This is a genomic window from Bradyrhizobium sp. LA6.8 (assembly GCF_040547935.1).
Taxonomy (GTDB): domain Bacteria; phylum Pseudomonadota; class Alphaproteobacteria; order Rhizobiales; family Xanthobacteraceae; genus Bradyrhizobium; species Bradyrhizobium barranii.
The window spans coordinates 973896-1422006 of record NZ_JBEPQQ010000001.1 but is presented as its reverse complement, the minus strand read 5'-3'; the positions used below and the strand labels follow the sequence as shown (position 1 = coordinate 1422006).

Annotated in this window: 457 protein-coding genes, 2 tRNA genes and 3 pseudogenes (2 of these 462 only partly in view); 190 read left to right on the top strand and 272 right to left on the bottom strand. The window is 63.7% G+C overall.

From position 1 onward, the window contains the following. A protein-coding gene (locus ABIA90_RS06500; RefSeq protein ID WP_354122134.1) for an ABC-F family ATP-binding cassette domain-containing protein crosses the window boundary here: on the top strand, positions 1 to 1740 show its 3' portion. It extends 123 nt beyond the left edge of the window; only the last 1740 of its 1863 coding nucleotides appear in the window; its start codon lies beyond the left edge, outside the window; it ends in the stop codon at positions 1738 to 1740. Positions 1741 to 1823: 83 nt separating this feature from the next. Here the strand turns inward: ABIA90_RS06500 and ABIA90_RS06495 are convergent, their stop codons facing one another. The 7 genes from ABIA90_RS06495 to ABIA90_RS06465 all read right to left on the bottom strand — a co-directional run bounded on the left by ABIA90_RS06495 (position 1824) and on the right by ABIA90_RS06465 (position 12509). Further along, entirely contained in the window at positions 1824 to 2789 is a 966-nt protein-coding gene (locus ABIA90_RS06495) for a tripartite tricarboxylate transporter substrate-binding protein (RefSeq protein ID WP_354122135.1), read from the bottom strand. Between the two features lie 177 nt (positions 2790 to 2966). Then, positions 2967 to 4415 (bottom strand): HlyD family type I secretion periplasmic adaptor subunit, encoded by a 1449-nt coding sequence (locus ABIA90_RS06490; RefSeq protein ID WP_354122136.1) that lies wholly within the window; start codon positions 4413 to 4415, stop codon positions 2967 to 2969. Next, positions 4402 to 6534: a type I secretion system permease/ATPase gene (locus tag ABIA90_RS06485; RefSeq protein ID WP_354122137.1), complete on the bottom strand. Its 2133-nt coding sequence runs from the start codon at positions 6532 to 6534 to the stop codon at positions 4402 to 4404. Before ABIA90_RS06485 ends, ABIA90_RS06490 begins: the two co-directional genes overlap by 14 nt. Positions 6535 to 6561: 27 nt before the next feature. Beyond that, positions 6562 to 9411, bottom strand: a complete 2850-nt coding sequence (locus ABIA90_RS06480; RefSeq protein WP_354122138.1) for a beta strand repeat-containing protein — start codon at positions 9409 to 9411, stop codon at positions 6562 to 6564. A 484-nt stretch (positions 9412 to 9895) separates the two neighbouring features. Continuing rightward, positions 9896 to 10384 (bottom strand): hypothetical protein, encoded by a 489-nt coding sequence (locus tag ABIA90_RS06475; RefSeq protein WP_028147753.1) that lies wholly within the window; start codon positions 10382 to 10384, stop codon positions 9896 to 9898. 166 nt (positions 10385 to 10550) lie between these two features. Next, positions 10551 to 11003, bottom strand: coding sequence for a DNA polymerase III subunit chi (locus ABIA90_RS06470; protein ID WP_014495779.1), 453 nt, complete (start codon positions 11001 to 11003; stop codon positions 10551 to 10553). 6 nt (positions 11004 to 11009) lie between these two features. Beyond that, positions 11010 to 12509, bottom strand: coding sequence for a leucyl aminopeptidase (locus ABIA90_RS06465; RefSeq protein ID WP_354122139.1), 1500 nt, complete (start codon positions 12507 to 12509; stop codon positions 11010 to 11012). A 341-nt stretch (positions 12510 to 12850) separates the two neighbouring features. On the opposite strand from ABIA90_RS06465, the gene lptF reads away from it, so the two are divergent. The 22 genes and pseudogenes from lptF to ABIA90_RS06355 all read left to right on the top strand — a co-directional run bounded on the left by lptF (position 12851) and on the right by ABIA90_RS06355 (position 26538). After that, the gene (gene lptF, locus ABIA90_RS06460; protein WP_135215292.1) at positions 12851 to 14020 is read left to right on the top strand and encodes an LPS export ABC transporter permease LptF; all 1170 of its coding nucleotides are present in this window, start codon (positions 12851 to 12853) and stop codon (positions 14018 to 14020) included. Further along, positions 14017 to 15114, top strand: a complete 1098-nt coding sequence (lptG, locus tag ABIA90_RS06455) for an LPS export ABC transporter permease LptG (RefSeq protein WP_063983680.1) — start codon at positions 14017 to 14019, stop codon at positions 15112 to 15114. Before lptF ends, lptG begins: the two co-directional genes overlap by 4 nt. Beyond that, on the top strand, positions 15114 to 17600 hold the full coding sequence (locus ABIA90_RS06450) for an LPS-assembly protein LptD (RefSeq protein ID WP_354122140.1): 2487 nt from the start codon (positions 15114 to 15116) through the stop codon (positions 17598 to 17600). Before lptG ends, ABIA90_RS06450 begins: the two co-directional genes overlap by 1 nt. Before the next feature lie 68 nt (positions 17601 to 17668). Beyond that, positions 17669 to 18604 (top strand): peptidylprolyl isomerase family protein, encoded by a 936-nt coding sequence (locus ABIA90_RS06445; RefSeq protein WP_354122141.1) that lies wholly within the window; start codon positions 17669 to 17671, stop codon positions 18602 to 18604. Then, a complete protein-coding gene (gene pdxA / locus ABIA90_RS06440; protein WP_354122142.1) occupies positions 18604 to 19638 on the top strand; it encodes a 4-hydroxythreonine-4-phosphate dehydrogenase PdxA in 1035 nt (344 codons plus the stop codon). Before ABIA90_RS06445 ends, pdxA (ABIA90_RS06440) begins: the two co-directional genes overlap by 1 nt. Then, positions 19638 to 20495 (top strand): 16S rRNA (adenine(1518)-N(6)/adenine(1519)-N(6))-dimethyltransferase RsmA, encoded by an 858-nt coding sequence (gene rsmA, locus ABIA90_RS06435; RefSeq protein ID WP_085402860.1) that lies wholly within the window; start codon positions 19638 to 19640, stop codon positions 20493 to 20495. The genes pdxA (ABIA90_RS06440) and rsmA overlap by 1 nt, the downstream gene beginning before the upstream one ends. Before the next feature lie 22 nt (positions 20496 to 20517). Further along, a complete protein-coding gene (locus ABIA90_RS06430; RefSeq protein WP_354122143.1) occupies positions 20518 to 21576 on the top strand; it encodes an alcohol dehydrogenase in 1059 nt (352 codons plus the stop codon). Between the two features lie 169 nt (positions 21577 to 21745). Continuing rightward, positions 21746 to 21908 (top strand): annotated as a pseudogene (locus tag ABIA90_RS06425) (Flp family type IVb pilin). A 72-nt stretch (positions 21909 to 21980) separates the two neighbouring features. Continuing rightward, the gene (locus ABIA90_RS06420; RefSeq protein ID WP_354122144.1) at positions 21981 to 22217 is read left to right on the top strand and encodes a hypothetical protein; all 237 of its coding nucleotides are present in this window, start codon (positions 21981 to 21983) and stop codon (positions 22215 to 22217) included. Positions 22218 to 22333: 116 nt separating this feature from the next. Next, on the top strand, positions 22334 to 22948 hold the full coding sequence (locus tag ABIA90_RS06415) for a GIY-YIG nuclease family protein (RefSeq protein ID WP_354122372.1): 615 nt from the start codon (positions 22334 to 22336) through the stop codon (positions 22946 to 22948). 306 nt (positions 22949 to 23254) lie between these two features. Then, complete coding sequence (locus ABIA90_RS06410; protein WP_354122371.1) at positions 23255 to 23476, top strand: hypothetical protein; 222 nt, start codon at positions 23255 to 23257, stop codon at positions 23474 to 23476. 22 nt (positions 23477 to 23498) lie between these two features. After that, on the top strand, positions 23499 to 23705 hold the full coding sequence (locus ABIA90_RS06405; RefSeq protein ID WP_354122445.1) for a hypothetical protein: 207 nt from the start codon (positions 23499 to 23501) through the stop codon (positions 23703 to 23705). Between the two features lie 12 nt (positions 23706 to 23717). Further along, a complete protein-coding gene (locus ABIA90_RS06400) occupies positions 23718 to 23951 on the top strand; it encodes a hypothetical protein (protein ID WP_354122369.1) in 234 nt (77 codons plus the stop codon). Beyond that, complete coding sequence (locus ABIA90_RS06395; RefSeq protein WP_354122368.1) at positions 23948 to 24271, top strand: hypothetical protein; 324 nt, start codon at positions 23948 to 23950, stop codon at positions 24269 to 24271. The genes ABIA90_RS06400 and ABIA90_RS06395 overlap by 4 nt, the downstream gene beginning before the upstream one ends. A gap of 164 nt (positions 24272 to 24435) precedes the next feature. Continuing rightward, positions 24436 to 24714 carry a hypothetical protein gene (locus ABIA90_RS06390; protein WP_354122367.1) on the top strand — a complete coding sequence of 93 codons (279 nt, stop codon included), beginning with the start codon at positions 24436 to 24438 and terminating at the stop codon, positions 24712 to 24714. A 78-nt stretch (positions 24715 to 24792) separates the two neighbouring features. Next, positions 24793 to 24963, top strand: a complete 171-nt coding sequence (locus ABIA90_RS06385) for a hypothetical protein (RefSeq protein WP_354122366.1) — start codon at positions 24793 to 24795, stop codon at positions 24961 to 24963. Between the two features lie 13 nt (positions 24964 to 24976). After that, positions 24977 to 25327, top strand: coding sequence for a hypothetical protein (locus tag ABIA90_RS06380; RefSeq protein ID WP_354122365.1), 351 nt, complete (start codon positions 24977 to 24979; stop codon positions 25325 to 25327). Continuing rightward, the gene (locus ABIA90_RS06375; protein ID WP_354122364.1) at positions 25324 to 25548 is read left to right on the top strand and encodes a hypothetical protein; all 225 of its coding nucleotides are present in this window, start codon (positions 25324 to 25326) and stop codon (positions 25546 to 25548) included. The genes ABIA90_RS06380 and ABIA90_RS06375 overlap by 4 nt, the downstream gene beginning before the upstream one ends. Before the next feature lie 162 nt (positions 25549 to 25710). Continuing rightward, a complete protein-coding gene (locus tag ABIA90_RS06370) occupies positions 25711 to 25926 on the top strand; it encodes a hypothetical protein (protein ID WP_354122363.1) in 216 nt (71 codons plus the stop codon). A gap of 10 nt (positions 25927 to 25936) precedes the next feature. Next, positions 25937 to 26083 carry a hypothetical protein gene (locus ABIA90_RS06365; RefSeq protein WP_247342676.1) on the top strand — a complete coding sequence of 49 codons (147 nt, stop codon included), beginning with the start codon at positions 25937 to 25939 and terminating at the stop codon, positions 26081 to 26083. Between the two features lie 30 nt (positions 26084 to 26113). Then, complete coding sequence (locus ABIA90_RS06360) at positions 26114 to 26308, top strand: hypothetical protein (RefSeq protein WP_354122362.1); 195 nt, start codon at positions 26114 to 26116, stop codon at positions 26306 to 26308. Further along, complete coding sequence (locus ABIA90_RS06355) at positions 26305 to 26538, top strand: hypothetical protein (RefSeq protein WP_354122361.1); 234 nt, start codon at positions 26305 to 26307, stop codon at positions 26536 to 26538. Before ABIA90_RS06360 ends, ABIA90_RS06355 begins: the two co-directional genes overlap by 4 nt. 17 nt (positions 26539 to 26555) lie before the next feature. Here the strand turns inward: ABIA90_RS06355 and ABIA90_RS06350 are convergent, their stop codons facing one another. The 8 genes from ABIA90_RS06350 to ABIA90_RS06315 all read right to left on the bottom strand — a co-directional run bounded on the left by ABIA90_RS06350 (position 26556) and on the right by ABIA90_RS06315 (position 31361). After that, complete coding sequence (locus tag ABIA90_RS06350; protein ID WP_354122360.1) at positions 26556 to 28178, bottom strand: hypothetical protein; 1623 nt, start codon at positions 28176 to 28178, stop codon at positions 26556 to 26558. A 26-nt stretch (positions 28179 to 28204) separates the two neighbouring features. Further along, complete coding sequence (locus tag ABIA90_RS06345) at positions 28205 to 28558, bottom strand: hypothetical protein (protein ID WP_502916703.1); 354 nt, start codon at positions 28556 to 28558, stop codon at positions 28205 to 28207. Between the two features lie 211 nt (positions 28559 to 28769). Further along, a complete protein-coding gene (locus ABIA90_RS06340) occupies positions 28770 to 29105 on the bottom strand; it encodes a septal ring lytic transglycosylase RlpA family protein (protein WP_354122444.1) in 336 nt (111 codons plus the stop codon). A gap of 19 nt (positions 29106 to 29124) precedes the next feature. Continuing rightward, positions 29125 to 29301, bottom strand: coding sequence for a hypothetical protein (locus tag ABIA90_RS06335; protein ID WP_354122443.1), 177 nt, complete (start codon positions 29299 to 29301; stop codon positions 29125 to 29127). Further along, positions 29298 to 29540 carry a hypothetical protein gene (locus tag ABIA90_RS06330; RefSeq protein WP_354122442.1) on the bottom strand — a complete coding sequence of 81 codons (243 nt, stop codon included), beginning with the start codon at positions 29538 to 29540 and terminating at the stop codon, positions 29298 to 29300. The genes ABIA90_RS06335 and ABIA90_RS06330 overlap by 4 nt, the downstream gene beginning before the upstream one ends. 119 nt (positions 29541 to 29659) lie before the next feature. Further along, positions 29660 to 30097, bottom strand: a complete 438-nt coding sequence (locus ABIA90_RS06325) for a 3TM-type holin (RefSeq protein ID WP_354122441.1) — start codon at positions 30095 to 30097, stop codon at positions 29660 to 29662. Position 30098: 1 nt separating this feature from the next. Continuing rightward, a complete protein-coding gene (locus ABIA90_RS06320) occupies positions 30099 to 30581 on the bottom strand; it encodes a hypothetical protein (protein ID WP_354122440.1) in 483 nt (160 codons plus the stop codon). 9 nt (positions 30582 to 30590) lie between these two features. Beyond that, positions 30591 to 31361 carry a glycoside hydrolase family 108 protein gene (locus ABIA90_RS06315; protein ID WP_354122439.1) on the bottom strand — a complete coding sequence of 257 codons (771 nt, stop codon included), beginning with the start codon at positions 31359 to 31361 and terminating at the stop codon, positions 30591 to 30593. 302 nt (positions 31362 to 31663) lie between these two features. On the opposite strand from ABIA90_RS06315, the gene ABIA90_RS06310 reads away from it, so the two are divergent. After that, positions 31664 to 33094, top strand: coding sequence for an MBOAT family O-acyltransferase (locus ABIA90_RS06310; RefSeq protein WP_354122438.1), 1431 nt, complete (start codon positions 31664 to 31666; stop codon positions 33092 to 33094). Next, complete coding sequence (locus tag ABIA90_RS06305; RefSeq protein ID WP_354122437.1) at positions 33069 to 34034, top strand: hypothetical protein; 966 nt, start codon at positions 33069 to 33071, stop codon at positions 34032 to 34034. Before ABIA90_RS06310 ends, ABIA90_RS06305 begins: the two co-directional genes overlap by 26 nt. On the opposite strand, the gene ABIA90_RS06300 is transcribed toward ABIA90_RS06305, so the two are convergent. The 42 genes from ABIA90_RS06300 to ABIA90_RS06095 all read right to left on the bottom strand — a co-directional run bounded on the left by ABIA90_RS06300 (position 34027) and on the right by ABIA90_RS06095 (position 65033). Continuing rightward, complete coding sequence (locus ABIA90_RS06300) at positions 34027 to 35775, bottom strand: hypothetical protein (protein ID WP_354122436.1); 1749 nt, start codon at positions 35773 to 35775, stop codon at positions 34027 to 34029. The two genes, ABIA90_RS06305 and ABIA90_RS06300, sit on opposite strands and share 8 nt — an antisense overlap. Positions 35776 to 35790: 15 nt before the next feature. Next, positions 35791 to 36771, bottom strand: a complete 981-nt coding sequence (locus tag ABIA90_RS06295; RefSeq protein ID WP_354122435.1) for a hypothetical protein — start codon at positions 36769 to 36771, stop codon at positions 35791 to 35793. Positions 36772 to 36779: 8 nt separating this feature from the next. Continuing rightward, the gene (locus ABIA90_RS06290; RefSeq protein ID WP_354122434.1) at positions 36780 to 38330 is read right to left on the bottom strand and encodes a phage tail protein; all 1551 of its coding nucleotides are present in this window, start codon (positions 38328 to 38330) and stop codon (positions 36780 to 36782) included. Then, on the bottom strand, positions 38323 to 38751 hold the full coding sequence (locus ABIA90_RS06285) for a DUF6950 family protein (protein WP_354122351.1): 429 nt from the start codon (positions 38749 to 38751) through the stop codon (positions 38323 to 38325). Before ABIA90_RS06285 ends, ABIA90_RS06290 begins: the two co-directional genes overlap by 8 nt. Beyond that, positions 38751 to 39356 carry a hypothetical protein gene (locus tag ABIA90_RS06280; RefSeq protein WP_354122350.1) on the bottom strand — a complete coding sequence of 202 codons (606 nt, stop codon included), beginning with the start codon at positions 39354 to 39356 and terminating at the stop codon, positions 38751 to 38753. The genes ABIA90_RS06285 and ABIA90_RS06280 overlap by 1 nt, the downstream gene beginning before the upstream one ends. Continuing rightward, complete coding sequence (locus tag ABIA90_RS06275; protein ID WP_354122349.1) at positions 39356 to 39943, bottom strand: hypothetical protein; 588 nt, start codon at positions 39941 to 39943, stop codon at positions 39356 to 39358. Before ABIA90_RS06275 ends, ABIA90_RS06280 begins: the two co-directional genes overlap by 1 nt. 143 nt (positions 39944 to 40086) lie before the next feature. Continuing rightward, positions 40087 to 41895 carry a hypothetical protein gene (locus ABIA90_RS06270; protein ID WP_354122348.1) on the bottom strand — a complete coding sequence of 603 codons (1809 nt, stop codon included), beginning with the start codon at positions 41893 to 41895 and terminating at the stop codon, positions 40087 to 40089. Next, on the bottom strand, positions 41896 to 42297 hold the full coding sequence (locus tag ABIA90_RS06265) for an HK97-gp10 family putative phage morphogenesis protein (RefSeq protein WP_354122347.1): 402 nt from the start codon (positions 42295 to 42297) through the stop codon (positions 41896 to 41898). A gap of 163 nt (positions 42298 to 42460) precedes the next feature. Continuing rightward, positions 42461 to 42895 (bottom strand): GTA-gp10 family protein, encoded by a 435-nt coding sequence (locus tag ABIA90_RS06260; RefSeq protein ID WP_354122346.1) that lies wholly within the window; start codon positions 42893 to 42895, stop codon positions 42461 to 42463. Continuing rightward, positions 42895 to 43332 (bottom strand): phage tail tube protein, encoded by a 438-nt coding sequence (locus ABIA90_RS06255; RefSeq protein ID WP_354122345.1) that lies wholly within the window; start codon positions 43330 to 43332, stop codon positions 42895 to 42897. Before ABIA90_RS06255 ends, ABIA90_RS06260 begins: the two co-directional genes overlap by 1 nt. Before the next feature lie 36 nt (positions 43333 to 43368). Further along, positions 43369 to 43767, bottom strand: coding sequence for a DUF3168 domain-containing protein (locus tag ABIA90_RS06250; protein WP_354122344.1), 399 nt, complete (start codon positions 43765 to 43767; stop codon positions 43369 to 43371). Next, entirely contained in the window at positions 43760 to 43927 is a 168-nt protein-coding gene (locus tag ABIA90_RS06245) for a hypothetical protein (RefSeq protein WP_354122343.1), read from the bottom strand. The genes ABIA90_RS06250 and ABIA90_RS06245 overlap by 8 nt, the downstream gene beginning before the upstream one ends. Further along, a complete protein-coding gene (locus ABIA90_RS06240) occupies positions 43924 to 44274 on the bottom strand; it encodes a head-tail adaptor protein (protein ID WP_354122342.1) in 351 nt (116 codons plus the stop codon). Before ABIA90_RS06240 ends, ABIA90_RS06245 begins: the two co-directional genes overlap by 4 nt. Beyond that, a complete protein-coding gene (locus tag ABIA90_RS06235; RefSeq protein ID WP_354122341.1) occupies positions 44271 to 45068 on the bottom strand; it encodes a hypothetical protein in 798 nt (265 codons plus the stop codon). The genes ABIA90_RS06240 and ABIA90_RS06235 overlap by 4 nt, the downstream gene beginning before the upstream one ends. Further along, on the bottom strand, positions 45065 to 45226 hold the full coding sequence (locus tag ABIA90_RS06230; RefSeq protein ID WP_354122340.1) for a hypothetical protein: 162 nt from the start codon (positions 45224 to 45226) through the stop codon (positions 45065 to 45067). Before ABIA90_RS06230 ends, ABIA90_RS06235 begins: the two co-directional genes overlap by 4 nt. Then, positions 45223 to 45867, bottom strand: a complete 645-nt coding sequence (locus ABIA90_RS06225) for a glycosyltransferase family protein (protein ID WP_354122339.1) — start codon at positions 45865 to 45867, stop codon at positions 45223 to 45225. The genes ABIA90_RS06230 and ABIA90_RS06225 overlap by 4 nt, the downstream gene beginning before the upstream one ends. After that, positions 45855 to 46430 carry a class I SAM-dependent methyltransferase gene (locus tag ABIA90_RS06220; protein WP_354122338.1) on the bottom strand — a complete coding sequence of 192 codons (576 nt, stop codon included), beginning with the start codon at positions 46428 to 46430 and terminating at the stop codon, positions 45855 to 45857. The genes ABIA90_RS06225 and ABIA90_RS06220 overlap by 13 nt, the downstream gene beginning before the upstream one ends. Next, positions 46430 to 47008: a class I SAM-dependent methyltransferase gene (locus ABIA90_RS06215; protein ID WP_354122374.1), complete on the bottom strand. Its 579-nt coding sequence runs from the start codon at positions 47006 to 47008 to the stop codon at positions 46430 to 46432. Before ABIA90_RS06215 ends, ABIA90_RS06220 begins: the two co-directional genes overlap by 1 nt. Position 47009: 1 nt before the next feature. Further along, complete coding sequence (locus ABIA90_RS06210) at positions 47010 to 47786, bottom strand: glycosyltransferase family 9 protein (RefSeq protein ID WP_354122337.1); 777 nt, start codon at positions 47784 to 47786, stop codon at positions 47010 to 47012. A 190-nt stretch (positions 47787 to 47976) separates the two neighbouring features. Beyond that, positions 47977 to 48612 carry a glycosyltransferase gene (locus ABIA90_RS06205; RefSeq protein ID WP_354122336.1) on the bottom strand — a complete coding sequence of 212 codons (636 nt, stop codon included), beginning with the start codon at positions 48610 to 48612 and terminating at the stop codon, positions 47977 to 47979. A gap of 82 nt (positions 48613 to 48694) precedes the next feature. Next, positions 48695 to 49330, bottom strand: coding sequence for a hypothetical protein (locus tag ABIA90_RS06200; RefSeq protein ID WP_354122335.1), 636 nt, complete (start codon positions 49328 to 49330; stop codon positions 48695 to 48697). Next, entirely contained in the window at positions 49327 to 49968 is a 642-nt protein-coding gene (locus ABIA90_RS06195; protein ID WP_354122334.1) for a head-tail connector protein, read from the bottom strand. The genes ABIA90_RS06200 and ABIA90_RS06195 overlap by 4 nt, the downstream gene beginning before the upstream one ends. 3 nt (positions 49969 to 49971) lie before the next feature. Beyond that, entirely contained in the window at positions 49972 to 50883 is a 912-nt protein-coding gene (locus ABIA90_RS06190) for a collagen-like domain-containing protein (protein ID WP_354122333.1), read from the bottom strand. 19 nt (positions 50884 to 50902) lie between these two features. Further along, positions 50903 to 52411, bottom strand: coding sequence for a phage portal protein (locus tag ABIA90_RS06185; protein WP_354122332.1), 1509 nt, complete (start codon positions 52409 to 52411; stop codon positions 50903 to 50905). After that, positions 52411 to 52596 carry a hypothetical protein gene (locus tag ABIA90_RS06180; RefSeq protein WP_354122433.1) on the bottom strand — a complete coding sequence of 62 codons (186 nt, stop codon included), beginning with the start codon at positions 52594 to 52596 and terminating at the stop codon, positions 52411 to 52413. The genes ABIA90_RS06185 and ABIA90_RS06180 overlap by 1 nt, the downstream gene beginning before the upstream one ends. Positions 52597 to 52665: 69 nt before the next feature. After that, the gene (locus ABIA90_RS06175) at positions 52666 to 54639 is read right to left on the bottom strand and encodes a phage major capsid protein (RefSeq protein ID WP_354122432.1); all 1974 of its coding nucleotides are present in this window, start codon (positions 54637 to 54639) and stop codon (positions 52666 to 52668) included. A gap of 10 nt (positions 54640 to 54649) precedes the next feature. Then, entirely contained in the window at positions 54650 to 56359 is a 1710-nt protein-coding gene (locus tag ABIA90_RS06170; RefSeq protein ID WP_354122329.1) for a terminase large subunit, read from the bottom strand. Positions 56360 to 56417: 58 nt separating this feature from the next. Then, on the bottom strand, positions 56418 to 56834 hold the full coding sequence (locus tag ABIA90_RS06165; protein ID WP_354122328.1) for a P27 family phage terminase small subunit: 417 nt from the start codon (positions 56832 to 56834) through the stop codon (positions 56418 to 56420). A gap of 875 nt (positions 56835 to 57709) precedes the next feature. Beyond that, positions 57710 to 57889 (bottom strand): hypothetical protein, encoded by a 180-nt coding sequence (locus ABIA90_RS06160; protein ID WP_354122431.1) that lies wholly within the window; start codon positions 57887 to 57889, stop codon positions 57710 to 57712. A gap of 10 nt (positions 57890 to 57899) precedes the next feature. Continuing rightward, positions 57900 to 58826: a hypothetical protein gene (locus tag ABIA90_RS06155; protein WP_354122430.1), complete on the bottom strand. Its 927-nt coding sequence runs from the start codon at positions 58824 to 58826 to the stop codon at positions 57900 to 57902. 130 nt (positions 58827 to 58956) lie between these two features. Further along, a complete protein-coding gene (locus ABIA90_RS06150) occupies positions 58957 to 59130 on the bottom strand; it encodes a hypothetical protein (RefSeq protein WP_354122429.1) in 174 nt (57 codons plus the stop codon). Beyond that, positions 59127 to 60200 (bottom strand): hypothetical protein, encoded by a 1074-nt coding sequence (locus tag ABIA90_RS06145; protein ID WP_354122428.1) that lies wholly within the window; start codon positions 60198 to 60200, stop codon positions 59127 to 59129. The genes ABIA90_RS06150 and ABIA90_RS06145 overlap by 4 nt, the downstream gene beginning before the upstream one ends. Beyond that, positions 60197 to 60505 carry a GIY-YIG nuclease family protein gene (locus ABIA90_RS06140; RefSeq protein WP_354122427.1) on the bottom strand — a complete coding sequence of 103 codons (309 nt, stop codon included), beginning with the start codon at positions 60503 to 60505 and terminating at the stop codon, positions 60197 to 60199. The genes ABIA90_RS06145 and ABIA90_RS06140 overlap by 4 nt, the downstream gene beginning before the upstream one ends. After that, the gene (locus ABIA90_RS06135) at positions 60502 to 60708 is read right to left on the bottom strand and encodes a hypothetical protein (protein WP_354122426.1); all 207 of its coding nucleotides are present in this window, start codon (positions 60706 to 60708) and stop codon (positions 60502 to 60504) included. The genes ABIA90_RS06140 and ABIA90_RS06135 overlap by 4 nt, the downstream gene beginning before the upstream one ends. A 214-nt stretch (positions 60709 to 60922) precedes the next feature. Next, positions 60923 to 61150: a cytochrome C gene (locus ABIA90_RS06130; protein WP_354122322.1), complete on the bottom strand. Its 228-nt coding sequence runs from the start codon at positions 61148 to 61150 to the stop codon at positions 60923 to 60925. Beyond that, positions 61150 to 61530, bottom strand: a complete 381-nt coding sequence (locus ABIA90_RS06125) for a DUF7768 domain-containing protein (protein ID WP_354122321.1) — start codon at positions 61528 to 61530, stop codon at positions 61150 to 61152. The genes ABIA90_RS06130 and ABIA90_RS06125 overlap by 1 nt, the downstream gene beginning before the upstream one ends. Beyond that, positions 61527 to 62309 (bottom strand): DNA-methyltransferase, encoded by a 783-nt coding sequence (locus ABIA90_RS06120; protein ID WP_354122320.1) that lies wholly within the window; start codon positions 62307 to 62309, stop codon positions 61527 to 61529. Before ABIA90_RS06120 ends, ABIA90_RS06125 begins: the two co-directional genes overlap by 4 nt. Further along, positions 62306 to 62467 carry a hypothetical protein gene (locus tag ABIA90_RS06115; RefSeq protein WP_354122319.1) on the bottom strand — a complete coding sequence of 54 codons (162 nt, stop codon included), beginning with the start codon at positions 62465 to 62467 and terminating at the stop codon, positions 62306 to 62308. Before ABIA90_RS06115 ends, ABIA90_RS06120 begins: the two co-directional genes overlap by 4 nt. Positions 62468 to 62472: 5 nt before the next feature. Continuing rightward, positions 62473 to 62682 carry a hypothetical protein gene (locus ABIA90_RS06110; RefSeq protein ID WP_354122425.1) on the bottom strand — a complete coding sequence of 70 codons (210 nt, stop codon included), beginning with the start codon at positions 62680 to 62682 and terminating at the stop codon, positions 62473 to 62475. A 98-nt stretch (positions 62683 to 62780) separates the two neighbouring features. After that, positions 62781 to 63326, bottom strand: coding sequence for a GcrA family cell cycle regulator (locus ABIA90_RS06105; protein ID WP_354122317.1), 546 nt, complete (start codon positions 63324 to 63326; stop codon positions 62781 to 62783). Between the two features lies 1 nt (position 63327). Further along, positions 63328 to 64428 carry a chromosomal replication initiator protein DnaA gene (gene dnaA, locus ABIA90_RS06100; protein ID WP_502916702.1) on the bottom strand — a complete coding sequence of 367 codons (1101 nt, stop codon included), beginning with the start codon at positions 64426 to 64428 and terminating at the stop codon, positions 63328 to 63330. A 140-nt stretch (positions 64429 to 64568) separates the two neighbouring features. Further along, a complete protein-coding gene (locus ABIA90_RS06095; RefSeq protein ID WP_354122316.1) occupies positions 64569 to 65033 on the bottom strand; it encodes a phage regulatory CII family protein in 465 nt (154 codons plus the stop codon). Positions 65034 to 65802: 769 nt separating this feature from the next. On the opposite strand from ABIA90_RS06095, the gene ABIA90_RS06090 reads away from it, so the two are divergent. The 21 genes from ABIA90_RS06090 (at position 65803) to ABIA90_RS05990 (ending at position 79951) form a co-directional block, all read left to right on the top strand. Beyond that, a complete protein-coding gene (locus ABIA90_RS06090; protein WP_354122315.1) occupies positions 65803 to 66540 on the top strand; it encodes a S24 family peptidase in 738 nt (245 codons plus the stop codon). Between the two features lie 235 nt (positions 66541 to 66775). Then, positions 66776 to 67444 (top strand): hypothetical protein, encoded by a 669-nt coding sequence (locus tag ABIA90_RS06085; protein ID WP_354122314.1) that lies wholly within the window; start codon positions 66776 to 66778, stop codon positions 67442 to 67444. Next, a complete protein-coding gene (locus ABIA90_RS06080) occupies positions 67441 to 67692 on the top strand; it encodes a hypothetical protein (RefSeq protein ID WP_354122313.1) in 252 nt (83 codons plus the stop codon). Before ABIA90_RS06085 ends, ABIA90_RS06080 begins: the two co-directional genes overlap by 4 nt. A 321-nt stretch (positions 67693 to 68013) precedes the next feature. Then, the gene (locus tag ABIA90_RS06075; RefSeq protein WP_354122312.1) at positions 68014 to 68481 is read left to right on the top strand and encodes a DUF968 domain-containing protein; all 468 of its coding nucleotides are present in this window, start codon (positions 68014 to 68016) and stop codon (positions 68479 to 68481) included. Between the two features lie 225 nt (positions 68482 to 68706). Further along, positions 68707 to 68943, top strand: coding sequence for a hypothetical protein (locus ABIA90_RS06070; protein WP_354122311.1), 237 nt, complete (start codon positions 68707 to 68709; stop codon positions 68941 to 68943). Between the two features lie 365 nt (positions 68944 to 69308). Then, a complete protein-coding gene (locus ABIA90_RS06065; RefSeq protein WP_354122310.1) occupies positions 69309 to 69566 on the top strand; it encodes a hypothetical protein in 258 nt (85 codons plus the stop codon). 450 nt (positions 69567 to 70016) lie between these two features. Further along, positions 70017 to 70090 (top strand) — tRNA-Trp (locus ABIA90_RS06060). A gap of 217 nt (positions 70091 to 70307) precedes the next feature. Continuing rightward, positions 70308 to 70718 carry a hypothetical protein gene (locus ABIA90_RS06055; RefSeq protein ID WP_354122424.1) on the top strand — a complete coding sequence of 137 codons (411 nt, stop codon included), beginning with the start codon at positions 70308 to 70310 and terminating at the stop codon, positions 70716 to 70718. Positions 70719 to 70720: 2 nt separating this feature from the next. Further along, positions 70721 to 71335 (top strand): hypothetical protein, encoded by a 615-nt coding sequence (locus ABIA90_RS06050; RefSeq protein WP_354122423.1) that lies wholly within the window; start codon positions 70721 to 70723, stop codon positions 71333 to 71335. 229 nt (positions 71336 to 71564) lie between these two features. Then, the gene (locus ABIA90_RS06045; RefSeq protein WP_354122422.1) at positions 71565 to 71849 is read left to right on the top strand and encodes a hypothetical protein; all 285 of its coding nucleotides are present in this window, start codon (positions 71565 to 71567) and stop codon (positions 71847 to 71849) included. Continuing rightward, positions 71849 to 72355 carry a methyltransferase domain-containing protein gene (locus tag ABIA90_RS06040; protein ID WP_354122306.1) on the top strand — a complete coding sequence of 169 codons (507 nt, stop codon included), beginning with the start codon at positions 71849 to 71851 and terminating at the stop codon, positions 72353 to 72355. Before ABIA90_RS06045 ends, ABIA90_RS06040 begins: the two co-directional genes overlap by 1 nt. Positions 72356 to 72632: 277 nt before the next feature. Continuing rightward, positions 72633 to 73169 (top strand): hypothetical protein, encoded by a 537-nt coding sequence (locus tag ABIA90_RS06035; protein WP_354122305.1) that lies wholly within the window; start codon positions 72633 to 72635, stop codon positions 73167 to 73169. 283 nt (positions 73170 to 73452) lie between these two features. Further along, positions 73453 to 74502, top strand: a complete 1050-nt coding sequence (locus ABIA90_RS06030; RefSeq protein ID WP_354122304.1) for a tyrosine-type recombinase/integrase — start codon at positions 73453 to 73455, stop codon at positions 74500 to 74502. A gap of 205 nt (positions 74503 to 74707) precedes the next feature. Then, positions 74708 to 75418 carry a Crp/Fnr family transcriptional regulator gene (locus ABIA90_RS06025; protein WP_166096002.1) on the top strand — a complete coding sequence of 237 codons (711 nt, stop codon included), beginning with the start codon at positions 74708 to 74710 and terminating at the stop codon, positions 75416 to 75418. Positions 75419 to 75466: 48 nt separating this feature from the next. Continuing rightward, positions 75467 to 75682 (top strand): DUF6894 family protein, encoded by a 216-nt coding sequence (locus tag ABIA90_RS06020; protein ID WP_063983687.1) that lies wholly within the window; start codon positions 75467 to 75469, stop codon positions 75680 to 75682. A 106-nt stretch (positions 75683 to 75788) separates the two neighbouring features. Then, on the top strand, positions 75789 to 75980 hold the full coding sequence (locus ABIA90_RS06015; RefSeq protein ID WP_063983688.1) for a hypothetical protein: 192 nt from the start codon (positions 75789 to 75791) through the stop codon (positions 75978 to 75980). A 36-nt stretch (positions 75981 to 76016) separates the two neighbouring features. Then, on the top strand, positions 76017 to 76193 hold the full coding sequence (locus ABIA90_RS06010; protein WP_354117602.1) for a hypothetical protein: 177 nt from the start codon (positions 76017 to 76019) through the stop codon (positions 76191 to 76193). 60 nt (positions 76194 to 76253) lie between these two features. Beyond that, entirely contained in the window at positions 76254 to 76442 is a 189-nt protein-coding gene (locus tag ABIA90_RS06005) for a hypothetical protein (RefSeq protein ID WP_354117601.1), read from the top strand. Positions 76443 to 76664: 222 nt separating this feature from the next. Continuing rightward, the gene (locus tag ABIA90_RS06000) at positions 76665 to 78011 is read left to right on the top strand and encodes a caspase family protein (protein ID WP_354117600.1); all 1347 of its coding nucleotides are present in this window, start codon (positions 76665 to 76667) and stop codon (positions 78009 to 78011) included. Positions 78012 to 78039: 28 nt separating this feature from the next. After that, positions 78040 to 78552, top strand: coding sequence for a hypothetical protein (locus ABIA90_RS05995; protein ID WP_166352751.1), 513 nt, complete (start codon positions 78040 to 78042; stop codon positions 78550 to 78552). 151 nt (positions 78553 to 78703) lie between these two features. Next, a complete protein-coding gene (locus tag ABIA90_RS05990; protein WP_354117599.1) occupies positions 78704 to 79951 on the top strand; it encodes a hypothetical protein in 1248 nt (415 codons plus the stop codon). On the opposite strand, the gene gmk is transcribed toward ABIA90_RS05990, so the two are convergent. The 9 genes from gmk to ABIA90_RS05945 all read right to left on the bottom strand — a co-directional run bounded on the left by gmk (position 79884) and on the right by ABIA90_RS05945 (position 88490). Beyond that, positions 79884 to 80543: a guanylate kinase gene (gene gmk / locus ABIA90_RS05985; RefSeq protein WP_166095982.1), complete on the bottom strand. Its 660-nt coding sequence runs from the start codon at positions 80541 to 80543 to the stop codon at positions 79884 to 79886. The two genes, ABIA90_RS05990 and gmk, sit on opposite strands and share 68 nt — an antisense overlap. A 3-nt stretch (positions 80544 to 80546) precedes the next feature. Continuing rightward, positions 80547 to 81434, bottom strand: a complete 888-nt coding sequence (locus ABIA90_RS05980; protein WP_354117598.1) for a YicC/YloC family endoribonuclease — start codon at positions 81432 to 81434, stop codon at positions 80547 to 80549. 116 nt (positions 81435 to 81550) lie between these two features. Continuing rightward, positions 81551 to 82828 (bottom strand): endolytic transglycosylase MltG, encoded by a 1278-nt coding sequence (gene mltG, locus ABIA90_RS05975; RefSeq protein ID WP_135215284.1) that lies wholly within the window; start codon positions 82826 to 82828, stop codon positions 81551 to 81553. A 125-nt stretch (positions 82829 to 82953) separates the two neighbouring features. Beyond that, on the bottom strand, positions 82954 to 84219 hold the full coding sequence (gene fabF, locus ABIA90_RS05970; RefSeq protein ID WP_354117597.1) for a beta-ketoacyl-ACP synthase II: 1266 nt from the start codon (positions 84217 to 84219) through the stop codon (positions 82954 to 82956). Between the two features lie 108 nt (positions 84220 to 84327). After that, positions 84328 to 84567, bottom strand: a complete 240-nt coding sequence (locus tag ABIA90_RS05965) for an acyl carrier protein (protein WP_008130699.1) — start codon at positions 84565 to 84567, stop codon at positions 84328 to 84330. Between the two features lie 307 nt (positions 84568 to 84874). Beyond that, on the bottom strand, positions 84875 to 85612 hold the full coding sequence (gene fabG, locus ABIA90_RS05960) for a 3-oxoacyl-[acyl-carrier-protein] reductase (RefSeq protein ID WP_028147729.1): 738 nt from the start codon (positions 85610 to 85612) through the stop codon (positions 84875 to 84877). 12 nt (positions 85613 to 85624) lie between these two features. After that, a complete protein-coding gene (gene fabD / locus ABIA90_RS05955; protein ID WP_071917506.1) occupies positions 85625 to 86584 on the bottom strand; it encodes an ACP S-malonyltransferase in 960 nt (319 codons plus the stop codon). Between the two features lie 172 nt (positions 86585 to 86756). Further along, on the bottom strand, positions 86757 to 87782 hold the full coding sequence (locus tag ABIA90_RS05950; protein ID WP_354117596.1) for a fatty acid desaturase family protein: 1026 nt from the start codon (positions 87780 to 87782) through the stop codon (positions 86757 to 86759). 3 nt (positions 87783 to 87785) lie between these two features. Continuing rightward, the gene (locus ABIA90_RS05945; RefSeq protein ID WP_085402848.1) at positions 87786 to 88490 is read right to left on the bottom strand and encodes a TetR/AcrR family transcriptional regulator C-terminal domain-containing protein; all 705 of its coding nucleotides are present in this window, start codon (positions 88488 to 88490) and stop codon (positions 87786 to 87788) included. 345 nt (positions 88491 to 88835) lie between these two features. On the opposite strand from ABIA90_RS05945, the gene rpsF reads away from it, so the two are divergent. The 4 genes from rpsF (at position 88836) to rplI (ending at position 91343) form a co-directional block, all read left to right on the top strand. After that, positions 88836 to 89342 carry a 30S ribosomal protein S6 gene (gene rpsF, locus ABIA90_RS05940; RefSeq protein ID WP_014495806.1) on the top strand — a complete coding sequence of 169 codons (507 nt, stop codon included), beginning with the start codon at positions 88836 to 88838 and terminating at the stop codon, positions 89340 to 89342. A gap of 5 nt (positions 89343 to 89347) precedes the next feature. Next, the gene (gene rpsR, locus ABIA90_RS05935) at positions 89348 to 89587 is read left to right on the top strand and encodes a 30S ribosomal protein S18 (RefSeq protein WP_007592020.1); all 240 of its coding nucleotides are present in this window, start codon (positions 89348 to 89350) and stop codon (positions 89585 to 89587) included. 127 nt (positions 89588 to 89714) lie between these two features. Then, positions 89715 to 90692: a YybS family protein gene (locus tag ABIA90_RS05930; protein WP_085402847.1), complete on the top strand. Its 978-nt coding sequence runs from the start codon at positions 89715 to 89717 to the stop codon at positions 90690 to 90692. A gap of 48 nt (positions 90693 to 90740) precedes the next feature. After that, complete coding sequence (gene rplI, locus ABIA90_RS05925; RefSeq protein WP_354117595.1) at positions 90741 to 91343, top strand: 50S ribosomal protein L9; 603 nt, start codon at positions 90741 to 90743, stop codon at positions 91341 to 91343. A gap of 36 nt (positions 91344 to 91379) precedes the next feature. Here the strand turns inward: rplI and ABIA90_RS05920 are convergent, their stop codons facing one another. The 4 genes from ABIA90_RS05920 to ABIA90_RS05905 all read right to left on the bottom strand — a co-directional run bounded on the left by ABIA90_RS05920 (position 91380) and on the right by ABIA90_RS05905 (position 94165). Further along, positions 91380 to 91847 (bottom strand): PaaI family thioesterase, encoded by a 468-nt coding sequence (locus ABIA90_RS05920; RefSeq protein WP_085402845.1) that lies wholly within the window; start codon positions 91845 to 91847, stop codon positions 91380 to 91382. Between the two features lie 11 nt (positions 91848 to 91858). Beyond that, on the bottom strand, positions 91859 to 92455 hold the full coding sequence (locus ABIA90_RS05915) for a TetR/AcrR family transcriptional regulator (protein ID WP_166095952.1): 597 nt from the start codon (positions 92453 to 92455) through the stop codon (positions 91859 to 91861). A 108-nt stretch (positions 92456 to 92563) separates the two neighbouring features. Then, positions 92564 to 93550: a hypothetical protein gene (locus ABIA90_RS05910; RefSeq protein ID WP_354117594.1), complete on the bottom strand. Its 987-nt coding sequence runs from the start codon at positions 93548 to 93550 to the stop codon at positions 92564 to 92566. Positions 93551 to 93862: 312 nt separating this feature from the next. Next, complete coding sequence (locus ABIA90_RS05905; protein WP_223153592.1) at positions 93863 to 94165, bottom strand: hypothetical protein; 303 nt, start codon at positions 94163 to 94165, stop codon at positions 93863 to 93865. Between the two features lie 442 nt (positions 94166 to 94607). On the opposite strand from ABIA90_RS05905, the gene ABIA90_RS05900 reads away from it, so the two are divergent. Both ABIA90_RS05900 and alr read left to right on the top strand, forming a co-directional pair. Continuing rightward, positions 94608 to 96116: a replicative DNA helicase gene (locus ABIA90_RS05900; RefSeq protein ID WP_063983703.1), complete on the top strand. Its 1509-nt coding sequence runs from the start codon at positions 94608 to 94610 to the stop codon at positions 96114 to 96116. A gap of 46 nt (positions 96117 to 96162) precedes the next feature. After that, the gene (alr, locus tag ABIA90_RS05895) at positions 96163 to 97440 is read left to right on the top strand and encodes an alanine racemase (RefSeq protein WP_166353924.1); all 1278 of its coding nucleotides are present in this window, start codon (positions 96163 to 96165) and stop codon (positions 97438 to 97440) included. Positions 97441 to 97600: 160 nt separating this feature from the next. Here the strand turns inward: alr and ABIA90_RS05890 are convergent, their stop codons facing one another. After that, a complete protein-coding gene (locus tag ABIA90_RS05890) occupies positions 97601 to 97819 on the bottom strand; it encodes a cysteine rich repeat-containing protein (RefSeq protein WP_354117593.1) in 219 nt (72 codons plus the stop codon). 40 nt (positions 97820 to 97859) lie between these two features. Here ABIA90_RS05890 and ABIA90_RS05885 point away from each other — a divergent pair, with 40 nt between their 5' ends. After that, positions 97860 to 98636 (top strand): exodeoxyribonuclease III, encoded by a 777-nt coding sequence (locus ABIA90_RS05885; RefSeq protein ID WP_354117592.1) that lies wholly within the window; start codon positions 97860 to 97862, stop codon positions 98634 to 98636. Between the two features lie 142 nt (positions 98637 to 98778). On the opposite strand, the gene ABIA90_RS05880 is transcribed toward ABIA90_RS05885, so the two are convergent. The 3 genes from ABIA90_RS05880 to ABIA90_RS05870 form a co-directional block, all read right to left on the bottom strand. Further along, positions 98779 to 99594: a DUF4886 domain-containing protein gene (locus tag ABIA90_RS05880; protein WP_354117591.1), complete on the bottom strand. Its 816-nt coding sequence runs from the start codon at positions 99592 to 99594 to the stop codon at positions 98779 to 98781. A 97-nt stretch (positions 99595 to 99691) separates the two neighbouring features. Next, positions 99692 to 100060 carry a GFA family protein gene (locus ABIA90_RS05875; protein ID WP_354117590.1) on the bottom strand — a complete coding sequence of 123 codons (369 nt, stop codon included), beginning with the start codon at positions 100058 to 100060 and terminating at the stop codon, positions 99692 to 99694. Positions 100061 to 100137: 77 nt separating this feature from the next. Next, a complete protein-coding gene (locus tag ABIA90_RS05870; RefSeq protein ID WP_063983710.1) occupies positions 100138 to 100455 on the bottom strand; it encodes a hypothetical protein in 318 nt (105 codons plus the stop codon). Positions 100456 to 100635: 180 nt separating this feature from the next. Between ABIA90_RS05870 and ABIA90_RS05865 the strand changes: the two genes are divergently transcribed. The 8 genes from ABIA90_RS05865 to ABIA90_RS05830 all read left to right on the top strand — a co-directional run bounded on the left by ABIA90_RS05865 (position 100636) and on the right by ABIA90_RS05830 (position 106619). Next, positions 100636 to 101376 carry a FadR/GntR family transcriptional regulator gene (locus ABIA90_RS05865; protein WP_208086404.1) on the top strand — a complete coding sequence of 247 codons (741 nt, stop codon included), beginning with the start codon at positions 100636 to 100638 and terminating at the stop codon, positions 101374 to 101376. Further along, positions 101373 to 102329 carry an NAD(P)-dependent oxidoreductase gene (locus tag ABIA90_RS05860; protein WP_502916623.1) on the top strand — a complete coding sequence of 319 codons (957 nt, stop codon included), beginning with the start codon at positions 101373 to 101375 and terminating at the stop codon, positions 102327 to 102329. The genes ABIA90_RS05865 and ABIA90_RS05860 overlap by 4 nt, the downstream gene beginning before the upstream one ends. A gap of 11 nt (positions 102330 to 102340) precedes the next feature. Further along, a complete protein-coding gene (locus tag ABIA90_RS05855) occupies positions 102341 to 103024 on the top strand; it encodes an amino acid ABC transporter permease (protein WP_354117588.1) in 684 nt (227 codons plus the stop codon). 7 nt (positions 103025 to 103031) lie between these two features. Beyond that, positions 103032 to 103700, top strand: a complete 669-nt coding sequence (locus ABIA90_RS05850; RefSeq protein WP_354117587.1) for an amino acid ABC transporter permease — start codon at positions 103032 to 103034, stop codon at positions 103698 to 103700. 1 nt (position 103701) lies between these two features. Further along, positions 103702 to 104460: an amino acid ABC transporter ATP-binding protein gene (locus ABIA90_RS05845; RefSeq protein WP_028149724.1), complete on the top strand. Its 759-nt coding sequence runs from the start codon at positions 103702 to 103704 to the stop codon at positions 104458 to 104460. Positions 104461 to 104479: 19 nt separating this feature from the next. Further along, positions 104480 to 105274: a transporter substrate-binding domain-containing protein gene (locus ABIA90_RS05840; protein ID WP_354117586.1), complete on the top strand. Its 795-nt coding sequence runs from the start codon at positions 104480 to 104482 to the stop codon at positions 105272 to 105274. Between the two features lie 68 nt (positions 105275 to 105342). After that, positions 105343 to 105789, top strand: coding sequence for a ribose 5-phosphate isomerase B (rpiB, locus tag ABIA90_RS05835; RefSeq protein WP_085402833.1), 447 nt, complete (start codon positions 105343 to 105345; stop codon positions 105787 to 105789). 104 nt (positions 105790 to 105893) lie between these two features. Next, on the top strand, positions 105894 to 106619 hold the full coding sequence (locus ABIA90_RS05830; protein ID WP_071917509.1) for a sulfite exporter TauE/SafE family protein: 726 nt from the start codon (positions 105894 to 105896) through the stop codon (positions 106617 to 106619). Between the two features lie 6 nt (positions 106620 to 106625). Here ABIA90_RS05830 and ABIA90_RS05825 read toward each other — a convergent pair whose 3' ends face one another. Together ABIA90_RS05825 and ABIA90_RS05820 are read right to left on the bottom strand one after the other, a co-directional pair. Continuing rightward, positions 106626 to 108704, bottom strand: a complete 2079-nt coding sequence (locus tag ABIA90_RS05825) for a putative bifunctional diguanylate cyclase/phosphodiesterase (RefSeq protein ID WP_354117585.1) — start codon at positions 108702 to 108704, stop codon at positions 106626 to 106628. Further along, on the bottom strand, positions 108704 to 109861 hold the full coding sequence (locus tag ABIA90_RS05820; RefSeq protein WP_354117584.1) for an ABC transporter substrate-binding protein: 1158 nt from the start codon (positions 109859 to 109861) through the stop codon (positions 108704 to 108706). Before ABIA90_RS05820 ends, ABIA90_RS05825 begins: the two co-directional genes overlap by 1 nt. Positions 109862 to 110062: 201 nt before the next feature. On the opposite strand from ABIA90_RS05820, the gene radA reads away from it, so the two are divergent. The 6 genes from radA to ABIA90_RS05790 all read left to right on the top strand — a co-directional run bounded on the left by radA (position 110063) and on the right by ABIA90_RS05790 (position 117434). Beyond that, on the top strand, positions 110063 to 111511 hold the full coding sequence (gene radA, locus ABIA90_RS05815; RefSeq protein ID WP_354117583.1) for a DNA repair protein RadA: 1449 nt from the start codon (positions 110063 to 110065) through the stop codon (positions 111509 to 111511). A gap of 166 nt (positions 111512 to 111677) precedes the next feature. After that, complete coding sequence (locus tag ABIA90_RS05810) at positions 111678 to 112307, top strand: CvpA family protein (protein ID WP_071914705.1); 630 nt, start codon at positions 111678 to 111680, stop codon at positions 112305 to 112307. Between the two features lie 29 nt (positions 112308 to 112336). Beyond that, positions 112337 to 113842, top strand: coding sequence for an amidophosphoribosyltransferase (purF, locus tag ABIA90_RS05805; RefSeq protein WP_063983721.1), 1506 nt, complete (start codon positions 112337 to 112339; stop codon positions 113840 to 113842). Between the two features lie 216 nt (positions 113843 to 114058). After that, positions 114059 to 114799, top strand: coding sequence for an SDR family NAD(P)-dependent oxidoreductase (locus tag ABIA90_RS05800; protein WP_354117582.1), 741 nt, complete (start codon positions 114059 to 114061; stop codon positions 114797 to 114799). 78 nt (positions 114800 to 114877) lie between these two features. Continuing rightward, positions 114878 to 116041, top strand: a complete 1164-nt coding sequence (locus ABIA90_RS05795; RefSeq protein ID WP_354117581.1) for an NHL repeat-containing protein — start codon at positions 114878 to 114880, stop codon at positions 116039 to 116041. A gap of 166 nt (positions 116042 to 116207) precedes the next feature. Further along, complete coding sequence (locus ABIA90_RS05790; protein ID WP_071914710.1) at positions 116208 to 117434, top strand: ABC transporter substrate-binding protein; 1227 nt, start codon at positions 116208 to 116210, stop codon at positions 117432 to 117434. 105 nt (positions 117435 to 117539) lie between these two features. Here the strand turns inward: ABIA90_RS05790 and ABIA90_RS05785 are convergent, their stop codons facing one another. The 8 genes from ABIA90_RS05785 to ABIA90_RS05750 all read right to left on the bottom strand — a co-directional run bounded on the left by ABIA90_RS05785 (position 117540) and on the right by ABIA90_RS05750 (position 126490). Continuing rightward, positions 117540 to 118796 carry a TCR/Tet family MFS transporter gene (locus ABIA90_RS05785; RefSeq protein WP_354117580.1) on the bottom strand — a complete coding sequence of 419 codons (1257 nt, stop codon included), beginning with the start codon at positions 118794 to 118796 and terminating at the stop codon, positions 117540 to 117542. Beyond that, positions 118793 to 120175 (bottom strand): ribosome biogenesis GTPase Der, encoded by a 1383-nt coding sequence (gene der / locus ABIA90_RS05780; RefSeq protein ID WP_354117579.1) that lies wholly within the window; start codon positions 120173 to 120175, stop codon positions 118793 to 118795. Before der ends, ABIA90_RS05785 begins: the two co-directional genes overlap by 4 nt. Positions 120176 to 120224: 49 nt before the next feature. Beyond that, complete coding sequence (locus ABIA90_RS05775; protein WP_166095816.1) at positions 120225 to 120776, bottom strand: hypothetical protein; 552 nt, start codon at positions 120774 to 120776, stop codon at positions 120225 to 120227. Positions 120777 to 120820: 44 nt separating this feature from the next. Then, positions 120821 to 121474 carry a tetratricopeptide repeat protein gene (locus ABIA90_RS05770; RefSeq protein WP_282522291.1) on the bottom strand — a complete coding sequence of 218 codons (654 nt, stop codon included), beginning with the start codon at positions 121472 to 121474 and terminating at the stop codon, positions 120821 to 120823. Positions 121475 to 121640: 166 nt separating this feature from the next. Next, a complete protein-coding gene (locus ABIA90_RS05765) occupies positions 121641 to 123233 on the bottom strand; it encodes a class I adenylate-forming enzyme family protein (protein ID WP_354117578.1) in 1593 nt (530 codons plus the stop codon). Positions 123234 to 123308: 75 nt separating this feature from the next. After that, positions 123309 to 123893, bottom strand: a complete 585-nt coding sequence (locus ABIA90_RS05760; protein WP_063983728.1) for an NnrU family protein — start codon at positions 123891 to 123893, stop codon at positions 123309 to 123311. A gap of 166 nt (positions 123894 to 124059) precedes the next feature. Further along, positions 124060 to 124638, bottom strand: coding sequence for a UCP034077 family protein (locus ABIA90_RS05755; RefSeq protein ID WP_354117577.1), 579 nt, complete (start codon positions 124636 to 124638; stop codon positions 124060 to 124062). A gap of 232 nt (positions 124639 to 124870) precedes the next feature. Beyond that, positions 124871 to 126490: a peptide chain release factor 3 gene (locus ABIA90_RS05750; RefSeq protein ID WP_354117576.1), complete on the bottom strand. Its 1620-nt coding sequence runs from the start codon at positions 126488 to 126490 to the stop codon at positions 124871 to 124873. Between the two features lie 158 nt (positions 126491 to 126648). Between ABIA90_RS05750 and sugE the strand changes: the two genes are divergently transcribed. Continuing rightward, positions 126649 to 126963, top strand: coding sequence for a quaternary ammonium compound efflux SMR transporter SugE (gene sugE, locus ABIA90_RS05745; protein WP_208086389.1), 315 nt, complete (start codon positions 126649 to 126651; stop codon positions 126961 to 126963). Here sugE and ABIA90_RS05740 read toward each other — a convergent pair. The 7 genes from ABIA90_RS05740 to ABIA90_RS05710 form a co-directional block, all read right to left on the bottom strand. Then, a complete protein-coding gene (locus tag ABIA90_RS05740) occupies positions 126956 to 127963 on the bottom strand; it encodes an inorganic phosphate transporter (RefSeq protein WP_008143644.1) in 1008 nt (335 codons plus the stop codon). The two genes, sugE and ABIA90_RS05740, sit on opposite strands and share 8 nt — an antisense overlap. 15 nt (positions 127964 to 127978) lie before the next feature. Beyond that, complete coding sequence (locus ABIA90_RS05735; protein WP_014495845.1) at positions 127979 to 128623, bottom strand: DUF47 domain-containing protein; 645 nt, start codon at positions 128621 to 128623, stop codon at positions 127979 to 127981. Between the two features lie 156 nt (positions 128624 to 128779). Continuing rightward, entirely contained in the window at positions 128780 to 129748 is a 969-nt protein-coding gene (locus ABIA90_RS05730; RefSeq protein WP_135215252.1) for a branched-chain amino acid ABC transporter permease, read from the bottom strand. A 1-nt stretch (position 129749) separates the two neighbouring features. Continuing rightward, positions 129750 to 130613 carry a branched-chain amino acid ABC transporter permease gene (locus ABIA90_RS05725; protein WP_063983732.1) on the bottom strand — a complete coding sequence of 288 codons (864 nt, stop codon included), beginning with the start codon at positions 130611 to 130613 and terminating at the stop codon, positions 129750 to 129752. A 72-nt stretch (positions 130614 to 130685) separates the two neighbouring features. Then, positions 130686 to 131906 carry an ABC transporter substrate-binding protein gene (locus tag ABIA90_RS05720; RefSeq protein WP_071914736.1) on the bottom strand — a complete coding sequence of 407 codons (1221 nt, stop codon included), beginning with the start codon at positions 131904 to 131906 and terminating at the stop codon, positions 130686 to 130688. 48 nt (positions 131907 to 131954) lie between these two features. Next, complete coding sequence (locus tag ABIA90_RS05715) at positions 131955 to 132701, bottom strand: ABC transporter ATP-binding protein (protein WP_063983734.1); 747 nt, start codon at positions 132699 to 132701, stop codon at positions 131955 to 131957. Further along, complete coding sequence (locus ABIA90_RS05710; RefSeq protein ID WP_063983735.1) at positions 132694 to 133449, bottom strand: ABC transporter ATP-binding protein; 756 nt, start codon at positions 133447 to 133449, stop codon at positions 132694 to 132696. Before ABIA90_RS05710 ends, ABIA90_RS05715 begins: the two co-directional genes overlap by 8 nt. A gap of 302 nt (positions 133450 to 133751) precedes the next feature. Here ABIA90_RS05710 and ABIA90_RS05705 point away from each other — a divergent pair, with 302 nt between their 5' ends. Then, entirely contained in the window at positions 133752 to 134444 is a 693-nt protein-coding gene (locus ABIA90_RS05705; protein ID WP_354117575.1) for a hypothetical protein, read from the top strand. A gap of 39 nt (positions 134445 to 134483) precedes the next feature. On the opposite strand, the gene ABIA90_RS05700 is transcribed toward ABIA90_RS05705, so the two are convergent. Then, the gene (locus tag ABIA90_RS05700) at positions 134484 to 134837 is read right to left on the bottom strand and encodes an ArsC family reductase (RefSeq protein WP_014495852.1); all 354 of its coding nucleotides are present in this window, start codon (positions 134835 to 134837) and stop codon (positions 134484 to 134486) included. Between the two features lie 104 nt (positions 134838 to 134941). Between ABIA90_RS05700 and ABIA90_RS05695 the strand changes: the two genes are divergently transcribed. From ABIA90_RS05695 to ABIA90_RS05685, 3 genes are all read left to right on the top strand, one after another. Further along, positions 134942 to 135313, top strand: a complete 372-nt coding sequence (locus ABIA90_RS05695; protein ID WP_354117574.1) for a tRNA-binding protein — start codon at positions 134942 to 134944, stop codon at positions 135311 to 135313. Between the two features lie 213 nt (positions 135314 to 135526). Beyond that, positions 135527 to 136159 (top strand): TetR/AcrR family transcriptional regulator, encoded by a 633-nt coding sequence (locus ABIA90_RS05690; protein WP_354117573.1) that lies wholly within the window; start codon positions 135527 to 135529, stop codon positions 136157 to 136159. 3 nt (positions 136160 to 136162) lie between these two features. Continuing rightward, positions 136163 to 136945 (top strand): sulfite exporter TauE/SafE family protein, encoded by a 783-nt coding sequence (locus tag ABIA90_RS05685; RefSeq protein ID WP_247311502.1) that lies wholly within the window; start codon positions 136163 to 136165, stop codon positions 136943 to 136945. 2 nt (positions 136946 to 136947) lie between these two features. On the opposite strand, the gene ABIA90_RS05680 is transcribed toward ABIA90_RS05685, so the two are convergent. The 11 genes from ABIA90_RS05680 to ABIA90_RS05630 all read right to left on the bottom strand — a co-directional run bounded on the left by ABIA90_RS05680 (position 136948) and on the right by ABIA90_RS05630 (position 145163). After that, on the bottom strand, positions 136948 to 137652 hold the full coding sequence (locus ABIA90_RS05680) for a glutathione S-transferase family protein (protein ID WP_354117572.1): 705 nt from the start codon (positions 137650 to 137652) through the stop codon (positions 136948 to 136950). 92 nt (positions 137653 to 137744) lie between these two features. Next, positions 137745 to 137888 carry a hypothetical protein gene (locus ABIA90_RS05675; protein WP_354117571.1) on the bottom strand — a complete coding sequence of 48 codons (144 nt, stop codon included), beginning with the start codon at positions 137886 to 137888 and terminating at the stop codon, positions 137745 to 137747. A 118-nt stretch (positions 137889 to 138006) separates the two neighbouring features. Beyond that, positions 138007 to 138672, bottom strand: coding sequence for a DUF429 domain-containing protein (locus ABIA90_RS05670; RefSeq protein WP_354117570.1), 666 nt, complete (start codon positions 138670 to 138672; stop codon positions 138007 to 138009). A gap of 28 nt (positions 138673 to 138700) precedes the next feature. Next, positions 138701 to 139048, bottom strand: coding sequence for a carboxymuconolactone decarboxylase family protein (locus ABIA90_RS05665; protein WP_354117569.1), 348 nt, complete (start codon positions 139046 to 139048; stop codon positions 138701 to 138703). A 3-nt stretch (positions 139049 to 139051) separates the two neighbouring features. Then, entirely contained in the window at positions 139052 to 139573 is a 522-nt protein-coding gene (locus ABIA90_RS05660) for an RNA polymerase sigma factor (protein WP_354117568.1), read from the bottom strand. Next, a complete protein-coding gene (locus tag ABIA90_RS05655; protein ID WP_354117567.1) occupies positions 139570 to 139779 on the bottom strand; it encodes a YgaP family membrane protein in 210 nt (69 codons plus the stop codon). Before ABIA90_RS05655 ends, ABIA90_RS05660 begins: the two co-directional genes overlap by 4 nt. Positions 139780 to 139874: 95 nt before the next feature. Next, positions 139875 to 141059, bottom strand: coding sequence for a serine hydrolase domain-containing protein (locus tag ABIA90_RS05650; protein ID WP_354117566.1), 1185 nt, complete (start codon positions 141057 to 141059; stop codon positions 139875 to 139877). Between the two features lie 73 nt (positions 141060 to 141132). Then, positions 141133 to 141822, bottom strand: coding sequence for a GNAT family N-acetyltransferase (locus ABIA90_RS05645; RefSeq protein ID WP_354117565.1), 690 nt, complete (start codon positions 141820 to 141822; stop codon positions 141133 to 141135). 4 nt (positions 141823 to 141826) lie between these two features. Next, positions 141827 to 142174 (bottom strand): Lin0512 family protein, encoded by a 348-nt coding sequence (locus ABIA90_RS05640; protein WP_354117564.1) that lies wholly within the window; start codon positions 142172 to 142174, stop codon positions 141827 to 141829. Positions 142175 to 142354: 180 nt separating this feature from the next. After that, positions 142355 to 144019 (bottom strand): acetolactate synthase large subunit, encoded by a 1665-nt coding sequence (locus tag ABIA90_RS05635; RefSeq protein WP_354117563.1) that lies wholly within the window; start codon positions 144017 to 144019, stop codon positions 142355 to 142357. 250 nt (positions 144020 to 144269) lie between these two features. Continuing rightward, positions 144270 to 145163 (bottom strand): LysR family transcriptional regulator, encoded by an 894-nt coding sequence (locus ABIA90_RS05630; protein ID WP_354117562.1) that lies wholly within the window; start codon positions 145161 to 145163, stop codon positions 144270 to 144272. A 117-nt stretch (positions 145164 to 145280) separates the two neighbouring features. Between ABIA90_RS05630 and ABIA90_RS05625 the strand changes: the two genes are divergently transcribed. After that, on the top strand, positions 145281 to 145508 hold the full coding sequence (locus tag ABIA90_RS05625; protein ID WP_014495867.1) for a tautomerase family protein: 228 nt from the start codon (positions 145281 to 145283) through the stop codon (positions 145506 to 145508). Here ABIA90_RS05625 and ABIA90_RS05620 read toward each other — a convergent pair. The 3 genes from ABIA90_RS05620 to ABIA90_RS05610 form a co-directional block, all read right to left on the bottom strand. Beyond that, the gene (locus ABIA90_RS05620) at positions 145495 to 146139 is read right to left on the bottom strand and encodes an O-methyltransferase (RefSeq protein WP_354117561.1); all 645 of its coding nucleotides are present in this window, start codon (positions 146137 to 146139) and stop codon (positions 145495 to 145497) included. The two genes, ABIA90_RS05625 and ABIA90_RS05620, sit on opposite strands and share 14 nt — an antisense overlap. A gap of 19 nt (positions 146140 to 146158) precedes the next feature. Continuing rightward, a complete protein-coding gene (locus ABIA90_RS05615; RefSeq protein ID WP_259257860.1) occupies positions 146159 to 146785 on the bottom strand; it encodes a PadR family transcriptional regulator in 627 nt (208 codons plus the stop codon). Positions 146786 to 146912: 127 nt separating this feature from the next. Then, on the bottom strand, positions 146913 to 147464 hold the full coding sequence (locus ABIA90_RS05610; RefSeq protein ID WP_071914767.1) for a carboxymuconolactone decarboxylase family protein: 552 nt from the start codon (positions 147462 to 147464) through the stop codon (positions 146913 to 146915). A 70-nt stretch (positions 147465 to 147534) separates the two neighbouring features. Here ABIA90_RS05610 and ABIA90_RS05605 point away from each other — a divergent pair, with 70 nt between their 5' ends. Together ABIA90_RS05605 and ABIA90_RS05600 are read left to right on the top strand one after the other, a co-directional pair. Further along, entirely contained in the window at positions 147535 to 147888 is a 354-nt protein-coding gene (locus ABIA90_RS05605) for an MmcQ/YjbR family DNA-binding protein (RefSeq protein ID WP_014495871.1), read from the top strand. A 100-nt stretch (positions 147889 to 147988) separates the two neighbouring features. Beyond that, on the top strand, positions 147989 to 148144 hold the full coding sequence (locus ABIA90_RS05600) for a hypothetical protein (protein WP_094184234.1): 156 nt from the start codon (positions 147989 to 147991) through the stop codon (positions 148142 to 148144). A gap of 78 nt (positions 148145 to 148222) precedes the next feature. On the opposite strand, the gene ABIA90_RS05595 is transcribed toward ABIA90_RS05600, so the two are convergent. After that, positions 148223 to 148693 (bottom strand): MarR family winged helix-turn-helix transcriptional regulator, encoded by a 471-nt coding sequence (locus ABIA90_RS05595; protein WP_259257861.1) that lies wholly within the window; start codon positions 148691 to 148693, stop codon positions 148223 to 148225. Positions 148694 to 148841: 148 nt separating this feature from the next. Here ABIA90_RS05595 and ABIA90_RS05590 point away from each other — a divergent pair, with 148 nt between their 5' ends. The 3 genes from ABIA90_RS05590 to ABIA90_RS05580 are packed head-to-tail and all read left to right on the top strand — an operon-like array spanning position 148842 to position 150619. After that, entirely contained in the window at positions 148842 to 149243 is a 402-nt protein-coding gene (locus tag ABIA90_RS05590; RefSeq protein ID WP_028149769.1) for an Ohr family peroxiredoxin, read from the top strand. 31 nt (positions 149244 to 149274) lie between these two features. Beyond that, complete coding sequence (locus ABIA90_RS05585; RefSeq protein ID WP_354117560.1) at positions 149275 to 149688, top strand: cupin domain-containing protein; 414 nt, start codon at positions 149275 to 149277, stop codon at positions 149686 to 149688. 52 nt (positions 149689 to 149740) lie between these two features. Further along, positions 149741 to 150619, top strand: a complete 879-nt coding sequence (locus ABIA90_RS05580; RefSeq protein WP_354117559.1) for a bifunctional helix-turn-helix transcriptional regulator/GNAT family N-acetyltransferase — start codon at positions 149741 to 149743, stop codon at positions 150617 to 150619. A gap of 6 nt (positions 150620 to 150625) precedes the next feature. On the opposite strand, the gene ABIA90_RS05575 is transcribed toward ABIA90_RS05580, so the two are convergent. After that, complete coding sequence (locus tag ABIA90_RS05575; protein WP_354117558.1) at positions 150626 to 151846, bottom strand: MFS transporter; 1221 nt, start codon at positions 151844 to 151846, stop codon at positions 150626 to 150628. 323 nt (positions 151847 to 152169) lie between these two features. Between ABIA90_RS05575 and ABIA90_RS05570 the strand changes: the two genes are divergently transcribed. Continuing rightward, complete coding sequence (locus tag ABIA90_RS05570) at positions 152170 to 152631, top strand: cupin domain-containing protein (protein WP_354117557.1); 462 nt, start codon at positions 152170 to 152172, stop codon at positions 152629 to 152631. Positions 152632 to 152648: 17 nt separating this feature from the next. On the opposite strand, the gene ABIA90_RS05565 is transcribed toward ABIA90_RS05570, so the two are convergent. Both ABIA90_RS05565 and ABIA90_RS05560 read right to left on the bottom strand, forming a co-directional pair. After that, the gene (locus ABIA90_RS05565) at positions 152649 to 153227 is read right to left on the bottom strand and encodes a DUF308 domain-containing protein (RefSeq protein ID WP_354117556.1); all 579 of its coding nucleotides are present in this window, start codon (positions 153225 to 153227) and stop codon (positions 152649 to 152651) included. Positions 153228 to 153331: 104 nt separating this feature from the next. Further along, positions 153332 to 153916: a TetR/AcrR family transcriptional regulator gene (locus ABIA90_RS05560; RefSeq protein ID WP_354117555.1), complete on the bottom strand. Its 585-nt coding sequence runs from the start codon at positions 153914 to 153916 to the stop codon at positions 153332 to 153334. 78 nt (positions 153917 to 153994) lie between these two features. On the opposite strand from ABIA90_RS05560, the gene ABIA90_RS05555 reads away from it, so the two are divergent. From ABIA90_RS05555 to ABIA90_RS05520, 8 genes are all read left to right on the top strand, one after another. Beyond that, a complete protein-coding gene (locus ABIA90_RS05555; protein WP_354117554.1) occupies positions 153995 to 154492 on the top strand; it encodes a peptide deformylase in 498 nt (165 codons plus the stop codon). A 449-nt stretch (positions 154493 to 154941) separates the two neighbouring features. After that, positions 154942 to 156684, top strand: coding sequence for an adenylate/guanylate cyclase domain-containing protein (locus tag ABIA90_RS05550; RefSeq protein ID WP_354117553.1), 1743 nt, complete (start codon positions 154942 to 154944; stop codon positions 156682 to 156684). A 607-nt stretch (positions 156685 to 157291) separates the two neighbouring features. Beyond that, a complete protein-coding gene (locus tag ABIA90_RS05545; protein ID WP_354117552.1) occupies positions 157292 to 158386 on the top strand; it encodes a transglycosylase SLT domain-containing protein in 1095 nt (364 codons plus the stop codon). Positions 158387 to 158783: 397 nt separating this feature from the next. Next, the gene (locus tag ABIA90_RS05540; protein WP_354117551.1) at positions 158784 to 159785 is read left to right on the top strand and encodes an ABC transporter substrate-binding protein; all 1002 of its coding nucleotides are present in this window, start codon (positions 158784 to 158786) and stop codon (positions 159783 to 159785) included. Positions 159786 to 160080: 295 nt separating this feature from the next. Further along, entirely contained in the window at positions 160081 to 161754 is a 1674-nt protein-coding gene (locus tag ABIA90_RS05535) for an arylsulfatase (RefSeq protein ID WP_063983765.1), read from the top strand. A gap of 360 nt (positions 161755 to 162114) precedes the next feature. Then, positions 162115 to 162378 carry a hypothetical protein gene (locus ABIA90_RS05530; protein ID WP_028157629.1) on the top strand — a complete coding sequence of 88 codons (264 nt, stop codon included), beginning with the start codon at positions 162115 to 162117 and terminating at the stop codon, positions 162376 to 162378. Positions 162379 to 162680: 302 nt separating this feature from the next. After that, entirely contained in the window at positions 162681 to 164009 is a 1329-nt protein-coding gene (gene clcA / locus ABIA90_RS05525; protein ID WP_354117550.1) for a H(+)/Cl(-) exchange transporter ClcA, read from the top strand. A gap of 361 nt (positions 164010 to 164370) precedes the next feature. Further along, positions 164371 to 164757, top strand: a complete 387-nt coding sequence (locus ABIA90_RS05520) for a hypothetical protein (protein ID WP_354117549.1) — start codon at positions 164371 to 164373, stop codon at positions 164755 to 164757. A gap of 147 nt (positions 164758 to 164904) precedes the next feature. Here the strand turns inward: ABIA90_RS05520 and ABIA90_RS05515 are convergent, their stop codons facing one another. Next, on the bottom strand, positions 164905 to 165423 hold the full coding sequence (locus ABIA90_RS05515; protein ID WP_354117548.1) for a DUF8737 domain-containing protein: 519 nt from the start codon (positions 165421 to 165423) through the stop codon (positions 164905 to 164907). A gap of 162 nt (positions 165424 to 165585) precedes the next feature. Further along, entirely contained in the window at positions 165586 to 165951 is a 366-nt protein-coding gene (locus tag ABIA90_RS05510; protein ID WP_354117547.1) for a P-loop NTPase family protein, read from the bottom strand. A 210-nt stretch (positions 165952 to 166161) separates the two neighbouring features. Here ABIA90_RS05510 and ABIA90_RS05505 point away from each other — a divergent pair, with 210 nt between their 5' ends. Then, complete coding sequence (locus ABIA90_RS05505) at positions 166162 to 167133, top strand: LysR family transcriptional regulator (protein WP_354117546.1); 972 nt, start codon at positions 166162 to 166164, stop codon at positions 167131 to 167133. Between the two features lie 206 nt (positions 167134 to 167339). On the opposite strand, the gene ABIA90_RS05500 is transcribed toward ABIA90_RS05505, so the two are convergent. The 9 genes from ABIA90_RS05500 to ABIA90_RS05460 form a co-directional block, all read right to left on the bottom strand. After that, complete coding sequence (locus tag ABIA90_RS05500; protein ID WP_135214285.1) at positions 167340 to 167702, bottom strand: ArsR/SmtB family transcription factor; 363 nt, start codon at positions 167700 to 167702, stop codon at positions 167340 to 167342. After that, positions 167702 to 168364, bottom strand: a complete 663-nt coding sequence (locus tag ABIA90_RS05495; protein ID WP_354117545.1) for an SRPBCC family protein — start codon at positions 168362 to 168364, stop codon at positions 167702 to 167704. Before ABIA90_RS05495 ends, ABIA90_RS05500 begins: the two co-directional genes overlap by 1 nt. A gap of 139 nt (positions 168365 to 168503) precedes the next feature. Continuing rightward, positions 168504 to 169382, bottom strand: coding sequence for an AraC family transcriptional regulator (locus tag ABIA90_RS05490; RefSeq protein ID WP_063983771.1), 879 nt, complete (start codon positions 169380 to 169382; stop codon positions 168504 to 168506). A gap of 184 nt (positions 169383 to 169566) precedes the next feature. After that, entirely contained in the window at positions 169567 to 170844 is a 1278-nt protein-coding gene (locus tag ABIA90_RS05485; RefSeq protein ID WP_354117639.1) for a serine hydrolase domain-containing protein, read from the bottom strand. A gap of 192 nt (positions 170845 to 171036) precedes the next feature. After that, positions 171037 to 172956, bottom strand: a complete 1920-nt coding sequence (locus tag ABIA90_RS05480) for a Vps62-related protein (RefSeq protein ID WP_354117544.1) — start codon at positions 172954 to 172956, stop codon at positions 171037 to 171039. A 257-nt stretch (positions 172957 to 173213) separates the two neighbouring features. Then, positions 173214 to 174050 carry an APH(6)-I family aminoglycoside O-phosphotransferase gene (locus tag ABIA90_RS05475; protein ID WP_354117543.1) on the bottom strand — a complete coding sequence of 279 codons (837 nt, stop codon included), beginning with the start codon at positions 174048 to 174050 and terminating at the stop codon, positions 173214 to 173216. A 241-nt stretch (positions 174051 to 174291) separates the two neighbouring features. Continuing rightward, positions 174292 to 176577, bottom strand: coding sequence for a COG1361 family protein (locus ABIA90_RS05470; protein WP_354117542.1), 2286 nt, complete (start codon positions 176575 to 176577; stop codon positions 174292 to 174294). A 101-nt stretch (positions 176578 to 176678) separates the two neighbouring features. After that, the gene (locus ABIA90_RS05465; protein ID WP_028150930.1) at positions 176679 to 176975 is read right to left on the bottom strand and encodes a hypothetical protein; all 297 of its coding nucleotides are present in this window, start codon (positions 176973 to 176975) and stop codon (positions 176679 to 176681) included. A 259-nt stretch (positions 176976 to 177234) separates the two neighbouring features. Continuing rightward, positions 177235 to 178179 carry an AraC family transcriptional regulator gene (locus ABIA90_RS05460; protein WP_354117638.1) on the bottom strand — a complete coding sequence of 315 codons (945 nt, stop codon included), beginning with the start codon at positions 178177 to 178179 and terminating at the stop codon, positions 177235 to 177237. Between ABIA90_RS05460 and ABIA90_RS05455 the strand changes: the two genes are divergently transcribed. From ABIA90_RS05455 to ABIA90_RS05440, 4 genes are all read left to right on the top strand, one after another. Then, positions 178123 to 178248 (top strand): hypothetical protein, encoded by a 126-nt coding sequence (locus tag ABIA90_RS05455; protein WP_354117641.1) that lies wholly within the window; start codon positions 178123 to 178125, stop codon positions 178246 to 178248. The genes ABIA90_RS05460 and ABIA90_RS05455 overlap by 57 nt on opposite strands. 165 nt (positions 178249 to 178413) lie before the next feature. Next, on the top strand, positions 178414 to 179184 hold the full coding sequence (locus ABIA90_RS05450; RefSeq protein WP_071914814.1) for an alpha/beta hydrolase: 771 nt from the start codon (positions 178414 to 178416) through the stop codon (positions 179182 to 179184). Between the two features lie 175 nt (positions 179185 to 179359). After that, on the top strand, positions 179360 to 180235 hold the full coding sequence (locus ABIA90_RS05445) for an alpha/beta fold hydrolase (RefSeq protein WP_354117541.1): 876 nt from the start codon (positions 179360 to 179362) through the stop codon (positions 180233 to 180235). Between the two features lie 63 nt (positions 180236 to 180298). Then, positions 180299 to 180793 (top strand): DUF302 domain-containing protein, encoded by a 495-nt coding sequence (locus ABIA90_RS05440; protein WP_354117540.1) that lies wholly within the window; start codon positions 180299 to 180301, stop codon positions 180791 to 180793. Positions 180794 to 180842: 49 nt separating this feature from the next. Here the strand turns inward: ABIA90_RS05440 and ABIA90_RS05435 are convergent. Next, positions 180843 to 181115 (bottom strand): annotated as a pseudogene (locus tag ABIA90_RS05435) (MFS transporter); the annotation flags it as partial. A 372-nt stretch (positions 181116 to 181487) separates the two neighbouring features. Between ABIA90_RS05435 and ABIA90_RS05430 the strand changes: the two are divergent. Continuing rightward, the gene (locus ABIA90_RS05430; protein ID WP_354117539.1) at positions 181488 to 182558 is read left to right on the top strand and encodes a phosphatase PAP2 family protein; all 1071 of its coding nucleotides are present in this window, start codon (positions 181488 to 181490) and stop codon (positions 182556 to 182558) included. A 169-nt stretch (positions 182559 to 182727) separates the two neighbouring features. Here ABIA90_RS05430 and ABIA90_RS05425 read toward each other — a convergent pair whose 3' ends face one another. Continuing rightward, entirely contained in the window at positions 182728 to 183624 is an 897-nt protein-coding gene (locus tag ABIA90_RS05425) for a LysR family transcriptional regulator (protein WP_354117538.1), read from the bottom strand. A gap of 288 nt (positions 183625 to 183912) precedes the next feature. On the opposite strand from ABIA90_RS05425, the gene ABIA90_RS05420 reads away from it, so the two are divergent. Further along, on the top strand, positions 183913 to 184647 hold the full coding sequence (locus tag ABIA90_RS05420; protein WP_354117537.1) for an SDR family NAD(P)-dependent oxidoreductase: 735 nt from the start codon (positions 183913 to 183915) through the stop codon (positions 184645 to 184647). Between the two features lie 112 nt (positions 184648 to 184759). Here the strand turns inward: ABIA90_RS05420 and ABIA90_RS05415 are convergent, their stop codons facing one another. Next, on the bottom strand, positions 184760 to 186547 hold the full coding sequence (locus ABIA90_RS05415) for a GmrSD restriction endonuclease domain-containing protein (protein WP_354117536.1): 1788 nt from the start codon (positions 186545 to 186547) through the stop codon (positions 184760 to 184762). Between the two features lie 42 nt (positions 186548 to 186589). Continuing rightward, positions 186590 to 188188, bottom strand: coding sequence for a glutamine-hydrolyzing GMP synthase (gene guaA / locus ABIA90_RS05410; RefSeq protein ID WP_354117535.1), 1599 nt, complete (start codon positions 188186 to 188188; stop codon positions 186590 to 186592). A gap of 149 nt (positions 188189 to 188337) precedes the next feature. Between guaA and ABIA90_RS05405 the strand changes: the two genes are divergently transcribed. From ABIA90_RS05405 to ABIA90_RS05395, 3 genes are all read left to right on the top strand, one after another. Then, positions 188338 to 188706 carry a nuclear transport factor 2 family protein gene (locus tag ABIA90_RS05405; protein ID WP_354117534.1) on the top strand — a complete coding sequence of 123 codons (369 nt, stop codon included), beginning with the start codon at positions 188338 to 188340 and terminating at the stop codon, positions 188704 to 188706. 256 nt (positions 188707 to 188962) lie between these two features. Further along, positions 188963 to 189295, top strand: coding sequence for a DHCW motif cupin fold protein (locus tag ABIA90_RS05400; protein WP_247312124.1), 333 nt, complete (start codon positions 188963 to 188965; stop codon positions 189293 to 189295). 265 nt (positions 189296 to 189560) lie between these two features. Continuing rightward, entirely contained in the window at positions 189561 to 189770 is a 210-nt protein-coding gene (locus ABIA90_RS05395) for a cold-shock protein (protein ID WP_008141931.1), read from the top strand. A gap of 213 nt (positions 189771 to 189983) precedes the next feature. Here the strand turns inward: ABIA90_RS05395 and ABIA90_RS05390 are convergent, their stop codons facing one another. Together ABIA90_RS05390 and ABIA90_RS05385 are read right to left on the bottom strand one after the other, a co-directional pair. Then, complete coding sequence (locus ABIA90_RS05390) at positions 189984 to 191282, bottom strand: RsmB/NOP family class I SAM-dependent RNA methyltransferase (RefSeq protein WP_354117533.1); 1299 nt, start codon at positions 191280 to 191282, stop codon at positions 189984 to 189986. Positions 191283 to 191392: 110 nt separating this feature from the next. Beyond that, entirely contained in the window at positions 191393 to 191767 is a 375-nt protein-coding gene (locus ABIA90_RS05385) for an MAPEG family protein (protein WP_282522164.1), read from the bottom strand. Between the two features lie 167 nt (positions 191768 to 191934). Here ABIA90_RS05385 and ABIA90_RS05380 point away from each other — a divergent pair, with 167 nt between their 5' ends. The 10 genes from ABIA90_RS05380 to ABIA90_RS05335 all read left to right on the top strand — a co-directional run bounded on the left by ABIA90_RS05380 (position 191935) and on the right by ABIA90_RS05335 (position 200374). After that, entirely contained in the window at positions 191935 to 192549 is a 615-nt protein-coding gene (locus tag ABIA90_RS05380; protein ID WP_354117532.1) for an acriflavin resistance protein, read from the top strand. A gap of 70 nt (positions 192550 to 192619) precedes the next feature. Continuing rightward, positions 192620 to 193462 carry a metallophosphoesterase family protein gene (locus tag ABIA90_RS05375; RefSeq protein ID WP_354117531.1) on the top strand — a complete coding sequence of 281 codons (843 nt, stop codon included), beginning with the start codon at positions 192620 to 192622 and terminating at the stop codon, positions 193460 to 193462. 141 nt (positions 193463 to 193603) lie between these two features. After that, positions 193604 to 194899, top strand: a complete 1296-nt coding sequence (locus ABIA90_RS05370) for an alanine racemase (protein WP_354117530.1) — start codon at positions 193604 to 193606, stop codon at positions 194897 to 194899. Between the two features lie 13 nt (positions 194900 to 194912). Further along, positions 194913 to 195557, top strand: a complete 645-nt coding sequence (locus ABIA90_RS05365) for an amino acid ABC transporter permease (RefSeq protein WP_354117529.1) — start codon at positions 194913 to 194915, stop codon at positions 195555 to 195557. 25 nt (positions 195558 to 195582) lie between these two features. Then, positions 195583 to 196233, top strand: a complete 651-nt coding sequence (locus ABIA90_RS05360; protein ID WP_071914840.1) for an amino acid ABC transporter permease — start codon at positions 195583 to 195585, stop codon at positions 196231 to 196233. Continuing rightward, positions 196220 to 196948, top strand: coding sequence for an amino acid ABC transporter ATP-binding protein (locus tag ABIA90_RS05355; RefSeq protein ID WP_354117528.1), 729 nt, complete (start codon positions 196220 to 196222; stop codon positions 196946 to 196948). The genes ABIA90_RS05360 and ABIA90_RS05355 overlap by 14 nt, the downstream gene beginning before the upstream one ends. Before the next feature lie 31 nt (positions 196949 to 196979). Beyond that, positions 196980 to 197777 carry a transporter substrate-binding domain-containing protein gene (locus tag ABIA90_RS05350; protein WP_063983792.1) on the top strand — a complete coding sequence of 266 codons (798 nt, stop codon included), beginning with the start codon at positions 196980 to 196982 and terminating at the stop codon, positions 197775 to 197777. A gap of 56 nt (positions 197778 to 197833) precedes the next feature. Further along, on the top strand, positions 197834 to 198178 hold the full coding sequence (locus ABIA90_RS05345) for a RidA family protein (protein ID WP_018645782.1): 345 nt from the start codon (positions 197834 to 197836) through the stop codon (positions 198176 to 198178). Positions 198179 to 198239: 61 nt separating this feature from the next. Further along, on the top strand, positions 198240 to 199268 hold the full coding sequence (locus ABIA90_RS05340) for a succinylglutamate desuccinylase/aspartoacylase family protein (protein ID WP_354117527.1): 1029 nt from the start codon (positions 198240 to 198242) through the stop codon (positions 199266 to 199268). A 41-nt stretch (positions 199269 to 199309) separates the two neighbouring features. Further along, positions 199310 to 200374 (top strand): LacI family DNA-binding transcriptional regulator, encoded by a 1065-nt coding sequence (locus tag ABIA90_RS05335; RefSeq protein WP_354117526.1) that lies wholly within the window; start codon positions 199310 to 199312, stop codon positions 200372 to 200374. Between the two features lie 10 nt (positions 200375 to 200384). Here the strand turns inward: ABIA90_RS05335 and ABIA90_RS05330 are convergent, their stop codons facing one another. The 3 genes from ABIA90_RS05330 to guaB all read right to left on the bottom strand — a co-directional run bounded on the left by ABIA90_RS05330 (position 200385) and on the right by guaB (position 203638). Then, complete coding sequence (locus tag ABIA90_RS05330) at positions 200385 to 200681, bottom strand: hypothetical protein (RefSeq protein ID WP_085402226.1); 297 nt, start codon at positions 200679 to 200681, stop codon at positions 200385 to 200387. A 242-nt stretch (positions 200682 to 200923) separates the two neighbouring features. Next, positions 200924 to 201946: an NADPH-dependent curcumin/dihydrocurcumin reductase gene (gene curA, locus ABIA90_RS05325; RefSeq protein ID WP_354117525.1), complete on the bottom strand. Its 1023-nt coding sequence runs from the start codon at positions 201944 to 201946 to the stop codon at positions 200924 to 200926. A gap of 198 nt (positions 201947 to 202144) precedes the next feature. Continuing rightward, positions 202145 to 203638 carry an IMP dehydrogenase gene (guaB, locus tag ABIA90_RS05320; RefSeq protein ID WP_028150953.1) on the bottom strand — a complete coding sequence of 498 codons (1494 nt, stop codon included), beginning with the start codon at positions 203636 to 203638 and terminating at the stop codon, positions 202145 to 202147. 406 nt (positions 203639 to 204044) lie between these two features. On the opposite strand from guaB, the gene ABIA90_RS05315 reads away from it, so the two are divergent. From ABIA90_RS05315 to ABIA90_RS05305, 3 genes are all read left to right on the top strand, one after another. Further along, entirely contained in the window at positions 204045 to 205535 is a 1491-nt protein-coding gene (locus ABIA90_RS05315) for an MFS transporter (protein WP_354117524.1), read from the top strand. A 239-nt stretch (positions 205536 to 205774) separates the two neighbouring features. Beyond that, the gene (locus ABIA90_RS05310; protein WP_354117523.1) at positions 205775 to 206392 is read left to right on the top strand and encodes a VIT1/CCC1 transporter family protein; all 618 of its coding nucleotides are present in this window, start codon (positions 205775 to 205777) and stop codon (positions 206390 to 206392) included. An 83-nt stretch (positions 206393 to 206475) separates the two neighbouring features. After that, positions 206476 to 207330, top strand: coding sequence for a TorF family putative porin (locus tag ABIA90_RS05305; protein WP_354117522.1), 855 nt, complete (start codon positions 206476 to 206478; stop codon positions 207328 to 207330). Between the two features lies 1 nt (position 207331). Here ABIA90_RS05305 and ABIA90_RS05300 read toward each other — a convergent pair whose 3' ends face one another. From ABIA90_RS05300 to ABIA90_RS05290, 3 genes are all read right to left on the bottom strand, one after another. Continuing rightward, positions 207332 to 209188: a hypothetical protein gene (locus ABIA90_RS05300; RefSeq protein ID WP_354117521.1), complete on the bottom strand. Its 1857-nt coding sequence runs from the start codon at positions 209186 to 209188 to the stop codon at positions 207332 to 207334. Between the two features lie 116 nt (positions 209189 to 209304). Beyond that, positions 209305 to 209997: an RlmE family RNA methyltransferase gene (locus ABIA90_RS05295; RefSeq protein WP_063983800.1), complete on the bottom strand. Its 693-nt coding sequence runs from the start codon at positions 209995 to 209997 to the stop codon at positions 209305 to 209307. Position 209998: 1 nt separating this feature from the next. Further along, complete coding sequence (locus tag ABIA90_RS05290; protein ID WP_354117520.1) at positions 209999 to 211072, bottom strand: Ppx/GppA phosphatase family protein; 1074 nt, start codon at positions 211070 to 211072, stop codon at positions 209999 to 210001. Between the two features lie 212 nt (positions 211073 to 211284). Between ABIA90_RS05290 and ABIA90_RS05285 the strand changes: the two genes are divergently transcribed. After that, positions 211285 to 213657: a xanthine dehydrogenase family protein molybdopterin-binding subunit gene (locus ABIA90_RS05285; protein ID WP_354117519.1), complete on the top strand. Its 2373-nt coding sequence runs from the start codon at positions 211285 to 211287 to the stop codon at positions 213655 to 213657. 55 nt (positions 213658 to 213712) lie between these two features. Here the strand turns inward: ABIA90_RS05285 and ABIA90_RS05280 are convergent, their stop codons facing one another. Beyond that, positions 213713 to 215137, bottom strand: a complete 1425-nt coding sequence (locus ABIA90_RS05280; RefSeq protein ID WP_354117518.1) for a DUF5107 domain-containing protein — start codon at positions 215135 to 215137, stop codon at positions 213713 to 213715. Positions 215138 to 215155: 18 nt separating this feature from the next. Next, positions 215156 to 215956, bottom strand: coding sequence for a hypothetical protein (locus tag ABIA90_RS05275; RefSeq protein WP_354117517.1), 801 nt, complete (start codon positions 215954 to 215956; stop codon positions 215156 to 215158). A gap of 107 nt (positions 215957 to 216063) precedes the next feature. Between ABIA90_RS05275 and ABIA90_RS05270 the strand changes: the two genes are divergently transcribed. The 3 genes from ABIA90_RS05270 (at position 216064) to ABIA90_RS05260 (ending at position 219569) form a co-directional block, all read left to right on the top strand. Beyond that, positions 216064 to 216567 (top strand): YaiI/YqxD family protein, encoded by a 504-nt coding sequence (locus ABIA90_RS05270; protein WP_063983805.1) that lies wholly within the window; start codon positions 216064 to 216066, stop codon positions 216565 to 216567. 2 nt (positions 216568 to 216569) lie between these two features. After that, a complete protein-coding gene (locus ABIA90_RS05265; protein ID WP_354117516.1) occupies positions 216570 to 218381 on the top strand; it encodes an ABC-F family ATP-binding cassette domain-containing protein in 1812 nt (603 codons plus the stop codon). Positions 218382 to 218489: 108 nt separating this feature from the next. Beyond that, on the top strand, positions 218490 to 219569 hold the full coding sequence (locus ABIA90_RS05260) for a D-TA family PLP-dependent enzyme (RefSeq protein ID WP_354117515.1): 1080 nt from the start codon (positions 218490 to 218492) through the stop codon (positions 219567 to 219569). On the opposite strand, the gene ABIA90_RS05255 is transcribed toward ABIA90_RS05260, so the two are convergent. Beyond that, positions 219566 to 220468, bottom strand: coding sequence for a LysR family transcriptional regulator (locus ABIA90_RS05255; protein ID WP_166095420.1), 903 nt, complete (start codon positions 220466 to 220468; stop codon positions 219566 to 219568). The genes ABIA90_RS05260 and ABIA90_RS05255 overlap by 4 nt on opposite strands. A gap of 92 nt (positions 220469 to 220560) precedes the next feature. On the opposite strand from ABIA90_RS05255, the gene ABIA90_RS05250 reads away from it, so the two are divergent. After that, positions 220561 to 221778, top strand: a complete 1218-nt coding sequence (locus ABIA90_RS05250; RefSeq protein ID WP_354117514.1) for an MFS transporter — start codon at positions 220561 to 220563, stop codon at positions 221776 to 221778. Here ABIA90_RS05250 and ABIA90_RS05245 read toward each other — a convergent pair whose 3' ends face one another. The 8 genes from ABIA90_RS05245 to ABIA90_RS05210 form a co-directional block, all read right to left on the bottom strand. Then, positions 221779 to 222999, bottom strand: coding sequence for a BaiN/RdsA family NAD(P)/FAD-dependent oxidoreductase (locus tag ABIA90_RS05245; RefSeq protein ID WP_354117637.1), 1221 nt, complete (start codon positions 222997 to 222999; stop codon positions 221779 to 221781). It abuts the gene before it with no gap. Next, positions 222996 to 223913 carry an SDR family NAD(P)-dependent oxidoreductase gene (locus ABIA90_RS05240; protein ID WP_354117513.1) on the bottom strand — a complete coding sequence of 306 codons (918 nt, stop codon included), beginning with the start codon at positions 223911 to 223913 and terminating at the stop codon, positions 222996 to 222998. The genes ABIA90_RS05245 and ABIA90_RS05240 overlap by 4 nt, the downstream gene beginning before the upstream one ends. A 238-nt stretch (positions 223914 to 224151) precedes the next feature. Continuing rightward, positions 224152 to 224631: a MaoC family dehydratase gene (locus ABIA90_RS05235; protein ID WP_014495943.1), complete on the bottom strand. Its 480-nt coding sequence runs from the start codon at positions 224629 to 224631 to the stop codon at positions 224152 to 224154. Further along, positions 224632 to 226347 (bottom strand): AMP-binding protein, encoded by a 1716-nt coding sequence (locus ABIA90_RS05230; protein WP_354117512.1) that lies wholly within the window; start codon positions 226345 to 226347, stop codon positions 224632 to 224634. Continuing rightward, a complete protein-coding gene (gene mmsB, locus ABIA90_RS05225) occupies positions 226347 to 227243 on the bottom strand; it encodes a 3-hydroxyisobutyrate dehydrogenase (RefSeq protein ID WP_354117636.1) in 897 nt (298 codons plus the stop codon). The genes ABIA90_RS05230 and mmsB overlap by 1 nt, the downstream gene beginning before the upstream one ends. Before the next feature lie 24 nt (positions 227244 to 227267). Further along, the gene (locus ABIA90_RS05220) at positions 227268 to 228335 is read right to left on the bottom strand and encodes an enoyl-CoA hydratase/isomerase family protein (RefSeq protein ID WP_354117511.1); all 1068 of its coding nucleotides are present in this window, start codon (positions 228333 to 228335) and stop codon (positions 227268 to 227270) included. Then, positions 228332 to 229477 carry an isobutyryl-CoA dehydrogenase gene (locus ABIA90_RS05215; RefSeq protein WP_354117510.1) on the bottom strand — a complete coding sequence of 382 codons (1146 nt, stop codon included), beginning with the start codon at positions 229475 to 229477 and terminating at the stop codon, positions 228332 to 228334. Before ABIA90_RS05215 ends, ABIA90_RS05220 begins: the two co-directional genes overlap by 4 nt. 23 nt (positions 229478 to 229500) lie before the next feature. Then, positions 229501 to 230997: a CoA-acylating methylmalonate-semialdehyde dehydrogenase gene (locus tag ABIA90_RS05210; RefSeq protein ID WP_166352551.1), complete on the bottom strand. Its 1497-nt coding sequence runs from the start codon at positions 230995 to 230997 to the stop codon at positions 229501 to 229503. A gap of 101 nt (positions 230998 to 231098) precedes the next feature. On the opposite strand from ABIA90_RS05210, the gene ABIA90_RS05205 reads away from it, so the two are divergent. Further along, positions 231099 to 232007, top strand: coding sequence for a LysR family transcriptional regulator (locus ABIA90_RS05205; RefSeq protein ID WP_028157678.1), 909 nt, complete (start codon positions 231099 to 231101; stop codon positions 232005 to 232007). A 109-nt stretch (positions 232008 to 232116) separates the two neighbouring features. Here ABIA90_RS05205 and ABIA90_RS05200 read toward each other — a convergent pair whose 3' ends face one another. Beyond that, a complete protein-coding gene (locus ABIA90_RS05200) occupies positions 232117 to 232737 on the bottom strand; it encodes a TetR/AcrR family transcriptional regulator (RefSeq protein WP_354117509.1) in 621 nt (206 codons plus the stop codon). Between the two features lie 69 nt (positions 232738 to 232806). After that, entirely contained in the window at positions 232807 to 233337 is a 531-nt protein-coding gene (locus ABIA90_RS05195) for a PaaI family thioesterase (protein ID WP_354117508.1), read from the bottom strand. A 153-nt stretch (positions 233338 to 233490) separates the two neighbouring features. Between ABIA90_RS05195 and ABIA90_RS05190 the strand changes: the two genes are divergently transcribed. The 3 genes from ABIA90_RS05190 (at position 233491) to ABIA90_RS05180 (ending at position 237189) form a co-directional block, all read left to right on the top strand. Then, entirely contained in the window at positions 233491 to 234261 is a 771-nt protein-coding gene (locus ABIA90_RS05190; RefSeq protein WP_354117507.1) for an enoyl-CoA hydratase, read from the top strand. A gap of 322 nt (positions 234262 to 234583) precedes the next feature. Then, a complete protein-coding gene (locus ABIA90_RS05185) occupies positions 234584 to 235780 on the top strand; it encodes an acetyl-CoA C-acyltransferase (RefSeq protein WP_354117506.1) in 1197 nt (398 codons plus the stop codon). Positions 235781 to 235893: 113 nt separating this feature from the next. Next, on the top strand, positions 235894 to 237189 hold the full coding sequence (locus ABIA90_RS05180; RefSeq protein WP_354117505.1) for an MFS transporter: 1296 nt from the start codon (positions 235894 to 235896) through the stop codon (positions 237187 to 237189). Here the strand turns inward: ABIA90_RS05180 and ABIA90_RS05175 are convergent. The 3 genes from ABIA90_RS05175 to ABIA90_RS05165 form a co-directional block, all read right to left on the bottom strand. Further along, positions 237186 to 238589 carry a carbohydrate porin gene (locus tag ABIA90_RS05175; RefSeq protein WP_354117504.1) on the bottom strand — a complete coding sequence of 468 codons (1404 nt, stop codon included), beginning with the start codon at positions 238587 to 238589 and terminating at the stop codon, positions 237186 to 237188. The two genes, ABIA90_RS05180 and ABIA90_RS05175, sit on opposite strands and share 4 nt — an antisense overlap. A 21-nt stretch (positions 238590 to 238610) precedes the next feature. After that, positions 238611 to 239627 carry a transporter gene (locus ABIA90_RS05170; protein WP_354117503.1) on the bottom strand — a complete coding sequence of 339 codons (1017 nt, stop codon included), beginning with the start codon at positions 239625 to 239627 and terminating at the stop codon, positions 238611 to 238613. 113 nt (positions 239628 to 239740) lie between these two features. Next, the gene (locus ABIA90_RS05165) at positions 239741 to 240523 is read right to left on the bottom strand and encodes an acetoacetate decarboxylase (RefSeq protein ID WP_354117502.1); all 783 of its coding nucleotides are present in this window, start codon (positions 240521 to 240523) and stop codon (positions 239741 to 239743) included. 220 nt (positions 240524 to 240743) lie between these two features. Between ABIA90_RS05165 and ABIA90_RS05160 the strand changes: the two genes are divergently transcribed. From ABIA90_RS05160 to ABIA90_RS05150, 3 genes are all read left to right on the top strand, one after another. Next, positions 240744 to 241919, top strand: a complete 1176-nt coding sequence (locus ABIA90_RS05160) for a patatin-like phospholipase family protein (protein WP_354117501.1) — start codon at positions 240744 to 240746, stop codon at positions 241917 to 241919. 433 nt (positions 241920 to 242352) lie between these two features. Continuing rightward, complete coding sequence (locus ABIA90_RS05155) at positions 242353 to 243726, top strand: aldehyde dehydrogenase family protein (RefSeq protein ID WP_354117500.1); 1374 nt, start codon at positions 242353 to 242355, stop codon at positions 243724 to 243726. 112 nt (positions 243727 to 243838) lie between these two features. Next, positions 243839 to 244639, top strand: coding sequence for a type 1 glutamine amidotransferase domain-containing protein (locus tag ABIA90_RS05150; RefSeq protein ID WP_354117499.1), 801 nt, complete (start codon positions 243839 to 243841; stop codon positions 244637 to 244639). 114 nt (positions 244640 to 244753) lie between these two features. Here the strand turns inward: ABIA90_RS05150 and ABIA90_RS05145 are convergent, their stop codons facing one another. The 4 genes from ABIA90_RS05145 to ABIA90_RS05130 all read right to left on the bottom strand — a co-directional run bounded on the left by ABIA90_RS05145 (position 244754) and on the right by ABIA90_RS05130 (position 248574). Then, the gene (locus ABIA90_RS05145) at positions 244754 to 245407 is read right to left on the bottom strand and encodes a TadE/TadG family type IV pilus assembly protein (protein ID WP_028157690.1); all 654 of its coding nucleotides are present in this window, start codon (positions 245405 to 245407) and stop codon (positions 244754 to 244756) included. Next, positions 245407 to 245964 (bottom strand): TadE/TadG family type IV pilus assembly protein, encoded by a 558-nt coding sequence (locus ABIA90_RS05140; RefSeq protein WP_135214335.1) that lies wholly within the window; start codon positions 245962 to 245964, stop codon positions 245407 to 245409. The genes ABIA90_RS05145 and ABIA90_RS05140 overlap by 1 nt, the downstream gene beginning before the upstream one ends. Positions 245965 to 245974: 10 nt before the next feature. After that, positions 245975 to 247399 carry a TadE/TadG family type IV pilus assembly protein gene (locus ABIA90_RS05135; RefSeq protein ID WP_354117498.1) on the bottom strand — a complete coding sequence of 475 codons (1425 nt, stop codon included), beginning with the start codon at positions 247397 to 247399 and terminating at the stop codon, positions 245975 to 245977. Positions 247400 to 247779: 380 nt separating this feature from the next. Beyond that, positions 247780 to 248574 (bottom strand): IclR family transcriptional regulator, encoded by a 795-nt coding sequence (locus tag ABIA90_RS05130; RefSeq protein WP_354117635.1) that lies wholly within the window; start codon positions 248572 to 248574, stop codon positions 247780 to 247782. Positions 248575 to 248811: 237 nt separating this feature from the next. On the opposite strand from ABIA90_RS05130, the gene ABIA90_RS05125 reads away from it, so the two are divergent. The 6 genes from ABIA90_RS05125 (at position 248812) to ABIA90_RS05100 (ending at position 254899) form a co-directional block, all read left to right on the top strand. Then, positions 248812 to 249972 carry an aminotransferase class V-fold PLP-dependent enzyme gene (locus tag ABIA90_RS05125; protein WP_354117497.1) on the top strand — a complete coding sequence of 387 codons (1161 nt, stop codon included), beginning with the start codon at positions 248812 to 248814 and terminating at the stop codon, positions 249970 to 249972. Positions 249973 to 250001: 29 nt separating this feature from the next. Then, entirely contained in the window at positions 250002 to 250898 is an 897-nt protein-coding gene (locus ABIA90_RS05120; protein ID WP_354117496.1) for an amino acid ABC transporter substrate-binding protein, read from the top strand. A gap of 62 nt (positions 250899 to 250960) precedes the next feature. Then, on the top strand, positions 250961 to 251755 hold the full coding sequence (locus ABIA90_RS05115; RefSeq protein WP_354117495.1) for an amino acid ABC transporter permease: 795 nt from the start codon (positions 250961 to 250963) through the stop codon (positions 251753 to 251755). Then, positions 251752 to 252444, top strand: a complete 693-nt coding sequence (locus ABIA90_RS05110; RefSeq protein WP_354117494.1) for an amino acid ABC transporter permease — start codon at positions 251752 to 251754, stop codon at positions 252442 to 252444. Before ABIA90_RS05115 ends, ABIA90_RS05110 begins: the two co-directional genes overlap by 4 nt. A gap of 40 nt (positions 252445 to 252484) precedes the next feature. Beyond that, positions 252485 to 253252 carry an amino acid ABC transporter ATP-binding protein gene (locus ABIA90_RS05105; RefSeq protein WP_354117493.1) on the top strand — a complete coding sequence of 256 codons (768 nt, stop codon included), beginning with the start codon at positions 252485 to 252487 and terminating at the stop codon, positions 253250 to 253252. A 171-nt stretch (positions 253253 to 253423) separates the two neighbouring features. After that, complete coding sequence (locus tag ABIA90_RS05100) at positions 253424 to 254899, top strand: FAD-binding oxidoreductase (protein ID WP_354117492.1); 1476 nt, start codon at positions 253424 to 253426, stop codon at positions 254897 to 254899. Positions 254900 to 254919: 20 nt separating this feature from the next. On the opposite strand, the gene ABIA90_RS05095 is transcribed toward ABIA90_RS05100, so the two are convergent. Further along, positions 254920 to 256956: a molybdopterin-containing oxidoreductase family protein gene (locus ABIA90_RS05095; protein ID WP_354117491.1), complete on the bottom strand. Its 2037-nt coding sequence runs from the start codon at positions 256954 to 256956 to the stop codon at positions 254920 to 254922. Between the two features lie 268 nt (positions 256957 to 257224). Between ABIA90_RS05095 and ABIA90_RS05090 the strand changes: the two genes are divergently transcribed. Next, positions 257225 to 257500 carry a DUF3303 domain-containing protein gene (locus tag ABIA90_RS05090; protein ID WP_354117490.1) on the top strand — a complete coding sequence of 92 codons (276 nt, stop codon included), beginning with the start codon at positions 257225 to 257227 and terminating at the stop codon, positions 257498 to 257500. A 491-nt stretch (positions 257501 to 257991) separates the two neighbouring features. On the opposite strand, the gene ABIA90_RS05085 is transcribed toward ABIA90_RS05090, so the two are convergent. Together ABIA90_RS05085 and ABIA90_RS05080 are read right to left on the bottom strand one after the other, a co-directional pair. Then, complete coding sequence (locus tag ABIA90_RS05085) at positions 257992 to 259551, bottom strand: acyl-CoA carboxylase subunit beta (protein WP_354117489.1); 1560 nt, start codon at positions 259549 to 259551, stop codon at positions 257992 to 257994. After that, the gene (locus tag ABIA90_RS05080) at positions 259481 to 260455 is read right to left on the bottom strand and encodes an IclR family transcriptional regulator (protein WP_063983838.1); all 975 of its coding nucleotides are present in this window, start codon (positions 260453 to 260455) and stop codon (positions 259481 to 259483) included. Before ABIA90_RS05080 ends, ABIA90_RS05085 begins: the two co-directional genes overlap by 71 nt. Before the next feature lie 94 nt (positions 260456 to 260549). Between ABIA90_RS05080 and ABIA90_RS05075 the strand changes: the two genes are divergently transcribed. The 4 genes from ABIA90_RS05075 (at position 260550) to glsA (ending at position 266213) form a co-directional block, all read left to right on the top strand. Further along, positions 260550 to 260771, top strand: coding sequence for a biotin/lipoyl-containing protein (locus ABIA90_RS05075; protein ID WP_014495968.1), 222 nt, complete (start codon positions 260550 to 260552; stop codon positions 260769 to 260771). Positions 260772 to 260938: 167 nt separating this feature from the next. After that, a complete protein-coding gene (locus tag ABIA90_RS05070; protein WP_354117488.1) occupies positions 260939 to 262102 on the top strand; it encodes a TAXI family TRAP transporter solute-binding subunit in 1164 nt (387 codons plus the stop codon). Between the two features lie 42 nt (positions 262103 to 262144). Continuing rightward, positions 262145 to 264343, top strand: a complete 2199-nt coding sequence (locus ABIA90_RS05065; RefSeq protein ID WP_354117487.1) for a TRAP transporter permease — start codon at positions 262145 to 262147, stop codon at positions 264341 to 264343. 22 nt (positions 264344 to 264365) lie between these two features. Next, entirely contained in the window at positions 264366 to 266213 is a 1848-nt protein-coding gene (gene glsA, locus ABIA90_RS05060) for a glutaminase A (protein WP_354117486.1), read from the top strand. Positions 266214 to 266228: 15 nt separating this feature from the next. Here the strand turns inward: glsA and ABIA90_RS05055 are convergent, their stop codons facing one another. The 14 genes from ABIA90_RS05055 to ABIA90_RS04990 all read right to left on the bottom strand — a co-directional run bounded on the left by ABIA90_RS05055 (position 266229) and on the right by ABIA90_RS04990 (position 279048). After that, positions 266229 to 266531 (bottom strand): nucleoside triphosphate pyrophosphohydrolase family protein, encoded by a 303-nt coding sequence (locus ABIA90_RS05055; RefSeq protein ID WP_014495972.1) that lies wholly within the window; start codon positions 266529 to 266531, stop codon positions 266229 to 266231. Positions 266532 to 266557: 26 nt separating this feature from the next. Continuing rightward, positions 266558 to 267085 carry a carboxymuconolactone decarboxylase family protein gene (locus ABIA90_RS05050; protein ID WP_028157706.1) on the bottom strand — a complete coding sequence of 176 codons (528 nt, stop codon included), beginning with the start codon at positions 267083 to 267085 and terminating at the stop codon, positions 266558 to 266560. A gap of 497 nt (positions 267086 to 267582) precedes the next feature. Next, positions 267583 to 267942, bottom strand: a complete 360-nt coding sequence (locus tag ABIA90_RS05045; RefSeq protein WP_354117485.1) for a Zn-ribbon domain-containing OB-fold protein — start codon at positions 267940 to 267942, stop codon at positions 267583 to 267585. Then, positions 267939 to 269075, bottom strand: a complete 1137-nt coding sequence (locus ABIA90_RS05040; RefSeq protein ID WP_354117484.1) for a thiolase family protein — start codon at positions 269073 to 269075, stop codon at positions 267939 to 267941. Before ABIA90_RS05040 ends, ABIA90_RS05045 begins: the two co-directional genes overlap by 4 nt. Next, positions 269072 to 270286: a CaiB/BaiF CoA transferase family protein gene (locus ABIA90_RS05035; protein ID WP_354117483.1), complete on the bottom strand. Its 1215-nt coding sequence runs from the start codon at positions 270284 to 270286 to the stop codon at positions 269072 to 269074. Before ABIA90_RS05035 ends, ABIA90_RS05040 begins: the two co-directional genes overlap by 4 nt. 119 nt (positions 270287 to 270405) lie before the next feature. Then, on the bottom strand, positions 270406 to 270612 hold the full coding sequence (locus ABIA90_RS05030; protein ID WP_014495977.1) for a hypothetical protein: 207 nt from the start codon (positions 270610 to 270612) through the stop codon (positions 270406 to 270408). 123 nt (positions 270613 to 270735) lie between these two features. Then, on the bottom strand, positions 270736 to 271905 hold the full coding sequence (locus tag ABIA90_RS05025; RefSeq protein WP_063983845.1) for an acetyl-CoA acetyltransferase: 1170 nt from the start codon (positions 271903 to 271905) through the stop codon (positions 270736 to 270738). Between the two features lie 57 nt (positions 271906 to 271962). Next, on the bottom strand, positions 271963 to 272613 hold the full coding sequence (gene eda / locus ABIA90_RS05020; RefSeq protein ID WP_354117482.1) for a bifunctional 4-hydroxy-2-oxoglutarate aldolase/2-dehydro-3-deoxy-phosphogluconate aldolase: 651 nt from the start codon (positions 272611 to 272613) through the stop codon (positions 271963 to 271965). A 13-nt stretch (positions 272614 to 272626) separates the two neighbouring features. Further along, positions 272627 to 273613 (bottom strand): sugar kinase, encoded by a 987-nt coding sequence (locus ABIA90_RS05015; RefSeq protein ID WP_167767987.1) that lies wholly within the window; start codon positions 273611 to 273613, stop codon positions 272627 to 272629. Between the two features lie 29 nt (positions 273614 to 273642). After that, positions 273643 to 274629 carry a D-erythronate dehydrogenase gene (gene denD, locus ABIA90_RS05010; RefSeq protein ID WP_208086257.1) on the bottom strand — a complete coding sequence of 329 codons (987 nt, stop codon included), beginning with the start codon at positions 274627 to 274629 and terminating at the stop codon, positions 273643 to 273645. Positions 274630 to 274708: 79 nt separating this feature from the next. Then, a complete protein-coding gene (locus ABIA90_RS05005; RefSeq protein WP_014495982.1) occupies positions 274709 to 275584 on the bottom strand; it encodes a carbohydrate ABC transporter permease in 876 nt (291 codons plus the stop codon). A 2-nt stretch (positions 275585 to 275586) separates the two neighbouring features. Beyond that, positions 275587 to 276534 (bottom strand): carbohydrate ABC transporter permease, encoded by a 948-nt coding sequence (locus tag ABIA90_RS05000; RefSeq protein WP_063983847.1) that lies wholly within the window; start codon positions 276532 to 276534, stop codon positions 275587 to 275589. A gap of 67 nt (positions 276535 to 276601) precedes the next feature. Further along, positions 276602 to 277915 carry an ABC transporter substrate-binding protein gene (locus ABIA90_RS04995; RefSeq protein WP_063983848.1) on the bottom strand — a complete coding sequence of 438 codons (1314 nt, stop codon included), beginning with the start codon at positions 277913 to 277915 and terminating at the stop codon, positions 276602 to 276604. Positions 277916 to 277986: 71 nt separating this feature from the next. Beyond that, on the bottom strand, positions 277987 to 279048 hold the full coding sequence (locus tag ABIA90_RS04990) for an ABC transporter ATP-binding protein (RefSeq protein ID WP_063983849.1): 1062 nt from the start codon (positions 279046 to 279048) through the stop codon (positions 277987 to 277989). Positions 279049 to 279249: 201 nt separating this feature from the next. Here ABIA90_RS04990 and gntR point away from each other — a divergent pair, with 201 nt between their 5' ends. The 6 genes from gntR (at position 279250) to ABIA90_RS04960 (ending at position 285664) form a co-directional block, all read left to right on the top strand. Further along, the gene (gene gntR / locus ABIA90_RS04985) at positions 279250 to 280350 is read left to right on the top strand and encodes an HTH-type transcriptional regulator GntR (protein WP_166095128.1); all 1101 of its coding nucleotides are present in this window, start codon (positions 279250 to 279252) and stop codon (positions 280348 to 280350) included. Positions 280351 to 280472: 122 nt separating this feature from the next. Beyond that, the gene (locus ABIA90_RS04980; RefSeq protein WP_354117481.1) at positions 280473 to 282302 is read left to right on the top strand and encodes an IlvD/Edd family dehydratase; all 1830 of its coding nucleotides are present in this window, start codon (positions 280473 to 280475) and stop codon (positions 282300 to 282302) included. Positions 282303 to 282466: 164 nt separating this feature from the next. Continuing rightward, entirely contained in the window at positions 282467 to 283198 is a 732-nt protein-coding gene (locus tag ABIA90_RS04975) for an SDR family oxidoreductase (protein WP_014495988.1), read from the top strand. A gap of 120 nt (positions 283199 to 283318) precedes the next feature. Then, positions 283319 to 284065 (top strand): SDR family NAD(P)-dependent oxidoreductase, encoded by a 747-nt coding sequence (locus tag ABIA90_RS04970; RefSeq protein ID WP_014495989.1) that lies wholly within the window; start codon positions 283319 to 283321, stop codon positions 284063 to 284065. Positions 284066 to 284095: 30 nt separating this feature from the next. Continuing rightward, a complete protein-coding gene (locus ABIA90_RS04965; protein WP_354117480.1) occupies positions 284096 to 285268 on the top strand; it encodes a serine hydrolase domain-containing protein in 1173 nt (390 codons plus the stop codon). Between the two features lie 3 nt (positions 285269 to 285271). Next, the gene (locus ABIA90_RS04960; protein WP_354117479.1) at positions 285272 to 285664 is read left to right on the top strand and encodes a GFA family protein; all 393 of its coding nucleotides are present in this window, start codon (positions 285272 to 285274) and stop codon (positions 285662 to 285664) included. Between the two features lie 2 nt (positions 285665 to 285666). Here the strand turns inward: ABIA90_RS04960 and ABIA90_RS04955 are convergent, their stop codons facing one another. Beyond that, the gene (locus ABIA90_RS04955) at positions 285667 to 286578 is read right to left on the bottom strand and encodes a DMT family transporter (protein WP_354117478.1); all 912 of its coding nucleotides are present in this window, start codon (positions 286576 to 286578) and stop codon (positions 285667 to 285669) included. A gap of 90 nt (positions 286579 to 286668) precedes the next feature. On the opposite strand from ABIA90_RS04955, the gene ABIA90_RS04950 reads away from it, so the two are divergent. From ABIA90_RS04950 to ABIA90_RS04940, 3 genes are all read left to right on the top strand, one after another. After that, entirely contained in the window at positions 286669 to 287535 is an 867-nt protein-coding gene (locus tag ABIA90_RS04950; RefSeq protein WP_354117477.1) for a LysR family transcriptional regulator, read from the top strand. A 71-nt stretch (positions 287536 to 287606) separates the two neighbouring features. Further along, positions 287607 to 288287 (top strand): site-2 protease family protein, encoded by a 681-nt coding sequence (locus tag ABIA90_RS04945; protein ID WP_354117476.1) that lies wholly within the window; start codon positions 287607 to 287609, stop codon positions 288285 to 288287. A 62-nt stretch (positions 288288 to 288349) separates the two neighbouring features. Next, positions 288350 to 288769: a hypothetical protein gene (locus ABIA90_RS04940; RefSeq protein WP_028146575.1), complete on the top strand. Its 420-nt coding sequence runs from the start codon at positions 288350 to 288352 to the stop codon at positions 288767 to 288769. Here ABIA90_RS04940 and ABIA90_RS04935 read toward each other — a convergent pair. The 6 genes from ABIA90_RS04935 to ABIA90_RS04910 all read right to left on the bottom strand — a co-directional run bounded on the left by ABIA90_RS04935 (position 288757) and on the right by ABIA90_RS04910 (position 294869). After that, positions 288757 to 289572 carry an energy transducer TonB family protein gene (locus ABIA90_RS04935; protein WP_071914947.1) on the bottom strand — a complete coding sequence of 272 codons (816 nt, stop codon included), beginning with the start codon at positions 289570 to 289572 and terminating at the stop codon, positions 288757 to 288759. The genes ABIA90_RS04940 and ABIA90_RS04935 overlap by 13 nt on opposite strands. 9 nt (positions 289573 to 289581) lie before the next feature. Continuing rightward, positions 289582 to 290037, bottom strand: a complete 456-nt coding sequence (gene exbD / locus ABIA90_RS04930) for a TonB system transport protein ExbD (RefSeq protein ID WP_014495997.1) — start codon at positions 290035 to 290037, stop codon at positions 289582 to 289584. 3 nt (positions 290038 to 290040) lie between these two features. Further along, entirely contained in the window at positions 290041 to 290949 is a 909-nt protein-coding gene (gene exbB, locus ABIA90_RS04925; protein WP_085401996.1) for a tonB-system energizer ExbB, read from the bottom strand. Beyond that, positions 290946 to 291635 carry a Fe2+-dependent dioxygenase gene (locus ABIA90_RS04920; RefSeq protein ID WP_028146578.1) on the bottom strand — a complete coding sequence of 230 codons (690 nt, stop codon included), beginning with the start codon at positions 291633 to 291635 and terminating at the stop codon, positions 290946 to 290948. The genes exbB and ABIA90_RS04920 overlap by 4 nt, the downstream gene beginning before the upstream one ends. A gap of 20 nt (positions 291636 to 291655) precedes the next feature. Further along, entirely contained in the window at positions 291656 to 294205 is a 2550-nt protein-coding gene (locus ABIA90_RS04915; RefSeq protein ID WP_354117475.1) for a TonB-dependent receptor, read from the bottom strand. 424 nt (positions 294206 to 294629) lie between these two features. Further along, positions 294630 to 294869 (bottom strand): hypothetical protein, encoded by a 240-nt coding sequence (locus ABIA90_RS04910; RefSeq protein ID WP_071914955.1) that lies wholly within the window; start codon positions 294867 to 294869, stop codon positions 294630 to 294632. 397 nt (positions 294870 to 295266) lie between these two features. Between ABIA90_RS04910 and ABIA90_RS04905 the strand changes: the two genes are divergently transcribed. From ABIA90_RS04905 to ABIA90_RS04895, 3 genes are all read left to right on the top strand, one after another. Continuing rightward, the gene (locus ABIA90_RS04905) at positions 295267 to 296439 is read left to right on the top strand and encodes an efflux RND transporter periplasmic adaptor subunit (protein ID WP_085401999.1); all 1173 of its coding nucleotides are present in this window, start codon (positions 295267 to 295269) and stop codon (positions 296437 to 296439) included. Then, a complete protein-coding gene (locus ABIA90_RS04900) occupies positions 296436 to 299582 on the top strand; it encodes a multidrug efflux RND transporter permease subunit (RefSeq protein ID WP_071914959.1) in 3147 nt (1048 codons plus the stop codon). Before ABIA90_RS04905 ends, ABIA90_RS04900 begins: the two co-directional genes overlap by 4 nt. A gap of 64 nt (positions 299583 to 299646) precedes the next feature. Beyond that, complete coding sequence (locus ABIA90_RS04895; RefSeq protein WP_063983864.1) at positions 299647 to 300213, top strand: invasion associated locus B family protein; 567 nt, start codon at positions 299647 to 299649, stop codon at positions 300211 to 300213. A gap of 13 nt (positions 300214 to 300226) precedes the next feature. Here the strand turns inward: ABIA90_RS04895 and ABIA90_RS04890 are convergent, their stop codons facing one another. After that, a complete protein-coding gene (locus ABIA90_RS04890; RefSeq protein WP_354117474.1) occupies positions 300227 to 302515 on the bottom strand; it encodes a sulfatase-like hydrolase/transferase in 2289 nt (762 codons plus the stop codon). A gap of 107 nt (positions 302516 to 302622) precedes the next feature. On the opposite strand from ABIA90_RS04890, the gene ABIA90_RS04885 reads away from it, so the two are divergent. After that, positions 302623 to 303288, top strand: a complete 666-nt coding sequence (locus ABIA90_RS04885) for a TetR/AcrR family transcriptional regulator (RefSeq protein WP_354117473.1) — start codon at positions 302623 to 302625, stop codon at positions 303286 to 303288. Here the strand turns inward: ABIA90_RS04885 and ABIA90_RS04880 are convergent. The 6 genes from ABIA90_RS04880 to ABIA90_RS04855 form a co-directional block, all read right to left on the bottom strand. Continuing rightward, on the bottom strand, positions 303270 to 303989 hold the full coding sequence (locus tag ABIA90_RS04880) for an ABC transporter ATP-binding protein (protein ID WP_135214363.1): 720 nt from the start codon (positions 303987 to 303989) through the stop codon (positions 303270 to 303272). The two genes, ABIA90_RS04885 and ABIA90_RS04880, sit on opposite strands and share 19 nt — an antisense overlap. Then, the gene (locus tag ABIA90_RS04875) at positions 303986 to 304753 is read right to left on the bottom strand and encodes an ABC transporter ATP-binding protein (RefSeq protein WP_071914964.1); all 768 of its coding nucleotides are present in this window, start codon (positions 304751 to 304753) and stop codon (positions 303986 to 303988) included. The genes ABIA90_RS04880 and ABIA90_RS04875 overlap by 4 nt, the downstream gene beginning before the upstream one ends. Further along, positions 304743 to 305714, bottom strand: a complete 972-nt coding sequence (locus ABIA90_RS04870; protein WP_071914966.1) for a branched-chain amino acid ABC transporter permease — start codon at positions 305712 to 305714, stop codon at positions 304743 to 304745. The genes ABIA90_RS04875 and ABIA90_RS04870 overlap by 11 nt, the downstream gene beginning before the upstream one ends. A 13-nt stretch (positions 305715 to 305727) precedes the next feature. Further along, the gene (locus tag ABIA90_RS04865; protein WP_071914968.1) at positions 305728 to 306591 is read right to left on the bottom strand and encodes a branched-chain amino acid ABC transporter permease; all 864 of its coding nucleotides are present in this window, start codon (positions 306589 to 306591) and stop codon (positions 305728 to 305730) included. Positions 306592 to 306658: 67 nt separating this feature from the next. After that, on the bottom strand, positions 306659 to 307912 hold the full coding sequence (locus ABIA90_RS04860) for an ABC transporter substrate-binding protein (protein WP_085402001.1): 1254 nt from the start codon (positions 307910 to 307912) through the stop codon (positions 306659 to 306661). Between the two features lie 369 nt (positions 307913 to 308281). Further along, positions 308282 to 308644, bottom strand: a complete 363-nt coding sequence (locus ABIA90_RS04855; RefSeq protein WP_354117472.1) for a DUF1428 domain-containing protein — start codon at positions 308642 to 308644, stop codon at positions 308282 to 308284. A gap of 204 nt (positions 308645 to 308848) precedes the next feature. Here ABIA90_RS04855 and ABIA90_RS04850 point away from each other — a divergent pair, with 204 nt between their 5' ends. Then, positions 308849 to 310672 (top strand): caspase family protein, encoded by a 1824-nt coding sequence (locus tag ABIA90_RS04850; RefSeq protein ID WP_354117471.1) that lies wholly within the window; start codon positions 308849 to 308851, stop codon positions 310670 to 310672. Between the two features lie 270 nt (positions 310673 to 310942). Beyond that, positions 310943 to 311077, top strand: a complete 135-nt coding sequence (locus ABIA90_RS04845; RefSeq protein ID WP_354117470.1) for a DUF6538 domain-containing protein — start codon at positions 310943 to 310945, stop codon at positions 311075 to 311077. Between the two features lie 10 nt (positions 311078 to 311087). Here ABIA90_RS04845 and ABIA90_RS04840 read toward each other — a convergent pair whose 3' ends face one another. The 5 genes from ABIA90_RS04840 to ABIA90_RS04820 form a co-directional block, all read right to left on the bottom strand. Then, a complete protein-coding gene (locus ABIA90_RS04840) occupies positions 311088 to 311372 on the bottom strand; it encodes a hypothetical protein (protein ID WP_354117469.1) in 285 nt (94 codons plus the stop codon). 46 nt (positions 311373 to 311418) lie between these two features. Then, positions 311419 to 311492, bottom strand: a tRNA-Gln gene (locus tag ABIA90_RS04835). A gap of 403 nt (positions 311493 to 311895) precedes the next feature. Continuing rightward, entirely contained in the window at positions 311896 to 313284 is a 1389-nt protein-coding gene (locus ABIA90_RS04830) for a DUF6056 family protein (RefSeq protein WP_354117468.1), read from the bottom strand. A gap of 143 nt (positions 313285 to 313427) precedes the next feature. Continuing rightward, positions 313428 to 313748, bottom strand: coding sequence for a hypothetical protein (locus ABIA90_RS04825; RefSeq protein WP_028146592.1), 321 nt, complete (start codon positions 313746 to 313748; stop codon positions 313428 to 313430). Positions 313749 to 313900: 152 nt separating this feature from the next. Then, positions 313901 to 314350 (bottom strand): hypothetical protein, encoded by a 450-nt coding sequence (locus tag ABIA90_RS04820; protein WP_354117467.1) that lies wholly within the window; start codon positions 314348 to 314350, stop codon positions 313901 to 313903. A gap of 416 nt (positions 314351 to 314766) precedes the next feature. On the opposite strand from ABIA90_RS04820, the gene ABIA90_RS04815 reads away from it, so the two are divergent. Continuing rightward, on the top strand, positions 314767 to 315159 hold the full coding sequence (locus ABIA90_RS04815; protein ID WP_354117466.1) for a hypothetical protein: 393 nt from the start codon (positions 314767 to 314769) through the stop codon (positions 315157 to 315159). Positions 315160 to 315171: 12 nt separating this feature from the next. On the opposite strand, the gene ABIA90_RS04810 is transcribed toward ABIA90_RS04815, so the two are convergent. Further along, positions 315172 to 317106 carry a BTAD domain-containing putative transcriptional regulator gene (locus ABIA90_RS04810; protein ID WP_354117465.1) on the bottom strand — a complete coding sequence of 645 codons (1935 nt, stop codon included), beginning with the start codon at positions 317104 to 317106 and terminating at the stop codon, positions 315172 to 315174. A gap of 210 nt (positions 317107 to 317316) precedes the next feature. Next, a complete protein-coding gene (locus ABIA90_RS04805; protein ID WP_354117464.1) occupies positions 317317 to 318660 on the bottom strand; it encodes a YcaO-like family protein in 1344 nt (447 codons plus the stop codon). Positions 318661 to 318933: 273 nt separating this feature from the next. Between ABIA90_RS04805 and ABIA90_RS04800 the strand changes: the two genes are divergently transcribed. Then, the gene (locus tag ABIA90_RS04800) at positions 318934 to 319335 is read left to right on the top strand and encodes a hypothetical protein (RefSeq protein ID WP_354117463.1); all 402 of its coding nucleotides are present in this window, start codon (positions 318934 to 318936) and stop codon (positions 319333 to 319335) included. An 85-nt stretch (positions 319336 to 319420) separates the two neighbouring features. Here the strand turns inward: ABIA90_RS04800 and ABIA90_RS04795 are convergent, their stop codons facing one another. Genes ABIA90_RS04795 through ABIA90_RS04770 form a run of 6 tightly spaced genes read right to left on the bottom strand, consistent with a single transcriptional unit; the run spans position 319421 to position 326124 of the window. Beyond that, positions 319421 to 320392 (bottom strand): Bug family tripartite tricarboxylate transporter substrate binding protein, encoded by a 972-nt coding sequence (locus tag ABIA90_RS04795; protein WP_354117462.1) that lies wholly within the window; start codon positions 320390 to 320392, stop codon positions 319421 to 319423. A 58-nt stretch (positions 320393 to 320450) separates the two neighbouring features. Then, positions 320451 to 321581, bottom strand: coding sequence for an iron-containing alcohol dehydrogenase (locus ABIA90_RS04790; RefSeq protein WP_354117461.1), 1131 nt, complete (start codon positions 321579 to 321581; stop codon positions 320451 to 320453). A 13-nt stretch (positions 321582 to 321594) separates the two neighbouring features. Then, complete coding sequence (gene pdxA / locus ABIA90_RS04785) at positions 321595 to 322632, bottom strand: 4-hydroxythreonine-4-phosphate dehydrogenase PdxA (protein WP_354117460.1); 1038 nt, start codon at positions 322630 to 322632, stop codon at positions 321595 to 321597. Continuing rightward, positions 322629 to 323735: a four-carbon acid sugar kinase family protein gene (locus ABIA90_RS04780; RefSeq protein ID WP_354117634.1), complete on the bottom strand. Its 1107-nt coding sequence runs from the start codon at positions 323733 to 323735 to the stop codon at positions 322629 to 322631. Before ABIA90_RS04780 ends, pdxA (ABIA90_RS04785) begins: the two co-directional genes overlap by 4 nt. A gap of 2 nt (positions 323736 to 323737) precedes the next feature. Further along, entirely contained in the window at positions 323738 to 325177 is a 1440-nt protein-coding gene (locus ABIA90_RS04775) for an FAD-binding oxidoreductase (protein ID WP_354117459.1), read from the bottom strand. Positions 325178 to 325203: 26 nt separating this feature from the next. Continuing rightward, positions 325204 to 326124 (bottom strand): dihydrodipicolinate synthase family protein, encoded by a 921-nt coding sequence (locus ABIA90_RS04770; RefSeq protein ID WP_354117458.1) that lies wholly within the window; start codon positions 326122 to 326124, stop codon positions 325204 to 325206. A 123-nt stretch (positions 326125 to 326247) separates the two neighbouring features. Here ABIA90_RS04770 and ABIA90_RS04765 point away from each other — a divergent pair, with 123 nt between their 5' ends. Further along, positions 326248 to 327081, top strand: a complete 834-nt coding sequence (locus ABIA90_RS04765; protein ID WP_063986442.1) for an IclR family transcriptional regulator — start codon at positions 326248 to 326250, stop codon at positions 327079 to 327081. A gap of 15 nt (positions 327082 to 327096) precedes the next feature. On the opposite strand, the gene rnz is transcribed toward ABIA90_RS04765, so the two are convergent. The 5 genes from rnz to ABIA90_RS04740 form a co-directional block, all read right to left on the bottom strand. Beyond that, positions 327097 to 327999, bottom strand: a complete 903-nt coding sequence (gene rnz / locus ABIA90_RS04760) for a ribonuclease Z (RefSeq protein ID WP_354117457.1) — start codon at positions 327997 to 327999, stop codon at positions 327097 to 327099. A gap of 66 nt (positions 328000 to 328065) precedes the next feature. Continuing rightward, positions 328066 to 329049, bottom strand: coding sequence for an antibiotic biosynthesis monooxygenase (locus tag ABIA90_RS04755; RefSeq protein ID WP_166094919.1), 984 nt, complete (start codon positions 329047 to 329049; stop codon positions 328066 to 328068). Between the two features lie 14 nt (positions 329050 to 329063). Continuing rightward, positions 329064 to 330461 (bottom strand): guanine deaminase, encoded by a 1398-nt coding sequence (guaD, locus tag ABIA90_RS04750; protein ID WP_028146606.1) that lies wholly within the window; start codon positions 330459 to 330461, stop codon positions 329064 to 329066. A 15-nt stretch (positions 330462 to 330476) separates the two neighbouring features. After that, complete coding sequence (locus ABIA90_RS04745) at positions 330477 to 331694, bottom strand: multidrug effflux MFS transporter (RefSeq protein ID WP_354117456.1); 1218 nt, start codon at positions 331692 to 331694, stop codon at positions 330477 to 330479. Positions 331695 to 332091: 397 nt separating this feature from the next. Further along, positions 332092 to 332865, bottom strand: coding sequence for an alpha/beta fold hydrolase (locus tag ABIA90_RS04740; protein ID WP_354117455.1), 774 nt, complete (start codon positions 332863 to 332865; stop codon positions 332092 to 332094). Between the two features lie 156 nt (positions 332866 to 333021). On the opposite strand from ABIA90_RS04740, the gene ABIA90_RS04735 reads away from it, so the two are divergent. From ABIA90_RS04735 to ABIA90_RS04720, 4 genes are all read left to right on the top strand, one after another. Continuing rightward, the gene (locus tag ABIA90_RS04735) at positions 333022 to 333672 is read left to right on the top strand and encodes a GntR family transcriptional regulator (RefSeq protein WP_354117633.1); all 651 of its coding nucleotides are present in this window, start codon (positions 333022 to 333024) and stop codon (positions 333670 to 333672) included. Then, positions 333669 to 335198 (top strand): aldehyde dehydrogenase, encoded by a 1530-nt coding sequence (locus tag ABIA90_RS04730; RefSeq protein ID WP_354117454.1) that lies wholly within the window; start codon positions 333669 to 333671, stop codon positions 335196 to 335198. Before ABIA90_RS04735 ends, ABIA90_RS04730 begins: the two co-directional genes overlap by 4 nt. A 76-nt stretch (positions 335199 to 335274) precedes the next feature. Further along, positions 335275 to 336642: an MFS transporter gene (locus ABIA90_RS04725; protein ID WP_354117453.1), complete on the top strand. Its 1368-nt coding sequence runs from the start codon at positions 335275 to 335277 to the stop codon at positions 336640 to 336642. A 235-nt stretch (positions 336643 to 336877) separates the two neighbouring features. Beyond that, positions 336878 to 338365: an amidase gene (locus ABIA90_RS04720; protein ID WP_354117452.1), complete on the top strand. Its 1488-nt coding sequence runs from the start codon at positions 336878 to 336880 to the stop codon at positions 338363 to 338365. Between the two features lie 16 nt (positions 338366 to 338381). On the opposite strand, the gene ABIA90_RS04715 is transcribed toward ABIA90_RS04720, so the two are convergent. Beyond that, positions 338382 to 338987 carry a TetR/AcrR family transcriptional regulator gene (locus tag ABIA90_RS04715; protein ID WP_135214384.1) on the bottom strand — a complete coding sequence of 202 codons (606 nt, stop codon included), beginning with the start codon at positions 338985 to 338987 and terminating at the stop codon, positions 338382 to 338384. Between the two features lie 201 nt (positions 338988 to 339188). Between ABIA90_RS04715 and ABIA90_RS04710 the strand changes: the two genes are divergently transcribed. Both ABIA90_RS04710 and ABIA90_RS04705 read left to right on the top strand, forming a co-directional pair. Further along, positions 339189 to 340433, top strand: coding sequence for an efflux RND transporter periplasmic adaptor subunit (locus tag ABIA90_RS04710; RefSeq protein ID WP_354117451.1), 1245 nt, complete (start codon positions 339189 to 339191; stop codon positions 340431 to 340433). A gap of 135 nt (positions 340434 to 340568) precedes the next feature. Continuing rightward, positions 340569 to 343772: an efflux RND transporter permease subunit gene (locus tag ABIA90_RS04705; protein ID WP_354117450.1), complete on the top strand. Its 3204-nt coding sequence runs from the start codon at positions 340569 to 340571 to the stop codon at positions 343770 to 343772. Here the strand turns inward: ABIA90_RS04705 and ABIA90_RS04700 are convergent. From ABIA90_RS04700 to ABIA90_RS04630, 15 genes are all read right to left on the bottom strand, one after another. Beyond that, positions 343769 to 344497: a sulfite exporter TauE/SafE family protein gene (locus tag ABIA90_RS04700; protein ID WP_354117449.1), complete on the bottom strand. Its 729-nt coding sequence runs from the start codon at positions 344495 to 344497 to the stop codon at positions 343769 to 343771. The genes ABIA90_RS04705 and ABIA90_RS04700 overlap by 4 nt on opposite strands. 193 nt (positions 344498 to 344690) lie before the next feature. Continuing rightward, on the bottom strand, positions 344691 to 344948 hold the full coding sequence (locus ABIA90_RS04695; protein ID WP_354117448.1) for a hypothetical protein: 258 nt from the start codon (positions 344946 to 344948) through the stop codon (positions 344691 to 344693). A gap of 231 nt (positions 344949 to 345179) precedes the next feature. Continuing rightward, positions 345180 to 346298: a helix-turn-helix transcriptional regulator gene (locus ABIA90_RS04690; RefSeq protein ID WP_354117447.1), complete on the bottom strand. Its 1119-nt coding sequence runs from the start codon at positions 346296 to 346298 to the stop codon at positions 345180 to 345182. A gap of 108 nt (positions 346299 to 346406) precedes the next feature. Continuing rightward, positions 346407 to 347525, bottom strand: coding sequence for a helix-turn-helix transcriptional regulator (locus ABIA90_RS04685; RefSeq protein ID WP_354117446.1), 1119 nt, complete (start codon positions 347523 to 347525; stop codon positions 346407 to 346409). Positions 347526 to 347669: 144 nt separating this feature from the next. Next, complete coding sequence (locus tag ABIA90_RS04680; protein ID WP_167767994.1) at positions 347670 to 347903, bottom strand: hypothetical protein; 234 nt, start codon at positions 347901 to 347903, stop codon at positions 347670 to 347672. Then, complete coding sequence (locus ABIA90_RS04675) at positions 347872 to 348120, bottom strand: DUF6894 family protein (RefSeq protein WP_085404769.1); 249 nt, start codon at positions 348118 to 348120, stop codon at positions 347872 to 347874. Before ABIA90_RS04675 ends, ABIA90_RS04680 begins: the two co-directional genes overlap by 32 nt. Before the next feature lie 134 nt (positions 348121 to 348254). Then, positions 348255 to 349229 (bottom strand): helix-turn-helix transcriptional regulator, encoded by a 975-nt coding sequence (locus tag ABIA90_RS04670; protein ID WP_354117445.1) that lies wholly within the window; start codon positions 349227 to 349229, stop codon positions 348255 to 348257. Positions 349230 to 349457: 228 nt separating this feature from the next. Then, positions 349458 to 350615 carry a helix-turn-helix transcriptional regulator gene (locus ABIA90_RS04665; protein WP_354117632.1) on the bottom strand — a complete coding sequence of 386 codons (1158 nt, stop codon included), beginning with the start codon at positions 350613 to 350615 and terminating at the stop codon, positions 349458 to 349460. 293 nt (positions 350616 to 350908) lie between these two features. After that, on the bottom strand, positions 350909 to 351421 hold the full coding sequence (locus ABIA90_RS04660) for a hypothetical protein (protein WP_354117444.1): 513 nt from the start codon (positions 351419 to 351421) through the stop codon (positions 350909 to 350911). Positions 351422 to 351521: 100 nt separating this feature from the next. After that, complete coding sequence (locus ABIA90_RS04655; protein ID WP_014496047.1) at positions 351522 to 351968, bottom strand: MaoC family dehydratase; 447 nt, start codon at positions 351966 to 351968, stop codon at positions 351522 to 351524. 389 nt (positions 351969 to 352357) lie between these two features. Next, a complete protein-coding gene (locus ABIA90_RS04650) occupies positions 352358 to 352780 on the bottom strand; it encodes a hypothetical protein (protein ID WP_063983909.1) in 423 nt (140 codons plus the stop codon). 12 nt (positions 352781 to 352792) lie between these two features. Further along, positions 352793 to 353014, bottom strand: coding sequence for a hypothetical protein (locus ABIA90_RS04645; RefSeq protein WP_028146622.1), 222 nt, complete (start codon positions 353012 to 353014; stop codon positions 352793 to 352795). 105 nt (positions 353015 to 353119) lie between these two features. Then, a complete protein-coding gene (locus ABIA90_RS04640) occupies positions 353120 to 353953 on the bottom strand; it encodes a lytic murein transglycosylase (RefSeq protein WP_208086182.1) in 834 nt (277 codons plus the stop codon). A gap of 119 nt (positions 353954 to 354072) precedes the next feature. After that, positions 354073 to 354879, bottom strand: a complete 807-nt coding sequence (locus ABIA90_RS04635) for a shikimate dehydrogenase family protein (RefSeq protein WP_354117443.1) — start codon at positions 354877 to 354879, stop codon at positions 354073 to 354075. After that, positions 354876 to 356738, bottom strand: coding sequence for a flavin-containing monooxygenase (locus ABIA90_RS04630; RefSeq protein ID WP_354117442.1), 1863 nt, complete (start codon positions 356736 to 356738; stop codon positions 354876 to 354878). Before ABIA90_RS04630 ends, ABIA90_RS04635 begins: the two co-directional genes overlap by 4 nt. A 163-nt stretch (positions 356739 to 356901) precedes the next feature. Here ABIA90_RS04630 and ABIA90_RS04625 point away from each other — a divergent pair, with 163 nt between their 5' ends. Together ABIA90_RS04625 and ABIA90_RS04620 are read left to right on the top strand one after the other, a co-directional pair. After that, entirely contained in the window at positions 356902 to 358527 is a 1626-nt protein-coding gene (locus ABIA90_RS04625) for a long-chain fatty acid--CoA ligase (protein WP_354117441.1), read from the top strand. Positions 358528 to 358619: 92 nt separating this feature from the next. Then, the gene (locus tag ABIA90_RS04620; RefSeq protein WP_354117440.1) at positions 358620 to 359738 is read left to right on the top strand and encodes a glycoside hydrolase family 172 protein; all 1119 of its coding nucleotides are present in this window, start codon (positions 358620 to 358622) and stop codon (positions 359736 to 359738) included. Between the two features lie 83 nt (positions 359739 to 359821). On the opposite strand, the gene ABIA90_RS04615 is transcribed toward ABIA90_RS04620, so the two are convergent. The 4 genes from ABIA90_RS04615 to ABIA90_RS04600 are packed head-to-tail and all read right to left on the bottom strand — an operon-like array spanning position 359822 to position 362487. Then, the gene (locus tag ABIA90_RS04615; protein WP_354117439.1) at positions 359822 to 360355 is read right to left on the bottom strand and encodes a porin; all 534 of its coding nucleotides are present in this window, start codon (positions 360353 to 360355) and stop codon (positions 359822 to 359824) included. A 31-nt stretch (positions 360356 to 360386) separates the two neighbouring features. Then, entirely contained in the window at positions 360387 to 361145 is a 759-nt protein-coding gene (locus tag ABIA90_RS04610) for an outer membrane protein (RefSeq protein ID WP_354117438.1), read from the bottom strand. 52 nt (positions 361146 to 361197) lie between these two features. Continuing rightward, a complete protein-coding gene (locus ABIA90_RS04605) occupies positions 361198 to 361707 on the bottom strand; it encodes a porin (protein WP_063983916.1) in 510 nt (169 codons plus the stop codon). A gap of 51 nt (positions 361708 to 361758) precedes the next feature. Next, positions 361759 to 362487 (bottom strand): outer membrane protein, encoded by a 729-nt coding sequence (locus tag ABIA90_RS04600; protein ID WP_354117437.1) that lies wholly within the window; start codon positions 362485 to 362487, stop codon positions 361759 to 361761. Between the two features lie 569 nt (positions 362488 to 363056). On the opposite strand from ABIA90_RS04600, the gene ABIA90_RS04595 reads away from it, so the two are divergent. After that, complete coding sequence (locus ABIA90_RS04595) at positions 363057 to 364268, top strand: acyl-CoA dehydrogenase family protein (RefSeq protein ID WP_028159281.1); 1212 nt, start codon at positions 363057 to 363059, stop codon at positions 364266 to 364268. 660 nt (positions 364269 to 364928) lie between these two features. Here ABIA90_RS04595 and ABIA90_RS04590 read toward each other — a convergent pair. From ABIA90_RS04590 to ABIA90_RS04575, 4 genes are read right to left on the bottom strand one after another with little or no spacing between them, the layout of a single operon-like run. Then, positions 364929 to 365795: an efflux RND transporter periplasmic adaptor subunit gene (locus tag ABIA90_RS04590; protein ID WP_063983918.1), complete on the bottom strand. Its 867-nt coding sequence runs from the start codon at positions 365793 to 365795 to the stop codon at positions 364929 to 364931. Then, positions 365792 to 365998, bottom strand: a complete 207-nt coding sequence (locus ABIA90_RS04585; RefSeq protein ID WP_028146630.1) for a DUF1656 domain-containing protein — start codon at positions 365996 to 365998, stop codon at positions 365792 to 365794. Before ABIA90_RS04585 ends, ABIA90_RS04590 begins: the two co-directional genes overlap by 4 nt. Further along, positions 365995 to 368046: an FUSC family protein gene (locus ABIA90_RS04580; protein ID WP_354117436.1), complete on the bottom strand. Its 2052-nt coding sequence runs from the start codon at positions 368044 to 368046 to the stop codon at positions 365995 to 365997. Before ABIA90_RS04580 ends, ABIA90_RS04585 begins: the two co-directional genes overlap by 4 nt. A 1-nt stretch (position 368047) precedes the next feature. Beyond that, on the bottom strand, positions 368048 to 368521 hold the full coding sequence (locus ABIA90_RS04575; RefSeq protein WP_354117435.1) for a MarR family winged helix-turn-helix transcriptional regulator: 474 nt from the start codon (positions 368519 to 368521) through the stop codon (positions 368048 to 368050). Between the two features lie 92 nt (positions 368522 to 368613). On the opposite strand from ABIA90_RS04575, the gene ABIA90_RS04570 reads away from it, so the two are divergent. Beyond that, entirely contained in the window at positions 368614 to 369840 is a 1227-nt protein-coding gene (locus ABIA90_RS04570; protein ID WP_354117434.1) for an MFS transporter, read from the top strand. A 9-nt stretch (positions 369841 to 369849) separates the two neighbouring features. Here the strand turns inward: ABIA90_RS04570 and ABIA90_RS04565 are convergent, their stop codons facing one another. The 5 genes from ABIA90_RS04565 to ABIA90_RS04545 all read right to left on the bottom strand — a co-directional run bounded on the left by ABIA90_RS04565 (position 369850) and on the right by ABIA90_RS04545 (position 375074). Beyond that, positions 369850 to 370758, bottom strand: coding sequence for an amino acid ABC transporter substrate-binding protein (locus ABIA90_RS04565; protein WP_354117433.1), 909 nt, complete (start codon positions 370756 to 370758; stop codon positions 369850 to 369852). A 149-nt stretch (positions 370759 to 370907) separates the two neighbouring features. Next, positions 370908 to 372347, bottom strand: a complete 1440-nt coding sequence (locus tag ABIA90_RS04560) for an amidohydrolase family protein (RefSeq protein WP_354117432.1) — start codon at positions 372345 to 372347, stop codon at positions 370908 to 370910. A gap of 27 nt (positions 372348 to 372374) precedes the next feature. Then, on the bottom strand, positions 372375 to 373400 hold the full coding sequence (locus ABIA90_RS04555) for an ABC transporter substrate-binding protein (protein ID WP_354117431.1): 1026 nt from the start codon (positions 373398 to 373400) through the stop codon (positions 372375 to 372377). A gap of 40 nt (positions 373401 to 373440) precedes the next feature. Next, the gene (locus ABIA90_RS04550; protein ID WP_063983930.1) at positions 373441 to 374217 is read right to left on the bottom strand and encodes an ABC transporter permease; all 777 of its coding nucleotides are present in this window, start codon (positions 374215 to 374217) and stop codon (positions 373441 to 373443) included. Beyond that, positions 374217 to 375074: an ABC transporter ATP-binding protein gene (locus tag ABIA90_RS04545; protein ID WP_502916620.1), complete on the bottom strand. Its 858-nt coding sequence runs from the start codon at positions 375072 to 375074 to the stop codon at positions 374217 to 374219. The genes ABIA90_RS04550 and ABIA90_RS04545 overlap by 1 nt, the downstream gene beginning before the upstream one ends. 199 nt (positions 375075 to 375273) lie before the next feature. Between ABIA90_RS04545 and ABIA90_RS04540 the strand changes: the two genes are divergently transcribed. Then, positions 375274 to 376032: a GntR family transcriptional regulator gene (locus tag ABIA90_RS04540; protein WP_354117429.1), complete on the top strand. Its 759-nt coding sequence runs from the start codon at positions 375274 to 375276 to the stop codon at positions 376030 to 376032. Here the strand turns inward: ABIA90_RS04540 and ABIA90_RS04535 are convergent. Continuing rightward, positions 376029 to 376445, bottom strand: a complete 417-nt coding sequence (locus ABIA90_RS04535) for a nuclear transport factor 2-like protein (protein WP_071915055.1) — start codon at positions 376443 to 376445, stop codon at positions 376029 to 376031. The genes ABIA90_RS04540 and ABIA90_RS04535 overlap by 4 nt on opposite strands. Positions 376446 to 376593: 148 nt before the next feature. Here ABIA90_RS04535 and ABIA90_RS04530 point away from each other — a divergent pair, with 148 nt between their 5' ends. The 3 genes from ABIA90_RS04530 (at position 376594) to ABIA90_RS04520 (ending at position 379575) form a co-directional block, all read left to right on the top strand. Beyond that, entirely contained in the window at positions 376594 to 377832 is a 1239-nt protein-coding gene (locus tag ABIA90_RS04530) for an amidohydrolase family protein (protein WP_354117428.1), read from the top strand. A 73-nt stretch (positions 377833 to 377905) separates the two neighbouring features. Continuing rightward, entirely contained in the window at positions 377906 to 379111 is a 1206-nt protein-coding gene (locus ABIA90_RS04525) for an amidohydrolase family protein (protein WP_354117427.1), read from the top strand. A 152-nt stretch (positions 379112 to 379263) separates the two neighbouring features. After that, on the top strand, positions 379264 to 379575 hold the full coding sequence (locus ABIA90_RS04520; protein ID WP_063983934.1) for a hypothetical protein: 312 nt from the start codon (positions 379264 to 379266) through the stop codon (positions 379573 to 379575). Between the two features lie 19 nt (positions 379576 to 379594). Here the strand turns inward: ABIA90_RS04520 and ABIA90_RS04515 are convergent, their stop codons facing one another. The 6 genes from ABIA90_RS04515 to ABIA90_RS04490 are packed head-to-tail and all read right to left on the bottom strand — an operon-like array spanning position 379595 to position 384474. Beyond that, a complete protein-coding gene (locus ABIA90_RS04515) occupies positions 379595 to 380512 on the bottom strand; it encodes a DUF1932 domain-containing protein (RefSeq protein ID WP_354117426.1) in 918 nt (305 codons plus the stop codon). Next, positions 380512 to 381381 carry a substrate-binding domain-containing protein gene (locus ABIA90_RS04510; protein ID WP_354117425.1) on the bottom strand — a complete coding sequence of 290 codons (870 nt, stop codon included), beginning with the start codon at positions 381379 to 381381 and terminating at the stop codon, positions 380512 to 380514. The genes ABIA90_RS04515 and ABIA90_RS04510 overlap by 1 nt, the downstream gene beginning before the upstream one ends. 21 nt (positions 381382 to 381402) lie before the next feature. After that, entirely contained in the window at positions 381403 to 382086 is a 684-nt protein-coding gene (locus ABIA90_RS04505; protein ID WP_354117424.1) for a 4-carboxy-4-hydroxy-2-oxoadipate aldolase/oxaloacetate decarboxylase, read from the bottom strand. Then, complete coding sequence (locus tag ABIA90_RS04500) at positions 382083 to 382796, bottom strand: PIG-L deacetylase family protein (RefSeq protein WP_027517331.1); 714 nt, start codon at positions 382794 to 382796, stop codon at positions 382083 to 382085. The genes ABIA90_RS04505 and ABIA90_RS04500 overlap by 4 nt, the downstream gene beginning before the upstream one ends. Positions 382797 to 382848: 52 nt before the next feature. Then, on the bottom strand, positions 382849 to 383733 hold the full coding sequence (locus ABIA90_RS04495; RefSeq protein ID WP_354117423.1) for an amidohydrolase family protein: 885 nt from the start codon (positions 383731 to 383733) through the stop codon (positions 382849 to 382851). A gap of 30 nt (positions 383734 to 383763) precedes the next feature. Then, a complete protein-coding gene (locus ABIA90_RS04490) occupies positions 383764 to 384474 on the bottom strand; it encodes a TetR/AcrR family transcriptional regulator (RefSeq protein WP_354117422.1) in 711 nt (236 codons plus the stop codon). A 114-nt stretch (positions 384475 to 384588) separates the two neighbouring features. Here ABIA90_RS04490 and ABIA90_RS04485 point away from each other — a divergent pair, with 114 nt between their 5' ends. The 3 genes from ABIA90_RS04485 to ABIA90_RS04475 all read left to right on the top strand — a co-directional run bounded on the left by ABIA90_RS04485 (position 384589) and on the right by ABIA90_RS04475 (position 387714). Next, the gene (locus ABIA90_RS04485) at positions 384589 to 385566 is read left to right on the top strand and encodes a tripartite tricarboxylate transporter substrate binding protein (protein ID WP_354117421.1); all 978 of its coding nucleotides are present in this window, start codon (positions 384589 to 384591) and stop codon (positions 385564 to 385566) included. 10 nt (positions 385567 to 385576) lie between these two features. Beyond that, positions 385577 to 386377: an ABC transporter substrate-binding protein gene (locus ABIA90_RS04480; RefSeq protein WP_354117420.1), complete on the top strand. Its 801-nt coding sequence runs from the start codon at positions 385577 to 385579 to the stop codon at positions 386375 to 386377. A gap of 86 nt (positions 386378 to 386463) precedes the next feature. Further along, positions 386464 to 387714, top strand: coding sequence for a DUF763 domain-containing protein (locus ABIA90_RS04475; RefSeq protein WP_354117419.1), 1251 nt, complete (start codon positions 386464 to 386466; stop codon positions 387712 to 387714). On the opposite strand, the gene ABIA90_RS04470 is transcribed toward ABIA90_RS04475, so the two are convergent. The 3 genes from ABIA90_RS04470 to ABIA90_RS04460 all read right to left on the bottom strand — a co-directional run bounded on the left by ABIA90_RS04470 (position 387615) and on the right by ABIA90_RS04460 (position 390215). After that, on the bottom strand, positions 387615 to 388922 hold the full coding sequence (locus tag ABIA90_RS04470; protein ID WP_166094621.1) for a cytochrome P450 family protein: 1308 nt from the start codon (positions 388920 to 388922) through the stop codon (positions 387615 to 387617). The genes ABIA90_RS04475 and ABIA90_RS04470 overlap by 100 nt on opposite strands. Before the next feature lie 89 nt (positions 388923 to 389011). Beyond that, positions 389012 to 389335, bottom strand: coding sequence for a hypothetical protein (locus ABIA90_RS04465; RefSeq protein WP_166094615.1), 324 nt, complete (start codon positions 389333 to 389335; stop codon positions 389012 to 389014). Between the two features lie 106 nt (positions 389336 to 389441). Next, entirely contained in the window at positions 389442 to 390215 is a 774-nt protein-coding gene (locus ABIA90_RS04460) for a ferredoxin--NADP reductase (RefSeq protein WP_063983946.1), read from the bottom strand. A 157-nt stretch (positions 390216 to 390372) separates the two neighbouring features. On the opposite strand from ABIA90_RS04460, the gene ABIA90_RS04455 reads away from it, so the two are divergent. Continuing rightward, positions 390373 to 391569 (top strand): amidohydrolase family protein, encoded by a 1197-nt coding sequence (locus ABIA90_RS04455; protein WP_038932039.1) that lies wholly within the window; start codon positions 390373 to 390375, stop codon positions 391567 to 391569. Between the two features lie 125 nt (positions 391570 to 391694). After that, positions 391695 to 392378, top strand: a complete 684-nt coding sequence (locus tag ABIA90_RS04450; protein ID WP_354117418.1) for a hypothetical protein — start codon at positions 391695 to 391697, stop codon at positions 392376 to 392378. A gap of 4 nt (positions 392379 to 392382) precedes the next feature. Here ABIA90_RS04450 and ABIA90_RS04445 read toward each other — a convergent pair whose 3' ends face one another. The 9 genes from ABIA90_RS04445 to ABIA90_RS04405 form a co-directional block, all read right to left on the bottom strand. Next, complete coding sequence (locus tag ABIA90_RS04445; RefSeq protein WP_354117631.1) at positions 392383 to 392772, bottom strand: hypothetical protein; 390 nt, start codon at positions 392770 to 392772, stop codon at positions 392383 to 392385. Positions 392773 to 392937: 165 nt separating this feature from the next. Beyond that, complete coding sequence (locus tag ABIA90_RS04440) at positions 392938 to 393393, bottom strand: MarR family winged helix-turn-helix transcriptional regulator (protein WP_208086152.1); 456 nt, start codon at positions 393391 to 393393, stop codon at positions 392938 to 392940. A 14-nt stretch (positions 393394 to 393407) separates the two neighbouring features. Continuing rightward, entirely contained in the window at positions 393408 to 394112 is a 705-nt protein-coding gene (locus tag ABIA90_RS04435; RefSeq protein WP_085404805.1) for an ABC transporter ATP-binding protein, read from the bottom strand. Next, positions 394109 to 394894, bottom strand: a complete 786-nt coding sequence (locus ABIA90_RS04430; protein ID WP_063983951.1) for an ABC transporter ATP-binding protein — start codon at positions 394892 to 394894, stop codon at positions 394109 to 394111. Before ABIA90_RS04430 ends, ABIA90_RS04435 begins: the two co-directional genes overlap by 4 nt. Further along, complete coding sequence (locus ABIA90_RS04425; RefSeq protein WP_354117417.1) at positions 394891 to 396780, bottom strand: ABC transporter permease; 1890 nt, start codon at positions 396778 to 396780, stop codon at positions 394891 to 394893. The genes ABIA90_RS04430 and ABIA90_RS04425 overlap by 4 nt, the downstream gene beginning before the upstream one ends. A gap of 153 nt (positions 396781 to 396933) precedes the next feature. Continuing rightward, positions 396934 to 398136 (bottom strand): ABC transporter substrate-binding protein, encoded by a 1203-nt coding sequence (locus ABIA90_RS04420; protein WP_354117416.1) that lies wholly within the window; start codon positions 398134 to 398136, stop codon positions 396934 to 396936. An 80-nt stretch (positions 398137 to 398216) separates the two neighbouring features. Continuing rightward, positions 398217 to 398801, bottom strand: coding sequence for an amino acid synthesis family protein (locus tag ABIA90_RS04415; protein ID WP_063983954.1), 585 nt, complete (start codon positions 398799 to 398801; stop codon positions 398217 to 398219). A gap of 15 nt (positions 398802 to 398816) precedes the next feature. After that, positions 398817 to 399713 (bottom strand): UPF0280 family protein, encoded by an 897-nt coding sequence (locus ABIA90_RS04410; protein WP_354117415.1) that lies wholly within the window; start codon positions 399711 to 399713, stop codon positions 398817 to 398819. Continuing rightward, on the bottom strand, positions 399710 to 401167 hold the full coding sequence (locus ABIA90_RS04405) for a 6-hydroxynicotinate reductase (protein WP_354117414.1): 1458 nt from the start codon (positions 401165 to 401167) through the stop codon (positions 399710 to 399712). Before ABIA90_RS04405 ends, ABIA90_RS04410 begins: the two co-directional genes overlap by 4 nt. Positions 401168 to 401417: 250 nt before the next feature. On the opposite strand from ABIA90_RS04405, the gene ABIA90_RS04400 reads away from it, so the two are divergent. Both ABIA90_RS04400 and ABIA90_RS04395 read left to right on the top strand, forming a co-directional pair. Continuing rightward, the gene (locus ABIA90_RS04400) at positions 401418 to 401900 is read left to right on the top strand and encodes a (2Fe-2S)-binding protein (RefSeq protein WP_028159320.1); all 483 of its coding nucleotides are present in this window, start codon (positions 401418 to 401420) and stop codon (positions 401898 to 401900) included. Then, positions 401900 to 405427, top strand: coding sequence for a molybdopterin cofactor-binding domain-containing protein (locus ABIA90_RS04395; RefSeq protein WP_354117413.1), 3528 nt, complete (start codon positions 401900 to 401902; stop codon positions 405425 to 405427). Before ABIA90_RS04400 ends, ABIA90_RS04395 begins: the two co-directional genes overlap by 1 nt. A gap of 39 nt (positions 405428 to 405466) precedes the next feature. Here ABIA90_RS04395 and ABIA90_RS04390 read toward each other — a convergent pair whose 3' ends face one another. Further along, positions 405467 to 406435, bottom strand: a complete 969-nt coding sequence (locus tag ABIA90_RS04390) for a catechol 2,3-dioxygenase (RefSeq protein WP_038955078.1) — start codon at positions 406433 to 406435, stop codon at positions 405467 to 405469. Positions 406436 to 406854: 419 nt separating this feature from the next. On the opposite strand from ABIA90_RS04390, the gene ABIA90_RS04385 reads away from it, so the two are divergent. The 5 genes from ABIA90_RS04385 to ABIA90_RS04365 all read left to right on the top strand — a co-directional run bounded on the left by ABIA90_RS04385 (position 406855) and on the right by ABIA90_RS04365 (position 414999). Next, positions 406855 to 408609, top strand: coding sequence for an ATP-binding protein (locus ABIA90_RS04385; protein ID WP_162136488.1), 1755 nt, complete (start codon positions 406855 to 406857; stop codon positions 408607 to 408609). A gap of 249 nt (positions 408610 to 408858) precedes the next feature. Further along, entirely contained in the window at positions 408859 to 411753 is a 2895-nt protein-coding gene (locus ABIA90_RS04380) for an ATP-binding protein (RefSeq protein ID WP_354117412.1), read from the top strand. A gap of 274 nt (positions 411754 to 412027) precedes the next feature. Next, on the top strand, positions 412028 to 413809 hold the full coding sequence (locus ABIA90_RS04375) for a di-heme-cytochrome C peroxidase (RefSeq protein ID WP_354117411.1): 1782 nt from the start codon (positions 412028 to 412030) through the stop codon (positions 413807 to 413809). Between the two features lie 114 nt (positions 413810 to 413923). Beyond that, positions 413924 to 414505, top strand: a complete 582-nt coding sequence (locus ABIA90_RS04370; RefSeq protein WP_354117410.1) for a peroxidase-related enzyme — start codon at positions 413924 to 413926, stop codon at positions 414503 to 414505. After that, positions 414502 to 414999, top strand: a complete 498-nt coding sequence (locus ABIA90_RS04365) for an MgtC/SapB family protein (RefSeq protein ID WP_354117409.1) — start codon at positions 414502 to 414504, stop codon at positions 414997 to 414999. Before ABIA90_RS04370 ends, ABIA90_RS04365 begins: the two co-directional genes overlap by 4 nt. A 32-nt stretch (positions 415000 to 415031) precedes the next feature. Here ABIA90_RS04365 and ABIA90_RS04360 read toward each other — a convergent pair whose 3' ends face one another. Next, positions 415032 to 415199 carry a hypothetical protein gene (locus tag ABIA90_RS04360; protein WP_166094532.1) on the bottom strand — a complete coding sequence of 56 codons (168 nt, stop codon included), beginning with the start codon at positions 415197 to 415199 and terminating at the stop codon, positions 415032 to 415034. A 139-nt stretch (positions 415200 to 415338) separates the two neighbouring features. After that, complete coding sequence (locus ABIA90_RS04355; RefSeq protein WP_354117408.1) at positions 415339 to 416070, bottom strand: Crp/Fnr family transcriptional regulator; 732 nt, start codon at positions 416068 to 416070, stop codon at positions 415339 to 415341. A gap of 162 nt (positions 416071 to 416232) precedes the next feature. On the opposite strand from ABIA90_RS04355, the gene ABIA90_RS04350 reads away from it, so the two are divergent. Further along, positions 416233 to 416436 carry a hypothetical protein gene (locus ABIA90_RS04350; RefSeq protein ID WP_354117407.1) on the top strand — a complete coding sequence of 68 codons (204 nt, stop codon included), beginning with the start codon at positions 416233 to 416235 and terminating at the stop codon, positions 416434 to 416436. A 43-nt stretch (positions 416437 to 416479) separates the two neighbouring features. On the opposite strand, the gene ABIA90_RS04345 is transcribed toward ABIA90_RS04350, so the two are convergent. Then, a complete protein-coding gene (locus tag ABIA90_RS04345) occupies positions 416480 to 416623 on the bottom strand; it encodes a hypothetical protein (RefSeq protein ID WP_166094525.1) in 144 nt (47 codons plus the stop codon). A gap of 276 nt (positions 416624 to 416899) precedes the next feature. Here ABIA90_RS04345 and ABIA90_RS04340 point away from each other — a divergent pair, with 276 nt between their 5' ends. Then, complete coding sequence (locus ABIA90_RS04340) at positions 416900 to 417055, top strand: hypothetical protein (RefSeq protein ID WP_166352319.1); 156 nt, start codon at positions 416900 to 416902, stop codon at positions 417053 to 417055. 15 nt (positions 417056 to 417070) lie between these two features. Here ABIA90_RS04340 and ABIA90_RS04335 read toward each other — a convergent pair whose 3' ends face one another. Continuing rightward, positions 417071 to 417700 carry a ParB-like protein gene (locus ABIA90_RS04335; RefSeq protein ID WP_028146676.1) on the bottom strand — a complete coding sequence of 210 codons (630 nt, stop codon included), beginning with the start codon at positions 417698 to 417700 and terminating at the stop codon, positions 417071 to 417073. Positions 417701 to 418038: 338 nt separating this feature from the next. Here ABIA90_RS04335 and ABIA90_RS04330 point away from each other — a divergent pair, with 338 nt between their 5' ends. The 6 genes from ABIA90_RS04330 to ABIA90_RS04305 all read left to right on the top strand — a co-directional run bounded on the left by ABIA90_RS04330 (position 418039) and on the right by ABIA90_RS04305 (position 422827). Beyond that, positions 418039 to 418380, top strand: a complete 342-nt coding sequence (locus ABIA90_RS04330; protein WP_063983965.1) for a hypothetical protein — start codon at positions 418039 to 418041, stop codon at positions 418378 to 418380. Positions 418381 to 418590: 210 nt separating this feature from the next. Next, positions 418591 to 418878: an acyl carrier protein gene (locus ABIA90_RS04325; RefSeq protein ID WP_007592476.1), complete on the top strand. Its 288-nt coding sequence runs from the start codon at positions 418591 to 418593 to the stop codon at positions 418876 to 418878. Between the two features lie 10 nt (positions 418879 to 418888). Next, complete coding sequence (locus ABIA90_RS04320) at positions 418889 to 419359, top strand: 3-hydroxyacyl-ACP dehydratase FabZ family protein (RefSeq protein ID WP_063983966.1); 471 nt, start codon at positions 418889 to 418891, stop codon at positions 419357 to 419359. Beyond that, positions 419356 to 420561, top strand: coding sequence for a beta-ketoacyl-ACP synthase (locus ABIA90_RS04315; RefSeq protein WP_063983967.1), 1206 nt, complete (start codon positions 419356 to 419358; stop codon positions 420559 to 420561). Before ABIA90_RS04320 ends, ABIA90_RS04315 begins: the two co-directional genes overlap by 4 nt. 47 nt (positions 420562 to 420608) lie before the next feature. Beyond that, entirely contained in the window at positions 420609 to 421886 is a 1278-nt protein-coding gene (locus ABIA90_RS04310; RefSeq protein ID WP_063983968.1) for a beta-ketoacyl-ACP synthase, read from the top strand. A gap of 8 nt (positions 421887 to 421894) precedes the next feature. Further along, positions 421895 to 422827, top strand: coding sequence for a lipid A biosynthesis lauroyl acyltransferase (locus ABIA90_RS04305; RefSeq protein ID WP_354117406.1), 933 nt, complete (start codon positions 421895 to 421897; stop codon positions 422825 to 422827). Positions 422828 to 423052: 225 nt separating this feature from the next. Here ABIA90_RS04305 and ABIA90_RS04300 read toward each other — a convergent pair whose 3' ends face one another. Both ABIA90_RS04300 and ABIA90_RS04295 read right to left on the bottom strand, forming a co-directional pair. Continuing rightward, a complete protein-coding gene (locus tag ABIA90_RS04300; protein WP_354117630.1) occupies positions 423053 to 423859 on the bottom strand; it encodes an outer membrane protein in 807 nt (268 codons plus the stop codon). A 154-nt stretch (positions 423860 to 424013) separates the two neighbouring features. Then, positions 424014 to 424865 (bottom strand): tetratricopeptide repeat protein, encoded by an 852-nt coding sequence (locus ABIA90_RS04295; protein ID WP_354117405.1) that lies wholly within the window; start codon positions 424863 to 424865, stop codon positions 424014 to 424016. Between ABIA90_RS04295 and ABIA90_RS04290 the strand changes: the two genes are divergently transcribed. Then, positions 424866 to 425162, top strand: a complete 297-nt coding sequence (locus ABIA90_RS04290; RefSeq protein ID WP_354117404.1) for a hypothetical protein — start codon at positions 424866 to 424868, stop codon at positions 425160 to 425162. A 158-nt stretch (positions 425163 to 425320) separates the two neighbouring features. On the opposite strand, the gene ABIA90_RS04285 is transcribed toward ABIA90_RS04290, so the two are convergent. The 3 genes from ABIA90_RS04285 to ABIA90_RS04275 are packed head-to-tail and all read right to left on the bottom strand — an operon-like array spanning position 425321 to position 430187. After that, complete coding sequence (locus ABIA90_RS04285) at positions 425321 to 427687, bottom strand: S8 family serine peptidase (RefSeq protein WP_354117403.1); 2367 nt, start codon at positions 427685 to 427687, stop codon at positions 425321 to 425323. After that, positions 427684 to 428985, bottom strand: coding sequence for a hypothetical protein (locus ABIA90_RS04280; RefSeq protein WP_354117402.1), 1302 nt, complete (start codon positions 428983 to 428985; stop codon positions 427684 to 427686). The genes ABIA90_RS04285 and ABIA90_RS04280 overlap by 4 nt, the downstream gene beginning before the upstream one ends. A gap of 14 nt (positions 428986 to 428999) precedes the next feature. Beyond that, on the bottom strand, positions 429000 to 430187 hold the full coding sequence (locus tag ABIA90_RS04275) for a phosphorylase family protein (protein WP_354117401.1): 1188 nt from the start codon (positions 430185 to 430187) through the stop codon (positions 429000 to 429002). Between the two features lie 113 nt (positions 430188 to 430300). Between ABIA90_RS04275 and ABIA90_RS04270 the strand changes: the two genes are divergently transcribed. From ABIA90_RS04270 to ABIA90_RS04260, 3 genes are read left to right on the top strand one after another with little or no spacing between them, the layout of a single operon-like run. Further along, entirely contained in the window at positions 430301 to 432505 is a 2205-nt protein-coding gene (locus ABIA90_RS04270) for a xanthine dehydrogenase family protein molybdopterin-binding subunit (RefSeq protein WP_354117400.1), read from the top strand. Next, complete coding sequence (locus ABIA90_RS04265; RefSeq protein WP_354117399.1) at positions 432502 to 432972, top strand: (2Fe-2S)-binding protein; 471 nt, start codon at positions 432502 to 432504, stop codon at positions 432970 to 432972. The genes ABIA90_RS04270 and ABIA90_RS04265 overlap by 4 nt, the downstream gene beginning before the upstream one ends. A gap of 3 nt (positions 432973 to 432975) precedes the next feature. Beyond that, positions 432976 to 433968, top strand: coding sequence for an FAD binding domain-containing protein (locus ABIA90_RS04260; protein WP_354117398.1), 993 nt, complete (start codon positions 432976 to 432978; stop codon positions 433966 to 433968). 38 nt (positions 433969 to 434006) lie between these two features. On the opposite strand, the gene ABIA90_RS04255 is transcribed toward ABIA90_RS04260, so the two are convergent. The 8 genes from ABIA90_RS04255 to ABIA90_RS04220 form a co-directional block, all read right to left on the bottom strand. Further along, positions 434007 to 435131: a polyamine ABC transporter substrate-binding protein gene (locus ABIA90_RS04255; RefSeq protein WP_354117397.1), complete on the bottom strand. Its 1125-nt coding sequence runs from the start codon at positions 435129 to 435131 to the stop codon at positions 434007 to 434009. 5 nt (positions 435132 to 435136) lie between these two features. Continuing rightward, positions 435137 to 436318 (bottom strand): aminotransferase, encoded by a 1182-nt coding sequence (locus tag ABIA90_RS04250; RefSeq protein WP_038932055.1) that lies wholly within the window; start codon positions 436316 to 436318, stop codon positions 435137 to 435139. A 7-nt stretch (positions 436319 to 436325) separates the two neighbouring features. Then, positions 436326 to 436652 carry a rhodanese-like domain-containing protein gene (locus ABIA90_RS04245; RefSeq protein WP_028170872.1) on the bottom strand — a complete coding sequence of 109 codons (327 nt, stop codon included), beginning with the start codon at positions 436650 to 436652 and terminating at the stop codon, positions 436326 to 436328. A gap of 304 nt (positions 436653 to 436956) precedes the next feature. After that, complete coding sequence (locus tag ABIA90_RS04240) at positions 436957 to 438885, bottom strand: potassium transporter Kup (RefSeq protein WP_354117396.1); 1929 nt, start codon at positions 438883 to 438885, stop codon at positions 436957 to 436959. A 140-nt stretch (positions 438886 to 439025) separates the two neighbouring features. Further along, positions 439026 to 440924 carry a potassium transporter Kup gene (locus ABIA90_RS04235; protein WP_085404824.1) on the bottom strand — a complete coding sequence of 633 codons (1899 nt, stop codon included), beginning with the start codon at positions 440922 to 440924 and terminating at the stop codon, positions 439026 to 439028. Positions 440925 to 441197: 273 nt separating this feature from the next. Further along, the gene (locus tag ABIA90_RS04230; RefSeq protein WP_014496126.1) at positions 441198 to 442028 is read right to left on the bottom strand and encodes an OmpA/MotB family protein; all 831 of its coding nucleotides are present in this window, start codon (positions 442026 to 442028) and stop codon (positions 441198 to 441200) included. Positions 442029 to 442052: 24 nt separating this feature from the next. After that, complete coding sequence (locus ABIA90_RS04225; protein WP_028146686.1) at positions 442053 to 442826, bottom strand: motility protein A; 774 nt, start codon at positions 442824 to 442826, stop codon at positions 442053 to 442055. A 226-nt stretch (positions 442827 to 443052) separates the two neighbouring features. Further along, positions 443053 to 443877: an SDR family NAD(P)-dependent oxidoreductase gene (locus ABIA90_RS04220; protein ID WP_354117395.1), complete on the bottom strand. Its 825-nt coding sequence runs from the start codon at positions 443875 to 443877 to the stop codon at positions 443053 to 443055. Positions 443878 to 443977: 100 nt separating this feature from the next. Between ABIA90_RS04220 and ABIA90_RS04215 the strand changes: the two genes are divergently transcribed. Further along, complete coding sequence (locus ABIA90_RS04215; protein WP_354117394.1) at positions 443978 to 444271, top strand: hypothetical protein; 294 nt, start codon at positions 443978 to 443980, stop codon at positions 444269 to 444271. Between the two features lie 16 nt (positions 444272 to 444287). Here the strand turns inward: ABIA90_RS04215 and ABIA90_RS04210 are convergent, their stop codons facing one another. The 4 genes and pseudogenes from ABIA90_RS04210 to ABIA90_RS04195 form a co-directional block, all read right to left on the bottom strand. After that, on the bottom strand, positions 444288 to 445007 hold the full coding sequence (locus ABIA90_RS04210) for an RraA family protein (RefSeq protein WP_085404827.1): 720 nt from the start codon (positions 445005 to 445007) through the stop codon (positions 444288 to 444290). Positions 445008 to 445229: 222 nt separating this feature from the next. Beyond that, complete coding sequence (locus ABIA90_RS04205) at positions 445230 to 446114, bottom strand: CDP-alcohol phosphatidyltransferase family protein (protein WP_166094396.1); 885 nt, start codon at positions 446112 to 446114, stop codon at positions 445230 to 445232. Between the two features lie 86 nt (positions 446115 to 446200). Next, positions 446201 to 446908: pseudogene (locus ABIA90_RS04200) on the bottom strand (phosphatidylserine decarboxylase); the annotation flags it as partial. Between the two features lie 77 nt (positions 446909 to 446985). Continuing rightward, positions 446986 to 448111 carry the 3' portion of an ABCB family ABC transporter ATP-binding protein/permease gene (locus ABIA90_RS04195; protein ID WP_354117393.1) on the bottom strand. The gene runs 833 nt beyond the window's last position, so 1126 of the gene's 1959 nt are visible here — the last part of the coding sequence; the start codon falls outside the window, past its right edge — the gene reads right to left on this strand; the stop codon is at positions 446986 to 446988.

Sequence of the window (448111 nt, the reverse complement as noted above, 5' to 3'; positions counted from 1 at the left end):
ACCCTGTTCAAGGTGATCCGCGGCGAGCTGGCGGCCGAGCACGGCACGGTCACCCTGCCGCCACGCTGGCGCGTCGGCAGCCTGGCGCAGGAAGCCCCGAACGGCCCCGAAAGCCTGATCTCCGTCGTGCTCAAGGCCGACCTCGAACGCGACGCGCTGCTTCACGAAGCGGAGAGCGCGACCGACCCGCACCGGATCGCCGAGATCCAGACCCGGCTGGTCGACATCGACGCCCATTCGGCGCCGAGCCGCGCGGCCGCGATCCTCTCCGGCCTCGGCTTCTCCGCCACCGACCAGCTCCGCCCTTGCGCCGAATTCTCCGGCGGCTGGCGCATGCGCGTCGCGCTCGCAGCCACGCTGTTCGCCGCGCCTGACCTCCTGCTGCTCGACGAGCCCACCAACTATCTCGACCTCGAAGGCACGCTGTGGCTCGAGGATCACCTTGCGCATTATCCGCGCACGGTGATCGTGATCAGCCATGACCGCGACCTGCTGGAAAGCTCGGTCGACCAGATCCTGCATCTGGAGCGCGGCAAGCTCACGCTCTACAAAGGCACCTATTCCTCCTTCGAGGAGCAACGGGCCATGCGCGAGCTGCTCGATGCCAAAGCGGTCAAGCGCCAGGAAGCCGAACGCGCCCGTCTGCAGGCCTTCGTCGACCGCTTCAAGGCGAAAGCCTCGAAAGCCCGCCAGGCGCAATCTCGTGTAAAAATGCTGGAGCGGCTGAAGCCGATCACGGCGCTGGTCACCCAGGACGTGCGCGAAATCAGCTTTCCCGCGCCGGAGAAAATCCTGTCGCCGCCGATCATCGCCGCCGACAACGTCGTGGTCGGCTACGATCCGAACACGCCCGTGCTTAACCGCGTCACCTTGCGCGTCGACAATGACGACCGCATCGCGCTCCTTGGTTCCAACGGCAACGGCAAGTCGACGCTGGTGAAACTGCTCGCGGGCCGCCTCGCACCGTTCTCGGGCAAGGTGACGCGTGCCGACAAGCTCTCGATTGCCTATTTCGCCCAGCACCAGCTCGACGAATTGAACGAGGATGCCTCGACCTACGACCACGTCCGCAAGCTTATGGGTGAAGCGCCCGAGGCCAAGGTGCGCGCACGCGCCGGCGCCATCGGATTCTCCGGCAAGGCGGCCGATACCAAGGTCGGGAAATTGTCCGGCGGCGAGAAGGCGCGCTTGCTGCTGGGGCTGGCGACCTTCTTCGGCCCCAACATGATCATTCTGGACGAGCCGACCAACCATCTCGACATCGACAGCCGCGCTGCGCTTGCGGAGGCGATCAACGAATTCCCCGGCGCCGTCATCATGGTTTCGCACGACCGCTATCTGATTGAGTCCTGCGCCGACCAACTCTGGATCGTCGCCGACCGGACCGTGACCAATTACGACGGCGACCTCGACGAGTACCGCCGCCTGGTGCTGTCGGCGCGCAATGGCGAGCCCACCCCGCGCGAGCGTAGCGCCGCGAGCGAGAAGCCGCAGCGCCCGAGATCGGACAATCGCGGCTCGCTGAAGAAGCGCATCGCGGAAGCCGAGAGCGAGATCGCCCGCGTCAGCGAGATCATCACCAAGATCGACACCGCGCTCGCCCTGCCCGACATCTTCACCCGGGATCCCAAGCAGGCCGCGCAGCTGTCGAAGGCGCGCGCCAACGCCGCCGACGCGCTGGCGCGTGCGGAGGAACAGTGGCTGGAGGCGAGCACGCAGTTCGACGAGGCAGCGGGCTAGACTCAAAATCTGAAAAACAACCCCATGCACAGTACGGGTAATAAATTACCTGCATGCAAGCCGCTGAGCAGTTGGCCCTTTGCTCAATCGGCATACTGCCCCGCCGCCTTGATGATCGGCGCCCAGCGGTCGACTTCGCTGGTCAGCATCGCCCCGAGCGCCTCCGGCGTCGCCTTGTCCTGCGGGACCGGCTCGGTGTTGATGTCGTTGAACCGGGCGATCAATGTGGGATCCCTCAGCGCGGCCTGGAGCGCCGCCGTCAGCTTCTGAACGACCGCGGGCGGCGTGCCCTTAGGGGCATAGAGGCCATGCCAGACGCCGAGCTCGAACCCCTTGAGGCCGGCCTCGTCGGCGGTCGGCAGATCGGACAGGCTCTTCAGCCGCTCCTTGGTGGTGACCGCGTAGGCCTTGACCTGCTTGGCCGTGATCGGCCCGGTCGTGTTCGTCGCCTGGTCGCAGGTGAGATCGATCTGCTTGCCGAGCAGATCGTTCATGATCGGCCCATTGCCCTTGTAGGGCACCGTGGTGAGCTGCTTCTGGATCGCCGTCATGAACAGCATGCCGCACAGATGCGATGCCGCACCTAACCCGGCATTGGCGTAAGTCAGCTTGTCGCCCTGCTGCTGGGCGTAGGCGACCAGTTCCTTGAGCGTGTCGGCCGGGAAGTCCGGACGCGCGATGATGGTCATCGGCGCATTGGTCACGAGCCCGATCGGCGCAAAGGCCGTCTTCGTGTCGTAGCTCAGGTTGCGATACAGCGTGGCCGCGGTCGAAATGCCGACATGATGGACCAGCAGCGTGTAGCCGTCCGGCTGGGCGCGCGCGGCGCGCGTCGTGCCGATCGTGCCGCCAGCGCCGGTCGCGTTCTCGACGATCATCTGCTGCCCGAGGGATTTCGCCATGCTTGCTGCGGTCAGGCGCGCGATGGTGTCCGTCGGTCCACCCGCGGCGTACGGCACCAGCACGGTGATGGGCCTGGACGGATAGTCCTGGGCGACCGCCGCGCCGAGCGACAGAAGCAGAGCCGACACGATCGTGATGAAACGCATGTTCCCTCCAAGATTCTTTATCGCGCCATAAAAGCGCATCCCCGGCCGCACGGCCATCAGGAAAGCGACCTCTGCAAAAGTGTCGCAATCACGATGATCCGCGCCGAGAATGGCGACGTCGCCGGCGAGACGAATGGTGGGCAGGCATGATACGGCTCCGCTGGAGCAAAATGGGATCTACCGCTCCCGCATGATCTCCTGTCGGTAGCGCTGCAATGGCGATAACAGGTAGCTCAAAATGGTGCGGGAGCCGGTCCTGATCTCCACTGTCACGGCCATTCCCGGTGACAGGCTGACGAGGCGATCGTCCACCTGCATTTGCGTGCGATCGAGCGAGATGCGTGCGCTGTAGCTCAACTCCTGGCCGTTGGGCTCGCTGCTGTCGCGCTGCGTCCCGAGCGCGCGGTCGCTTCCCGGCGGACGGTCGCGGATGATGGCGTCCTGCGAGACGCTCAGCACCCGTCCCTCCAGCAGGCCGTAGCGGGTGAAGTTGAAGGTGTCGATCTTGACGGCGGCGTCCTGCCCGGCCTCGACGAAGCCGATGTCGCGGTTGGAGATCATCGCCTCGACCTCGAGCCGCGTATCCGATGGCACGATCACCAGCAGCGATTGCGCGGGCGTGACCACACCGCCCACGGTGTGGACCGCAAGCTGCTGCACCACGCCGTCGACCGGCGAGGTCAGCCGCTGGAGCTGGGTCCGCTGCTGCGCCTTGATCAGATCGCGCGCGACGCCATTGGCTTTCTGCTCGCTCTTGGCGAGCTCGTCGGAGAGGCTCTTGCGATACTCCGCCACGGCCTGGGTGCGGGTCTCCCGGATCGCGGCGACGGCCGCCTCGGCTTCCTTCAGATGGCTGCTCTGGACGCGAAGCTCCTCCTGCTGCTCGATCAGAAGCTGAAGGGTCTCGTAATAGGTCAGCTTCGAGCCGATTTCCTTCTCCATCAGAATCTTGCGGATATCGACGCGCTGCTGGGTGACGGGGAGCAACGCATCCAGCTTGTGGATCGTCGCCGCAATGGTCTGATGCTCGGCCTCCTTCTGCGCCTGCTGGCGCGCAAGCGACGCCAATTTGGCGCGATGCTCGCTGACCTGATTGGCAAGAAGCTGCCGCTGTGTCGCGACCAGCGAGGGATCGGCATCCACAGGCGGGACGAGATCGGTGGAGGCATCTTCGCCGCTTGCCAATGCGGCGCGGAGACGCGCCATATTGAGCCGTTCGGCCATGAGATCGTCACGCAGGTGATCGCGCTCCGCGGCATTCACGGTCGGATCGAGCTCGATCAGCACGTCGCCCGATTTGACCGCCTGCCCGTCCTGCACGTGGATGGCGCGCACCACCCCGGTCTCGAACGGCTGGACCACCTTGCTTCGCCCGCTCGACACCACCTTCCCGGTTGCGGACGCCACGATGTCGATCGTGCCCCATGCCGACCACGCGAGTGCCGCGCAGACAAGGAGCATCAGGGCGATCGCGATGGCCCGGCCGATCGGTGACGGTGGCGCCTCGGCAATCTCCAGCGCCGCGGGCAGGAAGGCGATCTCTTCCGTGCGCCGCCCCTTCGCTTTCCGGAAGGGAACGACGGTCTGCTCCGGCCGCGGGGCCGGCACCGCGCTAGCCGACCTCATAGATCCCTCCCTGGAGACGATGCAGGGCCGCGTATCGGCCACCGGTCTTGATCAACGCGTCATGCGTGCCGTCCTCGACCAGACGGCCGCGCTCCAGCGTGAAGATGCGATCGGCGCCGCGAACGGTGGACAGTCGATGCGCGATGATCAGGACGGTGCGGCCCCTCGCGATCTCCATCATGTTCTCATGGATGATCCGCTCGCTTTCATAATCGAGCGCGCTGGTCGCTTCATCGAAGATCAGGATGCGGGGATTGGTCACCAAAGCGCGGGCGATCGCGATGCGCTGACGCTGCCCGCCCGAGAGCGTCGAGCCGCGCTCGCCGACGACCGTGTCGTAGCCTTCTGGAAGCTCCAGAATGAAATCATGCGCGCCCGCAAGTTTTGCTGCGTCCATCACGCGGTCCATTGACAGGGTCGGATCGGCCAGCGCGATGTTGTCGCGCACCGAACGGTTGAACAGCATGTTGTCCTGGAGCACCACGCCGATCTGACGGCGGAGCCAGGCCGGATCGGTCATCACCAGATCCATTCCGTCGATCAGCACACGGCCGCCTTGCGGAACGTAGAGCCGCTGCACCAGCTTGGCGAACGTGCTCTTGCCCGAGCCCGACGATCCGACGATGCCGACGGTTTGCCCGGGCGGAACATCGAACGAGACGTCATGCAGGATTTCCGGCCCATCGAGCCGGTAGCGGAACGACACGTGCTCGAACCGGATATTGCCCCGGATCGGCGGCAGCCCCGCACGCGCCGCCGAATAAGCCGGCTCTGCCGCGCTGTTGAGGATGTCGCCAAGCCGCGCGATCGAGAGCCGCGCCTGATGAAAATCCTGCCAGACCTGGGCCAGCCGCAGCACGGGCGCCGAAACGCGCCCCGCAAAAATGTTGAAGGCTACGAGTTCGCCGACGGTCAATGCATCGCCGATCACGAGGCGCGCGCCGACATAGAGAATGGCGGCGGTCACGACCTTGCTGACGAACTGGACGAGCTGGCTTGCGGTGTTGCCGAGGCTGGTGACGCCGAAGCTCGCCGAGACATAGCCGGCGAGCTGCTCTTCCCACCGGCGCTGCATCTGCGGCTCGACCGCCATCGCCTTGAGCGTCTCGATGCCGCTGACACTTTCGACGAGGAAGGCCTGGTTCTCGGCGCCGCGGCGGAATTTCTCGTCCAGCCTGCGGCGAAACAGCGGCGTCGCCACCGCCGAGATCGCGATGTAGAACGGGAACGATGCCAGCACGATGCAGCTCATCAGCGGCGAATAGGCGAACATCACCGCCAGAAATACCGACGTGAAGAACAGGTCGATGAGCAGCGTCAGCGACGAGCTGGTGATGAAATTGCGGATGTTCTCGAGCTCGCGAACCCGCGCCACGGAATCGCCGACGCGCCGCGCCTGAAACCAGGCCATCGGCAATGCCAGAAGGTGGTGGAACAGCCGCGCCCCCAGCTCCACGTCGATGCGGTTGGTCGTATGCGCAAACAGATAATTGCGCAGGATACCCAGCACCGTGTCGAACAGCGAGACGACGACGAGACCGATGACGAGCACGTCGAGCGTGGACAGCGAGCGGTGGACCAGCACCTTGTCGATCACGACCTGGAAGAACAGCGGTGAGACCAGCGCAAAGAGCTGGAGGAAGAACGAGGCGGCCAGCACCTCGCCGAACAGCCGCCGGTACTTGCCGATCGCGCCGATGAACCAGGTGATGTCGAAATGGCGCCCGAGGTCGGAGAGCCCGGCGCGCCGGGCCATCAGAATCAATCCGCCGTCCCAGATCGCGCACAGCTCGTCGCGCTCCATCAGCACCGGGCGCTGGGCCTGCGGCGATTGCACCAGCACCTTGTCGGCGGAGGCTTTCGCGATGACCATGAAGCTGCCGTCGCGCAGTATCGCGATCGCCGGCAGCGGGCCGCCCGACAGACGACTCCACTGCGTTCGATAGGTTCGCGCCTTGAGGCCGAGAGATTTGGCGCAGCGGATGATCTCCGCTGCGCCAAAGATAGCCGTTCCGGTCCGGTGCCTGAGCTGGTCGCGGTCGGCCGCAACACCCTGCAAATGCAGCAGGGTGAGCAGCGCGTCCAACCCCGTATCGGTCGAGACCGCGTTCGTGGTCATGGGCGTTCTCCGGGCCGGAGCCTAGTGTCAGGCGTGTTGCGGCGGTGCGAGGGTCTGGCTCTGCGCCGCGTGCGGATCGGGCAACGGCATCTCGCCGTGACCGTCACCTGCCGGAACGAGGTTTGCCGCCATGGCCTGGTTGAGCAGCATCGCGGCCGCCATCGCCCCGCCCCCGTTGATGACGACGTTGTTGCCGGGGCCACCGTCGAGGACGTCCTGTCCGCCGCCACCGATCAGCACGTCGTCACCCGCACCGCCCGCGAGCGTGTCGTTGCCGGGGCTGCCGATCAGGACGTCATCGCCATTGCCGCCATTGGCGACGAGCTGGATGCCGCCGTGCAGACCGGAGGCCGTGATGACGTCGTCGCCATCGAGGCCGTTGATCACGATCCTGTCGCCCGTGCCGGCATCGGTGATGTTGATGTCCTGGCCAAGCCCCGACACCGTAATGATGCCGTCGTGCTCGGTCACCGTGATGACGTCGCTGCCGCTGGTTCCGTTGATCGTCACCGTATCCGCGGCGCCGTCATTGGCGCCGAGGTCGAGGTTGACCTGATTCACGCCGGTCCCGGAGAGGTCGCCGATCGTGATGTTGTCGGCACCACCGAGGGCGTTGAAGTTGATATGCTCGACGCCGTTCAGGTCCATCGCGATGGCAGCAACATCGCGGGTGAACAGCACCCGGCCGCCATTGGCCGAGATGTTGATGTTCTCGTTGATGTTGGCGCCGTTGAACAGCAGCGTATCGGTGCCCTTGCCGCCTTCGACAATGTCGCTGCCGTCGCCGGGATTCCAGACGAAGGTATCATCGCCAGCGCCGAGATTGGCAACGTCGTTGCCACGGCCGCCGTTCACGATGTCATTGCCGGCACTGCCGGTGATGGTGTCGTTGCCGTCGCCTCCGTTGATGTTGAGGCTGAACGGCTGCCCCGCCTTGATGGACGAGGCATTGATGACGTCGTTACCGCCACCGCCGTTGACGGTCAGGACGTCACCGGCATCGGCGTGAGCGATGGTCACCTGTGCCGCAAGGCCGTTGACAATGATCGATCCGCCGGAGGTCGTGACCGAGATGTTGTCATCGCCTGCGGCGCCGTTCACGGTCACACGATCTGCCGCACCGTCACCACTCTGGCTGCCGGGGCCGGCACTGAGGTCGATCGCCACCTGCGTGACGCCGGTGCCGGAGAGATCGTTGACGGTGATGTTGTCGGCGCCGCTGGCGGCAGCGATCTGCACATGCTCGACGCCGTTGAGATCCATGGTGATGGCGCCGACGTCGCGGGTGAGAAGCGCGCGGCCGCCATTCGCCGAGATCGACATGTTCTCGGCGACGTTGGAGCCGTTGAACACCAGCGTATCCGTTCCCGCGCCACCTTCGACGGTGTCGCTACCATCACCGGGATTCCACGTGAAGAGGTCGTCGCCTGCGCCGAGAAGAGCGACGTCGTTGCCGCGGCCACCGGTGACCTTATCGTTTCCGTCGCCGCCGATCAGGGTGTCGGCGCCCTGACTGCCGGTGATGGTATCGTTGCCCGCGCCGCCGTCGATGGTCAGCCCAATCGCCGCAGCAAGTAGCGATGCATCGATGACGTCGTTGCCGCCGAGCGCCTGGATCACCAGCCGGTCGTTGGCAGCTTCCGCATTCGCGATCGTCACGACTTCGGGCAGGCCCGTCACCGTCACGGTCGTCCCGTTGGACGTGACCTCGATGTGCTGGCCGCCGTTAGTGCCGTTGACGGTCACCGTGTCGGCCGCGCCGTCGCCTTGCGTGCCGCCGGGAACGGCTCCGAGATCGACCAGCACCTGCTTGACGCCGGTCCCGGAGAGATCGCCGACGGTGATGTTGTCGGCGCCGCCGCGTGCATCGAATTCGATCTGCTCGATGCTGTTGAGGTCCATCGTGATGTTGGCGACGTCGCGGGTGAAGCGCACCCGGCCACCATTGGCCGAGATGTCGATGGTCTCGTTGATGTTGGCTCCGTTGAACAGCAGCTTGTCGTTGCCCGATCCGCCTTCGACCGTGTCGCTGCCGTCGCCGGGATTCCAGATGAAGGTGTCGTCGCCCGTCCCTAATTGCGCGACGTCGTTGCCGCGTCCGCCATTGACGATGTCGTCGCCGCTGCCGCCGATCAGGAGGTCGTTGCCGTCGCCGCCGGTGATCCTGTCGTTGCCGGCGCCGCCGTCGAGCGTCAGCGAGATCAGGCTGGCGAGTCCATTGCTTGCGGTGATGACGTCGTCGCCGCCGCCGGCGTGCAGCACAAGATTCTCCGTCGTGCCGATGTCGAGCGAAAATGGCGCCGCGCCCGTCCCGTCGAATCGCACGCGCGTGCCGTTCGCCGTGATCGTGAACGTCTCCGGGTCATTGCTTCCGTTGATCTGCGCGGTGTCGTTGCCGTCACCGCCCTCGAACAGGTTGGTGCCGCCCCCCGGATTCCAGATCATGAGGTCGTTGCCGGCTTCGCCGAACAACTGGTTGTCGCCGCTGCCGCCGTCCAGCGTGTCGTTCCCCGCGCCGCCGAACAGCAGATCGTTGCCGCCGCCGCCCTTGATCGTATCGTCGCCGGCCTGCCCAAACAGCAAATCGGCACCCGAGCCGCCCGTGATCCTGTCATTGCCGTCGCCGCCGAAAATGTGCACCGCGGGCATCGGGCCGTTGGATTCGTTAACGGTGATCGCGTCGTCGCCACCCTGACCGAAGATGTCGATCTCATTGGTGTTAGCCACAGTGGGATCGCCACCGATCGTCTTCACCTGCCCGTTATTGATGAGAATGCGGCCCGACTTGTCGCGGCTGATCACGACGCCGTTATTGGCGCTGTCGCCGAAAATGGTGAGCTGGCCCGTAACCGGGGAGAAAACAGAGGTAGTAGACATCCAAATATTCCTTCGATCGATCTAGCCCCTCCCCTCGATGCGTAGCAGTGGTGCGGATGTCTTACTTGAAGCACTGCTTTAGACGCGCGTGATTATTCTGGAGATTTCCTCCAGTTTTCCTCCGGGCTGGTTTCGACAGCGGATGCAAAAGCTCTCACATCACGAATTGCCGATCACGTATAACGGCAGCGTGACTTTCGAAGGCGCGCGCGAATCTCACCAACGCATTGATGCGCGCGCAGAAGCCACAGCTCGAAGCGACGACGCATTCGTTTTGATGAGATGGCGAATTCGATCGTTGCTCTCGTGCCCCCGGACACAGCGCAGCACGATAGTGGTGCGCTGCTGAGCCGGGGCTCATGATCGAGAGAGACTGGATCGAGAGAGACCTGGTCCCGGCTCTGCGCAGCAGCGCATAGCGCGTCGAAGACGCGCGTGAACGCGCTGATGGCGCTGCAGCGCGTCCGGGACGCGAGAGTTCGCCTTACGCCGACTTCTTCTTCGGCTTCGGCTTGGTCGCCTTCGGCATGACAGGCGCTTCCGGCGTGCCCTCGATCGAGGACAGACGGCCGGACGTGAAGGTGTAGATGCCCGCGCGCGGACCGGTGCTCCAGGTGACCACGGCAACGCGCCGGCCGGCGGCATCACTGGAGAGATTGACGGTCGAGGGTGCGCCGATGCCGCGCACCACGTCGCATTCGGTGTGGCCGAGCGCGACCGTGCCGCCCATGGGCGCCGGCGCCGTCGTCGAAGCATTGGCGTCGGCCGGCCCGGGGGGCGGCGTCATGCCGGGACAGGCGCCGTCGGCGCTGACCAGATCCTCGGCCGTCACGGGCTTGTCGGGGGTCAACGGTGGCGATTCGATTGAGATGCTCTTGATGAACAGGCGGCTCGGCGTGTTGAACCACTGGGCATCCTTGGACAACAGGTCGGTCCCCGAGCAGCCCGCGAGCAGCGGTGCTACGGCAGCCAACGCAACTATGAGCGAGCTGGGAAGCTTTTGATGTCGCACGATAAACTAAATTCCCCGCATGAAGGACCGGCCCTAAGCGATTGTCCCAACATCACTTTGCGGCACGAAGGTGACAAAAGCCAGCATCGCCCGAAAAGTGCAAATTATCATTAATTGCAAACGACCGCTAATTCCGGCGCTGCCAACGGCCCCGTTCGTCGGCCTGCCAATAGGTGACATCAAATCCCCGCGCCTTGCAATCCGTCCAGGCGCTCCGGGCAAACGCCAGCGCGTCCGGATCGTCGCCGTTGAACAGCAGCACCATGCGCTCATAGCCCTGCGCGTCCTGCGGCAGCGCGGCGTTGTCGACCAGGAAGCGGACATTGGCGCCGTTGGGATTGTCCTCCTCGATCGCCAGCACGATCGGCTGATCGGCGGCATCGTTCACGCGCCATGTCGCGTGCGGCAGGAAGGAATCGTCGCGGTAGGTCCATAAGTGCGCGTCGAGCGCATCGGCGCGCTCCGGCGAGGTCGACTGCACCACGACGCGCCAGCCGCGCTCGAGCGACTTCTCGAGAAGCGGCGGCAACACGTTCTCCACCGTCATGTTTTGCAGATGGTAGAAAAGGACTTCGGTCATCTCAGATCATTTGCGCTCGTAGTGGTCGGCGACCAGACGGTCGAGCAAACGCACACCGTAGCCGCTTCCCCAGCTCTGGTTGATATCGGTCTTCGGCGCGCCCATCGCGGTGCCGGCGATGTCGAGATGCGCCCAGGGCGTGCCGTCGACGAAGCGCTGGAGGAACTGCGCCGCGGTGATCGAGCCGCCATGGCGGCCGCCGGTGTTCTTCATGTCGGCGAACTGGGAATCGATCAGCTTGTCGTATTCGGGGCCGAGCGGCATGCGCCAGACTTTCTCTCCGCTCTCGATGCCGGCCGCGAGCAGACGGTCGGCGAGCTCGTCATTGTTGGAGAACATGCCGGCATGCTCGGTGCCGAGCGCGACCATGATCGCGCCGGTCAGCGTCGCCAGATCCACCATGAATTTCGGCTTGGTCTTTTTGGCCACGTACCAGAGCACGTCGGCGAGCACGAGGCGGCCTTCGGCGTCGGTGTTGATGATCTCGATGGTCTGGCCCGACATCGAGGTGACGATGTCGCCCGGCCGCTGCGCATTGCCGTCGGGCATGTTCTCGACGAGGCCGATGGCGCCGACCACGTTGGCCTTGGCCTTGCGCGCGGCGAGCGCGTGCATCAGGCCGACGACGCAGGCGGCACCGCCCATGTCGCCCTTCATGTCCTCCATGCTGCCGGCCGGCTTGATCGAAATGCCGCCAGTGTCGAAGCAAACGCCCTTGCCGACAAAGGCGACCGGTGCCTCGCCCTTCTTGCCGCCGTCCCAGCGCATGATCACGGTGCGGCTCGGCCGCGACGAGCCCTGGCCGACACCGAGCAGCGCGCCCATGCCGAGCTTGTCCATCGCCTTGACGTCGAGCACCTCGACCTTGACGCCGAGCTTGCGGAGCAGCCCCGCGCGGCGCGCGAACTCCTCGGGGAAAAGCACGTTCGGCGGCTCGTTGACGAGGTCGCGCGCGATGATCACGCCGTCGACGACATGGCCGGCCGAGGCAAACGCCTTCTTCGCCGCGGTGGCATCGCCGACCGCAAGCGAGACGTCGGCGCGCAAGCCGCCCTCCTCGCCGTCTTTCTTTTTCGTCTTGTAGCGATCGAACTTGTAGGCGCGCAGCCGCAGGCCCGAGGCGATCGCAACCGCCTGCTCGCTGGTCATGGCGCCATCAGGAAGTTCCGCGATGATGGTCATGGCAGCGGCCGCGGCCGAAAGCTTGCTCGCCGCCACGCCGCCGAATTTGAGGAAGTCGTTCGCCTTCAGGCTCGCCGCCTTGCCGGCGCCGATCACGACCAGGCGGGTGGCCTTCACCCCCTCCGGCGCCAGGATGTCCAGCGCGGCGCCGCTTTTGCCCTTGAAGCCGGCGGCGGAGGCCGCCCGCTTGACCAGCTCAGTGGCGCCACCGAGTGCCTTGGCCGTCGCCGGACCGAGCTTCAGAGTGTCGTCGCAGAACACGACCAGAATGCCACGGGCGGCAGCAGACAGCGGGACAAAGCCGACCTTGATGGCATCGGACATGGGTAACTCCTTCAAAACATCGGGCTTTTCGTCGCTGGGCGGACCCGGCCACGGGCCGGAGCTGAACGACGATTCACTGGACTTTCCCCACTATGGGCCACTGGCGCGGTGGCTGCCAAGCACCCCCGTGGCCGCCGGGCCACAACGAGGGAAATATTAACCATATATTGACGGCGCCACGGGGCAGCCATTTTGTTGATGGATCAAAGGGATGGTAGTGAGAGAGTAAGCCGGTGGAAGAGGTGGTTGGCCGACCTTGGGGATCTCCTGATCGGGGATTGGTTGGGCAGCCGGACTTCCGGCCTGCATTGGGGCGCTGGTGGGGATTCGTGCGGTAGCGCATGGGGTCAATCGATAGGTATATCTTCCGCACGACGCTGGCGTCGTTTGCGCTGGTCCTGGTCAGCCTCACCGGCGTGATCTGGATTACGCAGGCGTTGCGCGGCATCGACCTGATGACGAGCCAGGGTCAGACCATCCTGACCTTCCTCGGCATCACCAGCCTCGTCGTGCCGGCACTGGTCCTGATCATCTCGCCGATCGCGCTGATGATCGCGATCTCGCACACGCTGAACAAGCTCGCGACCGATTCCGAGATCATCGTGATGAATGCCGCCGGCTTCTCGCCGTTCCGGCTGTTCTATCCGTTCTTCTACGCCACCTGTGTCGTAGCGCTGCTGGTCGCCTTCATCGCGGCCTATCTCGCCCCCGACGGCATGCGGCGGATCAAGCAGTGGGACGCCGAGATCACCGCCGACGTGCTCACCAACATCCTCCAGCCCGGCCGCTTCGCCCAGCTCGACAAGAACCTGACGATCCGGATCCGCGAACGCCAGCCCGGTGGCATCCTCGCCGGGATCTTCATCGACGATCGCCGCGATCCCAACGAGCGCGTCTCGATCGTCGCCGAGCATGGCGAGGTCGTGAAGAACGACAACGGCTCGTTCCTGGTGCTCAAGGACGGTAATCTGCAGCGCTTCGAGGCCGGCAAGCGCGATCCCGCGCTGGTGGCGTTCGGCCGCTACGGCTTCGACATGTCGAAATTCTCGGGCCAGGGTCACGACGTCACCCTCGGCATCCGCGAGCGCTATCTCTGGGAGCTGTTCTCCCCGTCCGAGGACGATCCGGTCTACAAGCAGATTCCCGGCCAGTTCCGCTCGGCTCTGCACGACAGCCTGCTGGCGCCGATCTATCCCTTCGCCTTTGCCGTGCTGACCTTCGCCTTCCTCGGCGCGCCGCGCACCACGCGCCAAAGCCGCAACTTCTCGATCGGCGGCTCGGTGATCGCCGTGTTCGGCCTGCGCATGGCAGGATTCGCCTGCTCGGTGATGGCGGTAAAGTCGCCTGGCCCGGTGCTGTTCCAGTACGCGATGGTCCTTGGCGCCATCGGCGTCGGGCTGTGGTTGATCATCGGCGGCATCGTGGTCGAGCCGCCGCCCCGCCTCATGGAGGCCATCAACAGGTCGAACGCGCGCATCGCGCGGCTGTTCAGACGGCCGGCCGCCGCATGAGCATGCTCACCAACACCCTCGGGCGCTATTTCGCCGGACGCTTCGTCGTCGCGGCGCTCGGCGTGTTCGCGGGCATCTTCCTGCTGCTGGTGCTGGTCGACTACATCGAGATGGTGCGCAAGACCTCAGGGCTCGCATCCGCCTCCGCGATCATGGTGGCCGAGACCTCGCTGTTCCGGGTCCCGCAATTGCTCGAGAAGCTGACGCCGTTCTGCATGCTGATCGGCGCCATGACCTGCTATCTCGCCCTCTCCCGCCGGCTCGAGCTCGTGGTCGCGCGCGCCGCCGGAATCTCCGCGTGGCAATTCATCTCGCCGGCTCTCGGCAGCGCGCTCCTGATCGGGGTGATCGCCACCGTCGCCTACAATCCGATGTCGGCGAACCTGCGCGAGCTGTCCAAGCGCATGGAAGCCGAGCTGTTCGGCTCGGCCCCCGGCGGCGGCATCCAGGACGCCTCCGGCTTCTGGCTCAACCAGGTCACCAATGACGGCCAGGTCATCATCAATGCGGCGCGCAGCGAGCAGCAGGGCGTCCGGCTGACCGGCCTGACCCTGTTCCGATTCGATACGGACTGGCATTTCAAGGAGCGGATCGAGGCGCGCGAGGCGGCGCTGGAGTCCGGTCACTGGCTGTTCAAATCGGTGCGCCGCTTCTCGCTGGATTCGCCGCCGATCGACCAGGCGACGTTGGAGATTCCGACGACGCTGACCGAAGCCCAGATCCGCAATAGCTTTTCCACACCCGAGACTGTGTCCTTTTGGCAACTACCGAGCTACATCCGCTCCTCGGAGAGCTCGGGCTTCGCGACAGCCGGCTATCGACTCCAGTATCACAAGCTCCTGGCACAGCCGTTTTTGCTGGCCGCCATGGTGATGCTGGCGGCTTCGGTGTCGTTGCGTTTCTTCCGGATGGGCGGCGTGCAGAAGATGGTTTTGAGTGGCGTGGGCGCAGGCTTTCTGCTCTACGTTTTGTCGAAAGTGACTGAAGACTTGAGCAAGGCTGAGTTGATGCATCCGATCGCTGCGGCGTGGTTGCCCGCGGTGGTGGGCGGCCTCACCGGCTTTTTGGCCTTGTTGTATCAGGAGGACGGTTAGTGACTGCCGTCCATCGAGGGCTCGTGTCTCGTTTGACGCAGCGTACTGTGGTGCGCGCGAATGGATGCGGCTTGTCCATTCGCAGGCTCCTGCTGGCTGTCGCCGCCGTGGCGTCGCTCGGCGGGCTGATGGACGTTGCGGCCGTGACGCCGGCCTCCGCTCAGAGCTTCACCTACAATCCGCTGCCGCCGCGTGCGAAGCCGCCGAAGGTCGCCAACGACAACCAGATGCTGGTTCAGGCGACCGAGGTCGACTACGACTACAACAATTCGCGCGTCTCCGCGGTCGGTAACGTCCAGCTGTTCTACAACGGCACCAGCGTCGAGGCCGACAAGGTCATCTACGACCAGAAGACCAAGCGGCTGCACGCCGAAGGCAACGTCCGCATGACGGATGCCGACGGCAAGATCACCTATGCCGAGATCCTGGATCTCTCCGACGACTATCGCGACGGTTTCGTCGATTCGCTGCGCGTGGACACCGCCGACCAGACCCGCATGGCGGCGAGCCGCGCCGACCGCTCCAGCGGCAACTACACGGTGTTCGAGAACGGCGTCTACACGGCCTGCGCGCCGTGTAAGGACGATCCGAAGAAGCCGCCGCTGTGGCAGGTCAAGGGTGCGCGCATCATCCACGACCAGCAGGAGAAGATGCTGTATTTCGAGACGGCACAGCTCGAATTCTTCGGCGTGCCGATCGCCTACATGCCCTATTTCTCGACGCCCGACCCGACCGTGAAGCGCAAGACCGGCTTCCTGATGCCGGGCTTCACGTCGAACACGCCGTTCGGCTACGGCGTCGAAGTTCCGTTCTACTGGGCGATCGCGCCCGATATGGACATGACCTTCAGCCCGCGCATCACCTCCAGGCAGGGCGTGCTGTTCCAGGCCGAGTACCGCCAGCGCCTGATGGACGGCGCCTACCAGATCCGAGTCTACGGCATCGACCAACTCGACCCCGGCGCACTCGCCGGCCAGCCCGGCGACCGCCAGTTCCGCGGCGCCGTCGACACCAAGGGTCAGTTCGCGCTGAACGACAAGTGGGTCTGGGGCTGGGACGGCGTCGTCATGTCCGACTACTACTTCTTCTCGGACTACCGCCTGTCGCAATACCGCGATCCGCTGGGCTCGTTCCTGTATCTGCCGACCGACGCCTTGTCGCAGCTCTATCTGACCGGCGTCGGCAATCGCAGCTTCTTCGATGCGCGCACGATGTACTGGCTGAGCTACTCGGGCAACCAGAGCCAGGTGCCGATCGTCTATCCCGTGATCGACTATTCGAACGTGCTCAACTATCCGGTGTTCGGCGGCGAGTTCAGCTACAAGACCAACTTCACGAACCTGTCGCGTGACACGGCGGTGTTCGATCCGATCACCACGCTCGCCAATACCGCCAGCCTGTGCACGACGACGTCGGCCGATCCGCTCGCGCGCACGCCGTCGCAGTGCTTGCTGCGCGGCGTCCCCGGCACCTACACCCGCCTCACGGCGGAAGCGCAGTGGCGCAAGTCCTACACCGACCCGTTCGGCGAGATCTGGACGCCGTTCGCCAGCCTCCGCGCCGACGCGATCAACGCCTCGATCTCCAACCAGCCGGGCGTGTCGAACTACCTGCCGGTCGGCGACACCCAGGCGTTCCGCCTGATGCCGACCGTCGGCCTCGAATACCGCTATCCCTTCATCAACGTTCAGCCCTGGGGCTCGACCACCATCGAGCCGATCGCGCAGGTCATCATCCGGCCGAACGAGCCCTATGCCGGCAAGTTCCCGAACGAGGACGCCCAGAGCATGGTGTTCGACACCTCGAACCTGTTCAGCGTCGACAAGTTCTCCGGTTACGACCGCGTCGAGGGCGGCGGCCGCGCCAATGTCGGCGTGCAGTCCACCACGCAGTTCGACAAGGGCGGCGCCGTCAAGGTGCTGTTCGGCCAGTCCTACCAGCTGTTCGGCCTGAACTCCTACACGGTCCAGGACACCATCAACACCGGCCTTGATTCCGGCCTCGACAAGCCGCGCTCGGATTACGTGGCGAGCGCCAGCTACTCACCCAACAGCACCTACACGTTCAGCGTCCGCTCCCGTATGGACGAGCAGACCTGGAACGTGCAGCGCTTCGAGGCGGAAGGCCGCGCCAACTTCAATCGCTGGTCGGTCAGCATGATGTACGGCAATTACGCCGAGCAGCCGGAGCTCGGCTATCTGACGCGGCGCGAGGGCATCCTGACCTCGGGCTCGATCAAGGTCGCGGCCAATTGGGTGGTGACCGGCTCGGCGCGCTGGGACCTCGAGGCCAACAAGATCAACCAGTATGTGCTCGGAGCGGGCTATGTCGACGATTGCTTCGTGCTCGGCGTGAACTATGTAACTTCGTATAGTTACTCTGCGGGCACGGCGCCGCCCGTGCTGAACCACGCGTTCATGTTCCAGATCGGCCTGCGCACGCTGGCGACCTCGACCGGGTCCAGCTCGTCCGCCGGCTACCAATGAACCGTCTGAAATGACGGCCGGGCTCTCCCGATCGCGAGCTCATCCCGGCTGACATGCGAGCGATAATCATGACGACCCAATTGCCTGTTTTTCGCCTCCTCCTCGCCATCGGTGCCGGGCTGATCCTCACCGGCCTGCCCGCGCCGTCGCGCGCGCAGAACATCGTCGTGATGGTCAACGGCGACCCGATCACCGATTTCGACATCGAGCAGCGCTCCAAGCTCGACCAGCTGACGACGCAGAAGACCCCGAGCCGGCAGGAGGTCATCAACGAGCTGATCGACGACAAGGTGAAGCTCAAGGAAGGCAAGAAATACGGCGTCGACCCCGGCGTCTCCGACATCAACCAGTCCTACGAGGGCATGGCGCAGCGCATGCGCATCACGCCGGATCAGCTCACCAAGTCGCTCGAGGTCAAGGGCGTCCGCCCCGAGACGCTGAAGGGCCGCATGAAGGCCGAGATGGTCTGGACCAGCCTCGTACGCGGCCGCTTCAAGGAGAAGCTGATGGTCGGCGAGCGCGACGTCGCGCAGGCCGTGCAGGCCCAGACCGGCGACAAGCTCCAGATCGAGGGCACCGAGTACAAGATGCAGCCGATCGTGCTGATCGTGCCGCGCGGCTCGTCCCCGGCGTTCCTGGAGACGCGGCAGAAGGAAGCCGAGACCTATCGCTCGCGTGTCGGAAGCTGCGAGGAAGCCAATTCGCTGTTCCGCTCAACGCCGAACGCCACCATCCGCGACACCGTCACCAAGACCACCGCGGAACTGCCCGACGCGCTTCGCAAGGTGCTCGACGACACCCAGATCGGCCACCTGACCGCGCCGGAGGTCACCAAGGCGGGCATCGAGATGGTCGTGCTGTGCTCGCGCAAGCCGACCATGATCGACACGCCGAAAAAGCGCGAGGTCCGCGAGAAGATGTATTCGGAGAAATACGAGAAGACCCAGAAGGCCTATCTCGATGATCTCCGGAAAGCGGCGATGATCGAATATCGCAACCGCTGATGGCCAACTTCGCCTTAGAACCTTCCATCAAGCCTTCGAAGCCCCTCGCCCTGACCCTGGGAGAGCCCGCCGGCATCGGCCCCGACATCACGATCGCTGCCTGGCTCAGACGCCGCGAACTGAACCTGCCCGCCTTCTATCTGCTCGGCGACGAGGCCTTCGTCGCTCGCCGCGCCAAGGCCCTCGGCGCCGATATCCGGATTGCCTCGGTAAGCGCCGGCGAGGCCGCAGCCGCGTTCACCGAGGCCCTGCCCGTGGTCGCAACGGGCGAGAGTGCAACAGCCGAGCCCGGCAAGCCCGATGAAGCGAGCGCGCCGGCCGCGCTCGCTTCGATCCGGCAAGCGGTCGCCGACGTCCGTGAAGGCCGCGCCGGCGCCGTCGTCACCAACCCGATCGCCAAGAGCGTGCTCTACCGCTCAGGCTTCCGCCATCCCGGCCACACCGAATACCTCGCCGAGCTCGCCGCAAAGAACGGCCGCGTGCCGCAGCCGGTGATGATGCTGTGGTCGCCGCGGCTCGCCGTGGTGCCCGTGACCATCCACGTCTCCTTGCGTGATGCGCTGGCCCAGCTCACCAGCGAGCTCATTGTCTCGACCGTGCGCATCGTCGCGACCGAGCTGAAATCCCGCTTCGGCATCGAAAGGCCGCGCATCGCGATCTCCGGCCTCAACCCGCATGCCGGAGAGGACGGCTCGCTCGGCCACGAGGAGCAGACCGTGATTGCACCAGCGCTCAAAGCGTTGCGTAGCGACGGCATCGAGGCGAAGGGACCGCTCCCTGCCGACACTATGTTCCACGAGGCCGCACGCAGCACCTATGACTGCGCCGTCTGCATGTACCACGACCAGGCGCTGATCCCGATCAAGACGGTCGCCTTCGACGATGCGGTCAATGTCACGCTCGGCCTGCCCTTCATTCGCACCTCGCCCGATCACGGCACCGCCTTCGACATCGCCGGCACGGCCAAGGCCAATCCGGCAAGCCTGATCGCCGCGCTCAAGCTCGCAAGCCGCATGGCGGCTGCGCAAAGCTGATGAGCGCGATCGACGACCTCCCGCCGCTTCGCGAGGTCATTCGCCAGCACGCGCTGTCGGCACGCAAATCGCTGGGCCAGAACTTCCTGCTCGACCTCAATCTCACCGCGCGCATCGCGCGTGCCGCCGCGCCGCTCGAGGACTCCACCATCGTTGAGATCGGTCCTGGCCCGGGCGGGTTGACGCGCGCGTTGCTCGCGCTCGGCGCCAAACGCGTCATCGCCATCGAGCATGACGAGCGCGCGATCCCTGCCTTGCAGGATATTTCCGCGCGCTACCCTGATAGGCTCGAGATCGTGCATGGCGATGCCATGACCTTCGACCCGCGTCCGCTGCTCAATGGCGAACGAGCCAAGATCGTCGCGAACCTGCCTTACAACATCGCGACCCAACTCCTGATCGGCTGGCTCACGACCGACCCCTGGCCGCCCTGGTACGACATGATGGTGCTGATGTTCCAGCGCGAGGTCGGCGAGCGGATCGTGGCACGCGAGGACGAGGAGGCCTATGGCCGCCTCGGCGTGCTCGCCAACTGGCGCTGCGAGACGAAGATCCTGTTCGACATTTCGCCCTCCGCCTTCGTGCCGCCGCCGAAGGTCACCTCCTCCGTCGTGCGGCTGGTGCCGCGCGCAGAGCCTCTGCCTTGCGATCGCAAGCTGCTCGAACAGGTCGCAGCCGCCGCTTTCGGGCAGCGCCGAAAAATGCTGCGGCAAAGCCTGAAATCGCTTCAAGCGGATCCCGCTCGCCTTGCCGCGGCCGCAGGTGTCGATGCGACGCGGCGTGCCGAGACCATTCCGATATCAGGCTTTGTTGCCATGGCACGTGAATTGGCGGATATACGAAAGCAAGCTGGATAACAGGAATTTCGGAGGAAGGAATATGGCGTTGATGCGTCGGCAGTCCCTGGTCAAGTTCGATGCGCCCTTGTGCGAGACCATCGTCGACACGCCGAAGCCGAAAGGCCGCGAGGTGCTGGTGCGCATCGAGCGCTGCGGCCTCTGCCATTCCGACCTGCACATCCAGGACGGCTATGCCGATCTCGGCGGCGGCAAGAAGCTCGACACCACGCGCGGCATGACGCTGCCCTTCACGCTCGGCCACGAGATCGCGGGCGTGGTCGACGAAGTCGGCTCGGACGTGCCGGCGAACCTTGTCGGGGCCAAGAAGGCGGTGTTCCCGTGGATCGGCTGCGGCCAGTGCCACGACTGCGCCAATGGCGACGAGAACCTTTGCGCGAAACAGCGCTTCCTCGGCGTCTCCATCGACGGCGGCTTCGCCACCCACGTGCTGGTGCCCGACGCAAAGTACCTGCTCGACTACGATCCCCTGCCCGTCAACCAGGCCGCGACCCTGATGTGCTCCGGCGTGACCGCCTACGGCGCGCTCAAGCGCCTCGTCGACCGTCCGCGCCAGCGCAATCTGCTGCTGATCGGCCTCGGTGGCGTCGGCATGATGGGCCTGTCGTTCGCGCAGGCGATGTTCAAGCAGCCGATCACGGTGGCCGATCTCTCGACGGCAGCGCGCGAGACCGCGCTGAAGAACGGCGCAGCCGTCGCCTACGATCCGTCCGAGCCCGACGTGATCAAGCGCATCCTGAAGGAAACCGAGGGCGGCTTCGACGAGGTGGTCGATTTCGCCGGCAATGAGAAGTCGATGGCCTTTGCCGTGGCGGTCGCCGCGCGCGGCGGCAAGGTCGTGGTGTCCGGCCTGATGGGCGGCCAGTTCACCCTGCCGATGGTGCAATGGGTCTACAAGCGCCTGACAGTCGAAGGCTTCATGGTCGGCACGCTCACCGAAGCCCAGGAGCTGATGGCGCTCGCCCGCGCCGGCAAGATCAAGCCGACGCCGATGCGCGAGGAGCCGATGGGCGACGTCCAGAAATGGATCGACGAATTGCGCGCCGGCAAGGTCGTCGGCCGCATCGTGCTGAAGAACTGACGCGCAGGAAAATCCAGGCAGGCTTGGCGGCGAGATGAGATCTCGCCGCCGCGTTTTCCTCCGCCGAATTAACCCGGAATTGACGCAAGCCCCCGGTTCCAAATAGGGGAACCGGCACATCGCGAACTAAAGTCCTCGCCAGCTTTCTCTTTGGAATTCTGGTGAGGCCATGCAGACCATCCGCCGCTTCCTGGCCGATGAAACCGCGGCCACTGCGATCGAATACGGCCTGATCGCAGCCGGCATCGCTGCTCGCGATCATCGCCGTGGTCAACAATCTCGGCTCGTCGTTGAAGTTGAAGTTCGGCTCGATCAGCACCTCGCTGAAGTAGCGCGAATCCAGCCCGCGCGCTGAAGGCACGTCACCGCGCGGAACGGCTGCGACCACACCGCGTTGGCAGCGCATGTCCATTCGTTGCACCGTCGAAAGCGCATTCTTCATCGCCTGGAGCTTCCTGGAGCAGAGCGGCGAGCTCGGACCTCCGGACGAGACCGCGAACACCATTCTGGATGCCATCGAAGCGCAGCTCAGGACCGGTGAGCGGCGGCAGGTGATGCTCGCCAACAAGGCGATCGGCGCCTACCGCAAGCAGGTGGCCCAAAGCCGCCTCTTGGCCGAACGCCAGATCCGTCTCGGATAAGAGCCCGCGGCGCCCCACAAGCGCCGGCTCATTTGGAAATTCCGTAGTTCTCCGGATGGGAATTAGGCTGAAATCCATCAGCCGAAAATCCCTAGCAAAACAGAGGACTACGGAAGATGAAACGGCAGGAAGCGGCACCTGAAGGCATGAACGAATCGTCAACCGGCGCCACGGTTGGCACAGAATTGACACAGCCGCGTTCACGGCGTGTTCGCGACATGGAGGTGTCGAGCTCCACTTACTTTGTCCGCGATGGAGACGAGATCAAGATCGGAACTTCTTTTAAGCCCGAGAAGCGGATCAGGGGGTTGGAGCGCGAAATTGGTCGCCCTCTGGAGACCCTCGCAATCGTCCCTCTCGAGGTGGCGGATGAGGGCAAGACGCACCAGCGCTTCGCCCATCTGCGCGTCCATGGTGAGTGGTTTCGAGCCGAAGCTGATCTGCTTCAGTTCATTGAGGAGGTCAAGGCGGCGCCTGTGCCGGCCCCTCCCACCTACGACTTCAGCCGCCCGAAGGTCCGGCTCAACCCGGCCAAGACGATCTCGAAGATGCTCAAGATGCGGAGCGCGATCGGCGCCCATACGGCGTCCGGGCATCACATCTCAAATGTCGATGAAATCCGCCAGAACAGGGCGAGGGCCGAAGCCGCGGGCGATCTGGTCCGGCTTGCCTACCTTGACGCCAGCCTGGAGCGGCAGCTTCAGGGCCTCGCGCGCACCCGTCAGGCATAACCGCTCAGCAGGGGAGATCGCCGTGGATGACCTATTCCAACTCGACCGAGTTCTAACGCCGGCAGAACGGAAGCGGCTGAACAGCAGGCCAAAGACCAAGAAGACGGGCCATGCGTGGCGGCCGGGCACGGGCCCGGAAGGCGAGACCTGCAAGACCTGCAAGCATCTGGTCCGGAAGCAGATGTCCAAGGTCTATTTGAAGTGCGGCCTGATGCGAGCGCATTGGACCGGCGGCGGTGGAACGGACATTCGGGCGGGCGATCCAGCTTGTCGGGAGTGGTCCTCACTTGGACAGGGAGAGCCACGATGACAAAGCCAAAGAGGCCGAAGCCGTACAGGTCTACCGGATACGGCATCCTGAACCCCTACGGAGATATGTGGACTCCGGAGATGTTTGAAACAAAGGCCGAGGCCACATCACACCTAGAGCGCTTCTGGAGCCAGCCAGGGTTCGGCCCGAATGATTTGAGCCGGTTCAAGATCGTGAAGGCTAAACAGGTCGTGCATTATGTCGGCGATGCAGACTAGCGCTCTGGCAAGGACAGAGAACATGAGCATGGTTTCTAAGCTTCAGCGAAAGAACGGCGAGGATCACACCGGGTTCACGATCCGGCTCATCAAGGCGGAAGTCATTGAGCGGGAGCTGGAGGCCTTAGCCGAGAACTTTGAGGGCACCGGACCGGATGCCTTCTGGAGCGGCCAAGAGGTTGCCGCCGCGATCCGTAAGCGGATCGAGAATCACCCAGATCTTCAGTAGGGAACGCGGACGATGATGAAGCAAAAACGGGACTACGTGAAGGAAGTGGCTGACGCGCATACGAACCTGAACGTGTTCGCCTCGATCGTATCGGTCCTAGAAGGCGGCCATCTATACGGTTGCCATAGCGACCGAACGGTGCAGCGGATCATCGAGATTTGCAAGGCTGAGCAGTACAGGTGCCTGAAGCGTTTCGACCGCGCCAGAATCGCATTGTCGAATGGTCATCAAGGAGGAGAAGCATGAAAACCGTGACGACGCTGGCCCGATGCCCGATCGGGCTATTCGAATCCGAGAGCGGCGAGATTTGTCTGAAGACAGAATACGGCAACAACGAGGGGCGCATTGACGCCTATATCGTGTCCTCTGGCGAGTTCTTTTGGGGGAGCCAGCCGCAGACCATCGCTAACCAGCGCAAGCAACTGGTGAGCCCTGTAGACATGGTGAGGATACCGTTGATGGAATGCGAGACGTGCCATGGCGATGGTGACGGCGGCGCCGAGGCTGACTTTTGCCAGACGTGCGGCGGCGATGGGTGGGTGCGCGTTCCGCCTACCGAGTCCTGACCTAGGAGTGCTGAAGTGAAAGCTCTATTCGCGTTGGTCGCTGTGCTCGCCCTCGCCTTCTGGCTTGGCGGCTTCCACATCGTTCACAAACGGCCTGACTGGCAGCTATTCGGCTGCAAGACGACTTACATCAACCCCCAAGGCGAAGACACCGGAGAATGTCAATGAGCGCACTTAGCGAGCACTATGCCGGCAAGGAATGCCCCGGAGACTTCGATGAAGAGGATATCGCCAATCTGAGAGCCTTCATCTGGGCGGCTGGCGCGGACGATGAGACGGCTCATTTTGTCGCAAAACAGCTTCTCAAGAAGGGAATGCGTTTGGTGCCTTACACTCCGACAGAGGAAATGCTTAAGGCCACCGGCGTCCTTGCGCAGGACTACGGCCAGCATGTCTTCACGAAGATATACTGGGCGATGATTAATGCGGCGCCGAAAGCGTAGCACACTTTCATTGTTGAGCAGAGAGCCCCGATGAGCACAGATTGGTACTTGTTCTCTCCTGGCGGTCGGAAGAGCGCCATGGTTGGATCTGACGGGTTCAGTGGCCCAAAGGTCTGGCCGACCGAATACAACGGCGACAAGCTCTTGCGCTGGGCAATCGAGAACAACGTCAAGGACGTAATTTTAGTCGATGAAAATGACCAGCGGCTGGTGGAATCCGAAGAACACCCACAGCACCAGCGTTTCTAAGCGAAGAGTCCCGATGAGCATCCGCCCCTCCCTCGCCCACGACGCTTCGCCGGACGCTTACGCCGAGGCGATGGTGCGATGTCAGGGCTATGCGCCATCGTGCTCTGATGCCTGCGAATGCCTGCATGATGGTGTATGCTTCACGAGCAGCGGGCGCGGTTTCGCGGGTGCCAGGAAGATGCTGAAGGCGCTTGTTGATGAGGAGACCGACGTCTCGACACGAGTTTGGCTCAAGCTCGCCTTGGACGCGCTAGACCAACATCAGTTCCTCGCGCGCGGGGCGATCGACGCCTTGAAGGTAGTAGCGATCAACAAGAAGGTGCGCGAGGAGTACGGCGCACTTGGGCAAGGAGCGCTGAAGTGACCATACCGCAACAAGACCGGATCGACGAGTTAGAAGAGGCGCTGCACAAGATAGCTCAATGGAGCGACGCTTATCCGCTGGACATTTTTCCAGAGCCGGATTTGAAGAAGGCTCGCGCCTTACTAGAGGCCGGCGGCATCACCCTGGATTCGATCAGCGCACATTGCATGCGGCATGTGGTCGAGGGCGTCGGCAAAATCGCCAAAGAAGCTCTGGCCTGATCATAAACAAAAGCCCGGCACGAAGGCCGGGCTGCTTCTCAGAGACTGTCCTGGATTTACTCCGGGGGATGCATGGTAGCCTCCTAGGCTGATGGGCTCGCAAGGGCCATAGTCAATGCAAGAATCCTACTCCTGATTTTCGAAAACGCAAGCGAGGATGCAATGAGCGACAATCAAGCCTGTGAGAATACCGACCGCGAAATTTGGCGCGAGCGTGAAGGCGACTTCTACGCGGACTCGCTCCACGTCACTAAATCTGGCGGGATCGGCATCAACTGCGGAGGCCATGTTATTGTGATGTCGCCAAGGAACTGGCACCGCATCGCGCAGGCTCACCTCAAGACGCTAGAGCGCCAGCCTCATCCCCATTGTCCCTGAGGCATTACCGATGACGGTATGGATCTACGTCAATACCAGCAAGCAGGTCGGAGACAAGGGCCACCTGAAGGTCTTCGCGACTGAGGACGCCGCTCGTGCTTGGTTTTCCGAGAACGACCCCGAAGGCGTGGCATTCGAGTACGAAGTCCAGTCTTGACCACCCTCCCCGCCCGCGGAATCATGGGGAATGGATCGCGTCAGAATCGTCAGGCACTCGATCGTGTCGGACACCGGCAGCTTTGAGGTCAGGTTCTCGGACGGCAGGAAGTCGGTCTATTTCTACTGGGACGACATACCATCCCGCCGGCTACGCCCCGAGCAGGTCGACCAGGAGACCGCCAAGAAGCAGGCGCAGGAATTTGCTAGGAAGGAAACGAAATGATCGACCGCGACGCTGTACTTGAAAAGATGATCAAGATGTTCACTCCGTATTCCAAGGATCGCTTCTTGGACTACGACGGAGAAAAGACCATCTGTGGTCCCAATGACCGCGCAATGATGGGGTTCGACACAAACTTCCCGAAAGAGTGGCTGATCGAGGACTTTGATTTTTCTGATGAAGAAGCTGATTGGCTCATCAGCAAGGTACGAGAGCTGGCGCCGGCTGACTAGGCCGCCCGAGTAAAACCTCAGGCGCCCAGCCGCGGCTTATATGGTACCGCCGCCGACCCGAGATTAACCGCCAATGCAGTCCCCACCACGTTAACGGCTCGATCTGGCGTGAACGTTCCGCGCGTTCCCAACTGCGTGTTGTTGGCGCCGCTGGCAAATGTCGCCGAAAATATCTGACGCGAATAGGCGGCTCCAAATGCCTTGCTGGTCATGGTCCCGCTGAGCAGGCGGAAGCCAAGGTTGGCTGTTCCAGCGGGGTCGAACGACTTCCCCGTCCATGCCATATTGGCGACCAGGCCATTGATCGAAGCATCGGCATCGCGCGTGACAATGCAGAAATCAGCGCTGGTGTCGCCGTCGCCACGGTCCAGGATGAGATGGTACGGCCGGCGGAAGCCTGCCACTTGTGGACCAACCACTTCTCCGGACTTGAACACGCGCGCGTAGCGCCATTGGGTGAGCGATGCCGCGAGCGTGTAGGTCTGGAGCTCGTTGACGTTGAACGGCGCGGATGTATTCGGCGGGGAGCCGGAGAAATGGTAATAGCCGTCCGTCACGACCTTGAGCGAGGTTCCGCTGACAAGCAGGCCCTCGACGGCTTGCGCACTATCGAGCAGGAATCGATCGACGATCTGGTCCTTGGCGATGTCCCATGCAATCAGGATGCCCGGCGAGCCGTTAGCGCCGCTGGTCGTCCACAAATAACCGGCAGTGCCGCGCGAGGTGTCCACGCAGAGGTGATCCAGCGGCCCGCCCCAGCTATTGAAGTCGGCAGCGCCAATCACAACGCCGGCCAGCGTGATGAGCCAGACGTCTCCGCTGTTGGCGTCTCCGACCCACAGGGCCTGCCGGGTATCGTCCCAGGTCAGCGCATTCGGAACGAATGACGTGGACATCGCCGCGCGAGGCACGGAGCCATCCCGATTCACGAAACAGATTTTCGAGCTGGAGCCGTCGACATAGGCCAGGCAGCGCAGTGACGGCGACGACGAAGTGACAAACGCAACGCCCTGCAAGCCGCCAACAGCCTCTGCCGCTGCCGCCTGCGAGACGAGGCTAGACCCATCGGCTGACAGCCGCACGATACTGATCGGCGTGCTCGTGCCGCCAGAGCCGCGCGAGTTGCCGAAGTTTCCGACCCAGATGTCTGTGCTGTCGGGGTCTTGGCAGAGCCCGGTACAGGTGAAGCCCTTCCCGACCTCGCCGACCGGAATGTCCGGAAGCGCCTGCTTCGTGCCTACCGTCAGCGTCGATCCGTTGGAAAAGACATGCGGGATCGCGGCGCCAGTTCCGCCCGTGAGGAAGTTGAACTTCGTCACGTCCTCGGAAAAGGGCATGAAGTTTAGCGGCCCCACTGACCCAAGGAGAGCGCTATTGAGCAGCGCCAACGCATCGTCGAAGTCGATGTTCTTCGTGGTCAGGCCGAAGCTGGTATAGTAGTCGGCCAAATGAATGACCAATGCCTTCACCGACCGATTGTAGATCGTATATGTCGACCCTGTGAGCGAGCTCAGCAATGACGCAAGGTAGCGAGATAATGACTGCGTCTTACGATCGAACGGATAACCGATCGATTCGTGATAGGTGATGATTGTCTCGGCCCACTCTTCATTTTCCCGGACCGTGAGGTTGCGTGTCATCTTTATCTTTTCCTTGTCGATTTTCTTTAGATCATGCTGCCGGGCATGAAGCAGCGAACGACCGGCCGGCCGTTCAAGTAGATCGGCCACACCATGGTGCGGCCCGCTCGGTTCGGTTCGGTGATCACCGTGTCGTCGGGAACGTCGATCCATTGGCCATCGATGCGGACGCGGTAGTGGCCATCCTTCGTGTCCCAGTCGACATCGGACAGGGCCAAGCCGTCGGCATCTGAGCAACACGGCCCACCGCCCTTGCTCTTGAGACTGTCGAACCAAGGCTTCAGCGGAGAATTGGCATAGCGCCCATCATCTCGAGCTACGGCCGAGCTCGGGAGCGCCAGCATGAGGACAGTGAGCGCCACGCGGATCAACGGAGGCATTTGCGCGCCTCCTGGATCTGGTCCCACGAGTAGCCCTGCCTGAGAGCCCAGGCGAGCGCCCTAGCCTTCCCGTGCTTGGCTACAAGGCGCCTAACGGTTTGGCAGTCGACGCCTGGCGGGAGCTCGGCCGCGCCGGCAACTCCGGCAGCTGCCAGCACGATAGCGACCGCGATCAAGCCGGCCCAAAGGAAGACCCTTCGATCGTCCCGGTTCATCGGACCGACACCCTCGCCGTCCCGCCCATGCCGATGGCGTTTGCCGCAGCCCTGGAGAGGTCAACGCAGCGCCCGCGCACGAACGGCCCCCGATCATTGACGCGCACCAGCACCGTCCTGCCGGTCGCCTGAGAGGTCACGGCCAGGATTGTCCCGAAGGGCTTCGTCCTGTGCGCCGCCGTGAGTGCGTAGGTGTTAAAGCGCTCCCCAGAGGCCGTCCGGCGCCCGTGGTAGCCGTCACCTACTCCGTACTGGCTGGCGACGCAGGTTTCGGCATAGGAATTCGTTGCGGCGCACAAAAGTAGCGCCGCCAGAAGCAGGCGGAATTTCATGTGATGCTTTCGGTGTTGTTTAGGCGCGCGCCTTGATGATGTCTGCGAGCGATTCTGCCGCTCGCTTTAGTTCATCCGCCTCTACCAACAGCGCGGCTCGAGCTGTTTGCAGCCGGTTCTCCTGGTCAGTGAAGTCCCGATCGTTGCGCCCGTCGTCAACGAAGATGCGGAGAATATTGTTGAGGATAGAATTCATTTGCGGGCGGCCCTCAATTCGTTCGTTAGGGCTACGAGCGCGCCGCGCGTGCTATGGATCGCCTCTGCCATGCGATCCGCAGCCGCGATCCGCTCGTCATAGCTTTCGGTCAGTTGATTTTCCAAAAGATTGATCCGACCGTCCTTCTGCTTCTCGCGCTGTTCGGATCGATAGATGACCCAAAGCAGCACAAGGCAGATGATGCCGGCCGTGCCAAGTTTCAGAAGCTCTTCGTTCATTGCCATTAATCTCCTAGAAATCCGCCGATTGCTAGGATGCTTCCCAGCCTGTGACGAGGTTCGCGCCTCGCGTGGGTTAGGTCCGTCGCGACGTTACAGCGCCGCGGCGGACCGCCTCCTTATCTCTTCCAGATGCCGCTGATTTTATCGGCGACCTTCTCCACAGTTCGGCCGCCGAAATAAGCGATCGTGACCGTGGTGCAGTACCACCAGATTTGATCGCTCAGGCTGTCCGTGGTGCCGTGGGTCCACTGTCCCAGGGCCTTGTCCCAAACCAGCAGCTTCCAGATCAGGATGATCACCGGCAACGCCAGCAGCGGCCGGATCATCCGCGTGATGATGTTGCCCTGCTCCGCCCTGACGGTCTCTGCATTGAGCTCGGCCTCGCGCTGATCGAGGTCGAGCGTTCTCTTAGCAAGATCCGCAGCCACCGCCTCGTGGCTTCCCTGCGCATCGAGTTTCTGTTTTTGCGCCGTCAGCAATCCACTGATGAGAGGCTGAAGGATGGCGCCGATGATGGGCGCCGAAATCATCTTCGCAGCAATCCATTCGAGCATCTCAGGTCGCCTTCGCTTCCTGAACCGCCGCAACCGCTTCCGCCTTGGCCGCAACTGCTGTCTCAACCGCAGCAGCCACCTTGGGATTTTCAGCGACATCCTTATCGGTGACAGCGACGACTTCGATGGGAAGCGTCGTTGCGTTGCGGAGTTTCTCGTCGACCGCGCCCATCAAGGTGAGGACCAGAGGAAGGAGGTTGAACGCGATCCTGAGATACGGCTCGTAAGCATCCGGGACCAGCGGCATGATCGGGGTCAGATCGATGGTTCCGGCCTGAGTGAGGACCATCAGGACGACGCCCGAGATCATCTTCAAGCGCGCGAACAGAATCGTCTGAGATTTCTTGTAGAGCGTGACTTCCCACGGCTCGATCCAGTCGAAGAGCGGCTGGAACCATGGACTTCGCTTCAGGATCTCGCGCCCCCAAATCGCGTACCAAGTCAGCACGACGCCGAGCAGCGCCAGTATCGCAAGAACTTTCATGATGAACCCCTATGCCGCCGCGTAGGCTTCGGCGCGCTGCTTGTGGATCAATGCCTGCTTGATGAAATAGATGGCCAGCATGATCGCGATGGCAGCCAAGGCGAACACGAGAACCTTGACCTCAAAGGACATGACGAAACCATCGACAGGCACAGCAGGCGACGCCGCAGACCCCGCGCCAGCCGTGCCGCTTGCGGTCGCAGCCTTGTTCGCTGTGCTGGCCTGCGTCTTCGCTTTGCCGGCCTCCGCGTCCATCCGCTTCTTGGTGTCTGCAGTCGACAGGACGGCGCCGACCGTCAACCACATCTTGACCGCAGCCGCCTCACCGGTGGTGACGCGGCGCGTCCATCCCTTGCCGAACCGCCAGAAAGTCGAAAGCCCCTTGAGGAACGCCAGGCGCACGGCCCAGTATTTCTGGATCGCGGCAACCTTGTCAGGCGCAGCGTTGGCAGGTCCGATCACATCATTGATCGACTTCGCCGTGACGCCGAGGGCCTTGCCGGCCCAGACCGGAGCTCGCCCGACACCCGAATTTATGGCCGCGTCGAGCACAGAATAATCGAAGCCCGCCGGAAGTTCGTCGTATCGCATCGGGTTGGCGTAGTGCTTGCGGTAGATATCCGCGGCGGCCGACTTGGGCATGTTCTTGACGTCGGACGGAGAGGCGTCAGCCTTCCAGTATTTCCGAGCATCGATGATGGTGATGCCCCAGTTGGTCGCACCACCAGGGTCTACCGGGTCATTGGTATAGCCGCCCTCGTCCGCGAAGACGCGAGTCATCGCTGCATCGTAAGTCGAGGCTACCATTTGCACACCTTACAGTTTGGATGGTTCTGATCTGGATGCCCGTTGCACTGCCAGTACGGAGGGCACTGAGGTTCCGGCGGAGGCGGAGGCCGGGAGATGGCGCTGCAAGCAAAAAACAGGGCGACCATCGCCGCATTAGACGTTGGCATAATGGACCTCTGGCCCAACCGATGTCCTCGGCTGATGGTTGATTCGGGATGGAACTTGCTGAAACAGCTAATCTGCTTCTTGTCGTGACTGCCGCGCCCCAGTAGGTTGCGCGGCTGCGGGGATACATGCTGTTTTCGACTACGACTTTTCTCTTCAGCTTCTTGCCGAGGGCAATCGCGGCCAGCTTGCTCGCGAGTTTCGGACCCTATTGGCTCTTCCTGCTGGCCCTGACAGGCGCGTCAGCGTATTTTTACGCGGCCCACGTCCCGGCTTATCTCGGCCTCCTAGCTGCCTCGGCAGCCGCGAACTACATCATTGCAACGCTTGTCGAGAAAGGGCGCCGACACTGGCTATATCTCGCCGGCATCGCCCTTAACCTCGCCCCGCTCGGTTATTTCAAATACTGGGACTTCGCCGCCCGCAACATCGATCGTGTCCTGGGCTTGCCCTTCACACCGAGCAACATCGTCCTGCCACTCGCAATCTCCTTCATCACCTTCGAGCAGATCGCGTTCCTGTCTGACGTGCATGCGGGTCGCGTTGAGCGCGGTTCACCACTTCGCTACGCCGCATTCATTAGCTTCTTTCCAAAGCTAATCGCCGGGCCGATCATCCGCTACACCGAGATGCTGCCGCAGTTTCGCGCCGAAAGGCGTCCGAGTCTGGACTTGGCGATCACGGGCCTCTGCATCTTCGCGGTCGGACTGTTCAAGAAGGTCGCCTTTGCGGACCAGATCGCACCATCGGCCGATCGCATCTTCGGCCTTGCGAGCGGGCAACTGGTGTCCGGAACGGATGCAGCACTCGCGATCACCGCCTACGCTGCGCAGATCTATTTCGACTTCTCCGGCTATTCCGACATGGCCATCGGGCTGGCCTGCATGCTCGGACTCACGCTGCCGGTCAATTTCTTTTCGCCATACAAGGCGACGTCCATCATCGAGTTCTGGCGGCGATGGCACATCACACTGTCCCGCTTCCTGCGCGACTACCTGTATATCCCCCTTGGCGGCAACCGCGGCGGCACATCACGAACCTACGTCAATCTCTTCCTGGTGATGACGCTGGGCGGTCTGTGGCATGGCGCCGGCTTCGCCTTCATCATATGGGGCGCACTTCACGGCGTGGCCCTGATCCTCAATCACGCGTGGAATTCGATCCGTCCTGCAGCCCTTGTCAACTCTCGCCTGATGTCGATCGTGGGATGGGCTGCGACGATGGTCACCGTCCTGTTCGGCTGGGTGTTCTTCAGGGCCGTGGATCTTGCGACCTCACGCAACATGCTCGCGTCACTCCTCACGCCCTGGACAACGAGCACATTCGAACCAAGGGCGATCCACCTCCTCGCCTTCTGCTGGCTGTTGATCGTCGCATGCCCCAACACCGCGCAACTGTTTCGTTTCACCTTCCTGCTGAAAGGCAGCGAGAGCGACTACCTGCGGCAAATCCCTGCGGCAAAGCTCGGGCTCGTAGCACTCGGCGGCACCCTGCTGTTCTTCTCGCTCGTCATCATGGTATCCGGCACGCCAAATGCTTTCATTTATTTCCAGTTCTAGCCTGGCTAGGCTCGCCGTTCTAACCCTGACGCTTCCAGCCTGCGTGCTGGGTATCGAGACTTACTGCCACCTCTCAAGCCGATACGCGGCGACGACCTACTACTTCCTGAAGAACGCAGCGTTCTCTAACCCGACCAACGCAGTGTTTGGCGACTCCCACGTGATGGCCACATCTCGCATCCCAGGATTTTCGTTCTATGGCTGGGCCGGCGAGCAGCCCGAAGAGCTCAACACTCTCGTGAACTACCTCTACGATACAACGAAACCAGGAAAGATCATCGTGCAAGCCGATCCGCAATGGTTTGGCCAGTACCACGCGAACCGCGAAAAATTTGTCACGCATCGGAACTTGATCAGCCGGAGATTTCCGAGCGTTCTTTCGTCAGCCTACTATTGGGAGACACTACGCCCCAACCTCGTCGCCTCCGGCTATGACGTCGCCAACCAAATCATCTCCGCGGCCTCTGCGCAGGACGCAGCGACCCTACGCACGAGAGCAACGATCGCGGAGAAAAAATGGGTCGAACTGTTCGCCAAGCCAGACTTCAACTGGACCTGGATCACACCGGAAGAGCGCACGGACCTAACCGAGGTCCGCGTCCTTGAGCAAAACCCAAGGCCTGATTTTGCTAGCAGCGCCTCAGCCGCTGAGTTCGAGGCCGCCATATCTTCGCTCGTATCGAGAGGGGCGACCGTTTGCCTGTTCCGGACACCCGTCACCAACGACTATCTGAAGATGGCGCGATCGATACCAGATAGCCGCTTTTCCGAGTTCGATGCTTACATCAATGGCATCGCACATCGCTACAAGCTTCGACACGTCGACTTCAGCGCACTTCACCGCGTTTTTGAAGACAGCGCCTTCGCCAACTCCGACCATCTGACTGACCACGAGTCCAGCGCAGTCTGGCCGCTCGCAGCGAATGCTTGCTTTAGTTGATCGCTCGCGAGTTCGTCCAGTTCGAACCGACGCTTCCGAGGCATCGGGTGATCGTCGTCGAACTGACGTTGGCGGTATTGTCTACGTTGCCGGTAACGACGCTGCTGAAAACCGCTCTGGATAGCCGGTCCAGACTAAGCGATCCGCTGATAATTCCCATCCAATAGATATCATCGTTCGGGGCACCCGAACTACCAGCACAGTTGAAGGTGTACCCAGAGGCCGTGTTTCCGCCAGTGGCGTCGGCATAGCAACCAGAGGCGAAAAGGTGCTGTACGCTGAGCAGCAGAACCGAGTACTGCGCAGCGCCGAAGAAATGGCAGTTCTCCAAGAAGACGCTCCGGTAACTCTTCCCGCCCGTGCCGCCAACGCCGCCAGTGTTCACTGTCCCGTTGATATGGATGCTATGATCCACCCCGTTACCGCATGAGACGTAGAAATTTCGCATGCGCAAAATTCCAATATTTGCCGCGTTATTCGGCAGAATCGCGGAGAAGCCAGATCCTCCAGACGAGCTTGCGCCCGCAGCGACCTGGATATCCGTGATGGTCGCCCCCCACGCTCCGAGCGAAATGACTCCCTTATTAGCGTTTACTTCGACATAACGCTTGTACAAAACTGTGGGCTGTCCGCCGCCCTGTTCGCCTGCAATGTGGATGATGAACGTCGGCGAAGTGATAGCCGCATCAAGCGCCCATTGCCCGGCCGGAATTTTCATATTCGCATGCTTGATGTTGCAATAAGCCATGCAGAGATTGATGGCAGCAGCAGCATCCGGATCTGTGTCAAGGTTCGAGACGACGGCCTGAGCGCCGAACTGGCGAACGTCCACGAACATCCCTATTATCCCGGTCAACTCCCAATAGGCGCCGTCGGCCGAATGAATATAGCCGGAATGCGGCAGCGGGCTTCCAGGGCTTGAGGCACGCTTGTAGATCGCACCGGTCGAAATGCTCCCTCCGCCGTCGCCAATTGCGGCATAGCCCGCCGTGGTGATGTGCGTCACTGTTCCGGGAATATTGGCCGCAATCGCAGTCGTTCGCGTGGCGAAGCTCATGTTGTTATTGACGGCGGCCGCAGCAGACAATGCCGATGCCGCCGCGTCATCCGCGAAGCCCTCGGCGTCATCCTTCGCCTGCACTACGTCGGCAAGGACCGCGTCACCATCGACCGCCGCAGCGGCCAGCAACTGATAGTGATCAGTCGACCAGTAGAGCAACGCGCCGTTTCCGATCAACAGCGAGCCGGCCGCAAGGTTGGCATTGAGCGCATTCTTGATCGCGACCGCGGGAGTTCCGTTGACGGCAATCGTGGTTGCGCCCGTGTTGTTTGCTGTCGGCGTCAAAAGATACAGGTGCCGACTTGGCGTGGTTGGCGTGGAAGGCGCGGTAGCTACGATTGCGTCACCAGTTCCGCCCGTCACCGTAAGCGTGATAATAGGATCAGGAAGATCGCCTACACGCGTCCATGACCCAGCGCCAGAGACACCAGACTTTTGATAGATACCATTGTTGGCCGCAGTCGAGTCAGCGTAGACCATCGCCAACGTGTTGGCCTCGTGCGCCAGATCAGCGTCGAGTAACGCCTTGGTCGCATATCCGAGTCCGAGCTGCGCAAGCAGCGACTCCAGCATCATGCCCCACTGCATGACATCCAGCTTGTTAACTTGATGCGCCCCGCTGCCAGGCACTCCGTTAGTGTTGTAGAGGCGCCAAATCTCGGCTGCTGTTAGCACAGTCATTTTAGCTACTATCCCTTATGAAGCTGCATAGAAGCCCGACATCACAATGAAGGCGCCTGTCGCACCGGGATATGTGTTGTCGTAGTTGTAGATGTTCATGTTCGACGTATTGATCACGCCTTGCAGCATCTTTCCGCTTACGCCGACCTCTCGACCGAAAGCCCCCGCGTTGCTCCCGTTCGTGTTGACCGGATTCGTCACGGTCACGTTGGTTGCTGCGCTGCCGTTTGTCGTGATCGTAATGGTAACCGTGAAAAGTACGGTCTTTCCGATCTGCTTGTAGACGCCCGTCGCACTTGCACTCGTGAATGATCCGCTGCCCGCGGAGACCGTGGGGCTATAAGACGTCCAAGCACCCGTAAGAGCTGATGCCGCCAAGCCGGTATCTTGTATTGTCTTGCCGCTTGTTCCGTTGAAAGACGCGATATTGCCCGACGTTGACGATGCCGGACCAGTTACCGCTCCGTCGATGTTCGTCTGGATGACGTTCCAGCTACTGCCGACCGTCGCCTGGTTGCCAGAGGCTGTGCCGTCAGTGTTGCAAATGAAGATATCGCCGACCTCAACAACGACGCCGGACGCGCCGCCGATCTTGCCGGCAACACTGACCCTGTAGGTATCTCCCCGGTTGGCGGCAGGATAGTTGGGATTTCCTGAGCAGTCAGTCGCGCCCTTGAAGACCATAGCGTCGTTAGCAGCGATCAACGCATCGGCGTAAGCTTTCACGGCCTTCTGACTGGCAATGCGCGTGTCAGAGTTCGCCGCAAGCGTGCCGTCGGTATCGACCACGCTTGACGCAAACATTGCGGTCGTAAGATTGGTGATAGTGTTGTTTGTCGCGTTGATCGCCTTGTTGGTTATGGTCTGCGACAAAGAGGCCAACCAAGCCGCGATCGTCGTAAGTATGATCCCGTAGTTCTGCCCGCTGTCGGCGGCCGCGACCTTCTCCGACCCGGAAATGACCTTGTCCGGATCGTCCGAAATTCTACCGACCATGTCGTCCTCTATTGTTCGCGAAGAAGGTAGGAGCTGTCTTCGCGCTGGTATGCGGTGAAGCCCTCGCGCGCCATGATAGGCGGAGGCGCATTATCGAGAGCACCGAGCGCGACCGGATCAATCTTGTTCCAGTTGAGCGTGACGCGACCGTTGAGCAGGTCGATCTCGCCCTTGTCCTGGATCTCGACGACGCAGTCCTCCATGCCCTTGATGCGCGGCTCCTGGACCTTGATCCAGCGCTTGCCAAGATATCGCATCGCATAGAGCGAGCAGCTGAACGTCCCTGAAATCTCCGGATTGATGCGAAGCATCGCGCGCTGGCCGAGAGATTCCGCCTGGTCGCCGTCCTGCACCCAAGTCAGGTCAAGCTGCTTGGCGCGCTCGATTCCCGAAGCCGATATAGCATCTTCATCCCGCACAGAATCGATCTGGCCAGTTATGTAACCAGAGGCCGGATCAGTGAACGTGATGTCGAGCTTATTGACCTGCTCCTCGTCAGGCAGACCCTTGCGCCAAGAGAATTCCTTGATGTGGCGTGATGTCAAAGGTGGATCGGTCGGCTCGCGATAAACACCCACCTTCAGAACAAGGGTGCCGTCGCCACCCTCCACAAGCCAACCATCGCATGTAGCGAGGATTTTGTTGATGACGTTCTCTGGCGAATTGTCGAAGCGGTAGAAACCATTCGAGGCGAACCGTGGCCTCCCACCGACATCTTCGTCGCAGATTTCAGCCTCTTCCATCCACTGAGTCAGAGCTGCCGGCGGAAGGATGATGTCGCGGTCTTCACCCATGCCGCCATCCGGCTCGGTGAGATAATCGATCAGTTGCAGAACCGGATTTGTTTTCGACTGATTGCTGCTGTCGTCGCGCGGATCCCAAATTGGCGCGCATTTTGCGACAACCGATGGAAGCGGGATTCCCCTAGGGTATTTATGCGTAAAGTCCGTCGGATCGTCGGCTGCCGGGCACAGGAGACAGATGCAGGCGGTACCCTTCCCTTGGTACTCTGAAGTCCATTCACCCGCGGTTGTTCCGCTGTTTACAGCACTCCCGGTTCCGGCGTTCTGGGTGTCAGACCCATAGAAAATCTGGACAACCGAGTCACGCGCCCAAACGCCAGGACCAACAACATTCGCCGCGACGCCATCGTCAAGTGCCGCATCAAGAGCTACGATCGAGTCGTGGAAGTAGAGCTGTAGAGCACCCTCGATCCGTCCGGAGTGGAAAGCCAAAACGTCCTGACTATTCCCACCAGCCGCCAAGAACAGCATGTAGTAGCCAGCCAAGCGGTTGGTGCCGTAGCCTCGCTGGCGTGACGGCAACGCCTGCTTGAGTGGCTGGGCTCCGTTCTCGGGTTTTGGCACATCCGGGTGATCAAGTGCGTACTGCAACCCGATCGCCGCGCCGGTTAGGGCGAGAGTGCCGGCAATAGTTGCGGCAGTCGAGATACTGACGGTGACACCGGCAACGGAGAGAGAGCTGGCCGTTCCGATGCCGATAAACGAGTCTGTGATGCCTGCTGCACTCAGCAGCAGAAGACCGGTCGTCTCAACCACGCGCAACGCTCCACGCAGCGAGAACCGGCATCCGAACACACACAATCCCGCGCGGCCAGTTCAGGAGCGCCAACATCCCATCACCTGTTACAATCGCACCCGACGGAAGTCTGATAACTCGACCACGGCGATCTGAAACCTGAGCAAGCACCAGCGCCACATCACCTTGTTGAACATGGTCAGAAGGTTTAAGCCCCGTCGCTTCGAAGCGCTTTCGACACGACGCCAGCATCCCGCCTTCACTGCGAATAGCGGATCTGTAGGAACGTTCGTCTGCATATGTTCCACGCCGATCAGCCATCGGATCGGGCCAGCCGCATACCATTACCCAGTCCGCCATCAGCGTGGCGCAATCCAGTCGTCCATAGCCGCAGTCACGCCGCGAAATATCGTCGAGATATTCGGCAAGTAATGCCTTCATCAGAACACCGGCCACGTCTTGTTGAAGCCGTGGGCATAGCTCTTGGCGATACTGCAGAACTTATCGCCAGGGAAGCGCGCCTGCTGATCTGGATCCGACCAATACGCGAAGGCCGGCCGGCGTCGACCTGTGAAGCGAGTACCGCACGAGAGAGATATCTGGCTGATCTGCTGCGAACTTTGATCGTCGACAGAGAGCGATCCGCCCATATAATCTGCCACGTAATAGGCGCACCAGTGAACCGGACCGATCATCGACCAATCCGCCCCCATCAGGGCGAACCCGACGAGTGCGGGCCTGCCCTTGACCTCCTCCGCATCGTTGCCTGACGCGATCTCCTGAAGGTCCCCGCTTACTCCACTGACGACGAACTCGACGCGCTCAGCCGCACCGTTCATCAATTGTTTGATCGCCGGCACGTTCTGCAGTTCGCCAAGGCCTTTGTAGAGCGCCCCATCAGGATCATAGACATTGACGCCGGGTCGGATATTGCCGAAGCCTAGCCATAGCCTCACCGGGTCAGGATCGACCTGGAGCTGAAAGAAAACGCCTATCCTGAAAACGCCTGAGTCCAGCGCTTCCAATTCAGCTTCGTTGAAGTCCATCAGCTAACAGGCGCCTCGACGAAATCGACGTTTGCCGAGTTAAAGGTCCATGGCTGCACAGTTAGGTTCATCGACGATGGCTGCGTCAGGCGCATCACGCATCTGGGTCGGTCGAACTCGAGTTGCGTGTCGTCTGCCACATCCTCACGAAGCGGCGGATTGAACGTGATGGTTGCGGTGTCATCCCCGGTCATTTCGACCGTTGCAATCTCATATATGCGCCAACCAGCGTCATCGTGCCTGATCGAGAACGCCTCTCCGCCAATCAGATCTCCGGACCTGTTCAAGTTGATATCAAGCGACGTCGCTCGCAGATCCGCGGCGTCGCAAGTGACATCGATCACCGGCTGATAGTAACCGGTATCGTCCGAGAATAGCGATCCGTCATCGTGAGGTATCGCTGGCGGCAGCCGCGCCGCACCGTCAGGCCACGGAACGAACAGCGCATCATTCCGCCATACGACCATCCGATTAACGCCGCCATCGGCCACCTGCCGAACAGCCCGCCAAAGCTTAGTTGAATTGGCTTGGCGCTGACGGCCACGGTCGTCGATTCCGTTGCGCCCTGAAAGCGAGATGTTCGACATCGAGCAGGTCCAGAAGCCGCCCCCATCGGACCGGACGAACGTCCCGAAGCCCGATCCGAGCTGACCTCCTGCAACTGCGACACCCGCTAGGTTCCATGCATGAGACCGCTCACGGAGCAAGACCCGAGGGAATTCAACATCCATCAGCCAACCCCGGTCCGTTGCATGCGCTGAGCACTCTCCAGAGCTTTGTTCGTATTGGCGATAGCGCGCTGGTGCTGGAGCAGCATCACCTGCATGCGGTCAAGGGCAGAGTTGTCGGCATTTCCATTGACGATGATGGTGGGCGCCTCATAGGTATTGCCGCCAGTCGCTCTGGTGACCCCGCTAGGCGTGACCTGAGACCCGCGAGGTAGATTCACGAGCTCCGGACCATTCTCGCCAACCCAAGCAGCGCCCCCTGGGGCGTAGTTCGTGCCACCCGCAAAGCCAGGAATGATGCTCTTGATGAATCCGGCAACGGGAGAAAGCCCCCCTGATGATGGCGCGTTGAATATCGACGCGAACGCCGCATTGATTGCAGCTTTCTCCAAGGTCTTCAGGAGATTCGAGAGCACATCGTTCAGGCTCTTACCCTCAACGATAGCGTCAGCGAACGCCGACGAAAGAGCCGACCCGACTGTCGAGCTAGCGCTGTTCAATTTGTTGACACCGTCGCGGGCTTTATCGAACTGAGCCGTAGCCAGTCCGATATTCTCTGAGTCCTTCAGGAAGGCGTCTGCATGCTCTTTGGTCAGGCTGATGCCGGCAGCCTGCAACGCCTGCGTCGCCGACATGGACTCGCGAAGCTTCACATAGGCGTCAACCTGTTCCTGGGTGACCTCTCCGTCTGCCTTTCGGATACCATTCAACAGCTCGAGTTCGGCGCGCACCTGGGCTTGCACAGCGTTGTTCTGAGCAACGGCGATCGTGTCTGCCTGGATTGCGGCGGTCCGCTTAAGGATGCTTTCCTCAGCTCGATCGAATGCATCCTGAGGTTCAGCCTTCTGCGTATTGAGCCCGAAGGGGTCTTTTCCGGTAAACCTCTGCGGAGCGACGTCGACCCTGAGCCGGGCCGGCTTCTCGGCCTCATCCTTCGTCTTCTGGAAGCGGTCCTGAATCTCTTTGAGCTTGTTGAGCGTGCTCTGAGTGAACTCCTCCAAGGGGCCGCCTTTGAACAGTCCAAGGAACAGCGCCGTCAGCTGGATTAGGTCCGAAAGATCGGTTTTGATCATGTCGAACGCCGCCGACACCAGGGAGTTTTTAAGCGCTTCTCCCAATTTGGAAAACAGCTCAGACAACGCCTTGGCTTGCGCCGCGACCTTTTCAAGATCCGGTGCTGCCTTCGCGGCAGCGTCAGCCATGTCTTTAAGTGCCGCGCCGCCACGCTCAAGCGCTTGAACCGCGCCCTCCGGTAGGCCCAGGGCTTTCGCGACCTCTAGCCGCTCAATCGGCTTCAAGGTCTGCATGATGTCACCGACTTTGGCCAAGGCCTCAGCTGCGTCGAGCGCACTGACCTTGACGCCGTTCAGGGCCTGAGGATTGGCGTCGAACAGCTTTGCAAGCGGGTTTTCCGTATTTCCACGCTGCATCTGATCGAGTTGCAGAGCGACGCTCGTCAGGGACTTGTTCAGATCATCGGCTGACGACCCTGATTTCTGGAATGCCGCCTGGAGGCCGTAAACCGACTGGATCGCGGTCTCAGTATATTTCGCGGTGTACTGAAGCTCCTCGAACCGTCGGATCAGATCCTTGAGCGCGTCCTCAGCCGCGCCGATCGCCTTGGTGACGGCGGTAGAGAAGAAATTTCCAAGGAACGAGGTGCTCACGGACGGGTTCATTCGCGAGAAACGCTGCTCGATGCCGCCAACAGTTTTGTCGGCAATATCGCCGGCCTGCTTCATGTCGCGCTCAAACTTGCTCAATTGAGCCGACATCGCAACAACTAGCGCAGCAGTGTCATTGCCAGCCATTTATTCCGCAGACCTTTTCTTGATGGATGCCGTGATGCGTCGCTTCATGGTCGAGATCATCTTCTTTTTCAGAAGTCGATACGTCGGAAAGAAAAACGGCTTCGCGGTCATTTTGACAGTTCCGAACTCGTCGCCGCGAGCGTAGTCGTAAGGCTTGCTCGACACCGATTTTCGGATGGTGAGACGACCGCCGGCCGCGACGCGAACCGTGGTGTCTTTTGTCCTATCCGGAACCTTGCGAACGGAGTGCTCGAGGTTTCCGGTATCGTGAGGCGCCGCAGAGATCATGACGCGAACCATGTTATCGGCCTGCGCATTCAGCTCCGCGACGGCCGCTGCATGGACCTCATCCTTCAGCTCCTGCGTCAGAGCCTTGAATCGTTCGACGCTCTTGTTTGCCATTACTGCAGTGTCGGGCTGACGTTGTGGATCCTGAGAAGCTCGTCGAACTCCTCATTACTCATCGGTTCTGGCTTGGTTTTTCCGCCATTGGCTTCGTTGAAGCCGTCAACGCAAGCGCCCAACTGCCAGAATGAACTATCGTCGACTTCACGAGGCGTGAAGCCTAGTGCAGCCCCTGTTCCGTAGAGCTTTCGGAAGTCGATTGGACGCTCGAAGTTGACGTCTTTTTTTTTACGTCTTCATCAACCGCGTTCTGATCGGGCACCCCGACAAGGCCGGCAAACAGCGCCGCATAAGCTGTTATCATGCTTTCGAACGGCGGCTTGTTGTCGAAGTGATGCGACAACTTCCGATTGGCGTCCTTGATCGACATACCGCCGCCGACAAGCCCGATCCGGAGCACGTCACGAACATCATCGGGCCACGCATCGCTCGCGCGCAGGCTGGCGAGCAGTGTCATCGGCCCAACCAAGGGTGCCCCGATCGCGACCCGGCGCTGATTGATACGCTCCTGGAGCTCCCGGAATTGACCGATCGCAAACCGGAACTTGTTCTCGCCGTCACCCCAGATCAGGGTGACGCTGCCATCTGCGCTCATCAGGACGCCGGCACCCACGGAACTGCGCCCGTGTTGTCGATGGTGACGTCGATCGTCACCTTCTCACCGCGCGTGCCGCTGTACTTCAGATCGGAAAGGATGAACTGACCCGACCAGTAGCCGAGATTGGCGTTGTCGAGCTTGATGTGCAGATTTTTGGCCTCGGCGGACTGAAACCAATCGTTCCAGATATCGAAGCTCTCGACAGCCATGACGCCCGTACCGGTGACAGTCGCGGACAAACCGTTGACGTCCTTCGCCTCCCATGCCGGCAACTCAGGATCGTTGCAGTCAGGAATGAGCGTCGTGTTGGTAGACGCCTTGAAGTCAATACCCGCGGTGGTCAGACCGCAAGGCTGCGCAAAGATCTCAGGGCTGTTGCCGTCACCCACAAGGATGAGCAGCTTCGTTCCGGCAATAACCGTTGGCTGCGCCATGGCACAGTTTCCTTTCAGATGTGCGCCGGGGCGCGGTTAAGAAGGCGTGATGAACCCGTGGAAGGCGATCGAGGCGTGACGTGTCAGGCCGTCAGGATCGCGCAGGTAATCGACGCGATCGAATTGGAAGACGATCGCGCTGAAGCCGGAGATCGAGATCGGCTGATCATCAAGCACAGCAAGTATTTGCTTCACGATACCTTTTGCCTCGGGATATCCGACGGCTCGTGACCACACATCGATCACCGGATAAACTTCGGTGCCATCGATGCAATCGGCTTTATCCGGAAGAACCTGGCAATCACCGAGCGAGACATAAGGAAAGACGGGGTTCGCAGGAACAGCATCGTAAATCCTAGATCCGGCGATATGTGGTGAAACCCCTTTAAGAGCCGCTACAAGGGCCGCCTGAAGCTCCAAACTTGGATCACTCACTTACTTCGTCCCGTTCAACAATCTTACCGGCGCCAGCCGCCACTATCGCGCGAGCGTTTAGCTCAGGGGTGCGGAAATAGGTGATGCCGGCTTTGTAGGCGATATGCAGATTGCGCTTCGGCTTGTAGGTAAAGTCGCGATCCACACGAACGTCCTTCAAGCTGCGACCCCCGTCTGACAAAGAAATTCGTAGAAGGCTCCGCTATCGTCAGGATCGACGGGGCCGGACTGGATCGCCCAAACGGTATCTTCGTTCATGTCCTTAGCCATCCAAGATGGATCGATATTCTCCGTCTTCGAATTCTGGCGCACCGTCAGTGTGTAGACCTGATGGCCTTGCAGGCGCTGGGCCAACACGGTTTCGCCGCCAAACTTGGCAGAGACCTTTCCGAAGACCTCAAATTCTGGATCATCAGGAAAGGAAGTCTCTACGTTTCCCATGCTATCATCAGTCTCGTGGCGCTTGAAGAAGCCGATCCTGTGCCGAAGCTCGCCTGCTCGCGTCACTCCAGAAGCCTCCACAAGGTGCCGTCGACCAGTTCCTGTTCGTTGAACTGGTTGTACGCAAGAGAATTCAGCCACAGCTGCCGATCTGGATAGACAGGCGTCTCCACCTTGCTCAAGTCAGTGAGACCAACAAGCGCAGCAGCAGAAGAAGGATGAACCACGACAGGACATCCGAGGATGACGGATTCCACAGCCGCAATAGAGCCGTGCGACACGAGGCAATGAGCACCATCAAGATCGCTTTGAAGCGACCGCTTGCTTTCCTTGTCGCGTATGACGAGTTGTCGATCCGTCGCGCGCGCCAGTGCGTCGATTGTGTCCGCGATCCAGTTTTCGCAACCGTGGAATTTTGCATAGGTTCGCGTGGGCGCTGCGATGACGATATGCTTTCCGCTTCGCTGCCATGGCCGCACGTCAACACCGAGCGACCGCCAACGATCATCCGGTACATCGCGCACCTTCTGGGCTTGGAACGAATTCAAGTGATAGCGGTAATATCCGCCGTTTTCGCCTTTCGGCAGCCAGGTCGCGAAGACCCTGCGGGCGTACCCACGATCCCAGTAGATGAAGGGGCGCCGCTTCTCCCGCCATTCGTCGATCGTCCCCTTGAGGTAGGAGCTGCAACCGACGATCGGAACGATGTGCTTCGGGAGCGTCTTCAGCTGCCCAACATTGCCAACGACGACCCTGCCGCCCTGCGCTACGATCTTGTTTCCGATCCTCTGGAAGAGTTCAGCCTTGAACTTCTTGAGCTCGCTCGGCTGGAAGAGGCAGACGTTCTTAGGATCGATCATTCTTCCTCGGCGCTCAGACCGGCCTTCCGGAGGCGCTCAGCCAAGATGCGAACCCGCTCTGCAGCCTCCCGCATTACAGCGGCCGAAGCGTGCCAGTTGTCTTCGGAAAGCAGATTGGCTTCACGGTCCATGACCGCCAGCATGTCGTTGGTTTTCATGCTGCCCAGTTTCGCTTGACCCAGTCGATATGCGTGAACTTGCTCGGATCGCGCCATCCCGGAAAGGCAACGATCCGCGCATCCGCCGGCAAAGCCTCGCCCTTCGGCCAACCCGGCTTCTGGAAGCAATAGGCGCCAGACTCCGGCCCAACCGTCCAGCCGGCGGCGTCAGGGATCTTGGCCGCCAACCACGCCTGATCGTCAGGAAACGCGAAATACGGCACCTCGCCCGCCGCCTTCAGGCTGAATTCGCTCCAGACTTCCGGATGGGCACCGGCCCGCAGCATCTGCAGGCTGCCGTTGAAGGGGCACGGGTTGGAGGCGTTGCCGCCATGCAGGATGACGAAAGGCTCCGGGCGGTCGAACAGCGGATCAAGAGGACCCGTGACGACCGTGTCGAGATCGATGCAGACCAGACGCCCCGTGATCCCGTGCTCCGCCTGCCATTCCGGGTCGAACATTCGGAGGCGCGCAAAGCAGCCTGGTACGGCCGTCAGATGCTCATCCGCCGCGGCGGGGCCGAACACCGCGAACCGGTACTCTTGCTTCAGGTGCCGCGCCAGGCCCGCCCTGAGGCGCTCCAGATAATGGCCGGGATACTTGGTGCCCCAGCGCCAAGTGCAGATCGTCAGTTCTTCCACAGAACGCCGATCCCGTTGTTCTTGCCCGTCGGGCAGAGCTTGATCTCCTGGTGCCGGTACTCGCCCTTGACCGAATTCCAGAACTCCGGAACGTCGATCCTGGTGCCGTGCCAGTCCGGCGCGCGCCGCCAGGCGATATCATGGAACGCCACCAGCTTCCGGCTCATGGCCCCATAGACCGACCAGTCCCGTGTCACGCCCGGCATTCTGTGATCCGCATCAATGAGCACCGCATCGAACGGCCCAAGGGCAGCGACTTGCGCAATCACGTCCTCGGACCCGCTATCGCCCCAGATCACCGAGGCGTCATAGCCCGCCGCCTTCAGCTCCTTGATGCACTCCAGAAGCGCCGGTTGGCTGTCCTTCCAAGCCTTGGTGCCGTTCGGCATGTCAACGGAGACGATCCGCGATCCCTTGGGCAGCGCATTCGCCGCCGGCCACAAAGAACCGCCGAACTTTGATCCGATCTCAAGATAGCTCCCGAGCTTCTCGGAGCGAAGAACATCGCAATAGGCCGCGATCTCGCCCGGATCCTGGAGGACGTTGCTTTCGTACTTCTTCATTATCGAGACCAGATTGCAGCGACGCCGAGCTCGCTGGAAAGGTAGGAGGTGTGGACGCGCTGGAGCCCGGCCTGCTTCAGATCGCGATCGAGCGCGACAAGCTCTTCCTCGTTCTCGCTCGGCTTGTCCGACGTACCGCGCCAGGCGAAATACTTCCGCGTCCAGCGTCCAAAGAAGATCATAAGCGCGGAGAGATCATCCGCTGACATCAAGCGCTTCAGCTTGTGATAGGTGGCGAGGCACAGGACGATATCGTAACCCTCGTGCCCGAACGCGCCGGTCAGCGCGGAAGGCCCCTTGGTCAAGTCGACGACCTCGAAGCGGCCCTCGGTCGATCTCAGATCGGCGAAGACTTCGCGCGCGACCTCGATGCCCTTCTCGTAGATATCGCAGCCGTGCACGACGGAGGCGTATTGCTCGGCGAACTGATATCCGACCATGCCTCGATTACAGCCGATGTCGAAAACGCGCTTTCCCTTGGCTCGCAGCAACAGATCGGTCATGCCGTCCAATCTGATGTTGTTGAGCCCGGCGACCCGCCGCTGGACCTTGTAAGAGGCCCCAACCGGCCGCATCATATCAACCACGAAGGCGCTCCTTTGCCGCTTGGTAAACTGTATCGACTCCGATCGATTCCATGACCGACCTGCAGTGATCACATCGCGAGAATGATCCGCAAAAGCGATCAGAACCTGCGATGTTGGAATGGAGATCGTAACCAGTCACCGATGGCGGAATCCAACCACCGAACAGCACGACACCCCTAACCCCGACCGCGGCTGCACCGTGGTGCAAGCCTCCCTCAGCTCCAACATAGAGCGAAGAATTTTTCAGAATCGAAATTGCATCACGGAAGGACGAAGTCTTGATCCGGCGGACGCATTCGAGGATTGGGCCACCCTTCTCGTGCGCAAACTGCACAACATCGTGACCATCCGCGATCAGCTTTTTTGCAAGCTCTTGGTACTTGCTAAAGCCCCAGTCCTTATTCGCCGCAGAGCCCTTCCAAGCCACGACGTTTGGCTCAATGACGATGAAGCCCTTGCCGGCCCGGCGTCCTGCCGCAACTTCGCCGTGGGTCAGGTAGATCTCGCCCGGAGAGCAGCGCCATTCCATATTCCAGATCCAACGGCCATCGCCCTGACTGTTATAGCCGCGATGCCCCTTGTAGAACTCGACCCATTCGAGGTTCTTTGCTGTGCCGGGGTAGGCGACGTTCGGATTGTTCCGGAAAACCTCTTCGCTGTGCTTATCCCAGATGATCCGGCCGCGATCACCGAATGCGATCTTTTTGCCGCGCTTGGTCCATGCATCCTTCGCCAGACCCGTCGCGATTAACTGGTCGCCTATACCCAAAAGCCACCCCAGATCAGGACGGCTATCAGCATTCCGTCTGCAGTCCTGCTCCCTAGATAGGCCCCGAATTTCTCGGCCCCGGTGATCGGGGTCTTAAGTTGCAGATTTATCAATCCTACTGCTGCACCGAGGCCGAGCACTGCTCGGATTCCAAACATGAAGATCACAATCCACTGCGCACCACCCCAACTCACGCTGCCCACCTGTTGAGTTCTGCCCGCCACTCGTCAGCATAATCGACATTTTCGTATCCAGGCATATCCGGACAACCCGACGTGAAGTGCACGACGTTAGGCTCGATCGACTTGTCACTGTGACCGACAAGGAAATTCCACGATGGATCGAGTTCGCCGATCTCTTCGTCCTTCAGCCAGCACAAGCGGTGCAGATCGCGGCCCGGCAGCGTATTCGCGAGATCTGTGGAATTTATCAGGCATCTGTTTGACGGGTGATCGCAGTTGAAGACCAGGAACGAACTCCAGTTCTTTCGGCCGTACTGCGTCTGCTGCTGACCGTCCATCTTGATGCCAGCTGGCGGCTCATATTTGTGCTTCACGCAATAGGCCGCAAACCGATTATCGAGCCCGTCAAACATGCGCGCAACGTTGCCGCGGAACAGGATGTCTCCATCGCAGAACAAAGCCCATCCCGATCGCGCCAGGTAAGGCACAAGGAACCGGCTGTTCGCGTGCTCCGTGCTCTGCGGCGCGTCCGATATCACATCCCACATGATGGGCCTGTCGACCTCAGACGGCCTGCGCTCCATAGGCCGCGTGTAGATGCCGAGCGAAATTAGATCGCTCATAACGAGGCCATAGATCGGCATTGGCCGGGTTAGCCTGCGTCGACAAGACTCCCTTGCGACAGCATATGAGGACGCCTCGCGCGGATCCCAACCGATGTAAATGCTATGCCGCAATCTGAAGTCCCCAAGTGTCTAAAGCTTGTTCAATCGTCATTTTCTGGAAGCACTGAAGGTCGCTGATCGGCGACGCGTTGACGACGGTCGCGCCTCGCTCCGCAATCTTAGGAGCCGCGGCGGCAAATGCCTTCATCCATCGACGGTAGTTGTCATCTGTCGGGTTGCTGCACATGGCCCAGTTATTGCGGCCGTACCAGTGCTCGCCGCTACGGCCGTGCATGTCGAACCCGATTAGCAAGATGCGATCCGCACCGAACTGCAAGGCAAGGTTCAGCGCCTGGAAGCCCGAATTCCCGCCCGCGCCGATCTTACCAACCTCATCGAACATGAGATCGTTAGACGCGGGCTTCTCGATATCGACCTTGCGGATTCCGTACTCACCGCCGCAGACCGTTCCGTCATACGCCAGTTTCAGACCCTGAAACTTCGGCAGACCATGTACGCTGCGCCACCAAGGGGCATCGCACCCGTAGACAACATCCGCGAAGGGAGCGATCTCGATGTTCTTCTTGATCGCGATGACGCGCATCCGCCCCTTGAGCAGACCGACGTTCGCCCTTTTCGCTGACGGCCCCGATGCGATGATCGCGCACGGCTCGCCTGTCCAGTTCGGCCAATTCACGCCATGCTCAAATAGACACGGTGAGGGCGCAGCAGCTGCTCGGAAGCCCACGGCAGCTTCGCGACTGTATCACCCACAACCTGGTTCTCGCGGTTCTGATAAAGATCGCCGACATACATCAGGATCGCGGCCTTTATCGTAAACGGCACATTCGGCGTAGCCGGCGAGTTTGTCGCGTCGATATAACCAGCACGGAAGCGAATGCGGATTGCGTTCTGCTGATCTACCGTCGACGGCCATGATGCGCTGGACTTCAAGACGATCCGCGCCGGCTGACTGGCATCGTCCACGATATAGTTCGAGGCGTTGAATTCCTGCTCTGTGCCGCTTGCATCGAGATAGAAGACCCCGAGCACTTCGATCAGTGGAGGAAGCGGAATCTCTATGAAGTTGCGCCGGCCGCTTACCGGAAACGAAAAATCATGACGGCACGGAAAGACGTCGAGATAATAATCCCAAGTCTGGTCAATCAGAGCACGCCCCAGAAATCCGGTCGGGCCATCGACGAATTGCGTAGCCGCGTAAACGAAGGCCTGGATTTGCAGATTGAAGTCGTCGCTATCCTCTCGAAGATGCGCCTTCGCTTCGTCGAGTGTGATGACATTCGAGTTCGGTGCCGTGACCAGCTTCAGGCCCATCGATCAACCTGCATTCATGCCAGCGAAGCCACGTTCGCCCTTGTCGCCCTTCTCTCCCTGCGGTCCGGACTTGCCTTCCTTGCCGTCGCGCCCGTCTCGGCCCTTCTTGACCGCGAGGCGCCATGCAGAGGAACCGTCGAGAGGCTTTTCGTTCGCCTCGGTAGCGCGTTGGGCAATGTAAAATTGGCCCCCCCAGGTGACACCATCGCCCTTATCGAAGGCATGCTCTTTCCAGACGCCGCGGTCGATGAACGATCCGGACCGCACTGTCCTGACGACCGCCTCGCGGCCCTCAGCCCTCAGGCTGAATTCGAGTGTTCGCCCCTCGTCCGAGCTCGTCACGTCGAAATGCTCGACGCTGAGACCGTCGCGGCCGTCTTTGCCGTCCCGGCCGTCGAGGCCCTTTTCGCCATGGACGCCCGGAAGACCGTCACGACCATCGCGGCCGGCCGGACCTTCCTTGCCTTCGAGACCGTCCTTGCCATCCACGCCGTCGCGGCCCGGCTCCCCGTCCTTGCCGGCTGCCGGCGGCTTGGCCTCGAGATAGCGCTGCACGGCCGCCGCAAGGGCCTCCGGCATCGCCATGACGGCTTCGGCCACCTGTTCAGCCGTCACCAGTGGCGCATCCTTGCCGTCCGCACCATCACGCCCAGGTTCGCCATCCTTGCCGTCGACGCCGTCCCGGCCCGGCTGCCCGTCCTGTCCCGGTTCGCCAGCCCTACCGGCGTCGCCAACCGCTCCAGGAAGCCCCGGATCGCCCTTCTCACCCTTTTCGATGGAACGACCCTCCAGCGCCTCCAGGCGAGCCAGTAAAGCGGCGTTCTGCTCGCGAAGCGGAGCGATAGCCTTGCCCACGAAATCGCCCACGATCGGCGCCAAGGCCGTCACAAGCCCTGCGATTTCGTTCTGGTGCATGATCTATCCTGCGAGAGGCCTAAGCGGCCATCTTCTGCAATTCGAGTTCGAGCGCGTCTTTGAACGCCCACCGAGCAATCTGCACGGTGGCCGCTTGATCCAGATCATCGCCCTTAAACGATTTGGCAGGCGGAGGCGTATCAACGTTCGCCACTGCGGCGGCCTCGTCTGCTGGCGACGGCAGATGCTGAGCAGCCTTAGGCGCAAGCGCGAAAGGATCTTCGAGCGCATCACGCTTCGCAAGCGCCTCAAGGCTATAGTTCTGTTGCTGCATGAAGACTGAATTGCCACCAGGAAGCGGCTTGAGCCCGATCTTCTTACGGCCCTCGTTTGGCGCAAGGAGCGCGGCGCCGATACCATCACCGATCGTCTTGTACTGCGTCGCAGTGTCCATGCGCAGCAAGCCGTCGAGATCGAACTCTGTCCCGTAAATGTGACCTTTCACATCCGTGAGACCGAGGCCTTCATCGAGCAAAAGCTCGATAGATTCGATGATCGCCTGCAGGCACTGTGAATAGTACTGCTGGTTCAACGCCTCGACGTTGTTGTAAGCCGGAGGTGTACCGACGCCGACCATGTAAGCCGGCACGTGGAAGCAGGAACAGACCGTTTCCGCGGTCCACTTCAACTGCTCGATCATCTGGCTTTCGACGGCCGTCATGGCCATCTTTTCGTACTTGAGGCCATCGCCGAGAACTGCAACGCGACCGGCGTTCGATCCGGTGTAGTTCTGCTCCCAGTGCTCTTTAAGCCGAGCAGCCGTAACGTCATCGATTGTTCCGGGAGCAGATAGGACGCCACCAGGCATCGCCCCGTTCTCAAAAAACCGTGTCGCGTTGGCCTGGATGCTGAGTCCCTGCATCGCCGCCAATCCGCAAGCGATCAACGGCGACACGCCGCAAAGCGGATGGAAGAGCGGACACATCGTATCGTGGATGATCTCGCTCGCAGGCACGACCACCTGTTCGCCGACACCCGCAAGATCATCACGGCTGAGCTGATAATAAACGCTACCATCTGGGGCAACGAGCGGCTTCACCCGGCCCCAATCAAGGATGTACATGGCCACGACAACGCCGCGGTTATCGCGCTCCTTTAGCGCAACGGTATTTCCGCGCGCCAGCTTTGAGACGACCCAGTTCTCGATAAATTTGATGCGTGTCTGATATCGGTTCGGCTTGCGCAGCACAGGCGAGAATGCCGGCGCGTCAGCCTCTTCCCAAATTCCGGTGGTCTTGTTCTGCTCGACGAGACGAAGGCACATCTTCGAAATGTCGGATGCGATTAGCGTCACGCAGGAATAGACAGCGTTGTACGCCATCACCGTATTGTTGTTGATCTCGCGGTTGCGCTGCCATGCGCCCGTGAACGGCTCGCGGATCACAGGAAACCAGCTGCGATCACGATCGATGAAACCCGACAGGTCGGTCACTGGTGCAGCCGCCTTTGCGAAAACGCTGAGCATGCGCGAGACAATGCCCGCGCGCTGAACAGGCTGTGTCTGCCGAACCGCCGGAACGCTCGGCATCAGGCCTCCGCCCGCATATCGCGCCGACGGTAATTTCTACGGCTACGCTCGCCGCCCTCTTCCTCGACAGGCTTCGCGCGCCCGAGCGTGCGCCAAAGCTGCGCCTCCTTGTCAGGACAATCGAATTCCTCGCCCGAGCGCAGCACCTTGCCGTAGACATCGGCGGTCTTCGCCGTGACGATCATTCGCATTTCAAATCTCCAATGAAAGGGGCCGCGGGGCCGTAGTCCCGCGGCCAGTCTGGGAGGAAACGCTTACTCGAAGTACTTGGCGTTCTGGATGTACGAAACCGCCGTCGACCGGCGCTTCGCCCAGTTGATGTAGCGCTCGGCGCGGATGCCGATCTGGTTCTGCTGCCACAGGCTGACGAAGGTCGTCGAGGCAGTGGCCGGAGAGTCCGGAGCGGTGTCCATCTGGAGCGACGCTTCCTGGCTGGCGTCGATCGTGACCTGACCATCGTCGGCGAGCAGGATGTCCGGCGCGCTGAGAACGATGATCGGATCGCCATCGGTCGGCGATCCGCCGGTCGACGGGATGTTCTCCGACGTGATGACCGGGATGCCCATGAGGTCGCCGCCATTCATCGTCAGGCCGGGGAATTCCTTCTGGCCGAGCGAGTTGGTCATGAGCGAGATGCTCAGAGCCACGCGCTGCGACATCAGCAGGACGACGTTCGAGACCTGCATGTTGGCCGTCAGGAAGGCGCTGAGCATGGTCTTCATGTCGGCACGCAGCGCCGCACCGGTGGTGCCGGTGGCGGTGATCGGCGAAACGCCGTTGGTGATCGAGGCCGGCGAGACACCAGCGACGGCCGCCTTGGACGGATCGACGAACTGCGCATCCATGAACTGGACGACCGCCTTCGCCAAGTCGTTGCGGACGAGCAGCTCCGCCGACGGCGACGCGAGACGCACCAGCTCTTGGTTGAGCACGATGATGCCGGCGATCTTGGCGAAGTCGAGCGTGACGCTGTCGAACGCCAGAGAGGTCAGCGGCTTCGGAGCGCCCTCACCCACCCAGTTCACGGTCGCACCGCCGGTCTGCCGCGGGATCTTGACCTTGAACGGAACGCGCGTCAGGCCCTGAATGCGGCCGATGATCGTGAGCGGACCGAGGAACTCGATGAACTCCTCGGTCAGGATCTGGTAATTGACCAGCGGGCTCGCCCAGGTCGTATCCGACGTCGATCCGGCGGTGACCGCGCTCTTCAGCAGGTCAACGACCATCGGCGTTTCGCGCGCCCACTGCTCGTTGGCCTTCGCGATCTCGACGGCCTGCATCAGGTTGCCCTTCGCGCGCGCGGTGGCGAGCACGAAACGGGTGAATCCGATGCCCTTCGGAAGCTCGCGCTGGAGCACCTGGACGCGCACCTCGCGGTGATCGCCACCACGTGCCGCCGAACCTTCTTCGTGCGTCTCGACCTTGACCGGCGTGGCCTTGGTGAGATTCATCTTCTCCATCGCGCGGAGGTCGACGAGCTCGGCATCGATCGACGTGATCTCGGCCTGAAGATTGTCGAAGGCTTCCTTCTCCTGCGCATCCTTCGAGCGGCCCTCGTCGAGCGCCTTCTGCTGGATCGCGGTGATTTCGGTGGCCTTGGTAGCGCGCTGCGCTTCGAACGCGGCGATCTGCTCTGCAATCGTCTTCATGGTACTGCCCCTCCCTGGGGCTTTCAAAAGAACTGGGGTTGACTTCTTCTTCCCAGGCGCGGGAGGGGTCGGACGGTCGCTGTCCTTCGGCTCTTTGCCGGTCGCGGCGAGCAGAGGGGCATCGAAAGACTTGATGGACTGAATGGTCGCATCGGCGTTCGCCGGAATGGTCACGAGGCTCAGCTCGAGCACTTCGCTCTCCAGGAAGCGAATTCCGCCGTCGTCCATCCACGAATATTCGATCGCGCGAAATCCGATCGAGACGCCGCGAACGAGCTGCATCTTGACGGACTGCCAAGCCTCATCGATGCGATCCTTAAGCGTGCCAGGTTCACTGATCGACGGAAGCTGAGCTTGAAAGGTGATTCCATCCTTGGTCGGCTTGTCGAACTTGACGCTGCCAACGGGCTTGTCGCTCATGTGCTGCCAGAGCAGCGGGAGCGGATTCTTGAACTTGACACCGAGCGGTTCGACGATGTCGCCGACGCGATCGGGGGTCGGAGTTGTCGCGACACCCGTGATGACGCGTTTATCCTCGTCGACGCTTTTGACGTCGAGCACAGCATATGCACGGTTCATGTTTGGGTTCCTAGACGAACAACATCTGATAGGACTTCTTCTTTGGCTCGAAGTCCGCTAGCGCCGCACCGACGCTCATTGCATTGGTCACAAGTCCGTCGATGCGACCTCGTGATCTCTTCTTGTCGAAGCAGCGATTGGCTTGGCCGTCTTGGTCGACCATCGCGTTTGCCGCGCACATGTAAGTGACAGGGTTCGTTTCGATTGTGATCGACTGCTTGAGGATACGGTCCTCAAACTTCTCGATCGAAGTTGGCATTGTGAGCTGCTTGTCCTCAAACATGCGGCGCTTGCCTTGCGCATGTGGAACGAGCTTCAAGCCCTTGCCTTCGTCCTTGTCCTTTCCCTCGAACTTCCACACAGGAAGGCCGATCTCTTCGCAAGCCGAGATGAAATCGGCGATGCCGGCAACGTCGAAGGCCAAGAATTGAACATCATATTCAGAGACTAGCTTCGCGACGCGCGCAGCCACGAATGTTTTATCGATGACTGCGCCAGGCATCGCTTCGATAAACCCGTCCGCGACCCATTGCTCATAAGGCGCATTGTCTGAACGAGCGCGCTCCGACAGTCCGTCTTTCGTTGTCCAGTACCAAGTTTTTGACCAGAGATACCCTGCAGGACCAACCCACACCGCGGTAAGTGCAGTCAGGTCATTCTTCTGCGAAAGGTCGAGAGACAGCCAGCACTTGCATTTGCGCAGCGACGGAAGATCGAGCTCACCCTGGACAGCAGCCCAAGCCTCTTCAGCGATCCAGAAGTCGACGGAGCCAACAGGGATTCCGAAGTAGAGGCGCTGCACCGACATCTTGGTCGAGAGCAGTATCTTTGATGTGTTCACCTCACGGCGGATATTCTCCACCGGAAATGTAATGCCCAATGCAGGCAAAGACTTTTGCCAACACGTCTCGTCTTCGAAAGGCTCATCGTCCTTGTCGACGCGAGCGATGAAGCCGAAGGCCGTGTCGTCTACGTGCTCGCCCTTAACGACCTTCTGATAAAAGTCGCTATACTGCGTACCGACGATCTGCGTCGATGCCGGCGTGTTAGTTCCTAGAAGCATGATCGCATCGCCCGGCATCTTGGCGATAGCCCGCTTCCAAAGCTCGATCGAGTCCCCATTCTTGAACTCGTGGATCTCGTCCGCGAGCACAGCCGTCGGTCTCGGACCCGAGATGGCGTCTCCGTTCGCCAGCGACTGAAACTTAGAGCCCGTTCCCGGATGCTCGATGCGCCAAGCGTGATCGAGGCGACCGCGAATAATGACCTCGCCGCGACTTTCGAGCGTGTCGTTGTCGTCAGGATCGGTGCCGGGTATAGGAGCTCGGCACATCGCGACGCCGTCCTTAAACAAGACGTTCGCCTGATCCTTGTCCCAGGCGATGGCGTAGATCTCGGCGCGCGGAATGCCGCGGTATCCCATCAGGTAGAGGCCGATGGCCGCAAACGTCGGCGACTTCGCCTGCCCCTTGCCGGTCTCCCACCAAGAGTTCGTGAAGCGCATCCGGCCGTCGGACGTGTGCCAGCCGAAAAGCGAGCCGACGCAGAACTTGGTCCAAGGCAACAGATCGAACGGCTGTCCCGCCTTGGCGCCGGCTGTGATCGGAAGCACCGCCGGAAAGAAGCCCAACGCGTGAGCCGCCAGATCGGGCTTCCAGACCAGCCCGCGGCTCGGCCCGTCGACCAGATCCTTCAGGTGCCGCTCGGCCGCGTAGCGCACGAGCTCACCGACGACGAGATTGCCGTCGACCGCGTCGCGCGCCCAGCGCGTTACGTCGTCACTTGACTGTCTTGAGGTATCCGCCGCCGATGACCGACGGCTTGGTCTTTTGGACTTTCCCGCCACTGCTACGGCGCCGCGGCGTGATCGTAAGCTCGGCCTCTGCGGTCGATGCCCACGCGTTCGCGTCCTTCAGAACTGTGAACCATGGATTGTACGATGGCTGCTTCTTTCCCTTGCGCGGGAAGACGGCCCCCTCCTCTGCGACGTGCCGCAGTGCGATCTCATAAAGGACGTAGCCGTCGACCAGGCGCTTGACGGCGCGGCCGTTGGCGTTGGCGAGCTTCTCAGAGCTGCGCAGCTCGGCTGTAATGACCAACCACTGTTGGTGGGCCAACACCTGATCTAACTCGTCCGAAAACTGGGTCGACCAGTCCGGCTCCTCCAGACCATCTATGACCGATATGTCCGGCATCCGCCGCGGAGGCAGCTTGGTCTTCTCGACGGTCGGCTTTCGCCCTGCACCCTCGCGCTTACCGCCTCGTGGCATCGTTTGAATTCAAGCCGTTCTGAGTGAAATCAAACGTTCCGAAACCGTGTGTTTTTTCAGACACTTGGTTCCTGATTCCCGTTTGAATACGAAGGGGTGCCTTTGATTTTTGATCTCAGTGCAAACGCAACTTGCGCGCCGGTCTGAGATGGAGACCCGATTTAGACGGAACCCTCCCCCCCGGTTCCATTGCGCCTTGAGTTCCATGGATGATCGCTGGCGATGGGCCTGCCGTGGCTGTCGCAGCCTGCCTCATAGCCCTTGGCTTCGATGGCCTGCTCGGTGGCGTCATGGCAGGGGGCGCAGGACGAGGCTAGCTTGCCCGTCCAGAACAGCACCGGATCTCCGTTATGTCTGATGATGTGGTGAGCGACGGATGCAGGGACTACCAGACCCTTGGCTTCGCAGCGCTCACACAGGGGCTTGTCCTGGAGCTGCTGTCGACGGCGCTGACGCCACCGCTCTGTATTGTACCAGGCTCGCCAAGGCTTGGCCTGCCGACGGCGAGCGTCTGTCTCCCTGTTTCGGAGACGTCGATCGAGAGGCTTCGACAATCAGCGAGAGCCGACCACCATGAGCTTGCCACGGCGACGCACCACCTTGGCTTTGCGGGCGACAATCTCCGAAACCATCAGCTTCAGCGTGTCCTTGCTCAGCATGGCATGCTCCATATACGAACTCGCCCGCCTCAGCGTTGGCTGGGCGGGCGTTTCAGGGCCGAATTTCCGACTGTCTCGTCTATGTCAAGCGATTGACCCTAAATCAAGAGGCGTTTGGTTTATACACAGGCTCATAAACAATCACTTGAAGGCAACGACAGTGAACTTCCCGGATACATCAACCTCGATCTTCCACTCGCCACCATAAACTTGGCGAAATGCTTCTGCGATAAGAAGCGCGCTCTCCAATGGAGTGAGCCCCTCACAAGCATCGGCAATGTCATTCAGTATTCTTTCTTTTGACAGGATCGGTTTTGCCATGGAGCCTCCCTCAACCGCATTCTGCAAGAGGATAGCGCACAGGTCCAGCCTTCGGTATTCGAAGAGGCGACCCGGTTTTGCCCCGGGTTGGCTTCAGCGGAAGTGTTCCCCAGTCCATAGCGCTATTCCGACCATTCGGCATTACAGGGACCACGCGAGGTTCCGGCTCATCTGAGCCTCCAAACCATGGCGAAGGCGGCGCCTTAGGAGGAAGGACCTTGTATTTCACAAGCTCGAGCACTTCGGACAACGCAATCAAACCATGATGCCACAGCGCGTATTCAGCCCTGCTTGAAATGACAGAAGCAGGCGATGGGCTCCACTGCAGCGGACAATAGCTCCCGGTCGAATAAACGTTCTTGCCCTTGCACTCGCCGACGAGGGCAACGCCGCCGCCGTTCTTTGCCGGCGTTCGCTGAACTACCGGCTGCTCGTCCCAATAGTCCGGACGCGTTCCCTTGATTGCGTGTCGCGTAACGAGCGCGCTCAGGTTCACCGTGTTGAGCATCAGCACGTCGCGAGGCCGGTCATGCGCAGGACGCGCACCATCAGCACCGAAGAACGCATGCAACGCCTTTGTGCCAGCTTCACCCCAAGCGACTTTCGTTCGCCTGGAGGCGTCAGACTGGCGAGACATATCGTTGACTTTAACGAGGCCAGACAGGTCGCCGGCGATTACGTCGAGGCTCAGATTCCAGTCGATTTCGACTTCGCCAAGCGACGCCACGGCGCGCTCCACCGCCTCCGCATCAGGATCTGGCAATCCGAAATGACTGTAGCGCTGAGCCGCGCCGTGGCCTTTGTCTATGCCGCCGTGGTTGCCATAGTCCTCGATGCGATCCCAGATGCCCTCCGCGGCGGAGGTGTGACGCTTCGAAAGCTCGTCCACGTAGGCCCACCGCAGAAGGGCCTCAACATCAATCTCAATCTTGCTCACAAACGCCTCCAGCTACGCAGTAACTTGATCAGAATCAGAAACACGACGAGGCAAGCCAGTATCCAGCCGCCCTTGATCAGCAGTTCACCAACCCGCTCAAACGCAAGCGGGCCGACGCCGTATGCGCCATTCACGTCGCATCCTCCGCGTTAACAGGCTCGAATCTCCGCTTGGTCATCCATCGCCCGCAAACGCGATAGTTGTCGTATTGCTCGCCGGACACCTCGTAGACCTCGCCAACGGTGAGCACATCCCGCTGCAGTGTGTTGTCCCTACAGCGCACAAAGCGCGGTGTTTCGGTCATGCTGCGTCCTCCGACCTTGGTGCCAGTTTCTCGCCCGTCGCTTCGTCGTAACCGTTCGGCACCGCAATCGGACTGAAGAAGCCCCGCTTCGCAACGCCGTCCTGTTCGATTTCGATCAGTTTCGGTGGCCGCGCCTTGCGCGACTGCGCCTCATGGAGGAAAGCTGCCATTTCGACGGTTCCCTCGACGACAAAATGCCAGCCCGACCCGATGTCGTGGCCGGTCGCCGGATCGATATTCGCCTCGACAAGAACGTGCACCGGACAGCGGCAGCCGATCATGCCAGGCTCCGGCCCCGCATGGCGGGACCAAAGCGAACCGTTCGCCTTGAACCGCCTCACGGTCGCCCGCCAATCGTCATCGGTCAGCGGTACCGGCTCGAGCGAGGGCGCTACACCGGCCTTGGCGTGACCTTCCCGCACCGCGCTGTCGCAGTAGGCGAGTGAGGCCATGTCCGCCTTGCGCTTCAGGATCGGCGTGACCGCAGCCTGGATAGTACCGATCGCGATGCCGTCTAGCAGCCACGTCGCAATCTGGCGCATGTCAGGCGGCTTGCGGCCGAGGCTGGCGCAGACGGCCGTGAACGATGCCACCAGGACCGCTTCGTTCTTCAAACCAATTTCATCGAGCGCGCGCGCATCTGCTCTGCTCTGCTCTGAATCTGTTTCTGCTCTGCTCTGCTCTGGTCGTTTGTCAGTAACATCGTTACTTTCGCTGTCAGTAACGCCGTTACTATCGTTACGGTGGCGGTTTCTATAACGCTTCTGTCGCTCAGCATTGGTTGGGTCTGTCTTGTCGCTCTTGTACTGTCGCTTGCTCCAGTTGTGAGGCTTGAAGATTCCATTATCGTTGTCGTAGAGCCCGGCCGCGACGAGCTTCGTGATCCACTCGGCTACCTTCACAGGCTTCATGCGAAGCCGGATCGCCACGTCCTCTGTCGGCGGCAAGGCGCCATCGTTCGCAGAGGCTACGCAGTTTAGTGTGTACCAAGCACGAAACATCGCGTCCGAAAGCTTCAGGAGCTTCGGATGGTCAATCGACGTGTCCTCTGCGCGCCACCAGTGCGTCATTCACCCCTCCTCAGGCGCTCTCGGAAGTGATTTCCTGCCAATACAGCGGTCGATACGACGTCGTGAGCCACGGTCCAATCCACATTGAACCACTCACCCCACAGCCTATGCTCGCGCAAAAATCGATGGGCCGAAGCCTCATCCTCGAATGCTGACGCCCTGGATTCACACAAAGCGAAATGCAAGAGATGTATTTTGAACGGGCAAGCTGTTTGAAATTCAGCCAACCGACCTTTTGGGTTGGCTGAGATACCGATCTTAACCGGGCCGCATCTCCTGCCGATCGCGTAAAGAAATGTAGTCATGCTGCGGCGTCGCCGATGAGGTTGATCGTCGCCCTGTCACGCGCGAGCTGCCGGCCGCGCATGATGAGGCTGCGCGCCTCGCCGATCTCGACGCGCAGTGTGTTGCAGACGCTTTCCAAGCGCTCGCCTTTCGGTACGCAATCCGCAATCCCACAAGCGATGAAGGCCTTGACGTCTCTAAGGCTGTTTTCAGATACGCTCATGCGTCGATCCCTCTCAGTGTCGTGAAACTATTTGCAACTCTTGTCGCACGTGAAACGTTTGCCGTTGCGCGATAGCGTTTCTGGTAGGCGGCGTGGCACTTTGCGCAGTACCGTTGCCCCTTCCTGCTGTTCGGCTCATCGCACTTGGAGCAGCGCGGCTTGTCGTCCGATATTCCTGCCGCCTGCCGTCGATGCCTAGTTTCTGGAAATGCCGTCATGCCGCCTCTTCGATGTCCTGTTCGATGGATAGTTCGCACGCAGGTACGCGGTTTCCTTCGACCTTGAGGCGCTCTGTGCCGCGCCAGTATTCCTTCCAGTGAAACGGTCGGCCGTCCTCGCCCACCTCATGACGAGACAGGCAGATCACGCCGCACCGGCGGCAGTGCTTCAGAGACCGGAAGAGCGATGGGTGCTCTTTGTCGCCCCACTTGTGATGTGCCATCAGCCGCCTCCGGAAAGCGCTGGCGAGGCCCCTAGGGTGCGGTATTCAATCGGCACGTCATTGACGACGGCGGACCGAATGCCCTGCTCCATGCCCTTGGAAACGCCCCTGTCGGTGTAGACAACGACGGCGTGCGCGCCGTGCATCCATGCGTGGCCGGCGTTAATGCCGTAGATGCGCTCGACCTCGATCCCATCATCTAGGACGCCTGGCTGAGTGTAGAGCGCGTGGCTGGCGAAAGGCGCCTCTCCGCGCATCAGGCAATCCCGCATGCAGGCGCGCAGATAGGTCAGGTTTCCCTCGATGTCGCCCGCAAAGGGACTTTCGACGACCACGCGGCGCATAGCGTATGGCGGGACGGTGTGTCGCTCCTCGATCATTCTGCGGCCTCGCCATGCGTGAAAAGAGACGTTTGTTTCGGCGGAGCCGGCGGCGCCACGAACATGTCAGGCCGAGAAATCGCGTCGGAGATCCGGTTGACGGCTATGCCGAAATATCGGGGCGCGACCTCGATGCCGATGAAACGCCGGCCCAAGCGCACCGCGGCGACGCCGGTTGAGCCCGAGCCCATGAACGGATCGAGAACAAGATCGCCTGGATTCGTGAATTTCTCGATGATCTCGCACATGAGCGAGATGGGCTTTTCCGTCGGATGCTCGCCGTGCCGGTCCGCATGGTTAGTCAGATGCGTGAAGACGTTGCGACCGCCGCCACCGTTCCAGCTCGAGAACCCCTTGCCGCACCATGCGGTAACGAAGCACTCGGCGCCCATTGCCGGCCCCTGGCCGTTGAATTGCGGCGCACTGTCCGGCTTCACCCAGATGCAAGCGCGCTTATAGCGAGCCCCGGCCGCCTCGATCGCATCGCGCCATGGCGCTACGCCCTCAGGCGTGCAGAATGCGATGAACCACCCGTTGCACAGATCAGTAAGCATGCCCGTAGCGGCCTCCCGAAGCCCCTCCACGGACGCGAAGTCGAGCGCAGTCGGATCGGTGTGGCCGTCGGTTCGCAGCGCTCGCCCGCGGCCCCGCTTGGCCTCGTGCATGTGTTTCTCATAGGGAGGATCACAGATGACGTGCGACACCGGCCCAAGCGTCGAGATGACGCTCAGGCAATCGGCCCGATAAAGCCGGACGGAATCCGAAAGCGTCTCGATCACCTCGCCTGCCCCCTCAGATGAAGCAGCCTGTTGGCAACCTCGTACTCCTTCAGGCCGAGCCGCTTTGCGATGTCGACCGTGTCGAGCTTGTATTTCTTCCACAGCACGAGGATCGCGTGGTCGTGCACGCCCTCCCGCTCTGTGGTGTTTCGTTCCATGGCGATCATCTGCCCTTGGCCCTGTCGATCTTGTCTTGAGCTCGCTCGCGCGTCGTGGCGCCTGGCGATTGCTGATTGCTTGTCACAGTGACGACGGCGCCACTCGCTATCTCGAAACGAAAGCCCTCCGACCTCACGCACACAGCGCCGAACGCCGCCGCATCTGCGCAAATCTGCAGGATGTGCGCGCGAACGATCTCGACGTTGAGGCCCATCGCTCGCTCCATGTAGCGAAGCACAGCGTGGTCGGTGACGCGCACCGGCTCAGTGCTCGGCTTCGCAATCACGCAGCGAGGATTTTGGATGTCGACTATCACGCCGCCCTCGCCTGCTTCCGAACAAGAGGAATGACGTTCGTCGGCTGATAGTTGAAGACGACACGCTTGCAGGCACGGCACCAGCTTTCGCCCTGCGCAGTCGGCTTGCCGCAGGCGATATAGTCAGGCCCCGCAGGCTCTGCGGCAATGAAGCGACATTCGTTGGAGGCGTTACCAGACCAAGGCCTTAGATCTCCAAACGGAATTGACAGCGCCTCACGATGGACGGGAAGATCCACAATCTCCATCGGAGGAGTGCGCTCGCCTGTTGGAAAGCCGCGCTTATCCTGGCGAGCCTTGCGTGCGCCTTCGGCGCGCGACGTATTCTTCTGACGACGCCTCTCCTCGATCAGCGCGGCATTCGGAGCCGGGTGAGACGCCTTTGCTCGAGACGCAAGTCCGAGCCGATGGGCCTTGCCAATGACGGCACTTCGGCTAACACCGAGGTGCTTTCCGATTTGGCTGGAGGTGTCGCCGCGATCCCAAAGTCTGCGGAGATCGCTCACCATCTCGACGCTCCAAGTTGAGGTCCAGACACCCATCTCACTGCTCCATGATTTGAATGCGTAGAGCGTCGAACTCTCCAGCCAAAGCGATGTCTTTCGCAGACAGCGCCTCCATCTTCCGCACCGCGTGAAGGACCGTCGTATGATCTCTGCCGCCGAAGCGTCGGCCGATCTCCGGCAGCGATTTGAGCGTCGTGGTCTTGCAGAGGTACATTGCGATTTGACGGGGTCGCACGACGTTGGCGGTCCGGCGCGAAGAGCACATGTCGTGACGGCTCACGTTGTAGTGCTTGGCGACGACGCGCTGGACGTCCTCAATGCGGATACGCTTGCTCTCGCGCGGCGCCACCAGGTCCCGCATCTCCAGATCAACACTCTCTATCGACGGTGGCTCGTCGGTGAGGCGCGAGCGAGCCAGCAACCGAACGATGGCGCTCTCAAGAGCGCGTCCGTTGTGCGAGATCGACTTGGCGAGATAGGTGATGACGTCAGGAGGCACGGCAAAGCTTGGATGATGCAGCTTGGCAAGCTCGGCACGCGACCGCAGAATGTCCGCCCGCATTTCTTCGCCAAGAGGTCCGATCTCCAGGACCAGCCCCGCTGACAGACGCGATCTCGTTCGGTCGTCCAGCACTTCGAGATCTAGAGGCGATCGGTCGGCGCCAATAACGACTTGGTGCCCCGCGTCGATGAGCGCATTGACCGCGTAACAAAACTCCGACTGCGCAGGCCTACCTTGGACGATTTGGACATCGTCAACGATGAGGAGGTCGAGCCCTCGTAGCGCTTCCTTGAACGCGGCAATGGTCGAGCCCCGAATTGCGGCCATGAAGCCGGTCATGAATTGCTCAGCGCCGAGATAGGCCGCCTTCCGAGCGCCGGACGCCACTTCCCAGGCGATGGACTGCAGCAAATGCGTTTTGCCGAGCCCTGTTCCTGCGTGGATGAACAGCGGATTGAATTCGATCGGTTCGCCGCGCCCTCGGCCGGCGATTTGTTTCGCCGCGGCGACCGCGAGCGCGTTGGACCGCCCCGTTACGAACGTCTCGAAGGTATAGCGCTGCTCAAGTTGGCAAGGTCCGAACAGGGAGCGATTGACGGGCTCTGTCCGAACCACCGGGGGCGCGAGCTGGATCAACGGCGCCTCCGGATTTGCCGCCGCAGCAATGCGGTCGAGCCGCGCCGCGTGCCGAGCTGCCGAAGCCAGCTGTGTGGGCGTCGCATTCCTTCGCGGATCGTAAAGCGCAGATGATCCTTCCATCGAGTCCCCCTTTGATTTTAGAGTTTGGTGGCGATTGTCTTGCGCGTGGCGGAGCGAATGCTGACGATCCTGTCCTGAAGATCGGCCGCCTCGTTGTCGATTGCGCGCGCGTCGTTCACTGAAATCTTGCCGTCCGATGCGGCTTCGATTGCCGTCGAAATCAAATCGCCAGATTCCTTGGCGATGTCCCCTGCAAGAGCGGTAATATCGCGGGCCAATGAGTCGGCGTGCTGATCTCGCGGAACGAGCTCAAAGCCGTGAAGATCAGCCAGGGCGCGCAAGATCACAGGATCTGCAGCGGCTTTCTCAAGCTCGAAGCAAACATCAATTGGCGCGAACTCTGGCCGATCAATGTTGCCGTAATGGGAGAGAAGAGCCGCGCTTACCCGAGACGATCTAGCGGCAGCGTGTGGACCGCCTGCCAAGACAACGGCGCGTCGCACCGCAGCCTTGAACGCGATTTGTTGCTCGGTCATCTGCATGTCGTCCCCCGTTCCACTTATGTCTAACTTCGGATTTAGTTTTGTTCCGCAGCTGAAACCGGCATCAAGCCGGCATGCAAAACGACGCTTACGAAGATGATGAGGTCGCGCTGATCGAGTTCTTTGCGCGTGCGCGCAATATCGCGATGTTCTTCAGGACACCGGGATCATCGCCGCGACAGTCGAATCTGAAATTGAAGCCGGCCGGCCTAACGCACGCGCCCTCAGACGCAGAACCCACAGAGAGGCGAGCCGCTAGGCCGGCCGAAATCGGAAAAGCCTCGCAGCGTTCTCCGACAATACCGAGCGAATTGGTCGCAGCCGTCTCCGTCATGCCGGGCTGGTCGAATGTGGAGACGGCTGCGTGGCTCCCCGGACGGGGAAGGAAATTGGCGGCGTCGACCACCGATGGGGTTACGGCGATCGACGCCTGGTCCTCGGCTGGGGGGAGAGCCGAAGCTGTGTATCTGGCAATAGGCTTCATGCGGCCTCCGCATCTGCGGCTCGAATGAAGGCTTGAACTCGCCCCACAACGCCGAGTGTCGGCTTGCGGCCCTTGTTCTTGAGATCACCTACGAAGCTGGGGTCTTTAAGGGCATTCCAGCCGAAGGACGTCGGCGTCATCCCGCTTCGCGCAAGGAAGGCGTCGATTTCTGCGATGAATTGTGCGGTTGGGTCCATAAACAGGAAGAATATAGTACGTTCCCTATTTCGTCAATAGGGATATTCCTCCTTCCCTAAATAATAGGTACAATCCTAGAAGGAGGTCATGGATGTGGTCCGCAAACTGATTCTTGAGAAGCTTGAGGAACTCGGTCTTACGATGTCAGAGGCATCGCTGAAGATCGGGAAAAACCATGCCTATTTGCAGCAGTTTTTGAAGCGAGGATATCCGCTCGAGCTGCCCGAAAAATCGCGCCTTCCTCTCGCCGAACTCCTCGGGGTTCCGGAGGAACAACTCCGCGGGCCGTCATCCAAATTGCCTAAAAGGGAATACGTAAAGGTAAATCCGACCGGTCGCGAAAGTCTAGTTGCCGATCCTTCCCGGTCTCTTAAGCTGCCTCGAAACCAACAACCAGGCGCCGACGTTTTAGCGGGCGCGCAATTGGTGGGGGATCGGGATTTGCCGGTCTTTGGGACCGCCCAAGGAGGCAGCGGGGCTTTAATCGTGAGTAATGACGCGGTGGACTGGGTGGTCCGCCCTGACCCTCTTTTAAGGGTTAAGGACGGCTATGGAATGATCGTCACTGGCGACTCGATGGACCCGGTACACAAGCACGGTTCGATCGCACTTGTTAATCCTCACCTGCCCTACCGCCAAGGCGACACCTGCATTTTCAGGTCGCATGGCGAGCACGGCGACAACCTAGCGATCATCAAGGAATTGCGCCGCCATACCGACGACACATGGTATGTCAGGCAGTACAATCCGCCCAGGGATTTCACCCTGAAGCGGTCAGAATGGCAGATCTGCCATGTCACGGTCGGAAATTTCTTCGCCCGTTAACCCTTCCATTTAGCCGCAAATTCACCCTGTCACGATCCGGGAACCCAATATTTTCCCTATATCTCGGATTTGTCCTATTGACCAAATAGGCAACGTACTATAGTTTTCCTCTTCGTCAGATATCGGAGGGGAAAATGGTCGGCCGGTTCATCGAAGCGCTCATTGACGCTACCGTAATCGGATCGTTCTGCTTCGCGCTCTACATCGGCGCTGCTCTAGTTTCAGGAGCCGCGTGATGGAGCTCGGCGCCGACATGCTCGAGCTGCTGCGTGCCGGCGTCGCCCACGACAACGGAATCTGCTGCCGTCCTGGCCAGGTGCAGAAGCTATGGCCGGTCATCCGTGAGGCTGAGCGCGCCGGCTACGTGCGCCTGCTAGACGTTGAGAAGCCGTGGGTGACCGATGCTGGTCGCAAGGCGATCGGCGCGCCATCGCAGACTGAGGCGGACTACGCGCGCCTGCAGAAGCTCTGCCGGCGCCGCCGCAAGCCCCTGCCCCGCCCGGCTGACGATCCGCGAACGGATTTCGACTATCGCTCCTATAGATCGCTTGGCTATGTCTGTGTGCTTCTCATTAAGCAGCGGGATGACCGATATGCGCCAAGCACGATCCGCGTTGGCCGCTCGCTAACGAGCGATCCGCAGTTTCTCGGCCCCAAAAATTCTATTGTCCTTCCCGAGTCTGAAGGACGTTTCGTGCTCGCGCTGATGCCAAAGTGGCTCATCAGCAAGGCAATGCTGCCCTCTTATCCTCTTGCTCTTGACGATACCGACAGCGCCTGGAGCGCCGACGAGCGCGCGCTCTACGACCGCCTGCGCAATGTCTGCATTTCCGTCAACACGCGCATCCGCCGCGGAGGATCGCGCCAGCCCGCGCCACATCTTCATTTTGGAGAATACGCATGAGCAGCATGGAAAGCGTCGACCGCGCCGGGCGTCTGTCTGGGCACCCCATCACGACATCATGTTCCGGCGCAACGACGTATGGACTGTCGCGCGATGAGCTCCGCGACATGGCGTGGACGAACTTTTACCGCGCGGAGCGGCGTCTTGGCGTGATGCCCGAGCTTGCGCATGAGCGGGCCGACGAGCACGCGAAGCGCTTCGATGAGATCCTCACGAACGTCCATCGGTTCATGCCGGAGGCCGGGTGATGGATTTTTCGCTTGGCCTCGCTCTGTTCATCATGGGCTCCGTATTCGGCGGACTGGTCGTCCTCGCTTTGATGTCTGACCGGCCTCGCTACGCCGAACTCCACTCCTACCGAGACGACGTCGAGCAGCGCGCGCGGAGGGTCCAATGATCGAACGGTCATATGGAAAGCTGGTCTTCGAGTGCGACTCCTGCCCAGAAGTCTTGGAGACCGATACCGCCGACTTCTCCGAAGCTTGGGAGCAAGCTCGCGCCGACGGTTGGAAGTCAAAAAAGGTCGGTGTTGACTGGCTTCATGGCTGCGCGAGCTGCGGAGTGCCGGGATGAGCGAGCTCCGCCAGCGCGACCCGCGCCAGGAAGATAGACGACATCTCGAGTTCGTGCGCCAACAGCCGTGCTGCCTGCCCTTCTGCAAGCGCCAGGCCGAGCCCGCGCATCTGAGGATGGACAATCTCGCGATCGGCAAGGAACTGACCGGCAAAGGCGAAAAGCCGCACGACCGATATACGGTCCCGCTGTGCCCCTACCATCACCGCATCGGCGTCGACTGCCAGCACAACAGCAACGAGCGCGAATGGTGGATCTTGCGCGGCATTGATCCATGGAAGATCGCCGCGTCGCTCTGGATTGAATCCGGAGGAGCCGCGCGCGCCCTGGAGCCGAAGCTCGGGCCTCGCCCACGGAAGATCAAGGCGCGCAAGCCGAAAGAGCAACGCGCCAAAATCCCCGCAGGGCGCCCGCTGAGATCACGTGGCTTCGAGAAGCGAACACCGGAGGCACAGCCATGCTGACCGCCATCTCCTGCATCTGCGTTCTCGCCATCATCGTCGCCGTCGGCCAGACGATTGCCCTGGTCTTCACCAACCACACGCTTTGAGGAACTGACATGGCGCTACTCGGCAAGGCATATCGACCGACGTTTATTCTGTTCGCTGTCGGCCTGGTGGTGATCGGGCTCGCGGTCTGGATTTTGTGACGTCACCAGCGTTTTCATCGCCCAACTTGGGATCTGAACAATGAGCTTTATTCCCTGCATCAAATGCCAAGGCGAAGGTCGGATATTCAAGTCGAAGTACGGCGGAAATGATCCTGACGTGTGGGATGCCGGCAAGTGCGAGGCTTGTGACGGTAGCGGCAACCATACCTGCGACAATCGCGGCTGTGACGAGATCGCCCAGGGTTTCAACGACGACGGCGAGGCGCTTTGCCAAGACTGCCTGATGGAATGGACCATGAAGGCGTTTGAGCCATGATTGCAGAACTCAAACCGAAGGTGATCAGGCCGGAGCCATTGCACACGTCACAGTGCTGCATGCCCGTCGATCCGCCGACACATGCGACCATGTGGCGCCGAGATCGCTATATCCGGCTACGTCCTCACATGGACCCGGATAGGTGCCAGCGTGAAAGCACAGTCGAAATCGATGGGCAGCCATATTGCCGTCTGCATGCCGGCGGCGTCGCCCTAGATCGATGGCTTAGCGGCAAGCTGACCGCCTCTTCACCACTTCCTCAACAGGAACGCCAGTCATGATCGAAGGTCTCCTCGCCTGTCTCGGCTTCATTCTGGCCGGCGTAGCGATTGTCGCGATCGTCGCCAAAGCAGTTGGAGGCTAAAATGTCTGACCATCGTATACCGATCTCTTTCGACGCTGATGGGAAGGTCATCGGCCTCGGGCGTGTAGAAGCCGATCCGGTTCAGTCCTCCTCCGCTGGGAGTGAAAGTGACCGCTGGCTATGCCCGCGCTGCAAGAAGAGCAAGCGCGAGAACATTGACGGCGACTGGATGGCCTATTGCGGACCATGCAATGACCGCGATTACGAGCGGTATCGCGAGCGGCAAGAGTGGGACTACTACCATCGGGACGAGAAGTAGCATGAGCGACGATTTCTGTTTGACCCACGGCTACGAGCACATGAAAACGCAGTTTGGAAACCCGATCCCATATTGCGAGGCATGCGAGAACGAGCGCGCCCTGCGTGATCTAGCGGAGCGGATCAATCGCTCCTATCTCGTTACGCTGAACGCAAATGGACCAACTGAGAAGCACCTAAGCGGAGATGAGCTTAGCCAGATCGTCACTGCTCTTCGCGCCGCGGTTGGTGCCCAGCCGGTCTCTTCGGTCGGAAAGCCGAAGAACTGCGATCCGTGCGGATATCCGGAATGCGGCTGTCAGTATTCGCCCGCAATTCAGTCCCGCGCTCCTGCCCAAGCAATGCCGGGCCGTGGCGAAATCCACGACGTAATCGCCGAATGTTTGGGGCGCGAGGGCTTGACCTATTCCGGTGTCAAGCATGCCGCCGAGGCAGTCCAGAAGCTTTACGAGGGTGCGAGGTGTTCCGGTAGCACATCGGTCTCCAAAACCGAGGGAGACGGTTCGATTCCGTCCGCATCTGCCACTGCTCAGTGCTCTGCCGACAATGCCGAGGCATCTTACCGGAACGTGATTGATGAGGCTCTGGTTACTCGAAACCTTGGCGTAGCGAAGGGCAACGCGCGAGAGGAGTTGAACGCAATCCTCTCATGGGAAGTGGGTGTTGCGCTGGACCCGCGAGTATCCGAGGCAGCCCAAGCCTTGATTGACCGGGGAAGCACTCAACCGCAGGGAGCACGCAAGTGAGCAAGACCGAACACCCATTTGCGCCCGGCGCGCGTGTAGCTGTCAGCGAGAAATATACCGACAACGTTGCCGAGAACTTTGTCGATAAGGTCTACAAGAGCGGCAATTTCACTTTGCGCGGCTCCAAACAGCAGTGGAGCCCATGGCAGAGCACGTGGAGCGACAAGCGCTGGTCGGCCATGGAAACAGGCAGCGGGTTTCATCGCCGCCGACTTGACCTCTGGGACGACGCTACGGACCAAGAGCTCAAGGAGAAGATTGAAGCCCAGAACGTCAAGAAGCGGTGGCGGGATATTCGATCCAAGATCGATAACATCAAAGAACCGACCGCCGCGTTATGTGACGCGGTTGAGGCGGCACTTTCACTGCCGCGCCCTCAGCATTCACCTGAAAATAAGGAAGCCTGAACATGCCGACCGGCTACACCTATCCAGTTGTTGAAGGGAAAGTCACTGAGTTTCCCGAGTTCGCCATGCTGTGTGCACGGGCATTCGGCGCCCTGATTATGATGCGCGACGACTCGATGGACGCGCCCATTCCGGACGAGTTTACGCCTGACACGTCGTACTATGACGGCCGGATAGCTACCGACATGGCGCAAATGGGCAACGTGCAGGCCATGAGCCGGGCGGAAGCCGATGCAGCCGCCGCGGCCGAGCACGCGGCAGCCATGGAGAGCCGGCGCAAATACCTTGAAGACAAAGAGGTGGAAGCCGGCCGGATCAACGCCATGCTCTCCAAGGTGCGCGCCTGGGAGCCGCCTACGCCCGACCACGCGGAGATGAAGGCGTTCATGATCGAACAGCTCCGCATCTCAATGCCGGGCGATTATGTCCCGTCGATTCCGGAGTTGCTCGACGGCCGGACCTGGCGTCAGAACATGATCGACCAGCTCGCTAAAACTGTCGCCCGTAATCGCGAGGAGGTTCAGAAGGAGATCGAGCGCGCGAAGGGACGAACGGAGTGGGTCAAGGCGCTCCGCACGTCGCTACTGTCTTCGCAACTGTTGGGGGGTGAAAAATGACGCCGATAGTCGAACACAAGAACGGCAATCGTCGATCCGTTCGTGACGAACTCGCGATGGAATACGTGGCCTGCGTCCCCTGTAAGGGGAACGGCACCGTCTATCGATACGAAGGCGGCAATCTCTGGGCTCTTGGATGGGTCGTCCATCGCGAGTGCTTCTGCGGGCACTGCCGTGGGCAAGGGATTCTGCGCCTCCCCGCAGATGTGTCCGCAGTGGAGGAGAAGTCATGAGCACGATGCTTGAAGCGGTGGGTCGAGCGATCAAACACGCCCAAAGCGTTCGGGCTTTCGGTCTCTACGACTACACAGCATATCCAGGTGACGCCCCACCGCACGTTGTTCTGGACGAATTTAAGGGCAAGCCCGTTCTGGCAACGTGGAATAGGGACGAGGCTCAGAAGAAATACGAAGAGTGCTGCCGGGATTATGTCGCCAAACATGCCATTAACGCGATGGATCAATGGCGCTTCGAGGCAGCAGGCATCACAAGTGATGTGGGAGGATCACGGTAGTGGCCCTTCACGAACAATGCCTTGGCGCCACGAATGAGTGGTACACCCCAGCCTTCGTGTTTGAGGCTATGGGCGAGACGTTCGATGAGGACGTATCGAGCCCTGGCCAGCATGTTACGCCGTGGATCCCGGCGCTCCGCTTCATCACCAACGACAGCCTTTCTCTGATTTGGAAAGGCTTCATCTGGATGAATGCGCCGTTCGGCGGCAGGAACGGTCTCGTTCCGTGGCTTCAGAAGTTCTTTGACCATGGCGACGGTGTTGCGCTAGTGCCTGACCGCACCTCAGCCCCTTGGTGGCAAGTTTATGCGCCACAGGCTGATGCTGTCTTGTTCGTCGCGCCAAAACTGAAATTCATCGGAGCCGATGGCAATCCCGGCACATCTCCGGCTCAAGGAACGTGCCTGTTCGCTGCCGGTGCCAGGGCCGTTGCTGCGCTCAAGCGCGCCGCTTCTCTTGGCCTCGGCACCCTGATGGTCCCTTCAGATCAACGGGGGACTCAATGAGCGAAGCTTCACAAAAGATCAGAGACGCCATCAAGGATTTGAGAGAGCGCACCGATCGCTACAATTGGGAGCCGGCGAGTTCTGCTTGGCATCGCGCATTCGGAGAGCTTTCCGGCCTACACCACGCGCTCAGTATCGTTGAACTGACCGACCGCGATCGCTCAAGCCGGCAATCCCAGCCCCTTGATGCGATACAAGCCTGTACCTGCACGCGAGCAATCCAAGAGGCGCATAAGCCCGGATGCCCGCTCTCCTCAAATCATTGCCGGAGTGAAAAATGAATCCAAACCCAGAATTGGTTAAGGCACTGCGGGAGCGGACGCCTCGCCGGCATCAAGACAAGAGTCTTTTTGTCGCCGCTGCGGACTGCATCGAAGTCCTCGATAAGCAGATCGCCGACATCATGGACCCCAACATTCAAAGCATGCGCTTGGAGAACGGCAAGTTCGACATGGCGCTTGGCGGCCCGATTGTCCAGAACGTGGCTATGATGATGACGGAGTGGTTCCGCGAGAGTGGCGCCAAGAACTACGTCGAGATGACGCTCCACGCCAAGACGGAGCCCTTCGAACGATACCAGTTCTACGTCCAGAAGCAGGGCGATGGCGCCAAGACCCCGCACGAGCTGCGGAAAGAGGTCGAGGACCAGCGCGACGCGCTACTCAAGGCCCTGACCGAGATCGACACCCTCGCCGTTTGCACAGGCGTCGTTGATCCATCCCTCCACGAGAAGATGCTCTCGAACATCGCTCGGATCGCCAGAGCCTCACTTGCGCTCTCGTCGAAGGAGCCGCGAGGCGAAAGTGGTGGATAGCTGCAAATATTTTTTGCTCACTATGCTCCTAACATCGCCTGGTGACTGACAGGCGCACTTGGCGAACTGTTTTTCAGGAGTAGACTGTCACTATGTCGCGCCCGTTCACATTTTCCGAAGCTGCCGAGCAGTTGCGCATGTCTGAGCGCTGGCTGCGTGATTGGCTCGCCGCCAATCCTGTGGATGCCAAGGGCATGCCGTTCTACATTCCGATGGGGCGTCGGAAAGAGTTTGAGCCCACCGACATCGAGCGCATCAGGGCGCGCATTAGGGAGCTAGAACAATGTCGCTTGAGCTCTACCGCCGCGGGGCAGTCTGGCATTACCGCGGAACAGTTGGGCCGGCTGGCAACCGGAAAAGGCTGCGTGGTTCGACCCACACCAAAGACAAAGACATCGCAGCGCGCGAGATTGCCCGGATCGAAAAGCGCTACTGGGACGGTCATCAGCTTGGCCCCAGCGCAATCCTGACGTTCGATCAGGCGTGCACCCAGTTTCTCGCGGACGACAAACCTTTCATGGTCGGCGCCGTCGATGTGGTGCAGGCCGCCCGCGATCATTTCAAGGATAAGCTAGTAAAGGACATCAAATCTAAAGCCGTGCGCGAGTTCGCCAACGAAGTCTATGGGCACTGCACCGGGGCGAGCAAGAACCGCCTTGCTATTTCGCCCGTGCAATCGGTCATCAACCACTGCGCAGAACACGAACTTTGCGACTTCATCCGGGTGAAGAGATTCCCGAAGGTCCATAAGGAGAAGGAGCCGGCCACGCTGGCATGGGTGCAGCGTTTCCAGGCCGAGACGAAGCCACACCTCGGCGCCTACGCTCTCTTCATGTTCCTGACGGGAGCCCGGCCGAGCGAGGCGCTCGCGATCGACAGGGACCGGGATCTAAATCTCCAGAAGGGCGAAGCGACGATCCGCATGACGAAGGTCGAGAAGGACAAGATGGTGACGGTCGAGCGCACCGCCCACCTCCCGCCCATGCTGGTAGCGGTCCTCGCCAATTTGGAAGCCGTCCCGGATCGCCCGCTGTTCGTCTATCGCAAGTATGGGGACATGAAGGAGACCTGGGACAGCGCCGCCGGTCGCATCCCCGGCAAGCTGTTGACGCCGCACTGCTGCCGTCACGGCTTCGCTACGGAGCTCCTGCGGCGCGGGGTGGATGTGCACACTGTTGCGTGGCTGGGCGGCTGGGCGAGCGCAAAACAGGTCCTGGAGACCTATGGGCACGCCATCAAGAGGCGCGACCTGACAGGCATTCTCGTTGACACACCATTGACGCAAGCGGTCGAGGAAGTCGCCGCAAGTGCGCGTAAAGTCTCAGGAATTTGACGTAACTTAATTCTCCGGATGAGAACAAAGTTCGCAGCGTGTCCTGCGGGCAACGCCGGACGGCGCGACGCCTCGCTGCTGTGAACTTTTCGGTTTCCCGCAAACACTTGTGTTCACTTTGGAACTGTCGGTTCCTGCGCGGAAACGTAGGGTTTTTCCCGGAGACGCCGATTCCCGGCCAACGAAGAGCCCAGAGACAAGAAGCGTGACCGGCCGGCCCAGGAACGATCTGCTGCGAAGGCTCAGCGCCCAGGATTTCGAGCTGCTCGCGCCGCACCTGCAATCGGTCGAGGTCGCCGCGAACCACGTTCTGCATCACGCCGGCGACGGCATCTCCGTGGTCCACTTCCCCTGCGGCCCTGCGTTCGTGTCGTTCGCGGTGCCGGTTGAGGATGACCGCGAGGTCGAAAGTCTCCTGGTGGGCCGCGAGGGCGGGGTCGGTCTTTCCGCAGGCCGCAGCCCGTCCCCGGCCTTTTCCCGCGTCGTCGTGAAGGTCGGCGGCACGCTGGTCCGCCTGCCGCTGCGCGCGCTCGAGCAGGCGCAGCAGCGATCGCCCAGCATGCATGAGATCTTTTCGCGCTACGCAGCCTGCCAGTTCGCACAGCTGCTCCAGACAGCGGCCTGCAACGCGGCGCATTCGATCGAACAACGCGCGGCGAAATGGATCATCGCGGCCCGAGAGCATATCGGCAGCGACGAAATCCGCCTCACCCATGAGCAGCTCGCCGGCATGCTCGGCGTCTCCCGCAGCTATGCCAGCCGCGTCATCCAGACGTTCAAGGCCAGGCGCATCCTCGCGACCCGCCGCGGCGCCATCCTGATTCTCGATGCGCCGGCACTCGAGACAAGCGCCTGCACCTGCAACGGCGCGGTGAAGAAGCACTTTCGCGAAGTGCTGGGACGCGCGGCGGGCTAGAACGATCCGCGCAGCCGGAACATATTCGCGTGGCCCGCATTGCCCGACATGGCGCGGTACTTCTTTCATTTCGAGGGCCAGCAACCTCACACCGACACGACCGGTGAAACGCTCCTCGACGACGATGCCGCCTGGCGCGAAGCCGTCCGCCTCTCCCGCGACGTCGAGCATGCGCTGCGCCCCGGCGACAGCTGGACGCTCAGCGTGTTTGACGGAAGCGAGCCTGTCTTCGTGCTTGCAATGGTGACACGGCGGTTTCGCTGACTGCCCTTCCCGTCGCCTCCGCACCGATCACATCAGACCACCAATTGGAACGCCGCGAATGTCCCATGCGTTGGCATCTCGTGAGGCAACGACGGAGTCAAAGCCCATGACGAAGCCGCTGACGAAAACGGTCAAGCCTGTTCCCGCGGAGAACCAGAGCCACAAGGGTCCCGGCAGCACGCCGTCAATTCCGCTCGACACCACCAAGGGCCATCGCGACGACGAGAAGCAGAACATTCGCGAACAGGCCGAGCACGGCAACATCACCCAGAACACCACGAACAGGCGCATGGGATAGTCAGGACCAGGGGGAACGAAGAGAGGAGACACGAACTTGGTCGATCTCGGCAAATGGTACGATCCGATATCCGAGCGCTGGATCGCACCACGTGAATCACAACTGGAGGAAAAATCCTCTCATGCAAGCGAGAACCACGTCCTTGAGCTGCAGCGGACCATCGAAGTTCAGCGCATCTGGCGCGCACTTGTCGATTGCTGCGCCCGCGACTGATGGTCTTGCGTGCACGCCGCGGCGGAGTAACCGCCGCCGGCCGCGCCGTTGTATCCCCGCATGAACGATCCCGCATCACCCGCAGGGCCCGTCGCAACCGCGATGCGCTATCTGTCGACCATCGTCGGCTGCGCCTGCCTGCTGCTCCCCGCGATCTGCATCGCCATCGCCTGCCAGGTCTTCATCCAGACCGGCGTGTTCGCGCAGTCCTACGCGATGGTGGGGCTGATCGGCACTGCGCTGGGGTGACTAGCGCTGACGCTGGCGCGGGTCTGGGAGTAAACACCGATCCATCCCTCATCATTCCGGCGTGCGTGGCCCGGGGTGGATGCCCGGGACAAGCCCGGGCATGACGGCCTGTAACGCTCCCATGCGATTGCCCTGCATAGAATGTCGCACCGCTTTTCGCCGGGGCGCCGGGCTGGTAGATTGGCGTCATTGCCTTGAAGAGTTTTCGCTTTGGGGGGTTTCATGCGCGCGAGGATTTTCAATCGCGTCGTGGGGCTGGCGGCGCTGGCCGCAGCCCTGCTTGTCGCCGGGGCGGCGCCGGCCTCGGCCGAGAAGCGCATTGCGCTGGTCGTCGGCAACTCCGCCTACAAGAACATCACGCCGCTCGACAACCCATCCAAGGACGCGAGCCTGATGGCGGAGACGCTTGGCGCGCTCGGCTTCACGCTGGTCGGCGGGCGCGCCCAGCTCGATCTCGACAAGGGCGCGATGGATATCGCGGTGCAGAGCTTTGGCCGGCAGGTCCAGGGCGCCGACGTCGCGCTGTTCTATTATGCCGGCCACGGCGTGCAAGTCGCCGGCTCCAACTATCTCGTACCTGTCGGCGCCAATCCGACGCGCGAGGCCGATGTCGATTTCCAGATGACCGACGTCAACCTCGTGCTGCGGCAGATGCAGGGATCGGGTACGCGCCTCAACCTCGTGATCCTCGACGCCTGCCGCAACAACCCGTTTGGCTCGCGCGGCCTGCGATCCTCCGACGGCGGCCTTGCGCAGATGCGCGCGCCGGAGGGCACGCTGATCTCCTACGCGACGCAGCCCGGCAACGTCGCGCAGGACGGCAGCGACGGCCACAGCCCCTACACCAAGGCGCTGGCGGCGACGGTCCGGACCGCGGGCCTCGACGTGTTCCAGACCTTCAACCAGGTCGGCCTCGCCGTGAAGCGCGCCACATCAGGCGCGCAGCAGCCCTGGGTGTCGTCCTCGCCGATCGACGGCACCTTCTATTTCGTGCCGCCGACGCAAAGCCCGCCGCCGCAGGTCGCCGCGATGCAGCCCGATCCGCTGCCGGCGGATCGGCTGCGCGCCGATCCCGATCGCGTGCCGCTGCGCGATGCCGCGCTGCTGAGCGAATTGAGCGAGCGGCTCTACGAGCTCAATTTCGATCCTGACACGCCCGATGGACTGACCCGTGCGATCACCAAGCTCCAGCAGCGGATCTCGATGGCGCCGACGGGCGAGGCAACCGAAGGCCTGCTGCTGCGGATGCGCAAGATGGAGGATCTGAAGCCGTGGGGCTCAATCGTGTACGGTGCCGACAGCAGCAAATGGGGCATATCGTGGAACCACGCCTCGCGGCGCGCGGCGGTGGCGGATGCGCGCGGCAATTGCGCCGGCGCCAAATGTCCGATCGAGCTCTCCTTCTACGGCAACCGCTGCGGCGCGTTCGCGATATCAGACAAGTCCTGGTCGCTGGTCCAGCGCGACAGCATCCAGCACGCCAGGGATGCCGCGCTTGACGAATGCGGCAAGGCTGGCAAAGCTTGCCGCATTATCGGATCCGTCTGCGCCGACGGCTCCGGCCGCTGATACCTTTTTCATTTCGGATTGTTTGCTCATGCCCAATGCCGTCGTCCGCACGATCACCCTTGCGTCCCTCCTCAACCTCGCCCTCGCCTCGTCGTCCGCCTTCGCACAGTCCGGCAGCGCCGGCGGCTCGATCGGCAACGACGAAAAGTCGTTGTCCGGCTCGCGCCAGGATACTTCTTCAGGCCGCTCGGCCGAACCGGCGGCGCCCTCACGCCGGAGCAAGCCGGCGACCGAGGAACGCTCGTCGCCTCGGCGAAGCGGAGGTGGCGGTGGAGGTGGCGGCGGTGGTTTCGACGGTGCCTGGGCGGTCGTCAGCGTTGGTTGCGGAGGCAGCACGAGCGGCGCTGTCGTCGTGAGCTCGGGCAAGATCATCGGCGAAGGCGTTCGCGGAACCGTCAGCACGGGCGGCTCGGTCAGCACGTTCGGCCAGGGCCAAGGCGTGACCTTTACCAGCACGGGCCGGCTCTCGGGCCGCAGTGGTTCCGGAACGTGGCGCCGCTCCGACGGCTGCGGCGGAACCTGGAGTTCGGCGAAGCAATAGCCCTCGAAAACGCCTGAATTCGCGGCGGAACGAACACCGCGCAGGCCCGATTCAAGCCACATCCTCTCCGGATTTGCGGCTCATTGCCACCCAAGTCTTTGATGACAAAGGGAAGGTAAAGAGTTGCGTTATGCGTAATCGGGAGACCAGGATGGGCAACCGCACCGCGAAGTTCATATCTGCGCTTGTCGGCAGCATCATCGCCGGCGCACCACTGGCCGCCGTGTCGCAGAATGCGCCGGAGGCAACGAGCTCGGCAAATGCCGCCAGCGACTGCCTCGCCTCGCCAAAGGGCGTCGCGCCGCAGGGGCAGCATTGGTACTATCGCCTGGAGCGCGGGAGCAAGCGGCAATGCTGGTATCTGCGCGCCGAAGGCAGCAAGGACAGCGCCAAGGCCGTGCAGACCGCGCAGGCTGCGCCCGATGCACCGACGGCAGATTCAGCAGCGCCGCAGCAGCAGCACCCAGTGCAGGACGCACGCGCCGAATATCTGACGCCGCAGGGCAATACCGTGCCGACGACGCCGAATGCGCCCGCACCAGCGAAACCGGCGCCGATGCAACAAGCTGCCACTCCCTCCGCCGACAGCAACGCGCAGCAGCCCCCGGTCGCCACGCGCTGGCCCGATGCCTCCGCCGCGGCTCCGTCGCCCGCACCGCAGGCTGCGCCCGCTCCTGTCGCCTCGCCCGCACCGCCGAGCGCGAAGCCGTCAAAATCCCCTGCCCCGGTCGCGCTTGCCGCAGCAGATGCCACCACCGATAAAGCGACCGGCTCGCTCCAGACGCTGCTGCTCGTGATCGGTGGCGCGCTGGCGCTCGCCGGCCTCCTCGCCAGCATCATCTATCGCTTCGCAGGCGGACGACGCGTCCGCGTCCAGGATCGTCGCGTCAATTGGGACAATCGGGAGCCGCACGACGACGGCCGCGCACCCTGGCTCGAGGCGATGCCGACTGCCGCGCCGCGCGCGCAGCAGCCGCGCCCGGTGGATTTCGATGCCGCCCGTCTCCAGGCGGCCGCGCGTCCCCAAGCTGCGCAGCGCGAAGCCGCGCAGCCCAAGGCCGCGCAGCTCAAGGCGATCGATCACGCGATCGATGCCGTAGATCAGCGGGCGCCCCAAGCCCGCAACGAGGTCGCAGAGCTCGACGAGGCCAACATGTTCAACGGAGAGTTCGAGATCGAGGCATCGGCCCCCCGGCTCGCGGCCAACGACATCAATAGCAAAGAGTCGGCCAATCGCGATGACGATCTGCAGATCGAGGATGCCGTCGACGTCGACGTGATCACGGCGATGCTGGAACGGCTGGCGCAGGAAGGACCGCGCCTCGCGAAGCCTAACCTTGAAGCTGGCCTTGCAAACCTCGTACGAAACCAACGAGGCCAGTCCGCCGCTCGCGCTTGAGGCGCTCGGCCTTCAGGATCGACTGCACCTCGGCAAACGCCTCGTCGACCGCGTGGTTGATGACGATGTAGTCGTACTCGGCCCAGTGGCTCATCTCGTGGCTGGCGCGGCTCATGCGCTTGCGGATCACCTCGTCGGAATCCTGCGCGCGCGAATGCAGCCGCTTCTCGAGATCGGCGGCCGAGGGCGGCAAGATGAAGACGCTGACGACGTCCGCGCGCGCCTTCTCGCGAAGCTGCTGCGTGCCCTGCCAGTCGATGTCGAACAGCACGTCCTGCCCGGCCGACAGCGCCGCCTCGACCGGCGCACGCGGCGTGCCGTAGCTGTTGTCGAACACCGTCGCCCATTCCAGCAGCTCGTCGCCCTTCACCATCGCGTCGAACCTGGCCTTGTCGACGAACAGATAGTCGCGGCCGTCGACCTCGCCGGGCCGCATCGCCCGCGTGGTCGCGGAGACTGACATGCGAAGGCCGGGCATCCGCTCGATCAGCAGACGCGACAGCGTCGTCTTGCCCGCGCCTGACGGCGAGGACAGCACGAACATCAAACCACGCCGCTCGACACCGTCAGTTCCGTGACCGCCCGTCGTCATCGATCACTCCAGATTTTGGACCTGTTCGCGGAATTGCTCGACCACGTTCTTCATGGCCAGGCCCGTATTGGTCAGCTCGATGTCGTTCGACTTCGAGCAGCAGGTGTTGACCTCGCGGTGAAACTCCTGCGCCAGGAAGTCGAGCTTGCGGCCGATTGGGCCGCCCTTGCCGATCAGCTCGCGCGCCTGCGCGACGTGGGAGGCGATGCGGTCGAGCTCCTCGCGGATGTCGGCCCTGGTGGCGATCAGGATCGCCTCCTGCATCAGGCGGTCGGAATCGAAACGGTCGGAGGTGTCGAGCAGGGTCGCGATCTGCTCGGCGAGCCTCGCCTTGATCGCCTCGGGCTTGCGGCCAGGCGCGGCTTCCGCCTTCCTCGCCAGCACTTCGACCTCGTCGACCCGCTGGGTCAGGATCTGCCCGAGCGACGTGCCCTCGCGCTTGCGCATCTCGACGAGATCGGCGAGCGCCTTGTCGAAGGCCTCCGCGGCGGCGGCACGCACGGCCTTGTCCTCCTCCTCGTCACCCTCGGGCTCGGCAACCTCGACGACGCCCTTGATGGCGAGCAGGCCGTCGACGCTCGGCGCGACCGCATCGACCTTGCCGGCGATCATCGCGGCCGCCTTCAGGACGGCGTTGAGCACGTCCTCGTTGACGCGGACGGAAGCTGCGGCGTTGGCGCGCTTGACGTTGAGATTGGCGTAGACGGTGCCGCGCGACAAAAGCTCGCCGGCGCGCTTCTTGGCGTGGGCCTCAAGCTCGTCGAACCCCTGCGGCAACCGCACCCTGAGGTCAAAGCCCTTGGCGTTGACCGACTTCAATTCCCATTCGAACGTATACGGCCCGCTAGCGCCGTGGCTTCGGGCAAAGCCGGTCATGGACGACAGCGCCATCAGGTCAATTTCTCCGGAAACTCAGGATTCGCGAGGCCCATCAGGCCACGCGAATCTTAAGACTATTTTGCAGGAAAGTGGAATCCGCAAAGTCCCGCAGGCAGATCTGCGCGAACCTAGCGCTGGACCACCGGCGGCGACGGCTGCACCGCGCCCTGGCGGGCGGGCGCGGGATTGGCGGGGCGAGCGGCTGGCGGCTTTTTCTGCTGATTGGGCCGCGCCGGCGTGGTCGCGGTCGGCGGATCCGCGGCCGCACCGGGCGCGGCGGCCGCCGGCGGCTGCGCATCCTCGGCCGGCTCGACCGTGTCGTTCTGGATCTGCTTCTCCATCGCGCGCAGCTTGGCGACGTTCTTCTGGTGCGCGTCGTAGGTCTCGGTGAAGGCATGGCCGCCGGTGCCGTCGGCGACGAAATAGAGGTCACGGGTGCGGGCCGGGTTGGCGGTGGCTTCCAGCGAGGCGCGGCCGGGGTTGGAGATCGGACCGGGCGGCAGTCCCTCGATCACATAGGTGTTGTAGGGCGAAGGCTGCGTGATCTCGCTGCGCTTGATCGGACGGCCGAGCGTACCCTTGCCGCCGACAAGGCCGTAGATGATGGTCGGATCGGACTGCAGCTTGATTTTCTGCTTGAGCCGGTTGGCGAATACGGCGGCGACACGGCTGCGCTCGTCCGGCTTGCCGGTTTCCTTCTCGACGATCGAGGCCAGCGTCACCAGTTGCTCCGGCGACTTCACCGGAATGTCCTGGCTGCGGCGCTCCCAGATCTCGGCTAGCACGCGCTTGTGCGCCTGTTGCATGCGCTGGATCACCTGATCACGCGGGGTCCCGCGCGGGAACTTGTAGGTCTCGGGCAGCAGCGTGCCTTCACGCGGCAATTCGCGGACGCTGCCGGTGAAGATGTCGTTGTCGGACAGCCGCGCCACGATCTGCTCGGAGGTCAGGCCTTCCGGGATCGTGACGGAATGCTGCACCACCTTGCCCTCGACGATGGTGGCGATGACGTCGCGCAAGGAGGCGTTCTTCTGGAACGAATATTCACCCGGCTTCAGGTCCGAGCTCGCCTTCAGCGCGGCGACGCTGGCGATGAACACCCATGGATTGACGTCGGCCACGCCTTCCCGGTTCAGCGTCTCGGCGATGTCGCGCTTGCCGGCCCGCTGCGGGATGTTGACGATCTTGTCTTCCTTCAGCGGCCCCGGCGCCTCGAGCAATTGCCGGCCGTAATAGTAGACGCCGCCGGCGCCCAGCATGGCGATCAGCAGAAGGGTGATGATGGCGTTGCCGACGATCACGAAGGGATTGCGCGCCCGGTCCGATCGCCTCGGCGGCGGCGGAACCTGCTCGGGCTCCAGCGCTGCCCGCGGACTCCGGGGCGAAATGGGCGGCCTTTCACTCATCGAAGCAACCTGAATCCTGCCGGTTCAATCGCGGCCAGACAATCGCTTGTCGAGCCAATGCACGCGCCCACGGGGTATGACTATCGCCGAATACGGCAAAACAGTGGATTCGTTTCAAACGCAAACTAATGAACCAGGCGGCGGAAGATCACCGACGCGTTGGTACCGCCAAAACCGAAAGAATTCGACAACGCGACGTTGACCTCGCGCTTCTTCGCAATGTGCGGCACGAGATCGATCGCAGTCTCGACCGACGGATTGTCCAGATTGATGGTCGGCGGCACGACATTATCGCGAATCGCGAGAATGGCGAAGATCGCCTCGATCGCGCCGGCGGCACCAAGGAGATGGCCGGTCGAGGATTTGGTCGAGGACATCGCGACCTTGGAAGCGGCGTTGCCGAGCAGCCGCTCGACCGCACCGAGTTCGATCTCGTCGCCGAGCGGTGTCGAGGTGCCGTGGGCGTTGATGTAGTCGAGATCGGATGCCGTGAGGCCGGCGCGCTTGAGCGCTGCCGCCATGCTGCGGAAGCCGCCATCGCCATCGGGCGACGGCGAGGTGATGTGGTAGGCATCGCCCGAAAGACCGTAGCCGATCACCTCGGCGTAGATCTTGGCGCTGCGGCGCTGAGCGTGCTCGAGTTCTTCCAGGACGAGGACGCCGGCGCCCTCGCCCATCACGAAGCCGTCGCGGTCCTTATCGTAGGGACGCGATGCCTTCTCGGGCGTTTCGTTGAAGCCGGTCGAGAGCGCGCGCGCGGCGTTGAAGCCGGCAATGCCGATACGGCTGATCGGCGACTCGGCGCCACCGGCAACCATGACGTCGGCATCGCCCAGCGCAATCAGACGGGCGGCGTCGCCGACCGCATGTGCACCGGTCGAGCAGGCCGTGACGACCGAATGGTTCGGCCCCTTCAGGCCGTGCGCGATCGAGACGTAGCCGGAGGCAAGATTGATGAGGCGGCCCGGAATGAAGAACGGCGACACCCGGCGCGGTCCGCGCTCCTTCAGGAGGATCGCGGTTTCGGCAATGCCGGTGAGGCCGCCGATGCCGGAACCGATCATGGTGCCGGTCGCACACTTGTCCTCTTCGGTCTCGGGATGCCAGTTGGCATCATCGAGCGCCTGGCCGGCTGCGGCCATGCCGAAGATGATGAAGTCGTCGACCTTGCGCTGGTCCTTCGGCTCCATCCAGGTATCGGGATTGAAAGTATCGTTCGTGCCGTCGCCGCGCACGACGGTGCAGGCGTATTTGGTCTGAAGATCGGAGACATCGAAGCTCTCGATCCTGCGTGCGCCGCTTTCGCCGTTGAGGATGCGTTTCCAGGTCGGTTCGACGCCGCAGCCGAGCGGCGACACCATGCCGAGACCAGTGACGACAACCCGCCTCATATCCGAAAACTCCGCATCGAAAGATTCACGGCCAATAACAAGAAACCGGCTGACCGCTGGTCAGCGGCCCGTCCGGTTTCAATGTTGTCCCCGCGAAAATGAAGAGCCTTAGCTCTTCGCGTTCTTCTCGAGAAACTTCGTGGCGTCGCCGACGGTGAGAATCGTTTCCGCGGCGTCGTCCGGAATCTCGCAACCGAATTCTTCTTCGAACGCCATCACCAGCTCGACGGTGTCCAGACTGTCGGCGCCGAGGTCGTCGATGAAGCTCGCAGCGTCGACAACCTTCTCGGGTTCAACACCAAGGTGTTCGACCACGATCTTCTTAACCCGCTCGCCAATGTCACTCATTGCATAACCTCGTGTTGTTCCCTGTAGACCCGACCCCCCGGGACGATACGAGCCGTCGTGGTCGTTGACTGCCTTCGCTTACGAACTTTGATTGGCCCCATCTTAACCGATGCAGGCCCGGCGAGACGGCCAAGGCTCCGCATCGCCAATATACAGGGTTTCAAAAACCTGCAATGGCGTTCTTTGCCCATCCGTTGAGCGTCCGGTTATCATACTTCAACTGCCTTGACTACAAGCCTCATTTCGCACCGGAAACGGCCGTTTGCCGCATCCCGCACCGCCCTTGTGGGCAGTGCGGAAGGAGACGTCAGATCATGGCCATGCCGCCGTTGACGTGGATGGTTTGTCCCGTGACGTAGGCCGCTTCGTTCGAACTCAGGTAGACGGCGGCGGCTGCGATGTCCTCCGGCGTCCCCAGGCGGGCGGCCGGAACCTTGGCCAGAATCGTCTCGCGCTGCTTGTCGTTGAGCGCATCGGTCATCGGCGTCTTGATGAAGCCCGGCGCGATGCAGTTCGCGGTCACGCCGCGCTTGGCGTATTCGGCACCGAGCGTCTTGATCATGCCGATCAGGCCGGCCTTCGATGCCGTGTAGTTGCCCTGCCCGGGATTGCCGGTGACGCCGACGATCGACGTGATGGCAATGATACGGCCGAAGCGCTTGCGCATCATCAGCTTGGTCGCGGCGCGCGCCAGGCGGAAGGTCGAGGTCAGATTGATATTGATGACCTCCTCCCAGTCCTCGTCACGGAGCTGGACGAAGAGATTGTCGCGGGTGATGCCGGCATTGGCGACGAGAATGTCGACCTGCCCCATCGCGGCTTCCGCGGCGGGCACCAGCGCCTCGACCTCGTCGGCCTTGGAGAGATTGCAGGGCAGCACATGGGTACGCTCACCGAGCTTGCCGGCAAGCTCATCCAGCACTTCCTTGCGCGTTCCGGAAATCGCAACGGTAGCACCCTGCGCGTGCAGCGCCTGCGCGATCGCGCCGCCGATGCCGCCGGTCGCGCCGGTGACGAGCGCCTTTTTGCCAGTCAGGTCGAACATTGAAAAACTCCTTCAGGCCTGCTTCGCAGCGGCCAATGCATCCTTGGCAGCGGCAATGTCGTTGGGACCACCGACCGACACGCCGACAGCGCCGTCCGCAATGCGCTTGACGAGACCCGACAGCACCTTGCCAGCGCCGATCTCGAAGAAGCGGTTGACGCCCTGCCCTGCCATATAGGCAACCGACTCGCGCCAGCGCACCGTGCCGGTGACTTGCTCGACCAGGCGGCGACGGATCTCGTAGGGATCGGTGATGGCGCTCGCCAGCACGTTCGACACCAGCGGCGCCGCCGGCGCCTTGATCGTGACCTTCGCCAGCGCCTCCGCCATGGCGTCGGCGGCGGGCTGCATCAACTTGCAATGGAACGGTGCGGACACCGGCAGCAGCATTGCGCGCTTGGCACCCTTGGTCTTGGCAATCTCGACGGCGCGATCGACCGCAGCCTTGTCGCCGGAGACGACCACCTGCCCGCCGCCATTGTCGTTGGCGGCCTGGCAGACCTGGCCCTGTGCCGCCTCGCCTGCGACCTCCATAGCGGCCTCGTAGTCGAGACCAAGGAGAGCGGCCATCGCGCCGGCGCCGACCGGCACGGCTTTTTGCATTGCGAGACCGCGGGTGCGAAGCAACCGCGCGGTATCCGAGATCGTCAGGCTGCCGGCCGCAGCCAGCGCCGAATATTCACCGAGCGAGTGGCCGGCGACGAAGGCCGCATCCCGCCCCACGGAAAACCCGGCTTCGGCCTCCAGCACGCGCAGCGTGGCGACAGATACCGCCATCAGCGCCGGCTGGGCGTTCTCGGTAAGCTGGAGCGTTTCTGCAGGACCATCCCAGATGATCGCCGTCAGCTTCTCCCCAAGCGCGGCATCGACCTCGTCGAACACGGCGCGTGCCACCGGAAAGGCGTCGGCCAGGGCCTTGCCCATGCCAACCGCCTGGGACCCCTGCCCTGGAAATGTGAATGCTGCCGTCATCGGCGCTCCCTGCTTGTCGGGCGTGATCCCTGCGAGAACCGGCAGCCGATGACGCACGGCCTTAGGCCATGGTTCCGGATCATGCTCCAAAGGGGGCCGTAGACACTGTCCGGGGCCGGAATGTCAAGCCAAGATAGGAACTTCGCCCGGGATTCAACGGGGAATGCTGGCCCTAGAATCCACCATTGGTCTGATTGGCGTCGACCGCCGCCCCTGCCTGCGCGCGGCGCGCGCTGCTCACGAGTTGCCCCGGCCGGTCATCCCGGTCCGGCTTCGCGGTCGCGAGCCGCAGCACCGCGGCGTAGCCCGGCTGCACCTCCATGCGGTCGGCGTGCCGGCTCGCGCTCAGCAGGCGATGCACCTTCGGCAGGTTGTAGCAGGGCACGTAGAACAGGAGATGATGCTCGAGGTGATAGTTCACGTAGTACGGTGCGATGAACAGCCGCTCGAGGAAATTCGCATGCGTGGTGCGGGTGTTGCGCAAGGGATCGCTGCTGTCTGGCACGACGGCGTGCTCGGCGATGTTGCGGATGCGGGTGATGACCATCATCCAGGTCAACAGCGGCACCAACCATAGCAGCGGATAGGCCCACCACACGCCGGCTGCCGCGAGCGCTGCGAACATCGCGGCATTGGCGAGGCATTGCGGGCCGAGTTTCTCCCAGAAATGCGCCGCGCGCTGCCGCAACGTCCAGTCCTTCGGCCCGAGCGCATTGAGCAGTTGCGCCTTGCGCTGCTGGTAGCCGGTCTGCCCGGTGATGTCGCGAATGAACTTGCGGCGATAGCTCAGCCTGGTGATCGGAAACGGCGCCGACAGCACGAGATCGGGGTCGTCCTCCTGCTGGGTGCGCGCGTGATGCTGAAGGTGGTAGCGCCGATAGCTGCGCGTCTCCGCGAAGAGAGGATAGGCGCAGAACCATTGGCTCAGGGCCAGATTGGTCTTCTCGTCAGCGGACAGGCAGCCATGCGCGCCGTCATGCATCAGGATCGCGAGCCCGAGCTGGCGCGAACCGATGATGGTAACGGCGAGAATGTAGGTGATCGGATTGGGCCACCACGCGACCAAAGCGATCGCTGCGACAATGAGTGCCCAGGCGTGGGCGATCAGCGCGACGCCTTTCCAGGTCACGCGCTGGCGCACGTCGGCGAGTTGATCGTCGGTCAGGAAATCGCGGGCACGCATGCGAAGTGCGGTCATGGCCTAACCCTCCTCATTCGAACTGCCAGATGCGTCGCGCTCGTCGACCAGACGGAGCCGCGCCGTGTCGCTGGCTGATTTCGCCTGCTCGCCGAGCACACGCAGCATCTCGGCGCACAACTCGTCCGGCGACCGGCCCATCGCGTACCCCTCGAGAATGACGCCGATGGCGACGGCCCAGAACCGCCGCGAGCTTTCGTCGGGCGCACGCAGGGAGCGCCAGCCGTGCCGCGCGACCTGGCTCGCATAGGCGCGTGCGCCTTCACCGTGCAGGCGCTCGATGGTGCGCTCGACCAGCGGCGCAAGATCCTGGCGCCGGCGGGTCAGCGTCAGCGCCTCGGCGAAGAAGGCGACCGAATCGCTCGCCGTCACGGTCTCGGCCAGCGCACGGGTGTAGTCCCGCGGCGTGCGCGCTTTCAGCGCTGCCTGCTCCGTCGCCCGCGCCAGATACAGCAGCTCGCGGCAGGCGCATTCGACGAACAGCGCCTCCTTGGTGCGGAAGTAATAGGTGATCTGGCTCGGGAACGCGTCCGCGGCGGCGGCAATGTCGGTGATGGCCGTGCCGGACAGCCCCCGCTCCCTGAACAGCGGGCTCGCCGCATCCAGCAGCAGCGACCGCATCTTGCGGCCGGCCGAGCGCGTGGCCCGGGCAGCATGCTTGGGGTCGCCAGCCGCCTCTAACGGCTCATGGACCGACTTTTCCGCCATTGGCGTCCTCTGCGTTGATTTATTTGTATGCTATACAAACAAATAAATCAAGGTGGTATGGTCCGCAAGGACCGGCCCCGCTGCCCGCACCGGAACCATCTGAGGCCGAAAGCACGGCCTCCAACCTTGCAAAGCCGGCCAAAATCCGTATAAGCGCGCCATCCGCAGACCCCGGCCGGGAGCTGAACGGACGGTCTCAGCAAATCCTTCGTGATTTTGGTGTGGCAGGGCCAGTCGGCCCGTCGTCCCGTGTTTCCGCCTTCTGAGCTTAATCCCAGAGTCCTTTCCGAAGGCCTCTTAAGGGCTTGACGCCGGGCGATGCGCCAACATGAGGAAAGGACCATTATGGCTCTCTATGAGCATGTTTTTCTCGCGCGCCAAGACGCGAGCACGCAGCAGGTCGAAGAGCTGACTGCGCAGATGACCGGCATCGTCGAGGGTCTCGGCGGCAAGGTCACCAAGACCGAGAATTGGGGCGTTCGCTCCCTCACCTACCGCATGAACAAGAACCGCAAGGCGCACTTCGTGCTGCTCAACATCGACGCGCCGTCCGCGGCGATCGCCGAGATCGAGCGCCAGGAGCGCATCAGCGAAGACGTGATCCGCTATCTCAGCGTTCGCGTCGAGGAGCTCGAGGAAGGTCCGTCGGCGATGATGCGCAAGGCTGACCGTGACCGCGAGCGTGACGACCGTGGCGGCGGCTTCCGCGGCGATCGTGAAGGCGGTGGCTTCCGTGGCGACCGCGAGGGTGGTTTCCGTGGCGGCGATCGCGACGGTGGTGGCTTCCGCGGTGACCGCGGTCCGCGCCGTCCGCGTGACGAAGCTGAAACGACAACGCCGGATGCGGAGTAAGATCAATGGCTGAAGCTGGTGCACGCCGTCCGTTTTTCCGTCGTCGCAAGAGCTGCCCGTTCACGGGCGCAAACGCTCCGAAGATCGACTACAAGGACTCCAAGCTCTTGATGCGCTACGTCTCCGAGCGCGGCAAGATCGTGCCGAGCCGCATCACCGCGGTGTCGGCCAAGAAGCAGCGTGAGCTTGCCCGCGCCATCAAGCGCGCGCGGTTCCTGGGCCTGCTGCCCTACGTCATTCGCTAAGACGAATTCGGCCGGCGGCGACATCGCCGCCGGCCGCGCTTTTTGGTTTCATAAGGCTTCCGGGTCGTCCGGTCGCCGATGGTTGGGGCGAGATGCCTCTAACCGCTCGAAGGGAGCGGGACAGCTGATGATGACTCTTGGACTGATAGCCCTGATCGCCGGCGCTGCGTCGGCCCTGATGTTCGCCTCGATCGTGTCGGGCGCGCTGATCTCGCTCGTCCTGTTCTATCTCGCGCCGCTGCCGCTGATGGTCGCCTCGATCGGCTGGGGCCCGCTTTGCGCGAGCCTCGGCGGCATCGCCGCTGCGATCGGCCTCGGGGCCCTGTTCGGCCTGCCCTACTGCATCGCCTTTGCCGTCACCGTCGCGCTGCCCGCGTGGTGGCTCGGCCATCTCGTCCTGCTCAGCCGGCGCCTTGGACCCGTCGCGCCGGAAGCCACCACCGAGCCGCCGGCCGAGCCCGAGCTCGAATGGTATCCGGTCGGCCGCATCCTGCTGTGGATCGCGGGCTTCGCCGCGCTGACCACGATCGCCGCCCTGCTCACCCTCGGCACCGACGCCGAGACCATCACCGGCACGCTGCGGCGCGGCTTGATGCGTCTGCTCCGCACCGCCGACCCGCAGACGTCAGGCGAAGCCGGTCAGTTCGTCGACGCGCTGGTGCTCATCGCTCCGGCCGCTGCCACCATCGTCGCGATGATGACGCTCACCCTCAATCTCTGGCTCAGCGGCAAGATAACGGCGACATCTGGCCGCCTGCTGCGTCCGTGGCCGGACATGATGACGGCCGAGCTGCCGCCGATGACGCTGGTGGCGCTCTGCATCGCGCTCGCGTTCTGCTTCACCGGCGGGTTGCTCGCGATGGTCGCGCAGATCACGACGGCGGCGCTGATGATGGGCTATGCGCTGACCGGTTTTGCCGTGCTGCATACGCTGACGCTGGCGCTGAAGAGCCGCACCTTCTGGCTCGGCTCGACCTATGCCGTCGTCGTGGTGTTCGGCTGGCCCGTCATCGCGATGGTGATCCTCGGCCTCGCGGATGCCGTGTTCGGCTTCCGCGAGCGCTTCCTGCGCAGCCGCCAGCCACCGCCGCTGCCGACCTCTTAAGTTCAACCCCAAAACCCAACTCACTCAACACTTCAAAGGAGAACGAATATGGAAGTCATTTTGCTGGAACGCGTGAGCAAGCTCGGCCAGATGGGCGAAGTCGTGAAGGTTCGCGACGGCTATGCCCGCAATTTCCTGCTCAAGCGCGGCAAGGCGCTGCGCGCCACCGCCGACAACCGCGCCAAGTACGACGGCATGAAGGCCGATCTCGAGGCTCGCAACCTCCAGTCCAAGGGCGAGGCGTCCAAGGTCGCCGAGAAGATCCAAGGCAAGAACATCATCGTGATCCGTCAGGCTTCCGAAGCCGGCCAGCTGTTCGGCTCGGTCACGGTGCGCGACGTCGTCATTGCGTTTGAAGCCGACGGTGTCTCGCTTGAGCGCCCGCAAGTGCAGCTCGACGCGCCGATCAAGACCATCGGCAAGCACACCATCAGCGTCGCCGTTCACCCCGAGGTCGAGGTCGAGGTTTCCGTCACGGTTGCGCGCAGCCAGGACGAGGCCGAGCGCATCAACCGCGGCGAGGACATCTCGACCCGCAACGAGGACCGCGATGCGGCCGCCGAAGCGATCGCCGCCGCCGGCGAGTTCTTCGATCCGGAAGCCCAGCAGGACGACGAGCCGGCGCCGGCTGCGGACGAGACCGAGAAGTAAGACCCGCGTTCGCGCAGGTTGCGACGCCCGGCCGCCTCAGGCGGCCGGGCTTTTCGTTTTCGCGGCGACGTCCTCGCTCAGCATCGCGATCGAGGCGAGCGCAGTTGCCGTATGCTTCTCGACACCGTCGTTGACGCAAAACACGTCGGCCGCGACCACCGAGACCTGGCGGCCCGGCTTGATCACCCTGGCCCGACAGATCAGCTTCTCGCCGACCGCCGGCGACAACAGATTGAGCTTGTATTCCGCCGTCAACGCCGGCTGGCCGCGCGAGGTGGCCGCTGCGATCGTCGTGGCGTTGTCGACCAGGAAGGCGGTGACGCCGCCGTGGAAGAAGCCGTGCTGCTGGAGCAGCTCGGGCCGGCGCGCGACCGCAATCGTGCAGGTGCCGCGCGACAATTCCGAGAGCTCGGCGCCCACCAGGTTCATAAAACCCTGCCGGCCGACATTGGCGTGGATGCGCTCGGCGATCGGACCGAATTCGGGATCTGCTTCGGCTCGCATGCGGCTTCTCCTTATTGCTTGTGGATGCGATCGGGCGGGCGCAGCGCACGGTTGGCGCAGGTGACAAGCGTGTCGGCTTCGCTGCGCGGATCGGCGCGGTCACGTCCCGAGAGAAAGGCGCGGCAGAAGATCTGGGCAGGGCCGATGAGCTGGCTGACGAACATCACAGGCGTCATCGGCAAAAGCTCGCCGCCGGCAACCAACGGCGCGCGCCAGCGCTCGATGCCTTCGGCAAGGCGCGCGTTCTGCGCGCGCTGGGCGTCGCGGACGTCCTCGCCCCATTCGCTGCGCGAGATCTCGAAGAGATAGCGGGCCTCGCGCCGGCTCGACACCACCCAGTCGAGATGGGCCCGGATCAGCCGATCGATGCCCTGCCCGGCATTGGGCATCGGATCGAGCGCGGCCAGCACTGCGGCGTGATAGTGCCGCAGCACCTCCAGGAACAGCGCACCGGCCAGTTCCTTCTTCGATCCGAAGACATGAAAGAAGCTGCCGTTGGAGGCGCGTGCCCGGGCGCGGATCGCGGCCACCGTCGCAGCTTCGAAGCCGACGCGGTCGAATACGAAAAGCCCGGCCGCCAACAGGTCGTCACGCACGCTCGTCGTCATCGACGCCTCCTGGAGCATCACTCTAGAGTAACGCTCTAATTGCGGTCAAGACGATGCGAAGGCCGCGATGCGTGCGGCCTTCGCAAATCGACGGAAAATCTGGCTCGCTTAGCGCGAAATCGGCGGTGTGGGCGGACCGGACGAGTCGGCTGGCGCCGCGGGCGGGGCCGCAGCGGTCGCGGGCGGTGCAGGCTCCTGCGGCTTGGCTGCCGGTTCGGAGCTCGCGGCCGGCTTGGGAGCAGCCTCCTCCGCCGGCTTGGCCTCGGCGGGCTTCGCGGCGGCAGACGGTGCAGCAGGCGTGACCTGCGGTACCGGATCGGGCCGCAGCGCCGGCGTATCGCTGCCGCGCGGCTCGACCTTGGCACTTTCCGGCCTGGCTTCAGCGGGCTTCTCTGCCGGCTTGTTCTCAGGCTTCGCCTCGTCACGGCCGGGCTCGACCTTGGCCGTGTCGGGCTTGGTGTCGGACTTGGTCTCGGCCTTCGGCTCGCTCTTCTTGTCTTCAATGGCCGGCGCGGCGGCGTCGACCTTCGGGGCTTCCTCGGTCCCGGGCTTGGCGCGACGCTTGGCTTTGCGTCCCTCGGGCGCTGCCTGGCCCTCGGGTCTCGCACCTTCCTTCGATCCCTCCTCGGGTGGCCGTGCCGCGCGCTTCTGACGGGCGCCCTCGGGCGCGGGAGCGGCAGCCTCGCCGTCCGGCTTGGCGGCGTCCTGGGAGCGCTGGCGGCGCCCCTGATGCTCCGGCCCCTGGCCGGGCGCGGTATTGGCTTCCTTCTCCTTGGCGCCGTCCTTTTTGTCCTTGCCGTCCTTGGCCTGGTAGCGGGTGTCGGTGGCACCGTTGGAGACGAGGTAGGACGCGAGCACGCCGGCCATGTCGGAGCTGGTCGTGTAGTGCTGGCGCAGGAAGCCCGGCAGCGAGCCCGGCGCCACCGTCTTCAACAGACCGCGCGGGCTCTTGTGGCAGGCACTGCAGGTCTGCGCGAAAAGCTGGGATGGGGCCTTGCCGGCCTCGAGGTTCGTCGCCTGCGCAAGGACGGTATCGGTCGCGCCGAAGCCGATCAGAAGCAATACCGTCGCGAGGCTGAGCGCTCGGCTCGACATTCCCATCATCTCCATTGAATTTACGCGAATGCAGCCGGCATAAGGCGCGGCGGCGGGTCACCTTTTAGCGGATTGAGCCGCGAATGGAAGCAGCCTCCACACGCAAGGATGTGATTAAGCACTTTTGGAATATCGGCTGTGATCACAGCGCAATAGCGCTGCAGCTTGTTCGAGTGCCGGTGGCCTCGTGAGACGACGCGTCGCCTGTCGGAAGCGGCACATCGTCGCAAAGTCACGACGCCGCAGACACCCGTCATCGTGCGCGCGAAGGCGGCGCCGAACCCGGGCCTGACGCTGGTTGGTGAATGAATCCTAATGACGCAGGGTCGAGATCTGGGACGATCGGAAAGAGGCTGTTAACGCCAGTTGCGCCCGCAGGTCCGCGAGGGTCTCGGGCGAGACCGGCTCGCGCCGCACTTCGGGCCGCTCGGCGTGCTGCATGGCCGCGATGAGGCCCGACAGCCAAAGCCGGCTGGCCGCCTCGCTTCGCCAATTCTGCTGCCGTTCTGGCCGCATCGCTCGCCTCGTTCCCTGGTGGCGGGAGACAACCCCCCGACCGCCTTCCTGTTCCGGGTCGTACCCCGAAAGAATCCGGGGAGATGTGATCTGTTTCACATAAGTCTCGTCGGGCCCGGCTTAGACCGTCGCCATGAGCAAGCGGACCCAAACCTCATTCGACGTGCAGGACGACCTCCGCACCGATTACGCTCTGATCGCCACCGGCGTCGGAGCGGCCCTGGTTGCGCTGGTCTACCTCCTGCTGGTCTGAATCCGAGCCCAAGGCTCCCGGCGTGCGTCATTTCGCGCGCTTCTTGATACGTCTGCGCGCCAATCCATTAGGTTCATGTCACCCGGAGTTTTCCGTGGCGCGGTCACGGCCGCTTCCGGGACGGGCGAGTTCCGCAAAAACCGTCAAGCGCGGCGCGTGCCGCGGCTGCCAATCATCCACCATTTTAACTGAGCGGTTGATAGCGGTCAGCTTTTGCTTCCGCTTTGGCCTGAGGCGGCGCTTTATCCCGGCCCCGTATCCGCCCCAGAAAATTGCTAACGCTCGACCATGGCCCTGACTGATTCGAACGTCCTCAAACTCGCGCCCGAGCCCGGAACTCCGGCGTATCGGAGCGCGCCGCATAATATCGAGGCGGAACAGAGCCTTCTCGGCGCGATCCTGGTCAACAACGACGCCTTCTACCGCGTCTCCGACTTCCTCGAGCCGAAGCATTATTTCGAGCCGCTGCATCAGACCATCTACGAGACGGCCAGCAGCCTGATCCGGATGGGCAAGATCGCCACGCCCGTCACGCTGAAGACGTTCCTCCCCGCCGACACCGATGTCGGCGGCATGACCATCGGGCAATATCTGGCGCGGCTCGCGGCGGAAGCGACCACCATCATCAACGCCCAGGACTACGGCCGCACCATCTATGATCTGGCGCTGCGACGCGACCTGATTGGCATCGGCGAGGACATGGTCAATGTCGCCTATGACGCGCCGGTCGACTTCGCGCCGCGGGCGCAGATCGAGGACGCCGAGCGCCGCCTGTACGAACTCGCCGAATCCGGCCGTTATGACGGCGGCTTCCAGAAATTCTCGCAGGCGTTGGCGGTCGCGGTCGATCTCGCGGCCAAAGCGTTCCAGCGCGATGGAAAGCTGTCCGGCATCTCGACCGGCATGCGCGACCTCGACACCAAGATGGGCGGCCTCCAGCACTCCGACCTCATCATTGTGGCCGGACGCCCGGGCATGGGCAAGACTTCGCTGGCGACCAACGTCGCCTACAACGTCGCCAAGGCCTATGTCGGCGAGGTCCAGGCTGACGGCACCATGAAGGCCGCCAATGGCGGCGTGATCGGCTTCTTCTCCTGCGAAATGTCGGCCGACCAGCTCGCCACGCGTATCGTCGCCGAGCGCACCGGCATTCCCTCCTCCCACATCCGCCGCGGCGGCATCTCGGAAGCCGATTTCGACAAGATCCGGGAAGTCTCGATCGAGCTGCAGTCGCTGCCGTTCTATGTCGACGCGACCGGCGGCCTGTCGATCGCGCAGCTGATGGCACGCGCGCGCCGGCTGAAGCGGCAGAAGGGCCTCGATCTCCTCGTGATCGACTACATCCAGCTGCTCTCCGGATCCGGCAAGCGGAGTGACAACCGAGTACAGGAAATCACGGAGATCACGACCAGCCTGAAGGCGCTGGCCAAGGAGCTCAACGTTCCCGTGATCGCGCTGTCCCAGCTCTCACGCCAAGTCGAATCCCGCGACGACAAACGGCCGCAGCTCTCCGACTTGCGTGAATCCGGATCAATCGAGCAGGACGCCGACGTCGTCCTGTTCGTTTACCGCGAGGAATATTACCTCGCGATGAAGGAGCCCCGCCCAGGCACGCCTGAACACGAGAAGTGGCAGCTTGACATGAGTCTTGCGCACGGAAAAGCCGAGGTCATCATCGGCAAGCAGCGCCACGGCCCGACCGGCACCGTCGATTTGGCGTTCGAAGCCTCGGTCACCAGGTTCGGCGACCTCGCGCCTGACAGTCAGTTGCCGGTTCGCAGCGGCAACGACTACTGAGTTCCTTGAACCAGACCGGCCTCTTGCGTAAAACGGCGCCATGACAATGGCGTCCGACCCGAAAATGATCCCGCAATCCGGCCTCCTCTCCGCGGAGGCCAATCAGGCTGCCGCGCTCGCAGCCTATGGCGGCGTGCTCACCGTCGATCTCGACGCCATCATCGCCAATTGGCGCAAGCTCGAGAAGACGGCCGTGCCGGCCGAATGCTCGGCCGTGATCAAGGCCGATGCCTATGGCTGCGGCGCCGCGCAGGTCTCGCGGGCCCTTAGCAAGGCCGGTTGCAAGACCTTCTTCGTCGCCACCATCGAGGAAGCGCGCACTGTGCGCGAAGCCGTGCCGGAAGCCGCGATCTACGTGCTCGGCGGCTATTTCCAGAACACCGGCGAGCACTACGCCAGGATCAATTGCCGGCCGGTGATCGGCGATCTCAACGAGCTTGCCGAATGGGACGTGTTCTGCCGCCGCACCGGCTGGACCGGAGGCGCCGCTGTTCACATCGACACCGGCATGAACCGGCTCGGGCTGACGCTTGCGGACGCGCAGGCCATCATCCCCCGCATCAACGCCGGCGATCACGGCATCACGCTGGTGATGAGCCATCTGGTCTCGGCCGAGCAGCTCAACAGTCCCGTGAATGCAAAACAGCTGGCAACCTTCCGCAGTATCGCCAGCGAATTTTCCGGCGTGCCGGCTGCGCTTGCCAATTCCTCCGGAATCTTCCTCGGCGCGCCCTTCCAGTTCGATCTGGTGCGGCCGGGCGCAGCGCTCTACGGCGTCAATCCAACGCCTGAGGCCGACAACCCGATGCAGCCGGTGCTCGACCTCAAGGCGCGCATCGTGCAGACCCGCAATGTCGAACGCGGCGAGAGCGTCGGCTATGGCGGCACCTGGACCGCGCGGCGGCCGACAAAACTCGCAATCATCGCGGTCGGCTATGCCGACGGCTATTTCCGCGCCGCCAGCTCCAATGACGGCACCCGCGGCGCCGAGGTCGTTGTCGCCGGCAAGCGCTGCCCGGTCGCGGGCCGCGTTTCGATGGACCTCATCGCGATCGACATCACCGACTTGGCCCCGAATGCGGCGCGGCGCGGCCACATGGTGACGCTGCTCGGCGAGGGCATCACCGTCGACGAGCTCGCGCATCATTTCGGCACCATCGGCTACGAGGTGCTGACCAGCCTCGGCCACCGCTACGCCCGCGTCTACAAGGGCGGCAATGAGGTGGAGCCGCTGGTCAAGCCGGAGCCCGCGCCGACGGCCGAGCAGCCGCCCTCCCCGCCGCCGATCGAGCAGCCCGCGAGCCCGCCGCCGCTGCCGTCTTAATCGACGCTCTCGTGCCCCGGACGCAGCGCAGCGCTCTTTCAGCGGTGCGCTGCAGAGCCGGGGCCATCTCTCAACATCGTACCGTGTAGCTATCTGGGGTCCCGGCTCAGCGCAGCAACGCTCACGCGTTGCAGCGCGTCCGGAACACGAGAGTGGGCGCTTACTTCTTCCGGCTGTCGAGCGCCGTCTTGCAGGACGCGCTGAGCTGATCGCGCTTGGCGTTGAGGCAGGCGATGATCTTGCCGCCACCGGGCGCGATGCCGGCGCAGAATTTGTCATAGTCCGCCTTGCACGCGCCGCGCGGATCGGACGATTGTGCCGAAGCCGCTCCGGAGATCGCGACAACGACGACGAAAGCAGCAAAGCTCAACTTGGACATTGTATCTCCGGTGACGGAAGGCAGGAACTCGTAGCTCTACATGAAGATCGCGACATTCAACATCAACAACATCAACCGCCGCCTGCCCAATTTGCTGGCATGGATGCGCGCGGCGAAGCCCGATGTCGTCGCGCTTCAGGAATTGAAGGCAAGTGATGGCGAATTTCCGGCGGCGGCCATCGAAAAGGCCGGCTACGGCGCGGTGTGGTGTGGACAGAAGACGTGGAACGGCGTCGCCATCCTCGCCCGCAATGCCGAACCCATTCTCACGCGCAATCGCTTGCCGGGAAAGCCTGATGATCGCGAAGCCCGCTACATCGAGGCCGCCGTGCGCGGCATCATCGTCACCAGCATTTACCTGCCGAACGGCAATCCGCAGCCGGGGCCGAAATTCGACTTCAAGCTCGACTGGTTCGCGCGCCTCAAGCGCCACGCCAAGACCTTCATCAAGCAGGATCTGCCCGTGGTGCTCGCCGGCGACTACAACGTCGCGCCTGATGAGATCGACATCTATCCGACGCGGTCATGGGACAAGGATGCCTTGATTCAGCCGAAGAGCCGCGCTGCATTTGCCTCGCTCATTGAACAGGGTTGGTGTGATGCGATCCGCGAACTGAATCCGGAGAAACGCATCTACACGTTCTGGGATTACAAGCGAAACCGCTGGCCGCGCGATGCGGGCCTGCGTCTCGATCATCTGCTGCTCAGCCCTGCCCTCGTCTCGCGGCTGGCCAAGGCGGGCGTCGACAGGAAGGTGCGCGGCGAGGACGGGGCGAGCGATCACGCGCCGGCGTGGGTGGTGCTGAAGGAGCGTTGACGGTGCCGTAGGGTGGGCAAAGGCGCTCTTGCGCCGTGCCCACCATCTTCTATCGCGAGTAAGATGGTGGGCACGCTTCCGCCTTCGCTCTTCGAGCTACGGCGGACAAGTCGCTTTGCCCACCCTACGAGATCGCGCCAGATCACCGCCCGTAATAGTCCTGCACCGTATCCCACGCCGCCTTTTGCAGCAGTTGGGTGGTCTCCGCATCCAAGCCCACCGCATAGGAATTGCCGACCGGCGAGCGTCCGGTCAGCGCGGCGAGCGTCACACAGGTTGCCAGGTACGTGCCCGCCGAACTCGGGTGTCGCTTGTCCGGCGCATACAGATTGAGCTCCGGCTGGAGCTTGCGCACGCGCGCGAAGGCGAGGCCTGCAGGAATCACGAGCGCATCATTGGCATTGCCGGCGAGCGTATAGGCCTCGGCCAAGGCTTCCGTCATCTCCGGCTTGTCGGCATAGGCCCAGGACATGAAAAACACCGGCCGCATGCCGTGGGCACGGACGATCTCGCTGTCCTTCTTGGCGAAGGTCGCGAACGCGTCCTTCAATTGCGGATGGATCGGGCACTGGCTGCAATCCATCATGACGACGGCGTCGAACTGCCTGCCCGGCTTGTTGAAGACGACGTTGTTCTGCTCGTCGAAGGAATAGGCGCCGATGCCGCCCGGCCGCAGCAGATTGTCCACGTCGTGCCAATCGAGGCCGGAGCCGCCGATCGTAGCCATGGTGTTGCGGTACGCCGCCTTGTTGTCAGCATCAGCCGCGCGCTCCATGAAGGAGAGATGCCCGGGCATGCCGTTGTTGTAGTAGAAGAAGCTGTTGCCGACGAACAGCGCGGCCTTGGGGAAGTCAGGTCCTGATGTCGTGACCTTCGGTTTGGTCTGCGCCTGCGCGTTGAAGCCGGCTGCAACGGCCAGACACATTGCGAGCATCACTCGCGCAAAAAGACGCATCATGGCTTCCCCCCTTTTTCTCTGGGGCCGGACCAAATCAGCTTTTCAAAATCGCCTCAAGGTCACAGACGCGCAGCGGACATGCGCGCGCCCTGCATGCTCACCACAAATTCCTGCCGTCGATCATGTTCACCGGCACGGCATCGAGATCGAAATCGTCGAACAGGCGCGCGTTCACCGCAACCTTGGGATTGTCGAAATCGGGGTTGCCGGTCGACCAGTCCGGCGACTCCGAATAGGTGCCGCAGCCGCAGCTCGCGCAGAAATGATGTTTGACCGTGCGGCTGCCCCAGAGATAGGTCGCGACGTTTTCCGGCGGCGACAGCAGGCGAAATTGCGCGGGCTTGTAATAGGCCCACAACGCGCCACGCTTGGCGCAGAGTGAGCAGGTGCAGCGCATCACGCTCGCCGGCGCCTCCGTCACCTCGAACACCGTCTCACCGCAATGACAGCTTGCCTCGATCGGCATCGACCCGCTCCCCGTTTTGTCAGGAGATGGTCGTAGCCTGCCCCTGCTGCCAACATGCTGTCAGCAGCGCAACTCGGTCATGGAGCCTCGTTCGCGGACAGCCGCCTGGCGTTCGCGGCCACGTGCTCGCGATAGCGCTGGACGATCGCGGCCGGCGTTGCTCCCGCAAGCAGGCTCGCGGCCGCCTCGAAAGCCGCGGCGATCTTCTCGCTGACCATCAGCACGGCCTCCTGCCGAGCGCCCTCGTCGCCGTGGCTGAGCTTCTCGCAGCGCAGCCGCACCACCTCGCTCGCTTCGACCGCGAGCATCGCGCCCGCATACCAGGGAAAGCCGTTGTCGGATCCGCTGAGCGCCGCATGACGGTCGAGGGCGGAGAAAGAATGATGATCGGGCATCGCGGACCTCAAGTTCTTTGAGTGAGCGTTCCGATCAATACGCCTCAAATTTGAAGGATCCGGCCGGGGAACTGATCGGATTGGCCGCGGCTGCGACACCCGCAATTAACCAAGGCTCTTGACGCCGACACTCTGGTCATCATACTGGTCTGACCAAGATCAGACCAAAAAGAGACCGGGATGGAAGTGAAGCGGGCCGCTGAGGGCGAAAAAGGGTTCGAGAAGGTGTTCGCCTTCCTGCGCGAACGCCTGCTTGCGGGCTCGCTCAAGCCCGGCGACCGCCTGATTTCCGAGCGCGAGCTGGCAACCCTCCTCGGCGTCAGCCGGCCGATCGTCCGCGAGGCGCTGCGCGCCCTCACCGTGCTCGGCATCGTCGAAATCCGCGACCGCATCGGCACCGTGGTGACGCAGCCGGACGTCTCGGTGCTGAACGACTTCTTCACCTTCGCGCTCGCGCAGCAGGCGGACATGCTCGATGACGTCATGCAGGCGCGCGTCGCGATCGAGTGTCAGGCGATCCGGCTCGCGTGCGAGCGCGCCAACATTGCCGATTTCGAACGCTTGCAGCGTGCGCTCGCGAAGATCGGAGAGACGATCGACGAGGCGGATGCCGGCGGCATGGCCGACTTCGAATTCCATCGCGCCATCGTCGTGGCATCGCATTCGGAAACGCTGACGGTCTTGCACGGTTCGCTGGCGGGACTTCTGACGCATTCGCATCGCAGCCGCCGCGAGCTGGTGCAGGCCTTTCCGTCGATGAAGACGTATTTGATCGACGACCACCGGCGCATCTTCGACGCGATCATCGCGCGCGACCCCGAGCGAGCGGATGCGACGCTGCGCAAGCATTTTGCCATCGGCGACGAATACCGCAGGCGCGCCGTCGTCGGCGACATCGACAAGACCAGCGCCTCAGGCTGACCGCGGCAGGCCAACAAGCAAGAAACCAATCAACCAAGAAACGGACGACTGACATGGGACGGAACGACAAGGGCAATGTCGGCTTCATCGGCATCGGCACGATGGGCCGCGAGATGGTGCGCAACCTCCTGGTGGCCGGGCATGCGGTTCGCGTCTTCGATCTCAACGAAGCCGCCTTGGCCGACAGCGTCAAGGAAGGCGCGGCCGGCGCCAACAGCCCCGCCGACGCCGCGCAAGGCGCTGACATCGTCATCACCATGTTGCCCGATACACCCCACGTCGAGGCGACCGTCTACGGCGAACATGGTCTCCTGAAGTCTCCCCCGCCCGGCAAGCTGATCGTCGACATGAGCACGATCTCGCCGGTCGCGGTCCGCCGCATCCATGCCGACCTGCAAAAGGTCGGCGTCAGCTTCATCGACGCGCCGGTCTCTGGCGGGCCCGTGGGGGCCAAGAACGCTGCGCTCTCGATCATGGCCGGCGGCGATGCGGTGGCCTTCGCGCAGGCCGAGCCGTTCTTCCGCGCAATGGGCACGACCATCACGCATGTCGGTGCGTCCGGCGCGGGCCAGACCGTAAAACTCTGCAATCAGCTGATCTGCGGCATCAACATCCAGGCGATCTGCGAGGCGCTGGCGCTCGGACGCGCCTCGGGCCTCGATCTCAATCTGCTGCGTCGCGTTCTGCTCGGTGGCTCCGCCGCGTCCTGGATGCTTGACAAGCTCGGCCCCGCAATGATCGCGGGCGACGTCTCCGCCGGCTTCCGGATCGATCTCCAGCTCAAGGATCTCCGCCTGGTGCAGGAGCACGCACAGGCGCTGAGCGTGCCGCTGCCCGGCACCGCGCTCGTCACCAGCCAGTACGTGGACGCACGCGCGCATGGCGAAGGCAGCAACGGCAATCAGGCGCTGTTCCGCGTCTATGACCGCATGACCAACCAGACCACCGGCTGAACCTGACGGCGATGAGCCTCCAACTCGACTTTCCCGCAGTGCTGGGGCGTTGGCCGAATTTTCTGGCCGGCGCGGCGCTGACGCTGGAGTTGGCGGCTTTCGCGACGGTGCTCGGCGCCCTGTTCGGCACGCTCGCAGCCGTCGGCCGCGGCTCACGAAGCCCGCTGATCGCGGGCGCCTGCAAAGTCTATGTCGAGACGATCCGCAACACGCCGCTGCTGGTCCAGATCTTCCTGGTCTATTTCGGCCTTGCCAGCCTGGGGCTGAAATTCTCCGCGTTCACGGTGGCCGTGGCCGCGCTGACGATCAACGTCGGCGCCTACACCGCCGAGATCATGCGCGCCGGCTTCGAGGCAATCCCGCGCGGACAGATCGAGGCCGCCGAAGGGCTGGCGCTGTCGCGCCTCCAGATCTACTGGCACATCATCCTGCTGCCGGCGGTCGAGAAGGTCTATCCGGCGCTGACCAGCCAGTTCGTGCTGCTGATGCTGGCCTCCTCGGTCTGCTCGCAGATCTCGGCGGAAGAACTCACCGCCGTCGCCAACTACATCCAGTCGGACACCTACCGGGCGTTCGAGACCTACATCATCGTCGCCGTGCTCTACGTCATCCTGTCGCTGGTGATGCGCGCGGGCTTCTGGGGCCTCGGCCTCGTGCTGTTTCCGCGCCGGCGCCGGCTCGGCACACCGTTGTGAGATGACCATGGGCGGACATCTCAACATCAATCATCTGATGTTCCTCGGCCAGGGCGCGCTGTGGACGATTGGCCTGTCCGTGATCGCGCTGATCGGCGGCGGCATCGTCGGCTTCGTGATCGCGATCGCGCGCATCTCGCCGCTCAAATCGGTGCGGATCGCCAGCGGCGTCTATGTCCAGCTGATCCAGGGCACACCGCTGCTCGTCATCCTGTTCCTCGGCTATTTCGGCCTCGCCGCGATCGGCCTCAAGGTCTCGCCGTTAGCTGCCGCCGGCGCCTCGCTCACGCTCTATGTCTCGGCCTATCTCGGCGAGATCTGGCGCGGCTGCATCCAGTCAGTGCCGAAGCCGCAATGGGAGGCCGCCGAAGGCCTCGCGCTGAGCCGGACCCAGCGCATGATGAAGGTGATCCTGCCGCAGGCGATCCGCATCGCGACGCCGCCGACCGTTGGCTTCATGGTGCAGATCGTCAAGAACACCTCGCTCGCCTCCGTGGTTGGCTTCGTCGAGCTGATGCGGTCGGGCCAGATCGTCAACAACTCGCTGTTCGAGCCGTTCGCCATCTACGCGATCATCGCCGTCGTCTATTTCGCCATGTGCTATCCCCTGTCCCTGTTCAGCCAGAAGCTGGAACGGCGGATGGGGCGTGGCAGGTCCAACCTCGCACCAGCCTGACATGCAGCAAAACCCCTCCTCCTCCGAACCGATCGTGTCGCTCCGCGACGTGCAGAAGAGCTTTGGCCCGCTCCGGGTGCTCGATGGCGTCTCCTTTGCCGTCGAGCGCGGCGAGGTGCTGGCGCTAATCGGCCGCTCCGGCTCCGGCAAGAGCACGGCGCTGCGCTGCATCGACCGCTTCGAGAAGGTCGACGGCGGCGAGATCGTCGTGTGCGGACATCGCGTCGACCGCCCTGATGTCGATCTGCGCGCGCTGCGCCAGGACGTCGGCATCGTGTTCCAGAGCTACAATCTGTTTCCTCACCTCACGATCGAACAGAACATCACGCTCGCCCCCTGCGCCGTGAAGGGCATGGCGACCTCGCAGGCCAGGGACCTCGCCCGAAAAGTGCTCGCGCAGGTCGGGCTCGAGGAGAAGCTGCACGCCTATCCCGAGCAGCTCTCGGGCGGACAGCAGCAGCGCGCGGCCATCGCCCGCTCGCTCGCGATGCAGCCGAAAGTGATGCTGTTCGACGAGGTCACCTCCGCGCTCGATCCCGAACTTACCGGCGAGGTGCTGAAGGTGATCGAGCAATTGGCGGCGGACGGCATGACCATGGTGATGGTCACCCATGAGATGGGTTTTGCCAAAGGCATCGCCGACCGGATCGTCTTCATGCATCGCGGCAAGGTCCACGAGACCGGCCCCGCCTCGATCCTGACGTCGCCGGCGACGCCCGAACTCACGCAATTCGTGGGCACTGGAAACTTAAAATCATAACAGGAGAGGAGAACCAAGGATGACAAACAAGACACTGCTGGGGACCGCCACCGCGCTGTTCGGCCTCGTCATGATATCAGCCACGCCGGCATCGGCCGATCTGCTCGACGACATCACGCAGGCCAAGAAGATCCGCATCTCGACGGACGTCGCCATTCCGCCCTCGGGTATGATGGACAGCAGCATGAAGCCGACCGGCTCCGACGTCGAGGTGGCGCAACTGCTCGCCAAGGATTGGGGGCTCGAGCTCGAATTCATCCAGACCACCGGCGCGACACGCATCCCCAACGTCCTGACCGGCAAGGCCGACATCATCATCTCGACCTTGTCGGTGACGCCCGATCGCGCCAAGGTCATCGACTTCACCAAGCGCTATGCGACGCTGCAATCCGACGTCGGTTGCCTGAAATCCTCGACCATCAAGGACTGGCCCGACCTGAAGGACAAGTCGATCGGCGTCTCACGCGGCACCACGCAGGACACCACCCTGTCCAACATGAAGGACAAGGACCTCAAGATCTCGCGCTACGACGACGACGCCACGATGGTGACGGCGGCCGTCTCCGGTCAGGTCGACTGCGTCGCCTCGTCGGCGACGATCATCAACCAGATCGGGGTGAAGAACCCGTCGCGCGTGTTCGAATCCAGGATCCCGCTGGCGACCTTCGACCTCGCGATCGGCGTGAAGAAGGGCGAGCAGCGCCTGATGGACAAGCTCAACGCCTGGATCACCGAGAACGTCAAGAACGGCAAGCTCAACGCGATCTACAAGAAATTCCACGGGGTCGAGCTGCCGCCCGACATGCGCAGCTGAAACCAGGGAAAATCGTGGCAGCCGCGAAGCGGCTGTCACGACCAACATAAAATCAAGAAGGACATCACATGCGTCTCGTCATCGGATCCGACCACGCCGGCTGGCCGCTCAAGCAGACCGTTATCGACCATATCCGCAGCCTCGGCCACGACATCGTCGATGTCGGCTCCCATGACGACAAGCCGGTGGACTTCCCCGACATCGCGCGGGCGGTGGCTCAGAAGGTGACGTCAGGCGAAGCCGCACGCGGCATCATGGTGTGCGGCACCGGCGTCGGCGCCTCGATCGCGGCCAACAAGATGAAGGGCATCCGCGCCGCGGTTTGCCACGACGTTCATTCCGCCCATCAGAGCGTCGAGCATGACGACGTCAACGTCATGTGCATCGGCGCGCAGATCGTCGGCGCCTGGCTCGCCGTGGATCTGGTCTCGTCCTACCTCTCGGCCGAATTCTCGACGGACGAGGATTTTCGCCGCCGCGTCGAGAAGCTGCGCATCATGGACGAGCAAGGCTGACGGCCGGCCGGGATGGCATGCGCTGAGCGATTGGTTCCCTCGCCTGGAATGGATCGCCCGCATCGCCGGCCACGGCTAAACTCTCCCGATTCGTGGAGAGCACCTTGGCCTTTCTCTTCGTCCTCACCGTCGGCCTGATCGCCGGCACCGTCTCAGGCATCGTCGGCACGGGGTCGTCGATCATGCTGATGCCGGTGCTAGTCTATGCCTATGGGCCGAAGGAAGCCGTGCCGATCATGGCGGTCGCCTCGGTGATGGCGAATTTCTCCCGGATCCTGGCCTGGTGGCGCGAGGTCGACTGGCGGGCCTGCGCGGCCTATTCGGTGACGGGCATTCCGGCCGCCGTGTTGGGCGCGCGCACGCTGCTCGCGCTCCCCTCGCACGCCGTCGATCTCGCCATCGGCGTCTTCCTGATCGCGATGGTGCCGGTGCGGCACTGGCTGGCGCGGCACGATCTCAAGGCCAATCTCTGGCACCTCGCGATCGGCGGGGCGATCATCGGCTATCTCACCGGCATCGTGGTCTCGACCGGCCCGCTCAGCGTGCCGCTGTTCCTGTTCTACGGCCTGTCCAAGGGCGCCTTCCTCGCCACCGAAGCGGCCTCCTCACTCGGCCTCTACTTCGCGAAATCCGTGACCTTCGAACGTTTCGGTGCGTTGACGCAGGATGTCTTCATCAAGGGCCTGGTCGCAGGCTCCTCGCTGATGTCGGGCGCCTTCATCGCAAAACGCTTCGTGCTGCATCTCAAGCCGGAGATGTTCCGCCTGGTGATGGACGCGATCATGATCGCTGCGGGCCTCTCCATGCTCTGGAACGCAACGCAGTCGTAATCGCGCTCAGGCGGCGAATTCGGGCGCGATCGACGGGCTGCCGGCGAGGACGCGGCTTGTCTCAGTGGGTACCGCCTGCTTTTCGAGCCATTGCAGCACGGCGTCGAGCGGCTGCGGCCGATGGTAGTGATAACCCTGCCCGAGCATCACGCCCATCTCGCGCATGGCGTCTGCCTGCTCGGGCCGCTCGATGCCTTCCGCGACGAGCGTCAGCCCCAGCGTGCCGGCGAGCGAGGCGATGACGCCGACGATCGCCTTGTCTTCCGCGCTGTCAGGGATCTCGCTGATGAAGGCTTTGTCGATCTTGACCTTGTCGAGCGGGAACCGCCTGAGATGCGCGAGCGAGCTGTAGCCGGTGCCGAAATCGTCGAGCGCGATGGTCGCGCCCAGGCGCCGCAGGCGGTGCAGCGTCTCGGAGGCGCTGGCGATGTTGTTGATCAGCGATCCCTCGGTGATCTCGAGCTCCAGCAATGATGCCGCAACGTTGAAACGCGCGCAGGTCGCGCGCAGCTCGGCGGCGAGCGAATGGTCGGCAAGCTCGGACGGCGGCAGATTGATCGCGATCCGGATCTGCGGCCTGCCGGCGGACGCCAGTCGCTGCAGCGCGCGACAGGCATCGGTCAGCACGTAGCGCGTCAGCCGCGCATTGTTGCCGCTGCGCTCGATCAGCGGCAGGAATTCGCCGGGACCGATCAAGCCAAGTTCGGGATGGCGCCAGCGGATCAGCGCCTCGAGCCCGACAACGGCCTGGCTCCCGAGGTCGACCTGGCTCTGATACCAGACCTCGAACTGCCCCTCGGCGAAGCCTGCGGGGATGGCGAGCTCGAGATCCCGGCGGCGGCGATAGTCGCGCTGAAGCGCTTCGTCGAGCACGGCGACCGTGCCGGGCGCCTTGCTCTTGGCATGGTAGAGCGCGATGTCGGCGAGCGCCGGCAAATGCGACAGCTCGGGATCGCCGGCGCGGCGCACGGCAAGGCCGATGCTGGCGCGCGGCACGACCTGCTTGTCGTGCAGCCGGATCGGCTCGGAAATCGCATCTAACAGCTGGCGCGCGAACGCCTGGGCGGTCGCTTCATTGCTGACCTCGGGGCGGATGACGACGAATTCGTCGCCGCCGAGCCGGGCGACCCAATCCTGCGGTTCGACCGCATCACGAAGGCGCTCGGAGATGTGCACCAGGAACTTGTCGCCGGCATCATGGCCGAAGGTGTCGTTGATGCCCTTGAAGTCGTCGAGATCGATGAAGCAGAAGGCGATCAGCGAGTCCGGCGAGCCGGCATCGCCGCTCAGCGTCACCAGATGCTCGGACAGCGAGCGACGATTGGGCAGGCCCGTGAGCGGATCGTGCGCGGCCATGTGCCCGAGCCGGTCGAGCGCGCCCGATGTCGTGTGCTGCATGGCGTTGAAGGCACGCGCGAGCTGGCCGAATTCGTTCGTCGATTTGATGTCGGCCGGATAGGCTCGCCCGTCCTGCTTGCTGCGCTGGATCGCCGACATGATCGCGGTAAGCGGCTTGCCGATGAAGATGTTGGCCGATATCCGCATCGCGATCAGGGTGGCAAATGTTGCGAGCAGGCCGACCACCAGCAGCAGCAGCAGCCGGCTGCCCGTGTCCGTGTAGACCGTCGCATAGGAATAGGCGATCGCGATACGACCGGCCTGCACGGCGATGTTGCCGTTGCTGTACCGGATCGGACGCGAGACTTCCGATACCGCCTGGTCCGCCGGCCGCGCCACCACCCGCGCGATCGCGACGCCGGTGTCGTCATAAACGGCCGCCGCGGCAATGGCCTCGTCGTGCATGATCTCGTTGAGGACGCTCGTGACCTGATCGTAGCGCATCTTCCAGAGCGGCTCGGCGATCAGCTCGGCGCGGCTCTCGGCCGTGCGGGCAATGCGCGCGTCGAGCTGCCTGATCTGCGACCAGAAGCTCGATGCCTCGACGCCGGCGGAGGCGAGCAGCTGCACCACCAGCAGCACCGGAACGGTGGCCCAGATCATCGCGCGGACCACCGAGCGCGAGCGCGACGGCGCCGTCGCCTGCTGCTTGCGATCCCGATCGGTCATGTCGTCACCGTTTCGCATCAGTCAGCAGCGCCTTCCGGAAGCGTCAGCGAAGAGATGAGCGCATCGATGGAGAAATCGTACTGGCCGCAGCGCCCTGCCCTCGCCCTGAAGCGCGCGAAATCGATCCGATCGAAGGCGTGCGTCTTGATGAGGTCTCCGACCGCAGCGAGATTGTCGCGCGTGATCGCAGACGTCCTGGCCTCGACGCGGGGCGATGCGGTCGCGAAGTCGCAGCCGTCGGCGTAGTCGCGCAGGAGGACGATCGACCAGCCGCCGAGCAGGAAATGTCCGCCATCGGTCATGAGCAGACGGCCCGCCTTGATCTCGCGCAGCGCGTCCTCCGACCAGTTGAGGCCGACCAGCTGGATGTTCCGGCCGGGCGTGAGGCCGGCAGCGACCACTGCGCGAAGCGCGCCGAGCGCCATCGGATCGTTTCCGGCCCAGATGCCGGCAGGCCGGATCTCCTTGCGCGCGGCCCAGCTCAGATAATTCCTGGTGACCTGCTCTGCCTCCGACTGGGTCCAGTTGGCGAACAGCATCCGGTCCACCACCACGTCTGGCGCGGCGTCCACCGCGAGCTTGAGACCGGCGTTGCGGGCGATCGAGGCCGGCGTGATCTCGTCGCCACCGATGCCGAGAATGTGGATCTTGCCGTCCGGGCTCTGCCATTTCTCGGCGCGCGCCGCGCTGATCAGGGCATTGGCCATCCTCGCGCCCGCGGTCTGGAGATCCGTCGTGATGTCGCCGAGCCAGGTCTTGAGCTTTTGCCGGGGCGGTCCGAGGCGCGCGGCGTCGTCGCCGATCAGCGTGTTCGAGAGCAGCAGCGTCTTGACCCCGGCGGCCTCGGCCGCCTCCAGGATGGGAACGGCAGCGGATTCCTCGTTCGACAGGATGAGGAAGTCCGGCTTGTCGGCGCGTGCCACCACGCCGAAGCCAAGCTCCTGCATGGTGCGGTAATTCCGCTCGCTGGTCAGCACCTCGACATGGGCGTCGAGCTTGCGGCCCGCGGCCTGCATGGTCTGCGCGACCATGTCCCAGTAGACCTCGCCGGTCTTGCCGGGGTTGACGAAAACGATGTTGAGACGCCCGGCGTCGGCCGCAACGGCGCCGCCAACCGGCAGAAGAAAGCCGCAGGCCATGCCCACGGCGAGCATTATCCGCAAGACTACCGTCATTCGTTTCGCCATCCCGTATCGGTTTCGAAACTGGACCCGCGTCCGCTAACATTTGGCAAAGTCCGGAACGGCGCGGCGGCGTAGAGCTAACAAAGGGTGTATCGGCTGCGGTGAATTGGGCTAATGGGGGTGCCGGCGATCGCCGTCTCGCCCGTCATTCCGTGCTATCAGCAAACCTGAAAACCCCGACTCGCTGTCCCCATGGCCAAGAACACGCTTTCCTTCGTCTGCCAGAACTGCGGCGCGGCCTATAACCGCTGGCAGGGCAAGTGCGAATCCTGCGGCGAGTGGAACACGCTTGCCGAGGAGGACACGACCGGCAGCGTGCCGGTCTCGATCCGCTCCAAGCGCAAGGGACGGACGTTTGCGCTGGAGAGCCTGTCGGGGAAGACCCAGGACGCTCCTCGCCTGTCCTCGGGCATGACCGAGCTCGACCGCGTCACCGGTGGCGGCTTCGTCCGCGGCTCGGTGCTGCTGGTCGGCGGCGATCCCGGCATCGGCAAGTCGACGCTGCTGACGCAGGCCACCAGCATGATGGCGCGCGCCGGCCACCGCATCGTCTACATCTCCGGCGAAGAGGCGGTCGCCCAGGTGCGCCTGCGCGCCGAGCGGCTCGGCTTGTCGGACGCGCCGGTGCAGCTGGCGGCCGAGACCTCTGTCGAGGACATCGTCTCGACGCTGTCGGAAGGCGCGGTGCCGCGGCTGATCGTGATCGACTCGATCCAGACCATGTGGACCGACACGGTGGAATCCGCGCCCGGCACGGTCACCCAGGTGCGCGCCTCGGCGCAGGCGCTGATCCGCTTCGCCAAGAAGACGGGTGCTGCCATCATCCTGGTCGGCCATGTCACCAAGGACGGCCAGATCGCAGGCCCCCGCGTGGTCGAGCACATGGTCGATGCGGTGCTGTCCTTCGAGGGCGAAGGCTCGCAGCAATTCCGCATCCTGCGCGCCGTGAAAAACCGATTCGGCCCGACCGACGAGATCGGCGTGTTCGAGATGACCGGCCTTGGCCTGCGCGAGGTCACCAATCCGTCCGAGCTTTTCCTGTCCGAGCGCGATCTGGGCACGCCGGGCACCGCAGTCTTCGCGGGCATCGAGGGCACGAGGCCCGTTCTGGTCGAATTGCAGGCCTTGGTGGCCCCCACCTCGCTCGGCACCCCGCGCCGGGCCGTGGTCGGCTGGGATCAGAGCAGGCTCTCCATGGTGCTGGCAGTGCTGGAGGCCCATTGCGGGGTCAAGCTGTCCGGCCACGACGTCTATCTGAACGTCGCGGGCGGCCTGCGCATCCACGAGCCGGCGGCCGATATGGCCGCCGCGGCCGCACTGGTTTCATCCCTGGTTAATGCGCAGTTACCCACCGATGCTGTCTATTTCGGCGAGATTTCGCTCTCCGGCGTCATCCGCCCGGTGGCGCAGACCCCGGCCCGGCTCAAGGAAGCGGTCAAGCTCGGCTTCAAGCGCGCCGTGCTGCCCGAATCGGCCCGGGGCGGCGATGCTGGCGGCGACGCCGGACTGTCCCTGAACGCGATCAACAGCCTGACGACACTGGTGGCCGAGATCGCGGCCCGGGGCTCCCGCCGCGGCGAACAGAGCCCGCCGGCGGAGAAAAATGCCACACCGGCAAGATTCCGCCGTGGAGAGGGTTAGGTGGAGGTGACGTCCTCCGCCCCCACCGCTATACAGCCGTCACAAAAGCAGCATGGGATTGCGTGGTTGCGGCCTTGCCGGGAACGCCGTCCGGCCCTCACTTAGGGCCACGGCCAAACACCGATTCGCTGAGCACCTTTGAAGTACGAGCGGACCCGACCAGCCGATGCCAGTAACACTCCTCGACCTGATCCTGCTCGGTGTGATGCTGATCTCGGGCCTGCTCGCCATGGTCCGCGGCTTCATGCGTGAAATCCTGTCGATCGCGGCCTGGGGCGCCGCGGCGATCGTGACGCTGTACTCGTTCTCGAAGCTGCTGCCGACCGCAAAGACCTATTTCAACAACGACACGGTCGCGAGCGTCGTCGTGGTCGCCGGCGTGTTCGTGGGCACCCTGGTCGTGGTCTCCGTCATCACGGTCCGGATCTCCGACATGATCCTGGATTCGCGCATCGGCGCGCTGGATCGCACCCTGGGCTTCCTGTTTGGCCTCGCTCGCGGGCTTTTGATCGTCGTGGTCGCGTTCCTGTTCTTCACCTGGCTGGTGCCGGACAAGCAGCGTCCAGACTGGGTCACGGGGGCAAAGTCCCGGGTGGTGCTCCAGGGAACCGGGGATTGGCTGATGGCCCTCTTGCCTGACGACCCCGAGAACACCATCTTGAAGAGATTCAAGAAAAACAAACCAGATGATGATCAAGCTGATTCCGAACAGCAGCCTTCGGGCACTGGCGACGGATACAGCAAACCGGCTCGTGACAGCCTCAAGAAGCTGATCGAGAAACCTGCGGCGCGTTGATTAGGCCCTAAGAGAGAGGCGCGGACGAGATGCGACACCCTGACCAGGACGCCCAACTTGATCTCGGCCCAGCCGCGCTAGAGCTTCAGGACGACCTGGAGGGCGATACGCTCCGCGAGGAATGCGGCGTCTTCGGCATCTATGGCCACCCTGACGCCGCCGCCATCACTGCGCTCGGTCTCCACGCCCTCCAGCATCGCGGCCAGGAGGCCGCCGGCATCGTCTCCTACGACGGCAGCCGCTTTCACTCGGAACGCCGCCTCGGCCTCGTGGGCGACACCTTCTCCCGCCGCGAGGTGATCGACCGCCTGCCCGGCAATATGGCCGTCGGTCATGTCCGCTACTCCACCACCGGCGCCACCATCCTGCGCAACGTGCAGCCGCTGTTCGCCGAGCTCAATGCCGGCGGCCTTGCGGTCGCCCACAACGGCAACCTCACCAACGGCCTGACGCTGCGCCGCGAGCTCGTGAAGAACGGCGCGATGATGCAGTCGACCACCGACACCGAGGTGATCCTGCATCTCGTCGCGCGCTCCAGGCGCAGCCGCTTCATCGAGCGCTACATCGACGCCCTGCGCGAAATCGAGGGCGCCTATGCGCTGGTTTCGCTGACCAACAAGAAACTGGTCGGCGCGCGCGATCCGCGCGGCATCCGTCCGCTGGTGCTCGGCGAGCTCGACGGTTGCCCGATCCTGACCTCGGAGACCTGCGCGCTCGACATCATCGGCGCGCGCTTCATTCGCGACATCGAGCCCGGCGAAGTCATCGTGTTCGACGAGAACGGCCAGGACATTCACAAGCCGTTCCCGCCGATGGCGCCGCGCCCCTGCATCTTCGAATACATCTATTTCTCCCGTCCGGACTCCATCGTTCACGGCCGCTCGGTCTACGAAGTGCGCAAGGCCTTTGGTGCGCAGCTCGCGCGCGAGAGCCATGTGCCGATCGACGTCGTCGTACCGGTGCCGGATTCCGGCGTGCCCGCCGCGGTCGGCTACAGCCAGCATTCCGGCGTGCCGTTCGAGCTCGGCATCATCCGCAACCACTATGTCGGCCGCACCTTCATCCAGCCGACCCAGGCGATCCGCGAGTCCGGCGTGCGCATGAAGCATTCGGCCAACCGCGCCGCGATCGAAGGCAAGCGCATCATCCTGATCGACGACTCGCTGGTGCGCGGCACGACCTCGAAGAAGATCGTGCGCATGATGCGCGACGCCGGCGCCAAGGAAGTGCATTTCCGCCTCGCCTCGCCGCCGATCCTCTATCCCGATTATTACGGCATCGACCTGCCGGATCGCGGCGGCCTTCTGGCCGCGACGCATTCGCTGGAGGAGATGCGCGAGATCATCGGCGCCGACTCGCTCGCCTTCCTGTCGATCGACGGCATGTATCGCGCCATGGGCGAGCCCGGCCGCGACCCCGCCAATCCGAAATTCTCGGATCATTGCTTCACCGGGGCGTATCCGACCCACCTCACCGACCAGACCCAGACCGAGCAGCAGCCGCGGCAATTGTCGCTGCTGGCGGAAGCGAGCTGACGAAAGACCGCGACGATGCAGCTGGCCATCGCCATTCTCTGCGGAGGGCTTTTGGTCGGCTTCATCGTCTTGCCTTCAGGCAGGGCATGAAGGTGCCGCCTGACAGCTCGGGGAACGGCCCGAACAATAGTACCAATATCCAGTAGGGCTGCGGCGGGAGCTCGAGGGCAGAAATTCCGGGCTTGTCCCGGCCATCCACGCCTGTAAAACCCCGCCATGACAAAACCCCTCGCCAACCGCATCGCTCTCGTCACCGGCGCCTCGCGCGGCATCGGCTTCGCCACGGCCAGGGCGCTGGCCAAGGCGGGCGCGCATATCGTTGCGACGGCGCGCACGCAGGGCGGGCTGGAAGAGCTCGATGACGAGATCCGGAAAGACGGCGGCAGCGCCACGCTGGTGCCGCTCAATCTCACCGATTCCGACGGCATCGCGCGGCTCGGGGCCGGGCTGCACGAACGCTATGGCAAGCTCGACATCCTCGTCGGCAATGCCGGCGTGCTCGGCCCCTCCTCGCCGGTCGGCCACATCGAACTGAAAACTTTCACCGACGTGATGGCCGTCAACGTCTCGGCGAACTTCCAGCTGATCCGCTGCATGGAGCCGCTGCTGAGGCAGTCCGATGCCGGCCGCGCCGTGTTCATCACCTCAGGCGCCGCCAACAAGGCCACCGCCTATGTCAGCCCCTACGCCGCCTCCAAGGCCGCGCTGGAAACACTGGCCCGCGCCTGGGCGCAGGAAACCGCGAACACGCCGCTCCGTGTCAACCTGTTCAACCCGGGCCCGATCCGCACCCGCATGCGGGCCACGTTGATGCCGGGCGAAGATCCGGCGACGCTGGAGACACCCGAGCAGGTCGCCGAATTCATCGTCCCGATGTGCGCGCCTGACTGGACCGAAACCGGCAAGTTCTACGACTACAAGACCCGCACACTGATGAGCTTCCGCTCGCCGGCCTGATTGACTCGCGTGCCTCCCCGCGATTGACTGCCCGCGCTCAAGCGGCAGCAAGCCGCAAGCCAAAAAAGGGAGGTTGCCATGGCGCCGTGGCATGATCGCGCAGGGCTTGTCTGTACAAGGCTCGGCCGTGCGCTCGTACGAGTCTCTCACGCCTTCTCCATCCTTATTGCAGCCATCGCGTTCGTGCTTCCAGGCACGGCGACTGCGGGTGACGTCCCGACCTTCGCGGTCGATGCCTCCTGGCCAAAACAGCTGCCGAACAACTGGATCCTCGGCCAGGTCGGCGGCATCACCGTCGACTGGCAGGGCCATATCTGGGTGATCCATCGCCCGCGCTCGCTCACCGATGACGAGAAAGGCGCGAGCCTCAACCCGCCGCGCTCGAAGTGCTGCGTCTCGGCGCCGCCCGTGCTCGAATTCGACACCGACGGCAATCTGCTGCGGTCGTGGGGCGGTCCGGGCGAAGGCTATGAATGGGTCGGCCGCGAGCACGGCATCGAGGTCGACGAGCGCGGCTTCGTCTGGGTCGGCGGCAATGCCGACAACGACAATGCCATTTTGAAATTCACGCTCGACGGCAAGTTCGTCGCCCAGATCGGAAAGATCGCGCCGAGCCTCGGCAGCAACGACACCACGCAGCTCGGCAAGCCCGCCGAAACCGCGATCGACAAGGCGGCGAACGAAATCTACGTCGCCGACGGTTATGGCAACCGCCGCGTCATCGTGTTCGATGCGACGACGCTCGCTTACAAGCGGCACTGGGGCGCCTATGGCAACAAGCCCGATGACAACAAGCAGGCGGCGTATGATCCCAAGGCGCCCGTCTCCCAACAATTCGGAAATCCCGTCCATTGCGTGAAGCTCGCCAATGACGGTCTCGTCTACGTCTGCGACCGCATCAACAATCGCATCCAGGTGTTCAAAAAGGATGGCACCTTCGTGAAGGAGTTCTTCTTCGAGAAGAACACCCTCGGCAACGGCGCGGTGTGGGACATCGCGATCTGGCCCGATCCGAAGCAGACCTATTTGCTCAGCGCCGACGGCGAGAACAACGAGATCCGGGTGATCAAGCGCGAGGACGGCAGCGTCGTCGGCAGCTTCGGCCACAACGGCCGCAACGCCGGGCAGTTCCACTGGGTGCATGCCATGGCGATAGACGCCAAGGGTAACGTCTATACCGCCGAGGTCGACACCGGTAAGCGCATCCAGAAATTCAAGCTGACCTCGGACGCGCTCAAATAGCGTCTCAACACACTTTGCCCAAAGGTTAACCGACGGATGACGCTACGCCGCAGCGTCATCCGGCTTTAGGCGCATTGCCGCCAGCCGTGGGACACGGTAGAGCGATCAGCCGGAACAAGGCTCCGCAAGAGAGCCGTCCGCATATTGAAAATGGAGGAGACCTTTTATGACGACGACGCTCGCGCGCCGCTATGCGGCCCTTCTGGCCTGTGCCACCTTCGGTTTTGCAACATCCGCTTACGCGCAGGACAAGACCGTCAAGATCGGCGTCTTGAATGACATGTCGAGCCTTTATGCCGATATCGGCGGCCCGAACTCCGTGGTCGCGATCAAGATGGCCGTCGAGGATTCCGGCCTGCTCAAGAAGGGCTGGAAGATCGACGTGCTGAGCGGCGATCACCAGAACAAGCCGGACGTCGGCGTCAATATCGCTCGGCAGTGGATCGACAACGAGAAGGTCGATGCGATCGCCGATACGCCGAACTCCGGCGTCGCGCTCGCGGTCAGCAACCTCGTCAAGGAAAAGAATTCGGTGCTGCTGAATTCCGGCGCCGCCTCTGCCGACTTGACCGGCAAGGCCTGCACGCCGAACACAATCTCCTACACTTACGACACCTACATGCTCGCCAACGGCACCGGCAAGGCGCTGACCAAGGCTGGCGGCGACACCTGGTTCTTTCTTACCGCGGATTATGCCTTCGGCCACGCGCTGGAGCGCGACACCACGGCCGTCGTGACGGCGAACGGCGGCAAGGTGCTGGGCAGCGTCAAGCATCCGATCAACAGCTCGGACTTCTCGTCCTTCCTGCTGCAGGCCCAATCGTCCAAGGCCAAGGTGGTCGGCCTCGCCAATGCCGGCGGCGACACCACGAACTCGATCAAGCAGGCGGCCGAATTCGGCATCGTATCGGGCGGCCAGAAGCTCGCGGCGCTGCTGCTGTTCATCAACGACGTGCATTCGCTGGGGCTCAAGACCGCGCACGGCCTGACCTTCACCGAGTCCTTCTACTGGGACATGAACGAGCAGACGCGCGCCTGGTCGAAGCGCTTCGCAGCCCTGGCCAGCAAGAATGCGATGCCGTCGATGACCCAGGCCGGCAACTACGCGATGGTGCTGCATTATCTCAAGGCGATGGAAGCGCTCGGCGGCAACCCGCATGACGGCGCCAAGGTCGTCGCCAAGATGAAGGAGCTGCCGACCGACGATCCGCTGTTCGGCAATGGCCCGCTGCGCCAGGACGGACGCCGTCTCATCCCGGCCTATCTGTTCGAGGTGAAGAAGCCCGAGGAGTCGAAGGGTCCGTGGGACTACTACAAGCAGATCGCCACGATCGCGGCGGAAGACGCGGCCAAGCCGCTCAAGGACAGCGAGTGCCCGCTGGTGAAGAAGTAAGAGAGTCGACGTTGCCGTAGGGTGGGCAAAGGCGCGTAAGCGCCGTGCCCACCTTCTCTCCGCGAGTTGACGAAGTAGCGGTGGGCGCGCTTCGCTTTGCCCACCCTACGAAACCGTCTTCGTAGTCACCAGCGTCCGCATTGCGATCGCGACACATACCACCATCAATACCGCCGCAAGCAGGAACGGCGCGCCGGGCAGATGCCACGGCGCGCTGGCGCCGATGAAATAGGAAAACGTCAGCGTGAACAGGAACGGCCCGACGAGCTGCGAGACGCTCTGCACGCTCGCGGTTGCGCCCTGCAACTGGCCCTGCTGATCGGGCGCAACCAGCCGCGTCATCAAGGATTGCATGGCTGCCCCCGAGATGCCCCACAGCGACATCACGGGAATGCCGATCCAGAACAGCGGGCCGGTCGGCGCGGCGCCGAAGATCACGAAGCCGATCGCACCACAGCACAGACCGAGCACCAGCGCATTCCGCTCGCCGAGCACGCGCACGATCGGGCCGATGGCGAGCCCCTGCACCACCATGGCGCAGATGCCGACCATCGCGAGCGTCAGACCCACGGTCTTGGAATCCCAGCCGTAGCGATAGGTCGCATAGAGCACGAAGGTCGAGGGCAGCACGACATGCGCGACCTGTGCGATGAAGTTGACGATGGATAACGCGGCCAGCGCCGCGTTGGAACGCAGCAAGTGCAGCGCTCCGACCGGATTGGCGCTGGTCCAGCGGAACGGCGCGCGCCGCTCCGGCGCCAGCGATTCCGGCAGGACGAAGAGCCCATAGAGCGCATTGGCAAAGCTCAAAGCCGCCGACGCCCAGAACGGCAGCCGCGGATCGATATCGCCGAGCAGGCCGCCGAGCGCCGGGCCCAGGATGAAGCCGGCGCCGAAGGCAGCTCCAATCCTGCCGAAGACGGCCGCGCGCCGCTCCGGCGGCGTGATGTCGGCGATATAGGCAAAGGCGGTCGAAATGCTCGCCGAGGTGATGCCCGAGATCACGCGGCCGATGAACAACCAGAGCAGCGACGGCGCGAGCGCCATCAACACATAGTCGGCGGCGAGCCCGAAATTCGACAGCAGCACCACCGGCCGCCGTCCGAAGCGATCCGACAGCGCGCCGAGCACCGGCGAGAACACGAACTGCATCAGCGCCCAGGCGGTGCCGAACAGGCCGAAGATGCGGGCCGCATGCGCGGTGTCGTTGTCGACGAAGCTCTCGATCAGCTTCGGCAGGATCGGCATGATCACGCCGAGCGCGAGCATGTCGAGCAGGATGGTGACGAAGATGAAGGCGACGGCACCACGCCGGACCGGCGCAGCGCTTCGCGCCGTCGCCTCGCCGGCATCGTTGCTCACGACGGCCGCTTGCGCTTGTGGGCGAAGGGGTTGGCCTTTTCGCGAAGAGTGATGCGCACCGGCGTACCCGGCAGCTCAAAGGTCTCGCGCATGGAATTGGTCAGGTAGCGCAAGTAGGACTGCGGCACCGCGTCAGCGCGCGAACAGAACAGCACGAAGCTCGGTGGGCGCGCCTTCGTCTGGGTGATGTAGTTCAGCTTCAATCGGCGGCCGGACACGGCCGGCGGCGGATTGGCCTGAACGGCCTGCTCGAACCAGCGGTTCAGTGCCGACGTCGACACGCGCTTGTTCCAGAGCGCGTAGGCGTCCTGGATCGCCTGCATCAGCCGATCGATACCCTCGCCCATCAGGCCCGACACGGCGACGATCGGTACGCCCTTGATCTGCGGCAGCCAATGATCGGCATCGCGACGCAAGGTCGAGATCGCGCCGCCGCCCTTGGTCTCCATGAGATCCCATTTGTTCACGGCGAGGACGACCGCGCGCCCCTCGCGCTCGATCAGATCGGTGATGCGCAGATCCTGCTCCTCGAAGCGGTTCTGCGTGTCCATCATCATCACGACGACTTCGGCAAAGCGCACCGCGCGCAACGCGTCGGCGACCGAGAGCTTCTCCAGCTTTTCCTCGATGCGCGAGCGACGGCGCAGGCCTGCGGTATCGAACACGCGAAAATCGCGGCCCTTCCAGTTGATCTCGACCGCGATGGAATCGCGCGTGGTGCCGGCCTCCGGGCTCGTCAGCAGGCGCTCCTCGCCGAGCAGATGATTGATCAGCGTCGACTTGCCGGCATTGGGCCGGCCGACGATGGCGACGCGGATCGGACGCGTCGCGGCCTCCTCCTCGGTCAGCGGCTCGTCGTCCTCGGCTTCATCTTCCTCGACAGGCTCCGGCATCAACTCGCGGAGGGCGTCATACAGCTCGCCCATGCCCTCGCCGTGCTCGGCCGAGACCTGAATGGGATCGCCGAGGCCGAGCGCAAACGCCTCCATCGCGCCGGCATCGCCGTGCTTGCCTTCGCTCTTGTTGGCGACCAGCAGTACCGGCTTGTCGGCCTTGCGGGCGAAATCGGCGAAGGCGCGATCGGTGGGCGTCAGGCCGATGCGGGCATCGATGACGAAGAACAGCGCGTCGGCCTGTGCAATCGCGGCCTCGGTCTGCTCCTGCATGCGCGCGGTCAGCGAGCCCTTGGCGCCCTCGTCGAGGCCGGCGGTGTCGATGATGGTGAATTCGAGATCGCCGAGCCTGGCCTCACCTTCGCGGCGGTCGCGGGTGACGCCCGGCAGGTCATCGACGAGCGCGAGCTTCTGCCCAACCAGGCGGTTGAACAGCGTCGATTTGCCGACATTGGGCCGGCCGATAATAGCAATCGTGAAGGACATCGGTCATTCGTGCGCTGCGAAGGCCGCGCCTGTCAATGTAATGAAGGGATCAGCGCGAAAAGCTGCCGCTCGGCATCGGTGCCGGGAAAGCTCCCTGCGATTGCTGCTGGGTGGTCTGGGTCGGCTGCGCCTGCTGGACGGGTTGATCCGGCGGCGGGGCGGTGGTGCGCTTGCGCACGATCTTCTGCTTGGGCGGCGGAGCGGCCGTAGGCGGCGCGGCCTCGGGCTGGGCCTCGCCGTCAACCTCGCCCGCCGGCGCCTCAGCGGGCGCGGTGGAGGCGCTGGCAGGCTGTTTGGTCTTCTTCGCCTTGGCACCCTTTGCCGGCTTGGCCTCGGGCGGCGGCTCGGCGGGCAGAGCCGCGACGGCCGGTGCGTTCGGATCCGGCTGCTGCTGTGCTGCGCCCTTGTACATCTCCCGCGGCACGCCCTGCTCGAGGCCCGGAACGCCCTCCGGGAAGACCGGCTTGCGGTCGCCCGGCAGCTTCTTCTTGGTGTCGAGGAAGTCGAGCATGTCGCTTGGATCGAAGCTGGAGCAGCCGCCCAGGATGCCCGTGAAGGCGATCAGGACGGCGGCTGCGATCAAGCGTGGCGTGCGGCGCATCTTGTGTCTCGTCTACGTCAGTGAGCCCGAAGGTCAGCTCTTGGTCAGCTTTTGGCGACGGGCGGCAGCAGGGCCTGGAGCGCCTCGGCGCGTGAGCGCAAACCGGGCGGCGTTTCGCCGTCCTCGGCAATCGCGTCGAGCCATTTGCGGGCCGCGGTCATGTCGTTGTTGCGCCAGGCCGATAGCGCCAGCAACTCGCGGGCGCTGTGGCGGAACGTGGATTTGGGCGCGGCGGAGGACTCCAGCCGCTGCTGCATGTCGGCATAGGACGCGCTGTCGACCAGCAGGCCGGCGGCGCGGATCTTCGCCAGATCCTGCCACTCACCACCGATGCTGCGATCGGCGGCGATGTCGTCAAACATCTTGGCGGCCGCCTTGGGATCGCGGGGCGCTGCCTCGGCCGCGGCACGTAGCCGCGCCAGGGTGCGATAACCCGAGGGAGCCTTGGCGGCGAGCTCAGTGAAGGCGGCCTCGGCCTCCGCGTGCTTGTCCTGGTCGGACAGCTCAGCGGCCTTCTCGAAGGCGGCGCCGGCCTCGGCGGCCTTCTTGCCCTCCAGATACTGGTAGCCGCGCCAGCCGCCGACGGCGGCCACGATCAGCACCATCAGGGCAATGAAGACAATCGAATACTTGTCCCACAGCTTCTTGAGCTGTTCGCGACGTACTTCCTCGTCGACTTCGTCAAATAATTCAGACACTTATGTTAATCCCATGCCCGTCCGGGTGCGCGCGCCAATGCGTTCGCGTCAGGAATCCCGTCCCCCACGTGGCGGCGGGGTACCCTAACGATATGGCGGTGGCAAGGCAAAGCGAGCCCAATCAAGGCGTTAACCACCCGGAACAGCCCGGAGTCGCCTACCCGGCTCAGGTTCCCAGGAGCTCCCGCAGCTGCCGCTTCAGCACCTTGCCGTTGGCATTGCGCGGCAGCGGCTCGGAGGTGATCGCCATGGTTTCGGGGACCTTGTAGTCGGACAGCCGCTCCGCGCACCAGGCGCGCAAGGCTTCGCTTGCCACCTGCGCCCGCGTCACCACCACGGCGTGGACGCGCTCGCCCAGCACCGGGCAGGCCTTGGCAATGATCGCGCTCTCGACCACGGCGGGGTGGCCGGCCAGCACGGACTCGACCTCGGCCGAATAGATCTTCAGGCCGCCGCGATTGATCATGTCCTTCTGCCGGTCGAACACGCGGACAAACCCCTCCGCATCGACCGAGCCGAGATCGCCGGAATGCCAGAATCCGCCCGTGAAGCTTTCGGCCGTCGCCTTCGGGTTATTCCAGTAGCCCTTGATGACGGAGGCGCTCTGGATCCAGAGCTCGCCGATCTCGCCATGAGGCAGCTCGCGCCCGTCCGCTCCCATCGCGACGATGCGGGCACCGGGACACGGCAGGCCGACACTGTCGATGTGGCTCGCGGTCAGCTCGCCCGGCATGATCGTCGAGGGCGACGTCGTCTCGGTCGAGCCGTAGCAGTTCGCGAGCTTCAGGCCGGGAATCGTCGCCTTGAGCTTCTCGATGGTCGCGACCGGCATCGGTGCGCCGCCAAAGCCACCGATGCGCCAGCTCGAGAGATCGTAGCTGTCGAAATCGGGCTGGAGCAGGCAGAGATTGTACATCGCCGGCACCATCACCGTGTAGGTGACGCGCTCGCGCGCGGCGAGCTTGAGATAATCCGCGGCCTTGAACTCCGGCATGATGATCAGCGCGCCGCCGCAGCGGATCATGGTCGTGATGTTGGCGACGACGCCGGTGACATGGCCGAGCGGTACGGCCGCGATCGAGCGGTCCGCTTCCGTCAATTGCAGGCAGGAGACGAACACCATCGAGGAATGGACGATGTTGCAATGGGCGAGCATCGCACCCTTCGGCTTGCCTGTCGTGCCCGAGGTGTAGAGGATCATCGCGGTGTCCTCCTCGCCGATCTCGACCGGCGCCGATGCCGGGACGTTGTCGGCGAGCACGGCGAAACGCGACAGGGCCTGATTGCTGTCGACGGCGATGCGGTGGATGACATCGGGGACATCAAGCGCATCGGGCAGCCGCTCGGTGAGCCCTGCTTCATGGATCAGGATCCTGGCGCCGCAATCGGCGAGGACATAGGCGATCTCGGGCTTCTGCTGGCGCGTGCCGAGCAGCACCGTGACCAGCCCCTCGTGGGCCGCCGCGAACAGCAATAGCGGAAACTCGATGCGGTTGCCGAGCAGGATCGCGACGCGATCGCCGCGCTGCAGGCCGAGCTTGCGAAAGCCGGCCGCGATCCGCGCAGCCTGCTCCACGGCCTGCCGCCAGCTCAACCGGACATCGCCTGCGATCAGCGCTTCGCCGTCCGGATTGCGGGCGCAAGCGTCCGCGATCATCGCCCACAGGCTCGCCGGCCGGTCGCTGAAGGCCGGCACCACCCGATCGCCGAAGCGCGCCTCGAACCGCATCGGCGGGATCTGAGATTGCGACCAGTCCATCGGGATGCCCTCGGCTGTTGCTTGTCACGTTCCGCGCACGGCTGCGCGGAACCGTCTTGCGCTGATCGGCTGTCGTCAGCCTCCCATGACGGGAACGCCGATCACAACCGGGTGGAATGCGAAGGCCAGCGCGAGATAAGCGACGACACCGACTGCAACGGCGATCAGATCATTGGTGACCCCGCCCACCGGAATCGGCGGGCCGCCGCCATCGGTGCGATGCTTCAGCGAGATGCGGTCGTACACGGCCCAGCCCAGGAACGAGCCAAACAGGATGATGGAGCCGAGATCACCATTGGCGAGCAGATGCGCGGCCGCCCACAATTTGATGCCCGCCAGCATCGGATGCTTCAGCGTCGCATAGATGCGCCCGCGCAAGTAGGACGCCACTACCAGGATAACCGCGGGCAGCATCAGCGCGACTGTAATGTGCTTGAATGCGACCGGCGGCTCCCAAACCGGGATCATTCCGGCAGCGCGATAATGGGCGAAGCCCCAGATGATCAGCGCCAGTCCCGCAAGCGAGACGGCCGCATAGAGGATCTTGTAGGTCCCCTCGCCCAGTCTCGCGATCGCCTGCGCGCGCGCCTCTCGTTTCGTTGTGAAAACATGGGCCGCAAAAAACAGCATCAGCCCCAGGATCATGACCAGCAGACCCACGACATCCTCCCCTCAACCAGCGCCCCCGCCTATGGCGTATCATCGATTGGGCGCGGGTCGCAACTCTCACGCCTCATGGTGAGGCGTGCAGGCTCGAGTCTGCAACAGCGCGGCCTTCATCCTGCGAGACCCGCGCAAGCGCAGTCCGCAAGATGCGGGGATAGAGCTATTTTCCAAGCTCGCGATTATCGACATAGCGGATCGCGATCGGGCGTCCGGCCAGAGCGCCGCCGAGGCCGTTGGTGAATTTGAGCGGCAGGCAGGCTTTCAGCGATGAATTGATCGCGTTGAGATAGGTCGTTCGGGTATCGGCCGGGACGCCGGCGGTCGCATAGGTCAGCTGCGGCGGACCGATCATGCCGCCTGCCTTGTTGAAGCTGAAGCGCACCGCCATCTGCATGCCCGCGCGCGCATTGCCCGATGGCGGCGACCAGCAGGTGCGCAGCTCGGCGAAGAGATCGCCGATCGTATCGAGATCGTGATCTGGCTTCCGGTATTTGGCGCGATCAGCCTCCGTCGGCACGGTTTCGATCGTGAGCTGGAGGTTCTGACCGTAGGGGTAATCGATCTCGGGAATGCAGGGGCCGGGCTCGAGCGGGCTGCAATAGTACGGCGTGCAGGGCCGGCCGGCGAGCACGCTGCACGGCTCATGCGAAAACGGGATCGGATTGATCTGGCGGCGCTGCGCATCGGCGGCAACCGTCGATATCGCCAACAGGAGGAAAACGAGGATGCCGCGCCACATGATGCGAGCTCACAATGTCACACGCACAAACGTGGCATTGCCAACGAACGCGTCAAGCCCGCGGCTGTTCACATGCTCGCGTTTAGCTCCGGTGTCGTCGCCCGACTCGACCGGGCGACCCAGTACTCCGAGACGGCGGTGATGGAATCGAAAGGCTGCGGCGTACTGGATTCCCCGCCTTCGCGGGGAATGACAGCGGAGTGTGGCCACGCAGCAGCGCGCAGAGACCGCCCTACCCCTTCTTCTTGACGTCCTTGACGTTCGTGAACTCGATGCCCTCGGCGCGCTCCCTGGCGTAGCCGAGATAGAACTCGTTTCTCGCCAGATACACGGGATCGCCGTCGACATCGTCGGCGATGCTCGAGGTGTTGGCGGCGATGAAAGTGTCGAGCTTCTTGCGATCTTCGGATGAGACCCAGCGGGCGAGCTGGAACTCGCTGACCTCGAACTCGACCGGCAGCGAATATTCCGCCTCGAGCCGTGCCTTCAGCACGTCAAGCTGCAGCGCCCCGACCACGCCGACCAGCGCCGGTGCGCCGTCGCGCGGGCGGAACACTTGCACAACGCCCTCTTCGGACATCTGCTGAAGCGCTTCCTTCAGCTTCTTCGCCTTCATCGCGTCGGTGAGACGCACGCGGCGGACGATTTCCGGCGCGAAGCTCGGTACGCCGACGAAGGTGAAATCCTCGCCCTCGGTCAGGGTGTCGCCGATGCGCAGCGTGCCGTGATTGGGAATACCGACGACGTCGCCGGCGAAGGCTTCGTCCGCGACCGACCGGTCCTGCGCGAAGAAGAATTGCGGGCTCGACAGCGGCATGCTCTTGCCGGTGCGCACCAGCTTCGCCTTCATGCCGCGGCTGAGCTTGCCGGAGCACAGCCGCGCAAAAGCAATGCGGTCGCGGTGGTTCGGATCCATGTTCGCCTGGATCTTGAACACGAAGGCGCTCATGCGCGGGTCGGTCGCCTCGATCTTGCGCTGGTCGCTCTCCTGCGCGCGCGGCTCCGGCGCGAACTTGCCGAGACCTTGCAGGAGGTCGCCGACGCCGAAATTGCGCAGCGCGCTGCCGAAATAGACCGGCGTCAGATGGCCCTCGCGAAAGGCGGCGAGCTCGAACGGTTTCGAAGCCTCGGTGACGAGCTCGAGCTCGTCCTTCACCGCGGAGACGTCAAGATTGGCGTTGAGCTTGGCCAGTTCCGCAATCTCGATCTGCTGGGCCGCGCCAGTCTTGGCGCCGCCCCCTTCGAGCAGGCGCACGCCGCCATTGGCGACGTCATAGGTGCCGAGGAAATCGCGGCCGCGGCCGACCGGCCAGGTCATCGGCGTGGTGTCGAGCGCCAGCGTCTTCTCGATCTCGTCGAGCAGCTCGAAGACGTCGCGGCTCTCGCGGTCCATCTTGTTGATGAAGGTGATGATCGGAATGTCGCGCAGGCGGCAGACCTCGAACAGCTTTCGGGTGCGCGCCTCGATGCCCTTGGCGGCGTCGATCACCATGACAGCGGAGTCGACCGCTGTGAGCGTACGGTAGGTGTCCTCCGAAAAGTCCTCGTGGCCCGGCGTGTCCAGGAGGTTGAACACGAGACCCTCGAACTCGAAGGTCATGACCGAGGTCACGACCGAGATGCCGCGCTCGCGCTCGATCTTCATCCAGTCCGAACGGGTGTTGCGCCGCTCGCCCTTGGCCTTGACCTGGCCGGCGAGATTGATGGCGCCGCCGAACAGCAGCAGTTTCTCGGTCAGCGTGGTTTTGCCCGCGTCCGGGTGGGAGATGATCGCGAAGGTGCGCCGCCGCGCCACCTCGGTGGCAAGCGGGGAACGGGCCGGCGAGTCGGCTGATATGGCGATGTCGGACATGGCGGGAGCGTTTGGCAGGGAAAATGGGCCTGATCAAGCCTCATGTGGTGATTGCGGAGCCCTACGGCCAGCCCCATATCCGCTCCCGGGGAGGACGGCCTCCCCCCTCATCAGCATATCCGCCGCGGGGACGACCCTGCCTTGAATGGAGGGTCGTCATGGCCTGGAGCATCCTGTTCGTCGCCGGTCTTCTCGAGATTACCTGGGCGATCGGCCTGAAATACACCGAGGGCTTTACCAAGCTTGTTCCGTCCGTCATCACGCTCGTGGCGATGGCCGGCAGCGTCATTCTGCTCGGACTTGCTCTTAAAACACTGCCCGTCGGAACCGCCTATGCGGTCTGGACCGGCATCGGCGCGGTCGGTACCGCCGCGCTTGGCATCATTCTGTTCGGCGAGCCGGCCACGGCGTTCCGCCTCGCCAGCATCGGGCTGATCGTCGCCGGCATCGCTGGGCTGAAATTCGTCACCTGACGAAAATCTGGACCGCCCACCAGGTCAGCGCCGCGACAATGGCCGAGGCCGGGATCGTGATCACCCAGGCATAGACGATCGAGCTCGCGACGTTCCAGCGCACCGCCGAGACGCGGCGGGCCGCGCCGACGCCGACGATCGCGCCAGTGATGGTGTGGGTGGTCGAGACGGGAACGCCGAGGAAGGTCGCCATGAACAGCGTCGCGGCGCCGCCGGTCTCGGCGCAAAAGCCTTGCATCGGCGTCAGCTTGGTGATGCGCAGGCCCATGGTGCGGACGATGCGCCAGCCGCCCATCAGCGTGCCCAGCGCCATCGCGGCCTGGCAGGACAGCACCACCCAGAACGGCACCGAGAATTCGCCGCCGAGATGGCCCTGCGAATACAGCAGCACCGCGATGATGCCCATGGTCTTCTGGGCGTCATTGCCGCCATGGCCGAGCGAATAGAGCGAGGCGGAGGCGAATTGCAGGATGCGGAAGGCGCGATCGACCGCGAACGGCGTCGAGCGCACCGAAAGCCAGGACACGATCGCGACCAGCATCATCGCAAGCAGGAAGCCGACCAGCGGCGACAGCACGATCGCAAGCACCGCCTTGGACAGGCCGCTCCACACCGCCGCCGAGATCCCCGCCTTGGCCATGCCGCCGCCGACAAGGCCACCGATCAGCGCATGCGAGGAGGAGGATGGGATGCCGAGCCCCCAGGTCACCAGGTTCCAGACGATCGCGCCGACGAGCGCCGCGAAGATCACCTGGGCGTCGACCACCGCGGGATCGATGATGCCGGTGCCGATGGTCTGGGCAACATGCAGCCCGAACACCATGAAGGCGATGAAATTGAAGAACGCGGCCCAGAGCACCGCGAATTGCGGCCGCAGCACGCGGGTGGACACGATGGTCGCGATCGAATTGGCGGCGTCGTGCAGGCCGTTCAGGAAGTCGAACAGCAGCGCGACGGCGATCAAGCCGACGAGGACAGGAAGTCCGAGCGCAGCATCCACGGCGCGACCCCTGCCCTAAACTTGCTCGATGACGATGCTGTTGATCTCGTTCGCGACGTCGTCGAAACGGTCGGCCACCTTTTCGAGATGGTCGTAGATCTCGACGCCGACGATGAAATCCATCGCGCTGCCATCACGGTGCTTGAGAAACAGCTCCTTCAGCCCGATGTCATGGAGATCGTCGACCCGGCCCTCCAGCTTGCCCAGCTCTTCCGTGATCGCGGTCAGCATCGCGACGTTCGGGCCGATCGACTGCATCAGCGGCAACGCCCGCCCCACGAGATTGGCGCATTCGATCAGAAGCCCACCAATCTCCCGCATCGGCGGCTCGAAGGTGCGGACCTCGAACAGCATCACGGCCTTGGCCGTCTGCTGCATCTGGTCGATGGCATCGTCCATCGAGGTGATGAGATTTTTGATGTCGCCACGGTCGAAGGGGGTGATGAAGGTACGGCGCACCGCCGTCAGCACCTCACGGGTGATGTTGTCGGCGTCGTTCTCGAACTGGTTGACACGCTGGCAGTAGACCGGCGTCTCCTCGCCCCCGTTGAGCATGCCCTGGAGTGCGATCGAGCCCTGGATCACGGTCTGTGCATGGCGGTCGAACAGGTCGAAGAACCGTTCTTCCTTGGGCAGGAAAGCGCGAAACCATCGCATCATGGGGATAGGCTACCGGTTGGAAATGGCCCGGCCCGAACTGGCCGTCACAAAACTGTCATAGACCATTTCCGCTCCGCGCGCGTGTCATCTCACGCCCGCGGAGTCGGATCATCCACCGGATTCGCGCACCAATAAAATCTGTGCGATATCAAAGGCTTATAGCGAGCGCCGGAAGTAATGGGCGATTTCGCCGATGACGCCGCGGCGGAAGGTGAGCACGCAGACCACGAAGATCGAGCCCTGGATCACCGTCACCCACTGGCCGAAGCCGGCCAGATATTGCTGCATGGCAATAATCGCGAAGGCGCCGACCACGGGACCGAAAATGGTGCCGAGACCGCCGACCAATGTCATCAGCACGACCTCGCCCGACATCGTCCAGTGCACGTCGGTGAGCGAGGCATTCTGCGCCACGAACACCTTCAGCGATCCGGCAAAGCCGGCCAGCGTGCCGGACAGGACGAAAGCCAGGAATTTATATTGGTCGGTCCGGTAGCCGAGCGAGATCGCGCGCGGCTCGTTCTCGCGGATCGACTTCAGCACTTCACCGAACGGCGAGTTGATGATGCGGTAGATCAGCAGGAAGCCGGCGAGGAAGCCGGCCAACACGACGTAATAAAGCACCGTCGGCTTGGAGAGATCGAGCAAACCGAACATCCGCCCCTGCGGAATGCCCTGAATGCCGTCCTCACCATGGGTGAACGGCGCCTGGAGGTAGATGAAGTACAGGAGCTGCGACAGCGCCAGCGTGATCATCGAGAAATAGATGCCCTGGCGGCGGATCGAGATATAGCCGGTGATGAGCGACAGCCCGAACGCCGCGGCGATTCCAACGAGGATGCCGAGCTCCGGCGGCAACGCCCACACTTTCAGCGCGTGCGCGCTGCAATAGCCGGCGGTGCCCATGAACATTGCGTGGCCGAACGACAACAGGCCGCCATAGCCGATCAGCAGGTTGAAGGCGCAGGCAAGCAGCGCAAAGCACAGCGCCTGCATCACGAAGAACGGATAGACGCCCGTGAAGGGCACCGACGCCAGCAGCAGCGCCATCACCACGAACACGACCATCTCGTCACGCATCGCGCGCGGGGTTACCGGCAGCGTGTCGTCCGTCAAGGCTGTCATATCAGGCCGCCCTTCCCGTCAGTCCCGTTGGCTTCACCAAGAGCACCAGCACCATCAGCACGAACACGACGGTGTTGGAGGCCTCGGGGTAGAAATACTTGGTCAGGCCCTCGATCACACCGAGCGCAAAGCCGGTGATGATGGAGCCCATGATCGATCCCATGCCGCCGATCACGACCACCGCGAACACGACGATGATGAGGTCGGCGCCCATCAACGGCCGCACCTGGTTGATCGGCGCCGAGAGCACACCGGCGAGCGCGGCAAGGCCGACGCCGAGACCGTAGGTCAGCGTAATCATGCGTGGCACGTTGATGCCGAAAGCGCGCACCAGCGTCGGATTTTCAGTGGCGGCGCGCAGGTTAGCACCGAGCCGCGTCTTCTCGATCAGGAACCAGGTGGCGATACACACCACCAGCGAGAAGATGACGACCCAGCCGCGATAGATCGGCAGGAACATGAAGCCGAGATTCATGCCGCCCTTGAGCTGGTCCGGAATGGCGTAAGGCAGACCGGAGGAGCCGAAATAGTTCTGGAACACGCCCTGCACGATCAGCGCGATGCCGAAGGTCAGGAGCAGGCCGTAGAGGTGGTCGAGCCCCGTCAGCCATTGCAGCATGGTCCGTTCCAGGATCATGCCGAAGATACCGACGATAACAGGCGCGATCAGCAGCGCCCACCAATAGTTGATGCCGCCGAGGCTCAGCAGGAAATAGGCAACGAACGCGCCCATCATGTAGAGCGCACCGTGGGCGAAATTGATGATGTTGAGCATGCCGAAGATCACGGCAAGCCCGAGACTGAGCAGCGCGTAGAACGAGCCGTTGATCAATCCCACCAGTAGCTGAGCGTAAAGAGCCTGCATCGATCCCGCACCCGGTCCCTTCGGCGTTGCCTGAAAATCGCCCGCAGGCCTGATCGCCTGCGGGCGGTTATCTTACTTCTTCAAGAGCGCGCACTTGCTCTCGGACAGCGGCGTGAAAGCCTGGTCGCCCGGCACGGTGCCGACCAGCTTGTAGAAGTCCCACGGCCCCTTGGACTCCGAGGGCTTCTTCACCTCGAACAGGTAGGCGCTGTGGATGGTGCGGCCGTTCGGCTGGATCTCGCCCTTGCCGAACAGGTCGTCCTCCGTCGGCAACGACTTCATCTTCTCGACGACCTTGACGCCGTCATGGGGATTGCCGCCGAGCGCTTCCAGCGTCTTGAGATAGTGACGCACGCCCGCATAGACGCCGGCCTGCACCATGGTGGGCGGCGCGTTGTTCTTCATCTTGTCGGAGAAGCGCTTGGAGAAGGCCCGGGTCTTGTCGTCCATGTCCCAATAGAACGTCTCGGTGAAGTTGAGGCCCTGCGCGGTCTCGAGGCCAATCGCCTTGACGTCGGTGAGGAACAGCAGCAGCGCCGCGAGCTTCTGTCCGCCCTTGACGATGCCGAACTCGGCCGCCTGCTTGATCGAGTTGGTGGTGTCGCCGCCGGCATTGGCAAGGCCGATGATCTTGGCCTTGGACGCCTGCGCCTGCAGCAGGAATGACGAGAAGTCGGGCGTGTTGAGTGGATGCTTGACGCCGCCGACGACCTTGCCGCCGTTGGCGGTGACCACGGCCGTGGTATCGCGCTCGAGCGCCGCACCGAAGGCGTAGTCCGCGGTCAGGAAGAACCAGCTATCGCCACCGGCCTTCACCAGAGCCTGACCCGTGGTGTGGGCCAGCATGTAGGTGTCGTAGGTCCAGTGCACCGTATTGGGCGAGCACTGCGCGTTGGTGAGGTCCGAGGTCGCGGCGCCCGAGTTGATGTAGACGCCATTCTTTTCCTTGATGACGTTGTTGACGGCGAGCGCCACGCCGGAGTTCGGCACGTCAACGATGATGTCGACCTTGTCGACGTCGAACCATTGCCGCGCGATCGCGGTGCCGATGTCGGGCTTGTTCTGGTGATCGCCGGAGATGATGTCGATCTTCCAGCCCTTCGCCGCAAGGCCGGAATCTTCGACGGCCATCTGGGCGGCGAGCGTCGAGCCGGGACCGCCGAGGTCGGCGTAGAGGCCGGACTGATCGGACAGCGCGCCGATCTTGACGGTCTTGTCCTGCGCAAAGGCTACGCCAGCCGTGGTGACGGCCAACGCCGTGCCGAGCAGAAACGACGCAATCGACTTTTTCATGCTACTTCCCTCGTGAATTTTCTCGTGGCCGTTTGACGCTTGGCCGTCTTAGACGCCGAGATAGGTGTGGAGCTTGTCCATGTTGGCGGCAAGCTCCGAATTGGAAAATCCGTCAATGATCTTGCCGTGCTCGACCACGTAATAGCGGTCGGCGACGGTGGATGCGAACCGGAAGTTCTGTTCGACCAGGAGGATGGTAAAACCCTCCTTCTTGAGCCGTGCAATGGTGTGGCCGATCTGCTGGATAATGACAGGCGCAAGACCTTCGGTCGGCTCGTCCAGCATCAGGAAGCTCGCGCCGGTGCGCAGGATGCGCGCGATCGCGAGCATCTGTTGCTCACCGCCGGAGAGCTTGGTGCCCTGGCTGTTGAGACGTTCCTTCAGATTCGGAAACAGATCGAAGATCTGCTCGAGCGGCAATCCGCCCGGGCGAACCACCGGCGGCAGCAACAAATTCTCCCGCACATCGAGACTGGAGAAAATGCCGCGTTCCTCCGGGCAGAACGCGATGCCCATCCGCGCGATCTTGTCGGAGGTCGCGCGGATGATGTCCTGGTTGTTGAACTTCACCGAGCCGGTCCGCTTGCCGATGATGCCCATGATCGACTTCAGCGTGGTCGTCTTGCCGGCGCCGTTGCGGCCGAGCAGCGTAACCACCTCGCCCGCGTTCACGTCGAAATTGATCCCGTGCAGGATGTGGGACTCGCCGTACCATGCTTCCAGGTTGCGGACCTGGAGGATGTTGCCGCCGGTTGCGGCTTTTGCGGGAGCGTCCGCGGTTGCAGTCTCACGCATGACCGGCTCCCAGATAGGCTTCCTTGACGCGCTCGTCCTTGGTGAGCTCGCTGTAATGGCCTTGCGCCAGCACCTGCCCGCGCGTCAGCACGGTGATGATGTCGGAGAGATTGGCCACGACGCTCAGATTATGCTCGACCATCAGGATGGTGTACTTCGCGGAGATGCGCTTGATCAGCGCCGCGATCTTGTCGATGTCCTCGTGGCCCATGCCGGCCATCGGCTCGTCCAGCAACATCATCTCGGGGTCGAGCGCGAGCGTCGTTGCGATCTCGAGCGCGCGCTTGCGGCCGTAGGCCATCTCGACCGCGGGCGTATTGGCAAACTCGCTGAGGCCGACATCGTTCAACAGTTCACGCGCGCGATCGTTGAAGCGGTTGAGCACGGACTTGGAGCGCCAGAAATCGAAGGAACTGCCGTGCTGGCGCTGGAGCGCGACGCGAACGTTTTCCAGCGCGGTGAGATGCGGAAACACCGCCGAGATCTGGAATGAACGGACCAGTCCCAGGCGCGCCACGTCGGCTGGCGCCATCGCCGTGATGTCCTGCCCCTTGTACAGAATTTTGCCGGCGGACGGTTTGAGGAACTTGGTCAAAAGATTGAAGCACGTCGTCTTGCCCGCCCCGTTCGGGCCGATCAACGCGTGAATGCTCCCACGGCGAACCTTGAGCGCAACGTCGCGGACGGCGAAGAAGCCCGCGAACTCCTTGGTCAAGCCTTCCGTTTCGAGAATGAACTCATCGGCCAAACAGATTTCCCCCTGCCCGCACAATACGCGTGGCTGTCCTTAGTTACTTCGGCTTTCCGGGGGCCTTGGAGCCTGTCCCGGAACGTCGCCTCCGGGCGCGGAATATGCCGGAGGTGACGGGGGTTAGGCAAGGCGGAAAGCTGAGCAGATCAGGTCTCCGGCCGGGAGGCTTATGCTCCCTTAGTCGGACGCGTTTTGATGTCGCCTGCCCGGCCTCCCGGTTCGCAAGGCACCGGTCATCAAGCCGTCGTTAACGGTCTTTCATCCCGCGCGCCAGCCTTCATAGAAAATTTTCCCGCCGCATGGATCATGCGCGGGTTTTATGCGTCGGGAATATTGTCTTGGAAATTGCCTTGGATTTTGCAAGCGCCGCTCCTTCTGTCGTCAAGTCGATCAGGCAGCGTGATCTCCTGAACACGTGGCTGCGACTTTATGCGCGCGGGCAGATGGTGCCGGCGATCTGGGAGTATCAGCCCGCGCGGCTCGAGGAAGAGCTGTCCGATCTGATCTATTATACCGTCGACATCTCGGCGCCGACGCCGCGCCTCATCATCCAGAGCGAAGGCACGCGCATCTCGCGCGCTTATGGACATACCGGCAAGGGCGTTCTGCTCGACGACTATATCGGGCCGCGCCTCGCACCCTTCGTGATGCCGATCTATTATGAATGCGTGGCGCGCGGCCTTCCGGTCTACAGCGTGGCCGACGTCGACGACATCTATGGCCGCGTGGTTGCCTATGAACGGCTGCTGCTGCCGTTCCAGACCGACGGCAAGGTCTGCCACGTCATCGCCTCGCTCAAGACGTTCTGCGAGGACGGCGGTTTCGAGATCAAGAATCTGATGCGCGGAAATGACGCGCTGCCGCGGCCGAAACTGCGCACGGTGATCGACCGCGATCTCTTCCATCGCGCTCCCGGCCGGATCGCTGCCGCCGACCTCGTCGAGTTCGCCGATCAGCCCGGCGTCACCACCGAGATCGTCGAGCTGATTTAGGGGGCAGTGCGATTTGGCGCCGACCTACTTGGCCTTGACTTACTTGGCCTTGACTTCCTTGGCATAGATGTCCGGCTTGAAGCCGACCAGAAGCTTGCCGCCGACTTCGAGCACCGGCCGCTTGATCATCGATGGTTGCGCTAGCATCAGCGCCAGCGCCTTCTTCTCGGTGAGGCCTTCCTTGTCGGAATCCGGCAGCTTCTTGAAGGTCGTGCCAGCGCGATTGAGCAGCGTCTCCCAGCCAGCCTTGTCGCTCCACTGCTTGAGCTTGTCCTTCTCGACGCCCGCCGCCTTGTAGTCGTGGAACTCGTAGGCGACGCCATGGGTGTCGAGCCAGGCGCGCGCCTTCTTCATGGTGTCGCAGTTCTTGATGCCGTAGATGATGTTGGGCAAGACCTTCCTCGCGCATGCGTCGTTGGATGACTGCAGCGTTGTACGAAACTCCGGTTCGCGCGACAACATTGCGAACGAACCTCGCTCTCCGAACGGATACATCAATGCACGTCACTCACGATCCCGCCGCGGCCGTGTCGCCAACCATCGACTTCAACAGCTTCCTCGCGGTCGATATCCGCGTCGGCACCATCGTCGATGCAAAACCGTTCCCGGAGGCGCGCAAGCCGGCCTGGCGGCTGTGGATCGACTTCGGTCCCGCGATCGGCGTGCGCAAGAGCTCGGCCCAGATCACCGAAAATCATCCGCTCGAGACACTGGTGGGGCAGCAGGTCGCGGCCGTCGTGAACTTCCCGCCGCGCCAGATCGGCCCGGTCGTCTCCGAGGTGTTGACGCTCGGCTTCCCCGATGCCGAGGGCAAGGTCGTGCTGGTGCAGCCGAGCAAGCCTGTGCCGAACGGCGGACGGCTGTTCTAGCCCCGCGATCGCGGGCCGGGCCGCCGTCACCTCAGCCATAGCCCCCGGTAATGGTTGATCCTCCTGTTTCCGGACCGTCTGGACTTGACCAAAATCGCCTTTGATAATAAAAATGACTGACTGATCGTTTTTTATTAATACCCGGCTTTGTAGGAGCCGCATCGAGCAAACGGTCAAAACGACCGATCTGTCAGTTATTTATGGACTGCCAAAATGCCCAAGATCAGCGACAAGCAACGCGAAGGTAGGCGGCAGCAGATCCTCGAAGCGGCCCTCGCCTGCTTCGCCGAGCAAGGCTTTCACCAGACCGGCATGGCCGACATCGTCAAACGGTCGGGCTTGAGCCACGGCGCGGTCTATCTCTACTTCCAGAGCAAGGACGATTTGATCGAGGCGCTCGCCGACGACCGGCATCGTCGCGAGGCCGTGCTCAACTCGGTTGCGCAGGGATCGGGTGATCCGATCGAAGGACTCCACGCGCTGATCCGCGTCTACGCGCAATGGCTCACCGATCCCGCCGGCGAAGCGCGGCGTCGCGTCGGCATCCACGGCTGGGCGGAGGCCCTGCGCAACCGCCGCGTCCGCACCAGCGTCGTCGAAGGCATCGACATGCCGCGCGCGCTGATCGTGGCGCTGGTCGAGCGCGGCCAGCATGACGGCCTGATCAAGCGCGACCTCGACGCCGATGCGATCGCGCGCGTGCTCATCGCGATCTTCCAGGGCTTCGTACTGCAGAAATGCTGGGGCGAGGATTTTGACATCGAGGCCTGCATGATGGCCGTCGGCGGCGTGATCGAGGGATTTCGCACGACCAGGCCTGACATCAAGCGACGAACCAGGACGTAAGCGATGTCCTGGATTCACGATCTCCTCGCAGGCATCGGCGTCGGTCTCGTCGGCGGGCTGACATCGGGCTTCATGGGAACGAGCCCGGGCGGCGGGCTTGTCGTCTTCACAGTGCTGCTGCTCGGCGCGGAGCAGCATGTCGCCCAGGGGACGTCGCTGATCACGCAGGTCCCGCCCACTGGCCTCGCCGGCGTACGCCGCTACTGGCAGAGCGGCAATCGCAGCCCGCTGCAATGGATCGCCTGGATCGGCCTCGGATTTCTCGTCGGCGGTGCGGGCGGCGGTTACGCCGCGGCGGCGGTCTCCGACTCGGTGCTGCAATGGACCTACGTCGTCTATCTCGTCGCATTGATCGCCCTTCTGATCCTGCGCCGCGACCGCAAGGACGGGAGCCACGCGGCCGTTGACCGAGACGAACTGCCTTGGCTCCCCCTGCTCCTCATCGGCGCGCTTGCCGGATTTTCCTCCGGCTTCATGGGCATCGGCGGCGGGCTCGCGATCACCGTCGGCCTCGCCGCGGGCCTACGCGTCCCGCAGCACCAGGCGCAACTCGTCAGCCTCATCTTCTCGGTCATCCCGACCAACATTCCGGCGGCCTGGATCTACTGGAGCAAGGGGCTCATGGTCGGCTGGCCGGCCATCATCGGGATTCTCGCCGGCCTCTGGATCGGCACCGATCTCGGCGCACGCGCGGCCAACGGCGTCAGCAAAGCGGTGCTGCACAGGGTCATGATCGCCCTCATCTCGGTGATGGCGCTCTACATGACGCATAAGGCGCTGACCTGATTCTACGGCCGCTTCGGAATGTTCAGCCCGCGCTGCACGGCAGGACGCGCCAGCCCCCGTTCGAGCCAGGCACCGACCGACTTGAACTGGCTGAATTCGACGAGATCGCCGGCGCCGTAGAAGCCGATGAGATTGCGCACCCAGCCGAGCATGGAGATATCGGCGATGGTGTAGTCGTCATCCATGAACCACTGCCGGCCGGAAAGATGCGTCTCCATCACGCCGAGCAGACGCTTGGCCTCGCTGACATAGCGGTCGAGCGGCCGCTTGTCCTCGAAATCCTTGCCGGCGAATTTGTGGAAGAAGCCGACCTGGCCGAACATCGGTCCGATGCCGCCCATCTGGAAATGCAACCACTGGATGGCCTGGTAGCGGCGCGCGGCGTCCTCCGGCAGAAGCTTGCCGGTCTTCTCGGCGAGGTATTGCAGGATCGCGCCGGATTCGAACAGCGGCAGCGGCCGGCCGCCCGGACCGTTTGGATCGAGGATCGCTGGAATCTTGCCGTTCGGATTGAGCGAGAGGAATTCCGGCGTCTTCTGGTCGTCCTTGCCGAAGTCGACGAGGTGGACCTCGTAAGGCAGACCGATCTCCTCCAGCATGATCGACACCTTGACGCCGTTCGGCGTCGGCAACGAATAAAGCTGAAGCAGTTCCGGATGCCTGGCAGGCCAGCGCTTGGTGATGGGAAAGGCGGACAGATCAGGCATCGGAACCCCTGCTTCGTTCGTGAGATGCCGCCTAATCTAGGCGAGCCGTCGAACCGCGCAAGGCCGAGCAGTGATCATGCATCGAAGCCGGACTACAAGGGCCGCAGCAGATGGCTGGCGACGTAAGCAATATCGCGCTGCGCGCGTTGCTCGATGAAGAGCTGCCCGGTGACGAGCAGCGCTCCGGTGAAAACGAGCGCGAGCATCGCGGTCGCGAACTGACTGGCATCCTTCATCGCGCGAGCTTCTCCGTCATCGGTTCGAACGGGGAACGCGGGCCGACCATCGACAGTTCCTGCACGCCTCAAATAATTTGCCACTTTATCCCGAATCGAGACGCGCGCGACCGCGACCTCAATAGTTGATCTCCATCCGCAGTCCGCGCGGATCGACCTCCTCGCCACCGACACGCTGTGTGCTATCGCGGGCCGCGACCGCGCAGGCACAGGCGTCGATGAGATCGTCGCGGCCGATGCCGGTGCCATGACGCTGCGTCAGCCATGTCTCCAAGCGCGTGAAGCCGCGCTGCGCCAGCAGCGCGATACGCTGCTCACGACCTTGCGCCGACGTCTTCTTCGGGAGACGGACTCGGCCCGCCAGATTCCAGAAGATCAATTCCGGATGCGCTTCGCCAATTGTCGCCTGCCGCGCCGACGTCATGATCTCGTCGACGTCCCTGATCTTGTCTCTGATGTTCCAGAGCTGCGCCGAAACGCCCCTGCCCTTGCCTTCCCGCTCCCAATAGTGGCGATTGGCTGCCGCCATGTCGGGAAATGTCCAGAGATCGCGGCGCGCGCCAAGAAACACGGCAGGGCCGACCAGCTCGCGTGCGCGCAAGTCGCACACACGATAGCCGCTCGGATTCAATCCGATCGGCATGTCGATCATCGCACGCGCATGCGGCATCGCGAGCAAGCGCGTCAGGCCCGGCGAATAATCGAAGCCGTGATCGCCGCGCTCGTCGATCCAGGCTGCGACCCAGCCGAAGCGAAACCCATCGAGACCGAGATAGTTTGGCAAATCATGCGTCCCGACGTCGACAAGACATCTATGCTTCTCCCTCGTCTCGATGGCGCTCGAATAACCGCTGCGCCAGCAGCGCATGGCTGAGCGTACCACCGGCGCGCACGGCCGCGGCGATCAATGCCGCTTCGGCGACTTCCTCCCGCGTCGCGCCGGCTTTCGCTGCCTGCGCCGTATGCACGTCGAGGCAATAGGCGCATTGCGTAGTGAGCGCGACCGCGAGCGAGATCAGCTCGCGGTATTTCGGCGGGATCAAACCGTCCTTGCGCTCGACCGCGTGGTTGAAGGCAAGGAACGCGTTGGCCTCGAGCGGCGCCAGCGCTACGAAAGCCGGGACAGACTTCAGATCGTCAGGCGTTTGATAATCGGTCATGTCTCACCTCGTCAGATATTCGCGCATCAGGGCGCGGGCGCGATGCAGGCGCGCCTTCACGGTCTGCCTGGACGCACCGAGCGCGGCGGCGATTTCGTCGATGGTCATTTCCTTGACGTCCCGCATCAGCGCGACATCGCGGTAGTGCGCGGGCAACGCTTCGAACGCAGCCGCCACGTCAAGCCGCAAATCCGCTTCGGAGCGCGACAGCAGCAGAGCCTCCGCCTCGCCGTCGTCGATCGATGGCGCAAGCCCCGCCTTGCGCGCGAGCCGCAGACATTCGCGGTGGACCACGCTGAACAGCCACGCGGAAAGAGCGACGAGCGAGCGGATCGTGCCGACATGGCGGAACAGGATCCACATCGCCTCCTGGGTTGCATCCTCGGCATCCGCCGAGCTGCGGCAGGTGGCGCGTGCGTAGCGGCGGATATCCGGCTGCGCCGTCTCAAGCAGGGACGCGATCGCCTGGGGATCGCCGAGCCGGGCCGCCTCGAACAGGCTTGACGAGATCGCCGCCGCACTCACGACACGCCTCCTCGTCCGATCCCGGCCATCGCGCACATCGGGCAATAGCCGACGAGCCCCGTCAGTGCGAAGCCTGCGCCCCCGAGCGCCACCAGCCATGCCGCGACGCCGGCGAGATATACGAATGCGGCAATCGCAACCGCAATTCCGAGCACAACCCGCACGGCCTGATGCAGACCGCCGATATTCTTCCTGTAGAATGCCATCACATCCTCCGAAATGAGCCGAAGCAAAATGCCTCGACCATCAAGAGGACGCGAAGGCCAGAAAGGATTCGCGGACGCCGGCGATTTTTTCGCGATCAGCCCCCGACCGCCTGGTAGGCCAGGCGCTTGAACTCGAAGAAGAAGGGGTTCCAAAAGCCCATATGGCGCTGGGCCATCAGCACGCCGGCGGTGTTGGCCTGCGGACAAATCCACCAATGGGTGCCGGCAAGCCCGCCCCACTGGAATTCGCCGGTCGAATTCGGGGGATCGAACGGCGTCGGCGCAAAGGTGACGGCGCCGCCGAGACCAAAGCCCTTGCCGGGAATCGGCCCGAGATTGGCAAATCGGATGGTCTGGCCCGCGGGCAACTGGTTCGTCATCATCTGCCGCAGCGTGTCGGGCTTCAGCAGCGCATCCGGACCGGGGAGCAGCGCGCGTACCAGCGTGAGCATGTCGGGCAAGGTCGAGACCAGACCGCCGCCGCCCGAGAGCCGCGGAAACGGCCGCCGATAGGCCTGCGGATAAGGCAGATTGTCGGCCCGCGTCAGGCCCGGCTTCATCGGATCGAGCACGTCGGCGCCGGTATAGAGTGCAACCAGCCTGCCGTGCTGCGCCTCGGGCACTGAGAAGCCGGTGTCGACCATACCAAGGCGATCGAAGATGCCCGCCTTGAGGAAGGTGTCGAGCGCATGGCCGGAGACAACCTCGACCACACGGCCGAGCACGTCGGTCGCCACCGAATATTCCCAACCCGTGCCGGGATGATAAGACAGCGGCAGATCGGCAAGCTTGTCGATCATGTCGGTCAGCGGCGTGAGCGGGTTGAGCACGCGCGCCTCGTTATAGCCTTTGAACAGCACCGTGCCGGGATCGAAGATGCCGTAGCTGAGGCCCGAGCTGTGGGTCAGCAGCTGGCGGATCGTGATCGAGCTCTTCGCCGGCTCGACATCGGCAAGGCTAGCGGCACCCTGCTTCAGCACCTTACGATTGCCGAGCTGCGGCAGGATTTTTTCGACGGGATCATCAAGCCCGATGCGGCCCTCCTCGACTAGCAGCATGATCGAGCACGTCACGAAGATCTTGGTATTGGAAAACGCGCGGAAAATATGGTCAGACCGGAGCGCCGTCTTCGCCTCGCGATCGGCAAAGCCGACGCATTGCTGGTCAACCACCTCATGACCACGGAGCACGGCCCAGGACACACCCGGAATGATCTCCTGATCGACATAGCGTTCCATCGCCGTCCGTGCGGCGGAAAAATCCGTTGTCCTGACGTCCATGTGTTTCCCCCAAATTATGGTTGGGATGGATATAGCGGGCTTTCGCGGGAAATGAAGACCGTCCGATCGGCCCTCAAATCTTCATCAGCGCCGTGACGTGCAGCCGGCGACGGATCTTCATGCCCTGCCGTTCGTACAGCGCAATCGCCGAGGCGTTATGAGAAAACACGTGCAGGAACGGAATTTCGCCGCGCGCCTCGATCCGGCGCGCGACCGCCGCGAGCAGCGCCTGCGCGTAGCCGCGCCCACGATAGTCCGGATGCACGCAGACGGCCGTCATCTCGACGAACTTGCCCGGCTTCATCCGCTCGCCCGTCATCGCGACCAATTCTCCACCAACGCGGATGCCGAGGAAGGTGCCGAGCTCATGGGTGCGCAACGCGAACGGACCGGGCTTGGTCAGCTCCGTCAGCGCCATCATGGCCGCGACATCGGCCGCGCCGAGCGTGACGATTTCGGCATCGCGAAGCGGGCTGTCGGCCGGCGAGCCGATCATCTGCTCGCCGGTCTCGGCCAGAACGACCTTGAAATTGGCGGAAACGTCGACCGGCTCCGGCGTGAACAGCGCGGCAACCTGCGAGCCCGCCAGGAGATCACCGAGCGCGGCGAAGCTTGCCTCGGACATGTCGACCATGTCGGCAAACGGTGTCATGTCCACGGGATAGCGCCGCGCGCGCGGGCCGCCCTCCGCAAGATGCTTCTGGCTCGTCGTCAGCGCACTCCAGATCGGACGATCCAGTAGCCGCTCATCGCTGTCGGACACCGGCCTAGTCCTTGTCGAAGCTGACGATCACCGCCGCATTGGCGATCAGGATGGGATCGTTGGCCACTTCCGTGGCCGAGGGAATCTCCAGCCCGCCCTCGACTGCAGTCACGGTCACCGTGCCGTAAGGCAGCTCCTTGGCAACGGCGTCCTTGTCCACCGCCTCAGGGTTGGGCACCGCAATCGTGACATCGACGAACATGTCGTTCGCGGTCTTGCCGATCATCCGGAAGAAACCAAGGCTCGAATGCCTGATGGCATCCGACACCGCACGCTTCGCCGCCTTGGTGGCGTCCCTGCCGTGAACGTCGACGCCCATGCCCATCTCGGTGATACAGCGAACGCGAGTCATGTCTTATTCCTGTGGTTGGTTGAGCTACGTTGATGCAGGTTGTTATCGGATTTTGGCTGATCAGCATACTCCGTCATTGCGAGGAGCAAAGCGACGAAGCAATCCAGACTGTCGCCGCGGAAAGATTCTGGATTGCTTCGCTGCGCTCGCAATGACGATGTGGCGAGAGCATCGACCACATCACGCCTTCGACTTCTCGTGCGCCCGCAGTTCATCTACCAGCACGCGCACATTCTCCGAATAGTCGATCGGGATCACTACCAGATGCACGCCGCCCTCCTTGAAGGCCGCATCGAGCGTCGGGCCGAAGCTGTCGATGCTCTCGATGCGATGGCCCTTGGCGCCATAGGCCTTCGCATAGACGACAAAATCGGGATTGCCAAATGTCATGCCGTAATCGGCGAAGTGATCGACGGCCTGCTTCCAGCGGATCATGCCGTAGGCGTTGTCCTCGAGCACCAGCACGACCAAATTGAGCTTGAGGCGGACGGCGGTCTCCATCTCCTGGCTGTTCATCATGAAGCCGCCGTCGCCGGCAACCGCGAGCACGCGGCGCTCGGGATAGAGCATCGCGGCCATCATGGCCGACGGCAGACCGGCGCCCATCGTCGCCAGCGCATTGTCGAGCAGCAGCGTGTTGGCGACGCGGATTCGGTAGTTGCGCGCGAACCAGATCTTGTACATGCCGTTGTCGAGCGCGACGATGCCATTCTCCGGGATCACCTGCCGGATGTCGTGCACGATGCGCTGCGGTGTTGGCGGCCAGCGCGCCTCGGTCGCGCGGTCGGCGAGGTGCCTGAGGATCTCCTCGCGCAACGGCAACAGCGCCGCCGCCTGCGGCAGCTTGCCTTCGAGCCGGTCGGCGAGCAGCTCCAGGCTCGGGCCGACATCGCCGACGACCTCGGCATCGGGGAAATAGACCAGCTCGACGCTTGCCGGCGTGTAGCTGACGTGAATGACCTTCGGTCCCGACGGCCCCATGATGAAGGGCGGCTTCTCGATCGGATCATGGCCGATCGCCACGATCAAATCGGCTGCATCGATCGCGTCATGGACGTAGTCGCGCTCGGACAGCGCCGCCGTGCCCATGTAGAGATTGGTGCCGCCGGGCACCGTGCCCTTCCCCATCTGTGTCGTGAAAAACGGAATGCCGGTTCGCCGAACGAAGCTGGCGATGCCGTGGGTCGAGCTCGGCCGGCTGGTCGCAGCTCCCATCATCACCAAGGGACGTTTTGCGGCCAGGATCATCTCGGCCGCGCGGTCGAGCGCGGCGCGATGGGCGACCGGAATTTCAATCGGATGGACCGGGATCACGGGGACAGCCGGCACTTCATCACCCGCGATGTCCTCGGGCAGTTCGAGATGCACCGGCCCCGGCCGTTCCTCCATCGCCACGCGAAAGGCATCGCGCACCACGGTCGGAATGCTGGAGGCGCTGATGATCTGCCGAGAGAGCTTCGTCAGCGGCTTCATGGTCGCAACCACGTCCACGATCTGGAAGCGCGCCTGCCGGCTGCTCATGATCGGCTTCTGGCCGGTGATCAAAATCATCGGCATCCCGCCGAGATGGGCATAGGCGGCGCCCGTGGACAGGTTGAGCGCGCCTGGGCCGAGCGTCGAGAGACACACTCCAGGCTTGCCGGTCAGCCGACCGTGCGTGGCGGCCATGAAGGCCGCGGCCTGCTCGTGGCGGGTCAGGACCAGCTCGATCTTGGAGGTGCGCAGCGATTCGACGAGGTCGAGATTTTCCTCTCCGGGGATACCGAAGATGCGATCGACGCCCTCGTTCTCCAGCGCCGCGACAAACAGGTCCGATCCTTTTGCCTTGCGTTCCTGCCCGCTCATGTCGCCTCCGCTCGCTGTGCGTCCCGTGGTCGGGAGCGGTCACATGGTAGCGGCTCGTGGCGCAGGCACAACTCACAAAGAGGCGGGCGATTGTTCCAACATCGTCAATACGATCGCAGCGAAGCAATCCAGAGTCTTTCCGCGGATATTTCTGGATTGCTCCGCTGCGCTCGCAACGATGCCGTTTCCGAATTCCGGCAGAGCGGATTGACCGACTGTTCGGGTGCTTTACCTGTCGGGCTACGAAGCGCTACAGCTTCGCCTCGGCAAAGATGCCTGATATCCAGTCGAGGAAGACGCGCAGGCGGAGCGCGAGCTGTCGGTTTTGTGGATAGAGCGCGGAGAGCGGCGTCGGCGATGGCGGATAGCCGGCCAGTACCTCGACCAGCGCACCGCTGGCGAGATCCGCCGCGAAGCGATAGCGGGGCGCCTGCGTCAGGCCGAAGCCGAGCCGCGCGAGATCGGCCATGGTGTCGGAATTGTTGACGCGAACCCGGCTCGGCAGCACGACATTGCGCAGCGCGCCGGCGACGGAAAACTCCAGCGGCAGCACATCGCCGGTGCGCGAGGAGATGAACGCGACCATCTGATGGCCGTCGAGCGTATCAGGCGTCGCGGGCATGCCGTGGCTGGCAAGATAGCCCGGGCTCGCCACCGTGATTTCCTCGACCGTGCCGAGGCGCCGCAAAATCATCCCGCTGTCCTCGGGCTCGCCCGACCGGATCGCGCAATCGATGCCCTCGCGCACGAGATCGACCAAACGGTCGCCCTGCCCGATCTGCAAGTCGAGCTGCGGATGGCGCGCCAGGAATTCCGGCAGGTGCGGCAAGATGAAAGTGCGGGTCAGCAAAGGATGTGCGTCGATGCGCAGCAAGCCACGCGGTCGCGCATCGCGCATCGTGGTTTCGGCTTCCTCGACCTCCGCGAGGATGGCGACGCAGCGGCGGTAATAGTCCTCGCCGTCGAGAGTCGGCGTGACATGTCGTGTCGTGCGTTCGAGCAGCCGTGCGCCCAGCCGCGCCTCGAGCCCGCGCAAAACCTCGCTCGCCGTCGAGCGGGGAATGCCGAGGTCGGCAGCCGCAGCCGTAAAGCTCTGCCGTTCGACGAGGCGGACGAACAGGCGCATGGCGTCAAATCGGTCCATGGCCGATTGTTCACCACAGCCGACAAGTGATGACAAGTTTTTCGCGATTATCCGGTCGCAGCGATCGGGCATTCTCGAACAGGAGCAACCACACCCCATCACACGGAGAGACCCATCATGCCTTTCGCCAATATCAAGATCCCCCAGGCCGCCTTATCGCGGGCGCAGAAGGCGGAGATCGTGCACAACCTCACCGCGCTGTTCGCGCACTATTTCGGCGAAGCGGCGCGGACGCACACCATGGTGCTGATCGAGGAAGTGCCTGATGGCGGCTATGGCCGCGCCGACGAGGTGTTCGTGGTTCCCGACGCCTATCGCGCAAGCGACGCCGCTACCTCACCTTGAGGCTGAGCTCGGTGCCGCCCTTGAGCGGCAGCGTCATCGATACGAAGCCGTTGTCGGGATCGCGGATGAAGGCGAGATAGTCGGGCTCGGCATTGTCGTTCATGACGTAGCCGCCGACGCGCAGCTGCGGCGCGACGATCCCGATCACCTCGCGCGCCAGCGAGGGACCGCTCTCACCCGGCCAGCCGTCGATCAGAACGAAGTCGACGGGACCGCCGAGATCGCGCAAGGTTTTTCGCGCATCGCCCTCGCGGATCTCGGCATAGTCGGCAAGGCCGGCCTCGGCGAGATTGCGTTTGGCGGTCTCGACCTTGGCCGGCACGATCTCCGAGCCGATCACGGTGCCGCCGCCATTGTCGCGGATAGCGGCCGCGAAATAGAGCGTGGACATGCCGACCGAGGTGGCGAACTCGGCCACGCGCGTAGCACGCAAGCCACGGCACAGCAGATAGATCAGTTCGCCCTGCTCGGAATGAATCGAAAAGCCCTGCTCGGCATAGGCGTGGGGATCACGGCTGTTGAAGGAGCCGCGCGGCACGCTGCCGGCCGGCCGCTGCCGCGCGCCTTGGAGGCGCGCGAGGACGGCGTTGACGCGTGGGTCTTGAATCGGGCTGTGGGGCCGATCATTCATGTGTTGCTTCGCCTCTCAGTTATTTGCCGAGGATTTCCGCGGCGGCACGATCCAGGATCGCCGCGATGCGGCGCGCCTCGGCGGGGTCGCTGCCAAGCCTGGAACGCAGCGCGCGCTTGAGGTTGTGGCGGGCACGGTGCAATTCGTCGGAGGCGTCGGCATCGAGATCGCTGACGCCGGCAAAGGCCTCGCGCACCTCGTCCATGCGGCGCCCGATCCGCGACAGCGCTTGCAGGATCGCGTCCGCAGTCGCGCGGTTCTCGGCGAGATGCGCCTCGCCCTGCGGCGTGATGCTGTAGAGCTTTCGACCGCCATCCTGCTCGACGCTGCTGTGGCCGACCTCTTCCAGATAGGTCAGCGCCGGATAAATCACGCCCGGGCTCGGCGTGTAGAAGCCGTCGGACCGCTCCTCGATAATCTTGATCAGCTCGTATCCATGAGCCGGCTTTTCGGCGAGCAACGCCAGGATCACGAGCTGGAGGTCCTGCGAGGACAGCCGCCTTGCGCCGGGGAAATCGCCCCCCGGGCCGCGCCCGAAGAAGCCATGCCCGCCGCGGCCGAAGCGCCGTCCGCCGCCGTGCCGGCCCATGACGAAATGGGCGAAATGCCCAAAATGGAAATCTTTGTGGTCTCGTTCGTGGTGCATATCGTACGTCCTTTTGTAAAACATATCTTACGATATGATTTGCGATAAACGGGCTGCAACCCACAAATCTGTGATCGGGCTATCCGCGCCGGTCCCGGCTCGGGGGACCAGCACCGCCGGCGGCCGATTACTCCGCGGCTTCGCTGTGGGGAACGCCTTGCTCGACCTCGAGCTGAAGGATGTCGTTGAAGCGGTTGAAGGCACCGCAGAGCGCGATGCGCCAGGTCAGCTCGACGATCTGGGCTTCCGAGAAATGCGCGCGCAGGCGAGCGAATATCTCGTCGCGAGTCTTGTTCCAGTTGTTGGTGACGGCGATGGAATATTCGACGACGAGCTTGTCGAGCTCATCGAGCTCGGGGTGGTCCTTGTAATCGACGAGGCGCGCGGCGCCCTCCTCAGACACGCCCTGCACCGCCAGCTTTGGTGCGTGGTGCGAGACACAATAGTCGCATTTGTTGAGCAGCGAGACCGTGACCAGCGCGAGCTCCAGATGGCGCTTCGAGACATTGCCTTCTTCAGCAAGATCGACCAGCAGCGACCACATATGCTTGAAGATCGGCAGGCGGTGGGCCATGACACCGGCCTGGTTCTCGAACGCGCCGTAGGTCGTCATCTTGTCCCACAGCGGCCTCAGCGCCTCCGGCAGATCGTCCCTGGTCTTGATCGAAACGCGCGACATCGCAAATTCATCCCTTGTTGGAAGATGCATGTTGCCATAACGGCAGGCCTTTCGTCTCAATTGCGATCGCATGACACCCAAGACATTCGAAGCCCGCTGCCTGCGCCTGCCCGCGGCCACCAAGGTGGTGCAGTGGGAAGGCACCTCCGTGTTCAAGGTCGGCGGCAAGATGTTCGCGCTCGGCGGCGGCTTTGCCGCGGGCTCCGGCGGCTACATGTTCAAGGTCTCGGACATGGCCTATGCGATGCTGATCGAGCACGGCGTGGCACGACCGGCGCCCTATCTGGCGCGCGCCAAATGGGTGCAGCTCGCCAGCAACAACGCACTTCCCGATGCGGAACTCACCGCCTATCTGGCGCAGGCCCATGCCCTGATCGTCGCAAAGCTCACGCGCAAATCGCGCAAGGCGCTCGGGCTGGACTGAGTACTCTCCACAACGTGATGCGCTGATCATCATACTCCCATTGGACTTTTGCTGCACCGCACCTAGCTCGAAGCAAAGCCCATTCGAGATGGAGTGCTCCATGAGCAAGCCCAACACCACTGCAGCCAACACTTATCGCTATGAACTCGTGCATGATGATGATGACGCCGACTTCGTCGCTTACCAGCGCCGTCGCGAAGACGGGTTCTGGCAGACTTTTGCGACCTGGATGATTCCGCGCACGGTCTGCAACTAGAGCCGCGCGCTTTTCCTTCGTGCTTGTATCGGAGGCGGACGCCGCCTCCGACTTTCCCAGCGGGAAGGCGCTGCCCGCTCAGCGTTTCTTCTCTCCGGCCGCCTGGGTCGCGCGCAGCAGATTGTCGCGCAAGCGGCTCACCGTCTTCTGCACCACCGGAAAATCGTCGCCGAGGCCGGTCGCCTCGATCACGGACTCGCCGAGATCCTGTTCGATCAGTTTTCGGCCGCCCGGCGTCAGGCTCACCCGCACCTGCCGCTCGTCGGCGGGATCGCGGTGGCGCTTGATGTAACCGATCTGCTCGAGCTTCTTCAGGATCGGCGTCAGCGTGTTGGATTCCAGGAACAGCTTGTCGCCGAGCGCGCTGACGGTCTGCTCGTCTTCGTCCAACAGCGCCACCATGGCGATGTACTGGGTGTAGGTCAGTCCCACCTTGTCGAGCAGAGGCTTGTAGGCGCGACCGAAGGCCAGATTGGCCGAATAGACGGCAAAGCACAGGAAATTCGACAGTTTTCGGCCTTTGCCGGCGGCTTTGGCGGGACGGGACACGTGAACCTCCGCAATTCGTGATCTCCGCGTCAATATAAATCGCATCCGATTAAATCGGAAGAGCTTGACCGGACAGAGCGACGGGTTTATTTCAGCACGCATCCGATTAGATCGGATACGATTTAGGCCGAACCCGAAAGGATCCGCGATGACCACCGCTGCAAAGCTTCTCTTCACCGGCAAGACCCACGTCACCTCCGGCCCCGACGGCGCCGCGCACGCGAACGACGGCTCTCTCGATATCAAGCTGGCCCAGCCGCACCCGGCCGCCGAGAACCTGTTCGCCGCCGCCTGGTCGGCCTGCTACCTCGGCGCGCTCGGCCTCGCCGCCGCCCAGCGCAAGGTCAAGCTGCCGAGCGAGCCGTCGGTCGACACCACGATCGACCTGAGCAACGCCAACGGCGCCTTCTTCCTGCGGGCCCGTCTCGACGTCAGCGTTCCCGGCGTCGATCGCACGATCGCCCAGGAGTTGATCGAGGCGGCGCACGGCATCTGCCCCTACTCCAAGGCCGTCCACGGCAACATCGAGGTGACCACCACCCTCGTCTGACCCGCCATCAAGCGAACATCAGGAGCCGACCATGAGCCCCTATCCACTACGAACCCTGCGCATGCTTACGAGCGCTGCCGTGCTCGCCACCAACCTTCTCACCCTGCCGGCGGCAGCCCAGTCGGCCGGCGTCACGCGCACCGACCTCCAGCGCCATGATCTCAGCGCGCCCGGTCGCGAGGCGGTCCAGGTCCGCGTCGACCTCGCGCCCGGAGTTGCGTTCGGCCGGCACACGCATCCAGGCGAGGAGATTATCTATGTGCTGACAGGCGCCATCGAATACGACGTCGAGGGCAAGCCCCCGGTGACGCTTAGGGCAGGCGACGTGCTGTTCATTCCGGCCGGAGCGGTTCATGCGGCGAAGAACGTCGGCACGGACACCGCGAGCGAGCTTGCGACCTATATCGTCGCCAAGGACAAGCCGCTGCTGACGCTGGTGAAGTGAGACCGGCCGTCTCGATTGACCCGCACACAATATCTGACTAAAGTCAGGTATCATGCTCGATCCCATCTCCCGCGTCCGCCGCTTCAATCGCGCCGTAACCTCCGCCGTCGGCGCGCTCGACACCTCGTTCCTCGGGCGCGGCCGGCCGCTCGGGGCGGCGCGCGTGCTCAATGCGATCGGACATGGGCGCTCGGACGTGGCGGAGATCCGCGACTATCTCGGGCTCGATTCCGGATTGATGAGCCGGCTGCTCCGCAGCCTCGAGGACGAAGGGCTGGTCGAGACCACGACGCATGAGGACGATGCGCGCCGCCGTGTCGCAACGTTGACGCGCGCGGGCCGGCGCGAGTTCGCAGCCTACGAGGCGCTGTCCAATGCGCAGGCCGAAGGCTTCCTGGCACAACATTCGCAGCGGGAGGCGCTGCTGGCGGCGATGGACCTGATCGCCTCCGCATTGACGCGCGAGCGCGTCGCGCTGGAGGAGATGGATCCGCGGAGCGAAGCAGCACGTTATTGCCTGCGCGAGTACTATTCCGAGCTCGGCCGCCGCTTCAAGCAGGGTTTTGACGTCTCGCTGTCGCGCGATCCTGACGCCAAGGACATGCGCCGACCGCGCGGCACCTTCATCGTGGCGATGTCCGACACGCTGCCGATCGGCTGCGTCGGATTGAAGGGAACGGATCACGGCTATGCCGAGATCAAGCGTCTCTGGGTTGCCCCTGCAGCGCGCGGATTGCGGCTCGGCCGGCGCCTGATGGACGCGGCCGAGAATGCCGCACGCGACCTCGGCATCACGCTGCTGCGGCTCGACACCAACAGCGCGCTCGCCGAGGCCGGCCAGCTCTACCGCACCACGGGCTGGCGCGAGATCCCCCGCTTCAACGATGATCCCTACCCGGATCTCTTTTTCGAAAAGCACATCCAGTCGTAGACCTCGTCACGCCGCCGCCGCCGCGGCCTCGCCTTGCGGCTTCGCGAATGGCCTGAAATTCATCGCCATCAGGAAGGCGCCGAGGCCCATCGCCCAGGAGGCGATATAGAGCCAGGCGTAGCTGGAGAACGCGTCGTAGATCAGGCCGCCGGCGAGCGGGCCGGTCGCCATGCCGAGGCTGCCGGCCATCGCCGTGCCGCCGATCACCGTGCCCATCATGCGCAGCGGAAAGTTCTCGCGCACCAGCACGGCATAGAGCGGCATGGTGCCGGCATAGATGAAGCCGAAGACAGCGCCGACCGCGTAGAACGTCGCGAGTTGCTGCGCGAAGACATAGGCGAGCGCGCCGAACGCCTGCAACAGCAGGCCCGTCACCAGCACGCGCTTGGCGCCGAAACGATCGCCGAGCAGCCCGAAGGCGATACGGCCGCCCATGCCGGCAAAACCCTCGATGCTGTAGATCGTCACCGCCGCGATCAGCGGGATGCCGCAGCTCACGGCATAGCTGACGGTGTGGATGATCGGGCCGGAATGGGTGGCGCAGCAGAAAAAGTTGGTTGCGAGCAGGATCATGAATTGCGGCGAGCGCAGCGCCTCGCCCAGCGACATCTCCCCTTGCGACGCGCTCTCGCCCGCAGGCGCGGCGACGGCATGCGCGAGCGCGGGCGGGCGTCGTACCAGGAACGAGACCGGGATCATGATGGCGCCGACCACCAGCGCCACGATCTGCATCGAGGTGCGCCAGTCGTGGCCGGAGACCAGCCAGGCCGCGAGCGGCGCCATCGTCATCGGCGCCATGCCCATGCCGGCCGACACCAGCGACACCGCCAGGCTGCGATGGGTGTCGAACCAGCCGGTGACGGTCGCCATCATCGGCGCGAAGATCGCCGCGCAGGAGGCACCGACCAGAAGGCCGAACATGACCTGGAACGCCAGCAGCGAGGTCGCATGACTTGCGGCGAACAGGCTGAGCGACAGCACCGCCGATCCCGTCAGCACCACCGGCAGCGGCCCGAATCTGTCGGTCGCCGTGCCCCAGGCCATGCTGGTAAAGGCCATCGCCAGGAAGCCTATCGTCATCGCGCTGGAAATGCCGGTCACCGACCAGCCGGTGTCCTTGGCGATCGGCTGGAGGAACACCGGCAGCGAAAACATGCCGCCGATCGCGACGCAGCCGAGCAAGCCGCCGGCGGCAACGATCACCCAGCGATAGGAGGAAGCGTTCATTTGGGTCTCCCGTCAGGTCTGTCTGGGTGGAAGACGAATGGGAACTGCGCCTGCCGACAACGGCATCGAGGACACCAGATTTTTTTGGCGCCGCCAAACAAAAATCCCGAAAACAACCCCATGCACAGTAGCCGGCCGCTGCCGGATCAAGGACTTACCAACGACCCGCAACGCGAGGGGCGCGTTTGACACGTCGGGCAAAACACCGGCACAATGTCATCATCCCGCCAACGCGATCTCATCGCACTCCGGACGCCGCCGATCTGGCGCACGCCACCGATCCGGTGCGCGGTCAATGCTCCGACTTCGGAGGGAATAGCTGCATGCCAAAGATTGATCTCGCCACCGTGCCGGGCCGAAAAGGCTCGGGTTATCCCGCGCCGCTCGACGCGCCCTGCGCCGAGCGCATCCGGCAACGGCTGGGCAATGCCGGAAAGCTGACGGATTTCGGCGTCAACCTGATGCGTCTGCCGCCGGGCAGCTGGTCGAGCCAGCGGCACTGGCATTCGCATGAGGACGAGTTCGTCTATGTGCTTGAAGGCGAGCTGACGCTTGTCGAGGACGAGGGCGAAACCGTGCTGAGCGCCGGCGACTGCGCCGCCTTCCCGAAGGGGAGCGGCAACGGCCATCACATGATCAACCGGTCCGATGCGACGGCCGTCTACCTCGAAGTCGGCTCGCGCTCGCCCGATGACCTCATCACCTGCTCCGACGTCGATATGATGAGCCCGGCTTCCAGCGGCCGGTTCCTGCACAAGGATGGCACGCCCTATCCGCACGAATGAACGGCAACGGCGACGCCTCACATGGCTGCGCCACGCCGCCACTCGGTCACGGTCAGCCATACCGCCGAGACCAGGAAGTAGATCGCGCCGACCGCAGCGTAGCCCGCGACATTCGCGATCGTTGGAGACATCGGCGTCGTGGCCTGAAAGATGAAGAAGCCACCGGCCAGAGCCGACTGACCGCCGCTGAGCACCATGGCCCACTGCGCGCCAAAACTTCTCCAGCGGCGAATCGCGGTCCCCAGCTGGAGCAATCCGGACAGGATCGCCCAGGCCCCGAAGACGCCGAGCACCCCGTTCATGCTCATCCGCAAGGCGACGAGGACCGCGACAGTGGTCACCAGGCTGACCAGAACGTTCAGCGCCTGCGTGCGATTTTGAGCGAGCCCGCCACTGCGCAACGCGTCGACCAAGTTTGCCGCGGCGTCCCATGCCGGATAGAGCACGAGCAAGGCTCCGGCGATCGCCGCAGATGACGGCCCGACGGCAAACGCAGCAACGACCCAGGCGACGGAGAACGCCGCCCGAATGAAGTAGTAGACCTTCAGCCATTGCTCGCGGTCGGCCCGAACGAGATCCAATTGATGATGCGTCACTGCACTCTCTCCTTTACCTACTAGTTGGTAGTCTTACGCGCAACAAGTCGCCCTCCGCCCCCAGCGTGCCTGCGGGCGTGTCGTTGTCGCCTCGTCGAAATGTTTCAGTGCCTGGCGGACAACCGATCCAGCAGCGGCCCGGTGATCACGCCGAACATCTTTGGGTCGCCATAGGCACGCGCCGACAGCATCGCGCCGTGAACGGTCGCCATGAAGCCTTCAGCCTCGATCTTCGCTGCGCTGGAGAGATGCAGCTGCCCCTTCCGCTTGCCGCGCTCCATCACCGAGGTCAGCCACGACGTCAGCGCACGGAAATGCGCGCGGACTTCCAGCGCCACCTCCTCCGGCAGGATCGGTAACTCGCAGGCAAGCAGCGCACACACACAGAAGGGCGCCGTCGCATCATTGATGCACGCCTCCCAATACCCGACATAGCTTTTGAGCTGGTCGCGGGGGTCCGCGACATTGCGTTCGAGCGCGGACAGTCCCGCCTCGGCTTCCGCGCGATAGCGCGACACGAGGGTTCGGACCAGATCGACCTTGCTGGCGAAATGGTGGTGAATGCTCGGCTTGCGGATACCGACGATTTCGGCCACGTCGGCATAGCTGAAGCCGTTATAGCCGCCCGCGATGATCAGGGTACGCGCGCAGGCCAGGATGTCGTCGGCCGTCGAGGAAACGTTGGTCATGACGGATTAACTACCTTCCAGTTGGTAGGCAGTCAAGAACGGGATGCTTCAACCATCCGTGAGTGGTAGGGAGCCTGCATGACCATTCGTCCCCTCCTCCGCTATCCCGACCGCCGGCTCGCGATGGCGGCCCGTCCCGTCACCGCATTCGACGACGCCTTGCGCGAGCTTGCAGCGGATCTGCTCGACACCATGCGCGCCGCGCCCGGGATCGGCATCACGGCGCCGCATATCGGCGTGCCCTTGCGCGTCGTCGTGCTCGAGCTCGACGCCAAGGCGGGCCCGCAAACCTACGTCAATCCGGAGATCGAGTGGGCTTCGCCCGAGATGATCCTGCACAAGGAAGGCAGCGTCTCGATGCCCGGCGTCAACGACGAGGTCCAGCGCCACGCACGGGTGCGGATCAGCTATCAGGATGTTGACGGCAACACGCACAACGAGGAGTCGGACGGCTTGCGCGCCGTTTGTCACCAGCACGAGATCGACCAGCTCGATGGAATGTTCTGGATCCAACGGCTATCGCGGCTGAAGCGGGAACGGCTGGTGAAGAAGTTCGAGAAGATGTCGCGGGATTGAGCGCGTCGCACAACCAGTGCAGGCTCGCCGACAGACCGGGATGTCGCTGCGTGTTGCAATTCGGCGATGTTCATGGATTTCGGTAGAGGTCGGCACTGGGTCTCGGCATACAGAGCGAGATTTCAGAGAGAACTCCCGCCACTGCAGCTCCAGGTTTGCACGAAATTCAAGCCGATTGGCGTTGTACTTCCAGAGGGCGTGTACTCATTGAGGCGAGATGTCCGCTTTCGGATGCGAAGCAGAACTCACGTGCTCGATCCAAGCCTTACCGGTCGTGACCCAACTCGGACCTTCCGAGTTGCCGCACGCTTACTGCCGCCGTGCAACAGCAAATGCCGCCTCGGGGCAACAGGGCTCCTCCCGCGATTACCGCTCACAGGTCCGCAACAAAGTGCTAGGCTCCTCCTGGCCCCAGCGACGAATTTTTGGCTGGCCGTTCGGAGAGCGCTGTGACGGAGCAGCGGGTTCAAAGGCGATTAGCGGCGATTTTGGCTGCCGACGTGGTCGGTTACTCTGCGTTGATGCAACGCGCTGAGGAAGCTACCTATGCCGAGTTCGAGCGGCTCAAGCGAGAACTGATCGAGCCGAGCCTCTCCCGCCACGAAGGCCGTCTAATCAAGACAACGGGTGATGGCGCACTCGCCGAGTTCGCCAGTCCCCTGGCCGCCATGAGATGCGCGGTTGAGATACAGGATCATCTCGCCGAGGGTAGCGGTCCATTCAAGCTACGCATCGGGCTCAACCTTGGTGACGTGATCGTTGGACAGGACGACGACCTCTACGGCGACGGGATCAACATTGCTGTTCGGCTGGAGGGGATCGCCGATCCGGGCGGTATCCTGATTTCCGACAAGGTCTACAACGAAGTCGAGGGCAAGCTAGACACTGGCTTCGAGGATCGTGGCGAGCAGCAGCTCAAGAACATCTCCAAGCCGGTCCGCGCCTACGCTGTCCGCGCCGGAGCGCCAGGGGCGCTGACAGAGGGGCTGAGTGCGGCCCCGCCACACCCGGACAAGCCTTCCATCGCCGTACTGCCGTTCGAGAACATGAGCGGCGATCCCGAACAGGAATACTTTGCGGACGGAATGGTCGAGGAGATCATCACCGCGCTGTCGCGCTTCAAGTCGCTGTTCGTGATCGCGCGCAATTCGAGCTTCACCTTCAAGGGTCGAGCGGTCGATATCAAGGAAGTCGGGCGAAGGCTCGGCGTGCGCTATGTCCTCGAGGGGTCTGTGCGGAAGGCGTCGGGGAAAGTTCGCATCACAGGGCAGTTGATCGATGCGGTTACAGGCGCGCACATCTGGGTGGACAGGTTTGAGCGTGACCTGACCGACGTTTTTGCTCTTCAGGACGAAGTAACGCTCGCCGTTGTGTCGGCCATTGAGCCAAAGATGCTTCAAACAGAAATTGAATTGGCGACGCGGCGGCGGCCAGAGAACCTCACCGCGTATGATTTTTATCTCCGTGCCATGCCGCAGTTCTACCTAAGGACCCGCGAAGGGTTGGCCGAGGCAATCCGACTGTTCCACCGCGCCTTGGAGCTCGACCCTCGGTTCGGCGCTGTCGCGGCTCTGGCAGGTGTCTGCCACATGCTCAACGTCCTTTTGGGCTATGCCAACGATCCTCAGTTCGACCGCAAGGAAGCGGTTCGGCTTGCTCGTTTGGCATTGAGCATCGACGATGGCGATCCGGACACGTTAGCAAGGGCTGCCGTAATCTCGGCGTTCATGGTCGGCGATCGTGAAGCCGAGATCGAAATGGCTGACCGGGCGGTCGGGCTCAACCCAAATTCATGGCTCACATGGAGCTGCAGAGGCCATGTCTATAGAATTGCGGGGCTGCCGGAGGAAGCGATCTGGAGCTTTGAACGTGCCGTTCGCATGAGCCCAGTAGACCCGCTACTATACATGACGCTTACTGGCATTGGGCAGGCCCTTATCGAGCTTCGCCGCTTTGACGAAGCCATCGTCGTATTGAAGAAAGCCCTTCGTCAGAACCTTTATTTGGCAACTTACCAATGGCTCGCGTCCGCCTTCGCCCATCTCGGACGTGACGCTGACGCGCACGACGCGGCGGCGCGTGTGCTTGAGATCGATCCCGCCTTTACAATATCGGCGCTTATCGCCCGGGCCGGACTATCAAACGCAAAGCTGTTTATTGAGGGTCTTCGGAAAGCGGGGTTGCCCGATTAGCTCTCCATCCCGTGAGGCGATTGAATAGCGGCACTCTGCTGCGACGCATGAGTCCGGTTATGGCCCATCGCTTCAGTTTGCGACATGTCCGGAGCGGGGAGTAGACCGGAAGTCGTCGAGCTACGGGCCAAGCGACGCGATTGACCCAACTGAGACATTGGCGCACTAGTTTACTGTTGCGCAAGAATGCGGCAGGCGCTGTGGTGAGCTGCAACGCTCCGGCCCGAGCGGAGACAACGGTCACGGCAAACCTGAGCTTGGCTAGACCGGCTCCGCTGAGACCGACGCTAGCGGTCATAAAGCGGATCGCGATTGTCCATCCCAGCGAACCGTCCTCGGGTCTTGCGACGTCGCGGCCTCGAGATGCTTGGGAGCGGCGTGCGCGCGGGCGCCGGTCTCGATGCGCTAACGCACGAAGATGCCTTGTTTAGCGATGGTTGCGCGATATGGCGCCCGTCCTGTTCCTCGGCGGGAGGCGCATCACGACCGCAACTTTCAATTTAGGCAATCTTGGCGACGCGGCCGAGACTGGCCGCACCTGCGCCACAGGTGCGCCCCATTGTCATCCCCTCACCTCCTTAATCTGCGTGCCAAGTCGGGGACGTGAATGGGGGGGACCGCGGCCGCGCGGCTGGCGACATTGAAGATTTGGCAAACAAGCTGTATTGCCGGCGCGCTGACAGCGACTTCGCTTGTCGCGATTGGTCAGATCGCGGTACCGCGCCCAAGCATCGCAACGCCGAATGCAAGAGTGGCTGATGCATTCAGCGGCATCCCGCTGAATGTGACGACGGTTCTGACAAATGCCGGCGCCGCGTTTCCGGCCCCGGCCATCGAGACGAAATTCGATACAGGATTATCGGCTAATGCGATCGTTGCGGCGGGATTCAGCGCCGCGGCGCCGGACTCGGTGCCGCCGTCCGATGTAACCACTTCGCAAGAGCCAATGTTGCAGGTCGCCAGCCTTGAGGCAGCGTCGCCCGAGAACTCGGCAACGCTACAGCAGGACCGCCCGCCCGTTGCTTCGCCCAATCCGGGCGAAGGCAAACCGTCGTATCTCAAATACTACGTCTACTCGGAAATTCCGCCGCCGGAGAAACCCGCGAAGATCGCCTTGTCGGCGTTGAGCGACGTTCCGCTCGGAACGCCCGTCCAGGAGATCGAACGTGCAGCCGCAGCGTTCGGTGTCGATGTCAACTTCATGAAGGCGGTCGCCAAAATCGAATCCGATTTCAATCCCAAGCAACGCACCGGCTCCTATATCGGCCTGTTCCAGCTGAGCAAGTTTGAGTTCAGCAAATACGGATCGGGCGACATCCTCAATCCTCGCGACAACGCTGTAGGTGCCGCCTACAAGTTTCTCAGCGAGGCTGCGCTATTCGAAATATTGACGCAGAAAAAGCCGACCCTTTCCGACCTCTACCTGATCCACCAGCAGGGCTGGGAAGGAGCCGCCCAACACATCAGCCGTCCGCAGCGGATTGCCTGGAAGTCGATGTGCGCAACCCGGGAGGGCTCGGCAAAGGGCGAGCGATGGTGCAAGCGCGCTATCTGGGGCAATACGCTGCCTGCGGTCAAACGCGAATGGAAGTCGGTCGATGATCTCACCTCGGGTGCGTTCGTGGCGATGTGGCGGGACCGCGTCGACACGCTCTATGCCCGCTATCCTGTGCTAACGGCGGCGGCCGAACGCTCGAGATAGAACAGCTTGCGACTGCGCACACGCACACCTCTGGGTCGACATTCGTTTCTTCGAGAAGCTGCGTCGGCAATCTAGTTTCCGGCTCCAGGTAAGTTTGCGTTCCGCTTAGAGACTGGGTGGTTGTTCGGCTCCCGCGGCCGGATTGACCCAATACCTCGACCCGTGCCGCTCCGCGGCCCGGACTCCTAGATTATTCACAGGCAATCACGTCGGCTGATGACCCATCAGCGAAGTGACGACACTCCTCGTTGAGGTCCGCTTAGTGGGGTGAAGCGGACTGGATTTGCTCACTCTGAGTTCTTCGCATTTTGACCCAAAGCAGACTTTCACCGGCCTGATTACACTTCCAAGGCGCCACCTTTTGTCTGTACGATAGTTCGGCTTGGCTGAGGGCCGCATGAAACGGCGCACGTTCATCACGGTTGTTGGGGGTATGGCTGCAACGTGGCCGTTCGCAGGTCATGCTCAGCAACCGACCAAGCTTCATCAGATCGGTGTGCTTTCACTCGGCCGCGGTGACAAGTCCGACGCAAGTCTAAAGACTCTCGATGCGTTTGTGCCGGCATTGCGTGTGCTCGGCTATACTGAAGGAAAGAATGTCGCGTTTTACCGTAAATTCGCAGACGGCGATGAGGCCAAGCTCAACGAGTACGCGCAGGAATTCGTGACGCACCGCGTCGACGCAATTGTTGCTTTGGCTACCCCGGCCGTCCGCGCAGCCAAGAATGCGACTTCCACCATTCCGATTGTCGGCATAGGCATGGCAGATCCCGTCGACGACGAACTCGCTTCCAGCCTGGCGCGGCCGGGCGGCAATGTCACCGGGACGGCATTTCTCGGCCCGGAGTTGGTGTCCAAACGGCTTCAACTGCTTAAGGAGATCGTTCCCGGTCTCTCTCACGTTGTCGTTTTGTGGCACCCTCGCGCATACGGTGAGCGCACAATGAAGGGGATGCTGAACGAGATTGAGAGCGCCGCCCGATCTCTCGGAGCAAGCCTTCAACTTGTGCCGGCGGATAGCCCCGCCGATCTCGAAAGCGCGTTTGCGGAGTTGGCCAAAGCGCGAGCGGATGGTCTCGTCGTGTTTCCTAGTCCGATGCTGTACAGCCAGTACTCTCGGATTGTACCCTTTGCCGAGAAGAACCGCCTCCCGACGATCTACGCCGCCAGAGAGGGCGTGGAGCTCGGTGGCCTTGTCTCTTACGGAGTCAACCTGCCTGACCTGTCACGCGCGACCGCTATCTATCTGGACAGAATACTCAAAGGCGCAACGCCGGCCGAGTTGCCGATACAGCAGCCAACCAAGTTCGAGCTGGTTGTAAACCTTAAAGCGGCCAAGGCGCTTGGTTTGGCGGCTGGTCGAGACTCTCTCCTGACCGCCGACGAAGTGATCGAATGAGCAGGCAGAATGTCTGCGATTGGCCCCTTTGAGACATGCCGCCCCTCACGATGAATGTCGGTTTTCGGGGGTAAAGCGGAAGTAGCGCGGACATCGCCAAACCGTCGCTTTTGACCCGCAGCGGACATCGTGGAGCGACGCCTAGCAAGCGGCATAGACCCGTCACAATCGGTGTCTTGATCTAAATCAAACAATCGCACATTGAACACGCTGTGGCGCAGAGCTAAAAGCACGACTGCGACATATCCATTCGTTTGGCACAAGTGACCGACCTTTGAAATCGGAGGAAGCAGTCATGAGTATCCGAAAGAGTGTTGCGCACGGCATGTTCGCACTGTTCGGCGCGATGTTGGTTGCGGTACCTCAAGCGACCGCACAGCAGCAGAAGCGGCCAAATGTCGTCATGCTAATGACGGATGACACTGGATGGAACGATTTCGGCGCCTATAGCGGGGGTGGCGCCGCGCTCGGCCATCCAACACCAAACATCGACCGGATCGCTAAGGAAGGCGCGACGTTCACGAACTGGTACGGGCAAGCAAGCTGCACGGCAGGCCGCGCCTCGTTTATAACCGGACGTATTCCGATCCGTTCGGCGCTCTCCATCGTGGTCGCTCCGGGCGATGAGAATGCGCTCAAAAAGGAGACGCCGACCATAGCCGAATTTTTTCAAAAGAACGGCTACTCCACCTACTTTTCTGGCAAGTGGCATCTCGGTGATAAGCCGGAGTCCTATCCGATCGAGCACGGGTTCGACGAGATGAAGGCGTTCGCCGCATACTATCCGGGCGTCTACACCTATGCCGATACGTCCAAGTGGTTTCATCCATGGTTTCCCTCGTACAACCCAGAGATCGCGAAAGCCTATTTTGATGTCGTAAACATGTACGAGTGGGAGGGAGTTGCTGGACAACCGGCGAAGAGAGGCGAGTACATTACGTACGATTACCTCGCCAACTTTGACGTCCGGCAGGCTGATTACGCAATCGATTACATCAAGAAGCACGCCAAGGACGCCAAGCCATTCTTCATGGACGTCAATTTCATGAAGATGCACAACCCGACCAACGCATCATCAAAATTCGCCGGGAAGTCGCGGTTGGGCGATTACTCGGACTCGGTGATAGAACTCGATGACGACATCGGCCGGGTCATGGACGCGATCCGTGCCGAAGCGCCGAATACGATTGTGATCGTAACGGCAGACAACGGGGCGTGGCAGGATGCTTATCCTGATGCGGGCACCACGCCTTTCCGCGGCGAAAAGGGTTCAGCATTTGAAGGAGGCTGGCGCGTACCCGGGTTAATGTGGTGGCCCGAACACATTCCCGCCGGTGCAAATTACCATGAAATGATGTCCCATATCGACTGCTGGGCAACGCTCGCCAAGATGGTCGGCCTGAGCCCGCCGCCGCACGGCGCATGGACCGACGATAATGGCAGGCCAATCTACTTCGACAGCATCGACAACAGCGAGTACATCCTCGGCCGCGCGAAGCACTCGGCACGAAGGTCGTGGATTTACATCGACGGCGAAAGCTTCATGGGCGCGCGGGCAGATGTCGGCGGTGATCCAACCAACCCCGATCTCAGCATCGCGTGGAAGTATCTCTGGACGGCCAAGGACACTTGGCTCGGTCCGGAGCAAAATCTCGGCGCGATTGGCTCGGTCTACAATCTGACGATGGACCCATTCGAGAAATACGACATGGTTTTCAACGGCGCGATGTCGGCACGTATGCCATTGCAGTCGCCGGGCAAGTACACCGGACAGGACAACGGCTGGGTCTTGGCACTAATCTTCCCCGTCGTGATGGAGTTCAACAAATCGATTGCCGACTATCCAAGCATCAAGCGTAAGCCGGGCGGAGCCTCGAACGATTGGAGACCGGATCTGCAGCGCCCGGAAAACCCGGTCCCGATGCTCGACATGAAAAACCTGCCGAATATCAAGGGGAGCGGTGGGTAATATCGCGACGTCCCGTGAAGCCATTGGCTGACGGGCTGCATCAAGCGGCATACGGCGGGTCGGCTTTCACGAGCGGCTCGCCGTCGCGCATCGAGTGCTTGCCCGGCGGGAGCCAACGTCGCCTTTTGGCCCATCAGCGAAGTGACGACACCTTTCATTGAGGTCCGCTTGGTGGGATAGAGCGGACTGACTTTGCTCACTCTGTGTTCTTCGCATTTTGACCCGAAGGCGACATCCGAGGAGGTCGCCAGACAATAGCCTTGCTGAGATCACTCTCCTTGACATTTCAGCTTGTCGACGCTGACGCTGCATTGCTCGGCGATCGTCTTGCAGCCTTCGCAGCGTTGGAAAGGTATCACCATGAGGAAGACGTTGTTGGCTCTCGCTGCCGTCGCGACTTTGGTCGTTTCAGCAGCCTCGCCCGCTTATGCTGGTCCGCGCTATGATTACGGCCCCGGCGGCAATCCGTATCCGCGCACTTATCCCGGACCCGGCGGCTATCCGTACTGGTCGGGCTATGTCGATGCCCCGGTTGGAGAGCCGATCCCGCCCTGCCACTGGATAACCCAGCGCTTCTGGGACGGGCATGGCTGGCGCGAGCGCCGCGTGCGCATCTGCGGCTGATCAGGTCGCGGCTGTTTCAGTTGTCTGTTTTTGGCCCGTGGCTAACCTCTGCTCAGAGGGCTGCAATGTCTGCTTTCAGGAGATAAGAGAACCAGGTCAAGCAGGTTGTCGAAGTCAGCCTGTGACCCAAAGCGGGGCCTTGGTTCGGCGCACCTTATCGTTGGGACGTGCGGTGAGGTCCCTAGCATATCGGTCGGAGAGGCAGTTGTTCGGTCAAGTTGGAAGCATTCTTTTCCGGGACATTCGCCAGCGATTTTGGCAAAGATTATCCCTTGCGAAGGCCTCGGGATCATCGACCAGCCGTGGACCATAACCCTGACGACGACCGGCAAGTCGCAGACGAACGTCGCAGCCTGTTGGGGCTCGCGGCGATGGCTCTCATCATAGGAGCGGCGACCGGATGTGTTGGGGCGATCTTCCGGCTTTTGCTCGCGCATGCCGATCGTCTGCGCGATGCGATGATCGCCTGGGCCCATGGCCACGCAATCTGGGGGTTCTTGACTGTCGTCGGCGCGTGCGGTGTCGCGACCCTGGTTGCCGCGTGGATGGTGCGGCAATTCTCGCCACACGCTTCGGGCAGCGGCATTCCGCATGTCGAAGCTGTTCTGCGCGAAGAGATCCCGCCGGCTCCGTTTGGCCTGGTGCCAGTGAAATTCTTCGGCGGAATACTGGCGATCGGCTCCGGGCTGGCGCTGGGCCGTGAGGGGCCGACCGTCCAGATGGGCGCCGGTATCGCGGTTTTCGCTGCGCGCGTCTGCCGGTTGTGTTGGGCGGACTCGCGAGTGCTTCTGGCGGCCGGCGCCGGCGCCGGCCTTGCAACGGCCTTCAATGCGCCGATTGCCGGGCTCGTGTTCGTGCTGGAGGAACTGGTGCAGAGGTTCGAACACCGTGTTGCCATCGCCGCCCTTGCAGCACTGGCGACGGCGATCCCAGTCGCAAGGCTGCTTCTCGGTGACGCGCCCGACTTTCACATCGGGCCGCTGAGCTATCCCAGCGCTGAGTCCGCCCCGCTGTTCCTTGCTCTGGGTGGCATCGCAGGCCTGCTGGCCGTCGCATACAATCGCACCCTGCTCGCGACCATCGCAGTTCGCGACCGATTTGGAGGGCTACCGATCGAGCTACGCGCCGGATTGATCGGCGCAAGCGTCGGCATGTTGGCCTGGTTCGCGCCCGAACTGGTCGGTGGCGGAGATCAGATCACGCAGCGGGCGCTGATCGGCCACGAGAGTGTCGGGATCCTGGGGGGCGCATTCCTGATCCGATTCGGACTCGGCGCTCTCTCATACGCTGCCGGCACGCCCGGCGGCCTGTTCGCCCCCTTGCTCGTGCTGGGAGCCCAGTCTGGGTTGCTGTTCGGGGCGGCTTGCCGTCTTGCATTCCCGGCGCTCTCTATCCAGCCGGAAGCATTTGCTTTGGTGGGCATGGCCGCTCTCTTCACCGGCGTTGTGCGCGCGCCGGTGACCGGCATCGTTCTCGTCGCTGAAATGACCGGTAACGTGACGATGCTGCTGCCGATGCTGGGAGCTTGCTTCATGGCGATGCTGCTGCCCATGCTGCTGGGTAATGCGCCGATTTACGATTCCCTGCGTGAGCATACGCTGCGCTTGGAGCGGCAAATCAGACAGAGATGAGATCGGTGTCACCCACCCCAACGACGCCGATGCGTTGCAACATTTTGGGCGTTCGACTTCCCCATCGGAAATTCTGTTCTTGAGCAGCGTTTCATTTCCGCTTGTGGGCCCCTGGCGGACGCTTTGTGGTCTTTGCTCAGATGTCGGCTTGTGACCCAACGCGGACGTAACCGCTGTGCGCAGGCGGGAACCAAGACCTCCTTCAATGCGACGAAACAAAACCTGCCGGGATGAAACCATTTTCCGACGTTCACGAAGGCATGGTGAAACCGCCGGCCATTAGAAAGCGACCACAGGAAGCGATGGGCCGAGGGGGCGGTGCGTAGGGAACGACAATCGCCGTGGGGCGAGGAGCGAAGCCATGTCACAGATTCGCAAAGCTCTTCTAGGCGCTGTCGCGACCGCGTTGACGCTCGGTGCAGTGCAGTACGCTTCAGGTCACGGCCTCGTAAACCGCTGGCAGGCGGTCTCCGAACAGTCAAGCCACATCGTCAATCGCGCCGGCAAGGCAGATCATCTTGCCGACCGCAAGCCTTTCGCAGTTCCGACGAAAACGGTTTCGCTGCGCTTGAACGATCTCGCCGATACCTCGGTCTTGCTGCGTATTCCGGCTGCGCAGGCCCGCACCACCAAGCCACCGACGCTGCTGCGAAATCAGAGCCGTAAGCCGACACTTGCCTGCGAGCCCGTGGTCAGCGCGCTCACGGAAGTCGCAAGGCTTCTGCAGCCCGGCCGTTGCGTGACCTGATCGGCTCAACCCTCACCGTTCATACGCCGACCGGAACGCAAACGGCCGCGCCTTGCCTTCATGCGCCAACGGCTGCTCGAGGCAGCCGCCGATTAGTAGCGAGGGCGAGGCCTCTGTCGGAGCGTACTACTACTTTAGCGGTTCGTCTCAGCCCGCGCCGGCCAGTGCCGCGGCATCGGCGCCGAGCCGAGGGCGTGCCAGAAAATAGAACGCGGTGACGTGCGTGATCATCAGCAGCGGCACGTAGATGATCGGGATCGCGTAGGTTGAGCCAAGCCACTCCGCATGCGCGGGAAGGCCGACCTGGATGGCGTCATAGTAGTCGACGACGAGATCGACCGTGCCCGCGAGATTGAAGGCGACGACGAACAGCCAGAAGAGCGTGCGTATCCTCACCGTGAGAAGCGCCAGCATGGCCAGCACCCCGGTCGCGAAGTCGCCCCAGGCGGCGAACACCGCGAATCCAGCCGGCAAGTCCGGACTCACGACGCCAGGAAGGATGAAGACGAGCCCGAAGAAGCGGAAGCTGTGCAGAGTGGCGATGGCACGGTGCGCGTCGCGCCCGTCCATCGACCTGAGCCAGGGCCAGACATACGTGCCGAAGCAGAGCAGCCACGCGACATAACCGAGGACAAGATGTATCTGGAACAGCGTTTCTGTCGTCATTTTGGCCTCCAATCAGATCGCGACTAGCGCGTAGAGCAACCAGGTCCATACTGCCGTGAATGGGACGGGCCAAAGCAGGCCATGCCAGGCCCGAAGCGGCGGGACGATCGCAGCGGGAACAGCATCGGTGGTCATCGGCCGCCCTCCATCCGAGTCGCGCCCCTATTGCCGACGCTCGGGATTGGCCATGAGCAAGCGGAGCGGCAAAAGCGGACCGATTGCGACATACTCGTGGTCGATCAGATCTTGCCTGGCCAATGGGAGATCCTCCATGATCGCCTGTGCCCCGGCGACATCCCCGGCATCGACGAGGAAGACCGCTCCGCGCCCATCGCCACGCGAATACCACTCCCGAATTTTCCCATTGAGATTGAGCTGCACCGTCTGCTGGATTTCAGCGGGCATGACGGCCATGACCTGCTCGCGCGTGACGCCCGCCTTCACGGTCAGGATGACCATCACCCCGGTGGTCGCGGGCGACATGGCTCGTGAGATGGCTTGTGTTTGGGCAACGGATGGATCGGTCATGGAAGTCGCTCCCATCAGGGTTAGGGTGAGCATGACGACAAATCTACGGATGACTTTCATCGGTCTCGTTTCCCGGAGCACGGCGGTCTCCTTTGTTCTCTGAGATCACGCTGACGTCGCAGATGTCCGACATCAGCGATGCTTCCGATCTGCGAGCAAGACATACGATCGATTGGCGCGAGCGACTATTCGGGATAATGTTGATGGGCTATGAAGCAGAACTTCACAGTCAGACAAGGCGCGCTCGATGGCGTGGAAGCGTTCCTGCGCGTCGCCCAGTACCGCAGTTTCCGCCGGGCAGCCGCGGAGCTCGGGGTCACGCCATCGGCCATCAGCCAGGCGGTCCGTGCGCTCGAGGCGCGTGTCGGCGCAGCCTTGTTCATACGCACGACACGCAGTGTCGGCCTGACCGAGGCCGGCGCGCAATTCCTCTCGCGCGCAAAGCCCGCTTTCGAGGAGCTCGTCGCCGCAAGCGAGGTTGCGCGCGATCTTGGGCAGCGGCCGACTGGACTGTTGCGCCTCACCGTGCCGCGCGCGGTGGTACCGATCCTGCTGGAGCCGCTGATCGCATCCTTCTGCCAGGCCTATCCCGAGGTCGAGGTGGAGATCGCCGCCGGCGAGGAATTGGTCGACCTCGCGGCCAAGGGGTTTGATGCCGGCGTCCGGATGGGCCAGTTCATCGCCACCGACATGGTCGCGGTCCGGCTGACGCCCCCTTTCCCGTTCGTGGTCGTCGGCAGCCCCGACTATCTAAGCCGGCACGGGCGGCCCGAGCGTATCGACGACCTGCGTCAGCACGCATGCCTGCGCATTCGCCGCAGCAACGGATCGATCGCGCCCTGGTCTCTTGTCGATGGCAACAAGACAGTCGAAGCGATCGTCTCGGGGCCGCTGATCGCCCACGACTTTCCCACCATGCTTGGCGCCGCCGTGGAAGGCATGGGACTTGCGCAAGTGCCCGCGCCGATCGCCACCAGCCTGGTGAAGACGGGAAAGCTCGTACAGGTCCTGAAGTCTTACGCGCCAATGGCACCGGGCGTGTTTCTCTACTATCCGAGCCGCCATCAAACGATGCCGAAACTGAGAGCCTTCATCGATCACGTGAAGGGCCGCCCGGTCGGTGGCGGCAAAACGCGCGTCCACGTTGATGACAAGCGAACGCGCGCGACGAAAACGCGCTGACATCGAAAGCGCGGAACGGTTGATCAAGCCGTTCGAGAAGATCGAAGCTATCCGCCCGGTCTCATGGTCAAGCTTCTGGCCTCGCGCATCGCGATGGCGCTGGGGAGATGAGCGCGTGGAATGGGTAGAGCGAAGCGAAACCCATCGGGTTCAACGCGCGGTATTGATGGGTTTCGTTTCGCTCTACCCATCCTACATCGTGGAGCTCACGCCCTCTTCCCGCTCCGTTTGGTCATCGGCGCGTGACGACGCTCCCGTTTGCCGCGCGCGATCTCCGTCGCCAGCGCGTCCAGCTTCGGCTCCCAGAAATTGCGGAACTGACCGATCCACGCATCCACCGACCGAAGCCCCGCACCGTCGACCGAATAAAGCCGCCTTTGCGCCTCCGCCCGAACCGTCGCAAAGCCGCTCTCGCGCAGCACCTTGAGATGCTGCGACACGGCCGCCTGCGTGATCCCGAACTCGGCCCCGATCGCTTCAACGACCTCACCGGACGCCATCTCCCCCGGGGCGAGCAGCTCGAGGATGCGACGGCGCACGGGATCGGCGAGGACCTCGAAGACGTGCATCAGCTTCCTGTGCCCGGATGTGCGACGTCAGGCGGCATCTCGCCGCGGTAGAAGGCGATGGTGCGGTCGGAGCGCTGCTTCGCCGTGTCAGGATCGACCCCGCTTGCGACATGCGCCGCGCACCAATATTCACCGCTTGTCGTCATGAATTCCTTGCCGGCAGGAGAGCCCATCCAAGCCTCGGCCGTCTCGTGGTCGACCGATGCGCCGGTCGCAACATATCGCTCCAATCCCGCGATGGCGAGATCCCAACCGATACCCACCGCACCAGGACCGAACTGATTCCAATGGTCCTCGATGATTGCGGTGTGCTCCAGCGTCAGACGCGCCTGCTCCCGTTCTGCTGCCAGCTTGACGTCGATCCAGCTCATCCCGCCGCCGAATTCCCACGTCGCTGCAAAATGCGTCGGCGGCGCACATGCCGTAATGGTGCCGCCCGCGTTCCCCTTCAGCTGGTACCTTCCGCCCAGCTGGAGGTCTCCCTCGACCGGCAGGAACCAGCGCGGAATGCGTTGCCGGCTGGTCACTGCGTCCCAGAGATCGTCGACACTGGTCTCGTAAAGCCGCGTCAGCGTCACCGTGCTGGCTGCTTTTCCATCCTTCTCGAAATTCTTCACCGAACGCGTGACAAGCCCCAAGACCCTGGCGACGTCGATTTCCATTGCATCCCTCCGTATCGTTTCGCGCAATTGCGAGTATCGGCCTTCACTAATATAAGTCAACTCTTATATTAATGAGACCGTGCCGCTGTGTGGAGCGCGCGATATTGATTGATGCCAGGTCGTCCGCCGTCGGAGGGCGCTATTTCAGAGGCAGGAACACGTCCGCAACCGTCTCATGCTCCGGCACCTCCGGGAAGAAGCTCAGCCGCTGGCAATAGATCGGGAAGTCGCGTGCTTCCTCGCCGCTCGCCGGAAGCCAGTCGCGATAGAGGTAGAGCGCGGCGGGTTCCAGATTGTCGGTGTAGCCGACGACCCGCAGCACCGCGCAGCGTCCGCCGGGGATCTCGCCGGCCTTGATCTCTTCGCCGTTCGCCTCGATCGGCTGGTCGGTCCCGACACAGAGGTCCGTGCTGTAAGTGGCGGGCGAGGAAGGACGGCGTTCGGACCGCCAGACATTGAAGGTCGGACTTGTCCTGGGGTGCAGGCCGGCTTTCTTTCGCCACGCGATAAACCGCCGGATGGTGTCGCCGAGCGTCGCCGGGTCGCCCCGATGCTCCATGATCGCCACCCTCGTGGAGGGCACATCGCGTATCGTCACGTCGTCAGTGGTAAAAGTCTTCATGAGCTTGCTCCTCGCGTTGTCGAGAGGCCCGAAGGCCACAAGCCACGGCTCCCAGTCGGGAGAGTTGCGGAACGACGACGGCGATTGCCCGAACCGTTGCCGAAAGGCGCGGGCAAAGGCGTCCGGTGCATCGTAACCGGCGTCCATCGCGATGTCAGTGACACCAAGGGCGTCACTGTAGGCCAGCATGTAGGAAGCGCGCTTCATACGGGCCAGCTGGACATAGCGATGCACTGACAACCCGAAGGTCGCCGTAAACTGCCGGTGGAAATGAAATTTCGAGAAGGCCGCAACGCTGCTCAGCGTTTCCAGGTCCAGATCGCTGTCGAGATGCCGGTCGATATGGTCCAGCACCCGCCGCATCCGGTCCTGATAGTTTTGCAGCGCCGCCTTCATCGTCCCTCCTCCGTGGCGGCTCCAGATAGCCGCTGACGGCGATCATTTGCTCGACCGATCTTGCGGTTTGGAAAGTTGTCGCGAATTCGTCGGCCCCGTAGGGCGGATTAGCGAAGCGTAATCCGCCATCTTCAACGCGGCTCGATGAAAGGTGGTGGATTACGCCTTCGGCTACCCTACGCCATCAGCCCCCGCCACGCCCTACCCCGCCGGCCATCAGTTCCTTCGCCAGCGCCATATAGGCCGGCAGCGTCACGGGGTCGTTGGCGGCGTTGCCCGCGACGGGGTGCGATGCGTAGCGCGCGATCACCATCTCGGCTTTGGGATCGACGTAGATGCCCTGGCCGTGAACGCCCCGCGCCATATAGGCGCCGTGGGCATTGTGCGTGACCCACCATTGGTTGCGATAGGACGCGCCGGGCAGCGTGGTGTAGCCGGCCGGCTTGAACTTCTCGGGATCGCCGCCGCGCGCGATATCCTCGACCACCTGTGACGGGACGATCTGGCGGCCGTTGAATCGGCCATGATTGCGCATGGTCTCGCCGAAGCGGGCGAGGTCGCGCAAGCTGGTCGAGAGGCCGCCACCGCCACTTTCGGTGCCGATGCGATCGACGTGATAATGCGCGTCCTCCTCCGCGCCCATTGGCGTCCAGACGCGCTCGGAGAGAAGGTCGGACAATGTCATGCCGCTGGCGCGCCGGCAGATCCAGGCGAGCACATCGGTGTTGACGGTCTTGTAGGCAAAGGCCTTTCCGTGCTCGCCCTGCTTCTTCTGCGCGGCAAGGAAATCGAAGATATTGGTCGGGCCGTCATAGTCAGGCGGAATCGGCGCCATGCCGTTGGCACGGCGCAGGCCCCACACGTGGGAGTTCTTGTCGGTATAGACTTCGGTGTATTCGAGCCCCGTGGTCATATCCATGACCTCGTGCACGCGCGCATCGCCGAACGCGCTAGCCTTCAGCTCCGGCACATAATCCGGCACGAGCGCCTGCGGATCGATCTTGCCCTCGGTGACCAGAATGCCGGCCAGCACGCCCGTGAAGGATTTCGTCACCGACATCGCGATATGCGGCTTGTGCGGCTTCAACACGCCAAAATAGCGCTCATAGATCAGCCTGCCCCGATGCAGCACCGCGATGCCGTCGGTGTAGGTCTCCTCCAGCATCTTTGCGAACGTCATCGGGCGCCCGTCCATGGTGGTCGAGGCGACCGCGCCGATGTCGTGGTCCTCACGCGGCAGCACCGACGCAGGCCCTGCTCCGCGCCAGACATTCACCGTCGGCACCAACTGGCGGACGTTGCTCCAGGCCCAGCGCAATTCGGGAAAGCTGCGGAAGGAGCCGTTCTGGAAGGTGATCGTGCGGTCGGGCGCTGGCGGGAAGCCCTTCATCCAGCCGAGCGCTTCGGGATCGGTCTCGGTGGAAGTTGCGGGCTGTTGGTTCGGGGCAGTTGCGGCGGACATGAACACGAACTCCGGAAGCAGCGGTGCGGATGGCGTATCATGGGATGGCATGATCCACATCCGGCGTTTGCGCCGAGGTGCCGTGCAGTGATCGGGGCGGCGGCGACCCTTCGCCGCCTGCCCCTGCTTGGTCAATCACACGCCGATCGACGTCGTCAACATCGACGCCTGCATCCGACAGCGCATCGCGCCTTACTCGAAGGTCGCGCTGTTCCAGTACACCGTCGGTGACGACTTGCCGGGATGCACGACGAGAAAGCCGCCCTGCCAGGGGACCACGCTAGGCGTCCGCTGGGTGAACGCGCCAGCGATCGTGCCTGAATCGCTCCAGTCCGCGCCGTCGCTGGTGACCGAGTAACGCACCTTCTTGTTGTTGTCGGCATAGAAGCAATAGAGCGTCCCGTTCGGCCCTCCGGCGAGCGCGCCGCTGGTGTTCGAACAGAGCGACATGCTCGGCAGCAGATTGGGGCCGGTCCAGTTCGAACCGTCGGACGACACATAGGCGCCGAGCACCGTCGGCATCCCCTTTTCGAGACCGGCGATCGGCGCCACGATCACCAGCGCGCCCCCGCAGCTCTCCACCGCAGGCGCCACCAGCCCACCGCCCGCGATCGTCGCAGGCACCGGGCCGTCGACGCTGGGAATCATCACGCTTTGCGGAGACCCGAAATGCACCCAGTCGGTCGTGCTGAGATACTGGATGCTGCCGTCGGCGCCACCCCAGGCAATATACCAGACGCCGTTGAGCTGGCCGATGCCGGCCCCGGTCGTGGCCGGCGGTGCGGGCCAGAGCCCCGCTGCGCTCCACGGCCCTCCGGACGCCCCAGAGGACGAGATGAAGGCGAGAAGGCTGGTCTTGCCCAGACCGAGCAGCGCCAGTCCGCCCGAGGGCGTCGCGCAGGCGGCCAGTCCGCCGAACGGGCTCATGGTAGGCGACTTCGCACTGGACCATTTACCCTGATTGAGGCTCCACGCACGCATCGCCGGCGGCAAGGGACTCCCCATTCCGATGCAGAGGATTTGCGATCCCGGCATCGTCGCGAGCGCCACCGGAACGAGACTGACGCTCGAAGCGATTGGCGCGTCGGTGCCGAACGGCAGGAAGGTCGGCGTGACGGCCCAAGAGCCCTTCTGCGATGGTCCCGTTGGGCCGGTCAGGTCGCCCTTCGCGATCGGCAGGATCACTTCCGAGAGCCAGGCCTGCAGCGTGGTCGAGCCTGCCACGTACTGCACGGCGTCCTCGACCAGCACGTTCAGTTGCATGCCGCTGGCGGCGGCGGCGACCAATGAGCCTATCTCCGCGTCGGTCAGCGTGGGCTCGATCGGCTGTCCCCAGCGTCCCCTGAAGGCGAGCCAGGGTGGCGAGGTGACGGGCGTGGGAAGGATCGCCTGCGCATCGTTCTGGATCACGACCGGCGGATTGGGCGCGGACAGATTGACGGTCGGACCGCCGCCGCGCGCGTAGTCGGCCACCGCGAAGCGCACATCCCACACATCGACGCCGCCGATCTCATAGGTGCTGTTGCTGGCGGCCGGATAGTTGGCATGCGACCCGCTCGCGACATAGACGTTCGGGTGCGTGCCGCTCAGCGACAGGAAGCCGTCGTTCGGCGAGCACCATTGTCCGCCCGAATGCTGCGAGAAGAACACGCCGACGACCTGCTGGTCGATATTGACGCGCACCGTGACGCATTCCCAGTCGCCCCAATGGATCGAGAGCGGCATCAGCGCCTGACCGGTACTGCCGGTCCAACCGGTGACCTCGAAGGTCTCCTGTCCGTTATAGGGATAAAACAACCAGTACTGGAGATCGACCATGTCGGTGCGGTCGTCGACAGGCAGGACGTGAACATAGCTGGTGGCGGTGGGGATATAGCCCTTCATCAGCGAGGCCCATATGGCCTGCGGCGCGACCAGATAGTCGTCGGGGCTGCTCTGCTCGGCCGTCCCCCAATTCCACTGACCGGGACCGGAATAGATGCCGCCGGCGGCCTGATAGCCGACCTGGCCGATGTACCAGTCGGTCGACGAGGGCAGATTGACCTCGTCCTTGTCGAGATGAAGGATCGGCGCGAAGTTCGAGACGAGTTCGGCAAGCGTAGGCCAGGCCATGATTTGCTCCCTGCTGGTCGTGGATCGACGGTCGGGAGCTTTCGAACAACCGATATTGGACGCGAGCCAGCCCCTGCGCGATAGTCTACGCCAATACACGCTTAAAGCGAGATCACATCATGCTGAAACTGAGCGCAGATGAAACAGCGCGGCAGCGATGGAGAATTTCACACTGCTGTCATTCGTCTGTGAAGTTTGCGTCCTGGCGCGGCCGCTCGCGCGGGTGCGCGTCATGAGCGAGCACTCGCGCGCCGAGGCTAGTCGAGCAGGCGGCGAGCTATTGTATTGATGGTCAGGTCGATGGCGGCGCCCTGCTCGTCGCCGTCGCCAATGAACCAGGCTGCCGACAACCCCGTCCACGCAACGATCCAGCGAAGCAGCCGCTCGGGCTGAAGTCCCGTCGCGGCGACCACGATATCCAGCCGGGCCTCCAGCCGACCCGGCAGGGTCGCAAGCGGACGGCCGGGATCGCTGAGGTCAGGGTTCGTGAAGATGTTGGCATAGTCGAATGTTCGTTCGCCGATCAGCCCATGCGGGTCGATCGCCAGCCATCCGCGTTCACCGAAGTCGAGCACATTCTCGTGGTGCAGGTCGCCGTGCAGCGGACCGATGGCGTGTGGCGTGGCCAGGAGCTGGCGGGCGATATCGGCGGCGGGCGCGAGTGCTGCGTGGTCCGGGGCGAGCTGGAAGAGCGGCTGAAACCAGTCTTCCAGCGGGTGCAGGTCGGGAAGCGGACCGGGCCGCGTAGCGTGCAGCCGCGCCGCCGTGTCGCAGAGGATCCGGCATGCCTCCTCGTCCCGGCCCGACCAGGCCATCTGCGCGAGATCACCGGCTCCCGAGGCCCGTTCCATCAGCAGAGCGTCCGCACTCGAGGCAAAGACCCTCGCAGCGCCCTGACCGTCCCACCAGGTCAGAAGGCGATAGCCCGCCCCCTCATCGGGAATACGGGCAACCTTGAGCATTGCAGGCCGGCCCTCATGTCGGACCGGCAGGACCCAGCTGGAATGGGTGGTCAGCAGTGCCCCGTCCGGAACCAGACGCCATCGTTCAAGCCACGTTGCGACTGGCGCTGGAATATGGGGATGCGAGTCCATGGGGTCATCACCTGAGATCATGTCCGGCGCTCTGTCTGCCGAGACTTGATCAACAATGCGGCCGGCCGCCACCGCTCCGTTGCCGCGATACCCTTTCCACGTTTTCGTTTTCCTTTCCCGTGGTCAAAGAGTCGCGCTTTCGCGTCGCCGTCGGCGAAGGTGACGGCGCACCTGCGACGACACAGTCGCAGGTGCGCTCGCCCATGACACCGATGGTCTTCACCGGGCTCTGGCGAAACCGTTACCGCTTTCGCCCAGCGCGCCCCTTTGCCTTCGCCGCGCGTTTACGGCCTGGGGCGGCTGCTCGCGCCGGTCCGCGTGGCGTACGGCCGCCGGTCTCAGTGGACAGTTCGGGACGCAACCTGGCGAGCTTGGCGCGATCGGGCAGCATGTCGGCAAAACCGTCGATCGCGCGCGGCGCGGTCGTATCGTCGCCGGCCGCAGCCGTCGCGGCGCGCGCACCTGACGGCACTGCGGTCTGGCTGAGCGCCTGCAACCGCCGGCACGCTTCACCGAGGTGATAGGCATCGCCGCCGAGCGCCACCCATTTGCCGACGTCGGGATGCAGCACGAGATTGGCCGAATGGTTGTCGCTCGCGCTGGTCGGATAATCGACGAACACGTCGATGCCCGACTGCACGCCAACCATCACGCCCTGCGCCGACCACGACACCGCAACGTCGACGCGGTAGCGGCCCGGTTTCTCGAAGGCGAAGCCCGCCGTGCTCCAGAACACCTTCGCTGACGCCGTGACGCTCTTGCCGGGCTCAAGCTCGCCCAGCTTCGCGTGCTCGCACAGGATCACGAACGGCCTGACCGGACGCTCGTGCCCCTCGCCGTCGGTGACGGTGATCGATGCGAACAGGGCCTCGGTGCTGACGTCGTTCGGCGCGCGCAGCGACACGCCGCTCGTGTTCGTCATCGTCCAGGTCAGATCCAGCGGCTGGCCGAGCGCGACGCGGTCGGTCGTGGCCGTCACCGTCAGCGCCAGCTCGGAAGGTTCGAAATCGTGCCGGTCGGCGGCCTGCGGCGCGCCGGTCGGGAACCAGCTTGCGAACGGCCATCCGCCCGGACGAATGACCGGATCCGGCATGTGGTTGAGGTGATGACGGACGTTGGTGTTGTGCGCGAGCGCGATCTGGTCCGGGAACACGCCGGGTGCGCCGGTCGCGGGACCGCCGAGCACGTCCGCCACGCTCGGCGTCGTGGTCATGATCGAGTTGTCGGCCGCCGTCTCCTGCTCCTGGTGGATCTGGTTCAGCGTATGCGTCAGCTCGTGGGTCGCGCTGCGCAGGAACGCGCGTGGCACGTCACGCTGCTTCTTGTTGGCGGCGAGACCGAAGTTCGAGGAGTCCGAGACGGGATAGCCGTCATCGGAGAAGCTGGCGCAGCCTTCGCGGGGTACGCCGATCTGGTCGTACATGATGCCGCGCGAGCACCCGAGTTTTGCGGGCACCACGATCATGTGCACGCGCCATTCGGTGTCCAGATTCGTCGCGGGATTGCGCACGGTCGTCATCAGCGCGTGCAGATCCGCAGAGCTCCAGCAATTGGTCGCCACCACGCCTGATGGCACCGGGACGTTGAGCTGGTCCTGCACCACCGACAGCTGCCAGCCGGTCTTCGCGAAGACCGTGTCGAAGAACTCGGTGCCGCCGGCGCCGTCAGGCACCGGCGCGGGCCGCACGGCTCCGACCAGCGTGTCGATCTCCAGCGTGGCGCGGCGGAAGAACTTCGACACCCAGGCGAGCGTGATGCTGCCCTTGTCCACGCCGCCCTCGAACAGCCGGCCCTGGTAGAACGGGCCGCCGGTCAGGGAGAACGGAAACGGCGCCGGCACCTTTGAAAGCTTCATCGTCACGGTGCGCGACGGCGAAGCCGGGAACGTGCCTTTGAACTGGCCGGCCGGCGGCTGCGTGTAATTGAACTGCTCGGCTGTGATCGTCAGCTCGCACTTCTTCGGCGGCGGGACCGCGACAGGCGCGGACACGCTGGTCACCCTGAGATAGGAATGATAGCGCGCGCGGGGGAAGATGGGGATCCGCGGCCTGCGGATCGGAAACGGAATCAGGGGGTCATCGAGCGCACTGAGCGAACCGGCCAGGCTCGTCAATCCCGAGCCCGCCGCCGCTTCATCTTCGTCCGCGTCGCCCACCGGCACCACGGGCCCCACCGGCGGGATCGGACCGATCACCGGCCGGCGCGAGTAGAGATCGCCGCTGACGATCAGATGGTCGGCGCCGCCGTCGGGTGCCGAGCGATCGACGCGCAGCGTGCCTTCAAAGGTCACGAAGCCCGCGGTCGGCCTGAAGTTGATCTGGTAGCAGCCTTCGCGGAAGTCGAGCCTGCACAGCCTGAACGGCGGAAACGGCTGCAGATCGGTCGAGGCCGGCTGATCGCCGGACTCCTCGTCGCTGAAGCTGATCTGGCGCGACAGCGGGACTTGCGGCTTCATCGCGGGCTCGACCGATGCCGCGGTCATCTTGGAAAGGCTGCCACTCGATTCATGCTCTGAGCAATTGCACATGTCGTCTTCTCCTCGTTGAAAGGGTGAGACGATCGACGTGAGCATCGGGCTCGTTCGCGGGTACAGCCGCGTTATTTCGGTCAGCTGTGGCGTGCGCAGTCCTACGCGCGCCGATAGGTCACGACACAGCCCTCTGAATCCGTAAACTCAAATCGGTCGGCCTTGAGTGAAATGCGATAGGTCACAAGTTCATCAGTCGCCGTCCCGACGACGAGTGTGTTGGAATCTTCGAGACGGTAGATTCCCGCGTCCCACCACACCATGCCCTGCCCTGGTCCGCGCATGCCGCGGTAGGTGCCGGTCGAGAATGTGAGAGTGGCGGGATATTTGTCCGCACACGCAGCCGACGTGGATTTGGTCCACGTACCAACCATGCTCTGTTCGTGTTTGTCAGCCATAGTGTCTCCATAGCTCTCATCGGCCGAGCGGCCGATTGGAGGCTATTTCAACATGCCGTTCTGGCGTGTGCAGCTCATTTGAGGCTGATGTGATGGCGGGTGTGTCAAATCGACTAAATTCACCACGTTCAATCACAACAGGTACTCTATCGCAGCATTGACGCAAGCGTGCGTGTGAGATGCTTCACACCGAAGGTGCGACAATTGAGCACCGGCGATGAGAGCGAGATGAAAGCGCGGCGGAGCAACTGACGCAAATTCAATCGGAGACGTTCACTTCCGAACCGTGCGGTTGACCTTGGTGTCCATCAAGGCGCTGAGAGGTCCGGTAGCGGCCGGGCGACATGCCATGATGTCGATGAAAGAGTTTCGAAAACGCCGCCGCTGTCTCGTACCCGACCTGGCTCGCGATCCGTGCGATGGGCTCATCGCTGGTTTCGAGCAGGAACGCCGCTTCCGCCATCCGGCGTTCGATCACATAACGATGCATCGACTGGCCGACGAGCTTGGTGAAGCGGGCCGAGAATACCGAGCGGCCGAGCCCCACGCGATGGCCGAGGTCGCTCAGGGTCCAGGGCCGCTCCGGGTTTTCGTGGATCAACTTGAGCGCCGGTCCGATATGCGGGTCCGATATGGCCCCGAGCCAGCCGCCTTGTCCGGGACTGAGAGACGCGATCCAGCTTCGGAGCACCTCGACAAACAGCACTTCCGTCAGTCGTGAGAGCGCGACGCGCTGGCCGGGACGCTCGTGCGCGGACTCGCTCACCATGCGCCGCAGGATGGCTTCGAGCCAGCCACCGTCCGCCGTCGGCTTCAGCAGAAGCACGGGCGGAAGCATTTCCAGCACGCTGCTGAACGAGGGCCGCGACACGGTGAAATTGCCGCAGATCATGGTCGAGAGCGGCTTTGCACGGCCGCCGTGACGAACGACGCCCAGACGTGCCGACGATCGATCGAGGTCCACAATCTGCAAAGGCTTGGCCCGGCGATCCGAATAAAACACATGGGGCTCGCCGCGCGTGATGACGACAAAATCGCCCTCGGTCATCTGGATTTCCTGTCCGAGTTCTAGCGCGAGGGTCGCGGAGCCCCGACTGAGATAGTGAAACAGCGCGTAGGGGCGCGCCGGCAGCGCCAGATTCCAGGGATGACCGAGCTCGAAGTGGAACAGCAGCGTCCCGCCGAGACGAACGCGATCGAGCACTTGGGCAAGGATGTCCATGCCGCCGAAGTTAGTCCGGTGGACGGTCGGACACAACATCCGGACGATTGATCCCTACCGTCCGAAAAGCCCGCGAACTAGGTCATGTCGCGGCGGGCCGACGTCATGTGCGGCAACCATTTCGCCAACGGCGCATGGAAGAAACCGCGACCAGGCAGGAACGCCTGTCCATTCCCCCGGACCTTATTCCGTCCGACATATCAACAGGAACAATCAATGCTAAATATCCTTCTCTCAGCCGCCACCGTACTCCTGGCCGGAACGGCATGGGTCGGCCCCGCCCATTCCGCTGAGCTGCCCAAGGGAGCAGCCCACAACATCGTGCTCGTGCACGGCGCTTTCGTGGACCAGACGAGCTGGCAGCCCGTTGCCGATATTCTCTCGAAGAAGGGCTACAACGTCACGCTCGTGGAAAATCCGCTCACTTCGCTCGCCGCCGACGTCGATGCCACCAAGCAGGCGCTCGCGAAACAGGACGGCAAGACCGTTCTGGTCGGCCATTCATGGGGCGGCGTGGTGATCACGCAAGCCGGCAACGATCCCAAGGTCTCGGCGCTGGTCTATGTCTCCGCCTTCGCGCCGGAGGTCGGTCAATCCCTGGCGTTGCTGGCCAAAGACGGCCCGCAGACCGAAGGCGTCAAGGCGATCCATCCCGACGCGAAGGGCAATCTGTATATCGATCCCAAGTTGTTTCCGTCAGCCGTCGCGGCTGACCTTCCTCCGGAGATCGCCGAGCACCTGGCCAACTCGCAGCTTCCGCTGAGCCTCGCTGCGTTCGAGGCGCCTGTCAGCATTGCGGCCTGGCGCGACAAGCCGACGTTCTACGTCATCACCACGAAGGACAAAGTCATCGCGCCCGAGGTCCAGAAGTTGTTCGCAGCCAGGATGAAGGCTCAGACGACGGAAGTCGCTGGCAGCCATGCCTCGCTCGTGGTCCATGCGAAGGAAGTCGCTGAGGTCATCGAAAAGGCGGCACTCGCGAAGTGACGAACCTGCTCCCGGCGCTGTCGCGCCGGGAGCGCACACGCTCGCTCGGAGGAATGCGGAACGCCTCGGACCGCGATGGCGCGAAGCGCCAGCGACATCCTGGAGGAAGGTTTCGGTCGCCGCGCTACGTGCGTCACCCGCTCGATCATTTCATGCCAAGCATCCGGAGTACGATATGACTCAACTCGACATCGCGAACCAGGACGCCCTCGCACTCGAAACGGCGCCAACTCGTTACATCGAAGGCCACGGAATCCGCTTCGCCTATCGCCGTCTCGGCCCCGCGACTGGAACTCCGCTGGTTCTTCTGCAGCACTTCTCGGGAAACATCGACGGATGGGATCCCGCCGTCGTCAACGCTCTGGCCGCTGATCGCCCCGTGATCGCCTTTGACAACGCTGGCGTCGGCCGGTCGACCGGTCAAACGCCCGACAACGTCGCGACGATGGCACGAGACGCCGTGGATTTCATCGACTTGCTCGGCCTCTCCGAAGTGGACCTGCTTGGCTTCTCCCTCGGCGGCTGCGTCGCTCAGCAGATCGCCGCCGAGCACGGACAGCTGGTCCGCAAGCTCATACTCGTCGGTACCGCGCCGAAAGGCGGAGAGGAACACCTGTTGGCGGCTCTGCAGGAAGCGTTTTCCCAAACCGATGCGCCGGACCCCCGCCTGCCGCTGTTCTTCACGAATTCATCCGCCAGCCGGTCGTCCGGCTTGGCCTTCCTGAAGAGGACCAAGGTGCGCAAGGATGATCGGGACACCGATAACGGCAAGGCGGTAACCGATCCACAGGCCAAGGCGCTGATCACCTGGTGCGCCACACCTGATCCCGGGCACGCCATTCTGCGCGCTATCCGCCAGCCCGCTCTTGTGGTCAGCGGCAGCCACGACACCATGCTGCCTGCGAACAACGCTTACGCAATGTCTAGGGAACTGAGTAACGCTCAGCTGGTCCTCTATCCCGATTCAGGGCACGGCGCGCTGTTTCAGCACCACGACATCTTCGTCAGCCACGTCCGGACCTTCCTGGATGCCCAACCCGCGGCCGCATGACACAAGGCGTGTTTCGACGGGATCAGGCGCACTTTATCCATGAGAGTTGTTACAGAGGACAAAATGACAATCGCTAAAATCGAAGTAGAGCGCTTCAGCCTCACGAGCTTAAAATCATTCGACACTATTGTGGCGGCGCTCAAGTCGGCGGTCGGGCAGCCCAACATGGTCGAATTTTTCAAGGAAACGAGGGCGACAAATTCCTTCCCGGATTTGGAGCGCGTTGTACGAAGCGGCCTCGGCCGAACGGACCTTATGCTCTTCGCGGAATTTGACCTGGGCGACATTCTGCGTCGCGAAGCCGGATCCAAGACGCCTAAAATCATACGGCTTGTGATCGGCAATCCACTCATCATGAAAGAAATGGTCAAGCACGTGCCCGATGCTGGATCTTACGCTCCAGTCACGGTGCTCATTGATGAGCGTTCCGATGGCGTGCATGTCTCTTACGACAAAATGGAGAGTTTTCTGCTGCCTTATGGCAATTCGGACGCACTCACCGTTGCCCGAAATCTCGATGCGAAAATCACAACCTTGCTACGAGAATGTGCAAGCTGAACGTTCTCGACGCCTTCGGCCGATGGAAGTGCGATGGCCGGCTCGCCAGCTACGCCGTCCGCAGCACCGGCGCGGGCGGCTGCGGCGGCCGGATCAGCGCGAACGCGACCTGGATGATGCCACCGGCCAAGCCCAGCGCCACGCCGGTGCGCCAGGCCATGGTGTAGGAGCCGAGCGCGTCGTAGAGAACCCCTCCTCCGTAGGCGCCGAGGAAGCTGCCGATCTGGTGGCTCATGAAGGCGAGGCTTTGGATCATCGCCTGCCAGCGCAGGCCGAACATCTCGGCGACCGTGCCCGCGACCAGCGGGCCGACGCCCGTCCACGCGCAAAGAGCGGATAGCCTCGCACATTGAGTGCACTGTCACCGTAATCGCGAGTTCGGTCGAGAGGCCGGCGGCGTCGCCCGTCATGATGGCCCGCACAGCACGCGCGAAGGCAAATCCCAGCGCGGCGCACCAGCAATGCCGGTTCGCTTTGCGCCCAGAATCCGCCCTCCTCGTCGGTTCGCTTTGTGAATGGTCCTGATGGGCGCTCGACAAACGAGGATAACGGCTCTCGTTCACCCGCCGTTAACCTGGAACTTCTTTCGATTGTGCGACACGTCTTGCGCAACCCCTGATTATGATCGACTTTAGGTTGATCACGACGCTCATGCGAACCCATCGGTTCGTTTTGATTGCAAGGTTCGCTGGGAATGAAATCCGACGCAAGAATGACGGCGGTCAAGGGGAGCGCCGAGCCGCCGAGCAACTCTCATAAAATCGACGAGGATCCGCAAGCCGCCTGGCAGCTGTTCAACGCAAACTGGCTGATCATCGCCGTTATGGGGAGTCTGCTCGCGTTAGGGCTGACGTCCACCAATCTTCGTCTCGAACCGATCGCGTTTGGCACAACGCTGGCGATCGCGGCGGCCCTGCTCGCTGTCGCTTATCATCATCGGCTGACCAGGGGTGATCGCACCGATCCGAAGCTCTTTTTCTCGCTCGGAACGATTGGACAGGTCATTCTCACCTGCGCCATCGTAGGACCGCTTAGTTATGTCGCGGGAGCAATAGGGTATCCTCTCCAGGATCAGGCGCTGCTTTCTGTGGATCGCGCACTTGGTTTGGATCCCGAGCCCATCATTCGGTACGTCAACGACCACCCATGGCTTGCGATCATCTTGTCGCGCGCATATGGGCTGATCAAATGGCCACTGCTCGGCATTCCCATTGTACTCGTCCTCACGGCGCGGTACGCACGGCTGCAATTGTTTGTGCTCGCAATGAGTGTTGCGCTCGCGGTCGCAATCGCCATCTCTGTATTCGTGCCGGCCATCGGCACCTACTACGGATTGCAGCTGCCACCGGCTCGGTACCCGAACATCGACACATCGGTCTATGCTGGACAATTGCGGGACATCCTGGCCTTGCGTGACGGCAGCCTGCGCGAACTCGGACTTTTCAAGCTGGCCGGTATCGTTTCATTCCCGAGCTTCCATGCCGCGTCAGCCGTGCTCTACATGTGGGCGTTGTGGCCGGTACGCGCCGTGGGAGGCATCGCGGCAACTTTCAATATCCTGATGATCGCGGCGACCCCCGTGATCGGCGCACATTATTTGATCGATCTTGTTGGCGGCATTCTGCTCGCCGTAGCATCAATCCTGGCGGCGACGCGTTATCTCAAATGGCTCAACCGGACCCAGCGGACATCCGCCGCGTCGGCACCCGACTGGCCGCAAAAGCTCGCCAATTGTGCGAACGGCAGCCAGACACTGTCGCCTTAAGTTGGAAGTTGGCAGTGCCATCATCTCGGGCGGACTGCGCTTGTCTCGTCGAACTCTCAGCAAGGCCACGCTCAGGGCAATTTCCGCATAGGCCGCGATGTCGCTTGGAGCGTTCGCAGCTCGGCTTCCGACCGGATTGCGGCAAGCGTCGCCGGCGGCCTGACGCGCGTCAGTCGCGCGATACGGACAGCCCCGCGAGAAGCGGAGCGTACGCGGCGAGCCTGCGGGATACGAACTCGGTGAAGAGCCGCACGCGCTTCGTCTTGCGTGTCTCCCCCTGTGTGAGAAGCCAGAGCGTTCCGTACATGTGCAGGGCGGTGCCCGGCACCCTCACCAGCAGGGGGTCGGCATCGCCGACGAAGCACGGCAGTGTCGTCATCCCGAGCCCTTGCCGTGCAGCAACGATCTGCGCTCCGGCATCTGTGACCCTGAACGGAATTTCGGCGGTGCGAACCTCACCCTCGTGGGCCCAACCCGGAATTCCATGAATGCTTATGACGATCCACCTGACAGGATCAGGCGCGCCCGCACGCCACGCGGCTAGTCGATCCCTGGACATGTAGACGCCGCCGAACAGCTCCGGTCCCTTCAGGCCGTGAAGATTGAGCGGCAGGGTTTTGCGGTCGTAGACGACGCGGATCGCGACGTCGGCCTCCCGGTTGGTCAGATTTGCCAGCTCGCCGAACGACAGGATGTCCATCTCGATGTCCGGATGCAGACGCGCGAAATCGGCGAAATCAGGCATGAGCAGGTGTGTCGCCAGCGGCGGTGCCAGCGTCACCCGCAGAAGCCCGCGCACGCTCTGGTCGCGGCCGAAGACGCGCGTCTCCAGCTGGTGCGACGACGCTTCCATCTGGTCCGCGAGCTCGAGGACCTCCTCCCCCGCAGCCGTCAGGCGGTAGCCCGAAGGCAGCTTCTCGAACATGAGCGCCCCGAGCCGCTCCTCCAGTTGGGCGATGCGTCGCAGCACGGTCGAATGGTTCACCCCGAGGCGCTCGGCGGCGGCTCGCACCGAGCCTCCACGCGCGACGGCAAGAAAGTAGCGAACGTCATCCCAGTCGATCATGGTGCAATCCTGCACCGCCGGGGTGCGCCTTCCAAAGCCCGTCCAATACATCGAACAGCATCTCGTATGTGGGTAGCACGGGCGGTCATTGCAGCACATGCCGACTAGCGTGGCTCAATTCCGAACGGCGGACACCGACGTCGCGGCTGGCGTCAATTGTCCAGCCGGATCGATTTCGCACCACCGCTGTGCGCGCTTCCGCACTCAACGCCTGACGCCGGCGGACCTATGTCGAGGTCCTCGGGGGTCTCCCCGAACGACCAAAGACGGAGTCTCAAAGGAGAAGTCATGGGAAAGCTTGAAGGTAAGGTTGCAGTCGTCACGGGTGGATCGAGCGGTATGGCGTTGGCGAGCGCCAGGCGGTTCGTTGAAGAAGGCGCCTATGTCTTCATCACGGGCCGAAGGCAGGAGGCGCTCGACGAGGCCGTCAGGCTGATTGGCCGGAACGTGACCGGCGTGCGCGGCGACGCGGCCAATCTCGACGACCTCGACCGTCTGTTCGACACGGTCAAGCGGGACAAGGGCAGGATCGACGTCCTGTACGCGAGCGCCGGCATGGGCGAAGCCGTCCCACTGGGCGAGATTACCGAGCAGCATTTCGATGCGGCCTTCGGCCTGAATACGCGCGGCACGCTGTTCACGGTTCAGAAGGCGTTGCCGCTGTTTCGCGATGGCGGATCGATCTTCATGACCGGGTCAGTGGCGTCGGTGAAAGGTTTTCCCGGTTACGGCGTGTATGCAGCGAGCAAGGCGGCGTTGCGCTCATTCGCACGCACCTGGCTCAACGAACTGAAGGGCAGGAATATCCGGGTGAACGTGCTGAGCCCGGGGCCGATCGCCACGCCGATGCAGGACCAGGTTCTCACCGAGGAGGCGAAGCGGATGTTCGAATCCCTGATCCCGCGGGGAAAGATGGGTCGTCCTGAGGAAATTGCGGCGGTCGCGCTATTTCTTGCTTCAGACGATTCGAGCTTCGTAAATGGGGTGGAGTTGTCTGTCGACGGCGGCTTCTCGGCCATCTGAAAATCGGAGAAGCATGATGAGCTACGCAATTAGACGCAGTGTAAGCTGGACGGCACGGCGCGTCGCCCACCAATTCCACATCCTAAGACGACAGCTTCGTCACTATCGTTGATCATCCTGTGCCCGATCCAAATCGCAGAGCGATGCCCGCGACTTGCTTGGATGTCGTGGCGCGCTCGGTCGAATCCCCATTGCGCCAATAAACTTCATCGTCGACGTACGACAGTTCCTTTTGCGGCGGTACGGAAATCGCAATCAACCCCAAGCCGTAAAAGGAATTGAAATCCATATTCGAGAGCACCTCGTCCCGAAGCACAGGCGATAAACCAGATTTCTTGATTCCATCCTTCCATTTTGCGAAGTATTTCTCGACCGAAATACCAAGGCGATTGGCCTCTCGATTTACGCCGACAACGAACCTCTTGCCGATCTTCTTGGCATCGATACCATCAATTTTCTTAATGCGATCTGCATCGGCCTTCTTGTCTGTAACGCCTATCAATATCTTTCCTGTGCTCTTCGGGCCAATGTTTGCAACTGCACAAATTGTTTTGACGACTTTGGCGATCATCTGAGGGTCTTCGGCGCCATTGGGCTCCAAAACCAATAGCCCCTGCTTCAACTCATAGTTTGCCAGTTCGATTTCGGAACGACGAATGACACTCTCGATGTCGACTGCCGTATGATTGGAATAGATTTCTTCAGCCAACTTTGTCCCCTTTACAAAGTTGGAGCCAATGATTCCCTTGACGGCATTGACGTTCTTGCGCCGCTCTTCTGGAGCAGTAGCCTTCCGACCTGCCTCAATCCGGCTTGAGATGTTCTCCAATGCTTTTTGGAGCCCTTCGTAGTCCGCGACTTTCTTACCTTCTCCAACAATCAGCTCATGAAATGCAATCAGGAGAACCGCAAAGATCGAAGGAAATGCATTGGTGTTTGTCTTCGGGAAGATTAGGCTGCGGAGCTTAACAGGCTGACCAGCGTTGCAGACCTTCAACACCTCACCAATGCAAAATTTGATCTCATCGGTGACTTTGTTAGCGCCGTAGACCTCCAAGGCGTTTAGGATCCGATCGGACTCACTCGCTCCCTTTACGTAGATCTCATCGAGTGCGTCCTTCGATCTTTCAATGGGCTCACCGCCAACGATGCAAGCCACAATGTCAGCAATATACTGTTCGTCGAGGCTGTCTCTCAGGTCAGTAGACCTGAGAACTCCCTGGTTAACCCAAAAGACTTCGTCCGCCTTAACCTCATAGCCGTGATTGGACATCGGTAGATCGATACTGATGGATGGCATTGATTCAAGGGGCAGGACGTCGAGAGAAACATCCCCCCGAAGAAGGCTTGCTAGGTTCCGGACGGTCGAGGAAAACTCGTTCTGGACTCCTGCCTGCCTTCGCTCTTGATCGCTCAGACGATGCCCATACGTATTAATTCGATCAAAAACGTCGTTGATCTCGCCGTCCGACGCATTCCTCATTACGGACATAGCCAGAGAATAATCGAGCAAGGTAGAAACTTCCTTAGCTCCGACCAGCGCTGCATCCTTAGCTTTAGAAAAACGTCCATCGTCCGCAGCAGCCTTTGCTGTCGGAAAAAGATCAACGTGGAAATATTTCCCGTCCATGAGAGGAAAGGCGTTCTCAATGAACGATACAATCGAGTGGAGCCTTTGCAGTCCATCGATAATTTCGTACGTCGCCGGCCCGCCGTCGCGCTCAGCGAGCAAGATCGCTGGCACCGGATATTTTTTCAAGAATGACTCGATTAGCTTTTGCTTTTCCTCCAGCGTCCATACGAGTTTTCGCTGGTAGCGCCGGTTTACTAGAAGCTTGCCCTCACGGTACCAGCTATAGATGGTCTGGACAGATGTAGGCTGAGACGCCAAGTCGGCCATGAGATCTCCCGATCCTTGAATACCTAGGGCTTACTCGAGCCCCTACTCCCACTCAATCGTCCCAGGCGGCTTGCTCGTCACGTCGTACACCACCCGGTTCACGCCCTTCACTTCGTTGATGATGCGCGTGGCGGTCTCGCCCAGGAACTTCATGTCGAACTGATAGAAGTCCGCAGTCATGCCGTCGGTGGAGGTGACGGCGCGGAGGCCCACGACGTAGTCGTAGGTGCGGCCGTCACCCATGACGCCCACCGTCTTGACGGGAAGCAGCACGGCGAAGGCCTGCCAGATGTCGTCGTAGAGGCCGTGCTTGCGGATCTGGTCGATGTAGACCGCGTCAGCCTTGCGCAGGATGTCGAGCTTGTCGCGGGTGATGTCGCCGGGGCAGCGGATGGCGAGGCCGGGGCCCGGGAACGGGTGGCGGCCGACGAAGATTTCGGGCAGGCCGAGCTCGCGGCCGAGCTTGCGCACCTCGTCCTTGAACAGCTCGCGCAGGGGCTCGACGAGCTTCATGTTCATGCGCTCGGGCAGACCGCCGACATTGTGGTGCGACTTGATCGTCACCGAGGGGCCGCCGGTGAAGGAGACGCTCTCGATCACATCAGGATAGAGCGTGCCTTGCGCCAGGAAGTCGGCGCCGCCGATCTTCTTGGCCTCCGCCTCGAACACCTCGATGAAGAGGCGGCCGATGGTCTTGCGCTTGATCTCGGGGTCTGTGACGCCTTCGAGCTCGCCGAGGAATTGCTTGGAGGCATCCACGTGCACGAGCGGGATGTTGTAGTGGTGGCGGAACAAATCGACCACGGTCTTGGCTTCGTCGAGGCGGAGCATGCCGTGATCGACGAACACGCAGGTGAGCTGGTCGCCGATGGCTTCGTGGATCAGCACGGCCGCGACCGCTGAATCGACGCCGCCGGAGAGGCCGCAGAGCACCTTGCCCTTGCCGACCTGCGCGCGGATCTTTGCGATCTCCTCCTCGCGGAAGGCGCGCATGGTCCAGTCGCCGGAGAGGCCGGCGATCTTGCGGACGAAATTGCGGATCAGTTTTGCGCCGTCGGGCGTGTGCACCACTTCGGGGTGGAACATCAGGCCGTAATATTTGCGCGTCTCGTCCTGGATGATCGCGAACGGCGCGTTCGGTGAGGTGCCGGCCACCGAGAAGCCCGGCGGCATCTTGGTGATGCGGTCGCCGTGGCTCATCCAGACCTGGTTCTTGCCGCCCGGCGACCAGACGTCCTCGAACAGCTTGCTCGGCGCCTTCACCTCGACATCGGCGCGGCCGAATTCGCGATGATGGCCGCCCTCGACGGTGCCGCCGAGCTGCTCCGCCATGGTCATCTGGCCGTAGCAGATGCCGAGCACCGGCACGCCGGAGGCGAAGATCAACTGCGGGGCGCGCGGGGAGCCCGCTTCATGCACCGACTCAGGGCCGCCGGAGAGGATCACCGCTTTCGGCTTCATCTCCTTGAAGGCCTCTTCGGCCTTGTTGAACGGGACGATCTCGCAATAGACGCCGTCCTCGCGCACGCGACGCGCGATCAGCTGCGTCACCTGGCTGCCGAAGTCGACGATGAGAATCTTGTCGTGCGCCGAGGCCACCGAGGGCGTCGACGCGGAGCGGTCGTTCTGTGCTGCTGTCATGGCCAGCAAATACGCGACCGTGCCCCTGCCCGCAACCGCGCGATGCGCGCGCCCACATTCTTCTTTGGGCATGGACAAACGGATATAGGTAAGTATTATTGACCTAATTTGGCCCACGCGTCAAACAGGGGCCAATCAGGGAGAACGCGATGTCACAGCACCATCAGCCATCGACGCTTGCCGCGCTCGGCCGGACCTGGGTCGAGGCCTGGAACGCGCGCGATCTCGAGCGCGTGCTGACGCTCTATGCCGAGGACACCGTGATGACCTCGGACCGCATCCCCGCGATGGGGTTCGATGCCAGCGGCACCGTGCGCGGCAAGGACGCGCTGCGGGCGTATTGGGGCAAGGCGCTCGCGCTGCTGCCGGAGCTGCATTTTACGCTGATCGACGTGTTCGTGAGCCCGGACAGCGTGGTTGTGTTTTATGCGAACGAGCGGGGGAAGCGGATCTGCGAATATCTGCGGGTGAATGACGCGGGGCGGATCGTGCAGGGGTCGGCGAACCATTTGGCGTAGTGACGCTTGCGCGCATTGCTGTCGGCCACGCGCTTATCGTGTGCAGACGGCGCCGCCTCGCCCACCGCTGTCATTCCCCGCGCCAGCGGGGAATCCAGTACGCCGCGGCTTCTCCGTATCACGGCACGGCCTCTGGAATACCGGATCGCCCAATCAAGTCGGGCGATGACACCGAGTATCGCTCGCAATGACGGAGACTGCCGGACGCGCGTGCGCTAACACTGCGCCCGCCGGCTCTGAAACAGGATCACCACCGATGAAACTCCCCGCCTCCCCCTTCACCGTCACCGACTGGAGCAAGGTCGAGGCCACCACGCATCCCGGCGAGACCGGGCAGGCCAAGTGGCGGACGCTCAACATCGGCGATCTCCGGGTGCGGATGGTCGAGTATTCGCCGGGCTATCTCGCCGACCATTGGTGCGACCGCGGCCACGTGCTCTACGTGCTCAAGGGCGAGCTCGACTCGGAGCTGCGCGACGGCCGCAAGTTCAAGCTGACGGCGGGGATGAGCTACCAGGTCTCCGACTTCGGCGACGCCGCGCACCGGTCCTCGACGGCCACGGGGGCGACGCTTTTCATCGTGGATTGAGGGCTGTCGGGCGGCTCATTTGCACCGCAAAATAGCAAAGCCGCGCCACATGCCGGCCCACGGGTGGTGCCTTGAAGTAGCCCCAAATTCTCGCTATATTGTGATCATCGATACTTGGCCGAACGACTGGGCCGCTTCGCTTCGTTGCAGACGGGCGCGCACGCTTCAGATGACTTCCCCAAACATCGACTGAACAGGATCATGGGCGCAATTTCGCGTACCGGTCCACGTGCGTATCCTCTCTAACTAACTAAAGGAAATTCCCATGGCTATGGGCACCGTGAAGTGGTTCAACACCCAAAAGGGTTATGGTTTCATCCAGCCGGATGACGGCCAGAAGGACGTGTTCGTTCACATCAGCGCCGTCGAGCGCGCTGGCCTCTCCTCCCTCAACGAGGGTCAGAAGGTCTCGTTCGACATCGTCGCCGACCGCCGCAGCGGCAAGTCGTCGGCTGACAATCTCCGCGTCGGCTAACGCCCACGCACCGTTCTGACCACGGACGTACCGGCAGAACGTCGAGTTAGAAAGCCCCGCGAGCTTCGGTTCGCGGGGCTTTTGTTTTGGGGACCTGCGGCGCGGCACGCGCGGTGCCGTAGGGTGGGCAAAGGCGCGCTCTTCGCGCGCCGTGCCCACCATCTTTCACACTGCGAATGGTGGGCACGCTTTCGCTTTGCCCACCCTACGGAGCTACGTCTTCTTCAGCACCGAGACGAAGAACCCGTCCGTCCCCGTCCGCCGCGGTGTCATCAGCCAGCCTTCGTCTGACTGCAGCGCGGCCTTTGCAAAATCCTCCGCCTTGTCCCAGAGCACGCTTGCGGTCTGCTCGGGCGGCAAGATCGCGAACTCCGGATGCCGGGCCGTGAACGCCCTCACCTGCTCGCCGTTCTCTTCCGCGAGCACCGAGCAGGTGATGTAGGCGATGCGCCCGCCGGCCTTGACCAGCGGCACGGCGCGCTCCAGCACTTCGGCCTGGTCGCGCAGGCGGATCTCCAGCGCGCCGGGGCGCATGCGCCATTTGGCGTCCGGATTGCGGCGCCAGGTGCCGGTTCCGGTGCAGGGCGCATCGATCACGACGAGGTCGGCGGTGCCGCTGATGTCGGCCAGCGGATCGGCCTCGCCCTTGGGCGTGCGGACATCGGCATTGTGGACGCCGGCGCGCGACAGGCGCTCGTGGATCGGGGCAAGCTGGCGCTTGTCGCTGTCGGTGGCGATCAGCCGTCCCTTGCCCTGCATCATGGCTGCGAGCGCCAGCGTCTTGCCGCCGGCGCCGGCGCAGAGATCTATCACCTGCTCGCCGGGTTTTGCCGCGGTGAAGCTGGCCGCAAGCTGCGATCCCTCATCCTGCACTTCAACGGCGCCCTTGATGAAATCCTCCTCCGCCTGGAGGCCGGGATTGCGCGCATCGGCCGAAAGCTCGATGCGCAGGCCGTTTGCGGACCATGGCGTCGGTTCCGCATGAAGATGAGCAAGCCCGCGCAGCACCTTGTCACGATTGGATTTTAGCGTGTTGACGCGCAAATCCAGCGGCGCCCGGCTCGCCATCGCAGCCGCCTCCGCGGCGCGCTCCTCGCCGAACACTTTCGCAAAGTACGGGTCGAGCCAGTCCGGATAGTCGCCGGCGATCGCAGCCGGCGCGTCCTTGAGGGAACGCGAGGCCAGCGCGGCCTGCTCGGCCTCGGTCAGCGGCGCCGGTGCAAACCGGCTGCCGTCGAACAGCGCGCCCATGGTGGCCGCGTCCATGTTGCGCTCGAGGCGGAGCATGCCGATCAGCCGGGCGCGCGCGGTATCGGCGTCCATCAGGAAGGCGCTCGAGGCATAGCGGCGCAGCACGTCCCAGACGAGGCCCGCGATGGCGGCGCGGTCGCCGGAGCCGGCGAAGCGGTGCGCGGTGCCCCACTCCTTCAGCGCCTTGGCCGCCGGCACGCGGTCCTTCTCGATGGTGTCGATCAGTTCGATGGCTGCGGACAGCCGGGCAGCGGGAGTCATTTGAATCTTTCAGGTCAGGAATGGCTATTTTTGTTTTGCGCTGATCTTGTCGGAAAACCGGCATCCACTTTGCGCTAACGCGGCCCTCCGGGTCCGGATCATGCGCGCGCCTAGATCAACAACAGCATCTTCAGCGCGAAGTAGATCCACATCGCGAGCAGCACAAGCACGCCCGCGAGCCAGATCGTGGAGCGCCGGCCGAGATCGTTGGAGGAGACGAACACGCCGGCATGGGCAAAGCGCGTCACCACAAACACCCAGGACATCAGCACGATGAAGAGATCGGCATGGCGCAAGGGCAGCGCCAGCGCGATCAGCGCGTAGAACAGCACCGGCAATTCGAACTGCTCGCCCAGCGCAATGTCGCGGCTCTTGGTCTCGCCGGAGACCGGCGAACGCCGGCGCGCCAGCGCCATTCCGATCAGGAGTGCGAAGGTGAGACCGACCTGCACGAAGACAGGCAGCAAAACCATTTGGATGGACATCGGAACTTTCCCGTAGGGCGGAACACCGCGGACCGTCATTAGCCGCGACTGCTGGCGCTGACAATCAACGAGTTGAACCGGTGTTCCCGGTCCCGCGACCAAAGCCCGATAGTTAAAGCGATTTCGGCCCCTGGGACCGCAAGGCGAGCGAGCGCCAAGAGACTGACATGAACACCCTCTCCAGCCTTTTGACCGAATCCGCGGACGGCCGGCTCGGCGTCCTGATGTCGGCGCTGTCAGGCATGGCGGCGGCGCTCGCGGTCGCGCTGGCGATGACGGTGTACTTCCGCCTGAGCTACCGGAGCTGGCGCGACGTCGTCAGGCATGGCCTCGCCACTCTGGCCGCCCTCGCCCTGTTTGCCTTCGCCGCCTACGACATGCGCCACGCCGCGCTAGCTTATCTCGGCCTCAACCCGTCCAAGCCGGCGGTCGAGTTCGAGATCCGGATGCCCAGGGAAACGCTGACGGCGGTGACCGACAGCCAGATCGAGCTGCACACCGACCGCAACCAGACGCTGGCGCTGGTCGATGGCGTGCGCGAGCTCGGTGATGGCCGCTCCGTGCTGCGCGGCGCCGTGGCGCTCAACCACCGCACCGCCGACCGCGTGCTGGTCGTGAACCTGCCCGGCAAGGGCACCTTTGAATTCCGTCTCCGCCTGCCCGCCGAGCCGCACCGGTCCGAGCAGTTCGGGCCCTGGCACCTCGCCGACCGCATCGCCTCGCCGGCAACCGGCAGCGGCGCCTCGCAGGACGCCTACACGATCCGCTATCGCGTGCTTTAAACTTTGTTTCATGGCGATGCATGCGCGTGCCGTCATCGTTCCGACGTGCGACAACGCGTATGCTGATGCCATGTCCGAATTTCGCCTCACGCAGATTTCCGACACTCATCTCGGCCGGCGCTTCCCCGGCCTGATCGCCAACTTCGATCGCGTCAGCGAACACATCGACGCTGATAGGCCCGACCTCGTCGTCAACACCGGCGACGTCTCCTTTGACGGGCCGACAAGTCGCGACGATGTCGAATTCGCCAAGAGCCTGCACGACGCCCTGCCCGTCGCCTGCCGCTACCTCCCCGGCAATCACGACATCGGCGACAATCCGACCGCGATCGGGCCTGCGCCCAAGCCGCCGGTGGAGGAAAAGCACCGCCAACAATTCCGCGACATCATCGGCGAGGACCATTGGTCGTTCGAAGCGGCCGGCTGGCACTTCATCGGTCTGAACTCGCTGGTGATGAATTCCGGGCTCGCCTTCGAGGCTGAGCAGTTCGACTGGTTGTCCCGGGAAATGGCGCGCATCAACGGCAGGCCGATCGCGCTGTTCGTGCACAAGCCGATGTTTCTCAACCTGCCCGACGACCCCGAGACGCCGGAGACCTCGATCCGCTACGTGCCGCAGCCGGCACGCGCGCGCCTGATCGAGATGTTCTCGACTGTGGACCTGCGCCTCATCGCCAGCGGCCACGTGCACCAGCGGCGCGACTTCACCTGGCGCCACACCCGCCATGTCTGGGCGCCGTCGGCCGGCTTCAGGATCAACGACGCGCGCCAGGACCCGATCGCGATCAAGGAAGTCGGGCTCGTCGAGTACCGCTTCCGGCCGAACAGTTTTGAAGTTCGTCACGTCAGGGCCGCGGGCCAGGTCGATGTCGATATCGAGGAGCTGCTCGCCCAGATGGGCGGCGAGCACTAGCCCAATTCACGGGCACAGCACCCTACCTAAATACCTTGCTGCATCGAATTCGCGCCAAGATTGGCTAGAATGCGCTAATGACAACGTTGTCATTCCGACATATCGTTCCCGAGCGGTCGAGGGGCCGCTGAGGGAGCGACGATGCAGTTCTTGTCCCGGTGGGAGAGCCAACGTCTTTCAACGACCACGCGGGGCATTCCCCTGGTCGATGGCCTGCCGATCGAGGAGATCGCCCGCCAGGATTGGCAGCCGTGCCGCGGCGATCTCGCCCTGCCCGCCCTCACGCTCGATGAAGCCGCCTTCGCAGCCAACCGCGACCTCTTCCTGCGCTGGTGCAAGGGCGCCGGCGTTGCCGTTGCGCCCCACGCCAAGACGCCGATGTCGCCGGAGCTCGCCCGGTCGCTGCACGAGGCCGGCGCCTGGGGCACGACGGTTGCCAACATCCAGCAGGCCGCCGTGCTGCTCGCGAGCGGCGAGCGGCGCCTGCTTCTGGCCAATGAGATCGGCGGGCTCGCGGCCGGCCGGCGGCTCGGCGTGTTGCTCGGCGCCTATCCCGACGTCGAATTTCACGCCTTCGCGGATTCACCGGCGGCGGTCGCGGCACTGGCGGAAGCAGCCCGGATTGCGGGCCGCAGCGAATTGTCCGTGCTGGTCGAGCTCGGCGCGGGCCGGGCCGGGGCGCGCGATCGCGCCGCGGTCGAAGCGACGATTGCGGCCGTGCTCGCGGCCGACGGCCTCCTGCTCGGCGGTGTCGCCACTTACGAAGGCGCGGTCGCAACGCCCGACGCCGACGAGACGATGCGCGCGATCGCGGCGCTGATGGAGCGCACCATCGCGGCCTTCGCGCTGGTACGTCATGCAGCCCCGGACCGGCCGCTGATCATCAGCGCCGGCGGCTCAGCCTATTTCGACGTCGTCGCCCGCGCGCTCGCACCGAGCGCGCAGGCCGACGGCAACGCCGGCGTCCTGCTGCGCTCGGGCGCCGTGTTCTTCGCCGATCACGGCATTTACGCGCGCGCTTTCGCCGAACTCGACCGTCGCGGCGGTCTCGTCATCGACGGCGCGCGGCACTCGGCGGCCGAGGGTTTCAAACCTGCGCTTAAACTTTGGGCCGAGGTGCTGTCGCGGCCGGAAGCGGGCCTCGCGATCGCGGGCTTCGGCATGCGCGATGCCTCGTTCGACCAGGGGCTGCCGGTTCCGCTGCGCGTCTTCCGCGACGGCGTCGCGCAGCAAGGGCTCGCCGAGACCTTGTCGGTCACCCGTCTCAATGACCAGCATGCATTCCTGTCCGTTGCGCCCGATGGCACGCTTGCGGTCGGCGACGTCATCGCCTTCGGCATCTCGCATCCCTGCACCTGCCTCGACCGCTGGCGCGTCATCCTCGGCCTCGACGCCGACGGCGTCGTGACGCGCGCCCTCCCCACCCAGTTCGGCTGAGGCGGCGCGCGCGATGAATTTCCTGCCGCTGTGGCGCTATCAGAACCAGCTCATCGACGGGGCCATCGTCACGCTCGAACTGACGGTGATCGCGGCGCTGGCCGGGCTTCTGATCGGCGTTGCCGGCGCGGTCGCGCTGAACGGCCGCATCACGCCGTTGCGCTGGCTGGTGCGCGGCTACATCGAGCTGTTCCGCAACACGCCGTCGTTGATCCAGATCTTCATCGTGTTCTTCGTGCTGCCGAACTTCGGCCTGAAGCTGCCGGCGTTCGAAGCCGCTGCCGTCGCGCTGTCGCTCTATTTCGGGGCCTACTCGGTCGAGATCATCCGTGCCGGCCTCGACTCCGTGCCGAAGAACCAGATCGAGGCCGGCCAATGCCTTGGCCTGTCGGGCTGGCAGGTGTTCCGTCACATCCTACTGCCGCCGGCGCTGCGCAACGCCTATCCGGCCGTGACCAGCCAGTTCGTCCTGCTGCTGCTCGGCACCTCGCTCGCTTCGCAGGTCGCGACCGACGAGCTGTTCCACGTCGCGGGCTTCATCGAGAGCCGCACCTATCGCAGCTTCGAGGTCTATGCGGTGATCTGCGTCGTCTATTTCACGATGGCGATGTCGTTCAAGGCGCTGTTCGCCATCATCGGTCTGGCGGCCTTCCGCTGACCGCGGCGGCGCTGAGGGGACAGCGATGCGATCCTTCACCCTCATCGATTTCGTCTCGCTGTTCGCGGCGCTGCGCTGGACAGTTGCGCTCGTCGTGCTCGCGCTCGCCTTCGGTGCGCCGCTGGCGTTAGCGCTCGCCACGGGCCGCATCAGCCGCTTCGCTGGGCTCCGCTGGACGATGGCGGCGTGCATCCAGATCGTCCAAAGCGTGCCGCTGCTCGGGCTGCTGTTCTTCTTCTATTTCGGCATGCCGATGTTCCTGGGCATCCAGGTGCCGGCCCTCGTTGCCGTCACCGTCGCCTACACGCTCTACACCGCCGCCTTCCTCGGCGAGATCTGGCGCGGCGGGCTGGAAGCCGTGAAGCAGGCGCAATGGGAGGCAGGCAGCTGTCTCGGCCTCTCCGCCTGGCAGCAATTCCGCCACATCATCGCGCCGCAAGCACTGCGGCTGTCGCTACCGCCGACCGTTGGCTTCCTGGTGCAGCTGATCAAGGGCACCTCGCTCGCCTCGATCCTCGGCTTCGTCGAGCTTGCCCGCGCAGGCCAAGTGGTGAGCGCGGCGACGTTCCAGCCGCTGCTCACCTACGCGCTGGTCGCCGCTATCTATTTCGCGCTGTGCCTGCCGCTCACGCTCTGGTCCCGCTCTCTGGAGGCCCGCCTCGATGGCTCTCGTTGAAATCCGCGACGTGCACAAAACATTCGGCAAGGTCGAGGTGCTCAAGGGCGTCTCGCTCGACGTCGAGGAAGGCGAGATCGTCACGATCATCGGCCGCTCCGGCTCCGGCAAGTCGACGCTGCTCCGCTGCATCAATGCACTGGAGAGCGTCGATTCCGGCGAGATCCGCGTCGAGGGCGAGAAGGTCCAGGCCAGGATGCCTGACCTGAAGGCATTCCGTCAACGCGTCGGCATCGTGTTCCAGGCTTTCAACTTGTTTCCGCACCTGAAGGTCGAGCGCAACATTACGCTGGCTCCGCTCCTCACCGGCCGCATCGACAAAGCGAAAGCGCGTGCACTGGCGGAAGATGTGCTGACCAGGGTCGGCCTCGCCGACAAGATCGACGCCTGGCCGGAGCAGCTCTCCGGCGGCCAGCAGCAACGCGTCGCCATCGCGCGCTGCCTCGCCATGGCCCCTCACCTTATGCTGTTCGACGAGGTGACCTCCGCGCTCGACCCCGAGCTCGTCGGCGAAGTGTTGAAGGTGATGGAGGCGATGGCGAAGCAGGGCATGACCATGATCCTCGTCACCCACGAGATGGGGTTTGCCCGCAACGTCGCCAACCGCATCGTCTTCATGCATCAGGGCCGCGTCTGGGAACAGGGACCGCCGGCAAAACTGTTCGCCAATCCTGAAACCCCCGAGCTCGCCAGCTTCATCGCGTCCGCCAAATAACCATCCACCAATCCCCGATCAGGAGAGAGCCATGAGACCACTAAAATCCCTCTTTGCGATCGCAGCCACGGCGCTCGCCGTGCTCGCTGCCCCCACCCTCGCGCAAGCCGACAAGCTCCAGGACGTTCTCGGCGCGGGCAAGCTGCGCGTCGGCCTGCTGACCGATGCCGCGCCCTGGGGCTTCAAGGACGACAAGGGCGAGATCGCGGGCCTCGATGCCGACCTCGCCCGGCTGATCGCCGCCGACATGGGCGTGAAGCTCGAGCTCGTGCCGGTGACGGGCGCAGCGCGCATCCCGAGCCTGCTCTCGGACAAGATCGACATCTTGATCGCGGGCCTCGGCGCGACGCCCGAGCGCGCCCAGCAGGTGATGTTCTCGCAGCCTTATGCCGTGGTGAATCTCGGCGTCTATGGCGCCAAGGCAATTCCGGCCGCGACCGGCAAGAAGCCCGACAATCTCGACGGCCGCAGCGTTGCGGTGGCCAAGGGCTCGACGCTCGACGTCTGGCTCACCGACAACGCGCCGAAGGTGAAGCTGGTGCGCTTCGAGGACACGCCGGCCGCGCTCGCCGCGTTTCTCGCAGGACAAGCCGACACCTTTGCCGAGAACAGCGCCATCGCGTTGAAGGTTCAGGACCAGAACCCGACCAAGGAGGTCGAGCTGAAATTCCTGATCCGCCAGTCGCCGGCTCATGTCGGCGTGCGCCAGGGCGAGCAGAACCTGCTCAACTGGATCAATACTGACATCTTCTTCAACAAGCTCAACGGCAAGCTCGGCGCGTTGCAACTGAAATGGTTCAAGGAAGAGCAGACGCTGCCGACGCTGTGAACTAGCACACGGCTCCCGCATCATGCGGGAGCCAATCTTCATGAGGAGAATTCGAGATGATCAAACGTTATGTCGTCGGCTCGCGCATGAGCCAGGCCGTCGCCGCAGGCGGAATGGTGCACATCGCCGGCCAGGTCGCTGATGACCGCAAGGCCGGCATCGTGTCGCAGACCCAGCAGGTGCTCGCCAAGATCGACGCACTGCTGAAGGAGGCCGGCTCCGACCGCTCCAAGCTGATCGCGGTCAACGTCTTCCTGCCTCATATCACCGACTTCGACACCATGAACTCGGTCTACGATGCCTGGATCGATCCGGCCAACCCGCCGGCCCGCGCCTGCGTCGAAGCCCGCCTCGCCGATCCCGACCTGCGCGTCGAGATGACCGCGGTCGCCTTGCTCTAGGGCGCCGCCATCCTTTCAACCTTTGGCCGGCGCCGGCGACGGCGCGGCCGCGAGGCAAGCCATGCATACCGGACTTTTCCACGAGATCAATTTCGAGAAGGACCAGAAATGGTCGGGCCATCTCGGCATTCCCTTCTCGATCGATCGCTCCCCCTACTACCAGCTCAAGATCCCGATCTTCCGGATCAAGAACGGCGCCGGGCCAAAACTGCTTTTGATGGCCGGCAATCACGGCGACGAATATGAGGGCGAGATCGCGCTGACACGGCTGTATCGCCGGCTCGATGCAAAGGACGTCAAAGGCGAGATCACCATCCTGCCCTTCGCCAATTGGCCGGCCGTGATGGCGGCGCGGCGCCGCTCGCCGCTCGACGAAGGCAACCTCAACCGCGCCTTCCCCGGCGATGCCGCGGGCACGCCGACGTTCCGGCTTGCGCACTTCCTCGAGCACGAGCTGTTTCCGCGGCACGAAGTCATCTTCGACATCCATTCCGGTGGCACCTCGATGGCGCATGTGCCTTGCGCGCTGATCGAGCGGCAGGGCACGCCCGAGATGTTCGCCCACGCGCTGCGCCTGATGGAGGGGTTGGGGATGCCCTTCGCCTTCGTCGCCGAGAACGGCGCGACCGCTCCGACCTCGATGGCCGCGGCTGCACGCGCCGGCGCGATCGGGCTCTCCGGTGAATTCGGCGGCGGCGGCACCGTCACGCCGCAGACCATGGCGCTCACGGCACGCGCGGTCGATCGGCTGTTGCTCGCGCTCGGCCTTGTCCAGGCCCCGGTGCTCGGGCCACATGCGCCGGTCGAACGCGCCACCGAATTGCTGGCGCTGCAAAGCCACGCGCAGGCGGTGTTCGCGACGCGGCGCGGCTGGTTCGAGCCCGCCGTCATGGTCGGCACGCGCGTTGCGGCCGGCGACGTCGCCGGCTGGTACCATGATTTCGAGCGCCCGGAGCTGCCGGAAGAGGTGCTGCGCTTCCCCGCCGACGGCATCGTGATTTCGCAACGCCTGCACACCGACAGCCAGAGCGGCGACTGCCTGGTCCAGGTCGGCCGCGCGCTGTCACGCGACGAGCTGCCGGCGCGCTGAGTTTTGGAGACGATACCGACTGCGATTACACTCGGGATTCGATGACCGATCCGGCAAAGCCGACCTATGACGACGTGGTGCGCATTCCAGCGCCGCCCGGCCGCGCCAGCGCGAGCGGGCGGCCGCCGCGCATCGAGGAAGTCGCGGAGCGCGCGGGCGTCGCGCCGATCACGGTGTCGCGGGTGTTGCGCCACCCCGAGAAGGTCAATCGCGAGACTCGCGAACGCATCCTCGAAGTGATCGAGGCGACCGGCTACGCGTCCAATCCGCATGCGCGCGCGCTGCGCTCGGGGCGCTCGAACGTGGTGATGGCCTTCGTCTCCAACATTCTCAGCCAGCAGTTCGGCCTTGCGGTGCGCAGCTTCGCCGCCACGCTGGAGCCGGAAGGCTTCGAGGTGCTGGTCGGGCAGACCTCCTACTCCTATGCCAAGGAAGTCGCGATGATCCAGTCGCTGCGCGGCATCCGCCCCGCAGCAGTGATGTTCACCGGCGTGATCGAGCTCGAGGAGAATCGTGCCGCGCTGCTCGAACTCGGCATTCCCGTGATCGAGACCTGGGCGTTTCCGCGCGACCCCATCGACATGCTGGTCGGCCTGCCCAATGCGGATGCCGGCGCGATGGCGGCGCGCAGGCTGGCTGAAGCCGGACATCGCCGCGTCGCCTTCATCGGCCGCGGCAGCGGCCGTGGCGCACTGCGCCGCGACGGATTTCGGAACGCAGCGGCACAGCTGGGCCTCGAGATCGTCCACGAGATCGGTGTCGGTGAGATCACGGGACTGGCCGACGGCCGCGCCGCCTTCACCGCCCTGCTCGATCGCGGCGGCGACGTCGATGCGGTGTTCTGTGCCAACGATCTGCTCGCGACCGGCGCGCTGATTGAGGCCCGCGCCCGTGGCCTCTCGGTGCCGCTCGATCTGGCGTTGCTCGGCTTCGGCGACAACGACGTCGCCGATCAGATCACGCCCGGTCTCACCACCATCTCGTTTGATGCGGCGGCTGTGGGGCGGATCGCGGGCGAACTGCTACTGGCGCGGCTATCAGGCACGCCGCGCGCCGAGCAGCGGCTCGCGGTCGAGCTGTTCCTGGTCGAGCGCGGCAGCGTCTGAGCGTTGCAGATCAGGCGATGGTCTTGAGGTCCTGCTGGATCGCAGCCAGCAGCGATTGCAGCGCATCGCTGTTCACCGGCCTCGCCTCCGCCTTCGCAGGCTGGACCTTGTCAGGCTGCGCAGCTTTGCCCGGACGCTTCGGGAATGGCGGCGGTGGCGCCGGCATCGCGGCTGGCGTGAAATCGCCCTCCTCGTCGACGTGGACGAACTTGCCATGGATGACGTCGTCGCGACGGCCCATGACAAACAGGGTCGCCCAATAGCCGGCAGCCAGAAGGATTACGCTGAAAATACCAATCTCTAACATCGCAGCACCTAAAATATGCGCGATGATTCAATGCCTTCGCTCAGCCGTCAATGAACCGACGGTCACACCTGCGGCTTTTGCCGGCAGGTGTGGCCGATCGGTCACTCTTTGTTAACCATCGATGTCCGGAGTGTGACGCCTTTGCAACTAGGCCTTGCAGCTAGAACCCCGTTCCGGGCTCTAGCATCTAGTCTGACGCGTTTTCTTCACACGAACCGGTACCCACTTCGCTCGAAAACGCTTTACGCCTTATCTTGCCCGACCCGCACCAGCTGCTTGCCGAAATTGGCGCCCTTCAGAAGCCCCATGAAGGCGCCGGGTGCGCTGTCCAGGCCCTCGGTGACGAACTCCTTGTACTTGACCTTGCCGTCACGGACCCAGGTGGACATGTCGCGCAGGAAGTCGCCATGGCGGTTGGCGAAGTCGGAGACGATGAAGCCGCGGAAGGTGAGCCGCTTGGTCAGCGTCGCGCGCATCATGCTGGCCGCCCATTTCGGCGGCTTGGCCTCGGTGTCGTTGTAGTGGGCGATGAGGCCGCAGACCGGCACGCGCGCGAACGGATTGAGCAGCGGGAACACCGCCTCGAACACGGCGCCGCCGACATTCTCGAAATAGACGTCGATGCCTTTCGGGCAGGCAAACTTCAGCTTCGCGGCGAAATCGGTTTCGCGATGATCGAGGCAGGCATCAAAACCGAGCTCCTTCACCACGTAGTCGCACTTGTCCTTGCCGCCGGCGATGCCGACTGCACGCGCGCCCTTGATCTTCGCGATCTGGCCGACGGCCGAGCCGACCGCACCGGAGGCACCGGCGACGACGACGGTCTCGCCTTCCTGCGGCTTGCCGATATCGAGCAGGCCCGTATAGGCGGTCATGCCGGGCATGCCGAGCACGCCGATGGAGGTCGAGATTGGACCGAGCTTCGGATCGACCTTGATCAAGCCCTTGCCGTTGGAGATTGCGTGCGACTGCCATCCGGTACGGGCTCGCACGATGTCGCCCTTGGCGAAATCAGGATTGTTGGAGGCCGCGACCTCGCTGACTGCCTCGCCCTCCATCACGCCGCCGACCGGCACAGGTGCTGCGTAGGACGGACCGTCGCTCATGCGTCCACGCATATAGGGATCGAGCGAGAGCCAGATCGTGCGCAGCAGGACTTCCCCTGCGCCGGGCGCCGGGACTGCGAATTCCTCCAGACGAAAATCGGATGGCTTGGGTTCACCGACGGGACGCGCGGCGAGAACGATGCGTTTTGCTTGGGACATGATGGCTTCCTCCGGATTTTGTTTCGACCGGACGGAAGCGGAGGGAAAGGAGCGCGTCAATACAAAAGCACACTCTCGCTGTCATCGCCCGCGAAGGCGGGCGATCCAGTATTCCGAGACGCCTGTGATTGAGCCGAGAAGCCGCGGCGTACTGGATGCCCCGGTCAAGCCGGGGCATGACAGTGGTGTGTGGAGTACCTAACCCGCGCCCGGATAGTTCGGGCTCTCGCGCGTGATCGTGACGTCGTGGACGTGGCTTTCGCGCAGGCCCGCGCCGGTGATGCGGACGAACTGGGCCTTGTCGTGCAGGTCCTTCATGTCCTTTGCGCCGACATAGCCCATCGCGGCGCGCAAGCCGCCGGCGAGCTGGTGCATGACGTTGCCGACCGGACCCTTGTAGGGCACCTGGCCCTCGATGCCTTCAGGCACGAGCTTGAGCGTGTCCTTGATGTCCTGCTGAAAGTAGCGGTCGGCCGAACCGCGCGCCATCGCGCCGACCGAGCCCATGCCGCGATAGGCCTTGTAGGAACGGCCCTGCCACAAGAACACTTCGCCGGGGGTCTCGTCGGTGCCGGCGAGCAGCGAGCCAACCATGGCGATGTCGGCGCCGGCGGCGAGCGCTTTCGCAAGGTCGCCGGAGAACTTGATGCCGCCGTCGGCGATGACGGGAATGTCGGACTTCTTTGCAGCCTCGACCGCATCCATGATCGCGGTGAGCTGGGGAACGCCGACGCCGGCGACGATGCGCGTGGTGCAGATCGAGCCCGGGCCGATGCCGACCTTGATGCAGTCCGCGCCCGCATCGATCAGCGCCTGCGCGCCCTCGGTGGTGGCGACGTTGCCGGCAACGACCTGGACGGAGTTGGACAGACGCTTGATGCGGTTGACCGCATGCAGCACGTGGCGGGAATGGCCGTGCGCGGTGTCGACGACGACGAGATCGACGCCGGCATCGATCAGCCGCTCGGTGCGCTCGAAGCCGGTGTCGCCGACGGTGGTGGCGGCGGCGACGCGCAGGCGGCCCTGCGCATCCTTGCAGGCGAGCGGATGGGCGACCGCCTTCTCCATGTCCTTTACGGTGATCAGGCCGACGCAGCGATATTGCTCGTCGACCACGAGCAGCTTCTCGATGCGATGCTGGTGCAGCATCCGCCGCGCCTCGTCCTGGCTGACATTCTCGCGGACCGTGACGAGGCCATCATGCGTCATCAGCTCAGAGACTTTTTGCCGGCGGTCGGTGGCAAACCGCACGTCGCGGTTGGTGAGGATGCCGACCAGCTTGCCGGGCGTATTCTTGCTCGCACCGGTGACGACGGGAATGCCGGAGATGCCGTGGTCGCTCATCAGCTTGAGCGCATCGTCGAGCGTGGCCTCGGGGCTGATGGTGAGCGGGTTCACCACCATGCCCGACTCGTAGCGCTTGACCTGCCGGACCTGGGCGGCCTGCCCTTCGGGATCGAAATTGCGGTGGATGACGCCGAGGCCGCCGGCCTGCGCCATGGCGATGGCCATGCGGGCTTCGGTGACCGTGTCCATGGCGGAGGCCATGATCGGGATGTTGAGCGGAATGGCGCGGGTGACGCGGGAGCGGATGTCGACCTCGCCCGGCATGACGTCCGACAGGCCCGGCTTCAACAGCACGTCGTCGAACGTAAAGGCTTCGCGAATGCCTTGAAGTTGCACCGTGGCCATCTGCCAACTCCTTCCTGCGGCCCTGCCGCAAATAGCTATGGATGAGCGCCGCCCTCAGCGTGCCTTGCGGCATCGCCGGAGAATCGGAGCCCATCGGTGGGGTTGACGCGGGTCGATAGCACGGCCACGCGACGAATCAAAGCAAATCGGACCGCCGGCCAGCCATGCACAGGCTTTTTAAGTAAATTCCGCGTGGATGGCCGGGCGGCGGCCACCCCTTGGCATTCCCCGGCGCGACGAAGTCGCGAGCCCGGAATGACGAGGGAGCGCGGGCACCCGCCGTCGAGGGTCACACCGTTGTTACGGAGGATTTAGGTGCTATGCGTTGATCCGCAATGGTCCTGGCGGAGCGGCGGTGATAAGCCGCAAGTCCACCTTTCCTTCTGATTTTCATTACCAATCTGTCATGGTCGACAAGCAACGCGTCATCCCGCTGATCGTGGCCACCGCTCTCTTCATGGAGAACATGGATTCGACGGTGATCGCCACCTCGCTGCCCGCGATCGCGGCCGATATCGGCACGAGCCCGCTGACGCTCAAGCTTGCCATCACCTCCTATCTGCTGTCGCTCGCGGTGTTCATCCCGGCGAGCGGCTGGACTGCGGACCGTTTCGGCGCGCGCATGGTGTTCGCGATCGCGGTCGGCGTCTTCATGGTCGGCTCGATCGGCTGCGCACTCTCGACCTCCGTCACCGATTTCGTATTCGCGCGCATCCTTCAGGGCATGGGCGGGGCGATGATGACGCCGGTGGGGCGCCTGGTGCTGCTGCGCTCGGTCGACAAGAGCGCGCTGGTCAACGCCATGGCCTGGGTGACGGTCCCTGCTCTCATCGGGCCCGTGATCGGCCCGCCGCTCGGCGGCTTCATCACGACCTATGCGTCATGGCACTGGATCTTCCTGATCAACATTCCGATCGGGCTGCTCGGCATCTTCATGGCCTTGCGTTTCATCGATCCCATCAAGAGCGAGACGCGGGAACCGTTCGATCTTTACGGCATGGTGCTCGCGGGCGTTGGCCTCGCCGGCATCGCGTTCGGTCTCTCCGTCGCCGGGCTCAACCTTCTGCCCTGGAGCACGGTCGCGGCGCTGGTCGTGGGCGGAGCGATCTCGATGACACTGTACGTCCTGCACGCGCGGCGGACGGGTTCGCCGGTGCTGGATTTTTCGCTGCTGAAGCTGCCGACGCTGCGCGCGGCCGTTTTCGGCGGCTTCATGTTCCGGCTCGGCATCGGCGCGCGGCCGTTCCTGCTTCCGCTGCTGATGCAGATCGGCTTCGGGCTGTCGCCGTTCCATTCCGGCCTCGTCACCTTCGGCTCCTCGCTCGGCGCCATGGGCATGAAGACGCTGGCCGCGCGCATTATCCGCACCTTCGGCTTCCGCAACTTGATGACGGTGAACGCGGTCGTCAGCGCGTTCTTCCTCGGCGTCTGCGCGCTGTTCACGGTGACGACGCCGCTGCTCATCATCTTGGTGATCCTGGTGGTCGGCGGCTTCTTCCGCTCGCTGGAGTTCACCGCGATCAACACGGTGGCCTATGCCGACGTCGAGACCGCGCAGATGAGCCGCGCCACCACGCTGGTTAGCGTCAACCAGCAGCTCGCGGTCTCCGCCGGCGTCGCGGTCGGCGCGGCCTGCGTGGAAACGACGATGTGGTTCAACCATGTCAGCGAGATCGACGCCACCGTGTTCGCGCCGGCCTTCGTCGTGATCGCGCTGACCTCGGCGGCGTCGAGCTGGTTCTTCTGGCAGATGCCTGCCGATGCCGGCCACGAGATCTCCGGCCGAAAGGCGGTCGAGATCGCCAGCCGCAAGGGGGCCGCAAAGAGCGCGGCGACCGCCGCCGTCAAGACGGCGACGGAGGATACGCAGGACGTGCGGGACCAGCGGCTGGGGTAAAGCGCTATCAGGTCCGAGCGACGTCGGTCAGAACCCGACGTCGTAAAATCGTCCACGATGTGGCGGGCACGTGCGGCGTCCGCCGGCCGATCGGCCCAGCACTCGTGCCCAGCCGCCTTGACCTAGCTCAAGGAGCGAAAGCCGGACATGAGCCTCGATGACACCTGCAAACGGTGATCGAAGACCAAGCCATGGCTCTATTGGGACCGGATACTCCGTTCGGGAGCATACTTGATCCGATGGAACGGATCTCGGAGACTTTGTTCGGACTGATCATGGCCCTTACCTTCATCTGCTCGCTTGGTGTCGCGACCGGGACCAATATCAATATTCAAACAATGCTGATCGGCGCACTCGGCTGCAATCTCGCATGGGGCATCGTTGACGGCGGTCTTTATCTGCTGGCGCGCATCAATGACCGGGGAAACAAGGTTCTGACCTTCCGCGCGATACGGAAGGCGCCGGATCCCGAAGCAGCGCGCCGCGTCATTGCCGACGCGCTGCCGCCGGAATTGTCGGCCATGCTGCCCGTAGAGCAATTGGAATCGATGCGGAAACGGCTGCAACAATTGCCTGAGCCGGCCCCCGGTCCAGGGCTGACGAAGCGCGACTGGATCGGAGCGCTCGGCCTTTGCCTGCTGAGCTTCCTGTCGACCTTCCCGGTGGTCATCCCGTTCCTGTTCCTGAGCGACGCCAGACTGGCGCTACGCGTCTCCTACGCCGTCGCCATCGTGATGCTGTTCTGTTGCGGTTACGTGTTCGGGGTTCGTAGCGGGCTGCGGCCTTCGGTGGCGGGACTTGCGATGGTGGCTGTCGGTAGTACGCTGGTTGGCATCGCGGTCGCTCTGGGAGGATGATCGACTTGCGGCGACACGAAACATCGTTTCGGGGTGCAAGCGGCGCCTTATTTGCCGCGCTGGCCGGATTGTGGCTTGCACCCATGACCGGCGGTTTGGCGCTGGCCCAATCCTCGGCCGGGGCGCTCGGCCTCGGCAACCGCGGTTGGTCGGCGGCCGACACCACCCACGCAACGCCTGCCGACGAGCTCGAATTCAGCGCTCGCGCGGGGCTTGCATCCGACTACATCTATCGCGGGACCACGCTGTCCGATCATGGCCCCGCGGCCGGCGCCGCCTTCGAGACGCGATGGGGCCCGCTCTACGCCAGCACAACGGTCGCCACCGTCAAGCTGCCGACCCAACCGGCCGCCGAACTCACCTTTGCCGCCGGCATGCGCCCGCAGATTGCCACGATCGATTTTGATCTTGGGGCGACCTATTTCGCCTATCCCGGTGAAAGACTTCCTGGCGAGACCAACGGCATCAATTATTGGGAGATCGTTGTCCGCGGCGATCGACGCATCGGCGATCAGGTCCGCGTCGCCGGCGGTTACGCCTATTCTCCGAACGTCTCGAACACTGGCGCCTGGAGCCAATATGTGGCGGCCGGCATCGGCTTCGACGTGCCGGAGCGGTTTCTGCTGAAGAACCTGACCGTGTCGTTCACCACCGCCGCCGGCTATTCCTGGTTTGGCAACCAGACCTCGCAACTTGGCGGCTTCCCGCTGCCAGCCTATCTCAACTGGCAGGCCGGCGTGACGTTCACGCACAAGGCGCTCAACCTAGATCTGCGCTACTACGACACCAATCTGTCGAAGGAAAACTGCTTCGTCTTTACCGGCGATCCAAATGCGCGGCCGGGCGGCCGCGCCAATCCGATCACCAACCCGGACGGCCTGGTCTCGAACTGGTGCGGCGCGACATTCGTCGCCAAGGTCTGGTTTGCGTTCAACTAACTTAGGGAACCACCGTCGGCGGCAATATGCGGTAGAGCACGACACCCAGCCCGAGCGCGTCGCCCGTCAGGACGAGCTTTCCGCTATTGATCGTTCGCTGCAGCAATATCCTCTGCAGGTTGGGATCGGGGTGGGTCGGATCGGAATAGAACTTCGCCAGGTTGCTGGTATTCGCATCGATCAGGTAGCGCTCAATCGTCACGGTCGAGCCGTCGCTGAACGGCATGTTGTCGACCTCAAGCGAAATCCCCTCCGGCGTCTCGGTCGAAATGTTGTTGCCGAAGACACGTGTCGGATCATAGTTGTAGACCATGATGTTCGCGGTCGAGTTAGCGCCATCCCAGGTCGCGAACGCGTTGAGGTGGGAGCCCGCCCCGCCGGTGAGAGCGGCCTGCACGCGCTGGCCGGACATCTTGTTGTACATCTTGAAGAGGTTCGCGACCGGCTTCGGGTAGTAGTCGGCCGGCTTGTCGCCGTGCGGCACCTTGTGGAGCAGGCTGGCCTGGCCGAGGAAAGGTGTGATGTTCGGATCCCCCTGGCCGTCGCCGATAATGAGGTAAGACCCCATCGATATCTTCTTTTTCACGGCTTCGGACAGGAACGCCGCCGTCCAGGCCGCCCCCTTGTGCGAATAATTGACGTCAGTCGCCTCATAGGCCGTAGGGCCCCATTCCGACAGGAACAGTTTAACGTCGGGCATGTTGGCATTGTTCTTCTTCAAGGCGTCCAGCTTGGCCTTGGCCTTGTCGACCAGATTGTCGAAGAACGCGAAACCGCCGGTGCCGTCTGTCGAGCCGTAATAGTGGAACGAAAAACGATCGAGCCGCGCGTTGAATTTTGCCAAGTAAGTGTCGGCCAGCGGATTGAAGGTCTGGTCGAGGAAGACTTCCTCCAGCGTCGGAAGATTCTCCGCCGGATAATAGTTGAAGCTCAGTCCGACCAGGGCCGGCCCGGCCATTTCCAGCGTCTTGCCGTTATAACTCTGGTTGGCGGCGAGTTCGTTTCTGATGTTCACGATCGCCTGCGAGAAGACCTTCTGAACCGGCAAGAGCTGCCTGGGCAGACGGCGCGCATCGAGCCCGTAGGGGTACGACAAAGTCGGATCTTCGGCCTTGGACATCACGTGGGTCTGCAGCGGGGTCCACTGGTTGAGGACATACTTGGCCGGATCCATCCACCACAGCCAACGGCCCCATGACCCCAATGGCTTGAGCCTGTAGGCGGATGGATTGGTGTCGCTCCAGTTCTCCGGGGCTGAATCGGCGATATCGGCCTCGTTGCTGACCTCGAAGATGACGGATGACGCCCCGCCGTCGAACGATTTCTTCGCGATATATCGCACGAGAGCGTTGGCGTATTTCTGGAAAAGTGCCGGAGCCGGCCCGTTCCGATTCCAACTCTCGCCAGGTCCGTATTGCACCAGGCGCGGCGGCATGAAGGCCGCGACCGCCACGTGAGGCGAGAGCCCGCGACCCAGGGCCCACTCAAGATGCCAGGCCAGAGGCTGGCAGTCGCCCGGATGGAAAACGCCGTCCTGCGTGTACCCGAACACATCGCCGGTCTGATCGACATCGCAATAGACATCGCTGAGCAGCAGGCGCGTCCGCTTCATGCCGGTATCGGTGATGATCTGGTTGAACTGGTCGAGAGCCTGCTCGGACGGGCTGTTCGCGCTCTGGTAGATCTTCTTGAGATCGCCGAGATCGTCGTTGCCGCTGAGGCCGATATTGTAAGGCGTCTGGGTGCTGACCGTGATCGACGTCCCTGCACGCGACGTCGTCGCCGAAGCAAAGCCGAGCGACGCCAACGCCAGCAAGGAGACCGAGACAAGAGAAAGGCGATGCTTGCAAACGCGCAAGCGTTGTCGATGAAGGCACGGCATGGATTGATCTCACCCGCTGAAATTGCAGATGATGAATCTATCAGCTCAAGATGTTATCGATGTGAATGTCATGCTGATGTGAGCGTGACAAGTCAGCCCGGGTCCGGCTGCCCGCCGCGAAACCCCGTCGCCAGCACATAGCGCTCGGAGGAATCCTGCCTGCTGGCCGCGGGCTTCACATGCCGCACTGTCGCAAAATCGCGCTTGAGCTGGGCCAGCAGATCGGCGTCGGCGCCGCTCTGGAACGTCTTGGCCAGGAATGCCCCGCCCGGTTTCAGCACGTCGCACGCGAATGCGGCCGCCGTCTCGATCAGGCCGACGATGCGGAGCTGGTCGGTCTTGCGGTGGCCGGTGGTGTTGGCGGCCATGTCGGACATCACGATGTCGGCGCCGCCCCCGAGCATCGCAGTGAGCTTCGCGGGTGCGTCGTTGTCCATGAAGTCGAGCTGCGCGAAGTCGACGCCGGCAATCTCGGGCATGTCCAACAGGTCGATCGCGACGACCTTGCCCTTGCCGTCGACCGAGCCAACGCGCTTGGCGGCGATCTGGCTCCAGCCGCCCGGCGCAGCGCCGAGATCGACCACGGCCATGCCGTGTTTCAGCAGGCGGTATTTGTCGTCGATCTCGAGCAGCTTGAACGCGGCACGCGAACGATAGCCGAGCGCCTTCGCCTTGACCACATAGGGATCGTTGAGCTGCCGCTCCAGCCACAGCTTCGACGACAATTTGCGCTTGCCGCCGGTCTTGACCTGGACGTGCAAGCGGCCGGTGGTGTCCTTGGCCATCTCACCAGCTCCTGAGTGCGCCGTCCTCGCGCATCATCTCGACCAGCATGCCTTCGCGCAGGCCCCGGTCGGCGACGCGCAGGCGCGGCAGCGGAAAGGCGCGCCTGATAGCATCGAGGATGGCGCAGCCGGCCAGCACGAGATCGGCGCGCTCGACGCTGATGCAGCTGTTGTTGGCGCGTTCCTCGTAGCTCATGCCGAGCAGCTTGCTGATGGTCGCGGTGATGTCAGAATCGTTCATCCAGATGCTGTCGATGCGGCGGCGGTCGTAGCGCGCGAGGTTGAGATGGATGCCGGCGAGCGTCGTCACCGTGCCTGAGGTGCCGAGCAGGTGCATGTCGGCGAGATCGCAGCCGTGCGCTTCGGCGAACGGTGCGACGTGGTTGGCGACCTCCTGCTCCATCGCGGCATAGATTTCCGGCGTGACGTCGCGGCCGCCGAATTGCTCGGCCAGCGTCACGACGCCCAGCGGGATCGACATCCAGGCCTTGATGCGCGGCTCCGGATTTTGCGGATCGCGCTCGATCCGCACCAGCTCGGTCGAGCCGCCGCCGATGTCGAACAGGATCGCGCCCCGGCCCCTGGGGTCGACCAGCGGCGCGCAGCCGAGCACGGCGAGCGAGGCCTCGGTCTCGCGGTCGATCACTTCGAGCTCGATGCCGGTCTCGGCCGCGACCCGGCTACGGAAACCTTCCGCATTCGAGGCGGCCCGGCAGGCTTCGGTCGCGATCAGCCGCAGCCGCTTGGCTTTGCGCAAATTGATCTTGTCGCGGCAGATGCTGAGTGCGGCGACGGCGCGCTCGATCGCGGCCTCGCTGATGGAACCGGTCGCCGAGACGCCCTCGCCGAGCCGGATGATGCGCGAGAAGGAATCGACCACGCGAAAGCCGTCGCTGGTCGGACAAGCGATCAGGAGCCTGCAATTGTTGGTGCCGAGGTCCAGCGCCGCATAGACGCCGGTTCCCGGCGCTTGCGCGACGACGGCCGGTTCGGGGGCCAACGCCACCGCCGCCATCGACCCCTCCAGCCCACCGTGCGGCGCATGGCCGTCGCGGAGCCGCGTGTGGTCATTCATACAAATTGTCTTTCCGCGGCCCGATGGGGCCGATCTGGAATTGCTTTTTCGCCTGAAACATTAGCAGCGCGGCAAGCCTGCGCAACAACGCATCACATGGGACCATGCCCATTCGTGCGTTGTCGTGAACGGGACCGTGGGTTATTTTTGAGGGGTCCGGTCCTCCAGGCGCCCCCCAAAACGCGCGATTGCCGGCTTTTCAGGTCAATTCCATGCAAGAACACACCAAATCGTCCACGCTCGAAAACGCTATTGCACTGCAAAAATACGGCGTCGGGCAGCCGGTCCGCCGCAAGGAAGACGATACGCTGGTGCGCGGCAAGGGCCGCTACACCGACGATTTCAACCTGCCTGGCCAGGCCCATGCCGTGGTCGTCCGCTCAACCCATGCCCATGGGCTCATCCGCGGCATCGGCACCGACGCCGCCAGGGCCATGCCGGGCGTGCTGGGGGTGTGGACCGGCAAGGACCTCGATGGCGCCGGCTACGGCCCCTTCACCTGCGGCCTGCCGCTGAAGAGCCGCGACGGCTCCCCCCTGCTCCAGACCAACCGGCAGCCGCTGGCGACCGACAAGGTCCGTTTCGTCGGCGATCCCGTCGCCTTCGTGGTCGCCGACACGCTGGCGCAGGCGCGCGACGCCGCCGAAGCCGTCGAGCTCGATATCGAGCCGCTGCCGGCGGTGACCGATCCCGAGGAAGCCGCCAGGCCCGGTGCACCGCTGCTCTATGACCACATCCCGAACAATGTCGCGCTCGACTACCACTATGGCGACATCGACAAGGTGAACGCGGCCTTCGCCAGTGCCGCCCACGTCACCAAGGTCGACATCGAGAACACCCGCGTCGCCGTCGTCTCGATGGAGCCGCGCGTGGGGCTCGCCTCCTACGACAAGAAGACCGAGCGCTACACCATCCAGATGCCGACGCAGGGCGTTGCGGGCAACCGCGCCAACCTCGCCAAGAACCTGAAGGTGCCGAACGAGAAGGTGCGGGTCCTCACCGCCAATGTCGGCGGCTCCTTCGGCATGAAGAACGTCAATTACCCCGAATACATGTGCATCCTGTACGCGGCCAAGGAGCTTGGCCGCCCGGTGAAGTGGCTGGATGAACGCTCCACCAGCTTCCTCTCCGACAGCCACGGCCGTGCGCAGAAAATCCATGCCGAGCTGGCGCTCGACGCCGAGGGGCACTTCCTCGCGGCAAAGCTTGAAGGCTATGGCAATCTCGGCGCCTACATCACCGGCGTCGCGCCGGGACCGCTCTCGCTCAACACCGGCAAGAACTTTTCCAGCGTCTACCGCACGCCGCTGATGGCGGTCGACATCAAGACGGTGCTCACCAACACCACGCTGATGGGCGCCTATCGCGGCGCCGGCCGGCCCGAGGCGAACTACTACATGGAGCGGCTGATCGACCGCGCCGCCGACGAGATGGGCATCAACCGGCTGACCTTGCGCAAGCGCAACTTCATCAAGCCGAACCAGATGCCGTTCCCGGCCTCCTCCGGCGTCACCTATGACAGCGGCGACTTCCAGGCGGTGTTCAACAAGGCGCTCGAAATCTCCGACCACGAGAACTTCACCAAGCGCAAGAAAGAGAGCAAGAAGATCGGCAAGCTGCGCGGCATCGCCGTCGGCTCCTATCTCGAGGTCACCGCGCCGCCGAGCCCCGAACTCGGCAAGATCGTGTTCGATCCCGATGGCTCGGTACAGCTCATCACCGGCACACTCGATTACGGCCAGGGCCACGCGTCCGCATTCGCGCAGGTGCTGTGCGCGCAGTTAGGGGTGCCGTTCGACAGCGTGAAGCTGGAGCAAGGCGACAGCGACATCGTCCACACCGGCAACGGCACCGGCGGTTCGCGCTCCATCACGGCGAGCGGCATGGCCATCGTGGGCGCCGCCAAGCTCGTGATCGAGAAGGGCAAGCGCGCCGCGGCGCATATGCTGGAAGCCTCCGAGGCCGACATCGAGTTCGCCGACGGCAGCTTCACCATTGCGGGCACCGATCGCAGCATCGACATCATGGAGCTCGCCAGGAAGCTGCATGACGGCAAGGTGCCGGACGGCGTGCCTGACAGCCTCGACGTCGACCATACCAGCGAGCCGGTGCCCTCGGCGTTCCCGAACGGCTGCCACGTCGCCGAGGTCGAGATCGATCCTGATACCGGTGTGGTGCAGATCGTGCGCTACAGCGCGGTCAACGATTTCGGCACGGTGATCAACCCGCTGCTGGTCGCGGGCCAGCTTCATGGCGGCGTCGTCCAGGGCATCGGCCAGGCGCTGATGGAGCATGTCCGCTACGACGAGAGCGGCCAGCCGATCACGGGCTCGCTGATGGACTACGCGCTGCCGCGCGCGGAGGACGTTCCGAACATGACGGTCGGCGATCATCCGGTGCCGGCCACGACCAATCCGCTCGGCAGCAAGGGCTGCGGCGAAGCCGGCTGCGCCGGCAGCCTGTCGACGGTGGTAAACGCGGTGCTCGACGCCCTCTCCGACTACGGCATCAAGCACATCGACATGCCGCTGACCCCGGAGCGGGTGTGGCGCGCGATCCAGGATGCTAAGGGGAACGCGGCGTAGGGGGAGTTCCGCGATCGTGACAACGCCGGGGGTTCGACCGGCATTCCGAAAGAGATCACTTGATCGCCGTTTCGGCGGCGATCAACTCCTTTCCCTCCGTGGTCGTGATCGTTAGCCGTATCTTTTCCCCGCTACGGCCGTCGGCGATCGCTGCCGAAATGCGATTTCCGTTGTTCGGATCGGCGCTCACGACCCCGCTGAACAGAGCCGTGTCACCCTGTTTCAACGTGACAAGCAACGGGATGGCCGGTTCGACGCTGAAGAACTCGAGGACGGCGCGAGACGCCTCGGCCGAGAAATTGATCAGGATCTTCTCGTTCGCATGCGTCACGTTGCTCATGCCGACGGTCGGGCTGTAGGTTTCCGGAATCGACACCTCACTGCGTGCGGGAAAGTCTGCGCTGTGGAAAAACTGGTCTGACACGCCCGCCCATAATTCGACATACGGCCGCCACTCGTTCGGATCCTTCCGGGCATCGGTTTCGCCGGTGAACGACGGAAACCCCCACGTCCACATTTTCAAGCCCCGCGTGAGGGTATTGTCCGCAACGCGAATAATTCCTTCTGCATTGTCATGGTTGATGACGCCCCAGAAATTCCCGCCCTGCATATCTGGCGCAGCATAGGCGATGCCCATCGTTGGCCAGTTCTTGAAGTAACGCAGGTTTTCGAAGCGCCGCCTGCCCATACCCGCGCTCTCGTCGCCGTCTGCCAGATTGGTCGACCAGGCAGGCGTCGTGTAAGTTCGGATCGGCGCGATGATTTCGGCGCCGCCCGTTGCCCTGGGATTTTTCGGCTCCGATCCCGGAGCGAGCGTCGTGCACGTCCAGTACTCGTATTGCACAGCCTCGTCGTTCGGATTCTTCAGCACCACGCGCGCATCGAGTGCGGCACGATCGGCCTTCAGCGTGACGTAGTAGTTCGCCTCGATGCCGGTCGCGCCCCTGAACTTGCTCGGCCGCGCGGAATAGTCGAAGTCATCCCGAAACGACATCACGACCGTGACTTCGCCGGCGCCCTCCTTCACCACCCGGAAAGCCCACGGCTTCAGCCACGTCTTGCCGTGCTCGGCATCCGGGAACGTGGGAAAGATTCCGCCGTACACCATCAGCCAGTCGTAGTAGAAATTTCCGGCCTTCATGCCGTAGGGCACTCCGACGTCCGTTCGATAAAGCTGCTCGTGGCCGGTCGGCTTGTAGACCATGGAAAGAATACGCCCTCCGAATTCGGGCACGAGCGTTACCCTCAGATATCGATTCTCAAGCACGTAGGATTTGAAACTGCGTTCGACGATCACGCTCTTGTCGAGCGACCCGCTGACAAAGCCATTCTCCGCATCGACGGCGAACTTGACGGTGCTCCACGTCGTCGTCTGCTCGCTGAGCGACACACTATCGGACACCGGTGCGGCGGCATGCACGACGCAAAGCGCCTGGAGCGACAAAAGGAGTGCTATTCCGAAACAAACGAGGGCGCGCAAGGAGACCTCAACTGGCTTTCAGGCCGCCGCCTGCTCGCGCGGCTGGTAGATCGCAGTATGCTGGCAGTGCGCCAGCGGCGTCGTGCCGTTGGCGACGACCAGCGCGTCGAGCTCGACGAAGCGGTGGCCCTTCTTCTCGTAGTTCGCGGTGACTTTTGCCCGCGCGGAGATCTCGTCGCCGGCGCGCGCGGCCGACAGCAGCTGCATGCGGCTGCCGACATGGATCCACGGGCCCAAAATCGTGTTGTCGACGAGGACGCGGTTCATCACGCGCTGGATCAGGCCGGGATGGCCGAGCCCCTCGCGCGCAAAAATCGGATCGGTTTCCCTGACGTCGGCGAGATAGTCGATCGCGTCCTGTCCGGCCCAGCGGCGCGGCGTCGTGCCCAGCCATTTGCCCACCTCGAACGCTGCCGGGCTCACAGGCTTGCGCTCGGCAATGGCCGCGACCTCGACATAGTCGTTCAATGACACCACAGGCGCGGCCGCCGGGAGCGACGCTGTCCCCGTGGCGCACAGCTCGGTGCGGCTGAACACCTCGATCGTGAGAAGCTCGTTGTGCTCGGTCGCATCGACATCGGCGGTCTCGCCGTCATAGACCGGCTTGATGAAGCGGGCCTCGACCAGCCCGCGCGACAGGAAATCGCGGCCCCAGCGCGCCACCGGCACGTGCATCATGTAGGCGAAGACATCGACGCCCGGGACCAGCCCGCCGGAAAAGCCGAAGCGGCGCGCCACCGTGTCGTCATGCATCTTGTTTTCGGACTGTTTGGCGGTGTTGTAGGCCTCGACGCGGTAGGTTTCGAGCCGGTTCGGCATGGCGGGCCTTTCCCTGAATTCTTGTTGTTTCAGGGTTGATCGTAGGCCCCCGGGAACACCGGTCAATCCCCTCGCCTTTGCGGCCCGAATGGGGTACCACGCGGCGAATGACTGATACCCCCACCCGCATCTATGTCGACGCCGACGCCTGCCCGGTGAAGGACGAGATCTACCGCGTCGCGCTCCGGCACGGCGTGCCCGTGAGCGTGGTTGCCGGCAACTTCATCCGCGTTCCGCAGGACCCGATGATCGAGCGGATCGCGGCCGGCGCCGGCATGGATGCCGCCGACGACTGGATCGCGGAGCGGGCCAAGCCGGGCGACGTCGTCGTGACATCAGATATTCCGCTGGCGAGCCGCTGCGTGAAAGCGGGCGCCGACGTGATCGCACCGAACGGCAAGCCGTTCACGGAAGAGTCGATCGGGATGACGCTGGCGGTGCGCAATCTGATGACGGATCTGCGCTCGGCCGGCGAAGTCACCGGCGGGCCGCGCTCGTTCGCGCCGCGCGACCGCTCCGCGTTCCTCTCCGCGCTCGACCAGACGCTGCGCCGGATCCAGCGCCGCCGTGCCGACCAGGCCGCGACGAGCCAGAATTTGAATCAAGGCTAGTCATGGCGCCGCCCCTGATCCAACTCAAAGACATCAAGCTCACCTTTGGCGGCACGCCGCTGCTCAGCGGCGTCGAGCTCAACGTCGCGCCGAGCGAGCGCGTCTGCCTGATCGGCCGCAACGGCTCAGGCAAGTCGACGCTGCTGAAGATCGCAGCCGGCCTCGTCGAGCCCGACGGCGGCACGCGCTTCGTGCAGCCGGGCGCGACCGTTCGCTATCTGCCGCAGGAGCCTGACTTCGGCGACCACAAGACCACGCTCGCCTATGTCGAGGCGGGCCTCGCGCCCGGCGACGACCCGTACCAGGCACGCTACCTCGTGGAGCAGCTCGGGCTTACCGGCAACGAGAACCCGGCCAACGTCTCCGGCGGCGAGGCCCGCCGTGCCGCGCTGGCTCGCGTGCTGGCGCCCTCGCCCGACATATTGCTGCTGGACGAGCCGACCAACCATCTGGACCTCTCCACCATCGAATGGCTGGAAAAGGAGCTCGACAGCCGCCGCGGCGCGCTGGTGATCATCAGCCATGACCGCCGTTTCCTCACCAATCTCTCGCGCTCGACCGCATGGCTCGACCGCGGCAAGATCAAGCAGATCGATCGTGGCTTCGCCTCGTTCGAGAGCTGGCGCGACGAGGTGCTCGCCGAGGAAGAGCGCGACCAGCACAAGCTCGACCGCAAGATCGTCGACGAGGAGCACTGGCTGCGCCACGGCGTCTCCGGCCGCCGCAAGCGCAACGTCAAGCGGCTCGGCAATCTGCATGCACTGCGCGACCAGCGCCGCAACTATCGCGGCACGGCCGGCACCGCCAGTCTCGCTGCGTCCGAAGCGGAGCAATCCGGCAAGCTGGTGATCGAGGCCAAGGGCATCACCAAGGCCTTCGGCGACCGCGCGATCGTCGACAATTTTTCCACCCGAATCCAGCGCGGCGACCGGCTCGGCATCGTCGGACCGAACGGCGCCGGCAAGACCACGCTGGTCAACCTGCTCACCGGCGGCGCGGAGCCTGATTCCGGCATCGTGCGGCTCGGCGCCAATCTTGAGACGGCCACGCTCGACCAGCACCGCGAAAGCCTCGATCCCAAGTCGACGCTGGCCGAGGCGCTAACCGGCGGCCGTGGCGACCAGATCATGGTCGGCGGCAAACCGAAGCATGTGGTCGGCTACATGAAGGACTTCCTGTTCGCCCAGGAGCAGCGCGGCACGCCTGTCGAGGTGCTCTCGGGCGGTGAGCGCGGCCGGCTGATGCTGGCCCGCGCGCTGGCAAAACCCTCGAACCTGCTGGTGCTGGACGAGCCGACCAACGATCTCGACCTCGAGACGCTCGACGTGCTCGAGGACATGCTCGGCGACTACGAGGGCACCGTGATCCTGATCAGCCACGACCGCGACTTCCTCGACCGCGTCGTCACGTCCGTGATCGCACCCGAAGGCAACGGCAAGTGGACCGAATATGCCGGCGGCTACAGCGACATGCTGGCGCAGCGCGGTGCCGATCTCAAGCGCGACACGACGAAGGCGCAAGCCCCCGCGGAAAAGAAAGAGGAGCGGCCGGCTGCTCCGTCTGCCACGGCAAAGCGGCGGCTGAGCTTCAACGAGAAGCACGCGCTGGAAACGCTGCCGAAGAAGATCGAGACCCTGCACGCCGACATTGCCAAGCTGCAGCGCTTCCTCGATGATCCCAATCTCTACACCAAAGACCGCAAGAAATTCGACGACACCTCCGCCGCCATCGCCAAGGCGCACGACGAATTGTCCGCCGCCGAAGAGCGCTGGCTCGAACTGGAAATGCTCCGCGAAGAAATCGAGCAAGCGTAATTCGTAGGATGGGTAGAGCGCAGCGCAACCCATCGCACAACGGGATTAGGTATTGATGGGTTTCGCTTCGCTCTACCCATCCTACGGGTCCAGAAATAGAGAGATGACATGACCACTCCCCTCGCCGCCAAGATCGCCCGTGAATATGGCACTCCCTGCGCCGTCATCGACATGGACCGGGTCGAGCGCAACATCGCGCGGATCCAGAAGGCCTGCGACGATGCGGGTGTCGCCAACCGGCCGCACATCAAGACGCACAAGAACCCGACGATCGCGAAGCTGCAGGTCGCAGCGGGCGCCAAGGGCATCACCTGCCAGAAGCTCGGCGAAGCCGAGATCATGGCCAATGCCGGCATCGACGACATCCTGATCAGCTACAATCTGCTCGGCGAAGAGAAGATGGCACGCCTAGGCGCGCTGCAGGCGAAGGCGAACATGACGGTCGCTGCCGATAACTCGACGGTCGTCGCCGGCCTGCCCAAGGCAGCCGCAGCCTCGGGTCGTCCGCTCTCGGTCGTGGTCGAATGCGATACGGGGCGCAAGCGCGCGGGCGTCGAGACCCCGGCTGAGGCGATTGCGCTGGCCCGCGAGATCGCCGGGTCCAAGGGGCTCGAATTCGCCGGTTTCATGTTGTACCCGACCGAGACCGGCTGGGCCGACGCGCAGAAATTCTACGACGAGGCGCTGGCCGGCGTGCGCGCGCACGGACTGGACGCCAAGATCGTCTCGACCGGCGGCACGCCGAACCTGAAGAACCTCGGCAAGCTCAAGGGCGGCACCGAGCATCGCTTCGGCACCTACATCTACAATGACCGCATGCAGGTCGCCGCCGGCTCCGCCACCTGGGACGATTGCGCGCTGCACATCTATTCGACCGTCGTCAGCCGCGCCGCACCCGAGCGCGGCATTCTGGACGCCGGCTCGAAGACGCTGACGACGGACACCGGCGGCCTCGACGGACACGGCCTGATCCTGGAGCACCCCGAGGCCAAAATTGCGCGCTTCGCGGAAGAACACGGCTTCCTCGACCTCTCGCGCAGCAACACAAGGCCGAACGTCGGCGACGTCGTCCGCATCGTGCCCAATCACGTCTGCGTCGTCGTCAACATGATGGACGAGGTCGTGATGGTGCGCGGCGATGAGATCATCGGCACGCTGCCGGTGGCCGCGCGCGGGAAGCTGCGCTAGGCGCGAATTAGAGCTTGCAGCTCCCGATCCAGTCCGTCGCGGAACAGGTTGATCGGGCGAGTCAGTCGCCCGGCCGGCGGGCGATGCACCAGCCATGCGCGCACGGCGGGATTGAACTCCCGCGCAGCGACCGGCTTGAGCTTGTCGCGAAATGCGCTGCGCTTCAGCCCGATCGGCGTGACCAAGCCGACGCCCAGACCGCGTGACACCAGCGACAGCCGAAGCTCGCTGTCCAGCGCCTCCACAGCGACGGTGAACGGTAAATGCTCTGCATCGAAGCGACGCTTGAGTGTGTCGCGAAATCCGCAACCGTCCTGGTTGATCACCCACGAGAGCTGCGACAGGCGCTCCAGGTCGACGGTGCGCGGAATCTTCATGTCGCGCGCGACGACGAACACCACCGGCTGCGACCCGAGATCGTCGGCGACGAGATCGGCAGGCGGCATTGCCCCGTCAGGTAGGCAGATCGCGGCGGCATCCAGCTCGTTGCGGCTGACCCGCTCGACTTGGTTGGGCGACCAGCCCGAGACAACGCGCACGCTCAGCGCCGGAAATTCGGCACGCACCGCGTCGAGCGGCGCGCTGAGTCCGGCCTCGGAGAGAAACGGCGTGAGGCCGAGCCTGAACTCGCCGCGCACAACGCCGTCATTGGCGACGCCTGACTTGAGGTCGTCCAGCATCCGAAGAAGGCGCCGGCCCTGCTCATAGGCCTCACGACCTGCGGCCGTGGGCTTCAACGGCTTCGACAGGCGGTCCAACAACTGCGCGCCCAGCATCTCCTCGAGATTCTGGATGCGCCGGGTTACGCCAGGCTGCGTGAGATTGAGGCGCGTCGAGGCGGCAACGATTGATCCGGTCTCGACCACAGCGACGAAGGCGACAAGGTCATGGGTATTCATAACGAACTCGCATATTCTTTATAGGCTTAATTGAATTGTAGCATATTAGTCACCCCGCTTAAAGGGGACCCGTACCCTGCCCGCGAGGTCCCATGACCATCTCCGAAACCACCAAGCACGCATCCCCGAAGCAACTTGCCGAGCGATCCCTGATCTGGCTCGGCGCCATCGCCACCGGCGGCGTCGTCACCAATTTGTTCGCGCCGCAGATCCTCGTTGGACTGATCGGCCGGTCGCTGGCCATGACCGCCTGGCAGGCTGGCCTCGTCAGCACACTAACGCTGCTCGGCTATGCGCTCGGCCTGTTGTTGCTGGTGCCGCTGGTCGATCTCATCGAGAACCGGCGCCTGATCCTGCGCACGCTCGGCTGCGCGATCTTCGCGGCGCTGGCAACGGCGCTAGCGCCGACGCCGTCACTGCTATTGCTCGCCACGTTCGTTCTCGGCGCCTCCTGCGCCGCGATCCAGATGATGGTTCCGCTCGTGGCTTCGATGGTGGCGCCCGAGCGTCGCGGCCAGGCCATCGGTGAAGTCATGAGCGGATTGATGATCGGCATCCTGCTGTCACGGCCAGCAGCGAGCCTGATCGCAGATCTCTGGAGCTGGCGTGCCTATTATCTCGCCTCAGCCATCCTGATGACGTTCCTCGCAGGTGCGCTCGGCCGTTATCTGCCGACGCTGCGACCGGCAGCCCGCGTCGGCTACGGCGAATTGCTCCGCTCGTTCCCAAAGCTGCTGCGGGAAGAACCTGTGCTGCGCGTGCGGGCCTGGACCGCATCGCTGGTCATGGCCTCCTTCACCGCCTTCTGGTCGGCGGTCGCGCTGCGCCTGCCGGAGGCGCCATTCGGCCTCGACTCCAAGGGCATCGCGGCCTTCGCGCTGATCGGCGTCGCAGGCGCCGCGGCGACACCGCTCGCTGGCCGCTGGGGCGATAAGGGCTGGGCGCGCCCGCTGTTTCTTGTGGCGCATCTGCTCATCATCGGCTCGCTCGCGCTCTGCGCCCTGGCCGGTGCGATGGAGTCCCGCATGGCGGCTCTGCTGGTATTGAGCCTCGGCACGATCCTGCTCGACGTCGGCATCACCGCCGACCAGACGCTCGGCCGCCGCGCCATCAATCTGCTGCACCCCGAGGCGCGCGGCCGCATCAACGGCCTGTTCGTTGCGCTGTTCTTCATCGGCGGCGGCGTCGGCTCCGCAGCGGCCTCGCTGGCCTGGACTTTTGGCGGCTGGACCGCTGTCTGCGTGGTCGCGGCGAGCTTTGGTGTGCTAGGTCTTCTCACCGATCTTCTGACCAGGACCGGCACGTCGTGATCAGGACGACGCGAGCCATCGCAACACGCCCCTTCCGGCCGCCGCCCCCGTCGCAAACGACGCCTGCAACAGATAGCCGCCGGTCGGCGCCTCCCAGTCCAGCATCTCGCCAGCGGCGAACACGCCGGGCAGCTTGCGCAGCATGAAGTGGTCGTCGAGCTCGTCGAAGGTCACCCCGCCCGCCGTCGAGATGGCGCGCTCGATCGGTGCGACGCCGGTGAGCTGAACGGGAATGGCGTTGATCAGCTTCGCAAGCTCCGCCGGCGAGAACGTCGCCAGCGGCCGGCCGGATGCGATGGCGGTCTCCTGCATCAGGCCGATGCCGACCGGCGACAGCTGCGCCGCCTTGCGCAGGAAGTTCGCCAGCGATTGCTTGCCGCGCGTGCCCGACAGGCGCGTGGTCAGCGAGGCAGCGTCGAGGTCGGGCCGCAATGCGATCGTCAGCGTCGCCTGCCCGAGACCCAGCACCGCCTCGCGCAGCTCGGCCGACAACGCGTAGATGGCGCCACCTTCGATGCCGCTGCGCGTGATCATGGCTTCGCCGCGGACCGTATGCGCCCCGATCGTCAGCGCCACGCCCTTGAGCGGCTGGCCCTCAAAGCGGTCGCGGAACACGTCGGACCATGCGACGGTGAAGCCGGAATTAGCCGGCCGCAGCTTCGAGATCGCAACGCCTTTGGACGCAAGGATATCGGCCCAGCCGCCGTCGGAGCCCAGCCGCGGCCAGCTTGCGCCGCCGAGCGCGAGGACTGTGGCCTTGGCCGCGATGGCCTGCCCGCCGTCGGCTGTTTGAAACCGAAGCCGTCCTTGGTCGTCCCAGCCGGTCCAGCGATGACGAAACGCGAAACGCACACCGGCGGCGTCGAGGCGTCGCAGCCAGGCGCGCAGCAAGGGCGAGGCCTTGAACGCCTTTGGAAACACGCGCCCGCTGCTGCCGACGAAAGTCGGCTCGCCCAGCGCCGCGCTCCAGGCGCGGAGCCCATCGGGCGAAAACGCCGCGATCGCCGCTTGCAGCATCGGCGCTGCCTCGCGGTAGCGTGCCATGAACTCCGGCAGCGGCTCGCTGTGGGTGAGATTGAGCCCCCCGCGGCCAGCCATCAGGAATTTGCGACCCGCGGACGGCATGGCATCGTAGACACTGACGCGGGCGCCGCCCTGCGCCAGCACCTCCGCCGCCATCAGCCCGGCGGGACCGGCACCGATGACGGCGACGTCAGTCAGAGCTTGATCCCCGCCCGTGCCGCGGCCTGCGCCACGTATTTCTGCGTCTGCTCGAACGCGCCCTGCAGCGCCTTCGCCTTCGACATGTCGCTGATCTCGGCGAAATGCGCGGCGACCGCATCCGGCGTCCATTCGGATTCCGGCAGGTTGATGCCTTCGCTCTCCACAATCTTGATCACGGCGAAGGAGCCAGCACCGGCGCCCATGATGGTGCGGGTCGGTGCGTCCTCGCTCAGCATGTACTCGACAGCGGGCGTGATCGCGTTCGGCTTCATCAGTTGCAGCGCCTGTGGCGGCAGCAGCTCTTCCGTCATGCGGGTCGCCGCGGTCGGCGAGATGATGTTGACGCGGATATTGTTCTTGCGGCCTTCCTCGGCCAGCACGTTCATCAGGCCGACCATGCCGGACTTGGCCGCGCCGTAATTGGCCTGGCCGAAATTGCCGTAGAGGCCGGAGGACGAGGTCGTCAGCACGATGCGGCCGTAATTGCGGTCGCGCATGCCGGCCCAGGCCGCCTTGCAGCAATAGAAGGTGCCGACGAGATGCACGTCGAGCACCTTCTGGAAATCGGCGGCCTCCATCTTGCCGAACGACTTATCGCGCAGGATGCCTGCATTGGCGCACATCAGATCAACGCTGCCCCACTCCTTGGTGGCGCGCTCGACCATCGCGGTGACCTGCTCGAAATTGGAGACGTCGGCGCCGTCGGCCATCGCGGTGCCGCCGGCTTTGCGGATCTCCTCGACGACGGCTTCGGCCGGCGACAGCGAGCCGCCGCTGCCGTCACGCGCGCCGCCGAAATCGTTGACGACGACTTTTGCGCCGCGGCTGGCCAGCCCCAGCGCATGGGCGCGTCCGAGGCCATTACCCGCGCCGGTGACGATGGCGACACGTCCGTCGAACCTGATTGCCATTGTGAGTCCTTGTGCTTTCTTCCCTTCTCCCCTTGTGGGAGAAGGTGGCGCGAAGCGCCGGATGAGGGGTCTCTCTCGGCAGATGAGCGTGTGGAGAGATACCCCTCACCCGGCTTCATCTCGCTCCGCTCGATTTCGCCACCCTCTCCCACAAGGGGAGAGGGTGCACCGAGCGCGATTTGGAGAGCTTTTGAGCAGCGATGGGGTGTCGGGTCAAGCCCGGCAACGACACGTGGTATCAGGCGAAATAGATCAAGCCCAGCCAGTCGGCGACCAGCGCCGGCTTGTCCTCACCCTCGATCTCCACCGTGACGTTGGTGCGGGACTGCAACTCGTTGGGCTTACGCAGCTTGGCTTCCGCCAGCACGAAACGGCCGCGGACGCGCTTGCCCGAGCGCACCGGCGAGATGAAGCGCAGCTTGTCGAAGCCGTAATTGACGCCCATCGTAGTGCCGGCGATGACCGGCATCACCTCATAGGACATGATCGACAGCAGCGACATCGTCAGGAAGCCATGGGCGATGGTGGTGCCGAAGGCGGTCTCCTTCTTCGCGCGCTCCGGATCGACATGGATGAACTGGTGATCCTCGATCACGTCGGCATAGGTGTCGATGCGGGGCTGATCGACCAGATGCCACGACGACACGCCGATCTCCTTGCCGACCATGGCCTGATAGGCTTCAAGGGAAATCGGCGGTTTCTTCCAGACTTCGTTCACTTAGGTCTCACTCCGTGTTTTCGGCAGCTCCGGAAAATCCTCTTCCCGGAATTCGCGACCGCGCAGGGGATCGTTGCGGTCGTCGTCGCGCTCCAGCCGTCTGAGCTGCACGCGGCGGATCTTGCCCGAGATCGTCTTCGGCAGCTCGGTGACGATTTCAAGGCGGCGGATGCGCTTGAACGGTGCAAGGCGCGTGTGCAGATGCCTGAAGATGGAGAGCGCGGTCTCGGGCGAGCGCTCCGCACCTGATGTCAGCAATACAAAGGCCTTGGGGATCGCGAGCCGGATCGGGTCCGGGCTCGGCACCACCGCAGCTTCTGCGACGAGCTCATGCTCGAGCAGCACGCTCTCCAGCTCGAACGGGCTGATGCGATAGTCGGAGGATTTGAACACGTCGTCGGAACGGCCAACGAAGGTGAGATAGCCATCCTCGTCTGCGAACACGACGTCGCCACTGCGGTAGAGCGCGCCTTCCGCACCCGACAGCTTGCCGTCGTCGCCCTGATAACCCTGCATCAGGCCGGCGGGGCGCTCAGTGCCGAGCACCAGCGCCACCTCGCCCTCCTTCGCCGGATGGCCGTCGGCGTCGCTGACCTGCACGCGATAGCCCGGCAGCGGCCGGCCCATCGAGCCGACCTTGATCTTTTGGCCCGGCGAGTTGCCGGCCAGCGCGGTGGTCTCGGTCTGGCCGTAGCCGTCGCGGATGGTGAGGCCCCAGGCGGCCTGCACCTGGTCGATCACTTCCGGATTGAGCGGCTCGCCGGCGCCGCAGACCTCGCGCAAGCTCACCTTGAACGAAGCAAGGTTCTCCTGGATGAACAGCCGCCACACCGTCGGCGGCGCGCACAGCGTGGTGACGCCGCAGCGGCCGATGGTGGCGAGCAGCCCCTTGGCATCGAAGCGCGGCTGGTTGACCACGAACACGGTCGCGCCCGCGTTCCACGGCGCGAAGAAACAGCTCCAGGCGTGCTTGGCCCAGCCGGGCGACGAGATGTTGAGATGGACGTCGCCCGGCTTCAGCCCGATCCAGTACATCGTGGAGAGATGGCCGACGGGATAGCTGCGCTGGCTGTGCAGCACGAGCTTTGGTTTTGCCGTGGTGCCCGAGGTGAAATAGAGCAGCATCGGGTCTTCGGCGTTGGTCGGACCGTCAGCCGTAAAGCTCTCCGAAGCCTTCGCTGCCTCGTCATAGGCAAGCCAGCCATCGGAGGCCGCACCGACGACGATGCGGACGATATTCTCAGCACCGAGACTTGCGAATTTCGCGACCTGGTCTTGCGCCGCGACCACCGCCTTCGCCTTGCCGCGATCGAGTCGGTCGCGCAACTCGTCCGCGGTGAGCAGCGTGGTCGCGGGAATCACGACGACACCGAGCTTCATCGCCGCCAGCATGGTCTCCCACAGCGGAACCACGTTGCCGAGCAGCAGCAGGAGATGGTCGCCGCGCTTCAGGCCCTTTGCGCGCAGGAAGTTGGCGACCTGGTTGGAGCGCTGCGAGAGCGCCGCGAAAGACAGCTTGGTTTGCTTGTCCTGTGCGGCATCGACGATCCAGAGCGCGGGCCGGTCCTTGGCGTCCGCATCCTTCGCGAGCTCGTCGAACCAGTCGAGCGCCCAATTGAAGGGAACCGGATCGGGCCAGCGGAAGTCTTTGACCGCTGTCTCGTAATCCGTGCGGTGTTTTAGCAGAAACGCGCGCGCGTCCTGAAATGTCGTCATTAGGCTTTCCCGGCTAGCCCCCTAACGTGCTTGATAATTCCGGAAAAATCCACCCCGCCCTGCCCGGCGGCATCGAAGGACTGATAGATCTCCTGCGCATGCTTGCCGAGCGGCGTGGCCGCGCCCGCGGCCTTGGCGGCGTCCTGCGCCAGCGTCAGATCCTTCACCATCAGCGCCGAGGCAAAGCCCGGCTTGTAATCGTTGTTGGCGGGCGAGGTCGGCACCGGGCCCGGCACCGGGCAATAGGTCGTCAGCGACCAGCACTGGCCCGACGAGGTCGAAGCGACGTCGAACAGCGCCTGATGCGAGAGCCCGAGCTTCTCACCGAGCGCAAAGGCCTCGCTCACCGCGATCATGGAAATGCCGAGGATCATGTTGTTGCAGATCTTTGCCGCCTGCCCGGCGCCGGCGCCGCCGCAATGCACGATCTTCTTGCCCATCTTCTCCAGCACCGGCTTTGCCGCCGCAAACGCACTCTCCTCGCCGCCGCACATGAAGGTGAGCGTCGCGCCCTTGGCACCACCCGTGCCGCCGGACACCGGCGCGTCGACCGAGAGCACGCCATGCTTGGCCGCCAGCGCATGCGCCTGACGCGCGCTCTCGACGTCGATGGTGGAGCTGTCGATGATCAGCGCGCCCTTGGCCATGGCGGGAACAACCTCGCTCCAGACGCCGAGCACGTGCTTGCCGGCCGGCAGCATCGTGACGACGACATCGGCTCCCTTCACCGCACCCGCAGCGCTGTCGGCAATGCCGGCGCCATCGGCCTTGGCCTGCGCGCGCGAGGCTTCGACGAGATCGAACGCCACCACTTTGTGGCCGGCCTTGACGAGGTTAGCCGCCATCGGGCCGCCCATGTTGCCGAGACCGATGAATGCGATCGTGGCCATATCGATATCCTCCGCTAGACGTTTCGTTGATTAGTTGAACTTCAGTTCGTCGGCGCCGATCTCGGCGAAATACGGCGCAATCATCGCCGGCGTCACGTCCTCAATGCGCGGCGGCGACCAGGTCGGATTGCGGTCCTTGTCGATCACGGCCGCGCGCACGCCTTCGCGGAAATCGTCGCTGCGAAAGACCTCCAGCGCAGCGCGAAATTCGCGCACCAGGCACTCTTCCAGGCTCGATGCGGTGCGCGCGAGCCGCAGCAGCTTCAACGTCACCACCATGCCGCGCGGCGATTTCTCGTTGAGCGTCTTCAGCGTCGACTGCGCGAACTCCGACCCGTCGCGCTTGAGCGCAGCGACGATGTCCTCCATGCGGTCGAAGCCGAACAACGCGTCGATAACAGGCTCTTTCGCGGCGACCGGCCCCGCGGTCTCCCCGGTCGCAAAACCGTTGATGAGCTTGCTCACGTCGGCTGCGGTCGCCCCGGAACGAGACCTTGTCAGAGCCTCGCGCAGTTCCGGCAATTTCACCGCCGGCACGACAGCATCGGCGAACCTCGCGTGGATCGCATCGGGCCCGTTCATGGTCTGGCCGGTCAGGCCGAAATACGTGCCGATCTCGCCCGGCGAGCGCGACAACAGAAAGGTGCCGCCGACATCGGGGAAGAAGCCGAGCCCGACCTCGGGCATCGCGAGCCTGGTGCGGTCGGTGACGACGCGGTGGTTGGCATGGGCGGAGAGCCCGACGCCGCCGCCCATCACGATGCCGTCCATGAACGCGACATACGGTTTCGGAAACTTCTTGATCCGGGCGTTGAGGATGTACTCCTCGCGCCACAGGATCTTGCCGAGGTCACCGTTGACCTTCGAGCTTTCCCAGAGCGTGCGGATGTCGCCGCCGGCGCACAGGCCGCGCTCGCCGGCCCCCTCCAGCAGGATCACGGCGACGGCGGAATCGGCCTCGAAGCGGTCGAGCGCCTTTTCGATGTCGCGAAACATCTCCAGCGTCACGGCGTTGATGGCCTTGGGGCGGTTGAGCCGGATCACGCCGGCTGCGCCCTCGACACGGGCGACCAGATCGCCCTCCTCCACTGAACTCATCGCGCGCCCTCGATCAATTTGCGCGCCACGATGAGCCGCATGATTTCATTGGTGCCTTCGAGGATCTGGTGCACGCGGAGATCGCGTACGATCTTCTCGATGCCGTATTCGCTGAGATAGCCGTAGCCGCCATGGAGCTGGAGCGCATGGTTGGCGACCTCGAAGCCGACATCGGTGCCGAAGCGCTTTGCCATGGCGCAGAGCATGGTGGCATCGGGGTCCTTGCGGTCGAGCGCGGCGGCGGCGCGCCACAGGAAGGTGCGCGCGGCCTCGAGCTCGATCGCCATGTCGGCGAGCCGGAATTGCAATGCCTGGAATTCGTCGAGGCGCTTTCCAAAAGCCTTGCGCTCCTTCATGTAGGTGCGCGCCTTGTCGAGCGCGGTCTGCGCGCCGCCGAGCGAGCATGCGGTGATGTTGAGGCGGCCACCGTCAAGGCCGGCCATCGCGATCTTGAAGCCGATGCCCTCCTCGCCCAGCCGGTTCGCGACCGGCACGCGCGCGTTCTCGAACATCACGGCGCGGGTCGGCTGCGCATTCCAGCCCATCTTGCGCTCGTTGGCGCCGTAGGAGACGCCGGGCGTGTTGCCGTCGACCACGAGGGTCGAGATACCGCCGGGGCCGTCACCGCCAGTTCGGACCATGGCGACAAGGAGATCCGTGCCGCCGGCGCCGGAGATGAACTGCTTCTGGCCGTTGAGGACGTAATGATCGCCGTCGCGCACGGCACGGGTGCGCAGCGCTGCCGCATCGGAGCCGGCGCCCGGCTCGGTCAGGCAGTAGCTCGCGATCAGCTCCATCGAGCAGAGTTTCGGCAACCATTTATGGCGCTGGGTGTCGCTGCCGAAGGCATCGATCATCCAGGACGCCATGTTGTGGATGGAGATGAAGGCCGAGGTGGTCGGACAGCCCGTTGCCAGCGCCTCGAAGATCAGCGCCGCGTCGAACCGCGTCATCGCGGAACCACCGACATCCTCGCGGATGTAGATGCCGCCCATGCCGAGGGTCGCCGCCTCGCGCATCACGTCGACGGGGAAATGCTTCTCCTCGTCCCAGCGCAACGCGTGCGGCGCGATCTTCTCGGCCGCAAACGCCAACGCCATGTCGCGAACCGCGACCTGATCCTCGTTCAGAGCGAACTGCATCCCCGGCCTCGCTCTTGAGAGGGTTACTTCATCAGCGGGATCGAGAACTCCGCACCTTCCTTGACGCCGGACGGCCAGCGCGAGGTCACCGTCTTGGTCTTGGTGTAGAAGCGGACCGAGTCCGGGCCGTGCTGGTTGAGATCGCCGAAGCCCGACTTCTTCCAGCCGCCGAAGGTGTAGTAGGCGATCGGCACCGGGATCGGCACGTTGACGCCGACCATGCCGACATTGACCTTGGCCGCGAAGTCGCGCGCGGCATCGCCGTCGCGGGTGAAGATGGCGACACCGTTGCCGTAGTCATGGTCCGACGGCAGCGCCAGCGCTTCCTTGTAGTCGTGCGCGCGCACGACCGAGAGCACGGGCCCAAAGATTTCTTCCTTGTAGATCCGCATGTCCTTGGTGACGTTGTCGAACAGCGAACCGCCGAGATAGAAACCCTTCTCGTAGCCCTGCATCTTGAAGCCGCGGCCGTCGACGGCGAGCGTCGCGCCTTCCTTGATGCCGATGTCGATGTAGCTCTTGACCTTCTCGACCGCCTCGCGCGTGACCAGCGGACCGTAGTCGGCGGACGGATCGATCGAGGTGCCGATCTTGAGCGACTCGACGCGCGGGATCAGCTTTTCCATCAGCCGGTCGGCGGTGGACTTGCCGACGGGAACGGCGACGGAGACGGCCATGCAGCGCTCGCCGGCCGAGCCGTAGCCGGCGCCGATCAGTGCATCGACCGCCTGGTCCATGTCCGCGTCGGGCATGATGATGGCGTGGTTCTTGGCGCCGCCAAAACACTGGCAGCGCTTGCCGGTCTGGGCTGCGCGCTCGTAGATGTATTGCGCGATCGGCGTGGAGCCGACGAAGCCGATGGCCTTGACGTCGGGATCGTCCAGGATGGCGTCGACCGCTTCCTTGTCGCCGTTGACGACGTTGAGGATGCCGGCCGGCAGGCCCGCCTCGATCATCAGCTCGGCGAGCATCATCGGCACGCCGGGGTCGCGCTCGGACGGCTTCAGGATGAAGGCATTGCCGCAGGCGATGGCGGGGGCGAACTTCCACATCGGGATCATCGCCGGGAAATTGAACGGCGTGATGCCGGCGACGACGCCGAGCGGCTGGCGCATGGAATAGATATCGATGCCGGGGCCGGCGCCTTCGGTGTATTCGCCCTTCATCAGATGCGGGATGCCGCAGGCGAACTCCGCGACTTCGAGGCCGCGCTGAATGTCGCCCTTGGCATCCGGCACGGTCTTGCCATGCTCACGCGCGAGCAGCTCGGCGAGCTTGTCGTAGTCGCGCTGCACCAGTTCCACGAATTTCATCATGACGCGGGCCCGGCGCTGCGGGTTGGTCGCAGCCCATTCCGGCTGGGCGGCACGGGCGTTCTCCACGGCAGCGCGGACCTCGGCCTTGGACGCCAGCGCCACCTTGGCCTGGACGTCACCGGTCATCGGCTCGAATACGTCCGCCGTCCGGCCTGAGGTGCCCTTGACCTCCTTGCCACCGATGAAATGTCCGATTGAACGCATGGAATGATCTCCTGAGGTCGAGCGTGAACGCTTTGACAAATCCTATCGACCTGCATTTTATAGGATTCAAGTCTGAGATAATGCACCATAGATGTGCGAAAATGCTGGATCAAGGTAGCATCGACTGGGACGACTTCCGCTTCGTGCTGGCCATCGTGCGGGGCGGCTCGGTTTCGGCTGCGGCTAAACAGCTCGGAGTGGACCACGCCACCGTGATCCGCCGTGTCGACCGGCTGGAGAGACACCTCTCGGCAAAGCTGTTTGACCGGCGCAAGACCGGCTATCTCCTCACCGAGGCCGGCCAGCGCGTCGCCGACAGCGCGGAAGCCATGGAATCGACCATCGTCGCCAACCAGGAGCAGGTCGGCGGCTCGGTGGCACGGCTGACCGGAACGGTGCGGATCGGCGCGCCCGACGGGTTCGGTACCGCCTTCCTGGCGCCGCGGCTGGCGCCGTTCGCCGACCGCTACCCCGACCTCGATCTGCAACTTGTGGCCACCGCGCGGCTGTTCAGTCTCTCCAAGCGCGAGGCCGATATCGCGATCAGCCTGACCATGCCGAAGGAAGGCCGCATCGTCGGCCGCAAGCTCCTGGACTACCGCCTCGGGCTTTATGCGGCGCCGGCCTATCTCGACCGCTTCCCGAAGATCACCTCGCGGCAGGACCTGCCGCAGCATCGCTTCGTCGGCTATATCGAGGAGCTCCTGTTCACGCCCGAGCTCGATTACCTCCCGCAGGTATCGCCGCGGATTTCGGCGCGCTTCCGCAGCGCCAATCTGATCGCGCAGCTCAACTCCACGCTCGCGGGCTTCGGCATCGCCGTGCTGCCACACTTCATGGCGAGTGATTATCCGCAGCTTGTCGCGGTGCTGCCGGAGGAGATATCGATCACGCGGACGTTCTGGATGCTGATGCATGCGGACAGCAAGGATCTCGCGCGGATACGCGCGGTGGCCGATTACATCGGCGAGATCGTGGAGCGCGAGCGGGCGTTGTTTGCGGGAAGGTAACGACGGTCTCCAAGGGTGGGCAAAGCGAAAGCGTGCCCACCATATCTGTTGCAGGCGTGGACAGATGGTGGGCACGGCGCAAGAGCGCCTTTGCCCACCCTACCGCATCTCAGCTCTGCTTCGCCTTCTTCGCCGCAGCCATCTTCGGCTCGCGCTTCGCGCCATCGAGCGCGCTGTCCTTGCCCGCCTTCAGCACCTCGTCCGACAGTTCGCTCGATCCTGCGATGCGCGCCAGCAGCATGGTGCCGGCCATCGTGGCCAGCGTCGCGATTGCCTGTTTGCGCGCGGCCTTGCGCGGCAGGTTGGGGATGAAATCGGTCATCATCTCGACCATCTCGTCGAGCTTTCCGGCAAAGGCCTTGCGCGTCTTCGGACTCTCGCGGGCGATCTCGGCGCCGAGCGCTGGAATCGAACAGCCGTGGCCGGGATTGTCCCGATGCAGCGCCGAGAGATAGGTCTCCACGATCTGGGTCAGCTGCTTTTCGGGCGCGACCTGATCGGACTGCTTGCGCCAGTGCTCCATCGAGCGGTCCATGGCGTAGGCAAAGGCCTCGATCACCAGCGCCTCGCGCGAGTCGAAATGCGCGTAGAAGCCGCCATGGGTCAGGCCCGCCTCCTTCATGAGGTCGGCGACGCCGATGCCGTGGGCGCCTTTTTCCCGCAGCCGCACGGAGGCCTTCTTCACGATTCGGTCGTGGGTTTCCTGCTTGTGTTCCCGGGAATAGCGCATGCGGGTCTCATTGAATGTCGGAGATCATCTCATAACACAGAAATGGACCAGGCGATGCATTAATTCATGTTAAGTTGTCGCGCCGATCATGGAAAAGGTTGCAGTTGCATGGACTGCGAGCGCACCCTTGCCGTCGCGCACGAAACCTTCCGTGTAGCTGGTCTGGCGTCCCAGCTTGATGATCTTGCCTTCGGCCGAGATCAGCCCGGAACGGACCGACAGCGGGCGCAGGAACGTCATTTTCAGGTCGAGCGTCACGGACGATTGCCCGGGCTCCAGCCGCGTCGAGATGGCGCAGCCCATGGCGGTATCAATCAGCGCCGCGGCGGTCGCGCCGTGCAGGAGGCCAATGGTATTTTCGAGATCCTCGCGCGGCTCCAGTTCCATCACGATCCGGCCCGGCTCGACCACCGCCATGGTGAAACCGATCAATTTTGCGAAGGGCGGCGGCGGCAACCGACCGTCGCGGATTCCCAGCATCGCGTCCATGCCTGAAAGCCCCATCGCTACTTTTGCGACCGGCGCGGGCACCTGCCAGTCCACCACGCGCTCACGCCGCTGCGCGGGCGAAAACAGGTCGAGTTGATCGTTACAGGTCATGGCGGCCTCTTTGTATTATGTATGTCATACTATGTCACGAACTTCGCCGTGGCAACTCCGTCCCCCACCCGCTTGACAAGCAGGGCGTTTCGGCACCGAAGTGATCCCGACCCGCGCGCCTCGCGCATGTCCACGAAACTCCGAGATGCTCCGATGGAAATGCTCAACAATCACTGCGGCGTGACGCGCGATGCGCGCGGCGTCGTCCATGTCGCGATCTGCAACGCCGGCCCGCTGAACATTCTGGGCTCGCCCGTCACCGATGCCGTGCGCGAAGGCCTGCAGACCCTCGCGACTGACCGCAGCATCCGCGTCGTGGTGCTGCGCGGCCAGAGCGAGAAGAGCATGATCGGCGGCGCCGACATCAAGGAGATGGCCAAGCTCGACCAGAAGTCAGCCGAAGCCTTCATCAGCCGCCTGCGCGATCTCTGCGAGGCCGTGCGCCAATTCCCTGCCCCCGTGATTGCACGCATGCCCGGCTGGTGCCTCGGCGGTGGTCTCGAGGTGGCGGCCGCTTGCGACTTCCGGATCGCGGCGCATGATGCGCATTTCGGCATGCCCGAGGTCCGCGTCGGCATCCCCTCGGTGATCCACGCCGCCCTGCTTCCGCGCCTCATCGGCTGGGCCCGCGCCCGCTGGCTGGTGATGACGGCGGAGAACATCGACGCGCCGACGGCGCTGGCCTGGGGGCTGATCGACAAGGTCGCGCCGGAGGGCGGATTGGATGCCGAGGTCGAACACGTCGTGAAGGCGCTGCTCGAATGCGGCCCGGAGGCGCTGCGGTCGCAAAAGGCGCTGCTGCGGCAATGGGAGGAATTACCGCTGACGGAGTCGGTAAATCTCAGCGTCAAGGTGTTCGGCGAGTCGTTCCTGACAGACGAGCCGACGCGGCTGATGCAGGCTTTCGTGAACAGGAAGCGGTAGACTGCGACCGCAGTACTGAAGAGGCTCTCTCCAAGCCAGAGGTGTCATGCCCCGGCTTGACCGGGGCATCCAGTACGCCGCGGCTGATCGGTTCGATCACCACCGCCTCTGGAATACTGGATCGCCCGATCAAGTCGGGCGATGACAGTGTCGTGCGGAGCGGTCACCACGCCAAAGCCCGCGACACTCACGTCACCCCCTCCAGTCGAACGACCAAATCTCATCCGACCCACGACAATTTCTCATGCCGGTCGCGGTTGCATTTTTTGCGCCGCATCATATGATGATCATAATCTTTTCCGTCATCGCTGGGAGTTTCATCATGGCCGAAGCCGCCGATCCAGTCGTCATCGTCTCCGCCGCCCGCACCCCGCTCGGCCGCTTCATGGGCGAGCTGTCGCCGCTGGCGGCACACAAGCTCGGATCGCACGTGATCGGCGCGGCGCTGGAACGGGCGAAGCTTGCGCCTGAGAAGGTTGACGAGGTCTTCATGGGCTGCGTGCTGCCGGCCGGACAAGGCCAGGCACCGGCGCGCCAGGCAGCGCGCGCGGCCGGCCTGCCCGACGCCACGGGCGCGACCACGGTCAACAAGGTCTGCGGCTCCGGCATGAAGGCGACCATGCTGGCGCACGACATCATCCGCGCCGGCTCGGCCGAGATCGTCGTTTCCGGCGGCATGGAGAGCATGAGCAACGCGCCCTATCTGCTCGCCAAGGCACGCGGCGGCTACCGCGTCGGTCATGATCGCATCATCGACCACATGATGATGGACGGGCTGGAGGATGCCTATGAGACCGGCCGCTCCATGGGCGATTTCGGCGAGGCCACCGCGGAGGCCTATCAGTTCACCCGCAAGGACCAGGATGCCTACGCGATGGAGACGCTGAGCCGCGCGCGCAAGGCGGTCGAGGGTGGCGCGTTCAAGGCCGAGATCGCGCCGATCACACTCACCGAGAAAGCCGGCCCGCGCATCGTCGCCAATGACGAACATCCGCTGAAGGTCGATCCTGCGAAAATCCCCGGATTGAAGCCGGCGTTCCGCGCCAACGGCACCATCACGCCGGCGGCCTCCTCCGCCAATGCCGACGGCGCCGCCGCGCTGGTGCTGACGAAGCGCTCGCTGGCTGATCGCAACGGCCTGCCGGCAATTGCCGAGATCAAGGGTCACGCCACCCACAGCCAGGAGCCGCAATGGTTCACGACGGCGCCGATCCCGGCGATCCGCAAGCTCCTCGACAAGATCGGCTGGAGCGCCGGCGACGTCGATCTGTTCGAGATCAATGAGGCCTTCGCCGTGGTGGCGATGGCGGCGCAGCGCGACCTCGGCATCCCGCGCGAGAAGCTGAACATCAACGGCGGCGCCTGCGCGCTCGGCCATCCCATCGGCGCCACCGGTGCGCGGCTGATCGTGACGCTGCTGCACGCGCTCGAGGCGCAAAACCTCAAGCGAGGCGTCGCGGCACTCTGCATTGGCGGCGGTGAAGCCACGGCCATCGCCGTGGAGCGTCTGACGCACTGACCTAGACACGTCCGAAAATGAGGGAACTCTGTCATTTTCGACAGACACGTTCCGTGCCATTCTGCAAGCTCGTGCAGGTGTCTCAAAGCCTGCCCATCAAACATTGAGGCCCAATGATCTCGAACTGGCTCGCGGCGACACTCAGCCGCCGCAATATCCACTACGGCTGGGTGATGGTCGGCGTGACCTTCCTCACCGCGCTGATCAGCGCCGGCACGGTCGGTGCGCCCGGCGTGTTCATCGTCCCGCTTCAGCACGAGTTTGGCTGGAGCACGGCGCAGATTTCCTCCGCGCTGTCGATTCGCTTCATCCTGTTCGGGCTGATGGCGCCGTTCGCGGCCGCCCTGCTCAATCGCTACGGCCTGCGTAACGTCACGCTGACCGCGCAGCTCATCGTCGTCTCGGCGCTGGTCCTTTCGCTCGGCATGACTGAAGTCTGGCAGCTCGTGTTGCTGTGGGGCGTCGTGATCGGCATCGGCACCGGCATGACCGCGCTGGTGCTGGGCGCTACCATAGCGACGCGCTGGTTCGCCGCGCGGCGCGGCCTCGTCGTCGGCATCATGACCGCGAGCGTCGCCACCGGCCAGCTCGTATTCCTGCCGCTGCTCGCAAGCCTGACCGAGCGTTACGGCTGGCGGCTCGCGCTCGGCTTCGTCTGCATCGCGCTCGGCGTCTCCGCCGTGGCGGTTCTCCTCGCGATGCGCGACCGGCCGAGCGATGTGGGCCTGCGCCCGTTCGGCGACGAAGGCACCGAGCCCCTGCCGGCCCCGCCGGTCAGCCATGGCTCGATCACGGGCGTGGCGCTCGGCACGCTGCGCGACGCCTCGAAGTCGCGGGCGTTCTGGATCCTGTTTGCGACCTTCTTCGTCTGCGGCGCGTCGACCAACGGCCTCGTCCAGGTGCACCTGATCCCGATGTGCCTCGATTTCGGCATCCCGCAGGTACAGGCGGCAGGCCTGCTCGCCGCGATGGGTATCTTCGACTTCTTCGGCACCATCATGTCGGGCTGGCTGTCGGACCGCTACGACAACCGCTACCTCCTGTTCTGGTACTACGGCCTTCGCGGGCTCTCGCTGATCTTCCTGCCCTTCAGCGATTTCTCGTTCTACGGGCTCTCGATCTTCGCGATGTTCTACGGCCTCGACTGGATCGCCACGGTGCCGCCGACGGTGCGGCTCACCGCGCAGAAGTTCGGGCCCGAGCGCGCCAATCTGGTGTTCGGCTGGATCTTCGCCGGCCATCAGCTCGGCGCAGGCACCGCGGCGTTCGGCGCCGGTTTCTCGCGGACGGTCTATGAGAGCTACCTGCCCGCGTTCTTCATCGCCGGCGCGCTCTGCGTGTTCGCCTCGCTGATCGTGCTGGCGCTGTCGCGGCAACCCAAGGCCGAGCCGAAGCCGGCGATGGCCTAATACCTGATCGTGGTGGTGACGCCGAAGACTGCGGCGTCACCGATCCGCGAAACGCCGGTCGGATCGTTCGGATTGGGGATGCCGCCGGAGGGGCGGAACACGTATTGGAAGTAAGGCGCGATCAGCCAGCCCGGCTTGATATGCGCCTCATAGATCATCTCGATCAGCGTCTCGTTGCTGCGCACCGGACTCTGGATGCCGGTGAAAGCCTGCGTATCAATGTCAAGATTGCGCGCGGTGTTCGAAATCCGCATATAGGCCATTGCCACGCCGAAGCGATCGAGCGGACGGCCTGGCGTGAAGCCGACGAAGCCGATGCCGCCGTCCACATAGAGGTCGATCAGATTGCGGTCTGGCGGGCTGTAGGCGATGCGGCCGAACGCGGTGACGCCCGGGATCGAGGCTGACGTGCTGTTGTCTTTCACCTCCGGCGGGCGATAGAGCACCTGCTCGATGACGGCGAAGATACCGTAATTGCCGCGAAGTCTTGCAGGCACACCGCTTCCGCCGGGATCGGCGATCGAGAGCCCCTCGGCCGTAAAACGCTGGCTGTCGAACGAGCCGTAATGCTTCCAGGCGCCCGGCGTGAAATTGCCGGCGAGCGGCCGGCCGCCGATATCGATGTCGTAGTTGAAGCGGACCTGCCCGATCACCCACGGCGGATCGTTGACGCGGAACGCCAGGCCATGGTGGTCGCGCAGCTGCGGATCCTGATCGCCCGGACCTGACGGATCGCCGTTGAACACCGCACCGAACGCGGTGATGTTCTCGGTCAGCGCCGCCTTGACGCGGATGCCGGGCACCGCGATCGGCGGTGCCGGGCCGCCGGCCGGAAGGTTGCTCGCCTTGATCGCGGGCCAGCCGAACGTGCCGTTGATGAAGAGGTCGTCGGTCTGGCTGTCGAAGAACTCGACGTCGGCGGCCTGCTGGCCGGCCCTGATGTTCAGGCGATCGCCAAAGAAGCTCTGCTCGAAATAGGCGTTGTAGAGCCGCTGGTCCGGCAGTGCCTCGATCTCGCTGATGGTGGCGAGGTTCACCACGTAGTTGCGGGAGAGCCCCTGGCCGTAGATCACGAACGCATTGGCGTAGAAGCGGCCACCGGTCCAGCCCACGAGCTTGTCGAGATCGGAATCGACCGAGAGATCGAGGCGCCCGAAATGGATGGCGCCACGCTTCACGCCGCCGGAGACGTTGGCGATGTTGTCGGCGATATAGGTGGCGCCGAAGTTCAGGCCCTTGTTGGCGAGCCCGTCATGCCATTCGTTGGACCATTTTGGCGCCAGCCATGCGGCCGCGCTTTCGTCCTTGGCGCCGGCGAGCGCGCCGGTGCTCGCCAACGTTGAGGCCAGCACGATCGCGGCCGCATTTCGCAGCGGAAATCTGTGGGACGTCCCGATCACGGCTGATACCAGCTGCGTACGCTACCTGAAGATACCCGTGCGCCGCATGAACAGATAGGCCGCCCCCACCGACGAGGCCATCAGGAGCGCCGCCCAGAGAAATCCGCTCTCGACGTCGGTGAGCGGCAGGCCCTTGGTGTTCATGCCGAAGATGCCGGTGATCAGGGTCGGCGGCAGCAGCAGCGAGGTCACGATGGAGAGCGTGTGGAGGTGGTGGTTGCTCTCCTCCTCGTTCTTGAAGCGCAGCTCCTCCTCGAGCAGGCGGCTGCGTTCGCGGAGCTCGACGATGTCGTGATCGAGCCCGTCCAGCCGCTGCGCCAGCTTGCCGGCGTGAATGCGCAAGGCCGGCGCGAGATGATCGGTGTTCTTCTGATCGAGGCGGTGGAACAGCACGCGCAGGCCGGTGAGCTGGCGATGCAACCTGACGCAGGTCCGGCGCAGCCGGCCGAGATTGCGGCGCATCTCCGGCTTGGCGTCGTCGGCCAAAATCCGCTCCTCGATGTCGTCGATCTCCTGGCCGAGCTTGTCCGCCATCCGGTCCAGTGTGTCGGCGACCTCGTCGACGATCTTTTCCAGGAGATGGGCGACGTTGTCGACGCGGTAGCCGCCTTCGAGCACGCGGCGCGTCGCATCGGCCGAGCACAACGCCTGATGCCGGCCGCTGACGAGAAGATGCTCGGTCATGGCGAAACGCAGGAACGCGGTCTCTTCCGTCGCGCTGTCGATGTCGCGCACGAGATCGGAGAAGACGCCGTAAACGCAGTGGTCGATGACGTGAAGCTGCTGGAAAGTGTCGTTGGACAGCAGGAGGTCGCGCGCGAGCGGCGGCAGCTGTGACGCTGCGATCCAGGGCCGTGCGCGCGCATCGGTCAGGTTGAAATGCAACCAGAGCCGGCCGTCATGGCTGAACTCGATCGGCTGGTCGATCGGCAGCGCCTCGGCGCTGCCGTCGCCGTGCAGCCGGAACGCCCAGACCAGGCTGGGAATGGCGGGCACGGAATCCGATATCGCGCTGACAAGCTTCGCCGGCTCAGCCATGGCCAACCCCAACCGTCAACAAATGCCCCGCTTCCAGAAGATGGCTGACGGCATCTTCCGGACCTCTCACGGGTACTCAATTACGGCTTTGTTACAGTTTGATGATGGCCGCCCTACTCCGCGGCCAGCCCCGTCGCGGCCACCGCCTCGGCCTCCTTGACGTAGTCGTGCACGACGCGGCCGAACGGCAGCGTGAGATCGGCGATGTAATGGTGCGCGCCCATACAGCGGCGAACCGGGAAATCCGCGACCGGCGCGTTGACATGCGGCACCAGATGCAGCCGGCCGGGCCCCATCCAGGAGCCCTTCGGCACGATGTCGATGAGGTTGATCGCGACGAGCTGACAGACTTCGAGACGGCCGTCGACGCCCGGGATCATCTTCAGATTGATCTGCGTCTTCGACAGCGTCGCACGGGTGCGATCGCCGTTGCCGGCCATGCTCTCGTGCTTGTAGCCCATCGTGCCCATGGCGACGAGCTGGCCGGCATATTCCAGCGTGCCCGTCAGCGTGTCCTTGACGATCTCGAGTTTCGGATGGGCGTACTTCTTGGGAAAGCCCCAGATCTCGCGGCCCGCCGCGATCGGCGGATCATCATCCAGATACATCTGCGAGACGAAATTGACCTCCTCGCCGTTGAGGCGTGCGGGAATGACGAGGCCGGATTCGGTGTAGCTGCCGAAGCCTGAGGAGTCCGGCATCTTGATCCATTCGTAATGCACGATCGGCTGGTCGATCGGCTCCAGCGGCTCAGGCAGGCCGGCGCGGATCAGCTCCGGATCGGTCTCGTAGGTGATGACGAGGAATTCGCGGTTGACGAAGCGATAGGGCCCGGCCGGATAGCTCGGCCCCGCCGCCGGCATGGACGGAAGTCTCAGCACGTCTTCCCTGCGCATCCTGATCTCCTGTGTGTGATGCCCGCCCGGCGGCGTCAGGCCCGGATCGCAAATTGCTAGCCGCCGTCATTGACTGCGATGTGAAGGATTTCCGTCAGGCGCACGACCTCCCGCCATTCCCACTGCGGTCGACCTGCATGCAGACGATGCATCGGCGCTGAAATTGTCATCACGCCGTCACTGCCGGACGCAATCGTTTGGTCCACGCTAGGAGGCACCCATGGACGCCCGCACGTCGCAACCGGCTCATCAGACGCATCAGCCTCCCGCACGGGGCTGGCGCCCCGAACGCTGCGACCGCGTCGCGCTGGTTCTGCAAGGTGGCGGCGCGCTCGGCGCCTACCAGGCCGGCGTCTACCAGGCACTGCACGAGGCCGGCATCGAGCCCGACTGGGTCTGCGGTGTCTCGATCGGTGCAATCAATTCCGCCATCATCGCCGGCAACAAGCCGGAGAAGCGGCTGGAGGCGCTGCGCATCTTCTGGGAGCGCATCACCAACCGCAAGATCTGGCATTACACGCCCGACGGCGACATCTTCCGCCAGTGGCGCAATCTCACCAGTGCGTGGATGACGTCGGCGATGGGCCAGCCCGGCTTCTTCACCCCGCACCAGGTCAATCCCTGGTTCAGCCCGGTCGGCGCGCGCACCGCCACCAGCTATTACGACACGATGCCGCTGAAGGAGAGCCTGCTGGAGCTCGTCGACTTCGACCTCGTCAACGAGAAGAAGGTCCGCTTTGCGGTCGGCGCGGTCAACGTGCTCTCCGGCAACTTCATCTATTTCGACAATTCCCATGACGAGATCGAGCCGGAGCACATCATGGCCTCCGGCGCCCTGCCCCCGGCGCTGCCGATGGTGCGGATCGGCACAGATCATTTCTGGGACGGCGGCATCGTCTCCAACACGCCGCTCCAGCATCTACTCGACCAGGAGGACGCGCTCAACTCGCTGGTGTTCCAGGTCGACCTGTTCAGCGCGCGGGGCGTGCTGCCGCGCTCGATCCAGGACGTGATGGCCCGCCACAAGGACATCATGTATTCCTCGCGCACGCGCCACAACACCGACGTCTACCGCCGCACCCACAACCTCAAGGTTCTGCTCTACAAGGCGCTGGCGAAAGTCCCGGACGAGCAACTCTCCGACGAGGATCGCCAGCTCAAGTCGAGCCTGCGCCGCATGCCGGAGATCGCGATCCTGCACCTGATCTACCAGCAGAAGGCCTATGAGGGCGACGCCAAGGACCATGAGTTCTCGGGCACCTCGATGCGCGAGCACTGGACGAGCGGCTACGAGGACACCAAGCGCACGCTGAAGCGCCGCGACTGGATCAAGATGCCGGACGAAGGCATGGGCCTCGTGGTGCACGACGTGCACCGGGAGACAGAGAGCGCGTAACGGCGCTCTTCAGACGAACCGCACCAAACAAAAACTGCGAAAACAACCCCATGCACAGTAGCCGGGGCGTGGCGGATCAATAACTTACGTTTAACCGAAGGAAACTTGACTCGTCGGGCAAAACAGGAGCATGATGCTATCGTTGCCTCCCATCCATTTTGACCTTCGACGACGTGGCGCAAAGCATCAGCCCCGCGGTCTCGATGTCATCACAAACAAGATACCGGTCGATCTCTTCGGCTTGACCATCTGTCCTCGGCGAAATTAGCGTGCGCGCAGTGCGCAGCCTCGGTGCAGCTTTCGCGCGGGAGCGAGCTTCGATTGCCAAATCGCACGACGGATCCGCCCAGCGCCAATCCGCGACATTGGCCACACCGCGCCTCATGCCATAGTGGACGCCAGGCGAAGAACACAACACGGCGTGGAGGAAATGATGATCAAGATTGTACAGGCCTTCGACCGAAAAGAGATCACCGAGTTCGCCAGTGACGACGCCGCCGCGCTGGAGGCAAAGTTCGAGACCGCGCGAAAGCTGTTCGCGGACCGAAAGGCCTGGCTGAAGCCGCATCAGCGGATCGCCATTCTCAACAGGCTCGCCGATCTGGTCGCGGCGAAGCGGCAGGATTTTGGTATCCTGATCGCGCGCGAGGGCGGCAAGCCGCTCACGGATGCGTTGATCGAGACGGATCGGGCGATCGACGGCATCCGCTCGGCAGCGGATTTTTTGCGGACCCGCGGCGGGGTCGAGGTCCCGATGGGCCTGACGCCCGCAAGCGATGGCCGGCGGGCATGGACCATCAAGGAACCCATCGGCATTGTCGCGGCGATCTCGGCCTTCAATCATCCCCTCAACCTGATCGTTCACCAGGTCGCACCGGCGATCGCGACGGGTTGCCCTGTCATCGTCAAGCCGGCTGGCACAACGCCCCTGTGCTGCGTCGAGCTCGTGAAGCTCGTCCACGAAGCCGGCATGCCCGAAGGCTGGGTGCAGACGTTCCTCCCGGAGGATCATAGCCTGCCTGAAAAATTCGCGACCGACCCGCGCGTCGCCTTCCTGAGCTTCATCGGCTCGGCGCGCGTCGGCTGGCATCTGCGATCGGTCATCACCCCCGGTGCACGCTGCGCCCTCGAGCACGGCGGTGTCGCGCCCCTCATCGTCGACCGCAGCGCCGACCTCGAAAAGATCATCGAGCCGATCGCCAAGGGCGGCTATTACCACGCGGGGCAAGTCTGCGTGTCGGTCCAGCGCATCTATGTGCATTCCGCGCTTCAGAAGGAGTTCGTGGACCGCTTCGCGGCCAGGGTCGAGGCCCTGAAGGTGGGAGACCCGACGCTCCCCGAGACAGAGGTGGGACCGCTGATTACGCCGCAGGAAGTTGCGCGTGTCGAAGGCTGGATCAATGAGGCGGTTTCGGCCGGGACACGACAGATCGGGGGCGGCCGGTTGAGCGAGACCACGCTCAAGCCATCGATCCTGATCTCGCCGCCGCGCGATGCCAAGGTTTCCACGCTGGAGGTGTTCGGGCCGGTGACCTGCGTCTATCCGTTCGATCGCATCGACGACGCGATCGCGGAAGCCAACTCGCTTCCGGTCTCATTCCAGTCCGCCATCTTCACGCGCGATCTCGCGGTCGCGCTCGATGCGGCGGAGCGCCTCGACGCGGCGGCGGTGATGATCAACGACCACACCGCCTTCCGCACCGACTGGATGCCGTTCGCGGGCCGCCGCGTGTCCGGCCATGGCGTCGGCGGCATTCCCTACACGATGCACGAGATGACGGCGGAGAAGATGATCGTGTTCAGGTAATCGCCGAACAAGCGCAGGCTCGGCGGAGCAGGACGAAGAAGTGGCCCGGACAGCCCTTGCCGCGATCGAGGGTGCCGCTGGCCGGTCATGAACCCAACAGTCAGGAGATCACATGTCCAAAGGAAAAGTGCTCGTTGTCGGCTCCAATGCCACCCGTATCGAAATCCAGGGCGGCGGCACCGGACCGACCGGCCAATACCTCAATGAAACCGTCGTGCCGGCAATGGCCGTGATCGATGCCGGCTACGAGGTGGTGCTGGCGACGCCGAACGGCAAGCAACCGTACATCGATCCGGCCTCCGATCATGCGGCCCATTTCGGCGGCGACGAGAAAGCCTACCGGCGGGGACGCGATTTCTTCGACAAGGACCCGTCGATGACCAAAGTGCGCACGTTGCGCGCGATCGTGGACGGAGGACTGGATCAATATGCCGCCGTTTTTGTCCCCGGCGGGCAGGGTCCGGTCGTCGACCTCATGCAGGATCCCGAGCTCGGCAAGATTCTGCGATATTTCCACGAACGGAAGAAGATCACGGCGCTACTCTGCCACGGACCGATCGCGACGCTGGCCGCCCTGCCCGACGCCAAGGCCTATCGCGCCGCCCTGATCGCCGGCGACAAGGCCAGGATCGCGGAGCTGGGCAAGGGCTGGCAGTATGCGGGATACAAGATGACGGTGTTCACCGCCTCGGAAGAGATACCGATCGAGGAGCAGTTCCTGCACGGCAAGATCTACTTCACCATGCCGGACGCGCTGGGAGCTGCGGGTGCCGAGGTCAGCCGAAGCGCTGTCGACTTCGAGCCTTACGTCGTCGAGGACCGCGAGCTGATCACCGGCCAGAATCCGCGGTCCGACCATCCCATCGCGGCAAAGCTGATCGCAGCGCTCGACCGCGCCACTGTGGCGGCGTAAGCGTTCACCCCAATGCCATCCCGGCCTGGTGCGCAATTGCGCACAGGGGGGAGGAAATCGGGACAGAAGCTTGCCTCAACGGCATCCGGCTTCTGTCCACCGCGTTCCGTGAAACTAACAGGTCTTCTGCTGCAAGTGCTGCACGCAGGTGCAAGTCTTCGCCGCCGGATATTTCACGTCGTAATAGGGAAAACTCGACGTGGCGGGGGTGTTCGTCGAGCAGCGGGGGAACAGGTAATAGCTGTCGGACAGCTTCACCGTGCCGGCGATCGTGAAGCCGAGGTTGGGCGCGTAGTCGTAGGACACCTCGCTCAGGATGAGCGAGATGTTGGCATTGCTGGTACCGCCCGGCGCGGTAAAGGACGACAAGGTCATCTGCTGACCGGCGGCCCTCGCTCCCGACGTACTGGTCGACTTGCTCCATTGCACCGTCGCGTTGCCATTGCTGTCGGTCGAGACCTCGGAGACCGTGATCGTCATCAGCGAGGTGCTGCCGTTCTTGATGGGATAGGGAGCCATGATGGAGCTCGCCGCAGCGAGAATGCCGTCCATCTGGGTCGACGTGACGGCCGTGTTCTGCGAGATCATGTCGGCAACGCTGTGCGCGGTCGCGCTGACCTTGACGTTCATGGCGAGCCCGTTCCCGAGCTCGACGCCGCCGACATAGAGCACCAGCATGAACGGCGTCACGATGGCGAACTCCGTCGCTGCAACAGCGCGTACATCGGTCAACATCTGCCGAGCGCGAGACGACAGGGCGGAGATCATCAGGTAGCTCCTGGCTCGTTCTGGAACGCGGCGGACGACATGAGCAGCCGGTTGCCATTGCTAAGGTTCGAGAGATTGAAGCCGAGCGGCCCGAGCACGACCGGCCAGACATACATGACGCGGAGAACGACGATATCGCCGGAATCGCCCGGATTGTATTGCCAGCTGTTGGTCACATTGCCCGAGCCGTCGAAGGTCAGCGTGGGCGTCGCCGTGTTCGCGGAAGACCAGGACGTTGCGACCTGCATGTCGACCATCAGACCGCTGCAATTGAACAGGATCACGATCTGATCGCAGACCTTCTGCTTGAAAACCGCCTGGTTCATCTGCGCCGACTGAACCTGCCCCGTCATGACGAGACGCGCCGACTGGCGCACCACGGTTTCAAGCATCTGCTGGGCAAAGAAAACCAGAAACGTCTGGATGAGCGCGATGATGAGGGCGAGAAACGGCGCGGCAACGAGCGCGAATTCGACGGCCGTGGCTCCGCGGCTATCGCCGGCGAAGGCGGCGCAGCGGTTGCGGCGTCTTTTCGTTGTCGTGACCTGTCGGGTCATGGCGCCTTCCCTACTGCACGAGGCTGGCCGTGCTGGACGCAACCTTGATGAAGAGGTTGGTCAGCGCCGCGGAAATGTCGCCACCTGTCTGCACGCTCGCATACAGACCGGGCGATGCGCACGATTGCAGCCGTGTCGCGATCGTGCCGGTTGACGAGGATGGATTGTTGAACTGCGAGATGCGGCTCGTGTACCAGCTGTCGCTCAGCTGCAGATACTCGGTGTAGAGGACCGCGATGCGAATGCCGCGGTTCTTGATCGTCGTGCAGACCGTCGTGTCGAGCGGTTGCTGGCACCGCAAGGTCGTCGAGTTGGCTGTCGGAAGCGCATAGGTGGCATTGGGGTCGCAGGAGCCCCCCGTCTTCGGGATGAGCTTGTCCTCGACGCCGTCGGTGACGAGGAAGACAACTTCCTGCGGCGTATCGCCCGCCTGATTGGTGCCGGTGCCTGGCGCTGGCATCACGGTGTTGACGCCCGTGAGCCCGCCCGAGATATCCGTGCCGTAGTCGGTGGTGTAGGTGCAGTTGCCCTTGCTATCGACAATGGGGCAGTTCTGGTGGTCGACCGTCAGGAGCTGAATGTTGTTGATCTTCGTGGCGGCGGTGTCCGGGGTGGTCAGCACCTGAATCGTGTTGAGGGCGTAGTCGAAGGTGTAGATGGCGGCCTTGTAGGTCGTGTTGTTGAGCGCCGACATGCATTGCATGACGCCGCCCGTCACACCCGCCTGCGGGCACGTCCAGGGTCCCTTCAGCAATTGCGTAACGGCGTTGGTCACGAGATCGATGCGCAGCGTGATGTTGTTTGCGCGTGCGACGGTGAGATTGTCCTTGTTCGTCGAGCTGGCAGTTGCGTTGTTGGGACGCGCCTCATGGCAGGCGAACGAGCAATTCTTCGCGTAGCTGGGCTGGTTCTTCGTGGCCGCGATCATGTTGGTGATGTCGGCCTGCGTCGCAGCAAGCGCCATCGACGGCGAGTCGTCCAGCAGCAGGTAGAAATTCATGTTGGGCGCACTCGACGCCTTCGCCGTTGCGGAGCCAGAGACGTCCCAGGTCTGCTTGCCGAGAACGCTGGGGAAATTATTGACGGACTGCGCGGTGTAGGAAACCGTGATGCTTCGCGCGAGACCGGAATCCGTGACGGTGATGGTCGGCGTCGGCGTCGCCGTCAGACCGGAAAGATTCGCCTTCGCTGCAAAGACGGCTGCGGCGGTCGCCTGGACGACCGTCTTGTCGGTCTGGGTCAGCATCGCCGGCCGCACGGCTGCGATCGCGGCCGCGTCGGCGGCTGCGTTCAGTTGCTCGCGCTTGCGGACGGCCTGCGTGTAGTCGAGCGTCATGCCCAAGAGAAAGACGATCGGGACCATCGTGAGGGCGAAGATAACGGCGATGTTGGCCTTCCGGTCTCTTGCGAAACGGAGCACTACCCGGCGGAGCATGACCTTCATCCTGATTGCCGTCGTGGCGGCAGAGAGCAATTCCTAAAGTCTTTTGATCGGGGCAACCGGTGGGATTACCGCTGCCGGTCAGCCCGCCAATCGCAGGCTGGAATATGGATATGGCCCCCTTAATCAACACTTACGGGCAATCCACAAACAGGGAGTGCAACGGAGTGGGATGTTCCATATCGAGAGGACATCATTAACGTCGGTTAAACGCGACCGCAGAGATTAAGGGGTAAGCGGCCTGCGGTGAGGTCGATACGGCCTAACGCCGGCGTGAGCGGGTGCGTCCGATGGGGCTGCGCAGCATCACAGCGCAGCAGGCACGTCGGTCTGGTTAACCGCGGCAACGGCGCCGACGCCGAGGCATCACGCCATCATTGGGCATCTGCGCCATCGTCGTCTTCGACTTGCAGAATGGTCCCGGATAGCAGAGCGGCGGCCTTTTGAAGCGGCGCTATGAACCGGTCCAGTTCGGCGAAGCTCACGCGGGCCACCGGTACAGAGACGCCGAGGCAAGCGATCAATTCCCGATCCGGCGACAGAATGGGGACGGCGCACCCCACCACCCCCTTGACGTACTCTTCGTTTGTCTTGGCCCAGCCGCGTTGTCGCGTCTCCTCGAGAACTTTCATCAGCGCGTGGACATCGACGATCGTCGTTTCGGTGAATTTGGTCAGGGGTAGCGCGCGGCACAGCTTCGCCCGGATCCGCTCGGGCAGTCTGCTCATATAGATCTTTCCGGTCGACGTGCAGTGTAACGGCGCCGCTTCTCCCGGATTGAACTGGAGACCTTGCGGCTCCGAAACGCGAACGCTGTCGACATAGGCAACGAAATTGTCGCGTACGACGCCGATCTCACACTGTTCGCCGATTTCTCCCGCGACCGCCCGAAGCACCGCGTGCCGCCGCGCAGTACGAAATGCAGCGCCTATGACCGTGGCCGACAGTGTGACGAGCTGGTTGCCCACAACGTACCGCTTGGTACCCAACGCCTTCTGAAGCAATCCGCGGTCTTCGAGGTTTCCGATCAACCTGTGTGCCGTTGGAAGCGGCAGCGAAAGAGCCTTTGCGATCTCCGCGGCCGAGACGGCTTTGCGCTGGTCGGCAACATGCCGAACGATCGCGAAAGCCCGATCCAACGGTCCTTCCTTCCCAATTCGCTTCGTCATTTCCCACCCGGCCAAAACTGGAAGTGAAATCAAGATCAACGCCGAGTATTATCATTTTTCGGAATAAAACCTATTGAAATTCGACATAATCGATTGTCGAAATCCTGAAAGCTCATATTCTTGGCGTCACCGGCGATTGACCAGAAATTGTGCAGTGCGGTCTCGCCGTTCCGAAAATCGCGCTCCGCCGCTTGGCCGGGAGCCAAGTTCTGCCGGCGCGCTCAACAGGAGATGTGCATGTCTCGTCATTACGACGTGGACGCCGTGAGGAAGGAATTCCCCGCCGTCGAACGGATGGTCTATCTCGACTCCGGGTTTCAAACGCCGCTCGCGCGTCCCGTGAAGGCCGCGATCGAGCTTTTCCTTCGCGAGGGCTTCGAGACAGCCGGTCCGAAGAGCATCTGGCTCGATCGGGTCGAGCAGACCCGTGCCAAGGTCGCCCGCTTTCTCGGCGTGACGGCGGATGAGATTGCCTTCACGAAAAACACGTCGGAAAGCATGAACATTGCGGCAAATGCACTGCCGCTGCAGGCCGGTGACAACGTCCTGATGATCCACGGCGATCACCCGAACAACGCCTACGCGTTCCTCAATCTGCAACGGAAAGGCGTCGAGGTCCGCTTCATCCCGATGACGGAAGTCGTCGACGCCGACAGCTTTGCTCCCTTCATTGACGAAAGGACGCGTGCGATCTCGATGTCGCATGTGACTTTTCACGCCGGTCACCGCTTTGACATCGAGAGCGTCGGCGCGATGTGCGTCAGGAACAAGCACCACTTCGTGGTGGACGTGATGCAGGCCATCGGAGTCGTGCCTGTTGACGCCAAGGCGATCGGCGCAAGCTTCATCGGCTCCGGCAGCCACAAGGGATTACTGGTTCCGCAAGGGCTCGGGCTGCTCTATTGGGACAAGACGCTCAAAGAGCTCGAGCCGACCTATCTGGCGGCTGCGAGCCTCGCCGAGATCCCGAGCGATCTCATCGCGCGTGCCGACAGGATGGCGCCCTCGCCGGCCGCCAGGCGCTTCGAGCTCGGCAACTTCAATCTGCCCGCAGTCCACGCCCTCGGTGCTTCGCTCGACATGATCGAGCAGATCGGGGTGCAGAACATCCAGAACCACTGCTTCGATCTCGGCGATCACCTGATTGCGCGCCTGGACGAGCTGGGCGTCCGCCTCGTCGGTCCGCGCGAACGCAAGCATCGCGCTCCGCACATCTACGTCATCGCCCTGCCCGCGGCAGACTGGCTCGGCCATTTCGAGGAGAACGGCGTGCGCGTGTCGCCCGAACGAGATGGCATTCGCGTCTCGCTCGGCATGTTCAACACCGCCACCGACATCGATCGCCTGATCGACGTCATCCGCCGGCGAGGGCTCGGACGCCCGTCCGTCGCAGCTTGAATCTGACAAACGATGGGAAGGCAAAGACCATGAAGAAGCTCGTTCAGGTATTGGGACTTCTCCCGGCGCTCCTGGCTGTCAACGCAAGCCCGTCCGCGGCAGCCGACAGCCCGACGCTCGACAAGATCAAATCCAGCGGTTCGATCACGATCGGCTACCGTGAGGCTTCGATACCGTTCTCATACCTCGGGCCGGATCAGAAGCCGATCGGATTCTCGCTCGATCTCTGCGCGGCGATCGTCGATCGCATCAAGGATGAGCTGAAGTTGCCCAGTCTGAAGGTCAACTACACGCCGGTAAACTCCTCGAACCGGATTCCCCTGATCCAGAGCGGGACTGTCGACATCGAATGCGGCGGCACCGCCAACGACAAGAAGCGGCAGGAACAGGTCTCGTTCTCGGTCGCAACGTTCGTCAGCCAGCCGCGCTGGCTCGTCAAGGCCGCCAGCGGCGTGAAGACCGCCGGCGACCTGAAAGGCAAGACGGTTGTCGCCACGCAAGGCTCCAACGCGGTAGGTTTCGCGCAAAGCGTCAACGTCAAGGAGCAGCTCGGCCTCAACATCGTCCAGGCCAAGGACCATGCGGAGTCCTTCCTGATGCTAAATACCGGCCGTGCCGTCGCCTTCATGGAGGACGATATCCTTCTCGCCGGGCTCAAGGCTGCGGCGCCGAATCCGGACGCGCTCCTGTTCCTTTCCGAGGGTTACGCGAAGATCTACTATGGGCTGATGTTCACCAAGGGCGATGCCGGCTTCAAGAGGCTCGTCGACGACGTTCTCTCCAAGCAGATGGCATCCGGCCAATTCGAGAAGACCTACGCGAAATGGTTCACCAGGCCGATCCCGCCCAAGGGTGAGAACCTCGCATTCCCGCTCACCGACGAGTTGATGGAGCGGATCGCACATCCCAGCGATGCCGTCGACTGATTGACGGAGCTGATCGTCTCGGAAAGTCATCCTCGTCCGCACCTGCAACCCGGAGGCTCGCGATGTTCGGAGTGCTTTTTGAACAGGCGGCAGACGGCCAGCGCTATATCGACTGGCTTCTGTCGGGTCTCGGTTGGACCCTGGCTCTGGCCTTCTTCGGCTGGTGGATCGCCTTCGGCATCGGCGTATTCGTCGGCGTGGGCCGCACGGTCCAGAATCGTTTCGTCTCGATTCCGGCCCGGCTCTACGTCGAGATATTCCGAAACATCCCTGTCCTGGTGCAGATGTTCCTCTGGTACTTTGTTTTCCCGGAGGTGGTGCCGGCCGCGCTCGGAAATGCCATCAAGCAGATGCCGCCGCCTTGGGCATCGTTCTTCCCGGCTCTCCTTTGCCTGGGACTCTACACGGCGTCTCGAATAGCAGAGCAGGTCCGGGCCGGCATCGAAGCGCTTCCGAAGGGGCAGATCGAGGCCGCCAACGCTCTCGGCCTCAGCGGCTACCTCACCTATCGCTACGTCGTCGTGCCGCAGGCTTTGCGCCTGATCGTGCCGAGCCTCACCAGCGAGGTGATGGGAATATACAAGAACACCTCCGTCGCACTCACGATCGGCTTGACGGAGCTGACCGCACAGGCGCGCCAGATCAGCGAGGCAACGTTCCAGACATTCTCGGCATTCGGCGCGGCGACGATCATCTATCTTTGCCTGGCGCTGGTTGCGTATCAGATCATGACGCTCATCGACAAGGCCGTCAGAATTCCGGGCAGCGCCCCGGTGAAGCTCACTGCTGAACAGGATCTCGCCGCCGACATGCAACAAGGCAGCGCTCTGCCTAGCGCCATGGAGACCGTGAAATGAATACCCTCGATTTCTCGATCGTCGCGCAGTCGTGGCCTTATCTCTGGTCGGGCCTGCTCTTCTCGCTTTCGCTCACGGCGGCCGCATTCGCCATCGGCATGGTGCTCGGAACCTGTCTTGCGCTGGTACAGCACTTCGAGGTCCCGGTGTTCGCGCAGATCGTCCGCGGCTACGTCGCGATCATCCGGTCGATCCCGTTGATCCTCGTCCTCTTCTGGTTCTTCTTCCTGGTGCCGATCGTGCTTGGGCACCTGAGCGGCAACGGCCGCCCGATTCCGATCGGGGCGACCTACACGGCGTTCATCACCTTTGGCATGTTTGAAGCCGCCTACTACTCCGAGATCATCCGCGTCGGACTGCGGGCCGTGAACAAGGGGCAGTTCGAGGCCTGCCAGGCGCTCGCGCTGTCGACCTACGACACCTACCGCCATGTCGTTCTGCCGCAAGTCCTTCGCGTGGCGAGCCCGATCATCCTGAGCCAGACGATCATCCTGTTTCAAGACACGTCTCTCGTTTACGTGCTGTCGTTGACGGATCTTCTGGGCGCGGCTTCCAAGCTCGCACAGCTCAATGGACGTCTCGTCGAGATGTACCTCGTCGTCGCGGTGGCCTACCTCGCCATCAGCTCGGTGGCCTCCCAGTGCGTCGCCACTCTTCGCAAGCGATATGGCCTTGCCACGGCACGGTGATCATCGGGATACCAAACGGCCTCGTATTTGGGAGACGAACATGCCTCAAGCGACTGTCAGCAATGCCACGCAGCCCAATGCAATCGTCCTCGTCGAAAATGTGATGAAGCGATTCGGCGCATTCAATGCGCTGAACGACGTCAATCTCAAGGTCGGCAAGGGCGAGAAGATCGTCCTTTGCGGCCCTTCGGGCTCCGGCAAGTCGACGCTCATCCGGTGCATCAACCATATCGAGAAACACGACGGCGGCAGGATCGTCGTCGACGGTGTCGAATTGAGCAACCGCATGGCCGACATCAACAGCGTGCGCTGCGAAGTCGGGATGGTCTTTCAGAGCTTCAACCTCTTTCCGCACCTCACGGTCGCCGAGAACTGCATGCTGGCTCCGATGAAGGTTCGCGGCATCTCGCAAGCGGAAGCGCGCGATCGCGCACTCGGCTTGCTGCGGAAGGTCCGCATCCAGGATCAGGCGGACAAGTATCCCGCACAATTGTCGGGTGGCCAGCAGCAACGCGTCGCCATCGCGCGGGCGCTGTGCATGCAGCCCAAGATCATGCTGTTCGACGAACCGACGTCCGCTCTCGACCCCGAGATGGTCAAGGAAGTGCTGGACACCATGGTCGAGCTGGCACGAGATGGAATGACGATGGTCTGCGTGACACACGAGATGGGATTCGCCCGCGAGGTCGCCGATCGGGTCGTCTTCATGGATCGCGGAAGCATCCTGGAGGAGGCGGATCCGGAGACATTCTTCCGGGCTCCGCGCACCGAACGGGCCAAGGGTTTCCTGAACCAGATCATCCACTAGGATCCCGCTCGGCCGAAACCAAGCGCCGTCGGTGACGGGCACCTGCTGGACGCGTTCGTCCACGGTCCCCGCTTCGAGACATATTGCCATTAGACTCCCCGCCGCAAACGTGGAGAATACCCCCGCACGTTACGTGCGCAGTGCACACCAAGATGCGCCAGGGGAAACAAAATGCCGGCTGCCTTCCCGTCCTCCCTACCCACCATCCCGACCGCTCCTTTGACCGCCCGGATGCGCGATGCGCTGCGCGCGATCGTCGGCGAGAAGGGCCTGATCGAGGACGAGCACGGCAAGCAGCCGTTCGTGACGGATTGGCGCGGATTGCTGGTTGGCGGCGCGGGCGCCGTCGTTCGTCCTGGCAGCACCGAGGAAGTCTCCAAAGTCGTCCGGCTTTGCCATGAGCACGGCGTCGCGATCGTGCCGCAGGGTGGCAACACCGGCCTGATGGGCGGGGCCACGCCCTGGCCGGCGCACACCGGCATCGTGCTGTCGCTCGGCCGCATGAACCGCGTGCTGGACGTCGATGCCGTCGGTTACGCGATGACGGTCGAGGCCGGCTGCGTTCTCCAGACGCTTCAGGAGACCGCAAGCCGTCACGACAGGTTCCTGCCGCTCAGCCTTGGCGCCCAGGGCTCGTGCATGATCGGCGGCAATCTGTCGACGAACGCCGGCGGCGTGCAGGTGCTCCGCTATGGCAATGCCCGCAATCTCGTCTTGGGGCTCGAAGTCGTGCTGGCCAACGGGGATGTCTGGGACGGACTGCGTGCGCTCAAGAAGGACAACACGGGCTACGACCTCAAGCACCTTTTCATGGGCGCCGAGGGAACGCTGGGCATCATCACGAAGGCCGTCCTCAAGCTGTGGCCGGCGCCGAAGGACGTCTGCACGGCGTGGCTGGCGATCCGCGATCCGCGCGCGGCGCTGGAGATCCTGTCCGAAGCCCATGCCGCATCAGGGGACAATGTCGGCTCCTGCGAGCTGATGAGCCGCAGCGCCATCGACATGGTGCTGCGCCATATTCCCGGCACCCAGGATCCTCTCAAGGCGGACACGCCATGGTACCTCCTGCTTGAATGGTCGTCCTCGCGGGCCCGACAGGACGGGACCGAGGGCATGACCGAGAAGCTGGAGCAGTTTCTCGCCGATCAGCTCGAGGCCGGCCGCGTGCTCGACGCGGTGATCGCGCACACCGGAAATCAATCGCGCAACATGTGGCGCATCCGGGAAAGCGTCGCCGAGGCCTCCCGCGCCGAGGGACCGGGACTGAGCTACGACGTGTCGGTGGCTATCTCCAGGATTCCCGGGTTCATCGACCAGGGGCTCAAGGCCGTGCTCGACATTCTCCCGACCATTCGCCCCTATCCTTTGGGGCACATCGGCGACGGCAATCTGCATTTCTCGTTCATGGGCCCCAAAGGCATGGATCAGCAGACGCTGACCCAATATTCGTCCGCCATCACGCGGGCCGTGAACGATCTCATCACCTCGATGGGCGGCTCGATCTCGGCGGAGCATGGCATCGGCATCGACAAGCTCGACGAGCTCAGTCACTACCGCTCGAAGACCGAGCTCGACATCATGCGCACCATCAAGCGGGCGCTCGATCCGCAAAACATCATGAATCCGGGCAAGGTGCTGCGGCTGTGATCGATGCCGGATAGCCTCGTCTACAACGATGCCTGCCTTCGCGCGACCTCCACGCGGGCGCCGTAGTCGGACTGGCCAACGGAGAAGTGAAAAAGACTGAGAGCGTCTCCGGTCAGGACCGCGTCGCCGGACGTGAGATGATTGAGGCCAACCCAGCCATCGCGCATCCAGACCACTCCGGGCTTGACGTCGTCGGTGACGCAGGCCTTTGCCGCGAACTCGCCCCGCTGATTGTAAATCCTGATCGCATCCCCGTTGCTGAGCTGACGCGCCTCTGCATCCACCGGCGATATCCAAAGTTGCGGGGCGACATTGTGCTTTGCCAATGCCGGGAGAGCCTGGCCCTCGTCATAGAACGAATGAAAATGTGTCAACGTCCTTCCGAAGCTCAGCGACAACGGATAGGGCGAAGCCTGGTCGCCGCCATGCACCGGAAGTGGCGGAAGCCCGAGCCTTGCCGCCTGCGGCGAGCAGAATTCGATCTTCCCGGACGGTGAATCGAATTTCCGATCCGCATAGGCGACCGCGGGCACGTTAAGAGGCAAAAAGCCACCGGCAGCGCGCAGCGACGCAACAGTCGCATGGCCGGTTGTCGTGTCATTCAAGATGACATCGATCACCTCTTCGATCGACGCCCACGGAAAGAAGTCAGCAAGCCCGAGGGAATGTGCCAAAGAACTCAGGATTTCATAGATCGGGCGCGTCTCCCCCTCCCGCTCCAGTGCACGCTCCATCAGATAGAGGTGCGTGTTCGTCACCTTAAATCCCAATTCCTCGAGCCAGGCGGTTCCAGGCAACAACACATCGGCAAAACGCCGCGCCGTTTCATTCATGAACAGATCGACGCAAACGACCAGACCCGTCTTGTCGAGACCATGGGAGATTTCACCGGCGTCCGCGAAGGACGACAGCATGTTGGTCCCGAGCAGGAGCAAAACCTTGAGCTGCCCGTCGGACAAGGCCTTTGCGATGTCGGGCATTTGATTGGCAACATAATTGCCCGGCGCGCGCGTCACACCCGTATTCAGATTGCACATGGCCGCACTGTGGGCGCCATGACGTGGGCCGAGACCGCCGCCTGCAACCCCCAAATTGCCGGTCAACGCCGGCAGACAGCTGATCGCACGCGCCGCATGCCAGCCGTTGGCATTCTTGTGCATGGAGCTGCCGCCGAGAAGGATCATGGCTGGTCGCGTGGACGCGTACGCTCTGGCGAACGACGCAATCTGGCCTTCCTCAAGACCGGTCTCGGCTGCTGCCCAGGCCGGCGTGAAGGGCAGAACGTGAGACGACAATTCCGCGAAGCCGACGGTATGCGCTTCGATAAACTCAGAGCCATAGAGCTTTTCAGTGACGATGACGTGCATGACGGCCAAAGCGAACGCAGCGTCCGATCCAGGGCGGATCAGGAAAACTTCATCCGATTGAGCCGCCGCTTCCGTTCTCCTTACATCGATCGTGATGACTTTTGCCCCGCGACGCCGAGCCGCGACGATATGACGGGCGGTATTGGGCTGACTCGAAATGTTCGCGCCCCAAAGCACGATCATGTTCGAGTTCTCAGCCATATCCTCCTTGGTATTGACCTTGAGCGCGCCCGTCAGACCCACTCCAAAACCGCCAAGCCCCCAACAGACCATTGCAGGATGCCAGTTCTGGCATCCATACATATGCGCGAAACGCTGCATCAACTGCACCGTCACGGCACTGCCCACGGTGAAGCCGCCATGCCCCGCCCATAGACCCACCGCCTCGGGTCCAGCCGACCGCATCCGCTTCGCCATGAAATCCAGCGCCTCGTCCCAGCTTACGCGGCGCCAGATGTCGGTGCGGCGATCGTCGCGAATCTGGGGGTAGAGCAGTCGCTTCGGATTGCCGAAGATCTCGCTGGTCGCGCGCCCGCGAACGCAAAGAAACCCGGCACTGTCCGGATTATCCTTGTCTCCGCTCAGCGTCTTGAGCCGACCGCTCTCGACCTCAACCTGCATTCCGCAAAACGTCGGGTGGCAGTTCATCGGACACATGGTGCGGACGATCTTCGCATCGACAGCCGACATGAGCGAGCCCTCCCGGTCTCATTCCGAGATGATCTTATCAGAGACGGGATAGGTCGGCAGCCCCAATGAGTTCCCCGTTCGCGCCGCCACGGCCGTATCGTCATGTTCTCCAGCGGACGCCGGTGACACACGACCAAGTCCGTTTCGGCTTCCGCATCGCACTAACCCACCGCTTCATTCGCCGTTGTTATTCGACATGCCAGCGCTATTGTGCGCGGGCGGCGCAGCCGCAGCATTCATCCAATAATTCAGATTATGGGAGAATCGCATGAAATTCATTACAACCTGGAGTGTACCTCAAGGCACCTTCAATGCAGCCGTCAGCCGTTTTCTGGAAACCGGCGGAGCGCCACCCGAAGGCGTCAAGATGCTGGGCCGGTGGCATGGCATGAACGGACAGGGATTTGCGATCTCTGAATCCAGCGATCCAATTGCGATGTATCGCTGGCTCGCGCAGTGGGCTGACCTGCTCCCATTGACCGTCACACCCTGTCTGGAGGATGGCGACGCGGGCGAAGTGATGGCCTCGCTGCCCAAGCGCTAATCGTCAATCCTCATGTCGCTGCCGCTGAAGACCGGCGGCAGTGACATCCCCGGCAGGTCTAAAATATCGATCTGTCCGGCCGAAGGCGTGGCCGTTTCCGTGGCGGCTTACAACGAATGTGTTTGTGGGTATTTCGATAGGGTCGTCAGTGCCGGCCGCGATTCCTTTAGCGCTCAGGTGGCGGGCGCGGAATCACCCATTGCTCGAGGCGATCGATTGATGCCTCCCGTTCATGCTGGCCCAGCCAAATCGTAAAGAGAACCAGCGCGGCGGCGAGAGCCCCGATGCCGAAATACAGGTTCCTCATGCGCGTTTGAATGCACAGCGCCGGAAATGGTTCCACGCATCACGACTTGCACCGCGCCGCTCCACGAGGAGCGAAGCGACGAAACAATCCAGACGGCCTCCGCGGGTAAAGTCTGGATTGCTTCGCGGAGCCCGTCATCGGGACTTCGCTTCGCGCGCCCCCGGTTGCTCGCCGTGACCGCAACCTACGGCCTGATCGTCATGTTCTCCGGCGGCCCCGCCTTCCGCAACGGCTCGGCCAGCCTTGCGAACTCGCACAGCAGCGACCTTGTCTTCCTGGGATCGATGATCTCCTCGACCCAGAATTTTTCGGCGGAGCGGAACGGCGAGCGCAGCTTGTTCAGCCGTTCCTGGATCTCGTTGAGCTTGCCCGCCTTGTCCTCGGCCGCATCGATGTCGGCGCGGTAGGCGGCTTCGATGCCGCCCTCGAGCGGCAGCGAGCCCCAATAGGCTGACGGCCAGGCGTAGCGGATCGAGAAGCGGTCGGCCGGCTGATGCACCACGCCGGCGACACCGAAGGCGTTGCGGAGGATCACGGTGCACCAGGGCACCGTGGTCTGATTGACCGCCGCCATGGCACGGACGCCGTGGCGGATGGTGGCCGCCTTCTCGGCATCGAGGCCGATCATGAAGCCCGGGCAGTCCATGAGATAGACGATCGGCAGGTGAAAGGTTTCGGCGAAGTCGACCCAACGCACCACCTTCTGGCACGCATCCGCGGTCCACGAGCCGCCGTAGTGGAAACTGTCGCTTGCAAGCACCATCACCGCCCTGCCCTCGAGCCGGGCGAGACCGACGATAACAGGCTTGCCGAAATTCTTGGCGACCTCGAAGAACGAGCCCTTGTCGACGACCGATTCGACGATCGGCCGCATCTTGTAGACCTGCTTGCGGTTGCGCGGCACCGCATTCATCAGGGCTTCCTCGGTGCGCTCCGGATTGTCGGTGCAGGGCAAGGTCGGCGGCAGTTCGTAGACCGATGACGGCAGATAAGAGAGGAAACGCCGCGCGCAGGCGAATGCCTCTTCTTCGGTATCGACGGCATGATCGACCGCGCCGGCGCGGGTCTGGATGTCGGCGCCGCCGAGCTCCTCCTTCGAGAGGTCCTGCCCGAGCGCCTTCACCACCGGCGGCCCCGCGACGAACATCGCGGACTTCCGGGTCATGATCGAATAGTGGCTGGCGGCAAGGCGCGCCGCGCCTAAGCCTGCGACTGAGCCCAGACCGAGCGCGACGACCGGCACGCGCGACAAATTCTCCGTCGTGAAGCGATACCAGCGCGTGCCGCCGATGCCGCCCGGCAGATTGGCCGCGCCCTTGGTCTCGATGGTCTTGACCGAGCCGCCGCCGCCGGAGCCCTCGATGATGCGGACGATGGGCAGCCGGAAATCATGCGCCATTTCCTCCGCCATCAACGGCTTGGCCGAGATCGACGCATCGGCCGAGCCGCCGCGGACGGTGAAATCGTCGCCGACCACCACGACCGTGCGGCCTTCGACACGCGCGCGGCCGAACACGCAGTTCGCCGGCGTCAATTTCTGCAACTCGCCACTGGAATCGTACTCACCGATGCCGGAGACGGCACCGATCTCGTGAAAGCTGCCGCTGTCGATCAGTCTGTCGATACGCTCCCGAACAGTCAGTCGGCCCTGGTCATGCTGACGCTTGACCTTGTCAACGCCGCCCATCTCCCGCGCGAAGGCTTCGCGCCGGGCGAGCTCGTCGAGTTCCGGCTTCCAGTTCATTCACTCCCTCCGAATTGATCGGCTTGTTATTGTTATGCACGGCCATGGCGACCGGTTTGCGCGAGAGGCGGTTGTTGAAGACATCACCTTCCGCGCCCTCCATCAGGCTTCCGAGCGAGCGGCCGAGCGCGACCATCAACGGCGCGACTTCGGCATGCAGACGCTGCTCGTCATACATCGACGACAACAGCCCGATCGTGATGACGACGAAGGTCTGGTATTGCGGCGACCAGATCGGCACCGCGAGGCCGTTGATGTGCGGGCTCCACAGGCCGCAGGCCGTGACGTAACCACGCTCGAGCAACGACTGCCGGTTGGCCTCGATGCGGGGCCGCAGGATCTTTGCAGCTTCGGGCGCTTCCCGTTCCATGTCCGTAATGAAGGCATCGCCGACTTCAGGCGCTAGCGCCGCCGTGTAGGCCGCGCCCGCGGCCGTCGAGGCCATCGAGATGCGGCTGCCGGTGCCCTCATGCAGACCGAGCGCAGTCGCCGAGCGCGCGAACTGGAGATAGACCAGATGGAAGCGATCGGGGACGACGAAGCCGACAGTGCCTGGCAATTGCTCGGCGACTTCCTGGAGCCGCTGCCGGATCATGCTGCGCAGCTGCGCGCCCTTCATCATCGAGGCGCTCATCGCCACCGCGCTCGGGCCGATGCGATATTTCTGGTCGCGCGGCAGGTACACGAGTTGCCCCATCCGCGTCAGCGTGTGCGTGAGCCGCGACACCGTCGAGCGCGGCAGGCCGCAGCGATTTGAAATCTCGAGATTGCCGAGTCGGGCCTCATGGCCCTCGAAGCATCGCAACACGTCGAACGCGCGCGACACCACCTGGATGACATCACCCTCGCCGGCATCGCCAGCGAGCGCACCTTGCCTGCTTAACCGCTCCGATCGTCGTCCCATGTTCCCTACCGTTCGTTCCGCTCTGCGGAATTAAATTCCACTTGCAGACGACGCTACCTCAGGCATTTTGCGACGACAACAAAAAGGCGATGGCATGCCAGAAATTAAGATCGTCACGGAGGTCGCGGGTCGCATCTGCGCAACTCCCGTGCAAGTTGGAGGAACCGTTGCGGATGGCGATGACGTTGTAGTCGTCGAAGCCATGAAGATGGAGATACCTGTGCCCTCGCCCGCGAGCGGCACGATCACATCGCTGCTGGTCAAGCTCGACGATGTCGTCGCCGAAGGACAGGCGATCGCGATCGTCGCGAACTGACTGCATTATCCGTGGCTTCCGCGACAATCTGTCTGCCTCATCACCGTGTTCGCGGTACGGCGTTGCCATCGCCTGATCGCGATGACATGATCCGTTTCAAACAAAAAACTGTTTCAAACAAAGAATGAAACTCTTCGCGGCAAACGCGAGGATCATTGGAGGGAAACATGCTTCGTGGGCTGACCATGCTCGCGCCTGCCTTGGTTGCGGGCATTTCTTTTGCGTCTACAAGCTATGCAATCGCCGAAGACATCAAGCTGCCGGCGACATTGACGTTCACCGCCTATGACACCGGCACCGCCGGCTTCAACATCGCGGTCGGCGTCGGCAAGATGATGAAGGACAAATACGGCACCGATGTGCGCGTGCTGCCCGCAGGCAACGACGTCGCGCGGCTTGCACCATTGCGCGCCAAGCGCGCGGCGTCATCGGCGATGGGATCAGGTACCTATTTCGCGCAGGAAGGCGTGTTCGAGTTCGGCTCGAAGGAATGGGGCCCGCAGCCGCTCCAGATCATGCTCTCGAGCGTCGATTGCAATTGCGGTTCGCTTGGGGTCGCAGCCGATAGCGGCGTGAAAGATCTGAAAGACCTGAAAGGCAAGCGCGTCGGCTTCGTCGTCGGCTCGCCCGCGCTGAACCAGAACTCGCTCGCGGTGCTCGCCTTCGCAGGCCTGACGCAGAAGGACGTCAAGGTCGTCGAGTTCGCGAGCTACGGCGCGATGTGGAAAGGCCTGATCAACAACGACACCGACGCCGCCTTCGGCACCACCATCACCGGCCCTGCCAAGGAAGCCGAGACCTCGCCACGCGGCCTGGTCTGGCCGCCACTTCCCGCCAAGGACAAGGAAGGCTGGGCGCGGATGCAGAAGGTCGGTTCGTTCTTCTTCCCGCAGACCGCAACCTGCGGTGCCGGCATCACTCCGGACAAGCCGATCGAGCTCGGCAACTACCCCTATCCGATCTTCATCGCCTATGCCTCGCAACCGGCCGACCAGGTCTATGCGATGACCAAGGCGATGATCGTCAGCTACGACGCCTACAAGGACTCCGCGCCCGGCGCCGGCGGGCTCGCCGCCGACCGGCAGACCAAGAACTGGGTGGTGCCCGTGCATCCCGGCGCGGTGAAGGCCCTGAAAGAAGCCGGGCAATGGTCTGACGCGCAGGACGCCCACAACAACAAGCTGTTCAAGCGACAGGACGTGCTCGGCGCGGCGTGGGCGGATTACGGCAAATCCAATCCGCCGTCGGACGAAAAGGCCTTCCTCGAGGGCTGGATGAAGGCGCGCGCCACGGCGCTGGCCAAGGCCGACATGCCGAACGGGTTTGACTGACCGTCAAGCTGCCTGCCGCAGAATTGTTTGAGGAGAGCGCCGATGTCAGAGACTGCGGCAGCGCCGGCGACGAAGGTTGAGTTCGCAGATCCGCATCTCGGCGCCGCCGCCGATCTGCAGGAAGCCGAGGTCACGCGCGTCCGCACATTGAAGGGCGCGTGGCGCTGGGTGCTGATGGCGGCCACCGCAGCCACCATTCTGTTGTGTGTGAACCAGCAATTCTCGCTGCGGTTCTTCATCGACTACACCCAGCTCAACACCGAATATTTCTACCTGCTGATCGCGTTGATGCTCCCGTTCACCTTCCTGATCTTTCCGGGATCGGAGAAGGCGCCGCTCGACCGCATCCCCTGGTACGACCTGCTGCTGTTCGCCGCGACCTTCGGTTCGGCGATCTGGTTGATGCTCAATATCCGCAAGGCCGCGCAATTCGGCTGGGAGTTCGATGGCGCGCCTGGCAGCGTCATCGCCGCCGGGCTCGTGATGTGGTTCGTGCTGATGGAGGCGCTGCGGCGCACCGGCGGCTGGAGCCTGCTACTCAGCGTGCTGCCCTTCACGCTCTATCCGCTGTTTGCGGATTCCTCCTGGCTCGGGCCGTTCCGCGGCACACAGTCGACGCTGCAGCAGACCACGTCCTATCACATGCTCTCCGGTGAGAGCCTGCTCGGGATTCCGATCCAGGCCTTTGCCGACACCGTGATCGGCTTCCTCGTCTTCGGCACCGCGCTGATGATGACGGGCGCGGGCAAATTCTTCATCAACATCGCCTTCGCGATGTGCGGCACCTTCCGCGGCGGCGCGGCAAAAGTCTGCGTGTTCGCCTCCGGCCTGCTCGGCACCGTCGGCGGCAGCATCGTCTCCAATGTTCTGACCGCCGGAACGATGACGATCCCCGCGATGAAGAAGACGGGGTTCACGCCGTCCTATTCCGGCGCGATCGAGGCCTGCGCCTCGACCGGCGCCGTGCTGGCGCCGCCGGTGCTGGGCGCCACCGCCTTCGTCATGGCGCAGTTCATGAACACCGGCTATGCCGACGTCGCGCTCGCCGCCACCATCCCCTCGATCCTCTATTATGTCGGCCTGTTCGCGCAGGTCGACGCCTATGCCGCGCGCCACAAGCTGAAGGGCCTGCCGCGCGCCGAGCTGCCGCGCTTCTGGGACGCTTTCAAAGAGGGCTGGTACTATCTCTTCGTGATCGTCGTGCTCGTGGTGATGCTGCTCTACTTCAAGCGCGAGAGCCACGCGCCGTTCTATGCCTCCGTGCTGCTCGTGATCCTGCATCAATGGTCCGGGCCGGCGCGCTGGAAGCTCGGGAATACGCTGGTGCTCGCCGGTTCGATCGCGGCAACGGCTGCGATGTTCTGGTTCGGCGTGCTCAACGCCGCGCTGTGGGGCATGTGCCTGCTGGCCGCGCTGAACGAATTCTTCCCCGGCAAGAACTGGGGCGGCGCGCGCTGGCTGCATTTCCTCGAACTCAACGGCAAAACCTTCGTCGAGCTGATCGCGATCCTCGCCGGTTGTGGCCTGCTGATCGGCGCCTTCTCGCTCACCGGCGTGATCTCGAGCCTCGCCAACGATCTGCTCAGCATCGCCGGAGGTGATGCCTTCCTGCTGCTGATCATGTGCGCCATCACCAGCCTGATCCTCGGGCTCGGGCTGACCACGACCTCCTGCTACATCTTCCTGGCCATTCTGGTGGCGCCGGCGCTGGAGAAGCTCGGGCTGAACAAGATGGCCGTGCACATGTTCATCTTCTACTGGGGCATGCTGTCCTCGATCACACCCCCGGTGGCGATCGCCTCCTTCGCGGCGGCCGGCATCGCCGGTGCGCCCGCGATGAAGACGGGCTGGGAGAGCATGTGGGTGGGCAGTATCATCTACTTCATCCCGTTCTTCTTCGTGCTCAATCCGGCGCTGCTGCTTCAGGGCCCTAATCCGTATCTCGAGGCGTTCGGGCTCACCGGCCTTGCCTGTTTCGGCATCGTCTTCATTTGCGGCGGCATCCAGGGCTATCAGGCCTATGTCGGCGACCTCCGCGGCGCGGGGCTGATGGAATGGCCGCTGCGTGTGCTGCTGGTGATCGGCGGCTTTGTCGTGGCCACCCCGGGCGGCGGGATCATGCCGCTGTCGCAGGTGCAGGTCACGCTGCTGGGCCTCGCGATCCTCGTGCCCACGGTTTTGATCGCCCTGCTGCTGGTCCGGCGGCAGGCTGTGGTGCCGGACGGGTTGCGCGTGCCCTGATTGCGTTGCACAAAGACAGGCGATGACAACGCTTTCGCCTCTCGCCTCCGCCTGGACCCGCTCGAAGCCGCCCTTGCTGCGGTTTCTGGGCAATTGTCTCAACGAATTCTCGGCCGAGACCTCCGGCGCCGTTGCCGACTACATCCCCGAGCTTAGCAAGGCCGACCCTGCCCATTTTGGCATCAGCCTCGCGACCCTGGACGGCCATGTCTACGAGGTCGGCGACAGCCGGGTGCCCTTCACCATCCAGTCGATGTCAAAGCCGTTCGTGTTCGCGCTGGCGCTGGACCTCCTGGGCGCCGGCCGCGTCGAGAGCGCGATCGGCGTCGAGCCCTCGGGCGATCCCTTCAACTCGATCCGGCTCAATTCCGAGAACCATCCGTTCAACCCGATGGTCAATGCCGGCGCGATCGCCTGCACCGGGCTGATCTATGACAGCAAGGGCGCGGACGCCTTCGAGCAGATCCGGCTCGCGCTCAGCCGCTTTGCGGGGCGCGATCTCGCCGTGGACGAGGCCGTTTACAGCTCGGAGAGCCAGACCGGCGACCGCAACCGCGCCATCGGCTACCTCCTCAAGACCAATGCGGTGATCTCGGACAATGTCGCCGGCGTGCTCGACGTCTATTTCCGGCAATGCGCGGTGCTGGTCACGGCGCGCGACATCGCGGTGATGGCGGCGACGCTCGCCAATCGCGGCGTCAATCCGGTCACGGGCGAGCAGGTGCTGACGCCCTACGCCATCTCGCGCACGCTGTCGGTGATGACGTCGTCCGGCATGTACGACTACGCCGGCGAGTGGATCTACCGGATCGGCATCCCCGCCAAGAGCGGCGTCGGCGGCGGCATCCTCGCGGCCCTTCCCGCCCGGCTCGGGCTCGGCAGCTATTCGCCGAGGCTCGACAAGCATGGCAACAGCGTGCGCGGCATCAAGGTCTGCGAGGCGCTGTCCTCGCATTACGACCTGCACATGCTCAACCGCAGCGACGACGCGCGCAACGCCGTCATCGCCGATTACGACATCGGCAAGAGCCCGTCGCGGCGCGTGCGCCGGCCGCAGGAGCGCGAGATTCTGGCCGGGCACGAGCAGGAGGTGCGGGTCATCGAGCTGGTCGGCACGCTGTCGCTGTCGGCGGTCGACTATGTCTCGCGCAGGCTGGCCGGACAGCCGCGGCCGCAAATCGTGATCTTCGATCTCCACCGCGTCACCTCCACCACGCGCGCCGGGGCGCGGCTCGTGGCCGAGGCATTCGAGGAGCTGGCGGCGCTGAATGTGACCGTCGTACTGTCGGGGGTCAGGCGTGCGTCGAAGGAATGGGACAGCCTGCGGGAATGGACGGCGGAGCTGAAGAACGTCCGCGACTTCTACCTGCTCGACACCGCGATCGAATGGGCGGAAGACCAGATCGTCTACCGCTACGGCGGCTCGATCGATTTCCACGAGACGACCGAGCTTGCCGAACAGCCGCTGCTATCGGGCATGAGCGAGGAAGAGCTGACCGACCTCGCCTCGATCTGCACGATCCGGACCTTTCCATCCGGGGCAAAGATCATCACGACAGGCGACCCCGCCGATTCCCTGTTCTTCCTGCGCAGCGGCGCCGTGCATGTCACCCTGCCCGACGGCGTGCGGCTGGCGACGCTGACCGCCGGCATGGCCTTCGGCGAGATGGCGCTGCTGGAGCCGACGCGTTCGGCCGATGTTTACGCGGACATGGCGGCGACCGCATTCGAGGTGCCGCTGAAGGATTTCGAGCGCTTCCGCAAGCAGCACCCGCGCGCTTCCGAGCGCATCATGCGCAATCTGGCGCAGCTGCTCGCCGACCGCCTGATCGTCGCCAATGCCAAGGTCGACATTCTGACGTCGACGTGAGCGCGCTGATCCGGGTCAGCGGCTCGCGGCTTCGCTCAGCCGTCGCTTGATCTTGGCAGCGCTCGCCTTGAGCAATTCGGACGGCTGCTGGCCGGTCGCGGCGCACAGGCACGCCCAGTAGTAGATGACGTCGCCGAGCTCATCGACGAGGCCCGCCTTGTCGAGCCAGTCATCGCGCAGCAGCTTCTTGATGTGGTCAGCGACCTCCCCGGATTCGCCGGCGAGGCCGAGCCCGAGATAGGACAGCCGCTCGTTGGACGGATGCTCATCGACTTTCGCAATGCTCGCGGCCCAGACCGCGTATTCATCGATCGTCATCGGCAAACCTCGCCATAGTTTTTGGATCAGCCCACCACTTCCGTGACGGGCTGGAGGTCGATTTCAAAAGTCTCCAGAAATTTCGAGGTCATGATGTAGAAGCCGACCGAAAGCTGGAGCTCGACCAGCGCGGCCGGTGTCAGCTTCGATGCGATCGCCTTGAACGTCGCATCCGTCGGCTTCTTCAGCTTCACGATCTCGTCGGTGAAGGCGAGTGCGGCGCGCTGCACCTCGTTGAAGCAGGTCGCAGCCTGCCAATTCTCCAGCGCTTCGTTCTGCTCGTCGGTGACGCCGACATTCTTGCCGATGCGCTTGTGCGCGACGATCTCATACGGCGCCTCGCACAAAATGCCGGTGCGGGTGATCGCGAGCTCGCGCACGATGGGATCGAGCTCGCCCTTGTGGCGGATGGCTCCGCCGAGCCGGCAGTACTGCTCAAAATAGCTCGGCGAGTGCGCCATCATGCGGAAGATGTTGGCGTTGCGGTTCTTGTCGAGAATTTCGCGGGTGCGGTCGGACGCCTTGATCGGGTCGCTGTAGTTGATACGGGCCATGATTTACCTGAAGATTTCCTTGAAGATTTCCTTGGGCCTTTGATGCTTTTTGTCGTTAGCGGCGAGAGTTCCACGAAACTGTATTCTGGCGCGACCGCAACAGCAACATCATCGAGTCAAAATGCCGCCGCATTGCTGATCGACCTTGGCACAGTCGATATTCGCCGTGTGGGGACAAATCACGGTGAATACTCGCAAGGGGTGTTCCGAGTAAAAACAATTGACCGTCGGGTGCGCAGTGCGCGCAACGATGAGTCACGCCCAAGTCTAGGGAGAATAGGCATGAAGGAAGCCACCAAGGGGGCGGCCTCGGGAGCGCTCGCGCATATGCTGGCGGTGACGGCGATGCTCGTCATCGCCAGCATCTTGTTCTACGGGCGTTAGCAAAAGAGTTGCGTAGAGTGTTTTCGTCATTCCGGGGTGGCTCTCGCACAAGCCAGGCCCAGAATCCCGTTCCAGGCTCGGTCCCTTGGACCGCCCCCGAATGACGAATCCTACTATTTCCTTTTGCTGAAAAACGGCACGAGCTTGCCGGCGAACGTCGGGAAGCTCGCGGTGACCTCATCGCCGATAGCTAGATTCGTCTCGCCGTGCGCCATCATGCGAAATCCCTCGGCGCAATCGACCAGCAGGATGTTGTAGGGCACGTGCGCACGGGTCTCGGGCGTGGCGGCGCGGCAGACCAGCGAGGTCGCATAGACCCTGCCCTTGCCGCTGGCGCGTGCATCGCGCGGATCGGGCGCGCCGCAAGCCGCGCAGAAAGCGCGATGGAAATACTGCACATGGCCGCATGCGCCGCAGCTCTGAAAGGTGATGGCCTGCTCGCCCTTGGTCCAGTCCGCGATTCGTTCGCTCATCGCACGCGCTCCAGAAACATGCTCACATGGGACGACAGCACGCCGCCGTCGCCGTGCAGCAGCGCGATCGAGGCATCGCGCACCTGGCGGTGAGCCGCCCGCCCCGTCATCTGCAAATGCGCCTCGACCAGATGCGCCATCGCGCCGCCGACGCCGCAATGGCCATAGCTGAGCAGGCCGCCATGGGTGTTGAGCGGCATCGCGCCGTCGCGGCTGAAATGGCCTGATCGCACGCGCGCAGCCGCCTCGCCGCGGCCGGCAAGGCCAAGGTCTTCCAGCAGCATGGCGAGCGTGATCGTAAAGCTGTCGTAGATCGCGGCGTAGCGCACGTCGGAGATCGCAAGGCCGGTGGCCTCCTTGGCGCGGGCGATTGAGATTTCAGCACCGAGTTCGCTGAGCGCGGGCGCGGCCGTCACGTGCTGATGGGTATGCGCCTGGGCGCAGCCGCGGATGCGCACGCCGGCCTCGCCGGTCCGCTCACGGCTGATGACGAAGGCCGCGCCGCCGTCGGACACCGGGCAGCAGTCCAGCAGCTTGAGCGGCATTGCCACCGGCTTGGACGCCATGACATCGGCGACCGTGATGGGATCGTGGAATTGCGCGCCGGGATGGGTGCAGGCATGCGCGCGCATCAGCACCGCGAATTCAGCGAGGTCTTCTTCCGTCACCCCGTATTCGTGCATGTAGCGGGTGGCGACCAGGCCGTAATAGGCGGGAATGGTCGGGCCGAGCGGCACCTCGTAGTCGGGATGACCGACCTGCGCCAGCGCCTGGATCGAAGCGTCGCGGCTCTGCCCGGTGAGCCGGTTCTCGCCGGCGACGACGAGGACGTTGCGCGCGACGCCCGCCTCGACGAGGTGATGTGCCAGCATCGTCATCGCAAGACCAGTGGCGCCGCCGACCTGCACGGCATGCGCATAAGACGGGCGAATGCCAAAATGCTCGGCGAAGACGGTCGCCAGCATGATGTGCGGCGAGACGGTGGAGTAGCCGCAGAGGATGCCGTCGATCTCGGCACGCTTGAGGCCGGCGGCGTCGAGCGCGGCTTGCGCGGCCCGGCTCATCAGGTCGAGCGAGGATGAGCCCTCGTGCTTGCCGTAAGGTGTGAGGCCGACGCCGGTGATGAAGCTCATGGTGCCCCTCCCTGCTCCGGCGGTGAGCGCGTGACACCGTCGTGCACCATGGCGGCGATCTCGTCCGGGGAGTAGCCGACCTCGCGCAGAATCTCCGCGCCGTGCTCGTTGAGCCGCGGCGCGAGTCGCACCGGCTCCGCCTCGGTCTCCGACCATGTCGCCGTCGCCTTCATGCTGCGGATCGGGCCTTCGGTCGGATGGTTCACGACCGGGAAGAAGCCGGTGGCTTCCAGATGCTCATCGTGCAGGATGGACGCGAGGTCGTGCATCGGCATCACGGGCACGTCGGCCTTGGTCAGCAAATCGATCCACTCGGCCGTGGTGCGCGTCTCGAAGATGCGCGCGAGCTCGGCATAGACGACGTCGATATTGGCGGCACGGCCGGCGAAGGTCGCGAATTTGGGGTCGGCGCGCAGATCGTCGCGGCTCGTTGCCTTGAAGAAATTGTCCCACTGCTTGTCGTTGTAGACGATGACGCTGAGATAGCCGTCCGAGGTCTTGTAGGGCCGGCGGTCGCGCGAGAGGTGGCGGGCATAGCCACCCTTGTCGAGCGGCGGCTCGTAGGTGAGCCCGCCCATGTGGTCGCCCATGACGAAGCCGGCCATGGTCTCGAACATCGGGATGTCGACGCGCTGGCCGCGGCCGGTGCGATCCCGATGCACGAGGCTGGCACAGATCGCGCCGACCGCAGTGAGACCGACGATGCGGTCGACCAGCGCGTTGGGCACATAGCGCGGCACGCCATCACCCGTCTGCGCCATCAAGGCGGGGAGCGCGGTCGCGCCCTGGATCAAATCGTCATAGGCGGGTTTTGCCGCGTAGGGCCCGTCCTGGCCGAAGCCGAACACGCCGGCGTAGACGAGACGCGGGTTGATTGCGGAGACGACGTCGTAGCCGAGCTGAAGCCGCGCCATCGCCTGCGGGCGGACATTGTAGACGAGAACGTCGGCGTCCTTCAGCAGCCGCAGGACGGCCTCTCGGCCGGCGGGCTTCTTCAGATCGAGACAGATCGAGCGCTTGCTGCGGTTGGTGTTGAGGAACACCGGGCCCATGCCGGCATGGCGCATCGGACCGATCAGGCGGGTGACGTCGCCGTCGAGCGATTCCACCTTGATCACGTCGGCACCGTAATCGCCGAGCATCTGGGTCGCATAGGGACCCATCAGCACGGTGGTCATATCCACGACCTTGATGCCCTTCAGCGGCCCCATCCGTTCGCTCCCGATTGCGCGGGCTCAACCTGGCCCTGCGATTTCGGTCCAGCTAAGGGCAGCGACGCCGCACGCGCAAGGGCGGCCGGGGTATGGCCGCATGCGCGGTGCCGCGGCCGCTATTTCTTCTGGCGGGATTCGCGGATCTTGATGAGGCGGTCGAGCTCATCGTTCTGCTGGTTGATCCGGTCGGCGATGCGCGACTCGTTCTGCTCGCCGGAGGCGGCAGCGGCCTGCTCGATGAGCTGCCGGATATTGTCCTCGAGGATCGCGATGCGATCGTTGAGTGCGTCTATCGACAGCGAGTCTTCGTAATCATTGCCCATGATGCATTCCCTGCCAATCAATGAAGAGCCGCAGGATGGGCAAAGCGTAGCGTGCCCACCATGATCTAGCGCAACAAAAAGGTGGGCACGGCGCAAACGCGCCTTTGCCCACCCTACGAGAACTTACTTCAACGGCTCCAGCACGGAGACGTAGTTGGCAACCGCCGCGCCGCCCATGTTGAAGATGCCGCCGAGCTTGGCGTTCTTGAGCTGCATGCCCTCGGGCGCCTGGCCGGCAAGCTGCATCGCGGTCATCACGTGCATGGAGACGCCGGTGGCACCGATCGGGTGGCCCTTGGCCTTCAGGCCGCCGGACGGATTGACCGGCAGCTTGCCGTCCTTGAGGGTCCAGCCTTCCTTGATGGCGCGGGCACCCTGCCCCTTCGGCGTCAGGCCCATCGCTTCGTACTCGATCAGCTCGGCGACGGTGAAACAGTCATGGGTCTCGACGAAGGAGAGATCGGTGAGCGCAACGCCCGCCTTCTCCAGCGCGCGCTGCCAGGCGACCGTGCAGCCCTCGAACTGGAGGATGTCGCGCTTGGACATCGGCAAAAAGTCCTGGGCGTGCGCGGTGGCGCGGAAGCCGATCGACTTGCTCATGCCCTTGGCGGTCTCGGCGTCGGCCAGCACCAACGCCGCGGCGCCGTCGGAGACCAGCGAGCAGTCGGTACGCTTCAGGGGACCCGCGACGTAGGGGTTCTTCTCGCTCTCGGCGCGGCAGAACTCGAAGCCAAAGTCCTTGCGCATCTGGGCGAAGGGGTTGGCGACGCCGTTCTTGTGGTTCTTGGCCGCGATCAGCGCCAGCGCATCGGACTGGTCGCCGTATTTCTGGAAATAGGAGCTGGCGATCTTGCCGAACACGCCGGCGAAGCCGCCGACGGTGTCGCCGTCTTCCGGCAGATAGGACGCCTTGAGCAGGTTCTTGCCGATCTCCGGACCCGGGGTGCGGGTCATCTGCTCGACGCCGACGACGAGCACGATCCTGGCCGCGCCTGCGTCGATCGCACGCAGGCCCTGATGGACCGCGGCGGAGCCGGTGGCGCAGGCGTTCTCGACGCGGGTCGTCGGCTTGAAGCGCAGCTTCGGGTCGGCCTGGAGCACCAGCGAGGCGGTAAAATCCTGCGGCGAGAAGCCGGCGTTGAAATGGCCGAGCACGATCTCGTCGACGTCGGACGCGGAAATGCCGGCATCGGCCATCGCCTCATTGGCCACGCGGGTGACGAGGCTTTCGACGGTCTCGGTGTCGAACTTGCCGAACGGCGTATGCGCCCATCCGACGATGCTGGCGGTCATGGTCATCTCCCTGGGGTCTCTTACTGACCTAAGTCTTAGCCCACCAACCGCAAGACTTCACGTGGCTTTCAGGGCCTTGAGGGTGCGCTGGCAGATGGCAGTTATGCCGGCCCAGTTCCCGGCCTTGATCTCCGCCGACGGGCATATCCAGGAACCGCCGACCGCGACCACGTTGGGCTCGGCAAGCCAGGTCGCCGCATTGGCCTCGCCCACACCGCCGGTCGGGCAGAACCGCACATTCGGGAATGGCCCGCCCAGCGCGCGCAGGCCCTTGATGCCGCCGGCCTGCTCGGCCGGGAAGAATTTTGCGACGTCGAGGCCGTAGGACAGCGCCAGCATTAGTTCGGAGGCGGTGGCGATGCCTGGGGCGAACGGCAAGGAGCTATCGGCGGCGACCTTCAGCAGATCGGGGGTCAGGCCCGGGCTGATGCCGAAGGCGACGCCCAACTTCTCGACACGGACGAAATCGGCCGGCTTGAGGATCGTGCCGATGCCGACGACCGCCTCGGGCACCTCGGCCATCATCGCCCTCGCCGCCTCGATCGCAACGGGGGTGCGCATGGTCACCTCCAGCGTGCGGACGCCGCCAGCCACCAGCGCTTTCGCCAGCGGCACGGCATCCTGGATCCGCTCGATGGTGAGGACAGGAATGACGGTCGCGGCCTTGAACAGCGCGACGAGGTGGTTCTGTTGGGCAGTCGTGGTCATCTTGGCTTTCGTTTCACTTGGTCGCTTGACGCGTGGTCGCTGGCCGGTGCCGCTTCTTCGGCGGCATGGCATAGCCCGGAATGATGGCGCCGGCATAGCAGATCACGAGGCTGGCGAGGCGGTGCCCGGCCTGGGCTGCCTCGACCGGATCGGAGCCGCCGAGCCGGGCCGCGATATAGGCCGCGGCAAAGCTGTCGCCCGCCGCTGTGGTGTCAACGACCGGCTTGGTCATGGGCTCGGCGCGGACCTCGCTGGTGCCGCCGGGAAAGCGCAGCAGGCTGACGGGCTCGGCGAGACGGAACACCAGCTCGGGGCTCGGGATGCGTGCCATCAACTGCTCGTGGCTTTCGCCGGGATAGAGCGCGAGCAGATCCTCGGTCGAGGTCAGCACGATGTCGGCGGTCGCAAACGCCGTGGCAAAGACCTCGCGGGCGACGTCGCGGTCCGGCCATCCCCGCGCGCGGAAATTGGTGTCGAACACGAAGCGGGTGCCGAGCAGGCGCGCGCGCTTGATCGCCGCGAACAGGCGCTCGCGCCCGGCCGCATCGTAGATCGAGAGCGTGATCGCGGAGAGATAGACGATGTCGTAGCTCATCAGCGAGTTGAGCAGCTCATCCGTCTCCGGCAGGCTCATCAATTGGCGCGCCGCCGCACTGTCGCGCCAGTGGAAGAACTGCCGCTCGCCCTTCGCATCCGTCTGGATCATGTAGAGGCCGGGCAGCTTGCCCGGCAGCCGGGAGACGCGGCGGGTCCCGACGCCCTCCGCATTCCAGGCCGCGATCATCTCGTCGCTCAGGGCATCGTCGCCAAGCGCGGTGAGATAGTCGACCTTGACCTCGAGCCGCGCCAGATACACCGCCGTATTGAGGGTGTCGCCACCGAAGCCGCGCGAATACAGGCCGCCGCCCTGGCCATGCCCGCTGGACTGTCCAGCGGACTGTCCACCCTGGGCCTGCCGGAGCTCGACCATGCATTCACCGATGCAAGCAACGCTCGCCATCGTCATATCCACGCTGTTCATCGGTTGGATCAGGCGACGAAGTTGCCGCCGAGCTCGTCTTCGATGTGAATGCGGATGATGTCGTCAAAAGTCTTTTCTTCGGTGGTGAAGCCGAGCTCGCGCGCCCGCTTCGCCTCGAAATTGCGCGGCCAGCCGCCGACGATGCCGACGATGAACGGATCCAGCTCGTGCTTGATGCGTGCGGCGACCTTGTCGCCCGCAACACGACGGAGGGCTGCGATCTGCTCACCGACGGTGGCCGAGAAGCCGGGCATGGTCAGGTTGCGGCGCGGACCGACCTTGGCGAGGTCCATGGTGCCGGCATGGAGCAGGAAGCCGACGGCGGAACGCGGCGTGGCGTGCCAGTGGCGGACGTCCTCGGAGACCGGGAGGATCGCTTCCTTGCCGGCCAGCGGCTCGCGCAGGATGTTGGAGAAGAAGCCCGATGCCGCCTTGTTGGGCAGGCCGGGCCGGATGCAGATGGTCGGCAGACGGATGCCGATGCCATCGAGGAAGCCGCGGCGCGAATAGTCGGCGAGCAGCAATTCGCCGATCGCCTTCTGGGTGCCGTAGCTGAGCAGCGGGGTGTGGAAGAATTCGTCGCCGATCGCGTCCGGGAACGGGGCGCCGAACACCGCGATTGACGAGGTGAAGACCACGCGCGGCTTGTAGCCGCCGCCGACGAGCCTGACGGCATCGAGCAGCATCCGCGTGCCGTCGAGATTGATGCGGTAGCCCTTGTCGAAATCGAGCTCGGCTTCGCCGGAGACGATCGCGGCGAGATGGAAGATCACGTCGGGTCGGCCGGCGATCAGCTTTTCGGCGGCGCCCGGCACGGCGAAATCGCCTGACACGGTCTCGACGGGGAAACCGGCCTTTTCCGGCTTCTTGGGCTCGACCACGTCGTGCATGGTCAGCTTGGTGATGTCGCTCTTGCCGAGCCGGCCGTCGCGCAACAGCCGTTCACACAATTTACGGCCGACCATGCCGGCGGCGCCCAGAACCAGAATGTGCAAGAGCCTACTCCTTCTTATTGGCCGGAGCGCGCCGCTCCTGACACGTTCTCCTGGCACGCTCTCAAGGCAGGCCCCGCGATCATTCCTTCACGGCGCCGGTCATCGCCGACACATAGTACTCCACGAAGAAGGAATAAAGGATAACTACGGGGACCGAGCCGATCAGGGCCGCCGCCATCAGAGCGCCCCAATGGTAGACGTCGCCGCTGACGAGCTCGGTGATGGCGCCGACGGGAATCGTCTTGTTCTCCGACGAGGAGATGAAGGTCAGCGCGTAGATAAACTCGTTCCAGGACAACGTGAAGGCGAAAATGCCGGCCGAGATCACCCCCGGGAGCGACAGCGGCAGCGTGATCTTGACCAGGATCTGGAGCCGCGTCGCCCCGTCGATCAGGGCGCATTCCTCCAGCTCGTAGGGAATGGTGCGGAAATAGCCCATCAGGAGCCAGGTGCAGAACGGGATCAGGAAGGTCGGATAGGTCAGGATCAGCGCCAGATTGCCATCGAACAGGCCGAGCTGGAACACGATCGCCGCCAGCGGAATGAACAGGATCGAGGGCGGCACGAGATAGCCGAGGAAGATCGCAAGGCCGACATAGCGCGAGCCCTTGTAGCGGAGACGTTCGATCGCGTAGGCGGCGCAGACGCTGGCGAACAGCGAGATGAAGGTGGAGGACACCGAGACGATCACGGTGTTCCACATCCAGAGCGGATAGTCGGTTTCGACCAACAGCTTCTTGATGTGCTCAATGGTCGGATTCACGATCCAGAACGGATTGTACTTCTCGTAATCGTACATCTCCGCGTCCGGCTTGAACGTCGCGACCGCCATCCAATAGAACGGGAACAGCAGGAAGAAGATGATCAGGCCGAGCGGAAAGTACACCCGCAAGAACTTCCGGGGGAAGCTCTCGAGATAATCCATTCCGACGCTTTGGTCGTCTGCGGTGCTCATGGTCAGTCCCTCCCGCCCTGCTGCCAGCGGGAGCGCTGAAGCCCGAAGAAGCTGAGCAGGATCGCGGCGACCAGGAACGGGATCATCGCGTTCGAGATCGCTGCGCCCTCCCCGAGATTGCCGCCGGTGATGGCGCGCTGGAACGAAAGCGTCGCCATCAGATGCGTGGCATTGATCGGCCCGCCCCGCGTGATGGTGTAGATCAGCTGGAAGTCGGTGAACGTCATCAGCACCGAGAACGTCATCACAACCGCGATGATCGGCGACAGCATCGGCAGCGTGATGTGGCGGAAGCGCTGCATGTTGGTGGCGCCATCGAGATTGGCGGCCTCGTAGAGCGAGGGCGAAATCGTCTGCAATCCCGCCAGCAGCGTGATCGCCACAAAGGGCACGCCGCGCCAGATATTGGCGGCGACGACCGACAAGCGCGCGTTCCAGGGATCGCCGAGGAAGTCGATGTAGCGCGTGATCAGGCCGGCCTTGATCAGCACCCAGGAGATGATCGAGAACTGGCTGTCATAGATCCACCAGAACGCGATCGCGGACAGCACCGTCGGCACCACGAAAGGCAGCAGCACGATGGCACGGATCATCGACTTGAACGGCAGCCGCTCGTTGAGCAGCAGCGCGAGGTAAAGGCCGATGGCGAATTTCACGATGCTCGCGGTGAACGTATAGAAGATGGTGTTGAAGACCGAGAGCCAGAACACCGAATCCTTGGAGAGCGAGACGAAGTTCGCAAAGCCGATATAGCGCCCGGCCCCGCCGATCTTGGTGTCGGTCATGCCGAGCCAGAAGCCCAGCGCCAGCGGATAAGCCAGAAACAGGATGAGGATCGCGATCGCCGGCACCATGAACATCGCGCCGAGCCAATTCCGGCTCTCGAATGCTCTGGTCCAGAGGCTGGCGCGCTTGACCTGCGCGACAGCGGACTCGGCCATGACTGCCATGTCGGATTCCCCTCGGGAGAAAAGTCACGGCGTCCGGCGAACCGGACGCCGCGCGGATTGGCGTTGATCAGACCTGGTAGTAGCGCTTGGCGCGCTCGGCGGCGCGCGCCGCCGCCTGCTTCGGCGTCGCCGAGCCGGAGGCTGCTTCCGCGAACATGTCGACGACGACGAAGTCGCCCATCACCGCGGCGGAGGCATAGCCGAGATCGCCGGCAAAGCCGTTGTCGCGGCAGCGCTTCAGGCAGTCGCGATACGGGGTGATCTTCGGATCCGACGTCCACACCGGGTTGTCGTTGTAGGCCGGCAGCGGCGGCGACACGTAGCCGTTGGAAGCGACCTCCCAGGCGTCGTAGTTCTCCTTGTCCATCATGAACTTGATGAATTCCTTGACCGCCTTGGGATACTTCGAGTGCTTGTAGCCGTAGTAGACCAGCACGTTCTGCTGCTCGGTCGACACGCCCACGGGGCCGATCGGCATCGGCGCGTGGTTCATGTCCTTGGCGATCTCCTGCTGCTTCGCATCGGTGGAGTTCTTGCCGACGGTCCAGATCGAGATGCCGTTCAGCGTCAGGCTGAGTTCGCCGTTCAGGAACGCCTTGTTGTTGTTCGAGTCATTCCACGACAGCACGCCCGGGATGAAGGTCTCGTAGAGCTGCTTGACGTATTCGAGCGCGGCGACCGTCTCCGGGGAGTCGATCACGACCTCGTTCTTGTCGTTGACGACCTTGCCGCCGAACGCCCAGAGCGCCCACTGGCACCAGCCATTGGCATCGCCCGTGGCATGGCCGAGCGCGAAGCCGGCCGGCGTGTTGTTCTTCTTCAACGCCTGGCAGAGCTTGAGGAAGCCGGCGGTGTCCTTGGGGAATTCCTCGAAGCCCGCAGCCTTCACGTGGCTGATGCGGTAGTTCAGGCAGCCGCCGGTCGCGCCCTGCGGAATGGCGATCCAGCTGTTGCCCTTCTTGCCGTAACGTTCGGCAACCGGATACCAGCCGCCATACTGCGCGCCGAGATAGTCGGCGACATCAGTCATATCGATCAGCTTTTCCGGGAATTTGTGGGGATCGTCGAGCGTGCCGATGATGAGGTCGGGGCCGGCGCCGACATTGGCGGCCACCGCGGCCTTGGGGCGGATGTCTTCCCAGCTCTCGGCCTCGAGCTTGATCTTGACGCCGGTCTTCTCGGAGAACTTCTTGGTCTGCTCGGCAAACTTGTCGAACTCGGCCTGGATGAACTGCTTCCAGCGCAAGACGCGGATGGACGCGTTCGGTTCGGGCGTGTTGGTCCACTCCGCGGCGCGCACCGGCACGATGCCCGGGCCGGCCAGCAGCGCTGCGCCGCCCAGGCCGGCCTTAAGCACACTTCGCCTGTCGAAATTGCTCATCGTTCTCTCCCTGAATTTTATATTTGTATTGGGTCGTTCTTGAACAGTCGTTGGGCAATCCTTCGGCGCGGCTACATGCGTTTGCCCGTCGCCTCGTCGAACAGATGAACCAGTGACGGGTCAGGCTTCAGCTTGACCTTGTCGCCCGGATTGAACTGGTGACGCTCGCGGAACACCGCGACGACCTGCTCGCCACCCACCTTCGCGAACACCTGCGTCTCCGAGCCGGTCGGCTCGACCACGATGATCTCGGCATCGGCGCCGTCGTCCGCGATGGTGAAATGCTCGGGTCGCACACCGTAGACGACAGGACGACCGTCGGACGCCGCCGGCGCGTTCTTGAGCGGCAGCTTGACGCCGTTCGGCCCCTCGAAGGTCGCAACGCCGTTGACGCGCACATGGCCTTTCAGGAAGTTCATGGCCGGCGAGCCGATGAAGCCGGCGACGAACTGGTTGTCGGGCTTGTCGTAGAGCTCCAACGGGGTGCCCATCTGCTCGACGATGCCGTCGTGCATGACGACGATCTTGTCGGCCATGGTCATGGCCTCGATCTGGTCGTGGGTGACGTAGACGGTCGTGGTCTTCAGCCGCTGGTGCAGCTCCTTGATCTCGGTGCGCATGGCGACGCGCAGCTTGGCGTCGAGGTTCGACAAGGGCTCGTCGAACAGGAACACCTGCGGATCGCGCACGATGGCGCGGCCCATCGCGACGCGCTGGCGCTGGCCGCCGGAGAGCTGGCGCGGATAGCGCTCGAGCAGCGGCGACAGCGCGAGAATTTCGGCAGCGCGCTTGACACGCTTGTTGATCTCGTCGGAGCTCGCGTTCCGCAGCTTCAGCGAGAAGCCCATGTTCTCGCCGACGGTCATGTGCGGATAGAGCGCGTAGTTCTGGAACACCATCGCAATATCCCGCTCCTTGGGCTGGATATTGTTGACGACGCGGTCGCCGATCGAGATCGTGCCGGAGGTGATGTTCTCGAGGCCTGCAAGCATGCGCAGAAGCGTCGACTTGCCGCAGCCGGAAGGGCCAACCAGGACGACGAACTGGCCGTCCTCGATCGGAATCGAAACGCCGTGCAGGACTTCAAAATTGCCGAACGATTTCCGCACGTCGCGGATTTGCACAGACGACATCTAGCTCCCTCCTCGAAAGTCCACGACGCCTCACGCGCCGCGACCGTCTTGTTTTTCAGACTTCACCGAACGAAGCCCGATCTTAGCGAGCGACATTGTCGGCAGTTTGTGCGGTTTTGGCAATTTGTCTTTGGTTAGTCGTTGCTGGTAGCGCTGTCAACGTTCCTTTGTTTGCCGGACCGACTGTGATAAGAGCAGCTAATGGGTCGAAAACGCACCAAGTCAGGTAAAATCCGGCTGGCGGAAGTTGCCGAGCTTGCCGGCGTCAGCCCGATCACGGCGTCCCGGTTCTTCCGCAATCCGGAGGCCCTGTCGGTCGCCAAGCGGACGCGGGTCGAGAGCGCGGCCAACGAGCTCGGCTATGTGCCGAACCTGGCGGCGCGGGCGCTGGCCTCGCAGCGCACCGAAGTGATCGGCGTCTTGATCCCGTCACTGACCAACAACGTGTTTTCCGACGTGCTGCGCGGCATCTATGACGCCTCCGAAGGCAGCCGGTACTCGATCCAGTTGTCCAACACACGCTACAGTATTCTCCAGGAGGAGAAGCTGCTGCGCCTGTTTCTCGCGCAGAAGCCGGCCGGACTGATCGTCACCGGCATCGACCAGACCGCGGAATCGCGCGCGATGCTGGAGGCCGCCGACTGCCCGATCGTGCAGATCATGGAGATCGGGCCCAATCCGGTCGACATGATGATCGGCTTTTCGCACTATGATGCGGCCCGCGCGGCGATCGCCCACCTGTTCGCGCAAGGCCATCGCAAGATCGGCTTCGTCGGCGCGCGCATGGATCCGCGGGTGCAGCGGCGGCTGGACGGATATGTCTCGGCCATGAAGGACGCCGCGCTGTTCGAACAGCGCCTCGTCGTCACGACGGCGACACCGACCTCGGTGACGCTCGGCGGCACCCTGTTCACCGATCTGCTGGCGCGCGAGCCCGATATCGACTCGGTGTTCTGCGCCAATGACGACCTCGCGCTCGGCGTGCTGTTCGAATGCCGGCGCCGGGAGATCGCGGTCCCCGAGCAGATCGCGATCGTCGGATTCAACGACCTGGAATTCATGGCCTCCGCAGTGCCCACCCTCACCAGCGTGCGCACCAACCGCTACGAGATGGGCAACACGGCCGCCACCATGCTGATCGAAGCGATCGACGGACGGCGCCCCGAGCAGCCGGTGCTCGATCTCGGCTTCAAGGTGATTGAGCGGCAAAGCTCGTCGTCGCGGCGTTCGGACGACAGGCCTGCCGCATCAGGCGCGGGCGCCGCGAACAAAATGATAGCGTTACCAAGTGGCCAAGACTAGTATCGCGCTTGTGAGGGAATGACCCGCCAACGGGCCTTTGAACCATGGATCGCGCCGTTGGGCATCGCACCAGCCGAAGCTGAGCTCCCGACGCCAGTGCGTTTGCATTGCAGGAGAAACCAATGACAAAAAAACCAACCAATGGGCATGCGCCCGCCAGCAACGGCGCTCGCCGCCACCTCCGCTCGCAGGAATGGTTCAACAATCCGCATAATCCGGGCATGACCGCGCTCTATATGGAGCGCTACCTGAATTACGGCCTCACCCGGGCCGAGCTTCAGTCCGGCAAGCCGATCATCGGCATCGCCCAGACCGGCAATGACCTGTCCCCTTGCAACCGCCACCATATCGAGCTGGCGCACCGCGTCCGCGAGGGCATCCGCGAGGCCGGCGGCATTGCGATGGAATTCCCGACCCATCCGATCCAGGAGACCGGCAAGCGCCCGACCGCGGCGCTCGACCGCAACCTCGCCTATCTCGGCCTCGTCGAGATCCTCTACGGCTATCCGCTCGACGGGGTGGTGCTGACCACCGGCTGCGACAAGACCACGCCCGCCTGCATGATGGCGGCGGCGACCGTGAACCTGCCCGCGATCGTGCTGTCGGGCGGCCCGATGCTGAACGGCTGGCATGCCGGCGAGCGCACCGGCTCCGGCACCATCGTCTGGAAGTCGCGCGAACGGCTCGCCGCCGGCGAGATCGACTATGAGGAATTCATGGAGATCGTGGCGTCCTCGGCGCCGTCGGTCGGCCATTGCAACACCATGGGCACCGCCTCGACCATGAACGGGCTTGCCGAAGCGCTCGGCTTCTCGCTGCCGGGCTGCGCGGCGATCCCCGCCCCCTATCGCGAGCGCGGCCAGATCGCCTACGAGACCGGCAAGCGCGCCGTCGAGATGGTCTGGGAAGACCTCAAGCCGTCGGACATCCTGACCCGCAAGGCGTTCGAGAACTGCATCGTGATCAACTCGGCGATCGGCGGTTCGACCAACGCGCCGATCCACGTCAACGCGCTGGCGCGCCACATCGGCGTCGAGCTGTCGATCGACGACTGGCAGAAATTCGGCCACGACGTGCCGCTGCTGGTCAACATGCAGCCGGCCGGCTTCTATCTCGGCGAGGAATTCCACCGCGCCGGCGGCGTGCCGGCCGTGGTGCGCGAGCTGATGAAGCACAAGCGCATCCACGAGGACGCGGTCACGGTGAACGGCCGCGGCATCGGCGAGAACTGCGCCAATGCGCCCGCGCCCGACAATGACGTGATCCGGGCCTACGACAAGCCACTGGTGAAGGACGCCGGCTTCCTGGTGCTGAAGGGCAATCTGTTCGATTCCGCGATCATGAAGACCAGCGTGATCTCCAAGGAGTTCCGCGACCGCTATCTCAGCAACCCGAAGGATCTCAACGCCTTCGAAGGCCGCGCCATCGTGTTCGAGGGCCCGGAGGATTATCACGAGCGGATCGACGATCCTTCACTCGACATCGACGAGAATTGCATGCTGTTCGTCCGCGGCACCGGCCCGATCGGCTACCCCGGTGGCGCCGAGGTCGTGAACATGCAGCCGCCGGCTGCGCTGATCAAACGCGGCATTCTCGCCCTGCCCTGCATCGGCGACGGCCGCCAGTCCGGCACCTCGGGCTCGCCGTCGATCCTGAACGCCTCGCCGGAAGCTGCCGCCAATGGCGGGCTCGCGATCCTCAAGACCGGCGACAAGGTACGCATCGACCTCAACAAGGGCAGCGCCAATATTCTCATTTCGGACGACGAGGTGAAGAAGCGCCACGCCGAGCTGATGGCCAATGGCGGCTTCAAGCATCCGGCGAACCAGACGCCGTGGCAGGAGATCTACCGCAACACGGTGGGCCAGCAATCGACCGGCGCCTGCATGGAGCTCGCCACACGCTACCAGAACGTCGCCGGCACGTTTGGTGTCGCCAGAGACAACCACTAACAGCCACGTCGTCATTGCGAGCGAAGCGAAGCAATCCAGAGATATCTCCAAGGAGACAGTCTGGATTGCTTCGTCGCAACAGTGCAAAATTGCTGCGCAATTTTGTCACGAGCTCCTCGCAATGACGAGCCGATAGACAAATTCAAGCCAAGGAGAAAAACAACATGGCAGACCGCCTCAAGGGAAAGCGCGCCGTCGTCACGGCTGCAGCGGCAGGCATCGGGCGCGCATGCGCCATCGCGTTCGCGCGTGAAGGCGCAACCGTCATCGCCACCGACATCAACGAGGCCGGCATCGCGGGCCTGACCAAGGAAGGCATCGCCGAGGTCGCAAAGCTCGACGTCCGCAACACCGCAGACGTCAACGCCTTCGCCAAGCGCGTCGGCAAGGTCGACATCCTGCTCAACGCGGCGGGCTTCGTGCATCACGGCACCATCCTGGAGTGCTCGGAAGAGGATTTTGACTTCTCGTTCGACCTCAACGTCAAGTCGATGCACCGGACCATCCGGGCGTTCCTGCCCGAGATGCTGGCGGGCGGCGGCGGCAGCATCGTCAACATCTCGTCCTGCGCGGCGCTGCGGCCACCGGCCAACCGCTACGTCTACAGCGCGTCGAAGGCCGCGGTGTCGCTGCTGACGCGCGCGGTCGCGCTCGACTTCATCACCAAGGGCATCCGCTGCAACAGCATCTGCCCCGGCACCGTCGAGACGCCCTCGATGCTCGACCGCGCCGCCGCGCAGGGACCGCAGGGCAAGGAGATGTTCGTCTCCCGCCAGAAGATGGGCCGGCTCGGCACCGCCGACGAAATCGCATCCATGGCGGTCTATCTCGGCAGCGACGAAAGCGCATTCACCACCGGCGTCGACCTTGTCGTCGACGGCGGCTACATGCTCTGATCGCTCCTCATCCCGAGGAGGCGCGCCAGCGCCCTCTCGAGGGATGGGCCACGGGCTTATGGTTCGAGGCGCGCGCAAGTGCGCGCTCCTCACCATGAGGGATAGACAAGGGAGTACTCGATGAACAAGATCGATCTCAACGGCCGCATTGCCGTCGTCACCGGCGGCGCGCAGGGCTTTGGCCGTGCCATCACCCGGCGTTTCATCGACTCCGGCGCCAAGGTCGCGATCTGGGATTTTGACTCGGCTCTCGCCGAGAAGACCGCGAATGAAGTCGGCGGCGAGACAAAAGTCTTCAAGGTCGACGTCACCGACCCCGCCGCCGTCGAGCAGGCGCGCGATGCGACGCTTGCCGCCTTCGGCAAGATCGACATCCTCGTCAACAATGCCGGCATCGCCGGCGTCAACAAGCCGGTCTGGGAGACCGATCTCGAGGAGTGGCGCAAGGTCCTGCGCATCAATCTCGACGGCCCTTTCATCGTCTGCAAGGCGATCGTGCCGACGATGCTCAAGCAGAAATACGGGCGGATCGTGAACATCGCCTCGATCGCCGGCAAGGAAGGCAATCCCAACGCCTCGCATTACTCGGCCTCCAAGGCCGGACTGATCGCGCTGACGAAATCGCTCGGCAAGGAATTGGCGGCACATGACATCCTCGTGAACGCGGTGACGCCGGCCGCGGCGAAGACCGCGATCTTCGACCAGATGACGCAGCAGCATATCGACTTCATGCTGTCGAAAATCCCCAAGGCGCGCTTCGTGCTGGTGGAAGAGCTCGCCGCGATGGTGAGCTGGCTCGCATCCCAAGATTGTGCCTTCTCCACCGGCGCGGTGTTTGATATTTCCGGCGGACGGGCGACCTACTGAGACAGTGGCCGCCCCTGGAAGGGGCGGACCATGCGGCTTGGACGTCGGGATTTTGGGCGTCGGGATTTCGTGAAGCTCGCGGCGGGCGCAGGCGCGCTGCCGCTGCTGTCGCGCGTTGCGCCTGCGCAACTGGCGCCCAGCCCGCCGAGCATCCGCCCGCCCTCGCCGGCCGAACGCGGCGCCATGGCGCGGCTCGCGCGCAGCTTCATGGACAAATACGACGTGCCGGCGCTGTCCTTTGCGATCGGCTATGCCGGCACTGTTGTCCACGAGGACGCCTTCGGTCTTGCCGATCGCGAGCGGAACGAGGCCGTGACGCCGCGGCATCTGTTCCGGATCGCCAGCGTCAGCAAGATGCTCACCTCGGTCACGATCTTCCGCCTGATCGAGGAGAACCGCTTCAAGCTCACGGATCGCGTGTTCGGCCCCGGTGCGCTGCTCGGTACCGATTACGGGTCACCGCCCTACTCTGCCGGCATCGACCAGATCACGCTCGAGCATCTGCTGACGCACGCTGCCGGCGGCTGGAGCAACGACAACCGCGATCCCATGTTCACGCATCCGCGGATGGATCATGCCGAGCTGATCGCCTGGACGCTCGCCAACCGGCCGCTGGACCGGCCGCCGGGCCAGCACTACGCCTATTCCAATTTCGGCTATTGCGTGCTCGGCCGCGTGATCGAGAAGCTCACCGGCCAGGCCTATGCCGAGCATGTCCGCACCGAGGTGCTGACACGCTGCGGCGTCACCGACATGACCATCGCCGGTAATACCCGCGAGCAGTGCCAGGCCGGCGAAGTCGCCTATTACGGTCAGGGCGAAAGTCCGTATGAGATGAAGGTGAGGCGGATGGATTCCCATGGCGGCTGGATCGCGACGCCGGCGGATCTCGTCCAGTTCCTGATGCATGTCGACGGCTACACGAGACCGGCGAACATCCTGCGGCCGCGCACCATAGAGGTCATGACCACCGCGCCCAGTTACAGCCCGAACTACGCCAAGGGCTTCTGTGTCAACAAATTCGACAATTGGTGGCACAATGGCAGCCTGCCGGGCACGAGCACGATTGCCGTGCGCACCCATGGCGGCTTCTGCTGGGCCGCCTTCACCAACACCAGACGCGGGAATTCCAACATGGATGGCGATCTCGACAACCTCAACTGGAGCATGGCGCGCCAGGTCGGCGAATGGCGGGTGGCCTGAGCCATGATCCGGGAAGGTGGATGCCTGTGCGGCGCGGTGCGGTTCAAGGCGGAGGGTGAGCCGCTCAACGTCCGCATCTGCCATTGCCGCCTGTGCCAGAAGGCGATGGGCTCGCCCTATTTTGCTCGCGCGCAATTCGACCAGCGCGCGCTGACCGTCGAGGGCGACATTGAGCGCTATGCCTCGTCAGAGAACATCGACCGCGTCTTCTGCAAGCGCTGCGGCACGCGCCTGTTCTCCTGGCGGCGCAACGGCACGCTGGCGGGCGTCTCGCTCACGACCTTCGACGATCGCAACGCCTTAGCGCCGACCGAGCACATCTGGGTCTCGGAGAAGGTCGCATGGCTGAAGCTCGACGACGGCCTGACGCAATATCAGGGCACCATCCCGGCGTGACGTCAGGCTTGCCCTGACGCAGGCACTCTCGCCGCCTGAGCGCGCCGTCCCGTCGTCGTCGCGATCCAGATCCCGGCAAACACCGCGACGATGCCGGCCGCCAGATTCCAGCGCAGCGGCTCGTTCAGCAGCCAGGCGCCGACCAGGGAGGCCGTGATCGGGTTGACCGTCACCGAGATCGCGACGCGCGTCGGCGTGGTCCGCTCAAGCGCGAAGGCCCAGAGATAGAAGGTCAGCGCTGCGCCGAAGGCGCCGAGATAGAAAGCCGCCATCCATTGCGGCGCACCGAAGCCGGCGACCGGCGCAAAACTGCCGCGGATATAAGAGAGCAGGATGAGGCAGGCCGCACCGGCCGCCATGCTCATCGTGGTGAAGGCGATCGGGCTGGAGCGCCGGATCAGCGGCTTCGACCAGATGCCGTACAGCGCCATGCACAGCGCGGCCGCCATCATCAGGAGATCGCCGCGCCATGCGCCGGATGGTGCCGAGGTGAGGTCGGAGAGCAGCGCGACGGCAACGCCAAACGTCGCGATCACGACACCGATCGATTTGCGCCAGCTCAGGGCCTCGGCGCCGAGCGCGGCGCCGATCACGAGCGACAACAGCGGAAGTGTCGACAAGGCGAGCGCGCCGCGCGCGGCGGTCGTGAAGATCAGCGACGCGTTGAACAGGATCGGAAACAGGGCAAAGAACAGGATGCCGAGCCCGGTCGCGGCGGCCCAGTCCCCTCGCCCCGGCCAGCGGTCACCGCGGAGCAGCGTCAGGGGTAACAGCAGCAGGAAGCCGATGCCGAACCGGAACGAGCCGATCGCGAGCGGATCGAGGCTGCCCACCAGATAGCGCGTGGCACCGATCGAGGTGCCGCCGAGCCCGCTCGACAGCACCGCAGCCAGAACGCCGGAGATTTCGCCCACACGCCCTCCCTTGACGAGCCCTCAACGCAGCATACGAGGCGCGCCGAAACAGGGAATAGAGTTTCCGTCATGCTGGGATAAGTTTTCGTCATGACCACGCCTGTTCTCGACCCCGATCTGCTGAAGGCATTTCTCGCCGTCGCCGAGCATCGCTCGTTCACGCGCGCAGCCCAATTGCTCAACCGGACCCAGTCGGCGGTCAGCGTCCAGATCAGGCGCCTGGAAGAGCGGATCGGCACCAAGCTGTTTCAGCGCACCAGGGCCGGCGTCGCGCTGACCGCGGCGGGCGATGAGCTCCTCGTTTATGCGAGGCGGCTTCTCGACCTCAATGCAGAGGCGATCGATGTGCTCCGCGCACGCAAGCGCGACGCCGTGGTCCGCCTCGGCGTGATGGACGATTACGGCACGATCGTCATTCCGCCCTTGCTGGCGCGCTTTGCCCAAAACCATCCGGAGATCCGGGTCGAGATCGAGACCGGCCTGACCGCGACCATGCCGGCCCGGCTCGGCGAGGCCTATGACCTCGTCATCGCCATGCATCCGGAAGGACGCGGCGATGGCGAACTGCTCCGACGCGAGCAGGCGGTCTGGGCTGCGGCCAGGACGTATCGAGCCGAAGCACAGGACACGCTGCCCGTCGCGCTCTACCCGCCGGGCTGCCTGTTCCGGCAATGGGCCGCGGAGGCCCTCGATGCCGCAGGCCGGCCCTGGCGCCTTGCCTTCGTCAGTCGCACCCTTGCGGCGGTGGAAGCGATCGCGGCGGAGGGCCTTGCGATCACGGTTGTGAAGGCCGGCACCCTGCCGCCTCGCCTGCGCGCCCTGTCGAACGGCCTGCCGCCGCTGCCGGCTGCCGACATCCGCCTGCACCGCGCGCGCAACCTGTCGCAGCCGGCGGCGCTGCTGGCGGATCATTTACGGCTTGGGATTTCGGAACCCGCGTCCCATATCCTGACCTGACGCGTTGCCCCATCACCGGATCGGCCGGGTTGGCTGCAAGGCCACGAGGCACAAACCGGGACGGACCAGCCGTGAACATTTCCCTCTATGAGCTTTCTGTATGGGTGCTACCGCTGCTGCTCGCCATCACCTTCCACGAGGCCGCGCACGCTTTCGTCGCGTACCGTCTCGGTGACAACACGGCCTGGCAGCTCGGCCGCGTCAGCTTCAACCCTATCAAGCATATCGATCCGTTCGGCACCCTGATCCTGCCGGCGATGCTGCTGTTCGCGCACTCGCCGTTCCTATTCGGCTATGCCAAGCCGGTTCCCGTCAATTTCCGCAAGCTCAACCATCCCAGGCTCGACATGGTCTGGGTGGCCCTTGCCGGGCCCGCCACCAACATCCTGCTGGCGCTCGCGGCGGCTCTTGCCCTCCATGCCGTGCCCTTTGCACCGGCAGGCTCGGCCCAGTGGATTTTCGACAACCTCAAGAACGCGCTGGTCATCAACGCGGTGCTGGCGGTGTTCAACATGATGCCGATCCCGCCGCTCGACGGCGGGCGCGTCGCGGTCGGGCTGTTGCCTCGGGCCCTCGCCATGCCGCTGGCCCGGCTCGAGCCATTCGGGATGCTGATCCTGATTGGTCTTCTGATCCTGCTGCCGCTCGCGGGCTCGCAGTTCGGTCTAAATCTTGATGTTATTTCAGGAATACTGCGAACGTTGACCGGTTATGTGATTCAGGCTGTTCTCTTCCTGACCGGCAACGCGTAGTTCAACAGAACACCCGAACATAAGCCGAAGGGCTCGAGGCCGACTTGGTCAAAGCTGCCGATATGCTGATCGCGCGACGCGCGGACACCCGCGCCCGCGCCGATTTTGCCACCTGGAAGATGATGGCCAAGCTCAACGGGGCCTCCGCGCTGCCTGCCGAGGCGCAGGAGTTCCTGGTCAGCTACAAGAACCTACTGGCGCGGATGAGCGAGGGCGAGGCCACCGAGGCCACGATCGGCGCGATCTACAAGGCCTACTATGCCGAGATGGGCGGCGCGGGAACTCCGCCCGACGTCCGCACCCGTCCGCCCGAGCCGGCGGCGGACAATGTTACCGCCTTCCGCCGCCCGCCTCCGAAACCGACGAAGACGGCCTCCTTCACGGCGGCGTTTAGCGGAGCCCAGAAACGGCCGCTCCCGGTGGCGCTGATCTTCGTCTGCCTGGTCGTGGTCTATGTCGGGATCCGGCTCTACTGGCGCTGAGCCGATTTCTTCTTTTTCTTCTCGTCCGGCGGCGTGAAGATGATGTCGACGGTCCGCTCGAACCGGTCTTCGGTCAGTCCGGCCGGGGGCTGCGGGATGGGATCGGACTTGCGGACAATCGAGAGCGCGGCCGCATCGTAGGCCACATCCCCCGATGACTCCACGACGTCGACGGACAGCACATTGCCCCTGCGGTTGATCGCGAAGCTGACCTTCACCTTCTGATTATTGGGCTGCTTGCCCTCCGGGTTGACCTTGTGGGCCGTGAGGTGCGCGCTGATCTTGCGATTCCAGTCGGTCGTAATCCTGAGGATGTCCTTGCCGAGGCCAAGCACCGGCGCCAGGGCCTTCTCGGCCTCGCGCGCGTCCTCGTCGAGGGTCTGCCGCGCCGTTGCAACCGACTGCGGCGAAGCCTCGGCAGCGGGTGTCTCGACCGCCGCGATCTTGGGATCCTCGTCCTGCGGCTTCTTCGAGATGTTTTCGGTGACGACCCGATCGGGATCGTCGACCTGTTGCGACTGGTCCTTTGGAAGCTCGGTTTCCTTGGTCTCGGCCTTTTGCTCGGGAAGCGCCTGCTGCTCCTGCATCGCTTCGCTGTCCGGTCCCGGCGGAAGGTCGGTCTCGGGCGCCTTGGGCGAGGCCATCTCGACGGCGAACTCCGCGCCGGACGCGCCCAGGCCATCGTCGTCGTCATCGGTCCGCAGATGGGCCAGGGCGAGCGCGGCACCGCCCAGATGGAGCGCGAGCGCCGCCACCGCCGCCAAAATCCAGAGCTTCCGGGATGGTCTGGCTTCGTCCGACATCGTGCGCCTCTAAGGCTGACCGGCGCCTGCCGCAGGCGCTCCGGGAGCGCCCTCCAGCGCGACCAGCTTCACCCGGGAATAGCCGCCTGAGCGCAAGAGCTCCATGACACTCATCAATTCGCCATACGGCACCGAACGATCGGCGCGCAGGAAGACATACTTGTCCTTGCTCATGTCGGACAGGCCGTCGAGGGTCCCGATCAACTCGGCGCGGTGGACCGGGTTTTCGCCGATCGCAAGCGTCAGGTCGGGCTTGATGCTGAGATAGGTCGGCTTGTCCGGCTTCTTCTGCGGGGTCGCGCTCGAGGTCGGCAGATCGATCGGCAAGTCGACCGTGGAGAGCGGAGCTGCGACCATGAAGATGATCAGCAGCACCAGGATGACGTCGATGAACGGCGTGACGTTGATGTCATGCGTCTCGCCGAAATCGTCGTCGTCATCATTGTCTGCGAGCGAAACGCCCATGATTCACTCCGCCGCGCGCGAATGCGCGCTGCCGTGGCTGCGGTCGAGATCGCGCGAGAGCAGCCGCGCCGCCGCGCCCGAGGCACGGCTGACGAGCTCGAGATAGCTTTTCGTCATGCGCGAGAAGTGGTTGTAGATGATGACGGCGGGAATGGCGGCGACGAGGCCGATCGCCGTGGCGAGCAGCGCCTCGGCGATGCCGGGCGCGACGACGGCGAGGTTCGTGGTCTGCGACTTCGAGATGCCGATGAAGCTGTTCATGATGCCCCAGACCGTGCCGAACAGGCCGACGAAGGGCGACGTGGAGCCGATGGTCGCGAGCACACCCATGCCGACGCGGATGCGCCGCGCCTCCGCGCGCACGATTTCGGAAAAGCTCGAGGCTGCGCGCTCCTTGATGCCGGCATCGCTGGACAGGCCGGCCGACATCCGCGCCTCACGCAGCGCCGCCGCCAGGAAGGATGGCAGAATGCCCTGCTTGGCGCCGAGCGCCATCTGCGCTTCCGCGAGCGAGCGCGCCTCCGAGATCTTCTTCAGTGCCGAACGAAGCTTGCCGGACGCGACCGACAGCTCGATCGACTTGGCGATCAGGACGGTCCAGGTCATCAGCGATGCGAAGGCGAGCCCGATCATCACCGCCTTCACGATGACGTCCGCCGACATGAACATCACCCAGGGGGACAGCTCCTTCATGGCCGGCGCGATGGCGGCCGCGTCGGGCTTCGCCGCAGGCGCCACCACCGCCGGAGCGGCAGCCGGAGCCGGGCTGGCGGTGGCCGGCTGAGCCGTCGCCTGTGCCGGTGCAGGTGCCGCCGGCGGGGTCTGTGTCTGGGCAGAAACAGGGGATACGAGCCAGGCGGCCGCCAGCATCAAGGCGGCGGCAAGGCTTGCTTGGAAGGACATGATCTTCATACTTCGGCCCAGTAGCGAATGAGGTTGTGATAGATACCCGTCAATTTGACCGTTTCGGGATCGTCACGCCCGAGCCGTTCCACCAGCGCCTGTATCGCGGTGTCGAGGTCAAAGATCATGCTCCGGGCTTGATCGTCCCGTATCATGCTCTGAAGCCAGAAGAAAGACGCAACCCGCGTCCCCCTCGTCACCGGCGTGACGAGATGGAGGCTGGTCGAGGGATAGAGCACGCAGTCCCCGGCTTGCAACTTCACTTCGTGCGAACCGTAGGTGTCCTCGATCACAAGTTCGCCACCGTCATACTCTTCCGGCTCGGCCAGGAACAGCGTGACCGACAGGTCTGTGCGGATGCGAAGGCCGGTCAGGCGGTCGCCGCGGATCGCATTGTCGACATGCAGCCCGAAATGATGGCCGCTGTTCGCCGCATAGCGGTTGAACAGCGGCGGGAATATCTGCAGTGGGATCGCCGCTGCCAGGAAACGCGGGTTCGACGTCAACGCCGAGATGATGCGGTTGCCGAGCTTGCGCGCGACCTCGCTGTCAGGCGGCAACTGCTCATTGCGCTTGACCATTGCTGACTGCGCGCCCGCGGTGGAACGGCCGTCTTCCCATTCGCTGGCGTCCATGATGCGGCGGAATTCCGCCACATCATCCTTGCTCAGGACGCCGTCTATGCATGTCAGCATGGCACCTCGTCGTTACTCCATCAGTAGCGCGCCGAGATCACCAGATAGGCGGCGCGTCCCGGTGCTTCCAGCACGAAGGGCGCGGCGCTCTGGTACAGCGCGTCATAGTAGCGTTTGTCGAAGATGTTGTTCACGAACAGCTTCAACTGCCAGTTCTTGTTGATCTTGGCTTCCGCGAACACATCGAAGCGCCAGTAGCTCGGAAGCGACGTGCCTGCGTTGGCCGCAAGCAACGAGCCACCGTAGATCTTCGAGCGGTAGACGGCCTGCCCGCCCAGTTCCCAGATATCGTTGAACTGGTACTTCGACAGCATGCTGAACGACTGATGGGCAACGTTGGCCAGAGGAAGCCCGACATTGGTGGTGTAGAGAAGCGGCGCGGGCATGTTCGCGGGCTTCACGTTGGACGCCGTAACCTCCGACTGCATCAGGACGAGGCCGCCGAACACACTCCATTTGTCGGTGATCTTGCCGCTCACGCCGAGATCGATGCCGCGAATACGATAAGCGGAACCTGCGGTGATACACGAGATGTTGCCGGTCGTGCCGGCGGGATAGACGCATCCCAACGCGGACGCCGTGGCCACACTATTGACGTTCTGTGCCTCGCGCGCATTGTCCTTGGTGGTCTGAAACAGCGCAGCCGTCAGGAGCAGGTGGCGGTCGAACAGCTCCCACTTGGTGCCGAGTTCGATGGCCGTGTTCTTCTCCGGCCCGAAGATCTGATTGTTGCCGCCGGCCAGAGCGGGATTGACGCCGCCATACGCGGTGCTGGTGCCGTCGAACTCGGCGCCCACCGGGTTCGCTGAGGTCGCGTAGGCCACGTACACGCTGCCGTTTGGCGCCGGCTTCAAGGTCAAACCGAGATTGAAGTTGGGAATCAGGAAGTTTGCCGATTGCTGCTTGAGAGCGTTGCCCGCCCCGTATGCAGACGTATCGAGGTTGTAGTTGTCGTAGCGGAAGCCGCCATTGAGGATCAGGAGGTCACGATAGTTCGCACTGTCCATGACGTAGCCGCTGACAGTGTCGATGCCGATCTTGGCCGGCAGACCGGCCAGTGCGAGCGCCTTCCCGGGCAAGAACGTGTCCTGAGGGAAGAAGACGCTGACACCTGTCGGCGAGCCGCCTGGAGTGATCGGAACTCCGTTCCCTTCCGAGGTGAGCCCGAGATACTTGTCGATCGACGACCGCTCGCGATCGACTTCGATCCCGGCCAGCGCGGTGTGCTTGAAGCCGGCCCAGTCCTGGAACTTGTAGGTCGCTTCCGTCTGGTTGGCGAGCACGTCAGTGATCTGGAGACGGCTCTGCGGATTCATCGTGAGCGTCGAATTCGAAAGCGGGTTGGCGATCACCGGCTGCTCAGGCAGCGTTCCGACATAGTTCTGGGTCGAACGAGATACGCGGAACTTGTTGCTGACCATCAAGTCGGGCGTGATCTGCACTTCCGCGTTTAACGAGCCGATGTCCTGGCCGGTCCGGTAGAAGTCGCGGTTGATCTGGCCATACCAGTTGTTGCGGTTGGAGCCGAAGTCCGGGAACGGCCCACCGGCGGTCGTCGCCGTGCTCGGCCGGTAGTAGGGCACGCCGAAGTCCGGCACGCCGGTCAACTCGGTGTGGATGTAACCCCCGGTCACCCTGATCGTGTCGGTCGGCTTCCAGGTCGTGGCGACGAACGCGCCGTTGCGATTATCCTTGACGAAATCGCGACCGGCGACATCGGCGTCCTGGAACAGACCGCCGGCACGAACGGCCAGCGTCGGGTTGATCACCTGGTTGACGTCGAGCACCACACGCTTGGTCTGGTCGGTGCCAAACGTCGTGTCCATGTTGTAGAAACTGTTCTGCGTCGTCGCCTGCTTGGTGACGATGTTGATCGCACCACCGGCGACACCGCGGCCCGCGAAAGTTGAGCCCGGACCACGCAGAATTTCGACCTGCTCGGTGAAGAAGTTTTCACGGACGCTGACGCCCGCGTCGCGCACGCCGTCGATGAAGATGTCGTTGCGGGCATCGAAGCCGCGAATGAAGAAGCGGTCACCGAAGGCATTGCCGCCCTCACCCGTTCCGAGCGTCACGCCTGCCGTGCTCAGGATCGCCTGCTTCAGCGTCGTGGCGTTCTTGTCCGCGAGCACATCCTTTGTAAGCACGGTGATCGATTTGGGCGTGTTGAGGATTGGCTCAGGGAATTTACCCGACGCTTGCACTCGGGTGGCCATATAAGGCGCGGCGGGATTTGCGTACGGATCACGATCGGCAGGACCAGGGCTCGGATTGGCGACAGGCGCTTGTGCGGCCTGCTGCCGCTGCGCCGCGCGCCGCAGGGCGTTGCGCGCACGAATCTGATCGGCGGTGGGCTTCGAAGCGGTCGGACGCGGACGCTGCTGAGGCGCATCGACGTTCACGGGGGGCAGATTGGTCTGCTGCGCCTGTGCGCCGGTCGAGACCGTCGCGACCGCGATCAGACTGGCGACCGTGGACACAGTCTTGCCGGTCGCAGTGTCGAAATTGTTGCCGAAGGATTTCCGGTCCGCGACCGAACGCAACGATCGCGGTGTCTTCATCATGCCCATCACACGCCCCACAGTGCTTATGCTTCCATTGGTCGCGTTGCGACAACGCGACGCATTGGTGCTATCGGGCGTGTTCATGGGGGTCAACGCGATCTCTGCAACACTCCGTTTGAATCCGACCATTTCAAAGCAATTCTAAACTCGGTTGAGTGCGCCGCAGTTTTAAATGGTTCTAAACTTGAACCGTTCTAATCTGGACATTGATCGCTGCGATCTCGTCGTACCGCATCAACCTTCGAGCTGATGCGCTTCGTCGATGCAGAGACGCGAACGATGGGGCGGTGCTATCGGTCGGAGAAAAGCAGGTCAATGCGATTGATCTGCCAGCACATTTGAATTCATCCAGATCGGACTCGGTGCAGATTTCAATCTGGAAACATGGGCGCATGCGAGAGCTGCGCAGGCGCGAGCAGCGGCGCCGCTCTCAATCGCTGCTCGGCGGCTTCATCAGCGAGAACAATTCGTCGACGGTTTTCTGCGCGACGGCGCGCACGCGATCGGAGTTGTCCATGCCGGCGATGTTGACGCCGCTAACGACGGCTTTGATCTCGTCGCGGAAGTCGGTCAGAAATCGCAAGGGATCGCGCTGCTCGTTGGCGACGCGCGCGATCAGTCCCGTGATCAGAATCTGGCACGCGATCAGCTTGCCGTTCAGTTCGTCCATCCTGCGCTCCCGTTGTGGCGGGGCCGATATGACCGATGCCGGATTTCCTGACAACCGAAACGCCGTGCAGGCGAATTAGAACCGTTCTCACGGGGGTTGATCCCGGCGCACTTCGCAGCGCAGCCGGGGCGGCCTTGCGGACAGCTCTGCAGGCCGCCCACACCGGCTCCGGGCATTGCCCAAGATTTACGCGCGGATCGTTCGCGCCGGGAAAATGCAGCACTGCACACCGTAGTGTCACGGAGCTGCCTAGACAGTGCAAAGCTTTCCAATTGTTTAGGATTCCGAACCGATAGTGCTGTTTACACTGGAACTTGGCGTGTATTATACAAGCGCGCTGGAACCCTATGATTGCTCCACAATTCGTAGTTTTGGGCGTAAGAGCCAACGAGCCGACATGAAAAAAACACGGCCGATCCTCTGGATACTGATCATCGCGGCCGTGGCCTCCGCGGGTTACTATGGCTGGCAGAAATTCGGCTCGCCCGAGGCCGGAAAAACCCAGACAGCTCAGAAGGGTCCGCCGCGCCCGCCCGCTATCCCCGTCAGCGTTTCGCCGGTCCAGAAGGCTGACTTTCCGGTCTACCTGACCGGTCTCGGCACGGTTCAGGGCTTCAACACCGTACAGGTCCGGAGCCGGGTTGACGGCCAGATCGACAAGATCGCCTTCAGCGAAGGCCAGATGGTCAAGCAGGACGAGCTTCTGGTCTCGATCGACCCCCGGCCCTATCAAGCCACGCTCGACCAGGCCAAGGCCAAGAAGGCGCAGGACGAGGCGAATCTCGCCAACGCCAACCTCGAGCTCCAGCGTGCCATGAAGCTTGGCGAGTTCGCGACTGCGCAGCGGGTCGACACCCAGCGTTCCACCGTCGCGCAGCTGACCGCCCAGATCGCCGCTGACGAAGCCGCCATCTCCAACGCCCAGACCCAGCTCGACTACACCCAGATCAAGGCGCCGTTCACCGGCGTGGCCGGGCTGCGCCTGGTCGACGTCGGCAACATCGTCAACGCCTCCACGCAGACGGGAATCGTGACGATCTCGCAGGTCGAGCCGATCTCGGTGATCTTCACCGCGCCGGAAGATCAGCTGCCCTATATCAGCGAAGGCCAGAAGGCCGGTGCGCTCAAGGTGATCGCGTTCACCACCGACGGCAAGAAAACGCTGGCCGAGGGCAAGCTCGCGGTCATCAACAACCAGGTCGACACGACCAGCGGGACTATTCGGCTCAAGGCGGTGTTCGACAACAAGGAACACACGCTGTGGCCGGGCCAGTCGGTTTCGACGCGCCTTCTGGTACGCACCCTGAAGGACGCGACCGTGGTTCCGGATGACGCGGTTCAGCATTCGACCAACGGCCTCTACGCCTATACCGTCAATCAGGACAACAAGGCGGAAGTGCACAAGATCAAGGTCAGCTACGCCATCGACGGCCGTTCGGTCGTCGACGAAGGCTTGAGCCCGGGTCAACAGGTGATCACCGGCGGCCAGTTCAAGGTCCAGCCCGGGAGCCTGGTCTCGACGGCCGTAGCAAGCTCGGATCCGAGCCAGAACAAGGTACGACAGGAATGACCGAGGGCGGGATTTCGGCACCTTTCATCCGTTATCCCATCGGCACCTCGCTGCTGATGGCCGGCATTCTGTTCGTCGGTCTCGTCGCCTATCCCCTGCTGCCGGTCGCACCGCTGCCGCAGGTGGACTTCCCGACCATCCAGATCACGGCCAATTTGCCGGGCGGCAGCCCCGAGACGATGGCCTCGTCGGTGGCCCAGCCGCTCGAGCGGCAATTCGCCCAGATCCCCGGCATCGCCCAGATGACCTCGACGAGTTATCTCGGCACCGCCTCGATCACCATCCAGTTCGACCTCAACCGCAGCATCGACGGCGCCGCCAACGACGTGCAGGGCGCCATCAACGCTGCAAGCGGCCAATTGCCGAAGAACCTGCCCTCGCCGCCGACCTACCGCAAGGTCAACCCGGCCGACGCGCCGATCCTGCTGCTCTCGGCAACATCCGATACACTGCCGCTGACCACCGTCAGCGATGCCGTCGACGCCCAGCTTGCCCAGCAGATCAGCCAGCTCTCGGGCGTCGCGCAGGTCTTCATCGGCGGCCAGCAGAAGCCCTCCATCCGCATTCAGATCGACCCGGCGAAACTCGTCGCCAAGGGCCTGTCGCTGGAGGACGTGCGCAGCCAGATCGCGATCACCACGGTCGACAGCCCCAAGGGCAATATCGACGGGCCGAAGCGCGCCTACACGATCTACGCCAACGACCAGCTCACCCAGTCCAAGGACTGGAACGACGTCGTCATCGCCTATCGCAATGGCGGTCCGCTTCGAATCCGCGACATCGGACAGGCGGTGAGCGGCGCTGAGGACGCCAAGCAGGCAGCCTGGGCCAACGGCAAGCGTGGCGTGTTCCTGGTGGTGTTCAAGCAGCCGGGCGCCAACGTTATCGAGACCGTCGACCGGATCAAGGCGACCCTGCCTCGCCTCGTCGCGGCGATCCCGCCCGCGATCAAGATCGAGCTCATCAGCGACCGCACCACGACCATCCGCGCCGCGGTCGAGGACGTCCAGTTCACGCTGCTGCTAACCATTGCCCTCGTGGTCATGGTCATCTTCGTCTTCCTGCGCAGCTTCTGGGCGACGGTCATTCCCACCATCACGGTTCCGCTGGCGCTACTGGGCGCGTGCGCCCTGATGTGGGTGGTTGGCTATTCGCTCGACAATCTGTCGCTGATGGCGCTCACCATCGCGGTCGGATTCGTCGTCGACGACGCCATCGTGATGCTCGAGAACATCACGCGCTACATCGAGGAAGGCGAATCGCCGATGGCGGCCGCCTTCAAGGGCTCCAAGGAAATCGGCTTCACCATCGTCTCGATCAGCATCTCGCTGGTCGCGGTGCTGATTCCGCTGCTGCTGATGGGCGGCATCATCGGACGCCTGTTCCGCGAGTTCGCCGTCGTGCTGGCAATGACCATCTTCGTCTCGATGTTCGTGTCGCTGACGCTGACGCCGATGATGGCCTCGCGCTTCCTGCGCGCCCATGGCGAGGTGACCCACGGCAAGTTCTACCAGTGGAGCGAACGCGCCTTCGATGGCATGCTGCGCGGCTACGAGTACGTTCTCGATCATGCTCTGGCCTGGCGCCGCACCACGCTCCTGATCTTCTTCGCCACGCTCGGCCTGTCGATCTACCTGTTCATCCTGATCCCGAAGGGCTTCTTCCCGCAGCAGGACGTCGGCCTGATCACCGCGACCTCGGAAGCGTCCCAGGACATCTCCTTCGCCGAGATGCAGCGGCGCCAGGTCGAGCTCGGCAAGATCGTGATGGACGATCCCGACGTCGCCACGATCGCGATGAACATCGGCGGCAGCGGCCGCGCCGGCAACAACGGCAATTTGTTCATCACGCTGAAGCCGCGTAACGAGCGCAACGCGTCGGCGCAGGAGATCATCGCCCGGCTGCGCCCCAAACTCGAGAAGGTGTCGGGCGCCCGCCTCTACATGCAGGCGGCCCAGGACGTCCGGCTCGGCGGCCGGCCGACGCGCACGCAGTTTGAATTCACGCTACAGGATGCCGATCTCACCGAGCTCAACGACTGGGCGCCGAAAATCCTCGCCAAGATGCAGACGCTGCCGCAATTGCGCGACGTCGCGACCGACCAGCAGACGCAGGGCACCACGGTCCAGCTCAAGATCAACCGCGACACCGCATCGCGCTACGGCATCCAGCCGCAGCTGATCGACGACACGCTGTATGACGCCTTCGGACAGCGGCAGGTCACGCAGTATTTCACCCAGCTCAACACCTACAAGGTGATCCTCGAGATCCTGCCGGAGATGCAGGGCAGTCTCGACAGCCTGAACAAGCTCTACCTGAAATCGCCGCTGACCGGCGACCAGGTGCCGCTGTCGACCTTTGCGACCTGGACCACCGATCCGGTCCGCCCGCTCTCGATCAGCCACCAGGGCCAATTCCCGGCGATCACGATCAGCTTCAACCTCGCCCAGGGCGTCGCGCTCGGCCAGGCCACCGAGGCCGTGCAGAAGGCGATGGCCGATCTCGGCGCACCACCGACCCTGAATTCGAGCTTCCAGGGCACCGCGCAGGCGTTCCAGCAGTCGCTCGGCACCGTGCCGCTGCTGATCCTCGCAGCCCTCGTCGTGGTCTATCTGATCCTCGGCATCCTGTACGAGAGCTACATCCATCCGATCACGATTCTGTCGACCCTGCCCTCGGCCGGCGTCGGCGCGCTCCTGATCCTGATGGCGGCCGGCTTCGACTTCAGTTTGATCGCGCTGATCGGAATCATTCTCCTGATCGGCATCGTGAAGAAGAACGGCATCATGATGGTCGACTTCGCCATCGCGGCCGAGCGCGACGAACACAAGACGCCGGAGGAATCGATCCGTCAGGCCGCGCTGCTGCGCTTCCGGCCGATCATGATGACGACGATGGCCGCCCTGCTCGGCGGCGTGCCGCTGATGCTCGGCCACGGCACCGGCGCCGAGATCCGCCAGCCGCTCGGCTACGCCATGGTCGGCGGCCTGATCGTCAGCCAGGCGCTGACGCTGTTCACCACCCCGGTGGTCTATCTCTATCTCGACGAGCTCAACAACTGGTTCTCAGGCTGGGGCCGTTCGGGTGACGGCAAAGGTCACGAGGCGCCCGAGCACAGCACCGTCAAGCAGGCCGCCGAGTAAGCTTGCACCGCGGCTTCCGCGACGCTACAGCGAGGCCCTCGGTTCACGCCAACGCGGTTTCGCCATGTCCATGCAATCCAGACTTGTCGCCCTCGCCGCCGCCCTTCTGCTGTCGACAGGCGGCGCGTATGCCCAGCAGAGCGCCAAAAAGAACGCCGCTTCCCCTGCACCGGCCGCACAGCCCGCGCCAGCTCCGACCCAGCCGCAGGCTGACGGTGCGCAGCAAGCCGGATGGGTCGTGCGCTGCACCAGTGTCAGCCGCGACGCGCCGCTCGAATGCGCAATGGAGCAGAACGCGGTGCTGACCAAAACCGGCCAGACCATCGTGCTGATCAACATCCGCATCGCGCCCGACACCCGCACGCCGGTGGCGCTGCTGCAATTGCCGCTCGGCCTCAACCTGCCCGTCGGGGCCAAGCTCCAGGTCGACGAGGGCAAGACATTCGACCTTCAGATCCAGACCTGCGAGAACCGCGGCTGCTACGCCTCGACGCCGATCGCGGCGGACCTGCTCGCGGCCTTGCGGTCGGGCAAGCAGCTGAAGGTCTCCTTCCAGAACATGGCCAAGGAGGCGATCGCGATCCCGATGCCGCTGGGCGATTTCGCTGCGGCCTACGACAAGATCAAGTAAGGGCTTATAGCCCCTACTGCCGCGCCATCTGCGCGTTGCCGACGGCATCGCCGTCGAGCTTCTGATCGTCGTGCATCGTGACGGTGACGCGCAGCAATCGCCCCTCGAACTCGAACGGCGCCTCGTAATGCGACACGGGGCTGCCGCGGTCACGGCCGATGTCGAGACCGGACCACGAGATCAGCGTGTGGAAGCCGAGCTGGGTCTGGAGCGACCCCGCCGGCTCGCCGTCGATCAGCAGCGTATATTCGGTGACGCCGGTGCGCGCCCCCTTGGCCGGCGGCTCCTTGCGCACGAGCCGCTCGACATACACGCCGAGCCGCCACGCGCCTGACGGCACCTTGCGGTCCGACCGCACGATCTGGTGGCTGCCGCCGATGTTGAGGTCGTGCACGAGATGACCGTCCCTGACGTAGAGGCTGTAGCCCGACGTCGCGTCGCCATGCGAGATCAGCACGCCGTTTGCACCCGCCTCGTCGATCTCGACATGCGCCTCGATCGTGTAGCTGCGGCTGCGCACGTCAGGCGCGACATCGGTCGGCACGTGGCCCATGCCGGCGTGGAAGACGAAATGGTGGCGCGCACCGTGGAAGCGCGCGGCGTTCTCGGCGAAGCGCGGACCGAAGCGGTCGTCGAGCGGCAGCACCTTGTGCCTCTCGGCCTCCGCCCACCAGGTCGCCATCATTGCTGCCAGACGTTCCGGTTCCTTTGCGGCGAGATCGTCGGTCTCGGAGAAATCCTGGTCGAGATGAAACAGCTCCCATTTGTCGTTCTCGAACGGCGTGCCCGAGGGATGGAAGGCGACCGCCTTCCAGCCGTCCTGCCAGAGGCCGCGATGGCCGAACATCTCGAAATATTGCGGCGAGCTCTTTGAGGGCGCGGACGCATCCGTGACCGAGCGCGCAAAGCTCTCGCCTTCCAGCGGCATCTGCGGGCAGCCCGCGATCGTCATGGGCGACTCGATGCCGATCAGCTCGAGCAGTGTCGGCGTGAGGTCGCAGGCGTGGACGAACTGGTGCCGCAGCTCGCCTTTGCCTGCGATCGTCTTCGGCCAATTGATGACGAAGGGATCGCGGATGCCGCCGCCATGGGTGTTCTGCTTGTAGCGCCGCAGCGGCGTGTTCGACGCCATCGCCCAGCCATGCGGGAAATTGCTGTGGGTGTCGGGCCCGCCGATATCGTCGAGACGCGCGAGCTTCTCCGCAATCGGCTCCGGCTTGAAGTTGAACGGCCCCATCGCGTTGACGAAGCCGAGCGGCCCGCCCTCCTGGCTCGCGCCGTTGTCGGACATCACGATGATCACGGTGTTGTCGCGAATGCCGGCCGTTTCCAGGAACGAGACAAGCCGTGCAAGATGCCGATCGGAATGATCGAGCATGCCGGCGAAAGCCGCCTGCAGGCGGGTGAAGACGCGGCGCTCATCGGTCGAGTGCTCCTCCCACGGCTTCACACCGTCGTTGCGCGCCGGCATCCGCGTTCCCTCAGGCACCAACCCCATCGCCTTCTGGCGTGCCAGACGCCGTTCGCGCTCGACGTCCCAGCCGTGCGCGAATTCGGCGTCGTAACTCCCAATGATATCGGCCGGCGCCTGATGCGGCGCGTGGCAGGCGCCAAGTGCGACCCAGGTGAGCCAGGGAACGTCAGGACGGTCGGCGACATGGTCGCCGATGAAGCGGATCGACTGGTCGATCAGATCCTCGGTCAGATGATAGCCGTCCGCGTACGTGCCCGGTGGATCGATATGCGTGTTGTCGGAGACGAGCTCCGGCGCGTACTGGTCGGTCTCGGCATCGAGGAAGCCGTAGAAGCGGTCGAAGCCACGGCCGAGCGGCCAACCGTCGAACGGGCCGGTGGCTCCGCTTTCGGTCAGCGGCGTGACGTGCCATTTGCCGACCATGTAGTTGCGATAGCCACGTAGGCGCAGCATCTCGGCCAGCGTCCCCGCCTCGCGCGCGATCTTGCCGCGATAGCCGGGATAGCCGGAATCGAAATTGGCAAGGCAGCCGACGCCGACCGAGTGATGATTGCGCCCGGTCAGCAGCGCGGCGCGCGTCGTCGAGCACATCGCTGTGGTATGAAAGCCGGAGTAGCGCAGCCCCTCCGCGGCGAGCCGGTCGATGGTCGGCGTCTTGATTGCCGAGCCATAGCAGCCGAAATCGGAGAAGCCGACGTCGTCGAACAGCACGACCAGGATGTTCGGCGCACCGTCGGGCGGCCTTGGCGCCTCCGGCCACCAGGGTTTTGACTCCGCGACCGTCTTGCCGACGGTGCCGCGGAACGGCGTGCCGCTGTTTGCGCTCATCTGCTTCTCCCTGCTGGTTGCCCGGCGGCTGCGGTTGACCCGCGGCTCGGCCACGTCTAAATTATAATCAGAATTATGATTATGATTTTTGTCGGATGCAAGCGCGGATGCGGCCAAGCTCGGACGAACCCGATTTCGACCTGCCCGGCGTTGCCCCATCGCGGCAGAAGCGCAGCCGCAAGACGACACTGGCGCTGCTGCGCGCCGGCGCCGACATGCTGCGCACGCGCAGCCTGGCCGAGCTGTCGATCGAGGCGCTCTGCACCGAGGTCAGCGCCACCGTCGGCGCCTTCTACAGCCGCTTCGAGAGCAAGGAGGCCTATTTCAACGCACTGATGGCGCTGGCCGCGCGCGACGGCGAGCAACGGCTCGGCGACATGAGGCGACCGTCACCGGATACGGACCTCGACAAGCTCTGCCACATCATCGTCAGCGGGATCATCGCCTGGATGCGCAACCACGAGGGCGTGCTGCGCGCCGCGCTTCAGCATGACGACACCCGTCCGGACAAATGGACGCCGTTTAAGGCCCTCGCGAAGGCCACCACGATGAGCGCCACCCCTCTCCTGCTCCCGGCCATGGGTAAGGGACGCAACGCCGCCAAGACCCGCACGATCGCCTTCGGCTTCCAGGTCGTGCTGGGCACGCTGGTGAACGCGATCCTCAACGAACCCGGGCCGCTGTCGCTTGGATCAAAAGAGATGGAGACGCGGCTGGCCGGTTGCCTGTTGCTGTTGCTCCAGGCGGAAATCAATCAGTCGACGCCGAGATAGGCCTTCTGCACCTGCGGATCCTCCGCGAGCGCCGCCGCGGTGCCGGACAGCACGCTCTTGCCGACCTGGAGCACGGTCGCGAAGTCCGAGACTTCCAGCGCGAGCTCGATCGACTGCTCGGCGAGCAGGATGGTCAGGCCCTCGCGATGCAGGCGGCCGAAGGTCTCGTACATGGATTCGACCACCGCCGGCGCGAGGCCGAGCGACGGTTCGTCCAGCATCAACAGCTTCGGATCGCTCATCAACGCGCGGCCGACCGCGAGCATCTGCCGCTCGCCGCCGGACATGGTGCCGGCGCGCTGGTTGCGGCGCTCCTTCAGGCGCGGAAATATCTCGTAGACGCGCTCAAGCAAATTGGCCTGGCGCGACTTGTCGTGCAGCGGCGTCGCGCCGAGCATGAGGTTGTTCTCGACGCTCTGCTGCACGAACAGCCGCCAGCCTTCCGGCGACAGCGCCAGTCCCTTGCGCACGATCGCAAAGGCCTTCTGGCCGGCGATGTCCTCGCCGCGAAAGCTGATCGATCCGGAATGCACGGGAATGAGACCCGCGATTGCGTTCAGCGTCGTGGTCTTGCCGCCGCCATTGGAGCCGAGCAGCGCGACGACGCTGCCCTCCGGCACCTCCAGCGAGACGTCGGAGACACCGATGAGGTCGCCATAGCGCACCTCGAGGTGCTCGATCCGAAGAAGCGCGCCGCTCATAGGTCCCGCCCGCCCATCAGCTCGACCGGCGTATGGCCGGCCGCGGCCTTCGCCGCGCGTTTGCCGAGATAGGCTTCGATCACCGCCGGGTTCGAGGTGACTTCGCGCGGCGAGCCGCGGGCGATCTCCTTGCCCTGGTGAAACACCATCACGCGGCTCGCGAGCGACATGATCACTTCCATGATGTGCTCGACGATGACGAGCGTGATGCCGGAGCGGTGGATGTCGCGCACGAGATCGATGGCGAGCCTCACCTCGTGGGCGTTGAGCCCGGCCATGGCCTCATCGAGCAGCAGCACCTTCGGCTCGGTCGCCAGTGCGCGGGCGATCTCCAGCCGCTTGCGGCCGGGTGTGCCCAGCGAGCGCGCCGGCGCATCCGCAAGCCTGCTCATGCCGACGCGCTCCAGCACCGCGCGCGCCCTGGTCTCAGCCTCGTGGCGATGCGAGGTGCGCAGGAAGGCGCCGATCATGACGTTCTCGAGCACCGTCATGCCTTCAAAGGTCTGCGGCACCTGGAAGGTGCGCGCAAGCCCGAGCCCGGCGCGCTGCTCCGGCGCGAAGTCGGTGATGTCGGTCCCCTCGAACAGCACGCGGCCCGAGGTGGTCTTGAGGTCGCCGGTGAGGCAATTGAAGAAGGTGGATTTGCCGGCGCCGTTCGGGCCGATCAGGCCGAGAATATCGCCCTGCTCCAGCGTGACGGACGCATCGTCCACCGCCTTGAAGCTGCCGAACGCCTTTGTGATCCCGCGCGCCTCAAGGAGCATGGCCGGCTCCCTTATCTGCGCCGGGCTTGCGTCGTCCCATGAACAGGCTGAGCAGGCCGCCGGGCTGGAAGCGCGCGATCAGCACGATGATCGCGCCGTACAGGACGAAGGTGAGGCCGGCCCCCTTGCCGCCAAGCCAGCTGTTGGAGATCTCCTCCAGCGGCACGAGGATCGCGGCTCCCACCAGCGGACCGAACAGCAACCCCGCCCCGCCCAGCGCCGCCATGATCAGGATTTTGACCGAGATCAGGATGCCGAGCCCGGACTCGGGATCGACGAAGCCGAACATCATCGCATAGAGCGCGCCGGCAACGCTCGTCAGCGCCGCGCTCAGCATGTAGGCGTAGAGCTTGGTCCGGCTCGCGGGTGCGCCCAGGGAACGTGCGGCCCTCTCGGAATCCTTGATTGCGCGCAGATAGAATCCCATGCGGCTGTTGGTCATCCACCAGGTGACGAGCAGCGTGATCACGAGGACGACCAGGAAGAGGTAGTAGTACGGCAGCGACGACAGGAACGAGAGATCGAAGATGTTGCGCGGGACCGTTGGACCGGAAAGACCCACGGCCGCGCCGAGCCAGTCGGTGTTGGTGACGATCAGCCGCATGGTCTCGGCGACCGCGATCGTCGCCATGCTGAAATAGTGACCCGACAGCCGCAGCGTCGGCACGCCGATGATCGCGGCAAGCCCCACCGCCAGCACGATGCCGCCGGGGATGCCGAACAGTGGCGACAGCCCGAACTTGGCGTAAGACCCCATCGCGGCATAGGCGCCGCAGCCGAAGAACACGACATGGCCGACCGAGACCTGGCCGGCATAGCCGCCGACGATGTTCCAGGCCGACGCGGCGATGGCATAGAGCAGCACCAGTGCGCCCAAGCGCTGCTGGAACGGCGAGGACAGCAGCAACGGATAGGCAATCGCCAGTGCTGCGACGATTGAGAGCCAGATCAAGCGCCGCATTGCAGCTTTCTCATCAGAGCTTGCCCATCAGGCCTTGCGGCCGGAACCAGAGGAAGAACAGGAACAGGACATAGACGACGATGTCCTTGTAGACCGCACCGATCAGATAGCCGGAGAGCGACTCGATGACGCCGATCAACAGGCCCGCGACGAGCGCGCCTGGCACGCTGCCGAAGCCGCCAAGGGATACCGTCACGAAGGCGACGATGCCGAGCGTCTCGCCGACCGTCGGCACGATGTAGAAGAAGTTCGCGATCAGCGCGCCGGCAAGGCCGGTGGCGCCGGCCGCGATGGCCCAGGCAATCGCCTGCATGGTATCGGGCCTGATGCCCATAAGCTGAGCAGCGGTCTGATCCTCCGCCACCGCCAGCATTTTTGAACCAAGCGATGTGCGCGTCAGAAGCAGGTGGAGGCCGAATGTCACCAGCAGCGCGACGACACCGGCAAGCAGCCGCGAGGCTTCGATCCGCAGGCCCGCAAACGCATAGGTGCCGCCGACGATATTCGACGGCATCGACAGGAAGTTGGCGCCGAACCACCAGAACACGGAATAGCGCAGCAGCAGCGCGAGCCCGAACGTGCCGAGGATCTGCGCCAGCATCGGCCCCTTCATGATGTCGCGGATCAGGGCGAAATAGACAACGACCCCGACGGTCGCGAGCACCAGTGTCGCCAGTGGGGCGCCGAGGATGGGCCCTCCCCCCATCAGCGTATAGACGACATAGGCGACGTACATGCCAAGCATGACGAAGTCGCCATGCGCGAAATTGACGATGTTCATCATGCCCCACACCAGCGTGAGGCCCGAGGAAAACAGGGCGTAGACGGCGCCAAGCAGAAGCCCGCCGACAATCACCTGCACGAGTACGAAGGACATGAGCTGCGTTGCTCTGATCAAAACATTCTGGGAAAGGCGGGACGCGCGGTCCCGCCTTCAGGCAATCTTACCAGCCCTTGTAGGGCAGTACCGGCGCCTTCTCGGCATTGGCCTTCGGCCATACCGCGACGTAGTTCTCGCCATCCTGGAGCTGGATGATGGCGCCGGAAGCCAGGATGTTCTGGCCCTTGTCGTCGAACTTCACGCCCTTGTAGCCGATCATGAGCTGCTCGGGCTTCAGGTCCGTCGCCTTCAGCGCGGCCTGGATCTTTGCAGGCTCGGTCGAGCCGGCGCGGTCGATGGCATCGGCCAGCACGAAGAAGCCCTGCATCTGGCGCGCCACAGTGTCGTCCATCTCCTCGCCGCTCTTCTTCTTGTACATCTCGGCGATGATGGCGGACGCCGAGCCCGGCGGTCCCACGACCCAGGACGAGCGGTTGAAGACGCCTTGCGAGATCTTGCCGACCGCCTTGGTGAAGGACGGATCGGAGTAGCCGGCATCGTCGGCCAGCAGCACGGCCGGCTTGTAGTCGAGCGACTGCATGGTCTTGGCGAACAGGATCGCATCCGACGTGTAGCTGATCATGATGACGACGTCGGGCTTCTTGTCCTTGAGCTGGAGCACCTGGCCCTGCAAGTCGGTCGCATTGACGGGATAGGCGATGTCGAGCGCGATCGGTTGGCCCTTTTCTTTGAAGGCGCCGGCGATCGTGTTGGCGACCGAGGTGCCGTATTCGGTGTTGTCATGGACCACCGCGACGCTGTCGGTCTTGGCACCCTGCGCCTTGATGTCGGCGAGGAAGTCGACATAGATCTTGGCGAAATCGGTCGCAATCGGCGTGGTGCGGAAGAACCATTTGAAGCCGCGCTCGGTGAGATTGGCGGCGACCGATTCCGAGTTCAGGAATGGAACGCCGTATTTCTCGGCGATCGCGCTCGAAGTCAGCGTGACGCCGGACTGGTAGGAGCCGAACACGGCCGCCACCTTCTCTTCCGTGATCAGGCGTAGCGCCTGATTCTGGCCCGTCGCCGGGTTGCCCTGGTTGTCGGCGAACACAGCCTCGATCTTGGCGCCGCCGAGGCCGGCAAGGCCGGCGTTCTTCGCCAGCGGCAGATTGCCAAGCTCAGGATGGGCATTGTTGATGATGTCCATGGCGACTTCGAGCGCCGCCTTGGCGTGCGCACCGATCGAGGCGGTGCCGCCGGACATCGGCATGATGACGCCGATCTTGATGACCTTGTCCTGGGCCTGCGCGCCGGAGCCGAGCGCAAGGAACATCGCGGCTGCGCAAAACAGCCCGGTGACGTGCTTGAAATTCATCAAATCAGACCTCCCAAAGGGTTTCCCCAACCAAGCTATTTTGGAAGCTGCAGGCTAAGCGCCCGCTTCCGTTTGTTTATGCCTGGTGGATCTAGGATGGCATGCCAGCCGGACACCGGCAAGACGAAACGGACTTGCGCAATGCTGCATGGGAGGCAGCGAACGCGCCGGCGCGCGCGGCGTTCAAATCCGGCGTCGCCCGGCGCGAACGCGGTAACCCGAACGGTGGACGTCATTGCCATCTGCAGGGGTGGGTTAACACTACGACTCCGCCAAGCGCGGTCCGCTGGCGTAACCCGGCCCCCGTGTGTTTCCGCGAACGCAGAGGCGGTGGGTGAGGCTGCCGCCAACCCACCCTGCGAAACGCCGTCAGCCGACGACGTCGCTCGCCCGCAGCAGCGTCGTGAAGCCGCCATAGATCATGCGCTTGCCGTCGAAGGGCATGTCGGCGCCCTTGAGCCGCTCATCGGCCATCACCTTCTTGTTGACGGCGTCGCGGGTCTCCCGGTCACGGTAGACGATCCAGGAGAACACCACGACCTCGTCCTCCTTCGCGATCACCGCGCGCGGAAACGAGGTCAACTCGCCATGGGGCACGTCGTCGCCGATGCACTCGACGTAATCGAGCGCGCCGTGTTCCATCCACACCGCGCAGGCCTTTCGCGCCAGCGCCTTGTAAGCCTCGATCTTGTCCTTCGGCACGGCCAGCACGAAACCATCGACATAGGGCATCACGGGATCTCCTTTGGGTTGCCTGCCCCAAGGACGAAGCGGCGCACGGCGATCCGACACGTCATCACACCCGCAAGGTGAGGCAAACTGTCGCGAGGATTTCGTGCGCTACTTCACATTTGAAGCTCGCCGCGCCGTGACATCATCCCGGACGTTTGCGCTCGTACATCGGCTACTTCAGATTGCAATTGAAAGGCAGCTTTCATGAGCACCCGCCTGTCATTGCTTTGTGTCCACGGCGTCGGTCACGCGGAGATCGACGCCGAGTTTCGAAAGTCCTGGTCCGAGGCGATCATACGCGCCGTCCAGTCCGTCGATCAGAGCCTCAACCCGGCCATCGACTTCCTCTCGTATGACGACCTGTTCGACAAGAGCCCGCCCAACCTCGTCACCTACGGCATCGCGCTGGCGAAACTGCTGGCGAGCGCGACCGTCCACGGGATCGGTGATCTGCTCGCGGGCACACGCAGCCTTGATGACGTACCAACCCTGATCAGATGGACCGCGGGCATGGTCGCCCAGTGGTCGGTGGATGAGCAGTTGCAGAGCGCGCTGCGCAGCGCAGTCCTCGACAAGCTGAAGAGCGGCAACTACGACGTTGTCCTGGCTCACAGCCTCGGCTCGCTGATCTGCTACGACACGTTCGTGCGCAACCCCGCTGCGATCAGGGACAAGGTCTTCGTCACGTTCGGTTCGCAGATCGGCAATCCCGCGGTGCGCGACATCTTCGCAGGCCGCATTCAGGACCTTCCCTGCCGGAAATGGTACCATCTGTTCAACCGGGAAGATCGCGTTCTCACCTATCCGCTCGAGATCGCCGCAGACAATTTTCAGCAGGTGCTGACACCGTTCGATGTCCCCAACGATCTCCTGAATCACAAAGCGACCTGGTACCTGTCGCGCCCCGAGACCGTCGCCACCGTCTGGCACGACGTGGTCCCGGTGCCGGCGTCACGCTCCATCGTCAGCGCCGCGCGGGGAATTGCCCGCATTGACACCCGGCCGACCCGCCGCGCCCTGCTGATCGGCATCAACGACTATCCCAAACCCGCGGACAGGCTCGAAGGATGCGTCAACGACGTATTCCTCATGAGCTCGGTGCTACAGGAAAGCGCCTTCAAGCCGGACGAAATACGCGTCGTTCTCAATGAGCGGGCGACGGCGCAGGGCATCATGGAAAGGCTTCACTGGCTGCTCGATGGCGTCCGCGACGGCGACGAGCGTATGATGTTCTACTCGGGCCATGGCGCCCAGATTCCCAGATACAGCCCGAGCGGCGCACCGGATAGCGTCGACGAGTGCCTGGTTCCCTATGATTTCGACTGGACGCCCGAGCACGCCATTCTCGACCGCCAGTTCAGCCAGCTCTACTCACAGCTTCCGTACGACTGCTATTTCGTCGCCATGCTCGACTGCTGCCATTCCGGCGGCATGACACGTGACGGCGGTCCGCGCATCCGCGGCCTGACGCCGCCCGACGATATCCGCCACCGGGCGCTGCGGTGGGAGGCAAGCGAAGGCATGTGGGTGCCGCGTGACTTCCCTCCCCTGAACGAGAGTCTGAGCAAGAGCAAGAACGGCGCCGACTATCTCGGCGACAACGGCGCCACGCAACGGCTCGGGCGCAGCATGGCGCTCCGCACCCAGCCCGACAAGGAATACAACAAGACGCGGGCCGAGCTCGGGCATCACGGTCCTTATCTGCCGATTCTCCTCGAGGCCTGCCAGGAGCAGGAGCTGTCCTATGAATATCGTGACGGCGTCACGTCGTATGGCGCCTACACGTTCTGCATGGCGAAGGTGCTGCGCGAACAACGAGACCGCGGCGCCAATCCGTCGTTCCAGGAGCTGAGCGAGCTCGTCACGGCCAAACTCCGTCGCCTCAAATACAACCAGACGCCCAATCTCGTCGGCGCCAAGAAGCGCGTCAGCGCGAAAATTCCATGGGGCGCGGCAGATGCAGGTCGCGGCCAGCGACGGGCGACGAAAAAGCGTGCCGCCAAGACAGGCCGGAAGAAGCGCCGCTAATCGTTACGCCTAGTATCGCCGCGCGGCGCATCGCGGGCGCGATGAGTCGGGCCAAGGCGCCGAGGCCGGACCGACCAAAGGCGCGGACTGCCGACGGCACGTCAGGCTCGCGACGCGGGCCCGATTCAGAGCAGGTTATGATCTGGGTAAATCGCCCGGAACTGGCTGGGGAACCTGGATACTCAACCAAAACCTCTCGGAGGCCCTAGAACGGCTTGTTTATAGTGGTTTCTGCCAATATGTCTAGGTGGGTGAGCTAGGTGGGTTGGCATGGACCGGAAGTATCTCGTCAAGCAGTTCAACACATACTCCGTTGTGGTGGAGGTCCCGAAGGCTCTCCAGGCCAAGGCGGGCAGAAAGCGTTTCAAGAAGTCCCTTGGGACTGACAGCCTCGCTGATGGTTGAATGGTGTTGATCAACGAGGTGCGGCTGCCTTGCGCGACTTGTTGACCTTCGGCGTCCTCCTGCCTGTGGCCCGCTGCTCCACGAAGGTCTGATGAACATCGCCAAAGGGTACCCCGAAGCGCTCTGCAATCTTCTCCAGCGACCCGCCGACTTGGTTGGCAAGCGTGTCCAGTTCCTGACTGATCTTTGAGGCGGTTTGCATCAGCGCAAGCAAGGTTGCGAGGTCGGCTAGTTGCTGCGGGCTGGCGCTTTGAACCGAGGTGGGTGAGCTAGGTGGGTTCGGGTTTTGTGCCATTCGGTAAGCTCCTGATTTCGTTTGCGAAATGGGCTTTCCGATATTCTGGCTGGGGAACCTGGATTCGAACCAAGACAAACAGAGTCAGAGTCTGTTGTGCTACCGTTACACCATTCCCCACCGAAGTGCTTGATATCACAAGACTTTCTTCGGAAGTTTTGCAAGCCGCAGCAAACGTTTTGCAAATCAGCGGCGCGCTGGCGCTCATATAGCCGCGCCGGCGTTCGCGGTCTAGCCCCTCTGTGAGCATCGCAGCTTGTTCGCGCTGCGTTCGCGCCGTGGTGGCATGTCCGCCCTCACCCGCGGCCGGCTCCGGCAATCAGCACCAGGAGACCTGGCACACCTGCCTCGACGACGTCCACATGCCACGATCAACGGGCGCGCCGGCGTGCCGCTTCACGTCGATCAATGGGGATGGTCTGTCGGCTTTACCCAGGCATGATGCGCGCGCTCGACGCCGGCACGCCGCAGCCGGCGATCGCCCGAACGCAGCGCGGGAGGGTTTACAGGCCGATCCGCTGACCTAATCGCCCAAGACCACGGATCGCTTGCCATAGAATTCACCGACGCAATCATTCGGCAGCTGGCCCGGATTTTTGGTTAGCTCACCGTCCATCAGCATGGACGGCTTGACCGATCTCTTGGGGACAACAACATCCAGGTCCTTGGTCGTCCGAAGAAACTGATGCCTCTGGACACTCTCGCTCCAGAAGGTCGCGAATTGCGACTCCTCGGCGCGGACGTATCCCAGCGCTACGCTATCGAGGAGCAAAAAAGAAAGGAGCCCGCAGGCCACCAGGGCCGTCATGCGAACATGGGCATGATGGCCCAGGGAGGGAAGGAAGCGGGCAGCCAGGGCGACGACGCAGCCCCCTCCGGCAAGAAGAAAAACCACCACCTCATTCCGCCCTCGCGTCGCGAGATCCTCCGCCGTCGCAAAATAGGCGATGACATAAGCGGTGTAGAGACCAGCGAGCACTGCCGCCACGAGCCCGACGATCAAGACCAGCAGCCGCGCCGCCGGCCTCGGTTGCGAAGGCACCACGAAGACCGAAAACAACGCCACGAAACCGAGCCAGGCCCACGTCGCAGATTCGGTGTAATGCCGAACCAGCTCGAGCCACAGATAGTACAACCCCATCGAGAAAGAAGCGGCGATCTTCCCCCCCTCCGGATATGCCGCCATCCGGACCGCATTCCCCGGTGACAAAAGCAGGATCGCAAGTCCGATGAAGGTCGCCGTCAGCATCGCTGCATGGCCCGCCAGTTGCGGGCGAGGATGGTAGAACGCGCGATAAAGGGCAGAACCGGCGACGAGGGCTACGATCCAAAACGGCGTGAACTCGTTGGCCAGAGCACCCAGGAAGCCGATTGCGGAGAGAACGACGATTTGGCCGGTCGAGAGCACGGTTTCGTTCGCTGCGGACCGCACCAGCTCAACGAGGATGATGATCACGAAGAGGGCGGGAACCATGTAGGACGCACTGCCCGAGATCCAGTAAAGCATCTCCCGCAGACTGATCGCCAGAACGAAGCTCGCCGCGCAGAGCATTGCACCCGCCAAAAATCTCTCTGGCCACGACAGGCCGGTCCACATTCGACCAGCCCAATAGACGCTGACTGCCAAGAAGATGGCCATGCCGCAAATGAGTATGACCGGATAGACGACCACGTAATCGACGCCTGTCACCTTGCTGACAACGGCGGGGGCGGCGATCGCCACAAGCGAGGTCAATCGGCCCATCTGGTGCAAATAATAGGATTTGACCATTCCGACGAGACCCATGCTGTTGACGCGGTTCGTCACGCAATAATCGTCGGATTCAGGCATCGCATAGAGCGCGATGGACGCGAGCCAGAGCAGGATGAAGAGAGCGACAGAAGCGGCCACGATAGGCATCACGTCCGGCATGCGGCTTCCGAGGCGCACAGGAAATCCCCCAAATCGACAGAACAAAGCGGCAGCAACGAGAGAGCGAACAGCCCCGAATGCAACCCTCGTTATGCAACGCGGCACAGAAGATCACAAGGTTCCGCGGGCAAACAATCGAAAGGCTAGTTCGAGCCGCAGACTCGAACCACGATCTCAGCCTTGCCGTTCGCGATCATCACCTGGCCGTATTCGTCCTGCGGCGGGCTCTCCTCGTAGCGGAGCGGGATCGTGGTGATCGCTTCCTGCGCATCGCCGCCCGGCTGCTGCGTCTTCACGTCGAGGATCAGGATCTTCGGATTGATCCCCTGCGGCGAGCGCCTGGTCAGCCGGGCCTGCCAGCCATCGGTCGGGACCCTCACGTCGCCGACCATGACCAGCTTGGGCGGCGCGCCCGGCGCCCGGTCGATCCAGGCCTTGAAGGTGTTTCTCAGCAGGACAGTCATGACACGTCTCTCCTTTGCCAAGCTGCGAATTGTCCGCCCCGCGTCCCGACACGCGGCGCCGGCCTTTCGCCTATTAAATCAGCGCAGCCTGACGGACAGATATCAGGCCCCGACAAACCACCCGATCGCCGCCTCCCCCTTCGACCAGGCTTTCAAGTCCCGGCTGCCGCCTTGGCGCGGATCGCGTTGGCGACGGCCGGAGCCTCACCGCCAAGCGCCTTCACGGCCGGCAAGTTTTCCGGCCCGCCGACGGCTTTGGCCGCTTCCGCAACCTTGTTGATGTCGGGGACGCTCTTCTTCACGAACGCGTCGATGAAGTCAGCGCCAGCGTATCCGGCCGCCAGGACGCTCAGGAGAAATTGCCGGCCGATTTCCTTCGGCTCGACCATAAGCCCCGCGGAGATCCCCGCCACGCAGCCGATAACGATCGACACCAGAAACGCCGCCCCATCGAACACGTCCTTGAAGCCCGCGCTCAGGTCCCGCGCCTGATCGTGCACCTTTTTCGCCCCGCCGATGGCGCGAACGCCTTGGCCGGCCATCCCCAGCAAGCCACAGAGCAGCAAGTAGTAGATCCATTCGGCGCTCGTCGTGTGTGTCATGCTCCTCTCCCGCGGTTGTCTCTTGCGACTGAGAACGGGCCGATCGGTTTACGGCCGACCGTGCTTTGGCAGCGGAGGAAGGATAGGCTTGCAAGGCGAAGCTGATCGTGAAAGGCGCGTGAATTCGGCGGTCGAGAGGTGTCTCAATGGGTCAACGGATCTGTGCTTCTCCCTCGAGCGCCGATGCAGCCGGTCTCCCCGCCCGCGCGCGAATGGCGATTCACGTTCAAATCACGTTGCCAAACTAGGATCACCGTCGACTTTGGGAAGTCTACGATCGGCCGGCACGGTCCACCGCTACAGGGCCGGCCGAGACCGCTCCGTTGGCCGCCAATCTCGACGACCTGAAGGAAGCCGATCTGACCTTTTTTCGAACGGCCGGCAATGCCGCCGGCGGAAAGCCAAGGGAGACCGCAATGAAATTCGAGATGTTCGACGTCGAAAACTATGACAAGTGGGGCGACCTCGTGAAAAAATGGGCGCGCGACCGGTCGTCGCGCCCGACCACCGTCGCCGAATTCCAGGACCAGCTCCTGAAGGCCGACGTCATGGCGAAATATCCCCAGAAATTCACCGAGCTTGTCTTCATCGAGACGTCATACGATGACGGCAAGCTGCTGATCAAGCTGCCGCCGGCCGAGCTGCTCAATGAGGCCGAAAAGGAGGTGCAAGGCACCTCCCCTTACCCAATGCCGCCGTTCTACGCGAGCGACATGAAGGACAGCAGCCTGAAGAACGATACTCCCAGCGGCAGGCTGCTGTTCCATTCGAAGCGTGTCGGAGAGTACACGATCAAGTTCTGCGGGTAAGCAGGCACCCGCTCACCATGCGTGATGCCTGAAGCCGACGACCGGGACGCCTGCGCCGCCTATGCCATCGCGCAGGCGCTCCCAATCCTCGCGACGGGCAATTGGATGCGCATGGAGGAGCCAGAGCGCGATGTCCTGGTCGGCGGGCGGCTTGCCGAACCATATCGCGCGGATTCCATCGAGGAATTTCCTGGCCTCGAGGCGCGCCTCTTCCGTCCTGCCGAGATGATACAGTGCGGCCGCCTTCCAGCCCGGGAGCGTCTTCGCCACGTTGTTGGCGCGATCGATCCCCTCGATCGCCTCCAGGTAATTGCCTCGCATGAACTGAAGCACGGCGCGATAGGGCCAGTGCAGTGGCGGCGGCGACCAGAACACCTTGAGAGCTTCTGCCACGAGTTCGTTGCCGCGCTCGAAATTGCCGCAAAACCCCTGGCAGGACGCTGCCGACAGCAAGGTCCAGGGATCGTTGCCGTTGAGCTCGCATGCGAGATCGACGTGGGCACTGGCTTCCGAATACTGCATCAGCATCGCCTGCGACCAGCCGAGGCAGAGCTGGGCTCTGGAATCGACGGGGTCGAGCTGCACCGCCGTTCTCGCAAGCTCGAGCGTGGACCTCGCCTTCGTCAGATCGCGGAACAGGCCCGGAAAGACGAGATGCTCGGTATTGTTCATTTGAACCAGCGCGCTGTAGCTCGGCGAAAAGTTCGGAGCGACGGCGATCGCCTCGGTCAGGAGCGCGGTCGAAGCGCGCCAATGTTCGGCGCTGAAACTTCCGAAGCTTGCCTGTGCGCGAAGCCAGCGGTCGTAGATGTCCAGGGACACGTCCGGCGCGACGGCCACGCGCGTCAGCCGCTCGGTCGACAGATAGACGTTCACCGAGAGCGCCGTGCGTTGCACGATCCTTTGTTGCACCTGGAACCAGTTCTCGAGCTTCAACTCGAACGTGTCGCTCCAGATATAGACGCCGGTGTTCGTCTCTCGCAGGGTCAGCACCATGCTGATCGTGTCACCCGCCTGATAGGCGGTCGCCGCCACGCTGTAGCGGGACGCTGCCGCACGCTCTCCCGGCGCCACGGGTTGTTGCGCAGCGCCGTCTCCGACATACCACTCGCGGAATTTGGTCAGGCAGGCGATGAGATGATGTCGAAAGCCCGTCACGAGGTGGACGCGGTCCGCGCTTACGCCATTCATGCTGAACGGATCGACCAGGATCGCGATCTTGGCCGCCGCCCGGGACGAGGCCGGCGATTGTCTCGGCGCCTCATCGGCCGCCGGACCCTGTGCGCCGTCGCGCTGCATCTGATCGCCCGCAACGGATGCGGCCTCACCCTCGAATTGGCCGTTCTTGATGTCGGCGATCAATTGCTGGGTCTTGGCCGAAGGCTCCATCCCATATTCTTCGTCGAGGATGTTCCACAAGGTCTTGTAAACACGGAGCGCACCGGACAGGTCGCCTTCCTCCGCGCGCGTCTGCATCGCGTAGCGGCACGCCTCCTCGTGGGTCGGGTCGAGATTCAGGATTGCTTCGGCCAGCGCGCGCCTGTTCGCCACGGCAAGCCCAACCTTCCTGAGGCCGGCCTCGAGTGCACGCGAGACGCGATCATGGAAGGTCTGCCGCTTGGCGAGAAGCCAGACACGGAACGACGGGTCGATATCGTCGAGGCCTGCGAGAAGAGTTTCCATGATACCTGGCGCGCTCATCAGCAACGGATGCGCCTGTTGCGCTTCGGCCTCTCGCAAGGTGTCCAGGAGATCGACATGCAGCCGATCGCGGTCCATTTCGACGAGCATTTTCTCGATCTGCAACCCGTCATATCCGGCCTCCAGGAACGTTTCCCGCAACTCATGGAGGACCTGACGAAGCGACGCACGCGCCTTGTATTCGTCGGACTCGCTCCACAGCAGCCCGACCAGACGCTCACGTGTTTCCTGGTGGCGATCCGTCAATGCCAGGTAGCCGAGAACCGCCCGCGACTTTCGGCTCTTGACCCGAATTTCCCGCCCCGCGAATACGACGGACAGACCGCCCAAAACGGAAATCGACAGGCTTTCGCTCGGCTTGGGAATTCCACCATCCCTTGCAATGGACTTCGAGAGAGGTGCACGAGCGCTCACTTTGGATCCGCTCCGATAAACCGCTTTTGGGAATAACAGTAACTATAACAAACTAATTCCACGTGTATAGGCATCGCCTCCTCCGGTCCTGCGCCGAGCGGACACCAGACGTTCGGTCGCGACGTCGGACGGCTCCATCTGGAGCGCCGGCGCGACGATCCGAACGACGGCAATCCCGAACATGGGACGGGTCAGATCGATGGCAAACGTCTCGACGCCTCTGGCTGACAGTCTCTCGACCAATGCAGCAAGTTGCCGCGCGGGCGTGTCCGGGCTCAACTCGACGGCTGCGTGGCGGGGCGCGATCGGGTGCAGCAGCTCACAACGCGCGGCATCGATCAGCGTGCTGCGAGCGATGTGACGATGATCATGTTCGTTCAGCCGCTCGTCGCCTCCTTCCCGGCGCTTCTGCTCGACGACGGCATAGGCCAATTCCATCTGGCACATCTCCGTCAGCGCCGAGCGGACCGCATTCTCGACACTCAAACGTGCAGCCAGTCCGCAGGCGAAGCCGCTGCCATCGGCGCAGCAGGAAATCGCGACGATGCAAGGCACCTCCATGTCGGTGGTGATCTCGAGCAGCCAGGTTCGCCTCGTCGTGACGCCGCCGCGCGCTTGCGCAACCCAGGCTGCGGCCGTAGCCGCGGCGTGCCCCTCCAGCGCAACCTGCCGCCCGCGAAGGCCGCCGCGCCACCACAGGCTCGCCGCATCCCTCTCGACCAGCTCCAGCATCCCGTGCAGCGCAGCCGTCTCGAACGAGGTGCCCGCCGCGCAGCCCGAGCTCAGGCTGAATGGCGGCGTGAGCGCGCTTCGCTCGGCCGTGCGGCGCAGGCACAGGTCCGCCGGAAACAGCACCGACCGACCGCTCGATAGCTGCGTTGCTTCGATCCAATCGACGTTGTTGCGCACCGACAGCCGCATGAACTCGGAGAGGACCGACAGGGATGCGGGATCGAAGGCTGCAAGTCCATCTGCGATCGGGCCCTGGTGAAGACGATCCAGCACGGTCTCGAACTGGGAGAGGTATTCGACCCCCTCTCCGATGCATGATTCGAAAGCCTGACGAAGCGAGAGACCGGCGCCGGATGCACTCGAGCGAGCCTGATGCGAGAAGGTGGAATCGATGCCGGTCGCACTGATCTCCGCGCCGAAGAACGTGACTCCCGGCGCATCACGGGAGACCAGCTGGAAGACGTCGGAAAATTTGGCCGCCGCTTCGAGCAGCTCAATGCGATTGCGCGTCTCCGATGGCTCCGTCCCACCCGACGGGAGGTAGTCGAGTTTCTCGAGGATGGATTCCAGCTCGCGATCGCGGCCGTGCGCTGGCGAGCCCGCCAGGTATGCGGCCAACCGCTCGAACAGATTGGTTGCCTTCGATGCTTCCATCGGTCGGTTCCGCTACCCGGCAGGGTACAGCTTCGATCGACAGCATGCCATCAAGGCCCCTGCCGCAGGTCAAGAAATTCGTGCGATGACGCCGCGACCGTGCGAATTCACGCTGGCTTCACGCCCCCGCATGATGATCGGCCCACGACCGTAACGGGTTAGATGGCTGGTATGTGGAAAAATGGCTTTGTCGTTGCTATGGCAGCGGAATTTTCGTTCGCGGCCTATCATCGACCGATTTCGATCCGACGCAAGGTCCGGCGATGGATCATCGTGTCCCGCTGCGGTCCGAACTCGGAGTTCATCACCATCGCGAGCGCACCGGGCAAGGTTGAACCGGAGGCCGAAGCTCCGATCGGCCTCGCGCCGGTCAACACGGCCGTTGGAATTCTCCTATCGGAAACCGCGGAGGACATCACGTTCCTGATGCTTCGGCAGCAGCCGACCCATTTTCCAATCGCAGGAACATTCTTCCCGACCGACGGCTACAGCCGGATTTTCGAGTCAAAAGGCAGGTTTCGCCTGCGGAGCGAAGGACGCCACGCGCACCGTGCGCGGGGCCTCGACAGCCACGTCCGCAGCGACGTGCCGGATCCCCTACCGAACGCGCAACGCGCAATGGGCTGGCACGTCGAGGCTGTCAGGCACAACTGGGTTGGCGAATTCTTCGAATGAGGGGCAAGGCCCGCGCTCAGCGGGGCTCGCGAGGAAGCCGACCCGACAGCGACCCGTCCGTCATTTCCAGATAAGCGACCGCCCCCTACTCCAGCTTGATATTCGCCGCTTCGATCACCTTCTTCCACCGCTCGGTCTCGGAGGCGATGTAGGCCTTGAAAGGTTCGGAATCGACCGCAACCGCGGCCGCGCCGAGCTCGGCCATCTTCTGCACCGTCTCCGGCTGCTGCATGAAGGCGCGGATCTCGCCCGACAACTTTTCGACGATGGGCTTCGGCGTGGCCGCGGGAACGAAGAAGCCGTGCCAGGCCACCGCTTCGAAGCCCGGCAGGAATTCGGCGACGGCCGGGACTTCCGGATCGAAGGCGGCGCGCTTTGGCGTTGCAGTGGCGAGCATCTCGAGCTGGCCGGTCTTCACCTGCGGCAGCAGCAGTGGCACGTTGTCGAAGGCAAGATCGATCTGGCCGCTCAACAGATCCGTCAGCATCTGACTGGAGCCCTTGTAGGGCACATGCACCATCTTGGTGCCGGTCATCTGTTGAAACAGTTCGGCGGCAAGATGCTGCGAGGTGCCGACGCCGGCCGAGCCGAACGAGACCTTGTCCGGGTTCGCCTTCAGATAGGCGATCAGCTCCGGCACGGTGCGCGCCTTGATCTTGTTGGGGTTCACGACGAGTACGTTCGGCACGACGCTGATCTGGGCGACCGGCACGAGGTCCCTGTCCGGCTGGTAGCTGAGCTTGGGCCCGTAGAGCGTGGGGTTGATCGCGAGCGCGGAGGTGCTGGCAAGCCCGAGCGTAATGCCGTCAGGCGCCGATTTCGCCAGCCGCGTCACGCCGAGGATCGAGCCGGCGCCGCCGACATTCTCGACCACGAACGGCTTGCCCAGCTTCACTTGCAGATGGTTCGACACCATGCGCGCGAAGATGTCGGCGGTACCGCCGGCGGCGAAGGGGACGATCACCGTCACCTGCTTGGCCGGATAGCCGTCCTGCGCCTTTGCCGGCAACGTCGCCAGCAGCACGGCTGACACAAGACCAAGCCACATCGATCTCATCGAAGTTTCCTCTACTGCTACTGTTTTGTTGATTGGGTGCCGCGCGCGGCGGAGGTGACTAGAACGCGACCTCGTACATGTTCAGGATCGCATCCCGGCCGAGGTCTCGCGGATTATTGTCGAGCAGGCGGCGAATGGCATGGGCCTCGTCGGCCATGACGCCGAGGTCGTCCTTGGGCACGCCGAGCGCGGACAGACGCATCTCGATGCCGAGGTTCTTGCAGAACTCGTAAGTGGCGTCGAATGCGAGCTTCGCATCGTTCTGCGCCGGCAGGCCGAGCGCCGCCAGCACCGCGACCGTCTTCGCCTCGACTGCCGGCATGTTGAAGGCCAGCGTGTGCGGGAAGATCAAGGCACAGGCGAGCCCATGTGCGACATGATGGCGCGTGCCGAGCGGATAAGCGACAGCATGCCCGGCGGTGGTGTTCACCGGTCCAAGGCAATAGCCGCCATAGAGCGAGGCCAGGGAGAGACCCGCGCGCGCCTCGCGATCGCCGCCGTCGGCGACCGCCCGCTTGAGATGTTGCCCGACCAGCCGCGCGCCCTCGAGCGCATAAAGGTCGATCATCGGATGCGCCTTGCGGCTGGTGTAGGCCTCGACGCAATGCGCCAGCGCATCGACGCCGGTGGCCGCAGTGACCTCCTTCGGCACGGTCATCGTGAGATCAGGATCGACGATGGCGATATCAGCAAGCATGAAGCGGCTCTGCACCGCCTGCTTGTTCTGGCTGACGGGATCGGTGACGAGCGCGCGGGTGCCGGCCTCGCTGCCGGTGCCCGACGTGGTCGGGATCTGCATCAGCGGCACGCTGCGGCCGGCGACTTTTTCCGGCCCAACGATATCGGCAAAGGCCACGTCGCTCGTGCAGAGCACCGCGACCAGCTTGGCGAGATCCATCGCGCTGCCGCCGCCGAAGCCGACGACGAGATCAGGCGCGACCTCTTTCGCCATCGCCACCGCCTTCTCCAGATTAGGCAGGTCCGGTTCAGGCTTGACGTCGCCAAACACTTTCACTGCGCCCGGCAGCGCCAGCGCATCGACGCGGCGCGCATTGAACGCATCGGAAATCACCAGCGGCCGCCTGGCGCCGATCCGCTCGGCGAAGCGCGCAGCAGCCGTGATGGTGCCGTTGCCGAATTCCAGGATGGTGGGACGTTGGATTTCGATGGGCGTGAAGGCGTTGGTCATCGTGCGTTCGATCTCATGACTTGGACACGGAGGCACCAGCGGAGAGCCGCTCGGCATAGTCGATGGCCTCGATCAGGCTGTGCTCGTTGGCAATGCCCTTGCCGGCAATGTCGAAGGCGGTGCCGTGATCGACGGAGGTGCGGATGATTGGCAGGCCCAGCGTGATGTTGACGCCGGAGAGCTCCTGCCAGCGGCCGGTCGCGGGATCGACCTGGAAGCCCAGCAGTTTGACCGGGATGTGCCCCTGGTCGTGATACATCGCGACCACAGCATCGTACTGGCCGGCGCGCAGCTTGACGAAGATGGTGTCGCCGGGCACCGGGCCGACGATGTCGAGGCCATCGGCGACGGCCTTGGCAATCGTCGGTGCCGAAACGTCGATATCCTGCCGGCCGAACAGACCGCCCTCGCCGGCATGCGGATTGAGCGCGGCGATCGCAATCTTCGGCTTGGCGATACCGAGCCTCAGCAAGGCCTCGTTGGTGAGATCGATCACCATGCGCAGACGCTCCGGCGTCAGACGCTTCGGCACGTCTTCCAGCGCCACGTGGGTCGAGACATGGCTGACGCGCATGTTGCCGTGGGCGAGCAGCATCACCGATCCGCGGACGCCGGTGAGGTGCGCCAGCATCTCGGTATGTCCAGGGAAGTGATAGCCGGCCTTGTTGAGTGCTTCCTTGTTGAGCGGCGCGGTGACAATCGCGGAGGTCCGCCCGGCCTGGGTCAGGCGCACGCCCTGCTCGATCGCCTTGTAGGCAAAGCGGCCACCGTCGGCGCTCAAGACGCCGGGCTTGATCGGGGTACCCTCGACATCCGCCTGGAGGAAACAAAGGTTCGGCCAGTCAGCATCGTCAGCACTCACCTCCGGAATCGCAACGGCAGCACCGAGCGCGGCCCTGGCACCATCGAGCGCGGCGCCGCTGCCGATGATCAGGATGCGCAGATCGCCTTTCGCGATCCGGTCCTTCAGCCCGATGCAGGCCTTGACGATGATCTCCGGGCCGATCCCGGCCGGATCGCCCATGGTAATGGCAAGATGACGAGAGGTCATGTCGGGCTCCCCATATTCAGCAAATGATTGTCCCGGAGCAGATCGCGCCACAGCTCGCTGGTGCCGAACGCGCCGGATTTCGAGATGACGTCGACGCCGGCCCAGCGGCCGCCTTGCAGCACCGAGCGCGGCAATCCCGGCACGATACGCCCCGTCGCCTGGAGCGCATGCGCGCCGAGCGCAACGCATACGGCCTTCAAGGTCTCGCCGCCAGCAACGATCAAGGTTCCGGGCGGATCGAGCGCCGAAATCAGCGTTGTCAGCTCGCGCGCGATCCGCTGGGCGGCCTCAGCGCGCGAAAGGCCATCCGCGAGCGTGAATTTCACCAGCGCCACGCCATCGTCAGCCAGCTTGCGTTGAACGCCTGCGCCCCCCTCACCTTCGGCCAACGCGATGGTGGCTTCGCCACATGCTGCGAGCTGGGAGGCGGTGGCGGCCTGGTCGGAACCGAACAGCCCAAGCACCGGCCGCTTCAGCCGGCTCGGCGCATCGACGCGATGGCCGCGGGCGAGCGCGCCGGCCAGCCCGCCGCTTCCGCACCAGAGCACCGGCCCCGGCATACGCTGCGCCATGTCGACGACGCGATCGAGGTCGATGTCGCTCTCGGCATCGAACACCTGAACGCCGCCTTGCGCGAGCGTGTCAGGGCCGCCCTGCCGCGCCTCGATACCTTCCAGTTTCAATTGGTCCAGCAGGTTGCCGCCGACGCGATGCCAGTCACCCTGTACAGTGCGCGCGAATTGCTGGCCGCCGACGGTGCGGCGTCCCTGATAGTCGAAGGCAGGCGCGACCACGCATGAAGCCCAAGGGCCGCCGCGCAGGCAGGCGCCGAGCTCGGCCGCCCAGGCACCGCGGAGCAGGCTGTCGACCTTCTTGTAGGCGATCGTCCCACCCTGAAGCTGCGGCGCCAGCCGTCCGACGATCTCGACGCTGTCGGCTTTCGACCGCTCGCGGGTGCCGCTGTCGATCGCGAGGCTTTGCGCGCCCGGAGCCGCGGGCGACTCCGCCCAGGTGACGTCGAACGGTCCGCACAGGCCGACGAACTCCGCCGCGGTGTCGAGCGCGCCGGTGAGATCGTCGGCAAGCAGGCGCACGACCGTCATCGTCATGCTGCTCCCGCGCCAAAGATCTTGCCGGGGTTCATCAGGCCGTTCGGATCGAGCAAGCGCTTGATGCCGCGCATCAGCTCGATATCGAGCGGATCGGCGACACGGACCAGCCGGACGCGATTGGTGATCCCGATGCCGTGCTCGGCACTGATCGCCCCGCCCTGCGCTGCGGTCTCATCGTCGACGATCTCATTGATTTGCGCCACCAGGGCGGCCGTCGTCGCCGGCTCCTGACAATGCGCACGGTCGATCAGGGCGATCACGTGGATGTTGCCGTCGCCGATATGGCCATGCATCACCAGGCGGGCATGCGGTACCGCGGCCATAATTCGCGCCTCGACATTGGTGACGAAGTCCGCCTGGCGCTCCAGCGGCACAACGCTGTCGTGCGAGACGACATAGCCGCTGCGCTTGTTGCCTTCGGACACGCTGTGCCTGACGGCCCAGATCGCTTTCGCCTGCGCGAGGTTGGAGGCCAGGATGACGTCTTCGGCGATGCCGGCCTCCATCGCATCCGCCAACGCCGTGGCGAGCGGCTCGTCGAGATCGACGCCCGCGAGCGTGTCGGTCAGCTCAACGATCAGATACCACGGCGTCGTCAGCTCGAACGGGATGGTGACATGCGGCACGGTCTCCGCGATCGCCTCGATCTGCGAGCGCGACATGATTTCGAGGCTGCCGAGCCGGTCGCCGACCACGCCGCGCAGGCGCGCCATGATCTCGAGTGCCTGCGCGACACCCTGCAATTTCACTAGCGCCAGCGCCGAGCTGCGCGGCGGCGAGAACAGTTTCAGCACCGCCGCGGTGACGATGCCGAGCGTGCCTTCCGCGCCGATGAAGAGCTGCTTGAGCGCGTAACCCGTGTTGTCCTTGCGCAGCGCGCGCAGGCCGTTGAAGATGCGCCCGTCGGGCAGCACGGCTTCGAGCCCGAGCACGAGATCGCGCGTCGGGCCGTAGCGCAGAACGGCCGTGCCGCCGGCATTGGTCGAGATGTTGCCGCCGATCTGGCAAGAACCCTCGGCACCCAGGCTCAAGGGAAAGTAGCGATCGACGCTACGCGCCGCGTTCTGGACCTCGGCGAGAATGCAGCCGGCCTCGACCGTGATCGTATTGGCGAGCGGACTGACGTCGCGCACGGCTCGCATCCGGTCGAGCCGGATCACGACATTGCCCGCGTGATCGTCCGGCGTCGCGGCTCCGCACATGCCGGTGTTGCCGCCTTGCGGCACGATCGCAAGGCGCCTGTCGACGCAGTATTTGACGACGGAGGCGACCTCGGCAGTCGAGCCGGGCTTTACCACCGCGACTGCGCGGCCGCGATAGCGCCCGCGCCAGTCCACCACATAGGGCTCCTGGTCGGCTCCGGACGTGATGACGTGCTTGTCGCCGACGATCGCGGCGAGCCCGGCCAATGCATCCTGGAATGAGTCGGACATCAGATGCCTCGTCGTCCGTACCGAGCCTAGGCGGAGGCTGCGAATGCCGCAGCGTTCGCAAGCAGCTCTTTCAGCTGGTCCGGCGGCAAGGACTCCAGTGGCGGCCGCAGCCGCTGCCAACCGGCATGCTTGGTGCGATCGGCGACCAGCGCCTTCAGCGATGCCATCTGCGGAAATTGCGAGACCAGCTCGCGCGCCTTCACGATGCGCGCCTGCGCCGCCTTGAGCGCAGGATCGTCGTCGCTGTCGCCAAAGTGCTTGAAGACATGGGCAAGACTGCGCGCGACGACATTGGAGGTCGCGGTGATGCAGCCCGCGCCGCCCTTGCGCAGCAGCGGCAGCATCAATGGATCGGCGCCGCCGAGGACCGCGAAGCCCGGAAACCGTTCGACCATCGCCGTCATGTTGGCGAAGTCGCCGGACGAATCCTTGATGCCCGTGAACGTGGCCGGATAGGCCTTGCGCAGCCGCTCGATCAGCTCATGCGAGATCGGCTGCGCCGACATCTGCGGGTAGTGATAGAGGACGACTTTCAGGCGCGCATCACCGATGCGCTGCACCACTTCGCTGTAGGAGGCGAAGATGCCGTCATCTGTGACGTTCTTGTAGTAGAACGGCGGCAGCATCACCACGGTGTCGACGCCGACCGAGAGGGCGTGGCGCGTCAGCGCGATGGTGTCGCTGAGCGCGGCAACGCCGGTGCCGGGCAAAAGCCGCCGCGGCGCGATGCCGGCAGCCACCACCGCCTCGAGCAGCGCGGTGCGTTCGGCCACCGAAAAGGAGTTCGCCTCACCCGTCGTGCCCAGCATCGCGATGCCGTCGCAGCCTTCGTCGAGCAGATAGCGACAATGGTCCACGAAGCGCGCATGATCGGGAGCAAGCTCAGCGTCGAGCGGCGTCAACGCGGCGGAGAACACGCCATGAGGGTGCAGCGATGATGTCGACAAAACTTCCTCCGATCGTCAGAACGATGTTGTTCGGAATGCGAACATTTGTTATTTGCTGGTGCAGTCGTAAAATCAGCCCGGCCCGACGTCAAGGGCATGGCTGTCATGGTGGGGCATTCGAGCATGGCCAAGGTCGCAGGGAAGGCAGCGAAGCGCGTATCGGAAACTAGCGCCAAAAATCCCAAGAATTATGTCGCCTCCGTCGGCAAGGCCTTTGCCGTGCTCAAGAGTTTCACCAGCGAAACCTTCGAGCTGACCCTGAGTGAGATTGCCGCACGGGCTGATCTCGATCGCGGGACGGCGTTCCGCCTGATCCAGACCCTGACCGAACTCGGCTATCTCCAGGCCGTTCCGCAAAGTCGCCGGTTCCGTCTCGGCGTCGCCTGTCTCGACCTCGGCTACACCGTGCTGTCGCGCGGCTCGTTGCGGCCGATCGTCGAGCCGCTGCTGCGCGACCTCGTCCCTGCTGTCGGCGATGCGGCCTCGCTCGGAATTCTCGATGGCGGCGACGTGGTCTATCTCGCGCGCGTCGGTGCCGGCCTCGACCGTCACAAGATGGACCGCCGGCCGGGCACGCGCATTCCCGCCTACAGCGCCGCGCTCGGCCATGTCATGCTGGCGCATCTGCCACGCGACCAGCAGATCGAGCGGCTCGAGTTGCGTCCTCGCGTCAAACTGTCGGAGCGAACGCTGACCGATCTCGATGCACTGCTCGCCCGGCTCGATCAGGTGAAGAAAAAAGGCCATGCCGTCTCCGACGGCGAGAATGCCTATGGCCTGCGCACGCTGGCAACGCCGATCTTCGACGCTCAGGGTTTTGTGATCGGCGGCCTGAGCGTCACGGTCGATGCGATGCGCATGGACATGGCGGCCTTCCGCGACCAGGCGCTGCCGCGGCTCATGCAGGCGACGGCCCAAGTCCAGGATCTCGCGATCAAGTCCGGATTGACGAGCTGAGTGCGGTGACGGCGATTAGATCACGATGCGATCGAAGTCGGCGGCGATCCGCGTGTTCGGAAACACCCTTGTCGCTTCGGCCAAGATCTCTTCATCGTCGTACCGTCCCGACATGTGGACCAGCACGAGCTGCTTGACGTTGTTGGCAGCGGCAAACGAAGCGGCTTCGGTCGCCGTGAGATGGCCGTAGTCCCGCGCGGTCGCGGCGTCACGATCGAGGAACGTCGCCTCGATCACCAGCATGTCGGCGTCGGCGACATGTCGAGATAGACCATCCGTGGTTTCGGTGTCGCCGACCACGACGAGCTTCCTGCCGCCGCCCGGCGGACCCAGGACGTCCTCCGGATCGATGGTTCGACCGGCGATCACGACCGGCCGTCCGGCGGCCAGCTCTCCGCGCATCGGCCCGTCCGGGACACTGAGCGACGCAAGCCGCTCGGGCAGAAGGTGGCGGCGCGCGGGGCTTTGGAAAGAGAAGCCAAAGCTGTCGGTGTCGCGGTGGCGAACCGGAAAGCAGTCGATGGTGAAGTCGCCGGCATCGATGACTTGCCCCTCGGTCAGCGGTGCGAACGCCACAGGGATCGGCGCCCTGCCCGCGCCCCACAAGCCCGCGAGCATGCGAACGACGATGTCGAGCGTGCCCGGGCCCGCATGAACGGTCATCACGTCCGAGGTCTGCCGCAACCCCAACGTCGAGAAGAGACCGGGGATGCCGAGCACGTGATCGAGATGCCCGTGCGTCAGCAGGATGCGGTCGAGCCGGCGAAAGCCGGCGCCGCTGCGCAGCAACTGGCGCTGCGTGCCCTCGCCGCAATCAACCAGGATACGCTTGCCCGCGGCCTCCACCAGGAGGGCCGGATGGTTGCGCTCCACGGAGGGAACGCTTGCCGAGGTGCCGAGGAATGTCAGGGCGAACATGGTCGTCAGCGTCCAGAGACGGGCCTCTCCCCGACAGCACCGCAACGGTCCGCACGGTGGATGGCCTCACCGTCCCCAATGCCATGCGAGCAGCAGCGCGTACAGGCCCATCGAGCCCGCATAGAGCGCGGCAAGCAATGCATATCCCGCGATCTGGCGGCCGAGCGCTGCCTTTGGCTTGATCCACCAGTCGAGCGCCCTGAAGGCGGCCGGCACGAGAAACCAGCCGAGCAGCTGGGTACTCACGAGATTGCCGACGAACAGCGACAGCCAGACCGGCACGCCGTGGCTGTCGATCAGCGGCGCGCTGACGAAATAGCCCCAGAGATAGACCACGGGATAGAGCACCAGCAGGACGATGAGGTTGCTCTTCCAGATCAGGCCGGGCCCTTGCTCCGGAGCCTGCGTCTTGCCGGCCGGGAACCAGAAATTAAAGCCGTAGCTTGCCCGCTTCACGTTCATGCCGGCGTTGAAGCGCGCGCCTTCCTCAAGCAGCGTCTGCCGCAAGGGCGAGTCCAGCCATGCATTGAGGTTGGCATCACTGTCGAACGACAGGATGACGATCCACTCGTCGTGCAGGCCCGGGATAGGCCGCTCGATCTTGTGGCGCAGGAACCCCCTGAATTCGGCCTCCGCGGCCTGGATGCGCTGTTGCCATTTGAGGAACGCATCCTCGAGTCCATCCGGCACCTTGAAGGAGATGACGGCGGAGACCGCGCTGTCGCGCTGAACGCCGGTGTCGGGAAGGATATGGACGTCCTCCGACCCGACGAAGAAGCGCTGCACGTCTGCGATCAGCCGCGCCCGCACATCGCTCTGAAGCCAGGCGCGGGCAGCGGCCGGGTTCGCGAAACGCAGGATGGTCACCCAGTCCACATGCGCCGGCGGCTGCGGCGGCACGACCTCCTGGCTGAGGAAGCCGGGCCACGCCTTCAGCGCCTCGCCGACCTCGCCGTTCCACCGCGCGAACGCGGCGAAGCCGTCGTCGGCAATGCGGCGCTGGATGACGAGGGCGACCGCCTGGGCCGCCGGATCCGGAGATGCGCTCATCGCGACCGTCCGCTTCAGCTCTGCTTGTAGAGACGCTTGCCCATCACCCAGGTCTCGTCGACGCAGCGGTCGTCGCCGACCATCATGACGGCGAACAGCATGTTCGCGGCGTCGTCGACCGTGCGCGGACCGGCACCGTCGGCGATCAGCGACTGGTGCCAAGGTTGCGCCAGCTGGCCACCATTCGGATCGAGCGCGACGAAATCGGCTTCCTTGCCGGGCTCGAAATTGCCGAGCTTGTCGTCGATGTAGAGGCCCTCGGCGCCGCCGAGCGTGACCGACCAGAAACCGCGATAGGGCGAGAGCTTGTTGCGCTCGGCTTCCGCAAGATCCTTGCGCGCCGGATCGATGCTGCCGTCGAGCATCGTGTTGTTGCACATGCCGACCTTGTAGGCGTCGTCGAGCACGGAGATCATCGAGAAGCGATTGCCACCGCCAACGTCGGTGCCGAACGACATCTTGACCCGATGCTCGGGATCGGTGGCGCGGCCGAGGCGGAACAGACCGCTGCCGAGGAACAGGTTCGAGCACGGGCAGAACACCACCGCGGCGCCCTTCTTGGACATGCGGCGGAACTCGTTGTTCGAGAGATAGACACCGTGGCCGCCGGAGAACTTTGGCCCGACCAGGTCGAACTTCTCGTAGACGCCGAGATAATCCTGGCAGTCCGGATGTTCGACGAGCACGCCGCTGCATTCGGCCGGATTCTCTGAGATGTGGGTGTTGACCCAGCAGTCCGGATGCTCGTGCTTGAGGCGCTGACATGCCTTGAGCAGCTCCGGCGAGGCGCCGAAGGCGAAGCGCGGCGTGATGGCGTAGAGGTTGCGGCCCTTGTTGTGGTACTGCGCGATCAGACGCTTGCTGTCGCGATAGAAGTTTTCGGGCGTGTCGATGAACTCGGCCGGCGCGTTGCGGTCGATCCCGGTGAGGCCCGCGATCACGCGCATGTTGCGGCGGGCCGCTTCCTCGAACAGCTCTTCGGTCGCGACCGGCGAGGAGCTGGTGAAGGCCTGGCAGGTGGTGGTGCCGGCGGCAAGCAGTGCGTCGAGAAAACGCTTCACACCGTCGCGCGCGTAGTTGCGATCCTTGTACTTGATCTCCTCGGGGTAGATCGATTTCTGGAGCCACGGCAGCAACTGCTCGCCATATGCGCCGAGCACGCGGGTCTGCGGCAGATGGATGTGGCCGTCGATGAAGCCCGGGACGATGATGCGGTCCTTGATATGGGTGATCTCGACGCCCGGATGAGCGGCGGCGATCTTCTCATACGGACCGAACGCCTTGATGACGCCGTCCGTGACGACCATGAGGCCGTCCTGGTGAAAGCGCGCGGCAGCCTGCTCGTTACCGATGTGCTTCCAGGGATCGTCGACGAAGTCGAAGAACGTGCCGCGAATACCGACGGTGGTCATGAATGGGTTCCTTCCTTAAGTCTGTGTGGCGTGGCGCGCCGAAGGCAGCGAGATCGCAAGCAGCGTCCCTGCGACGGCGCAGAGGCCGAGATAGAGCCAGCCGATCGGCGCCTGGGTTGCTTCGGGCAACACCGCCGCGATCGCCATGGCGCCGCTGACCGCGAGATAGCAGAGCGCGCTGATGAGGCCGCCGATCAGGCCGTGGTCGCGCTCGAACAGGCCGAGCGCCATGCCGTACATCATCGGGCACAGCACGCCGCAACCGCCGAGCACCAGCGCGCCGCCGATCGTGATCGACATGAAATCGAGACCAAGCGTCATGCCGGTCGCGGTCAAGACCACAGCGCCGGCGAGAAACAGCGCGAAGGCGCCAATGCCCATCACGCGGGCCGGCATGAAGCGCGCGAAATGCGCACAGCCGAGCTCACCGGCTAGATTGACGCCGCCAAGACCGAGCGCGACGAGGCCGTAGATGGCCGCGGAATAACCGAGGCCGGTCTGATAGAAAAACGGCGCGACGACGCCGAACGCCAGTTGCGCGCTGGCCGCGGCGGCGAACACCAGCACGAAGGCCAGGAAGCCCGGACGGACGAGCGCCTCGCGAAGAATACTCGCCGTACGGCGCGGATCGAACGGCGCGCGTCGCTCGGCCGGCAGCGTCTCGGGCAGAAGTAGCACGACAATCGCAGCGACGATGGCCGCGGCGATGGCGATGATGACGAAGACCCCGCGCCAGGACGTCAGCTCGACGATGAAGCCGCCGGCCGCCGGTGCGAGCACGGGCGCAAGCCCCCAGGCAGCACCAAGCAATCCCGAGATCGCCGTGAGCTCGCGGCCGCGAAAGCAGTCGGCCGCAACCGCATAGGCGACGACGAGGCAGGTGCAGCCGCCAACGCCCTGCAGGAAGCGCAGCGCAAGCAGCAGCGATGCGCTGGTGGCGAGCGCACAGGCGATGCTCATCGCGATGAGAACCGATAGCCCCGCGAGCAGAACGTTACGGCGGCCGAGCGTGTCGGAGGCGATGCCGACGGGCACCAGCGCCAGACTCATGCCGAGCATGTAGGCGGTGACGGTGTTCTGCATCGACGCGGAATCGGTTGCGAGGTCCACCACCATCTGCGGCAGGCCCGGCGTATAGGCATCGAGCGGAATCTGGCTGAACGGCACCACGCATAGCAGGATCGGCACGATCCCGCCCTTCGCGCGACCAGCGTCCGAAGCAACTGCAGTCATGGCTCACGCCCCCTCGATGCCCGCGGGTCCTGTCTTTTCGTGCGTGCAATGAGAGGCGACGATGCAGGTTGCGGATATTGACGCACGGAGCGTGCCAGAACTGTGTATAAAAACTCTTAGGAGGCCCGCTTCAATGCGGGCGGCTCATGCTCTGGTCCTCGCTGCCTGGGGCTGCTCCAATAAAAAATGCGAAAACAACCCCATGCACAGTACAAATCATTGAAGAATTTCGCTCCGGCATGGCGCGAGCGTGGCCCCCGAGGACGTTTGACGCGTCGGGCAACACAGGCGCAGCATCGCACCGTCCCCGCTTGTGAATTCCCGCCGCACGGACGCCATTAACCGTTCGGAAGGCATCGCCGTTTCGAGTGCAGGATCGGCATCGGCCAGGCGCAGATCAAAGCAGGAAGCCCTTGAGAGCTCCGAGAAACTGCCGCGGCGACTGAAGCTGCGGCACGTGCGCGCAGCCTGGAATGACCTTGAGTTCGGCGCGCGGCAAACCGGCGGCCAGCTCGCGCGACATTGGCGGAGGCGTCGCTTCGTCGTGCTCACCGACCAGAACGAGGGCAGGAACATTCACCGCGGCAAGTTCGGCGCGGAGATCGAGGCTTGCCAACGCGTCGCATGCGCTGCGAAACACATCGGGATCCGTCTGCAGAAACGCTTCACGACGATCCCGCATCAGTTCGGGATGCTGCTCTTGAAATTCGGGCGCAAACAAGCGTCGCATCGCAACGTCGGTGATCGCCTCGAGTCCCTTTTCCCGCGAGACCCTCGCCATGTTGCGAAACGCCTCGCGGCCGGGCTCCGAGAACGCCGCGCCGCAATCGGCGAGGACGAGCTTGCTGGCGATCTCCGGGTGACGGATCGCCATCTGCAAGGCGACGAAGCCGCCATAGCCATTGCCGAGCACGATCGCCGGCGCACCGCCCGCAGCCTCCTTCACGGCCTCCGCCATCCTGTCCGCGACAGCGACGAGCCCGCCCTCGACCGCGCGTGAACGGCCGAACCCCGGCAACTCCGGCACGATGGTGCGAAACGATCCCTCAAGCTCGGGCACGATCGCATCGAAGCTCGCGCGGTCCGACAACAACGAGTGGAAGAGAAACAGCGGCGGCCCCTCGCCTGATTGCGCGGCGTTGACGGTCCCGTTGGCAAGAAGCCTGTCCATGTCCGGTCTTTCCTTAACTTCGTCGGCGGGATCACACCCGTTCGCGTGCCGTGGAGGCCCCCGATTGATAAATCAACTGTCAGGGAATTCAAGCATTTGGCTCTTGACGTGAAATATCAGGATTGCCAAATTGGAGCCAACGAGGTCCTTAGAATCATGCTTTTACGCGAAAACATCTACGATCTTCTGAGATCTGATATTTTAGCGTGCCGGTTCGCTCCGGGCGATGAAATGCGGGAACAGGATCTGGCCGAACGCTATTCGGTGAGCCGCCAACCGGTTCGGGATGCGCTTTTGAGGCTGCAGCGCGAGCATTTGGTGACGGTGCAGCCGCGCCAGGGCTACCGGGTCACGCCGATCTCGCTGTCGGACGCCCGCGACCTCCTCCGCTTCCGTCTTGCGCTGGAGCCGGCCTGCGTCGCCGAGGCGATCGAGAGCGCTCCCGACAGCGTCCTGAAATCGCTCGATGAATTTCGCCGCTTCTCCGGCAACCACGAAGACTTCATCGCCTACAACCGCGGCTTCCACTCCGCGCTGGCTCATGCGTCCGGCAATCGCCGCATGGCGACGGCGCTGTGCGACCTGATCGGCCAGGCCGACCGGCTGGTCCGCGTCAGCGTGTCCAATCTGAAGGGTCACGATCCGGCAAAACTCGTGGCCGAGCACGTCGCCCTGATCGACGCCATGCAGAGCCGCGAAACGCGAAGCGCCGCGCGCATCATCAAGGCCCATATCGGGGCCACCGAAAAACGCGTTCTGCCGGCGCTCAAGCGCAACGCCGTCATCGTCGAGGAGAGATCATCATGAACATTCCATCGAAACCTGCGTCGATCGACGTCGAAACCCACGGCAATTTCATCGATGGACGTGAAGTCGAAGCCGGCAACGGCGTGATGCTCGACGTCCGCAATCCCGCGACCGGCGACGTCATCGCCCGCATTCCCAATTCGACCGCCGAGGACATCGACCGCGCGATGAAGAGCGCGCGCGCGGCGTTCGAAGGCAAAGCCTGGGGCGGCATGGACACACGCGCGCGTGCCAGACTGGTCAACAGGCTCGCCGATGCTTTCGAGGCCAATCTCGACAGCCTGTACCGGCTGGAAACCCTTAACAACGGCCGGCCGGTCAACGAGACCCGCGCCCAGCTCTCCCGCCTGCCCGATTTCTTCCGTTACTTTGCCGGCGTTGCGCTGGCGCGCCGCGACTCCGTCATCCCCGTCGAAGGCGCCTATCTGAACTACACGCTTCGCACCCCCATCGGCATCGTCGCCAATTGCACGCCGTTCAATCATCCCTTGATGATCCTGTGCAAGTCGCTGGCCGTGGTGCTGGCGACCGGATGCGTCACCGTGGTCAAGCCGTCCGAATACACGCCGCTGACGACGTTGAAGCTCGCGCAGATCTTCACCGAAGCCGGCCTTCCGCCCGGCGTCTTCAACATCGTTCTCGGCCTCGGCCAGAACGCCGGCAAGATGCTGGCCGAGCATGGCGACATCAACAAGCTGGTCCTGACCGGCGGCACCGAGGCCGGCCGCATCGCCGGCAGCGCGGCCGCAAAAGTGTTCGCGCATCAAACCATGGAACTCGGCGGCAAGACGCCGGTGATGGTGTTCGACGATTTCGACGTCGACCGCGCCGTCAACTACGCCGCGTTCGGCGCCTTCATCGGCGCCGGACAGACCTGCGTCTGCGCCTCGCGCCACATCGTCCAGGCTTCGATCTATGACGAATTCGTCGAGAAACTGCAGGCCAAGACCCGCACGATCCGCGTCGGCGATCCCTTCGATGCGAACACCCAGATGGGCCCCGTGATCTCCGCCCGGCAGCGCGACCGCGTTCTCACCTACGCAGGCTACGGCCACGAGGATGGCGCGCGTCTCGTCACCGGCGGTGTTGCCGCGAAGGTGCCGGGTCACGACAACGGCTATTTCGTCGAGCCGACGGTGTTCGCCGACGTCACATCCGACATGCGCATCTTCCAGGAGGAAGTGTTTGGTCCCTTCACCTCGGTGACGCCGTTCAAGGACGAGGCCGATGCGCTGCGGCTTGCCAACAACTCGCCGTTCGGCCTTGCTGCGGCCATCCGCACCCGTGACGTCGCCCGCGCGCACCGCGTCGCCGCCTCCGTCAAGGCCGGCATCGTCTGGATCAATGATCACCACCGTCTCGACCCGGCCTCGCCCTGGGGTGGCGTCGATGATTCCGGCATTGGCCGCGAATGCGGCACCGAGAGCTTCAACGACCACTTCAACACCAAGAGCGTGATGGTCGCGACCCACGAGCAGCCGTTCGACTGGTATCGGGACACAGCCAACCAGCAGCGCCTGAACTAGCAAAAAACGACGAGCGGCCGACCGCCCATAGAAGGCGGGCCGCATCGACCAGAACAACAGTCAGGGGAGAGCGTATATGTCGACATTGGTGAACGCAGGCAGCCGTCTGGATCGGCTGCCGATCGGGCCATTCCACCGCCGCATCATGCTGCTGATCGGCATCGGAATGTTTTTCGACGGTTTCGACATCTATATCGCCGGGACCGTGCTCAGCGTCACGCTGAAGACAGGCTTTTCAACCCTCGCCCAGAACGCGGTTTTCATCTCCGCGACCTTCGTCGGCATGATGCTGGGATCATTCGGCACCGGCTTCCTTGGTGACCGCTACGGACGCCGTTTCACCTATCAATTCAATTTGCTCCTTTTCGGCGTTGCCTCCCTGGCCGCGGCGTTCTCGCCGAACATGGCTTTCCTGATCGCCTGCCGCTTCGTGATGGGCGTTGGGCTCGGGGCGGAGAACGTCGTCGGCTATTCGACGATGACGGAATTCGTGCCCGCGCGGACCCGTGGCAAATGGCTCGGCTTCACGACCGTGTGCGTCGTCACCGGTCTGCCCGTGGCGCTATTGGTCGCCTCCATGGTGGTGCCGCAATTCGGCTGGCGCTCCATGTTCGTGCTCGGCGGCGTCGGCGCGCTCGTGGTGTGGTACATGCGCAAGTCGCTGCCGGAATCGCCGCGCTGGCTGGAAGCGGTGGGACGCACCGCTGAGGCGGAAGCGCTGATGCAAGCCATAGAGAAGGAAGCCGCGCAGGGTCGGCCGCTGCCCCCTCCCGCCGCCACAACACCGGTGCCGGCATCTGCCGATCTCGGCACGCTGTTCACCGCGCCCTTGCTCTCGCGGATGATTGTCGGCGCCGTCTGCCTGATCACCATCAACACCCTGCTCTATGGCTTCGTGACCTGGCTGCCCGTGTTCTTCGTCAAGCAGGGCCTCTCGATCGCGACCTCGTTCGGCTATTCGCTGCTGATGGCGCTCGGCGCGCCCGTCGGCTCGGCCATCGGCGCGCTGACCGCCGACCGCTGGGGCCGCAAGCCGACCATCATCGGCGCATCCCTGATCACGGTGGCGCTCGGAATCCTCTACCCGATGATCTCCGACCCGATCCTGCTGCCGGCTGTCGGCTTCGCGCTGACGGTACCGATCTACGTCCTGGTCGCCCTTCTGTTCGGCATCTATATCCCCGAGCTGTTTCCGACCGAGGTCCGCCTGCGCGCCTCCGGCATCGTCAACACGCTGGGGCGCGGCGCCACCATCGTCACACCGTTCCTCGTCGTATCGCTGTTCGAGACGCGCGGCGTGGCCGGCGTGATGGCGCTGATGATCGGACTGCTGGTGGTGCAGATCATCACGGTCTGGGCGCTGGGCATCGAACCCCGGCATCGCAGCCTCGAGGAGCTCAAGGCGGAGGAATCTGCTTCGCCGGTGCTGAAGGAAGCTTCCTGAGGCTCTCCACCGCGTCATGGCCGGGCTTGTCCCGGCCATCCACGCCTTGTGACGCCGCACTGAGAACGTGGATGCCCGGGACAAGCCCGGGCATGACGACCAGATGCGATAGCGTCGTAGCCCGGATGAAGCGATAGCGTAATCCGGGTCATGCATCCGCATCGGGATATCTCCCGGATTGCGCTGCGCTCCATCCGGGCTACAAGGTCTCAGCCGGGATACAATGGAGCTCGTGATGACCGCAGATGCCGCTGACCTGGACTACGGCTCGATCAGCACACTGCTGACCGCCCTGCACGCTCGCAAAGTGTCCGCGTCCGAGTTGCTCGCGCATACGATCGCGCGCATCGAGGCGCTGGACGGGCGGATCAACGCGATCATCGTTCGCGATTTCGATCGCGCGAGAGAGGCCGCGCGCGCCGCCGATGCCGCGCTTGGCCGCAGCGAGCGGCTGCCGCTGCTCGGCATCCCCGTGACCCTCAAGGAACCGTTCAACGTCGCCGGCCTGCCGACGACATGGGGCTTCCCGCATTTCAAGGACTTCCAACCGGCGGAAGACGCCCTTGTGGTCTCGCGGTTGAAGGCGGCAGGCGCCATCATCATCGGCAAGACCAATATCCCGATCGGCTTGCGGGACTTCCAAAGTTACAACGACATCCACGGGACGACGAACAACCCGTGGGACCTTGGCCGGTCGCCCGGCGGCTCCTCGGGCGGATGCGGCGCTGCGCTGGCCGCGGGTTTCGGTCCACTCTCGATCGGCTCTGACATCGGCGGCTCGATCCGGGTGCCCTCGCATTTCTGCGGCGTGTTCGGACACAAGCCGAGCCTCGGCCTGGTGCCGCTGCGCGGCTACAGCCTGCCGCCGGCACTACCCGTCCCCGGCCAGGGCGATCTGGCTGTCGTCGGGCCGATGGCGCGCACCGCCTCCGACCTCGCGCTGTCGCTCGACGTGATTGCCGGCCCCGACGAGACGCGCGACGGGATCGGCTATCGCCTTGCGCTACCGGCCCCCCGGCATGACCAGCTCAAGGGTTTCAGGATCCTCGTGATCGATACGCATCCGCTGATGCCGACGGGCGATGCCGTGCGTTCAGCCATCGGGCGATTGGCCGACCGGCTCGACAAATCTGGCGCTCGGGTCGCGCGCGCGAGCACCTCGCTGCCTGATCTCGCCGACTCCGCGCGGCTTTACATGAAGCTGTTGAACGCAGCGAGAAGCCCGCGCCTGACACCGGCCGCTCTCGCGGAGGCGCAAGGAATTGCCGCGGCACTCTCGGCCGACGACCGCAGCCTGCAGGCGGAGCGCGCCCGCGGCTGGGGCATGATCCATCGCGAATGGCTGGCGACCGACGCGGCGCGCCTGCAGTTGCAGCAGCGGTGGCAGCAGTTCTTCCGCGAGTTCGACGCCGTGATCTACCCGGCCGCCGCCGTACCGGCCTTTCCGCACGACCAGTCCGAGCCGTTCGATGCGCGGCAGCTGGAGATCGATGGGAAACTGCATCCCTATGCCGATGCGTGCTTCATCTGGGCGGACCCGGCCTCGACCTGCGGACTGCCTGCGACCGCCGTACCGATCGAGCGAACGGCGTCGGGCCTGCCGATCGGGGTTCAGATCATCGGGCCGTACCTCGAGGACCGCACGACGATTGCGCTCGCCGGATTGGTCGAACGCGAGTTCGGCGGTTTCGTCCGGCCGCCGTCACTGCAATCCTCAAAATGACAACGGCCGGCGGCCGTCACGTTCTGTCGGCCGACTGCGCCTCGACAGCCTGCACGGCAACGCTCGCGACCTGACGCAGCGCCTCGCGGTCGGAGCCTGAGGACGCCATCACGCCCATGCCGACCGAGACGGCCGAGACGTAGCGCGCGAGCGCGGCGGGATCAGAGCTCGGCTTGAGATCGCCTTCGGCCTTGGCGCGAACAAAGCGCTCGCGGAGCTGGTCTTCGTTCTCGGCGCGGCGGGCGGCGAGCTCGAACGGGACGTTCTCGGAGCCGCTGCCGCAGGCGATGCCGCCCTGCACGAGCAGGCAGCCGGGCGGGTTGGCGGGATCGGTCTGCTTGTCGGCGATGCCCGTCAGCATCCGCTCGGCGACGTCGCGGGCGGTCGGTGCGGCGACCACCTCGTTCATCCAGACGCCACGCAATTTGGTGTAACGGTCGAGCGCGGCCTTGAGCAGGCCTTCCTTGTTGCCGAAGCAGGCGTAAAGGCTCGGCGGATTGATGCCCATCGCTTCGGTGAGCTGGGCAATGGTGGCGCCCTCGTAGCCATGGCGCCAAAACACTTCCATCGCCTGGTCCAACGCCGTTTCGGCGTCGAATTCGCGGGGGCGTCCCATGCCCATGTGCCTGTCTCCTCGGAATTCACGTTCTGCCTGAAGCTTAACGCCGAATCCTATCTATTTGTTCTAGCTTTATTTTCTCTGCCGTCTTCCAATTCTTGCGGTATGCCGCTACAATTTTCTTAGTGAATGGTACATAAGTATCTTGCACTGCGACATCCAGCTCCACATCTGTAGTGAACACTACATATCTGGAGCGCGCAAATGCATCCCTCGCAAAACTCCCCTCGCGCCGGCCGTTTCCGCCGCCTCCTCGGCGGCGTCGCCATCGTGGGCGCCCTCGCCGTGGCCGGCTCGATCGCGACCGGCCACTACTTCCGTGCAGCCCAGGCCACCGCAACGGCCGCCGCTGCCGAGCAGGCCGTCCCTGTCACGGTCGCGCTGATCGAACCGAAGCAGACCGTGCTGTGGGACGATTTCTCCGGCCGGCTCGAGGCCATCAACCGTGTCGAGCTTCGTCCCCGCGTCGCGGGTGCGATCCTTGCGACCAACTTCACCGAAGGCGCGCTGGTGAAGGCCGGCGACGTGCTGTTCAAGATCGATCCGGCGCCTTACGCAGCAGAGGTCGACAAGGCCAACGCCCAGCTCGAGGCTGCCAAGGCGCGCGTCGTGTTCACCCAGAGCGAGCTCGAGCGCGGCGCGCAGCTGGTCGGCAATGCCGTGGTCACACGGCGCGACTACGACCAGCGCGACAATGCCAATCGCGAAGCCATCGCCAATGTGAAGGCGGCCGAAGCGACGCTCCAGACCGCAAAGCTCAATCTCGACTACACCGAGGTGCGTGCACCCGTGGACGGCCGCGTCGGCAAGTTCGAGATCACCGTCGGCAATCTCGTCGCCGCCGGCACCGCCTCCCCGGTGCTGACCTCGCTGGTGTCGGTCAATCCGATCTACGCCTCGTTCGATGCGGATGAAGAGGTCGTGCTGCGCGCGCTGAACTCGATCGCGGATGCCTCCGGCAAGCGCGGCAAGCTCGACCAGATCCCGGTGGAAATGACGACATCCGGCGGTCTCTCGGCGAGAGGTCATATCCAGCTCATCGACAACCAGGTCAACGGCCAGAGCGGCACCATCCGGGTCCGCGCGGTGTTTCGGAACGAGGACGGGCGTCTCATCCCCGGCCAGTTCGCCCGCGTGCGCATGGGTCAGCCGAAGCAGCAGACGCTGGTGATGATCGATGAGCGCGCGATCGGCACCGACCAGGACAAGAAGTTCGTGATGGGGGTCGGCGACGACAGCCGCGCGGTCTATCGGCCGATCACGCTCGGCGGATCGGTCGACGGCCTGCGCATCGTGACGGCTGGGCTGAAGCCCGGTGATCGCATCATCGTCAATGGCCTGCAACGCGTGCGTCCGGGTGCGCTCCTCAAGACGGAGGTCGCGGCGATGGGTGCGCGTGGACCGCAGCAGGCCTCCAACCACAGCAACCAGGACGTGGTGCAACGCTAGTTACATCATTCCGGGCCGCGTGCCCGGAATAACGACGTCATAGAGCTATCAAGACATCGCATCTCGATTCCGGGTTCGCGGGTATTTCCCGCGTCCCGGTAACGGGAGAGCTGTCTCTCTTGCAGGGGCAAGGCCATGAATCTCTCAAAGTTCTTTATCGACCGTCCGATCTTCGCCGGCGTGCTGTCCGTCCTGATCTTCCTCGCCGGCCTGATCTCGCTGTTCGCGATGCCGATCTCGGAGTATCCGGACGTGGTGCCGCCCTCGGTGCTGGTGCGCGCGACTTATCCCGGTGCCAATCCCAAGGTGATCGCCGAGACGGTGGCGACCCCGATCGAGGAGCAGATCAACGGCGTCGAAGGCATGCTCTACATGTCGAGCCAGGCGACCACCGACGGCGCGATGACGCTGACGGTGACGTTCCGGCTCGGCACCGACCCCGACAAGGCGACGCAGCTGGTGCAGAACCGCGTGCAGCAGGCCGAGCCGCGCCTGCCAGCCGTGGTGCGCCAGCTCGGCATCATCACCAAAAAGTCGTCGCCCGACCTCACCATGGTCGTGCATTTGCTGTCGCCCAACGGCCGCTACGACATGACGTATTTGCGCAACTACGCGGTGCTCAACGTCAAGGACCGCCTCGCGCGGATCGACGGCGTCGGCGACGTCCAGCTTTACGGCGCCGGCGACTATTCGATGCGGGTCTGGGTCGATCCGCAGAAGGCGGCCGAGCACGGCCTGACCGCAAGCGACATCGTCAAGTCGATCCAGGCACAGAACGTCGAAGCCGCCGCCGGCGTCGTCGGCTCGTCGCCGAACGTCAGGGGTATCGACCTGCAAATGTCCGTCAATGCCGAAGGCCGGCTCGCCAACGAGGAGCAGTTCGGCGACATCGTGGTCAAGACCGGCACGCGCGGCGAAGTCGTGCGGCTGCGCGACGTCGCCCGCATCGAGCTTGGCGCCTCCGAATACGGCCTGCGCTCGCTGCTCGACAACAAGCAGGCCGTGGCGATCCCGATCTTCCAGGCGCCGGGCTCCAACGCGCTGGAGATTTCCGACCACGTCCGCGCCACCATGGCCGAGATCAAGAAGAACATGCCGGAGGGCGTGTCCTACCAGATCGTCTACGATCCCACCCAGTTCGTGCGCTCCTCGATCGAGGCCGTCATTCACACCCTGCTGGAGGCGATCGCGCTGGTGGTGCTGGTCGTGATCCTTTTCCTGCAGACCTGGCGCGCTTCCATCATTCCACTGCTGGCAGTGCCGGTGTCCATCGTCGGCACCTTTGCGGTGATGCATCTGTTCGGCTTCTCCATCAACGCGCTCAGCCTGTTCGGCCTCGTGCTTGCGATCGGCATCGTCGTCGACGACGCCATCGTCGTGGTCGAGAACGTCGAGCGCAACATCGAGGGTGGCCTCTCGCCGCGCGACGCCACCTACCAGGCGATGCGCGAGGTCTCCGGCCCGATCATCGCGATCGCGATGGTGCTGATCGCGGTGTTCGTGCCGCTGGCCTTCATCTCCGGCCTCACCGGGCAGTTCTACAAGCAGTTCGCGCTGACCATCGCGATCTCGACCGTGATCTCGGCCGTGAACTCGCTGACGCTGTCGCCGGCGCTGTCGGCGCTGCTGCTCAAGGGCCATAACGGGCCGAAGGACCGGCTGACGATCATCATGGAAAAGAGCCTCGGCTGGTTCTTCCGCGGCTTCAACAAGGCATTTACGCGCTCTTCGGACAATTACAGCGGCACGGTCACCAAGGTGATCTCGGGCAAGGCCGCGGTGATGGGCCTCTACGTGGTCCTGGTCGGCGTGACCGCCTTCCTGTTCCAGCAGGTGCCGAGTGGCTTCGTGCCGGGCCAGGACAAGCAATATCTGGTCGGCTTCTCGCGGCTGCCCGACGGTGCAGCGCTCGACCGCACCGAAGAGGTCATCCGCAAGATGAGCGACATCGCACTGACCCAGCCCGGTGTCGAGAGCTCGGTCGCGTTCCCGGGCCTGTCGATCGCCGGCTTCACCAACTCATCCAACGCCGGCATCGTGTTCTCGACGCTGAAACCGTTCGACGAGCGCAAGGGTCCGGCCCTGAGCGGGAACGCGATCGCGGCGGACCTCAACAAGAAATATTCCGGCATCCAGGAAGCCTTCATCGCCATGTTCCCGCCGCCGCCGGTCAACGGCCTCGGCACCATCGGCGGCTTCAAGCTGCAGATCGAGGACCGTGCCGGTCTCGGCTATGAAGCGCTGAACGAGGCGACCAAGGCGTTCATGGCGGCGATGCAGAAGGCGCCGGAGATCGCCGGCGTGTTCTCGAGCTTCCAGGTCAACGTGCCCCAGCTCTTTGCCGACATCGACCGCACCAAGGCGCTCCAGTTGGGCGTGCCCGTGACCGAGGTGTTCAACACGCTGCAGATCTACCTCGGTTCCTACTACGTCAACGACTTCAACAAGTTTGGTCGCACCTACTCCGTCTACGTCCAGGCCGACGCGCCGTTCCGCGCCCGCGCCGACGACATCAGGCAGTTGAAGGTGCGCTCATCCTCCGGCGACATGGTGCCGCTGTCCGCGCTGCTCACGATCCGCCAGAGCGCCGGACCTGAGCGCGCGATCAGATACAACGGCTTCTTGTCATCCGACATCAACGCGGCCGCTGCGCCCGGCTTTTCGTCGGGGCAGGCACAGGAGGTCGCGACGCGGATCGCGGCGGAGACGTTGCCGCCCGGCTTTGCCTTCGAATGGACCGACCTGACCTATCAGGAGTTCATCGCCGGCAATTCCGGCCTCTGGGTGTTTCCGCTGGCGATCCTGCTGGTGTTCCTGGTGCTGGCGGCGCTCTACGAGAGCCTGACCTTGCCGCTCTCGATCATCATGATCGTGCCGATGGGGCTGCTGGCTGCGATGTTCGGGGTCTGGATCTCGAAGGGCGACAACAACGTCTTCACCCAGATCGGCTTGATCGTGCTGGTCGGCCTCTCCGCCAAGAACGCCATCCTGATCGTCGAATTTGCGCGCGAGCTCGAATTCGCCGGACGCACGCCGATCCGGGCCGCGATCGAGGCGAGCCGCTTGCGGCTGCGTCCGATCCTGATGACGTCGATGGCGTTCATCATGGGCGTCTTGCCGCTCGTGCTCTCGACCGGCGCGGGCTCGGAGATGCGGCGCGCGATGGGCGTCGCGGTGTTCTCCGGCATGATCGGCGTCACTGTGTTCGGCCTGTTCCTGACGCCGGTGTTCTATGTGCTGCTGCGGACCGTCACCGGCAACAAGCCGCTGGTGCATCACAGCAGCGACACCAGCGCGGCGCCGGTCCAGGGTCTCAAGCACGAAGGCGCAGGCCACTAGATCAGCGAGATCCCCGAGAGCAGCAACAGAACGAGCACGGTCTTGCGAAAGACCGTCTCGTTGACCCGGTGAAAGGCGATCACGCCGAGCGCTGAGCCTGCGAACAGCGCAGGCAGGCTGATCGCGAGGTCGACGAACACCTTGGACGACAGGTCCTGGTGTCCGACCAGCAGCGCGATCGCGAAGACCTGCATCGCGGCGATGAACGGCTGCACCAGGCCGCGCTGCTCGCTCTTGGGCATGCCGCGCATGTCGCACCAGATCGTGGGGATCGCGCCAGGCATCGCGGTCAGGCCGCCGACCAGCCCTCCCCCGAACCCGATCAGTGCGACCCAGTGCCGGCCGACGGCTTCGCCCGCCGTCACCAGCGTCGGCCGCAGCAGCATGTAGGCCGCGTAGAGCGCGACGATGATACCGAAGCCGCGCCGGAGGAGATGCGTGTCCGTGGATTGCAACAGCGACACCGCGATGGGAACGCCGATCAATCCGCCGACGATCAGCAGCAGACTGCCCTCCCACCGGATGCTGCGCCGAAACGCCCACAGATTGGTGGCCTGCACGCCGATGCTGCACGCCATCATCAGCGGCACGGCCTCCAGCGGCTGAAACACGCGGAGCAGAATCGCGCCCGCCACGGCCGAGAACGCGAAGCCCGAGAGCCCCGAAACAAAGGCGCCGGTGAACACGGCGACGCTCACGAGAAGGCTGGTCGTGATATCAGGCACGATGCGTTCTCCGGGTCAATCGTAGGGTGTCTGCGTCGCCGGGACATCGGCAGTCCCGGTGCAGAGCTCCGCATCGTGCGAATTCAGGAGAGGCCGAGAGACCGGCTGCGCGTGCGAACGCTCCAGCATCGCCAGCCCGACCAGTTGAAGCGTGACGAGCGCCGCCGTCAGCGCGGCGGCGACAATATTGACGTTACGCGCGTTCGAACGTGGTGCGGCCGGCCGCGCGCTCGCGCGGATCAACTCTGTTGGCATTTTCAAAAGTATCCTCTTCATTGCAGACGGGAATAATTTCATTCAAACGCGACGTTTCATGCGACTGCTCCAGCAAATGGCCGTAGCGCCGCAACGCGCGCTTCGCGTCGATCTCGCGCTGCACGCGGAATGCCGCGCCGATGCGCGCGACGATGTCGCGGAACTTGCCGGCCGGAGCTGGTGACGCTTTTGGCATGACAATCTCCTCTCAACTTGTGCGAGAGATTGATGAGGTTCACTTCCGCTTGCTGTGAGTTGCTTCACACGAAGATCGAACGCGTCGAGCAAGAAAACGTGTGAGTTCTCGTAGAAGAGAGCGCGGAGAATCGCGTCATTCGATCGAACGACCCGCGATAACTTTCTAATGATGCTGCTGTTTGAACCTATCGCGAGCCGGAGCGACTCGCTTGCGCCTTCGGAAAGCGCGTCAGTGCAGAACCGGATTGGAGAATCCAGCCGCGAGCTTGACGAGATCGGCCTGACGCGAGACGCCGGTCTTCGCGAACACCCGATGCAGATGCGTCTTCACCGTCGTCTCCGCGATGCCGAGCGCCACGGCCGTCTCCGGCACACCGCCGACCTCGACGATCGATTGCATGACCCTCAGCTCCGCAGGGGTCAGCTCGAACGCGCGGTCGATGAGGCCGGCACATGAGCGGCCGTCGAGTTCCGCCTTCCAGATCAACAAGGCGCCGACCGCCGACGTGCGCTCCGCCGCGCCTTCACGCAACAACGACGGCAGCGCGATGACGTGCGCGACGTAGTAGGAGCCGTCATGCGACATCAGCGGAATCTTTCGCCCGGCGGCCGCCGCGACGGCAACCTCGCCTGCGTCACGGAAGATATCGCGCAGCGCCGAATTTGCCGCGGAAGATCGTGCCGCCAGCCGGCCCGCGACAGACCGCAGGACATCATCGGCGGCGAGCAACGTGTCCGCGGCAGGATTGCTGTGGACGATGTTGCAGGCCGTATCGAGCAGGATGACGCCGGCATTCAGCCGATCCACGACATCGGCGAGCGCGATCGCCCGCTGCTGCTTCCGCTCGATCGCCCGGTTGATCAGCAGCGCCCGGCTCGCATGCGGAACCAGGAATTGCATTCGCGCCCGCTGCTCCGCATCGAGCATCCCCTTGCCGGGGATCACGGTGATCAGCATCGGACACGGCGACTTCGACTGTTCCAGAACCACGCTGGCGACATCGACGCAGCCCTGGGGCCGCAACCATTCCTGATAGAACCGGCCGCGGCGATATTCGTCGAAATTCACGAGATCGGGGATGTTACGAACCTCGCCATAGCGAGGCAGCCGCGCCAGCGGATCGTACTGGGCGTAGGTCTCGGCATAGAGCTGGATGTAGTGCGGATCGACACCGCAGTAATAATGCGTCGCGCCGGACTTGCTGACCGGATCCTTCGAAATCAGCCCGCAAGCCTGGCTGCCGATGAACGCATTGAGCTTGACGACAACATCGCTCCACAACTCAGGGTGGAGGCCCGCGTCATATATATTCTCGATCAACTCGGACTGTTTGGGAGGTCGGGACATCAGAACAGCCAATGGTGACTTGGAGATCGCGAAATGTTCGTCATGCCCGGCGGCACAATTGAGTCTATCGTGGGAGCAAAAGGTTCAACCCCGACAGCGATTGACCGATCAGTTGACGAGCGGATTGGAGAATCCCGCCGCGAGCTTGACGAGATCGGCCTGACGCGAAACGCCGGTCTTGGCGAACACCCGATGCAAATGCGTCTTCGCCGTGGTTTCTGCGATACCGAGCGCTGCCGCTGTTTCCGGGACGCCACCGACCTCGACGATCGACAGGAACACGCGCAGCTCGGCCGGCGTGAGGTCGAAGGTCCGTGCGATCAGCTCGCCATAGGACTGCCCGCCAAGCGACACCTTGCGCAGGAGCAGCGCACCGGCGGCATCGACCACCCGCTCGCTGCCATTTCGCAGCACGGACGACAATGGCAGGATGTGCGCGACGTAACGTTCGCCGCTGGGTGACAACAGCGGAATCGCACGGTCCCTCGCGGCAAGCAGGACAACGTCATTGCGGCTCGCCAATGCCTCGCGCAGCGTCTGATTGGCCTCCGCGCTGCTGGTTACGAGCTGCCCGGCAACGGACCGAACCACGTCGTCGGCGGCAAGCAAGGCGTGACCGGCCGAATTCGCATGCACCACCCGGCAAAAGGCATCGAGCAGGAAGATGCCGGACGCCAGATTGTCCAGAACATCCACCAGCGCCGTCGCCAGTGTCAGTTGCGAGGTGATGGCGCGGTTGATCAGCAGCGCGCGGCTGGCGTGCGGCACAATCAGCGAGAGCCGATGCTTCATCGCCGGGTCCACCATGCGCCGGCCCGACAGCACCGTCATCATCACCGGGCAGCTCGCATGCGATGTCTCGAGCACGACGTTGGCCGCGTCGCTGCAACCCTGCGGCTGCATCCACTCCTGGTAAAAGCGCCCTTTCCGGTACTCATCGAAATTGACGAGATCGGGGATGCTGACGATCTCGCCATGCGGCGGCAGCACCGTCAGCGGATCGAACTTCGAATGGGTCTCTGAATAGAGACGGATATAGTGCGGGTCGGCGCCGCAATAATAATGGGTGACGCCGAATTTGCTGATCGAATCCTTGGAAAACAGCCCGCAGGCCTGCCCGCCGACGAAATCGCGAATGCCGGCAACGGCGTTGTTCCACAGCGAGGGATCGAGCCCTGCGTCATAGATGGACTCGACCAGTTCCGGCAGCTTCCGTAGTCCGCGCATGGCTTGAAATGGCCTGAGTGATCAATATCACCAAGCATACTACAACCACAGCATGCGGCGTCCTCCGATCGGAGGAGGCGCCGGCCGGGCGGATGGGGCCCGGCCGGCGGGCATCGCGTTCAAGCCGCCAGGGCTGATGCCGGCTCAGAACGCGACGCGAACGCCACCCTTCGCTGTGCCGGTGCGGCTCCGGTCGGACATCATCATGCCCTCGACCGCGCCGAACACGGACACGTTGCGGCTGGCGCGGTAGTCGAAGCCGAAGCCGGCCACCGCAGCATTGTTGAGCACTTGGCGCCGCGACCTGTTGTCGGCGTTGCCGCCCTGGAAGGTGAAGCCGGGACCGTCATGCCTGGTCCCAGCCGACCTTCTCGACATTTTCTGACCAGACCGCGGCGCGATAGACCTCTCGTCCGCCGGCATCCCTGACGCGGATCCAGGCGTCGCGATCGCGCAGATCGTCACGCCAGACGAACAGATGTCTCGCCATCTCGTCGGCCACGACAAACGTGGCCCTGGCCTGCTCGAAGACCATGCCGCCCGGATCGATCTTCACGACATTGTCGACCAAGAGATCAAAGAAGAAGCGGCGCATTCACAACTCCAACTGCCGGCGCCGTCCGAAACACAGCGTCATCGTTCTACTCCACGCGCTTAGAAGACGTAGTCGGCCGAACGCGCGCGCTGCGATAGGCACCCGCCTGGTCGCACGAACCGCGCACCGCGCGGTCACAGCGCTTCGCCGCTCCTGACGCCGCTGGGCGTCGCGCCATAGGCCCGCCGGAAACAACGATTGAAATAAGAGAGATCGCCGAAGCCCACGTCGTAGGCGATCGAGCTCACCGGCCGCCCGGCGAAGTCAGGCTCGCGCAGCATGCGATGCGCGCGTTTGAGGCGCTGCCCGGTCAGGAAGGACGAGAACGTCTTGCCGTCGGCTTCGAACAGCCGCTGAAGGTAACGTGTGGTCACGCCGAACTCCTGCGCCACAGTCGCGACCGAGAGGTCCTGATGCCAGCAATTGTTGACGATGAAGGACTTCACCTTCCGCAGCCGCGCGGCCCTGACGCCTCGGCGCCCGGCCAGCTCGTGAACCTCATCCGTCGCGCCGAGAACACGCGCCATCAGATCATGGAGATGTGCTACGGCGAGCTGGCGCAATGCGGGCACCGAGAGCGCACGCTCGCGCATCAGAGAGGTCGCGTAGTCGACCAGCAGGCGAAGTCCGGTGGAGCGCTCCGGAATGATTCGCATCACCGTGTCATCGATGTCCACGATCATGGGCGCCAGCACCCGCCGCGGCACGCGCAGCGACAGACAATTTCCAAGCGAGAGGCGTTCGTAGATCGTCGCGTCCTCCGCGCTCGTCAGAACCGCATCACCGGGATGAAGCCTCAGATCTCGTCCTCGCGCAGATACTTCGACGATGCCGGATCGGTTGATCATCAGGCCAAGGCTGTCGTTGCCGTCGACGACCAGTTGTTTGGTACGGATGACCCGAGCTCCGACTAGCCCGCCGATCACCAGCTGGACGTCCGGCAAGCCATGGGATGTGAGGCTCGCGGCGAACGGTTTTTCGTCCGTCGGCTCGACCTCCGCCTTGAGCACGCCGCGGCAATAGAATTCGCGCAGCAGCGGCACACGCTCGTCTTCGGGAATGTGATCCGTCGAAACATTGAGAATGGAAAATTCGTCCTTGCCGCTCACTGCAATTTCTCCAACCGACAGGCAGGCTCGCTCACGCGCTGTCGTCTCCCGCACCCGCGTCCGATGCCGGCGCGCATTGTTCCGTGGCGCACGCTGCCCTTCTCATTCAAGTGGCGCCATATACGAAAGTATCAAATGACGCGCGTCGTACGTTCGGAGGACCTGACGATCCTGCTCATCACAATGGATTGAGATTGCATCGCCGCGCGGCTCGCGCCGTGAAATGAATCACATGGTGTCGTCGTCGCGGCGCGTTCGCTGTACAAACGGCGCGGTGAAGCCGGCGGCGATCTTCACGAGATCTGCCTGCCTGCCGGCACCGGTCTTCTCGAACAGGCGACCGAGATGCGTCTTCACCGTGGTCTCGGCAATGCCGAGCTTTGCCGCGATATCGGGAACGCCGCCGACCTCGACAATGGCCATCAGCACGCGCAATTCGGACCGCGTCAGCCTGAAGGCCGCAGCAATGGCGTCGGGCACGAGCGATGGCACCATTGCGGCCTTCTGTACGAGAAGCACCGTAGCCGCGACGTCTCTCGGCAGGCTGCGCTCCCGCTTCAATGGAAGGACTTGGACGAGATAGTGCTGACCGTCCGCCGACGTCGCGAGCCCGATGCGGCGGCCACCGGCCGGGTGAGTTTCACCATCTGCGGCAACTTCGAACAGGCCGCGGAATATTTTGTCGGCCAGGGTGTTACGGACCACGATCCGCTCGCCGACCATCGCGAGCAGGTTTGCATCGACGAACAGCTGCCGGCACGCCGCGTTGGCGTGGACGACCCGGCCATCCGCATCGAGCAGGCAGATCGCCGTGCTCAGGCCGTCGAGCACATCGGCAAGATCGTCCACGGTGTGCGAGCGCGCCCTGATCTGCCGGCCCATGATCCTGGAACGCTGGATGTGGGGTGCGAGCAGCCGCATGCGTTCGCGCATCGCCTCGTCGACGGTTCCGCGGGATCGGTGGCGCAACACCTGCAAGACCGTGGTACGCGCGTCCGATCTCTCGAGCGCGACGGTCGCGAGGTCTATCGCGCCCTGCGGCTCGACCCACTCGCGATAGAAGCTCGTCGCCACGAAGTCCGCGTGCGGCATGATATCGCTCACGCCGATGGCGTGCCCGGCCGCAAAAGCGAGATGACGATCGAGCAGAGGATCCTGCTCGACATATCTGTCGCGGTAGAGCTGGCGGAAGCGGGATTCGGTGCCAAAATGCTGGTGAATCTCGATCGAGAGCCTTGCCGCATCGCGGGACAGGATGGTCGCGGCACACCCGCCGACGAAATGGGAAACCTGTTCCAGCGCGCCGCTGCGCAGTCCAGGATCGACCGCCGCATCGTAGATCTCGCCGACGAGAGACGAGAACCGGTTTGCCTGGAGGATCGTCATCGGAAGGACGATGCGATCGGCGTGCGGCCCCGGTGACGAAGGGAGCTTTCGCATTGGAAATTGGCAGAGCCGACGGAGCGGTCGATCGTCGCCTTCGGCGTGGAAAAAGCAGTGCAGCGAGATGCTAAAATATCGAACATCGTCCTTGCGTAACGTCAACCGCAGGGTGCGGCTTGGACGTTTTCGCCAAAGACTAGGATAAAAGCGAACAGCGCGCGGGCTGTGTGCTGTGGGTCACGCGCCCTCGCGCTGCTTGCTTGCTCGATCGCGCGCGCTGTGCGCGGCTCAGCACTTTATTTCCGGTTCTCCTCGCAGAACTTCAGCGCGGCCAGCGCCTCGCCGGCGCGCGGGATCTGCATCTCGATGCTGTCCTCGTCATCGTCCTCGAAATCGATCGAGAGACGCCTGGCCTTCGACAGCCGGTCCATGATCGACTGGTCGTATTCGAAGATGCCGCGCACGGTGGTCTTGTCCATGACCTCCCACTTCGCCTTCTTCATGATGTCGGCGTCATCGGTGCCGACGTCGGCCCGGAGGATCTCGCCGACCTTGTCCCACTCCCAACCGTCATAGATCATCACGATCACGATGGCCTTCTCGGAATAGGTGATCACGATGACGTAGTTGCGGTTCTCGTCTTCCTTGTCCTTGTAGCCGCGGCTCGCATTGCAATGCGTGTCCTGCGCGCGCTTCTCGATGGTCCAGTCGCCGACCCTGGATTGCTGCGCGAACGCCGGCCCTGCGCTCGAGACGGCTGCGCCCAAGGCGCCCGCGCTCAGCAAAGCGGCAAGAAGGAATCGTCTCATGTCAGCCTCCAGCGTTCCCGACGTGGAGATGACCACCTCAGCCTGCGGCCCGCAAGGGCTCGAGAAGGTTGATCCGGGCCGATGCTGAACGTCGCCGGCCTTACACCCGCCTGGGGATGATGGCGATCGGGGTGAAGGTGTAAACCTCCTCGCCGTTCTGGTTGAACATGGTCCATTTCACCAGCGCGATGCCCTGCGGCTTCGACTTCGACGGCGTCAGGCTCATGACCTCGCCGACCAGATGCAGGCGGTCATTGGGCCGTACCGGGATGGTCCAGCGCAGGCCGTCGACGCCCGCGCCGATCAGCGGATGCGGGCCGAACGGGCGGGCCTGGATCGCGAGGTTCATGGCGATCGCGGCGGTGTGCCATCCTGATGCAGCTAGGCCGTTGAACAAGGTCTGCTTGGCGGCCTCGTGGTCGAGATGCATCGGCTGCGGATCGAACTCGGCTGCAAAGCGCTTGATGTCGGCTTCGGTGACTTGCACCTCGGGGGATTTGAACCGCATTCCGATGGTGAGATCGTCGAACCACTCGACCTGCGCCATGATTTTTTGCCTCGCAATATGACTTGCCGCCCGCCCGAAAGGCCCGGCTGAAGGACTGAGCAGAGCGGGATGTAGCGGGTCTGCGGTGCACAAACCAGCCCCGGGTTCCCCGCGAAACCCGTTTTCCAAAACGACGAAACACGCCTGAAACAGATTGCCGGTTATCTGGTTGTCAAAATCATACAGGGACGGCCACCATGCAATTCTTCCTCGACCTCATCCTGGATTATGCCTGCTGCCAAAATCTCGTCTCCCAGCCGCTGCGGGAGGATGAGCTATGATCGAGCTGATCTCAGCCGTGCTCGCGCTTTGCAGCGTAGCTGTCTTCGCGGCACATGCTTTGGATGCCTACCGCACCACGCACTCCTGATCTGTACGCCCTCCGGCCGCTAGAACGGGCGCCGGTAAAAGTGCTCCGAGTGCGTGGCCGGCGGAAACCGGTTGGCGAGAGCGATTGCCGCATTCTCGTCGGTCTCGAGCGCGACCTTCTGCGCCAGCATCACGTCGCCGGGCACGAGAAAGCCTGACGGGACGAAGCACCATCCCATCGCCGCACGCCCCTCATCGTCGATCTCATGGACATTGGCGGCCGTGCCGTAGTGGATGCGGTACCTTTTGCCGGTATCGCAGCCGATGACATCGAAATACCGATGCTGCTCGAATTGCGCGCGCTGCGCCGGCGACAGCCATTCGGCCAAAAGCCGGCGGCCGCGGGCATCCGGCGTGTTCTCGCCGAAGAAGCGCCGATAGAGCTCGCGCAGCGCATGCAGACGCGCACGCGCCGGCGCACGGAGCCAAATTGCCGCGATCATGAGCAGCTCAGATCAACCGCCGACCAGGCGGGGATAGAACAGCGTTTCATGCGCGGTCGGATCGAATGACTTGATGCGGGTGACTTCACCGGGTCCAGTTCGATAGGCGGCGGTGAAGCCAGCTCCGGTCAGCTCACGAAAGCGCCGTTCGGCTCGCGCCAGCGCTTCGGCATTGTCAGGATCAAACTCGTGGCGCGTGTCGCCCGTCTGGTCCATCACGATCTGGGTAGCCATATTGAGTCTCCTCATGCCAGCCCTGCCCCCGATCAAAGCAAACCTCGTGCCGTCAGTTCCTCAACGCAAGAACTTTCTCGTGCGCGGCCGAGCCTTCATGCGGCCTCAACGCAACGCGGCCGCCCCTCCTCCCTCGTCGATCTGCCGTCCCATCAGGGCGATTGCCTTCTGATAGACGCCGGCAGCATTCCAAGCCTCGATAGCGGCAAAATTCGGTTCGCCCGGCTGGTAACCGGCTCCTGCGCGCCAGCCATGAGCTTTCAGGAAATTCGCCGTCGAGTTCAGCGCATTGGCGGCAACCTCGAGATTGCCGATGCCGTAGGCCAGGATGTTCTTGGGCATGAACTGGGTTTGGCCGACCTCGCCGTGCATGGAGCCGCGGGTCGCGCCCGACAGCGTGCCGCGGTCGATCAGCTTGAGGGCGGCATAGAGCTGGTCGGTGAAGAATTCGGGACGGCGGCAGTCATAGGCAAGGGTCGCGATCGACGACAGCATGTTCTGGTTGCCGCGCTGGCTGCCGAAACCGGTCTCCATGCCCCAGATCGCGATCAGCGGCCCGGGCGGGACGCCGTAGCGCTGCTGGATCGAGGCGAACAAGGCGGCCTGCGACTGCTTGAGCTGCCGCCCCTTGGCCACGATGGTGGTGGCGCCGCGCTTGGCGAGGAACTGGTCGAGCGTCAGCGAGAAGCTGCGCTGGCCGCGGTCGGCCGCAATCGTGGCACCGGCGTAATTGGTCTGCATCAGCGCCGAGAGCGCGGTCTGGCCGACGCCCTTGCCCTGCGCCTCCGCGCTGAACTCGCGCTTCCAGGCCTCAAAGCCCGCCGGCGAGCTGCCGCATTGCGCGGCCTCGGCCATCGATATCAGGGACATGGGCGCCAGCGAGAGAAGCAGCGCTGCAGCGCCGATCATGGCCGTCGCAACGGTCCTGCCCTTGGTCATTCCCTGGTCCTCTCACATAAACGTGCGCGACCGGCTCGCGCGGGCCCATGATCCTACGTCGGCCCTGATCGCTCAAGCCCCATCCGGCGCAACCTGTGCCTTGACACCGGGGCAGCCGCCTACCCTTCGCCGTCGCGGCCGAGCAGGAAATCCACCATGATGCCCTGGTGCTGCTCGTACATGTCCGTACCGGTCCCGGTCACGCAGCCGATCCTGCGGGCGGCAGCGATGAAGGGCGAGACTTCCGGCTTTGTGATGACGCAGCCGCAATAGGCCGACGGCGAAAGCCGCGCGACATCGACCGGCAGCGGATCGCCCTCCTTCATCCCGGCGGGTGTCGCATTGGCGACGAAATCGAAGCCCGCGGGATCCCCGGTGCCGACCCGCACGGGCGTTCTGCCGCGCCCGTTGAGCCGGCCGATCAATGCGTCGCGGCGCTCGGGCGCGCTGTCGTGAATCGCGAGATCGCTCACGCCGGCCTCGACCAGCGCCAGCGCGATCGCCGATCCTGCGCCGCCGGCGCCGACGACCAGCGCCCGCATGCCCCGGGGATCGATCCCCTTCGCCCGCGCCGCACCGACGAAGCCGAGGCCGTCCACCATGTCGCCATGCCATGAACGGTCGGCGCGCCGGCGCATCAGGTTCACGGTGCGCAGGAAATGTGCGCGCTCGGTCGCACTGGCGCAGGCCTGATAGCAGGCAAATTTGTGCGGGATGGTCACGACGATGCCGTCGAGGTTCTTCAGCCGCGTTGCCACCGAGAGGAAATCCGGCAAATCCGCTGGCGCGACCTGGACCGGCACGAGAATGCCGTCATGGCCGCGCGCGGCGAAGGCGGCTGTTACGCCTGCCGGCGAGCGCACCTGCGCGATGGGATCGCCGACGATGACATGGAGCCGCGTCGCGCCTGATAGAGCCGGGATCATGCCGTTGAAGCCGGAGCCAGAGAGCCGCCCGCCTCGGTCCCCTCAGTCAATTCCAGGCCATCCAGATTGCCTTCCTTGCGCCATTTGTCGAGCAGCCGCAGGAACGCCACCGGCCCGCGCCAGTACTGGCTGTTTCTTGCCGCGATCGGATCGAACACGCCCTCGTTGTTGTAATAGCCCGGCGTGCATTCGGACAGATAGGTCTGGCGGCCGAGCGCGGCCTTGACGACCTCCTCGACCCAGGCGTTCTCGGCAGCGAGCGTCGGCTCCAGCGTCCGCGCTTTGCGCTTGCGCACTTCTGCGATCACATAGGCGATGTGCTGCGACTGCTCGTCGATGATATGCGGAAAATTGGCGCTCTGGCCGGCCTGCACCGTGACGATCAGGAAGCAATTCGGGAAGCCGCGGCTGTAGAAGCCATGCAGCGTCTTGACACCATCGCGCCATCGCTCGGACAGGCTCACGCCGTCGCGGCCGTAAACCTCGAAGCCCATGCGGCGGGCATAGTCAGTGCCGACCTCGAAGCCGCTGGCATAGATCAGGCAGTCGAGCTCATAGGCCTTACCGTCAACCACGACGGCGTTCTCGGTGATGCGCTCAACGCCCTGCCCTTTGGTGTCGACCAGATGCACGTTGGGACGATTGAAGGTGTCGAGATATTCGTCGTGGAAGCATGGCCGCTTGCAGAACGCCTTGTACCAGGGCTTGAGCGCCGCCGCGGCGGCTTCGTCCTTCACGACGGTATCGACGCGCGCGCGGATCTCTTCCATCTTGCGGTAGTCGGCCTGCTCGATGACCTTCAACGCCTCTACGAGCGAGGTCACCGGCTGCGGCTGGCGGCGCGGCGCGAGCAGGATCTCGCCAAGCAGGCCGGTCCAGCCGTCCTGCACCAGGTCCCGTTCGAACGGCTCGCCGGAGATGACCGCAGTGAAATTGTCCATGCGCTCGCGCTGCCAGCCGGGCTTGAGGCTCTGCGCCCAGTTTGCGTCCGTCGGACGGTCATCGCGCACGCCGATCGCCGATGGCGTGCGCTGGAAGACGTAGAGCTCTTTCGCCGATCGGCCGAGATGCGGCACGCATTGCACGGCGGTCGCGCCGGTCCCGATGATGCCGACGCGCTTGTCGGCGAGACCGGTGAGACCGCCTTCGGCCGTGCCGCCGGTGTAGCCATAGTCCCAGCGGCTGGTGTGGAAGCTGTGTCCCCTGAAGGTCTCGATGCCGGGAATGCCCGGCAGCTTCGGACGGCTCAGCGGCCCCCCGGCGAGAATGACGAAGCGTGCGCGGATGCGATCGCCACGATCGGTCTCGACCAGCCAGCGTCCCTCCTGCTCCTGCCATTCCATCCGCGAGATGATTGTCTGAAACAGGGCGCGCTCGTAGAGGCCGAAGTGACGGCCGATGCGGCGGGAGTGTTCGTAGATTTCGGGCGCCCGCGCATATTTGCGCACCGGCATGTAGCCGGTCTCTTCCAGCAGCGGCAGATAGATGTAGCTCTCGGTATCGCAGGCCGCACCGGGATAACGATTCCAGTACCAGGTGCCGCCGAAATCGGCGGCCTTTTCCACGATCCGGAAATCATCGATGCCGGCCTCGCGCAGGCGCGCGCCGCAGAGCAGCCCACCGAAGCCACCGCCGACGATGAGAACTTCGGTCTCTTCGCTGACAGCTGCGCGCGCAAATCCGGGATCGGCCCAGGGATCGTCGAGATAGCGGCCGAAATCGCCTGCGACCTCGACATATTGCGCCTTGCCCTCGGCGCGCAAACGCCGGTCGCGCTCGTCGCGATAGCGCGCACGGAGTGCGGAAATATCGACCGTAGATTCGCCGGCTGCACCGGTCTTGTGTCTTTCCGCTGACATCGATTTCCTCCACGGCGGACGCTGCTTCGGATCAGTTAGCCCCGAAAAAGTGACGCATGCAATCGCGTCGCTCGCTTTTTGCGTGAACGCCGCATGACGTTCCGCTAACCTCACGCGCAAATCACAACATATGCCACGCAACGACGTGGCCGCGGAGGAGACCATGCGGGGATTGATGATGGATATGCCGCTCCTGATCAGCGGCCTGATCCAGTATGCCGCGGACTATCACGGCGAAGCCGAGATCGTCGCGCGCGAGATCGAGGGCGACATCCATCGCTACACCTACGCCGACGCCCATCCACGCATCAAGCGCATGGCGCTGGCTCTGAAGCGGCTCGGCATGAAGCAAGGCGACCGCGTCGGCACCCTGGCCTGGAATACGCACCGGCATTTCGAGATGTTCTATGCCGCGCCCGGCATGGGCTATGTGCTGCACACCATCAATCCGCGGCTGTTCCCCGAGCAGCTCGTCTACATCATCAACCACGCCGAGGACCGGCTGCTGTTCATCGACCGCGCCACGCTGCCGCTGGTCGAGGCGATCGCGCCGCAACTGAAGACGATCGAGGCCTATGTCGTGATGTCCTCGCGCGAGCGGATGCCGGAGACCAGGCTTGCGAACGTGCATTGCTATGAAGATCTCCTCGCCAGCGAGAACGGCGCCGGTTTCGCCTGGCCGGAGTTCGACGAAAAATCCGCATCCACCATCTGTTACACGTCGGGCACGACGGGCAACCCCAAGGGCGTGATCTACTCGCACCGCGCCGCCATCCTGCAGACCATGACCTGCTGCAATTTCGACTTCCTGCCGGGACATCTCGAAGGCGTACGCGAAGTCATGATGCCGATGGCGCCGCTTTTCCACGGCAACGGCTGGAACATGCCGTTCACCGCGCCTTACACGGGATCGAAGCTGGTGCTGCCCGGCCGCAACTATGAGCCCGACAAGCTCTATGAGCTGCTCGAAGGCGAGAAGGTGACGCTCTCCGCCGGCGTGCCGAGCTTCTGGCTGATCCTGCTCGATTGGCTGGGTCGCACCGGCAATAAATTCTCGACGCTGCGCGCGACGCTGTCGTCCGGCTCGGCGCCGCCGCGCGCGATGGTCGAGAAGCTCAAGCGCGACTATGACATCGACTACATCCAGGCCTGGGGCATGACCGAGGCCCTGGGCTGCTCTATGCCGGGCTTGCGGCCCGGCTCCGAGCATCTCGGCGACAAGGAGAAATTCGACCGGCGCCAGGTGTCGGGCCGCGCCTGCTTCGGCACAGCCTTGCGCATCGTCGACGACGGCGGCAACGAGCTGCCGCGCGACGGCAAGACCGTCGGCCATTTGCGCGCCCGTGGCCCCTGGGTCGCCTCCGGCTACATGAAGCTTGACGAGGGCCTCGACCGTGATGGCTGGCTGATCACCGGCGACATGGCGGTGATCGACAGCCAAGGCCACGTCACGCTGACCGATCGCTCCAAGGACGTGATCAAGTCCGGCGGCGAATGGATCTCCTCGATCCAGCTTGAGGACGTCGCATTGTCCCACCCTGACGTGCTTCAGGCCGCGGTGGTCGCGATCAACCACGAGAAATGGCAGGAGCGTCCGCTGCTCCTCGTCGTCCGCAAGAAGGGCGCGACCGTGGACGGCAAGACCTTGCTCGACCACATGCGCCCGAAGATCTCGAGCTGGTGGATGCCGGATGCGGTCGAATTCCTGGACGAATTTCCGATGACCGGCACCGGCAAGGTGCTCAAATCCGCGTTGCGCGAGAAGTTCAGGGAGTACCGCGTCGCCTGAAGTACGCGCACCCTGCGTGCGCGGTCTTCATCTTTTGGTAGATTCGACGGCGATATATCGAGGTGCCGCTAACTCCAGGGATCGAGGACAGCATGGCGTTTTCCGGATTGGGCCTGCATCTCGGCAATCTGTCGCGCCTGTCGAATGCGCAGACGCGCTCGATCAGCCCCGAGAATTTCACCGGCGAGAAGGGCAAGGGCGGCATGTCCGTCGAAGGGCCCGCCGCGCGCCAGGCTCGCGATCTCGGCCAGGGCTGGAAGATCTCGCCCTATGTCGTGATCGAGCCCGGCGCGACCTTCACGCTCGGCGACATTCAGGGCCAGGGCGCGATCCAGCAGATCTGGATGACGCTGGCGCGCGGGCGGCTCCGTCACTCGATCCTGCGCGTCTACTGGGACCACCAAACGCAGCCAAGCGTGGAATGCCCGGCCGGCGATTTCTTCGCCTGCGGATGGGAGGAGTTCGCGCAGGTGTCCTCGCTCGCGGTCTGCGTCAATCCCGGCCGCGCCTTCAACTGCTACTGGGAGATGCCGTTCCGCACGCGCGCGCGCTTCACGCTGGAGAACCGCAGCGAGGAGCAGCTCACCGTCTACTACCAGATCAACTATGCGCTCACCGAGGTGCCCGAGGACTGCGCCTATTTCCATGCGCAATTCCGGCGTACCAACCCGCTGCCGTACAAAGAGGTCTACACCATCCTCGATGGCGCCAGCGGTGCGGGCCACTACGTCGGCACCTATATGGCCTGGGGCGTCAACAACAACGGCTGGTGGGGCGAAGGCGAGATCAAGTTCTTCATCGACGGCGACGGTGCATTCCCGACCATCTGCGGCACCGGCACCGAAGATTATTTCTGCGGCGCCTATAATTTCGATCCCTATGTCGCGCATGCCGGCCAGGGTCCGGCGCAACAATCCCGTTACCAGGAATTCACCACGCCCTATGCCGGCCTGCCGCAGGTGATCCGTCCCGATGGTGTCTACAAGTCGCAGCAACGCTTCGGCCTGTACCGCTGGCACATCCCCGATCCCGTGCGCTTCCGCTCCGATCTGCGCGTGACGATCCAGGCGCTGGGCTGGCTGCCGGGCGTCAAGGAGGCGAAGTATCTTCCATTGCAGGACGACATCGCCTCGGTCGCGTTCTGGTACCAGACGCTGCCGACCCCGCCCTTCCCGACATTGCCCGGCCCGGATTATCTCGAAATCGGCTAGCCGCCCTTCTCTGCGCTCACAGCATTTGCGCCGCCCGGACGTCGTGAAGATCGTCCGGGCGGCGCCTTCGTGTTCGGCGCCGGCTACCAGGAATACTGGAGCCCCACGCGTCCAAGGGCGCGCACGTCGCTCCACGACTGCGCCGGAAGCGCCACGCCAAACTCCGTCGCGGTCCGGTTGGACGTGGACGTCAAGCTGCCGCGATCGAGACCGAACGCGATGCCCATGGTCAGTGACAGGTTTCCCTGGATCCTGATCATTCCGACCACACCGGCGGCATGCTGCCCGTCGAAGACGGCCCAGTGCGTCGAGATCGCATAGTTGGTCCCGTCGGGCAGGAACGGATTGACGAGCGAAGTCGCCATGGCCGTTCCCGTCGCTGCACGGGTAATCTGGCGTGCGAGATCGAACTGGCTCTGCACCGTCTGCCCCGCGTTCACGCAGGTGTCAGTACCCGGTATGTAGAAGAAGTTGGCACCGTAGACCGAGCAGATCTTTTCGTACTCGACCGCAGCATGGCCGGGCGTCGGGATCGCCAGAACCAGAGCGGCAGTCGCAAGGATAGCGCGCAGTTGACGTCGGAAGACGTCTCGTGCCGCGTTGATTTGCTTCCACATGTTTGTCTCCAATCAGTGACGTTGGCGCGGCTCAGTAACGAGCAACGATGGCATCGCCGTTGAAGCGGTAGTTCACGCCGAGCTTCACGAGGTGAAGGTCATGGTCGACGTTCTGGGTGCTGATCCGTGTGCTCAGCGCGATCGCAGCCGGACCGAAATACAGATAGTCGTACTCCAGTCGCGCCGAGAGATTGCTCGTCAGCGCGTATTCAAGGCCGACGCCGCCGGTCAAACCGGTCCGCTGATGGTTCACGTCGAGCGGAGCAACCGTGCCGACATAGGCCTGGTAGGCGACATTTGCCCAGGCAACGCCGCCTTTGGCGTAAGCCAGTACGTTATCAAACGCGTAGCCGATGCGACCGGTGCCCGTCGCCATCGCCTGGTACGACACTGAGAGGCCGGACAAGATGGGGTTCGCGGGATCGAACGGACGATTGCCCTTGATCGACGCCCAGGAAAGATCGAGCTCGGCACCGACCACGATGTTGTCGAACTGCCAGTTGGCGCCAACCTGCGCACCTGCGAGCGCGCCCTTTGTGTCCATCGTGAAGCGATCTTGCGCGAATGCGAAGCTCGGGTCGACGAGCCGGCTGCTGCCCATGCCATAACCGCCATGAGCACCAATGTAGAAGCCGTTCCAGAGCGGCACCGGAGCGACGACCGGAGCCTTCACTGTCATGTCGGCCGCGTTCGCGGATGTGGCAGTGAGCGGCATGGCCGCGAGAAGCAGCGTGGCGGCAGCAACGCAAGAGAGGAAGCGGCGCGCCGAACGCGAGAGAGAGATTGTCATGGGATGGTCTTTCAAATGTCAGAATGAATTTTAGGAGCGAGCGTCGCGTGCATCACCAGGCGTACATGAACCCCGCGCGGCCGAGGCCACGGACGTCACTCCACGATTGCGCCGGGATCGCCGTGCCGAATTCCGTCTGCGTGCGGTTGGTGAGGGACGTGAGGCTTCCCTTGTCGAGGCCGAGCGAGAAGCCGCCCGAGAACACGAAATTGCCGGAGACCCGCACGAGCCCTGAGAAGCCCGCTGCGTGCTGGCCGTCATAGGTCGCCCAGTGGGTCGAGACCGCGTAATTGGTGCCGGTCGGAAGCCACGGCGCGACGAGCGACGCGGCCATCGCGGTGCCGGTCGAAGCGCGGGTCTGCGCACGCGCGAGATCGAACTGGTTCGTCGCGATCTGGTTGGCGTTGGTGCAGGTGTCGGTGCCCGGAATGTAGAAGAAGCCGGCGCCGTACAAGGAGCAGACCTTGACGTACTCGACTGGAGCGGCGGCGTGGCTTGGTGCGGCGATCATGGCGCCGAGGCCGGCGGTGACGACTGCGGCGATCTTGGACATGGTGGACATGACGTTGTCTCCGAGGATTTCTGTTGAATGTTGTTTCGATGTGCCGGGGAATTAACGCGGGAGGCCGCCGTCGCCGTTGAAACGGACGTTGATGCCGGCCTTCACCACCTGGACGAAATGCTTGATCTCGGAGGTCGTGTCCTGGCTCACCCAATGCAGCGTTTCGGTGGGGAGAAAGATCGCGCTGTATTCGACCTTGGCGGAGACGTTGCGCAGGAAGGCCACTTCCAGGCCGACGCCGCCGACGGCACCGAACAGCTCGCGGTTGTAGTTGGTGATCTCCGGGGTGAACCGCGACGAAAGCTCCATGCGGGCATAGGCGGCACCGCCCTTGGCATAGGCGAGCCATTGGCCCGATGCGTAGCCGACACGGCCCGTCGCGGTCGCGAGGGCGGTGTAGCCGACCCCGTTGGTGGTGCTCGACGTGAGAAGGGGCGAGGTGCTGGTGTTGCCCTTCACGAAGGACCAGGAGCCGTCGACCTCGGCACCAAGGACATAGTTGCCCAGCTGCCAATTGTAGCCGAGTTGCCCGCCCGCGAGCGGTCCGTTGTAGTAGGCAAAGAACGGATTGTTGGCGGGGCTGTTGAGGGGATCGCGAAACTCCGACTTCCCCCATCCCCAGCCGCCATGGACACCGGCGTAGAATCCAGACCAGGAGACGACGGGTGCAGGCAGCGGACCGCCGGCGAAAGCAGGTGAAGTGATAATCGCGCTCACCGCTGCAACGGCGGCGGCGAGTCTGATGCGGTGAGTGACGGAGCGTTCTGATTGCGTGTGCATGTCGATGTCCATTTCCTTTTTCCAATTCAAGAGTGTGTTTCTTATATTTATCTATTTTAGATTGTGCTTTGAGATGCAACGTTTGGATCAAGCCCTTGCTTGCTTTTGAACGAACGAAACCGGCGACCGCGCAGCTTGCGAATCGACGGGACGAACTACCGGTTGTTGGAAGAACCCGCGCGCAGTCTAGGACAGTGCGCTCCGCGTCCTATCGACTGGCGAACTAGGGGCGCGCGATCCGTAAGGATGTGCTTCCGTAGTCCCCTTGTGTTGTCATGACTGCTGCCCCCACTTTTGATTGAGGCCGATCTTAGGCACGACCTTTCGGATTGCCAGTCGCGTCAAAGTCACAGTTGCTGATTGTTTCCCACGCGCTTCTCATTCGGTGCACAAACGCAAGACAACGCATGAATGGGCGTCAATATCGCTACGCAACAGGTGAGCTCTGACGCGATTTGCGCGGAGCCGCGCCGATGAAAATGCGATGAGGCAAGCGCCGCTATCGCCGACTCGATTCTGATGCAGGCCGGCCCCGCGTGCAGGCGCTGCTTGGTCTACAGGAGGTCCAGATGCTCTATCCGATGTCGCCCAAAGTCGTCGAACTCAAGCGCAAGCTCGAAAGTTTCATGGACCGGCACATCTATCCGAACGAGGAGCGCTTCTATCGCGAAGCGGAAGAGCTCGGACCGTGGAAGGTCTATCCCGTCGTCGAGGAGCTGAAGCCACTGGCGCGCGCCGAAGGTCTCTGGAATTTGTTCCTGCCGGAGTCCGGCCACGGCGCGGGTCTCACCAATCTCGAATATGCCCCGCTCTGCGAGGTGATGGGGCGCACGCATCTGGCGCCCGAAGTGTTCAACTGCTCGGCGCCCGACACCGGCAACATGGAGGTGCTGGAGCGCTATGGCACGGAGAAGGACAAGGAGCGCTGGTTGAAACCGCTGCTCGCCGGCGAAATCCGCTCCTGCTTCGCCATGACCGAGCCCGCGGTCGCATCATCCGATGCGACGAACATCGAAAGCTCGATCGTGCGCGACGGCGACCATTACGTCATCAACGGGCGGAAATGGTACACGACCAACGCGACCGATCCCCGCTGCAAGATCTGCATCTTCATGGGCAAGACCGATCCGGACAATCCCGACCGCCACAAGCAGCAATCCATGATCCTCGTGCCGATGGACACGCCGGGCATCGAGGTCAAGCGTCCCCTCCCCGTGTTCGGCTTCTACGGTGTGCCCGACCGCGCTTCCGAGGTCGTATTCACCAATGTGCGTGTGCCCAAGGAGAACATGCTGCTGGGCGAAGGCCGCGGCTTCGAGATCGCACAGGGCCGCCTCGGCCCCGGCCGCATCCATCACTGCATGCGGCTGATCGGCCTTGCCGAGCGCACGCTGGAAAAGATGTGCCGCCGCGTGCGCAGCCGCGTGGCCTTCGGCAAGCCGGTGTCGGAGCAGACCGTGACGCAGGAGCGCATTGCGGAAGCCCGCATCATGATCGAGCAGGCCCGGCTGCTGACACTCAACGCCGCCTATGCGATGGACACGGTCGGCAACAAGGTCGCGAAGGCTGAGATCGCGATGATCAAGGTCGCCGTGCCCAACATGGCCTGCCAGATCATCGACTGGGCCATCCAGGCCCATGGCGGCGGCGGCACCTCGAACGATTTTGGCTTGACCCAGGCCTACGCGACCGCGCGCCTGCTGCGGCTTGCCGATGGGCCGGATGAAGTCCACAGGAACCAGATCGCGCGGTTCGAGCTGAAGAAATACTCGAATGCCTGAGTAGACATTGGCTCGTCAGTCCCGAGCCGAACGCCTGAGCGTCGGAGTCTAATCGACGCTTGGCGGCTCCTGGATGGGTGCAGACACATTTTGCTTCGAAATCGCTTCGAGCATCGCTCCGAAAATGATGATCGGCAGATAGAACGCAAGCATGATCGTATTCCTCCTGCTGTGACAACCTTGGCCTGCAGGACCAGGTTCCTCAAATTGACACTCGCCCGCCTCGGAACAATTTCGTCGCTTACCTAGCAACCGACGAAACCGAGTCGCAGGCAGTGTCAGGAACGCATCGCGTCAATCGCATGGGCGATCAGAACGACTGCGCTCGCGGCAATGAGAAACACAAACAACCAGCTCATGTCCGCCTCCGATCCCGGAAGTGAACGCGGTCATCCATGCACAGTCAAAAACCATCGGTCTGGAACCGCTATTCAACGGCTGGCTGATGCTTCGCAGCAACATTTGCGTCCGCTGTCGGCTCTATCGGCAGAATGCCAGAAGGAGCAACGCACCGACGACGCAGGCTGCCAGGACTAAAAACCAAACGCCCATACGGTCCCCCGACTCACACAAGCGCGTCAGGATTAGCCCTGCGATTTGGCATTGAAACGCTTGTTGGCGGTTTTCCCCAAGCCAGGCGCGATCCATGGGCTCGTTGCGTTAGTCCAATACCTCTACCGTCGCGGAGCGGCCGGCGACGAGCGAGATGGTGTCGGGGACATTGTCCAACGCGATGCGCACGGGGACGCGCTGGGCGAGCCGCACCCAGCTGAAGGTCGGGTTGACATTGGCAAGCAGGTTCGCGCCCTCAGCGCGGTCGCGGTCCTCGATGCCGGCGGCGATGCTCTCGACATGGCCTGACAGCGTGACCGTCTCGCCCATCAGGCGGACCCGCACCTTGTCGCCGGTGCGAATGCGCGCGAGCTTTGTCTCTTCGAAATAACCCTCCACGTGCAACGTATCCGTGTCGACCAGCGCCATCACGCCCTTGCCGGCCGTGACGTAAGCGCCGGGACGCAGATCCATATTGGTGATGACACCGTTCACGGAGGCGTGGACCTCGCTGCGATCGAGGTTGAGCTGGGCGACCGCGCGGTCGGCAACGGCCTGATCGAACGCCGCCTTGGCCTGGAGCTGGGTGGCCAACACCTGCTCCTGCTTCTGCTGCGATACCGCATCGGTGGTCAGCGCGCTGTAGCGCTTCAAATCGGAATTGGCCTGGTCGAGCGTGGCCTGATGACCCGCCACCGATGCATCGGCTTGCCGCAAGGCCAGCGCGAAACGTTCGCGATCAATCCGGAACAGCACATCGCCGCGATGGACTTTCTGGTTGTCCTTGACCAGCACCTCCGTGACGAACCCGGAGACGTCAGGCGCGACCTGCACCACATCGGCGCGGACGCGACCGTCGCGGGTCCAGGGCTGCTCCATGTAATAGACCCAAAGTTCACGGCCGACCGCGAGCGCGGCGACGACGGCGAGAACGGTCAGCGCAAGGCGGCCAAACCAGGCGAAATTCCCCTTCATGGCAAAAACTCCGAGAGATAGACGACGCCGCCGAGAAGACAGACGAAAATCGCGAAATCGAACAGCGCACGGTGCCAGACCAGCCGGTAGAGGTCGAAGCGCTGCATGAGCCGGCGCAGGATCGCGCTCAGGACATAGGCGACGATGATCCACAGCAGCAGCGCCGGCACGAGCACGCCATAGATGTCGATCACGTATCTCATGCGGCAACACTCTCGCCTGTACGCGGCCGGTAGGCCGGTGCGTCCGGGAACAGGCCGCGGCGGATGCCGACGAGGCCGATCAGAGCGTCTTCGCGCGCGCTGTCATTGGAATCCGTCACCGCCTTGGCCAGCGCCCGATCGACGCTGGTCAACAGCTCGGTCGGCATTGCTCCACCGGCATGGCTGCGGCAAGCGATCGCGAGCTGATCAAGCATGTCGTCGATGACGGCAATGGTGGTTGCGGCAAGCCCATAGCGGGCGCGGCGCAGGTCGATGATATTGATCCCGATTCGAAGCTGCACGAGGCTGTCGGCATCGTGGCGATCGCTCTCGGAGAGGAAGGCGATCCGCTGCACCAGAAGGCCCAGACGGTGCAGCATGAGGCCCGCAAACTCTGCCCGATCATGCTTGCCACGGCGCTCGGCAGCGACCGCGAGCGTCTTCCAGCTCGATAGCACCAGGCGATTGGCGATCCACTCGGCGCCGACCCCGCGCGCGATCCGCGTCACGAGCTCGGCGATGACGACGCCGACGAAGAAGGCGACCGCGGAATTGGCATAGGATGCGAAATCCGCGCTGTAGGTCGATTGCAGCGCCAGCAGCGTGGCCGTGTTGGCCGCGAGCGCCATGCCTGTTCCCGCCGTTGCCGGCCGTCCGATCAGGAAGCCGTAGAGCAGAAAGGTCGGCGCCAGCGCGACGATCAGAACCTCGATATGAGAGATCGCGGGCACCAGCGCGAACAGATAGATCGCGACGACCACGATGGCGACCAGCGACCACAGGCCGAAACTGCGGATGAAACGTGCGGGCTCGTCCTGCGCGGCAAAGAAGGAGCACGCGACCGCCGCCATCATCGGCGCCGAGGCGCCGTCCGGCCAGCCGGTCCCGATCCAGAACGCGCAGCAGATCAGGATGGCCGTGGCCGCGCCGGCCGCCGACCACAAGGCAAGGCCGCGGTCGCGATGGCGCACCGGCGCGGCACCGGCCTCGGAACGGAAGGCCAGATCGAGCGTCGAAACATTGCGGCTCTCGGCGATGGCCTCGCTGAGCACGTGGCAGTCGCGCGAGAGGTCGACCAGCTCGCGCAGCCGCAACAGGAGGCTCGTGGTGATGATCCGCTCCCATGAGGCGCTGTCATCGAGCACCGCCTGTCGCTCTGCAATCATGGCGCGGATCGGCTCGGCCGGTTTCCGCGCGCCGACATCGCTCGCTATCCATTGCGCAAGATCCTCCAGCAGCCGCTTCAGCTCGGGCTGCCGGCGCAACGCCTCCTTCCCCAGCGCTGCCAGCCGATCCTCCAGCGAGGCGATCACCGGCAACAGCATCAGCATGCGCAGCCGGATCTCGCCGAGGCCAGTCACCACATTGCGATCGGTCAGCCGGTCATACGCGAGATGAGTGGAAAGCGTGTCGATCTCGACGATGTCGGTCGCAAGCTTGAGTCGCCTGCCGCGGCGCGTTTCACTCGTTCCCTGACGAAGCAGCACCGCCTGGCTCAGGCGCTGCGCATCCGACAGCCAGGCGTCGACGCGATTGGCAACGGCTGGCGCGACGCTGCGGGGAAAGACGATGGTGGAGACGAGGCTCGCGCAGATGATGCCGAGGGAAATCTCCTCCACCCGCGCAATGGCGGTATCGAAGATGGCGCCGGGCTCGGAGACCGAGGGAAACCCGATCAACGCGACCGTGTATCCCGCCAGCATGAAGACATAGCTGCGCGGCGTGCCATCCAGCAGCGACAGATAGAGGCAGAGCCCGACCCAGAGCGCGATCGCGAGGCAAAGCAATTCCGGTGCATCGATCAGGTTCGGCACCAGCGCCACCGTCATGGTGGCGCCGACCAGCGTGCCCATGACGCGAAAGAACGCTTTTGAGCTGGTCGCGCCCGCCAGCGGCTGCGAGGTGATGTAGACCGTCGCCATCGCCCAATAGGGCCGCGGCAGGTCCATGGCGAATGCGATGACGAGCGCCAGCATCGACGCGGCAAACGTCTTCAACGCAAAAATGACGTCCGCGTGGCGGACCAGGAACGGCTCGTCTGCGCGCATGCTATTTCGTCTCTGGACCGGTCTTGGTGTCCTGCAGGCGACTGGCCCGCTGCTCGATGCGCTGAAGAGTTTCGAAGGTTATCGCAAGTTCGTCCGCGCCGATATCCTTGAGCAGGCTCGCCCGCACCCGGCGTAGCACCCGGTTGGTCTCTTCGACCTTCGCCCCGCCCGCTTTGGTCAGATGTAGCGTTTTGGCACGGCGGTCGCTCCGATCCTCGCGGCGTTCAACCAGCCCCTCGGCCTCGAGCAGATCGATCAACCGGACCAGCGACGGCCCCTCGATGCCGAGCTCGTCGGCGAGCACGCCCTGACGCACGTTCTCGCCCTGCCGCGACAGCACCAGCAGCGGAATCGCTGTCGCGTAGGACAGGCCGTGATCGGACAGCGCCTGATCCGACTCGCGGCGCCAGATGCGGGCCAGTCGCGCGATCAGCCGGCCGATCTCACCGTGGATATGCGCCTGCGAGGGAGCCATGCAAATTAGATAGGACGCGAACTATTAGCCTGCAACTATATAATCCGGCGTGTGGCAATCGATCACGCAAATGCGAACGAGGACAGCACTGGATGGGACCGGGTTCCGCGACCGAGGCAAGGGAGACGATAGCGGGCGAGAGCACGCTGACGCTGGTCCCGACCTTCGTGGTCGTCGCTGTGGACGCGACGGGCATGGGAATCATCCTGCCCCTGCTGCCGTTCTACTCGCAGCGGCTCGGCGCGACGCCGTTCCTGCTCGGCGCGCTGATCTCGGTCTATGCCGTCTGTCAGCTCGTTGCCGGCCCTGTGGTCGGCATGCTCTCGGATCGCTACGGCCGGCGGAAGGTTCTGGTCGTCAGCCAGATCGGCACTTTCATCGGCTTCATCCTGCTCGCATTGGCGGGCAACCTGACGCTGGTGTTCCTGGCGCGCATCATCGACGGCCTGACATCAGGCAACATCTCGGTCGCTCACGCCTATGCCGCCGAGCACAGCGCGCCGGCAACACGCAAGCAGGCACTCGGCATGACCAGCGGCGCGATTGGAACCGGGCTGCTGCTCGGCCCTGCTCTCTCGAGCTTCCTCGTGCACTACGGCCAGACCGCGCCGGTGTGGGCCGCGGCCGCGCTATCGCTGATCAGCATCGTTGCGACGATCGCCCTGCTCCCGCCTGATCACCCGGCGTCCGAGCCGCTCTACCAGCACCGCGTGCCCGAGCCGACGCCGACCCGCAGCCTGCTCGGCATGCGCTACGCCTGGCGGCTGCTCGGCCTGCTCATCGTGTTCTTCTTCGTCAACTCGATGTTCCTGTCGCAGATCGGCCTGTTCCTGTCGGCGCGGTTCTCCTGGGACGGACATCCGTTCGGCGCGCGCGAACTCGGCTGGATGTTCGCCTATGCCGGCTTCATCAACATGGTGGTTCAGGGACTGCTCATCACGCGTGTGAGCATCATCGCGTCAGACCGCAGCATCGTGATGGCCGCGTTCGCTTGCATGGGTCTCGGATTTGCCGGACTTGCGGCCCGCGACAATGTCGGCCTGCTCGTGATCAACCTGACACTGATCATCGTCGGCACCATGTTCGCGCGCAGCACGCTGACGGCCGAGCTGTCGCGCTCGACCGCGATCAACCGGCAGGGCATGATCATGGGCCTGAACCAGTCGCTGATGTCGGGCGCGAATATCAGCGCGCCGCTCCTGAGCGGCGCGCTGATCGGTCATCGGCTGTTCGTTCCGTGGGCGCTTGCTATGGCCGCCATCGCGGCGATCGGCGCGGCGCTGGCTGGCCAGCTGCTGGATGCACCGCGGACGCGCTAGCTCCTCCCCTCACTTCACCAGATAGACGTCGGGGTCAGCGCTCGAGCTCGGCGACTTGAAAGCATTGCGCAGGGCCGCCGACATCGGAACGTTGTAGTTGATATTATTCGGCGGCGTCGGCGACTCCAGCCACCTCTTGTAGAGCACCTCGATCTCCGGGCTCGCGTAAAGCTCCGCGGTCGCACGATCGGCCAGCGCCTTGAACGGCGCATCCTCCCGCCGCAGCATGATCCCGAACGGCTCGGCCTTCGAGAACGTCTCCTCGCTGATCATGAACAGCGCCGGCTCCTTCGAGCGCGCAATCGCGACCGCAAGCTGGACGTCGTCGAGCGCGTAAGCCTGAGCGCGGTCGGTTTCCAGCAGCAGGAACGCTTCGGCTTGATCCACGGCCGGCATTATCCTGATGCCGAGATTTCGCTCGGTGTTGACCTTGGCAAGCTGATTCAGATTGACCGAGCCTGCCACCGCCGTGACGGCCTTGCCCTTGAGATCGTCGATGGTGTTGATCTTCGCGGCCTTCTTGGCCGCAAACCGCGTCGCGCTGAGGAAATGCGTGTTGGTGAAGGCGACCTGCTTCTGGCGGTCGGCGTTGTTTGTCGTCGCCGAGCAGTGCAGATCGAGGGTGCCGTTGACCATCAGCGGAATCCGGTTCGACGACGTCACGGCGAGGGTGTCGACCGCGATGTCGGGCATACTGAGCTGCTTCTTCACGGCATCCACGATCTTGAGGCAGATATCCATCGCAAAGCCGATCGGCTTCTGGTTGCCGTCGAGATAGCTGAACGGAACCGAGGCTTCCTGATAGCCCAGCGTGATCTTCTTGGTCTCCTTGACCTTCTGGAGCGTGCCCGACAGGTCCTCGGCTGAAGCTGCGCCCGCAAGACATGTGACGGCCAGGATAACGGTGGGAAGACGCATCAGAGGCTCCTCAAGGGGATCAAGGGCTGCGCCGGCGCGCAGCCGCGCGTGTGATAGCCCAGAGCCGGACCAACCGCCAGACGAGGTTCCGCCTATCAGCTATCGCGGTTTTATATCGGCAGAACCTAAGGGGGGCGTGGCGCCCCGCCCTATTCGCAGGTGAGCTGCTGCTCGAACCAGCCGGAGACCCGCTCCGACAGCGGCGGCCAAACGCGCTGGAAGTTCGAGAGCTTGCCGACATTGACGCGGTACATCGCCCGCAACTCCTGCTCGATGGCCGGCAGGTCAACGCCCATGCAGGCCCCGTCCTTCGCTATCGTCTTGCCGGCGACGACGACCCCCTTCACCAGCGACGCATTGCCCCGCGCGAACAGAAGCGCCATGGGGTCAACGGGCATGATCTGATCTCGGTCCAGCCGGTCGAGGTCGATCACGACGAAATCGGCGGGATTGCCTGCGACGAGCTCGCCGCTCCCGGGCGCGCCGGTGGCACGGCGCCCGTTGCGGACAGCAAGCGCGAACAGCTCGGCCGGCGTCCAGGTCGCCCTGAAGCCGAGGCCGCCATGGACCATCTGCACCAGCCGCATCTCGCGCAGGATGTCGTCGTCCTCGTCCAGCGCCAACCCGTCGACGCCGACCGCGATGGCGCAGCCACATTTGTGTGCGACGGCGATCGGGGCGAGCCCCGAGCGCAGATGCATGTTCGAGCTGAAATTGGTGACGATGCGCGCGCCGGAGGCTGCGATCATCTCCAGCTCATCGGGACGGGCGTGGATGCAGTGCGCCAACGTCAGCCGCTCCGAGAGGAAGCCGATATCGCGCAGCCAGCGCACCATGTCCGGAAAGTTTTGGTCGGCCCAGGCGCGCTGATAGACGGTCTCCAGCAGATGCATGTGAATGCGGCGGCCCGTCTGCGCCGAGTTCTCCGCCACCGCCTCCAGCAGCGGCTTCGAACACCATTGCACACCGGCGGGCCCGAGCTGCACGTCGACCATCGGGCCGGAGATGGCGGCGGCAATCGCATCGGTCAGCTCGATATAGGCCTTCGGAGACATCGGCGCGCGGACAAAGAGGTCTTCGATGGTCTTGCGGTCGTCACTGGGGAGGCCGGAGAGAATCGGCTCGGCATCGCCATAAACGATCGGATTCTGGTCCCGCACCGCGAGGGCAAATGCCACGCGGATGCCGACATCGGATGCCGCCCTCGCAATCGCCTTGGCTTCATCGAGCAACGGCATCGTCCCGCTTGGGCGGGTGTAGTGCACCATCATCGCCGCGCAACCAGCCCTGGCGGAACGTGCCAGTGCGGAGGCCGCGGTCAGATAGGGGTCGATGGGCGAACCGAGCGCGGTGCGCAGGATCCAGCTTTCGAGGGGCATGCCGACCGCCCCGAAGGACGACGCGGTCGCGCGCGCATGATCATGGGCGTTGACGAAGGCAGGAATGACGAAGGAGCGAGGCCCGCCAGCAGGCCCCGCTCCTTCAAGAATGTCGGTGATGATACCACTATCGTACCGCAGCACGACATTGTCGGTCACACCGAGATCAGGGCCACGGAACAGGCTGGTTGCCGCAATCTCCGTGGCCATGACGGTCTCTCCAAAGATCGGTGAAGATCAGTTGGCAGTATACACCAGCTCCCGCTCCGCACGCGGCGGCAGGAACTCGCGCGAGAACACATCTGCGGGCGTCGGCGCGCGGGCGAGCTGATAGCCCTCGACCACGATTCCGATGGCGCGCGTCATGCGGTCATCCTTGATGTCGCCGATGCCGATCTCCTTCATCTCGGGCGAGACGATCAGCTTGTCGAAGGAATATTGCAGCCGGCGCTTCTCGACGGCGACGTCGATCAGATTGTCGTAGTTCAGCGCCGCCTTCATGCCGGCGTTCTGGTCCTTGGCCACCGCGATCGCGCCCTTGTTGATGGCGCGCACGAGCCCGGCCACCGCCTTCGGATTGGACGCGATCAGCTTTTTCGAGACCATCACGCCGTTGGAGTAGAGGTCGAGGCCGTACTCACCGAACGAGAACCATTTGAAATCCTTGTCCGGGTCCTGGCGGTTGAGCACGAGGTTGAAGTAGCTGGTGATGTTGAACACGAGCGCCGCGTCGATATCGCCCTTGATCAGCATCGGCTCCTGGAGGTTCGGGGCCATGTTGGAGATCTTGATCTTCTCGCCGTCGAGCCCGTTCTTGCGGGTGAACACCGGCAACAGCCGCGTCGTCGGCGTGCCCTGCGCGCCGCCCAGCGTGTGGCCCTCAAAATCCTTGATGGTGTTGATGCCGCTGGTCTTCTTGGCGACGATCGCGAACGGCGGCTGGTTCCACATCATGTAGACCATGACGGGCGCCTCCTGCGGCTTGGTCGAGGCGTTCTGGATGATGGCATTGACGTCGCCGAAGCCGGCGTCATAGGCCCCCGACATCACGCGCGTGACGGTGGCGCCGGAGCCCTCGCCCTGGTCGATGACGACGTTGAGGCCTTCCTGTTTGAAGTAGCCGTTGTCCTTGGCGTAGAAGAATGCGGCATCGCTGCCTTGGGTCTTCCAGCCCAGCGTGAACTTGATCGTGGTGTCCTCGGCCGTGGCAGCGCCCGCGGACAGAGCCAATCCCAGAAGCGCGACAGTTACTTTTCTCAACATCGAGACCTCCTCAAGCTTCGTTGCATGACGGTTCAGAAATTCAGGTGGCGATCACGTCGTTCTTGCGCGTGGCCCAGCCGGTGACACGGCCTTCAATCAGCGAGAACACGGCGTAGAGCGCGACGCCGAGGCCGGCGAGCACAAACAGCCCGGCGAACACCAGCGGTACGTTGAAATTCGAGGACGCGGTCATCATGACGTTGCCGATGCCGCGGTTGGAGGCGACCGTCTCCGACAGCACGGCGCCGACGAAGGCGTAGGAGATCGCGACCTTCAGCGAGGCGAAGAAGAACGGCATGGTCCTGGGCAGACCGACATTCCAGAGGATGTCGAACTTGCTGGCGCCGAGCGCCTTCAACACGTCTTCGAGCTCGGGCTCGGTGGTCGCGAGGCCCGTGGCGATATTGACGACAATCGGGAAGAAGCAGATCGACAGCGCGGTCAGCACCGCCGGCACCGTGCCGGAGCCGAACCACAGCACGAAGATCGGCACCACCGCGACTTTGGGGATCGAGGAGAAGCCGATCAGCAACGGATAGCAGGTGTCATAGGCCGTCTTGGAGACGCCGATGATGGCGCCGAGGGCGACCCCAAGCGCAACGCCGAGGACGAAGCCGAACATGGTGGTCGCGAGCGTCTGCACGATGTGCGGCCACAGCACCGGGAAGCGCTGGAACAGCGTGACAAAAACCTGCGACGGCCGCGGCAGCACCAGGTCGGACATGCCGGTCATCAGGCAGAACAGCTCCCAGGCGACGAAGAACAACACGATCAGCCCCGCCGACCACGCCTTCTGCCTGACATCGATCCCGAACATCAGCCTGTCCCCTGTTGGGCCGCACTGCGCGCATCCTCGATGAAGGCGCGCAGCTTCTGGTTCAGCGCGACGAAATCCGGCTCGAACGTCATCGCGACGGTGCGCGGGCGCGCGAATTCAACTCGGCTGTCGTCGAGGATGCGGCCGGGGCGCGCACTCATCACGCAGATGCGGCTGGCGAGGAAACCGGCCTCGCGCAGATCGTGGGTCACGAGCAGAACCGTCGGCTTGTGCGTCATCCAGAGGTTCTGGAGGATCGCCCACAGCTCCTCGCGGGTGAACTGATCAAGCGCGCCGAAGGGCTCATCCAGCAGCAACATGCGCGGCTCGTGGATCAGCGCGCGGCAGAGATTGGCGCGCTGAAGCATGCCGCCGGAGAGCTGCCAGGGATAACGACTGCCGACCCCCCTAAGCCCGACCTGCTCCAGCAGCGCATTGGCCTTGTCGCGAAACTCGGTCTTACGCAGCTTGCGGAAGTTCGAGCGGAAGGGCTCGACGATCTTCAGCGGCAGCATGATGTTCCGCTCGATCGTCATCCACGGCAGCATGGTCGGGTTCTGAAAGGCCATGCCGACCCGCAGCGCCCGCGCCGCGACCTCGCGGCCGCCGACGATGACGACGCCGCTGGTCGGCTGCACCAGGCCAGAGACGAGGCGCAAAATGGTCGATTTGCCGCATCCGGATGGGCCGACCAGCGCGACAAACTCACCGTCGGCGATCCGCAACGTCGTCTTCGACAGAGCCGGCACGGCGCGGTCGCCGCGCCCGAAGGTCACGGAGGCCTCGGACAGCTCGATGGCAACAGGGCCGGAGCCTTCGGGAACGGGCCGGCCGTCAAACTGGGCGTTGGGTTGCATGCGCATCACAGCCAAAGTGCATGCAAGCTGGGTGCCAGTCGGCCGTCCTCGCAAAATCAATGATTTGGCCAAACTCCCCGCCGGATGGCCGGATTCGATTTAGGCAATTCGGCCGCCAAACTGCATGCAATTGGAGCGCTGGATTGGACTTAGCCTTGTGCTAAAGAGAGGTTTCGACCCTCCCCGCAAGGATTCGCCGATGGCGGCGCGCACCACCAGCAAGACCTCTGAATCATCGGACAAGGTCAGCGTGATCTGCCGCGCGCTCAGGCGCGCGATCATCGAGCAGGCGCTGGAACCCGGTGCAAAGCTGCCCGAGGATGCGCTCGGCGAACGTTTCGGCGTCAGCCGCACCATTGCGCGCCATGCGCTGGGACAGCTTGCTGCCGAAGGTCTCGTCGAGCTCCGCCGCAACCGGATCGCGGTGGTGGCAACGCCGAGCTGGCAGGAGGCGCGCGACGCATTTGATATCCGCATCCAGCTCGAGGGCCTTGTCGTCCGCCAGCTCGCGGGCAAGCTAAGCAAGAGCCAGATCGCCGAGCTGAATGCCCATGTTGACGCCGAGGACCGCGCGCGCGGCGGCACGGATGCAGTTTCGATCCGGCTCGCCACCGAATTCCACATCCTGCTCGCGCACATGACGAACAGCCCGATCCTGGTGCGCTATGTCAGCGAGGTCGCCTATCGCTGCTGCCTGACGCTGTCGCTCTACAGCCGACCGCATTCAACCGAATGCGCGATCAACGAGCACCGCGCCATCATCACATCGCTCGCCAAGGGCGACGAAGCCAAGGTGATGCAATTGATGCATCATCATCTGGATTCCGTGGCCAATCGTGCATTGGTGGCCCCCACCCCGCAACGTGGCCGCGACCTGCTCGATATTCTCGCGCCTTATGCGGATGAAGTGACGAGCGACCGCGTCGTCAAGCTGCCGAAAGTGGCGCGAAGAGGTTAGGCCTCAATCCCGCGCTGGACCAGGATACGCTCGGCGCTATCGTTCCAGACGTCCATCTTCACGATCTGTCCGCTCCGCACGACGAAGCGATCGACATAGCGGTTGCCCTCGAACGGCGTGCCGTCCATCCACTCGCCATAGAGCGTGCCAACGCTGTAGACCACCGTCTCGTCCGCGCCCGGACAGACGTCGAACCGGTCCATCTTCTTCTTGACCCAGCGATAGCGTTTTGCGTTGAAGCCGGTCGGGCCGCGCGGATGATCGAACTCGCGCCCGCCGGTAAACGTGATCACCGTGCCCGGCTTCATGTAGGCCGCAGCCGCATCGGGATCGGGTATCATCGACGCCGTGAGATAGGCCTCCACGATCTCGGCGTCGGTCATCGGGCGTTCGGCTTTTGCGGGGACAGACATGGTGGGCTCTCCGAGGTGCCGGCATTCTACAATTCACGCCCCAAAGTGCATGCACATTTTTTGAACAGTTTGGTGGCATAACTGCACACAATCTGGAGCTGCCAGCTTCTACAGCTTCCGCTAGGCTACCACAGCTGAATCCGACGCCATGACCGCCCAACCCGCCTTCGACCTGATCTTCCGCAACACGCTGTTGCGATCATCCGCCGCACCCGTCGATATCGGCGTGAAGGGCGGCCGCATCGCCGCGATCGAGCCGCAGCTTGCCTGCGAGGCCGTCGAGGTCGATGTCGGCGGGCGCCTCGCCCTGCCCGGGTTCGTCGACACCCACATCCATCTCGATAAGGCCTGCCTGCTCGGCCGCTGCGGGCACAATCACGGCAGCGTCTCGGACGCGATCCGCGCCGTGGCCGGGATGAAGAAGGACTTTACGGTCGAGGACGTCTACGCGCGCGGCGCAAAGGTGCTCGAACGCGCCATCGTGCACGGCACGACGCGCATGCGGACCCATGTCGAGATCGACCCCCGCATTGCCTTGCGCGGCTTCGAGGCCGTCAAGGCGCTGAAGCGCGACTATGCCTGGGCGATCGACCTGTCGCTCTGTGTCTTCCCGCAGGAAGGCCTGACCAACGACCCCGGCAGCGAAGAGCTGCTGGTGCAGGCGCTGCGCGACGGCGGCGATGCGATCGGCGGCTGCCCCTATATGGACACCGACCCCAACGCCCATCTCGCGCGCATCTTCGATCTCGCGCAGGAATTCGACGTCGACGTCGACCTCCATCTCGATTTCGACCTCGACCCCTCCTGGTGGCACCTCGACGAGGTCTGCCGCCAGACCGAGCGGCGCAACTACGGAGGACGCGTGGCGATCGGCCATGCGACAAAACTCTCGGCACTGCCGCCGGAGCGGATGAAGGCGGCCACCGCGCAGCTGGCGAAATCAGGCGTTGCCGTCACTGTGCTGCCCGCAACCGATCTCTATCTGATGGGCCGCGAAGCCACCCACAACGTGCCGCGCGGGCTGACGCTTGCGCACAAGCTCGCCGGCGACGGCGTGCTGTGTTCGGTCGCGACTAACAATGTGCTCAACCCGTTCACGCCGTTCGGCGACGCCTCGCTGCTGCGGATGGCGAACTTCTACGCCAACGTCGCGCACGCGTCGGTCAGCGACTTCGATACCTGCCTCGATCTCGTGACCGAACTGCCGGCGCGGCTAATGAACCTTGGCGATTACGGCATCAAGGTCGGCAACCCCGCCGACCTCGTCGTGCTCGATACCCAGGACAGCCGCTTCGCCATCGCCGAGTTGCCGGACATCGTGATGGGCTTCAAGGCTGGCCGGCAGACGTTTGAGCGGCAGCGGCCCACTTTGTTCGGGCCTGGCTGACCGAGTTTCCGCGCCTTGCGCCCGACCCGCAGCTTGCGCGATGATCATCGCAATCGACCAACGGAGCAACCGGATGGCCTTCGACACGATCTTCCTGAACGCGCGCTTCGACGGCGGAGCCCGCCATCACATCGCCGTCGCCGACGGCCGCATCGCCGCGATCACGTCCGTCGATGAACGTCCCGCCGCAAACGAGACCATCGACCTCGGCAACGTCCTCGTCGTTCCCGGCTTCGTCGAAGGCCACATCCATCTCGACACCAGCTTCTATGGCGACGCCTGGCGTCCGCACAAGCCATGCACCAACGGGTTCGACGTGCATGAGCGCGTCGCCTTCCAGGCCCAGAACATGGCCGTATCAGCGCCGATGGATGTGCGCGCACGCAACCAGCTCGACCTCTGCATCGGCCACGGCACCACGCAGATGCGCAGCCACGTCATGGTCGACGGCTCGGTCGGCCTGAAATCGCTCGAGACGATTTTGCGCGTGCGCGAGGAATACAAGGGCCTGATCGACATCCAGCTCGTCGCCTTCCCCCAGAGCGGCATCCTGATGAGCCCGGGTACGCCGCAATTGCTGGACGAGGCCATCGGGCTCGGCGCCGATCTCGTCGGCGGGCTCGATCCCGCAAGCTTCGATCGCGACATCGAGAAGCATCTCGACGTCGTGTTCGGCGTGGCCGGCAAGCACGGCGTCGACGTCGACATCCATCTGCATGACATGGGCACGCTGGGCGCGTTCGAAATCGAGCAGATCGCAGCGCGCACCCGCGCGCTCGGTATGGAGGGACGCGTTGCCGTCAGCCATGCTTACGGGCTCGGCGATATCTCCATGGATCAGCTCAAGAAGATCGCCGACATCCTCGCCCGCTCCGGCGTCGCGATCATGACCAATGCGCCGGGCGCCCGGCCCTTCCCGCCGATCCTGGCCCTGCGCAATGCCGGCGTCACCGTCTTCAGCGGCAACGACAACATCCGCGATTCCTGGTGGCCCTATGGCGACGGCGACATGCTGCGCCGGGCCACGACGCTCGGCTATCGCTCGGGCTTCAACATCGACGAAGAGCTGCGCGTCGCTTTCGATATCGTCACCGTATCAGGCGCAAAGGCGCTGCGGCTCGAAGGCTATGGCCTGCGCGACGGCGCCAAGGCCGATTTCGTGACACTGAATGCCGAGCATATTCCTGAAGCGGTTGTCGGAGTGCCGCAAGGGCGCTCCGTGTACAAGGAAGGCAAGCTCGTCGCATGCGACGGTAAGATTGTCGGGAAGCGCGGCTAATGATCGGATCTTTTCCGTTCGATTATACCGCTAGCTTTCCTCACTCCCCAATCCGGTAGAACCCCTGACCGTAAATACGCGCATTGCACGACGGGCCAAGGAGATCATACTAAGACCCGCACTGACATCTGCGTTCTCTGGGGAAGTATGGAATGTTCAGCGCATTCAGCAGTATCGATTACCATTCCATTCGGGCCAACACGCCCGCCGAGATGGCCATCAAGCGACTGACCGGCATCGGCGAAGTCCTGTCGGGCATCGACATATCGGCAATCCACACGCAGGACGACATGGCCCGCGCGCTGTTGACGCTCGATACCGCCGACAAATGCATTCGCACGATTCTCACCGAGTTCCGCACCGAGCGCACCACGGAAGTCGTCCGCGAAGCCACGAGCCTGATGAGCCTGATCGAGCTCGCGCGCGACGAACTCTCGGACTACGCGGCGGCAGCAGAGTCTTGAGCTGAATGCGCGCTGGATCTCAGCGCTTGATCTTCGCCAGAATGCGATCCGCCTCGGTGCGCCAATCGGCGCTGCGGGCAAATTCCTTCGTCCCCTTGATGCCGAACAGGCCCTCGTCAGCGAGATCGGCGACCCACGCCTGCCGCTCGGCGGTGCCCTGCGCCGACCACGGTGTCAGCCCCGCCTCGCGCACGGTCTCCGCGACTTCACGCACCTCCTCGGCGCGGCGACGGCCGTGCTCGATCACGCGCTGGAAGCAATAGGCGCCCTGCTTCTCCCAGTCGATCGCCGGAAACGTCTCCACGAGCGAGGCCAGCACCGCATCCTCGACGCCATAGGCGCGCGCGGTGGTGAAGCTCTCGATGACCATGGCCTCCAGGCCCTTGATCATGATGCTGCGGCACATCTTCACCGCGGAGGACACACCGAGCTTGTCGCTCGCAACCTTGGCCGCAAAGCCGATCGCGTTCAGCAGCGGCTCCAGCTCCTTCGCGCCCGGGCCGCCGAGCAGTAGCGGCACCTTGATGCGATAAGGCGGCACCGAGGTCATCACGGCGCCCTCGACATAGCGTCCGTCAGCGCCGTCGATCAGGGCGGCGGCGCGCTGCTTGGCACCCGGCGAGGCCGAATTGAAATCGAGGAACCAGGTGCCCTGATTGATCGCCGCCGCGCAGGCTTTTGCCACCGGCACGGCCTGGCTGGCCGTGACCGCGGAGATGATGAAGTCGGATTGCGCGGTCAGCTCGGCGTGCGACACCGCCAGCGTCACGCCGAACTTCGCCGCATGCTCCTTCAACGGAGCGCCGTGCTCGCCTCCGAGCTTGATGTCGTAAGCGGCCACCTTGATATCCTGCTGCCGCAAATCCTCAGCCAGGATCCTGCCGACCTCGCCGTAGCCGACGAGCCCGATCTGCCAGCGCCTGGGATCACCTGCCATCAATTCAATCCTCGTGTCGTCTCGTCGAACAGCTCCTCGACCGCATAGCGACGCGGGATCAGCGCCTGCTGGAATGCGTAGTCGACGATCAGCTCCAACGGTTTTCTGTTCGCCTCGATCCCGAACGGAACGAGGTCGGGGGTCGCCGCGGGCCCCACCTGCGCCTTGTTCCGCTTCAGGAGATCATAGACGCCCGCAACCACATCGGGGCGCGATCTTGCAAGCTGCTCGGTCACGACCGCGAGATGATTGACCGGGACGACGCCACGACGGGTGTACCATTTGGCAGCCTCTGCGGCAGGATCGGAGAATAGCGGCTTCAACGTGGGATGATCAGAGGCCTCGCCGAGGACGGCGTCGAGCTCGCCATCGAGCAGCATCTGCAAGATCTTCTTGTCCTTCGGCGCACGCTCGGTGCTGTCGACATATTCGGCAACGTGCGGATCCTCGAAGGTGATCCAGCGGATCTTGTCGAGATTGACACCGTAGTCGTTGGCGAGAATGCCTCTAATCCATGCGCCGGTCGTCGTCGTGAACGAGCGGATGCCGACGCGCTTGCCTTCGAGATCGGATGGCCCGAGCACTCCCCTTGCAGGGTTGTAGAGCGCGTAGGAATGCTGGAAGCGACCGAGCATGGTGGCAGGCAGCAGCACCAGCGGCTTGCCATGCGCCTTCGCCATCAGATAGGTGACGATCGCCATTTCGCAGACGTCGAAAGCCTGCTCGCGCACCATCGGCTTGAACGCCGTGTTGGTCGGCGTGTACGCGATGAAATCGAGGTCGAAGAGGTCGGAGCGGAGCTCGCCGCTCTTCACCGCCTGCACGTGAGGGTGACTGCCGAGCACAGCCTTCAACTTGAGACGATCCATCCGCCCGCTCCGCTGACTGCCTTAGACGTCCTCGGGATTGTCGACATAGACGAGCCCGGCTTTCGCCAGCGCCTCGCGCATGTTGTACATGTCAAGGCCGAGCTCACCCGAGGTCAGCCGCTTGCGCTTGCCACCCTCGTCCGCGTTGCGCTTCTTCGCCTTTTCGGCGACCTCAGAGGCATAGCGCTTGGGCACCACGACGACGCCGTCGTCATCGGCCACGATGATGTCGCCGGGATCGACGTTGACGCCGGCGCAAACCACGGGAACGTTGACCGAGCCGAGCGTCGCCTTGACCGTGCCCTTGGCCGAGACCGCGCGCGACCACACCGGAAACTTCATCTCGTGCAGCGCTTTCACGTCGCGGCAGCCGGCGTCGATGATCAGCCCCTGCACGCCGCGCGCCTGCAGCGAGGTCGCGAGCAGCTCGCCGAACATGCCGTCGGTATTGTCAGTGGTGCAGCCGACGACGAGGATGTCGCCCTTCCTGCACTGCTCGACCGCGACATGGATCATCCAGTTGTCGCCGGGCTGTGCCAGCACGGTGACGGCGGGGCCGGCAATCGACGCACCTGCCCAGACGGGGCGCAGATACGGCTTCATCAGGCCAATGCGGCCGTAAGCTTCGTGCACGGTCGAGACGCCGTACTCCGCCATCCCTGCGGGATCGGCCCGCTTGATGTTGCGAACGACGACGGGCTTCATGCCAGCTCCTCCGCAACCGTCGGGAACAGGCGCTGATAGGCCTCGCCATAGGTCATGGGCACGCCGGTGTTGCGGCTACCCTGGATGCCGCGGTTGAGCGCAACGCGCTCGTAATAGCCCCAGAGATGCTTTTGCGCAGCGAGGATCTGGAACGCCTCGTACTTCTCCTTCCAGACCTCGTCGATCTTGAGGAGCAGGTCCGGCTTGTAGTTGCACTGCTCGGGCTGGTGCGGCTCGAACAGGAACACCGGGGGCGCCGAATATTTGTACTGCGCGCCGGGCTTGTGGCCCATCGCCTGCGCGACCACGCGGGTCTCCTGCGCGAAATGCGCCGCGTTCGGGTGGTCGAAATTATAGGGATCTTCCAGCGCGTGCGTCAGCACGAAGCTCGGATTGAGCTCGCGGTAGATGTCGACCATGCGGTCGAAATGCGCCTCGGTGAGCTTCAGTGGATAGTCGCCGCAGTCGAAGAACTCGATCTCGGCGCCGAGCAGCTTCGCCGCCCGCTCCGCCTCGTCCTTGCGGCCGGCCTTGACCGATTCCAGCGTCGCGCCCTTTTCCTTCCAGGCGAACTGGCTCTCGCCGCGCTCGCCGAAGGACATGCAAACGATCTTCATGCGATAGCCCTTCTTCGCATGCAGTGCGATGGCGCCGCCGGCGCGCCAGACGAAATCGCCGGGATGGGCGGTGATCACGAGACCTGTTTTCATGGGACGAACTCCCCTCTTTCCTTGATAAGCAACGTATCGATCGCGAGCACCGTCATGTGTCGAACCCAAACAGGCGCGCGGGATTGTCGACCAGGATCTTCCGCTGGAATTCCGGCTCCGGCGCGAACAGCGGGATCAGGTCGACGAGGTCGCCGTCATTCGGCATCACCTTGACGTTGGGATGCGGCCAGTCGGTGCCCCAGATGACACGGTCGGGCGCGGTCTCGACGATCTTGCGCGCGAACGGCACCGCGTCCGTGAACGGCGGGCCGGCCGAGGACACCCGCTCCGAGCCGCAGATCTTGACCCAGCATTTTTCGTCGCGCTGCATCAGTTCGATCAGGATTCTGAACGGAAGCTGGTCGAGCCCCTCGGACGCCTTAACCCGTCCCATATGGTCGATGGTGTAGCTCAGCGGCAGCTTGGCCAGCATGTCGGCATATTCGGGCAGATCGATCGCATCGAAATGCAGATCGATGTGCCAGCCGAGCGGCGCGACCATCGCGATGACGCGGTTGAACACGCTCTTGTCGGGGACGCCGCCGAGATGGCGCACGAAATTGAAGCGGCAGCCGCGGAAACCTCCCTCGTGCAGCACCTGGAGCCCACGCTCGGTGATGGTGTCGTCGATATTGGCAACCGCGCGATAGGCGCCATTGCTCTGTGCGATCGCATCGAGCGCGATCGTATTGTCGGTCCCGTGCACGCTGGCATTGACGATGACGGCCCGCTCGACGCCGAGCTTGACATGCAGCGCGCGAAAATCCTCCAGCGGCGCATCCGGCGGCGTGTAGGAACGGTCAGGCGCGTAAGGGTATTTCGCGCCGGGCCCGAAGATGTGGCAATGCGCGTCGCAGGACAGCTTTGGCAGCTTGAACTTCGGCGTGCGCGTGTTCGGATCTGGCGGCGGAATGGTCGGCGTGTAAATCGTTGTCATCAGGTGAACCGCCGAGCGAGATCGCTTCTTTCAAGCCTTGCTGCTGACGACCGGCCGCCGCCGTACCGGCACGGCCTGATCGAGCGCCGGCGCCTGGAACGCGGCGACGGTGGCCTGCACCAACTGCTCGGTGGCGCTGGCGGCATCGCTGCCGTCGGCCTCGCCGCGCGACAGGCGCGAGACGCGATCCGGCGTCACCAGCGAGTAGTAAAGTGCACCGAGCAGGAAGTGGCTGCGCCAGACGATGTCGGTGCGCGGAATATGCGGCAGGCTCTCGTGGACCGCATCGATGAAGGCGTGGCTGGTGTCGTCAAAGGTCTGCGCGATGATTTTTCGCACGACCTCGTTGCCTTCGGCGGACATGACGGCGCGCAGCCGCGTGAAGCGCGCCCCGCCCCCGGCGAGATCGCTGCCCGAGGTGAAGGCCGGCACCACATAGGCGCGCACGATCGCCTCCAGCCGGTCCTGGAGGTCGCGCACGCGCTTGGCTGCGGCGAGCAGCTCGGAACGGCGCAAATTCATCGGCCCGCAATGGCGCTGGTAGATCTCCAGCAGCAGACCGTCCTTGGTCTTGAAATGATAGGTCACACTGCCGGGATTGGCGCCGGCGGCCTGCGCGATGTCGCGCACCGAGACGGCATTGAAGCCGTTGGTGGCGAACAGCTCTTCGGCCGCGGCGAGGATCGCCTCGCGCATGTTCGGCTTGCGGGCCGTTTCCTTGCTGGTGGGCTTGCGTACCATGTGATTTGTACTATCGTACAAAAGATCAGGTCTCGTCAACAGGAACCATGGGCGGCGTCCGGACGGCTCGGAACACCGAGGCAGGATGCGAAAGCCCGCAAGGAGTGCTGGAAAATGCTGGGTTTGAACAAGACAATCGGCGGTTTGATGCTGGGTGCCGGCCTGCTGCTGGGCGGCACCGCGCAGGCCGCCGACAATTACCCGAGCAAGCCGGTCCATATCCTTGTGCCCTATGCGGCGGGCGGCGCCGTCGACGTGCTCGCGCGTACGCTCGGCCAGGCGCTGGCGAAGACCTGGGGCCAGCAGCCGGTGATCGACAACCGTCCGGGCGCCGGCGGCATCGTCGCCTCGCAAGCGCTGACGCAGGCCGCCCCGGACGGCTACACGCTGATCCTGGTCGCGAGCGGCCATCCGCTCAACCAGTTCATCTATCCGAGCGTGCCCTACGACACGTTCAAGGATTTCACCGCGATCACCGAGGTCGCCTCCTCGCCGCTTGCGATCGTGGTGGCGAAGGACAGCCCTTACAAGACGCTCGGCGATCTCCTCGCCGCCGCAAAGAAGGAGCCCGACAAGCTCTCCTACGGCATGTCCGGCAACGGCACCTCCGCGCATCTCGCCGGCGAGCTGCTCAAATACATGTCCGGCAGCAAGATCGTCGCGATCCCCTACAAAGGCGGCGCTCCGGCGCTGACCGCCGTGATCGCAGGCGAGATTCCGCTCAGCATTAATCCGCTCGCGGAAGCGATCGGCCAGCTCGAAGGCGGCCCGGTGCGGGCACTGGCGGTGACCTCGGCCGAACGCTCCAAGGCGCTGCCGAATGTTCCGACCGTCGCGGAATCAGGTGTCCCCGGCTACGACGTCTCGGTCTGGTGGGGCGTGCTCGGTCCGGCCAAGATGCCGCCGGAGATCGTGGCGAAGCTCGAGACCGATCTGAAGGCGGCGCTGCAGGACGCGAACGTGCTGTCGACGCTGGGCAAGATCGGCGCGGCGCCGGTCGGCTCCTCCGCCAAGGACTTTGACGCCTACATGCACGCCGAGGCGACCAAATGGGAGCCGGTGCTGAAGGCCGCCGACATCCGTGCGCAGTGAGGCTCGCCACATGAGGACCTCTTCCCGGCGACTTGTCCCCACCGCCCTGCTCGCATTTGCAATGACCGGCCTGCTCGGCGCGCCCGCGCGCGCCGATGGCGAAGCAAAACTGCTGGCGCCGAGCGGCAGCTTGCGTGTCGGCATCTATCCGGGCAGCCCGACCTCGATGGTGACGGATGCGGCTGGCAAGCCGCATGGCCTCGCCTACGATCTCGGCGGCGAACTGGCCAAAAGGCTCGGCGTGAACGTCGACTATGTCAGGTTTCAGCGCGTCGCCGACGTCGTCACTGCGATCCACGACGGCCAGGTCGACTTCACCGTGACCAACGCCACGCCGGCCCGCGCCAACGAGGTCAGTTTCAGCCAGCCCGTGCTGGCGATCGAGCTCGGCTATCTCGTCCCGGCGAACTCGCCGATCGGCAGGATCGAGGACATCGACAGGCCGGGCGTGAAGATCGGCGTCACCAAAGGGTCGACCTCAGAGCGGACATTGCCGGCGAAGTTTGGGAATGCGACCATCGTTCCCGCCGAAAGCGTCAAGGTCGCCATCGCCATGTTCGGCCGCGGCGAGATCGACCTTTACGCGACCAACAAGCCGACGCTGTTCGAGATGTCCGACCAGATGCCGGGCGCGAGAATCCTCGACGGCAATTGGGGCGCCGAGCATATGGCCATTGCGATCCCCAAGGGGCGTGAGGATGCCCTTCCCCTGCTCAACCGCTTCGTGACGGACGAGCAGTCGTCCGGCGCGCTGGACACGATCCAGCAGCAAGCGGGCCTGCGCGGCGCAACCAAGGCGACGCGCGAGTAGCTCGCGGACTGGGTGTCCTCCCGCCCTGCCCAATATCGTATTCCCTCGATGCAACCGTCGCCGAACTGCGCTAACTTGCGTCGATCATGACTCGCCGAACCGGCAGCGCCGATCTTCCTCTCCACACCGGGCGGGTTCCGCCATGGCTTGCGAGCCGCATGTCGTCGCTGGGCGCAATCGTCACGCAGGCGATCGTGCATCATTATGGACGCGACGCCTTCCTGCAGCGGCTGTCGCATCCGTTCTGGTTCCAGTCGTTTGGCGCCGTGATGGGGATGGACTGGCACTCCTCCGGCATAACCACCTCCGTGATCGGCGCCCTGAAGCGCGGGCTAGGCCCGCTCCAGGACGAGCTCGGCATCTATGTCTGCGGCGGCCGCGGCCAGCATTCGCGCAAGACGCCTGACGAGCTGTTGCAGCTCGGCGATCGCGTCGGCTTCGACGGCGCGAGCCTCACGCGGGCCAGTCGCCTGGTCGCAAAGGTCGACAGTGCCGCGGTCCAGGACGGTTTTGACCTTTATCTGCACGGCTTCTTCGTCACTGCTGACGCCAAATGGACGGTGGTGCAACAGGGCATGAACGGCGACAAGCGGCAGGCCCGCCGCTATCACTGGCATTCGGAAGCATTGAAGAGTTTTGTCGACACGCCGCATAGCGCGATCGACGGCCCGCAGCAGGGCGAGATCGTCAATCTCACCGATCACCGCGCCGATGTCTCGCGCGCCGCGCAACTCGAACTGTTGAGCGGCCTCGGCCCCGATCGCATCCTCACTGAATTCGAACGCCTCGTTGGGACGGCGCCCGAGCCGGCGCAGGCGATGCTGCCGCATCTGATCATGCCCGCGCATCATGATATCAGGCCCAAGGACGTGTTCGCACGCCGCCTGCACGGCACGCTGGCCGCCGCGGCCGAACGCGGCCCGGTCGATTTTCCGGAATTGCTGCTGACGCCCGGCGTCGGCGCGCGCACCGTGCGCTCGCTGGCGATGGTCGCCGAGGTCGTGCATGGCGCGCCCTATCGCTTCAACGATCCCGCGCGCTTCTCGCTCGCCCATGGCGGCAAGGACCGGCATCCCTACCCCGTCCCGATCAAGGTCTATGACGAGACCATCCGCGTGCTGAAGGGCGCGGTCCAGAACGCAAAACTCGGGCGCGAGGAGGAGATACAGGCGATCAAGCGCCTTGACGACCAGGCGCGGCGGCTGGAGCGGACTGCCAGCGGTCCGTCGGTCGAGGCCTACATCGCCGGAGAGCGTGAAGCCTCGCCCGATCTCGACGGCCGCTCCGTATTCGGCTGGGAGCGCGATGTCGTGGCGTCACGGAAATCGACGGGCTGACTGTCCACCGCGACGACCGGCAACTCCGCGATGGCACGCATGCCCGGCCGCTTGCGCCAGTGGATTTGCGCGGGATCGACGGCGAGACCGAGCTTCGGCCATCGCGCAAACAACGCCTCCAGCGCACAGGCCGCCTCGATCCGTGCGAGCTGATGGCCGAGACAGAAGTGAATTCCCGTTCCGAACGAGATGTGGCGGTTCGGCTTGCGCGTGAGGTCGGGCCGCTCGGGCTGGTCATGCACCGCCGGATCCATGTTCGCCGCGGCGAGCATGACCATGACGCGATCGCCCTTTTTCAGCGGCACGCCCGCAAGCTCGATATCCCGCCGCACATAGCGCGGCTTGGAAAACTGCACCGGTGACACGAAGCGCAAAAACTCCTCGACAGCGAGCCCGACGCGACTCCGGTCTTGCTCCAGCCAATCGCGTAAGCCCGGATTTCTGAGGAGCTCGTAGACCGAGCCGCTGATCAGATGCGTCGTGGTCTCCGATCCTGCCGCGAGCAGCAGGAACACCATCGACACCATTTCGTCCGGCGTGATCTGGCCGCCCTCACGCTCTACCTGAACCAGCTCGGCAATCAGGCCCTCGCCGCCCTGCACGCGCGCGACCTGCAACTGCTGTTCGAGATAGGCGCGCATCTTGCGAAACGCGAGCAGCAGGCGGAAGAAGCTGACGACATTCGTCAGCGACGACATCTTGTTGGCCCAGGCGATGAATCGTGGGCGATCGGCCGCAGGCAGGCCCAGCAATTCGCAGATCACCGACACCGGCAGGATGCGGGCGTAACGCTGGACGAGGTCGGCGGGGCTGCCATCGGCAAACAGGTCGTTCGCCAAGCCGTCGGCGATGGCGCGAATGCGTGGCTCCATCGCCACGATCGCGCGGCGGCGAAAAGCCTCGTCGACGATGCTGCGCAGCCTCGTGTGATCAGGCTCGTCCATCGTCAGCATGTTGTTGGCGATGGTGGTGACCAGCTTTGGCATCCACCAGCGCAGGCCGGCGACTTTGCCGTCCCCCTTGCGCAGCGTGAAGGTGGTGCCGTCCTTCAGGACCTGCGCCGTGGCGTCATGGGTCGTGGTGACCCAGACATCGCCGACCAGAGGAAATCGCGTCGCGATCACCGGGCCGGACGCGCGCAGCGCCGCGATCGCCTTGGGCGGATCGCGGAAGAAGGCCTCGCTGGTGAAATCGAGGCGCGGTGTCATGGGATCACCGTATTGGTTGGTGGCGCCTCAACCAGATGGTGTGTACGCGGCGACGCGCAAGGGCCGGAACCGCGCGAAGAGAAGAGAGCCTATCCGCGTCCCGGCGAGCGCTGACCGGTCTTGCGCTGCTGATTGGTGTAGGCGTCCCAATGGCTCCAGCTACCGTTGGCGAGGCTTTGCAGATCGGTGCCGAGGGGGCGGCGCGTGCGCTTGTCGTGATCGGCGACCACGCGCTCGGACTGCGCGATCTTGCGCTTGAGTTCCGCAATCGCCTTCTGGGTCTGCCCGTCCCGCTTCGAAGACGCGATCTCGCCCATCGTGAAGCGCGCGGTCTCGAGCGCCTTCAACTCGGCGCGGTTCTTCTTCAACTGAACCCGGTGCCAGGCGATGTTGCTGTCGCTGTCCGCAACCATGTGGGAACTCCGCTGATTCGTTCCCACAGTGTATCGCGCACGGAATCGGCGCCGCAACGCCCGCCGAACGGCGGAAATACGGTCTTATTGCGCGAAAAATCTGCGATCAGCGCTCGGCAAAGGCCTTTTCGACCACGAATTGGGCCGGCTCGCCGTGGTTGCCCTCAATGAGGCCACGCTCGCCCAGCAGCACGCGGGTGTCAGCGACCAATGCCGGGCTGCCGCAAATCATGACCCGGTCATGGGCGGCTTCCAGCGGCGGCAGGCCGATATCGGCGAACAGCTTGCCTGAGGTGATGAGGTCGGTGATGCGGCCGCGGTTGCGGAAGGGATCGCGGGTCACGGTCGGATAGTAGATCAGCTGATCGCGGATATACTCTCCGATCAGTTCGTCCTTCGGCAGCGTCTCGGTGATCATCTCGCCATAGGCGAGCTCCTTCACATGCCGGCAGCCGTGCAACAGCACGACCTTCTCGAACCGCTCATAGGTCTCGGGGTCCTTGATCACGCTCAGAAACGGCGCGAGGCCCGTGCCGGTGCCGATGAGGTAGAGGTTGCGGCCCTCTTCGAGATTGTCGATCACCAGCGTGCCGGTGGCCTTGCGGCTGACGATGATCTCGTCGCCTTCCTTCAGATGCTGGAGGCGCGAGGTCAGCGGACCGTCCGGCACCTTGATCGAGAAGAACTCCAGCGTGTCCTCGTAATTGGCGCTGGCGACGCTGTAGGCGCGCAGCAGCGGCTTCTCGCCGACCTTGAGCCCGATCATGGTGAATTCGCCGTTGCGGAAGCGGAACGTCGGGCTGCGGGTGGTCTTGAAAGAGAACAGCGTGTCGGTCCAGTGGTGGACGCTCAAAACGCTTTCCTGATTGAAATTGCTCATCTCACCTTCCCTGTCGCTTCCAATGCGGTTCCGAGGCGGGCAGCTATGCGTCGTTTGTACACGATCATTCGTGTACTAATGAATAATCCTGCTTGCTCCCGGGGTCAAGGCTGCCCAAGATCGCGAGCGTTGCAGTTAGGAACAAGGAGCCCCTTCCATGGCGCATGACGCCCCCCAGGCCACCGGACCCTCGAAGCTCGTGATCCGGAATATCGGCCTGATCCTGTCCGGCGCCCTGGAAAAGCCGATCCTGGACGGCGACACCATCGTCGCCGAGAACGGCAAGATCACTGCGATCGGCCGCTTCAAGGACCTCAACACCGAAGGCGCGACCACCATCGTCGAGGCCAACGGCACCACGGTCGCGCCCGGCCTGATCGACAGCCATGTCCACCCTGTGGCGGGCGACTGGACGCCGCGCCAGAACCAGATCGGCTGGATCGACAGCAATTTGCATGGCGGCGTCACCACGATGATCTCAGCCGGCGAGGTACACATGCCCGGCCGCCCGCGCGACGTCGTCGGGCTGAAGGCGATGGCGATCTTCGCCCAGCGCGCATTCTGGAATCTGCGCCCGGGCGGCGTGAAGGTTCACGCCGGCGCACCGGTGATCGAATGCGAGATGGTCGAGGAGGATTTCAAGGAGTTGGCCGCCGCCGGCGTCAAGCTGCTCGGCGAGGTCGGCCTCGGCGGCGTCAAGGACGGCCCGACGGCGCGCAAGATGGTCGGCTGGGCCCGCAAATACGGCATCCAGAGCACGATCCACACCGGCGGCCCCTCGATCCCCGGCTCCGGCCTGATCGACAAGGACGTGGTGCTGGAGGCCGACACCGACGTGGTCGGCCACATCAATGGCGGCCACACCGCGCTTCCCGACGACCAGATCCGCTGCATCTGCGAGGGCTGCAAGCGCGGCCTCGAGATCGTTCACAACGGCAATGAGCGCTCGGCCCTTTTCACGCTGCGCATCGCACGCGAGATGGGCGACCTGCACCGCGTCATCCTCGGCACCGACGCTCCGGCCGGCTCCGGCGTGCAGCCGCTCGGCATTCTGCGCATGGTCTCGATGCTATCCTCGCTCGGTGACCTCCCGGCCGAGATCGCGTTCTGCCTTGCCACCGGCAACACCGCGCGAATGCGTCAGCTCGATTGCGGCCTGATCGAGGTCGGCCGCTCGGCCGATTTCGTCATCATGGACAAGGCGCAGCACTCGCCCGGCAAGACCATCCTGGAGAGCGTGCAGCTCGGCGACCTCCCCGGCATCGGCATGACCATCATCGACGGCATCGTGCGCACCCAGCGCAGCCGCAACACCCCGCCGGCCGGCCGGGTGCCGGAAGTGGTGGCGAAGTGACGCAGCCGGAGCAGCTCGCCGCTTCGCGTCGCGCCTCCAAGGCATTGAACAAGTCTGCTGCCTGCTGCGTCTAACGCAGGCAGCCCTCGGCGGCGGCAGTACATTGCTGGACCATCGAGGGAGACATGAAAAGTTCGCTGCGGATTGCCGCCGGCATCGCCGGTGCGGTGGCAGGCTTCATCGCCACGATCGGGCTGCTCGAGCTGACCGGCTTCGGCAATCGTGCAGACCCGATCACGACGGGGCTGGTCGCCCTGTTTGTCATCGCCCCCATCGGCGCAGTCATCGGCCTGGTGCTCGCCACCAAGCTGGCGACACGCAAGGACGACAATAGCGGCGGCCTCGCACGCAACAGCCTGAAGTCACTCGGCGTCGTCGTCCTGCTCTGCCTCGCCGCCGGTGTCACTTACGCCGTCTACGCGTATACGACCGCCACGCCCTGGCTCAATCCGAACGCCAGCAATCCGCTGCTCGTGTTCGAGGTTCGCTTTCCGGCCGGCGTCGTGGTGCCGACGTCACCGCAGGGCATCGCCGTCGAATTGCAGACCGACCTCAACACCATGCCGGGCGAAGTGACCCCCGCGGCCTTCTATCGTGATGGTGAGCAGCCTGTCATCGCAGGCGAAGTCGAGCTTGCCTTTAGAACCTCGCACCGGCAACTCACCGTCAACATCCAGGGCCAGCCGAGCCGGATCTATCCGATCGACTTGACGGCCCGGGCGCCGCATACGCAGGAGTTCGGCACGTGGCGGCGGCTCGCCGATGGCAGCGAAATCCGCTACCGCGCCAAATGGCCGGGGAAGACGTAAGGGATCAGCGCTTCTTTGCGATCTCACAGCGCACGTAGGTCTGGCGCTTGGCCTGGCCGACCGGGCCATTCTCGATCACCAGCCGGCTATCCGCCGCAACGGAGACTCGGGGATTGGAGCGAAACTTTTCGCCCTCGCCTTCGCAGGCAAGCCGCATCTTCCAGCTTTGCTTGCCGTCTGCGGTGATCTCGCTGGCGCGGCAGCGCGTCTCGTACCAATAGAGGCGGTTGCCGCCTTCGATGCTCATCCGGCTAGCGCTGTCCTGATCGCGGCAATCCTTCTTGGTCGACGCCCAGAAGCCCTCGTAGGGCTGTGCGGCAAAGGCGGCAGTGCAGCTGCTCGCCAACGCGGCAGTAAGACTCAGAACCATCGCAAATCGCGTGACTGCTCGCATGACGACAACCTCGATAAACCCTTCATCGACGTTAGTCGCCAGTTCCCGCCCCTTGTTCAACTGCCGTAGGGTGGGCAAAAGGCGCGAAGCGCCGTGCCCACCATCTTTGCGACTTGAGGAAGAACGGTGGGCACGCTTCGCTTTGCCCACCCTACGAGACCGTCCTCACCGCAGCTTGTTCAACAGCGCCATCAGCATCTCGCGCTCCCTGGCGTCGAGCGGCGCAAGCGTTTCCCGGGTGATCGCGAGCGCACTCGGCGCGACCTTCTCCGCAAGCTGCTGACCGGCGCGCGTCAGGCTGACCAGAAGCCGCCGTCCGTCCTCGGGATCCTGGCTGGTCTCGGTCAGGCCTCGTGCGGTCAGGCGGTCGATCACGCCCTTGATGGTCGCGACATCCATCGCCGTCAGCCGCCCGAGCTGGTTCTGCGAGCATGGCCCGGTCTCGGCCAGCTTCGACAATGCCGCCCATTGCGTCGGCGTGAGATTGGTGCCGATGTCGCGCGAGAAGATCGAGCTGTGGCGCTGCCAGACCTGACGCAGGATGAAGCCGACTTGCTCGTCGAGCACGTAAGACAATTTTGCCGGTTTGACGCTTTTCTTCGCCGCAACGCTTCTCGCCATCCGCTCCCCGCCCCTTACAACGACAGATGCGCGTCGCGGACATCCGGACGCGCGTCGAGCTCGGCCATGGTGCCGCCGAAGCAGATACGGCCACGCTCGATGATATAGGCGCGGTCGGAAATCAGCCGCGCAAAATGCAAATTCTGCTCGGACACGACGATGCTGACGCCTTCCTTCTTCATGGTCAGGATGGCATCGACCATCTGCTCCACGATCTTCGGCGACAGGCCTTCCGAGGGCTCGTCGAGCAGCACCAGCGACGGATTGCCCATCAGCGTGCGCGCGATGGTGAGCATCTGCTGCTCGCCACCGCTCATGCGGCCGCCCGGTCGGTTCTTCATCTCACCCAAATTTGGAAACAGCGCGAACAGTTTTTCGCGGGTCCAGTGCGGGGCGTTCGGACGCTTCGGCTGCCGGCCGACCTCGAGATTCTCCTCCACCGTCAAATCAGTGAAGATGCGCCGCTCCTCGGGCACGTAACCAAGCCCGTCGCGCACGATCTCATGCGTCGGGCGCGCCGAGACATCCTTGCCCTCGAACATGATGCGCCCCGAGCGCTGGGCAACGAGCCCGACGATCGAGCGGAACGTCGTCGACTTGCCGGCGCCGTTGCGGCCGAGCAACGCCACCACCTCGCCCTCACCGACCTCGAAACCGATGTCGAACAGGATATGCGCCGGGCCGTAATGGCTGTTGAGGTCTTGCACCGTGAGCTTCATGCGGAGGCTCCATGCCCGGCATCGTAAAGCAGGCCCTCGCCGAGATAGACGGCCTGCACCTGCGGATTGCCGCGCACCTCGGCCGGCGATCCCTCGGCGATCAGCGTGCCGCGGTTGAGCACGATGATGCGGTCGGCATGCTCGAACACCACGTCCATGTCGTGCTCGGTGAAGAGCACGCCGATCGATTTTTCCCGCGCGATCTGCGCCGTCAGCCGCATCAGGTCGACGCGCTCGCGCGGCGCCATGCCGGCGGTGGGCTCGTCCATCAGCAGCAGCTTGGGTTCGTTGGCAAGCGCCACCGCGAGCTCGAGCCGCTTGAGGTCGCCATAGGCGAGCTCGCCGCAGGGACGATCGGCGTAGCCGCCCATGCCGACGAGCTCGAGCAGCCGCCCGGCCTCGCCGCGGTCGAAGTTCGGCGCCGAGCCGAAGAGATTGAACAGCTGCTTGCCGTGCGAGATCAGCGCGACCTGCACGTTCTCGCGCACGGTCATCGTCGCGAAGGTCGCGGTGATCTGGAAGGTGCGCCCGACGCCGAGCCGCCAGATCTCGCGCGGCTTCTTGCCGGTGGTCTCCTCGCCCAGCAGGCGGACATGGCCGGTATCAGGCTTGTTCTGGCCGTTGAGCATGTCGAAACAGGTGCTCTTGCCCGCGCCGTTCGGACCGATCAGCGCCAAAATTTCGCCTGATCGCAGCGAGAACGAGACGCCGCGCACGGCGTGGATGCCGCCATAGGATTTGGACAGGCCTTCAACCGCGAGAAGTGGGGGTGCGACGCTCATTCGACGGACTCGATCGGCTTGGCAAGCAAGGGAGACCCCGGCGGCGATGTCTTCCTGCGCCGTTGCGCCAGCATCTCCAGCGTGCCGACGATGCCCTTGGGGAAGACGACGACGATCAGCACGATGAAGCCGCCGAGCACGAGCTTTGACAGGTCGGTCTGGCTGACCAACCAGATGTTGAGCGCCTTGTAGACGATGGCGCCGATCACCGCGCCCGATACCGTCTCGACACCGCCGAGCAGCACCATGACGAGCGCGTCGACCGATAGCGAGATGCCGAGATTGTCGGGGAAGACGCTGCCCTTGAGGTAGGCGAACAACGCGCCGCCGATGCCGGCGGTCGTGCCTGCGATCACGAACGCCGTCCACTGGATGCGCTTGGCATTGATGCCGACCGCCTCGCTGCGCAGAGGCGAGTCGCGCGTGGCCCTGAGTGCGTAGCCGAACGGCGAGAATACCATGGCCCGAAGCGCGACCGTCACGAGCGCCGCAACGCCGAGCGCCAACCAATAGAAATGCCCCGGGCTCGCCGCCCAGCTTGACGGCCAGACGCCGAGTATGCCGTTGTCGCCGCCCGTGACACTCACCCACTGGAACGCGATCGACCAGACGATCTGCGCAAACGCAAGCGTCAGCATCGCGAAATAGACGCCGGAAAGCTGCACCGCGAAGAAACCGAACACGGCAGCGCCCATGCAGCCCAGCAGCGGCCCGAGCAGCAGGCACACGACCATCGGCAGCCCGGCCATCTTGGCGAGGAAGGCGACGCCGTAGGCGCCGAGACCGAAATAAGCGGCATGCCCGAAGGACGCGAGCCCACCGACCGACATCAGGAAATGCAGGCTGACGGCGAAGATCACGAAGATCGCAATCTCCGAACCGACTGTGAGAACATAATTGCCGGCGAACAGCGGCAACGTCGCCGCGATGACGAGCGCGGCAAGCGCAGCGAGCCGCTCGTTCGACGTCAGCGGCCGCCAGGGATTAACGGTGAGGCCTGGTGTCTTGCGCGCGGGCGCCTCGGGCTTGCCGAAGAGACCCCAGGGCCGGACGATCAGCACCACCGCCATCACCAGGAAGACCAGGATGATGGAGATCTTCGGGAAGATCAGGATGCCGAAGGCGTTGAGCTCGGAAACCAGCACCGCCGCAACGAATGCGCCGACGATGCTGCCGAGGCCGCCAATCACGACCACGACGAAGACCTCGACGATGATACGCAGATCCATGGCGTGATGCACGGCATCGCGCGGGATCTGGAGCGCGCCGCCGAGTGCGGCGAGGAAGACGCCGACCGCAAACACGGATGTGAACAGCCATTTCTGGTTGACGCCAAGCGCTGCGACCATGTCGCGGTCCTGCGTCGCCGCGCGCACCAGCACGCCCCAGCGCGTGCGCTGGAACAGCAGCCAGAGAATGCCGAGTACGACCGGGCTGAGCACGATCAGGAACAAATCGTAGCTCGGGATGTTCTGGCCGAAGAAATCGATGGCGCCCTTGAAGCCCGGCGCGCGGCGGCCGACGAGATCGTCGGGGCCCCAGATCAGCACGACGAGATCCTCGACCATCAAGGTCAGGCCGAAGGTCGCAAGCAGCTGGAACAGCTCGGGGGCATGATAGATGCGGCGCAGCAGCACCATCTCGACGATGACGCCGATCAAGGCCACGGCAAACGCGGCGATGACGATCCCGCCCCAGAAGCCGAACGCTCCCGAAAGCCGCTCGGTGAGCGTGAAGGCGATGTAAGCGCCGATCATGTAGAAGGCGCCATGCGCGAAATTCACGATCCGCGTCACGCCGAAGATGATCGACAGGCCCGAGGCCACCAGGAACAGCGACGCTGCGCTGGCGAGACCGGTCAGAAACTGTACGACATAAAAGGCCATCGGCGGTCCGGGTTAAGAATAAGTCTCAGTATGGGGCTTCATCCTTCGAGACGGCGCTACGCGCCTCCTCAGGATGAGGTCCGGGACCCTCATGGTGAGGAGCGCGGCAACGCCGCGCGTCTCGAACCACGAGGCCCCCGGTTCCTCTTCACATCAATCCTTTGGACGCAGCTTCTCGACTTCGGCGTCGCTGGGCAGATAGTCCGAGCCCTTCTTGTAGACGGAGTCTACCATCACGCCCTTGCCGTCCTTCAGCGCGGTCTTGCCGACATAGGCACCGAGCGTCGACTGGTGGTCGATCTTGCGGAAGGTGATCTCGCCGAACGGCGACGGCATCGACAGCCCCTCCGCCGCGGCGATCAGTTTCTCCGGATCGGTCGAGCCGGCCTTCGCAAGGATCGCAGCGGCCGCCTTGATGGTCTGGTAACCGACGATCGAGCCCAGCCGCGGATAGTCGTTGTACTTGGCCTGGTAGGCCTTCAGGAACGCGTCATGCTCGGGCGTCTTGATCGAGTACCAGGGATAGCCGGTGACGATCCAGCCCTCCGGGGTCTCGTCCTTAAGCGGATCGAGATATTCGGGCTCGCCGGTCAGGAACGAGACGACCTCGCGCCCCTTGAACAGGCCCCGGGTGTTGCCTTCACGCACGAGCTTCACGAGGTCGGCGCCGAAGGTGACGTTGAGGATCGCTTCGGGATTGGCTGCGGCAACCGCCTGCACCACCGGACCCGCGTCGATCTTGCCCTGCGGCGGCCACTGCTCGTCGACCCACTGGATATCAGGACGCTTCTCCGACATCAGCTTCTTGAACACCGCGACCGCGGACTGGCCGTATTCGTAGTTCGGCGCGATGGTCGCCCAGCGCTTGGCCGGCAGCTTGCTGGCTGCTTCCACCAGCATCGCCGCCTGCATGTAGTTGGAGGGGCGCAGACGGAAGGTGTACTTGTTGCCCTTCGACCAGGTGATGGCATCCGTCAGCGGCTCGGCCGCGAGGAAGAACACCTTCTTCTGGTTGGCGAAGTCGCTGACGGCGAGGCCGATGTTCGACAGGAACGTACCCGTCAGCATCGCAACCCCCTCGCTGGAGACGAGCTCGTTGGCCGCGGTCTGCGCATCCGCCGGCTTGCCGCCGTCGTCCTTGGAGACGACGACGAGCTTCTTGCCGTTGATGCCGCCGGCCGCGTTGACCTGTTCGACTGCGAGCTGCCAGCCCTTACGATAGGGCTCGGTGAACGCCGGCAACAGCGAGTAGCTGTTGATCTCGCCGATCTTGATCTCCTGCGCCACGGCCGAGTGAGCCATGCCGCCCGCCAGCAGCGCGAAGGCCGCGCCCACAAAAGTGTTTCTCGTTCGCATCCCAACCTCCAGTTTTGAACTCTCTACGTCTTCAGCGTGATCTTGTCGGAGAAGCTATGCCCGCCTCCCCGGTTCAAACTCTATTTCAAACCGTCTTCGCCCTTCACTTCCGCAACCGTCAGCCCGCCGACGCGCGGCAAGGGGCGGCCGCTATCGGTGACGGCGACCGCGACCATGATCTCGTTGGCGCGCGGCGCGTCGTTGATCTGCACCTCCATGCCGTCGAAATGGCTGCGCACGAAGGCCGCGTCCTTGTGACCAAGCGGAATGTCCAGCGTCGTGCCGGGGCCGCTGCGCTTCTTCGACGACGGGATCAGCGCCGCGCCCTTGCTCAGGACCTTGCGCACCGGAGCGCCCATCTTCGGATGCAGGATAGCCGCCGCATGCTCCAGCTCGCCGTTCTCGCCGACAGCCGCGGCCTTGCCGTAGCTCTGCGCCTTCGCGCCATCGATGCCCAGCGCCGCCACCGCGCGCTTCGCCAGGAGCTCGCCGAGCTCCTCGCCGATCGCGATCAGGGGCGAGAGATCCTCGACATATTTGCCGGCAAAGGGATTTTCGATCACGGCGATCGCCGCTGCGCGCCGCGTCGGCGGCGAGACCTGGCGGCCCATTTCCATCTGCGTCTCTTCGACGACGGTGACGATCTTGCGGATGATCGCGCTCATGTTTCGCTTCCCTGTTCAGGCATAGACCGCGTTCTCCAGCATGCGCGGGCGCGTTCGTTGCTCTTCCATATCCCTGGTTCCGATGACAAGCATATCACCACAAAGCTGCAACACGGCACCCTCGATCAATCCACGATCGAACAATTGCCGTGCACATTCCGCGCCAGATTCCAGCGCGGCCGCGACCTCGTTCTGCGACAATTCACCGACATCGCGGGTGACGAGACGCGCGCCCAGATCGCTGTCGGGCTGAAGCTCGTTCGCAGGCTTTCTGATGATGGCGGGATGCCCGGGCAGATCGACGGCATTGGCGATGACCGTCGCCGCTGCATCGGCCTGCGATGCGGTGGCAGCCAGCACCGTGACCGCGTCGGCAATGCCGAGCGAAAAACTGCGGCCGTGACGCCCGCTGGTCGCGATGCCGCGCACGGGATCACCTGAGTAGACCCTCATCTTGCGCAGCACGCCGGCACGATCAGGCCGATCCATCAGGCCGACCGAAAAATGCTCGCCCTCGCCGAGATGCAGTGCGATATCGCCGCCATTGTTGACATAGGCCTGATCGAGCGTCGCAGCGCCCAGCATGGCGCCAAGAATCTCCTCTGCAACGCTGCCGGCAACCGCGGCCATCGGCGTAATGAAGCAATCGGCGGCATAGGGTGCGACAGCAGCGTGCATCCGACGCGCCACCACGCCCTTCAGCGAAGTCTGCTTCTCAGCGGCCGTCCGCAGTTCCGGCAATTCCGCGCAGAGTTCGTCGAGCAGTCCGGTGAATCGCTGCGCCGCCGCCTCATAGGCCGCACGCACTGCGTCCGCGCGCCCCCTCGCCTCCACGATCAGATCAATCGGTCCATCCTGCAAATGCAGCCGCCGGCCACCAGACAGCAATGCGATTTGCGGGAGCCTGGTCATGCCCAGCGCCCCGGAATCGGGTTCTGCCATGGCAATTGGCGGACGTCGTCACCGTTCTGCACCTCGGACAGCGGCTTCACATGATCCATGTGCCCGCCGAGCGCGGCGTAGTCCGACAGCTTCATCGTGAACTCGATCGGCGCGACCAGCGCGGGCGTCGGAACATAACCGAACGCGCCTGAAGGCATCTGCGTCACATCGACCATGTAGGTGATGCCGCCGCCCGGCCAGACATAAACAGGCGCGCCGCCGCTGGTGACGCGCGTCAGCGCGTCCTTCACCGAACGCGTCAGCCGTACCGGATTGTCGGTGACGCCCGCGCGCAAGGAGCCGCCGGCACCCGCCATGAACAACACCGTGCACAGCGCCGGCTCGCAATTCTCCTGGATGCGCTCGACCGAGAACTTCAGGTCATCAGGCATCTCGGTCTCGACCGGCTTCAGGGCCTCGTCGAGCACATAGTAAGACGAGTGCTCGCCGGTCGTGGAGACCATCAGCATGGAGAGACCAGGCTTGGCTTCCTTGGCATCGAACGGCCCGAGAATCGCCAGCGGATCGGAGATGTTGGTGCCGCCCCAGCCCGTGCCGGGGTCGGCGACCTGGAAATAGCGGCCCGGCGTCGAGCGGCGGCCCTTCATCTTGATGCCGGTGTCGGCGATGTCGAGCAGCTTGCCAGCCTGGTGCTCCGAGAGCACGCCGGTGATGTGGTCGTCGACGACGACGACCTCGTCGACCTTGCCGTGCCATTGCTTGGCGAACATGCCGATCGTCGCCGAGCCGCAGCCGACGCGCATGCGCTCTTCTTTCATGCCGTTGACGATCGGCGGCTGGCCGGCCTGTACCACCACGCTCGCGCCGCCGTCGATGGTCAGCTCGACCGCCTTGCAATTGGCGAGATCCATCAGCGTGTCGCAGGTGACGCGGCCTTCCTTCTTGGAGCCGCCGGTCAGGTGGTGCACGCCGCCGAGCGACAGCATCTGCGAGCCATATTCGCTTGTCGTGACGTGGCCGACCGCCTCGCCCTGCGCGCGAACGGTCGCGGTTTCCGGGCCGAGATAGCGGTCGGTGTCGATCTTCACCTTGATGCCGCAATAGGAGAAGATGCCCTCGGTGACGACAGTCACCATATCGACGCCATCGATCTCGGACGAGACGATGAACGGCGCAGGCTTGTAGTCGGGATAGGTCGTGCCCGCACCGATCGCGGTGACAAAGGTTGAGGGCTCGTGAACGATCTTGCCGTCCCAGTCTTCGGTGCGGCTGAACGGAACGAGCTTGCCGCCATGCGAGACGGTGCGTTCCAGGATCACATGCGGGTCGACACGGACGAGCTTGCCGTCGTGGTTGGCATAGCGGTCGCATGCGCCCGCCGCGCCCGGCTTGATGTAGCACATCACCGGACAGGCATCGCAACGGATCTTGTCGATGGCGGCGCTCGTCGTTTCAGTCACCATGTGCAAAGCCAGCCGACTGCGGTTATCATTCGTATACGAACGATGTTGCGCGCCCTCCCGAAGGCTGTCAAGCGGCGGTGCGGCGCAAAAGATGCGGCTGCCGCATAAAACCCCATTTGCCTATCCGCTCTGTCCACAAAGAAGGCAGTCGCGCTGCAGTGCGGCATGCGCGGCTTGCACGTTTGTGTACAAACGGTATCGTCGCGACGTAGGTTTTGACGAGCACTTGGCCACGGGCTTGGGAACGAGGATGACGCAGACACCGATCCGCCTCACCGTGAACGGCAGGATCCACGAGATCACGGCAGCGCCGCAGACGCCGCTGCTCTATGTGCTGCGCAACGATCTCGCGCTCAACGGTCCGAAATATGGCTGCGGCTTGGGCGAATGCGGCACCTGCACTGTCCTGATCGACGGGCAGGCCGCGCGCTCCTGCGTGATTCCCGTGAGCGGCTGCGCAGGCCGCGACATCCTGACGCTCGAAGGGCTCGGCACGCGCGACAAGCCGGATGTGGTGCAGCAGGCCTTCATCGACGAGCAGGCCGCGCAATGCGGCTATTGCCTCAACGGCATGATCATGACCACCAAGGCGCTGCTTGCGATCAACCCGCAGCCGACCGAGCAGGAGGCGCTGGCGGCGCTGCGCTACAATCTCTGCCGCTGCGGCACCCATGTCGAGATCCTGCGCGCGGTGATGCGCGCATCCGGCCAGATCACTGAGGCCGTTGATTGATGGCCTCCCCTGTTTCGAACGGAGCTGAGCGGCAATCCGGTTCGCTCGTCGTCGTCCGCACCGTGGACGAAGTCACGTCCGAGACCTTCGTCCGCATCACCGCGGACGGATCGGTCACGGCCTATAACGGCCACGTCGATCTCGGCACCGGGATCCGCACCGCACTCGGCCAGATCGTCGCCGAAGAGCTGGATGTGTCCTTTGCGCGCGTCGTCGTGGTGCTCGGCGATACCGCCGTGGTTCCGAACCAGGGCGCGACGATCGCCAGCGAGACCATCCAGATCACCGCCGTTCCCCTGCGCAAGGCCGCAGCGCAGGCGCGGCACTTTCTGATCGCGCGCGCAGCCGAGCGGCTGGAGCTGCCGGCCAGCGACCTCAAGATCGAAGACGGCCTCGTGCGCGGGCACAACCGCAGCGTCAGCTATGGCGAACTGATCGGCAGCGAGACCATTCGCCTCGAGCTTGCCGACGACGTCGCGCTCAAGCCCGTTGGCGACTACGCCATCGTCGGCCAGTCGACGCCCCGCGTCGACCTGCCCGCCAAGGCGACGGGCGAGCTGACCTTCGTGCACGACATTAGGGTGCCCGGTATGCTGCACGGCCGGGTCGTGCGTCCGCCCTATGCCGGCGTCGATGCCGGCTCGTTCGTCGGCACCAGCCTGATCGCGGTGGATGGGTCCTCGGTACGTGACATTCCCGGCATCATTGCCGTCGTGCGCATCGGCGATTTCGTCGGCGTGGTCGCCGAACGCGAGGAGAACGCAATCCGCGCGGCGGAGCAGCTCGCGGTGATCTGGAAGCCGACGCCTGGTCTGACCGATCTCGCCGACGTCGAGACCGCGCTGCGCGCCAATCCATCGACGCCGCGCTCTCTGATCGACAAGGGCGATGTCGACGCGGCGATATCAGGCGCCGCCAAACCGATGCAGCGCACTTATGTGTGGCCGTACCAGATGCACGCCTCGATCGGGCCGTCCTGCGCGGTCGCCGATGTCCAGGACGGCAACATCCGCGTCTGGTCGGGCACGCAGAACCCGCATGTCCTGCGCAGCGACCTGGCGCTCCTGATCGAACGTCCCGAAAGCGAGATCGAGGTGATCCGCCTGGAGGCCGCCGGCTGCTACGGCCGCAACTGCGCCGATGACGTCACCGCGGACGCGCTGCTGCTGTCGCGCGCCGTCGGCCGGCCCGTGCGCGTGCAGCTGACGCGCGAGCAGGAGCATGCCTGGGAGCCCAAGGGCACCGCGCAGCTGATCGATGTCAATGGCGGCCTGAATGCCGACGGCAGCATCGCTGGTTACGATCTCGCCACGCGCTATCCCTCGAATGCCGCGCCGACGCTCGCGCTGCTGCTGACGGGGCGGATTTCACCGGAGCCCATGGTGCTCCAGATGGGCGACCGCACTGCGATCCCGCCCTACGACTACGACCACATGCGCGTCGTCGCCCATGACATGGCGCCGATCGTGCGCGCCTCCTGGTTTCGCGGTGTCTCGGCCCTGCCGAACACCTTCGCGCATGAATCCTATATCGACGAGGCCGCGACCGAGGCCGGCGTCGATCCGATCGAATACCGCCTGCGCTATCTGAAAGACCAGCGCGCCGTCGATCTCGTCAATGCGGTGGCCGAGCGCGCGGGCTGGACGCCCCGGCCTGTCCGCGAAGAGAAAGACGGCGAAATCGTGCACGGGCGCGGCTTTGCCTATGCGCTCTATGTCCACAGCAAGTTTCCCGGCTATGGCGCAGCGTGGTCGGCCTGGGTCGCCGACGTTGCGGTGAACAAGTCCACCGGCGATGTCAGCGTCACGCGCGTCGTCGCCGGGCAGGACTCCGGCCTGATGATCAATCCGGACGGCGTGCGCCACCAGATCCACGGCAACGTCATCCAGTCCACCAGCCGCGCGCTGATGGAAGAGGTTTCGTTCGAGCGCGGCGTGGTGACGGCGCGCGAATGGGGCGCCTATCCGATCATCCCGTTCCCTGACGTGCCCAAGATCGACGTGCTGATGTTGCCGCGTCAGGACCAGCCGCCGCTCGGCGTCGGCGAGTCCGCCTCGGTGCCGAGCGCAGCGGCGATCGCCAACGCGATCTTCGATGCCACCGGTGTGCGCTTTCGCGAGCCGCCGTTCACGCCGGAGCGCATCCTGAAGGGATTGCACGGTGAGGCATCGCCCGTGCCGCAAGCCCTGCCCGCACCCGCTGCATCGCCGCCGTCCCGCATCTGGGAGAATCCCTTCGCCAAGCGCGCCGGCATCTTCGCGACGATCGCGGCCGTCTGCACTGCCGCGATCGGCATCGGCGCAGCACTCCTGCCCGGGCGCGCGATCGCGCCGATCGCACGTCCCGATCCATCGGTCTATTCCGCGGCGACGATCGCGCGCGGAGAGCAACTCGCAGCACTCGGCAATTGCGCGGAGTGCCACACCAGCCTCAATGGCGTGCTCAACGCCGGCGGCCGCGCACTACAGACGCCGTTCGGCACGATCTACTCAACCAACATCACGCCCGACGCCGAGACCGGCATCGGCGCCTGGTCCTATCCCGCCTTCGAGCGCGCGATGCGCGACGGACTGCATCGCGACGGACGGCAGCTCTACCCCGCCTTCCCCTACACCCATTTCGCCAAGACCAGCGACGCCGACATGCAGGCGCTCTACGCCTACCTGATGACCCAGCCTTCGGTTCGCGCCACGGCGCCGGCGAATGCGCTCGCCTTCCCGTTCAACCTCCGCCCGCTGCTTGCGGGCTGGAATGCCCTGTTCCACAGGACGAGCGAATTCAAGCCCGATCCCGCTAAATCCGAGCAGTGGAATCGCGGCGCCTATCTGATCGACAGCCTCGGCCATTGCAGTGCCTGTCATTCGCCGCGCAACGCGCTCGGCGCGGAGCAACGTGAGGCCTATCTCGCCGGCGGCTTTGCCGAGGGCTGGGAAGCGCCGGCTCTGACCTCGCTCTCACGCGCGCCGATCCCGTGGAGCGAGGACGAGCTTTTCGCCTATTTGCGCACCGGCCATTCGCGCTATCACGGCGTCGCGGCCGGCCCGATGGCGCCGATCATCAGAGACCTCAAGGCCCTGCCCGACCCCGACATCCGCGCGATGGCGGTCTATCTCAACTCGTTCAACGACACCGCGATCGATGCGCAGGGCCAGGATGCACTTGCCGCAAAGCTTGAAAGCTCAACGCAGGTCACGGTGGCACCCTCCACCGGCGCGCGGCTCTATCAGGGCGCGTGCGCCGTCTGCCACGAGGTCGGCGGCCTGCCGCTGTTCGGAACTCGGCCCTCGCTCGCACTCAACAGCAATCTGCACAGCGCCACATCGGACAATCTCGTGCAGGTCGTCCTGCACGGCATCAATGAGCCCGTCTCCAGCGACCTCGGCTACATGCCCGCCTTCAAGAACAGCATGAGCGATGCGCAGGTCGAAGAACTCGTCGGCTTCCTGCGCCAGCAGTTCGCGCCGGACAAGCCGGCCTGGTCCGGCGTGCGCGAGACGATCGCCCGGGTGCGCAATTCAACGCATTGATTTTTGGAGCATGACCTAATCGGAAAGCCGCTTCACACTCTAGCCGTGCTTCTTCGCCTCCACCGGCGGTGTGCCGTGGGTGTGGAACGACTCGATCGTCTTCAATCCCCACGCCTGGCCCTTCTTGCGCTCCTCCTCGGTCCACACGATCGGCTTCCAGTCGGGGGCGAGGATGAGGCGCGCGCCGGCATTGGCGACCTCGACGCGGTTGCCGCCAGGCTCGTAGACATAGAGGAAGAAGGTCTGCTGGATCGCGTGCTTGTGCGGGCCGGTCTCGATGTGCACGCCGTTCTCCAGGAAAATATCGGCGGCGCGCAAAATCTCCTCGCGGCTGTCGAGCGCGTAGGTGACATGGTGAAAGCGGCCGGGCGTACCGGAATGGTCGAGCGAATAGGCAAAATCGTAGCTCTTGTTCGACATCGTCAGCCACATCGCCGCTTCCCGCCCGTCGTTGAGCACGATCTGCTCGGTGAGGCGGCAGCCGAGATAGTTTTCGAAGAACTCGCGGTTGGCCTTGATGTCGACGGCGAGGCAGTTGAGGTGGTCGAGGCGGCGGACATTGACGCCGCGCGCGGGAAAGCGTTGAGCCTGGTTCTTCAGCGCAGGTCTAAGCTCCGGCGGCGCCTGGTACCATTCGGTCTCGTAATAGAGCTCGACGATATGGCCATCAGGGTCGCGGCAGCGGAAGGTCGGCCCCTGCCCCATGTCGCCGTCGATCCAGCCGATGTCGAAGCCGGAGCCTTTCAGCGCGGCGACGCGGCGCTCAAGCGCCTGCTGGCTGCGCGCGCGCAGCGCCATATGCTCCATGCCTGATGTCTTCGACGCCGTCAGCTTGAGCGAATAGCGCTCGTAATCGTCCCAGCCGCGCAGGTAAACCGACTCGCCCTTCTGCCCGCTCACCGTCATGCCCATGACGTCGACGAAGAATTTCAGGCTCTCGTCGGGCTTCGGCGTCAGCAGCTCCATGTGGCCGAGATGAGCAAGATCAAGGATCGGTTCGGGCTGCATGCTTTCCTCCAAGGGTGGCTGCGATCCGCCGGACCGGATCGCGCAACCGGACGCAAGGCTGCAAACGCGCTCGAGCGTACGGGGGCGGCATCCAGGCCGCAGGTTCATTTGTACTAATGTACAAATGATTAGGTCCCGTCAACAAATCAAACATGGCCGCCCAGATCGAGTGACGCGCCAGCCGGGATGACCTCCATCCCCGAACGGCGGACCGACTGGCCGAATGGTAAAATCTTCCTTAAGCGCTGTCGTGCCTATCGGCCTAGAAAAGCGGCATCCCCCTACCGATTCCGCCCGCAAGTATGCATTAGGAGCAAATCTCTCAACCGAATTGTCGCAGATTTAACAAAGCCCCCGCGCCTGCCGTTTAACCGTTTGTCCAGCCGCGGCACGCATAGTCAGGGTTAAACCTCTTGCTCATGCCAGGTTCATTCATCGTGACATCCTTTGGACGCGTGATTTCGGTACGCGGGTCGCTCGCCCGGGTCGGGCTGCTGGCGGCAAGCCAGATGCCGGTCTCGGAAATTCGGGCCACCGTCGGCCGTTTCGTCAGCATCCGCTGCGCCAGCTCGGTGATCGTCGCCATGATCACCGAGGTGTCCTGCGAGAACCTCTCGAGCTCCGACTACATCGCCATCGCGTCGGTCGACCTGCTCGGCGAAATCCACAATGCCGCCGACAAGGCCAAGTTTCAGCGCGGCGTCACCAACTATCCGACCATCGGCGATTCCGTCGACCTGATCACGAGCCAGGAGCTGCGCACGATCTACGCGCCGACCGGATCGGACCAGATCAATGTCGGCTTCCTCCAGCAGGACCGCTCCGTCGTCGCCTACGTCGACGTCGAGGAAATGCTCTCCAAGCATTTCGCGGTGCTGGGATCGACCGGCGTCGGCAAATCCACCGGCGTGTCGCTGCTGCTCAACGAGATCCTGAAATCACGTCCGAACCTGCGCATCTTCCTGCTCGACGTTCACAACGAATATGGCCGCTGCTTCGGCGATCGCGCGCTGGTGCTCAACCCGCGGAACCTGAAGCTACCGTTCTGGCTGTTCAACTTCGAGGAAATCGTCGACGTGCTGTTCGGCGGCCGCGCCGGCGTGCCCGAGGAGCTCGACGTCCTCGCCGAGGTGATCCCGATCGCCAAGGGCATCTACACCCAGTATCAGAACACCGATCGGCTCGGCCTGAAGCGCATCGATCCCAAGCAGGTCGGCTTCACCGTCGACACGCCGGTACCATACCGCCTGGTCGATTTGATCTCGCTGATCGACGAGCGCATGGGCAAGCTGGAAAACCGCTCCTCGCGCATCATCTATCACAAGCTGATCTCGCGCATCGAGGCCGTCCGCAACGACCCGCGCTACGCCTTCATGTTCGACAACGCCAATGTCGGCGGCGACACCATGGCCGAGGTGATCAGCCATCTGTTCCGCCTGCCCGCCAACGGCAAGCCGATGACGGTGATGCAGCTCGCCGGCTTCCCGGCCGAGGTCATCGATTCCGTCGTCTCGGTGCTGTGCCGCATGGCCTTCGACTTCGGCTTGTGGAGCGACGGCGTGTCGCCGATGCTGTTCGTCTGCGAAGAGGCGCACCGATATGCCTCCGCCGACCGCAATGTCGGCTTCGGGCCGACCCGCAAGGCGGTGTCGCGCATCGCCAAGGAAGGCCGCAAATACGGCGTCTATCTCGGCCTCATCACCCAACGTCCGGCCGAGCTCGACGCCACCATTATCTCCCAGTGCAACACGCTGTTCACGATGCGTCTGGCCAACGAGCGCGACCAGGCGCTGCTGCGCGCCGCGGTATCGGATGCGGCAGCGAACCTGCTGTCCTTCGTGCCATCGCTCGGCACCCGCGAAGTCCTGGCGTTCGGCGAAGGCGTCGCGCTACCGACCCGCCTGCGCTTCAAGGAGGTGCCGCCGCATCAATTGCCGCGCGGCGAAGCCACCATCTCAAGCGTGCCGTCGGTCACCTCCGGTCACGACATGCACTTCGTCGGCGCCGTGCTCGAACGCTGGCGCGGTGCCACCTCGCAACGCGACGTGCCGAACGATCCGGTGTTTTCGCAGCCGCCCGCAAAGACGCTTGCAACCGCCGAAGCGCCGATGCTGCAGCCCTCGATGGGGCTGGACCCGGATCGCTTCTCGCTGCTGAAGAAGCCGCTGCGGTAAGGAACGGACACCACTTCGGCAAATTCCGCTGTCATGCCCCGGCTTGACCGGGGCATCCAGTACGCCGCGGCCCCTCGATTCAATCACGATCGCCTCTGGAATTTCCCGAACAACGAACAGTCGTGAAAGACGGGGAATGCCCCGGATATCGCGGATCGAGGCCGCGTCTCGCGGATAGCCCAAGGCTTGTCCTTCGTGCTACCCTTGCCTTTTGGAGCCGGTTTGAGCACGCGGGGCGCGAGGATGTCCGTGGGCGGTGCCAATATTGCGGATCGCAACATCATAACGGTGCTCGCCGTCGACATGGTGGGTTCAACTCGCCACATCGCGGCTTGCGACCCCGATGAAGCTCAAGCGTTTTTGGACCAGTGGCTGGATCACATCCGCAACTCCGTGGAGCGTCTCGGGGGACAGATTGTCCACTATGCGGGAGACGGTGGCATTGCCATATTCGGCTGGCCAACCGCATATGAGGATCATGCGGATCGTGCGTGCATCGCAGCCTGGGACATTCAGAGTCATAGCCAGTCGTCCGGCCCCAGGGGAGATCCGGTCAATTTTCGCGTCGGACTTCACTCCGGCCTGGTCGGCTTACGCATAGGCGGCAAAAATGCCATCGCCCGCTTCGACGTTGCCGGAGCGACTGTGCACGTTGCTGCCAAGCTGCAGCAGGAAGCAGCGGCAGGCGAGATCAGGGTTAGCGCCGAAACCGCAAAGCTGTGCCGATCGCCACTCGAACTTACGGCACACAAGACGACTTCGGGAATCGCCGATCGGGTCATCGAGGCCTACACGCTGAATGCCCGGCCGGACGATGTCGATCACAACGAAATCGCCAGCCGCTATCAAAATCCGATCGTGAATCGGGTCGACGAACTTGCGGCGCTTCGGGAGCTCCTCCCGCGCCCGGGCGCCAAAAGCTGCTCCGTCACCCTGCTGGGCGAACCAGGTATCGGCAAGAGCCGCCTTGCGACAGCCGTAATGACCGAGGCACTGACATCCGACGTGAGATGCTGCGTCTTTTATGGCGGCGTACAGAAACGTGCCACCGCATTCGCCGCCGCCCGCACCTTGGTGGGCGACATGCTCGCTGCAAACAGCTCATCTTCGGATGCACATATTCGTGAGGCTCTCGCGGAACTGCAGATCGAGGCAGCCGATCGCAGAAAGCTCGAAGCCCTATTCATCGCCGGAAAAGCGTCCTCTCGCCAACGATTGACCGACAATACGCAAACGCAAATTGCACGTGCACTTGTCAATGCCTTCCTCGCATTGGCGCTTGATAGACCAACTCTGTTGCTAATCGAAGACCTCCAGTGGATCGATCCGGAAAGCCGCCATTTCCTGAAATTGCTCGCGCGCGCAAGTACCCCAAAGCCGCTTTGCATATTGCTGACCGGACGTCCGGAATCATCAGACCAGTCCATGGAGATTGCGGACTCGCTCATTCATCTGCAACCGCTGTCGCGGGCCAACATGGAGGCTTTGGGACGCCAATTGTGGCCGAAAACTCGATCCCCGACCGTGTTTGCGAGAGCAATCGATCGCGCCGACGGCGTCCCCTTCGTATTGGAAGAGTTCTTGCGTTCGGCGGACGCGACGAACGCAACGAGCGAACATTCGCTGCCTCAGAGCGTCGAGTCCGTGATTCATGCGCGGCTGCAACGGCTTTCTCCGAAGTTGAAGGCGTTCGTGCAGACGCTCAGCCTGCTGGGACAGGAGGTCGAAATCCAATTGGCCACGACGGTGCTCGGCGTGGACGTAGGCGAGCTGCTGACTGCGTTGTTCGAGCTTGCCCGATTTGCTTTTGTCCATCCGCTTGCGGGTAACTCCGTGCGTTTCCGGCATCAGATCATCGCCGAGGCCTGTGCAAACACGATACCGCGTGGCCGGCGTCTGGAAATCCACCAGGCCGCTGTCCAGGCGATCATTCGGCGTTACCCGAATCTGGATGGTCGTTACGAACAGTTGGCCTTTCATGCAGAGGAAGCCGGAGATGCTAATGCTGCACTTGGCTATCTCTGGGACGCCGCCGTCGAAGCGCGCCGGAACGCCGCAGCCTCATCGCTCAGTTTGATATACGACCGGGCGCTCAAGCTCGTCGAGCGTCTTGGGGAAGCCGCCGAAGAAAAATATGTCGACTTCGGTCGAATGAGCTTCGCTTCAATGCTGCAACTCGGCGAATTCAAAAAAGTAAATATGCATTTGCCACGAACGTTGGAGCTGGCGCGGCGCCAAGGCAGGATTGCTCACGTGTGCAGCGTCCAGTCGCAACTCGGAATGGTCTACTGGTTTGAGGGCCGGTATGAAGAAGGGCTGCAAATAACGAGCGAGGGATTGAGAACGGCTCGAGCGCTGAAATCGACCGCACTCATATTTTCAAATCAGACCATCATGGCAAATGTGTTGCACAGCATGGGCCACGTCCATCGCGCGATTGCGGCGATGGACGAACTGAATGAAATGCTCACAGGAGAACTCGAGACTGCCCGTCTCGGGACCCCAGCCGGTCCAAAATGCACGGTTTTGGCATTCAGGAGCTGGTTCATGAATGCAACAGGTCAATATGCGGAGGCGCTCGGATTCGCATTGCGTGCATTGGAGATCGCAGTTCGTGAACAGGATTCATATGGGCAAGTGCTCGCCCGCATTACGATGGGGCGAAATCTCCTCATGCTTCATCGAAATGACCAGGCTGTGGAATGCTTGTCGATTGCAAGGGAGATCGTCGAACGTAACGGCTACGATGCCAGCAAGGCCAACCTGACCGGAGCAATGGCGACCGCTCTGGCACGAACAGGCCAGGCGCATCAGGCTGTCGACCTGATAGACGCTTGTATGGAGAGCGGCACGCATCTGCGGACAGGCCAGATCGAGCTCTGCCTTCTCTATGCGGGTTACGCTGAGGCTCTCGTTCGGGACAGGAAATGCGAACGTGGCCTGAGCTCCTTGGATGATGCTCTTTCCATCGCCAGGACCATCAGGAATCCATGGCTGATTGTCGAATGTCTTGGTTTGAGGGCGCGACTGCTCGCCGAGGCGAAGCCTGGCACCGCCCGCGTCGTTGAGGATCTCGCCGAGATGCACGCGATTTGCGATCAGTTTGGCATTGTTGCCTGGGACGGATCCCGGCTCGCGGTTTAGCAAGGCCGCTCGTGTCGAGACACACCAGTTCACCGGGGCCCGTGTCGCGGGCTCGCCGCGCTCAACGGGCGTGGCACGCAATCCGGAGCTCCGGCTTGGAGCAACGACCTTGACGGGACTTTGCCAAGAAGTACAATCTCGAGCATCCGGCGGCTATTTCTGACAGCTCTCGTCGCTACCGGGCGAGCTGCGTCTCGCCCAGCTCCGCTTAACTCCACAGATTCTGGTTTCGAGAAAACGGGTGGTTCATTTGTAGTTCATGGAGGGTCATGCGATGCGTCGTGTCGCTTTCCTCATTCGCTTTGCGCTGGTCGTCGCCGCAAGTTCGGGAATTGAGACCGCTCTCGGCGATACAATATATGTCTACCAAGGCCCGAATTGGACAGCGGAAGACAGGGCTGACTACTACACGCGCGACCAAGGCTCCCGCTTAATCAACCTCACGTGGTTACGGGCATTGAAAGCGAAGGACGGACAACCGTTCCTCTCGGATGGTCTGACCCGATACGGCTTTCTCCCAAATCCGGACAATAAGGCCAACCTCCCCGTCGGCCTCCACACCACAGGTCCCGCAGAGTCCCCGATGGTCGGGATAACATGCTCCGCGTGTCACACGCGGCAGGTTGAAGTGGAGGGCAAGACGTACCGCATCGATGGCGGTCCGGCCTTTATGGATTTCCAGGAGTTCCTGAGCGACCTGGACAAGGCGGTAGGAGACGCAACCGCCAGCAAGACGGCATTCGCTGCATTTGCTGCGGCCGTCTCCCAACCTGCGATACCTTCTGATGCCGATGTTGACGCACTACGTCAGAGGGTTGATGCATGGCACCTGCGCTTCCATGCATTCGTGGCCGGTACATTGCCGCCAGTCGGCTGGGGGCCTGGGCGGCTGGACGCCGTCGGGATCATCTTCAACCGCATATCCGGCACCGACGTTGGGCCGCCGCCTGATTTTTTGATCAAGGAAAACATGAGGATTGCCGACGCTCCGGTGCGGTATCCTTTCCTGTGGAATACACCGATGCAGAACCAAACCGACTGGGCCGGTTTTGTGTCGAATGGAAACCGCGTTTTTGCACTTGCCCGGAACACCGGGCAGGCTCTGGCGTTCGCCAACTTCGAACCAAAAAAGCGTTCGCTCGGCTTATTCTTCGACTACGCCAACTCCATCAACTTCGATGGGCTGGAAAGACTCGAGAAACTGGTCTTGAAGATGGGTCCGCCAAAATGGCCACGGGAATGGCCTTTCGACAAGAAACTGGCTGACGAAGGTCAAAAACTCTACCAAAGACACTGCAGTGACGGGTGTCACGAGAAGAAGGAGATACACGCCCTGCGTGACTTGTTTGCTACGACGTGGGAGACGCCGCTCAAGAACGTCGGCACCGACACTCGTCAATTCGATGAGCTCGGTTGGAGAGTGAAGACCGGCGCGCTGAAGGGAGCAGGCACCCCGGGGGTCGCCAGGGATCTCGAGGAAGAGGATTACGCCGTCCACATGATGTTCAGCGCAGTCGCCGGTACGATTCTGAACTATAAGCTGTCTCTGGGGAGCGAGCTCGGTGCCGGTGACGGCTTTGGCTCCTCCTTGCCTCGCAACGGGCAAGTGGCACGCACCGCGTCCAAGTCTCCGCTGCCAGCGTCACCGGCTCCGGCACGGGCCTCCGCCGAACCGCCCAGCGCGCAACCATCGGGACCGCCGGAAAGCCTGACGATCGAGCCTTGGACGTTCTTCAAGCGCACCCTCAAAAGAGGCAAGTATGAAGCTCGCGTGCTGGAGGGAATTTGGGCCGCGGCGCCTTACTTGCACAACGGCTCGGTGCCGACATTGGCGGAATTGCTCGTACCGCCTGCGAAGCGTATGTCACAATTCAAAGTTGGCGCGAGATACGACATCAAAAATGTTGGTCTTGACGTCACACAAGAGGGGCCAAATCGTCCGGTCACCGATTGCAATGACCTCAATTCAGGAAACAGCCGATGCGGGCATGACTATGGCACGCGCTTGCGCGACGACGAAAAGAAGGCACTCCTCGAATATTTGAAGACTCTTTGAGAGCCTCGGCTCTCTCTGCACTAGCCAGGATGTAGTCCGCGCAAGCGCTTTGCGCGAAGGACTGCGATCGACTATGTTCCGCGTTTCCCCGAGAGCCCCATCCGGAACATCGTCATGTCCCCTCCTCCTTCACAACGCTTCCCCGCACCCGCCCTCGACACGCTCCCCGACGACATCCGCACGCGCCTGCTCGCCGTGCAGGAGAAGAGCGGCTTCGTGCCGAACGTGTTCCTGACGCTGGCCTACCGGCCCGACGAGTTCCGCGCGTTCTTCGCCTATCACGACGCGCTGATGGAGAAGGACGGCGGCCTCACCAAGGCCGAACGCGAGATGATCGTGGTCGCGACCTCGGCGGCCAACCAGTGCCAGTATTGCGTGATCGCGCACGGCGCGATCCTGCGCATTCGCGCCAAGAACCCGCTGATCGCCGACCAGGTCGCTGTGAACTACCGCAAGGCCGACATCACGCCGCGGCAAAAGGCGATGCTCGATTTCGCGATGAAGGTCTCGGCCGAGGCGCAGCGCGTCTCCGAGGAGGACTTCGCGGCGCTTGCACCGCACGGCTTCAGCGACGACGACATCTGGGACATTGCCGCGATCTCCGCCTTCTTCGCGCTGTCCAACCGGCTGGCAAACTTCACCGGCATGAGGCCGAACGAGGAGTTTTACCTGATGGGGCGCTTGCCGAAAAAATGACGGAGCTCGACTGGCCCGAAATCCTTGCTCGTCTCGGTGCCGCGACCGTCGCCGCCGGCGCGATCGGCCTCGACCGCGACCTGCACGGCAAGCCGATCGGGCTGAAGACGCTCGGCATCGTCGGGCTCTCCACGGCGACCGTGGTTCTGCTCGCCCTGCAGCTCGCCGAGCCAACCAAGGTCGCCGATGCCACCAGCCGCGTCATCCAGGGCATCCTCACCGGCATCGGCTTTCTCGGTGCCGGCGTCATCGTGCATCAAAGCATGGGATTTCGCGTCCGCGGACTGACCAGCGCCGCCTGTACCTTTCTCGCGGCCTGCATCGGCATCGTCTGCGGCGCCGGACAGTGGAAGATCGTCACCGTCGCGCTGGCGCTCGCCTTCGTGCTGCTGACGGTGGGCCGCCACATCGAGCGACGGTTGCACCGCGTGCTCGGCGGGAAGGAGGATGCGCACACCGCGGAGACGTCTCCGGACGCGCCGCCGCGGACCTAGCCGGCTGCGCCAGCACGCGGCTCTCACACCCGTCACGTTTTCCGTCGCTGGCTCCAGAAGCTTCCGACACCGACGATGGCGGTGACGAGCAGAACGGCAACGAAGGTCTGGATGATCGTGAAATTCAGGGCGTCGCGCGCGACGAATAGCGCGGTGATGGCACCGGCAACGATGAAGAGAATGCGAAAGATTGCGCTCACGGTGATGCCTCCGGGTCAGCATGACGCGGAGCCACCTGCGCCCTCGACATTCAGGCAACACCGGTTCGGCAATCATGCCGACGGACCATAGCGCCCTGCACCGATACGAATTTGCGGTAGGTCAAGTCGCCTGCGCGCCTCAAAGCATTGGCGACTGATGCAGGTAACGGCCGTCGAAATCGGCAAGTTCCAGAAATTTCCGCTCGTCCAGCACCGTGACGCGGCCGCGGTGCAGCTCGACGATGCCCTCCTGCCGCAACTGCTTGATCACGCGGTTGGCGTGCACCCCGGTGATTCCCAGAGCTTCGCCGATCTGCTCCTGGGTCAGCGGCATCTCGAAGCTGTTGCCGTCAAGACGCTCGATGACCCGGAGGCGTTCGCGCAGCTCGATCATGACATGGGCAAGCCTTGCGGGCGCGGGACGCTGGCCGACATTGACGATCCATTCGCGAAACATGGCGGCGTCGATCAGCGTGTCTCGCCAGAACATCTCGGCGACGCTTGGACTGCGCTGGTGCAATTTTCGCAGCGTTTCGTGACTGATGAAGCCGAGCGTGCACGCCGTCAGCGTCGACAAGTCGTGATCCATCACATGCAGGAACAGGCTCATCAGGTCAGGGATCTCGCCGGGGATGTGGATGGAGAGGATCTGACGCTTGCCGCTTGCTATCGTCTTAGAACGCGCACAGAAGCCATCTGCGATCAGGCAGCAATCGGTTGCGCGCTCGCCGTCGCGCACCACGGGCGCCTCCGCCGAATATTGACGAACCGCAATCGGGAGCGCCTCGATCTCCTTCACGTCGTCGTCCGAGATGCCGGAAGATGTACGCAAACGCCTGACAAGCGCAGCACGGATCGTATCGCTGGGCACGCGAGCTAGCTCCGGTTGGTATGAGATGGGACCTGTACTGCAATCCCTGGCGCAGAGGCGCCGCTGCAATGAAAAACCCGCGATCCACGCCCCCGGTTCCAACAAAAGTTAAGGACGCCACTCGCCTCCCCATGGTTGGCTTCGCGCCGGAAAGGTCCAGCCATGACCAAGAAACGCAACCGCACGCGACCGGCCCTGTCACTCCAGGAGCGCCTGAACAAGTTCACGCAGGACGCCCGGGCCGCGGCCAAGAAGCTGCCAGCCGGCACCGAACGCCACACACTGTTGCAGAAGGCGCGCAACGGCGAGGCAGCCGCCGAGATCGAACGCCTTCTGTCCTCACCCGGCCCGCAGCACCAGAAGTGATCGTCCCACCGTTGCGTAGCGGCGACTGCGAGGCACTACACCGCTAGCGCTGCGCCATCAACTCGAGCGCCGGAGCAAAGCGCTCGGAGAATGTCAGCGTCTTGGCGTGGCGAACTGCAGCAAACGATGCCGAGATTCCTGCTGTGGCGACTGCGAGCAAGGCGATTACGAAAACCAGACGGCGCATTTCGGCCTCCTGTGTGAGCTCGACTACCCCACAGAGGTGGGGTGGCTCTGTTTCAGGACGGTTTCATCCCTGCGGAAAATGACTTCGCTCAAGCGGCTGTGATGAGATCCGGCTTCTCGGGCCGCCGCGCCGTAACCAACTAATGATCATCGTCGTTGTCTTGCGACGGTCGCGAGCGGTACCGGGAATTTCACGCCAGCGGCCACGATCATGAATCGCAAGACTGCCGCGATAAGCAGTATTCGCAGCAATGCGGAGTCATCGAGGATTGCTCAAATGAACGTCGTCATCCGGAAGCTCAATGGTCTATGGCACCTCGTCGTCGGCTCGTGCCAGATCCGAACGCCCTTCCTGGCAACCCAGGACCGCGCGCTGGTCGTGAGCTACGCCCGGCGCGTCTACCCCGGCGCCAAGATCTTTCAGCGCGACTGATGCGAGCGGTTGCGCCTAATCGTCATCCGCCGGCCCGCACCAGCCGGGCAGATAGATAGCGTCCTTGCTCTTGGCCGCGGACAGGGCCTTCTCGAGCGCCTTGTCGAAATTGGCATCGACTGCCTTGCGCGTCAGTTTCCGGCGCAGAAAGTCGGCCCACAGGAATTCCGAGAACGGCGTGGTATCCTTGGCGAAGCCGCCCATGCGGCGGAGCTCGCCGGCAAGGCTCCGGAACGGATCGTCCTTGAGATCGACGACCGATCTCGGCAGATCGCGGAACGGCCGCCGCTCGCCCTTGGAATCGTAAGGGTAGACCCAGCGCTTGTTGTCCATCACGCCCCAGAAAGCCTCGCGCTCGACCATTCTGAGATCGCCGACCACGGTCACCAGCACTTCCTTGACGCCCTCGTCGTGCAATGCGCGGCCGAGATGATGATGGTCGATCACGTAGTAGCGCTGGTCCGGTCCGTAGACGACGGGGATCATGTGATTGCCGAGCAGGTCGGCCTGCTTCTTCTTGCCGTGCTCGCGCCAGCGCTTGCGCTTCTCCTTGACCTCGCGCATGCCGACCGTCATCTGCGTCGGCCGGAGCGACAGGATCGGCACCGGATGCACTCTCGGTTCGCGCGCGTTGGTGGTGGTCATGATGAAGGCCCCTCACATGGTTGCAACCGGTGGTCCGGTTCCCTTGATTATGCCATGGGCCCCGCGGTGGCAAAATGCGTTCGATCCGGCCGCGGAGATCACAAGCAGATGTTCACGAGAGCCGGCGATGCATGCTTCGGGGTTGTTGCTGCAACGCAACCTCCGCTTCCTGTCACCGACCTGACAGCCGGCGGCGCGCTCGCTCGCGAGCCGTTCCGGAAAGATGCCATGCAAGATAGTGCGAAAGCGCAATGCACGTGCGCGTTGAGAAGATTTTCTGCAAGGCATTCACGACGTATGCTATCTAAAAACCGCTGCTTCGGAGTGATCCCCTCACCATGAAAACACAGCGGCCCATCAGCTCGGATGACGAGCACCGGGTGCTCCAGTTCAGGCCGCGCAACGCGTCTCCCCCGCCGGTCCAACGGGGCAGCGGTACCGTGCAGCCGCTGCGCGTCGCGCCCGAACCGCTCGACCTGTCGCGCTACGAGAAGCCCCGCCCGGAACCGGACAATTTCCGCCACCGCATGCTCGCCAATATCGCGGCGCTCGCCTTCACCATCGCGCTGACCGCAATCGGGATCTGGCTCGCGGTGAGCATTGCCGACCTGCGCCGTACCCAGGATTGCGTGCTGATGGGCCGCCGCGACTGTGCCAAGATCACGACGCCCCATATCTAGGCTCGTCCCCCGGCCGAAGGGGCCGCCGACGGCATCCCCAGCCCTGTCGCCGGGGGCGCCCGGCTCCATTGAACTCAGGGCGGCGCTCCGATATACGGGCTTTCGACCCGGCCAGAGGGGGGGTTGAGGGCGTCATCGGGGCGCGATGCCCACCCACCGTTCCACTCTGGAACCTCAGACAAATATCAGCAATATATCAAAGGCTTAGTGATGTCCTCCACATTCGATCAGGTCGCTACGATCATCGCTGAAACCTGCGACATCCCGCGCGACACGATCACGCCGGATAGCCACGCCATCGATGACCTCGGCATCGACAGCCTCGATTTCCTGGACATCGCGTTCGCGATCGACAAGCAGTTCGGCATCAAGCTGCCGCTGGAAAAGTGGACCCAGGAGGTCAACGACGGCAAGGCGACCACCGAGCAGTATTTCGTGCTGAAAAATCTGTGCGCCCGCATCGACGAACTGGTTGCGGCCAAGGGCGCGAGCGCCTAAGCGCGCGGTCATGCAACTCGAATACTTCCACATGATCGATCGCGTCGTCGACCTCAACGTCGACGCGAAGACGATTGTCGTCGAAGCCCTGGTCCCCAAGGAGAGCACGATCTTCGAGGGGCATTTCCCGGGCTATCCCCTGATGCCCGGCGTGCTCCTGATCGAATCGATGGCCCAGGCCTCGGGCTGGCTTCAGCTCGGCGTGCTCAAGTTCGAGCGCATGCCGATCCTGGCCGCCGTCAAGGAGGCCAAGGTCCGCGGCTCGGTCTTCCCCGGCGATCTCATGACCATCGAGGCGACCTTGTCGCATCAGGGCTCGGGCTATGCGGTGACCGAGGCCAAGATCAAGGTCGGCGGTAAGCTGCGCGCGAATTCGACGCTCACCTTCACGCAGATCCCCTTCCCCAATGCGGATATGCGCGGCTTCATGGACGCGGTCGCCAAACGCGTCGGCTTCCCGCAACAGGCCGGATCGCCATGACTGACACTGCTTCGAAGCCCGGCCAGACGGAAGTCTGGATCACCGGCATTGGCCTTGCCACCTCGCTCGGCGAAGGCCTGGACGCCAACTGGGCCGCGCTTCAGGACAAGCGCATCAATGTCGACGAGAAGGGCTTTGCGCCCTGCATCGTGCATCCCCTGATGCCTGTGACCTTCGACAGCCAGATCCCGAAGAAGGGCGACCAGCGCCAGATGGAAGCCTGGCAGCGCATCGGCACCTATGCCGCGGGCCTTGCGCTCGATTCCGCCGGGATCAAGGGCAACAAGGACATCCTGTCGAAGATCGACATGGTGGTGGCCGCCGGCGGCGGCGAGCGCGACCTCAATGTCGACTCCGGCGTGCTCACGGCCGAGGTCAAGGGCGCCAATGCGCCCGGCTTCCTCAACGAACGGCTGATGAGCGATCTCAGGCCGACGCTGTTCCTGGCCCAGCTCTCGAACCTGCTCGCCGGCAACATCGCCATCGTGCACGGTCTCGGCGGCACCTCGCGCACTTTCATGGGCGAAGAGGTCGCGGGTGCCGATGCGGCGCGCATTGCGCTCGCGCGCATCGCCTCGGGCGAGAGCGACATCGCGCTGATCGGCGGCTCCCACAATGGCGAGCGCAAAGACCTGATGGTCCTCTACGAATTCGGCGACTTCAACCTGAAAGACAAGTTTGCTCCGGTGTGGGCGCGCAAGGATCACCCCGGTTTCGCGTTGGGATCTGCCGGCGCGTTCCTGGTGCTGGAATCGAAGGCGCACGCGGAAGCGCGCGGCGCAAAGCCGTTCGCAAAGCTGTCGAGCGTCGTTGCCGACCTCGCCCGGCGCAAGCAACCCGGCGACACGGCCGCGACGCTGGAGAAGCTTTGGGAAAAGCTGCCCAGGCGCGAGGGCAAGGGCGCGATCATATCGGGCGCGACCGGCGCGGAGCCCGCGACGTCAGAGGAGCGCGGCTTCCTGAAGGGCCATGCTGACTTCCCGGTGCGTTCGACCGGCACGATGTTCGGCCACGCCATGGAAACGCAATTCCCGCTTGGCATCGCGCTCGCGGCGCTGTCGATCTCGCGCGGTGCGCTGTTCCCGCCGAACGATTCCACCGGGACCGAGATTGAAATGCAGGGCGCGCCCACCCAGATTGTGGTGGTGGGGGCCGGACACTGGCGCGGCGAGGGCATGGCTCTGGTCGAGGCCGTAAGCTGAAGCGCGTCGCGCTTTGGCGGATGCTCTAGCTCAATCGGGGGATCGACATGACTGCACCACGCGACAAACTCGGGCGGCCCGTCGTCGTCGTCACCGGCATGGGCATCATGACCTCGCTCGGCAACGGCAAGGCCGACAATTGGGCGAAGCTCGTGGCCGGCGAATCCGGCATCCGCACCATCACGCGCTTTCCGGTCGACGGCCTGAGGACGACGATGGCCGGCACGGTCGATTTCGTCAGCGTCGATCCGTTCTCCTCCACCGGCCTGTCCGAGCGGATGGCTGAGCTCGTCACGCAGGAAGCGCTCGCGCAGGCCGGCATCGGCGCCAAGGCCGATTTCCCCGGTCCGCTCTTCCTTGCGGTTGCACCGGTCGAAGTCGAGTGGCCGCAGCGCCGTGAGCTCGGCCGTGCCGTCGGCGCGCAGGATATCACCTATGACGATCTGCTGCGCATCTCCGGCGGCGGCAAGTACAGCGCCTATCACCACCGCTTCATGTTCGGCTCGGTAGCAGCTTATCTCGCCGAGACCTTCGGCACCAAGGGCTCGCCGATCTCGCTGTCGACGGCCTGCGCCTCGGGCGCGACCTCGATCCAGCTCGGCGTCGAGGCGATCCGCCGCGGCGAGACCGATGCCGCGCTGTGCGTGGCAACCGACGGCACCGTGAACCCCGAAGCTCTCGTGCGGTTCTCGCTGCTCTCGGCGCTGTCGACCCAGAACGATCCGCCGCAGGCGGCCTCCCGCCCCTTCTCCAAGAACCGCGACGGTTTTGTCATGGCCGAAGGCGCCGGCGCCCTCGTGCTGGAAAGCTACGAAGCAGCGACCGCGCGCGGCGCAAAAATCCTCGGCGTGATCGCCGGCTGCGGCGAGCTCACCGATTCCTTCCACCGCACCCGCTCTTCGCCTGATGGCAAGCCGATCATCGGCTGCATGAACAAGACGCTGGCCGATGCCGGCATGACGCCGGACCAGATCGACCACATCAACGCGCACGGCACCGCGACGCCCGAGAACGACAAGATGGAGTTCAACACGACATCGGCCGTGTTCGGCGATCTCGCGCAGAAGATCCCGGTCACCTCCAACAAGTCGATGGTCGGCCACACCATCTCGGCCGCGGGCGCGGTCGAAGCGATCTTCTCGCTGCTCACCCTCGAGCATCAGCGCATTCCGCCGACGATCAACTACGACAATCCGGATCCCACGATCCTGTTCGACGTCGTCGGCAACAAGGCGCGCGATGCCCGCGTCACGGCTGTGATGTCGAACTCGTTCGGCTTCGGCGGCCAGAACGCCTCGCTGATCCTGACCCGCGAACCGGCCTGACCGGACGCATGGCGCTGCTTCCTGCGAGCACGAAGGCCCGCGCGCGGGAGGCCGCCAAGTCGATCGGCGGAAGCCTGATCGGCGCCGCCACCGTCGGCATGCTGCGCACCACGCGCTATTTCGATCCGGCCAAGACCTCGGACTTCTTCTCCCGCGTGGTGAAGACAATCGGCCCGCGCCTGCGCGAGCACCGCATCGGCCGCGCCAATCTCACCGCGGCCTTTCCGGAGAAGTCGCCCGAAGAGATCGAAGAGATCCTGATGGGCGTCTGGGACAATCTCGGCCGCGTCGGCGCCGAATTCGCCCATATGGACCAGGTCTGGGATTACGACCGCGATCATCCGGAAAAGAGCCGGATCGAATTGCCCCAGCGCGGCATCGAGCTGTTCGACCAGATCCGCGACGACGGCAAGCCCGCGCTGATCTTCGCTGCGCATCTCGCCAACTGGGAATTGCCGGCGCTCGCCGCCGTCGCCCATGGGCTGGACACTGCGATCCTCTATCGCCGGCCGAACATCGCCTCTGCCGATCGCATCATCCAGGAGATGCGCCAGGTCAACATGGGCACGCTGATCCCCGCGGGGCGCGATGCGCCGCTGCGGCTCGCGCAGGCGCTGAAGGACGGCAAGCACGTCGCCATGCTGATCGATCAGTATCTGACCGGTGGCGTCGAGGTCACCTTCTTCGGCCGCAAGACCCGCGCCAACCCGATGCTGGCGCGCCTGCTGCGTCAGGTCGAATGCCCGATCCACGGCGTCCGCATCATCCGCCTGCCCGGCAACCGCTTCCGCGGCGAGCTGACCGAAGAGATCAAGCCGGTGCGCGACGCCGACGGCAAGATCGACATCCAGGGCACGACGCAGGCGATCACGAGCGTGGTGGAAAGCTGGGTGCGCGAGCATCCCGAGCAGTGGCTGTGGCTGCATAGAAGGTGGCGGTAGCGAGCCGTCAAACGGCTAACGCGGCTACCTATTCCTCATCCTGAGGAGCGCGAAACGCGCGTCTCGAAGGATGCAGGCCCGGCCGGTGGCCTCGCCCTTCGAGACGCGCGCGAAGAGCGCGCTCCTCAGGTGAGGGTCTGGCCTTCTCTCTGCCGAAAGACTTCGTCCCAAACCAAAAGGCCCCGGCGCATGACCGGGGCCTTCGCGTTCAAGCTCTCGAACCGTTCAGTAGTTCGCGACCACCGGTCCGCCGAACGTGTAGTTCACACGCACCGTGCCGATGTCGATGTCCTGGCTGATGCGGTGGGTGCTTGGCGGCGCGGCAAAGGGCGCAATAGTGTTCGTGGTCACGTCCCGGCTGCCCATGAACAGATGATCGTATTCGACGGCGACGGACCAGCCCGGCGCAAAGCCGAACTCGATTCCCGCGCCGACGGTCCCTCCCCAGCGCGTCTCGGAGCCGACAGCGCCGGTCTGGCCAGCGACAACGGCGAAGAACGGCGCGAGAGCGGCCGCGCCAGCCGGCGTCAGCGTGAGCGAGTATTTGTCGTGAACGACGGCGGCACCGCCCTTGGCATAGAGCAGCACGTTGTTGAAGGCGTATCCGACCTGCCCCGTGAACAGGCCGAAGGCGTCGACCTTGGTGACGTCGTTGAGGAGAGAGGTGGTACCAAAGACGGCATACTGGCTCGCGTTGCTGCCCCTGAAATCGGCCCAGTTGCCCTGCGCCTCCAGGCCGAACACCCAGTTGGTCGCCTGCCAGCGATAGCCGATCTGTCCACCGACGGTGGCGCCTGTCGCGTTGTGGCACCCCTCGGGAACTGACGGCACGATCGGGAAGCCGGAATCGTTGAAGATGTCCCAGCAGGTGTGCGCAGAACCGCCGCCACCGTTGATACCGAGATAGAGACCGCCCCAATTGTAGACCGGCGCCACGACAGGAGCCTTGGTGTAACGCGGGGCCATGTCAGCCGCCGACGCAGCGGTGACGAACAGCAACGAGCCAGCCGCAGCCAGAACAACTTTCTTTATTGGGGCAATTCCTATGAACGAATATATTCCGGTTCCATACATCGGAACCGCGCCGGACGCTGTCACCCCGAGGACACATCCGGATACCATCGCAACGACGTCAGGTTGTATGCGCAATCTGAGAAGACCGGCCGCAGATCGGCACCGCGCGCGTTCACTGCTCGGGCAACCCCGCGTCGACCTCGGCCTGAACGACGCGCTCCCAGGCTGCGATGCAAACCGGACTTGCGTTCTTCATCGGCGGCCAGACGCTGAGCCTCGTCGTGCCGGGCCGCAGCCTCAGTCCCTCCGCGATCGCTGCCCTCGCCTCCTCGAACCGGCCCGATCTCTGGTAGGCCGCGGCAAGCATAAAATGCGAGCGGCCGGTCCCCGGCGTGATGGCGATCGAACGCTGCAGCCAAGGCAATGCCCCCTCGTAGCGCCCCATCAGGACATGCGTCATGCCTGCGCCGAGCAGCCAGGTCCAGCGCGAGGCCGGCGGCGTGTCGTAGCGACCGGCTTGCTGGAATGTCGCGAGCGCATCGTCGAAGCGGCCGAGGTAGATCTGGCCGAGGCCGATCAGATAGAGCGCAGACCCGTTCCACGGATCGAAGCTCAAGGCCCTGGCGCAGGTGACGAGACTTTCCACGAAATGGTTGGTGGCGCTGAGGAAGCGGCAATAGGCCTCGGCCACCGCAATCGAATTCGGCTTCGACCTCAGCGCCTGCTCCAGCGTCGCAGTGGCCCTCGCCTCGACCGCGGCCGCCTCCTCGGGGCTGAACCAGATCATCTGGATGCCTCGCATCTGCAGCGAGGCGAGCGCGACCGCGACGTCGAGATTGTCGGGGTCGTCGGCGAGCGCTTTTTGCAGCATGGCCTGCGCCGCGCCAAAACGCTCCCGCGTGGTCTGGTTGATCGAGGCGAGCGCCTGCTCGACCGCCACCCTGTCGCCGCCGGCCGACGATCTGCGGCGCGCGGAGGACGACGTGCTCGGCTCCAGGATTTCGTTCAGGCGGCGCGCAAGCACATGGCCGACGCCCGCAGCGAGCCGGGCCTGCGCAAGCTGCGCGTCCGCCTCATCAGCGCCGCCTTCCAGATGCTTCCCGGGGCCGCCTTCACCGTCAGCGGTGCGCGACCGGCAGCCGACTCCGCTCTCGTCGGTGGCCGGGCCGAGATGAAATGGCGAAACGGCCTCTCGCTCGCGGGCACGGTCGAAGGCGAGTTCTCCCGCAGCACGCAGACGTACACCGGCAAGGGCACGGTGCGCTTTATGAGTGGTAGGCAGGCTCCGCGCGCCCCGCGCGCCGGGCCAATCCGCCGCTGACGCGCCTGATCCGCCCGGTCGAATGCCAGATCCACGGCGTACGCGATGCCGACGGCAATATCGACATCCAGGGAATATCCGGTGGCAGCACCGGAGGCGATAGCGAAGCGACGCACTCGGCGGCTTCGACGGGGCTGTTGCCATCGCGGCGGGCGCGTTCAGTTCATTCGGCTCGGCGCTTCCGCGATCGCGCCGCAAACCACCAGCCCATAGCCCTGGCGCGGATAGACCGTGTTGCGGGCCCAGACGCGGACGGTGTAGCTCCCGGCTTCCGGCGTGCGCAGCCGGATCTGCTCGACCGTATTGCGACGATCGGTGATTGCGCCACCTGCGCCGCTATCCGGCGGCGCAAACCCGCGGCCGTAGCGGTGGTCCGGGTTTCCGACGATCTGCTCGCCATTCGGTTTCAGCAGCGCGAGCTGGAGATCGTTCTGCACGCCGTTGCCGGGCGCATCGGTCCAACATAGCGTCACCACCAGGTCACCGGCCGCCTCTGCCGCCAGACGCATCCGGTAGCGGTGCACGCTGAAGCCCGGAGCGCCGAGGGCAAGTCCGCTCTCGAGGGCATCGCCCGCCTCGTTCGCAACTTCGATCATCGCGATCGTCCGGCCGGCCGGCAGCTCCGGTCCCGGCACGATCGTACGGAGGTCGAGCCGCCCAAAACCCTGATCGAAGTCAGGATAGCCGATTTCGGGAGCCCCGGGGCGTTCGCAGGGCGCGATCGGCCTGGTCGCCGTGATCAGGAGCGCCTTCATCAACGCGGCCGACGGATGGGCGATCTGATGCCGCTCGCGCAGATATTGTCTGAGCACCGCCGCGGCTCCCGTCACCGCCGGCGCCGCCATGCTGGTCCCCTGCAAATAGATGTAGTGGTTGCCGTGGATGGCGGTCTCTTCCCATCGGCGGAAGGCATTGGGAGCGTCGATACGGGTGGAAAGAATGTAGGTGCCGGGTGCAACGAGGTCCGGCTTCACGCCGTCATTGTCGGTCGGTCCGGCACTGCTGAGGAGCGCGACCTCATCGGTTGCCGGCGCGAGCGGATGCGAACCCGCCGGCAGCGGAAAGCGCACGGAATCATACTCGGCCCAGGTCTTGGTGAAGTTCGTGCGATCGGTGCCACAGGCGCCCACCGTGAGCACATTCTTGGCGGTCGCCGGGGATCCGACGTTCCAGAAACTGCGCTGTCCATTGCTTGCCGTCGCCTCGTTCCCGGCCGCGACGACGACGAGCGTTTCGGGATGCTCGTGCACGAAACGATCGAACGACAACGAGCCGGTATCGTAGGTCGAGCCGAGAGGCTTTGCCCAGCTGCAATTGACGATGCTCGCGCCGCGCTGCCTGGCCTCGGCGAGCAGATCGGCAAGCTCGACGGGCAAGGCGAGCGCGCCGTTGTCACGGACGATGCCGATCACGACGAGTTCGGCGCCCGGCGCAATGCCGCGGATCTCGCCGTTCGACGCCGCGCCCGTCCCGGCGATGATCCCCGCGACATGCGTGCCGTGCCCGTCGATATCGATTTCGGAGCAGCCATCATAGCTGACCAGGTCGCGAAGGCGCGTCCCTATAGTGCCGGGCGGTCCGCCGAAATCCGGATGATCTGGCTTGATGCCGCTGTCGAGCACGGCGACCAGCTCGCCCGCGCCGGTCCAGGCCCGACCGACGCTGTCGGCGTCCGGACCCAGCCGGTCGACGCCGATCAGTCCGCGTAGACGATCGCAGGCCAGCCTTGCCTCGGGCGACGGCGTGAGCATCCGCACCTGCGGCAGTCCGGCGATACGCGCGAGCAAATCGTCATTGAACGCGGCCTCAAACCGCACGAGGCACTCACCGGTACCGAGAACATGAAGTCCAAAGTCGCGACGGAGCGTCTCAGCGAGTCCCTGCGCCTCGCTCGCCTCGTGCGTCAGCGCATCGAAACGTCCCGGCCCGTCATCCGATCCGCGCCCTGTGGCTGCGGCACCATCGCGCGATTGGAGAAGCGTGAGCAAGCCGGTGCTGACCGAATCCAGCAGGTCGTATCGGCGGACCGTGGTGACAAATGGCAGGCCCTCGAGCTTCGCTCGCTGCATGTCGTCCAGATAGACCTGATAAAAGCCGCGACGATAATTCAGGATCCGCACATCCAACTGCGCAAGCTGCTGACGCCGCTCCTGCGTCAGCGGCCCGTCGAGCGCGAAGCGATAGCAGGTCGTATTCTGCCGATCGGTGACCCCGGCGGACATTTTTGCGAAACGCGCCATCAGCTGCGGATCGTTGCGCTTGCTCGGCCGCGTGAACTGCGCCTGGGCGCGTGCCGATGCGGTCGCGACGGCGGTCGCCTGCACGGTGTTCGCCGCGGCCGGCTGTGCCTCGTCAGTCGCGACGTCGAAGCCCTGCGCGCGCAAGGCCGCGGCCCGCTCGGGCCCAATGTCGGCCTCCACATAGCCTTTGAACCAGGCCAGCCGGTCAGATGGGATATCCCGCAGGGCCTCGGACAGGCGGCCTTCCTCGGCCTCGCCGAAGAAAATATGCGCGCGCCCGGTCATACCGCCGGTGGACCGCTCTCGGTGTCGTCGGACGCAGCCCAGGCGTCCGCCGCCGGATTGAGGTGCTCGATAAAGTGCTTGAGCAGTTCGGTCTGCGCCGCCTTGTCTTCGCCAAGGCCGGGCACCCTGTCAGCGGTGAGGACCGGCGGCTTGGCAATGGGTTTGAGCTCCGCAAGGTAGTCGCAGGGACCGATGCCCAGCATCGGACAGAACACGCACGAACCCAATGGGCGAGCGAGCCGGCCCGTCGTGCTGTTGAGCCGCAGCCGGCCACCATGTGCGCATTGCACGAGTTGCCCGACCACCTTCAACTTTGCCTGCTCCCATGCGCCGGGATTTCCGGTCGGATGCGGCCCGAACAGAACTCGCGCGTCAAGCGTGGTGCCGTCGGGCAGGTCGCCGAAATGCAGCACGACCTCGCGCTCCATCAGCACCGCAATGCTGTCGCTGGGTTTGGGATCTCCTTGCGAGAAGCGGCCCTGGAGCGCACCGATGAACGTGCTGGCCGTATTCTGGCTGAACACCAGGATCACGCTCGGCAAGCTCTGAAACAGCTGACGCAGAAAGTAGCGCCGGCCGGAAAAGCACTCCCCAACGATGCCGCGCCGCTCGGCCTCGCTCATCGGCGGCAGCGTCGGCTGATCCTGATCCGCTTGCGTCGTCCATTTGGCGGACGGACAGGCCACCATGTTGCCGTAGGACAGGTCTTCACCGACCGTGAGACGATTGGGCGGCCACGACATGCCGCCGGCAAGAGCATCAAGCAGCCCCTGATACTGACGGTACATCTGCTGATCGCGCCAGTGCAGGGTGACCGTTTTGTGTCCCTCCGTATCGGTCGGCACGTTCAGCGCGAAGCTGGAGCCCGGCGGCGCATCGGCCGACGTTCCGCCGAAACTCGCATAGTCCTGTGACGTGAGCTCCGGCTTGGCCATGCGACGGTACCGGAAATAATGTGCGTATTGCCGATAGTCGTCGAACAAGGGGTTGAGCGAGCCACGCAGATTCGGCCACCACCCCGGCAGGTTGGGATTGATGCCGACTGCCAGCATCGGAGCCTTCCGACACCCGCTCAGCATTTCCGGCACGAGCGGTGCACGCCCGACATATTCAGCCGCGGCGCTGATGCCCGGCTTGGGCGGCCCCGCGCTTTCGTAGTCGAAGCTGTGGTAGGTACCCCACTTGCGGAAATACGAGCACGGATGCGCGGCTGCGCCCGGATTCTGCGCCACTCGTTCCGCCTGACAAGGCATCAGTTCGAACGCAAGTTCGACTTCGGTCGGAATCTGGGTGTCCACGTCCACCCTCCGCTTCAGGGCAGTCCGGCGATCACCGCCCAGGTCGCAAGCGCACTGTTGACCGTGGTCCAGTAGCCGAACCCCTTGTAGTAGTAGACCGCCCACATGATCTGCAGGCTTTGCTTCGCCGGCCGGTTGCGCAATGCACCGTTGATTTGCGGATCGGAGCAGTTGCGTATCACCAGCCAATTGGGTGTCGATTTGCCCGCAGCCTTGCGCTCCTCCATCGTCAGGCCCAGCACGGCATCGCCCATCTCGACCGCGCAGCCGATCTGGTCGAGGCGGTTGGTGGACGTACCGAACTCGAAATAGTCGGTGGTCAGGATCGGATGGAACGCCGGCATGTCGATACCGTCCAGCTTGATATCCGGATCGTTCTCACGGATCGGCTTTGGAATATGGTCGAGCGGCGCGAAATTGACGGTCGGTGGAAGGAATTCGGGCTCCGAAATCCGCGTCTTGAAGCGGCGCATCAATTCGACGGCCTTGGAGAAATGCGCGGTGCCGACCGCCCAATTCGACTGGTAGGTCTTGTCGTTGAACGGCGCATCGCGAAATTCCTGCTGCAGGCGAAACTTCGCCCCGCGGGTCACGACGACGTCGCCGAGATCGTGCTCGGCGAACACTCCGCCCGCCGTGCCCGTCGTGATGATCAGCGACGGTTTTGCTTCGTCCAGGATCTGATGAAAGAAATCCTTGACCGGAAGCGACGCATTGTGCGGGGCCCCAACCGGAGGATCCTGCACGCCGTCCTGGTTCAGATGCAACTCGGACTTGATGCAAAGCACGCGCTTGCTGCCGATGGTCGTCAGGTAGTAGCTGCCGAGCCGCTTCGCATTGCGCGCCGGCGCGTGAGGCCGGATCTTCGGCTCGTACGCGGCGAAGTTGCGGGCATAACGATACCAATGATCCCGCGTGACCTTCGGCGTGAGCACGTCGCAGAGGGCCATCTGCTCGTCCACCGTCCAGGTGACGACGACAACATCGGCCGTCGGCAGCGCCGCATTGAGATCGGGAGGGGGATTGATCGCGACCGGCGTCGGAGTAAGCCCCACCGGAAACGGTATTCCGAGATCCGCGGCCAGCGCGGCCGAGGCTGCCAGCATTGCGGGATCCGGCTGGTTCTCCAGATCGCCCGCTTCAATTCCCGACGACAACAATTCGCGCGCGATTTCTTTGCGGTAGTCCAGATCCTCAGCCATCTCGCCTCCCCTACGTATCAGGCCGCTCCCACCTTAGCGCTAATCCGCAATGCGCTACAAGCGAGGATTGAAACTGCATCGAAGTGTCGCTAGCCTCGCGGCGGAGGAACGCCATGGCTGCGATCGGACAGGAAGTGCCGCGCGTTGATGGTCCCGCGAAGGTGACCGGCAGCGCCACCTATTCCGCCGATGCGCGACCGGCGCAACTGGCCTTTGCCGCGCTCCTGGGAAGCCGCATCGCGAAGGGGCGCATCCTCGCCATCGACGATGATGCAGCGCGCGCCTCGGCCGGCGTACTGGCGGTGATCACCAGCCGTAACCGTCCGCCGATGGCGTTGCCGGACCCGCCGCCGGACTCCGCGGGCCAGCGGCGGCTGCCGCTTCAGGACGACCAGATCGATCATCTGGGTCAGCCGGTTGCGGTCGTCGTCGCGGAAAGCCGTGAAGCGGCCGAAGCCGCCCTCGCTTTGCTTGTTGTGAGCTATGCGCCCGCGGACGCGACGCTGCAGCCTGCCGAGCACATGCAATCCGTGTCCGTGACCGCCGACGGCCACAATTTCGCGTGGGCGACGGCTAACGACGCGGCCACCGGCGACGTCACCATCGAAGCCGTCTATACGACGCCGTTCGAGCATCACAACCCGATCGAGCCGGCGGCGACGACGGCAATGTGGGTCGGCGATGAGCTACAGATCTTCGATGCCACGCAATGGCTGACCGGCGTGCAGAAGATGTTGTCGACGGTCCTCCAGCTTCCCGCAGCGAAGATTCGCGTCGTGTCGAGATTTGTCGGCGGCTCGTTCGGGGCGAAGCGCCTGACATGGCCCCATGTCCTGCTCGCCGCCATCGCATCCAGACTGGTCGGACGCCCGGTCAAGCTCGCGCTGACCCGGCGTCAGATGTTCACGATGAACGGCCATCGTCCGCAGACCGAGCAAAAGGTCCGCCTGACGGCGCACGCCGACGGACAATTGACGGCCTTCGAGCACAACGCAATCACCACCACGTCGGCCAACGACGACTTCGTCGAGCCCGCGACGGCCAAGACCCGCATGATCTACAGCTGCCCGAGCGGCAAGGTCAGCAGGAAACTGATCAAGCTCGATCTGCCGACCCCGACCACGATGCGCGCGCCCGGCGAGGCGACGGGCTTCTTCGCCGTCGAATCCGCGATGGATGAGCTGGCGGCCCGATTGGGAATGGACCCCCTTGCGCTGCGGTTGAAGAACTATGCGGAGCGCGATCCGGTCAGCGGGAAGGCCTGGTCGTCCAAGTCGCTGAAACTCTGCTACACCGCTGCCAGCGAAAAGTTCGGCTGGGCAGCGCGCAAGGCGGAGCCGCGCTCGATGCGCGACGAGACCGGCCTGCTTGTCGGTTGGGGCGTGGCGAGCGCGGCCTATCCGGTGAACCGCTCGGCGGCCTCCGCGCGGATCGCGCTCGATGGCGCTGGACAAGTCAGGGTGCAAAGCGGAACCCACGAGATGGGCGCCGGAACCTATACCGCGCTTGCGCAGATCGCCGCCGACGCGATCGGCGCAACCGTCGACCGGATCCAGGTCGAACTCGGCGACACGCAATTGCCGCGCACCACCGTCTCCGGAGGTTCGCGCACGTTGGCGAGCGTCGGATCGGCCGTGCTCGCCGCCGGCAAGACGCTCCGCAACAAGCTGATTGCGGCCGCAACGGCGGCGACGGGATCACCCCTTCACGGCGTACCGGCCGGGAAGATCGATCTCGCGGACAATCGCGTGTTCCTGCGCGAGGCGCCGGGCACCAGTATGACATTCGCCGACGTCATGGCCGCGAGCGGCCAGGCGAGCCTGGATGCGACCGCCAATGCGGCGCCGGTTTCCACGCAAGCGCCGATGCTTTCGTTCGGCGCGCATTTCATCGAGGTCAAGGTCGATCCGGCGCTTCCGGTCCCGCGCGTGACACGCGTGGTGAGCGCCTTTGCGGCCGGGCACATCGTGAATCCCCTGATCGCGAGAAGTCAGCTGATGGGTGGCATCGTCGGCGGCATCGGCATGGCGCTGCTGGAGCAGACCGTGGTCGATCCGAAGATCGGGGGATTCCTCAACACCAGCCTGGCGGGCTATCTGGTGCCGACCAGTGCCGACATTCCCGCGATCGAGGTCCTGCTGATCGACGAGACCGACCTCAGTGCCAATCCGCTCGGCACCAAGGGCGTCGGAGAACTGGGCATCGTCGGCGCGGCCGCCGCAGTCACCAACGCGGTGTATCATGCCACGGGCGTGCGCGGACGCGCCCTGCCGATCCGGATCGATGAGCTGTTGGGGGCCGAGGGAGTGGCGCCATGACCGTCAGCATCGCATTTCGTCTCAACGGCAGCGCGCAGCAGCTCGAGGTGGATGCGCGCATCACGCTGGCCGACCTGCTGCGCGATCATCTGGGTCTCACCGGCACCAAGATCGGCTGCAACCGGGGCGAATGCGGGGCGTGCACGGTGCACATGGAAGGGCGCAGAATTCTCGCCTGCATGACACTTGCGGCCTTCGTCGACGGCAAGGACGTGGTCACAATCGAGGGCCTCGTCCAGCCGGACGGTAGCATGCATGCGATGCAGCGCGCCTTCGTCGAACACGATGCGTTTCAGTGCGGATTCTGCACGCCGGGACAGATCATGTCGGCCGTCGCTTGCCTCGCCGAAGGTCGCGCGGGCGACGATATGACGGTGCGGCACTTCATGAGCGGCAATCTGTGCCGCTGCGGCGCGTACCCGAACATCGTGAAGGCCATTCGTTCGGTTGCCGAGAGCCAGGGGTGAGCCATGCAGCCGTTCGAATTTTCACGTCCGGCGGATCTTGCCCAGGCGATCGCGGCTGCGCACGCACCTGATGCCCGGCCGATCGCCGGCGGCACCGAGCTCTTGAACCTGATGCGCGAAGGAATCTACCATCCGCAGCGCATCTTCGATCTCAACGGGCTCGGAGAGCTGGCCCGCATCGACGTCAAGCCAGACGGACTCGCGATCGGCGCGCTCGCGCGGCTCAGCGACATCGCCATCCACGAGGCAGTCGTCAGGGACTTTCCCGCGATCACCCAGGCGCTCCTCGAAAGCGCGTCGCCCCAGATCCGCAACATGGCTACGATCGGCGGCAACCTGATGCAGCGCACGCGTTGCGGCTACTTCCGGAACGGCGATATCGACGCGAAATGCAACAAACGCGCGACAGGAAGCGGCTGCGCGGCCGTCGACGCCGGGCAGGTCCGCGACTTCGCGATATTCGGCGCCAGCGAGGCCTGTATCGCCACGCACCCTTCCGACGTTGCGGTCGCGCTGGCGGCGCTCGATGCGCGCGTGCATTTGCGCAGCGCCGCAGCGGCGCGCACCGTTCCGGTCGTCGACTTCATCCGCCTGCCCGGAACCACGCCGGAGCGCGATACGGATTTGCGGGACGATGAATTGATCGTGGCGGTCGAGGTGCCGGCGGCGGCCGCGGCCTCCTCCTCGGTCTTCCTCAAATTGCGCGACCGTGCATCCTACGAGTTCGCGCTGTTGTCAGCTTCGGCCGCCTTGACGCTCGATCACGGACGCATCTCGACGGCCCGCCTCGCGCTCGGCGGCCTGGCGCATCGGCCGTGGCGTTTCACCGGCGTCGAGCAGGCGCTGACGGGCATCGCTCCCGACGACGCGCAGATCGGAACGATCATCGCAAACGAGCTCGGCAAGGTACCGGCCCGCCCGGGGAGCGAGATCAAGCTCGAACTGGCCGCGCGCCTCGCGCTGCGTGCTGTGCGCGCGGCAGCAGGGCTGGTGTGAGGAACGTCGCACAACGCGGGCGTGGGCCCGAGCGCCCCTCACCTTCCCGTCTTCACCTTTGTCCACAGCCGGTTGATGATCCGCTGCGTCGCAGGCTCGCGCGCCGTGATGACGAACAGTTTTGCCAGCGTCGCCTCGTCCGGATAGATGTTCTTGTCGTTCAGGATCTTCGGTTCGACCAGCTTCTGGCTGGCGAGGTTGCCGTTGGCGTAGGACAGGAAGTCCGAATTCTTGGCGGCGACATCAGGACGGTAGAGATAGTTGATCAGCTCGTAGGCTTCCTTGACGTTCTTGGCGTCCGCGGGGATCGCGAGATTGTCGAAGAACATCTGCGCGCCCTCCTTCGGGATGGCGTAGCCGATCTCGATGCCGCTGCTGTTGTCTTTCTTGGCCTCCGCCGCGCGGGCGCGGGCCTGCATGATGTCGCCGGACCAGCCGACCACGAAGCAGATCTCGCCGGTCGCGAGCGCGCTGAGATATTCGGACGAGTGAAACTTGCGCACGGACGGTCGGACCTTGGCGACGATTTCGGCGGCCTTCTCGAGGTCGGCCTGCCTGGTCGAATTCGGATCGAGCCCGAGATAGTTCAGCGCCGCCGGAAAAATGTCGTCGGCGGAGTCGAGCATGTGGACGCCGCAATCTCTAAACTTCGCCAAATTTTCCGGCTTGAAGACGATGTCCCAGCTGTCGATCTTCGCGTCGGGCCCGAGAATCTGCTTCACCTTGGCGACGTTGTAGCCGATGCCCGTCGTGCCCCACATGTAGTTGGCGGCGTAAACATTGCCGGGGTCGTAAATGCCAAGGCGCTCGGTCACCACCGGCCAGGCATTGGAGAGGTTCGGCAGCTTCGACTTGTCGAGCTTCTGGAAGATGTTGGCCTTGATCTGGCGCTGGAGGAAATAGGCCGTGGGCACCACGACGTCGTAGCCGGACTTGCCGGCCATCAGGCGCGTCTCCAGCGTCTCGTTGGCGTCGAAGGTGTCATAGACCACCTTGATGCCGGTCTCCTTGGTGAAGGCCTCAAGGACGTCAGGCGCCATGTAGTTCGACCAGTTGTAGAAGTTGACGACCCGCTCCTCGGCCCCTGCGGGGGCGGAAAGCAACGTCAGCGCCGCGGCGATTGCAAAACCAAGGCAAAGCCCGGGGCGGCCGACGTTCGTCATCTTTCCTACCTCTTGCGCCCGCGCACCGCGTCCGACAGCCGCTCCAGCGCGGTGTCGAGCGTCTCGTCCTTCTTGGCAAAGCAGAAGCGCACCACGGAAGTCACCGCGTCCTGCTCGTAGAAGGCCGACACCGGGATCGCCGCGACCTTGTAGTCTTTCACGATCCGCCAGCAGAACTCGGTGTCGCTCTCGTTGAGCCCGAGCGGCGACAGGTCGACGGTGAGGAAGTAGGTGCCCTGCGACTTCAGCACGGGGAAGCCGAGGCTCTCCAGTCCCCTGGTCAGGCGGTCCCTGCTCCGCGTCAAATCCTTGCGCATCGACAGGAAGTAGTCGTCGGACTTGCCGAGCCCATAGGCGACGGCGGCCTGGAGGTTCGGTGCGGTGGTGAAGGTCAGGAACTGGTGCACCTTGGCGGCCACCCGCAGCAGCGGCGGCGCGGCGCAGACGAAGCCGATCTTCCAGCCGGTCAGCGAGAAAATCTTTCCGGCCGAGCCGACCTTGATGGTGCGGTCGCGCATGCCGGGAATGGTGATCAGCGGGATGTGCTTGTGCTCGTCGAAGGTGACGTGCTCCCAGACCTCGTCGCAGATCGCGATGACGTCGAACTCCTGGCAGTAGCGGGCGAGCAGCTCGAGGTCCTCGCGCGGATAGACCACTGCGGACGGATTCAGGGGATTGTTGAAGAGCACCGCCTTGGTCTTTGAATTGAAGACGCTTTTCAGCATGTCCTCATTCAGCCGCCAGTGCGGCGGCTCGAGGCGGACGAGGCGCGGAATGCCGCCGGCTTGGCGGATGATCGGCAGGTAGGAATCATAGACCGGCTGGAAGCAGACCACCTCGTCGCCGGGCTGGACCACCGCGAGGATCGCCGAGGTCAGCGCCTCGGTGCCGCCGGAGGTCACCATCACCTCGCTCATCGGATCGAGCTTGAGGCCGTGCCAGTGGCCGTAATGGGTCGCGATCGCCTGGCGCAGCTCCGGCAGGCCCATCATCGAGGGGTACTGGTTGTAGCCGTTCAGCGAGGCATCGGCCGCAGCGCGGCGGATGTCCTCAGGCCCGGGATCATCAGGAAAGCCCTGGCCGAGATTGATGGCGTTGTTGTCGCGCGCGGCCTGCGACATCGCCTCGAAGATGGTGACGGGAAGGTCGGCAAAGACCTTGTTCAGCGAGGAGCTCTTGGTCGTCATCGCGAGGTCAGCCACCGACCTTGCTGGGAAGTCCCGCCGCCTTCCAGCCCAGCATGCCGCCGGCCAGATGCTTGTCATAAGGCAGACCCGCCGCCTGCGCCGCGAGCGAGGCCGTCACCGAGCGCTTGCCCGAGCGGCAGGCGAACACGACCTCCTTGCCCTGGGGATCGGGGATCGCCTTGGGATCGAAGGTCGAGAGCGGCACGACAACGCCGTAAGGATAGGCCTCGGCGTCGACCTCATTCGGCTCGCGCACGTCGACGAGCAGATAACGCCCTTCCGCGACACCCTTGGAGACCTCGTCCGGGGTCAGATCCTGTACCTGGTTTGCCACATCATCCTCCAACGTCACGAGCCGCCTGCCGGGGCGATCCCGGCGGGCGGCAACCTCGCCTCTCGGCAGGCGAAAATCAAGCGCTACAAAGGCTTGAGCTGCATGCCGCAAGTTAAAGCTAAATCGCAGCGACTTGAAGCGCGGCTTTCAGGATGCCTGAAACTCCTGCTTCGCATCCCACCACGCGCTCGGTGTCATTCCCCGCGAAGGCGGGGAATCCAGTACGCCGCGGCCTATCGATTCAACCACAACTGTCTCGGAGTACTGGATCGCCCGGTCAAGCCGGGCGACGACGGCGGTGGGGCTAGATCGTGACCTGGGTGCCGACCTCGACCACGCGGCCGGAAGGGATCTGGAAATAGTCGGTGGCGTCGTTGGCGGAGCGGCTGAGCGAGATGAACAGCCGGTCCTGCCAGCGCGGCATGCCGGAATGGGCGGCGGGCTTGAGCGCCCGGCGCGACAGGAAGAACGAGGTCGACATGATGTCGAACTGCCAGCCGAGCTTGCGGGCGATCGCCAGCGCCTTCGGCACATTGGGCGATTCCATGAAGCCGAACTTCAGCGTCACCTTGGAGAAGGTCGGTGAGATCTGCTCCAGCCTCACGCGCTCGGCTGGATCGATCCGCGGGGTCTGCGCGGTCTCGATGGTGAGAATGACATTCTTCTCGTGCAGCACTTTGTAGTGTTTCAGACTATGCATCAGCGCGGTCGGGGCGCTGAGCGGGTCCGAGGTCAGGAACACTGCGGTGCCGGGCACGCGCTGCGGCGGCCGCTTCTCCAGCATCGCCACGAGGTCGGCGAGCGGGAATTCGAGCTTGCGCGACTTCTCGAACAGCAGCCGGCTGCCGCGCCGCCACGTGTACATCAGGATGATCATGAGCGCGCCGAGCGCGAGCGGCACCCAGCCGCCCTCGAACACCTTGAGCAGGTTGGCGGCGAGGAAGGTCAGGTCGAGGAACAGGAACGGCACGATCAGGGCGGCGGCAGCGAACGGCGACCACTTCCAGACCTTCCAGATCACGACGAAGCCCATCATCGCCGTGACCACCATGGTCCCGGTGACCGAGATGCCATAGGCCGATGCCAGCGCGCTGGAGGAACGGAACAGCAGCACCAGCAGCACCACCGCGACCAGCAGAAGCTGGTTGATGCGCGGGATGAAGATCTGGCCCGAATGGGCTTCAGAGGTATGGCGAATTTCGAAGCGCGGCAGCAACCCGAGCTGAATCGCCTGGCGCGTCAGCGAATAGGCACCGGTGATGACGGCCTGGCTCGCGATCACCGTCGCGGCGGTGGCGAGAACGACCATGCAACCACGGAAAAGGCCTTGCGGGAACAGTTGGAAGAACGGGCTCACGATCGCGCCGGGATCGCCGAGGACGAGAGCGCCCTGCCCCAGATAGTTCAGCGCCAGCGACGGCAGCACGATGAACAGCCAGGCGGTCTGGATCGGCCGCTTGCCGAAATGGCCGAGGTCGGCATAGAGCGCCTCGGCACCGGTGACCGCCAGGAACACCGCGCCCAGCGTCACGAAACCAATGATGCCGTGGTGGAACATGAAGGACACGGCGTAGAGCGGGTTCAGCGCGAACAGCACCTGCGGCTGCTCGATGATCGGGTGGATTGCCGCGATCGCGATCACCGCGAACCAGACGCACATCACCGGACCGAAGAACGCGGCGACGCGGGCGGTACCACGCGACTGCACGGCGAACAGGCCGACCAGGATGATCACGGTCAACGGAACGATGTAGGGCTCGAAGTGCAGGGTGACGTCCTTCATGCCTTCGATGGCCGACAGCACCGAAAGCGCCGGCGTGATCACGGCGTCGCCGTAGAACAGGGCGCCGGAAATGATGCCGAGCAGGACGATGGTCGCGCCGCCGGTGCCGACCGCGCGCTGGGCCAGCGCCATCAGCGCCAGCGTGCCGCCCTCACCATTGTTGTCGGCGCGGAGCAGGATCACGACGTATTTGAGCGTCACCACGACGATAAGCGCCCACAGGATCAGCGAGAGCACGCCAAGCACAGCCGCCGGCGTCGGCACCCCCTCCGCGCCCGAGGCGGCCATCACCGCCTCGCGGAACGCGTAGAGCGGGCTGGTGCCGATATCGCCGTAGACGACGCCGATGCTGCCGAGCGTCAGCGCACCGAAACGGGCGGTGGTGTGGGCTTCGCCATGCCCATTGGCCGCCGCCGTTTCCGGGGCGGAAATCGCTACGTCACTTGTCATGGGAGAGCCCAGTGGCCTCTAGAATGCTTCACTGCACAACGGCGGAAGAGCGCGCGGCTTATAGTCCTGCGCTGCCGGCATAGCCTAGCCCGATTTTGGGCCCTTGCCATGCGAAATTTGCATGACTTGGCCAATTGCGTTCAGATGGTGACTTGGGTGCCGACTTCAACCACCCGTCCGGTCGGAATCTGGAAATAGTCGGTGGCGTCGTTGGCGGACCGGCTCAGCGCGATGAAGAGATGGTCCTGCCACAGCGGCATGCCCGACTGCGCCGAGGCCTTGAGCGACCTTCGCGACACGAAGAACGAGGTCGACATGATGTCGAACTGCCAGCCCTGCTTGCGGGCGATCGCCAGCGCTTTCGGCACGTTCGGCTGCTCCATGTAGCCGAAGCGCAGCCTGACCTTGGAGAACTTGTCGCTGATCTTCTCCATGCGGAACCGCTCGGACAGCTCGACCCGCGGCGTGTGCGCGGTCTCGATGGTCAGGACCACGTTGTGCTCATGCAGCACCTTGTTGTGCTTGAGATTATGCAGCAGCGCGGTCGGCACGAAGGCGGGATCGCTGGTCAGGAACACCGCGGTGCCCTTGACGATGTGCGGCGGGCGTTTTTCGAGGCTGCGGATCAGGTCGTCGAGCGGCACCTCGATCCGGCGCGTCTTCTGGAGCAGAATTCCCGTCCCCTTGCGCCAGGTCCAGATGGTCCCGGCCATGACTGCGCCGAACAGCAGCGGCACCCAGGCGCCCTCGAGCAGCTTGAGCAGATTGGCGCTGAAGAAGCTGATGTCGACCACGACGAAGGGCACGATCACCGCCGCAGCCGTCGCAGCGCGCCAGTTCCACAGTTTCCAGATCACGACGAAGCCCATGACGCCGTCGGCGACCATGGTGGTGGAGACCGCGATGCCGTAGGCCGAAGCCAGATTGCTGGGGGTGTGGAACAACAGCACCAGCAGCATCACGCCGATCAGCAGCAGCCGGTTCACACGCGGCAGATAGATCTGGCCGGCATGGGTCTCGGAGGTGTAGCGCACCTCGAAGCGCGGCAGGAGGCCAAGCTGCACCGCCTGATAGACCAGCGAATAGGCGCCGGTGATCACGGCCTGGCTCGCGATCACGGTTGCCGCGGTCGCAAGTCCAACCAGCGGCAGCACCAGACTCTCGGGCACCATGCGATAGAACGAATGCTCGATCGCGCTGGGGTCGGACAGCACCAGCGCGCCCTGCCCGAAATAGTTGATCAGGAGCGCGGGCAGCACGAAGAACATCCAGGCCGATTGGATCGGCTTGCGGCCGAAATGGCCGAGATCGGCGTAGAGCGCCTCGCCGCCCGTGACCGCCAGGAACACGGCGCCCAGCGTGACCAGACCGATCGTGCCGTGCGACAGCAGGAATTGCAGCGCGTAATAGGGATTGATGGCCGCCAGCACCGACGGATCGTCGGCGATGTGCACGGCACCCATCACCGCAAGAACGGTGAACCAGATCACCATCACCGGCCCGAAGGCCGAGGCCACCAGCGCCGTCCCCTTGCTCTGGACCGCGAACAGCAACACCAGGATGATGACGGTGAGCGGTACGACATAGTGGTCGAAGGCGGGGGTCACGAGCTTCAGACCCTCGACCGCCGACAGCACCGAGATGGCCGGCGTGATCATGGAATCGCCGATGAACATGGAGGCGCCGACCACGCCGAGCGCCATCAGAAACCAGCTTCGCCGCCCGAGCGCGCGCTGGCCGAGTGCCATCAGCGAGAGCGTGCCGCCCTCCCCGTTATTGTCGGCGCGCAGCAGGAGCAGGACGTATTTGGCGGTGACGACGATAAAGAGCGCCCAGAGAATCAGCGAGAGCACGCCGAGCACCATGACCCGCGAGACCGGCTCGCCATGGGCCGCGCCCCTGACCGCCTCGTGGAATGCGTACAGCGGCGAGGTGCCGATATCGCCGAAGACAACACCGATGCTTCCGAGCGTCAGGCCCCAGAAACCCGACGTGACCGGCCCGTCCTGAGCGTCGGTCGATGTGATGCTCGCCGTCATGTGAGATGAGAAACGCTTCTTCCCGAGAATTGATCCGGCGCCTTTTGACCGTTCCGGCGCGCCTGTCAATCGGCACACCACCATAGCAGCCGCCGGGGCGGATGCTGTGACGGCGCAGCAACGATCGTTGTTAGCGCGACGACATGCCTCAGGTAAGATGGTAGCGCAAGTGCCTGGAGCCGTCCGCTCCAAGGGAAGCGGAGCGGGCCCCGAGATTCCGGGTTCGACGCGTTTTCTTCACGCGAAACCGGCGGCCGCTTCGCGCGATACGCTCTACGGCTTCAAATTCGGCGGCAGCGGCGGATCCTCACGCATCAGCGTGATCGTTACCCGCCGGTTGGCCGCGAGCGAGGGATCGTCCGGAAACAGCGGCTGGGTGTCCGCCTTGCCGGCGACGGCGAAGATGTGGGACGGCGGCAGGCCCTCGCGTTCGAGTATCTGACGCACGGCATTGGCGCGATCGGCCGACAGGTCGAAGGCGCCATAGTCGCTGCGGGTCGGCACGAATCCGGCCGCGGTGTGGCCGGCGATGGAGACACGGAGCGGCGTCGCCTTCAGCGGGATCGCGAGCTTCTCGATCAGGCGGCGGGTGCGGTCATACGGCACCTTGGAGCCGTCGGCGAACATCGAGCGGCCATCCTGGTCGACGATCTCCAGGTTGAGCCCCTGCTTGGTCTCCTCGAACATGATGTGCTTGGACATCTCGGTCAGTTCCGGCATGTCCTGCAACGCCTGGCGCAGCGAGGCCGCGGCGAGCGCAAAGTTGCGGTCGACCTTGATCTTCGCGCCCGACGTGCGGTCGCGGTCCTCCTGATCCGGCGTCGGCGTGTTGGAGGCGTCCTCGGGCTGGATGTGGTCGACGTTCTTCAGCCGCGGGCGGGTCGGCAGGCCGTCGGACTCGACGATGCCGGCGTAGCGCGCTTCGCTCTGCACGCCGAATGCGTCGCGCATGGAGCCGGCGACGATCTTCAGCTTGTTGGCGTCCTGGGTCGAGAACGCCACGAGCATCACGAAGAAGCTCATCATCAGGCCCATCAGGTCGGCGAAGGTCACGAACCAGCCGTGACCGCCACCGTGAGCATCGCCGCGCTTCTTCTTGGCCATCTCTCGAGATCCCGGGCGGCGGCTTTACGCCGGCACCGGCTCGCCCTCGGCGTGACGATGCTTCTCCGGCAAATAGGCCAGCAGCATTTCGCGCACGAGCGTCGGGCTCTTGGAGTCACGGATCATCAGGATGCCGTCGATGATCAGCGTGCGGTTGGTTTCCTCGTCGAGCAGCTTGCCGTGCAGCTTGTCGGCGATCGGCAGACAGAACAGGTTCGCGACGAGCGCACCGTACAGGGTTGCGAGCAGCGCGGTCGCCATGAACGGGCCGAGCTTGGAGGGATCGGTCATGTTGGCGAACATCTGCACCATGCCGATCAGGGTGCCGATCATGCCGAAGGCCGGAGCGCAGTCGCCGATGGCGCGGTAGATCTTGCTGCCTTCGTCGAGGTGCATGAGGAAGTTGTCGCGGTCGCGCTCGAGATTGTCGCGGATGAAGTCGAGGTCGTAGCCGTCGGCGACGTAGCGGATGCCCTTGGCCAGGAACGGCTCGTCGGTCTCGACCTTTTCGAGGCCGACCGGGCCCTGCTTGCGGGCGATCTCGGCGATGCGGGCGAGCTCGTCGACGAGGTCGTGCGCCGACAGGCGGCTCATGGTGAAAGCGAACTTGGCGCCGAGCGGAAGGCCGTGCAGGAGCGCGCTGAGCGGAAAGCGGATCATGGTGGCCGAGACCGAGCCGCCGAAGATGATGATCATGGCATGTTCGGAGATGAACATGTGGAGGTCGCCGCCCATGAAGATCATCGCCGTAATGACGATGATGCCCGCAATGAGCCCGACGCTCGTCATGATATCCATGGGACACTCCAACGCGAACGCAACAACGGCCGTCCTGGCCGCTGGCGCGGCCCAACCCCGAACCGCATCGGAAACCCTAGAGTGCCCCCCTTAAAGCCGCGTAAAGGTTAAGTTGAGCCGGGGCGCCAGACCGACGCAGCGCGCTGACAGGGCGCCGGCTTTGCCCGCGACCGACGGGAATCTCAACACTTCGCTAACCATGATTGTGGGGCGCCAGGACGGCAGCTCAGGACGAAAGCCCGGTCAGTTCGAGGCTGAGTGCGCGCAGGAGCCTGCGTGCGCCGGCATCGTAGGCCTGCGGATTGGCGCGCGTCTCGTTCATGCCGTTGAAGAACAGTCCGCTCTTGCCGGCGACGTCGTCGCCTTCGACGAGGTGCAGGATCGCCGCACCGCCCTGCTCCACCGTCGAGATCGGCGTGATGCCGCCGGCGCGCACCATCGTGGTGTTCATGTAGGTCGCCGGATGCAGCGCGTTGACGGTGATGCCCATGCGCTTCAATTCCTCCGCGAAGTCGATGGTGAACATGATCTGCGCGAGCTTGCTCTGGGCGTAGGCGCGCGAGCCGCTGTAGCCCTTGCTGATCATGACGTCGTCGAAATCGATCGGATGCTGACCGAGAGAGGCAACATTGACGACACGCGAAGGTGCCGCGGACTTCAGCAGCGGCAGCAGCAAGTGCGCAAGCAGGAAGCCCGAGAGATAGTTCACCGCAAAGCGCAGTTCGTAGCCGTCCGGACTCTCCTGCCGTTGCGGTCCGTCGTTCTGCGAGCCGATGCCGGCGTTGCTGACGAACACATCGAGATGCCTGTGATCGCGGAGAACGGCCGCAGCGAGCTCTCGCGTGCCTGACATCGACGACAAGTCGGCCTGGTAGAATGTCGGCGCGGCGTGGCCGGCCTGCACGATCTGGTCGATCAGCGCCTTCGCGCGCACGGCATCGCGGCCGTGGAGCAGGACCCTCGCACCTGCTTCAGCCAGCCGGCGCGCGACGTAGCGGCCGACGCCGTCCGTCGAACCGGTGATCAGGACGGTTTTGCCAGTCATCTTCATTGTGCGTCCTCCGACTGCGGCCCTGCGCCACATCCGCGACGAGAGATCATGCAGTATTCTGTCGCCGGGCGGCATGCTCCATCGCAGGAGCCGTTTTGCCATGTTGACGCTGTTCGGTCTTCTCACCGCGCTGCCCGCGGTACTGGCGCTCCACCTGCTCGAGCCAGGGCTCGTCCTGCCGGCGTTCAGCGTCTTGCTGTTTGTCGAGGCGGGCTTTGCCGTGATCGCAGCGCGCTTGATTCACGTCCCTGATAGTGCCGACGACATCACCCTCTGGGATCTCGCCGGCGGCTTCACCCTGATCGGATGCGCCGCCGCAGTCTTCGGCGAGCCGGATCAGGCCGCCCTGTTTCTGACGGAACAGGGCGGCCCACGGCCGGGAACGCGGCCGTAAGTCGTTCAGTCGCCGCTTAGTGAATCTCCGCCGAGCGCTTCAGCGCGGCCTTCAGCTTCTCCAGCGAGAAGTCGGGGCTGCGCGCGATCTCCAGGATCGGCGTCTCGCGGCGGCCACAGAGCTCGGCGGCCTCGGGAAGCTTTGCCGCGATGTCGAGCGGGATCACGATGGCGCCGTGCTGGTCGGCATGGATCAGATCGTCGGACTTCACCGTCATGCCGGCGACGCGAACCTCACCGCCGAAGCTTTCCGCATGCACCCAGGCATGCGACGGGCCGATCGAGCCGGCCAGCGCCTGAAAGCCCGGGGCCCATTGCGGGATGTCGCGAATAGAGCCGTCGGTGATGACGCCGAGGCAGCCGAGCGCCTTGTGCACGTTGCTCTGCACCTCGCCCCAGAACGCGCCGTAGCCGACGTCGGGACCGTCAATGTCCTGGATCACCGAGATGCGCGGACCGTGGCCGGTGCCGACATATTCGTAATATTCGATACGGCGCCTGGACTGCTCTTCGGCCGGCAGCGAGGACTTCAGCACCGAGCGGATCGCAACCGTGCGGGCGTAGCCGACGATCGGCGGCAGGTCGGGAAATGGGCAGACCAGTTGCTTGGTGGTGTAGCCGATCAACCGGCGCTCGGGCGCCACGATCTCCATGGCATTGCAGATCGTCGGCGTGTCATAGCGGCCCAGCGCTTCGAGGACGGCAGCGGGCAGCGGCCCGGTCGCGGTATCAGTCACGGCGTTCTCTCCCAGATTGGCGGCCGCTGTTGGCGCGGTGCCGCCGGCACAGGGCGATATAGCCGAGATCGGGCTTCAACCCAACTCGGCCGCCTTCATGGCAGATATCCGCGAAAACCGCTCAGTGCATGATCCGGAAAAGTGCGCAGCGGTTTTCCGAAAAGATCATGCTCAAACAACGACCTAAAGCGCGATGACGATTCAGCCAAATCTCATCGCGCTTTAGTGCAGCCGTCCCGGCCGGTCGTCGTCGTCGTGCGGCGGCTCCGACAAATTGGCCAGCGTCGGCGCCGAAGGCGGCGACGGGACCTCGCCTCCGGACGGCGCGGTGGCCGCCATCGCGCGCGCCTGGTCGCGGTAGGATTTGTAGCCGAGCGGCAAACCGAGCAGATACAGCACCGTGCCGATCGACAGCACGTGCCAGGGATAGGCGATCAGGATAGCGATGAAGACGATCACCGCGACGAACGCCGGCAGCACCAGCTCGGGCGGCACGCGCATGCGCTTGGTCTTGCCGGAGAATACCGGCAGGCGCGACACCATCAGGAAGGCGATCAAGAGCGTGTAGGCCGCCGTCACCGCCGCGGGCAGCCGGCCGAGATCGAGAAACGCGACGTAGATCGGCAGCAGCACGGTGATCGCGCCGGCCGGCGCCGGCACACCGGTGAAGAAATTGGCGGCGAAGGCCGGCTTGTTCGGATCGTCCATGGTGGCGTTGAAGCGCGCGAGCCTCAAGCCTCCGGAGATCGCGAACACCATGGCGGCGATCCAGCCGGCATTGCCGAGCTCGTGCAACTGCCAGAAGTACAGCATCAGGCCGGGAGCCACGCCGAAATTGACAAAGTCGGCGAGGCTGTCGAGCTCGGCGCCGAACTTGGACTGACCCTTGATCATGCGCGCGACGCGACCATCGATGCCGTCGAGCGCGGCCGCGAACACGATGGCGTAGACCGCGAGCGTCATCCGCCCCTCGATCGACAGCCGGATCGAGGTCAGCCCGGCGCAGATCGCCAGCAGCGTGATGACGTTGGGCACCAGCATCCGCACCGGAATCGGGCGGAACCGCCGGCGGCGGACGTCGGGATCCTTGAAGTCGTAGGGCGTCATGGCTCGTCCTTATCTCAATGCGAGATATAGCAAGCCCTGTTCCCCTCCGCCATTGCGGCGGGAGGCCCCTTTGGACCGACTATTGGTTAATTGGCGCGGTAGGCGCGGCTTGGGTCGTCCCCGGCAAGATCGGCCAAAATCGTCTCTCCGGCGATCGCGGTCTGCCCTTCCGACACCAGCGCCTTGGTGCCCAGCGGCAGATAGACGTCGAGGCGCGAGCCGAAGCGGATCAGGCCAAACCGCTCGCCCGCCCCGATCGCCTGCCCTTCCCTGACGAAGCAGACGATGCGCTTGGCGACGAGCCCCGCGATCTGGATCACGCCGATCTTGGCCGTCGGCGTCGTGATCACGAGCGAATTGCGCTCATTGTCCTCGCTCGCCTTGTCGAGCTCGGCGTTGATGAACAGGCCCGGACGGTAGGCGATGCGGTCCACCCTGCCCGCGATCGGGCTGCGGTTCACATGGCAATTGAACACGCTCATGAACACCGAGATGCGCGGCAGCGGCCGGTCGCCGAGGCCTAGCTCGGCCGGTGGCAGCGCCATGGTGATCATCGAGACGCGGCCGTCGGCCGGCGACACCACGAGCCCCTCGCGCACCGGCGTCACGCGCACGGGGTCGCGGAAGAACAGCGCGCACCACACGGTCAGGATCGTGCCGATCCACCCGAGCGGCGACCACAGCCAGAACAGGATCAGGCTTGCCAGCGCAAAGCCGCCAATGAAGGGATAGCCCTCCTTGTGGATCGGCGGGATCTGACGCTGGATCGAATCGAGGATGGACATCGCTATCTGCCGCCTGGAAGTTGATGGCGCCGGGTCGCCCCCGCGCGGTGGAGTTGTTTAGGCCAGAGTTGGGACCGGAGACAAGGTCACTCCGCGGCCGCTGATGTCGCGAGGGCGTCGTCGACCGGCGGCGGCTCCCGGTTGGGCGCCTCGCTGCTGTCGGCCATCTTGGCCAGTTTCTCCCGTGCCGCCTCGGCTTCGCGCTGCCTGTTCCACATGCTGGCGTAAAGGCCGCCCTGCACGAGCAGCTTGGCGTGGGTGCCCCGCTCGGCGATCCGGCCCTGGTCCAGCACGATGATCTCGTCGGCGCCGACGATGGTGGACAGCCGGTGCGCGATCACCAGCGAGGTGCGGTTCTTCGACACGCGGTCGAGCGCGCCCTGGATCTCGTGCTCGGTGTGGGTGTCGAGCGCCGAGGTCGCCTCGTCCAGCACCAGGATCGGCGGCGCCTTGAGCACGGTGCGCGCGATGGCGACGCGCTGCTTCTCGCCGCCCGAGAGCTTCAGGCCGCGCTCGCCGACCTGGGTCTCGTAACCCATCGGCGCCATGCGGATGAAATGGTCGATCTGCGCCAGCCGCGCCGCCTCTTCGACCTCGGCATCATCGGCATCCCAGCGGCCGTAGCGGATGTTGTAGCGGATGGTATCGTTGAACAGCACCGTATCCTGCGGCACCATGCCGATCGAGGCGCGCAGTGAATCCTGCGTGACCTCGCGGATGTCCTGGCCGTCGATCAGGATCTTGCCGCCGGAGACGTCGTAGAGGCGGAACAACAGACGCGAAATGGTCGACTTGCCCGCCCCCGACGGGCCGACGATCGCGACCGTATTGCCGGCCGGCACCTCGAAGCTGATGCCCTTGAGGATCGGCCGCGTCGGCTCATAGGCGAAGCGCACGTCCTCGAAACGCAGATTGCCGGCCGAGACCACCAGCGGCTGCGCATCGGGCATGTCCTTGATCTCGGCCTCGCGGCCCAGCACGTTGAACATCTTCTCGATGTCGATGATCGCCTGCTTGATCTCGCGATAGACCATGCCCATGAAATTCAGCGGCTGGTAGAGCTGGATCATCATGGCATTGACCAGCACGAAATCGCCTACCGTGTTGGTGCCGTTGCGCACGCCGATCGCGCACATCAGCATGGTCGCGGTCAGCCCGAGCGTGAAGATCACGGCCTGGCCGGTGTTGAGCACCGCGAGCGAGGTATAGGCC

Excerpts from the sequence above, each read along its gene's own strand:
- rnz (WP_354117457.1), bottom strand. The coding sequence starts at position 327,999 with ATGTTCGCCCTGACATTCCTCGGCACCTCGGCAAGCGTTCCCTCCGTG.
- ABIA90_RS06420 (WP_354122144.1), top strand. The coding sequence starts at position 21,981 with ATGTCCATTCGTTGCACCGTCGAAAGCGCATTCTTCATCGCCTGGAGC.
- ABIA90_RS05180 (WP_354117505.1), top strand. The coding sequence starts at position 235,894 with ATGATCTCGAACTGGCTCGCGGCGACACTCAGCCGCCGCAATATCCAC.
- ABIA90_RS04575 (WP_354117435.1), bottom strand. The coding sequence starts at position 368,521 with ATGGCTCCCTCGCAGGCGCATATCCACGGTGAGATCGGCCGGCTGATC.
- ABIA90_RS04285 (WP_354117403.1), bottom strand. The coding sequence starts at position 427,687 with ATGACCGGGCGCGCGCATATTTTCTTCGGCGAGGCCGAGGAAGGCCGC.
- ABIA90_RS04875 (WP_071914964.1), bottom strand. The coding sequence starts at position 304,753 with ATGCTCCTTGAGGCGCGCGGGATCACAAAGGCGTTCGGCAGCTTCAAG.
- ABIA90_RS04870 (WP_071914966.1), bottom strand. The coding sequence starts at position 305,714 with ATGCGGCGCTTGATCTGGCTCTCAATCGTCGCAGCACTGGCGATTGCC.
- ABIA90_RS05070 (WP_354117488.1), top strand. The coding sequence starts at position 260,939 with ATGCTTCGTGGGCTGACCATGCTCGCGCCTGCCTTGGTTGCGGGCATT.
- ABIA90_RS06045 (WP_354122422.1), top strand. The coding sequence starts at position 71,565 with ATGAGCACGATGCTTGAAGCGGTGGGTCGAGCGATCAAACACGCCCAA.
- ABIA90_RS05130 (WP_354117635.1), bottom strand. The coding sequence starts at position 248,574 with ATGACGAAGCGAATTGGGAAGGAAGGACCGTTGGATCGGGCTTTCGCG.
- ABIA90_RS05025 (WP_063983845.1), bottom strand. The coding sequence starts at position 271,905 with ATGACCGCCAGCATCGTCGGATGGGCGCATACGCCGTTCGGCAAGTTC.
- ABIA90_RS05615 (WP_259257860.1), bottom strand. The coding sequence starts at position 146,785 with ATGCACCACGAACGAGACCACAAAGATTTCCATTTTGGGCATTTCGCC.
- ABIA90_RS05340 (WP_354117527.1), top strand. The coding sequence starts at position 198,240 with ATGCATACCGGACTTTTCCACGAGATCAATTTCGAGAAGGACCAGAAA.
- ABIA90_RS04420 (WP_354117416.1), bottom strand. The coding sequence starts at position 398,136 with ATGCGAACGAGAAACACTTTTGTGGGCGCGGCCTTCGCGCTGCTGGCG.
- curA (WP_354117525.1), bottom strand. The coding sequence starts at position 201,946 with ATGTCCCAAGCAAAACGCATCGTTCTCGCCGCGCGTCCCGTCGGTGAA.
- ABIA90_RS05820 (WP_354117584.1), bottom strand. The coding sequence starts at position 109,861 with ATGACGGTAGTCTTGCGGATAATGCTCGCCGTGGGCATGGCCTGCGGC.
- ABIA90_RS05590 (WP_028149769.1), top strand. The coding sequence starts at position 148,842 with ATGACCACCGCTGCAAAGCTTCTCTTCACCGGCAAGACCCACGTCACC.
- ABIA90_RS06235 (WP_354122341.1), bottom strand. The coding sequence starts at position 45,068 with ATGATCGATCCTAAGAACGTCTGCCTCTTCCAGCCGAGCGAGCTCAAG.
- ABIA90_RS06180 (WP_354122433.1), bottom strand. The coding sequence starts at position 52,596 with ATGATCGTCACGGCGAAGACCGCCGATGTCTACGGCAAGGTGCTGCGC.
- ABIA90_RS05230 (WP_354117512.1), bottom strand. The coding sequence starts at position 226,347 with ATGACGACATTTCAGGACGCGCGCGCGTTTCTGCTAAAACACCGCACG.
- ABIA90_RS05810 (WP_071914705.1), top strand. The coding sequence starts at position 111,678 with ATGCCAGTAACACTCCTCGACCTGATCCTGCTCGGTGTGATGCTGATC.
- ABIA90_RS05625 (WP_014495867.1), top strand. The coding sequence starts at position 145,281 with ATGCCTTTCGCCAATATCAAGATCCCCCAGGCCGCCTTATCGCGGGCG.
- ABIA90_RS04550 (WP_063983930.1), bottom strand. The coding sequence starts at position 374,217 with ATGTTCGGGATCGATGTCAGGCAGAAGGCGTGGTCGGCGGGGCTGATC.
- ABIA90_RS05110 (WP_354117494.1), top strand. The coding sequence starts at position 251,752 with ATGAATACCCTCGATTTCTCGATCGTCGCGCAGTCGTGGCCTTATCTC.
- ABIA90_RS05455 (WP_354117641.1), top strand. The coding sequence starts at position 178,123 with ATGACCGAGCTCGAAGTGGAACAGCAGCGTCCCGCCGAGACGAACGCG.
- ABIA90_RS06315 (WP_354122439.1), bottom strand. The coding sequence starts at position 31,361 with ATGACTCGCGTCTTCGCGGACGAGGGCGGCTATACCAATGACCCGGTA.
- lptG (WP_063983680.1), top strand. The coding sequence starts at position 14,017 with ATGAGCATGCTCACCAACACCCTCGGGCGCTATTTCGCCGGACGCTTC.
- ABIA90_RS04655 (WP_014496047.1), bottom strand. The coding sequence starts at position 351,968 with ATGGCGCAGGTCGAGTGGTTCGACGATCTCACCATCGGAATGCGGTTC.
- ABIA90_RS05655 (WP_354117567.1), bottom strand. The coding sequence starts at position 139,779 with ATGGCATTCTACAGGAAGAATATCGGCGGTCTGCATCAGGCCGTGCGG.
- ABIA90_RS04515 (WP_354117426.1), bottom strand. The coding sequence starts at position 380,512 with ATGGCAGGTGATCCCAGGCGCTGGCAGATCGGGCTCGTCGGCTACGGC.
- ABIA90_RS04840 (WP_354117469.1), bottom strand. The coding sequence starts at position 311,372 with ATGGCACAAAACCCGAACCCACCTAGCTCACCCACCTCGGTTCAAAGC.
- guaB (WP_028150953.1), bottom strand. The coding sequence starts at position 203,638 with ATGGCCACGGTGCAACTTCAAGGCATTCGCGAAGCCTTTACGTTCGAC.
- ABIA90_RS05545 (WP_354117552.1), top strand. The coding sequence starts at position 157,292 with ATGGGGGGGACCGCGGCCGCGCGGCTGGCGACATTGAAGATTTGGCAA.
- ABIA90_RS06005 (WP_354117601.1), top strand. The coding sequence starts at position 76,254 with ATGAACGATCCCGCATCACCCGCAGGGCCCGTCGCAACCGCGATGCGC.
- ABIA90_RS04525 (WP_354117427.1), top strand. The coding sequence starts at position 377,906 with ATGGCCTTCGACACGATCTTCCTGAACGCGCGCTTCGACGGCGGAGCC.
- ABIA90_RS05695 (WP_354117574.1), top strand. The coding sequence starts at position 134,942 with ATGCACGTCACTCACGATCCCGCCGCGGCCGTGTCGCCAACCATCGAC.
- ABIA90_RS06275 (WP_354122349.1), bottom strand. The coding sequence starts at position 39,943 with ATGTCGAACATCTCGCTTTCAGGGCGCAACGGAATCGACGACCGTGGC.
- ABIA90_RS06310 (WP_354122438.1), top strand. The coding sequence starts at position 31,664 with ATGCTGTTTTCGACTACGACTTTTCTCTTCAGCTTCTTGCCGAGGGCA.
- ABIA90_RS05350 (WP_063983792.1), top strand. The coding sequence starts at position 196,980 with ATGAGACCACTAAAATCCCTCTTTGCGATCGCAGCCACGGCGCTCGCC.
- ABIA90_RS04455 (WP_038932039.1), top strand. The coding sequence starts at position 390,373 with ATGGCGCATGACGCCCCCCAGGCCACCGGACCCTCGAAGCTCGTGATC.
- ABIA90_RS05030 (WP_014495977.1), bottom strand. The coding sequence starts at position 270,612 with ATGGGCAATGATTACGAAGACTCGCTGTCGATAGACGCACTCAACGAT.
- ABIA90_RS04445 (WP_354117631.1), bottom strand. The coding sequence starts at position 392,772 with ATGCGAGCAGTCACGCGATTTGCGATGGTTCTGAGTCTTACTGCCGCG.
- ABIA90_RS05265 (WP_354117516.1), top strand. The coding sequence starts at position 216,570 with ATGGCGCCGCCCCTGATCCAACTCAAAGACATCAAGCTCACCTTTGGC.
- ABIA90_RS04370 (WP_354117410.1), top strand. The coding sequence starts at position 413,924 with ATGTCCCCTCCTCCTTCACAACGCTTCCCCGCACCCGCCCTCGACACG.
- ABIA90_RS04675 (WP_085404769.1), bottom strand. The coding sequence starts at position 348,120 with ATGCGCCGCTTCTTCTTTGATCTCTTGGTCGACAATGTCGTGAAGATC.
- ABIA90_RS04645 (WP_028146622.1), bottom strand. The coding sequence starts at position 353,014 with ATGGCTACCCAGATCGTGATGGACCAGACGGGCGACACGCGCCACGAG.
- ABIA90_RS05850 (WP_354117587.1), top strand. The coding sequence starts at position 103,032 with ATGGGCGGACATCTCAACATCAATCATCTGATGTTCCTCGGCCAGGGC.
- ABIA90_RS04470 (WP_166094621.1), bottom strand. The coding sequence starts at position 388,922 with ATGACACCGCGCCTCGATTTCACCAGCGAGGCCTTCTTCCGCGATCCG.
- ABIA90_RS04260 (WP_354117398.1), top strand. The coding sequence starts at position 432,976 with ATGCAGCCGTTCGAATTTTCACGTCCGGCGGATCTTGCCCAGGCGATC.
- ABIA90_RS04890 (WP_354117474.1), bottom strand. The coding sequence starts at position 302,515 with ATGAGCGCAAACAGCGGCACGCCGTTCCGCGGCACCGTCGGCAAGACG.
- ABIA90_RS05310 (WP_354117523.1), top strand. The coding sequence starts at position 205,775 with ATGGAACGGATCTCGGAGACTTTGTTCGGACTGATCATGGCCCTTACC.
- ABIA90_RS05735 (WP_014495845.1), bottom strand. The coding sequence starts at position 128,623 with ATGATGCGATGGTTTCGCGCTTTCCTGCCCAAGGAAGAACGGTTCTTC.
- ABIA90_RS05345 (WP_018645782.1), top strand. The coding sequence starts at position 197,834 with ATGATCAAACGTTATGTCGTCGGCTCGCGCATGAGCCAGGCCGTCGCC.
- ABIA90_RS06355 (WP_354122361.1), top strand. The coding sequence starts at position 26,305 with ATGATCGACCGCGACGCTGTACTTGAAAAGATGATCAAGATGTTCACT.
- ABIA90_RS06325 (WP_354122441.1), bottom strand. The coding sequence starts at position 30,097 with ATGCTCGAATGGATTGCTGCGAAGATGATTTCGGCGCCCATCATCGGC.
- ABIA90_RS04435 (WP_085404805.1), bottom strand. The coding sequence starts at position 394,112 with ATGAAGCTCACGGTGCAAGACCTCAACAGCCATTACGGCCCGGCGCAT.
- ABIA90_RS04715 (WP_135214384.1), bottom strand. The coding sequence starts at position 338,987 with ATGGGCATGGGACGCCCCCGCGAATTCGACGCCGAAACGGCGTTGGAC.
- ABIA90_RS04320 (WP_063983966.1), top strand. The coding sequence starts at position 418,889 with ATGCAACTCGAATACTTCCACATGATCGATCGCGTCGTCGACCTCAAC.
- ABIA90_RS05115 (WP_354117495.1), top strand. The coding sequence starts at position 250,961 with ATGTTCGGAGTGCTTTTTGAACAGGCGGCAGACGGCCAGCGCTATATC.
- ABIA90_RS05515 (WP_354117548.1), bottom strand. The coding sequence starts at position 165,423 with ATGACGACAGAAACGCTGTTCCAGATACATCTTGTCCTCGGTTATGTC.
- ABIA90_RS04940 (WP_028146575.1), top strand. The coding sequence starts at position 288,350 with ATGCTGATCGCGCGACGCGCGGACACCCGCGCCCGCGCCGATTTTGCC.
- ABIA90_RS04695 (WP_354117448.1), bottom strand. The coding sequence starts at position 344,948 with ATGCCAAAAGCGTCACCAGCTCCGGCCGGCAAGTTCCGCGACATCGTC.
- ABIA90_RS04475 (WP_354117419.1), top strand. The coding sequence starts at position 386,464 with ATGACTCGCCGAACCGGCAGCGCCGATCTTCCTCTCCACACCGGGCGG.
- ABIA90_RS05290 (WP_354117520.1), bottom strand. The coding sequence starts at position 211,072 with ATGAATGACCACACGCGGCTCCGCGACGGCCATGCGCCGCACGGTGGG.
- ABIA90_RS05605 (WP_014495871.1), top strand. The coding sequence starts at position 147,535 with ATGACACCCAAGACATTCGAAGCCCGCTGCCTGCGCCTGCCCGCGGCC.
- sugE (WP_208086389.1), top strand. The coding sequence starts at position 126,649 with ATGGCCTGGAGCATCCTGTTCGTCGCCGGTCTTCTCGAGATTACCTGG.
- gmk (WP_166095982.1), bottom strand. The coding sequence starts at position 80,543 with ATGACGACGGGCGGTCACGGAACTGACGGTGTCGAGCGGCGTGGTTTG.
- ABIA90_RS06095 (WP_354122316.1), bottom strand. The coding sequence starts at position 65,033 with ATGCAGATGACCGAGCAACAAATCGCGTTCAAGGCTGCGGTGCGACGC.
- ABIA90_RS05395 (WP_008141931.1), top strand. The coding sequence starts at position 189,561 with ATGGCTATGGGCACCGTGAAGTGGTTCAACACCCAAAAGGGTTATGGT.
- ABIA90_RS05730 (WP_135215252.1), bottom strand. The coding sequence starts at position 129,748 with ATGACAGCCTTGACGGACGACACGCTGCCGGTAACCCCGCGCGCGATG.
- ABIA90_RS04255 (WP_354117397.1), bottom strand. The coding sequence starts at position 435,131 with ATGACGAACGTCGGCCGCCCCGGGCTTTGCCTTGGTTTTGCAATCGCC.
- ABIA90_RS05125 (WP_354117497.1), top strand. The coding sequence starts at position 248,812 with ATGTCTCGTCATTACGACGTGGACGCCGTGAGGAAGGAATTCCCCGCC.
- fabG (WP_028147729.1), bottom strand. The coding sequence starts at position 85,612 with ATGTTCGACCTGACTGGCAAAAAGGCGCTCGTCACCGGCGCGACCGGC.
- ABIA90_RS04440 (WP_208086152.1), bottom strand. The coding sequence starts at position 393,393 with ATGGCGAGAAGCGTTGCGGCGAAGAAAAGCGTCAAACCGGCAAAATTG.
- ABIA90_RS05685 (WP_247311502.1), top strand. The coding sequence starts at position 136,163 with ATGTCCTGGATTCACGATCTCCTCGCAGGCATCGGCGTCGGTCTCGTC.
- ABIA90_RS04855 (WP_354117472.1), bottom strand. The coding sequence starts at position 308,644 with ATGCCCTATGTCGATGGTTTCGTGCTGGCCGTGCCGAAGGACAAGATC.
- ABIA90_RS04900 (WP_071914959.1), top strand. The coding sequence starts at position 296,436 with ATGACCGAGGGCGGGATTTCGGCACCTTTCATCCGTTATCCCATCGGC.
- ABIA90_RS05465 (WP_028150930.1), bottom strand. The coding sequence starts at position 176,975 with ATGGCTGACAAACACGAACAGAGCATGGTTGGTACGTGGACCAAATCC.
- ABIA90_RS04910 (WP_071914955.1), bottom strand. The coding sequence starts at position 294,869 with ATGGACGAACTGAACGGCAAGCTGATCGCGTGCCAGATTCTGATCACG.
- ABIA90_RS04305 (WP_354117406.1), top strand. The coding sequence starts at position 421,895 with ATGGCGCTGCTTCCTGCGAGCACGAAGGCCCGCGCGCGGGAGGCCGCC.
- ABIA90_RS05995 (WP_166352751.1), top strand. The coding sequence starts at position 78,040 with ATGCCCAATGCCGTCGTCCGCACGATCACCCTTGCGTCCCTCCTCAAC.
- ABIA90_RS04815 (WP_354117466.1), top strand. The coding sequence starts at position 314,767 with ATGAAATTCGAGATGTTCGACGTCGAAAACTATGACAAGTGGGGCGAC.
- ABIA90_RS04510 (WP_354117425.1), bottom strand. The coding sequence starts at position 381,381 with ATGGATCGTCTCAAGTTGAAGGCTGTGCTCGGCAGTCACCCTCACGTG.
- ABIA90_RS04485 (WP_354117421.1), top strand. The coding sequence starts at position 384,589 with ATGCTGGGTTTGAACAAGACAATCGGCGGTTTGATGCTGGGTGCCGGC.
- ABIA90_RS06085 (WP_354122314.1), top strand. The coding sequence starts at position 66,776 with ATGGAGCTCGGCGCCGACATGCTCGAGCTGCTGCGTGCCGGCGTCGCC.
- ABIA90_RS06370 (WP_354122363.1), top strand. The coding sequence starts at position 25,711 with ATGAGCGACAATCAAGCCTGTGAGAATACCGACCGCGAAATTTGGCGC.
- ABIA90_RS05510 (WP_354117547.1), bottom strand. The coding sequence starts at position 165,951 with ATGACCGATCCATCCGTTGCCCAAACACAAGCCATCTCACGAGCCATG.
- ABIA90_RS06115 (WP_354122319.1), bottom strand. The coding sequence starts at position 62,467 with ATGGAACGAAACACCACAGAGCGGGAGGGCGTGCACGACCACGCGATC.
- ABIA90_RS04325 (WP_007592476.1), top strand. The coding sequence starts at position 418,591 with ATGTCCTCCACATTCGATCAGGTCGCTACGATCATCGCTGAAACCTGC.
- ABIA90_RS05065 (WP_354117487.1), top strand. The coding sequence starts at position 262,145 with ATGTCAGAGACTGCGGCAGCGCCGGCGACGAAGGTTGAGTTCGCAGAT.
- ABIA90_RS04680 (WP_167767994.1), bottom strand. The coding sequence starts at position 347,903 with ATGTCGAGAAGGTCGGCTGGGACCAGGCATGACGGTCCCGGCTTCACC.
- ABIA90_RS04915 (WP_354117475.1), bottom strand. The coding sequence starts at position 294,205 with ATGGGCATGATGAAGACACCGCGATCGTTGCGTTCGGTCGCGGACCGG.
- ABIA90_RS05045 (WP_354117485.1), bottom strand. The coding sequence starts at position 267,942 with ATGAGCGAACGAATCGCGGACTGGACCAAGGGCGAGCAGGCCATCACC.
- ABIA90_RS06415 (WP_354122372.1), top strand. The coding sequence starts at position 22,334 with ATGAAACGGCAGGAAGCGGCACCTGAAGGCATGAACGAATCGTCAACC.
- ABIA90_RS06160 (WP_354122431.1), bottom strand. The coding sequence starts at position 57,889 with ATGGCAAAACCGATCCTGTCAAAAGAAAGAATACTGAATGACATTGCC.
- ABIA90_RS06400 (WP_354122369.1), top strand. The coding sequence starts at position 23,718 with ATGATGAAGCAAAAACGGGACTACGTGAAGGAAGTGGCTGACGCGCAT.
- ABIA90_RS04505 (WP_354117424.1), bottom strand. The coding sequence starts at position 382,086 with ATGAAGCCCGTCGTCGTTCGCAACATCAAGCGGGCCGATCCCGCAGGG.
- ABIA90_RS06140 (WP_354122427.1), bottom strand. The coding sequence starts at position 60,505 with ATGACTACATTTCTTTACGCGATCGGCAGGAGATGCGGCCCGGTTAAG.
- ABIA90_RS04235 (WP_085404824.1), bottom strand. The coding sequence starts at position 440,924 with ATGACGGCGAGCATCACATCGACCGACGCTCAGGACGGGCCGGTCACG.
- ABIA90_RS05255 (WP_166095420.1), bottom strand. The coding sequence starts at position 220,468 with ATGAATACCCATGACCTTGTCGCCTTCGTCGCTGTGGTCGAGACCGGA.
- ABIA90_RS04710 (WP_354117451.1), top strand. The coding sequence starts at position 339,189 with ATGCATCCCTCGCAAAACTCCCCTCGCGCCGGCCGTTTCCGCCGCCTC.
- ABIA90_RS06130 (WP_354122322.1), bottom strand. The coding sequence starts at position 61,150 with ATGGCACATCACAAGTGGGGCGACAAAGAGCACCCATCGCTCTTCCGG.
- ABIA90_RS05485 (WP_354117639.1), bottom strand. The coding sequence starts at position 170,844 with ATGTCCGCCGCAACTGCCCCGAACCAACAGCCCGCAACTTCCACCGAG.
- ABIA90_RS06350 (WP_354122360.1), bottom strand. The coding sequence starts at position 28,178 with ATGACACGCAACCTCACGGTCCGGGAAAATGAAGAGTGGGCCGAGACA.
- ABIA90_RS05075 (WP_014495968.1), top strand. The coding sequence starts at position 260,550 with ATGCCAGAAATTAAGATCGTCACGGAGGTCGCGGGTCGCATCTGCGCA.
- ABIA90_RS04415 (WP_063983954.1), bottom strand. The coding sequence starts at position 398,801 with ATGAGCGCGATCATCCGCAAGATCGTCACCGTCGTCGAAGAGACGCAG.
- ABIA90_RS04720 (WP_354117452.1), top strand. The coding sequence starts at position 336,878 with ATGACCGCAGATGCCGCTGACCTGGACTACGGCTCGATCAGCACACTG.
- ABIA90_RS04215 (WP_354117394.1), top strand. The coding sequence starts at position 443,978 with ATGTTGACGCTGTTCGGTCTTCTCACCGCGCTGCCCGCGGTACTGGCG.
- ABIA90_RS05965 (WP_008130699.1), bottom strand. The coding sequence starts at position 84,567 with ATGAGTGACATTGGCGAGCGGGTTAAGAAGATCGTGGTCGAACACCTT.
- glsA (WP_354117486.1), top strand. The coding sequence starts at position 264,366 with ATGACAACGCTTTCGCCTCTCGCCTCCGCCTGGACCCGCTCGAAGCCG.
- ABIA90_RS06320 (WP_354122440.1), bottom strand. The coding sequence starts at position 30,581 with ATGAAAGTTCTTGCGATACTGGCGCTGCTCGGCGTCGTGCTGACTTGG.
- ABIA90_RS04755 (WP_166094919.1), bottom strand. The coding sequence starts at position 329,049 with ATGAGCGCATCTCCGGATCCGGCGGCCCAGGCGGTCGCCCTCGTCATC.
- ABIA90_RS06215 (WP_354122374.1), bottom strand. The coding sequence starts at position 47,008 with ATGATGCGGCCGGTTGGGGCCTCTTACAAGGTCCAGCGGCGGGTCGCC.
- ABIA90_RS04990 (WP_063983849.1), bottom strand. The coding sequence starts at position 279,048 with ATGTCGTCTGTGCAAATCCGCGACGTGCGGAAATCGTTCGGCAATTTT.
- ABIA90_RS06050 (WP_354122423.1), top strand. The coding sequence starts at position 70,721 with ATGCCGACCGGCTACACCTATCCAGTTGTTGAAGGGAAAGTCACTGAG.
- ABIA90_RS05360 (WP_071914840.1), top strand. The coding sequence starts at position 195,583 with ATGCGATCCTTCACCCTCATCGATTTCGTCTCGCTGTTCGCGGCGCTG.
- ABIA90_RS06205 (WP_354122336.1), bottom strand. The coding sequence starts at position 48,612 with ATGCCGATCTATGGCCTCGTTATGAGCGATCTAATTTCGCTCGGCATC.
- fabD (WP_071917506.1), bottom strand. The coding sequence starts at position 86,584 with ATGACGGCAGCATTCACATTTCCAGGGCAGGGGTCCCAGGCGGTTGGC.
- guaD (WP_028146606.1), bottom strand. The coding sequence starts at position 330,461 with ATGACCACCGTCGGTATTCGCGGCACGTTCTTCGACTTCGTCGACGAT.
- ABIA90_RS05875 (WP_354117590.1), bottom strand. The coding sequence starts at position 100,060 with ATGCCGATCGAGGCAAGCTGTCATTGCGGTGAGACGGTGTTCGAGGTG.
- ABIA90_RS06265 (WP_354122347.1), bottom strand. The coding sequence starts at position 42,297 with ATGGCAAACAAGAGCGTCGAACGATTCAAGGCTCTGACGCAGGAGCTG.
- ABIA90_RS04580 (WP_354117436.1), bottom strand. The coding sequence starts at position 368,046 with ATGCGCGCAGACGAGCCGTTCCTGGTCCGCCACGCGGACGTCATTTTT.
- ABIA90_RS05865 (WP_208086404.1), top strand. The coding sequence starts at position 100,636 with ATGGAAGTGAAGCGGGCCGCTGAGGGCGAAAAAGGGTTCGAGAAGGTG.
- ABIA90_RS05630 (WP_354117562.1), bottom strand. The coding sequence starts at position 145,163 with ATGGACCGATTTGACGCCATGCGCCTGTTCGTCCGCCTCGTCGAACGG.
- ABIA90_RS04920 (WP_028146578.1), bottom strand. The coding sequence starts at position 291,635 with ATGCTGACATGCATAGACGGCGTCCTGAGCAAGGATGATGTGGCGGAA.
- ABIA90_RS05150 (WP_354117499.1), top strand. The coding sequence starts at position 243,839 with ATGTCCAAAGGAAAAGTGCTCGTTGTCGGCTCCAATGCCACCCGTATC.
- ABIA90_RS04830 (WP_354117468.1), bottom strand. The coding sequence starts at position 313,284 with ATGCCGGACGTGATGCCTATCGTGGCCGCTTCTGTCGCTCTCTTCATC.
- ABIA90_RS05375 (WP_354117531.1), top strand. The coding sequence starts at position 192,620 with ATGTCCGAATTTCGCCTCACGCAGATTTCCGACACTCATCTCGGCCGG.
- ABIA90_RS05015 (WP_167767987.1), bottom strand. The coding sequence starts at position 273,613 with ATGGCGAGCGTTGCTTGCATCGGTGAATGCATGGTCGAGCTCCGGCAG.
- ABIA90_RS04560 (WP_354117432.1), bottom strand. The coding sequence starts at position 372,347 with ATGGCCACGGAGATTGCGGCAACCAGCCTGTTCCGTGGCCCTGATCTC.
- ABIA90_RS04345 (WP_166094525.1), bottom strand. The coding sequence starts at position 416,623 with ATGCGCCGTCTGGTTTTCGTAATCGCCTTGCTCGCAGTCGCCACAGCA.
- ABIA90_RS05380 (WP_354117532.1), top strand. The coding sequence starts at position 191,935 with ATGAACACCCTCTCCAGCCTTTTGACCGAATCCGCGGACGGCCGGCTC.
- ABIA90_RS05530 (WP_028157629.1), top strand. The coding sequence starts at position 162,115 with ATGAGGAAGACGTTGTTGGCTCTCGCTGCCGTCGCGACTTTGGTCGTT.
- ABIA90_RS04630 (WP_354117442.1), bottom strand. The coding sequence starts at position 356,738 with ATGTCAGCGGAAAGACACAAGACCGGTGCAGCCGGCGAATCTACGGTC.
- ABIA90_RS05365 (WP_354117529.1), top strand. The coding sequence starts at position 194,913 with ATGAATTTCCTGCCGCTGTGGCGCTATCAGAACCAGCTCATCGACGGG.
- ABIA90_RS04980 (WP_354117481.1), top strand. The coding sequence starts at position 280,473 with ATGACAAAAAAACCAACCAATGGGCATGCGCCCGCCAGCAACGGCGCT.
- ABIA90_RS05665 (WP_354117569.1), bottom strand. The coding sequence starts at position 139,048 with ATGACCGATTATCAAACGCCTGACGATCTGAAGTCTGTCCCGGCTTTC.
- alr (WP_166353924.1), top strand. The coding sequence starts at position 96,163 with ATGGCGTCCGACCCGAAAATGATCCCGCAATCCGGCCTCCTCTCCGCG.
- ABIA90_RS04845 (WP_354117470.1), top strand. The coding sequence starts at position 310,943 with ATGGACCGGAAGTATCTCGTCAAGCAGTTCAACACATACTCCGTTGTG.
- ABIA90_RS05885 (WP_354117592.1), top strand. The coding sequence starts at position 97,860 with ATGAAGATCGCGACATTCAACATCAACAACATCAACCGCCGCCTGCCC.
- ABIA90_RS06150 (WP_354122429.1), bottom strand. The coding sequence starts at position 59,130 with ATGACCGAAACACCGCGCTTTGTGCGCTGTAGGGACAACACACTGCAG.
- ABIA90_RS04225 (WP_028146686.1), bottom strand. The coding sequence starts at position 442,826 with ATGGATATCATGACGAGCGTCGGGCTCATTGCGGGCATCATCGTCATT.
- ABIA90_RS05945 (WP_085402848.1), bottom strand. The coding sequence starts at position 88,490 with ATGGCGGAAAAGTCGGTCCATGAGCCGTTAGAGGCGGCTGGCGACCCC.
- ABIA90_RS05800 (WP_354117582.1), top strand. The coding sequence starts at position 114,059 with ATGACAAAACCCCTCGCCAACCGCATCGCTCTCGTCACCGGCGCCTCG.
- ABIA90_RS04430 (WP_063983951.1), bottom strand. The coding sequence starts at position 394,894 with ATGAGCGTCGCACCCCCACTTCTCGCGGTTGAAGGCCTGTCCAAATCC.
- ABIA90_RS06335 (WP_354122443.1), bottom strand. The coding sequence starts at position 29,301 with ATGAATTCTATCCTCAACAATATTCTCCGCATCTTCGTTGACGACGGG.
- ABIA90_RS05095 (WP_354117491.1), bottom strand. The coding sequence starts at position 256,956 with ATGTCGGCTGTCGATGCGAAGATCGTCCGCACCATGTGTCCGATGAAC.
- ABIA90_RS05370 (WP_354117530.1), top strand. The coding sequence starts at position 193,604 with ATGCAGTTCTTGTCCCGGTGGGAGAGCCAACGTCTTTCAACGACCACG.
- ABIA90_RS06295 (WP_354122435.1), bottom strand. The coding sequence starts at position 36,771 with ATGGTCGGTAGAATTTCGGACGATCCGGACAAGGTCATTTCCGGGTCG.
- der (WP_354117579.1), bottom strand. The coding sequence starts at position 120,175 with ATGTCCTTCACGATTGCTATTATCGGCCGGCCCAATGTCGGCAAATCG.
- ABIA90_RS04535 (WP_071915055.1), bottom strand. The coding sequence starts at position 376,445 with ATGTCTGTCCCCGCAAAAGCCGAACGCCCGATGACCGACGCCGAGATC.
- ABIA90_RS05825 (WP_354117585.1), bottom strand. The coding sequence starts at position 108,704 with ATGCGAAACGGTGACGACATGACCGATCGGGATCGCAAGCAGCAGGCG.
- ABIA90_RS05440 (WP_354117540.1), top strand. The coding sequence starts at position 180,299 with ATGACAATCGCTAAAATCGAAGTAGAGCGCTTCAGCCTCACGAGCTTA.
- ABIA90_RS04895 (WP_063983864.1), top strand. The coding sequence starts at position 299,647 with ATGTCCATGCAATCCAGACTTGTCGCCCTCGCCGCCGCCCTTCTGCTG.
- ABIA90_RS05480 (WP_354117544.1), bottom strand. The coding sequence starts at position 172,956 with ATGGCCTGGCCTACGCTTGCCGAACTCGTCTCGAACTTCGCGCCGATC.
- ABIA90_RS06390 (WP_354122367.1), top strand. The coding sequence starts at position 24,436 with ATGAGCGCACTTAGCGAGCACTATGCCGGCAAGGAATGCCCCGGAGAC.
- ABIA90_RS05555 (WP_354117554.1), top strand. The coding sequence starts at position 153,995 with ATGACCATTCGTCCCCTCCTCCGCTATCCCGACCGCCGGCTCGCGATG.
- ABIA90_RS04405 (WP_354117414.1), bottom strand. The coding sequence starts at position 401,167 with ATGGTGACTGAAACGACGAGCGCCGCCATCGACAAGATCCGTTGCGAT.
- gntR (WP_166095128.1), top strand. The coding sequence starts at position 279,250 with ATGGGTCGAAAACGCACCAAGTCAGGTAAAATCCGGCTGGCGGAAGTT.
- ABIA90_RS04970 (WP_014495989.1), top strand. The coding sequence starts at position 283,319 with ATGAACAAGATCGATCTCAACGGCCGCATTGCCGTCGTCACCGGCGGC.
- ABIA90_RS06305 (WP_354122437.1), top strand. The coding sequence starts at position 33,069 with ATGCTTTCATTTATTTCCAGTTCTAGCCTGGCTAGGCTCGCCGTTCTA.
- ABIA90_RS05520 (WP_354117549.1), top strand. The coding sequence starts at position 164,371 with ATGTCACAGATTCGCAAAGCTCTTCTAGGCGCTGTCGCGACCGCGTTG.
- ABIA90_RS05540 (WP_354117551.1), top strand. The coding sequence starts at position 158,784 with ATGAAACGGCGCACGTTCATCACGGTTGTTGGGGGTATGGCTGCAACG.
- ABIA90_RS05240 (WP_354117513.1), bottom strand. The coding sequence starts at position 223,913 with ATGGCAATCAGGTTCGACGGACGTGTCGCCATCGTCACCGGCGCGGGT.
- ABIA90_RS06185 (WP_354122332.1), bottom strand. The coding sequence starts at position 52,411 with ATGCCGAGCGTTCCGGCGGTTCGGCAGACACAGCCTGTTCAGCGCGCG.
- ABIA90_RS04565 (WP_354117433.1), bottom strand. The coding sequence starts at position 370,758 with ATGCGTCTTCCCACCGTTATCCTGGCCGTCACATGTCTTGCGGGCGCA.
- ABIA90_RS05720 (WP_071914736.1), bottom strand. The coding sequence starts at position 131,906 with ATGAAAAAGTCGATTGCGTCGTTTCTGCTCGGCACGGCGTTGGCCGTC.
- ABIA90_RS04665 (WP_354117632.1), bottom strand. The coding sequence starts at position 350,615 with ATGACGATCCTCCAGGCAAACCGGTTCTCGTCTCTCGTCGGCGAGATC.
- ABIA90_RS06065 (WP_354122310.1), top strand. The coding sequence starts at position 69,309 with ATGTCTGACCATCGTATACCGATCTCTTTCGACGCTGATGGGAAGGTC.
- ABIA90_RS04250 (WP_038932055.1), bottom strand. The coding sequence starts at position 436,318 with ATGACGACCAAGAGCTCCTCGCTGAACAAGGTCTTTGCCGACCTTCCC.
- ABIA90_RS05145 (WP_028157690.1), bottom strand. The coding sequence starts at position 245,407 with ATGATCTCCGCCCTGTCGTCTCGCGCTCGGCAGATGTTGACCGATGTA.
- rsmA (WP_085402860.1), top strand. The coding sequence starts at position 19,638 with ATGAGCGCGATCGACGACCTCCCGCCGCTTCGCGAGGTCATTCGCCAG.
- ABIA90_RS05470 (WP_354117542.1), bottom strand. The coding sequence starts at position 176,577 with ATGTGCAATTGCTCAGAGCATGAATCGAGTGGCAGCCTTTCCAAGATG.
- rpsF (WP_014495806.1), top strand. The coding sequence starts at position 88,836 with ATGGCTCTCTATGAGCATGTTTTTCTCGCGCGCCAAGACGCGAGCACG.
- ABIA90_RS06000 (WP_354117600.1), top strand. The coding sequence starts at position 76,665 with ATGCGCGCGAGGATTTTCAATCGCGTCGTGGGGCTGGCGGCGCTGGCC.
- ABIA90_RS06190 (WP_354122333.1), bottom strand. The coding sequence starts at position 50,883 with ATGCACCAGAACGAAATCGCAGGGCTTGTGACGGCCTTGGCGCCGATC.
- ABIA90_RS05680 (WP_354117572.1), bottom strand. The coding sequence starts at position 137,652 with ATGCCTGATCTGTCCGCCTTTCCCATCACCAAGCGCTGGCCTGCCAGG.
- ABIA90_RS05575 (WP_354117558.1), bottom strand. The coding sequence starts at position 151,846 with ATGAACGCTTCCTCCTATCGCTGGGTGATCGTTGCCGCCGGCGGCTTG.
- ABIA90_RS05155 (WP_354117500.1), top strand. The coding sequence starts at position 242,353 with ATGATCAAGATTGTACAGGCCTTCGACCGAAAAGAGATCACCGAGTTC.
- ABIA90_RS06430 (WP_354122143.1), top strand. The coding sequence starts at position 20,518 with ATGGCGTTGATGCGTCGGCAGTCCCTGGTCAAGTTCGATGCGCCCTTG.
- ABIA90_RS06490 (WP_354122136.1), bottom strand. The coding sequence starts at position 4,415 with ATGAGGTCGGCTAGCGCGGTGCCGGCCCCGCGGCCGGAGCAGACCGTC.
- ABIA90_RS04265 (WP_354117399.1), top strand. The coding sequence starts at position 432,502 with ATGACCGTCAGCATCGCATTTCGTCTCAACGGCAGCGCGCAGCAGCTC.
- ABIA90_RS04820 (WP_354117467.1), bottom strand. The coding sequence starts at position 314,350 with ATGACACACACGACGAGCGCCGAATGGATCTACTACTTGCTGCTCTGT.
- ABIA90_RS05790 (WP_071914710.1), top strand. The coding sequence starts at position 116,208 with ATGACGACGACGCTCGCGCGCCGCTATGCGGCCCTTCTGGCCTGTGCC.
- mltG (WP_135215284.1), bottom strand. The coding sequence starts at position 82,828 with ATGAGTGAAAGGCCGCCCATTTCGCCCCGGAGTCCGCGGGCAGCGCTG.
- ABIA90_RS04660 (WP_354117444.1), bottom strand. The coding sequence starts at position 351,421 with ATGAGACGATTCCTTCTTGCCGCTTTGCTGAGCGCGGGCGCCTTGGGC.
- ABIA90_RS04595 (WP_028159281.1), top strand. The coding sequence starts at position 363,057 with ATGCTCTATCCGATGTCGCCCAAAGTCGTCGAACTCAAGCGCAAGCTC.
- ABIA90_RS05140 (WP_135214335.1), bottom strand. The coding sequence starts at position 245,964 with ATGACCCGACAGGTCACGACAACGAAAAGACGCCGCAACCGCTGCGCC.
- ABIA90_RS04240 (WP_354117396.1), bottom strand. The coding sequence starts at position 438,885 with ATGACAAGTGACGTAGCGATTTCCGCCCCGGAAACGGCGGCGGCCAAT.
- ABIA90_RS05950 (WP_354117596.1), bottom strand. The coding sequence starts at position 87,782 with ATGACCGCACTTCGCATGCGTGCCCGCGATTTCCTGACCGACGATCAA.
- ABIA90_RS04685 (WP_354117446.1), bottom strand. The coding sequence starts at position 347,525 with ATGCGCGGACTACGGAAGCTGCCGGAACTGGTCGAGTCCATCTATGAC.
- ABIA90_RS05420 (WP_354117537.1), top strand. The coding sequence starts at position 183,913 with ATGGGAAAGCTTGAAGGTAAGGTTGCAGTCGTCACGGGTGGATCGAGC.
- ABIA90_RS04205 (WP_166094396.1), bottom strand. The coding sequence starts at position 446,114 with ATGACGCCCTACGACTTCAAGGATCCCGACGTCCGCCGCCGGCGGTTC.
- ABIA90_RS06145 (WP_354122428.1), bottom strand. The coding sequence starts at position 60,200 with ATGACGCACTGGTGGCGCGCAGAGGACACGTCGATTGACCATCCGAAG.
- ABIA90_RS05870 (WP_063983710.1), bottom strand. The coding sequence starts at position 100,455 with ATGCCCGATCATCATTCTTTCTCCGCCCTCGACCGTCATGCGGCGCTC.
- ABIA90_RS04275 (WP_354117401.1), bottom strand. The coding sequence starts at position 430,187 with ATGGCTGAGGATCTGGACTACCGCAAAGAAATCGCGCGCGAATTGTTG.
- ABIA90_RS05910 (WP_354117594.1), bottom strand. The coding sequence starts at position 93,550 with ATGTCGAGCCGAGCGCTCAGCCTCGCGACGGTATTGCTTCTGATCGGC.
- ABIA90_RS06125 (WP_354122321.1), bottom strand. The coding sequence starts at position 61,530 with ATGATCGAGGAGCGACACACCGTCCCGCCATACGCTATGCGCCGCGTG.
- ABIA90_RS04385 (WP_162136488.1), top strand. The coding sequence starts at position 406,855 with ATGCCAGGTTCATTCATCGTGACATCCTTTGGACGCGTGATTTCGGTA.
- ABIA90_RS05085 (WP_354117489.1), bottom strand. The coding sequence starts at position 259,551 with ATGAACTGGAAGCCGGAACTCGACGAGCTCGCCCGGCGCGAAGCCTTC.
- ABIA90_RS06480 (WP_354122138.1), bottom strand. The coding sequence starts at position 9,411 with ATGTCTACTACCTCTGTTTTCTCCCCGGTTACGGGCCAGCTCACCATT.
- ABIA90_RS05495 (WP_354117545.1), bottom strand. The coding sequence starts at position 168,364 with ATGGAAATCGACGTCGCCAGGGTCTTGGGGCTTGTCACGCGTTCGGTG.
- ABIA90_RS06135 (WP_354122426.1), bottom strand. The coding sequence starts at position 60,708 with ATGAGCGTATCTGAAAACAGCCTTAGAGACGTCAAGGCCTTCATCGCT.
- ABIA90_RS06110 (WP_354122425.1), bottom strand. The coding sequence starts at position 62,682 with ATGGGCCTCAACGTCGAGATCGTTCGCGCGCACATCCTGCAGATTTGC.
- ABIA90_RS05405 (WP_354117534.1), top strand. The coding sequence starts at position 188,338 with ATGTCACAGCACCATCAGCCATCGACGCTTGCCGCGCTCGGCCGGACC.
- ABIA90_RS06175 (WP_354122432.1), bottom strand. The coding sequence starts at position 54,639 with ATGAACCGTGCATATGCTGTGCTCGACGTCAAAAGCGTCGACGAGGAT.
- ABIA90_RS04775 (WP_354117459.1), bottom strand. The coding sequence starts at position 325,177 with ATGTCCGACTCATTCCAGGATGCATTGGCCGGGCTCGCCGCGATCGTC.
- ABIA90_RS06345 (WP_502916703.1), bottom strand. The coding sequence starts at position 28,558 with ATGCCTCCGTTGATCCGCGTGGCGCTCACTGTCCTCATGCTGGCGCTC.
- ABIA90_RS05270 (WP_063983805.1), top strand. The coding sequence starts at position 216,064 with ATGACTGATACCCCCACCCGCATCTATGTCGACGCCGACGCCTGCCCG.
- ABIA90_RS04635 (WP_354117443.1), bottom strand. The coding sequence starts at position 354,879 with ATGATCCCGGCTCTATCAGGCGCGACGCGGCTCCATGTCATCGTCGGC.
- ABIA90_RS04705 (WP_354117450.1), top strand. The coding sequence starts at position 340,569 with ATGAATCTCTCAAAGTTCTTTATCGACCGTCCGATCTTCGCCGGCGTG.
- ABIA90_RS06070 (WP_354122311.1), top strand. The coding sequence starts at position 68,707 with ATGAGCTTTATTCCCTGCATCAAATGCCAAGGCGAAGGTCGGATATTC.
- ABIA90_RS05475 (WP_354117543.1), bottom strand. The coding sequence starts at position 174,050 with ATGGACTCGCATCCCCATATTCCAGCGCCAGTCGCAACGTGGCTTGAA.
- ABIA90_RS05250 (WP_354117514.1), top strand. The coding sequence starts at position 220,561 with ATGACCATCTCCGAAACCACCAAGCACGCATCCCCGAAGCAACTTGCC.
- ABIA90_RS05315 (WP_354117524.1), top strand. The coding sequence starts at position 204,045 with ATGGTCGACAAGCAACGCGTCATCCCGCTGATCGTGGCCACCGCTCTC.
- ABIA90_RS04905 (WP_085401999.1), top strand. The coding sequence starts at position 295,267 with ATGAAAAAAACACGGCCGATCCTCTGGATACTGATCATCGCGGCCGTG.
- ABIA90_RS05090 (WP_354117490.1), top strand. The coding sequence starts at position 257,225 with ATGAAATTCATTACAACCTGGAGTGTACCTCAAGGCACCTTCAATGCA.
- ABIA90_RS04230 (WP_014496126.1), bottom strand. The coding sequence starts at position 442,028 with ATGGCCAAGAAGAAGCGCGGCGATGCTCACGGTGGCGGTCACGGCTGG.
- ABIA90_RS05775 (WP_166095816.1), bottom strand. The coding sequence starts at position 120,776 with ATGCGCCGCACGCCACGCTTGATCGCAGCCGCCGTCCTGATCGCCTTC.
- ABIA90_RS05105 (WP_354117493.1), top strand. The coding sequence starts at position 252,485 with ATGCCTCAAGCGACTGTCAGCAATGCCACGCAGCCCAATGCAATCGTC.
- ABIA90_RS04390 (WP_038955078.1), bottom strand. The coding sequence starts at position 406,435 with ATGCAGCCCGAACCGATCCTTGATCTTGCTCATCTCGGCCACATGGAG.
- ABIA90_RS04425 (WP_354117417.1), bottom strand. The coding sequence starts at position 396,780 with ATGGCCTTTTATGTCGTACAGTTTCTGACCGGTCTCGCCAGCGCAGCG.
- ABIA90_RS05185 (WP_354117506.1), top strand. The coding sequence starts at position 234,584 with ATGGCCGAAGCCGCCGATCCAGTCGTCATCGTCTCCGCCGCCCGCACC.
- ABIA90_RS06165 (WP_354122328.1), bottom strand. The coding sequence starts at position 56,834 with ATGCCGGACATATCGGTCATAGATGGTCTGGAGGAGCCGGACTGGTCG.
- ABIA90_RS06195 (WP_354122334.1), bottom strand. The coding sequence starts at position 49,968 with ATGGGCCTGAAGCTGGTCACGGCACCGAACTCGAATGTCATCACACTC.
- ABIA90_RS06360 (WP_354122362.1), top strand. The coding sequence starts at position 26,114 with ATGGATCGCGTCAGAATCGTCAGGCACTCGATCGTGTCGGACACCGGC.
- ABIA90_RS04730 (WP_354117454.1), top strand. The coding sequence starts at position 333,669 with ATGAACATTCCATCGAAACCTGCGTCGATCGACGTCGAAACCCACGGC.
- ABIA90_RS04400 (WP_028159320.1), top strand. The coding sequence starts at position 401,418 with ATGACGCAGACACCGATCCGCCTCACCGTGAACGGCAGGATCCACGAG.
- ABIA90_RS06285 (WP_354122351.1), bottom strand. The coding sequence starts at position 38,751 with ATGAAGGCATTACTTGCCGAATATCTCGACGATATTTCGCGGCGTGAC.
- ABIA90_RS06220 (WP_354122338.1), bottom strand. The coding sequence starts at position 46,430 with ATGAAGAAGTACGAAAGCAACGTCCTCCAGGATCCGGGCGAGATCGCG.
- ABIA90_RS05260 (WP_354117515.1), top strand. The coding sequence starts at position 218,490 with ATGACCACTCCCCTCGCCGCCAAGATCGCCCGTGAATATGGCACTCCC.
- ABIA90_RS04725 (WP_354117453.1), top strand. The coding sequence starts at position 335,275 with ATGTCGACATTGGTGAACGCAGGCAGCCGTCTGGATCGGCTGCCGATC.
- lptF (WP_135215292.1), top strand. The coding sequence starts at position 12,851 with ATGGGGTCAATCGATAGGTATATCTTCCGCACGACGCTGGCGTCGTTT.
- guaA (WP_354117535.1), bottom strand. The coding sequence starts at position 188,188 with ATGACAGCAGCACAGAACGACCGCTCCGCGTCGACGCCCTCGGTGGCC.
- ABIA90_RS04530 (WP_354117428.1), top strand. The coding sequence starts at position 376,594 with ATGACCGCCCAACCCGCCTTCGACCTGATCTTCCGCAACACGCTGTTG.
- ABIA90_RS05500 (WP_135214285.1), bottom strand. The coding sequence starts at position 167,702 with ATGCACGTCTTCGAGGTCCTCGCCGATCCCGTGCGCCGTCGCATCCTC.
- ABIA90_RS04365 (WP_354117409.1), top strand. The coding sequence starts at position 414,502 with ATGACGGAGCTCGACTGGCCCGAAATCCTTGCTCGTCTCGGTGCCGCG.
- ABIA90_RS06385 (WP_354122366.1), top strand. The coding sequence starts at position 24,793 with ATGGTTGGATCTGACGGGTTCAGTGGCCCAAAGGTCTGGCCGACCGAA.
- ABIA90_RS04495 (WP_354117423.1), bottom strand. The coding sequence starts at position 383,733 with ATGACAACGATTTACACGCCGACCATTCCGCCGCCAGATCCGAACACG.
- ABIA90_RS06105 (WP_354122317.1), bottom strand. The coding sequence starts at position 63,326 with ATGGGTGTCTGGACCTCAACTTGGAGCGTCGAGATGGTGAGCGATCTC.
- ABIA90_RS05425 (WP_354117538.1), bottom strand. The coding sequence starts at position 183,624 with ATGATCGACTGGGATGACGTTCGCTACTTTCTTGCCGTCGCGCGTGGA.
- ABIA90_RS05980 (WP_354117598.1), bottom strand. The coding sequence starts at position 81,434 with ATGGCGCTGTCGTCCATGACCGGCTTTGCCCGAAGCCACGGCGCTAGC.
- ABIA90_RS05120 (WP_354117496.1), top strand. The coding sequence starts at position 250,002 with ATGAAGAAGCTCGTTCAGGTATTGGGACTTCTCCCGGCGCTCCTGGCT.
- ABIA90_RS05200 (WP_354117509.1), bottom strand. The coding sequence starts at position 232,737 with ATGCGCTATTCCCGGGAACACAAGCAGGAAACCCACGACCGAATCGTG.
- ABIA90_RS04605 (WP_063983916.1), bottom strand. The coding sequence starts at position 361,707 with ATGTCCACCATGTCCAAGATCGCCGCAGTCGTCACCGCCGGCCTCGGC.
- ABIA90_RS04860 (WP_085402001.1), bottom strand. The coding sequence starts at position 307,912 with ATGAATTTCAAGCACGTCACCGGGCTGTTTTGCGCAGCCGCGATGTTC.
- ABIA90_RS04795 (WP_354117462.1), bottom strand. The coding sequence starts at position 320,392 with ATGAGATCGATGTGGCTTGGTCTTGTGTCAGCCGTGCTGCTGGCGACG.
- ABIA90_RS05900 (WP_063983703.1), top strand. The coding sequence starts at position 94,608 with ATGGCCCTGACTGATTCGAACGTCCTCAAACTCGCGCCCGAGCCCGGA.
- ABIA90_RS05755 (WP_354117577.1), bottom strand. The coding sequence starts at position 124,638 with ATGTGGCGCGGCATCCTCGTTTTCCTCCTGTTGGCGATATCGACGGTT.
- ABIA90_RS05690 (WP_354117573.1), top strand. The coding sequence starts at position 135,527 with ATGCCCAAGATCAGCGACAAGCAACGCGAAGGTAGGCGGCAGCAGATC.
- rpiB (WP_085402833.1), top strand. The coding sequence starts at position 105,343 with ATGCGTCTCGTCATCGGATCCGACCACGCCGGCTGGCCGCTCAAGCAG.
- ABIA90_RS04270 (WP_354117400.1), top strand. The coding sequence starts at position 430,301 with ATGGCTGCGATCGGACAGGAAGTGCCGCGCGTTGATGGTCCCGCGAAG.
- ABIA90_RS06300 (WP_354122436.1), bottom strand. The coding sequence starts at position 35,775 with ATGACTGTGCTAACAGCAGCCGAGATTTGGCGCCTCTACAACACTAAC.
- ABIA90_RS05920 (WP_085402845.1), bottom strand. The coding sequence starts at position 91,847 with ATGCGAGCCGAAGCAGATCCCGAATTCGGTCCGATCGCCGAGCGCATC.
- ABIA90_RS05050 (WP_028157706.1), bottom strand. The coding sequence starts at position 267,085 with ATGGCCCGTATCAACTACAGCGACCCGATCAAGGCGTCCGACCGCACC.
- ABIA90_RS04555 (WP_354117431.1), bottom strand. The coding sequence starts at position 373,400 with ATGTTGAGAAAAGTAACTGTCGCGCTTCTGGGATTGGCTCTGTCCGCG.
- ABIA90_RS06395 (WP_354122368.1), top strand. The coding sequence starts at position 23,948 with ATGAAAACCGTGACGACGCTGGCCCGATGCCCGATCGGGCTATTCGAA.
- ABIA90_RS05750 (WP_354117576.1), bottom strand. The coding sequence starts at position 126,490 with ATGTCCGACATCGCCATATCAGCCGACTCGCCGGCCCGTTCCCCGCTT.
- ABIA90_RS05275 (WP_354117517.1), bottom strand. The coding sequence starts at position 215,956 with ATGCCGAACCGGCTCGAAACCTACCGCGTCGAGGCCTACAACACCGCC.
- ABIA90_RS05160 (WP_354117501.1), top strand. The coding sequence starts at position 240,744 with ATGGACGCCCGCACGTCGCAACCGGCTCATCAGACGCATCAGCCTCCC.
- ABIA90_RS04610 (WP_354117438.1), bottom strand. The coding sequence starts at position 361,145 with ATGACAATCTCTCTCTCGCGTTCGGCGCGCCGCTTCCTCTCTTGCGTT.
- ABIA90_RS05285 (WP_354117519.1), top strand. The coding sequence starts at position 211,285 with ATGCAAGAACACACCAAATCGTCCACGCTCGAAAACGCTATTGCACTG.
- ABIA90_RS04740 (WP_354117455.1), bottom strand. The coding sequence starts at position 332,865 with ATGGACAGGCTTCTTGCCAACGGGACCGTCAACGCCGCGCAATCAGGC.
- ABIA90_RS06465 (WP_354122139.1), bottom strand. The coding sequence starts at position 12,509 with ATGTCCGATGCCATCAAGGTCGGCTTTGTCCCGCTGTCTGCTGCCGCC.
- ABIA90_RS05400 (WP_247312124.1), top strand. The coding sequence starts at position 188,963 with ATGAAACTCCCCGCCTCCCCCTTCACCGTCACCGACTGGAGCAAGGTC.
- ABIA90_RS06230 (WP_354122340.1), bottom strand. The coding sequence starts at position 45,226 with ATGAAAACCAACGACATGCTGGCGGTCATGGACCGTGAAGCCAATCTG.
- ABIA90_RS04600 (WP_354117437.1), bottom strand. The coding sequence starts at position 362,487 with ATGCACACGCAATCAGAACGCTCCGTCACTCACCGCATCAGACTCGCC.
- ABIA90_RS04540 (WP_354117429.1), top strand. The coding sequence starts at position 375,274 with ATGGCGGCGCGCACCACCAGCAAGACCTCTGAATCATCGGACAAGGTC.
- ABIA90_RS06090 (WP_354122315.1), top strand. The coding sequence starts at position 65,803 with ATGGATGTGGTCCGCAAACTGATTCTTGAGAAGCTTGAGGAACTCGGT.
- ABIA90_RS05880 (WP_354117591.1), bottom strand. The coding sequence starts at position 99,594 with ATGATGCGTCTTTTTGCGCGAGTGATGCTCGCAATGTGTCTGGCCGTT.
- ABIA90_RS05335 (WP_354117526.1), top strand. The coding sequence starts at position 199,310 with ATGACCGATCCGGCAAAGCCGACCTATGACGACGTGGTGCGCATTCCA.
- rpsR (WP_007592020.1), top strand. The coding sequence starts at position 89,348 with ATGGCTGAAGCTGGTGCACGCCGTCCGTTTTTCCGTCGTCGCAAGAGC.
- ABIA90_RS04650 (WP_063983909.1), bottom strand. The coding sequence starts at position 352,780 with ATGATCGCGGCAATTTGGCTCCGTGCGCCGGCGCGTGCGCGTCTGCAT.
- ABIA90_RS05305 (WP_354117522.1), top strand. The coding sequence starts at position 206,476 with ATGACCGGCGGTTTGGCGCTGGCCCAATCCTCGGCCGGGGCGCTCGGC.
- ABIA90_RS06035 (WP_354122305.1), top strand. The coding sequence starts at position 72,633 with ATGAATCCAAACCCAGAATTGGTTAAGGCACTGCGGGAGCGGACGCCT.
- ABIA90_RS04880 (WP_135214363.1), bottom strand. The coding sequence starts at position 303,989 with ATGAGCGGCGCGCTTCTTCGGATCGAGCACCTCGAGGTGCGCTATGGC.
- ABIA90_RS05210 (WP_166352551.1), bottom strand. The coding sequence starts at position 230,997 with ATGCGTTCAATCGGACATTTCATCGGTGGCAAGGAGGTCAAGGGCACC.
- fabF (WP_354117597.1), bottom strand. The coding sequence starts at position 84,219 with ATGAGGCGGGTTGTCGTCACTGGTCTCGGCATGGTGTCGCCGCTCGGC.
- ABIA90_RS06405 (WP_354122445.1), top strand. The coding sequence starts at position 23,499 with ATGAGCATGGTTTCTAAGCTTCAGCGAAAGAACGGCGAGGATCACACC.
- ABIA90_RS05505 (WP_354117546.1), top strand. The coding sequence starts at position 166,162 with ATGAAGCAGAACTTCACAGTCAGACAAGGCGCGCTCGATGGCGTGGAA.
- ABIA90_RS04620 (WP_354117440.1), top strand. The coding sequence starts at position 358,620 with ATGGCGTTTTCCGGATTGGGCCTGCATCTCGGCAATCTGTCGCGCCTG.
- ABIA90_RS05450 (WP_071914814.1), top strand. The coding sequence starts at position 178,414 with ATGCTAAATATCCTTCTCTCAGCCGCCACCGTACTCCTGGCCGGAACG.
- exbD (WP_014495997.1), bottom strand. The coding sequence starts at position 290,037 with ATGGGCGTTTCGCTCGCAGACAATGATGACGACGACGATTTCGGCGAG.
- ABIA90_RS05610 (WP_071914767.1), bottom strand. The coding sequence starts at position 147,464 with ATGTCGCGCGTTTCGATCAAGACCAGGGACGATCTGCCGGAGGCGCTG.
- ABIA90_RS04640 (WP_208086182.1), bottom strand. The coding sequence starts at position 353,953 with ATGACCAAGGGCAGGACCGTTGCGACGGCCATGATCGGCGCTGCAGCG.
- ABIA90_RS06330 (WP_354122442.1), bottom strand. The coding sequence starts at position 29,540 with ATGAACGAAGAGCTTCTGAAACTTGGCACGGCCGGCATCATCTGCCTT.
- ABIA90_RS06365 (WP_247342676.1), top strand. The coding sequence starts at position 25,937 with ATGACGGTATGGATCTACGTCAATACCAGCAAGCAGGTCGGAGACAAG.
- ABIA90_RS04590 (WP_063983918.1), bottom strand. The coding sequence starts at position 365,795 with ATGAAGGGGAATTTCGCCTGGTTTGGCCGCCTTGCGCTGACCGTTCTC.
- ABIA90_RS04950 (WP_354117477.1), top strand. The coding sequence starts at position 286,669 with ATGACCACGCCTGTTCTCGACCCCGATCTGCTGAAGGCATTTCTCGCC.
- ABIA90_RS06255 (WP_354122345.1), bottom strand. The coding sequence starts at position 43,332 with ATGGCGCAGCCAACGGTTATTGCCGGAACGAAGCTGCTCATCCTTGTG.
- ABIA90_RS06270 (WP_354122348.1), bottom strand. The coding sequence starts at position 41,895 with ATGGCTGGCAATGACACTGCTGCGCTAGTTGTTGCGATGTCGGCTCAA.
- ABIA90_RS05295 (WP_063983800.1), bottom strand. The coding sequence starts at position 209,997 with ATGGCCAAGGACACCACCGGCCGCTTGCACGTCCAGGTCAAGACCGGC.
- ABIA90_RS05855 (WP_354117588.1), top strand. The coding sequence starts at position 102,341 with ATGAGCCTCCAACTCGACTTTCCCGCAGTGCTGGGGCGTTGGCCGAAT.
- ABIA90_RS05390 (WP_354117533.1), bottom strand. The coding sequence starts at position 191,282 with ATGACTCCCGCTGCCCGGCTGTCCGCAGCCATCGAACTGATCGACACC.
- ABIA90_RS04450 (WP_354117418.1), top strand. The coding sequence starts at position 391,695 with ATGAAAAGTTCGCTGCGGATTGCCGCCGGCATCGCCGGTGCGGTGGCA.
- ABIA90_RS05890 (WP_354117593.1), bottom strand. The coding sequence starts at position 97,819 with ATGTCCAAGTTGAGCTTTGCTGCTTTCGTCGTCGTTGTCGCGATCTCC.
- ABIA90_RS06485 (WP_354122137.1), bottom strand. The coding sequence starts at position 6,534 with ATGACCACGAACGCGGTCTCGACCGATACGGGGTTGGACGCGCTGCTC.
- ABIA90_RS04585 (WP_028146630.1), bottom strand. The coding sequence starts at position 365,998 with ATGAGATACGTGATCGACATCTATGGCGTGCTCGTGCCGGCGCTGCTG.
- ABIA90_RS05445 (WP_354117541.1), top strand. The coding sequence starts at position 179,360 with ATGACTCAACTCGACATCGCGAACCAGGACGCCCTCGCACTCGAAACG.
- ABIA90_RS05215 (WP_354117510.1), bottom strand. The coding sequence starts at position 229,477 with ATGCAGTTCGCTCTGAACGAGGATCAGGTCGCGGTTCGCGACATGGCG.
- ABIA90_RS05035 (WP_354117483.1), bottom strand. The coding sequence starts at position 270,286 with ATGGGGCCGCTGAAGGGCATCAAGGTCGTGGATATGACCACCGTGCTG.
- ABIA90_RS05190 (WP_354117507.1), top strand. The coding sequence starts at position 233,491 with ATGGAAATGCTCAACAATCACTGCGGCGTGACGCGCGATGCGCGCGGC.
- ABIA90_RS04975 (WP_014495988.1), top strand. The coding sequence starts at position 282,467 with ATGGCAGACCGCCTCAAGGGAAAGCGCGCCGTCGTCACGGCTGCAGCG.
- ABIA90_RS04805 (WP_354117464.1), bottom strand. The coding sequence starts at position 318,660 with ATGGAAGCATCGAAGGCAACCAATCTGTTCGAGCGGTTGGCCGCATAC.
- ABIA90_RS04375 (WP_354117411.1), top strand. The coding sequence starts at position 412,028 with ATGCGTCGTGTCGCTTTCCTCATTCGCTTTGCGCTGGTCGTCGCCGCA.
- ABIA90_RS04330 (WP_063983965.1), top strand. The coding sequence starts at position 418,039 with ATGAAAACACAGCGGCCCATCAGCTCGGATGACGAGCACCGGGTGCTC.
- ABIA90_RS05840 (WP_354117586.1), top strand. The coding sequence starts at position 104,480 with ATGACAAACAAGACACTGCTGGGGACCGCCACCGCGCTGTTCGGCCTC.
- ABIA90_RS05055 (WP_014495972.1), bottom strand. The coding sequence starts at position 266,531 with ATGACGATCGATGAATACGCGGTCTGGGCCGCGAGCATTGCGAAAGTC.
- ABIA90_RS04615 (WP_354117439.1), bottom strand. The coding sequence starts at position 360,355 with ATGTGGAAGCAAATCAACGCGGCACGAGACGTCTTCCGACGTCAACTG.
- ABIA90_RS05560 (WP_354117555.1), bottom strand. The coding sequence starts at position 153,916 with ATGACCAACGTTTCCTCGACGGCCGACGACATCCTGGCCTGCGCGCGT.
- ABIA90_RS04960 (WP_354117479.1), top strand. The coding sequence starts at position 285,272 with ATGATCCGGGAAGGTGGATGCCTGTGCGGCGCGGTGCGGTTCAAGGCG.
- ABIA90_RS04625 (WP_354117441.1), top strand. The coding sequence starts at position 356,902 with ATGCGGGGATTGATGATGGATATGCCGCTCCTGATCAGCGGCCTGATC.
- ABIA90_RS04865 (WP_071914968.1), bottom strand. The coding sequence starts at position 306,591 with ATGTCCTTCGTACTCGTGCAGGTGATTGTCGGCGGGCTTCTGCTTGGC.
- ABIA90_RS06080 (WP_354122313.1), top strand. The coding sequence starts at position 67,441 with ATGAGCAGCATGGAAAGCGTCGACCGCGCCGGGCGTCTGTCTGGGCAC.
- pdxA (WP_354122142.1), top strand. The coding sequence starts at position 18,604 with ATGGCCAACTTCGCCTTAGAACCTTCCATCAAGCCTTCGAAGCCCCTC.
- ABIA90_RS05715 (WP_063983734.1), bottom strand. The coding sequence starts at position 132,701 with ATGCGTGAGACTGCAACCGCGGACGCTCCCGCAAAAGCCGCAACCGGC.
- ABIA90_RS04690 (WP_354117447.1), bottom strand. The coding sequence starts at position 346,298 with ATGTCCCGACCTCCCAAACAGTCCGAGTTGATCGAGAATATATATGAC.
- ABIA90_RS05165 (WP_354117502.1), bottom strand. The coding sequence starts at position 240,523 with ATGCGCAGGGAAGACGTGCTGAGACTTCCGTCCATGCCGGCGGCGGGG.
- ABIA90_RS04340 (WP_166352319.1), top strand. The coding sequence starts at position 416,900 with ATGAACGTCGTCATCCGGAAGCTCAATGGTCTATGGCACCTCGTCGTC.
- ABIA90_RS05570 (WP_354117557.1), top strand. The coding sequence starts at position 152,170 with ATGCCAAAGATTGATCTCGCCACCGTGCCGGGCCGAAAAGGCTCGGGT.
- ABIA90_RS06260 (WP_354122346.1), bottom strand. The coding sequence starts at position 42,895 with ATGAGCGCAGATGGCAGCGTCACCCTGATCTGGGGTGACGGCGAGAAC.
- ABIA90_RS05725 (WP_063983732.1), bottom strand. The coding sequence starts at position 130,613 with ATGCAGGCTCTTTACGCTCAGCTACTGGTGGGATTGATCAACGGCTCG.
- pdxA (WP_354117460.1), bottom strand. The coding sequence starts at position 322,632 with ATGACCTCTCGTCATCTTGCCATTACCATGGGCGATCCGGCCGGGATC.
- ABIA90_RS06015 (WP_063983688.1), top strand. The coding sequence starts at position 75,789 with ATGACGAAGCCGCTGACGAAAACGGTCAAGCCTGTTCCCGCGGAGAAC.
- purF (WP_063983721.1), top strand. The coding sequence starts at position 112,337 with ATGCGACACCCTGACCAGGACGCCCAACTTGATCTCGGCCCAGCCGCG.
- ABIA90_RS05005 (WP_014495982.1), bottom strand. The coding sequence starts at position 275,584 with ATGAGCACCGCAGACGACCAAAGCGTCGGAATGGATTATCTCGAGAGC.
- ABIA90_RS05635 (WP_354117563.1), bottom strand. The coding sequence starts at position 144,019 with ATGAGCGGGCAGGAACGCAAGGCAAAAGGATCGGACCTGTTTGTCGCG.
- eda (WP_354117482.1), bottom strand. The coding sequence starts at position 272,613 with ATGACCACGACTGCCCAACAGAACCACCTCGTCGCGCTGTTCAAGGCC.
- ABIA90_RS04460 (WP_063983946.1), bottom strand. The coding sequence starts at position 390,215 with ATGAGCAATTTCAATCAGGAAAGCGTTTTGAGCGTCCACCACTGGACC.
- ABIA90_RS04780 (WP_354117634.1), bottom strand. The coding sequence starts at position 323,735 with ATGACGGTCGTGCGCCTGCTTGCCGACGATCTCACCGGCGCGCTCGAC.
- ABIA90_RS05795 (WP_354117581.1), top strand. The coding sequence starts at position 114,878 with ATGGCGCCGTGGCATGATCGCGCAGGGCTTGTCTGTACAAGGCTCGGC.
- ABIA90_RS04885 (WP_354117473.1), top strand. The coding sequence starts at position 302,623 with ATGCGGCCAAGCTCGGACGAACCCGATTTCGACCTGCCCGGCGTTGCC.
- ABIA90_RS04735 (WP_354117633.1), top strand. The coding sequence starts at position 333,022 with ATGCTTTTACGCGAAAACATCTACGATCTTCTGAGATCTGATATTTTA.
- ABIA90_RS05990 (WP_354117599.1), top strand. The coding sequence starts at position 78,704 with ATGGGCAACCGCACCGCGAAGTTCATATCTGCGCTTGTCGGCAGCATC.
- ABIA90_RS04480 (WP_354117420.1), top strand. The coding sequence starts at position 385,577 with ATGAGGACCTCTTCCCGGCGACTTGTCCCCACCGCCCTGCTCGCATTT.
- ABIA90_RS04965 (WP_354117480.1), top strand. The coding sequence starts at position 284,096 with ATGCGGCTTGGACGTCGGGATTTTGGGCGTCGGGATTTCGTGAAGCTC.
- ABIA90_RS04335 (WP_028146676.1), bottom strand. The coding sequence starts at position 417,700 with ATGACCACCACCAACGCGCGCGAACCGAGAGTGCATCCGGTGCCGATC.
- ABIA90_RS04850 (WP_354117471.1), top strand. The coding sequence starts at position 308,849 with ATGAGCACCCGCCTGTCATTGCTTTGTGTCCACGGCGTCGGTCACGCG.
- ABIA90_RS04995 (WP_063983848.1), bottom strand. The coding sequence starts at position 277,915 with ATGAGCAATTTCGACAGGCGAAGTGTGCTTAAGGCCGGCCTGGGCGGC.
- ABIA90_RS05915 (WP_166095952.1), bottom strand. The coding sequence starts at position 92,455 with ATGACGACGAGCGTGCGTGACGACCTGTTGGCGGCCGGGCTTTTCGTA.
- ABIA90_RS05220 (WP_354117511.1), bottom strand. The coding sequence starts at position 228,335 with ATGAGTTCAGTGGAGGAGGGCGATCTGGTCGCCCGTGTCGAGGGCGCA.
- ABIA90_RS04520 (WP_063983934.1), top strand. The coding sequence starts at position 379,264 with ATGTTCAGCGCATTCAGCAGTATCGATTACCATTCCATTCGGGCCAAC.
- ABIA90_RS05650 (WP_354117566.1), bottom strand. The coding sequence starts at position 141,059 with ATGGACGTCAGGACAACGGATTTTTCCGCCGCACGGACGGCGATGGAA.
- ABIA90_RS05080 (WP_063983838.1), bottom strand. The coding sequence starts at position 260,455 with ATGGGACGACGATCGGAGCGGTTAAGCAGGCAAGGTGCGCTCGCTGGC.
- ABIA90_RS06075 (WP_354122312.1), top strand. The coding sequence starts at position 68,014 with ATGAGCGAGCTCCGCCAGCGCGACCCGCGCCAGGAAGATAGACGACAT.
- ABIA90_RS04395 (WP_354117413.1), top strand. The coding sequence starts at position 401,900 with ATGGCCTCCCCTGTTTCGAACGGAGCTGAGCGGCAATCCGGTTCGCTC.
- ABIA90_RS05640 (WP_354117564.1), bottom strand. The coding sequence starts at position 142,174 with ATGACTCGCGTTCGCTGTATCACCGAGATGGGCATGGGCGTCGACGTT.
- ABIA90_RS04350 (WP_354117407.1), top strand. The coding sequence starts at position 416,233 with ATGACCAAGAAACGCAACCGCACGCGACCGGCCCTGTCACTCCAGGAG.
- ABIA90_RS05385 (WP_282522164.1), bottom strand. The coding sequence starts at position 191,767 with ATGTCCATCCAAATGGTTTTGCTGCCTGTCTTCGTGCAGGTCGGTCTC.
- ABIA90_RS04790 (WP_354117461.1), bottom strand. The coding sequence starts at position 321,581 with ATGACCAACGCCTTCACGCCCATCGAAATCCAACGTCCCACCATCCTG.
- ABIA90_RS05100 (WP_354117492.1), top strand. The coding sequence starts at position 253,424 with ATGCCGGCTGCCTTCCCGTCCTCCCTACCCACCATCCCGACCGCTCCT.
- ABIA90_RS06340 (WP_354122444.1), bottom strand. The coding sequence starts at position 29,105 with ATGAAATTCCGCCTGCTTCTGGCGGCGCTACTTTTGTGCGCCGCAACG.
- ABIA90_RS05535 (WP_063983765.1), top strand. The coding sequence starts at position 160,081 with ATGAGTATCCGAAAGAGTGTTGCGCACGGCATGTTCGCACTGTTCGGC.
- ABIA90_RS05195 (WP_354117508.1), bottom strand. The coding sequence starts at position 233,337 with ATGACCTGTAACGATCAACTCGACCTGTTTTCGCCCGCGCAGCGGCGT.
- ABIA90_RS04290 (WP_354117404.1), top strand. The coding sequence starts at position 424,866 with ATGGCCGACGCCCGCAGCGAGCCGGGCCTGCGCAAGCTGCGCGTCCGC.
- ABIA90_RS05355 (WP_354117528.1), top strand. The coding sequence starts at position 196,220 with ATGGCTCTCGTTGAAATCCGCGACGTGCACAAAACATTCGGCAAGGTC.
- ABIA90_RS05330 (WP_085402226.1), bottom strand. The coding sequence starts at position 200,681 with ATGTTAGAGATTGGTATTTTCAGCGTAATCCTTCTGGCTGCCGGCTAT.
- ABIA90_RS05585 (WP_354117560.1), top strand. The coding sequence starts at position 149,275 with ATGAGCCCCTATCCACTACGAACCCTGCGCATGCTTACGAGCGCTGCC.
- ABIA90_RS05845 (WP_028149724.1), top strand. The coding sequence starts at position 103,702 with ATGCAGCAAAACCCCTCCTCCTCCGAACCGATCGTGTCGCTCCGCGAC.
- radA (WP_354117583.1), top strand. The coding sequence starts at position 110,063 with ATGGCCAAGAACACGCTTTCCTTCGTCTGCCAGAACTGCGGCGCGGCC.
- ABIA90_RS05415 (WP_354117536.1), bottom strand. The coding sequence starts at position 186,547 with ATGGCCGACTTGGCGTCTCAGCCTACATCTGTCCAGACCATCTATAGC.
- ABIA90_RS04500 (WP_027517331.1), bottom strand. The coding sequence starts at position 382,796 with ATGAAAACAGGTCTCGTGATCACCGCCCATCCCGGCGATTTCGTCTGG.
- ABIA90_RS05000 (WP_063983847.1), bottom strand. The coding sequence starts at position 276,534 with ATGGCAGTCATGGCCGAGTCCGCTGTCGCGCAGGTCAAGCGCGCCAGC.
- ABIA90_RS04490 (WP_354117422.1), bottom strand. The coding sequence starts at position 384,474 with ATGGTACGCAAGCCCACCAGCAAGGAAACGGCCCGCAAGCCGAACATG.
- ABIA90_RS05675 (WP_354117571.1), bottom strand. The coding sequence starts at position 137,888 with ATGAAGGATGCCAGTCAGTTCGCGACCGCGATGCTCGCGCTCGTTTTC.
- ABIA90_RS05490 (WP_063983771.1), bottom strand. The coding sequence starts at position 169,382 with ATGAAGGCGGCGCTGCAAAACTATCAGGACCGGATGCGGCGGGTGCTG.
- ABIA90_RS05765 (WP_354117578.1), bottom strand. The coding sequence starts at position 123,233 with ATGGACTGGTCGCAATCTCAGATCCCGCCGATGCGGTTCGAGGCGCGC.
- ABIA90_RS05430 (WP_354117539.1), top strand. The coding sequence starts at position 181,488 with ATGAAATCCGACGCAAGAATGACGGCGGTCAAGGGGAGCGCCGAGCCG.
- ABIA90_RS06410 (WP_354122371.1), top strand. The coding sequence starts at position 23,255 with ATGACAAAGCCAAAGAGGCCGAAGCCGTACAGGTCTACCGGATACGGC.
- ABIA90_RS04465 (WP_166094615.1), bottom strand. The coding sequence starts at position 389,335 with ATGGTTGCGGACAGCGACAGCAACATCGCCTGGCACCGGGTTCAGTTG.
- ABIA90_RS04570 (WP_354117434.1), top strand. The coding sequence starts at position 368,614 with ATGGGACCGGGTTCCGCGACCGAGGCAAGGGAGACGATAGCGGGCGAG.
- ABIA90_RS05620 (WP_354117561.1), bottom strand. The coding sequence starts at position 146,139 with ATGAATGATCGGCCCCACAGCCCGATTCAAGACCCACGCGTCAACGCC.
- ABIA90_RS04220 (WP_354117395.1), bottom strand. The coding sequence starts at position 443,877 with ATGAAGATGACTGGCAAAACCGTCCTGATCACCGGTTCGACGGACGGC.
- ABIA90_RS06380 (WP_354122365.1), top strand. The coding sequence starts at position 24,977 with ATGAGCATCCGCCCCTCCCTCGCCCACGACGCTTCGCCGGACGCTTAC.
- ABIA90_RS05040 (WP_354117484.1), bottom strand. The coding sequence starts at position 269,075 with ATGAGCTTCATCACCGGCGTCGGCCTCACACCTTACGGCAAGCACGAG.
- ABIA90_RS04315 (WP_063983967.1), top strand. The coding sequence starts at position 419,356 with ATGACTGACACTGCTTCGAAGCCCGGCCAGACGGAAGTCTGGATCACC.
- ABIA90_RS05205 (WP_028157678.1), top strand. The coding sequence starts at position 231,099 with ATGCTGGATCAAGGTAGCATCGACTGGGACGACTTCCGCTTCGTGCTG.
- ABIA90_RS05170 (WP_354117503.1), bottom strand. The coding sequence starts at position 239,627 with ATGGCTGAGCCGGCGAAGCTTGTCAGCGCGATATCGGATTCCGTGCCC.
- rplI (WP_354117595.1), top strand. The coding sequence starts at position 90,741 with ATGGAAGTCATTTTGCTGGAACGCGTGAGCAAGCTCGGCCAGATGGGC.
- exbB (WP_085401996.1), bottom strand. The coding sequence starts at position 290,949 with ATGAAGATCATGTCCTTCCAAGCAAGCCTTGCCGCCGCCTTGATGCTG.
- ABIA90_RS05600 (WP_094184234.1), top strand. The coding sequence starts at position 147,989 with ATGAGCAAGCCCAACACCACTGCAGCCAACACTTATCGCTATGAACTC.
- ABIA90_RS04825 (WP_028146592.1), bottom strand. The coding sequence starts at position 313,748 with ATGACTGTCCTGCTGAGAAACACCTTCAAGGCCTGGATCGACCGGGCG.
- ABIA90_RS06280 (WP_354122350.1), bottom strand. The coding sequence starts at position 39,356 with ATGGACTTCAACGAAGCTGAATTGGAAGCGCTGGACTCAGGCGTTTTC.
- ABIA90_RS06030 (WP_354122304.1), top strand. The coding sequence starts at position 73,453 with ATGTCGCTTGAGCTCTACCGCCGCGGGGCAGTCTGGCATTACCGCGGA.
- ABIA90_RS06470 (WP_014495779.1), bottom strand. The coding sequence starts at position 11,003 with ATGACCGAAGTCCTTTTCTACCATCTGCAAAACATGACGGTGGAGAAC.
- ABIA90_RS04765 (WP_063986442.1), top strand. The coding sequence starts at position 326,248 with ATGGCCAAGGTCGCAGGGAAGGCAGCGAAGCGCGTATCGGAAACTAGC.
- ABIA90_RS05135 (WP_354117498.1), bottom strand. The coding sequence starts at position 247,399 with ATGCTCCGCCGGGTAGTGCTCCGTTTCGCAAGAGACCGGAAGGCCAAC.
- ABIA90_RS04410 (WP_354117415.1), bottom strand. The coding sequence starts at position 399,713 with ATGACCAGGCTCCCGCAAATCGCATTGCTGTCTGGTGGCCGGCGGCTG.
- ABIA90_RS04545 (WP_502916620.1), bottom strand. The coding sequence starts at position 375,074 with ATGCAACCCAACGCCCAGTTTGACGGCCGGCCCGTTCCCGAAGGCTCC.
- ABIA90_RS06020 (WP_063983687.1), top strand. The coding sequence starts at position 75,467 with ATGGCGCGGTACTTCTTTCATTTCGAGGGCCAGCAACCTCACACCGAC.
- ABIA90_RS06445 (WP_354122141.1), top strand. The coding sequence starts at position 17,669 with ATGACGACCCAATTGCCTGTTTTTCGCCTCCTCCTCGCCATCGGTGCC.
- ABIA90_RS04310 (WP_063983968.1), top strand. The coding sequence starts at position 420,609 with ATGACTGCACCACGCGACAAACTCGGGCGGCCCGTCGTCGTCGTCACC.
- ABIA90_RS06495 (WP_354122135.1), bottom strand. The coding sequence starts at position 2,789 with ATGCGTTTCATCACGATCGTGTCGGCTCTGCTTCTGTCGCTCGGCGCG.
- ABIA90_RS04745 (WP_354117456.1), bottom strand. The coding sequence starts at position 331,694 with ATGACTGCAGTTGCTTCGGACGCTGGTCGCGCGAAGGGCGGGATCGTG.
- ABIA90_RS05705 (WP_354117575.1), top strand. The coding sequence starts at position 133,752 with ATGGATCATGCGCGGGTTTTATGCGTCGGGAATATTGTCTTGGAAATT.
- ABIA90_RS04935 (WP_071914947.1), bottom strand. The coding sequence starts at position 289,572 with ATGTCGGACGAAGCCAGACCATCCCGGAAGCTCTGGATTTTGGCGGCG.
- ABIA90_RS05930 (WP_085402847.1), top strand. The coding sequence starts at position 89,715 with ATGATGACTCTTGGACTGATAGCCCTGATCGCCGGCGCTGCGTCGGCC.
- ABIA90_RS05580 (WP_354117559.1), top strand. The coding sequence starts at position 149,741 with ATGCTCGATCCCATCTCCCGCGTCCGCCGCTTCAATCGCGCCGTAACC.